The sequence below is a fragment of the Variovorax palleresanus genome (assembly GCF_051144945.1).
Lineage (GTDB): Bacteria > Pseudomonadota > Gammaproteobacteria > Burkholderiales > Burkholderiaceae_C > Variovorax > Variovorax paradoxus_S.
In genome coordinates this window covers 4023674-4473667 of the sequence record NZ_JBJNVP010000002.1, presented here as the reverse complement: position 1 = coordinate 4473667, position 449994 = coordinate 4023674, and the positions used below count along the sequence as shown (strand labels likewise).

Genomic DNA, 449994 nt, shown 5'->3' with positions numbered 1-449994 from the left:
CGAGGACAAGCTTTTCGTCTGCACCGGCGGCGGCCCCGGCATCATGCAGGCGGCCAACCGCGGCGCGCACGAAGGCGGCGGAATCTCGGTCGGCCTGGCCATCGCGCTGCCCATGGAGGAAGAAGCCAACCCCTACGTCACGCCGGCGCTGAGCTTCAAGTTCCACTACTTCGCCATCCGCAAGATGCATTTCATGATGCGTGCGAAGGCGCTGGTGGCGTTTCCGGGCGGCTTTGGCACGCTCGACGAGCTGTTCGAGGTGATCACGCTGGTGCAGACCAGGAAGTCCAAGCCGGTGCCGATCGTGCTGTTCGGCTCGGCCTACTGGAAGAAGCTGATCGACTTCGACTTCCTGGTCGAAGAAGGCGTGATCTCGCCGGCCGACGTGAAGCTCTTCGAATACGTCGATGCGGCGGACGACGCCTGGGACGCGATCAAGCGCTTCTACAAGCTATAAGGGCGCCTTCAAACCCCAGGTGGCCCGCGCGCCCAGCGCGATGACACCGCCCACCACCCAGAAAACGCCCGCGATGCCGATCAGCGCACCGATCGATCCGAACAGCATCGGCATCGCCACGCTGGAGGCATTGATGGTCATGAGCCGCAGGCCCAGTGCCTCGCCGTGGCGTGCATGCGGCGTGATCTGGTGCAGCATGCTCATCACCATCGGCTGAACCGCCCCGAGCGCGAATCCCAGCACCACGGAGCACAGGCCCATGGTCCAGGCCGAGTCCAGCAGCGGGTAGACCGCAAACACCGCGGCCGTGACGATGGTGGAGATCAGGATCACGCTGCGCTCCGAGGCGCGCGACGCGATCAGGGGCAGCACCACCCGGATGGCCGCTGCGGCGATGGCGAAAGCGCCAAGAATGGAGCCGATGACCGAGGCGCTGATGCCACGGTCGTGCCCCAGCACCGGCAGCACGAAGGCATGCACGTCCCAGCTCGACGACTGCAGCCAGTTCACGAACAGCAGGCGGCGGAACATCGGCTCGCGCAGCAGGTCCCAGGCCCGGGTAGGCGCAGCGCCTGCGACAGGCAGGGTGGGCGGCGGCTCGTGCGCGCCGCGCGCAAGCAGCCAGCAGATGAAGGGCAAGACCGCCATCACCGCAAAGCAGACCCGGAAGGCCAGCATGTCGGCCGGCGCGCGCCCGGCATGGTCGATCAAGAGGCCGGCGAGGAACGGCCCGACAAAGTTGGCGACGGCGGGCGCAATGGCCAGCCAGCTGAACACGCGCTTGAGCTGCACGGCGTTGGTGGCGGAGCGGCCCACGTGGCGCTGCAGCGCGATCACGGTCGCGCCGGTGGCACCACCGGTGAGCAGCGCCGCAATGCACATGACTGGGAATGTCGGGAAGACGAGCGCGAGACCCGCACCGGCCGAAGCCGCGATGACCGAAAGCCACAGCGGCCGCTTGAAGCCGTAGCGGTCGGTAAAGCGACCTGCCGGCAGGGCCAGGAACACCTGCGTGAGCGCAAAGAGCGCAATCAACACGCCCACGGCCGCCGCGCTGTATCCCTGTTGCAGTGCCAGCAGCGGTGTTGCGAGCCGCATGCCGGCCATGGTGGCGTGCAAGCAGACCTGGGCGCCGATGACGCGCAGCAGTTCGGAGCCTTTCACGGGGTGTCGTCGCCCTCGCTGTCCGCGGTGTCGGCCGTGGAAGGCAACAGCGCCTGCGACTGCGCCTCGGGCAGCGCCTCGACCTTGCGCAGCGCCAGGCGCATCTGCTTGGCGCGCGTGTCGGCCTTGTCGAGCGTGTCGGAGGCCTTGGCCACCTGCTCCTTGATGCGCGAAACCCATTCGCCATAGCGCTCGAACTCGGTCTTGACCGCGCCCAGCACCTTCCAGACCTCGGACGCCTGATGCTCCAGCGCGAGCGTGCGAAAGCCCATGTGCAGGCTGTTGAGCATGGCAAGCAAGGTGGTCGGTCCGGCCAGCGTGACGCGGTGCTGGCGCTGGATGGCGTCCATCAGGCCTGGCCGCCGCAGCACTTCGGCGTAGAGGCTTTCAACGGGCAGGAACAGGATGGCGAAATCCGTGGTGTGCGGCGCGGCCAGGTAGTTCTCGGCAATCGACCTGGCCTCGCTGCGCACGCGCGCTTCGAGCGCCTTGGCCGCAAGCTCGGCCCCGACGGCGTCGGCGCGCTCGTGCGCATCGATCAGGCGTTCATAGTCGTCGCGCGGAAACTTGGCATCGATGGGCAGCCACACCGGGGCACCGTCACCGCCCCGTCCCGGGAAGCGGATGGCAAAGTCGACGCGCTGGCCGCTGCGCGGCTTGGTCTCGACCTGCTTGGCGTACTGGTCGGGCGTGAGCACCTGCTCGAGCAGCGCCTCGAGCTGCACTTCGCCGAACACGCCGCGCGTCTTCACGTTGGTCAGCACGCGCTGCAGGCTGCCGACCCCCACCGCCAGGGTCTGCATTTCGCCCAGGCCCTTGTGCACCTGCTCGAGCCGGTCGGCCACCTGCTTGAAGCTCTCGCCCAAGCGGGCTTCGAGCGTGCTCTGCAGCTTCTCGTCGACGGTCTTGCGCATCTCGTCGAGCTTGGCGGTGTTGCTCTGCTGCAGCTGCGCGAGCTGCGTTTCCATGGTCGTGCGCACTTCGGCCAGGCGGCGCGCGTTCGACTCGCTCAGGCCCTGCAGCTGGGTGTTGAGCGTGTCGGCGAGGGTCTTCTGCAGGGAGGCGAGCTGCAGCGAGAAAGCGTCGAGCTGGGCATTCTGCGTGCGCGTGGCCTCCGCGCCCTGCTGCACCAGCGCCTGCTGGAAAGTGGCGAAGGCCTGCCCGGTTTCCTGCCGCGCGCCACGCGAGCTTTCGCCAATTTCATGGCGCAGTTCGCGCTCGGTGCGTTCGTTGGCGGCGCCCATGGCGGCCAGCACCGACAGCACCTCGCCATGGTCGGGCCGGGGTTGCCGGCGCGCGAGCAGCCAGATCAGCAGGGCAAGCTGGACGACGGCGAGCGCAGCCAGCAAAAGAAGAATCAAGTCGGGAAGTTCCAAGGTCGGATCGCCGCGTCGCTGCTCGCCGGTTCGTTACTTGCCGGCTGGCGGAACGGGCGTGACGGGCGTCAGCGCTCCCTTGCCGCCGAACCAGGCAATGAGGTTGTCGGCTGCGAGCTCGGCCATGGCGCGGCGCGTGGGCACGGTGGCGCTGGCGATGTGCGGCGTGAGCACCACGTTCGGCACGGTCAGCAGGTCGGGGTGGACCTTGGGCTCGCCCTCGAACACGTCGAGTCCCGCCGCCGCAATGCGCTTTTCGCGCAGGGCCACGGCCAGCGCCGCGTCGTCGACGATGCCGCCGCGCGCGATGTTCACGAGCGTGGCGGTCGGCTTCATCAGCGCGATCTCGGCCGCGCCGATGGTGTGATGCGAGGCCGGCGAATACGGCACCACCAGCACCACGTGGTCGGCGGTCTTGAGGAGCTCTTCCTTGCCGACGTAGCTGGCCTTGCTTTCGGCCTCGAGCGCGGCGTCGAGGCGCGAGCGGTTGTGATAGACCACCTTCATGCCGAAGCCGTACGCGCCGCGCTTGGCAATGCCCTGCCCGATACGGCCCATGCCGATGATGCCGAGCGTCGAGCCGTGGATGTCGGAGCCCGCGAACATGTCGAAGCTCCATTTTTGCCACTTGCCCGCGCGCAGGAAATGTTCGCTTTCGGTGATGCGCCGGGCCGTGGCCATCAACAATGCAAAGCCGAAGTCGGCCGTGGTTTCGGTGAGCACGTCGGGCGCGTTGGTGCCGAGCACGCCGTGCGCAGCCATCGCATCGACGTCGAAGTTGTTGTAGCCCACCGCCATGTTGGCGCAGATCTTCAGGTCGGGGCAGGCGTCGAGCACCGCGGCGTCGATGCGCTCGCTGCCGGTGGTGAAGGCGCCCTGCTTGCCCTTGAGCCTGGCGATCAATTGCTCCTTGCTCCAGCTCTCGTCGGACTGGTTCGACTCGACCTCGAAGTGCTGCGAGAGGCGCTCGATGGTTTCGGGAAAGATCGCACGCGCGATCAGGATCTTTGGCTTGCTCATGATGTTTGCACTCAACGGAAGAAGATGAAGGTGGAAAGAACGAACAGCGGAATCAGGACGGCCACGGACCAGCCCATGTAGCCGAAGAAGCTCGGCATGCGCACGCCTCGGCTCTCGGCGATGGCCTTGACCATGAGGTTGGGCGCGTTGCCGATGTAGCTGTTGGCGCCCATGAATACCGAGCCGGCAGAAATGGCGGCCAGCGTGGTGGCGTAGGTGGTCATGAGCGTGGCCGCATCGCCGCCCGCGGTGTTGAAGAACACCAGGTAGGTGGGCGCGTTGTCGAGAAACGAGCTCAGGATGCCTGAAGCCCAGAAATACATGGCCGGATCAGGCTGGCCGTCGGGCTTTGTCACCGCCGCAATCACCGCCGCAAACGGCCCGTTCGCGCCGGCCTTGAGCATGGCGATCACCGGGATGATGGTCAGGAAGATGCCCGCGAACAGCTTGGCCACCTCGGCCATCGGACCCCACTCGAACTGGTTGTCGGCATGCACCTTGGCCGAAGTGGTCTTGAACGAGAGCAGCGTGATGGCGATGAGGCCGACGTCGCGCACCAGCCCCGGCAGGCCGACGTGCGTGCCGAACACGTCGAAGCCCACGGGCGTTTTCCAGATGCCGGAGAGAAGCACCAGGAAGACCACGCCGCCCAGCAGCCAGAAATTGGCGGCGCCGTCGAAGCCGATGCGGCGGGTGTCCGGCGTCGGGTCGACCGGCAGCACGCCCTCCTTGCGGTAGTAGTGGCGGTCGATCACGTAGAACAGCGCGAGCAGCAGGCCGACGAGAAACAGCGTTTCAGGCAGGATGTTTTGCGCCGTCCAGAAAAAGTCGACGCCCTTCAGAAAGCCGAGGAACAGCGGCGGATCGCCCAGCGGCGTGAGCGAGCCGCCCGCATTCGACACGATGAAGATGAAGAACACCACCACGTGCGCCTTGCTCAAGCGGTTGTCGTTGGCGCGGATCAGCGGCCGGATCAGCAGCATCGAGGCGCCCGTGGTTCCCATGAGGCTGGCAAGCACCGCTCCGATGGCCAGGATGGCCGTGTTGAGGCCGGGCGCGCCATGCAGGTTGCCGCGAATGTGGATGCCCCCGGCCACCGTGAACAGCGCGGTGAGCAGGATGATGAAGGGGATGTATTCCTCGACCAGCGCATGCACCAGCCGGGATCCGGCCAGGGGCGCCCCATGGATCGCGGCAAAGGGAAGCAGGAACGCCAACGCCCAGGCAGCCGAAATCTTGCCGTAGTGGTGATGCCAGACCGAAGGGGCGAGCAGCGGCATGAGCGCGATCGACAGCAGGATGCCTGCGAACGGAACGCCCCAGAGCGCCGACAGCTGGCTGCCGTCGAGGTCGGCGGCCATGGCCAGCGCGGGAAACAGCATTGGCAGCACCGCGGCTGCCGCCAGGCGAACTGCTTTTTTCATTGGGCCCGTACCGTACCAGACGGGCATCAGGCGGGCGGCTGCTCGATCTCGAACACCTGGCGCAGATACGCCAGGTATTTTTCGTCCTCGCACATGTTCTTGGACGGGGTGTCCGACAGCTTGGCCACCGGCTGGCCGTTGCAGGTGATCATCTTGATGACGATCTGCAGCGGCTCGTAGCCGAGGTCGTTGGTGAGGTTGGTGCCGATGCCGAACGCCAGCTGGCAGCGGCCGCGGAACTGCTGGTAGAGCTCGACGGTGCGCGGCACCGTGAGGCTGTCGCTGAAGATCAGCGTCTTGGTGCGCGGATCGACCCGGTTGGCAATGTAGTGGGCCAGCATGCGCTCGCCCCACTGGAACGGATCGCCGCTGTCATGCCGCGCGCCGTCGAACAGCTTGCAGAAGTAAAGGTCGAAGTCGCGCAGGAAGGCGCTCATGCCATAGACGTCGGACAGCGCAATGCCGAGGTCGCCGCGGTATTCGCGGGCCCAGCTCTCGAAGCCGAAGATCTGGCTGTCGCGCAGCCGCGGGCCGAGCCCCTGGCAGGCCTGCAAATATTCGTGCGCCATGGTGCCGAGCGGAATGAGGCCGAGCTTCATGGCATAGAGCACGTTGCTGGTGCCCGCGAGCTGGGGCAGCCGCGCGCCGGGAGGGGCCTGCACCGGCGGCGAGGTGACGGCGCCGAGCCTTGCGTTCAATGTACGAAGAATCTCTTCGTGCCAGTCCTTGGAGAAGCGGCGGCGGGTGCCGTAGTCGGCGATCTTGAGATCGGCCAGGCCGGCGTCCTGCAGCTGCCCGATCTTGGTTTCCAGGCGCCGCCGGCCTTCTTCGATATCGGGCTTTTTCTGCGTGTTGCGAAAGTAGACCTCGTTCACGATCGCCAGCACCGGGATCTCGAACAGGATGGTGTGCAGCCACGGGCCCTTGATGCGGATCTCGAGTTCGCCCGAGGGCTGGGGCGTGATGCTGATGTACTTCTCGTTGAGCCGGAACAGGCCCAGGAAGTCGACGAAGTCGCTCTTGATGAAGCGCATCGAACGCAGGTAAGTCAGCTCGGCGTCCCGGAACTGGAGCGAACAGAGGCTTCGCACCTCTTCGCGGATCTGTCCCGCGAACTGCGCGAGGTCGATGCCCGGGTTGCGGCACTTGAACCGGTACTCGACCTGGGCTCCCGGGAAGTGATGCAGTACGACCTGCATCATGGTGAACTTGTAGAGGTCTGTGTCGAGCAGGCTGTGAATGATCATGGTGCTGGTACGGCGCGCGTTTGTCCCGGGCTTTTTCGGCGTGCGACCGATTATCACGGGCAGCGTCGGCTTGTGCCTACGGCGCCAACACTGGGCGTCCTACCGTCAGGGTGAATAGGCCCCGCGACAGTGTTTTCACGGCGGCCATGGGCTCGCCGAATCAACCTTTCAAGGAGATTCGCATGAACAAGGACACCATCGAAGGCAACTGGAAACAGCTCAAGGGCAAGGTCAAGGAGCAATGGGGCAAATTGACCGACGATGACTTCGACGTGATCGCGGGCAAGCGCGACCAGCTGCTCGGCCGCATCCAGGAGCGTCACGGCATCAGCCGCGACGAGGCCGAAAAACAGGTCAAGGACTGGGAGAACCGCGACGGCCGCACGCCGGAAACCCTCTGGTACGAAAAGTACTGAGCACGCGGGGCGGCCGAAGGGCGGCCCCTGCCCTCCCAATCCTCCTCATTCAACTCTTCTCAACCTCTAAGAAAGAACTCCAATGAAAAAACATCTGCTCATGCTCGCTCTGGCCTCTACCTGCTTCATGGCCACCCAGGCCGGCGCGATGACCAAGGACGAGTACAAGGTCGCCAAGGAAAAGATCGAAGCCGACTACAAGGCCGACAAGGCCCAGTGCGACGCGATGAAGGACAACGCAAAGGACGTCTGCCAGAAGGAAGCCAAGGGCAAGGAAGACGTGGCGAAGGCCGAACTCGAACAGCAGTACAAGCCGAGCGACGCGCATGCGCGCAAGGTGGCTGAAGAGAAGGCGAAGGCCACCTATGAGGTTGCCAAGGAAAAGTGCGACGACCAGGCCGGCGATGCCAAGGCCGCCTGCGTGAAGCAGGCCAAGGCCGACGAAGCCCAGGCCAAGGCCGATATCAAGGCCAAGAAGAAGACCATGTAAGCCGCCGCGGCCCGAGAGCGGGCCGCGTGACTCAAGAAACGGCGCCCTCCCCGGGCGCCGTTTGCTTTGGGATCAGGCTTTCAGCGCGTCGACCACGCGTTGCAGCGCCTCGGGCAATGGCACCGGCCGCTGCGTGGCCCTGTCCACGTACACGTGCACGAAGTGGCCTTGTGCGGCCGCGGTTTCCGCGCCCTCCGCAAAGAGCGCGATCTCGTAGCGCACGCTCGAGCGCCCGGCCTGGGCCACCCGGATGCCCGCTTCCACTGTCTCTGGAAAGGCGATCGGGGCGAAATAGTTGCACTGCGTCTCGACCACGAAGCCGATCGTCTGCCCCTGGTGGATGTCGAGCGCGCCGCGCTCGATCAGCAGCGCGTTCACGGCCGTATCGAACCAGCTGTAGTAGACGACGTTGTTGACGTGGCCGTACATGTCGTTGTCGGCCCAGCGCGTGGGGATGCTGCGAAACGCGCGGTAGCCGGCTCGGGTGTGCGGCGTGGGTTTGTTGGCGGAGCTCATCGCGCGGCATTTTGCCAGCGGCGCCAGTAGTCGAAGGCCACCCTGAAGGTGCCGACTTGCACCTGCACCGTCTCCGCAATGTCGCTGGCGTAGCCTCCGGCCATGGCGAAGGCCAGCGGAATGCGGCGCTGCCAGGCCCAGTCGAACACCCGCCGGTCGCGCGCCTCCAGGCCGTCGAAGCTCAGCTTGAGCCGGCCGAGCCGGTCGCGCTCGAAGGGGTCGGCGCCTGCCAGGTAGATCACCAGCCCGGGCGAGAAGCGCCGATCGAGTTCGTCGAGCGCGTGTTCGAGCGCGGTGAGGTACTCGGCATCGCCGCAGCCGTCGGGCAGCTCGACGTCGAGGTCGCTCGCCTCCTTGCGGAAAGGAAAGTTCTTCTGCCCATGCAACGAGAGCGTGAAAACGCTGGGGTCGTTGCGGAAGATGCTGGCCGTGCCGTTGCCTTGGTGCACATCGAGGTCGACCACGGCCACCCGCAGTTGCCGCCCGCTGCGGCCATGCTCCGCCTGCATCAGCCGCGCGGCCACCGCAGCGTCGTTGAAGACACAGAATCCCCCGCCCTTGTCGGCATGGGCATGGTGGGTGCCGCCCGCCATGTTGGCCGCCACCCCGCCGGCAAACGCGGCGCGGCAGGCGGCAATGGTCGCGCCAGTGGAACGGCGCGATCGCTCGACCATCGCCTCGCTCCAGGGAAAGCCGATCTCCCGCATGGCGTGTGTGGTCACGCTGCCGTCGCTGATGGCGGCGATCCACTGCGGGGTGTGCGCCAGCGCCAGCTCGCCATCAGTGGCGCGGGGCGCCTGGTCCATCTCCACCAACGGCAGGTGCTCCAGCAGGCGGTCGCGCAGCAGCGCGTAGCGGGACATGGGAAAGCGGTGGCCCGGGGGCAAGGGCAACACGAACTGGCCGGAATAGAAGGCGCGCATGCCTGCATTCTGGAGCCCGGGGCGAATTTAGAAAGTGTGTTCTAAATTGCTGCAAAGCAGCAAAACCCCCTTGATCGCAAAGCTGTGCTGCCTATACTTGAGGCCATGCTGCACCGCAACATAGACGACGAGGGGCAGCGCAATCGTGAACCGACCACCCATCCCTTTCTGGAGATTCTCAAATGGCCCTGACCGCTGACCAAATCCTCGCCGCCCAAAAAGCAAACCTCGAAACCCTGTTCGGCCTGACCACCAAGGCTTTCGAAGGCGTGGAGAAGCTCGTCGAGCTGAACGTCACCGCTTCCAAGGCTGCCCTGGTCGAAGCCGCCGGTACCGCCCAAGCCGCCCTGAACGTCAAGGACGCACAAGAACTGCTGACGCTGCAAGCCAGCCTGTTCCAGCCCCTGGCCGAAAAGACCGCCGCCTACAGCCGTCACCTGTATGACATCGCCCAAGGCACCGGCGCCGAATTCACCAAGGCTTTCGAAACCAAGGCTGCTGAAGCCCAGCAAACCTTCGTCGGCCTGGTCGACAGCGCTTCCAAGAATGCACCCGCCGGCTCGGAAACCGCCGTTGCCGTGCTGAAGAGCGCCGTGGCTGCCGCCAACAACGCTTTCGAATCGGTCCAGAAGGCTGTCAAGCAGGCTTCCGACGTCGCCGAAGCCAACTTCAACGCCGTGTCGACGCAAGCCGTTGCCGCCGCCAAGACCGCAACCGCTTCGCGCAAGCGCTAAGCCGCCGGCTACACCAGTTGTCTCCTTGGGTCCTCACGGATCCAATTCAGGGCCTCATCTTCGGATGAGGCCTTTTTTTTCGAGCACTTTTGCTCACCCCCAGGCTGCGCGCACCTGCCTTCGATAATGCGGGTCTTATTTCAGGAGACTTTCTATGCAGATCGACGGCAAGGTTTTTATCGTGACCGGTGGCGCTTCGGGCCTCGGCGAAGGCACGGCGCGCATGCTGGCTGCGAACGGCGGCAAGGTGGTCATCGCCGACATGCAGGCTGACAAGGGCGAAGCCGTCGCGAGCGACATCGGCGGCGTGTTCGTCAAGTGCGACGTGAGCCAGGAGGCCGACGGCCAGGCCGTGGTTGCCGCGGCACAGAAGCTCGGCAAGCTGGTGGGCCTGGTCAACTGCGCAGGCATCGCGCCGGCCGAGAAGACCGTGGGCAAGAACGGCGCGCACGCGCTGGCGGTGTTCAGCAAGACCGTCACGGTCAACCTGATCGGCAGCTTCAACATGATCCGCCTCGCGGCCGAGGCCATGAGCGGCAACGAGCCCGAAGCCACGGGCGAGCGCGGCGTGCTGATCTCGACCGCCTCGGTCGCAGCCTACGATGGCCAGATCGGCCAGGCGGCCTACAGCGCCTCGAAGGGCGGCGTGGTCGGCATGACGCTGCCCATCGCGCGCGACCTGGCACGCAACGGCATCCGCAACATGACCATCGCGCCCGGCATCTTCGGCACCCCCATGCTCTTCGGCATGCCGCAGGAAGTGCAGGACGCGCTGGCCGCCAGCGTGCCCTTCCCCTCCCGCCTGGGCACACCCGAGGACTACGCCAGGCTCGCGAAGCACATCATCGAGAACGACATGCTCAACGGGGAGGTGATTCGTCTCGACGGAGCGATTCGACTTCCGCCCCGGTGATCGGCGGGACCGCCGTGCTGCCGGTGCGGTCCAGTCGCTCGTACTGGGCGATGACCTGAGCGCCCAGCAGCACGAGCGTCGCGGCAATCTCCAGGCTCAGCAGCACCACGATGGCCGTGGTGAGCGAGCCGTAGACCACGTTGACCTGCGAAAGCGTCGAGAAATACCAGATCAGCACATGCCGCGTGCCCTCCCACAGCAACGCGGCCGTCACGCCGCCGAGCAGCGCGTGGCGCAGCGACATGCGGCCGGCCGGCATCACGAGGTAGAGCGAGGTCAGCATGAAGATCTCGCCGCCCAGCCCCAGCAGGTAGAGCAGCATCCCCGACACACCCGAGAGCGACCAGTCGCGCCCGAACAGGTCGACGCTTTCCTGCCCGACCAGCTGCAGCGCGCCCGATACCAGCGTCATCAGCACCAGGCCCACGCACAGGAAGAGGATGTACAGGTACGGCATGACGGCCGAAACCAGGAAATGGCGCTTGTGGTCCGCCTTGCGGTGGTGAAAGATCACCGCCATGGCGCTTTCGAGCACGCTGAAGGCCAGCGAGCTGAAGAAAATCATCGTCACCACCAGCACCGGGCCCATCACGTCGCGATGGTCGAGAAAGTTCGACAGCTCCTTCACAATCGCCCTCGACTGCCCCGGCAGCAGCCATTCGAGGTACCGGCCGATGGTGCGCAGCAGTTCGGCCTGTTCGATCAGGTGAGACATCGCAATGACGCTCACGATCAGGAGCGGCACGATGGAGAGCAAGGCGTAGTAGGCCACCGCCCCCGCGAGCAGCAGGCCCTGGTTGGCGCGGAAGGCCTTGAGCGCATCCCAGACAAAATTCAAGGGATGGCGCAGCAACAGCGGTGCGGCGTGGTGCAATGGTTTGGGCGTCGTCATCCGTGGACTCCGGATCATTCCGAGTATGGCGCCCGCGCGCGGGCGTTCGGCCGCTTGCGTATGATTTGCCGCTCTTCGCCTACATGACCATCCCCGCCTCTTTCATCCAGGAACTCATCGCACGCGCCGATGTGGTGGAGATCGTCGGGCGCTACGTGCAGCTCAAGAAGGCTGGCGCCAACTTCATGGGGCTGTGCCCGTTCCATGGCGAAAAATCGCCCTCTTTCTCGGTCAGCCCGACCAAGCAGTTCTATCACTGCTTCGGCTGCGGGGTGCACGGCAACGCCATCGGCTTTCTCATGGAGCACGCCGGCATGGGTTTTGTCGAGGCTGTGCACGACCTGGCCGGCCAATACGGCCTGCAGGTGCCCGAAGACGACGCCTCCCCCGCCGAACGCGCACGCGCCGCGAACCAGCGCCAGAAGCAGGCCACGCTGACCGACGTGCTCGAAAAAGCCGGAGACGCTTACCGCAAGGCCTTGCGGCAGGCGCCGGGCGCCATCGAATACCTGAAGGGCCGGGGTGTCTCCGGCGAGGTGGCCAAGCAGTTCGGCATCGGCTATGCGCCCGCGGGCTGGCGCACCCTGGCCAGCGTGTTTCCCGATTACGACGACCCCCTGCTCGCCGAAAGCGGGCTGGTGATCGTCAACACCGAGGACGGCACCGAAGACGCCAAGCGCTACGACCGCTTCCGCGACCGCGTGATGTTCCCCATCCGCAACGTGAAGGGCGAATGCATCGGCTTCGGCGGCCGGGTGCTCGGCGACGAAAAGCCCAAGTACCTGAACTCGCCCGAAACGCCGGTGTTCAGCAAGGGCCGGGAGCTCTACGGCCTGTACGAGGCGCGCGCCGCCTTCCGCGAGCGCGGCTACGCGCTGGTGACCGAGGGCTACATGGACGTGGTGGCGCTGGCGCAGCTCGGGTTTCCGAACGCGGTGGCCACCCTGGGCACGGCCTGCACCACCGAGCATGTGCAAAAGCTCTTCCGCTTCACCGAGTCGGTGGTTTTCAGCTTCGACGGCGATGCGGCCGGCCGCCGCGCCGCGCGCAAGGCGCTCGATGGCGCCCTGCCCTACGCCACCGACGTGCGCAGCATCAAGTTTTTGTTCCTGCCGGCCGAGCACGACCCCGACAGCTTCATCCGCGAATTCGGCGCCGACGCCTTCGCCCGCTTCGTGCAGGAAGCCACGCCGCTCTCGCGCTTCATGATCGAGGCCGCGCGCGAAGGCTGCGACCTCACCGCCGCCGAAGGCCGCGCCCACATGAGCAGCAACGCCCGGCCGCTCTGGAGCGCCATGCCCGATGGCGCGCTCAAGCGGCAGTTGCTGAGCGAGATCGCCACGCTGGTGCAGCTCGATGCGGCCGCCTTGTCGGAGCTCTGGGCCGCCACGCCCGGCCCGCGCAAGGCGGCGGCGGCGCCAGTGCCGCGCCATGGCAATGAGCCGGGCGACCCATTCGACTACTCCGACATGCCGCCGCCCTCGGAATACGAACCGCCTCGCTACGAAAACGATAGCAAGCCGCGGGGCAAATTTACCAAGGGCAAGCGGTGGGGCGGCAAGTTCGAGGCGCCGATCGAGCCGCTGCGCGGGCGCGGCAAGCCGCCGAGCCGGCCCGACGTGGCGGTGCGGCTCCTGCTGTCGAACATGGCGCAGTGGGACGCGCTGTCGCACGAATTGCACGTGATGCTGTGCGACCTGCCCGGCCCGCACGGTGCGCTTTTCACCTGGCTCGACAGCCAGTTGCACGAGCATGGCGTGCAGCCCTGGGCGGCGTTGCGCGAAGGCATGCGCGGGCTCGACTTCGAAGCGCTCGCGGAGCGGCTCATGGCCGTTTCGGAGAACGCCCCGCCCGCTGAAGGCGAGGAAGAGCAGCACCTGGCCGACGCCGCCAAGGAGCTTTCGAGCGTGCTCGACTTCATGCTCGACGACCGCCTGAAAGCCCAGCAGAGCGAGGCCATAGCCGCCGTGGGCTCGGACCCCAAGGCCCTGGAACGCTACAAGGCGCTGGAGGCGAGAAGACTCGAATTGCGCGCCCGCCTCAAGCCGTCAGGGGCATAAAACTGCTTGAAATTTGCGCAGTAGGCTATAATGTAAGGCTTCGCAACTGGCGAAATTAGGCAAGAGCGACAGCAGCACCTCCGGGCCGACCCCTAGCGCAACGCACTCCAACGGAAAAAATCCGACGGAAAGGGTCACTTACCGCAAGGACTGCACACCAAATGTTCGCCCGACATCTTGCCTGACGAGGAATTTCTTCCTCTTTCCCAATTGTTTTGTCCGTGCCTGTGCGCGGGCTTTGAGTCTTGGCCCGTGCCTGTGCACGGGCTGTGGTGGCGCTGCCTATGTGGCGGTGCGCCTGTGATTTCGCTTGGTCCATCTTGCTGTAACGAGGTCGTATGCCCAGTTCAAAGAAGCCTGCTCCTTCACTCGCCAAAGGCGCCACCCCAAAGCCTGTCGCAGAAAAACCGTTGAAAGCCGGCGCTATGCCGGCAACTAAGTCGGGTGCCGCCGCGTCCAAATCGGCAGCCGCAACGAAAGTGAAAACCGTGCCCACGAAATCGACCTCCATCGACGATCCGAAAAAAGCCGCCGCCAAGACGGCTGCCCCTGCCGCCAAGAAAGTAGGCCGCCCGCCCAAGGCCGCCGGCGCCGCTGCGCCCGCCACTGGCGCCAAGCGCGGCCGCAAGCCCAAGGCCGGCAACGAAGCGCCTGAAAGCGACGTCGACCTGTCGGACATCGAGGACGACCTGGCCGGCGACGAACCGGCAGTTGCCTCGACCACCGAAGAAAAGGTCAAGCCGCTGCGCATGAAGATCAGCAAGGCGAAGGAACGCGCCTTGATGAAGGAATTCGGCCTCGACGAGACCGTGCTCTCCGAGGAAGACCTGGCCAAGCGCCGCTCGCGCCTGAAGACCCTGATCACGCTGGGCAAGACCCGCGGCTACCTCACGCACGGCGAAATCTCCGACCACCTGCCCGACAAGCTGGTCGACGCCGAGACCATGGAAGTCGTGGTCACCATGCTCAACGACATGGGTGTGGCGGTGTACGAGCAGACGCCCGACGCCGAAACCCTGCTGCTGAACAACACCGCGCCCACCGCCACCACGGTCGAAGAAGCCGAGGAAGAAGCTGAAGCGGCTCTGTCCACCGTGGACAGCGAATTCGGCCGCACGACCGACCCGGTGCGCATGTACATGCGCGAAATGGGTACGGTCGAGCTCCTGACGCGCGAAGGCGAAATCGAAATCGCCAAGCGCATCGAAGGCGGCCTGATGGCCATGATGGAAGCCATCTCGGCCTCCCCCGCCACCATCGCCGAAATCCTGCGCCTGGCCGCCGACATCCGTGAAGGCAAGGTCGTCATCTCCACCGTGGTGGACGGCTTCTCGAACCCCAACGAGGCCGACGACTACGTGGCCGAGGAAGACTTCGACGAGTTCGACGAAGAAGACGACGACGACGGCAAGGGCGGCTCCAAGGCCCTCACCAAGAAGCTCGAGGAACTCAAGCGCGACGCGCTCGAGCGTTTCGACCGCATCGCCGGGATGTTCGAGAAGGTCCACAAGATCTACGACAAGGAAGGCTACGGCACGCCGGCCTACCAGAAGGCCCAGCAGGCCCTGTCGGACGAGCTCATGACCATCCGCTTCACGGCCAAGACCATCGAGAAGCTGTGCGACCTGGTTCGCACGCAGGTCGACGACGTGCGCAAGAAGGAACGCGAGCTGCGCCGCATCATCGTGGACAAGTGCGGCTTCCCGCAGGACGAGTTCATTCGCGACTTCTCTGGCTACGACAAGAGCGGCAACCGCGTCGCGTCGAACCTGCTGAACCTGAAATGGGTCGAGAAGCAGGCCGCCGCCGGCAAGCCCTGGAGCGCCGTGCTCGCGCGCAACATTCCGCCGGTGCAGGAACTGCAGCAGAAGCTCACCGACATCCAGTCGCGCGTGGTGGTGCCGCTCACGCAGCTGAAGGAAATCAACAAGCGCATGAACGAGGGCGAATCGTCCTCGCGCGATGCCAAGAAGGAAATGATCGAGGCCAACCTGCGCCTCGTGATCTCCATCGCCAAGAAGTACACCAACCGCGGCCTGCAGTTCCTGGACCTGATCCAGGAAGGCAACATCGGCCTCATGAAGGCGGTCGACAAGTTCGAATACCGCCGCGGCTACAAGTTCTCGACCTACGCCACGTGGTGGATCCGCCAGGCCATCACCCGGTCGATCGCCGACCAGGCGCGCACCATCCGCATCCCGGTGCACATGATCGAGACGATCAACAAGATGAACCGCATCTCGCGCCAGCATCTGCAGGAGTTCGGCTTCGAGCCCGACGCCGGCATCCTGGCCGCCAAGATGGAGATCCCGGAAGACAAGATCCGCAAGATCATGAAGATCGCGAAAGAGCCGATCTCGATGGAAACCCCCATCGGCGACGACGACGATTCGCACCTGGGCGACTTCATCGAGGACAGCAGCAACACGGCGCCCATCGAAGCCGCAATGCAGGCGGGCCTGCGCGACGTGGTCAAGGACATTCTCGACAGCCTCACGCCGCGCGAAGCCAAGGTGCTGCGCATGCGCTTCGGCATCGAGATGAGCACGGACCACACGCTGGAAGAAGTCGGCAAGCAGTTCGACGTGACCCGCGAGCGCATCCGCCAGATCGAGGCAAAGGCACTGCGCAAGCTCAAGCACCCGAGCCGTTCCGACAAACTGCGCAGCTTTATTGATACGCTCTGACCGGTCTCCGGTATTTCTCTCTGACGAGGAGGCGCCCGCAAGGGCGCTTTCTTTTTTGGCCTCTACCGACAAGAAAAATGGAGCAAATCCCATGAATCCCGATGCAGACAAGCTCTGGCAAGCCCCGCGATGGGCGCTTGCCGTGCTGCTCGCCGTGCTGGGCATGCTCGGTCCCTTTTCCATCGACACCTACATTCCGGCCTTCTCGGGCATTGCGCGCTCCATCGGCGCCACGCCGGCCGAAATGCAGCAGACACTTTCGGCCTACCTGTTCGGCTTTGCGTTCATGAACCTGTTCCACGGCGCGCTGTCGGACAGCTTCGGCCGCCGGCCCGTGGTGCTGTGGGGACTCGCGGTGTTCACGCTGGCCTCGCTGGGCTGCGCGCTGTCGCAGAACATTGCGCAGCTGGTGCTGTTCCGCGGGCTGCAGGGCCTGTCGACCGGTGCGGGCATCGTGGTTTCACGCGCCGTGATCCGCGACATGTTCCCGCCCGCCGATGCGCAGCGCGTGATGAGCCAGGTGACCATCTACTTCGGCGTTGCGCCGGCCATCGCGCCCATCGTTGGCGGCTTTCTTTTCGTGCATGCCGGATGGCACGCGATCTTCTGGTTCCTGGTCGCGGTCGGCGTGATCCTGTTCGTGGCCAACTACAAGCTGCTGCCCGAAACGCTGCACCAGAGCCAGCGCCAGCCTTTCCAGGTGCGGCACCTGATGCGCGGCTACTGGGACCTCTGCTCCGACCCGCGCTTTCTGCTGCTCGCGTTCGCGAGCGGCGTCCCGTTCAACGGCATGTTCCTCTACGTGCTGGCCGCGCCCGCCTTCCTCGGCGACCACCTGGCGTTGGCCCCGACTCAGTTCTTCTGGTTCTTCCTGCTGACCATCGGCGGCATCATGTTGGGCGCATGGGCCAGCGGCCGCATGGCGGGCAAGGTGGCGCCCAAACGGCAGATCCGCGACGGCTTCCTGATCATGCTGGTGACCTCGCTGGTGAACGTGGTGGCCAATTCGCTCTTCACCGCGCACGTCGCCTGGGCGCTGTGGCCGCTGGCGGTGTTCGCGTTCGGCTGGGCACTGATGGTGCCCGTGGTGACCCTGCTGGTGCTCGACCTCCATCCCGAGCGACGCGGCATGGCCTCGTCGCTGCAGGCCGTGATCGGCTCCACCGCCAACGGCATCGTGGCGGGCGTGGTGGCGCCGCTGGTCATGCACTCCACACTGGCACTGGCGCTCACCTCCACGCTGATGCTGGGCATCGGCCTTGTCGCCTGGGTCTGGCTGCACGGGCAATGGCCCGAGATCGGCCGCCGGGTGGCCGCGGAGGCCTGAAGCCGTGCCGCAGCTTTCCGCTTTGTTGACGCATGCGCGCGCCTGGCTGCCGGGCCGCAACACCGTCGATGCGCGCGAGCGCCTGCGTGCCGTGGCCGGCGCGGCCATCGGGCTTCTGATCACCGCGCTGCTGTGCCGCTGGATGGCCGAAGCGGTGGACGTCAGCATCTGGCTCATCGCACCGATGGGCGCCAGCGCGGTGCTGGTGTTTGCCGTGCCCGCGAGCCCGCTGGCGCAGCCCTGGTCGGTCATCGTCGGCAACACCCTGTCGACCGTGGTGGGCATCGCCTGCGTCCGCTGGATACCCGATCCGGCCTGGGCCGCGGCAATCGCCGTGGGCGCGGCCATCGGACTGATGTTCGCCACGCGCAGCCTGCATCCACCGGGCGGGGCCGCGGCGCTGCTCGCCGTGCTCACGCACACCGACCACTTCTCGGCGGCGCTGTTCCCCACCTTGGCGAATTCGCTCTTGCTGGTGCTGGCGGGCGTGGCCTACAACACCTTCACGGGCAGGCGCTATCCGCACGTGCAGGTGGCGCGGCCGCCATCGGCCGACGCCCGTTTCAGCCAGGCCGACATCGACGCGGTGCTGGCGCGCTACAACCAGGTGCTGGACATCAGCCGCGACGACCTCGAGTCGCTGATCCAGCAGACCGAACTCGAGTCGTACAAGCGGCGGCTCGGCACGCTGCATTGCGGCGACATCATGTCGCGCGACCCGGTGTCGGTGGAGTTCGGCACGCCGCTGCAAGAGGCCTGGATGCTGATGACCCAGCGCCGCATCAAGGCGCTGCCGGTCACCGACCGCACGCGCCGCGTGGTCGGCATCGTGACGCAGGCCGACTTCTTCCGCCTGCTCGACCTGGAGCACCACGAAGGCATTGCAGGCAAGCTGCGCGACCTGATCCGCGCCACGCGCACCGTCGTCTCGAACAAGCCGGAGGTGGTCGGCCAGATCATGACGCGCCAGGTGCGCGTGGCCAGCGCCGACCGGCCGGTGATCGACCTGGTGCCGCTGTTCTCCGAAGGCGGCCACCACCATATCCCCATCATCGACCATGAAAAGCGGCTCACGGGCATGATCACGCAGTCGGATTTCGTGCGCGCCCTTTACCGTGCCGTGCGGCCGGAGAACTGAAAACCTTTTCAAGGAGCGCGCATGGCGTGGGTCGTTTTGTTGGTGGCGGGCCTGCTCGAAATGGGCTGGGCCATCGGCCTCAAGTACACCGAAGGATTTACCAAGCTCTGGCCCTCGGTCGGCACGGCCATCTCGATGGTGCTCAGCGTCGTGCTGCTTGGCTGGGCGATGCGCACGCTGCCGGTGGGCACGGCTTACGCGGTGTGGACCGGCATCGGCGCCGTAGGCACCGTGGTGCTCGGCATCGTGTTGTTCCAGGAGCCCTCGAATGCGGCGCGGCTGATCTGCGTGGGCCTGATCATCGCGGGCATCCTCGGGCTCAAGTTCACGAGCCAGGCCTGAGCCCGGCACTCACTCCAGCACGACGTTCGCCTTCTTCACCAGCGCCGCATAGCGCGCGGCTTCGGTGCGGAAATAGCTCGCCGCCTGCTCGGGTGACGTGGGCTTGATGATGTTGCCCTGCTTGTCCATGGCCTCGCGCACCTCGGCGCTCGTGAAGGCAGCGGCCACCGCGTCGTGCACGCGCTGGATGTCGGCGGCCTGCATCTTCGGCGGCCCGATCACCGCGAACCAGCCTTCGACCGCGTAGTTGGGCAGCCCTTGCTCGGCGATGGTCGGAATGTCGGGCGCGGCCGGCGAGCGTGTGGGGCCGCACAGGCCGATGGCGCGCAGCGCGCCGCTCTTGAGGTGCGGCTGCACCGCGGGCAACGCCACCACCCCCATCTCGACCTGGCCTGCGATCATGTCGGTGACCATCGGGCCCGTGCCCTTGTAAGGGATGTGCCGCGCCTTCACGCCGGCCTCGTCCATGAACATTTCGCCCGCCAGGTGAATGATGGTGCCGTTGCCCGACGAGGCGTAGTTGTAGCCCTCGGGCTTGGCGCGCAGCAGCGCCACCAGTTCCTTCACGTTCTTGGCGGGCAGCTTCGGATTGACCACCAGCACCAGCGGCGTCGCGCCCACCACGCTGATCGGCGTCACGTCGGCGATGGCGTCGAAGGGCATCTTCTTGTACACCGCCGGGTTGATGACGTGGTTGTTCGACACCACGCCCAGCGTGAGCCCGTCGGGCGCCGCCTTGACGAGCGCCGACGTGCCGGTGATGCCGCCCGCGCCCGGGAGGTTCTCGATCACCACCGGCTGGCCGAAGGCCTTGCCGAGCGCAACCGAGGCCGCGCGCACGATGGCGTCCACGCCCGAGCCGGCGCTGATCGGCAGGATGAAGCGAATGGGCTTGTCGGAGCCCTGCGCGAGCACCGGGCATGCGGCAAGCGCCGCGGCGGAGGCGCCGAAGCCCAGTACGGCGCGGCGGGTCATCGGGGGAAGAATCTTGTGCATGGTCTTGTCTCTCTTTGTATGTCTTCGAAAAATGCGTTCAGGCAACGGCAGATTCGGCCTGCATCGCCACCATCTGCGACTCCGCATAGCCGAGCTCGGCGAGCAGTTCGCGCGTGTGCTCGCCCAGTGTCGGCGGGTCCAGGCGCACGCCCAGCCGCTGGCCGCCCAACGTGATCGGGAACAGCGTGGTCTGCGCCGTCTGCCCGGCGCGTTCGCCATCGGGCAGGCGGATGTCGGCGAGACCCCCGGTCGCTTTCAGGTGCGGATCCTCGTAGAGGTCTTCGGGCCGCACGATGGGCGCGAATGGCAGTCCACGCGCCTCGAAGATCGCCGACAGCTCGGCAGCCGACCGGTCGGCCAGCCGCTTGCGCAAGTCCGCCAGCAGCGTGGGCCGCACGCGGACCCTGTCGTTGTTGGTGCGCAAGGTGGGGTCGGCCTTCAGGTCGTCGAAGCCGAGCTCATCGCAGAACACCGTCCATTGCGCATCGCTCACCGCGGCCAGGAATATCTGCTCGCCATCCTTTACCGTGAACACGTCGTACAGCGCCCAGGCCGAGATGCGCTCGGGCATCGGCGCCGCGGCTTGGCCGGTGATGGCGTACTGCAGCATGTGCTGGCCGACCAGGAACACGTTGTTCTCGAACAGCGAGGACTGCACTTCCTGTCCCTTGCCGGTCTGCGCGCGCTGCATCAGCGCGGCCATGGCGCCAATGGCGCCGAACATGCCGCCCATGATGTCATTCACGCTAGTGCCCGCGCGCAGCGGATCGCCGGGACGGCCGGTCATGTAGGCCAGGCCGCCCATCATCTGCACCACCTCGTCGAGCGCGGTGCGATGCTCGTAGGGGCCGGGCAGGAAGCCGGTGTGGTTCACGTACACCAGGCGCGGATTGAGCTTGCTGAGCGCGGCATGGCTGAGCCCGTACTTCTCCATGGTGCCGGGCCTGAAATTCTGTGCCACCACGTCGGCCGTGGCGCACAGGCGCATCGCCGCTTCGAGCCCCTGCGGGTGGCGCAGGTCGAGCGCGATGCTCTTCTTGTTGCGGTTGAACATGGGGAAGAAACCGGCACCCGCGCCCAGCAGGTGCCGCGTGCGGTCGCCGTCGATCGGCTCGACCTTGATGACCTCTGCGCCCAGGTCGGCCAGCACCATGCCACAGGTCGGGCCCATGACCATGTGCGTGAACTCGACCACGCGGATGCCGGTGAGCGGCAGGCGTTTTTCTTCGGTGTTCGCGCTCATGCCGCTGCACCCGCCGTCGCCACGAAGGTCTTCGGAAAACCCGCGCGCCACACGGTGCCCTGCAGTGTCTCGCCCTCCAGCCAGCCGGCCACGCGCTTGCGCAGGTCGAGCAGTTTCGGCAGGTCGACACCCGTGCCAACGCCCATGCTCTCGAGCATGAACACGAGGTCTTCGGTGTCGACATTGCCGCTGGCGCCGGGCGCATGCGGGCAGCCGCCGATGCCGGCCAGGCAGGCATCGAAGCGCGCGATGCCGACTTCGAGCGCCGCGTAGGTGTTCGCGAGCCCAAGGCCCCGGGTGTCGTGGAAATGGCCGCACCACACGCGGTCGCCGGCGATGCGTTTTGCACGCTCGAACAGGCTGCGGACCATCGCGGGATCGGCATAGCCGACGGTGTCGGCCAGGCCCACGCGGTCGGCGCCGGCGTCGAGCAGCGCCTGCATCAGCCGCAGTACCTCGCTGATCTCCACGTGGCCCTGGATGGTGCAACCGAACGCGGTGCCCACACCGCCTTCGATCAGCGTCTTGGAGCCCGCGGCATCGCGCGCGGCGCGGATGCGCGCGACCTCGGCCACCACTTCGTCGGGCGTCTTGCGCAGGTTGGCAAGGCTGTGCGCATGGCTGGCCGAGAGCGGGACCATCATGAGATCGGCCTCGCCCGCAATGGCGAGTTCCGCGCCCCGCAGGTTGGGCACCAGCACCGAGGCAAAAAGCCCCGGCAGCGTCTTGGCGTACGCCAGCAGCTCGGCCGTGTCGGCCAGTTGCGGCAGCAGGCGCGCGGGCACGAAGGAGCCGACTTCGATCTCGCGCTGGCCGGCGGCATGCGCATCGCGAATCCATTCGAGTTTTTGCGCGGTGGGCAATGTTCTCGCGATGCTCTGCAGGCCGTCGCGCAACCCCACTTCGCGGACGACCGCGCGGGGCGGCAGAAAGGCGTGCGCTGCGGGCGCAACCGTGGCTTCGTTCAAGGTGTCTCCTTTGAAGGTCTGGCATCGATGTTAGAAGTTCCTATTCGATTCAGAAAATAGATTTTGGAAGCAGATTCGTTCCAAAATGGAATATCACATCGCTCAATCGGAACCCCCATGCGCGACCTCGACCTGACCACCCTCCGCCTCTTCGTCTCCGTCTGCGAAACGCGCAGCATCGCGCGCGCGGGCGAGCAGGCCAGCATCGTCGGCTCGGCCATCAGCAAGCGCCTGGCGCAGCTGGAGGACACGGTGGGCACGCCGCTGCTGCTACGCAAGCGGCGCGGCGTGGTGCCGACCCCCGCCGGCGAAACGCTGCTGGAACATGCGCGCGCGATGCTCGGCAGCGCCCAGCGCATCGAGCGCGACATGGCGGCCTACGCCGGCGGTGCGCGGGGGCATGTGCGAATCCTTGCCTCGGCCTCGGTGCTGGCCGAATCGCTGGCCGAGGACGTGGCCAACTTTCTGCAGAACCCCAAACACCGCGACATCCGGGTCGATATGGAAGAACGCGTGAGCCCGGAAATCGTGCGCGGCATCCGCGAGGGCAGCGCGTCGATCGGCCTGTGCTGGGACGCCGCGGACCTCGAAGGCCTGCAGCGGCGCAGCTACCGCAGCGACCACCTGGCCATCGTGGCGCACCCGTCGCACCCGGCGGCGCGCCGCGGCAAGGTGCGGTTCGAGGACGTGCTCGACCACGAGTTCGTCGGCATGCCCGCCCTGAGCGCCGTGCAGCTGATGCTGGCCCGCGAGGCCGCGGTGGCGGGCAAGCCGCTGGTGTACCGCGTGCTGGTGACCAACTTCGATGCCGCCTTGCGCGTGGTGCGCGCCGGGCTGGCGATCAGCGTGGTGCCGGCGGAAGTGGCGCAGCCCTTTGCCGACACCTACCGCCTGCGGCTGATGCCGCTCACCGATGCCTGGGCGCGCCGGCGCTTCGCGATCTGCTTTCGCGACGAAGCGACGCTGTCGCTGTCGGCGCAGCTGCTGGTGGCGCATCTGGAACGGTGCGGGACAGATCGCTAGGCACCCTGACTCGAACGGAATCGGAAACTGTTCATTGGCGAAAGCGGGGTTTTTGTTTCCTTTTCTGGAACCTAACATTCGAACAAAGGAAACGAACGCAATGAACGACAACACCACTTCAACGTCCAGCGCCACCCTGCACTACATCTTCGATCCGATGTGCGGCTGGTGCTATGCGGCCGCACCACTGGTCGACGCCGCGCGCAGCGTGCCGGGCCTTGATGTCGCGTTTCACGGCGGCGGCATGATGACCGGCGCCAACCGGCGCGCCATCACGCCGCAGTGGCGCGACTACGTGTTGCCGCACGACCGCCGCATTGCCGAGCTCACGGGCCAGCCTTTTGGCGAGGCGTACTTCGAGGGCCTGCTGCGCGACATCGGCGCGGTGATGGATTCCGAACCGCCGACCACGGCCATTCTTGCGGCCGAAGCGCTGCGCACGGGCGGCGGGCTGGACATGATCCATCGGCTGCAGCGCGCGCATTACGTCGAAGGCCGGCGCATCGCCGATGCGCAGGTGCTCGCCGCGATAGCCAAAGAGCTCGGCTTCGATGCGGACGCTTTTGCCTCGGCCTTCGCGCGCCTGTCGGGCGAAGCAACCTCGAAGCACATGGCCGAAAGCCGCCAGTGGCTGCAACGCGCGGGCGGTCAGGGCTTTCCGACTTTCGTGCTGGCACAGGCCGACGGCACCGCGAGCCGCATCGACATCGGCCCCTGGCTCGGGCGACCCGAGGAATGGAAGGCGCAGCTGGCCAAGCTCGTGCCGCCCTCGCCCGCGGCAACGGATGCCGGTACCGGTCCGGCATCCTGCGGTCCGGAAAGCTGCGCGATCTAGGCCCTTCAGGCGCGTCGCGCTACCTGCTGCACTGGAAGCTCGCGGCCTGCGACACATCGCCGCCCACGTAGCGCGGCCACAGCGGCCACTCGCACAGCGGACGGGCGCGAACGACCCTGAACGGCGGCTGCAATTCCTGCTCGGCCAGCTGCAGGCCGGCCGGCGCGCGGCCGCGCTCGACCCAGTCGGCCAGCGCGCCGAGCATGTCGACGTTGGCCGGGGCGCCGCTGCCCACGTGGTCCACGCCGGGCGCGGTGTAAAGGCGCATGAAGCGGTCCGTGTTGTCGCGCCCCATGCGCGCCACCACCGATTCGTAATAGAGGATGCCGGCGAACGGGCTCTGCGAATAGTCGGCCATGTGCTCCAACATCAGCAGCTTGCCGCCGCGCGCCTGGAAGGCGCCGAGGTCGGGGTTGGTCGAATCCATCAGCTGCGACACGGTGGCGATGCGCGCGGCAAAGTCTTCCGCGCGGTAGTTGCGCACGTCGAGCGACGGATTGCGTGCATAGAAATACTGCAGTGCGCCGCTGCCGTAGAACTATGCAATGCCGTTGCTCGGCTGCGGCGGCACGGTCGGCGCTGCGGTGCCTGTCCACCAGGCGTTCCAGCCTCCCATCGATGCAAAGGCCGGTGTGCCCTCGCCGCCGATGCCCCAGCCCGGATACACCGCGACGCCGTTGGCCAGCGGCACGGGAGAGCGCCAGGGCGAGCGCAGCGTGCGCACCGCCTGCACCTGCGCATCGTTGAGGCAGTTGTCGCCGCTGGTGCCGGCGGCGCAGCGCAGGCTCGCGGGATCGAAGCGCTGCAGGCAGGCCACGGGGTTCGACACGATGCGGTCCGCCGCGCCGTCCGCGGCATCGCACGCTGCGAGCACGGCGTTATGCACCAGCTGCACCTGCGCCGGCCGCAGCCACCCTTCGCCGAAGGTGGCAATGCCGTTGCGCGTGCCGGCATGCTGCAGCCCCGTCCAGTTGATGACCGGCACGCGGCTGAAGATGCCGTCGAAGTCCTGCGGATAGCGCTGCGCCATGGTGAGCGCCTCGCGCCCGCCTTCGGAGCTGCCCACGAAGTACAGCTTCTGCGGTGCCTGCCCGTAGGCGCGCTGCATCAGCGCCACCGCCACGTCGCGCACCTTCTTGTACGAGGCATGGGCAAAATTGACCAGCGCCTCGTCGTTGAGCGCAAAGGCCTGCGGCGGCTGGCCTGCCACGTTCTGGTGGCCGGAGTCGGTGCCGTAGGTCACGTAGCCCTGTGCCAATGGCGTGGGCTGGTCGAAGCGGCCGGCCGGCACCAGCGAAAGGCCGGTGATCAGCACGCCGTTGAACCCGCCGCCGCCGTACTGCACGCTGCGGCCGTTCCACGCGAGCGGCAAGTTCACCTGAAACAGGATGGGTGGCGCGCTCGCATCGAGCGGCGCGATGCGGCCCAGCACCTTGCAGTGCGCGGGCGTCGGCGGCGTGATGCGCGCAGCGGGACTGGGGCCGCGCTCCGCGACAGCAAGTGCGGAGGCGGGCACCAGTGTTGCGGAATCGATGGTCGCCACACCGCTCGGCAGGCCGATGGCCGCGGGAGCGACCGGCGCAACGAGCGCCGCGCAGGCCGCGGCCGGATTGCCACCGAGCGTGAGGCTCTGCGGGCCGGTGGTGCTGCAGGCCGCAAGCAGCATCGCGGAGGCCCACATGGCGCCCCCGCAAAACAGTGTCTTCGGGATCGCCATGTGTCTGTCTCCTTCTTGTTCGTCGGAATCGCTACCGGGCCACGCCCAGCAACCGTTCGAGCACCTGCGGCTGGCTGCGCAATGCCGCTGCGCTGTCGGTGTGGACGATGGTGCCGTGATCGAGCACCACCGCGTGGTCGGAAATCGCGAGGATCGCCTGCGGGTGCTGCTCCACGATGATCGCGGCCAGCCCCTCGTCCTGCGTGATGCGGCGAATGGCGCGCAGCAACTCCTCCACGATGATCGGCGCCAGCCCTTCGAGCGGCTCGTCGAGCAGCAGCAGCTTCGGGTTCAGCACCAGTGCGCGGCCCACGGCGAGCATCTGCTGCTCGCCTCCCGAAAGCTGCGTGCCCAGGTTGGTCTTGCGCTCGGCCAGGCGCGGGAACATCTCGTAGACGCGCTGCGGATTCCAGGGATTGGAAGTCCCTCCGGGCCTGCCGGGCCGCTCCACCGCGGTAAGGTTCTCATGCACCGTGAGCGACTTGAAGATGTTGCGCTCCTGCGGCACCCAGCCGATACCGGCCGCGGCGCGCTGGTGCGGCGCCAGCTTGTGCAGGGCTTGCCCACTGAGCGAGATGCTGCCGCCGTGCTGCCGAGTGGCCCCCGCCAGCGTGTTGATCAGCGTGGTCTTGCCCGTGCCGTTGCGGCCCAGCAGTGCCAGCGTCTGGCCCACGCCGAGCGCGAACGCCACGTCGTGCAGCACCACCGCCTCGCCGTAGCCGGCGCTCAGGTTCTCGATGCGCAGCAGTTCAGACATGGGCATGCTCCCCGTGGCCCAGATAGACCTCTTTGACCTTCGGATCGTTGGCAATGGTTTCGGGGTCGCCTTCGGTCAGCAGCGTGCCGTTGACCAGCACGGTCATGCGGTCGGCAAAGCTGAATACCAGGTCCATGTCGTGCTCGATCAGCAGCACCGACACATCGGCCGGCAATGCGGCCACGGTCTGCAGCAGCTCCTCGCGCTCCCCTGCGGGAACGCCCGCCACGGGCTCGTCGAGCAGCAGCACGCGCGGCTCGCAGGCCAGTGCGATGGCAATCTCCAGCAGGCGGCGCTTGCCATAGGCCATGAACTTGGTCTGCTGCTGCGCCACGTCGCCCAGATGAAACTGCTCCAGCAGTTGCGCCGCGCGCGCCGTCACGGCCCGGGTGGCCCCCAGCGGACGCCACCATTGCGACGCGATGCCCTGGTGCTGCGACACGACGAGCGCCAGCGTTTCGAGCGGCGTCATCGAGTCGAACAACTGGTTGATCTGGAAGGTGCGCACCAGCCCGCGCGCCACGCGCTTGTGCGGCGCCAGCGTGGTGATGTCTTCGCCCAGCAGCGAGATGCGGCCTTCGGTCGGCGTGAGCACGCCGGTCAAGAGGTTGATGAGCGTGGTCTTGCCGGCGCCGTTGGGGCCGATCAGCGCATGGCGCGCGCCGCGCTTGAGTTCCATCGTGACGTTGTTGGTGGCCGTGATGCCGCCGAAGCGCATCACCAACCCCTGCGTCGAGAGCACGGTTTCGGTCATGCCCCGCTCCCCTTCTTCTTGCCCAGCCACGTCCATGGCTTGAGCACGCGATCGCGCCCGACGAGCACCAGCAGCACCAGCAAGAGGCCGATCCAGAACATCCAGTATTGCGGCGTCACGGCCGAGAGCCAGTTCTGCAGCAGCTTGAAGACGATGGCGCCCGCCACGCCGCCATAGAGCCAACCCACGCCGCCGATCACCAGCATCAGCAGCACATCGGCCGAGCGGTCGAAGGCCAGCACGTCGAGCGAGGCGAAGCCGGTAGTCTGCGCCAGCAGCGCACCCGCGGCACCGGCAATGCCGGCGGCCACGGTGTAGATGACGACCAGCCGCGACACCACCGGAATGCCGATCGCCATGGCCCGCAGCCGGTTGTCGCGGATCGCCTTCAGCGTGGCGCCGAAGGGCGAATGCACGAGCCGTCGCATCACGAGGAACAGCACGAGCATCACGCTCAATGAATACCAGGCGGCCGTGCGGCCGAAGAGGTCGAACTCGAACAGGCCGAGCACCGGTCCCATTACCACGCCCTGCAGGCCGTCGGCACCGCCGGTGAGCCAGTCGAGCTTGTTGGCGAGTTCGAGCAACAGCAGCGCGATGCCGAGCGTAACCATCAGCCGCGTCAGGTCGCTGCCGCGCAGGATCGTCACGCTGGCCACGAGGCCCAGCAGCGCCGACAGTGCGGTGGCCAGCACCAGCCCCACGGTCGGGTCCGGCATCACGAGCTTGGCGAACAGCGCCGCGGTATAGGCGCCGAAACCGAAGAACGCGGCATGGCCGAGCGACACGATGCCGGTGTAGCCAAGAATCAGGTCGAGCGACATCGCGAACAGCGCGACGATGGCGATCTCGTTGACCAGCAGCGAGTGCGAAGGCATGACGAAAGGCAGCGCGAAGGCCGCGGCCCACACCACGAACTCGAGCGGGCGCCAGCGCGCCTTGTGCAGCAAGGCCGATTCGTACGACGAAGGTGCGCTCATTCAGCGGCCTCCCTTGCGCGTGAACAGGCCTTGGGGCCGCCACATCAATATCAGGATCATGAGCAGGTAGACGGTGAACGCACCCATCTTGGGAATGAAGTACTTGCCCGCCACGTCGGCAATGCCGAGCAGCAGCGCGGCCGCGAGCGGCCCGGTGATCGACGAGGTGCCGCCGACCGACACCACGATCAGGAAATAGATCATGTACTTGAGCGGAAAGGTCGGATCGAGCCCAAGAATCTCGGCGCCCAGCGCGCCGCCCAGCCCCGCGAGCCCGGAGCCCACCGCAAAGGTCAGCAAGAAGACGATGTTGACGTTGATGCCCAGCCCCGCCGCCACGCGCGGGTCATCGACCGCGGCGCGCAGGCGGCTGCCGAAGCGCGTCTTCGAGAGAATGAGCTGGAGCACCACCGTGAGCACGGCACACACCGCGATGATGAAGAGCCGGTAGTGGCCCATGCCAAGCAGCAGCGCGCCATCGCCGATCTCGGTGCGGCCGCGCAGCCATTCGGGCAACTGGATGTTCTGCTGCGACGAACCGACAAAATAGTCGACGGCCGCCACCGCCATGAAGGCGAGGCCGATGGAGAACAGCACCTGGTCGAGATGGGGCTTGCCGTACATCGGCCGGTAGAGCGTGCGCTCGAGCAGCGCGCCGGCCAGTGCCACCACGATGAACGCGAGCGGCAGGCAGGCCAGGAACGGCACGCCCAGCTTCTGCATCGCAAATACCGTGAGGTACCCACCCGCCATGGCAAAGGCACCGTGCGCGAGGTTGATGAAGTTCATCAGCCCGAGCGTCACGGCCAGTCCTACTGCGAGCACGAAGAGCAGCATGCCGTAGGCAATGCCGTCGAAAAGAATGGTCAACATGTCAGTGTTCCGCTACGGCGTTTGCATGGCTCGCGTTGGCTTCTTTGGTTCTTGTATTGGGCGCTGCTGTTCAGGGCGCGTGCACAGGCCACCGGGTACTCCCCTCCGCGAATGTCCCCCGGCTTCGCCTCCTCCTTTATTTCGCTGCGGGGAGCACCCGGCGCCCTGCGCACCAGGGCATGCTCTGGGTGTACCGCCGATCAACGACCGCTCTGACGGACGATTCCGTCGATGGGGTGCCTTGCGCAGCGAAATAAAGGAGGAGGCCGCAGGCCGGGGGACATTCGCGGAGCAAGGCACCCCGTCGGCGGGAGCGCCACCCTGAACAGCAGCAGCGCCCGAACAAAACACCCGGGCACCCGATTACTTCGCCTTGCCCGGATCCTTCACACCCTTGATCACGTCGAACTCGACGTTGTACAACTGGCCGTCCTTCTTCTCGACCTTGCGCAGATACACGTCCTGCACGATGTCGCGCGTCTGCGCATCGATGTACACCGGCCCGCGCGGGCTCTCGAAGATCTGGCCCTTCATGGCGGCCAGCAGCGCATCGCCCCCGCCCTGCCCCTTGGTGGCCTTCAGGGCTTCATAGATCACGCGCATGCCGTCATAGCCGCCCACGGCCATGAAGTTGGGGCGCATCTTCGGGTTGGCCTTCTGGAAGGCTTCGACGAACTTCTTGTTCGCGGGCGACGGATGCGCGGCCGAGTAGTGGTGCGAAGTGACCACGCCCAGCGCGCCATCGCCCATGTCGTTGAGCTGGTCGTCATCGGTCACGTCGCCCGTGGCAATCATGCGGATGCCGGCCTTGTCCATGCCGCGCTCGAGAAACTGCTTCATCACGGCCGCGCCGGCGCCCGAGGGCACAAAGACGAACAGCGCGTCGGGCTTGGCGTCGCGCACCTTCTGCAGGAACGGCGCGAAATCGGGGTTGCGCAGCGGCACGCGCAGCTTCTCGATCACCTTGCCGCCGTTGAGCTGGAAGCGCTCGCTGAAGAATTTCTCGGCGTCGTTGCCGGGGCCGTAGTCGGCCACCAGCGTGACGACCGTCTTCACGCCGTTCTTCGGCGCCCAGTCGCCCATGGCCACCGACACCTGCGGCAGCGTGAAGCTCGAGCGCACGATGTAGGGCGAGGCTTCGGTGATGCTCGACGTGGCGGCGGCCATCACCACCTGCGGCGTCTTCGACTGCGTGGCCAGCGGTGCGGCAGCCAGCGCGGCCGGCGTGACGCCGAAGCCCGCGATCACGTTCACCTTGTCGTTGACGATGAGTTCCTGCGCCAGGCGCTTGGTCACGTCGGGCGTGGCCACGTCGTCCTTGATGATGAGCTCGATCTTCTTGCCCGCCACGGTGTCGCCGTTCTGCGCCATGTACAGCCGCGCCGCCGCTTCGATCTGCCGGCCGGTGGACGCCTGCTGGCCGGTCATGGGCAGGATCAGGCCGATCTTGAACTTGTTGCTGTCCTGCGCACTGGCAAGCGACATGGAAAGCGCAAGCGCCGTGAGGCCTGCGGTCTGGATGAGTTGGCGTCTTTGCATGAGGTTTTCCTTGAACGACGAAAGCGGATACCGGGCTATTTTTCAACACTTTGCAACATGCGGCGGAGCAGGCAATCACCTACTCCGCCCCCGAGGCGAACCATTGTTGCGCGATGAACAAATGAACTGCGCGATGATCGCGCAACGCGTTTTCAGCTGTCAGGCCGATACGCCGAGTCGAGCGTGAGGGTGCCCACGGCCCGCGACACGCAGGCGCAGATGCGGGTGGTCGCCTGCTTCTCGTGCTCGCTCAGGAACACGTCGCGGTGGTCGATTTCGCCATCGACCGCGAGCACGTCCATAGCGCAGAGGCCGCACTCGCCGCGCTTGCAGTCCCAGAGCGTTTCCACCCCGGCGGCGTCGAGCGCTTCGAGCAAGGTGCAATCGGCCGGCACGGTGATCGCCAGGTCGTGCCGGGGAATTCGCACCGTGAAGGCCTGCGTCGGAAGCCGGCCGCTGCTGCCGAAGGTTTCGAAGCGCAGGTCTGCCGGGGCGCGGCCCGCCGCCTGCCAGGCGCGCTTGACGGCTTCGAGCATGGGCACCGGTCCGCAGGTGTAAAGCTGGCCGCCCGCGGGCAGGGCCGCGATGGCCGCCGCGAAATCGATGGGCGCCGCGCCCTCATGCGCGACGACATCGCCGCCCAGTGCTTCGCGGAGCCGGTCGAGGTAGGCGAACTCGCCCGCATGGCGCGCGCCGTAGAGCATCTTCACCGGCACGCCGCTGCGCCGCGCATGGTCTCCCAGGCGCTCTGCCATCATCACCAGCGGCGTGATGCCGATGCCGCCGGCCACCAGCAGATAGCCGGGCGCCGAGAGGTCGAGCGCAAAGTGGTTCTGCGGCGCGCTCACCTGCAGCCGGTCGCCGACGGCCAGTCGCCACATGGCGAGCGAGCCGCCGCGGCCGTCGTCGAGCCGCTTGACGGCAATGCGCCAGCACTGGCCGTCGCCCTCGCCCACCAGCGAATACGAGCGTGTCTGCAGCTTGCCATGGGCCGCCATCACCTGCACCTGCAGATGCGATCCGGGCTCGTAGGTGGCGGCAAAGCCCGGCTCGGGCCGCAGTTCGAATTCGCGCACGGTGGGCGTGACGTCGCGCAGCGCAACGATTTGCGCCTGCATCCATTGAAGGTCGTTTTTCATCGGGGAGAAACAGCGGAAAAAGTAAATCGGCCGCTCAGCCGCGGCGACGGATCAGCTGCACGCCGGGCAGGGGGCGCTGCTCGGCGGTGGGCGTGCCGTGCAGCGCCTCGCGCAGGTTGCGCCGCGCGATGCGGCTGTGCTCGCGCATCAACGCTTCGGCACGCGAGCCTTCGCCGGCCTCGATGGCGTCGAGCACCTGCAGGTGCTGGTCTTGCGCGATCACGAGCATGTCGCGCGCGGCGGGCGAGTTGGCCTGCACGATGACGAAGCCCGACGGCGACGCGAACGGCAGGTTGATCACGCGCTCGAGCTGCTGCGCGATGACCGGGCTTGCCGCCATTTCGCACAGCAGCGAATGGAACTTCTCGTTGTGCGTGACGTAGCGCGAAAACGCCGCATCGTCCAGCGCGGGCTCGCGCAGCAGTTCGTCGATGCGTGCCAGGCAGGCGCGCGCTTCGCGCAGCACCACCGGCGCCGCGCCGCGCTCGGCCGCGAGCCGCGCCACCAGGCCTTCGAGCGTGCCGCGAAGCTCGATGGCATCGGCCACGTCGCGCTCCGAAAAAGTACGCACTGCGTAACCACCGTTGGGCAGCGCCTCGAGCAGGCCTTCTTGTTCCAGCCGCATGAGCGCGCTGCGCACTGGCGTGCGTGAAACGCCGAGCTGTTCGGAGATGGCCACCTCGGCAATGCGCGCACCGCCCGGCAGTTCGCCGGCCAGGATCATTTCGCGCAATCGCAGCTGCGCCTTCACGGCCTGCGAGCTGCCGCCATCGCCGGGTTCGACGGGGGATACGGCTGCGACCTTCATGCGGCGCTCTTTTCGACAGGGCGGATCGGGATCGCGGCGCGCGCGGGTTTTTCCTTCTCGACCATGCGGTCGATCAGCCGCCGAGCCCACATCGAGCCGGCGTCGATGTTGAGGTTGTAGAACTGGTGGTCGGGCCGCTCGTCCATGGCCTTTTGCTGCGCCTCGAGCACGAGCTCGTCCTCGCGAAAGATGCCGGCCACGCCTTCGCGCAGTTCGTGCGTCAGGCGCTGCTCGCCCAGGCAGTAGTTGCGCGCAAAGGCCCAGAAGTAGAGGCAGGTCTTGTCGGTCTCGGGCGTGATGGTGTTGAGCACGTAGCCGTTCACGCCCTTGCTGCGGTCGCCGGGGTTGCCGTCCTTCGGCACCGCGCCGCTGCCCGCCTCGGCCACGCCGACGTCGATGTTCACGGTGCACGGCCCTTCGAATCGGATGATCTGCCAGCGATCGACTTTGCCGGCGTAGCCGCGCGCATGGCGGATCTGGCCACCCCAGAACGGCGGCGGGTCGATGTTCTCCATCCAGCGCGTGACGGTGGCCGAGCGGTCGCCGTGCGTGGCAACGAAGGGCGCCTCGGCCACTTCGCGGTTGCCGATGGACGAACCGTGCACGAAGGTCTCGTGCGTCAGGTCCATGAGGTTGTCGACCACCAGGCGGTAGTCGCAGTTCACGCGAATCATCTTGCCGTCGCCGGCCCAGGCCGGGTCGTCGTTCCAGTGCATGTCGGGCACCAGCGCCGGGTCGGCCTTGGCCGGGTCGCCGGGCCAGATCCAGACGAAGCGGTGCTTCTCGACCACCGGGAAGCTGCGCACGCAGGCCGAAGGGTTCAGCGTTTCCTGGCTCGGCATGTGGGTGCAGCGGCCCTGGCTGTTGTAGACCAGGCCGTGGTAGCCGCACACCACTTCGTCGCCTTCGAGCTTGCCCAGCGAGAGCGGCATCAGGCGGTGCCAGCAGGCGTCTTCGAGCGCGGCAACCTGCCCGTCGGTACGGCGGAACAGCACCAGTTTTTCGTTGCAGATGGTGCGCGGCAGCAGCGCATGACGCACTTCGACGTCATAGGCGGCGGCATACCAGGCGTTCAATGGAAAGGCGGTCGTGGGCGTTTTCATGAATACCCAATGTATACATAAATCAGAAAATTTCCACTGAAACTCGCCGAATTCAGGGTAAACACCGAGATTAATGTATACAGGTACGCGTGTTTCCAAGGCGATACGATCTTCGATTCGTTTACAGCCACGACGGAGATTCCCCATGTCCCAGCACGCCGCCCTGCCCGCCCGGTACGACCACGTCGGCAGCTTCCTGCGCCCCAAATACCTGCTCGAGGCGCGCGAGCAGAAGGCCAAGGGCGAGATCACGCCCGAGCAGCTCCGCAAGGTCGAAGACAAGGCCATCACCGAGATCGTCCGCTTCCAGGAAGACATCGGCCTGAAGAGCATCACCGACGGCGAGTTCCGCCGCACGTATTTCCACATCGACTTTCTCGACCAGCTCGGCGGCGTGAAGACCGACATTCCGGTCACCATCCGCAGGCCCGACGGCACCGAGGAACTCGCGCCGCCGGCCATGCGCGTGATCGACAAGGTGCGCCACGTGAAGGACATCCAGCTGGCTGACTTCCAATACCTGAAGAGCCAAGTCTCGGCCGGCCGGACACCGAAGGTGACGATTCCTTCGCCCACCATGCTGCACTTCCGTGGCGGCCGCGCCGGCATCAGCAAGGACGCGTATCCCGAGCTCGATCCGGTGTTCTACGACGACGTGGCCAAGGCCTATGGCGACGAGCTGCGCTCGCTGGCCGCAGCGGGCTGCACCTACGTTCAGATGGACGACACCAACCTGGCCTACCTGTGCGACGAGCACATGCGCGAAGCCGCCCGCAAGCGCGGCGACGACCCGAACGAACTGCCGCACCGCTATGCCGCGTTCATCAACAAGGTGGTCGCGCAAAAGCCGCCGGGCATGCTGCTGGCCATGCACCTGTGCCGCGGCAACTTCAAGAGCACCCACGCGGCGGCCGGCAACTACGAGCCGGTGGCCGAAGCGCTCTTGAAGGAGATGGACCTGGACGCCTACTTCATGGAATACGACGATGCCCGCTCCGGCGACTTCAAGCCGCTGCGCTACCTGCCCAAGGGCAAGACCGTGGTGCTCGGCCTCGTGACCACCAAGTTCGGCGAGATGGAAGACAAGGACGAGCTCAAGCGCCGCATCGAGGATGCCGCCAAGTACGCCCCGCTCGAGCAGCTCGCGCTGTCGCCGCAATGCGGCTTCTCGAGCACGGTGCACGGCAACAACATCGCGGTGGAGGCGCAGCGCAACAAGCTGCGGCTGGTGGTGGAGACCGCACAAGAAGTCTGGGGCTCGACCTGAACCGGCATTTCTGATGTAGTCGGGGCATGACGACGACGACCACAAAAATCTACTCGGGCCCCCTCAGCATGTTCGGCGCGAAGGTGCAGATCGCCGCGCTCGAAAAAGGCATCGACTTCGAACTGGTGATGGTGCCGTTCACCAAAGACGACGCCTACGAGCCCAAGCACCCCGAGGTGCTGCGCGTCAACCCGGTGAAGCAGCAGGTGCCCGTACTCGTCGACGACGAGGTCGGGCTTTTCGACTCGACGCAGATCTTCGAGTACCTCGAAGACCGGTACCCCACGCCGGCGCTGTGGCCCCAGGATGTTGCCGAACGGGCACGCGCGCGGCAGCTTGAGCAGAAGTCGGACGAGGTCTTTTTTCCCAACGTGATCAGGCTCTTCGGCCTGCAGCGCGACATGCAGAGCGCGCCCGCCGTGGCCGCCTGCGCCGCGTGCGCCCGCTACTACGACGAGATGGAAGGCCTGCTGGCCACGCGCGAGTACCTTGCGGGGCCCTACTCCTTCGCCGACATCGCCTTCTACATGGCCTGCATCTTTGCCGACCGCAAAGGTGCCCGCATGACGCAGGCGACGCCGCGGCTCCTGGCCTGGCGCAGCCGCATGGGCGAGCGGCCCGCGGTGCGAACGGTGGTCGAGCCGATGATGCGCTTCCTGGCTTCCGAAGGGCGCGACGTGGCCTCGTTCCTGATGCCACGCTGATCGCACGCCGCTCCCCCGGGTCCTCAGGCATCATTGCCGCATGCCGAACTCGAGTTTCGACTGGCTTCCTTCACCGTCACAGCATTTCCTTGTCATCACCTTCGCGCTGCTGGTCTATGTGCTGACCACGCGCGCGCGCCGCGAGCAGCGCGCGCCCACCACGGCCATTGCCTGGGTCATGGGGCTGGTGCTCATGCCCTACTTCATCCTGCCGATCTACCTCTTGTTCGGCCAGCGCAAGCTGCGCCCGGCGGGCTCGCCGCGGCCGCCGCGCTCGGTGCCGCCGGGGCACTGGGCGGCAGACCTGATCGAAAGCTTCGGCCTCGCGCCGCCGGGCCGCTGCGCGATCCGCCTGCATGCTGACGGCGAGGCCGCGCGCGAGGCACTGTGGCAAGTGATGGACGGCGCGCGCGAGCGCATCGACGTGTGCACCTTCATCATCGGCGACGACACGCTGGGCCGCGCCGTCATCGAGCGGCTGGCGCAGCGTGCGCGCGAAGGCGTCAAGGTGCGCGTGCTGCTCGACGGCTTCGGTGCACTGACATTGCCGCGCCGCCACTTCGAACTGCTGCGCGCGGCGGGCGGCGAGGTCGCCGTGTTCCGCCCGTTCTTCAGCCTGCGCCGCATCGGGCCGCGCAACCTGCGCAACCACCGCAAGTTCACCATTGCAGACGACGGCTGGCTGTGGTCCGGCGGGCGCAATCTGGCGGGCGAATACTTCACCGGCAACGACAAGCATCCCGAAGGCTGGCGCGATCTTTCGTTCGACCTGCACGGCAGCGTGGCCGCCGCGGCGGCGCGTCAGTTCGACCACGACTGGAGCTCGGTGCGCGGCCGCAAGGCGCGCGCCATCACGGCCGACGACGTGGAAAGCGCGGGCGGCGCCATGGCGCAATTCCTGCCGAGCGGCCCCGACCAGACCGAGGACACGGCCCATGCGCTGCTCATCGACGCCTGCTTTCGGGCCGAGCACCGCGTGCTGGCGATCACGCCTTACTTCGTGCCCGGCGACGGCCTGCGCGATGCGCTGCGGCTGGCCGCGCGGCGCGGCGTGGAAGTGACCATCGCGATCCCCGCGCGGTCAAACCACCGCCTGGCCGACTTCGTGCGCGCGCGGGCCATGCGCGACCTGGCCCGCGCGGGCGTGAGCTTTCGCATGCTGCCCTTCATGGCGCACGCCAAGGCCGTGGTGGTCGACAACGAGCTGGCCATGTGCGGCTCGATCAACCTCGACCTCCGCAGCCTGCTGCTCAACCACGAGGCGGCCGTGGTGTTCTACGGCCCGGGCGAGATCGACTGGCTGGCCGAATGGGTCGCCACCACGGCTTCCGCCGGCGAGCCCTACCGCGCGCGGCGGCCGGGCCTGTTGCGCGACGTGGCCGAGGGGCTGCTGCTCACCGTCGCTTTCCAGCTGTAGTTTTGGCTGCCGTGGTGCCGGGCGCCAAGGCCCTGGCCTCCACCGCAAGGGCATCGAGCCCTGCGAAGACGTAACGCATCAGGTCGTCCGCCAGGCCCTCGGCGTTCTTCAGGGCCGGCAGCACCTCGTTGCGCAGATTCTTGGGCGCCACCGTCATCACGATGCAGGGCAACACAGTGAACAGCAGCGCACGCTGCACCGACGGATGATCGTCGGGCAACCCCATGATGCCGCCGACCAGGCCGCGGATCAGCTTGGCCTTGGGCAGCACCGCCCGCCGGATCAGCACCGGCATGGCCGGCGACGGCGAGAGCGCCTCGCGCAGCACCACGCGAAAGCCCCAGGGTGCCTTGGGCTGGCTGCCCATCTCGATCAGGTGCGTGAGAAAGGCCCGCAGCTTGAGCCGCGGATCGGCCGCCGCGCTGGCCAGGCTGACCAGTTCGTCGATGCTCACAAGCTGGCGATGCGCCTCGATCAGCACGGCCTCGTAGAGCCCGTCCCTGCTGCCGAAGTGGTAGTTGACCGCGGCCATGTTGGTGCCGGCGCGCGTGCAGATTTCCTTGCTGGTGCTCTCGGCGAAGCCGCGTTCGGCAAACAGCTGGCCCGCGGTTTCGAGGATGTGCAGGCGCGTGGTGCTGCCGTCGGTGCGAGAGGTGCGCGGGATGCGTGCCGCAGCCTGGCGCGGAGCAGGGGCACTGGCGCCGAAAGAACGGGTGCTGGAAGAGCGGGAAGCCATGGCCCCGAGGTTAATCGAATTGAAAAAATACTTCAAATTCAAATTTCGATTTGATAACATCCGGCCGTGTTCCGGTCTGAAAACCGGCAGGAGCCCGTTCTCATGAACAAGAAACCCCTCATTGCCGCTGCCGTCGTGGTGCTGGCCGCTGCGGCGGGTGGCTGGTGGTACCTCCATCGTTCGGCCACGCCGTCCGACCAGCTCGTGCTGTACGGCAACATCGACGTGCGCCAGGTCTCGCTGGCCTTCAATGCCAATGAGCGCGTGGCCGAACTCACGGCGCGCGAAGGCGACCACGTGCGCGCGGGGCAGTTGCTGGGCAGGCTCGACACCCGCTCGCTCGTGCTGCGCGTGGCGCAGTCGCAGGCGCGCATCGGCGTGCAGGAGCAGGCGCTGCTGCGCCTGAAGACTGGCAGCCGGCCCGAAGAACTCGCGCAGGCCGGCGCCCAGGTGGCCGCGGCGCAGGCCGATGCCGACCTTGCGCAGCAGCAACTCGTGCGCCTGCAGGCCATCGGCCAGACCACGGCCGGCCGGGCCGTGAGCCAGCAGGACCTCGACAGCGCACAGGCCCGCCGCAAGGTGGCGCTGGCGCAACTGGACAACGTGCGCAAGGCGCAGCAGCTCGCCGTCGCCGGGCCGCGCAAGGAAGACATCGCGCAGGCACTGGCCCAGCTCGAATCCGCACGCGCCGATCTGGCGCTCATGAACCACCAGCTCCAGGAGGCGGAGCTCAAGTCGCCCATCGACGCCGTGGTGCGCGCGCGCCTGCTCGAGCCCGGCGACATGGCCTCGCCGCAGCGCCCGGCCTTCACGCTGGCGATCACCGATCCCAAGTGGGTGCGCGCCTACGTGGCCGAACCCGACCTCGGCCGCGTGCGGCCCGGCCAGGAGGCCAGCGTGACCACCGACAGCCAGCCCGGCCAGCAGATCACGGGCAAGGTCGGCTATATCTCGTCGGTGGCCGAGTTCACGCCCAAGACAGTACAGACCGAAGAGCTGCGCAGCAGCCTGGTCTACGAAATCCGCGTGATGGTCGACGACAAGGAAGACCGGCTGCGACTCGGCATGCCGGCGACCGTGCGGCTGCAGCTGCCTCCGAACGGCAAGCCGTGATGATGGACCTCATCGACCGCCGTTGCGCATTGCTCCCTCCCCTTCCGGGGGAGGGCTGGGGTGGGGGCAAGCGGCCTGTCCATCGAGCGCCCTGCCTGCCCCCATCCCAACCTTCCCCCAGAGGGGGAAGGAGCAAGACCACCAGCATGGAGGGGCATTGAATGCAGCGCACTGAGCCGGCCGTGGCCGGACGCTCCCTGCACAAGCGCTTCACCCTCAAGGCGTCGAAGCAGCCCGTGCATGCGCTGGCCGGCGTCTCGCTCGAGGTGCCCGCCGGCACGCTCACCGCGCTCGTCGGGCCGGACGGCGCCGGCAAGACCACGCTCCTGCGGTTGATGGCGGGCCTGATGCGTGCCGACGAAGGCGAACTGCGCGTGCTGGGCATCGATGTATCGGCCAACCCGCAGGCGGTGCAGGACCGCATCAGCTACATGCCCCAGCGCTTCGGCCTCTACGACGACCTGAGCGTGCAGGAGAACCTCGATCTCTACGCCGACCTGCACGGCGTCTCCGCCGGCCAACGCCGCGAGCGCTATGCGCGGCTGATGGAAATGACCGACCTCGGTCGCTTCACCAGCCGGCCCGCGGGCAAGCTCTCGGGCGGCATGAAGCAGAAGCTCGGCCTGGCCTGCACGCTGGTGCGCTCGCCCGAGCTGCTGCTGCTCGACGAGCCCACCGTCGGTGTCGATCCGCTCTCTCGGCGCGAGCTCTGGCAGATCGTGCAGCAGTTGGTCGACGACGAAAAGCTTTCGGTCATCGTCAGCACCGCCTACCTCGACGAGGCCGAGCGCTGCAGCCATGTGTTCGTGCTGCGCGAGGGCCGGCTGATTGCAGAGGGTACGCCCGCCGAGATTCGCGGCCATGCGCAAGGCATGTGCTTCGTCGCCGCGCCGCCCGAGGGCGAGCCGCCGCGCCTGATGCAGGCCCGCCTGCTCGATGCGCGGCAGGACATCGTCGACGCCGTGCCGCAGGGCGGCGAAGTTCACTTCATCCGCCGCCAGGGCGCGGACGACGCGGCGCTCGAGAAGCTGCTGGACGGCGCGCGCGCCGAGCCCGTGCCGCCGCGGCTCGAAGACGGCTTCATGACGCTGCTGCGTACCCACCAGGCCACTGCGCCGCACGTCGCACCACTCGCCGCGGCCGAAGGACTTGCACCGGCCGAAGGCGAGCCCGGCGAAGTGGTCATCGAGGTGAAAGACCTGGTGCGCCGCTTCGGCGATTTCGTGGCCGTGGCAAGCACCAGCTTCTCGGTGCGGCGCGGCGAGATCTTCGGCCTGCTCGGACCCAACGGCGCGGGCAAGACCACCACCTTCCGCATGCTCTGCGGCCTGCTGCCCGCGAGCGGCGGGCAGCTGCGCGTGGCCGGCGTCGACCTGCGCCATGCACGCGCGCAGGCCCGCCAGCGCATCGGCTACGTGTCGCAGAAGTTCGCGCTCTACGGCAACCTCACGGTGCGCGAGAACCTCTCCTTCTTTGGCGGCGCCTACGGCCTGCGCGGAGAAAAGCTGCAGGCGCGCATGGACACGGTGTTGCGGCAGTTCGACCTGGAGCGCGAACTCGATGCGCCCAGCGGGCAGCTGCCCGGCGGCTACCGGCAGCGATTGGCGATGGCCACCGGCCTGCTGCACGAGCCCGAGATCCTGTTTCTCGACGAGCCCACCAGCGGCGCCGATCCGCTGGCGCGGCGCGAGTTCTGGCGCCGCATCACGGCACTGGCCGAAGGCGGCACCACCGTCGTCATCACGACCCACTTCATGGAAGAGGCCGAGTACTGCGACCGCATCGTGATCCAGGACGCCGGCAAGGTGCTGGCCATCGGCACGCCGCGGGAGGTGCGCGCGCAGGCGCTCGATGGCGAGGGTCATGAAAAGCGCATCGACATGGAGCAGGCCTTCATCGGCATCGTCGAGAAGGCACGCACGAACGGAAGAAATTCCGCCGCGGGGGTCACCTTATGAATGCCATCTCTTGCCCCCTCTCCCCTCGGGGAGAGGGCGGGGGTGAGGGCCGGCGACGGTGGCGTGGTCTGAGCTTTTGCGAAGGCCGACGCCCTCACCCCTGCCCTCTCCCCGGGGGAGAGGGAGCAACAGCCGAGCCGCAATCGGCCATCCGAGCGCAGAGGTCGCCCAATGAACACCAAGTTCTGGACCCGGCTGATCTCCCTCACGCGCAAGGAGTTTCGCCAGCTGCTGCGCGACCGCAGCAACCTGGCCATCGGCATCCTGCTGCCGATGGTGCTGATCCTGATCTTCGGCTACGGCATGTCGCTCGACGTGAAGAACGCGCCGGTGGGCGTGGTGCTCGAAGACCCCTCGCCCACGGCGCACGAAGCCATTGCCGGCCTGCAGCTTTCGCCCACCATCGCGCCCGTGCTGCTGGGCTCCATGCACGACGCCGAGGTCTTGATGCGCGAACGCAAGATCGACGGCGTCGTGCGCGTGCCCTCCGATTTTTCGCGCGCGCTGGCCGCGGGCAATGCGCGCGTGCAGCTCATCGTGCATGGGGCCGACGCGGGGCGCGCGACCATCATCCAGGCGTACGTGAGCGGCGCTCTTGCGCAAACGGCCGTGCGGCAGGCGGACCGCGGCGGCGGCAGAACCGGTGCGGACGCACCCCCAACGGGCCGCGTGACCGTGGAGCAGCGCATGTGGTTCAACGCCGCGAACACCAGCACCTGGTACCTGGTGCCGGGCCTCATCGTGCTGATCATGACCCTGGTCGGCGCGTTTCTCACCGCCCTGGTGATGGCCCGCGAATGGGAGCGCGGCACGCTCGAGGCGCTGTTCGTCACGCCGGTGCGGCCGGTGGAAATACTGCTGGCCAAGATCATTCCGTACTTTGCGGTCGGCATGCTGGGCCTGGCGCTGTGTCTCCTGGCCGCGCGCTTCCTGTTCGCGGTGCCCATGTACGGCTCGCTGTTCGCGGTGGTGCTCAGCTCCATGCTCTACCTCGTCGTCGCGGTGAGCCTGGGCCTCGTGATCTCGTCGGTCACGCGCAACCAGTTTCTCGCGAGCCAGGTGGCGCTCATCGCCACCTTCATGCCTTCGATGATGCTCTCGGGATTTTTGTTCGACCTGCGCAACGTGCCCCTTGCCGTGCGCGTGATCGGCCATGTGCTGCCGGCCACCTACTTCATGGACCTGATCAAGACGCTGTTTCTCGCGGGCGACGTCTGGCCGCTGATCTGGCGCAACTGCGCAGTGTTGCTGGCGTATGCGGTGGGCCTGCTGCTGCTTGCCCGCGCCGTCACACGCAAGAGCCTCGACTGAAGGACGGCACCCCATGACCGATTTTCTGCTGCGCATCGCCAACCTCTGCAGGAAAGAGCTGCTCGCCATCTTCAAGGACCCGGCGAGCCGCGTGATCCTGTTCGTTCCCGCGATCATGCAGAGCCTCATCTTCGGCTACGCCGCCACCTACGACCTCACGAACGTGCCCTATGCGCTGCTCGACCAGAGCCGCACCGGTGCATCGACCGAGCTGATTGCGCATCTCGACAGCACCGGCGTCTTCCACCGCGTGGCCACGCTGCGCACGCAGGCGGACATCCGGGAGGTGATCGACACGGAGAAGGCGCTGCTGGTGGTCCAGATCGCATCCAACTTCGAGCAGCAACTCGGCGCGGGCCAGCCTGCGGCCATCCAGCTGATACTGGATGCGCGCAACTCCAACACGGCGGGCTCCGCGGCCGGCTACGTGAGCGCGGTGGTCGAGCGCTACAACGCCGAGCTGCGCACGCGGGCCGGCGCGCCGCCCACACCGCTCACCATCGAAACGCGGGCCTGGTTCAACCCGAACCTCCAGACACGCTGGAACCTGCTGCCGGGCCTGATCGCCGCGCTCAGCATGCTGCAGACGCTGATGCTCACGGCGCTCTCGGTCGCAAGGGAGCGCGAGCAAGGCACCTTCGACCAATTGCTGGTCACGCCGATGTCGCCGCTCGAAATCATGATCGGCAAAGCGCTGCCGCCCGTGCTGGTCGGCCTTGCGCAGTCGACGCTGATCCTGCTGGTGGCCCTGTTCTGGTTCGGCATCCCGATGGCGGGCTCGCTCGCCACGCTCTACACCGGGCTGGTTTTCTTCACCATGGCCAGCGTGGGCATCGGCCTCTCGATCTCGGCGGTGTCGGCCAACATGCAGCAGGCCATGCTCTACACCTTCGTGCTGCTGATGCCGATGATGCTGCTGTCGGGCCTGACCACGCCGGTGCGCAACATGCCGCACGTGCTGCAGCTGATCACCATGGCCAATCCGCTGCGCTTTGCGATCGACCTGGTGCAGCGCGTGTACCTCGAGGGCGTGGGCCTGGCGACAGTGTGGCACAACCTCATTCCGCTATCGATCATCGCCCTCGTCACGCTGCCGCTGGCGGCTTGGCTGTTTCGCCATCGCCTGGCCTGAAACCGGGAGCACCGCATGCCTGCATCGCGCACCCCCTCCGCATACTTCTCCTGTTCCGCGCTCGCGCTTCTTCTTCTTGCCGGATGCGCTGTGGGTCCCGACCACCGGCCCGCGGAACCGCAGGCGCCCGCCGACTGGTCCGCATGGCACGGCGGCTCGCAAGCACTGCTCGGCACCGAGCGGACAGCGGTGCCCACGGGCGCTGCATCCGGCGACTGGAAGGCCTTCAACGATCCGCTGCTCGATCGCCTGCAGGCACGCGCGCTGGAGGCCAATCACGACCTGCAGAGCGCCGCCCTTCGCTTTGCGCAAAGCCGCGTCCAGCGCACCGCGGCGGCGGCGCAGCAGGCACCGCAGCTCAATGCCAGTGGCGGCGTCAACCGGCAACGCCAGAGCGAGACCGGCGCGGCCACGCGGATGATCGATGCGCTGGGTTCGTCGGTGTCCAACCGCGACCAGTTGATCCGCACGCTGAGCGAGCCCTACAACCTCTACCAGGCCGGCTTCGATGCGTCGTGGGAAATCGACCTGTGGGGCCGCGTTCGGCGCAGCATCGAGGCCGCCGATGCGGATGCCGGCGCATCGGCCGCCCTGCTGCGGCAGGCACAGCTCAGCGTGCAGGCCGAGGTAGCGCGCAACTACTTCGAACTGCGCGGTGCGCAGCGCGAACTGCGGCTGGCGCGCGCCGACATTTCGGCGGCGGCCGAGTCGCTCGAGCTGGTGCAGGCGCGCGCGGACGGCGGCCTGGTCACCGACCTGGACCCGACCCGCCAGCGCACGCAACTGGCCGAGCTGCGTGCACGCATTCCGATGCTGCTGCAGCAGGAAGCCCAAGCCATGAACCAGATCACGCTGCTGACCGGCGCGCCGCCCGGCACGCAGAACGCCGAACTCGCGTCGCCTTCCGACGGCGGCACGGGCGACCCGCTCGAAGCATTGCAAGCACCGCCGCTGCCTGAACTTGCCCTCGGCCTGCCTTCCGACGTGGCGCGACGGCGGCCCGACATCGCGGCGGCGGAGGCGCAGCTGCACGCCGCCGCCGCACGCATCGGCATTGCGGTGGCGGACCTCTACCCCCGCGTCACGCTCGGTGCGGGCTTCGGCTATGAATCGGCTGGCAGCGAGCGCTTTGGCGAATGGGGCAGCCGGCAATGGCACATCGGCCCTTCCATCAGCCTGCCGATCTTCGACAACGGCCGGCGCCGGAGCACGGTGACCCTGCGCGAGCTGCAGCAGCAGGAAGCCGCGGTGGCCTTCCAGCAGACGGTGCTCAAGGCCTGGCACGAGATCGATTCGGCGCTGAACGCCTATGCCGCCGAGCGCCAGCGCCATGCGGAACTGATCGAGCGCGAGCGCAACAGCCGCGACGCGCTCACACTCGCGCATGCGCGCTATGCCAACGGGCTCACGGACTTCGGTGTCGAGCTCGACGCCCGCCGCACGCTGCTGCAGGCCCGGCGCGACCGCGTGCAGAGCGCGAACCGCATGGCGGTTGGCATGGTGGCCGTCTACAAGGCACTCGGCGGCACCATACCGTCCGCTGCCGGAGCGGCAGCCGCACCGGACTAGAAGGTATTGGTGAAGCTCGCGTTGCCAAGGCCGGTGCCGATGGTCAGCACGCCCCAATGGGAAACATCGCGCATGAACGGAAGCTCGCTCAGCCCCTGCACCACCGCGTCGTTGTGCATCAGGATCAGCGTGGGGCCGGAGCCGATCATCGGTATGCGGCGCCACAGCGCGCTGGGCAGGTGAAACGCGCGGCTTTCCCAATCGCCAGGCAGGTTCTGCGAGCCGCGCTCGATCGAGCCGTCCTTGCGAATCAGCCCGGGGCATGCGATGCCGATGAAGGGCGCGAGGCGGATGTGCTTGCGCTCGCAGTAGCGGGCCATGTCCTCGAGCATGAGCGCGATGCGCTCGACCATGTCGGTGCGGTTGGGGCTGTCGTCCGCATGGCGCCACTTCTCCCGCCGCACGACCTTGGCCAGCGACAGGTCGCGCGCCTTGTGCCGGCGCGCCTTCACGATGCCGCAGCGCACGTTGGTACCGCCGATGTCCACGGCCAGGATGGCGTCGTGCTTCTTCAGCATGGCCGGCGGCGTGAGGTGCACCCAGCCGATCAGGCCGCCGTCGTCGACCTCGTGCGACAGCCGCCCGAGCTGTACGTGCACACCCATGTCTTCCAGGATGGCCGCGGTCTGCAGGATGGCGCGCTCGCCCACGTCGCTTTCGGTGAAGCCGCCGCCCACCACGATGCGCTCCACCTTCTTCCATGAGGGCTGGCGCGTGAAGCGCTGGATCACGAAGGCCAGTTCTTCGGCAAATTCCTCGATGGCGCCGTGCATCAGGTCGCCGGCATCCGAGGGCTTCTGCAGGATGCGGTCAAGCTGCTCCTTGCTGAGGTCGCGCGAGTGCTCCCGCCCCAGGGGATCGATGCCCGTCTTGCGGCGGCGCTTGCGCCAGCGTTCGAGCAACGCCCTGAAGGCGGTCTGGCTGGCCTGGTCGCCGACGAAGCCGTCCTTGTCGCGCAGCTGCAGGCTGTAGCCCTCCACCCTGAGGCCCGGGAGCTCGCGCAGGCCGTGCACGTCGGGGCCGGGCAGGAGGTGGGTTTTCTTCTTCATGCCGGCCATGATGGGTGCGATTGCATCCTCGCAGCATCGGTAGCCCGCACCAGGGTTTGTAGGAGATTGGCGGGTGCCCCGACCGGGGCGATGTCTATACACTGGCCCCCGATGTGCCTGCCCCACCGCCGCATGCTGCGTGCCGCCTTGTTGTTGTTCGCCATGGCCTGGCTCGGTGCCGCTGCGTCGGCGCAACCCGGCGAGGGCACGCTGCGCGTCGGTTCCAAGCGCTTCACCGAGTCGTACATCCTGGCCGAGCTGCTGGCGCAGACGGCGGCGCCGCACACCGCATCCCCACCGGTGGTGCGGCAGGGGCTGGGCAACACGGCCATCGTCTACGAGGCGCTGCGTTCGGGCGCCATCGACCTCTATGCCGAATACACCGGCACCATCGCACTCGAGATCCTCAAGGGCTCGCCAGCTGAAACGCGCGAGGCCATGAATGCGGCGCTGGCACCGCTGGGCCTGGGCGTGGCCATTCCGCTCGGCTTCAACGACGGCTATGCGCTGGCGGTGCGGGCAGCCGATGCCGAGCGGCTCGGCCTGCGCACGCTGAGCGACCTCGCAAGACACCCCGAACTCAAGCTCGGCCTGTCGAACGAGTTCATCGGCCGCGCCGATGGCTGGAAGGGCCTGGCCGCGCGCTACGGCTTCACGCAGACGCCGACCGGCCTCGACCATGGCCTGGCCTATGAAGCCGTGGCCGCGAAGCAGATCGACGCGATCGACATCTACACCACCGACGCCAAGATCGACCATCTCGGCCTGCGCGTACTGGAAGACGACAAGAAATACTTTCCGCGCTACGACGCGGTGGTGCTCTACAAGCTCGACCTGCCGGCGCGGCTGCCGAAGGCCTGGGCCGCGCTGCAGGCGCTGGAAGGCCGCATCGACGAGCGCGCGATGATCGCGATGAATGCGCGTGCCGAACTGCAGAGCGTGCCCTTCGACGCGATTGCGCGCGACTTCCTGGCCAGCACAAGTGGAAAGGCACAGCAGCCCCGGGAGCCCCGGCGCGGCTTCATCGCCAAGCTGTTCGGCCCCGATCTCTGGCAGCTGGCACGGCAGCACCTGCTGCTGGTGGCGGTGTCCGTGGGCATTGCGATCCTGATCGGCGTGCCGATTGCGATCCTGGTGTTTGCGCATGTGCGGCTGCGCGCGCTGGTGCTGGGCATGGCGAGCATCCTGCAGACCGTGCCCTCGCTCGCATTGCTGGCGGTGCTGATCTCCCTGCTCGGCGCCATCGGGGCGCTGCCCGCATTGATTGCGCTCACGCTCTATTCGCTGCTGCCGATCATGCGCAACACGGTGACCGGCCTGGCCGAAGTGCCGAGCGGCCTGCGCATGGCGGGCACCGCGCTGGGCATGACGCCGCCGCAGAGCCTTCGGCTGGTGCTGCTGCCGCTCGCGCTCCCAACGCTGCTGGCGGGCATTCGAACGGCCACGGCCATTGCCATTGGCACCGCGACCATTGCGGCCTTCATCGGCGCGGGTGGATTCGGCGAACGCATCGTCACGGGGCTGGCGCTCAACGACCGCGAGCTGCTCGTGGCGGGCGCGCTGCCGGCCGCGGCACTGGCGCTGCTGAGCGAGGGCTTTTTCGAGCTCGTCGAGATGCTGATGCGCCGCCGGCGCCAGGCGCCGCAGCCGTCTTCGCCGCCGCCATGAGGCCGTCGCGCAGCAGCCATGTCCGATGAGCCGAATGGCCGGGCGCGCTGCACCCGGCCTGCAGAGACTCAAGCCAGCGTGTACGCCGTCTTCACCGTGGTGAAGAACTCCTGCGCATACTTGCCCTGCTCGCGCGGGCCGTAGCTCGAACCCTTGCGCCCACCAAAGGGCACGTGGTAGTCCACCCCCGCCGTGGGCAGGTTCACCATCACCATGCCCGCCTGGCTGTGGCGCTTGAAGTGCGTGGCGTACTTCAGGCTCGTGGTCGCAATGCCCGCCGACAGGCCGAACTCCGTGTCGTTGGCCGTGGCCAGCGCCTCTTCGTAGTTCTTCACCCGGATCACGCTGGCGACCGGCCCGAAGATCTCTTCCTTGTTGATGCGCATGGCGGCTGCCGATTCGCTGAAGAGCGCCGGCGACATGTAATAGCCGTCGGTCTCCAGCTTCAGGAGCTCGCCGCCCGCGGCCAGCGTGGCGCCCTCGCCCTTGCCGATGGCCACGTATTCCAGGTCCTGGTCGAGCTGCGACTTGGACGAGACCGGGCCGATGTCGGTGCCCTGGGCCAGTGCATCGCCCACCTTGATCTTGGCCATGCGGGCCTTCATCGCCTCGATGAACTTGGGGTAGATGCCTTCGGTCACGATCAGGCGGCTGGAGGCCGTGCAGCGCTGGCCGGTGGAGTAGAAGGCGCTTTGCACGCTCAGTTCCACGGCCTGGGCCAGGTCGGCGTCGTCCAGGATCACCTGCGGGTTCTTGCCGCCCATCTCCAGCTGCACCTTCTTGTGGTTGGTGACGCACTGCACGGCGATGTTGCGGCCCACGCCGACCGAGCCGGTGAAGCTGATGGCATGGATGCCGGGGTGGCTGACCAGGGCTTCGCCGATCACGCTGCCGCGGCCCATCACGAGGTTGAACACGCCCGCCGGAATGCCCGAGCGGTGGATGATCTCGGACAGCGCCCAGGCGCAGCCGGGCACCAGGTCGGCGGGCTTGAGGACCACGCAGTTGCCGAAGGCGAGCGCAGGGGCGATCTTCCAGGCCGGAATGGCGATGGGGAAGTTCCAGGGGGTGATGAGGCCGACCACGCCGACGGGCTCGCGGGTGATCTCCACGCCGATGTTCGGGCGCACCGAGGGCAGCAGCTCGCCGGACAGGCGCAGGCATTCGCCAGCGAAGAACTTGAAGATCTGGCCGGCGCGGGTGGCTTCGCCGATGCCTTCGGCGCGGGTCTTGCCTTCTTCGCGGGCCAGCAGGGTGCCGAGCTCTTCCTTGCGCGCCAGGATCTCGGTGCCGATCTTGTCCAGGGCATCGGAGCGCGCCTGGATGCTGCCGGTGGCCCAGGCGGGAAAGGCGGCGGTGGCGGCGGCCACGGCGGCCTGCACGTCAGCGGCGGTGCCCTGGGCGTACTGGCCCAGCACGTCGGTCAGGTTGCTGGGGTTGACGTTGGGGCTGTAGCTGGCGCCGGCTCGCCATTCGCCGCCGATCAGGTTGTCGAAGTTTTGCATGAGGATTCCTTGCTGCTCGATGGAAAGAAAGAAGCCGGAGCACTGCGTGTCCGGCTGCGGAAAACCAAAACGGGAGAGAGACTAAACCTTCAACGAACCATACAGGGTTTCTTGTTGTCGAAAGTCCACCCCGGGATCAGGTATTGCATCGCCTGCGCGTCGTTGCGCGCACCGAGTCCATGCTTGAGGTAAAGCTGATGCGCCTTCTCGACCTCGTTCATGTCGAGTTCCACGCCCAGCCCGCCGCGCGTCGGCACCTTCACGAAGCCGCCTTCGATCTGCAGCGGCGCCTTCGTCAGGCGCTGGCCGTCCTGCCAGATCCAGTGCGTGTCGATGGCGGTGACCTTGCCCGGCGCCGCGGCCGCCACGTGCGTGAACATGGCAAGCGACACATCGAAATGGTTGTTGGAATGCGAGCCCCAGGTCAGGCCCCAGGCCTGGCACAGCTGCGCCACGCGCACCGAGCCCTGCAGGGTCCAGAAATGCGGGTCGGCCAGCGGAATGTCGACCGACTGCAGCGAGAGGCTGTGCACCATCTCGCGCCAGTCGGTGGCGACCATGTTGGTGGCTGTGGGCAGGCCGGTCGCACGCCGGAACTCGGCCATCACTTCGCGCCCGGAAAAAACGCCTTCGGCACCGCACGGGTCTTCGGCATAGGCCATGACGCCGTGCAGGTCGCGGCAGAGGCGGATCGCGTCCTGCAGCAGCCAGCCGCCGTTCGGGTCGAGCGTGACGCGCGCCTTCGGGAAGCGCTCGTGCAGTGCACGGATGGCCTCGACTTCTTCTTCGCCGCGCAGCACGCCGCCCTTGAGCTTGAAGTCGGTGAAGCCGTAGCGCGCATGCGTGGCCTCGGCCAGGCGCACGATGGCTTCGGGCGTCATCGCTTCTTCATGGCGAAGGCGGAACCAGTCGTTGTCGGCGCCGGGGTCGCTCTCGTACGGCAGGTCGGTCTTGGTGCGGTCGCCAACGTAGAACAGGTAGCCGAGCATCTGCACCGCATCGCGCTGCTGGCCTTCGCCGAGCAATGCAGCCACCGGCACTTCGAGGTGCTGGCCGAGCAGGTCGAGCATGGCCGCCTCGACGGCGGTGACCGCATGGATGGTCACGCGCAAGTCGAAGGTCTGCTGGCCGCGCCCGCCGCTGTCGCGGTTGGCGAACGCACTGCGCATGCTGTTGAGCACCGCGTTGTGCTTGCCGAGGGGCTGGCCCACGATGAGGTCGCGTGCATCTTCAAGCGTCTGGCGGATCTTCTCGCCGCCCGGCACTTCGCCGACGCCGGTGTGGCCCGCGCTGTCGGTCAGGATCAGCAGGTTGCGCGTGAAGAACGGGCCGTGCGCGCCGCTCAGGTTCATCAACATGCTGTCGTGGCCCGCAACGGGCACCACGCGCATGCCGGTGACGACAGGGGCGCCCGACACGGCTTTGGAAAGGGATTCAGGACTTGTCATTTTCGGGCTCGGTGCCTCAATCTGCGGTGATGTGGCGAGTGTCGATCAATGTCTTCCAGCGCGTCCACTCGCGCAACTGGAAGGCGGTGAATTCCTCGGGGGTGCTGGCGACGATTTCCAGGCCCTGGTCGAGCATGCGCTTCTTCGTCTCCGGGTCCTGCATGGCGGCAATCACCGCGTCGCTCAGCTTCTTCTTGGTGGCGGGCGGCAAGCCCTTCGGTGCAGCCATGCCTTGCCACGAGTAGACCTCCGCACCCTTCACGCCGGCCTCGGCCAGCGTGGGCACATCGGGCAGCACGGGCGAACGCTTGTCGCCGGTGACGGCAAGGGCGCGCAGCTTGCCCGCGCGGATATGAGGCAGCACGGCATTCACGTTCTGGAACGAGAAATCGACCTGGTTGCCGAGCAGATCGTTGACTGCCGGCGCACCGCCCTTGTAGGGCACATGCACGCCTTCGGTCTTGCTCTGCTGCCAGAACAGTTCGGCCGACAGATGGTCGGACGAACCGTTGCCCGAGCTCGCGAACGAGACCTTGCCCGGGGTCTTGCGCAGCAATTCCAGCAGGTCGGCCACGGTGCGCTCGGGCCGCGCGGCATTGGTCACCAGCACATTGGGCGCCTGCACGGGAACGCTGATGTAGTCGAAGTCCTTGGTGGCGTCGTAGGGCACGCTCTTTTGCAGGTGCGGCGTGACGACGAAGGCTCCGAGCGACGACACCAGCAGCGTGTAGCCGTCGGGTGCCGCGCGCTTGACCTGTCCCGTGCCGATGGTGCCCGTGGCGCCCGGCCGGTTGTCGACGACGAAGCTCCCGCCGAGCTTTGCCTGCAATTGCAGCGCCAGTGCGCGCGCCACCATGTCGGTGGAGCCACCGGCGGGGAACGGCACCACGATGGTCACCGGCTTCTGCTGCGGCCATGCATCGGCTTGGGCCAAGGCATGCGGAGGCAGCAGCGCAGTGGCGGCAAGCGCGGGGCCCGCCGCGATGAGAAGAAGCTTTTTCATCAGCATGCCTTGTTGTCTCCGTTGTCGGTTTTATCGACCCGGCCGCTTACTGCGGGCCGAGCGCGTCGATCAGGGCCTTGAGCTGTTCCATCTCGGCGGGCTTCAGGTCGGTGAGTGGCGCGCGCACCGGGCCAGCGTCGTGGCCGACGATCTTGGCGCCGGCCTTGACGATGCTCACCGCATAGCCAGGCGTGAGGTTGCGCAGTTCGAGGTAAGGCATGAAGAAGTTCTTCAGCAGGCGATGCTGGGTGGCCATGTCGTCGTCGCGCACGGCTTCATAGAACTGCACCGCGGTCTTCGGAATGAAGTTGAAAACGGCCGACGAATACACCGGCGTGCCCATGGCCTTGTAGGCCGCGGCATAGACCTCGGCCGTGGGCAGGCCGCCCAGGTAGGCGAAGCGATCGCCCATCTTCTGGTAGATGGCCACCATGGCTTCGATGTCGCCGATGCCGTCCTTGAAACCGACCAGGTTCGGATTGCGCTCGGCCAGGCCGGCGAGCGTGTCGGGCTTGAGGCGGCTGGTGGCGCGGTTGTAGACGATGACGCCGAACTTCACGCTCTTGCACACCGCTTCGACGTGCGCGGCCAGGCCTTCCTGGCCGGCTTCGGTCAGGTAGTGCGGCAGCAGCAGGATGCCGTGTGCGCCCGCCTTCTCCGCGGCTTGCGCGCACTGGATCGCAAAGCGCGTCGGGCCGCCGGCGCCGGCAATGATGGGCACCACGCCGCGGCAGGTGTCGACCGCGCTCTGGATGATGCCGGGGTACTCCTCGCCGGTCAGCGAGAAGAACTCGCCCGTGCCGCCGGCCGCGAACAGCGCGCTCGCGCCGTAGGGGGCGAGCCATTCGAGACGCCTCTCGTAGCCCTTGCGGTTGAAGTCGCCGTTCGCATCGAAGTCGGTCAGCGGGAACGAGAGCAGGCCGGAGCCCATGATGGATTTAAGTTCTTGAGGGTTCATCGAGACACCAATGAGAGTGGGTTAAAAATGGATCCGTTCTTTTCGTGGACTGCCGCGGAACCGGCTTTGCCGGGCCGCTGGCAGTGCCCCCGGAAGGGGGTTGGCGCGCGCGACACGAAGTGCGCGCAGACTGGGGGTGAGCCTATCAATCCAGCTTGATGCCGGCGTCGGCCACCACCTTGGCCCAGCGCGTGCGTTCCTTGCCGAAGAACTGCTCTTCCTCGGCCGGCGCCATGGTCACGACCTCAGCGCCCTGCCCTGCAAGGCGCGAGCGGATGTCGGCCGCGCGAATGACCGTGATCAGTTCCTTGTTGAGGCGCTGGACGATGGCGTCGGGCGTACCCTTGGCAACCCGCACGCCTTGCCAGGTGCCCGACTCGAAACCGGCCACGCCCTGCTCTGCGATGGTGGGCACGTCACCGATCAGCGGCATGCGCGTCGACTTCGAAACGCCGAGCACCTTGAGCTTGCCGCTTTGCACGTGCGGCAAGGTGGCCAGCATGCCGTTCATGAGAATCTGGGTCTGGCCGGCGACCGTGTCCTGCACCGCCTGCACGCCGCCCTTGTAGGGCACGTATTGCCAGCGCGCACCGCTGGCGCGCTCGAGCGCCACGCCGGCCAGATGCGGCGCACTGCCGGTGGCGGTCACGGCGAAGTTGATGTCCGACTTCTTCGACAGGGCGATCAATTCCTTCAGGCTGTTGGCCTGGACCGACGGATGCACCACCAGCAGGTGCGGCGAATAGGCCAGCATGGTCACGCCGCGCAGGTCCTTGGAGGGATCGAAAGGCAGCCGCGTGTAGACCGAGGGGCTGATGGCGAGCGCGCCGACGTCGCACAACAGCAGCGTGTAGCCATCGGGCTTCGACTTGGCGACGAAATCAGCGCCAAGGTTGCCGTTGGCACCCGGCTTGTTCTCGACGATGACCGGCTGGCCGAGCGCTTCCGACAACGGCTGGCTGATGGAGCGGGCAATGATGTCGGACGAACCGCCCGGTGGGTACGGCACCACGATGCGCAGTGGCTTGGAGGGCCAGGCGTCGGCCGCATGCACACCACCGGCGGCAAGCACGCCGCCGCCCAGGGCGCCGAGCATCAGGTCACGTCTTTTCAAGCTCATTCAGGTCTCCTGTCAGGTTGTGTTGTCAGTCATCGTACAACCACAAATGACGCTTGTCCAGCGTCGGCAAGAAAATTTCGCTCAGGAAGCGGCTGGCGGCGTGTTGGCCGTGGCTTGTTGCGCCGCTTCCTGCGCCACGCGCAGCCGCTCGCGGCTGTTGGTCAGGTGGATGCGCATGGCCGCACGGGCCGACTCCGGATCGCGGCGCGCAATGGCTGCATAGATCTCTTCGTGCTCGCGGTTCACGCGGCTCAGGTATTCGCCGCGCCGGTCGTAGTTGCGAATGGCGGTGATGCGCGTGCGCGGAATGATCGTGGTGCCCAGGTGGCTCATGATGTCCGCGAAATACGGGTTGCCGGTGGCCTGGGCGATCTGCAGGTGAAAGCGGAAATCGGGCGCCACCGTATCCCCCGCCACCGCCACGTTGCGCTCGAAATCGTCGAGCGCCTGGCGCATGGCAAGCAGGTGCTCCTCGGTGCGGCGCGTGGCCGCGAGGCCCGCGGATTCGGTCTCCAGGCTGATGCGCAGCTCGAGCACCGCCAGCACGTCCACCGAGGTGGCGATGTCGGCGGAATCGAGCCGGAACATGCCCGCCGCACGCGGCTGCAGCACGAAGGTGCCGACGCCATGGTGCGTTTCGACCAGCCCGGCGGCCTGCAGCTTCGACAGTGCCTCGCGCACGACCGTCCGGCTTACGCCGAAGGACTTCATGATGGCCGATTCGGTGGGCAGCTTGTCGCCGGGGCGCAGCGACTGGCTGCGGATCTTTTCGCCCAGGTCTTCCACCAGCCCGTGGGCCAGGCCGCGCGGGCGCGGGCGCCCCACCCCCACAAAGGAGGCGCCGGCAGCGGCGTCTGCCGCCGCATCCGAAATTGAGGGATTACCCGTAGCCGTTTGGACCATGGTCAAGATAATAATCCCCAATTAGTTGTACGACAACAGATAACTTATCACTCAGTTTGCGGCAAGTGTCGTCCATCCATCGACCGGTTATTCGAACTGGCGCGGCATGGGAGATGAAGCCGCTTTCTGGCTAGCTTTCGGTGACTGCTCCATCGCCCTGGACCTCAACCCATTCACACGCCACCACACATGTCGACGTCCTCACAAACTACCAACAGCAAGCTCCACCGGATTCTGCTGACCGGCGCGGCCGGCGGCCTGGGCAAGGTATTGCGCGAACGCCTGCGCCCCTTTGCCGAGATCCTGCGCCTTTCCGACATTGCCGCAATCGCCCCCTCCGAGGGTGCGCACGAAGAAGTGGTGCCCTGCGACCTGTCGGACAAGACGGCCGTCCATGCGCTGGTCGAGGGCTGCGACGCCATCGTGCACTTGGGCGGCGTCTCGGTCGAGCGCCCGTTCGAGGAAATTCTCGAAGCCAACATCAAGGGCGTGTTCAATGTCTACGAAGCCGCCCGCCGGCACGGCGTGAAGCGCGTGGTGTTCGCGAGTTCGAACCATGTGATCGGCTTTCACAAGCAGAGCGATCGGCTGGACGCCAGCGCCCAGCGCCGGCCCGACGGCTACTACGGCCTGTCGAAGTCGTTCGGCGAAGACGTCGCTCAGTTCTACTTCGACCGCTATGGCATCGAGTCGGTGAGCATCCGCATCGGCTCGTCGTTCCCGGAGCCGCTCAACCGCCGGATGATGAGCACCTGGCTCAGCTACCGCGACCTCACCTCGCTGATCGAGAAGTCGATCTTCACGCCCGACGTGAAGCACACCATCGTCTACGGCATGTCGGCCAACCGCGATGTCTGGTGGGACAACAGCGCGGCAGCGCACCTGGGCTTCGTGCCGCAGGACACCTCCGAAGTGTTCCGCGACAAGGTCGAGGCCCAGCCTCCCGTGGCGCCTACCGACCCCAACGCGATCTACCAGGGCGGCGCGTTCACGGCGCAGGGCCCGTTCGGCGACCAATGACGACCGGCATGCAAGCCGAACTCGTTCTCGATGCGCGATGCGCGACCGGCGAAAGCCCGGTCTGGCGCGCCGATGAGCAGGCGCTCTACTGGGTCGACATTCCGGCGAAACAACTGCACCGCTGGCACGCCCCGACCGGCGCGCACAGCTGCTGGACCGGCGACGAGATGCTGGCCTGCATCGCACCGCGCGCCGGCCATCCGGGCGAGTGGATCGCCGGCATGGAAAGCGGACTGTTCGCCATCGCCACGCGCGCCGACGGCACCCTGGCCGCGAGCCCCGTTGCGAGCGCCGTCCACGCGGAACGCGGCATGCGCTTCAACGATGGCCGCTGCGACCGCCAGGGCCGCTTCTGGGCCGGCACCATGCAGATGGACATGGCGGCAGCGCATGAGGTCGGCCGCGTGTACCGCTACCAGGGCGACGTGAATGCGGAAGTGGCGCTGCGCGCCCAGTTCGACCGCATGATCGTTCCCAACGGCCTCGCCTTCAGCCCCGACGGCAGGACCATGTACCTCTCCGATTCGCATCCGGCGGTGCAGACCATCTGGGCTTTCGACTACGACACCGACACCGGCACGCCACATGGCCGCCGCGTGTTCGTCGACATGAAGCCGCTGCCGGGCCGCCCCGACGGCGCCGCCGTCGACGCCGACGGTTGCTATTGGATCTGCGGCAACGACGCCGGGCTCGTTCACCGATTCACGCCCGAGGGACGGCTCGACCGCTCCCTTGCCGTGCCGGTGAAGAAGCCCGCGATGTGCGCCTTTGGCGGGCCAGCGCTCGACACGCTCTACGTGACGTCGATCCGCCCCGGCGGCGACCTGTCCGACCAACCGCTGGCGGGCGGCGTTTTTGCGCTGCGTCCCGGCGTCCAGGGGTTGCCGGAACCCGAATGCCGTTTCTGATTGTTTTTAACCACCAACCCCAAGAGGAAGACAAATGAAATACACCCGCCACCTCATCGCCCTGGCCGTAGGCGCCTTGGCCATGGCAGCCAACGCGGTCGAGTTCCGCTCGGCCGACGTGCACAACAGCGACGACTACCCCACCGTCGCGGCGGTCAAGCACATGAGCGAACTGCTCGACAAGCGCAGCAACGGCAAGTACAAGATCAAGGTGTTCAACAAGAGCGCACTCGGCAGCGAGAAGGAAACGCTCGACCAGGTGAAGATCGGCGCGCTCGAAATGAACCGCGTCAACATCAGCGCGCTGAATTCGATCTGCCCCAAGACGCTGGTGCCGACGATGCCCTTCCTGTTCGACTCCATCGCGCACATGCGCAAGTCGCTCGACGGCCCCATCGGCGACGAGATCCTGAAGGGCTGCGAACATGAAGGCCTGGTCGGCCTGGCCTTCTACGACAGCGGCGCGCGTTCGATCTACGCCAAGAAGCCGGTGAAGACGCTGGCCGACGCGAAGGGGCTCAAGATCCGCGTGCAGCAGTCCGACCTGTGGGTCGCACTGGTGAGCGCCATGGGCGCCAACGCCACGCCAATGCCCACCGGCGAAGTGTTCACCGCACTCAAGACCGGACTCATCGACGCGGCGGAAAACAACATTCCTTCATACGACGGTTTCAAGCACTACGAAGCGGTGAAGTTCTATTCGCGCACCGAACACTCCATGGCGCCTGAAATGCTCGTGATGTCCAAGGCCATCTACGACAAGCTGCCCAAGGCCGACCAGGACCTGTTCCGCGCCACGGCCAAGGAATCGGTCGCCTTCCAGCGCAAGAAGTGGGACGAGCAGGAAGCCAAGTCGCTCGAGGTCGTGACCAAGGGCGGCGCCCAGATCATTGCCGACGTGGACAAGGCATCGTTCCGCGCAGCCATGGCCCCGGTCTACACCAAGTTCATCTCGACGCCCGATCTGCAGCGCCTCGTCAAGGCCGTTCAAGACAACAAGTGACGTGCCTCGGCCCTCCCGCTTTCCGGGGAGGGCCCCTCACCCATATTCAGGGAAGTTCCCATGACACTTACCGTCCCCGCGGTAGACAAGCTGGCGACCGGCGCGCCCGTCGAGCTCGAAGACCTGGTCGATCCGAACGGACGCCCTCCGTCCAACCACGCCTATTCGCGCTTCTGCGCGTTCCTCTCCAAGGCCAGCCTGATGCTCGCGGTGGCGATGCTCATCACCATCATCGTGTGCGTCCAGTACCAGGTCGTCGGCCGCTATGTGTTCAACGACACGCCGACCTGGGCCGAAGGCCTCGCGCTGCAGCTGGTGCTGTATGTCACGGCGCTGGGCGTTGCCGTCGGCGTGCGCGATGCCGGCCACATCGGGCTCGACTCGCTGGTGGTGCTGCTCCCCGAATCGCTCCGCCTGAAGATCGAAATACTGATTCACGCGCTGGTCGCGCTCTTCGGCGCAATCATGACCTGGAGCGGCTGGGTCTGGACCACGCTCAAGTGGAGCGACATCAAGCCCATGATGGGCGTTCCGGTGGGTCTCGACTATCTCGCGCTGGTGATCGCGGGTCTCCTGATCGTCCTCTTTTCGATTGAACATATCGTCGCCCTGCTGCGCGATGAAGAAGTGGTGCCCGCGTGGAACTGACTGTCCTATCCCTCGTTTTCCTGGTGCTGCTGGTGCTGGGCGTGCCGGTCGCGTTCTCGATCGGCCTGGCCTCCGTTGCCACCGTGCTCTATGCGGGCCTGCCCGTTGCCGTGGTGTTCCAGAAGATGGTCGGCGGCATGCAGGTCTTCTCGTTCCTGGCGATTCCGTTCTTCGTGTTTGCCGGTGAGCTCATGCTTTACGGCGGCATCGCGCAGCGCATCGTCCGCTTTGCCAACAGCCTGGTGGGCCACGTGCGCGGCGGCCTGGGCATGAGCAACGTGATCGGCTGCACGCTGTTCGGCGGCGTGGCCGGCTCGCCGGTGGCCGACGTCTCGGCCATGGGCTCGGTGATGATTCCGCTGATGAAGAAGGAAGGCTACGACGCCGACTACGCGGTCAACGTCACGACGCACGCGGCCCTGGTGGGTGCGCTGATGCCCACGTCGCACAACCTGATCATCTTCACGCTGGCGACCACGGGCATTGCGTCGGTCAGCGTGCTGAGCCTGATTCTGGCGGGCCTCATTCCGGCGCTGCTGCTCACGCTGTGCAACCTGGCCGCCGCCTACTACGTGGCCATCCGCCGCGGCTATCCGATTCGCGGCGCTTTCCCCGGCTGGGGCGAAGTGCTTGCGGCGTTCATCGGCGCACTGCCCGGCTTGATGATCGTGGCGATCATCCTGGTCGGCATCCTGTCGGGCGTGTTCACCGCCACCGAGTCGGCGGCGACGGCGGTGCTCTGGGCATTGGGCGTGACCGTGTTCGTGTACCGCTCGCTCAGCCGCAAGGACTTTTTCAAGGCCTGCGCCAAGGCCTGCAAGACGACCGGCGTGGTGCTGCTGCTGATCGGCATCTCTTCGGCCTTCGGCTACTTCATGGCCCTGTACGAAGTGCCGCAGAAGACCGGCGAGCTCATGACCAGCGTCTCGAGCGATCCGTGGGTCATCTTTCTGATGATCAACGTGCTGCTGTTCGTGCTCGGCACCTTCCTGGACATGGCCGCGACCATCCTGATCTGCACGCCCATCTTCCTGCCGATTGCCATGCAGTTCGGCATGAGCCCGGTGCAGTTCGGCATCGTCATGCTGATCAATTGCGCCCTGGGCCTCAACACGCCGCCGGTAGGCACCACGCAGTTCATAGGCTGCGCGATCGGAGGGGTATCCGTCGGGCAGGTGATGCGGTCGATCTGGCCGTTCTATGGTGCCCTCCTGATCTGCCTGATGCTCGTGACCTATGTTCCGGCGTTCTCGATGTGGCTGCCGGACCTCGTCAACGCGGTCAAGTGACACCAAAGACAAGCAACGCGGAGTTCGATCCGATGGCCGACTCATCACTACCCTCTTCCCCGCCGGTGCGCCCGCCGCACCGCATCCACATGCACGCGGCGGACAACGTCGCCATCGTTGCCAATGACGGCGGCCTGAAGGCCGGCACGGCGTTTTCCGACGGCCTCGTGCTGGTCGACAACGTGCCGCAGGGCCACAAGGTCTCGCTGACCGACTTGGCCGAAGGCGATGCGGTCGTCCGCTACAACGTGGTGATCGGCTACGCGCTGAAGGCCATTCCGCGCGGCAGCTGGGTGCACGAGCGGCTGCTGAAGATGCCCGCCGCGCGCGAGCTCGAAGGCCTGCCGATCGCCACCGTGAAGCCGCCCGCACAGCCGCCGCTGGAGGGCTACACCTTCGAGGGCTATCGCAACCTGGACGGATCGGTCGGCACGCGCAACATCCTCGCCATCACGCAGACCGTGCAGTGCGTGGCGGGCGTGGTCGATTTCGCGGTGCAGCGCATCAAGGCCGAGCTGCTGCCCAAGTACCCCCACGTCGACGACGTGGTGGGCCTCTCACACAGCTACGGCTGCGGCGTGGCCATTGACGCGCCCGACGCGATCATTCCGATCCGCACGCTGCGCAACATCAGCCTCAACCCGAACTTCGGCGGCGAGGTGATGGTCATCAGCCTGGGCTGCGAGAAGCTGCAGCCCGAGCGCTTGCTGCCGCCGGGCAGCATTGCGCTGGTGGACGAACGCAACGTGGCCGACATCGGCGAGACGGCCAACGCCAAGCTCGACGTGGTGTGCCTGCAGGACGACGCCCACGTCGGCTTCATGTCGATGATCGATTCGATCATGCGGCAGGCCGAGGAACACCTGGAGCGGCTCAACGCGCGCCAGCGCGAGACCGTGCCCGCGAGCGAGCTGGTGGTGGGCGTGCAGTGCGGCGGCAGCGACGCCTTCTCGGGCGTCACGGCCAACCCGGCCGTGGGCTTTTGCACCGACCTGCTGGTGCGCGCCGGCGCCACCGTGATGTTCTCGGAAGTGACCGAGGTGCGCGACGGCATCGACCAGCTCACCTCGCGCGCGACCACGCCCGAGGTGGCCGACGCCATGATCCGCGAGATGGCCTGGTACGACGCCTACCTGGACCGCGGCCGCGTCGACCGCAGTGCCAACACCACGCCGGGCAACAAGAAAGGCGGGCTCTCGAACATCGTCGAGAAGGCCATGGGCTCGATCGTCAAGAGCGGCAGCGCGCCGATCTCCGGCGTGGTTCCGCCGGGCGAGAAGGCCAGGCAGAAGGGACTGCTCTATGCCGCCACGCCCGCCAGCGACTTCATCTGCGGCACGCTGCAGCTGGCCGCGGGCATGAACCTGCACGTGTTCACCACCGGCCGCGGCACGCCCTACGGGCTGGCCGAGGTGCCGGTCATCAAGGTGGCCACGCGCAGCGACCTGGCGCGCCGCTGGCACGACCTGATGGACGTGAACGCAGGCCGCATCGCCGACGGCGACGCCACCATCGAAGACGTGGGCTGGGAGATGTTCCGGCTGATGCTGGACGTGGCCAGCGGCAGGAAGAAAACCTGGGCCGAACAGTGGAAGCTGCACAACGCGCTGGTGCTGTTCAATCCCGCTCCCGTGACCTGACTTCACCCGACCTCGAAAGGAAACATCCATGGAAGACCTCAAAGGCAAGACCGCGCTCGTCACCGGCGCCAGCACCGGCATCGGCGCCGCGGTGGCCATTGCGTTCGCGGCGCGCGGCATGCGCGTGGCGGTGCACTACAACAGCTCGGCCGATGCCGCCAACCAGGTGGTCGAGACCATTCGATCGGCCGGCGGCGATGCCTTTGCGCTGCAGGGCGACGTGCTCGACACCGCAGCCATCCGCGAATGCGTGAAGCAGACGGCCGCGCGGTTCGGCCGCATCGACGTGCTGGTGAACAACGCCGGCAGCCTGGTGAAGCGCGTCCCCATCGCGGAATTCGACGATGCGCTGTTCGACGAAGTGATGCATATCAATGCACGCTCGGTGCTTGCGTTTGCCCGCGAGGTGGTGCCGCTGATGCGCACCCATGGCGGAGGCAACATCATCAACGTGACCTCGGTCGCGGCACGCACCGGCGGCGGACCGGGCGCGTACCTGTATGCGGGCTCCAAGGGCTTCGTGAGCACGGCCACGCACGGGCTTGCCAGGGAACTCGTCGGCGACAAGATCCGCGTGAACGCGGTGGCGCCCGGCGTCATCCAGACACCGTTCCAGGACCGCTTCTCGACGCCCGCGATGCTCGAATCGTTCCGCGCCGGCATTCCAATGGGCCGCATTGGCACGGCCGACGAATGCGTGGGCGCTTTTCTCTACCTGGCCTCGGAGCAGCTCTCGGGCTATGTGACGGGGCAGGTGATCGAGGTGAACGGCGGGCAGTACATGCCCTGACACGGGAACGACCTCCCTTCCAGTTTGCAGCATCGGATCGACAACAACAGAGACAACACCTTCATGAAAAGCAACAACACATTCCTTCGTGCGCCCCGAGCGCTCCGGTTCGCCGCCGCGCAGCTGCTGTCGATCGTTGCAGGCCACGCGTCGGCGGCCACATGGGTCTATGTGTCCAATGCGGACAGCCAGGAAATCTCGGTGCTCGAACTGGACCGCGGCCAGGGCGTGCTCAAGCCGGTGCAGACGCTCAACGTCGGCGGCACGGTCATGCCGATGGCGGTGAGCCACGACAAGCGCGTGCTGTATGCGGCGCTTCGCTCGCAGCCGTTCCGCGTGGTGTCGCTTTCGATCGACGCCGCCACCGGCAAGCTGCAGAAGCTCGGCGAAGCGCCGCTGGCCGACAGCATGGCCAACATCGACCTCGACGCGAGCGGCAAGTGGCTCTTTGCCGCCTCCTACCAGGGCGGCAAGATCTCGGTCAACGCCATTGGCAAGGACGGTGCAGCGGGTGCGATCCAGCAACTGGTCCAGACCGCGCCGAATGCGCATGCGATCCACGCGGATGCGAGCAACCGCTTCGTGCTGGCCACCAGCCTGGGCGGCGACAACGTTTCGACCTGGCGCTTCGATGCGGAGAAGGGGCTGCTGTCGGCCAACGATCCGCCGCTGACACAGGGCACCGCAAAGTCAGGGCCGCGCCACTTCGTGTGGGACAAGGCGCAGCGACGCGTCTACCTGCTGAACGAACTCGATGCGAGCTTGCACGTGTACGGCTGGGACGCCGCGCGCGGAACGCTCAAGCACGAGCAGAGCACCAGCACGCTGCCGCCCGGTTTCACCGGCAAGCCCTGGGCAGCCGATTTGCACCTGACGCCCGACGGGCGCTTTCTGTATGCCTCGGAGCGCACGTCGAGCACGCTGTCGGCCTTCAGGGTGGACGCGTCCACCGGACAGCTGAAGCCGCTCGGCCAGACGCCGACCGAGAAAACGCCGCGCGGCTTTGCCATCGATTCGAGCGGCCGCTACCTGATCGCCGCCGGGCAGGAGTCGCACAGCGTTGCGCTGTACGCCATCGATCCCGCGACCGGCGCATTGGACAAGCCCGCGCGCATCAGCGTGGGCAAGAACCCGAACTGGATCGAAATCGTCGATACGCCGTGACGACGACCCGCAACATCATCAAAGGAGACTTCGCCATGCAACGCCGCACACTCATCCGCACCGCCCTCGCCTCTTCGATCGCCGTGGGCCTGCCCGCTTTCGCGCAAGGCCCCGGCAACTGGCCCACGGGCAAGGCCATCACCTACCTCGTGCCCTTTCCCGCGGGCGGCACCACCGACGTGCTGGCGCGCCTGATCGGCCAGAAGCTCGGCACGGTGCTGGGCACGAGCGTGATCATCGACAACAAGGGCGGCGCGGGCGGCAGCGTGGGCTCGGAGATCGGCGCGCGCGCGGCGCCCGATGGCTTCACGATCGTCGGCGGCACCATCAGCTCGCACGCCATCAACGTGAGCCTGTACCCCAAGCTCGGCTACGACCCGCAGAAGTCGTTTGCGCCGGTGACGCTCATCGGCACCAACCCGCTGGTGCTGGTGGTGAACCAGGCCAGCCCCTACAAGACGTTGAAGGACGTGCTGGAAGCCAGCAAGACCAAGTCGGGTGGGCTGTCGTCGGCATCGGCCGGCACCGGCACGTCGCAGCACCTGTCGCTGGAACTGCTGGCGTTCAGGTCGGGCGTGAAGTTCACGCACATTCCCTACAAGGGCAGCGGCCCTGCCATCCAGGACGTGATCGGCGGCCAGGTCGACATGATGTTCGACACCAGCGTGGTGGCCGGCCCGCACGTGCAGAGCGGCAAGCTGCGTGCCATTGCCGTGACCTCGGCCAAGCGCCTGGCTTCGATGCCCGACGTGCCGACGGTTGCGGAGTCCGGAATCGCAGGCCTGCAGGATTTCGAGGTGCTGTCGTGGCAGGCGATCTTCGTGCCCGCCGGCACGCCCGCGCCCGTCGTCGACAGGCTGCACACCGAGATCCGCAAGATCCTTGCAACGCCCGAAATGCAGGACAAGCTCAAGGGCTTCGGCATGGAGCCCGCCCACCTGACCCCGCCCAAGATCGCCGCCTTCCAGAAGGCCGAAGTGGAGAAGTGGGCGCAAGTGATCAAGGCGGCCGGCATCAAGGCCGACTGACGCCGGGCGGTGTGCCTGCGTGCGTGCACGGGGCCTCGCGTGCGAACGAGGGGCCCCGCATACAAGGGAAGCTTCCTACGTCCGGCGCGCGGAGCCCTTTATAGAATGCCCCTCCGATTCGCATTCCAGGCGCTCCACGCCTTTCACTCGTGTCCGACCGCTCTGCCGTACTGCATCAATACCTGTTCCCGAAGCAGGCCCTGACGAACTTCGCCGGCTGGGTCGCAGGCAAGGAGCGCGGCGCCGTCACCACGTGGATCATCCGGCGCTTCGTGGCCAAGTACGGCGTCGACATGGGCGAAGCGCTCGAATCCGACATCAACTACTACAAGAGCTTCAACCAGTTCTTCACGCGTGCGCTCAAGCCCGGCGCCCGGCCTCTCGCAAAGGCCGATCTCGTATGTCCGGTGGATGGTGCCATCAGCCAGTTCGGCGCCATCGAAGGCCACCAGATCTTCCAGGCCAAGGGCCACAACTACACGACCACCGCGCTGGTCGGCGGCGATGCGGCGCTCGCACACCAGTTCGCCCACGGCAGCTTTGCAACGCTGTACCTGAGCCCGAAGGACTACCACCGCATTCACATGCCCTGCGAAGGGCGGCTGCTGCGCATGATCTACGTGCCCGGCGACCTGTTCTCGGTCAATCCGGCCACGGCGCGCGGCGTGCCCGGCCTGTTCGCGCGCAACGAGCGCGTGGTCTGCGTCTTCGAATCCGCGCGCGGGCCCTTCGTGCTGGTGCTGGTGGGCGCCACCATCGTCGGCAGCATGGAAACCGTGTGGCACGGCGTGGTCAATCCGCCGCGCGGCGGCGAGCTGCGCGAGTGGCACTACGGCGACCAGCAGATCGTGCTCAAGCAAGGCGAGGAGATGGGCCGTTTCCTGCTCGGATCCACCGTGGTCATGCTGTTCCCGCCGCCCGCGCTGGGCTTCAATCCGGAATGGTCGCCCGCCCGCGCGGTCCGGTTGGGCGAAGCCATGGCAAATTTCGCTAATTTGTGAAGCTTTGTCTCAGGGGCCGCGCGCAGCATGCCCTCGTAGCTATAAAACTAGTAGCATCCTGATCCTTGCGCTATAGTCGCCGGCCAACGAGCGCCATAGCAGGCTACAAGCCACAAGAACGCGCGGCACCGGCCCTGCCCCCAAGGATCGATGCCCGACCAGCCCCGAGGAGATGATGTCGATGAGTACCAAGGAAAACGCAGCCGTCAGCCAGCTGCTCGCACTTCTCGAGGCCCGCTACGCCATGAGGGTGCTCTGGGCCTTGCGCGACGGCCACGCCCAGACCTTTCGCCTGCTGCAGGACAGCGTCGGCGGCATCACTCCCAACACGCTCAACACCCGCATCAAGGAATTGCGCGAGGCCGGTCTCGTCAGCCATGGCGGCGACGGCTACAGCCTGACCGTGAGCGGGCAAGACCTGCTCAAGCGGCTTTCGGACCTGCAGGCCTTCGCGGGCAAGTGGCAGCTGGGGCAGATCAAGAAGGCCGCGGCGCCTGCGGCTGCCGCGACTGCCGCGACTGCGCCTCCTTCTTCGCCATCGCCGTCACCGTCTCCCTCGTCTTCTTCTCCCCCAGCGCCGTCCTCTTCCCCGGTGGCACCGCCCTCTTCTTCCTCTCCTTCGGCGCCGTCCTCCACCCCGCCTCTTGACACTGGCAATTGAGCGGGCCGGCCGGCGAGCTCCGGGCGTCGGTAAACTTCGCGCCTTCGGTCTCTGCTTATCCACTCACATCCATCTCATTGACGCAAGGAGCGTTCGACATGCCTACCACCCCCTCCGGACTGCAATACGAAGACACCACCGTGGGCGACGGCGCTGAAGCCAAAGCTGGCCAGCACGTGCACGTGCACTACACCGGCTGGCTCTACAACGACGGCGTGCAAGGCGCCAAGTTCGATTCGAGCCGCGACCGCAACGACCCGTTCGCTTTCTCGCTGGGCGCGGGCCAGGTCATCAAGGGCTGGGACGAAGGCGTCGCCGGCATGAAGATCGGCGGCAAGCGCACGCTGATCATTCCCGCATCGCTCGGCTATGGCGCACGCGGCGCCGGCGGCGTGATTCCCCCGAACGCCACCCTGAAGTTCGACGTCGAACTGCTCGACGCGCACTGATCGTTCCCGAGCCAGGACTGGCACGAAGGCCCGATTGCGGGCCTTTTTCATGCCTCCGCGGCCTCTTTTGCCGCATTTTTTCGCTTGAAATGCCTTGAGCCAGCCCCAAGTGGCTGGCTATCGCTTGTTTTCCGGCACACGCCGGTTCCTTGAAAAATGTCTGACCCGCAACAATCCGCACAGAATTCGCAAATGCTGCAAGGCGAGCCAAGCCCCGAAGAACTGGAAGCCGCGCAGGCTGCCAACGAAGCCGAGGCGCAAGACGCCCTGGCCGCAGCCCAAGGTGAACTCGCCGCCCTGCAGAGCAAGAACGCCGAACTGGCCGACCAATACCTGCGCGCCCAGGCCGACGTCCAGAACGCCCGCCGCCGCGCCGACGACGAAATCACCAAGGCCCGCAAGTTCGCGGTCGAGGCCTTTGCCGAGAGCCTGCTGCCCGTGACGGACAGCCTCGAAGCCGGCCTGGCCATCAAGGACGCCACACCGGAGCAGATCCGCGAGGGCGCCGAAGCCACGCTGCGCCAGCTGAAGAGCGCACTCGAACGCAACAAGGTGATCGAGGTGGCTCCCGCCCCCGGCACCAAGTTCGACCCGCACCAGCACCAGGCCATCTCGGTGGTGCCCGCTCCCGAGCAGGAACCCAACACCGTGGTGAGCGTGCTCCAGAAGGGCTACACCATCAACGAGCGCGTGCTGCGCCCGGCGCTGGTCACGGTCAGCGCGCCGAAGTAATAGTCAGCCACGGCCGACCCCGCACACAAGATTCCCACAGGAAATCCCCGCTTCATACCTTGAATCGCGCCGGGTTATCCACAAGTTCATAACAACATATTTTTCAGGCTTTCAGGAGTAAAGAACATGGCAAAGATCATCGGCATCGACCTCGGCACCACCAACTCGTGCGTGTCGATCATGGAAGGCAACACCACGCGTGTGATCGAGAACTCGGAAGGTGCGCGCACCACGCCGTCGATCGTGGCTTACCAGGAAGACGGCGAAGTGCTGGTCGGTGCCTCGGCCAAGCGCCAGGCCGTGACCAATCCCCGCAACACGCTGTACGCGATCAAGCGCCTGATCGGCCGCAAGTTCGAAGAAAAAGAAGTCCAGAAGGACATCGACCTGATGCCCTACACCATTGCGAAAGCCGACAACGGCGACGCATGGGTCGAAGTGCGCGGCAAGAAGATCGCGCCCCAGCAGGTCAGCGCCGACATCCTGCGCAAGATGAAGAAGACCGCCGAAGACTATCTCGGCGAGCCCGTGACCGAAGCCGTGATCACGGTGCCGGCCTACTTCAACGACGCCCAGCGCCAGGCCACCAAGGACGCCGGCCGCATCGCGGGCCTGGACGTCAAGCGCATCATCAACGAGCCCACCGCTGCAGCCCTGGCCTTCGGCCTCGACAAGCAGGACAAGGCCGACCGCAAGATTGCCGTGTATGACCTCGGCGGCGGTACCTTCGACATCTCGATCATCGAAATTGCAGACGTCGACGGCGAGAAGCAGTTCGAAGTGCTGTCGACCAACGGCGACACCTTCCTGGGCGGCGAAGACTTCGACCAGCGCATCATCGACTACATCATTGCCGAGTTCAAGAAGGAACAAGGCGTCGACCTGAGCAAGGACGTGCTCGCGCTGCAGCGCCTGAAGGAAGCCGCCGAAAAGGCCAAGATCGAGCTGTCGAACAGCGCGCAGACCGACATCAACCTGCCCTACATCACGGCCGATGCCACGGGTCCGAAGCACCTGAACATCAAGCTCACGCGCGCCAAGCTCGAGAGCCTGGTCGACGAGCTGGTCGAGCGCACCATCGCCCCCTGCCGCCTGGCCATCAAGGACGCCGGCATCAGCGTGTCCGACATCAACGACGTGATCCTGGTCGGCGGCATGACCCGCATGCCCAAGGTGCAGGAAAAGGTGAAGGCCTTCTTCGGCAAGGAGCCGCGCAAGGACGTGAACCCCGACGAAGCCGTGGCCGTCGGCGCCGCCATCCAGGGCCAGGTGCTCTCCGGCGACCGCAAGGACGTGCTGCTGCTGGACGTGACCCCGCTGTCGCTGGGCATCGAGACCATGGGCGGCGTGATGACCAAGATGATCACGAAGAACACCACGATCCCGACGAAGTTCGCGCAGACCTTCTCCACCGCCGAAGACAACCAGCCGGCCGTGACCATCAAGGTGTTCCAGGGCGAACGCGACATTGCCTCGGGCAACAAGCTGCTCGGCGAGTTCAATCTCGAGGGCATTCCGCCGGCATCGCGCGGCACGCCGCAGATCGAGGTGAGCTTCGACATCGACGCCAACGGCATCCTGCACGTGGGCGCGAAGGACAAGGGCACCGGCAAGGAAAACAAGATCACCATCAAGGCGAACTCGGGCCTTTCCGAGGAAGAGATCCAGAAGATGGTGAAGGACGCCGAACTCAACGCGGCCGACGACAAGAAGAAGCTCGAGATCGTGCAGGCCCGCAACCAGGGCGAAGCCATGGTGCACAGCGTGAAGAAGTCGCTCGGCGAACACGGCGCGAGCCTGGACGCCGGCGAGAAGGAAAAGATCGAAGCCGCGATCAAGGACCTGGAAGAAGCCCTGAAGGGTGAGGACAAGGCCTCGATCGAGGAAAAGACCAACACGCTGATGACCGCAAGCCAGAAGCTCGGCGAGAAGATGTATGCCGATGCGCAGGCCGCGACAGGCGCCGCCGGCGGCCCGGGTGCCGCTGCTGGCCCGGAAGCTGCGAGTGCACCGGCCGATGACAACGTGGTCGACGCCGAAGTCAAGGAAGTCAAGAAAGGCTGACCTTCAGCCCTTCGAACAAGGCTGGATCACCTGATCGGGTGGTCCAGCCTTTCTCGCTTCAAGTTACGGCTTCCCGCCCGCCCCGACCGAATCAGCCATGGCCACAAAACGCGACTACTACGAGACCCTCGGCGTTCCCAAGAACGCGAGCGAGGAGGAAATCAAGAAGGCTTATCGCAAGCTTGCGATGAAGCACCACCCGGACCGCAACCACGGCGACACCAGCAAGGACGCCGAGGCCAAGTTCAAGGAGGTCAAGGAAGCCTACGAAATGCTGTCCGACGGGCAGAAGCGCGCGGCCTACGACCAGTACGGCCACGCCGGTGTCGACCCGAACATGCGCGGCGGCCCCGGCGCCGACGGCTTCGGCGGCTTTGCCGAGGCCTTTGGCGACATCTTCGGCGACGTGTTCGGCGGCGGCCGCGGCCGCACCAGCGGCGGCCGCCAGGTGTTCCGCGGCAGCGACCTGAGCTATGCCATGGAAGTCACGCTGGAAGAAGCGGCCGACGGCAAGGAAGCGCAGATCCGCATCCCGAGCTGGGACGACTGCGGCACCTGCCACGGCTCCGGCGCCAAGCCCGGCACCAAGCCCATTACCTGCACAACCTGTCACGGTGCCGGAGCAGTGCAGATGCGCCAGGGCTTTTTCAGCGTGCAACAGACCTGCCCCACCTGCCACGGCAGCGGCAAGATCATTCCCGAGCCCTGCACGGTGTGCCATGGCCAGGGAAAGATCAAGAACAACAAGACGCTCGAGGTCAAGATCCCGGCCGGCATCGACGACGGCATGCGCATTCGCAGCACCGGCAACGGCGAACCTGGCACCAATGGCGGGCCGCCCGGCGACCTGTACATCGAGATCCGCCTCAAGAAGCACGAGCTGTTCGAGCGCGACGGCGACGACCTGCACTGCGTGGTGCCCGTCAGCATGACCACTGCAGCGCTGGGCGGCGAGATCAGCGTGCCCACGCTCAAGGGTGCCGCGGCCATCGACATTCCCGACGGCACCCAGAGCGGCAAGCAGTTCCGCCTGCGCGGCAAGGGCATCAAGGGCGTGCGCTCGAGCTATCCGGGCGACCTGTACTGCCACGTGCGCGTCGAAACGCCGGTCAAGCTCACCGAGCACCAGCGCAAGCTGCTGAAGGAGCTCGACGACTCCCTCAAGAAGGGCGGCGACAAGCACAGCCCGACCGACAAGGGATGGTTCGACAAGGCCAAGGAATTCTTCAGCTGACTCAGCTGACAGGAGGCACCGGAATGCGGCAGGCGCACTTCGCTGCGCCCTGCTGCCTTGCCTTCTGCCCGGCGCTCTTCAGCGGCCGGCGCACCGATTCCCCAGATTTTTCAAGCAGTTAGAAGCGGCCGCACGGCGCTGCTTCGGCGCTGCCCGCCTTCGCGCACGCGAACGGTGCCTGCCGACCTAGTTCGGTGCGCGCACCATCGCACCCTCTCCTCGGAACCACGCTGACCGCGGGTTGGCGCGCTTTCCCACGCTCACATGCGCGACATGCTCATCAAAAGATGGCGCGGGGATTGCTTTTATATTTTTTTCGATTGAGCAATAAACCCAAACAGGATGCGGCGCGTTATTGGTTATGTAACAGCTTTGAGCCGCTCGATGCTCTTTAGGAGGTGCGTTCCCGGGAAAAGATGCAATGACTACATATGCCGATCGCCATAGGTATTTTCACTGGGCGGAGGGGTCGCGCGAAGCTCGATTGCCGAACCCTGAAATTTAGCTGGAATTGCCAAATGCTGCGGGTTTTTCTCAGGAACTTTACTCGGCACTGTGGTTCTGATTTAACAAAGAATTTCCCGGGTGCACTCTTTGCTTTATGCTGTTTGTGAAGATGTGATTAAGGGAGTTTTCCACGGCTTGCAGCCATGGGCGGGGCACACCTTTAAAAAGTTGCGACGCGTTGGGGCTGCAGGCCTTCGGGGCCGATAAACCCGCAGACCTGATGGAGGCGTGACCATGGATGTGATCAGCAACTTTGCCGCCCGTTACGAGCGCACCCGCGAGGAGGTCCTGTCGCTGCAGGACTACCTGGATATTTGCAAACGCGACCCCACTGCGTATGCCACTGCTTCCGAGCGGATGCTCAAGGCCATCGGCGAACCCGAGCTGGTCGACACGCGCAACGATTCCCGGCTGTCGCGAATCTTCGCGAACAAGGTCATCAAGATCTACCCGGCGTTCAAGGAGTTCTACGGCATGGAGGACGCCATCGAGCAGGTGGTGTCGTACTTCAGGCATGCCGCCCAGGGGCTCGAGGAGAAGAAGCAGATCCTCTACCTGCTCGGTCCCGTCGGCGGCGGCAAGAGTTCGATCGCCGAGCGCCTGAAGCAGCTCATGGAGCACGTGCCGTTCTATGCCATCCAGGGTTCGCCGGTCAACGAAACGCCGCTGGGCCTGTTCGACGCCGTCGAGGATGGTGAGATCCTCGAGAAGGAATACGGCATTCCCATCCGCTATCTCAACCGCATTCTTTCGCCCTGGGCCGTCAAGCGGCTCGAGGAGTACGGCGGCGACATCCGCCAGTTCAAGGTCGTCAAGCGCTACCCCTCGGTGCTGCGGCAGATCGCAGTTGCCAAGACCGAGCCGGGCGACGAGAACAACCAGGACATTTCTTCGCTGGTCGGCAAGATCGACATCCGCAAGCTCGAGACCTATGCCCAGGACGATCCCGACGCCTACGCCTATTCGGGTGGCCTGTGCCTGGCCAACCAGGGCCTGCTGGAGTTCGTGGAAATGTTCAAGGCGCCCATCAAGGTGCTGCACCCGCTGCTCACGGCCACGCAGGAGGGCAACTTCAAGGGCACCGAGGGCTTCGGCGCCATTCCGTTCGACGGCATCGTTCTCGCGCACAGCAACGAGAGCGAATGGAAGGCCTTCCGCAACAACAAGAACAACGAGGCTTTCCTCGACCGGATCTACATCGTCAAGGTGCCCTACTGCCTGCGCGCCTCGGAAGAAATCAAGATCTACGAGAAGCTGGTGCGCAACTCCTCGCTCGCCAAGGCGCCATGCGCGCCCGGCACGCTGCGCATGATGGCCCAGCTGTCGGTGCTCACGCGCCTGAAGGAGCCAGAGAACTCCAGCATCTACAGCAAGCTGCAGGTGTACGACGGCGAAAACCTCAAGGACACCGACCCCAAGGCCAAGTCGATCCAGGAATACCGCGACTACGCCGGTGTCGACGAAGGCATGAGCGGCGTCTCCACGCGCTTTGCCTTCAAGATCATCTCGAAGGTGTTCAACTTCGACAGCTCCGAGGTGGCCGCCAACCCGGTGCACCTGATGTACGTGCTCGAGCAGCAGATCGAGCGCGAGCAGTTTCCGCCGGAAACCGAGCAGAAGTACATCAGTTACATCAAGGAGCTGCTGGCGCCGCGCTATGCCGAGTTCATCGGCAAGGAGATCCAGACCGCCTACCTCGAGAGCTACAGCGAATACGGCCAGAACATCTTCGATCGCTACGTGACCTACGCCGACTACTGGATCCAGGACCAGGAGTTCCGCGACGTGGACACCGGCGAAGTGTTCGACCGCGCCTCGCTCAACGCCGAACTCGAGAAGATCGAGCGGCCCGCGGGCATCGGCAATCCAAAGGACTTCCGCAACGAGATCGTCAACTTCGTGCTGCGCGCGCGCGCCGGCAACGCCGGGCGCAACCCCGCCTGGACCAGCTACGAGAAGCTGCGCGCGGTCATCGAGAAGAAGATGTTCTCCAACACCGAGGAACTCCTCCCGGTGATCAGTTTCAACACCAAGAGCAGTGCCGACGAGCAGAAGAAGCACGAGGACTTCGTGACCCGCATGGTCGAGAAGGGCTATACGGCCAAGCAGGTCCGGCTGCTCTGCGAGTGGTACCTCCGGGTGCGCAAGAGTTCATAGCGACAGTTCATAGCGGCGAGGCACAGGCTTCGCCCCCTTTTTTGCAAGGAGCTTTGACATCATCGTGGCCATCCTGCAGCAGATCATCGACCGCCGGCTTTCGGGCAAGAACAAGTCCATTGGCAACCGCGAGCGCTTTCTCCGGCGCTACAAGGGGCAGATCCAGGAGGCCGTGCGGCGCGCGGTCAGCGGGCGCAACATCCGCGAACTGGAGCAAGGCGAAGATGTCACCCTGCCGCGCCACGACGTGTCCGAGCCCGTGTTCGGCCATGCGCGCGGCGGAGACCGCGAATACGTGCACCCCGGCAACCAGGAATACCTGAAGGGCGACCGCATTGCGCGGCCCGAAGGGCAGGCCGGCGGCGGCTCGGGCAGCGGCGAGGCCGGGGACAGCGGCGAAGGCGAAGACGACTTCGTGTTCCGCCTCACGCGCGAAGAATTCATGCGCGTCTTCTTCGACGACCTTGCGCTGCCGCACCTCATCCGCACGCAGATCGCCGAGGTGCCCGAATGGAAGAGCCACCGGGCGGGCTTCACGAACGACGGCTCGCCCAACAACCTGCACGTGGTGCGCTCGATGCGCGGCGCCCTCGCCCGGCGCATTGCACTGGGCGGCGAGCCGCGCAAGGAGCTCAAGCGCCTCGAGGCCCACCTGCTGACGCTGAGGTCGCACCCGCAGGCGGCGCAGGGCCTGATCAAGAACGAGATCCGCGAAACCGAAGAGCAGATCGACGAGATCCGCCGCACCATGCGGCATGTGCCCTACATCGACCCCATCGACCTGCGCTACCGCAACCGCGTGAAGACCCCCGTGCCCAGCGCCAAGGCCGTGATGTTCTGCCTCATGGACGTTTCTGGCTCGATGGACGAGGCGCGCAAGGACATGGCCAAGCGCTTCTTTATGCTGCTGTACATGTTCCTCACGCGCCACTACGAGAGGATCGACCTCGTGTTCCTGCGCCACCACACGCAGGCGCAGGAAGTGACCGAGGAAGAGTTCTTCCACGCCACGGAAACCGGCGGCACCGTGGTGTCGAGCGCGCTGGTGCTCATGGACGAGATCATCAAGGCACGCTACCCGAGCGGCGAATGGAACGTCTACGGTGCGCAGGCCAGCGACGGCGACAACTGGCACCAGGACAGCGGCCGCTGCCGCGAACTGCTGGTCGACCACATCCTGCCCGTGGTGCGCTACTACGCCTACGTGCAGGTCGCGGAAACCGAGCAGAACCTGTGGCAGGAATACGCGCAGCTCGAAGGCATACAGCCCAACTTCGCGATGCGCAAGGTGTCTGACGCACGGGACATCTACCCCGTGTTCCGCGACCTCTTCAAGAAGGAAGGAGTGCCCGCATGACTTCCGAGCACCCTCCCCTCGAACGCCTGGAGCGCCTGCCCAGCCCTTCGGACTGGACCTTCGACCTCATCGAGACCTACCACACCGAGATTGCGAAAACGGCCAGGGGCTTCGGGCTCGACGTGTATCCGAACCAGCTCGAGGTGATCACCGCCGAGCAGATGATGGACGCCTATGCCAGCGTCGGCATGCCCATGATCTACCGGCACTGGTCGTACGGCAAGCAGTTCATCGCCACCGAGAAGAACTATCGCCGCGGCCACATGGGGCTGGCCTACGAGATCGTCATCAACTCCGACCCGTGCATTGCCTACCTGATGGAAGAAAACACCATGGCCATGCAGGCCCTGGTGATCGCCCATGCGGCCTACGGCCACAACAGCTTCTTCAAGGGCAACTACCTGTTCCGGATGTGGACCGACGCGTCCTCGATCATCGACTACCTCGTCTACGCGCGGCACTACATCGCCGAATGCGAAGAGCGCCACGGACTCGACGCGGTGGAGCAACTGCTCGACTCGTGCCACGCGCTCATGAACTACGGCGTCGACCGCTATCGCCGTCCGCAGAAGCGCTCGCTGGCGAGGGAAGGCGCGCAGCGCGCCGAACGCGAGCGCCACATGCAGCAGCAGGTCAACGATCTCTGGCGCACCCTGCCCCGCAAGAGCGAGCAGGCCGCGGAGTCCGACGCGTCCCGCCGTTTTCCTTCGGAACCGCAGGAGAACCTGCTCTATTTCTTCGAGAAGAATGCCGCGCTGCTGGAGCCCTGGCAACGCGAGGTGGTGCGCATCGTGCGCAAGATCGCACAGTATTTCTATCCGCAGCGCCAGACGCAGGTCATGAACGAGGGCTGGGCCACCTTCTGGCACTACACCCTGCTGAACACCATGTACGACCGCGGCCAGCTCGCCGACGGCTTCATGATGGAATGGCTCAGCTCGCACACCGGTGTGATCTTTCAGCCGCCCGTCGGGCATCGCGCCTACAGCGGCATCAACCCCTATGCGCTGGGCTTCTCGATGTTCACCGAGCTGCGGCGCATCTGCCAGAACCCGACCGAGGAAGACCGCCGCTGGTTTCCCGATTTCGCGGGCACCGACTGGGTCAAGACGCTCGACTATGCGATGCGCAACTTCAAGGACGAGAGCTTTGTCGGCCAGTTCCTGAGCCCGAAGACCATGCGCGATTTCAGGCTGTTCGCGATCCGCGACCACCAGAGCGAGCCCGAGCTCGAGGTGTCCGCCATTCACGACGACAGCGGCTATCAGCTGCTGCGCGAATCGCTGTCACGCCAGTACGACATCGGCAGCAGGGAGCCCGACATCCAGGTGTGGAACGTCAACATGCGCGGCGACCGCGCCCTGACGCTGCGCCACACCCAGCGCAACAACCTGCCGCTGCACGACGATGCGGAAGAAGTGCTGAAGCACGTCGCGCGGCTGTGGGGCTTCGACGTTCACCTGGAGAGCGTCGATGCGCAAGGCCACATCAGCCGCAGCTGGAAGGCCTCAGCGCCCAGGCAAACCGACTGACTGGTTGGCCGGTTCCCCGCAGGCTCAGGGCACCAGGGCCGCGATGGCCAGTGCGTAGCCTTTCACGCCAAGACCCACGATGATGCCGCGCGCCGCCGGCGAAATGTACGAGCGGTGGCGAAACTCCTCGCGCGCGTGCACGTTCGAAATGTGCAGCTCGATCAAGGGCACGCTCGCGCCCTTGATGGCGTCATGCAGCGCGATCGAGGTGTGGGTGTAGGCACCCGGGTTCATCACCACGCCGAGCATGTTGCCTGCGGCCACCTCGCGGCCCGCCTCGTGGATCCAGTCGATCAGGACGCCTTCGTGGTTCGACTGGCGGCATTCGATCTCGACACCGTGCTTCGCGCCCGCCTCTGCGCACAGGCGCTCGACGTCGGCCAGCGTGTCGCGCCCGTATTGCTCTGGTTCGCGCGTGCCGAGCAGGTTGAGATTGGGGCCGTTGAGGACGAGTATTTTCTTCATGATGATGGCGGTCGAAGCGAGCCGCCATTATGGGCGAGCGCCCTCGCAATGACTTGCGATAAGGTAACGCGAATCATGAGCGCAGACAGCAGCATTTCAACCTGGCACCCGGTGGCTCGCTCGGCCGAGCTGAGCCCCGGCGCCAACATCGTCGCCGGCTTTGCGGAGGGCCAGGAGCTCGCGCTCTGGCGGTCGGCCGACGGCGCACCGCAGGCATGGGAAAACCGCTGCCCGCACCGCAGCGTGCGCTTCACGCTGGGCCACGTGATGGAAGACCGCCTCTCCTGCGCCTACCACGGCTGGCAGTACGCCGCGGGCAGCGGTCAGTGCATCCGCATTCCCGCGCACCCCGACATGCCGCCGCCGCGCAACGTCTGCGCGAAGGTGTTCAGCGCGGTCGATGCGGCCGGCATGCTGTGGGTCCATCTCGCGGACGCGGAGCCGCCGCCTCTGCCGCGGGACGACGCCGTTCCCCCGGGGTGGTCGTTCTGCCGCACGCTCTCCGTTCGAGCCGATGCGGCGGGTGTGCGCGATGCACTGGCGGCACGCGACTTCAGGGCCGATGCGTCTGCGCCCGCCATGCGCGGCGCACTCGATTGCATCGATGCCGCGGCGCTGGTGCTCGACGCCCGGCCGCGGCTGGCCTTCATCCACCTCTGGACCGATGCCGCGCCCGGCACCCATGCGATGAAGGCGCTGCACGTCGCCGCACGCATACTGCGCGGCGAGATCGAGGCACGGCAGCCGGCCGCCTGAGCGAAAGAAAAAGACCCATGCCCTTCATCACCGACGACCCCAACATGCTCGACGACTGGCTGGTCGCCGGCTCCGCCGCCGCGCTGGCCGGCAGCTCCGAAGCAAAGCCCCGCGCAGCACGCCTGCTCGGCGAAACGCTGCAGCTTTGGAGCGATGCGGCCGGCAAGCCGCAATGCCGGCTGGGTTCGCAGGCGCTGGCCGTCCAGTCGCGCCATGGCTATCTCTGGGTCTGCCCCAGCGGCAAGCCCGCGCGGCCGCTGTTCGATTTTCCGGAATATGGCGAAACCGGGCGCCGCATCGTCGATTGCGGCGGCATCGGCGTGGCCGTGTCGGGGCTGCGCGTGATCGAGAACTTTCTGGACATGGCGCACTTTCCCTTCGTGCACGCCGACGTGCTGGGCAAGGTGCCGCACACCGAGGTGGCCGCGTACCAGGTGCGCATCGAACCCGGCACTGGAGAAATCTGGGCCACCGATTGCCGCTTCTGGCAGCCGCGCGCCTCAGCGGCCCACGACAGCGGCAGCGAGGTGCTCTACAAGTACCGGGTGATGCAGCCGCTCACCGCCATGCTCTACAAGTCGAGCCACCGGGCCGGCAAGCTCGACGCCATCGGCCTGTTCCTGCAGCCGCTGGACGACGAACACGTGACCGCCCACACGCTCCTTGCCTGCTACGACGACACATCGACCGATGCCGAGCTCATCGCGTTCCAGCACACGATCTTCGGCCAGGACAAGCCGATTCTCGAAAACCACGCCTTCAAGCGCATGCCGCTCGAAGGCCGCGCCGAAACGCCGACACGCGGCGACACCTCTTCGGTTGCCTACCGGCGCTGGCTGCGCGAGCGCGGCATGCGCTTTGGCGTGAGGCAGGCCGCATGATCCGGCTCTACGACTACCCGCTGTCGGGCAACTGCTTCAAGGTGCGGCAGATGCTCGCCTGGCTCGGCGCGGACTACCAGAGCGTGCCGGTCGACTTTCATCCGGGCCGCGAGCACAAGTCGGCCGCGTTCCTGGCACACGTCAATCCGCTCGGGCAGTTGCCGGTGATCGACGACGACGGCTTCGTGCTGCGCGACGCCCAGGCCATCCTCGTCTACCTCGCGAGCAGGCACGACACGCAAGGCCGCTGGTACCCGGACGATCCGCAGTTGCGCGGCCAGATCGCAATGTGGTTCGCCACGGCCGACGAAATCACCCGCACCGCGTCGGCGGCGCGACTGCACGATGTTTTCGGCTACGAGCATTTCGACATCGAGGCCTGCCGCCGCGGCGCGCACGCGGTCTTTCGACGGCTCGACGACCACCTGGCCGAGCGCGCGAGCGACGGGCTCCAATGGCTGGCCGGTCCGCACGCCACCGTGGCCGACCTGGCCTGCTTTCCGTACGTGGCGCTGGCCGGCGAAGGCGGAATATCCCTTGACGAATATCCGGCGTTGCGACGCTGGGCCTGGGACTTTCGCCACCTGCCCGGTTTCATCGGAATGTCGGGTATCTTTGCCGCGGGTCCAGCCTGAACGCGGTCTGGGTATCCTTGCCGGTCTCATCCCCTCTTTGCCCTGAAGCCCCATGAAAACCAAAGCTGCCGTCGCCTGGAAGTCCGGAGACCCGCTCACCATCGAAACCGTCGACCTCGAGGGCCCGAAGTTCGGCGAAGTGCTGGTCGAGATCAAGGCCACCGGCATCTGCCACACCGACTACTACACGCTCTCTGGCGCCGACCCGGAAGGCATCTTCCCCGCCATCCTCGGCCATGAAGGCGCGGGCATCGTGGTCGACGTCGGCCCCGGCGTCACCACGCTGAAAAAGGGCGACCACGTCATTCCGCTGTACACGCCCGAATGCCGCCAGTGCAAGTTCTGCCTGTCGCGCAAGACCAACCTCTGCCAGCTGATCCGCGGCACACAGGGCAAGGGCCTGATGCCTGATTCGACCTCGCGCTTCAGCCTGGACGGCAAGCCGATCTTCCACTACATGGGCACTTCGACCTTCAGCAATTACACGGTCGCCCCCGAGATCTCTCTGGCCAAGATCCGCGAGGACGCTCCCTTCGACAAGGTCTGCTACATCGGCTGCGGCGTCACCACGGGCATCGGCGCCGTGATCTTCACCGCCAAGGTGGAAGCCGGTGCCAACGTGGTGGTGTTCGGCCTGGGCGGCATCGGCCTGAACGTGATCCAGGGCGCGAAAATGGTGGGCGCCGACAAGATCATCGGCGTCGACCTGAACCCCGAGCGCGAGGCCATGGCACGCAAGTTCGGCATGACGCACTTCATCAACCCCAAAGACACCGAGAACGTGGTCGACGCGATCGTGCAGCTGACCGACGGCGGCGCCGACTACAGCTTCGAGTGCATCGGCAACACCAAGGTGATGCGCCAGGCGCTCGAATGCACGCACAAGGGCTGGGGCCGCAGCATCATCATCGGCGTGGCCGAGGCGGGCGCCGAGATCAGCACGCGTCCGTTCCAGCTGGTTACCGGCCGCAAGTGGGAAGGCTCGGCCTTCGGCGGCGCGCGTGGCCGCACCGACGTGCCCAAGATCGTCGACTGGTACATGGAAGGCAAGATCAACATCGACGACCTGATCACGCACACCATGCCGCTCGAAGACATCAACAAGGGCTTCGACCTCATGAAACGCGGCGAATCCATCCGCGGCGTGGTTCTGTACTGACCCCCTGAAGAGAACGCCCGCCATGAACCGCATGGAACCCTTGCGCAAGATCGAAGCGGGCGTTCTGGAAGTTGCGTACTTCGAAGCCGGCCCTGCGGACGGCCCGCCCGTGCTGCTGATGCACGGCTTCCCCTACGACATCCACACCTACGCCGAGGTGGCGCCAATGCTCGCCGGCCAGGGCTGCCGCGTCATCGTGCCCTACCTGCGCGGCTACGGCGCCACGCGCTTCCTGAGCGACGCCACGCCGCGCTCCGGCGAACAGGCGGCCCTCGGCGCCGACCTGCTCGCGCTGCTCGATGCCCTCGCCATTCCGCGCGCGGTGCTCGCTGGCTACGACTGGGGCGGGCGCGCCGCCTGCGTGGTGGCGGCGCTGTGGCCGGAGCGCTGCACGGGGCTGGTCTCGTTCAACAGCTACAACATCCAGGACATCGCGAAGGCGATGGAGCCGGACACGCCCGCGAACGAGCACAGCCTCTGGTACCAGTACTACTTTCACAGCGAGCGCGGCCGCGCCGGCCTCGCTAAGGACCGCCGCGCAATCACCCGCCTGCTGTGGCAGCTGTGGTCGCCTACCTGGAAGTTCGACGACGCCACCTTCGAGCGCAGCGCCGCCGCCTTCGACCATCCCGACTTCGTCGACGTGGTGATCCACTCCTACCGGCATCGCTTCGGCCTGGTCCCGGGCGACCCGGCCTATACATACATCGAGCGCCGCCTGGCCGCGCAGCCGACGATCGCCGTGCCCATCATCACCTTCGACGGCGTCGACGACGGGGTGCGCCCGCCAGCCAACGCCTCGGCCCATGCGCACCGCTTCAGCGGGCTGCGATCGCACCGGCTGGTGCCCGGCGTCGGCCACAACATGCCCCAGGAGGCGCCGCGCATCTTTGCCGACGCCGTGCTCGAACTCGTGCCCGCACGCCACAACAACGACATCGCCCGATGACCGACATCCTCAAGACCCTTTCCGAGCACCATGCCTTCGGCGGCGTGCAAAGCTTTCACGAGCACGCTTCGCACGAAATCGGCCTGCCGATGCGCTTCTCGGTCTACCTGCCACCGCAAGCCGCGAACCAGCGCGTGCCGGCCCTGCTCTACCTGGCGGGGCTGACCTGCAACGAGGAAACCTTCGCGGTAAAGGCCGGCGCGCAGCGCATGGCGGCCAGCCTGGGCCTCGCGCTGATCGCGCCCGACACCAGCCCGCGCGGAAGCGCCGTCGAAAGCCTGCCCGGCGCCACCGCCAACTGGGACTTCGGCATTGGCGCGGGTTTCTACCTCGACGCCACCGAAGCGCCCTGGTCCGCCCACTGGCGTATGGAAAGCTGGATCGTGCACGAGCTGCTGCCCTTCGTGGCGCGGCACTTCGCCATCGACGACCAGCGCCTGGGCATCTGCGGCCATTCGATGGGCGGCCATGGCGCGCTCACGCTCGCGCTGCGGCACCCCGGGCGCTTCAAGTCGCTGTCGGCGTTCGCGCCCATCTGCGCACCCACGCAATGCCCGTGGGGCGAAAAGGCGTTCAGCGGCTACCTGGGCGAGCCGGGCGGCGACCGGGCGCAGTGGCTTGCGCACGACGCCAGCGCACTGATGAAATCGCAGATCGCCGCGCCCTACCCCCAGGGCATCCTGATCGACCAGGGGCTCTCCGACAAATTCCTTGCCGAGCAGCTCTACCCGGAGGCCTTCGAGGCCGCCTGCTTTGCCGCCAGCCAGCCCGTCACGCTGCGCCGGCACGCGGGCTACGACCACGGCTACTACTTCATCCAGACTTTCATGGCGGACCACATCGCGCACCACGCACAAACACTGAACGGCTGATCGACCTCGGCGTACGGGCGCCGTATCATGGAGCGCATGTCCGCAGCACAGATTCCTGCCTTCCATTTGCGCTCCCGCGATGGCGCCGCCGAAGAGAACCTGGTGCTCGCCGGCATCTGGCGCCGGGCCTGGATCGCGGCCAACCGCCGGGCCACCGTCATCGAGCCCATCACGCATTGGCTGCGGCGCGTGCAAACCGAATTCGTGCCGCCCGCCGACGTGGTGCTGGCCGAGCGCGACGGCCAGGTACTCGCCTTTATGGTGCTGCTGGCGCGTCGCGAATACGTGGCACAGCTCTTTGTCGAACCCCATCTGCGCAACCAGGGTCTCGGGCAGGCGCTGCTCGACGAAGCCAGCGTGCGCATGCCGTTCGGCTGGAAGCTGCACGTGGCCACCAGCAACACCGCGGCTCAGCGCTTCTACGAGCGTTACGGCCTGGAGCGCGGCGCCGTCGACCGGCACCCGTCCAGCGGACGCGAACGGGTCGCCTACCATTGGTATCCGACGAGCCCGCCACGCCAATCAAGACGCATCGGCTGAGCGCTCTTCCTTTCTGTTTCTCCATGCGCATCGATCACATCGCCCTCTGGACCACCGACCTCGAACGCTGCAAGCGCTTCTACATCGACTACTTTGGCGCCACGGCCGGCGCTGGCTATGTCAATCCGGCCAAGGGCTTTGCGTCCTGCTTCCTGAGCCTGGGCGACGGTGCCCGGATCGAAGCCATGACCACCCGCACGCTCTCGCCCGTGCCCGCCGAACCCGGCGCCCAGCGCATGGGCTGGACGCACCTGGCCATCAGCGTGGGTTCCGATGCGGCGGTGGACGCGCTCACGCAACGCCTGAAAGCCGACGGCTACCCGCTGCTCGACGGGCCCCGCCGCACCGGCGACGGCTACTACGAGAGCGTGGTGCTCGACCCGGACGGCAACCGCATCGAGATCACCGCATGAGCCGCTTGCGATGAGTGAATTCGTCGAAAGCCTGCACGAGATTTTCGAGCGCTTCGGCCGCATCGAGGCGCGCCGCATGTTCGGAGGCCACGGCATCTTTCATGAGGGACGGATGATCGCGATCATCGTCAAGGACACGCTCTACCTCAAGTCGGACGCCACCAGCGCCGAGCATTTCGACAAGCAGAACCTGCCGCCCTTCACCTACGAACGCAAAGGCAAGACGATGCCGATGTCGTACCGGCAAGCGCCCGCCGATCTCTTCGAAGACCGCGAAGAAGCCGCGCTCTGGGGCCGGCGCGCCTACGAGGCGGCCCTGCGTTCGGGCCACCCGCCAAAGAAAAAACCCGCAAGGAAAGCCCCAGTGAAGACAAAGAAAGCAGCCTCCCCTTGAGCGACGACACACTCGCTTTGCCGCCCCTTCCCGAGCGCGAGCAGATCGCGCTGCTCGAAGCCTTCGAAGGCCTGGGACTGAAAGACATCGTGGTCGTTTCCACGCTGGCCGAGGCCGAGCGCGCTGCCGCTGCGTTGCTGGCCGCCGGCGTTGCCGGCTTCGACACCGAATCCAAGCCCACCTTCGCAAAGAACGAAGTGTCCAGCGGCCCGCACGTGGTGCAGTTCTCCACGCGCGAAACCGCCTGGCTCTTTCAGCTGCACCGCACCGAATGCAATCCGGTGGTGGCCGCGCTGATTGCTTCCACCGAACTCAGGAAGGTCGGCTTCGGCCTTTCGACCGACCTCACGCTGATACGCAACCGCCTCAACATCGAGCCCAAGGCGGTGTTCGACATCGACAGCGAGTTCCGCCGCCGCGGCTACCGCAAGTCGGTGGGCGTGAAGGCGGCCGTGGCGCTGGTGTTCAACCGGCGCTTCGTCAAGTCGCGCAAGGCCACCACGTCGAACTGGGCCAACAGGCAACTGACGGAAGCGCAGATCCGCTATGCGGCCAACGACGCCTATGCGTCGATCCGCGTGTTCGATGCGCTGTTCGCCTAGTCCCGCCCCGCCTCCAGGATCGCCTGCGCCAGCCGCTTCGGGTTGGAGAAGAACATCTCGTGGCTGCCGGGGCACTCCACCAGCCTGAAGAGGCCGAGCCGCTCCGACAGGCGCGGATGCCACGGCAGGCTGTGCGGCATGGCCGTGTCCTGCTGGCAGTTGACGTAGGACTTGCCGATCTGCAGCGCCGCCAGCGGCTCGCGCAGCCGGATCTTGTCGGTGAAGGTGCGGTAGGGATGCGGGTTCAGCTGCTCGTAGCTGGCCTGCGCCAGCGGCAGGTCGGCGTCGTTGATGAACGCCTCGCGCCAGACTTCGAACGGCAGGCTCACCGCGTTGCCGTTGGCCGCAGCCACGGCGTCGAACATCGCGACGTAGTGCGGCGGCGCCATGTCGTTGAGCGATTCGCCATCGAGCGGCACGAAGGCGTTGACGTAGACCAGGCGCCTGAGCCGAGGCGCAATGCGATCCGCCACGCCCGAGATCACCATGCCGCCGTAGCTGTGGCCCACCAGGCGAACCTCGGCCAGGTCTTGGTCCTCGATGAAGCGGACGGCCGAGTCGATCGCTTCATCCAGGCCGATGCGCGAGCGGTCGTCGCCCGCGCGGTTGCCCACGAGCGTGGGGCAATGCACCACGTGGCCGGCCTCGCGCAGGCCGGCGGCCACGGCCTCCATCTCGCCGCCGGTGTGCCAGGCGCCGTGGATCAGAACATAGGTGTCGGACATGTGTATCTCCTTCTTCGTCGTCATTGAATAAAGACGACTTTAGGAAACACGATGCGGCGCGAATGGCCGCTGGCTGCCAGCCTTGTGGCCGATTGACGCCCGCCGCCTGCCCCGCTTTTCTCAACGCTGGCGTCGCAAGGCGCCAGGGGTCAGGCCCAGATGCCGGCGGCATTGGCGAACGAAGTGCGATGCGTCGGTCAACCCGACGCGAAAGCCGATGTCCGCAATGCCCAGGCGATCGAAGCGAGGGTCGCCAAGCATGCGCCGCGCCACCTGCATGCGAAAGCCGGTCAGCGCGGCCGCGAAGGTGGTCGCCCCGTCGCTCAGGCTGCGGTGCAGGCTGCGCTCCGAGATGCCCAGTCCGCGCGCCACGCTGGCAGCCGTCAGGCCGGGCTCGGCATGCCGTTCGCGCGTGGCGTCGAGCACGCGGCGGCGCAGCGCGGCACGGGCGCCTTCGCCCGGTGCGGCCGGGCCGCCCGCATCGGCCGCGGCGCCGGTGGCGAGCGCGAGCAACCCGCCGAGTTGGTCGGTCAGCAACGCCACAGGCAGCGGCGGCTTCAGCGCGCCCTGCGGCGAAAGCTCCTGGGCAAAACAGCTCAGCACGCGGCCCCAGCCCGATTGCCCGTCGATGCGCCGCGCCACCTGGTCGCCGGCATCCGGAAGCCACGACTCCACCCACGCGGTGGGCAGTTCGAGCGACAGCGTATCGGCGGACTGGAGCAGGTGCAATTCGTAGCAGCGCCGGGAGTCGACCAGCACCACGTCGCCCGGCAGCATGCGCGCCGAGCGGCCGTCCTGCACGGCGACCCAGGGCGAATCGGTCTTGCACAACAGGTAGTAATAGTTGCTGCGGCTGTGGGCAATGGCATGCCGTGTGCGGTACACGTCCTGCGCGCTGCCGCGCACCCGGTTCACGCCGATGGCGCCGAGCGGCGCGGATTCGAGCGTGGCCCCGAAGCTGCCGGCACAGGAACTGGTCACGTCCATCTCGAGGAAGCCTTCGCAGACGGCGCCGATCCAGTAGTCGAGCCGCTGCGGCGGCGGCACGGCGTCGGTGGACCAGGTGTGGATCGCTGGGGAGGCAATCGCGGGCGAGGCATTTCCGTTCATCGCGCCAACATACCCAAGCCGCGAGCGCTTGCCAAGCGGGTATAGACGCCCTCCGATGGCAGCCCCGGGGCACCCCCGGCACAATGCCCGTCACATTTACCGCAGACGAAAGAAGAGCCATGAGCAAGGACAAAAGCGATTTCGGATTGATCGGCCTGGCCGTGATGGGCCAGAACCTGGTGCTGAACGTGGAAAGCCGCGGCTTCCAGGTCAGTGTGTACAACCGCACCCAAGCCACCACCGAAGCCTTCGTGGCGGAGAACCCCGGCAAGAAGCTGGTCGGCGCCAGGACGCTCGAGGAGTTTGTGCAGAGCCTCGCCCGGCCGCGCAAGATCCAGATCATGGTGAAGGCCGGCGCACCGGTCGACCAGGTCATCGAGCAGCTGATTCCGCTGCTCGACAAGGACGACATCGTCATCGACGGCGGCAACAGCCTCTACACCGACACCGAACGCCGCGACGCCTACCTCCAAGCCAAGGGCCTGCGCTTCATCGGTGCGGGCGTGTCGGGCGGCGAAGAAGGCGCGCGCAAGGGTCCGTCGATCATGCCGGGCGGGCCGCTTTCCACCTGGGAAGTGATGAAGCCGATTTTCGAGAGCATTGCGGCCAAGGTGGACGGCGAGCCCTGCGTGATCCACATCGGCCCCGGCGGCGCGGGCCACTACGTGAAGATGGTGCACAACGGCATCGAGTACGGCGACATGCAGCTGATCTGCGAGGCCTACAGCCTGTTCAAGGCCGCAGGCTTCACCACCGACGAGATGGCCGCCATCTTCAACGAATGGAACGAGGGCGAGCTGCAGAGCTACCTGATCCAGATCACCGCCAAGGCGCTGGAGCAGAAAGACCCGGAAACCGGCCAGCCGATCGTCGATCTCATCCTCGACAAGGCCGGCCAGAAGGGCACAGGCCAGTGGACGCTCCTCAACGCGGCCGAGAACGCGGTGGTCATCAGCACCATCAACGCCGCGGTCGAGGCGCGCGTGCTGTCGTCGCAGAAAAAAGCGCGGGTGGCGGCCAGCAAGGTGTTGCAGGGGCCGAAGATCGAGCTCTCGCTCGACAAGAAGGCGCTGGTGGCCAAGGTGCACGACGCGCTCTATGCGTCGAAGGTCATCAGCTACACGCAGGGCTTCGACCTCGTCCAGACCATGGGCGAGAAGAAGGAGTGGAAGCTCGACCTCGGCCGCATCGCGGCCATCTGGCGCGGCGGCTGCATCATTCGCGCCCGCTTCCTGAACCGCATCACCGACGCCTACCGCACCGACCCCGCCCTCGGCAACCTCATGCTCGACCCCTTCTTCAAGGACCTGCTCAACCGCACGCAGCAGAACTGGCGCGAAGTGGTGGCGCTGGCAGTGAGCAATGGCATTCCGGTGCCGGCGTTCAGCGCCTCGCTGGCCTACTACGACAGCTACCGCACGGAGCGCTTGCCGGCCAACCTGCTGCAGGCGCAGCGCGACTTCTTCGGTGCCCACACGTACGAGCGCGTCGACAAGCCCGAAGGCCAGTTCTTCCACACCGACTGGCCTGAAGTCATCGGCTGATCCAAGGGCTTGCCGCCGGCGCGGCTTACCAAGCGGCGCTCATCACGCCCTGCTCGGCGGCGATCCAGTCGCGCACCGGCGGCGGCAGCGCATGCGCTGGCGGCACCAGCCCCATGGCGGCGTACGACTCGAGGTTGGACACCAGCCCGCCGTGTCCCACCGCGGCGCCCTTCATGTAGCCGGCGGCGCAGACCTTGTCGTCCTTGACGAACTCGAAGCGCATGTAGTTCCATTGCTGGTCGGTCGCGTCGAGCCGGAAACGCAGCGTGTACACGTCGAAGGGGTTCAGGCCGCGCCGGTAGCTGATGAGCGAACCGCCCGACATCGGCCGCCAGCCCTGGCGCAGCATGGTGGCGGCAAAGCCGGTGCGCACGAAGTATTCGACCAGCATCAGGTCGATGATCGTCAGGTAGCGGCCGTTGTTCATGTGGCCGTTGATGTCGAGGTCATTGGGCAGCACGCGCAGCCGCCGCTCCAGCGTGTCGCCCGGAGCCAGGCGCGGTGCGCGCCAGGCCCGCAGCAGGGTCATCAGCAGGCGGAGGTAGAGGTTCATGGCGCGACTAGAATTGGTTCGACAATGAACAGTATATGTTCAATACTGAACGATATCGAATGGCCACCGCAAAACCCCCGAAGTCCGGAAAACCCGACAGAGCTCCCTCGTCGCCCCACGGCACGCTCGCCTGGCTGGCGGTGGTGCGGGCCTACAACCTCTGCGATGCGGTCATGACCTCGCGGCTCGCTGCCATCGGGCTGCGCGTCGGCGAACACGAGGTGCTGGCCACCATCGCCACCACGCCGGGCATCACGCAGCAGGCGCTCGCGGCGCGCTGCTTCGTCGCCAAGAGCGGCGTCAGCATGCTGCTCACGCAGATGGAAGCCAGGGGCTGGGTGCGGCGCGAAAGCGACAGCGCCGATGCGCGCATCCGGCGGCTCACGCTCACGCCTGACGGCATGGCCATGGCACAGAAGGGCCTGGCGGTCCAGGCCGAGTTGGTCACGGCGATGGTGGCGCCGGCCACCGAGGAAGAGCTGAAAACAGTCGCCGACACGATGGACCGCGTGTCCGTGGTGCTCGAGGCGCTGCGCGCCGGCAGCAAGGACTAATCGGCGGGCAGCCAGGCCTTCACCTGCGCGACCAACTGGCCCAATGGCGCGGTCGCATCGAGCGCGAGCACACCCGGCTCGCCGACCGGTGATTCGAGCGTCGCGAACTGGTTGGCGACCAGGCTCGCCGGAAACGTGTGCTCGCCCGCACCGGCCCGCGCGGCCACGCGGCTTTCGGCTTCGGCGCGCTCGATCTCCATGAACACGAAGCGCAGTCCCGGCACGCCCGCGCGCAACTGGTCCCGGTAGCTCTGCTTGAGCGCCGAACAGGTGAGCACCGCACCCTGCGACGCATTGGCCAACGTATGCGCCAGCGTCGCGAGCCAGCCGGCGCGGTCGGCGTCGGTCAGCGCGATGCCTCGGCTCATCTTCTCGACGTTGGCCGGCGGGTGGTAGTCGTCGCCCTCGATCAGCGGCAGCCCGAACCCGACCGCCAGCGCAGCCCCGAGGCTGGATTTGCCGCAGCCCGAAACCCCCATCACGACCAGCCATACCCCGTTCATAGATACCTTTTCTGGCGCAACCACGGGGCATTCCCCGTGCATCGGCCGAACTTGAATCTACTTCCAAATCGACCTCTTCATGAGGCAAAACTTTTTCCGCCGAAAGCAGGGAGTTCCGATGGCGAACGGCATCGGCATTGACCGGCCCTAGAACAGGATGCCCTGCCCCGCCGCGCCAGGTGGCCGGAACGCACTGAGGTCGAGCGCAATGCGCTCGCGGTTGAAGCCGATGCGGTTCGCCGCCTTCTCGAAGCGCTGGCGAATCAGGTCGGCCCACAACCCGGAGCCCTTCATGCGCGTGGCAAAGTCAGCGTCGTAGTCCTTGCCGCCGCGCATCTCGTGGATGCGGGCCATGATGCGGTCCGCGCGCTGCGGGTAGTGCAGCTGGAGCCATTCCTTGAAGAGCGGCGCCACCTCCCACGGCAGCCGGATGACGGTGTAGAAGGCACTGCGCGCACCGGCCTCCCATGCGGCCTCGAGCACCTGTTCCATGTCTTCGTTGACGAAGGGAATCTGCGGCGCCACGCTCACCCCCACCGGCACGCCCGCCTCGGCCAACGTGCGGATGGTGCGCAGCCGCCGGTGCGGCGCGGCGGCGCGCGGCTCCAGCTTGCGGGCCAGTTCGCCGTCGAGCGTGGTCACGGTGATGTACACGGCGGCCAGGTGCTCGGCGGCCATGGGTGCGATCAGGTCGAGGTCGCGCTCCACCGCGCTCGATTTGGTGACCAGCGCAAACGGATGCCGTGTTTCCTTCAGCAGCTCGATCACCGAACGGGTGAGCCGCAGCTCGCGTTCGATCGGTTGGTAGCAGTCGGTGGCGGTGCCGATGGCGACGTGGCTCGGCTTGTAGCTCTTGCGGTCGAGTTCGCTGCGCAGCACCTCCACGATGTTGCGCTTGGCGATGAGCTTGGTTTCGAAGTCGAGCCCCGGCGAGAGATTGAGATAGCTGTGCGTGGGCCGGGCAAAGCAGTAGATGCAGCCATGCTCGCAACCGCGGTACGGGTTGAGCGAACGATCGAAGGAAATATCGGGGGAGTCGTTTTCGTTCAGCACCGACTTCACGTCCTCGAAGCGCACCTCGGTGGCGAGCGGCGGCAGCTCTTCGGCTTCGGCAGCGCCTTCTTCGAGCGTGCCCCAGCCGTCGTCGAAAGCGTTGCGCTCGTCGCGCGAAAAACGGTGCGCCAGGCGCGTGGCGGCGCCGCGGCCCTTGATGGCGTGGATGGGAATGTGGGCGGCGGGCATGGCAGATCCTTTCTCTTTGAATACTGTTTATTTGTACAGTATTCCAATTGCACCTGCCGAGCAAACGAATTTTCATTTCTCTCTTGACAGAAATTTCTAAAATCCTAGACTTCGAGGCATGGAACTCACCGACATCCAACGCAAGTTCGTTCTCCACTGGGGGGAAATGGGCTCGATGTGGGGCGTCAACCGCACGGTCTCGCAAATCCATGCGCTGCTGTTCGCACGCGGCAAGCCCATGCACGCGGAAGAACTCTCCGAGACGCTTGGCGTGGCCCGCTCCAACGTGAGCAACAGCCTGAAAGAACTGCAGGCGTGGAACCTGGTGCGCGTCACCCACATCCTGGGCGACCGGCGCGACTATTTCGAGACCAGTGTCGACGTGTGGGAACTGTTCCGCACCGTGGTGCGCGAGCGCAAGGAGCGCGAATTCGACCCCACCATCCGCGTGCTGCGCGAGATCGTCTCCAGCCCCGACTTCCTGAAGGAGCCGGCCGATGCGCAAGACCGCATCCGCTCCACCATGGACCTGATGAGCAAGCTCGCCACCTGGGCCGACGAGATGCTGCGGCTCTCGCCCGGCACACTCGACAAGGTGCTGACGCTCGGCGCCAGCGTGCAGAAGTTCGTTCGCGGGGATGCCCCGGCGCCGACGACTCCGGCCTCGAAGAAGGACGACGACGACCCCGACGCCCATCACGCCAGCCTGCCCATGATCTGAGTCCTTTTTTTTGCCTGATTATTTCTGTTTTGACAGAAACAACGAAAAACCCAACATGCACCTCACCGCCGCCTACCCGCTCACCGTGTATTTCGACGCCACCTGCATCCTCTGCACGGCGGAAATGAGCGCAATGAAGACGCGGGATTCAGCCGCCCGGCTGGAACTCGTCGACTGCTCGCCCCCCGGGTTCGATGCCGGGCCGGCGCCGCGCGAGGCCTTGATGACGGCCATCCACGTGGTCGACGCGGCGGGCCGGGTGTTCGTCGGCGTTCCCGCCATCCGGGCTTGCCGCGATGCCGTCGGGTTGCCGAGTGGCAGCTTCCTGCTCGACCTGCCATGGGTCGCGCCGTTCGCCGACCGCGCCTATGGCGTGCTTGCGCGCAACCGCTACCGGCTGCCGCGCTGGCTGGTGGCCCTGCTTGCCGGCAAGGCGGCGCGGTCGTCCCGCACCTGCGCCAGCGGCAACTGCCGGATCTGAAAAAAGGAGCTTTCATGCCGAATGTCTTCCAGCCCGATTTCCGCGTGCCTCGAATGGCCGGTGCGGCCGACGCGCCCTCGCCCGAAACCGCGCAGCCCATCACCAAGGCCGACACGCAGGACTATTTCACCGAGGTGGCGGACGACTACCGCGCCTGGAGCCCCAGCTACAACATGCACTTCGGCTTCTGGCGGCTCGGGCTGAACCCGCTGCGGCGCGAAGGCATGCTGGTGGAAATGAACCGCGCGGTCGGCCGCGCGCTGAAGCTCGACGAGCCCCGGTCCACGCAGGAGGCGCCGCAACGCCGCTGCGTGATCGACCTCGGCTGCGGCGCCGGCGCCACCGCACGCACGCTGGTGGGCGACAACCCTTCGCTGTATGCCGTCACGGTCACCAACGTGCCGGTGCAGAACAGCATCGCCGTGCGGCTCGACGCGGGTGCCGGCGTGGCCGACCGCATGGCGCACATCGAGGCCGACTACACGCGCACCGGCCTGCCCACCGCAAAGGCCGACGGCGCCTGGGCCGTGGAAAGCGCCTGCTACGCCAGCGGCACGTCCAAGGCCGATTTCGTGCGCGAGGCGGCCCGCCTGCTGAAGCCGGGTGCGCGGCTTGCGGTGGTCGACGGCTTCCTGCTGCGGCAACGGCCGGGCCGGCTTGCCGGCTGGCTGCACCGCCTGTGGGCCGACAGCTGGGCCGTGCCCACGCTGGCCGTGCGCGGCGATTTCGTCGAGGCGCTGCGCCACCACGGATTCGAAGATATCGAGGTGCAGTCGCTGCGATGGCGCGTGGCGCCCAGCGCGCTGCACATTCCGGCGCTTGCCACGCGCTTTGCGCTGGCCGAACTCTGGAAGGCGCGCGGCAGGCTGAGCCCCTGGCGCCGCAAGCACATCGTGGCCAGTTATTGCGCGCTGGTGCTGGGCTTTTTCTGGCGCGACTTCGACTACTGCATGGTGACTGCGAAGCGCAGCGGCTGAACGCCTGTCGGATCCAGAACAACACACGAGGAGAAGAAACTTTCATGAGCACCGAACCCGCCGAAGCCAGCCCCCGGGAACTGGCACCCATCGAGGCCGACGCCGCGCAGATGCGCGACATGCCCGTGCGCCGCATGCCCTTCGCATGGTTCTGGCCGCTGATCGTCGGCGCCGCGGCAGCGCTGGTGCTTCGCATCGCCTTCAGCGGCCTGCCGGGCCAGCGCTTCTCGGCCATGCTGGGCTCCTTCATCTATCTTGCGCCCGCGGTGTGCGGCGCTGTCACGGTCTACATGGCCGAGCGCATCGAGCGGCGCAGCTGGGGCTACTACATCTGGGCGCCGTGGGTCTCGACCGCGTTGTTCGTCGTCGGCACGCTGCTGGTGTTCATCGAAGGGATGATCTGCGCCGTCGTCATCGTGCCCCTGTTCAGCGTCATGGGGAGCCTCGGCGGCCTCGCGATGGGCATCGTCTGCCGCATCACCAATTGGCCCAAGCCTGCGCTCTACGGCTTCGCGGTGCTGCCGCTGGCGCTGGGTGCGGTCGAGCCGCACTGGCCCAACCCGGAACAGATCTCGAACACCTCGCGCACGCTCTTCATCGCCGCGCCTGCCGAGCGCGTATGGCATGAACTCAACGAAGTGCGTGACATCCGGCCGAGCGAAGTCGGCGATGCCTGGGCCTATCGCATCGGGGTGCCGATGCCGGTGGGCGCCCTGACCGAAGACACCGCCGAAGGCCGCGTGCGCAAGGTGCAGTGGCAGAAGGACGTGCACTTCGAGGAGGTCATCACCGAGTGGCAGCCGCTGCAGCGCGTGAGCTGGCGCTACCGCTTTTCGCCCGATTCCTTTCCCGCTGGCGCGCTGGACGACCACGTGGTGATCGGCGGCCACTATTTCGACCTGCGCGATTCGGCCTACACGCTCACGCCGCGCGAGGGCGGCACGGAGCTTCGCATCGATGTTTCCTGGCGCGTGAGCACGCGCTTCAACTGGTATGCCGACCGCGTGGCGCAGTTTCTGCTGGGCGACTTCTCCGAGCACATCCTGCGCTTCTACAAGGCGCGCAGCGAAACCGCCGTGGCGGCCGCATGAAGGACATGCGCCCCGTCTTCCAGCAGGCGCTCGGCCCGGGCTGGGAGCAGTTGGGCGACGTGATCCGCCGGCACTACACCATGGCCCCGTTCTCGAATGCCCACGTGTGCGTGCGCGGCACGATGGACGAGGTGCACCATGCGCCCTGGGCGCGCGTGCTGATGCCCTTCGGCCGCCTGTTCGGTGCGCTCGTTCCCTACACCGGCACCCGTGTCCCCATCGAAGTGCACTACCGCTGCCGGCCCGGCGACGCGCTCCTGTACTGGGACCGCGTCTTCAGCTTCGAGGGCCGCGCGCCGTTCCACTTTCGCTCACACATGGCGCGCGCGCCAGCGGGCGGCGGCGAGGTGATCGAGTACGTGCGATTCGGCCTCGGCATGCGCCTGGCGGTGAGCGCGGAAGAAGGCGCGCTGGTGTTTCGCGACCTCGGCTACGTCTGGCGCCTGGGCCGGCTGCACCTGCCGCTGCCGCTCGGCCTGTTGATGGGAACCGCCTACGTCGAGGAGCGGCCCGACCCGGACGACGCCGACCGCTTCACCATGAAGATGGTGCTGCGCCACCGCTGGTTCGGCGACGTGTTCCGCTACAGCGGGCGCTTCCGGTTGGGTTCACAATGACCGCATCATGCCGCGCCGCCCCGAGAACCTCTATCCGCAATACCACGCCCACGTCTACTTCGGCCCCGCCACGGTGGCGCAGGCCAGGCAGCTGTGCGAGCAGGCGGGCCGGGAGCTGATGGTGGTGGTCGGGCGGGTGCACGAGCGGCTGGTCGGCCCGCACACGCATTGGAGCTGCCAACTGGCCTTCGACGCCGCCGAGTTCGACCAGGTCATCGAATGGCTCGAGGCCCATCGCGACGGCCTCGACATCTTCGTGCACGGCGTCACGGGCGACGACTTTGCCGACCACACGGCGCATGCCATGTGGCTCGGCGAGGAAAGCCCGCTCGACCTGCGGATGTTCCGGCACTAGCCGGCACCCCACGCGGGCAGGTCAGAACTCCGCATCCAGCTCGTCGATTTCCTCGGGCTCTTCCTTCGCGGCGGCCACCCACTCCTTCATGGCGGGCAAGTCCATCACGCGCTTGCAGTACGCGGCGCAGGCGCTGTCCAGCGGCACGTCGTAGCTCAGGAAGCGCGTGACCACCGGCGCATACATGGCATCGGCCATGCCCGGCTGCTTGCCGAAGAGAAAGGGCCCGCCGTAGGTCTTCAGGCATTCGCGCCAGATGGCGACGATGCGGTCGATGTCGGCCTGCGCGCGCGACCAGATCTTGAAGCCGCGGAACTGAGCCTTGATGTTCATCGGCAATGCGCCGCGCATGGAGGCGAAGCCCGAATGCATCTCGCCGCAGATGGCGCGGCAGTGCGCGCGGGCCTGGATGTCGGCCGGCAGCAGCGCGCCCTTGGGCTTGATCTCGTTCAGGTATTCGCCGATGGCCAGCGTGTCCCACACCTTGACATTGCCGTGCTGCAGCGAGGGCACCAGCATCGACGAAGAGAGCAGCAGCATCTCGGCCTTCATGGCCGGGTCGTCGGGCGGGATGATCTTTTCGCTGAAGTCGAGTCCGGCCAGCCTGCACATCAGCCAGCCCCGCAACGCCCAGGCGCCGTAGTTCCTGCTGCTGATCGTGAGAACGGGTTTGGCCATCGTGGATCTCCTTGACGGTGCTTGCTGCCGGTTGGCTCCCATGGCCGTGCAAGGCCTGTGCCACCGCTTGGCCCGCAACTTGCCTGTACTACTTTCATGTTGTACCGGGCCTACCAGAACCAAGCCGACCTGCTCTCGCCCTCCCGGCTCGCAGCCCAGTACCTCGGCCAGGCGCTTTGGAAGGACGGCACCGAACGCACCATGTTGCGGCGCATGGCCGCACAGTTCGACGTGCTTTCGCGCATGCGGCTGACCCATTCGCGCCCCGACTACGCCATTGCCAGCGTGCCGGTCGACGGCGTGGAAACCGTGGTGCACGAAGAGATAACGCTGGTTTCGCCCTTCGGCACCCTGCTGCATTTCCGCAAGGACACGCAGGCCGTGCATCCGCCCGTGCTGCTGGTTGCACCACTGTCGGGCCATTTCGCGACGCTGCTGCGCGAAACCGTGCGCACCCTGCTGCGCGACCACGACGTCTACCTGACCGATTGGCACAACGCGCGCGACGTGCCGCTGTGGCATGGCGGCTTCAGCCTCGACGACTATACGCTGCAGGTCATCCGGTTCCTCGAAGCCATCGGCCCGGGCGTGCACATGGTCGCGGTCTGCCAGCCCTGCGTGGCCGCGCTGGCCGCCACGGCGCTGATGGCCGAAGACGACAACCCCGCCACGCCGCGCAGCCTCACGCTCATGGCCGGCCCGGTCGATTGCCGCGTCAACCCCACCGGCGTGAACGAGCTCGCGAACAGCAAGCCCATCGAGTGGTTTCGCCGCAACCTCATCAGCCACGTGCCGTGGCCCCATGCCGGCATGATGCGGCGCGTGTACCCCGGCTTCCTGCAGCTCTCGGCCTTCCTGAGCATGAACCCCGAGCGCCACAAGAAGCAGTTCCAGGACATGGTCCACCACCTGGTCGAGGGCGACATCGAGAAGGCCCGCACCATCGGCCTCTTCTACGACGAATACCTGGCGGTGAACGACCTGCCGGCCGAGTTCTACCTGGAGACGGTGGAGCGCGTGTTCCAGACCTACGACCTTCCGCGCGGCGTGCTCACCGTGGGCAACCGCACGGTGAACCCCGCGGCCATCCGCCGCACCGCGCTGCTCACGGTGGAAGGCGAGCGCGACGACATCTGCTCGGTCGGGCAGACGGTGGCGGCGCAAGACCTCTGCACCGGCATCCGGCCGTACCTCAAGGTTCATCATCTCCAAGCCGGCGTGGGGCATTACGGCGTTTTCAGCGGCAGCAAGTGGAACGCGCAGATCTATCCGCGCGTGCGCGAAACCATCCACGCCGCGGCCGAGCTGTACTGAACCTGCTGTCCGGCGTCAGCGCCGGCTGCGCTTTCCCTTCGCCGCCACACGCCGCACCGCGGCCTCACCGGCCTGCGGGAGCCGTTCGCGCAAGAAAGCAATCAGCTCCTGCGCCACCACGTTGCGCATCGGCCCCGGCAGGTAGGCCAGTACCACGCGCCGCTCGACACGCGGCTTCAGCAGCGGCAGCACCACCAGCTCGGGGTCGCGCAGCGACGAGGTATAAAGCCGCGGCATCAGTCCCAGCGCCTGGCCGCTGCGCACCAGCGCATAGAGCGTTTCGGAATAGCTCACGCGATAGGGCTCGGCCCCCTGTTCGAACTGCGCGCGCGCCGGGTTGCCGAGTGCCGGCATGCTGCCGCTTTCGAACAGCACCAGCCGCTCCTTGCCGATGGCCTCCCAGCTCGTGTCTGCAGCCGCGGCCAGCGCATGGTCGCGACGCACCACCAGCACCAGCGGATCGCGGAACAGGTCGATGCAGGCCAGGCCGCCCGGCGGCTCGGTGATCGCAGCCACCGCCATGTCGAGCTGGCCGCTGCGCAGTTCGGCCAGCAGGATGGTGGAAGGCGCGTCGCGCCAGGCGATCTCGACCTCGCGATCGCCGGCCTCCAGAAACTCGCTGGCCGCGGCCGTCACGCGCGCGCTGGCCGACGGGATCACGCCCACGCGCACGAAAGCCCGCCCGCGCTGCACCGTGCTTTCGATGTCGCGCAGCGCCACCTCGAAGGTGTTGACCAGGAAATCGGTGCGCGCAAGCACTTCGGCGCCCACGGAGGTGAGCTGCAGGCGATGGGTGGAACGGGTCAGCAGTTCGGCGCCGAGCAGTTTTTCCATTTGCTTGATGGCGTTGCTCAGGGCGGGCTGGGTAATGGCCAGCCGGCGCGCCGCGCGGCCGAAGTGCCCTTCTTCCACCAGCACCGAGAAGAACTGAAGCTGGCGCAAGGTGAGCGCCCGAAGCGGCAAGGAAGCCATGGCGATCCCGTTATCGATTCAATGAATCAAATTATAGAAATTCAAAATTTTGCTTATGGCGTTCCGCTCCCTAGACTGGCAGGCATGACCAGCTCCGCCCCACCGCCCCTCACGCTGGAATCCATGCTGCATGGGATTCCGAAGGTGGAGCTGCACTGCCACCTGTTCGGCACGGTGCGCCACGAAACCTTCAAGCAACTCAACCGTCGCGCCGGTTCGCCGCTTGCGGCCGAGGAAATCGAAGGCTTCTATACGCGCGGGGAAAAACCGGTCGGCGTGCTGCGCGTGCTGCGCGCGCTCGACGCGCAGCTGGTGCGCAGCGCCGATGACCTCTATCAGCTGACCCGCGAATACCTGGAAGACGCGGCGGCCCACAACGTGCGCTACGCCGAGTTCTTCTGGAACCCGACCGGCACCGTGCACGGCTCCGGCATTTCGTATCCGATGGCGCAAAGCGCGATCGTCCGCGCGATCCATGACGCACAGCGGGAGTTCGGCATCACGGGCCGGCTCATTGCCGCCATCGACCGCGAGGCGAGCCCCGAGGCCGCCGTGGAGATGGTGGAGTGGGTCAAGGCCCACCGCTGCGACGAGGTGATCGGCATCGGCATCGACTACCGCGAGGTCGACCGGCCGCCCGAACTGTTCGTAGAGGCCTATGCCGAGGCCCGGCGCGCGGGGCTCAAGGCCACCGCGCACGCGGGCGAGTTCGGCATGCCGTGGACCAACGTGCGCACCGCGCTCGACGTGCTGCAGGTGGACCGCATCGACCACGGCTACACCGTGGTCGACCAGCCCGACTTCGCGCGCCAGTGCGCCGAGCGCGGCGTGATCTTTACCGTGGTGCCCACCAACTCGTACTACCTGCGCACCCTGCCGCCCGAGCGCTGGGCGCTCGACCACCCCATTCGCCGCATGCCCGCCCTGGGCCTGCGTATCCACCCCAACACCGACGACCCGACGCTGCACAAGGTCACGCCCACAGAGGCCTGGCTGATGATGGCGCGCGACTTCGGCTTCGGGCTGGACGACCTGCGCGGCTTCATGCACAACGGGCTCGACGGCGCATGGATCGACGACACGCAGCGCCGCGCATGGCGCACGCAGTGGAGCCACGAGTTCGACGCGCTGCGCGCGCGCCTTGCGCCATAGCCCCATCCCGCCCACCAGGAATGACCCACGCCATGAACCGCTCCCGCCGCCTTCTTCTTGCCGCCACCCTCTGTTCGGCACTGCCTGCCGCGGCGCTCGCGCAGAGTGCATGGCCCGCCGCCAGGCCGATCACGCTGATCGTTCCCTACACCGCGGGCGGCAGCGTGGACGTCAACGCCCGCCTCGTCGCCACGCGGCTGGGCGAACGGCTGAAGCAGTCGGTGGTCATCGAGAACGTGAGCGGCGCGGGCGGCGCCATCGGCGTGGCCAAGGCCGTGAACGCCTCGCCGGACGGCTACACGCTGGTGGTCGGACCCGACAGCGCCATCGCCATCGGCCGGCTGGTCAACCCCTCGGCCTTCAAGTTCGATCCGCTCAAGGAACTGGCCCCGGTCGGCATGCTCAACACCGCGCCGATGGTGCTGGTGGCACGGCCCGGCCTCGAGGCCCAGACCTATGCCGACTTCGTGAAACTCGCCAAGGCCAAGCCCGGCGCCTACAACTACGCCACCTCGGGCGTGGGCACGGTGCTGCAATTGGCCATGGAGCTTCTCAAGCAGCGCAGCGGCATCTTCGTGACCCACGTGCCCTACCGCGGCGGCGCCCAGATTGCCACCGACGTGATCGGCAACCAGGTCGATCTGGCCATGCTGGTCAGCACCAGCGCCATTCCGCACGTGAACGGCAACCGCCTGAAGGCGCTGGGCATTACCGGCAGCCAGCGCCTCGCCGCCCTGCCCAACGTGCCCACCTTCAACGAGATGCCCGGCCTCAAGGGTTACGACATGGTGAGCTGGACCGGCATCTTCGCCCCCGCCAGGACCCCGCCAGCGATCGTGGCCCGCCTCAACCAGGAGCTGAACGCGGTGCTCGCCGAGGAACAGGTGCGCAGCAAGCTCAACGAACAAGGCGCCCTGCCCGGCAGCGGCACGCCCGAGCAATTCGGCCAGTTCGTCCAGGCCGAATACGCCCGGAATCAGAAGATCGTGCAGTCGGCCAATATCAAGGAATAAGCCAGGCGCCCAGCGCAGGGGCGGTAGTTACTGTTCTTCAGGCCAGTCGCGGATATACGCTTTCAGCATCTTGTTCTCGAAGTTCTGGCTGTCCACCACCGCCTTGGCCACGTCGTAGAAACTGATCACGCCCATCAGCATGCGCTTGTCCATCACGGGCATGTAGCGCGCATGGCGCTCCAGCATGATGCGGCGGATCTCGTCGAGGTCGGTTTCGAGCGTGCAGGTCACGGGCGCGTCGTCCATGGCCTTGCGCACCTGCATGCCGCCTACCTGACCGCCGTTGCCGACAATGGCCAGGATCACTTCCCTGAAGGTGAGCATGCCGACCAGGTCGCCGTGTTCCATGACCACCAGGGAGCCAATGTCCTTTTCCGCCATGGTGTTGACGGCTTCGGCCAGCAGGTCGTCAGGCGTGATGGTGAAGAGCGTGTTGCCCTTGACGCGAAGGATGTCGCTGACTTTCATCGTGTGCTCCTCTCGGAAATCGTTCTCGGCGGCGTGCCGATTTGAATATAGCCCACAATCGGCGCCGACTCTCACGCCCATGATGCGCGCGCATGATTAGCAGACGTAACGGGGCATTGCGAACGAACCCAGAAAGGTCCTCATGCCCGGCTATTCCGACCCCGGATTCGACACCCTCGCGCTGCACGCCGGCGCCGCACCCGACCCCGCCACCGGCGCGCGGGCGGTGCCGATCCACCTCACCACCTCTTTCGTCTTCGAGTCGAGCGACCACGCGGCGGCGCTCTTCAACCTCGAACGCGCGGGCCATGTCTACTCGCGCATCAGCAACCCGACCAACGCGGTGCTCGAGCAGCGCGTCTCGGCGCTCGAAGGCGGCATCGGCGCCATCGCCACCGCTAGCGGCCAGGCCGCGCTTCACCTGTCGATCGCCACGCTCATGGGTGCTGGCTCCCACATCGTGGCGAGCACCGCGCTCTACGGCGGCTCGCAGAACCTGCTGCACTACACGATGCGGCGCTTCGGCATCGACACCACGTTCGTGAAGCCCGGCGACCTGGATGGCTGGAAGGCCGCGATCCGGCCCGAAACCAAGCTGCTGTTCGGCGAAACCGTGGGCAACCCCGGGCTCGACGTGCTCGACATTCCGGCGGTGAGCGACATCGCGCACGCGGCGGGCGTCCCGCTGCTGGTCGATTCCACGCTGACCTCGCCCTACCTCATCAAGCCCTTCGACCACGGTGCCGACCTGGTCTACCACTCGGCGACCAAGTTCCTCTCGGGCCACGGCACGGTGATTGGCGGCGTGGTGGTCGACGGCGGCAGCTTCGACTGGGAGAAATCGGGAAAATTCGCCGAGCTCACGCAGGCCTACGACGGCTTCCACAACATGGTCTTCAGCGAGGAAAGCACGGTCGGCGCGTTCTTGCTGCGCGCCCGGCGCGAAGGGCTGCGCGACTTCGGCGCGTCGATGAGCCCCCACACGGCGTGGCTGATCTTGCAGGGTATCGAGACGCTGCCGCTGCGCATGGAACGGCATATCGACAACACGCAGAAGGTGGTCGAATTCCTTGTGAGCCACCCGTTCGTGTCGCGCGTGGGTCACCCGCTGATCGAATCGCATCCGAGCCATGCACTAGCCCAGAAGCTGCTGCGCCATGGCGCACGCGGCGCCGGCGCGGTGTTCAGCTTCGACATCAAGGGCAGCCGCGCGCAGGGCAAGGCTTTCATCGAGGCGCTGAAGCTCTTCAGCCACCTGGCCAATGTGGGCGATTGCCGCAGCCTGGTGATCCACCCGGCCAGCACCACGCACTTCCGCATGACCGACGAGGCGCTGGCGGGTGCGGGCATTTCCCAAGGGACGATCCGGCTTTCCATCGGGCTGGAAGACCCGGCGGACCTGATCGACGACCTGAAGCGTGCGCTGAAGGCTGCGGAAAAGGCGGGGGTCTAGGAATGAACGCTTGTTTCTTTGTTCGTCGTGTCGAGTTTGGCGCGTTGTGTTCGGGGCGCGATCCCGCCGACGGGGTACCTTGCTCCGCGAATGTCCTCCGGCCTGCGGCCTCCCCCTTTATTTCGCTGCGCAAGGCACCCCATCAGCGTGCTCGTTATGCAGAGCGGTCGTTGATCAGGCGGAACAACCGCAGCGCCTGGTGTGCACAGGGCGCCGGGTGCACCCCGCAGCGAAACAAAGGAGGAGCTGCGGGAGCCGAAGGCGGGGGACATTCGCGGAGGGGAGTACCCGGTAGCCTGTGCACGCGCCCTGAACAACAGCGACGCATCTCAGGACGGAGCAACTGACATGAACTACAAAGTCAACGGCCACACCACCTACTGCTACACCGGCGGCAAAACTTTCGATGCAACCAAGCCGACCGTGGTTTTCATCCACGGCGTGCTCAATGACCACAGCGTGTGGATCCTGCAGAGCCGCTGGTTCGCCAACCACGGCTGGAACGTGCTCGCGCTCGACCTGCCCGGCCACTGCAAGAGCGAAGGCCCACCACCCGCCAGCGTGGAAGACGCCGCGCAGTTCGTCATCGCGCTGCTCGACGCGGCCGGCGTGCAGAAGGCCGCGCTCGTGGGCCACAGCTTCGGCTCGCTGATTGCGCTCGAGGCCGCTTCACGCGCGCCCGAACGGGTGACCCATCTGGCGTTGGTGGGCACCGCCTATCCGATGACCGTGTCGCCCGCGCTGCTCGATGGTGCGCTCAACGATCCGCAACGCGCCATCGCGATGGTCAACACCTTCTCGCATTCGCTGCTCGCGCCGCCGCCCTCGGCGCTTGGCCCGGGCACCTGGCTCTACGGCAGTTCGCGCGCGCTGATGCGCCGCGTGCTCGCGAGCAACCGCGACGTCAACGTCTTTCACGTCGGCTTCAAGGCCTGCAACGACTACGCCAATGGCGAAAAAGCGATCGAGGCCGTGCAGTGCCCCGTGCTTTTCCTGCTTGGCGATGCCGACCAGATGACGCCACCGCGCGCCACCAAGGCGCTGGTCGGCAAGGCGAAGAAGGCCAAGGTGGTGACCGTGCATGCGGGCCACTCGCTGATGAACGAGGCCCCCGACGAAGTGCTGTTCGCGCTGCGCGACTTCGTCGGAACGCCTGCCTGAGCCAATCGCCGGCTACTCCGCCGCGATCCCCGCGCGATGCGCCAGCGCGCGGTAGCGCGAAATCTCGCCCTCCATCTGGCTGCGGAACGCCGCGCCGCCGATGGCGACGGGCTCCATGCCCTGCGCGCGCAGCTGCGCCTGCAGGGCCGGGCTGCCCATCGTGGCCGTGACCGCGCGGGCCAGCTTGTCGAGCACCGGTGCCGGCGTGCGCGCCGGCGCGGCAAAGCCGTACCAGGCATCGAAGGTGGCATCGGGCAGCCCCTGCTCGGCCAGAGTGCGCACCTCGGGCAGCATGCTGGACCGCGTCGCGCCCACGATACCCAGCGCGCGCAGCTTGCCTGAGCGCACGTGCGGTGCCACGGCGGCCACAGTGTCCAGGCCGATTTCGATCTCTCCGCCGATCACCGCCATCGAACCCTGGCTGCTGCCCTTGTACGGAATGTCCTGCAGTTGGATGCCCGCGGCCAGCGCAAACAGCTCGCCCGCCAGGTGCGGCCCCGAGCCGGAGCCGAAGGTGGCGTAGCGGATGCTCTTCGGCTTGGCCTTGGCGGCGGCGATGAGCTCGGGCAGCGAGCGCCACGGCGTGCCGGCGCCCACCACCAGCACCAGCGGCGTGCGCGCGACGATGGCAATGGGCGCCAGGTCGCGCACCGGGTCGTACGGCAGCCTGGCGCGCAGCGCGGGATTCACGCTGTAGCTGGTGGAGCCCGAGAGCAGCAGCGTGTAGCCGTCGGGCGCGGCCTTGGCGACCGCGTCGGTGCCGATGATGGTGGCGGCACCGGGCTTGTTGTCGATGACCACCGGTTGGCCGAGCCGCTCCGACAGGCCCTGGCCCATGGCGCGCGCGACGATGTCGGTGCCGCCGCCGGGCGGAAATGGCACGACCAGCTTCACGGGCCTGTCGGGCCAGGTGTCCTGCGCAAGCGCGGGAGCATTGGGGAAGGCGATGAGGGCCGAAGCGCAAGCCAGCAGGCCGCCAAGGCGTTGGAAGAGAGCAGTTTTCATGGGTTCGGTCCAGGAAGAGAAATCAGGCGGCGGCGTGCTGCGTTTTTCCGGCGGCCCAGGGAGCCAGCCCCGGCTCCCCCAGGTCCCAGTAGAGGCCGGCCATGATCTGCAGGCCCTCGCGCGCCAGCGGCGCCAGCAGGTGTTCGTTGGGCGCGTGTTGGGCGCAGGCCGGGTACGAATGCGGCACCCACAGCGTGGGCAGGCCCAGCAGGTCGGCAAAGACATCGTTGGGCAGCGAGCCCGCGAGGTTGGGCAGCAGGTCGACGCGCTGGCCGCTGCTCTCTTCGATGGAGCGCCGGGCCCAGTCGACCCACGGGTTCTCCACGTCGAGCCGCGTCGCCGCGCCTTCGAGCGTGACCTGCACTTCCACCTGGCCGAAGCCGTGCGCATCGAGATGCGCACGCACGAGCTTCGCCAGATCGCGCCACGGCGTTCCGACCACGAAGCGCAGCTGGCAATGCGCCACCGCCTCGGACGGAATCGCATTCACCGGCCGCTGCGGCGAGCCGGCGCCGAGCGCGAGCACCTCGATGGTGTTCCACGCCACCAGCCGCTCGGCCGGGCGGAGGCCCGGCTCGCCCCAACCCTCGTCGAGCGCGGGATCGTCGGCACCGCCGCCGATGGCGATGTCGGCCAGCGCCTCGCGCACGCCCTGCGGAATTTCAGGCGGCCGCAAGGCCTCGACCAGGATGCGCCCGCGCGCATCCACCAGCGATGCCACGGCGTGGCTCAGCACCGTGGCCGGATTGGCCAGCACGCCGCCCCAGTTGCCCGAGTGGTAGCCCCGCGCCCGGGCACGCAACCGCAAGCTGAAGTTGACGGCACCTCGCGAGCCGAGGAACAGCGTCGGCCGCGCGGCGCTCACGCGCGGCCCGTCGCTGGCGATGAACAGGTCGGCACGCAGCCTGTCGCGCTGCTGCTCGCACACCGCATGAAGGCCCGGCGACGCGGCCTCTTCGCCGGTCTCGATGAGCCAGGTGATGTTGTAGCCCAGGCGCCCGCCCCGCGCGCGCAGCGTGGCCGCCAGTCCGCCGAGCGCAATGGTGTGCTGGCCCTTGTTGTCGGCGGTGCCGCGCCCGTACCAGCGGTCGCCGCGCACGGTGAGCGCCCAGGGCCCGAGCCCTTCGTCCCACTGCGCATCCTGCCCGCTCACCACGTCGCCGTGGCCATAGCTCAGCACGGTGGGCAGTGCAGGGTCTTCGATGCGGCGCGCGATCAGGAAGGGCCCGCCGCCGGCCACGGGGTTCTCGACGATTTCGCACGCGAAACCCAGCGCGGCCAGCGGCGGCACCAGCTCATCGCGCAGGTAGGCGCCGAGCGCGGGCGTGGCGGCGCCGGTATCGCTCTCGGTCCGAAAGGCGACGCGCCGCTTCAGGTCGGCAAAGAAGCTGCCGTCGTCGAAATAGGCGGCGGCAGCGGCAAGGCTTTCGGTACGTTGCATGAAGGGATTTCCTGTTTCCATCGGGTGCAGCAAGTACAAGGCCTGAAGGGCAATGCTTCCAGCACCGTTTTTGCAAGCTACCATTGCCTTCAAGGCAACGCTTGAATGGTCATGACACCACCGCTCCTCAGCATTCCGATGCGCCATTTCCTGGAAGTGGCACGCAGCGGCTCGGTCAGCCAGGCGGCGGCGCGGCTGTTCGTGGCTTCGTCGGCGGTCAGCCGCCAGATCGCCAAGCTCGAAGACAGCCTGGGCACGCCGCTGTTCGAGCGCCACGCCAGGGGCATGGCGCTCACCGCGGCGGGCGAGCGGCTCGCGGCGCACTTGCGCAATGCCCAGCTCGACATCGAGCAAGTCATCGAGCAGGTGCGCGACCTCGGCGGCCGCAGCGCGCACCGCATCCGCATGGCGTGCACCGAAGGGTTCGCGGCGCACTTCATGCCGCAGGTCATGCGCAGCTTCGAGTCGGCGCATCCGGGCACGCAGCTCGAACTCCACGTGGGCTCGCCCGACGGCGTGAGCGCGTTGCTTGCGCGCGGCGAGGCCGACATCGCGCTGAAGTACGTCGTTGCGCCGGAGCCCGGACTGAAGATCGAGCACTCGGCCAATGCGCCGGTGTTTGCCGTGCTGCGCCCCGACCATCCGCTGGCGCGGCAGCGCGTGGTGTCGGTGGCGGACGCCGTGCGCTATCCGCTGGCCGTGGGCGACAAGGGCGTGACCGCGCGGCAGCTTTTCGACCAAGCATGCAGCCTGCAGGGGCTGCAGTACCGCGCGATCTTCGTGAGCAACTTTTCATCCGTGCTGCTGCCGCTCTTGCGCACGCCGGACGTGATGCTTTCGGGGCACCTCACGGTCACGCACCTCATCGATGCGGGCACGGTGGTGGCACGCCCGTTTGCCGAGGCGCCGCTGCAGCAGCGGCAACTGCAGGTGCTGGCGCTCGAAGGCCGCACGCTCACGCCGCTGGCGCAAGAGTTCGTACAACACCTGGTGCATGCCATTGCCAGCGCGGGCAGGCGCAAGCTGGGCCGCGCGCGTTCCAGCGCGGCCGAGGCCGCGTGAGCTTCAGCGGCCCAGGGCGTTGATGTCCGCCGGGTCGAGCAGCACCTTCGGCGCACCGTGCCGCGCCACGGCCAGCATCGCCCGGCCCACCTTCTCGGTCGTCGTCACCTTGTCGGGCCACAGCCGGTACGCGAGCCCGAGGACCGGCTTGAGCACCATGATCGCGGCCTGGTAGAGCGGCGTCTTCGAACGCACGCCGTGCAGCGGCTGGATCATGCCGGGACGGAACATGTAGGCGGCCTTGAACGGCAACTTCAGCAAGGCGTTTTCGGTGGCGCCCTTCACGCGCGCCCACATGCTGCTGCCGCGCTCGCTGCTGTCGGTGCCCGCACCCGTCACGTAGGTGAAGGTCATGCCCGGGTTGAGCCGCGCGAGCACCGTGGCCGCGGCCATCGTGAGGTCGTAGGTGATGCGCTTGTAGTCGGCCTCTTTCATGCCGACCGACGACACGCCAAGGCAGAAGAAACAGGCATCGAAGCCCTGCAGCTGCGGCTCGAAGCCGCTGTAGTCGGCCATGTTTGGGATGACCAGGTCCTGCAGCTTCGGGTGCTGCTGCCCGGTGGCTCTTCGGCCGACCGCGACCACGCGCGCCACGTCGGGCGCAAGCAGGCATTCGCGCAGCACGCCCTGCCCCACCATGCCGGTGGCGCCAAAGATCAGGATGTTCATGGCAGGGAGCGCGCGGTTCAGACCGCGAATTCAGCGGGGCGCTTCTCGAGCACTGCCAGCAGCAGGTCGACGTCGAGGCTGGAAGGCTGCGGCGCCTGCAGCGCGCCGAGCATGCGCGAGAGCGTCTCGGCATGCGGCAGCAAAGGGCCCAGAAAGCGCGTGCCGTCGACACCGGCGATCAGCAATGTCGGAAAGGTCTCGACGTCGAAGGCATCGGCAATCTCGGCGTGGTCTTCGATGTCGACCCAGGCAAAGCGGAACTGCGGATGCGCCCGCGCCACCTGCTCGAGCAGCGGCCGGTAGTCGCGGCAGGTGCCGCACCATTCGGCGCACAGGCACACGACCCATGGCGCATCGCGGGCCGGCTCGGCGGAATCGGGGGCGGCGGGAAGAGCGCTCAAAGCTGATGCGGTGAAGGTGTGAATACGGAGCCGGGATGGCCCGGCGGGAGGGTCGTGGCTATTATGGACAAAGCGCTCCCGGCGCTCAGGAGGCTCGCCCGATGAACACCACGACTGCCCCGGAATCTGCCGTCGATCCGCGACGTTTCAAGAGCTTTGCGGAGTTCTATCCGTTCTACCTGACCGAGCACGCCAACCGCACCTGCCGGCGCCTGCACTTCATTGGCTCGACGATTTCGCTGCTGTGCCTGGTGGCGCTGATCGTCACGCTCAACCCGCTCTGGCTCCTGGCCGGGCTGGTCGCGGGCTACGGCTTTGCCTGGGTCGGGCACTTCGGCTTCGAGAAGAACAGGCCCGCGTCGTTCAAGCGCCCGCTCTACAGCTTCATGGGCGACTGGGCGATGTACCGCGACATCTGGCTGGGCAAGGTGAAGATCTGACCGCTATTAAATCAATAGCACATCGCCCAGGCGCAGCGAGTGCAGCGGGCCTTTTTGCCACAGGTCTTCGAGCGGTTCGGCGCGCGGCATCAGCAACTCCTTGAGAAGCGGCTCGATGGGCGTGGACGGGTCGGCCAGCAGCACGTAGCGCGGGTCTTCGTCGGCGGTCTCTTCGGCAAGCGGCGCAATCCAGTCGAGCATCACCAGCGTTTCGAGCACCGGCACCAGCTGCAGCGTGTCGACGCGCATGTGGGCGACAAGCTCGGCGGCCCCCATGCCCTTGGCCGGCGTGGCGCGAGCCCGCGCCAGGTGCTGCAGCACCTCCATCGCCAATTGCAGCGGCCATCCGGCCCGGCCGCCGCGGCGCGCAACGCCGGTCAAGAGGCTCGGCAGATAGGCCGCGATCACGGCGCCCAGCAGCACGATGACCCAGGCCACGTAGATCCACACGAGCAGGATCGGCACCGTGGCAAAGGCGCCGTAGAGCACCGAATAGGTCGGCACCAGGCTCAGGTAGTAGCCCAGCACGCGCTTGGCAATTTCGATGGCGGCCGCCACGAAGATGCCGCCGGCCCAGGCGTGCGCCCAGCGCACATTGGTGTTGGGCACATAGTGGTAGAGCGACGCCATGCCGCCCGCGAGCAGCACGACTTCGAAGGTGTCGAAGAACAGCTTGAGGATGCTGCCGCCCATCACGTCGCGCGACGCGGCGAACACGTATGAAGTGGTCGAGAGGCTCACCGCCAGGATCAGCGGGCCGAGCGTGATGGCGGCCCAGTAGATCAGCACGCGCTGCGCAAAAGGCCGGGGCGAACGCACGCGCCAGATGTTGTTGAGCGTCTTGTCGATGGTGAGGATCAGCGCAATGGCGGTGATCAGGAGCACCACCAGGCCCGCGATGCCCAGGCCGCCGGCCTTGCTGGAGAACTGGTTCAGGTAGCCCAGCACCTGGCGCGCGATGTTGTCGGGAATCAGGCTCTCGATGAGCCAGCGCTGCAGCCGTCCCTGCAGCTTGGCGAACATCGGGAACACGGTAAAAAGCGCCAGCGCCACCGTAAAGAACGGCACCATGGCAATGGTGGTGGTGAAGGTAAGGCTGCTGGCCGTCAGGCCGAGCCGGTCTTCCCGGAAACGCTCACCCAGCACCGCCGCGGTGTTGCCCCACGGAAAGCGCGAAAGATCCCTCCAGAGCTGCTGACGATTCATGGCCGGTATCATAAGAACCCGAACCCTCTTCTCGTCTTCGCACGCTTCGTGTCGCCAGTTCCGCGGTGTCCAATCCATGCAAACCATCACACCGCACGCCTCTTCTTCCGTCAGCACCACCCGATGGCTTGCCGTGGGCAGCCTCGCCGGACTCATCGTGCTGGGCCTGGCCTGGGAGCTGTGGCTGGCGCCGCTGCGGCCGGGCGGCTCGCTGCTGGCGCTCAAGGTGCTGCCGCTGGTCATTCCACTCGCGGGGCTCTACAAGAACCGCATGTACACCTACCGCTGGGTCAGCCTGATGGTCTGGCTCTATTTCACCGAGGGCGTGGTGCGCGCCTGGAGCGACACCAACGGCGTGGGCCAAGTGCTCGCGCTCATCGAGGTGCTGCTGTGCCTTGCGCTCTTCACGGCCTGCGCATTGCACGTCCGGCTGCGCCTGCGCAACGCCAAGGCTGCCCGCCAACTGGAGGCTTCCACCCCATGACTTCTTCTCCCTTGATCGACCAGCTGCGCGCCATCGTGGGTGCGCAACACGTGCTGAACGAAGGCGATCTCACCGCCTACGAACAGGACTGGCGCAAGCGCGCACGCGGCAAGTCGCTGGCCGTGGTGCGGCCCGCCAATGCGCAACAGGTGGCCGACGTGGTCAAGGCCTGCGCCGCGGCCGGCACGGCCATCGTGCCGCAAGGCGGCAACACCGGCCTGGCGGTCGGCTCCATTCCCGACGACAGCGGCACGCAGGTGGTGCTGAGCCTGCAGCGGCTGAACGCGATTCGCACCGTCGATGCGGCCAACCTCACGATGACCGTGGAAGCCGGCTGCATCCTGCAGACCCTGCAAGAGACGGCCGAGAAGCAGGGCTACCTGTTTCCGCTGAGCCTTGCGGCCGAAGGCAGCTGCACCATCGGCGGCAACCTGGCCACCAACGCCGGCGGCACGCAGGTGGTCCGCTACGGCAACACGCGCGAGCTGTGCCTGGGCCTCGAAGTGGTCACGCCGCAGGGCGAGATCTGGGAGGGCACCAGCGGCCTGCGCAAGGACAACACCGGCTACGACCTGCGCGACCTGATGATCGGCAGCGAAGGCACGCTCGGCATCATCACCGCGGCGACGATGAAGCTCTACCCGCTGCCCGCGGCGCAGCTCACAGCCTGGGCCGCGGTGCCCTCGCTCGATCACGCGGTCACGCTGCTGGGCCTTGCGCACAAGCACCTGGGCTCGGGCCTCACGGGCTTCGAAGTGATGGGCAGGTTTGCATTGAGCCTGGTCGACAAGCACATGCCGCAACTGCGCGTTCCCTTCATCGGCGACGAGGCCGTGCCCTATTGCGTTTTGCTGGAGAACTCCGACAGCGAGTCCGAAGACCATGCGCGCGCGCGCTTCGAGGCGCTGCTCGAAACCGCATTCGAAGACGGCTGCGTGACCGATGCAGTGGTGGCCGAGAACCTTGCGCAGGCGCATCAGCTCTGGCACATCCGCGAGAGCATTCCCCTCGCGCAGGCCGAAGAGGGCTTGAACATCAAGCACGACATCTCGATTCCCGTCTCCAGCATCCCCGCCTTCGTGGCCGAGACCGACGCCCTGCTGGCACGCGAGATCGCCGGCGTGCGGCTGGTGAACTTCGGCCACCTGGGCGACGGCAACCTGCACTACAACGTGCAGGCGCCCGAGAACATCGACACCAAGGCTTTCCTGAAGAACGAGGAAGAGCGGATCAACACGCTGGTGTACGACGCCGTCGAGAAGTTCGGCGGCTCGTTCTCGGCCGAGCACGGCGTGGGTTCGCTCAAGGTCGACAAGCTCGAAAAACACAAGTCGCCTGTGGCGCTGGAAATGATGCGCGCGATCAAGCGCGGGCTCGATCCGCAGAACATCCTGAACCCGGGCCGCGTGATCCGCGTGTAGCTTCGCTCTTTCTCCCTCCCCTTCCGGGGGAGGGTCGGGGTGGGGGCACGACGGCAGCCGCCCCCATCCCAACCTTCCCCCAAAGGGGGAAGGAGCAAGAAAGCAATCAGTCCGTAAAATTCGAACACCCCGGTCCCGACACCTCTCCCCATGACCTCCACGCCTGCCCGCCCCATCCGCTCCCAGTACGAAGACTTCATGCGCCACGTGGACACCCATGGCGTCCACAAGAGCGACCGCACGGGCACGGGCACCAAGAGCGTGTTCGGCCACCAGATGCGCTTCGACCTGAACGAAGGTTTTCCGCTGGTCACCACCAAGAAGGTGCACCTGCGGTCCATCATTCAGGAGCTGCTGTGGTTCTTGACCGGCTCCAGCAACAACAACTGGCTCAAGGAGCGCGGCGTCACCATCTGGGACGAATGGGCGCGCGAGGACGGCGACCTGGGCCCGGTGTACGGCGTGCAATGGCGCAGCTGGCCCACGCCCGATGGCGGCCACATCGACCAGATCTCCGAAGTCATCAAGACCCTGAAGACCAACCCCGATTCGCGCCGCATCATCGTCAGTGCATGGAACGTGGCCGAGCTCTCGAAGATGGCGCTCATGCCCTGCCATGCGTTCTTCCAGTTCTACGTGGCGCCGCCGCAGGCACCGGGCGAGCGCGGCAAGCTCAGCTGCCAGCTCTATCAGCGCAGCGCCGACATCTTCCTTGGCGTGCCCTTCAACATCGCGAGCTACGCGCTGCTCACGCACATGATGGCGCAGCAGTGCGATCTCGACGTGGGCGACTTCATCTGGACCGGCGGCGACTGCCACATCTACAGCAACCACGCCGAACAGGTGGCGCTGCAACTGAGCCGTGCGCCCTACCCGTATCCCACGCTCCACATCAAGCGCAAGCCGGCTTCGATCTTCGACTACCAGTACGAAGACTTCGAAGTGCTCGACTACAAGCACCACGAGGCCATCAAGGCGCCCGTGGCGGTGTGAGCGGACCGTTCGGCCTCATGAACACATCACCGCGCATCAATCTCATCTTCGCCCGCGCCGCCAATGGCGTGATCGGTGCCAACGGCACCATGCCCTGGCACCTGCCCGAAGACCTGGCGCACTTCAAGCGGACGACCGGCGGCGCGCCCGTCATCATGGGCCGCAAGACCTGGGACTCGCTTCCGCCGCGGTTCCGTCCCTTGCCAGGCCGGCGCAACATCGTCGTCACGCGGCAGGACGACTGGAAAGCCGAAGGCGCGCAGCGCGCGGGCAATCTTCAAGAGGCGCTCTCGCTGTGCGAAGAATCGCAGGTGCCCGACGTATGGATCATCGGCGGTGCGCAGATCTATGCCGAGGCCGAGCCGCTGGCACAGCAAGCTGTCGTCACCGAGATTGCGCGCGACTACGAAGGCGATGCGCATGCGCCGGAACTCTCTGCCTCCGAGTGGCGCGAGACGAGTCGCGAATCGCACGTCTCGGCCAAGGAAGGCCTCGATTACAGCTTCGTGACGTACGAACGAGTCGGTTCATCAAAGCATGAGCGGTAACGCGGCGTAGCGCGCCCTCGATCGCATCGGCGGCACCCGATACCGGTAACCAGCGAAGACCCCGCAATCGGCCTGCCCTGAAAATTGGCACCTTCGTTTTCGGCCGCAGCGGCAGGACAACACTTCGGTACACATGCAAAGGTAATGTGCACTGCAGGGACTAGGCACAACTGCGAATTTTTCCGCAAAATGCACGTCCATATCTAGACAAGGAGACGGCTCATGTCCATGGAGTTTCTTCGGGTCCTCGCCGAGCAGAGATTGCCATACGTCGTCCATACGCCAGCCGACATCGACAGGCTGCGCGTGCTGCGGGCCGCCGAGCTGGTGACCGCTTTCATTCCTCCCACCACCAGCCACGCGCCCGACGATCGTGCGATCCGTCATCTCGCCCAGGTGGAATCGATCACTGCCAAGGGCAAGCTGGCGCTGAACAAAGCCACCTCGGCCTTCATCGAACTCTGACCTGACTTCGGCGCATCGCCAAGCGCTTCGATTGGGGCGCGGCGTCAGCGCTTGCGTGCACGCGCACTGCTTGCTTCGAACCCCAGCATCTTCATTGCGGCGCCCGGACTCTTCGCCGCCTTTGCATAGCCGGCCCACGGCTCGTTGCCCCGATCGAGCCGGGCATGGATGTTTCGCAGCGTCCACTGCGCGCCGCTCGCGAGCGTGGGAACCTCCTGCCACTCCACCGGCACCGACACGCCCATTCCGGGCCGAGCCCTCACCGACCACGCGCAGACGGTGGTCGCGCCGAAACCATTGCGCAAGTAGTCGATGAAGATGCGGCCGACGCGATTGCTCGGCCCGCTCTTCGCCACGAACATCTGCGGCAAGGTGCGGGCCATGTGCTGCACGATGGCCTGCGAAAAATCCTTCACGGTGTCCCAGTCGTACTGCCGCTTCAGCGGCACCACCACGTGGAGGCCTTTGCCCCCGCTCGTCTTGCAGAAGGAAGGCAGGCCGAGCTCGTCGAGCACCACGCGCATCAGCTCGGCCGCCTGTTGCACGGTGGGCCAGCCGACGCCCTCGCCCGGATCGAGGTCGAAGGTCATGCGGTCGGGTTTTCCGATGAGTGTCTTCACGCCGTTCCAGGTGTGGAACTCGATGACGTTCATCTGCGCAGCGCTCAAGAGGCCGAGCGGGCCCGCCACTTCGATCAGCTCGGGATGCGCGGGCCACAGCGCCGGATCGAGTTGACGCACGCCCGCCATCTGCCCCTCTTCGAGATGCTTCTGGAAGAAAAGCTGGCCCTTGATGCCCTGCGGCGCGCGCACGAAGGACACCGGCCGGCCCTTGAGGTGCTCCATCATCAGCGGCGCGACCAGTCCGTAGAAGCGCACCACCTCCACCTTCGTGATGCCGGTGGACGGATCGACGACGCGATCGGCATGCGAGACCTTGAAGTTGGCGGGCATCGTGGCGGCGGGTGCGGGTCCGGCCTCGGGTTCGCGGTCCGCACCCGCCTGGTGAACCGGCTTCTCGCGGATGATGGCCTTTGCCGGCTTGTCGGTGCGCACGCTGTGGAACACCGGGTGGCGCACATGGCCGTCCTTGGTCCATTCGGAAAAAGTAACCTCGGCCAGCAGCGCCGGCTTGACCCAGTGCGCGCGGCGATCGTTCTCGGTGGGGTTCTTGAACGGCCGCTTGCCGATGCCAAGCGGCTTCAGCCTTTCGAGCATGTCGACCAGCGTGCGGCCATTGAAGCCGGCGCCCACCGCACCCGCGTAGATGAGGTCGCCCTTCTCGTCGTGCACGCCGATCAGCAACGCCCCAATGCCCACCCGCGAGCCCTTGGGATCGGTATAGCCGCCGATGACGAACTCCTGCCGCAACGAGCACTTGAGCTTGATCCAGTCGGGCGAGCGCCGCGATGCATAACCGCTGTTCTTTCTCTTGCCGATGACGCCCTCGAGCCCGATCTTGCAGGCCGAGGCGACGATGTCCTGGGGCGGCGCATCGAAGATGTCGCTGAAGCGGATTTCCGGCGGCGCCTTGGCAAGCAGCGTCTCGAGCAGCGCGCGGCGCTCGACCAGCGGCACGCGGGTGAGATCGAAGCCGCCGTAGTACGGCAGGTCGAAAAGAAAAAAGACGATGTTGCGTGTCTTGTCGGTGTCGAACGCGTTCTGCAGCGCCTGAAAGTCGGTGCCGCCGGATTCGTTGAGCACCACCACCTCGCCATCGAGCCAGCCCGGCTTGAGCTTCATGCGTTCGATGGCGTGCACCAGGTGCGGCATGCGGCTGCTCCAGTCGTGGCCGTTGCGCGTGAAGAGCTGCACGCCTTTCGCATCGACGCGGGCGAGCAGCCTGTAGCCGTCGAACTTGATCTCGAAGATCCAGTTCTGCGGATCGGGCGGCGGGCCATCGACCAGCGTGGCGAGGAGCGGCGAGAGCCTGGCCGGCATGGCAGCTTTCACCGCATCGGCGGGCATGCCTCGCACAGCCGCCTTGCCGCGTTTTGCCGGCGAAGTCGCAGCAGCAACAGCAACAGCAGCAGGCGCCGCGGCAACCGGCTCGGGCATCGGCAGCTTGGCCACGCTGTCCGGAAACTGGTCCACCACGCTGAACTCGGCCGCCGGACGGGCATAGCCGTCGTGCTCCTTGATCAGGAGCCACGCATCCTGCTTGTCGTCTTTCTTATGCATGCGCACCAGCGCCCATTTGCCGCGCAGCTTGTAGCCGTGCAGTTCGAACTTCAGGTGCCCTTCCTTGTAGCCCTTGCGCGCATCGCCGAGCGGGGTCCAGGTGCCCTTGTCCCAGATGATCACCTTGCCCGCGCCGTACTGTTTGGGCGGTATCTCGCCTTCGAACTGGTTGTAGGAGATCGGGTGGTCCTCGACGTGCACGGCCATCCGCTTGTCGTGCGTGTCGTAGCTCGGCCCCTTGGGCACCGCCCAGCTTTTCATGGCGCCATCGAGCTCGATGCGAAAGTCGTAGTGCAGCCGGGTCGCCCAGTGCTTCTGCACCACGAACTGCAGCGTGCCAGGCGCCGATGCGCCCCCTTCCTCCGGCTCGGGCGTGACGCCGAAGTTGCGCTTCTCCTTGTAGCGCTTCAGCGGGTTTGCGCGCGCCATGGTGCGTCGGCCTCCGCACCGCCTTGCGGATGGCTTGCCGCATGGCGTTCGAGAAGCAGGTAGAGCACGATGCCCCCGCCCAGCGGCAGCAGGTAGTAAAGCGCGCGGTAGGCCAGCACGGCGCCCATCAGCGCACCCTGGCGCACGCTGCCCGAGAGCAGCGCCAGGTACACGGCCTCCAGGACGCCGAGCCCGGCGGGAATCGGCGTGATCACGCCGACGATGGCCGCGGCCAGCAGAACGCTCAGCGTGGTTGCATACGGCACCTGGCGGCCGAGCAGCAGGTACATGGCGCAGCCCATCAGCGCCCAGTTGGCGGTGGAGAGCGTGAGCTGCATGAGCGCGAGCTTGGCGGAAGGCAGCCTCAGCCGCCGCCCTCGCACCTGCCATTGCCGCCCGCGCGAAAAAGCGCAGGCCAACACGTAGGCCGCCGCGAGAAGGATCATCACCACGCCCAGGGCGCGCAGTGCGTCCGCCCCGATGCTCGCCTGGCGCGGCGGCGCGATGACGCCGGCCGCGAACAGGCCGCCGGCCAGGAGCCCGTAGCCGAGCCAGTTGGTCGCCAGGCTGACACCCACGATCTGCGCCACCACGGTTTCATCGAGGCCGGCGCGCGCGTAGAGCCGCGCGCGCAGCGCAACGCCACCGACCAGCGAACCCAGGTTGAGATTGAAGGCATAGCTGGCGACGGCGATGGCCCAGGTGCGCCAGCGCGGCACCCGGTGGCGGGTGTGCTGCCGGCCGATCAGGTCGTAGCAGCCGTAGAGCGCATGGCTTGCGGTTGCAATCCCGAGCACCCCGAGCAGCAGCGTCGCCGGATAGCGCTGCAGCGCCTCCCATGCGCCCGCCCAGTCGACCTTGTGCGCATGCGACAGCAGCAGCCCGAGCACCGCAACCCCCACCAGCGGCAGCACCCATCGGCGGCAGCGTCGCCAGAGCGAAGGCCTGTGGGCCGAGCGGGCGGCCGCAGAGAGCGTGGACGCATCGTGGTTCATGACCGGCCCCGCAGAATCGAGAACAGCGCCGCCAGATCGAGCGGCTTGAGCAGGTGATGGTCGAAGCCCGCCCTTGCGATGCGCTCTCTGTCGCCGCGCTGTCCCCAACCGGTCAATGCGACGAGGACCAGCCCGGCAAGTGCGGGATCGGCGCGCAGCTTCTCGGCCAGTTCGCAGCCGTCCATGCCCGGCATGCCGATGTCCAGAATGGCAAGCCCGGGCCGCGGGCCGTCGGCGATCATGCGCAGCGCGGCATCGCCGCTGTAGGCCACACGCGTCGAAGCGCCAAGCGAGCGCAGCAGATCGCCGAGCGCATCGGCCGCATCCCGGTTGTCGTCGACGATCAGCACCGTGCCCGGCAACGATGTAGGCCAGCCGCGAATGGCTGGCAATGGCGCCTGGGGCACGCCCGCCTCGAGCCGCGTGAGCGGCAGGCGCACGCAGAACATCGCGCCGCAGCCGAGCCCGTCGCTCTTCGCCTCCACGCTGCCGCCATGGAGTTCGACCAGGCTCTTGACCAGGGTCAGCCCGATGCCCAGCCCCCCTTGCGCCGCCTTGGAGGTGCCGCTCACCTGCACGAACATCTCGAAGATCGACTTCAGCATCTCGGGCGCAATGCCCGTGCCGTTGTCCCACACTTCGACCACGGCGCTGCGCCCTTCCTCGCGAAGAACGATGCGGATCTTTCCACCGGGCGCGGTGTACTTTGCGGCGTTGTTCAGCAGGTTCGAAAAAACCTGCGTGAGGCGAACGCCGTCGCCCCGCACCACCAGCGGCTGGCGGCACAGCTCCACGCTCAATGTGTGGCTGGAGCCTTCGAGCAAAGGGCGGCTCAGCTCGATGGCATCCTTGATCACCGCTTCGAGCGCGACGGCTTCCATGCGCAGCTCGATCTTTCCGCGCGTGATGCGCGAGACCTCCATCAGGTCGTTCACGAGCCGCACCATGTGCTCGATCTGCCGGCCCATGAGCTCGTAGTAGCGCTGGGCCTCCGCATGCTCGTGCGGCTTTCGCATCAAGAGGGTCAGCGCGGTGCTCATGGGGGCGAGCGGGTTGCGCAGTTCGTGCGCCAGTGTGGCAAGGAACTCGGTCTTGCGCTGGTCCGACTCGCGCAGGCCATCGAGCAGGTCGCGCAGCTGGTACTGCCGGTTGCGCGCCCGCAGAGCCGTGCGAACCGTGCTGATCAGCGAGGCCACGCGCATCGGCCGTTCGATCACCGTAACGTTCGCGAGCCGGTCCATGGCCGCGGCGATGACCGGCGAGTCGGCGCCCTGGCGGGCCAGGATGAGCACCGGCAGATCGGACCAGGGGGGCTGCGCGGCCAGCGCTTCGGTCAACGCGGCGGCAGCCGGATCGGACAGCACTTCTTCCGCCAGCATGATGGCACCGGCACCTTCCTGGAGCCCACGCACCAGTTCGCACAAGTTTGCGCAGATATGCGCGGTGACCTGCGCACGTCCCAGCACGGCGCTCGCCATGAAAGCATCCCTGGAGGTCGCGGTGCGCAACAGGATGCGCTGCTCGACGGATGCGGGTAGCGAGCTCACGATGCGGGATGCACGCCGTCGATGGGAATGGGGATACCCGTCAGGATGCCTCGGAAATTGCGCAGCGGCTCGCCTACGTGCAGGCCCGTGGATGTCATGGAGAAATCGCGGATGGTCCGCTCGTGCGCACCGCCGCGCTTCTTCAGCACCGAGATCGCCTGGCGCACTTCGCCGTCGAGCTCGAAGTAGCGCAGCAGCACCACGGCGTCCGCCAGGTAGCTCGCATCCACGGGCGTCTGCATCTGCATGCCGATGAGGCCGTGCTGCGCGCCCACCAGCAGCGTGGCGACGCCGGCCTGCCCCAGATAGGAAAGCAGCTCGTGGAGCTGCGCGATCAAAAAGCGCTCGTCGGGCATGGCGTTGAGATAGCCGTTGAGGCTGTCGATCACCACCACCGCCGCACCCGACTCGACCACCGCCAGCCGGATCAGGTGCACGAACTCGCCCGGAGACAGCTCCGCAGGGTCGACCTGCCGCACCTTGATGCGCCCGGCTTCGATGTGCGGCGCCAGGTCCATGCCCATGCTTTCGCAGCGCGTGCGCAGCGTATGAATGCTCTCGTCGAAGATGAAGAGGGCCGCGCATTCGCCGCGCTGCGCCGCAGCCAGCGCAAACTGGACCGCGACCGTCGACTTGCCGGTGCCCGGCGCGCCGACGAACAGCGTGCTCGTGCCCCGCTCGATGCCGCCGCCCAGCAAGGCATCGAGTGAATCGATACCGCTGGGAATTCGCGCCTGCGACAGCTCCGACGCATGTTCGGCCGCCACCAGGCGAGGGAACACACGCAGCCCGCCACGCTCGATGCGGTAGTCGTGATAGCCACCCCGAAACTGCTGGCCCCGGTATTTGGTGACGACCAGCCGGCGCCGCGCGGCGCCGTAGTCGGAGCTGATCTGCTCCAGGCGCAAGACGGCGTGGGCAATGCTCTGCACCTGCAGGTCGTGCTTCATGGCGGTCATGTCGTCGAGCAGCAGCACGGTGCATTGGCGGCCCGCAAAGAATTGCTTGAGCGCAAGAATCTGCCGCCTGTAGCGCAGGGAACTGCCCGCCAGGAGGCGCAACTCGGAGAGCGAATCGAACACCACCCGGGACGGCTTGAGCACGTCGACGTCCGACAGGATCCTCAACGTCGTCTCGCTGAGCTCGACCTCGGAGGGATGGAACATCGTGTACTGCTCGTCGGGTTCGAGCGCGGCTTCCGTTGGAAGCATCTCGCGCACTTCGATGCCACCGAGGTCCCATCCATGGGAATGCGCCACGCCGCGCAGTTCGCGTCCCGTTTCCGAAAGGGTGACGTACAGCACCGATTCGCCCCGCTTCGCCCCTTCGATCAGGAATTGAAGTGCGATGGTGGTCTTGCCGGCGCCGGGCGTACCTTCGACGAGGTAGAGGCGATTGGACGTGAGCCCGCCGCCAAGAACATCGTCGAGCCCCGGCACGCCCACCTGCATCAGGCTTTCCTGCATGACCGACCCGGCCGCGCCGTCGAGTTTCATTTCTTCCTCCGTCGTACGGACAGGCGAACTTTTCTGCCCTGTTCTCCCCGCCAACCGCGGCGAAAAGGCTCCGCAGGCCAAGCCGCCTCTGCCACCCGAGGGTTCTATCAAGGCGCTGCGGCGGCGGTTGTAGGGAATCGCCGTTCTTCGCAAGAAGACAAAGCCACTGCGCCGGGTTGCGGATCAGGACTTGTCGGGCGTCTTGCGCTCGGCGTCGCCACGATCCTCGAGCTTCCTGTTCTCGACCTTTTTCATCATTGCCTCGCCCTCGGGGTCGGTTCCGTCCGTGGGCACGGACTCTTCCTGGGTGATTTCAGGTTCGTCGGGGGAACGCTTCGGGCGCGGCGAAGGCGACGGGGATGGTGTGTTCATGGGGCAATCTCCTGAAGGAGCCCCGATGGTGGTGCGGGCGCCGTAGCGCAGCGCTCAGGCAAAGGCGGGTGTCATGGTCAGCGAAGGCCGACGGGCACCCGCGCGCTTCGCGCTTCAGGGAAGGCCAAGGTAGACCCGCAGATCGTCCCTGATGGTGCCGGCGGACGCGACGGCCATGCGCAGCCGCGCCTCGCTGACGCCGAACCACTTCGTCCAGTAGTCGACCTCTTTCAGGTCGGTGATGTCGATTCGCTCATCGTTCTGCGGAACGCGGATCTCCATGTCGTCCGGCATCGGGGTCTCCAAGTGGTTGGGAGACGGCAGTTTCGCAGCCGGAAAATGTCGCCGGGCCGGACGAATGCCATCGTCGATGCAGGACAATTTCTACACGCGCCCTGCGGCTACTCCGCGCGGCCGGCCTTCGGCCTGGCATGCACCAGTTCGAGAAAATGCTCCGCGGGCTTGGTCAGCGGGCGGTCCTTGCGCACCAGGCTGCCGTAGGCTTCGAGCTTCTGGCGGATGCGGTAGCGCACGATGTGAAGCAGCCCGTGCTCGGCGTCCCGGTGCGCCATGGCCTCGGGGACCACCGCGATCATCTGCGAGCGCCGGATCAGGTTGACGGTGGTGAGAATGGAGCCCGTCTCGATCAGCCCCTTGGGCAGCGGCGCGTGATGATCGCGAAACTCGTGCTCGATCAGGTCGCGCATCGGGCTGCCGGCCGGCTGCAGTATCCAGGGGTAGTCCAGCAGCATCTCGAACTCCACCTTGCGCTTGCGCGCCAGCGGATGGTCGTTGCCCACCACCACCGCAAGTCCCTCGTCCTCGATGGCCCTGAACACGCAGTCGAAGCCCGGCTGGCTCACCAGCCGGCCGATCACCACTTCGAGCACGCCCTCGCGCAGCTGCGCCAGCAGGCGGTCGCTTGTGTCGACCGCGATCTCCACCGACAGCAGCGGGAACAGCGCCTTCAGGCCGAGCAGCGCCTCGGTCAGGTGTCCGGGTGAGGCGGCCATGATGCTGCCGACCGAGAACCTGCCCGCGCTGCCGAGCCGCAGTTCGCCGAGTTCGCGATTCAGCGCCTCCATGCTGCCGCGAATGCTGCGGAAGTAGCCGGTCACGCGCTCGCCGGCCGGGTTGAGCTGCAGGCCCCGGCCGACGCGGTCGAACAGCGACTGGCCGAGCGCGCTTTCGAGTTCATGGAGCATCTTGGTGGCCGCCGGCTGCGTCAGGCCGAGCTGGCCCGCCGCGGCGCGCAGGGTGCGCCGGTCCTCGATTGCCAGGATGAGGGCGATCTGCCGCATGCGCAGCCGGTTGAGCAACTGGGGCGTGGTGTCCTGCTTGTCGATGGAGCCCATTTTTTGATCACCTCCGGTTATTGATCGATCAAGATCTTTCAGTTTACGAGGATCAATCGCCTGCCTACGATGGGCGCCGAGGATTTCGAAAATCAGTCGGAGACAAAGCAGATGAAACGAACGCTCATGGCGGCCATGGCCGCCGGTTTGCTGGCACTTGGCGCCGGCACCGCACAGGCCCAGGACTGGCCCGCACGCCCGATCAAGATCTATGTCGGCTCGGCGCCGGGCGGCGGCACCGATGCCATGGCCCGCGCGGTGGCCGACCGGCTCGGGCCCTTGCTCAAGCAGCCGGTCGTGGTCGACAACCGGCCCGGCGCATCGAACACGCTCGCGGCGGACGCCACGGCCAAGTCCACCGACGGCCACACGATGGTGATGGGCGTGGTCACGGCCCATGCGATTGCGCCGCACCTGCTCAAGCTCAACTACGACAGCAACCGCGACCTCGTGCCGGTGGCTTTCGTCGGCGCGGTGCCCAACGTGCTGGTGGTGAGCAACAGCGTGCCCGCCGACTCGGTGCAGGGGCTGGTCAAGCTGGCGAAGCAGGAGCCGGGCAAGCTCAACTACGCCACCAGCGGCGCGGGCAGCACGCAGCACATCGCGGCCGAGATGTTCAAGGATGCGGCCGCAGTCGACCTCGTCCATGTGCCGTACAAGGGCAGCGGCCCCGCGCTGATCGACCTCGTCGGCGGCCAGGTGCAGCTGAGCTTCGACACCATGCCTTCGGTGATCGGGCAGATCCGGAACAACAAGGTCCGCGCGCTCGCCGTGACCACGCCAAAGCGCAACCCGCAACTGCCCAACGTGCCGACGCTGGCCGAGGCCGGCGTGCCCGGCATAGAGATGAGCGCCTGGTACGGCATCTACATGCCGGCCGCAACGCCCAAGGCGGTGCAAGACAAGGTGCACGACGCCGTGAACCAGGTGCTGGCCATGCCCGAAACCAAGACCCGCCTCGACGCCATCGGCGCCGAGATCACGCCGATGACCCAGGCGCAGTTCGCGCAATTCCATGCCGCCGAATACAAGCGCTTTGGCGAGGTCATCAAGAAGAACCACATCAAGCTGGACTAGGCATCTCTCGATGAACATGCAAACCCTCCCCGTCGTCGCCCTCACCCTGGGCGACCCCGCCGGCATCGGCGCCGAACTGATCGCGCGGCTGCTGGCCCGGCCCGACGCCACCGCGGACGCGAACGTCGTGCTGATCGGCGACCGCTGGCTGTGGGAAGACGGCCAACGCATCGCGGGCGTCTCGGTCGCCACCGACGAGGTGAAGACTCTGGCCGAAGTGCGAAGCCGCGCGAGCACGGCGCGTCCGGCCTTCCTGGCGGTGCAGAGCATCGATCCGGCGCTGGTGCAGCGCGGCCGGGCCGCTGCGCCGGGCGGGCGCGCGGTGCTGCAGGTGCTCGACCAGTGCATGGACGCAACGCTGGCCGGCGACGTCGATGCGATCTGCTTCGCGCCGCTCAACAAGCAGGCCATGAAGATCGGCGGCATGCAGCACGAAGACGAGCTGCACCACTTTGCGGAGCACCTGGGCGTGACCGGCTACTTCTGCGAGTTCAACACGCTCGGCGAGCTCTGGACCTCGCGCATCTCCTCGCACGTGCCGCTGAAGGACGTGGCCGGCTACCTGAGCGTGGAGCGCATCGAACAGGCGGCCGAGCTGATCTACCGCTCGCTGCTGGCCAACGGTGTGGCCGAGCCCAAGGTCGCGATCGCGGCCTTCAATCCGCACGGCGGCGACGGCGGCGTGTGCGGACGCGAAGAGATCGACATCATCGAGCCGGCCGTCAAGGCCCTGCAGGCGCGCAGCTGGCCCACCGAAGCGCCCTTCCACGGCCCGTTCCCGGCCGACACCATCTTTCTCAAGGCCCAGGCCGGCGAGTACCAGGCGATCGTGACCATGTACCACGACCAGGGCCAGATCGCGATCAAGCTCCTGGGTTTCAGCCGCGGCGTCACGGTGCAGGGCGGGCTGCCGATTCCGATCACCACGCCCGCGCACGGCACCGCCTACGACATCGCGGGCCAGGGCAAGGCCAGCGCCGAGGCCATGTGGCAGGCCTTCCGGATCGCCGGCCGCATGGGCGCCGCGCGCCTCCTCGGCAAGGCCGCGGTCGCGGCCTGACGGTCCCATTCAACACCTACCTATCACCTTAGAAAGATCGAGAAGATGAAGATCAAATCCGTGCGCGCCCGAGTCTTCGAATGGAAGGGCAAGACCGTTCCACCGCAGGGCAACTTCTGCTCCAACGCGATGGACCTGCTGTATGCGCCGCAGGAAACGATGAGCACCTTCCGCTTCCATTCGTGGACCGTGGTCGAGATCGAGACTGACGACGGCATCGTGGGCCTGGGCAACGTGGCGCTTGCGCCGGCCATTGCCAAGGCCATCATCGACCAGTACCTCGCGCCGCTGGTCATCGGGCAGGACCCGTGGGACTACGAGTACCTGTGGCAGCGCATGTACCGCGCCACGCACGCCTGGGGCCGCAAGGGCGTGACGATGGCCGCCATCTCGGCAGTCGACCTCGCGATCTGGGACATCCTGGGCAAGTCGGTCAACAAGCCGGTGTTCAAGCTGCTCGGCGGCCGCACGAAAGAAAAGATTCCCTGCTACTACTCGAAGCTGTATCGCACCGACCTCGCGGAAATGCAGGCCGAGGCGCAGAAGTTTCTCGACCAGGGCTTCACCGCGTTCAAGATGCGCTTCGGCTATGGCCCGGCGCACCTGCAGAAGGGCGTGGCGGAAAACCTCAAGTCGGTGGAGGCCGTGCGCGAAGTCATCGGCTACGACAACGACCTGATGCTCGAGTGCTACATGGGCTGGAACCTCGAGTACGCCAAGCGCATGCTGCCCAAGCTCGAGAAGTTCGAGCCGCGCTGGCTCGAAGAACCGGTGATCGCCGACGACATCGATGGCTACGCCGAGCTGAACCAGCTGACCAGCATTCCGATCTCGGGCGGCGAGCACGAGTTCTCGCTCTACGGCTTCAAGCAGCTCCTGGACCGCAAGGCGGTGTCGGTGGTGCAGTACGACACCAACCGCGTGGGCGGCATCACGGCGGCACACAAGATCAACGCGCTGTGCGAGGCCTACAGCGTGCCGGTCATTCCGCATGCGGGCCAGATGCACAACTACCACCTGACGATGAGCACGCTGGCTTCGCCGATGAGCGAGTACTTCCCGATGCACGACGTCGAAGTGGGCAACGAGCTGTTCTATTACATCTTCGACGGCGAGCCGGTGGCCGAGAACGGCTTCCTGCAGCTGGACGACAACAAGCCGGGCCTGGGCCTTACGCTGAAGACCGAGTACCTCAAGGACTTCAACATCGTCGAGTGACGGTGCACCCCGCCATGTCATACGCGCGCGTGATCCGGCTGCATGCCGAAGACGATGTCGTCATCTCGCTCGACCAACTGGTCGCGGGAACCCACATCGAAAGCGAAAACGTGGCCGTGGCCGGGCTGATTCCGCCGGGCCACAAGATGGCCACGCGCGCCATCGAGCCGGGCGCCGCGGTGCGCCGCTACGGGCAGATCATCGGCTTTGCGAGCCGGCCGATTCGCGCGGGCCAGCACGTGCACACCCACAACCTCGCGATGGGCGACTTCACGCGCGACCATGCGCATTCGGCCGATGCACGCCCAACGGTGCGCACGGCAGAGCCCGCAACCTTCGAAGGCATCGTGCGGGAAGACGGGCGCGTCGCCACGCGCAACTACATCGGCATCCTGACCTCGGTGAACTGCTCGGCCACGGTGGCGCGCGCCATCGCGGACCGCTTCAGGCGCGACATCCATCCCGAGATGCTGGCGCCGTTCCCGAACATCGACGGCGTGGTGGCGCTCACGCACGGTGCGGGCTGCGCGGTCGACCCTGACGGCGAAGGGCTCGCGATTCTTCAGCGCACGCTGGGCGGCTACGCATGCCATCCCAACTTTGCGAGCGTGCTGGTTATCGGCCTGGGCTGCGAAACGAATCAGGTGTCCACGCTGCTGGCCACGCAGGGCCTGGCGGACAGCGCCCGCCTGCAAAGCTTCACGATCCAGGACACCGGCGGTACGACCAAAACCATTGCGCGGGGCATCGAGCTGATCCAGCAGATGCTGCCGCAGGCCAACGCGGTGCGGCGGCAGACCGTGCCCGCGAGCCACCTGGTCGTCGGCCTCCAGTGCGGCGGCTCCGACGGCTACTCGGGCATTTCGGCGAACCCGGTGCTCGGCGCGGCGGTGGACCTGCTGGTTGCGCACGGTGGCACGGCCATCCTGTCGGAAACGCCCGAGATCTACGGCGCCGAGCACCTGCTCACGCGCCGCGCGCAGACGCCCGACGTCGGCCGCAAGCTGGTCGACCGCATCCGCTGGTGGGAGGCCTATTGCGCGCGCAACGGCGCGGCGATGGACAACAACCCATCGGCCGGCAACAAGGCCGGAGGCCTGACCACCGTGCTCGAGAAGTCGCTGGGCGGGATCGCCAAGGCGGGCTCGACCAACCTCGTCGACGTGTACGAGTACGCGCAACCGGTGCGGGCCCAGGGCCTCGTGTTCATGGACACGCCCGGCTACGACCCGATCTCGGCCACCGGCCAGGTGGCGGGCGGCGCCAACCTCATTTGCTTCACCACGGGACGCGGCTCGGCCTACGGCTGCGCGCCCTCCCCCTCTTTCAAGCTCGCGACCAACACCGCGCTGTGGGAGCGGCAGTCGGACGACATGGACCTGAACTGCGGCGAGGTGCTCGACGGCACGCGCAGCATCAAGGAACTCGGTGTCCGGCTGTTCCAGATGCTGCTCGACACCGCCTCGGGCCAGCCCTCGCGCAGCGAACTCCACGGCTACGGCCAGCAGGAGTTTGTGCCCTGGCAAATCAGCGTGGTCACCTGACCCGCAACTTCTTTCTCCACACCATGACAACCACTCGCCCTGCCCGCTTCCGTGGCATCTTCCCCGTCGTTCCGACGCCGTTCACCGAAAGCGGAGAACTCGATCTGGCAAGCCAGAAGCGCTGCGTCGACTTCATGATCGATGCCGGCTCCGACGGGCTTTGCATCCTGGCCAATTTCTCCGAGCAGTTTCTGCTGTCGGACGACGAGCGCGAGGTGCTCACGCGCACCGTGCTCGAGCACGTGGCGGGCCGCGTGCCGGTGATCGTGACCACCACGCACTTCAGCACCAAGGTGTGCGCCGAGCGCAGCCGCCGCGCACAGGCCATGGGCGCCGCCATGCTCATGGTGATGCCGCCGTATCACGGCGCCACCTTCCGCGTGACCGAGCCGCAGATCCATGCGTTCTATGCGCGCCTGTCGGACGCGGTGGACATTCCCATCATGGTCCAGGATGCGCCGGCCGCGGGCACTCCGCTGTCGGCCGCGTTCCTCGCGAAGATGGCGCGCGAGATCGAGCATGTCGCGTACTTCAAGATCGAAACGGCCGGTGCGGCATCCAAACTGCGCGAGCTGATCCGGCTCGGCGGCGATGCGGTCGAGGGCCCGTGGGACGGCGAAGAAGCGATCACGCTGCTGCCCGATCTGGACGCCGGCGCCACCGGCTCGATGACCGGCGGCGGCTACCCGGATGGCATCCGCCCGATCATCGAGGCGCACCGCGCAGGCGACCGCGATCAGGCCTTTGCGCTCTACCAGCGCTGGCTGCCGCTGATCAACCACGAGAACCGGCAGTCGGGCTTCCTCGCGGCCAAGGCGCTGATGAAGGAAGGCGGCGTGATCGCCTGCGAAGCGCCGCGCCATCCCTGGCCAGAGATGCACCCGGAGACCCGCAAGAGCCTGATCGAGACCGCGCGGCGGCTCGACCCGCTGGTGCTGCGCTGGGCGCGATGAACAAAGGAAGCGGTAACGTGCACGCTTCGCCAGGCTGCCTGGCGTTGATGTAAGCAGGTTTTTCGACTGCTTTTGCTAAGCTGGCGTCCCTTCGCGGCAGATCGCCATCACTTCGCAACTTCATGAAAATAGCCACCTGGAACGTCAACTCCCTCACTGCCCGCCTGCAGCATGTGCTCGACTGGCTGATTGCCAATCCCGTGGACGTGCTCTGCCTGCAGGAGCTCAAGATGAGCGACGACAAGTTTCCTCTCGACGTGCTCAAGTCGGCCGGTTACGAGGCGGCCGTGTTCGGCCAGAAAACCTATAACGGCGTGGCCATCCTGAGCCTGGCGCCGATGCGCGACGTGGCCAGGAACATCGGCGGTTTTACCGACGACCAGTCGCGCGTGATTGCCGCCACGATCGAGACACCGGCGGGTCCGCTGCGCGTGGTGAACGGCTACTTCGTCAACGGCCAGGCGCCCGGTACCGACAAGTTCGAATACAAGATGGGCTGGCTCCGCGCCTTGCGCGAATGGCTGCGCGCCGAAATGGCGGCACATCCGAACCTGGTCCTGCTGGGCGACTTCAACATCACGCCGGAAGACCGCGACAGTTTCGATCCGGTGGGACTGAAGGAGACGATTCATCACACGACCGAGGAGCGCGACCATTTCAAGGCGCTGCTCCAGCTGGGCCTGGCCGACAGCTTCCGCCTCTTCGAGCAACCCGAGAAAAGCTACTCGTGGTGGGACTACCGGATGCTCGGCTACCAGAAGAACCGCGGCTTGCGGATCGATCACATCCTGGTGAGCGAGCCGCTGGTGCCGCGCGCCAAGGGCTGCATCATCGATCGCGTGCCACGCAAGTGGGAAAAACCAAGTGACCACGCGCCCGTGGTGCTCGAACTCGACCAAGGCACCTTATGACCACGAACATACGCACTCTCGCAATCCTTGCGGCGGCACTGGCGCTCGCAGGCTGTTCGGCTCTCAAGCCGACAGAAAAGGCCGGCGACGGCAAGCCGACCGCTTCCGCACCCGACGAAGTCGCAAGCCCAAGAAGCGACGTACCGACCGTGCGCCTGATCACCGCGCAAACACCCGCCGTGCGGGCGTATCGCAAGTCCGGGGCGCGGCAGATCTACAACGCCTATCCGCAGCGCATCTACAAGGGGAAGATTCCCCCGCTGGTCTATGCGGTGGTGGTGGTCGAAACCGACCTGGACGCCAGCGGCAACGTGAAGAACGTGACGTTCAGCCGCGTACCGAGCCATGCACCCGAAGTCCCGCCCAAGATCGCGGAACTCATCAAGGCGGCGTCGCCGCTGCCGAGCCCGGGGCGCCTTGGCAGCCATACCTACGTCGACACCTGGCTCTGGGACAAGAGCGGAAACTTCCAGCTCGACTCGCTGACGCTGGGCCAACGAAGCAGATAACTGGCTCGCCCCCAGTCTCCGCGCACTTCGTGTCGCTACGCCAACCCCCTACCGGGGGCGATACCAGCGGCCCGGCAAAGCCGGTTCCGCGGTATCCCTGGAAGGGAGCCCGCCGCTCGCTTGCGAGCCGGCTTTGCCTTACTCAATGCCCAGTTCCTGGATCTTCCGGGTGATGGTGTTGCGGCCGATGCCCAGCTTTTGAGCGGCTTCGATACGGCGGCCGCGGGTGTTGGCGAGGGCGGTGAGGATCAGGCGCGATTCGAAGCGGCGCGAGAGCACGTCCCAGACGTCGGTGCGGCCGGCTGCGAGCAGTGCCTGGGCTTCGATCTCGAGGCCGCTTTCCCAGCTGCTTGCGCCGACCAGGCCTTCGGCGGCTTCGGGCGCGGTGCTTGCCGGCGCCGTTTCGCGCTCGGGGCTCGATGACAACTGCGGCGCGGCTTGAGCCGGTGCTGCTGCTGCGGCGGGGGCTGCGTCGGTGGCCTGGACCTGCGGGCTGGCGGCGGCGGCCATGACTTCAGGCGGCAGATCCTTGGCTTCGATCAGCTGCGCCGGGGCCATCACGGTCAGCCAGTGGCAGATGTTTTCCAGCTGGCGCACGTTGCCCGGGAAGCCGAAGGCGGCGAGCCTGGCCAATGCGGCGTCGGAAATTCGCTTGGGTTCGACGCCGAGCTGGCGCGCGCTCACCTGCAGGAAGTGGCGCGTGAGCGCGGGCACGTCTTCGCCGCGCTCGCGCAGGGCCGGCAGCCGCAGGCGGATCACGTTGAGGCGGTGGAACAGGTCCTCGCGGAAGCCGCCGAGCTTGACGCGCTGCTCGAGGTCCTGGTGGGTGGCCGCGATGACGCGCACGTTGGCCTTGACCGAGTTGTGGCCGCCCACGCGGTAGAAGTGCCCGTCGCTCAGCACGCGCAGCAGGCGCGTCTGCAGGTCGAACGGCATGTCGCCGATTTCGTCGAGAAAGAGCGTGCCGCCCTCGGCTTGTTCGAAGCGGCCGCGCCGCATGGTCTGGGCGCCGGTGAAGGCGCCGCGCTCATGGCCGAACAGTTCGCTCTCGAGCAGGTCCTTGGGGATGGCCGCGGTGTTGATGGCCACGAAGGGACCGTTGGCGCGCGGCGAATGCTTGTGCAGCGCGCGCGCCACCAGCTCCTTGCCCGAGCCCGATTCGCCGGTGATGAGCACCGTGACGTTGCTTTGCGAGAGCCGGCCGATGGCGCGGAACACGTCCTGCATGGCCGGCGCCTGGCCCAGCATTTCGGGCGCGGCCACCATGCGCTCCTCGGCCACTTCCTCGCGTTGGCTTTCGTCGACGGCGCGGCGGATGAGTTCGACCGCGCGCGGCAGGTCGAAGGGCTTGGGCAGGTATTCGAAGGCACCGCCCTGGAACGCCGACACGGCGCTGTCGAGGTCGGAGAACGCCGTCATGATGATGACCGGCAGGCCGGGGTGCTTGGCCTTGATCTTGTCGAGCAGATCGAGGCCGGAGCCGCCGGGCATGCGGATGTCGCTCACCAGGACCTGGGGGCCCTGCTGCTCGTCGTCTTCGGCGAGTTCGAGGGCGGCGAGCACCTCGCGCGTGTTGGTGAAACTGCGCGTGGGCAAGTCTTCGCGCAGCAAGGCCTTCTCGAGCACGAAGCGGATCGATTGGTCGTCATCAACTATCCAGATCGGCTTCATGCATCTCCTTGTTGCCGTGGCTGCTAGGGCAGCGGTATCAATATCTTGAAATCGGTTCGGCCCGGGACGCTGTCGCACTCGATCACGCCGTGATGCTGTTGCACAAAGGTTTGCGCGAGCGTCAATCCGAGCCCTGTACCGCCTTCCCGGCCCGATACGAGCGGATAGAAGATGCGGTCCTTGATCGTGTCCGGCACACCCGGTCCATTGTCGATGACATGCAATTCCAGTGCCAATCGATACCACTGCTTGTTGAATATCACCTGCCGGGCGATTCGCGTCCTGAAAGTGATCTGCGCATCGCCGGCGGCGCGGCGCTCGGCCAGGGCCTGCGCGGCGTTGTGGACGATGTTGAGCGTGGCCTGGATCAGCTGCTCGCGGTCGCCGCGGAACTCGGGAATCGAGGGATCGAAGTCGCGCTCGATGTGCAGGTCGCGCGGAAACTCCGCCAGGATGACGGAGCGCACGCGCTCGCACACTTCGTGGATGTTCACGTCGCCCACCACGTGCGGGCGCCGGTGCGGCGCCAGCAGCCGGTCGACCAGCGTCTGCAGCCGGTCGGCTTCGTGGATGATGACTTGCGTGTACTCGATGAGGTCGCGCGACTCGACCTCCATCTGCAGCAATTGCGCCGCGCCGCGAATGCCGCCCAGCGGGTTCTTGATTTCGTGCGCGAGGTTGCGGATGAGTTCCTTGTTGGCCTGCGCCTGGTCGATCAAGCGCTCTTCGCGGTCCTGGCGCACCTGCTGCTCGAGCGGCGACATCTCGATGATGAGTTCGCCCGTCTTGTCGCCTTGCGCCAGCGTGACCTGCACCGGCATCAGTTCGTGGTTGACGCGGCGCAGAAACGCCTCGTAGCGCAGCGTGGCAAAGTCGTTGCTGCGCGCACCGTCGATGGCGGTGCGCAGAACGTGCGGCTCGTGAAAGCAGGCACCGAACTGAGAACCTTCGAGCGTGCGGCGCGACGTGCCCAGCGCGTCTTCGAGCGCCGCATTGGCGAACAGCACCGAGCCGTTGGTGCTGACCACCGCAATCAGCGTGGACAGCAGGTCGAAGGACTGAAAGCGCAGGCCGGCGCCAGTCGCCTTCTTCCCGAACACCATGGTTTACTGCTTGGCCGGCAGACGGCCGAGTTCGCGGCGGATGCCCGCGATGTCGCTCTCGTTGCGCGCCAGCTCGGCTTTCATTCCAGCCACGCGATCGAGGTATTTCTGGTAGTTGCGGCCTTCGCTGCCCTGCTTTTCGGGCTCGCCGTTGTTGTATTCCTTCTGCAGTTCCGCCTGGCGGGCCTCGGCCTTCTTCAGTTCGGCCTCGAGCACCGAGCGTGCTTCGCCGTCGCGGGCGCGCTGGTCGACGCCCTCGACGCGCGGGCTGCCGGCCGGCGCACGCGCCGCGGCCGGCCCGGAACCGCTGCTCGCCGAACCGCCGCCCGAAGGCTTGGTGCCCTGCACGACGGTGACGTTGCCGCCTTCGAGAACCTTGCAGCCCTTTTGCTGCGCCACGGTTGCATTGTTGGTGTATTCATTGCCGCAGCGCCACACGCGCTCCTGAGCCGACGCCGGCAAGGCGACGGCGAACAATGAACCAGCCAGGAAAATGAGGGAAGCAGTCTTCATGAGAATCGGTGGATGGCGCGACAAAGGTGCATTTTCCTGCAATTCGACCCCATCGGTGACAAGATGTTCCGCGTCAACGAAAAAGGACGGCCGCAGCCGTCCTTTTTGTCTTACTTAACCATCAGGGGCTTGCGCCCACCGATTTAGAGTGAGTAGTACATGTCGAATTCGACCGGGTGCGTCGCCATGCGGAAGCGCGTGACTTCCTGCATCTTGAGATCGATGTACGCATCGATGTACGCGTCGGTGAACACGCCGCCCTTGGTCAGGAACGCACGGTCCTTATCGAGGTATTCCAGAGCCTGGTCGAGGCTGTGGCAGACGGTCGGGATCAGCGCGTCTTCTTCCGGCGGCAGGTGGTACAAGTCCTTGCTGGCGGCTTCGCCCGGATGGATCTTGTTTTCCACGCCGTCGAGACCGGCCATCAGCAATGCAGCAAAGCCGAGGTACGGGTTCATCAGCGGATCGGGGAAGCGCGCTTCGACGCGGCGGCCCTTCGGGTTGGCCACGAACGGGATGCGGATCGAGGCCGAGCGGTTCTTGGCCGAGTAGGCCAGCTTCACCGGGGCTTCGAAGCCGGGCACCAGGCGCTTGTAGCTGTTGGTGCCGGGGTTCGTGATGGCGTTCAGGGCACGGGCGTGCTTGATGATGCCGCCGATGTAGTGCAGCGCGAAGTCCGAGAGGCCCGCATAGCCGTCGCCTGCGAACAGGTTCTTGCCGTCCTTCCAGACCGACTGGTGCACGTGCATGCCGGAGCCGTTGTCGCCGACGATGGGCTTGGGCATGAAGGTGGCGGTCTTGCCGTAGGCGTGGGCCACGTTGTGGATCACGTACTTCTGCAGCTGGACCCAGTCGGCGCGTTGCACGAGCGTGCTGAACTTGGTGCCGAGTTCCATCTGGCCGGCATTGGCCACTTCATGGTGATGCACTTCGACCGGGATGCCGAGCGATTCGAGCACCAGGCACATTTCCGAGCGCATGTCCTGGAAGCTGTCGACCGGGGGAACCGGGAAGTAGCCGCCCTTGACCGCGGGACGGTGGCCGGTGTTGCCGTGCTCGTATTCCTTGTCGGTGTTCCAGGAGGCTTCTTCGGAGTCGATCTTGACGAAGCAGCCCGACATGTCGTTCTTCCAGCGAACGCCGTCGAACACGAAGAATTCGGGTTCCGGACCGAAGTAGGCGGTGTCGCCCAGGCCCGAAGCCTTCATGTAGGCCTCTGCGCGCTTGGCGAGCGAACGCGGATCGCGCTCGTAGGCCTTGCCGTCGGCGGGGTCGATCACGTCGCAGGTCAGGATCAGCGTCGTTTCTTCGAAGAAGGGATCGATGTTGGCGGTGTTGGGGTCGGGCATGAGCTGCATGTCCGAGGCTTCGATTCCCTTCCAGCCAGCGATGGACGAGCCGTCGAAAGCGTGGCCCGAGGTGAATTTGTCTTCATCGAAAGCCGAGACGGGCACGGTCACGTGCTGCTCTTTGCCACGGGTGTCGGTGAAGCGGAAGTCGATGAACTTGACCTCGTTTTCCTTGACGAGCTTGAGTACATCGGCGACGGTCTTTGCCATCAGTTTCTCCTGAGTTGGATGGTGGTTAGGAATACAGGGACGAAGGATGCAGTTTCTGTGCCATTGTCGCCTCTTCGGAAGAGGCGCCGGCAAGGGCCGCAAACCCCAAAAAAAGGCGAGAAATCACTAATTTGGTGCATTCAAAACTAGCGCACCAATTCCGGGCCAAGCTTCGCATCATAGGCGTGCAGGCCCTCGATCAGCTGCGCGTAGGCGGCTTCAAGGCGAACGGGATCGCCCTTGACCCCGAGTTCGATGTGGCGGCCGTACTCGGGATGGTCGACGCTGGGCAGGCTGAACACCTTGATGCCCGCGTGCGCCGCTTCGATGGCCTCCATCAGAGGCGTGAGCGTTGCTTCCATGGCGCCAAAGACGATGACCGATTTTTCGGCCGCCTGCCCGCTGGTGAACATGTGCGCGTAGCGGCTGTCGAGCACCGATTCGATCATCGGCCACGCCATGACGGGAAAGCCAGGTACGAAGTGGACGTGATCGACGCTGAAGCCCGGAATCTTGTTGTACGGGTTGCGGATGATCGTGGCGCCCTTGGGAAACACGCCCATGTTGAGGCGGTGGATGTTGTCCGGCCGATCCGGCTCGTAGGCAATGCCCTGTTCGCGCGCGGTGTCCTGCATGCGCTCGCGGATCAGCAGCTCGGCCTCGGGATGCAGTTCGAGCGGCAGCCGCAGGGCCAGGGCGGCGCATTGCCGCGTGTGGTCGTCCGGCGTGGCGCCGATGCCGCCGGTCGAAAAGACGATGTCACCCGAGGCAAAGGCCCGGCCGAGCGCCGCCGTGATGCGCGCCGGCACGTCGCCCACGTATTCGGCCCAGCCAAGCTGCAGGCCGCGCGCGGCGAGCAGCTCGATGACCTTGGGCATGTGCTTGTCGGCACGCTTGCCCGAAAGAATTTCGTCGCCGACGACGATCAGTCCGAATGCACGGGTCATGGGGATTTCCACTGAGAAAGAACGGCCTGGTCGGCTTCGAGGGCTGGGGCGCTTTCGGCCGAAGCGGCGGCGGCTCCGCGCTGGGCACGCAACTGCGCCAGGGCATCGAGGCAATAGTGGCCGAACCAGAGCGCCGAAAAGGCAAATACCAGCGTGTAGATCCAGATGGCGAGCGGCACCAGCACGAAGAAGGCGGCGGCAAACAGCAGGCCCGAGGCCCAGACGATGCTGGGCGCGGCCCCCAGGTACCCGCACAGCACGCCGATGCATAAAAGCGGCAGCCGGTGCGCGCGCAGGATGGTGGCCCGCTCTTCGGGGCTTGAGTGCTCGGCCAGCGCATCGAAGCTCATCACGCGGTAGGTGAGCCAGCCCCAGATCAGCGGTGGCAGGACGAGCACCAGCGGGGGAATGAGCCAGAGCGGCATGGAAACCACGAGCGCCACCAGCGCCAGCACAGTCACGCCGAGCGAGCGCGCCACGCTGCCGAAGAAAGAGGCGCCCTTCTTGCGCTCCAGCGCGGGAAAGCGGCGGTGCGCCACCAGTGCCGTGAGCGGCGGCGCCATGAGGCCGGCCACGATCAGGAGCGAGACGACCACGATCAGCGGGGTGGCGGCCACCACGACCACCAGCGGCGCCAGCACGGCCGTGACGTCACCCGAAAAGAGCCGCCCGATCCAGCCCCAGAAGCTCGACAGCAGGGGCCAGGCGTCGAGCGCCTCGCGGGTCCATGCCACGGTGGCGTCCCAGAAGAAATAGCCGAACCCTGCGGCCAGCAGCACCATCAGGCCCAGGGGCAGCAGCGACAGCACGATCACGCGCGGCAGCATGCAATAGGCGACCGCGCGCCAGAAAGAGTCGAGGAGCAGGCGCATTGGGTGCGAAGGATAACCGGCTCGGTTCGGGCCGGCGCTCAGCCGCGGCCGACCATCCGCTTCAGGCCGAGCCATTGCTGCGCCCAGAAGCCGCTCCCGTAGTCGCGCAGCCGTCCGTCGGCGCCGGGCTCGACCTGGTCGCGGATGCCGGTCGGGTCGTAGCGCGGCTCGAAGTTGACGGTGCGAAAGAGCATGTCCCACCAGGGCAGCAGCACGCCGAAGTTGTGCCCGCCCAGCGTGTGGGCGCCACGCGATTCATGGCCCAGGCCGATGCTGTGGTGCAGCCTGTGAAAGCGCGGGCTGATCCACAGCCGCTCGCCAATGGCGCCGAAACCGAGCTTCAGGTTGGCATGCTGCAGGCTTTCGCTGAGCTGCGTGAAGGCCACGAAGGCAATGAACTGGCCGGGCGCGACGCCGATCAGCTGCGCCACGATGACGATCAGGGTGTCGTGCACGATGTCGTCGAGCAGATGGTTGCGGTCGTCGCTCCACATGGTCATCTGGCGCTGCGAATGGTGCAGCGAATGCAGGCCCCACCACCAGTTGAACTGGTGCTGGCCGCGATGGATCCAGTAGCCGACAAAATCGAGCACCACGAGGTAGATTGCAAACGCGACCCACGGCACGTCGGTGACGCCGGGCCAGGCCTCGTCGAGGTGGAAGGTGCCCCAGCCCGCGGTGCGCAGGCTCCCGATGGCTTCGTCGAAGAGCGGCTCGAGCGTGAAGAACATGGCCAGGCGGAACACGCCGAGGCGATGGATCAGCGTGTAGAGAACGTCGATGCGAATGGCGCGGCGGTCGGTGACCGGCTCGGCGGCCCGCCAGCGCTGCAGCGGACCGATGACCGCGAGCAGCACCAGGACCTGGATCAGGCCGACCAGCAGCCAGCCGGTGGCGTCGAAGGCATCTTCGGTCCAGCCGCCGAGGCCGACGGCATAGACCAGGGGCTGGATCACCGTCTCGAAAAACCAGCCCTGCAGCGCGGAAAAGGCGTCCGTCAACCAATCGATCACGGCAGGGGCCTCAGGGGTGGGACGCGATCCAGGCGCGGTAATCGGGGTGCTGGCGCAGGGTTTCGAAGCAGAAACCCTTGGCCTTGAGCCCGACGATCAGCGGCTCGAGGTTGGCCGGCGCCCACGGGTCCTTGCGCGACCAGATGCCCAGGTGCGCGAGCAGGATGTCGCCGGGGCGGATGGTCTCCAGCGCCTGCGCCAGGAGCTTTTCGTTGCTGAATTTCTCGCTCGGCAACTCGTCGCCCAGGAACCCGGCGGGCGACCAGCCCACGTGTTCGAAGCCGCAGGCCTTGGCTGCGGCGAGCAGCCGGGTCGAGGTCTTGCCGCCCGGCGCGCGGTACAGCGGCAGCGGCTTCTTGCCGGTGATGAGGGCCAGCCGCTCGGAGGCCTTGCCGATGTTGGCGCAGTACTCGGCCGCGGTCCAGGTGAACTCACGCCCAGCGAACGCGCCCGCCGAGGGCTTGATGCGAAAGCTCGGCTCCACCCCTTTGAGGTCGCCGCGCCAGTACGCATGGTCGTAGGTGTGGGAGGCGAATTCGTGGCCTTCGGCCGCCCTCGCCTTCCACCATGGGGCCCAGTGGCTGTCGAGGCTGTCGCCGTCGGTCTGGGTGCGTTCGGCGGCGGCAAAGAAGGTGACGCGTATGTTCTGGCGCTTGAGCACGTCGGCCACCAGCGGAGCGACGCCCATGTGGCCGGTGTCGAAGGTCAGGTAGACCGGCTTTTCGCAGGAAGCGCCTTGCGCCCACGCGGCCGGCATCGCGGCGCAGGCGATGGCAAAAACGGCCCCGGAAACGCTGCGAAGCCGGATCTGCCGGATTGCCACCGGGACCCGCTCAGATTCTTTTTGCATGTTCCAGGGTCCAGACGCCGTGCGGCGACCGGCCGACATTGATCTGGCGCACGACCTTCTGGCTTGCCAGGTCGACCACGCTGAGCTTCTTGGCCCAGCGCGAAGTAACGTACAAGGTCTTGCCGTCGGCGGAAACGTCCATGCAGTCGGGGCCGCCCGGCACGGGGTATGTTGCGCTGACCTTGAGCGTCGCCAGGTCGATCCGGCTGATGGTGTTGGCCACCCGGTTGCTCACGAAGACGCTCTTGCCGTCGCCGGCCGAACGGAAGGCGTGCGCGCCCTTGCCGGTCGGGATCTTGCCGACGAGCTTGGGCTCGGCGCCCGCCACGTCGAACACCTGCACCCCGTCGCTGCCGGTCAGGCCCACCAGCAGGGTCTTGTCGCCGTGCGTGCCAAAAATGTCGGCCGGCATGGGGCCGGTGGCCATGCGCCAGCGGATGGTCTGCGTGGGCAGGTCGACGGCGATGAGTTCGTCGCTGTCCTGCATGGTCACGTAGGCAATGGTGCTGGTGGCGTCGATCCAGATGTGGCTGGGCGTCTTGCCGGTGGCAATGCGCTTGGCGAGCTTCAGGTCCTTGCCGTCCCAGCGGTAGACGTCGACGTGGTTGAGCCGGTTTCCGGCGGTGACGAACCACTTCATGTCGCGCGAGAACTGCAGCTGGTACGGATCGATGATGCCGTAGACCACGCGCTGCACTTCGGCGGTTTTGGGGTTGAGAAAAGTCAGTGAATCGCCCGCCGAATTGGCCACGATGACCGACTTTTCGTCCGGCGTCATGTAGATGTGGTGCGGCTCCTTGCCGGTGGCGATGCGCTGCTTTTCGGTCCAGTCGGCCGGGTTGATCACGCTGACGCTGGCATCCAGCGAATTGAGCACGAAGATCGGCGGGGCTTCGGGCGGTGCAGCAGTGGCGGCTTGTGCCACCCAGACCGTCAGGCAGGAAAGCAGGAAGGCCGGCAAGCGGCCATTCGGTCGGGCAAGGAATCGCAAGGGAGAAGTTCCGGAAGAGTGCTGTCGATTATCAACGTCCGGACCCGACGGCTGGCTGACCGCCCCCGTTCGCGGTGCCCTTATCCCGGTGTTTTTTCACGGAGCGCAGCAACTTGTCCGGCGTCGAGCCAGCGCCATTGGCCGGGCGCAAGCTCTGCGGGCAGCGCCAGCTGGCCGATGCGCGAGCGGTGCAAGCCCTCGACCCGGTTGCCAACCGCGGCCAGCATGCGCTTGACCTGGTGGTATTTGCCCTCGGTGAGGGTCAGCCGCAAGTGCAGCGGGCTGTCCGATTCGCAGGCGGCCGCGCGCACGGGCTTCGGATCGTCGTCGAGCACCACGCCGGCCAGCAGCTTGGCAATCTCCGCTTCGTCCACCGGATGCTTGGCCGTGACCTCGTACACCTTGGGCACGTGGTGCTTGGGGGAGCCCATCCGGTGGATGAACTGGCCGTCGTCGGTCAGCAACAGCAGCCCGGTCGTGTCCTGGTCGAGCCGGCCGATGGCCTGCACGCCCTGCACCGCGCCCTTGTTGGGCCGCAGCCGCAGCGGGGACGGCAGCAGCGTGTAGATGCTCGGGTAGGTCGAGGGCTTTTGCGAGCACTCGGTACCCGCCGGCTTGTGGAGCATCAGGTAGGCCTTTTCGTGGTACGCCCACTCGGTGCCCTGGACCGTGAAAAGGAGGCCTTCGGGATCGAGGTCGGCGAACGGGTCGTTCACGACCTTGCCCGCGATCGTCACGAGGCCCTGCTGGATCAGCCCCGCGCACACGCGCCGCGTGCCGAAGCCCTGGGAATAAAGAATGTCTTGCAGATGCATGGAAATGAAAAAGGCGGCCGCGCCAAAGTGGCACGACCGCCCGAGTTTGCCGGATCAGTACCCGGCGGCCAGTCCGGTGTTGCGGCGAGGGTCGTTCGCGCCGTAGAAACGGTTGGCGCCGACGGGCTTGCCGCCCAGCGATGGCGCGCCGACGATGATCGCCGCAAGGTGGTTGGCCGGCTGCGGCACGCCCAGGTTGTGGCCCATGTCGGTCAGGATCTTGCGGGTGTCGGGGCTCAGCGCAAAGGTCTCGACGTTGGTGACATCGGGCAGCCATTGCTGGTGGAAGCGCGGCGCATCGACGGCTTCCTGCACGTTCATGCCGTAGTCGACCACGTTCAGGATGGTGTGCAGCACGGCTGTGATGATGCGGCTGCCGCCGGGCGTACCAACCACGAACACCGGCTTGCCGTCCTTCGAGACGATGGTCGGGCTCATCGAGCTCAGCGGGCGCTTGCCCGGGGCGATGGCGTTGGCCTCGCCCTGCACCAGGCCGTACATGTTGGGCACGCCGATCTTGGCGGTGAAGTCGTCCATCTCGTTGTTCAGCAGCACGCCGGTCTTGTCGGCCGTGACCTTGGCGCCGAACCAGTCGTTGAGCGTGTAAGTGACCGAGACAGCATTGCCCTGCTGGTCGGTGATCGAGTAGTGGGTGGTGTTGCTGCCTTCGTGCGGCGCGACGCCGGGCTTGATGTCCTTGGAGACACCGGCCTTCTTGGGGTCGATGACGGCGCGGATCTTCTCGGCATAGCCCTTGTCGAGGAGGCGGTCGAGCGGGTTCTTCACGAAGTCCGGGTCGCCCAGGTAGCTGTTGCGGTCGACGTAAGCGTGGCGCATGGCCTCGATCTGGTAATGCACGGACTCGGCCGAGCGGAAGCCCAGGTCCTTGAGCGGATAGCCTTCGAGGATGTTGAGCATCTCGCAGATGATCACGCCGCCCGAACTCGGCGGCGGCGCCGACACCACGCGATAGCCGCGGTAGTCGCATTCGACCGGCGCCATTTCGCGCGTCTTGTATTGGTCGAGGTCGGCCTGGGTGATGATGCCCTTGCCGGCCTGGCTGGACGCCACGATGGCCTGCCCGACCCAGCCCTTGTAGAAGCCGTCGACACCCTTGGCGCTGACGGCGCGCAGCGTCTTGGCAAGGTCTTTCTGCACCAGCTTCTGGCCGACCGCGAAGGGCTCGCCCTTGTTCAGGAAGATGGCGCCGGAGACCGAGTCCTTCTTGAAATCGTTGGTGGCGGTGCGCAGCATGTCGATGTCGCCCTGCTCCAGCGCAAAGCCCTTCTCGGCCAGCTGGATCGAGGGGGCGATGAGGTCGGCGCGCTTCATGGTGCCGTACTTCTCGCGCGCGTATTCCATGCCCGACACGGAGCCGGGCACGCCCACGGCCAGGTGGCCGTTGGTGCTCAGGCCCTTGATGACGTTGCCGTCCTTGTCGAGGTACATGTTGGCCGTCGCGGCCAGGGGTGCCTTCTCGCGGAAGTCGAGAAAAGTCTTGCGGCCGTCGGCCAGTTGCACGGTCATGAAGCCGCCGCCGCCGAGGTTGCCCGCCGCCGGGTACACCACTGCCAGCGCATAGCCCACGGCCACCGCCGCATCGACCGCGTTGCCGCCGCGCTTGAGCACGTCGACACCGACCTTGGTGGCCAGGTGCTGCGCGCTCACGACCATGCCGTGCTCGGCCGCGACAGGTGCCTGCGAGGCGGCGTTGGAAGCGCTTGCGCCCGCCAGTACGAGTGCGGCCGCTACCGCGGCGCGCAATGTTGGAGTCCAGTGGAGTTGCTGCATGGAGAAAGTCCCTCGTTGAGTTGGATGGTGGGAGGCGATGGATAGTGTCACGCAACCAGCAGCGCCCTGCGCCGCAAGTCGTTCAAGCCAATCGCCACTTGTTTCAGCGCGAATTCCTTCAAGGCTGAGGTTTCGGCGAGCGGCTTGTCGTCGTGGACGAAGCGCAGGCGATCGGCACGCACCTCGTCCACCAGGTGGTCCGCCAGCATCTCGTGCGAATGCGCGCCATCGAGCAGCGGCAACAGGCAACGCTCGAGCGCGGTGAGTCCCACGGAATCGTGCCATTGGTTGCAGACGCTCGCCGAATTTCCGGCCGACAACGCGAGGCCGGATGCCGTTCGCACCGACGGCAGGGCACGCGGCCACGCCGATATCTCGGCGGCGACCTGCACCGGCGCGCGCCGCATACGCACGGCGCCGAGGATGAGCAGCTCCTCGAGCATCGACAGCACGAGCGGCTCGACCGAAGTGCGCGGTTCACCCGTGACAGCCAGCACCGCCGCGACCAGCGCCTCGAACGACGTGCTGGCCGGATAGCGGGAATCGAGCACCTGTGCCAAGGCCTTGTGCACCGGCAGGCGCAGCGTCACCGTGAGATTGCGCAGCGCCTTGCACGGCTGCTCGCGTGCATCGAGCGTCAACGCGCCGCCGTCCGCCGCCGTGAACATGCCGGCGAATTCAAGACCGCGGATGCGGGCATGATCGAGCCGGTAGCGGATGTCGCCGCCACGATGCTGCTTCACCAGCAGCGTCTGCCGAAAGGTGCGGTTGACCAGAAAGTCGAGATACTGCTCCATCAGGACCTGGCTGCCGCCGCACTCGCGCAGCAGCGGTTCGCGAACCTTGTCGCCATAGTTCTGCACGAACATCGTCGAGGGCTCCGCATCGGCCAGGTAGGCGAGGCCCTTCGCCTCGGCGCGCGCCGCAAACTCCTTGAAATAGCAAGGTGCGTTGCAGGGCTCGAGGAATTCGTGCAGCAGGTAGTAGCTGCTGGCACCACGCACGATAGGCATCGTTTCCTCGAGCGTTTTCTTGAGAACGCTGTCGGACCGGGCCGACTGCTCCAGAAATTCGAGCATGCCGCGCGCATACGACAGCTGTTCTTCCGGCGTGTCGCGCGGACCGCCCCGCAGGATCATCGCGTCGCGCACGATCTCCCTCGCCTTCCAGCCCGGGTACACGTTGTAGCTGACATAGGCAACGCCGTCCGGCGCAAGGTTCTCGGAACAGATGCGGAGGATCGCATCCTGCACCGGGCCCGGCACCCAGCTGTAGACCCCATGGCAGACGATGTAGTCGAACTGCCCGAACGATGCATCGACCTCCGCAAGGTCGAACACCCGCAGTTCCACGTTGGGCAGCGCCGCGCGGGCGATGGCTCCGGCGCCCTGCTCCACCTGCACCTTCGACAAATCGATGCCCAGGGCGCTGGCCTCCGGGTGGCGGGCGGCGAATGGAATCAGGTTGCCTCCAGCCGCGCAACCAAGCTCCAGCACCCTCGCCCGGGCCGGTGCCGGTGCTTGGAGACCGAACAAGAACGCAATGGCCTCCAGATGCTCGACGGCCGTTTGCGGGAACGGGTGCGATTCATAGGGCACCGCATCGTAGTAGCGCGTGAGCGTCGAGGTCAGTGAATCGGGCACGGCGTCCTTTTTGGGCGGATCTAGGTGGCCAGCCGCGTCCTTTGCGAGAAGGCAGAACGGTGATGGCGTGACAGCGCCCGCTGACTATAGCCGTGCGTCCGGGCAAAAAAAAGCCAACCTGCCGCAGATTGGCTTTTTGTGATGGATGGTGGGCCGGGGCCTACTGAACGATGCGCCGGAACCCTCATGGTTGCCGGACTTCTTGTTTCGCTGCACAGCGCTGCGCCACCGTGCGTCGAAGCTACTGACGGGCAATGATCGGGATCGTCTTTCGGCGGATCGGGCGGCGAATATCACCTTCGATGCTTTCCAGTTTCAATCCTAAAGCCCGGCGCAGCGTACCGTCGAGTACCCCCATGCCGAACTGGTATTCGTTCTCGCACGACTGGGCGAACTGCTCCCCTTCGAGATACATGCAGGAGCCTCCGCACAACTGAAGAACCGGGCAATGATTGCAGCATTCGCGGTAGGCCCAATGCGTGGAAGTCGTCATGCGAATGGCATCCATCTCCAATGCGGAACCCAGGCCATGCTCGGCGTTCGCCCCGGTGTTCTGGCATGTCAGCACATTCGAATGCAGATCAACGGCGACATGGTCACTGCGATCCATTCCACATTTTTGCCCCATGGAAGTGGACGGCATACCCAGCATCACAGCCTGGAAGAAACTTTTTGCCTTTTCCGCTAAGGCGGGAATCCTGAGAGCCTCCCCCGTCTCGAAGGATCTTGCGACCGATGCCCTCATCTCCTGATACTGCGCGGGGCTCCAGACCCCCGGCCCCGCCAGTGCGTTGTCATCATGAGTCGCAACAATACCCTCCAGGGAGGTGATCACCGAATCATCGGCCAGTCGATTGACGAACCATTGCCTGATCGCTGCTGGATCGCTGTTTCCGGGGGTCAAGACGGAACTGAATATCATGCGCCCCTTTGCCTTGCGCTCCTTCCAAAGTGCCGTCAGGAAAGCGGCCCGTGCAGGATTTTCGAAGGGGTCCTCGCCGCGCAGGTACTGGCCTGGCCCATCATGAGACACGGTTATTTGAATGTCGTAGAAGGCGATGAAGTCCAGAATTTCCTGCGTCAAGAGGCTTCCATTGGTCACCATCGAGATCTCTGCATCAGGAAACTTGCGATCAAGCTCAGGAACCAGGACCTGAAGCTTCCGGAAATACAGGAGCGGCTCTCCTCCCCACAATTCGATCCGGGAAGGAACACCTTCAAGCCACTTTTCGAGATCATGCAGAAAAGCCAGCGCATCCGCGGTCTTCGTCATCGCCATGGACTCGACCTGACTTGCCTGATTGCAGTACGAGCAGGTGTAGTTGCAGCCAAGACCGAGCTGTATCTTGAGTACAGACGGATTGGCGACTTTGAGGCCTGGCTGCTCCGGGTTGATGCGCACGGCGTCTTCCCAGGCGCGTTGCTCCGCGACTTGCCGATTTGCGAGAACCGGCGTGCCGTCAAGGTTTGTCAACGCACTGGAATGCGGTGCATACCGCAGGCTGACGGGCACCCCCGCTGTATCAGTGCAATGAAGGATGAACATCCGAAGTGCTCCGTCACCGGCCAGGCATCAGCGCTTGTTTCCCGTCGGGCCGCGGCGATGCCCTTTTCTGAGTTCAGGCATGGGCGAGATGCCGCAACCGCAATCTTGTTGCGAACCCGCTACGAAAACCGCTCCCTCGTTGAGGAAATCGATGCTGGAAGGCTCCACCACCACGTTGCAGTTCAGCGTAATTCCTGCGTTGGAACGACGGCTGGATGCCTGCTTGCTTTGACCATTCTTCATATGAACTCCTTCTATCAAACAAAATTACTTGGGCTTCGACACTTAGGCAGAACGTTCGATGGCGATCTCCCCATTGGATTAGGTGCAAGGATGGATGAGTTCCAGGCTGCCAACTTCGGGGGACGCTTTGCCGGTTGCGTTAGCGCCCCACGATCCCAGCGGCTCGGTGCCATAGCCAAACCAGAGAGGGATCAGGCCAGGCGCAAATGCTCTTGCCACATACAGCGGCGTACGCCCCTGATTTATCGAAGCTCCGGGCGGCGTCAAGTCGCAGAAATAGACCTGCTGTCCCCGATTCACGAAACCGTCGAGCAATGCTCGCCCGGATGCAGGAAAACGGCTTGCCGCTCCTCTCAGAGTCTGCCTCGCACCGGTGGAAAACCAGTCAGCCTTCCGTGAACCGCGCCGCGTTTGAAAATAGTCGCCGTGATGCTTGGCCAGCCGAATTTCTTTTGGCTTCATATGAACAACTGGATGTGTCTGTCCGTGCTGCTGCTGCACACGACTTTCCGCTTCAGAGAGGGCCGACGCCAGCGCCTCCTCGAGTTCGAACCCTGCCCCGGTGGTCAGCGCGGTGAATACCGCATCCTGGTGCTGCACAAAAACGCCTGCAACCGGCAGGTACTTTGACTCCAAGGCATGAAGAGACACCGTGTACCCGGCCTGCCGCAATTGGCGCAACCGTTGCCGAAGCCCCGCAGGGAGAGCCGACTCCTCGATCAGATCAGGTGCAGCGCGCGCCAGCCACGTGCGTGAGAAAGCATCTCGTTCCACGAGTTCGACGAGCGCCCGATATCGGGCTTCTTGCATGTCTGTGTAAGCGGCAACGCCAGAAGTGCTCGCGTTGGTATATGGCAACCGCACATCGGCGGCATCCAGCGAACTCAATGCATAAACGCACTGCGCCATGACGAGAACTTCTGCGCCGTCTTCGGCGCGAACACCCTTAGTCCAAGGATAGCGTCTGCGGGAAGAAAAAGGAGCGTATGGGAAGGCGTCGCGCGCGTACTGTTCCGGCGAATAGCCAACCAGGCAACGCGGGTCGACAGCACTGGCAAGTTCATCGAATCTCGCCCGCGGCAACGATGCCGGTGGGGTCGACCATCCGATCCGCTCCCATGCCTCTGCTTCCGCCTTGATCACGGCGACGCGGGCGCTCTCCGAACGCCCTCCCGCCCACATCGATTGCGCGACCCGGCTCCCGACCTGAATCGGCCCCGCCACCGCCATTCGCGAAGCCAGGTGCAGCATCTGAGAATGCTGCGGCACCGAGCAGACCGGAACCATTCGATGCGCCAATTGCGCCTGAACCTCCTGCGCCTGCGTCGGCTTCGCACCCAGCACCAGCGCGGGCAAGGGATAGAACGACGGATCCAATGCCAGGAGAGACAGCACCTCCATCTCTACAGTGTCTGCGCGTACGATGGTTGCAGCCCCCTCGTGGCGCGCTGCCAGCGCCCCATTTTGCAGTGCATGCCCCGCCTCCATGAGCGCAAGGGTCAACGCCCGATTCCCATACTTTTTGCTGATGAAGCGCAGATCGGCAACCGGATAGATCACGGCATGTGCGAAGCTCAGGACGGAGGCCACCAGAAGCGTGCACCAGGCATCGTCAACCGCCCCCTGTTGCGGATGCAACGAAAGCTCACCGCCTTCGTGTTCGGTCGCGTGGTACCTGACTTCGTACAAGCCGGCGGCGTAGCCGTCCATGGGGCGCAGCAAAGCCATGAACCATCGCAGACCATACAGGGCGCCTCCTGAGGGCACCGTTCGGTGCACATGCTCGGCCCCTTCGCGCAGTACCCCATAGATCGACCACAGAATATTGACCGTCGACTGCAGGGACAGCGCCTGATCCTCGAATGTTCTCGCGCTGCCTCGGTCAAGAAGCGCATCGAGCATCGGCGTTCCATGCGGCCGCAATTTTTCCGCTTCGGGAGTGGAGACCTTCAACCGGAGGCGAGCCGTCTCGCTCAACACGCGAAGGTCCTCGACGCTATTGAGCGGCGCGCCAAGCGGCTGCGGGGTCCAGCCAATCTGCGCCTGGAGCGCCAGCGCATGCCCCGCCTCCACCAGCAAGCCTTGTTCGACGAGAGTTGAAAGGCACGCGTCCACGTCCCGCACAGGCCACCTTGCGCTCAGTCCGTCACGGACCTTGCTCCAGGGCGATTTCCCGTCGCAAGTACGCTCTACAGCTCGAAGAAAGTCCGTGGGTGCCGAAACACGCAGTCTTCTCAATGGGAGACTGCAAAGCACCCCACCGTTCCGTTGGTAGGTCCATTTTCCTACCGCGAGGGGTAGCTGCGGCGGACTCGAGGTCCCCTGTTCCGGTACCGTCATCGGTCTATATGTCTGTAGCGACTGCTTGGGGCAGTTCCTGACGAACGTCCATCACCTTGGGATCGTCCATGTCAAACAGCGTCCCTAAGACCACCGGATATCCCGAGGGAGGCAGGATAGGGTTCGAATTCGCTTCGAGCCACCAGATCTGGTCGCTCGAGTCCAGGACCCCATCCAGCGCGAATAGCACAGGAACATGGAACTCCTTCATCAACTCCTCGTGCAGCAAGGCTCCCATGGCCTTGACCTGCTGTGCGGCTGATCGAGAGAGCTCCGACAGCATGCTGTCCGATTGGGCTTGAGCGGGAGAACTCGCATATCTTCGGCCATAGCGATACTCGATCCAGGCCTCCTGATCTGCGGGCAGCATGTCCGACAGGCTCCAACCTTGATAGGCCAACGAAGATATGAGCCATGGCTTGTCGGCGTTCTCCGGGACACATCCATCGGGGCGCCCCAGCTTTCGAGCAATCAACTCCTGAATCCTCGAGACGCCGTCGCCTCGGATCACTGGATACGGATCAATGTGCGCGTGAAACGGCACCCCACCCCAAAACCAGACCTTCACGTTGCGACCGGTGACGAATTGCTCCGCGAAGATCCTGTCCTTCACGCGATTCTGGTGTTCGGGAAGTGATCTCGCATCAAAGCCCTTGTGATAAGGGCCAAACACCGCCTGCCCAAACGAGCCCGACGGGAGCTTCAGCACATAGTCCTGATCGATTGCACCGTCTGCGGTCCAAATTTGCGGAGCACGCATGCCGCAGCGCCGCACGAAGTCCTTGAAGTCCAGCTTGTCGCTCGAAAGCTGCCATCGGATCGGACGATATGGGAGCCAGCCGATGAAACCCGTGGCGCTCTGAGTGAGCGCAGACGAATAGCTCAGACCCATTTCCGTCGTGTTCAGAAACCGAGGATGAAGATTGAAACGCGCTGCCCCGCGCCGGACTTCCACGCGGAAGGTCGGCACATCCAGGCGTACCTCTGCCTGATGCTGGAGAGCCCATTCTTGAAGAGCCCGAAAGTGGTTCAGGGTGAGAGCGATGTAAGACACAAGAGATCCGGTCCATGTCGGCCATGACGACCATTCGACCAATATATCCAGCCCAGAAAAGATTTGTTTAGCCGCTCGGGGTCAAGAAGAAAAAGAGCGTCCGACCACTAAACAAAATTCCAAATCCCTGGATGTATTGCCCAAGAACCGTGCGCCAACCACCAGGAGGAGAGTTGGCGGCCTTCTGGGGAACAACCCCGGAGTCCGAGTCGGCTGCGTGAAAACGCCGACTCGAGCAGGCCGAGCGTGTGCGGTTCGCTTCTACATATTTAGACAGACGGGCACAAAAAATGGTAGCGATCGTCAGCGGCAACAGTCTTGGATTGAGTTTGGCCTCCTTGGCCACCCTCGGACAGCGAGGCACCCAGGGAACTGCCAGCCAGGGCCGAAACGGCGAACAGGCCTTCGTCAACATTGCCAACGGCAATCTGGTGCTGCAGGACTTCGACGACAAGCTTGTCGGGCGAGGCCTGGACATCCATGCCGTGCGGACCTACAACAGCCAGGGCCTGCTCAACGACGACAACGCGGACAACTGGATCGTGGGCGCTTATGGCCAGCGCATCCAGCTTACGGGGACGGTCGCAACGGCTGGCAGTACCCTGACGCGCACCGATCGCGATGGCGCCAGCGCCACCTACACGTGGGACGTGGCACGCGGCCTCTACGTCAGCCCGGCCGGTGCTGGCGCGTTCGACACCATCGCCTACGATTCCGCAGCGCTGCAGTTCATTTGGACCGACGGCAGCACGGGCTTGCTGGAGCGCTACGAGTCCACCGGCCAGGGCCGACTTCTGCTGGCCAGCGACCCCGCCGGCAACACGCTGACCTACGCCTACAACACCAACGGTACGCTGCAAAGCATGGTCGACGCCAACGGCGAGACGACCTACTTCGACTACACCGGCACAAACCTGACGCAGATCCGGACCGTTGCCAGCCCCGCCAACGGCGGTGCCGCGCTGACGCGCGTGCGCTATGCGTACGATGGCGCCAATCGGCTGTCGACAGTAACGGTCGACCTCAGCCCCGAAGACAACAGCATTGCCGACGGCCAGACATACGTCACCACCTATACGTACGATGACACGAGCAAACGCGTTGCCTCGGTCACGCAAAAAGATGGCACGAGCCTGGCCTTCACGTACGTGCTGGTCGGACCCGACTACCGCGTTGCGACCGTCAAGGACGGGTTGGGCCAGACCACCAGCTATACGTACAACACCACGACCCGCAGTACGACGGTCACCGACCCGCTGGGCCTCGTCAGCGTCTACAGCTACGACACCGCCGGACAACTGACCCAGATCCAGGCTCCGCCGGTGGGCGGCGTATCGCAGCTCACGCTGTTCAACTACGACGCCAGCGGCAACGTCACTCTCGTCACGGACCCGCAAGGCTTCGCGGTGACGATGCAGTACGACGCTTATGGCAATCAGACACTGCAGCGCGACGCCGCGGGCAACACGATCACCCGCACCTACGACGCACGCAACCAACTGCTCACCGAGACGGTCTACCTTGCTCCGGATCCGGATGGTGCCGGCGCTGCGCAGCCGAGCCTGCCGGTCACGACGCGCTATGTCTACGACAACACGGGCAAGAACCAGCTGAGATTCGTGCTCAGTTCGGAGGGCCGTGTCACCGAGTACCGCTACGACAGCTACGGCCAACGCACGTCCACGCTCCAATACGCCGCCGGCAAGTACGATGTCTCGGCGCTTGGCGCCACCGCCACGCCGAGCGAGGCCGAGCTGGTCACATGGGGCGCAGCGCAGGACCGCACCCAGGCCAGCCGGACCGACACGGTCTACGACGCCCGGGGCCAGGTCCAGAAAAACACCGTCTTCAGCCGGGTCGATGCCAGCGGCAACGGCATTGCCGATGGCAGCCAGTCGGTCACCCAGTACGTCTATGACCGAGCCGGGTTGCTGCTCAGTACCATCAGTGCCACGACCGGGACAACCCAGTACACCTATGACGGCATGGGCCGGCAGCTCTCGACACTGGACGCGCTGAACCAGACAACGCTCACCAGCTACGACGACGCGAACAACAAGACCGTCGTCACACTGGCCAACGGGCTTGTCACGACCAGCGCCTACGACAAGAACGGCCGCATGGTCAGCGTGACGCAGAGCTCCGCACTGAACGCGAACCTCGGCACCACCACCAATTACTACGACAAGAACGGGCGTCTCTACCAGCAGGTCGACCCGACGGGAGCGCGCACGGGACGCCTCTATGATGAGGCGGGACGACTGGTTGCCGAGATCGACGGCAACAACCGGGTGACCGAGTATGTCTACGACAAGAACAACCAGCTCACCCACAAGATCGTCTATGCCACTCCGGCCAACGCGCCAGCGGTCACGGCATACCTCTCTGACCCGAACAGCGCGCCCGTCAACCGGTTGGGTGCCATCCGGCCTGCCAACAGCCCGTTCGACCAGAAGTCCTGGCGCATCTACGACGGCGCCGGACGGCTCGTCCGAACGATCGACGCGGCGGGCGCGGTCACCGACCTGCGCTATGACGGTGCGTCGCGACTCGTAGGCACCAAGCAATACTGGGCAGTCATCGCCACGAACTCCTTCGGCGCGGCGCCAACTCTCGCCGCAACGACCCCAACGGCAGATGCCGCCAACGACCGGGTCACGCGCCGTTTCTACGACAACGACGGATTGCTGCTGGGCACCCTGGACGCCGAAGGCTATCTGACGGAGTCGCGTTACGACGCCGAAGGCCGCCTCGTTACCCAGATTTCCTACGCGACGCCCACGATCGCCGCGATGCGCGACAGCGGCACGCTCGCGCAATTGATTCCGACAGGCGATGCGCAGGACCAGACGTCGCGCTGGCTCTACGACGCCCAAGGTCGAGTCCTGGCGCAGATTGACGCCGAAGGCTTCATGACCGAGAGCGTGTACGACGCCAATGGCAACGTCACGACCTCCACGCGCTATGTCGTTCGAGTCGATGCCACCCTGCTCTCGCAGATGACGACGGCAACCACTGTGGCGGCTTTGCGTCCATCTTCCAGCGCCGGGTTTCGTACGACAACGCTTGTCTACGACAAACTCAACCGCGTCACCCAGCGCACCAACTATGAAGGAACTGTCTCCCGGTACGAATACGACAGCGCTGGCAACCTGGTAAAGACCACCAATGCCTTCGGCACGACCGAAATCCAGACGATCAACGCGCGCTACGACATCCAGGGGCGCCTCACCGGCGAACTCACCGCCGAAGGCGGCGCACTCCTCGTAGCCGGCCAGACCCAGGCACAGATCGATGCCATCTGGTCGCAGTATGGGCTCACGCATGCGTATGACGCGGCGGGCCGGCGCCTCGGCACCACAGACGCGTACGGCAACAAAACGCTGTTCTTCTACGACCTGAACAGCCGCCTCACCCACAGCGTCAACGCGCTCGGCGAAGTGACCGAGCAGCAGTACGACACCCTGGGCCAGCTCAGCGCGACCATCCGCTACGGCACTCGTCTTGGCAGCGTGGCCGGCCTGGCCGGCGGGCTGGTTAACGCTGAGCTGACGACCGCCATCGACGGAATCAAGAATGTCGGGCTCGACAGCAAACAGAGCTTCACGTATGCGGTGACCGGAAAGCTCAACGGCAGCACCGACGAACTTGGCAACCTCACCCAGTCCAGCTACAACGCCTTCGGCGACCTGACCGGTCGCACGCAGGCGCTCGGTAATGGGACGCAACTGGTTCAGTCAATGTCGGTGGACCGCCGCGGCCTCGTAACCGGCACGGTGCAAGACGCGTCGGGCATCAACGCCGTCACGAGTGCCATCTACGACGCGTTCGGACGACTCACGCGCAGCACCGACGCGAACGGCAACGTTCGCCAGCAAAGCTTCGACCGGTTGGGTCGCATTGTCACGACGACCGATGCGCTCTCGGCCGTCCGTTCCACCAGTTACGACGCTTTCGATCGCGTCATGACCCAGACCGACGCGCTCGGGCGGGTTACGACCTACACCTACGACAAGACGCTGCGCCGCGTCGTGATCAAGACACCCGAGAACATCAGCGTTACCACGGTGTACACACGCCTCGGCCAGAAGCAAAGCGTGGTCGATGGCAACGGCAACACGACAAGCTACAGCTATGACAAGAACGGCAACCTGCTGAGCACCGCCACGGCGCTGACGACTGCCACCAACACCTATGACCGGTCGGGCCGTCTGTCGCAAACGAAGGACGCGAACGGCAACATCGTGACGCTCGCCTATGACGCAGCCAACAGGCTGCTCACGCGCACGGTCGACCCCACTGGCCTCGCCCTGATCACCACCTACAAGTACGACGCCAAGGGCCAGCAGATCGAAGTCACCGATCCCAACGGAACGCTCACGCTCATCGTCTATGACCTCAAAGGACAGGTGACCAGCCAGGCCATCGATCCCACGGGCCTGAATCTTGTCACGCGCTACACCTACGACGGTGTCGGCAACGCTCTCACGGTCGTCAACCCGAATGGCGCCACCACCCAGTACATCTACGACAAGCTGGGCCGGCGTACTCAGGAGCGCATCGATCCGTCTGGGCTGAACATCACCCGCAGCTACGCCTACGACAAGGACGGTAACCTCACCAGCAGCACCGACGGAAACGGCCAGGTTACCCGCTACGCCTACGACGCCGAGAACCGGCTTGCGTACACGCTCGATCCGGCCGGCAACCTGCAGCGCACCCGCTACGATGCCGAAGGCCGCGTCGTACAGACCATCGGATACGCAACCGCCGTTGACATGACCGGCTTGCCGGCGGCACCGACCATTGCGCAGCTTGATGCCAAGGTGGTTGTCAACGCTGCGCGCGATAGCGTCGAGCACCGTGTGCTCGACAAGGACGGCCGACAGGTGGCCACCGTCAACGGCCTCGGCGAGGTGGTCAAGTACACCTACGACGCCAATGGCAACGTGATCGAGCGCATGGCGTATGCCAATCGCATCGCCCTGGCCAGCTGGACCGTGGGCACGGTGCCTGCGCCCACTGCGGATGCCGCGCGCGACCTGCGCCTGCGCTCGGTCTACGACCAGCTCAACCGCGCCACCTACACCATCGACGGCGTAGGTGCGGTCAGGCGCACGATCTACGACGGCAACGGCAACGTGGTCGAGCGGATCGCCTACGCTGCGACCGTGCCCGTGGCCACTGCCGCCACTGCCACCGCCCTGGCCGCGGCAATCACACTGGCAACCAACCCGCAGCAAGCGGGCACCAACCTGCTCACGCAGAGCGAGTTCGCCAATGGCCTCAGCGACGCGCCGTACAGAGGCGGCGCCGCCACGGCGACCACAATGACCGGATTCTCAGGCGCGATCAGGCTTGCGTCCGACACGGTCAGCACCTATGCCTACAAGTCGTTCACGCCGATCGCCGGCGTCGCGTACACGCTGTCCGTGATCGTGGAGATGGAAGACGGATTGCCGCCGTCTTTCAGCAATGCGAGCGTTGCCACTGCGGCGAACTCGTTTGGTTTGGTGCTGTTCACTGGCGCGACCAATCCTCTCAAGTATGTCGTGCAGGACCTTGGCGGCGGGCGCTATCGTGTGTCGATGACCGGCGTGGCGCCTGCGTCAACGGCACCGGCTTTCGGGGTTGTCAAATACACCGCGAACGACACCAGGGCTTTCCGCGTGAGCGGCTACCAGCTCGAGCAGGCCGATGTCGCCAGCCGCTACACCCCGACCACCACGTCACCGATCGCCTATGTGGCGGGCGGCACGCGCGAACGATTCATCTACGATCGCGCGGACCGGCTCACTTGGGCTGCCGACGGTGTGGGTGCCGTAACGAAACAGGTCTACGACAAGAACGGCAACCTGCTCAAGACGATCCAGTACGCCACTGCGGTCTCAGGCGGCATGGTCCCCTCTTCCGTTGCAGCCTCGGCCAGCGACCGCATCACCGACCGGGTGTACGACCAGGCCAACCGCCAGACCTTTGTGATCGACGCCACGGGTGCGCTCACCGAAGCGGTCTACGACAAGAACGGCAACGTCACCACGCGCTACAGCTATGCCACGCGCATCGCGGTGCCCACGGCAGCCAGCAAGCTGACCGAAACACAGGCAAAGGCAGCACGCGTCTATGACTATGCAGGCGCCGACCGCGTGGATCGCGCCGCATTCGACGCGGCGAACCGCAAGATCCTCGGTGTCGATGCCACCGGCGCTGTTACCGAAACGAGCTTTGACGCAAACGGCAATGCGGTTCGCATCACCAGCTATGGAACGCCGGCCAATCTCGCATCGTTGCAGGGCAACTGGACAGCCAGCGCCACGACACTACGGGCCCTGATCACCGCAAACACGGCCATCGACCGGACCGTGAAACGCAACTTCGACGCTGCCAACCGTCTGGCATACAGCGTCGATCCAATGGGCTTCGTCACGCGTACGACCTATGACGGCCTGAGCCGTATCGTTCAGACCACGCAGTACTCGCTGTCGATTCCCGCCGCCACAGCCAACACCGCCGAAGCCATAGCCCTGGCCATCGTGTTGCAGGCGGCGCAGGACCGCACCAACAGCTTCACCTACGATGCCGCAAGCCGGCTGCTGAGCAGCGTCGACGCCCTTGGTTTCACCGAAAGCTATGGCTACAACGGCCTGGGGCAGAAGGTCACCTTTACCAACAAGAAGGGCTCCGTCTGGACCTACGCCTACGATGCGGGCGGACGGATGACGAAGGAGACGGCACCGGCCGTCGAGGTGACCACCGTCGTCCCCGATGCCAGCGGCAAGCTCGTGGTCGACGCGACTCGTTCGGGCAGCGCGAGCATCGTGACCCAGATGACCTACGACGCGCTGGGCAACCTGACGTCGCGCACCGAGGCGGTCGGACGCGCCGAGCAGCGCACCACCAGCTACGAATACGATGCCGTCGGCCACCAGGTCCGGGTGATCTACCCACCCGTCAGCGTCTACGACCCGGCGGGCGACGCTCTCACGACCAATGGGGCCGGCGGCCTGGCCAGCCGCACCGAGCTGACCAAGACGCTCGACACCTTGACGACCTACAACGTCTTCGGCGACGCCATTGCCAATCGCGACGTGGCGGGCAGCTTCAGCTACAAGACCTACGATCTGCTTGGCCGGATCGGCTACGAGGTCGATGCATTGGGGTTCGTCACGAGCTACCAGTACAACCCATGGAGCCAAGTCACCGAACTCAAGCGCTTTGGCGTCGGAACCACGCTCACCAGCGGCAATCCGGCAAGCCTGAGCACCGCCCAGGTCAGCGCTGCGGTCAATGCCGCGGGCGTGAATCACGGCGCTGATCGCACGCTTACCACCTCCTACGACCGAGCGGGCCGCGCCACCAAAGTCATCGAGTCCTCGACCTATACGTACGACTCGTCCGCAGCGCTGGGCGCGCAGTACGCCACGGCAGGCCGCACGACCGTCAACGTTTACAACGCCTTTGGCGACCTCACGCGCGTCGGCTTGCTCAAGAATGCCGGGCAGAACACCTGGGCCTACACGAACAACTACTACAACCAGAAGGGCCAGCAGGTTGCGAGCGTCGACGCACTGGGCTACCTGACGACCCAGGCTTTCGATGGCGCGGGCAACGTGACCGTCCGCACCGAGTTTGCCAAGGCCGTCGCGGCATGGAACCCGGCCAGTGCGCCCATCGCAGTGCCGACGACAACGGTGGATGCCACCAATGACCGCCAGACAATCTTTGCGTTCGATCGCGGAGGCCGCAAGACCAGCGAAACCCGCGTCAGCGTGGAATTCAGCGCGAGCAGCAACGGTACCAGCGCGCGCGCCAATCTCGTCACCAGCTACGCGTACGACGCGGTCGGCAACCTGACGCGGACGACCGACGCATTGGGCGCCGCCACGTACAGCTACTACGACGCCCTCGGCCGCGTGCGCGCCACGGCAGCGCCTTCGACGAGCAACGGGCTCCTGACGGCCGTTACCAAATACCAACGCGACGCCTACGGCAACGTAGTCGTCAAGACCGAGACGCACGTCTACAAGGCCACAGCCGCTACCGATGCACTCAGTGCGCCAACGGCCAGCACTCTCGCCCCCGGGCAGAACCTTGCACCCGGCCAGGGCATCTATTCGCCTGACGGCCGCTACTACTTCACCCTGCAGACCGATGGCAATCTGGTCGTCTACGACCGCCACGACAACATGCAGGCGCTGTGGAATTCGCAGACTGCCGGGAGCGGTGCGAACAATTTCGCCTTCCAGACTGACGGCAACATGGTTCTGTACGGCCCGAACGGGGTCGTCTGGAGTTCTGATACCTATGCGAAGGGCGGTACGAACCTGGTCATGCAGGGCGATGGCAACCTCGTGCTCTACACCGCCAGCGGTGGTGCCGTCTGGAGCGGCAATATCGACGACAACTCGCAGATCAACCCAGACCGCATCACGTACACCCAGTACGACAAGCTCGGCCACGCCACGCAGAACACCGACGCGGCCGGCTTCAATCACTACAGCTCCTACGACGCCCTGGGCAACGTCGCCAAGGAATGGCAACTGGTCACCGACGGTGACAACGTCTCGAGCACCCTCTTTCGCGCCTACCAGTACGACAAGCTCGGACAGCAGACGCACGTCATCGACCCCGCTTCCAGGAGCCAAGTCAGCGGCGGATCGGTCGCCATCGTCTCGCAAGCGCAGGCTGGCCTGATCGACACCGCAATGGAGTACAACGCCTTTGGCGAAATGACAGCCAAGGGTGTGGGCGGCGGGCGCCAGGAATACTTCGACTACGACAACGCCGGCCGCGTCTGGCGCACCAATTCGGGTGACGGCGTCGACAAGGTTGCGCTCTACAACCTTCTGGGCAACCAAACCGCCCAGATCACGAGCTACGGCACGGCATCGGGCAACGCGGATCTGCGGGCCTTCACCAACCCCGACTCGGTCGCCGTGGCCGACCTTCGCCGCACCGACACGATCTACGACGCGCTGGGCCGCGTCACCTCGACCATCGCCCCTCGGCGCAGCGAATGGACGGGCGGCGCCCAGATCAGCCGCCTGTTCAGCCAGGGCTCCGTCGCCGGGTCGAGCAACCCGACCCGCGAAGAGACCGGAACAGTCAACGGGCGGTCCGGTACGAATACCGTCCATCTGGCCTGGTCGCCGGTGCGCAACCTTGGCAGCGGCGACATCAAGGTCGTGATGGAGTACACGACCCAGGTTTATTCGTTGACTCCGCCGGTGCTGGACCCCAACGGCAATCCGATCATGACCGACGAATCGGGTAACCCGTTGCCGATGGCAGGTGGGGAGACCCGTACGCAAACCCGGATCGTGACCAATGCGGCGGAGAACACCAACAGCCTCACCATGACCTGGGAGGACGGCTGGAACGACGCAAACGGCGGCATCGGGCGCGTGTCGCGGCTGACCATCTACAAGAAGGACGTCTACGGCAACTGGCAGCCCGTCATCAGCGAGGGATCGCTGGGCTACAGCGGCCAGGTCATCGACGTCGATGCGCCGGACGACCTCACAACCAGCATGCGGATGCAGATCCGCCCGGCAGGCAGCACCGGCGAGACCGGCTGGGTCGATGCCCCGCTGGTGAACTTTGGCGACCTGCTGCGCTACAACGCCACCGCCCTGCCACCGGGCAGCTACGAGTACCGCGTGACGCAGACCACGACAGCCGGCGTGGCCAGCGTGACCGCCAGCGGCACCGTGACCCTGGCCTCGCCGCCGCTGTCCCTCATCAGCGTTCCGCTGGCCTTCTACCAGATGGGCCCAACCAGCAGCGGCCTGTTCACGTGGTCATCGCCCGGAACATCCGTGGAACAGGTCTTTCGCTACCGGGCGGCCGGCAGCACGGGCGCCTGGATATCCCAGCCCGTCACGGCCCGCGGCAACGGCAGAGATGGCGTGGACGTCACCCTGCTGGCTGCGGGCACGTACGACTACGAGCTGCTCTGGACGCATTCGGGCGAAGGCGTGCCATACGCCCACGCAACAGGCCAGATCGCCTCGAGCGGAATCACCTTCCCGCAATGGGTTCCGCCGGTCAATCTGCCAGTGATCACCGGCACCGCGATACGCATCGTCGGCACCGGTGGCAATGACGAGTCGGGCGCCCCCATCGGCACGCCGCTCACGATGATCGAGTGGCCTTACTCGTCCGTCCTCAACGCCGGCAATGGCGTGACTTTCCAGTACCGGCTCGTGGGCGGCAGCGCCTGGAGTTCGCTGCCCGTGGTCAACCTGGCCGGCAGCAACGAGTCGAGCTTTCCGATCGGCTCGCAGCAGGTCGACATCACCAACCTTGCCGCCGGGCGTTACGAATACCAGATCCTGGCAACGCTCACCTCGGGCGGAACCACGCAGTCGGTGGGCCAGGCGACGGGCATTCTCGACAACCAGAAAACGCCCATCATGGAAACGCGCTCGGGCGTGAGCGCGGTGCCGTACCTGGTCCAGATCGGGTCCGAGCCCGTCTACTCGCGCGACGAGAACGGCAACATCATCTACGAGACCGTCTACGAAACGCAGTACCAGACCCGAACCGATCCGGTCTACGGATGGGTGCAGGTGCCGCGCACCGAGGCGTACCAGGTGGCGGTGCAGGGTCCGCCCCAGACGACCCAGGACGAGCAGGGCAACGTCACCGTCGTGCGGGATGCATGGGGCAACATCCAGTACACAACGGTCTACGAGACACGCTATCGGACCGTGTACGACAACTACCTGGTAATCACCGGCTGGCAGAACGTGACCTACCCGGTCCAGGTTGCGGTGCAGAGGCCCGTCATCCTCGGCTATCAGCCGGTGTATGAAACCCGCTACCAGTACGTGCCTTACAGCTACCAGGTGCAGGTGGGTACAACGACGCCCTCGGTCCAGGACAGCACCCCGCCCTACACACCGGGCTACTGGACGCCGCTCATCCCCGCGCTCTTTGCCTCGAGCACCACCACGGTAGCGGGCAGCTCGGCGGTCAGCGAGAACAACACCGACGGCGCCAACGCGGTGCAAACCCCGGTCACGCAGGGCACCAGCAGTTCGCCGCGCCCTGTGGTGAACCAGAACACAGACCGCTGGGGCAACGTGATTTCCATCAGCGATCCGCGCTCGGCCGGATGGGTGACCACCTACCGCTACAACGCCAACAACCAGCTCATCGAGCAGAAGCAGACCGATGCCAACGGCATCCAGGGCACATCGGGTGCCGCCGTGACCCAGCTGTTCTACGACAAGATGGGCCGCCAGGTGGCCATCAAGGACGCCAATGGCAAGGTGCAGGGCCAGGTCTACGATGCGCGCGGCAACCTCGCGCAGGAACTGCATGCCGACGGCGGGGTGATCCGCAACAGCTACAACGTCTTCGGCGACAAGGTCTCGGCCACCGATGCGCTCGTGAGCAACCCCACGCTCACCCGCTTCACCTACGACAACCTGGGCCGCCTGCTCACGACCACGCGCGGCGTGGTGCAGGTCTTCAATGCCAACACGGCCAACAACCTCCCGCAGCTGGTCGACACGCGGGCCATCGTCGAATCCAGCACCTGGGACCAGGCCGGCCGCAAGCTCAGCCAGACCAATGGCAACGGCGAGACCATCCGCTACGCCTACGACCTGCAGGGCCGCGTGGTGCGCACCATCCAGCCCATGGGCCAGAGCACCCAGGTGGCCTACGACGCCCTGGGCAACAAGATCGCCGAGGTCGATGGCAACGGCTACATGGCCACCTGGAGCTACAGCTACTTCGGCAAGGTGCTCACGCATACCGACTACGGCGGCCGTGCCTACGCCTACACCTACGACAAGGCCGGCCAGCTCACCTTCGACAGCGGCACCAACCGCGAGTACACCTACAACATCGAAGGCCTGCTGGCACGCACCTACGACCGCACCACGGGCCAGGACGCCCGCTACGAGTACGACCTGGCCGGCAACCGCGTGCGCGAATGGTTCGGCCAGGGCGGCGTGGTCTACAAGGACAACCACATCGCCTACGACGCCCTGGGGCGCATGCGCTGGGTGGCCGACGGCCGCGCGTTCGTGAACATCGAGTACGACAAGGTTGGCAACCGCACCCGCATCAAGACCCACGTGCTGAACCAGGACACCAGCCTGGACAGCGACCTGTACTTCCAGTACGACGCGATGAACCGCCAGACGGTGGTCAACGCGGTCGATGCGGCCGGCAACCTGGGCGGCCAGGGCCACCGCATCGTCTACGACCAGAACGGCAACCGCACCAGCGACACCTGGTGGGGCAACCGCGTGCTCACGGTGGACGGCCAGAGCCAGATCACCGGCTACGACCCGATGACCGGCGCGGCCATCTATAGCACGGCCACCAAGCAGTACGTGACCAGCCAGGGCTACACCACCGAGGACTACCGCTACGACGCGCTCGCTCGCCTGGCCAGCGTGGTGCGCGACGGCGTGCAGACCGATGCGCGCCTGTACGACGGCGCCAGCCGCGTGGTGCAGACCGGCCCGGCGGGCACCCTGCCCGTGGGCTATGTCAACGCCCTGCTGGGCACGACCTGGAACGGCCAGACCCTGGCGGGCACCGGCAGCGAGACGCGCATCAGCGCCTACAACGCCAACGGCCAGATCACGCGCCAGGACGTGTTCGACAGCCAGAACGGGCGCAAGTACACCATCGGCTACGGCACGCCTCCCACCCTGCCGGGCATGGGAACGGCCGGCGGCTACGACGGCGCGGGCAACCTGATGGGCTACACGGTGTGGAATTTCCTGGGCCAGCCCAGCGTGACGAACTACGCCAACACCTACGGGCGCGCCGAGGGCTACCGCCAGACGGCCACGGTGGGCACGAGCAACGTGAACCTACCCGGGGGCACGAACTGGTACTACGGCAATGGCAACGAGCTCACGGGCGTGGGCGACGTGACGCAGCCGCTGAACAACCGCACGTTCGTGAGCGACATGGAGGGCAATATCCTGTCGTCCCGCTACCTGGCCTCGGGCGAGGAGCAGCGCCAGCTGGTGGTCAATGGCCAGGTGCTGGGGCAGTACGGGCGCATCCGCGATGCGAACAACCCGAGCGCGCCCAACGGGGTGCCGCTGTTCCAGACCAAGGCGGAGTTCAATTTTGGGTACCGGCCGATCGACGGCAGCTATCCGTCGGCCAGCCCGGGCACGTATGCGGTGAGCGCGGGTGACACGCTGCAGAGCATTGCGCGCGGGGCTTATGGCGACGAGGGGCTGTGGTACCTGATCGCGGACGCCAACGGGCTGTCGGGCAATGCGGATCTGAAGTCGGGCCAGGTGCTGACGATTCCCACCAAGGTGGGAGCGGCGAACAACGCGAACAGCTTCAAGCCTTATGACCCGAGCAAGGTGGTTGGGGATACCAATCCCAACATGCCGATGCCGCAGGCCAAGGAAGGCGGTGGGTGCGGCGGGATCGGTCAGCTGATCATGATCGTTATCGCCGTGGTGGTGACCATCTATACGGCGGGGGCATTTGCAGCTGTTGGTGGCGCGGGAAGTGCTGCGGCTGGAACTGCAGCAACGGCAGCAAGTGCTGCCACTGCTGCCGGGGCTGGCAGCATCGGAGCCACCATGGCTGCAGGAACTGCTGTCTTGACGGCCGGTGGCGCCGGCGCCGTTGTAGCGGGCGCGGTTGGTGCTGCAGTCGGCTCCATTGCTAGCCAAGGCGTTGGCATCGCGATCGGGGCGCAGGACTCCTTCAGTTGGAAAGGCGTGGCACTGGCCGCAATTAGCGGCGGTGTATCGGGCGGCTTGGGTGCCTGGAGCCCTCTGGGTAAGGATGCGCTGGTCGGAAATGCAATCATTCGATCAGCCGTTGGGAGCTCGCTGACCCAGGGCATTGCAGTCGCGACAGGTCTGCAGCAAAGCTTCAACTGGAAGAGCGTCGCAGCTACTGCAGCCGGCGCTGGGATGGGCGCAGCCGTCGGTGGTGCTCTGAGGGATGGTGAAGCGTTCAGCAGCTTGGGCGGCGGCTTTGCGACCAACTTGGCGCGAGGAACGGTGGCGGGCTTTGCCGCCGGGCTGACAACGACGGCGCTCCGGGGCGGCAAGGTCAGCGTCACGCAAGTCGCAACTGACGCGTTTGGCAATGCATTGGGGTCAAGCCTGGCGGAGGCGATGACGGACAGCCCAACCCGAGTAATGGGTGCGGGGAGAGCTGGTGCCTCCAGTCAGCCGCCTACGTTGCTCGACTTGGAGGAAGTCTCGCTCGTCGCAGGACCGGTGCAGAGCCGGCCGAGTCCGACGACCCGCTTTACTTCGGCTTGGTCGGGCATCTTGACTGCCACGCAGACGGGTGCGCCGGAATACGCGACTCCCGTCCAGCAGCAGCAGTCCTCAGAGCTTTACCAAGAGAGCTTGGGTGCGTTTAAGGAAGTGGTGGAGTACACCGCCCAGAACCCGAAGCTACGCGATGCCCTGATCTCGCGCTACGAGGCGTGGACCATTGAGGGCGGCTGGCTCAAGCCGCCGATGATCCAGAACGCGGGGGTTGCGCTGGGAACGCTGCTGAGCAATCCATCGCCTGAAAGTGCTGTGGCGCTCTCGATGGCGATGAGTGGTTCGCACGGCATTCGTACAAGCCCGGAGGCTATGGGCGGGTTGCTGGGCATGCTTGCTCTGGCCAACGACTCTGATCGGATCACGGCCAACCTGGATTCGATGGCGCGCTCCTCTGTCGAATACGACGGCAAGCCATACAACGGCTTCCAGTTCGGCGGCGTCAAGTCCAACGCAATGGACGTTGCGAGTGTGCTCGCCTTCCCCGTTGGTGCCGGCGCAACCAGGGCTGTCACGTTGGCCGGCCGGATTGCTCTTGCAGCGGGCACAGCGCTGGTCAACGGCGTCAACTTCCTTGCTCAGGCCACGTTGGGCACTACCACCGGTCGAGCCGCGATCATGTCCGTAGCGCTGCGCACGGCCGAAATTGGAGGATTGCCGGCGCCTGTTCCAGGGGTTGGCATTTACTCAACGCTGAGAAGAGCTGCGGCAGCGGAGCCTGTAGCCGAGCCGGTCGGCTCATCATCGAACACCACTCGCGCGGGGATACGCCGAAATAACGCGGCTGACATGCGCAACTTGCGAGATCTGTGGGACGATCTTGGCTATGGCGAGATTCTTAGTGACGCAAACAGAACGTTGATCAAACAGAGCTTAAGGCCGAAAGTGGATGACGCATGGGTCAAGGTCTTCCCCGAGGACGCTGGTCTTATGGGCGAGCTGATCTCCCCGCACCATATTGCAGGTTTGCCCGTCACAGTGCCTCTGCCAAAGACTCGCCATATGCAAGCCCACATGCCGGGAGGCTTCAAATTCAATCCTGGCGGTCCCGGTGCCGCGGTTCCGTTCTATCCGGCCAAACAGGAAAAGTAGGTAGCCCATGACACCCGAAGTGATTCGTTCCTTGCCGAGAGAGAAGCTGCTGTTCTACGTTGCGCAGCTGATTACCCCCGAGATTCGAGAACAAATTAGAGTGTTCGTCCCCACTCTGCGCGAGCGCCGAAGTTGGCTTCTTGGTGCGCCTGAGTTGGTTGAAGTCATCGAGGACCTGGCTACACAAGAAGGCGACGAGCCAACTGAAACCTTAGGAGCCGAGATGGAAGTTTGCTCTTCGAAGGTTCCTGGCCTCGTTCCCAAAGATGTGGAAGCCGTCTTCTACGCCGAGGTCAGCGATGTGGTTGAAGCAGTGCGCGAGCTATCCGAACGAACTGGCATCACGTTCGAGTTCATGTACGGGGATATATTCGTGGGCGAGATCGTGGATGGCGAAGTCGACACGACCTTGCAAGTTGGCTTGCTCGATGAGTGGCGCAAACATTTGGAGTCGATGCAAGGCTGAAATCTCTGGCTCCCGTCCCGACGCTGACTCGTTGACCGGTTCGTTCGTGCTCTCATTGCGTCTCTATCTACATCGAACGTAGTCGGCCAGCGTCCGGCCGTGCCATGCCTCTATCGGGGTCAGCCCTTGAGGTTGTGGTGGACTCGCACGGTGTTGTAGAGCCACGTGAATTCAGCAAGCGTCTGGCGCAAGCCCCTGGCAGTATTTGGTCTGATCGACTTAGTCCAATGTCAGATGTTTCTTGCGCTGTGCGTTTCGGCCAATATCACCAGCCCTGCACCCGCATCGCCCTCCATCGACCGAGGCTTTGCTCACACCCAACTCCGCGCGACAATCCAACCTGCGGCGACAGCACCGCTTGCGAATTTGTTGCCTCGACACCTCACCAGCCGTAAAGACTCGATGCACAACAACCCACCAAAGACCGATCGATGCAAAGCTCAGAACCCAATTCGTTCGATGCCCTGATGTCCAGCGGCATGGCAGCAAGCCAGGCCAACGACGGCCCCCAAGCCATCGATTTGTTTGAGCAGGCCAGCGCCGCCGATCCAGGCGCCGCCCTGCCCCAGTTCCTTCTGGGTGCGGAGTTTGCGGCGCTGGGCGACATGACTCAGGCCGAGGCCGCCTTCGCCAACGCAACGCGGCTGGCCCCTGGCTTCCCGATGGCACGCTACCAGCTCGGCCTTCTGCAGTTCAGCTCCGGCCGCGCGGCCATCGCCCTGCTCACCTGGCAGCCGCTGCTCGATCTGCCGGCCACCGATCCCCTGCCGCATTTCGTCAACGGCTTTGCGGCCCTTGCGCAAGACCATTTTGACGAAGCCCTGCGGCATTACGCACAGGGGCTGGCGCTCAACACCACGAACGAAGCACTGTCGGACGATATCGAAAAGGTAGTGACTGGCATCAAAGCCCTGACTGAGAGCTCCGCTGCCGCGGCGCCGGAGGTCGGGATGGCCGATGACGAAGCCTCGAACCACGTGCTGCTGGCCAACTACCATCAGCAAGGCCGCGCGCATTGATTGATTCGCAACGCATCTGCACGCCTTGGCTATGATCGATCCAACGACGCAACTCGCCGCGATGATTCGTGCGCAGTTCGGCGCGCAGTTTCGGGCGCAGGCCCAGGCCAGGGAGCGCGGCGTGGCCGGGCGCGAAGCCCCCCACGGTGCGCGGACAACGGCCGGCGGCAAGCAGCCGCAGTCGCCCTCCCCCGCGTCGAACAGCACCGACGCAGAGATCCAGCAGATGGTGGCCCTGCGCGTGCGTGCGCTGTCCCCCGACGATCCGCAGCGACAGCGCAAGGCCTTCCGGCTGTTCCTCGAATCGGTGCTGATGCAGGCGTTTGGCCGCGAACGGCTCGACGACAGGGGGTTCGACCAGATGGTCGACGCGGTTCTGGAGCGGATGGAAGGCGATGCCGAACTGCACGCCGCCTTGCGCGAAGCGGGCGATCTTCTGCTCGCGGATGCGCAACCTGGGCCGAGCCCCTCGCGCTAACGTTCCGGCCGGCGCAACTGCGCGCGCGAGTCAATCAATTAATCGTTCGCTTCCGGTGGTGCATCAGGCGATGCGAATATGTCGCCCATGTCCCCGCCAAGCGGGCCGGGCCTTCCCCCCATCAAGCGCCGCGCAAAGCGCTGCACGTCCTTCGCATCCTTGACCTCGCCGCTCAACAGCGCCTGGGCATAGCGCCCCGACAGGTTGGCCTTGTCGAGCCGCAATGCGAACTCGGCGTGCTCTTGCGCTTCCGTGCGCAGCGACTGCATGGCCAGCACGACTGCGAGGCCACCGTGGCTTTCCGCAAAGTTGCGGTCGAGCGCCAGCGCGGTCTCAAAGCTCTCGCGCGCCCCCGCCAGATCGCCTTGCAGGATCTGCGTCCACCCCAGGCCATGCCAGGTGCCGATGTGCTGCGCCATAACGGCCAGCGCCTGCCGGAAAGCGCTGTGTGCGCCGTTCAGGTCACCCGCCAGCAAGGCGGCAAAGCCGCGCGTGGACCAGGCACGGCCATCGCCCGGATGACGCTGCAGGGCGGCATCGGCGAACTGGCTGGCGTCGGCAGCATCGCGTGCGGCCAGTGCCAGCGAAGCCTTGGTGACAAAGGCCTCCACCGGCTGCTCGGCAGGCGTTCCCGCGGCAAGGCTGGCATTCGACCAGCGCTCGGCGGCGGCAAAGTCCGAGGCGTCGATGGCGATCAGGCTCGCAATGCCAGCCGCCTGGGGATCGAGTCGGCCTTGTTGCTCGGCGCCAGCGGTCCAGGCCATAGCACGTTCGAGCTGGCCGTCGTGATGCAGCGATCGCAGCCAGAGCTGCTGCAGGGCGCGTGCCGCAACGGGGGCGTCGCTCGTCGACGGCGCAGCCTGCGCTTCGAGTGCCGTCGCAAGGCGAGTGACGCACTCCGCATGGCGACCTCGCCTCAGTTCGATGAAGGCCAGGTTGTGCAGCAGCACGTCCGCAAAGCCTGGCGGCGGCTGGGGCGTGTCGGCCAAGGCCTCGAGCACGGCCAGGGCCTCGTCGTAGCGCTGTTGGGCGAGCCAGAAATCGCCTTCGCGCAGGCGCCACGCCAGCGGGTCGGACTGCAGTGATTGGGCATGCCGCAGATGAAATTCCGCGCGCTCCCATTCCCCGCAGGACAGCGCAGTCTCGAAAGCATCGATGAGCAGCGAATTGTTCGACGGGTCTTCGCGCAGAAAGCCATCGAGCCGGTCGAGGCGCCGGAGCGCGGCCACGATGCGTGGATCGTCCCGCAGTGAAGGGGGAGCAGCAGTGGTTGCGGTGGTGTCTGTCATGGAGAGGAATGAATTTGGTTGTCCAGGCCGGGGCGCTCGTGTCACCACGAGACGTCCAGGCGCCCATCTTTGCTCAGCAACTCGCGCAGGCGCAGCAGCCCCTGGCGGTGCAACTGCGAAACGCGGCCACGCGTGACTTTCATGAGCGTTGCGATTTCGTCGAACGGAATTTCTTGCAGGTAGTGGTGGCGGATCACGGTTTTCTGCTGTTCGCTGAGTTGATCCACCAAACCATGCAGCACAGTGCGCAGTTGAAGGATCTCAGTCTTCCGGAAGTAGCTCACTTCGGGGGAAGGTGCGTGGGCGTGGTCGTCGAAAGCCTCGGCATCGACCATGCCGGTGCCCTCGAGCAGCACTCCCAGCGCAATGCCAATGCCGACTTCAGCGAGGTACTTGAACAGCTTGTCCGGGTTGCGCGGCGACGCGGCCGCACCGGCCTCTCCCTTCTCGCTGGTTCCCAGGACCTCGCTCGCAGCCGCTTCCTTGATTGCGTCCATCCGCTCCTGGCGCAAGCGCATGCTGATGCTGATCTGCTGGTTCTTCTCGGTGAGGCGGATCAGCCCGTTGAGCATCGAGCCTTGCACGCGTTTGGTTGCGAAGGTCTTGAACTGCGCACCCTGGGTCGGGTCGAAGCGGTCCACTGCCTCGATGAGGCCAATGCGTGCAAGCTGCAGGTAGTCGGCAAACTCGACGTCATCGTGGGTGCGCCGTCCGTAGAGAGTGGCGGCCATCATTCGCGCATAGGGCAGATAGTGTCGAACCAGGTCGTTGCGCACGGCGTCGTCTCGATCCTTGCGCCAGCGCTCCCAGAGAGTGCCGGCGAGGTCGGGCGCCTCGGGCACGGCCTCGACGGACGCGACCGCATCCGCCGCCAGGCCGAAGAACGGCGGGGCAGTGGGCGGCAGCGTGGGACTCAGGCGTGACATTGCGCGATACGGTGAGGCTTGGGGTGGCGTGTGTCAGTGAAAGCTGCCAACCAGGGCCTTGAGAAGGAGACTCCACCCATCGACCAAGATGAACATCAGTATCTTGAGTGGCAGGGCGATGGTGGTCGGCGGCATCATCATCATGCCAAGCGCCATGAGAATGCTCGATACGATCAGATCGATCAGGAGGAACGGCAGGAAGATCACGAAGCCGATCTGGAACGCCGCGCGCAGCTCCGACAGCATGAACGAAGGAATGAGCTGAACGTTGCTGATGTCTTCCATCGACTTGGGCGTAGGCGCCTTCGACAGCTCGACCATCAGCGCCAGATCGGCCTCGCGGGTCTGGCGGACCATGAACTCGCGCAAAGGCGCAATACCCTTGCTGTAGCCGTCCTCCATCGAGAGCTTGCCCGCCATGAACGGCTCGAATGCATCCTGGTTAAGCTTCTGCAGCACCGGGGACATGGTGAACAGCGTCAAAAAAAGCGCCAAGCCGATGAGCACGGTGTTGGGCGGCGTCTCGTTCATGCCGATGGCATGGCGAAGCATCGACAGCACGACGATGATGCGCAGAAAGCTGGTGAGGCAGACCAACAGCGCGGGCAGGATCGCCAGCACGGTGAGGCCGAGCACCACGCGCAGGGCCTGGGCGGTTTCGGTAGCCGGCGTTGCGGCGCCCACGACCGGCGGCGCGGCCGGGGCCGCAGACCGAGGCCGAGTTGACGTGGCGGCGGGCAGCGCAGCCTTCGGCGCGGAAGGGGGCGGCGCCGAGACGGAGGGCGCGGTTGTCGAGGGTGCCGTTGCCGCGGGGGCAATCTCCGGCGCAGTTCCAGGTGCCGGCACGTTCGCGGGCTCCGAGGAACTCGTCTCGCCGGGCATCTGCGCCCTGGCATCACCGGTGGGCCAGCCGATCAGGCCAATCACCAGCAGGACCACGGCAAGAATCAAACCCCACGGCCGCGGCGTGCGATGACCGACTGCAGGTGCCGCGCGCATCATCGAACGGCCCCCGGCGCCAACGGCGCGGCCTCATCGCCGGTCACGGATGACGCAGACTCCGCAAGCACCTGGATGGATTGATCGGTGCATCCCAGCAGCAGGCGCTTGCCGTTCCACACCACGACGTGGAGGCCGTGGCGCGGCGACAGGTGCGTGCTCGACACACGGTGGATCTCATGGGACGACCCGGTATCGAGCAGGCCGCCGAGCCCCGGCCACCAGGTGCCGGCTCGCTTTCCTGACGACCTTGCCTTTCGGCGCATGGCAACCACGCCGTACGCCAGCAGTCCGCCCGCCACAAGAATGGCGATCCACCAACGGTCGCCCACGTCAGATTCCAGCGCGCCCGGCGGATCCCGCTTGACCGGGATGCTGGAGGGCAAGCTGGTGTTGCCGCTCGATGCAACTGCACCGCTCTGTGCTTCCTGCGCACTGGCCGGCACAGCGCACAGCAGTCCCGCCGCGATGGCGAAACACGCCAGGACCCACCTGCACGTGGCGGCTCGATTGACCACGGCCAACCGCGGCTGCGCTTGATTCATCCGTCAGCTTCCCGAAGTCAGGCCCAGCGCCACCGGCAGTTCGGTGATGCGAACCGCAAAGTGCCCGTCGACCGCGACCAGTTGGCCGCGTGCGACCACCTTGCCCTCGATGGTCAAGTCCACCGGGTGATCGATCTCCCGGTCGAGCCGCAACACCTGGTGCTCCTTGGCACCGAGCAGCTCGCCGACGGAAAGGCTGACCTCGCCCACGCAGACCTGCAGTCTGGCCTTGATCTGGTGAAGCGGATTCCAGTCCTTGAGGATCGACGCATCGCCGCCTTGGTTGGCGGCATCCCCCTCGGCACCGGCATGGAGATCCGGCAGCGCGATGATCTGCGCGGTCGGCAAGCTGCCCGGACCCTGCGCGGCGCGCGCCCTGCTCTCGCCGCGCGTCTCGACTGCGGCACCGGATGCGCCAACACGGTTGTCGGTGGCGATTCCTTCCAAGGCTTTGGTCATTGTTTTCCTTCCTTCGATTGTTGAGTGTTGATGCGCAGGTCCATGCCTGCCGCGGAAGACGCAGGTGCGGCCAATTCGATGGCAATTCGGCCGTCGCTTTGCCCAAGCCAGCCATCGCATACCCGCCCACCATCTGCGCCAACCACTTGTGCCGGTGCATCGAGCAGGTGCTCGAGCGGAACCACGTCGTCGACCCGCAGTTGCTGCAGTTGGCCCAGATTGAGCTCCGCCCCCTTGAGCATGACGCGCAACGCCACGGGCCGATGGGCCAGGGCCTGGTCCAGAGGCTCTTTCGGCAACAGGTGTTCGCTGGGGCGCGATGGCGGCTTGGCCGCAGACTCGCTTCCAAGCAGCGCCGCAACGGCACCATGCGGCAAGCTGAGCTGCCAGACACCGCCGCACCATGGCCAGCGCACGCTGAGCGCACCGGACCAGGGATTCGAGAGGGGGCTGGCGCCGCGTGAGCCTTCGGACTGTTGGGGCTCGAGCCCGAAACCGGCCAGCAAGACTTCGTTGCGGCGCAACCAGTCGGCCCAGGCTGCCCGCGCGACGACGGCCGCGATTTTGGCGGGGCCTTGTGCCGATACGGCTGCATCGGATCCGAACATGCAGCCGGCGATGGCGCGCAACGGCGCGGCTGATGCCTCCTTTGCGGCAGCGGGTGCCGACTCGAAGCCCGTCAAGCTTGAAGGTACGCGGCGTTCCGCCGCGGTGAACGCCCAGCAGGCGATGTCTTCCGACGCCGGGCCCGTGGTGCTACCGGGCTCGTCCACGTGGATCTCCGGGTCCGCCAACGAATCCTGGCGCGCGGGAAGCCACTCGTCGCTCCACGCCCGATGAAGCGCGGCAAGACGCAGACGCAGTGTCTCCTTTGAAGCGCCTTGCCAGCTTCGCAAGGGCCGCGCCCTGCGCATCGACTCGGCAAGATCGAGAAGTGAGGAGTCGTTCATTTGCTCTTCATCGAGAACAGTTCCTGCAGCATGTCGTTGGCAGTCGAAATGATTTGTGAACTTGCCTGATAGCCGCGCTGCATGATCACCAGATCGCTGAATTCCTGTGACAGGTCGACGTTCGAGATCTCGACCCGCCCGGAGCTGACATTGCCAAAAGCGCCTTCGCCCGCCGTGCCGAAGTGCCACGCGTTCTCGTCCAGCTGTTCGAACTGGTTGTCGCCCAAGGATCCCACGGCATCGGGCGAGTCGAAGCGCGCAAGGGCCAGGCGGGCACCCTTGACGGTCGAACCGTTCGAATAGTTCAGCGTGAGAGTGCCGCTGGCATCGAAGGTCGTCCCGCTCAGTGCGCCTGGGCCAATGCCGTCCTGCGAATCGACTTTGAGCGAGGTCTGCCCCGCAAAAAGAACGACGTCGGAACTGAAATCCAGCGTCAACGCCACTGGCGCCTGCCCCGCGGGAGCGTATGTCGCTTGCATGATCGCGGTCTCGGGAGTCGGCTTTCCGCCGACGAACACCATCTGGCCGGTACTCACGACCGTGGTTCCATCCATCAGCTCGACCTTCATCGTGGTGCCGCTCTCGGCCGCACTGACGACCGAGAACTTCATGGTCAGCGTGTGGCTGGCACCACCAGCATCCACGACCGTTATGCCGCCGATGGTCTGCTCGGTGACCGTGTTCGACAGGTTGCCTGAAAACTCCACACGGGAAGTGGGACGGCCCAGGCTCATCATCTGGCCCGCCAAGGTGATGGCCACGAGGCCGCCGCGATCGTCAAGACCCATGACCTTCTCGCCATTGACCCGGCTCACCAACGTACCGTCGGCATCGAACTTGAACTGGCCGGCCCGCGTATAGGTGGTCTTCCCGTTCGCGTCCTGCAGGGCAAACAAGCCCTGGCCGTCGACGGCCATGTCGAGGTCGTTGCCGGTCTGGCGCAGTTCGCCCTGCTTGAACGACAGCGATGTCCCGGCCGTACTGAGGCCAAAGCCAACCTGGTCCCGGTTCTGGCCCGCACCGCCGCCGCCAAGATTGCCGCCGCTGTAGAACATGTCGGCGAACTGGAGGCTGGAACTCTTGAAGCCAGGCGTGTTGATGTTGGCCGTGTTGTTGGCGATGACGCGCAGTCCGCGCGAGTAGCCCAGCAGTCCAGTCATTCCGACATAGATGGATTCAAGCATGGGTCGTCCCTTCGAAGTTTGAGGCTGCTGCGCTCAGCGCACTGCCGCGAGTTGGCTCAGCGAAATGTTTTCCAGCATGGCGCCTGCGGCCGTGCGAACAGTCAAAAGAGGCGCGTCGCCGGAGAGCGAAAGCGCGCTCACCGTGCCGGTGACGGCGCCGGTCGACGTGTTGACGTCGACCGTCTTGCCGATCAGCCCCACCGACTGGAGCGCGGCTTGGTTGGTGATCAGGGTCTCGATCTTGTTGTTGAGCTGCTGTGTCTGCTCCAGGCTCGTGAACTGCGCCATCTGCGCCATGAACTCCTGGTTGTCCATGGGCTTCAGGGGATCCTGGTAGGTGAGCTGCGTGAGCAGGATCTTGAGGAAATCCTCCATGCCCAGGCTGCTGGCCTGGAGGTTGGTTGCAGTGGAACCGCTAATTGCATCGATGGCCATCACGCCTCCTTGGGGTCAATTGAATCGAACGTATTTGAGTGGCTACCGCCTAGCATCTCGACGCCATCGCGCCAGACCAGGCGGCCGTTGCACACCACCTGATGCAGCCGCTGTCCTCGTTCGCGCATGCCGCGCTCGAGATCGGAAACGAGTCGCGGCAACATCGAGACCAGCGTCTGGTCGTCCGCCCGCATGGCGATCCAGACGGCCTGCCCGTGCCGCCTTGTTTCTTCATGCAGCCGAAGTGGCGCGAGCGAAATTTCGGGGTTCGACTGGGGTACTGCCGCAACATCCGTCGCCTCGTCCTGTGAAGCGGCGGCCTCCGGCGCAGAAGCCCCGACTGCACGCGGCCCGAGACGTTCGAACGTTCGAATTTCGGGGCGCAATTTGCTTTCCGCGGTTGAATCGAACTCGGACACGGGTTGTCGTTCCACAAGAGCGCTTGCCGCCGTGCGCGGCGCCGGAATGCCTGCAGCCGTTTCGCCGTTCAGGGACATCCGGGGGCTGCCCTGCAAACCCGGTCGCAGGGTGGCCACCGATACGCCGAGGGTTGGCGGCAGCCTTTTTCCCTGTGCAGGACCACGGCTTTCGCGGTGCTGTTCGGGGCCCTGGCCTTGGGGACTTTGCTGCGGCCTCTGGCTGGCAGGTGCCGAGGCCTCCTGCGTGTCCACGGCGCCCGGCTTGAACCAGCCAGCCATCTGGGCTCGTTCCATCTCGCGCTGCCATGCCAGCTGCCGCTGCGCTGTCTCGCCGGCAGTTGTCGCCTGTGGCATGTTTCGCCGCACCGGCGAAGCCATGCCGGATGGCGCTGCGATGTTGTCGCCGGGAGTCATTGGCCTGCTCCAGTTGCAGCGTGCGCAAAAGCCGACCGTGCGAGCCAGTCGCGGTCCTGTTCGTTGCTGGCGCGCTGGCGAACTTCGTCCGCGTATTCGGTCAATGCATTCTCCTTATGCCTGGTCAGTCCCTCTAGGCGCATCTGCTGCTTCAAGCACTCTTGGCGCAGGCGGTCACGGGCAAGGCGCTGTTCCTCGCGCTGCGCATCAAGTTGTGCCCATTGGCTGCGCAGGTGGGTCAGATACACCAGGGTTCGCCTGTGGGCCAGGGGGTCGAGGCGCTCGAGCATTGCCTGGCCGACCGTTCGAGCCTGCTCGTCATGTGCCTTCAGCATCTGCGCCATCCGCGCCTCCGTGTCGGCCAGCACCTGCTGAGCCTGCGCGAGTTCTGCCATCGACTTGTCGAGCCTCCACTGTTGCCGCTGGCGAACAGGCTCGAGCGGATAGACAAAGCCGCGTACGTCGACGTCGCGCACCGCCGCGGAAAGAACCGTGGTCCCGGCACTCATGGTTTTCTGCCTTCAGCAGCCGGAGCCAGGATGGCGCGCAAGTCGTGGATCGATTCCATGCGGCCAACACCACCCACGCTTTGCCGCAACCATGCCTGAAGCCCGGGCTCGGTATCGATGGCCCGGTCCAGTTCGGCATTGGAGCCCTTTTCGTAGGCGCCGATGTCGATCATCTGGCGGTTGCGCTCCAGCACAGCCAAGTGCTGCGTCGCCGCCACTGCCAGTGAGCGTTGGCTTTCATCCGCCAGCTCAGGCATGAGGCGGCTCACGCTTTTGAGCACGTCGATGGCCGGATAGTGCCCGCGGTGCGCGAGCTGCCGAGACAGCACGATGTGTCCATCGAGAATGGCGCGCAACGCATCCGATACCGGTTCATTGAGGTCGTCACCCTCGACCAGCACGGTGAGCAGTGCGGTGATCGATCCGCCGCCTGGCGCCATGCCGCAGCGTTCGCAAAGCTCCGGCAGCTCGGCGAACACCGAGGGCGTATAGCCGCGTGCGGTCGGCGGCTCGCCAGCCGAGAGTCCCACTTCGCGCCGTGCCATGGCAAAGCGGGTGATCGAATCCATCGTGAGCAGCACGTTTTGGCCCTCATCGCGAAAGTACTCCGCGATGGAGAGCGCCGCATAGGCAGCGCGCAACCTGGCCAACGCGGGTTGATCGGAGGTTGCTACCACAACGACCGAACGCGCGAGGCCTTCCGGTCCGAGCTGCTTCTCGATGAACTCGCGCACCTCCCGGCCACGTTCGCCAATGAGCGCAATCACGTTGATGCCACCGTTCCCGTCCGCACCGCCCTGCGCCTTGACGTGACGCGCCAGCAGGCCCAGCAGCGTGCTCTTGCCGACGCCGCTTCCGGCAAAGATGCCGATGCGCTGCCCCTGCCCGAGCGTCAAGAGTCCGTCGATGGCTCGAATCCCTGTTTCCAGGATGTTGCGGATCGGCGGGCGCTGCATCGGATTGATCGGCGGCGCCTTGAGCGGCCGACGCTGGATTGCAATTGGCTTGGGCAAACCATCGAGCGGTTCACCAAAACCGTCGATCACGCGACCGAGCATGGCGGGGCCCACGCCCATCTGCGAATCGGCACCGAGCGCATGCACTTCGCACCCTGCTGCAATGCCCTCCACCGACCCGTAGGGCATCAGCGTGACCCGGCCGGGCTTCAGGCCGACGACCTCGGCCAGCACACTGGCCGACACTGCGCCGCCTGCTGCCGGGCCGCCATGCGAGCGCACCATGATCCGGCACAGCTCGCCCACGGCGGCATCGGGCCCGAGCGCATCGATGGCCAACCCCTGCATCTCGCGCACCCAACCGATTCGACGACGCAGATCGGTACCCTGGAGTGCCTTGCGGCTGACGGCGAGCAGGTTCATCTCAAGAGTTCCGCGAACGCAGGGACGCGCGCGATTGAAGCAGCAGGTCCCGCAGCGCATTGAGCTGAGTTTCGAACCTGGCATCGAGTCCGCCTTCGGGCGACTGCAGCACGCATCCGCCCAGCGCGATGTCCGGGCTTGCGATCCATTGCACATCCTCTCCGCCCCAGCGGGCAGACGGCACATCGCTCTGCGCTTTCTGAAGCGCCGCGAGATCGTCAGGGTGCAGATGCACCGCCACCAGCCGGCGGCTGCGCAGACCGTTGACAGCGTACTCCAGGTGCGCCTGCACCGCTTCGGGCATTGCGGCGCGTTCGCCCAGTATCCGGCAGACGACCTCGAAGCAGAGCGCCAGCATGTCTTCTTGCGCAGCAGCCAAACGCGACTCGATCTGCGGCGGTGCCGCGGCGATCAGGTTGTCCAGCGTTTGAACACGTGCCTGGTAGGCCGACTGGGCTTGCTGCTTCAGTTCCTGCGCCAGGCGATCGGCGTGCTCACGCAGTTCCCGCTCTGCCTTTTCGGCCGTCTGCACGGCCAGCTGCCGAGCCTCTTCCGCGCTGCGGGCACGTCCCTCGGCGATGCCCTTGGCAAGGCCTTCTTCATAGCCTCGCCGGGCTTCCTCGTCGGGTTGAGCCGTCGCCGCGGGGACGTTGGCCCGGACGAATGCACTGGCTGCAACGGTCGCGCCTTCCTCTTCCGGTTTGCGCCCCGGCCGGACCGGCACCAGATTCGTCGCTTGAGTCCGTGCCTGCAACGGCTGCACGTTCGGTCCGCGGCTGCGGGGCCGCGTCAATGCGACGTGCCCCTGCATGACGACGTCGCGCAACACCACGCTCGGGCGCGCAGGCGCGCCGGAAATAGGCTCTCTGGCCGAAGCCGGCTGCGGCATCTTCTCGGTCACGTGCCGGCCCTCCAATGCGCCCAGCGGCCGCGGAACAGCCGATCGAACGAAGGCTTCAGCTTTCGCCACGGCTTTCCTGAATGCTCGCGCGCGGCGACTGGCCTGCAAACTTGGGTTGCTACCGCTTCGATCAAGGCAGCGCGCATGGCTGGCGGCGTCGAATCTTCGGCACTCATTGCCGACAAGGCGGCATCGACGCGTCGCCGCTGCGCCGGCTCCAACGCGGCCAGCAATTCCTCCCGCCACGGCCAGTCGGCCAGATGCAGCCAGCGTGCGATCAGACCAGCGGACTCGGCGCGCAAGCACTGAACCAACTCATGCAACTGCGATCCGTCGAGTGCCAGAAGTATCGCCTCGTCCGGCAACGGTGGCGGCTGCGACGCACTCGCCGTGGCCTCGGCGATCAGCGTGGCATCCCGCTCCATGCCCAGGGCCTCCAGTTCCGCCAGAAGCCTCAGGAGGCCTTCTCGCTCCGAGGGGTCCAAGGCATCGAGCATCCAGGCCCGATCGGCGGGCGCCATGGCGTGCAGCAGCAGTGCCGCATGACGCGCACCGCCGGTTTCAGACAAACCCGTGCCCTCTTCCCCGTTCAGCGACGAACCATGCCGGGACATCATCAATGGGGCCTCCTCGCTCCGGCCGAGCTGGATGCCGAGGGGGTTCCAGCTGGTGCGGAGACCGGTTCACGCATCCAATCGCGCACGCGGCGCAACGCCGCCGCGCGCTCGGCCTCCGAAAGAGAAGCCGCTCCTTGAGCCGTTTCACGCACAGCCGCACCGCGTCGTCCGGTTCGAAGCAGCCACACGGCCAGCATTGCAATCAATGCGCCGCCCAGCAACCACTGCAATGGCGTTGGACTGGACTTTTCCAGGGAATTCGCTGAAACCGGCGCTTCGCTGGCCTCATCGGGCGCCAGGGCTGCGCGCGATCCGGCCGCTGCGCCGACGGCGGCATCAGGCGCCAGGATGGCGCCGCCAGCGAGGGATTGCACGATGACCGTGTCTCCGCGTTCGATCGACGCCCCGACCGCGGCGGCAATCACCTTTCGCAGTTGATCTTCCTGCCCCGAGTCCAGCATCTTGCGCACCACTGCAACCACCTGGACGCGCCGAATCGACCCTGGCTGGCTGACCACCTGCTCGACACGGCGGCCTACCGCATATTCGATGTCCCGCTGCGCGCTGCCGCTGCGCGGCCCGCCAGCGTCGCCCGCCCTGGCATCTAGCACCGCGCCAGTATCACGCAGCACTTCCCGCTCGCGTACCACGACCCCGGTCGACTGCAGGCCCGAGCGCGATGCTGCAGGCAGCACGTCTTCCGTGGTGGTGCGGATCTGGTCCATGTTCAGCGTCACATCGACGCTCGCGAGTGCCTGTCCGACGCCGAAGCTGCGATCGAGCACGGCTGCGACCTTGCGCGACAGGTATGCCTCGGTGTCGCGCTTCAGATCGAGCCGCGCGCTGCTCATTTCGAGGTCACCGCTGCCGCCTTCCGCTCGCGTAAGCGCGACGCCATGGCTGTCGACAATTGTCACGTCCTGCGTGGCCATGCCCGGCACGGCAGCTGCAACGAGGCGCTGCACGCCGGTCACCTGCTCGGGCCGCAGCGTCTGCCCTTGGCGCAACGTCAGCGTGATCGACGCCTTGGCCTTCGAAGTCGCCTGCTTGAACAAGCCCTGCTCGGGCAAGGCCAGCAGCACGCGCACCTCGCGCACCTGTGAGAGAGACTGGATCGTGCGAGTGAGTTCTCCCTGCAGCGCGCGCTGATAGTTGATCTTCTGCGCAAATTCGGTCATCCCGAAATCGGTGTTGTTGAACAACTCGAGGCCGACCGTGCCTTGCAACGGAAGCTCCTTGCCCATCAGCTTGATGCGGGTGGCATGCACGGTGGTCTTGTCCACCAGGATGGACGTACCACTGTCGCCCAGGCGGTAGGGAATCTTGAGCCGATCGAGTTCCGTGGTCATTGCCTGCGCGTCCTGAGGCTTCAGGTCCGCAAATAGGACTTGGTACTCAGTATGGAATACCCACCATGCCGCGGCCGACATGGCCAGCAGAATGGCCAGTACTCCCCCGACCAGGCCGATGCGCGCGCGCTGCGTCAATCCTTGCCAGAAGTTCATATCGGCATCTTCATGATGTCTTGGTAGGCTTCAAGCAAGCGGCTGCGCACCTGCATCATCATCTGGAAGGAAACGCGGCTTTCCTCGAGATTGATCATCAGTTGGTGCAGGTTCTGCGTATCACCGAGCGCAAGCTTCTGGAGGTCGACCTGATTCGAGATGAGCTTGCTATTCACTTGCGAGATGCCGTCGGACACCATCTGCCCGAACGAGCCTGCGACGGATGCCCCTGCGGGGGTCAAGGCACTTGGCAATGTGCCCGGCACGGCGCCCGAGAGCGATTGCGATTGGGCCGCCACCGCCAGGGATTGCGCCTGCGTCGACAATGAGGACAAGGCCTCGATGGGCAAGAAGGCCATCACGCGTTGCTCCCGATATCGAGCGCCCTGAGCGCCAGCACGCGCGTGGTGTTCATAGCCGAAACGTTCGCCTCGTAGGCGCGCGTCGCACTCATCATGCTGACCATTTCGGTGGCCGTATCGACGGCTGCGTACGAGACGTATCCGCGATCGTTGGCCAGCGGATGCCCGGGTTCGTAGACGAGCCTCGGCGGCGCGTTCGTCGGCACGATGCGCACGAGCGGGCTCCCCTGCGGAGTATCCGCCGCGTCCAGCCCCTGGCTGACGAGCGCGCTGAATGCAGCAGCGTTCTCGCTCCCTGGGGCCTGAGCTTCGGCAACCACGCGGAGCGGTTGATAGCTGGTGCCGCCAACGCCTTGCACGGTGTTGGCGTTGGCCAGGTTGAGCGCTGCGACATCGACGCGGGCGCGCTCGATGTTCATGCCGATGGCGCTGATGGCAAAGGATTGGGTGTAGTCCATGGCTATCTCCTGCCGTCGCCGGCAGCCATTGAAAGAATTGCAAAGTGGCGCGAAAGGCCTTTGACCAGTGCCTGGTAGTGCACGGCGTTGCGTGCCATGTCCGCAGCTTCGGCGTCGAGCTGCACCTGCGCCGGGGCGCCCAGGTTGTCCGCGGCCGGCTCGATGCGCGGGCTAACCTGGCTCAACGCGAATGCGTCGAGCCGGCCGGATTGCGCCAGGCCCCGTCGTGCATCGGCGAGTTGGTCTTCGAAACTCACGCGCTGCGGCACGTAGCCAACGGCATTTGCATTCGCGATATTGGTCGCGATCGCCTGCTGGCGCAGGCTTGCGGCGTCCAGCGCCATTGCCAGCGCCGATCGGGTCACGGCTTCGATTCCGTCTGTCATGCCTCGTCTCCGGATGCTTGATGAATGGGGTAGTAAAAGCGATGCAGCGCCGAGGCTCATTGCACGACGAGTTCGCCGTGCAATGCGCCCGCGGCCTTGACGGCACGCAGGATGGAAATGACGTCGCGCGTGCTGGTCTTCAGGCGGGCAAGCGACTGCACGAGATCGGAGACGGTGTTGCTTCCGGTCACGAAACCGGTCCCGTTCGATTCGTCGACGTCGACGCGCGTATTGGTGACGATGGCCGTTCGGATGTCCGGCCCGCCATTCCAGATATTGAAGGGCTGCGAAGCCGTGTTCTGGCTCGATATCGCGATCTTGATGTCGCCGTGCGAAATGGCCACCTTCGATATCCGCACATCGCCGCCCGAAACCACAGTGCCGGTGCGTTCGTTGATCACCACCTTGGCCCGCCGATCGGGTTCGACGGTCACGTTCTCGATGCGGGTGAACAGGCTGACCAGTTCATCACGCTGCGCCGGCGACACCGCAATCTCGATGCCCGAAGCATCGCGAGCCTTCGCCATGCCGCTGCCCAGCTGGGTGTTGATGGCCGCAGCAACCCGGCTCGCAGTGGTGTAGTCGGGCTCGGACAAGACGAAGGTCACGCTCTGCCGTTCATCGAGCATCTCGGCGTTCAGGCCGACTTCCACCGTGGCACCGTTGGGGATCGAGCCGGCCGTGGGATGGTTCTTCTGAACCACGTTGCCGTTGGCGTCGTAGCGGTACCCCCCCACCGAAAGGCCGCCCTGGGCCAGGGCATAAACACGACCGTTGGCGCCCTTAAGCGCCGTGATCAACAGGGTGCCGCCCACCAGGCTGCGCGCGTCCCCGGCGGAGCTCACGGTAACGTCGAGCGTGTCCCCCTCTCGGGCAAAGGTCGGCAATGCGGCGCTCACCATCACCACAGCGACGTTTCGGCTTTGCACGGCCTCCGGTGCGATCGTCAGGTTGAACTGCGACAGCACGTTGGCCAGAGATTGGCGCGTCGTGCGGTTCGAAGGCGAGTCGCCCGTTCCGGCAAGGCCGGTCACGATGCCGGTACCGAAAAGAGCGTTGTCTCGCCAGCCCTTGAGCTTGCCGAGATCCTTGACGCGAACAACGTCGGAGGACGCCGCATGAACCACCGGCCAGCCAGCGCCGAGCAGAACAACCACCAGCGCGCAGCGAAGCAGGCGGATCAGCGCCAAAGAAGTCATCGGGGTCATCACAATCCCAGCCAGTCGAAGATCCGCCGCCATGCGCTGCGGCGTGCGCGGTCGGCCACATCGCCCTCGCCCACGTAGGTGATGCGGGCGTCGGCGAGTCTCGTGGAGAGCACGACGTTTCCGTCGGAAATGTCCTGAGGACGCACACGGCCTTCCAGATTGACCTTTTGCAGTTCGTCGTTCACCGTGAGCAATTGCTCGCCGGCAACGCGCAGCTCGTTGTTCGCCAGCACCTCCTTGACAGTCACGGTCAGCGTCGCCAGCAGCTTGTTGGCGCGCTGGGTGCGCCCACCGCCGTCGAATTCACCGGTCACGCCGATGCCCAGCTGCCCCACGACCCGATTGCCCGTCTGAGTGACCGAGCCGCTGATGTCGTTGGCGCGCCGCGTGCCGGTGTTGGCGCTGGTCGTGGCAGACGAGTTCTCGAACACCTGGACAGTGAGCGAATCGCCCACCCGAAACGCCTTGTTGTCCGCCGTCAGCGGTCGGAAGCTGTTTTCCTGGAAGAGGCTTTCGGCGACAGCTGGCGCTGCGCAAAGCAACGCCGTGCCGGAAACCAGCGCGACTAAGACGGCGCGCGAGAACTGGAGCGGACTGCCCGTCATGGTTGCACCTCGACCTGTCCGGGGCCGGTGACTCGGGCGATCACCTCGCCGCTCGATCCAGGAACCTTCACGCGAACAAGTTGGCCGGTGCGACCGTCCTGCAGCACTTGGACGCGGCTCTCGACCGATACGTCACCGCTGCGGGCTTGAAGATGCGCCCAGTTCCCACGCACTACCGCAGGCGCTGATTCAAGATGGGCATCGGTGAGCACTTCGCCGGATTTCAGCGGCTTGCGCAAACGCTGCCGGCCCGCGTCGAGTTCGGCGCCGGCAGACACCGGCATTCCCTGCTTGACGCTCGTGAGGTCGACTTCGCGCGACTCGGTGGCTCCCCGCAGCAAAACTGCATCGACCTGAGAGCCGCTACTTATGCTTGCCGTAGCGACCGAAAGTGGCGTCCAGGCATTGACTTCGAAGGTCACGGCCGTCGTGCGCACAAAACGGTCATCTACCCAGGCATCGACCCACACCATCATGCGCCTGGAAGGCTGCGACTGACTTGCAAGGGGCCGCACGCGCAGCACAGGCACACCCGCGGGCAGAATCAGATCGCGGGCCGAAGACACCGCCTGCACTTCGGCTCGCACGCTACGCTGCGACAGCCAGCCCAGCAGCGCAGAGCGCGCCGCCTCGACAACAGTTTCGCCAGGCACTTCCTGAGCCGCAGTTTCGATGGAAGTCTCGCTCGCACCGCCCCAAAGGATGCCGGGGTCGCCATCCACGAACTGCAGGCCGCTTCGGGCCTCGACCCAGCGCGCAATGGTGTCACGATCGAGGCTGACCGGTGATCCCGGCCGAGGGGCCGTCCCGATGGGCAGAGCCATCAAGCGACGCAGCGTCGACAAGTCGCGCGCCGTAAGAAACGCGATGTCGCCCAGCCGCACACTGGAGCGTTCGACCCGGACCAATGGCCGCAGCTCGATGGAGACCGAAGGACCACTCGTCAACCCGGTGCCTCTGTCGGGCGAGGTTCCGGCGAAGGCCAGCGTCGACATGGCCGCAAATCCCAGGATCGAGGCGATGCGCACGGACAAACTACTTGCGAAGGCCATTGATCATTCCCAACATCTCGTCCGACGCCTGCATGACCTTCACGTTGGCCTCATACACGCGTTGCGCCACCATCAGGTTGACCATTTCCTCTGTCAGCTTGACATTCGAGCCTTCGAGAAACCCTTGCGCAAAGCTGCCCATGCCATCTTCCGAAGCCTTTCCGGCAATCGCTTCTCCCGAGCCCGTGCTCGATCGGTAGAGGTTGTCGCCCTGGGGCAGCAATGCTGACGGGCTGGTAAAGCGCACGAGATCGAGTTGACCGACCTCGACCGGGGTGCTCTGCCCACCCACCTGCACACGCACACGGCCATCGCCGTCGATCTGCAGGTTCTGGGCGTTGTCCGGGATGGCGAGATTGGACTTCAGTGGAAACCCGCCGGAAGTTGCAAGCAGCCCATCGCGGTTAACCTTGAAAGTGCCGCCGCGCGTGTACGCGCTCGACCCATCGGGCATGGTCACTTCCAGAAAGCCTTCGCCCCGAATGGCAATATCGAACGCCGACTCCGTCTTCTTCAGATCGCCCATGTCGAAGAGCTTCGATACCGATGCGATCCCGACACCCGCTCCCAGGCGACTCTCGGCCCCCAGGATGCCAGCCTCTTCTTGCGTCTGCGCGAGGCGGCCAGCCTCACGAACCATCAGGTCGGAAAACCCGACCTTGCTCTTCTTGAACCCCGTGGTGTTGACGTTGGCCAGGTTGTTGGCAATGGTGTCGACGTTGAGTTGCTGGGCCTGCATCCCGGTGGCACTGATGTAGAGGGCATCGAACATGGTTGTATTCCGTTGAAGATTGAAGATGGCTGGCGGCAGCTCTTACGAAAGTTCGCCGAGCTTGCGTACCGCCCCACCGATCATTTCGTCGTAACCCAGCGCAACCCGCTGCATCGATTCGAAATGCCGCATCGACTGGATCAGCTGTGCCATTTCCTGCATGGAGCTCACGTTGGAGTTCTCAACGAACCCCTGGCGAAGCTGGACATCGGCCTCTGCCACTTGCGCGGGCTGCTGCTCCGTGCGCATCAGTCCGTCGCCCATGCGCTGGAAGTCATTGGTGTTCTCGAAACGAACCACCTTGAGCTGGCCGACCGGCGTTGGCTCCGCTCCACCACCGAGCCTGCTCTCGAACACCTGGCCGCTCGCATCGATAACGGGGTTGGGCCGTGTCAACACGATCTCGCCGCCCACGCCCATGACAGGATGGCCCTGCGCGGTGACAAGGCGCCCGCGTGCATCGAGCTGCCAGCTGCCTTGCCGCGTGTAGGCCAAGCCAGAATCGGTCGAAACCTCGAAGAACCCAGCTGCGGTCAAAGCCACGTCGAGGCTCTGGCCAGTCGACTTGAGGCTACCCGGTCTGGCATCGGTCTGAACGAGCAACGTGCCCGCTGCCGCAGAACCTGCCGCCCTACCGCTCAAGGCTCTCGCCCGGGCATCGCGTAACGCGTCCGAAAACGCCCCCGCGCCCGCCGGCAGCGAGCTAGCGACCTCGCGCTTGTAGCCGGGCGTGGTGGCATTGGCCATGTTCATGCTGATGCGCTCCAGGCGCGCCATATCCTGCTGCATGCTGTTCAAACTGATGGCGAGTACGTCGCTCATGGGTGCTTTCTTGTGTCTCAAAGTTGGACGATGCTGAAGGACTTCAGCTCGATGGTGTGAGGAACCTCGGCCATCGACAGCACCCGCAGGTGCGGCATCACGCGCTCCGACAGCGCTCGCACATGGCGGCGCAGTTCTGGCGCGCACAGAAGTACCGGAAGAAGATTGCTCTTCATCATTCTTTCGGCCTGCTGGATCAACCGCTTCATCAGCTGCTCGGACATGCGCGGGTCCAGGGCGAAAGGCTGCGCCCCGCCCGCCTCAGTGGCCGCGTGAATGCTTTGCAGGAACTGGCTTTCGACCGCTGGGTCCAGCGTGAGCACCTGCAGCGAGGTCGAGTCGCCCAGCAACCCTTGGCAGATGGCATGACCAAGCCGCTGGCGCACGATCTCCGTGAGCTGGTTGGCATCGCGGGTGGTGCGGCCGGCGTCGGCAAGGGTCTCCAGAATGGCTTCGATATGGCGGATGGAAACTTTCTCCCGCAACAGGTTTTGCAGCACCTTCTGTACGTCGCTGGAGGAAAGAACGGTCGGGATCAGCTCTTCAACGAGACCGGGCTGGCTCTGCCGTACGCGGGCAAGCAATCTGTCGACTTCGGCGCGCGTCAGCAGCGCCGCCGATTCGCGACGAAGCATTTCGGTGAGATGCGTCATGAACACCGTGGGCGCATCCACCAGCGTGTACCTAGCCTGGCTCGCAGCACTGCGCTGGCTTTCTTCGATCCACAACGCCGGCAGTCCATAGGTCGGATCGCGCGTGGGCTCGCCAGGCACCGATTTCGTGTCGCCCGCTGGATGAATTGCAAGGAGCCGGTCCGCACGTGCCTCGCCCTTGCCCACGATGACGCCGTCCAGATGTATTTCGTACCGATCGGCGGACAGACGCGCGGAGTCCTTGAAACGGACGCGCGGCAGCACCAGGCCGAACTCCTGCGCATGCTGCTTGCGAAAGGCGGCAACCCGCTCCATGAATACGCTGCCCGGCTGGTTGACCACCGGGACCCAGTTGCTTCCCAGATGGACTTCGATGGGCTCGACCTGCAGCTGCGCGTAGGCATCGTCGCTCGCCTGCGTCAACGAGCCATCGGCAGCTTGCTGCGAACCTTCTGCGCCATCAGGCGAGGCCGAAGCGGCATTCGAGTCCTTTGCCTTGGCGGCCCGGTAGAGCATCGTTGCAGCCAGCAGAAAGAACATGGCGAGAACAAGCGTCGGCAACACCGGAATGCCGGGCAGCAAGAGCAATCCTCCAAGAGCCATCGCAACGAGAAGCAACGTCTTTGGAAACGAACTCACCTGCCGCAGTGCTTCGCGGCTCAGATTGACGTCGGAGGAAGAGCGCGTCACGATGATGCCGGTGCCCACGGCGATCACAAGCGCGGGCACCTGGGTGACGATGCCGTCGCCGATGGTCAGCAAGGTGTAGGTCTGCAGCGCCTGGCCCCACGGCATGCCGTGCTGCATGACACCAATCACCAGCCCGCCGATGATGTTGATCAACAGGATGATGATGCCGGCGATCGCATCGCCCTTGACGAACTTGCTCGCCCCATCCATTGCACCGTAGAAGCCGGCTTCCTTCTCGATGTTCTTGCGCCTTCGCTGAGCCTCGGCCTGATCGATGAAGCCCATGTTGAGATCGGCGTCGATGCTCATCTGCTGGCCCGGCATGCTGTCCAGCGTGAAACGCGCCGCAACCTCGGAAACCCGTTGCGCGCCGCTGGTCACCACCACGTACTGCACCACGATGAGAATCAGGAACACGATCAAGCCGATGACATAGTTGCCGCCGACCACGAATGCACCGATGGCGCCGATCACCCGGCCCGCATCCCCGTCGGAAAGGATGAGACGCGTGGCGGCCACGTTGAGCGACAGCCGGAACAGGGTCGCGATCAGGAGCAGCGAAGGGAAGGTCGAGAACTCGACCGGCCGCGCCATGTAGAAGGTCAACAGCAGAACAAGGAATGCGAAGCCGAAATTGCTCAGGATCAGAAAATCGAGCAAGCCGCTGGGAATGGGCGCAAAGAGAACCACCAGCACGCCGAGCACCAGCACAACCAGCGCTATGTCGCTGTGCTTGCCAAGGACGCGTCCAAGCGAGTTCATGCCCGGCCCTCTGCAGCCGAGGCCGCACCTCGGCCATGCCGCTGTTCGCGCATGGCAAACACCCACACGATGATGCGTGCCACCTGCGCGTAGAGTTCGGGGGGTACCGAGTGATCCACCGGCAGCTCCTTGTAGAGGCGGCGAGCCAGCGCGGGATTACGAACCACCGGAATGCGGTGGCGTGCGGCAATCTCGCGCATGGCGGCCGCCATGTGCCCTGCTCCCTTCGCCAGCAACTGAGGCGACGCCATGCGGCCGTGCTCGTACTTGAGCGCAACTGCAAGATGGGTGGGGTTGGTGATCAGCACATCCGCGTTTCGGGTCTGGCGCAATGCAAGGCTTCGCTTCAGCGTCTCCCGCCGTAGTTCACGCAATCGGGCGCGGATGCGAGGATCGCCTTCGCGGTGCTTGGCTTCGTCCTTGAGTTCACGCTGGCTCATCCGCATTTTTTTTGCGAACTCGCGCCGGGTGTACATCAGATCCAGCAGTGCAATGAGCGTGAGCACCAGGGCCATCTTCAGCCCGACGCTCGCAAGATCGCCCAGCAGCGCGCGCAGATAGCCGACGGCCGAAAGAGAGGCCAGCGCATAGAACTGACTTGTCAGGGCCTTGAGCGCTAGAAAAGCGACCAGTGCCAGCAAGCTCAACTTGACGATGGCGCGAGCCGTGTCGAACAGCACGCGCATCGAAAACAGTTTCTTGAGGCCGTTGACCGGATTGATTCGGTCGAAGTCGATCTTCACGGGCTCGAACGAAAGTATCGGGCCGGTCTGCATCATGTTGCCGACGATCGCAGCCAGCATGATGGCCGCGAAGAAAGGCGCCGCAAGCGTCAATGCGGAGCGCAAGGCACGCTCGATCAGCGGCCAGAGGCCCACGCCCGAGGGATCCATCCGGCCCGCGTGGATCAGAAGCGCCTGGTCGAATCGGAACTGGCTCGCCACAGCGCCAAACCCGCGCCAGGTCAGGTAGACCACCGCCACACCGAACACGAGCGCAGCCACGACATCAGTGCTTTTCGCGGCCTGTCCACGCTCGCGTGCACGCTGCAGCTTGTAAGGTGTGGCCGCCTCGTTGCGGTCAAGGTCCTGCTCTGCCATCAGCGCCTCTGCTCCCTCGGTGCCGGCGCGGCGACGAAGATGCCGTCCCATGTCGACGCTATACCGGCATAGGCGCGCGTCATGACAGGGCCGATGCCGGCAAACCAGAATGAGAGTGCGATCAGGCCGACCAGGATCTTTACCGGAATGCCCATGGTGAACATGTTCATCTGCGGCAGATTGCGACCAACCACGCCCAGTGCGAACTCCACGAGCAATATGCAAAACACCACCGGGGCCGCCAGCGCAAAACCAAGGCTGAAGAGACCCGCCGCCTGCTTCAGCACCGGGGCAACTGCATGTCCGACAGACCAAGATGCGCCCACAGGAAAGCGCTCCACGCTATAGCTGATGCCGCGCAGCAGCGCGTGATGCCCGTTGAGAAGGAAGAACACCAGTACTGCGAGATAGTTGAATGCCGAAGTAAGCACCGGAATGGGACGCTGCGTCACCGGATCGATGACTTGCGCAATGCCAAAGCCCAACTGAACATCAAGCAACTGGCCTGCAACGGCAAAGGCACCAAACGCCAGCAGAATGCCAAGACCGAGCACGGCTCCAAGCGCAAGCTCCGCCATCGCCGCAGAAAGCAACGCGCCCCACCCAATCGCTGTGCCAGCCGGAACGGCCAAACCCGACGCCAATGCCACCGAGAGTCCAACGACGAGCAGCACTCGCACCGATGCAGGCAGCGGCACCGCATAGAGCACAGGCGTCATCGCAAAGGTTGCGGCAACGCGCAACGCCAGCAAGCCGACGACAACCATTCCGGACGTGCTGATTCCAGACGTCACGACCTCAGGCAACGCAAGCGCTGCATGCAGCTGGAGAGCATTCACGGGAGCCCTTGCCTCAGAACATCGAGGGAATGCCGCCCCAGAGCTGGACGGTGAACTGAGTCAACTTGCGAAGCATCCAGGGGCCCGCCACGATCATCACTGCGGCAGCAGTCACAAGCTTCGGAACGAACGTCAGTGACATTTCCTGGACCTGCGTGACGACCTGCAGCACGCTGATCACGATGCCGACGAGCATAGTGAGCCCCAACAGCGGAAGGCAGACCAGCAGCCCCGTCCAGAACAGGTCTGACATCATCTTCAATGCCAAATCCGCGTGCATATCCCTCCAATAACTCTTTGGTATTAGTATGAAAACCATTGAAAACAATGGATACAAGTTTATTGCGTCATTGCATCAAAACGGTTAACACTCGATACTCAAAAGAGACAAAGTGCCGATGAATGTGCATCCCTCGTGAAATAAGTCCGGAATAGCCGGAAATCTTTCCATCCATTTTTAGTACTTTAGAATTCATTTTTAATTAGAATTCTGGTCATCCTGGATGGCGCGGCGCTGCGCCCTTGCTCTAGTGGACTTCGTCGCCGCCGACGGCGAGCCTCTCGTTTTCACAGGAGGGCAGTTGGAGGACGCTAGTCGCTTTCCAGCTATCCCAGGAGTTCCGCCCGTCATGGCAACAACACGCCCCTTGCACGAACTCAGCGCGACGCAACTGTTGGAACGCTATCGGGATCGCGTCCTGTCCCCGGTCGATGTAACGCAGGCGGTACTCGCACGCATCGAGCGCTGGGAGCCGCACATCCGTGCCACGTACGGGCTCGACGCCAATGCCGCGCTGGCGGCGGCACGGGCCTCCGAGGCGCGGTGGACGCGCAACGCGCCCCAGGGCGAACTTGATGGCGTGCCGATCACGCTCAAGGAGAACATCGCCACGCGCGGGACGCCGATGCCGCTGGGCAGCGCCGCGACCGTGCTCACACCCGCCGCGCACGACGCCCCCGCTGCCGCGCGTGTGCGCGAGGCCGGCGCGATCATCGTCACCAAGACGACGATGCCCGATTTCGGCTTCCTGGGCGCAGCGCCATCGAGCTTCCATCCTCTTACGCGCAATCCGTGGGACTTCAGCAAGAACACCGGCGGCTCTAGCTCGGGCGCCGGTGCCGCTGCCGCCGCCGGCTATGGCCCGCTGCACCTGGGCTCCGACATTGGCGGCTCGGTACGCATTCCCGCCAATTTTTGCGGCGTCTTCGGCCTCAAGCCCAGCCAGGGACGCATCCCGGTCGATCCACCGGCCAACGCCCGCGTCATCGGCCCCATAACCCGTACGGTGGCGGATGCCGCGCTGCTGATGAAAGTGGTCTCGCGTCCCGACCCGCGCGACTACATGAGCCTGCCGCCGCAGGACATCCCGTGGGAGCGTCTCGATCGTGATATCCGCGGCCTACGCATCGGCCTGTGGACCGACACTGCGGGGGGGTGGCCGATTGACCCCGAAGTGAAGGAAGCCGTACTGGCCGCAGCTCACGTCTTCGCGAAAGCTGGGGCCATCGTCGAGCCCATCGCCGACTGGACAACCCAAGAGATGCGCATGGGCATAGCCCATTTCTTCACCATGCGCTGCCGTGTCGATCTGGCTGCGATGCCGGCAGCGCGCGCGAAGCTTACCGCCAGCTATATCCACGAAGCCGCGGAGTTCGCAGCTTCGCTGACGCCCGAGGACACCTTCCGTGCCTTCACCCGCCTTCAGATGCTGCGCGCCGCGACCGTGACCGCTACGCAGCCGTACGACTATGTGCTGTCGCCTGTCTCGCCGGTGTTGCCATTCGCAGCGGAAGCGATTCGCAGCGGCTCGGAGAATCCACTGACGGATTCGCACTTCACTTCCGTGTTCAATCAGTCGGAGCAGCCCGCGGCCTCGATCAACTGCGGCTATTCGCACGGCGGCTTGCCCATAGGGCTGCAGATCGCGGGGCGCCGATTCGACGACCTGGGGGTGCTGCAGATCGCGCACTTCTACGAGTTGGTCCGCCCACCCCAGGCGACTTGGCCAGAGCCGGCCTGAAGGCAAAGAGCTCCCCTTTTTTCGTGCGTGGCGAAGGGGCGGCCCGCAGGCGCAGCAGATCACCTTGCGCAGCGGTAATGAGGAGACAGCCAGCCGCACGGCAGAACTGAGCCACACCTCCTCGTACGACCAACAGCTGTTTCTCCAATGAAAAAGGGCGTTCACTGAACTTCAGTGAACGCCCTTGGACGTTGTGTTGGTGGAGCTGGGGGGATTTGAACCCCCGTCCGCAAGCCTTCTTCGCGCAGTTCTACATGTTTAGTGATCTGATTTGAGTCTCGCTTCCGGAGTCGCGCAGTCACACGCTAAACCGGACGCCAGCACCCTATTTTCTCGCCCCGACCCAAGGTACCCGGATCGGAGCCAGCCCATGTAATTATCCTTGCAGCCGGGAGGTCAGGATTGCTCCAGACCCCCTTGCCCAGCCCATCGGCCAACTGTTGCAAGGCTCACTGGCAATTAAGCAGCGAGTGCGAAACGTTCGTCGTTTGCAGTTAGTTTGTTTGAATCTGTTTTACGAGCGCATTCAGCTCGACATGCCCCGCTGCGATTCCGAACCCACGTCGAAACCAGTGCAGCCCCAAGCCAAGCATTTTAGGCCTTATTCAGCAATTGCAAGAGCTCCAGGGGCGCTGCGATCGAAGCATCTGCGTTCCAGAGCGTCACATCGGCCTGCGGGCCCATGTAGCCATAGGTCGCCGCGATGGTTCGCATGCCCGCGGCACGGCCGGCGATGATGTCGCGTTCGTCGTCTCCCACGTAGATGCACGCGCTGGACGGCACGCCCATCCGTCGCGCTGCTTCGTGCAAGGGCTCGGGGTGCGGCTTGGAATACGGCGTCGTATCGCCGCTCACGATGGCGCCCGCACTGCCGAAAAGCGGAATGGCGCGCGTCAACGGATCGGTGAAGCGCGCCGACTTGTTGGTGACCACACCCCAGGCCAGCCCACGTGCGCAGATGGTGTCGATGAGCGCCTGCACCCCGTCGAACACGTGCGTATTGAGCAACATGCGGTTCTCGTAGGCCACGAAGAATTCTTCGCGCAATGCGGGGAACTCCGGTGCATCGGGCATGATGCCGAACGCCACGCCGAGCATGCCCCTTGCGCCAGCTCCGGCCATGAACCGATAGCGCTCCAGCGGATACGACTCGAGCCCGCGGTCGGTACGCATCTTGTCGGCTGCGGCGCCGAGATCGGGCGCGCTGTCGATCAGCGTGCCGTCCAGATCGAACAGCACGGCTTCCACTGCTGCGGCCGTCACGTTTGCGAACCCGTCGTCGAGGCCGGCTTCTGCGTGGCGAACATGTAGTTGACGCTGGTGTCGGCGCTGAGCCAGTAGCGGCGCGTCAACGGGTTGTGTTCCATCCCCCGCGTGTGCCGCAAGTCGAGGCCCGCTGCGCGGCAGTGGGCCGCCAGCTCGCTGGGTCGGATCAGCTTGGCGTATTCGTGGGTGCCGCGGGGCAGCATGCCCAGAACGTATTCGGCACCGACGATGGCCAGCATGAACGACTTGAGATTGCGGTTGATCGTGGAGAAGAAGACCCAGCCGCCCGGCTTCACCAGCGTTGCGCAAGCCTGGACGATGGAAGCGGGCTCGGGCACATGCTCGAGCATTTCCATGCAGGTCACGACGTCGAAACTGCCAGGCTGCTCCGCAGCGAGCGCCTCGGCACTGATTTCACGGTATTTGACGCCGCTCGTGCCGGCTTCGAGTGCATGCAGCCTCGCCACCTTGAGCGCCTTGCTCGCCAGATCGATGCCGAGCACCTCGGCGCCTTTTCGGGCCATCGAATCGGCGAGGATGCCTCCGCCGCAGCCGATATCGAGCACCTTGCGCTGTGAAATGGGCGCAATACCGTCAATCCATTCCAGTCGCAACGGATTGATTTCATGGAGCGGACGGAATTCACTGTCCAAATCCCACCAGCGATGGGCCAGTTCCGAAAACTTGGCGAGTTCCGCCGGATCGGCATTCACGTTATCTGTCATGCCACGATTATGAAACGGAGAATGCGCCGGCGAACACGAGTGGACACTCGACGCGTATCAGAAGGAATTCGACAGGCATAAAAAAACCCCGCCGAGGCGGGGTTTTCTTTTAGCGATTCAATCGAATCACTTGTTGGCGCGGGTGCCGACCACTTCGATTTCCACGCGGCGGTTCTTGGCGCGGCCTTCCTTGGTCTTGTTGTCAGCCACAGGCTGCTTCTCGCCCTTGCCTTCGGTGTAGACGCGATTGCGTTCGATGCCCTTCGAGACCAGGAAGGCCTTGACGGCTTCGGCGCGGCGCACCGACAGACGCTGGTTGTAGGTGTCCGAACCGATCGAGTCGGTGTGGCCCACAGCGATGATCACTTCGAGGTTGACGTCACGGATCTTCGAGACCAGGTCGGTCAGCTTTGCGCGACCTTCAGGCTTCAGAACCGACTTGTCGAAGTCGAAGAATGCGTCAGCAGCGAAGGTCACCTTCGAAGCAGCGACTTGCGGTGCGGGCGCAGGAGCGGCCGGTGCGCCCGGAACGGGAGCGACTGCAGCCGGAGCTGCTGCAACCAGAGCACCGTCGCAACCAGCGGCGGCAGTAGCCGGCGTCCAGTTGGCATCGCGCCAGCACAGTTCATTCGTGCCGTTCTTCCAAACCAGTTCGCCGGTGCCGTTTTGCCAGTTGTCGATCGTAGGACCGCCATTCGCAGCGGTGACACGGGTCTGCGCGCCGGCGGCAGTGGCGAGCGCAGCGACTGCAAACATCATCGCCACTTTATTCAGTTTCTTCATGGTTCTCCTCTTGGGGAAAAAGCCGCAGCCGCGCTGCGAATCAAGGACGCTTTAAGTGACCACCACCCAAAACGTTGAGGCGATTGTGCCATAGGGTCTTTGGCAAACAGGCCGCTGGACGGCCCGGAAGCGTAGGACGGAGGCGGAATAGCCGCCTTGTGTTGCGGCGGTGCGACACCCCTCACAGCGTAAAATTTCGCCTTCCTGCCGCCAGCCTCTCGCTCAATGACCTCCTTCGCCAAAGAAACCCTGCCCATCAGTCTCGAAGAGGAAATGCGCAGCAGCTATCTCGATTACGCCATGAGCGTGATCGTTGGCCGGGCGCTTCCCGATGCACGCGATGGCCTCAAGCCCGTGCACCGGCGCGTGCTGTTTGCCATGCACGAGCTCAACAACGACTGGAACCGGGCCTACAAGAAGTCCGCCCGTATCGTGGGCGACGTGATCGGCAAGTACCACCCGCACGGCGACCAGTCGGTCTACGACACCATCGTGCGGCTGGCGCAGGACTTTTCCATGCGCCATATGCTGGTCGACGGTCAGGGCAACTTCGGGTCGGTCGACGGAGACAACGCAGCCGCAATGCGGTATACGGAAATCCGGCTCGCCAAAATTGCGCACGAAATGCTCGGCGATATCGACAAGGAAACTGTCGATTTCCAAGACAATTACGACGGCTCGGAAAAAGAACCCAAGGTTTTGCCGAGCAAACTGCCCAATTTGCTGGTGAATGGCTCCGGCGGTATTGCGGTTGGCATGGCCACCAATATTCCGCCGCACAACCTCAATGAGGTGGTGGATGCCTGCCTGCACTTGCTGCGCAATCCACAGGCCTCCATCGACGAGTTGATGGAAATCGTGCCGGCGCCCGACTTCCCCACCGCCGGCATCATCTATGGCATCAACGGCGTCCGGGACGGCTACCGTACCGGCCGCGGCAAGGTCGTGATGCGCGCCAAGTGCCACTTCGAGGACATCGACCGCGGCCAGCGCCAGGCGATCATCGTCGACGAGCTCCCCTACCAGGTCAACAAGAAGACGCTGCAGGAGCGCATGGCCGAGCTGGTGCACGAGAAGAAGATCGAAGGCATCAGCCACATCCAGGACGAATCCGACAAGTCGGGCATGCGCCTGGTGATCGAACTCAAGCGCGGCGAAGTGCCCGAGGTGGTGCTCAACAACCTCTACAAGCAGACGCAGCTGCAGGACACCTTCGGCATCAACATGGTGGCGCTGGTCGATGGCCAGCCCAAGCTGTGCAACCTGAAGGACCTGATCGAGGTCTTCCTGCAGCACCGCCGCGAAGTGGTCACGCGCCGCACCGTCTTCACCCTGCGCAAGGCCCGCGAACGCGGCCACGTGCTCGAGGGCCTGGCGGTGGCGCTGGCCAACATCGACGAATTCATTTCGATCATCCGCAACGCCCCGACGCCGCCGGTCGCCAAGGCCGAGCTGATGACCCGCAGCTGGGACAGCAAGCTGGTGCGCGAAATGCTCACGCGTTCACGCGCCGACGGCGGCGCGGTCAATGCCGACGACTACCGCCCCGAGGGCCTGGAGCGCGAGTTCGGCATGGGCTCTGACGGCCTCTATCGCCTGTCGGAAACCCAGGCCCAAGAAATCCTGCAGATGCGCCTGCAGCGCCTGACCGGCCTCGAGCAGGACAAGATCGTTGCCGAGTACAAAGAGGTGATGGCAGAGATCGACGACCTGCTCGACATCCTGGCCAAGCCCGAGCGGGTCTCGGTCATCATCGGCGACGAACTCGGCACCATCAGGCAGGAGTTCGGCCAATCGAAGCTCGGCGCGCGCCGCAGCCTGGTCGAGCACAGCGCCTTCGATCTCTCGACCGAAGACCTGATCACCCCGACCGACATGGTGGTGACGCTCTCGCACAGCGGCTACATCAAGAGCCAGCCGCTCCACGAATACCGCGCGCAAAAACGCGGTGGGCGCGGCAAGCAGGCCACGGTCACCAAGGAAGACGACTGGATCGACCAGCTCTTCATTGCCAACACGCACGACTACATCCTGTGCTTTTCCAACCGCGGCCGGCTCTACTGGCTCAAGGTGTGGGAAGTGCCGGCGGGTTCGCGCGGATCGCGTGGCCGCCCGATCGTCAACATGTTCCCGCTGCAGGAAGGCGAGAAGATCAACGTCGCGCTCGCCCTGACCGGCGAGAAGCGCAATTTTCCGGCCGATCAATACGTGTTCATGGCAACCTCCATGGGCACGGTCAAGAAGACCACGCTCGACGAGTTCAACAACCCCCGCAAGGGCGGCATCATCGCGGTTAACCTCGATGAGGGCGACTACCTCATCGGCGCCGCCCTCACCGACGGCAAGCACGACGTGATGCTGTTCAGCGATGGCGGCAAGGCGGTTCGCTTTGACGAAGAAGACGTGCGTCCGCTGGGCCGCAATGCACGCGGCGTGCGCGGCATGTCGCTCGATCCGGGACAGGGCGTGATCGCCATGCTGGTGGCCGAGGACGAGCAGCAGAGCGTGCTCACCGCCACCGAAAATGGTTACGGAAAGCGCACAAGCATTACCGAGTACACCCGTCATGGCCGGGGAACCAAAGGCATGATTGCGATTCAACAGAGCGAGCGCAACGGCAAAGTCGTTGCCGCCACCCTCGTGCATGCGGACGATGAGATCATGCTCATCACCGACAAGGGCGTGCTCGTGCGCACCCGGGTTGCCGAGATTCGTGAACTAGGTCGCGCGACGCAAGGCGTCACGCTGATCGGGCTCGACGAAGGCGCCAAACTCAGCGGGCTACAGCGAATCGTCGAAAACGACGCCAACGGCGAGACCGAGCCAGGCGCAGACGATACTTCCACATCTTCAACGGAGAACCCTCAGTGAAAAAATTCAAGCTCGCACTTCTGACTGTCGCCCTGGCTGGCAGCTCGATGGCCGCCATGGCACAGGACAAAGCCGCGCTTATCAAGCAGTTCGTGGACGTGCAACGCCCCGGCATCGAATCCCTGGCACGCGGCCTGGTCGAGCAATCGAGCGCGCCCATCGCGCAGGCCGGTTCGCAGTACCTGCAAACGCAAGTGCCCGAAGCCAAGCGCGAGTCGGCTGCCAAGGCCGCCGACGCCGAACTGAAGAAGTACTTCGACGATGCCTACCCGATCGTGCGCGACAAGGCCGTGCAGCTGGCACCGGGCGCCCTCACCCCGCTGCTCGAGCAGAACTTCAGCGAAGAAGAGCTCAAGCAATTGCTGGCCTGGATCAACTCGCCGCTCAGCAAGAAGTACCAGGACCTGAATCCGAAGATGCAGACCGCGCTGACTGAAAAGCTCGTGGCCGAAACGCGCGGAACCATCGAACCCAAGATGCGCGCACTCGACGAAAACGTGGCCAAGGCGCTGGGCGCTCCGACCGGCGGTTCGCAGCAAGGCGCCGCTCCCGCCAAGGCCCCGGCCAAGGCTCCCGCCAAGAAGTGACGTGACACAACAGCAGCAGCCCAAGCCCGCCGGCACGCGCCCGTACAACTTTTCCGCAGGTCCGGCCGCCATGCCGGAGGTGGTGCTGCAACGCGCCGCCTCCGAAATGCTCGACTGGCAAGGCAGCGGAATGAGCGTGATGGAAATGAGCCATCGCGGCAAGGAATTCGGCGCCATCTGCACCCAGGCCGAAGCCGACATCCGCACGCTGCTGGCTGTGCCCGAGAATTTCCACATCCTCTTCATGCAGGGTGGCGGGCTCGGTGAGAACGCCATCGTGCCGATGAACCTGTCGCGCGGCAAATCCGCCGACTTCGTCATCACCGGCAGCTGGAGCATCAAGTCGCAAAAGGAAGCGCAGCGCTATTGCACGGCGAACATCGCCGCCAGCAACGCCGCCGACCATCACACGCGGCTGCCCGCCCCGTCGACCTGGCAGCTGACGCAAGACGCCTCGTACGTGCACCTGTGCACCAACGAGACCATCAACGGCATCGAGTTTCATCAACTGCCCGACCTGGCGGCCCTTGGCAGCAATGCGCCTCTGGTCATCGACTTTTCGTCGCACGTGGCCTCGCGCACCATCGACTGGCGCCGCGTCGGCCTGGCATTCGGCGGAGCGCAGAAGAACCTCGGCCCGGCCGGCCTCACGCTCGTGATCGTGCGCGACGACCTGCTCGGTCATGCGCTCGAGATCTGCCCCAGCGCGTTCAACTACAAGATCGTTGCTGACAACAAGTCCATGTACAACACCCCGCCGACCTGGGGCATCTACATGGCCGGGCTCACGTTCCAATGGCTGCTGCAGCAGACCGAAGGTCCCCTCACGGGCGTGGCCGCCATGGAGCAGCGCAACATCGCCAAGGCGAAGCTGCTGTACGACTTCATCGACGGCTCTTCGTTCTACGTCAACAAGATCGACCCGGGCTGCCGCTCGCGCATGAACGTGCCGTTCTTCCTGTGCGACGAGAGCCGGAACGACGCCTTCCTGGCCGGCGCGCGCGAGGCCGGGCTGCTGCAGCTCAAGGGCCACAAGTCGGTCGGAGGCATGCGCGCGAGCATCTACAACGCCATGCCGCTGGAAGGTGTGCGAGCACTTGTGAGCTACATGCGAGAATTCGAGCGATCGCATGCCTAGGCGCATGCCCTGTTGCTCGCACCGATGACCGCCTCCGCTCCAACTCCGCCCTCCTCCCCCGACAACTCCGAGAGCCTTGCCGGTCTGCGCGTGCAGATCGATTCGCTCGACCAGCAACTGCTCAGCCTGCTCAATGAGCGGGCCCACGTGGCGGAACTGGTCGGCGAGGTCAAGAAGCGCGAAGGTACGCCGTATTTCCGCCCCGACCGCGTGGCCCAAGTCATCGAAAAGATGCAAAAGAGCAATGCGGGCCCGCTCAAGGACCTGCACGTGGCGGCCATCTGGCGCGAGATCATGTCGGCCTGCCTGGCGCTCGAATCGCCCCAGCGCGTGGCCGTGCTGGGCCCCGAGGGCACCTTCTGCGAACAAGCCGCCATCGAATACTTCGGCGGCGCCGCCGACCTGATCTACTGCGCCAGCTTCGACGAGGTGTTTCACGCCACGGCGGCGGGCAGCGCCCAGTACGGCGTGGTGGGCGTCGAAAACTCGACCGAGGGCGTGGTCACGCGTTCGCTCGACCTGTTCCTGCATTCGCCCACCCACGTGGTCGGCGAAGTCAGCCTCCTGGTACGCCACCATCTGCTGCGCAGCAGCAATACGCTCGACGGCGTCGAGGCGGTGCTGGCCCACCCGCAAGCGCTGGCCCAGTGCCAGACCTGGCTTTCGAAGCATCTGCCCAACGCCGAGCGGCGCGCCGTCTCGAGCAACGCCGAAGGCGCACGGCTCGCGGCCACCAACCCGGCCTGGGCCGCGCTGGCCGGCGAACGCGCCGCCACCCGATTCGGCCTGCACATCGTTGCGCACGCCATCCAGGACGACTCCTACAACCGCACCCGCTTCTCGGTCATCTGCCTGCCCCAGACGCTGGCCATGCCGCCGGCATCCGGGCGCGATTGCACGAGCCTGATCGTCTCCGTGCCCAACCGCCCCGGCGCCGTGCACGACCTGCTGGTGCCGCTGAAGGTCAACAACGTTTCCATGACCCGTTTCGAGTCGCGGCCCGCGCGCACCGGCCAGTGGGAGTACTACTTCTACATCGACCTGGACGGCCATCCCTCGCAGCCCAACGTGGCGGCGGCCCTGGCCGAGCTTCGCGGCCTCTGCGCGTTCTACAAGGTGCTTGGCGCCTACCCCGTCAAAGCCTGAGCCGGACAAGCACCATGTTCGAGCAATTGGGATTGATCGGCTGCGGCCTCATGGGCGGCTCCTTTGCGCTTGCGCTCAAGCGCGCAAAACTCGTGAAGCGCGTGGTCGGCTACAGCAAGTCGCCCTCCACCACGGAGCGGGCGCGCCAGCTCGGCGTGATCGACGTGGTGGCGCCTTCCGCGCTGCTGGCGGTCTCGGGTTCCGACCTGGTGCTGCTGGCGGTGCCGGTCGCAGCTTCGGAAGCCACCTTCAAGGCCATTCGCCACGGCATTTCGAACGACACGCTGGTGATGGACGTGGGTTCGACCAAAGGCGACGTGATCGAAGCCGCACGCAACGGCCTGCAGAACCAGTTCGCCAGCTTCGTTCCGGCCCATCCGATCGCCGGCAAGGAGGTGTCGGGTATCGAGCACGCCGACGCCTCGCTCTATGCCGGCCGCAAGGTCGTGCTGACGCCGGTCAAGGCGACGCTGCGCTCCAATGTGCAGCGGGCCTCGCAAGTCTGGAGCGGCATTGGCGCCAACGTGGTCACCATGACGCACGAGGAGCACGACAGCGCCTTTGCGGCCGTGAGCCACCTGCCGCACCTGCTGGCCTTCGCCTACATCAACGCCCTTGTCGCGCAGCCGCAGGGCGACCGCTTCCTGGGCCTCGCGGGGCCGGGCTTCCGCGATTTTTCTCGCATTGCGGCCAGCGACCCAGTGATGTGGCGCGACGTGCTGCTTGCCAACCGCGAGCAGGTGCTGCTGCAATCGCAGGCCTTTCGCAAGGCGCTGCTGGAACTCGAGACACTGATGGCCGCCACCGACGCGCAGGCGCTGGAGCATGCGATTGCGGCCGCCAGCAAGGTCCGCGCCGCCTGGCAGCCCAACACCGACGCCTCGCAGGACGCCTGACATGTTTTCGACGGCCTTCCTGGACATTCCCCCGCTCGCGGCGGCTTCGGGCACCGTGCGGCTGCCGGGCTCCAAGAGCATCTCGAACCGCGTGCTGCTGCTGGCGGCGCTGGCGAGCGGCACCACCACCATTCACGACCTGCTCGACTCGGACGACACCCGCGTGATGCTCGACGCGCTGCGCGCGCTCGGCTGCGGCATCGATGCGGCGGTCAACACGCTGCGCATCACCGGCCTGGGCGGCCAGTTGAAGCCGGGCGGGCCGTTGCTGCCGCTCTTCCTCGGCAATGCCGGCACTGCGATGCGTCCGCTGACCGCCGCCCTGTCGCTGCTGGGCGGCGAATTCGAGCTGAGCGGCGTGCCGCGCATGCACGAGCGGCCGATCGGCGATCTGGTCGATGCGCTGACCCAGCTCGGCTGCCACATCGACTATCTGGGCAACCCCGGCTATCCGCCGCTGCGCATCCGCCCGGCCGATCACGGCGCGCTGGCGCTCGATGCGCCCATCCGTGTGCGCGGCGACGTGTCGAGCCAGTTCCTGACCGCGCTGCTGCTGGCCTTGCCGCTGGCAGCCCGCAAAGACATCGTCATCGAGGTAGTAGGCGAGCTCATCTCCAAGCCCTACATCGAGATCACGCTGAACCTGCTGGCACGCTTCGGCATCAGCGTGCGGCGCGATGGCTGGGAGCGCTTCACCATTCCCGCCGGCAGCAGCTACAGCTCGCCGGGCGACATCCATGTCGAGGCCGACGCCTCCTCTGCGAGCTATTTCATCGCGCTGGGCGCCATCGCAACGGGTATTGCCGGCCAGAACGGCGTTCGCATCGAGGGCGTGGGCGCGGATTCGATCCAGGGCGACATCCGCTTCATCGACGCGGCGCAGCAAATGGGCGCGCGGGTCGACAGCGGGCCGAACTGGCTCGAAGTGCGCCGGGGCGCCTGGCCGCTCAAGGCCATCGACCTCGACGCCAACCACATCCCCGATGCCGCGATGACGCTGGCCGTCATGGCGCTGTATGCCGACGGCCCGAGCACCCTGCGCAACATCGCCAGCTGGCGCGTCAAGGAAACCGACCGCATCGACGCCATGGCCAATGAGCTGCGAAAGCTCGGCGCCACCGTCGAGTCCGGCCCCGATTTCATCCGGGTGCACCCGCTTGCGCCGGCCGACTGGCGGCCGGCGAGCATCCGCACGTATGACGACCACCGCGTGGCGATGTGTTTTTCGCTCGCGGCATTCAATCCGGCCCGGGTGCCGGTGCGCATCCTCGAACCCCACTGCGTCGCCAAGACCTTTCCGGACTACTTCGAAACCCTGTTCTCGGTGGCCGAGGCCTTCGACGTTCCGGTGATCTGCATCGACGGCCCCACCGCCTCGGGCAAGGGCACGCTCGCAGCCGAAGTGGCCCGCCTGCTCGGCTACCACTACCTCGATTCGGGCTCGCTCTACCGCGTGACCGGCTTGGCCATGCGGCGCGCCGGGCTCAGCGCCGACCCCCAGCACGAGGCGCAGATTGCCACCCTGGCAGCGTCCCTGCCGCTGCACTTCACCGAAGGCAAGGTGCTGCTTGCCGGCGAAGACGTGAGTGACGACATCCGCACCGAAGCCGCCGGCATGGACGCCTCCCGCGTCTCCACCCTGCCCGCGGTGCGCGCGGCGCTCCTGGCGCTGCAGCAGCGTTTTCGGCAGCTTCCGGGCCTGGTGGCCGACGGCCGCGACATGGGCACCGTGATCTTCCCCGACGCGGCGCTGAAGGTCTTCCTGACGGCCAGCGCCGCCCAGAGGGCCGAACGCCGGCATAAGCAGTTGATTTCAAAGGGTATTTCGACTACACTTGACAGTCTTCGCTCCGACTTGGAAGCGCGCGACGCCAGGGACTCTTCCCGCAGCGTCGCTCCCCTCAAGCCGGCGCAGGATGCCCGTCATCTCGACAACTCCCAGCTGTCCATCGAGCAATCGATCGACCAGGTGTTGAACTGGTGGCAGGAGATTCGGCCGTTCAAGCCCGCTTGAGCGGTTTGAAGTTACAGCCGTTCAAGTCCGCTTGGATGGTTTGAAGTCACAGCCTTTCAGGTCCGCCCGAAAGGCTCGCGCCAACCGGATTCCGGGGTAGCGCATACCGCTCCGGCAGGCTCCTCTCGCGCGACAGCGCACCGGCCTGCTGGTTGTTCAACCAACCGGGCACCAGCCCACAAAACCGCCGTCTCCAGACCCACAGCAGCCGCACGCAATTTCGCAAGAGCGCCTGCCAACCCTGCCTGACGGAAGGAACCATAAATGTCTGAATCTTTTGCCGACCTATTCGAAGAGTCCCTGAAGCGTTCCGAAATGCGCACCGGCGAGGTCATCACGGCCGAAGTCGTGCGTGTCGAACACAACCACGTCGTCGTGAACGCCGGCCTCAAGTCCGAAGCGTACGTGCCGATCGAGGAGTTCAAGAACGACAAGGGCGAACTCGAAGTCCAGGCCGGCGACTTCGTTTCCGTTGCCATCGGCAGCGTTGAAAACGGCTACGGCGACACCATCCTCTCGCGCGACACCGCCAAGCGTCTGGCCTCGTGGCTCGCGCTCGAGAAGGCACTGGAATCCGGCGACTTCGTCACCGGCACCACCAGCGGCAAGGTCAAGGGCGGCCTTACCGTGCTCGTCAACGGCATCCGCGCGTTCCTGCCGGGTTCGCTGATCGATACGCGTCCGATCAAGGATCTGACGCCGTACGAAAACAAGACCATGGAATTCAAGGTCATCAAGCTCGACCGCAAGCGCAACAACGTCGTGTTGTCGCGCCGTGCCGTGGTCGAAGCCAGCATGGGCGAAGAACGCGCCAAGCTGATGGAGACCCTGAAGGAAGGCGCCGTTGTCCGTGGCGTGGTCAAGAACATCACCGAATACGGTGCGTTCGTCGACCTCGGCGGCATCGACGGTCTGCTGCACATCACCGACATGGCATGGCGCCGCGTTCGCCATCCGAGCGAAGTGGTGCAGGCCGGCCAGGAAATCACCGCCAAGATCCTCAAGTTCGACACCGAGAAGAACCGTGTCTCGCTGGGTCTGAAGCAAATGGGCGACGACCCGTGGATGGGCGTTTCGCGCCGCTACCCGCAATCGACCCGCCTGTTCGGCAAGGTCACGAACATTGCCGACTACGGCGCGTTCGTCGAACTCGAACCCGGCATCGAAGGCCTGGTGCACGTCTCCGAAATGGACTGGACCAACAAGAACATCGCTCCGAACAAGATCGTCTCCCTGGGCGACGAAGTCGAAGTCATGGTCCTCGAAATCGACGAAGACAAGCGCCGCATCAGCCTGGGCATGAAGCAGTGCAAGGCCAACCCGTGGCAAGAGTTCGCGCAGAACACCAAGCGCGGCGACCGCGTCAAGGGCCCGATCAAGTCGATCACCGACTTCGGCGTGTTCGTGGGCCTGGCTGCCGGCATCGACGGCCTGGTGCACCTCTCGGACCTCTCGTGGAACGAAGCCGGCGAAACCGCCGTTCGCAACTACAAGAAGGGCCAGGAAGTCGAAGCGATCGTGCTGGCTGTGGACGTCGACCGCGAGCGCATCAGCCTCGGCATCAAGCAGCTCGACAGCGACCCGTTCACCACGTTCACCACCGTGAACGACAAGGGCCAGATCGTGACCGGCAAGGTCAAGACCGTGGACGCCCGCGGCGCTGAAATCGACCTCGGCGAAGACATCATCGGCTACCTCCGCGCCAGCGAAATCTCCCGCGACCGCGTGGAAGATGCACGCAACGTGCTGAAGGAAGGCGACGAAGTCACCGCCATCGTCGTGAACGTGGATCGCAAGACCCGCAACATCCAGCTGTCGATCAAGCAGAAGGACATGGTCGACGAACAAGGCGCCATGGCCAACCTGAGCCAGCAGTCGGCACGCGAAAACGCGGGCACGACCAGCCTGGGCGCCCTGCTCCGCGCCAAGCTCGACAACAACGACAGCAAGTAAGCTGCGTCCGAAGACAGAGCAGGCCCTGGGGCCGCTCTGTCTTTTTTTTCGTCCACGTTTTTGTTTGGCCTATGACCCGCTCTGACCTCGTCGAAGAACTCGCAGCGCGCTTTGCGCAGTTGACGCACCGCGATGCCGAATACGCCGTCAAGACCATCCTCGACGCGATGAGCGACGCACTGGTGCGCGGGCACCGCATCGAGATCCGCGGTTTCGGCAGCTTCTCGGTCAACCGGCGTCCGCCGCGCATCGGCCGCAATCCGCGTTCGGGCGAAAGCGTTCAGATTCCCGAAAAACGGGTGCCGCACTTCAAGCCGGGCAAGGCGCTGCGCGAAGCCGTCGACGCCAAGACCGCCGAGCTGGACGCAGGCAAGGAAGCCAAGGGCCGCAAGGCCTGATCCGCATGGATGATGATGCAAACGTAGAATGCTCCCGCCAACGGGAACGGCTATGAAATACCTCCTGTGGCTGCTCAAGGCAGCCATTTTTTTTACGCTTTTTGCTTTCGCGCTGAACAACCAGCACGACGCGACCGTCTATTTCTTCTTTGGCACCCACTGGCGCGCGCCGCTGGTGCTCGTGGTGCTCGCAGCCTTTGCCGGCGGCTTGGTCGTGGGTGCGCTCGGCATGCTGCCGGGATGGTGGAAGCACCGCGCCGCCGCCGCGGCCCAGGCGCCTTCCGCGCCCCGCCCACAAACCCCGGCCACGACCGGATTGCCGGCCTCACCGGCGCCTGCACCGGCACCGTCCATCTCCGCCACCGACCTACCCGCCGTACGCCAACATGGACTTTGATCCCAGCTGGCTGCTGATCAGCCTGCCCGTCGCCTTTGTCCTTGGCTGGCTCGCCTCGCGCTTCGACATCCGCCAGCTCAAGCTCGAAAACAGGCAAGCCCCCAAGGCCTATTTCCGCGGCCTCAACTTCTTGCTCAACGAGCAGCAGGACCAGGCCATCGATGCGTTCATCGAGGCCGTGCAGAACGACCCCGACACGCAGGAACTGCACTTCGCCCTCGGCAACCTGTTTCGCCGGCGCGGCGAATACCAGCGCGCAGTGCGCGTGCACGAACATCTGCTGGGCCGCGGCGATCTGAGCCGCAGCGACCGGGAGCGGGCCCAGCATGCGCTAGCGCAGGATTTCCTGCGCGCCGGCCTGCTCGACCGCGCCGAAGCCGCGTTGCAAAAGCTCGAGGGCACGCGCTACGAAAACGAGGCGCGGCTTTCGCTCCTGGCCATCTACGAGCGCTCGCGCGAATGGACCCAGGCCGCCGACGTGGCGCAGAAACTCGATGAGTCCGACCAGGCGAGCTACAGCACGCGCCGGGCCCATCATCTCTGCGAACAGGCGGCCGAACAGGTGGCCGCCGGCGACCTGGCCGCGGCCAACCGGCTGCTCTCGGAAGCCGTGGCACTGGCCCCGCAGGCGCCGCGCCCCGCCATCGACTCGGCCACGCTGCAGTTGCGCAATGGCGAGTCCGCCACGGCATTCGAAACCCTCGTCGCGTTGAGCAATACCGCTCCACTCGCGCTGCCGCTGTATGCGGCTGCGCTGCAGCAGGCCGCGGTGGCTGCGCACCGCGAAGGCGAAGCGCTGCAGTTGCTGCAGCGCCGCTATGCCGAATCGCCGTCCATCGACGTGCTCGAGGCACTGATGGCGCTTGGCGGTTCGCCCGCCCATGCCATGGCAGCCGCGGAAGGCTCGCCGCTCGCACCGCGCGACGGCTACATCGCGCATCTCGCGCAGCAGCCTTCGCTGGTGGCCGCTTCGCGCTGGCTGGCCAGCGAGCGCTTCGAGCACGAGCAGTTCCATCCGCAAGTGCAGCGCGCGCTCGACCAGGCCACGCGGCCGCTGATGCGCTACCGCTGCGCCGCCTGCGGCTTCGAGGCGCACCAGCATTTCTGGCACTGCCCCGGATGCCAGGCCTGGGACAGCTACCCGCCACGCCGCGTCGAAGAACTCTGAGCAACGTTCCGAACATGTTTCGGAACAATGGTGATCTGAACCCTTGCACGGCACGAGGCCGTCAACGCCTCTTTCCCTGAACTCGTTGAACGCGAGCCGGCGGCTGCGCCGGCGGACAGAAATCAACAAATCAGGGAGTTTGAAATCATGCTGAAGAAAATCCTGGCCACGCTGGCCATGCTGTTTGCGGCTGCTTCGTTCGCCGCCGTCGACGTCAACAAGGGCACCGCGGCCGATCTCGATGGCATCAAGGGCATCGGCCCGGCCATGTCCAAGCGCATCCTCGACGCGCGAAAGGCAGGCGAGTTCAAGGACTGGCCCGACTTCATGCAGCGCATCAAGGGCGTGAAGGAAAAGAAGGCCGAAAAGCTGTCGGCCGAAGGGCTCACGATCAACGGCCAGGCCTTCGGTGGCCAAGCCAGCGCACCGGCAGCCGCCAAGGCAGACAAGACCGCAAAGCCCGTCAAGGCAGCCGCCGTTGCTGCCGATGCGAAGCCAGCCAAGCCCTGATCGAAAAGCCACAAGCCAGGTGCCCAGTCCCGCATGCGCGGACTGACGGCAGCCCAAAGCAAAACCGCCCTCGAGGCGGTTTTTTTGCGTCCGCCGCAGCACAAGGCCCTGCTGCCGCGCAGCGCGGCGTGGCAGGGAAATGCCTCAGGAGTGGCCCGGAATTTGCACGTATGCTCGCTTTCGCTTTCACTCTCATTCGTTCCGGAGCGCTCATGAATCACAAGTTCGGTATTGCCCTGGCCGGCCTCACCCTCGGTGCCGCGGCTTTCGCGCAAACCAAGTGGGATCTGCCCACCGCCTATCCGGCGACCAACTACCACACCGAAAACATCACGCAGTTTGCAAAAGACGTGGACGCCGCCACCGGCGGCAAGGTCAAGATCACGGTGCATGCCAACGCGTCCCTGTTCAAGGCCCCTGAAATCAAGCGCGCCGTGCAAAGCGGCCAGGCCCAGGCCGGCGAAATCCTGCTGGCGAACTACGCGAACGAGAACCCGATTTACGCGCTCGACGGCGTTCCCTTTCTCGCCACCACCTATCCCGACGCAAAGAAGCTCTACGAGGCCTCCAAGCCCGCCATGGAAAAGCTGCTCGCAGCACAAGGCATCAAGGTGCTGTTCATGGTGCCATGGGCGCCGCAGGGCATCTATTCCAAGAAGGAGATCAGCTCGGTGGCCGACCTGCGCGGCATCAAGTGGCGCGCCTACAGCCCGGCCACCGCAAAGATCGCCGAGCTGATCGGCGCGCAGCCGGTGCAGATCCAGCAGGCCGAACTCAGCGCCGCCATGGCCACCGGCGTGATCGAAAGCTACATGAGCTCGGGCTCCACCGGCTACGACACCAAGACCTACGAGCACATCAAGAACTTCTACGACACGCAGGCCTGGATCCCGAAGAACGCGATCCTCGTCAACGCCAAGGCCTTCGACGCGCTCGACGCCACCACCAAGGCCGCCGTCACCAAGGCCGCGGCCGATGCGGAAGCCCGCGGCTGGAAAATCGCGCAGGAGAAGAACGACGAATACAAGCGCCTGCTCGCCGAGCGCGGCATGAAGGTTCACAAGCCCTCGGCCAAGCTCGACGCCGACATGCGCCAGGTCGGCGGCATCATGCAGGCCGACTGGCTCAAGGCCACCGGTGCAGAGGGCGCCGCGATCATCGACGCCTACAAGAAGAAGTGATGAAGCCTCCACGCTCATCGCGGGAGGTCTGAGCCGTGCGCCGTTTCCTCGATCATTTGTACAACGGCGCCGGCGCACTCGGCGCCTTCTGCGTGTTCCTCATCTTCGTGCTGATGATCCTGGCCGGTGTGGGCCGGCAGATGAATTGGCACGTGAGCGGGCTGAACGACGTCGTCTCCTGGCTGTGCGCCGCTGCCGCGTTCTTCGCGATGGCGCAAGCCTTCCGGCACGGCGATTTCGTGCGTGTGACGCTGCTGCTCGATGCGGTGCCGGCCAAGGTTCGACGCGTGCTCGACGTGGTCTGCCTGCTGATCGCCTCGGTGTCGGTCGCCTATCTCACTTACTGGGCCACCAGCTTCACCTACGAGAGCTACGAGTTCGCCGAAATGGCGACCGGCCTCGTCGTCATCCCGATCTGGATTCCGCAATCGACCTTCGTGATCGGCTGCTGGTTGCTGCTGATCGCCATGATCGACGAACTGGTGGGCGTGGTACGCGGCGAGAAGCCCAGCTACCAGCGCGCCATCGAAGAGCGGCACGCCGCGGGCGATTTCTCCTCCGACGTCTGAACAACAGCGACAAAGACACCGATGTTCGAAAATCTCTGGATGGGCGCCCTGCTGCTCGCCATCATGCTGCTGTTGCTGGCGGGGGGCGTGTGGATCGCCATGACGCTGGCCATCGTGGGCTGGGTCGGGCAAGCCTTCTTCACCAACACGCTGCCGGGGAAGAACCTGTTTTCGGCCTTCTGGGAAAGCAATGCGAGCTGGGAGCTCGCGGCGCTGCCCCTCTTCATCTGGATGGGCGAAATACTCTTTCGCACCAAGCTCAGCGAGGAGATGTTCGAAGGCCTGCGGCCCTGGCTCAACCGCGTGCCCGGCCGGCTGATGCACACCACCATTCTCGGCTGCGGCGTGTTCGGCTCGGTCTCGGGCTCGTCGGCCGCCACCTGCGCCACCATCGCGAAGGTGGCGCTGCCCGAACTCAAGCGCCGCGGCTACAACGAGAAGCTGGCCATCGGCTCGCTCGCCACCGCCGGCACGCTGGGCATCCTGATTCCGCCGTCGATCACGATGGTGGTGTACGCCGTGGCGGCCGATGCCTCGATCATCCGCATCTTCCTGGCCGGCTTCCTGCCGGGCTTCCTGCTGATGCTGCTGTTTTCGGGCTACATCGGCTGGTGGAGCCTGCGCCACCCCGAGCAGGTGCCGCCCGCCGACCCGCCGACCACCTTCATGGAAAAGATCCGGCTCTCGGGCAACCTCATTCCGTGCGCGCTGCTGATCGTCTTCATCGTCTGGGTGCTGGTGGCGGGCTGGGCCACGGCCACCGAATGCGCGGCCTTCGGCGTGCTGGGCTCGCTGGGCATCGCGGCGTGGGGCAAGAGCCTCACCTGGAAGAATTTCAAGGAGGGGATCATGGGTGCCACGCGCACCAGTTGCATGATCATGTTCATCCTGGCCGGCGCCGCCTTCCTCACGAAGACCATGGCCTTCACCGGCATTCCCCGCGAGCTGGCCGAGTGGGTCGACAGCATGCATCTCTCGCCCTATGCGCTCATCGGCGCGCTGGTGGTGGTGTACCTGGTGCTGGGCACGGCGCTCGACGGCATCTCGATGATCGTGCTGACCAGCGCGGTGGTGCTGCCGATGATCCAGAAGGCCGGCTTCGACCTGATCTGGTTCGGCATCTTCATCGTGCTTCTGGTCGAGATCGCCGAGGTCACGCCGCCGGTGGGCTTCAACCTCTTCGTGCTGCAGAACTTGACCGGCAAAGACAGCAACGTGATCGCCAAGGCTGCGATTCCGTTCTTCTTCTGCCTGGTGCTGTGCATCGTGCTGATCACGCTGTTCCCGAGTATCGTCACGGTCCTGCCCAACACGGTGATGGGCATCGAGAAATAGCGAGAAGAAACGGATGCCCCTGCTCCCGGTCGTAGCGATTTGCGCCGGCGCCTCGTTTGGCGCGGTGGCCAGGTGGGGTCTCGGCCTGTGGCTCAACACCGGCGGCCCCGTTCCCTACGGCACGCTGGCGGCCAACCTGATCGGCGGCTATCTGGTGGGTGTGGCCGTCGGCGTGTTCCAGGCCATGCCGCAGCTCGATCCGATGTGGCGCCTGCTGCTCATCACGGGCTTTCTCGGCGGCCTCACCACCTTCTCGAGTTTCTCGGCCGAAGTCGTCACGCTGCTGCTCGACGCAAGACCCCTGTTGGCGCTGGCTACCAGCATGCTGCATCTGGGCGGTTCGCTGGTGCTGACGTGGTTCGGCATCCGCACGGTGCAGTTCGCGCTGGCCTGAATTTTCGGCTTCCGGGCACACCGGAAACCGGCCCCTCCCATGGGGCCATGAACAGCGTCAGCCGCAGGGCTGGTCGATAGAATCGATCGCAATGCCCCTGGTCTTTCTCGTCGCTCTTCCCTTCATTGCCAGCGTGCTGGCCGCGTTGATGCCGTCGAACGCGCGCAATCGGGAATCGACCCTGGCGGGATTCGTCGCACTGGGCTGCGCGTTGCAGGCCGCATGGCTCTTTCCGCAGATCGCGCACGGCAACGTGCTGCGCCAGGAAATCGAGTGGCTGCCAGAGCTCGGCCTCAACCTCGTGTTCCGCATGGACGGATTTGCATGGCTGTTCTGCATGCTGGTGCTTGGCATCGGCGCGCTGGTGGTGCTGTACGCGCGCTACTACATGTCGGCCTCCGACCCGGTGCCGCGCTTCTTCTCGTTCTTTCTCGCGTTCATGGGCGCGATGGTGGGCGTGGTGCTCTCGGGCAACCTGATCCAGATGGTGCTGTTCTGGGAGCTCACCAGCCTGTTCTCGTTCCTCTTGATCGGCTACTGGCATCACCGTCGCGACGCGCGGCGCGGCGCGCGCATGGCGCTCACCGTCACCGGTGCCGGCGGGCTCTGCCTGCTGGCGGGCACGCTGGTGCTGGGCCGCATTGCCGGCAGCTACGACCTCGACGTGGTGCTGGCCTCGGGCGACGCCATCCGCGCGCATGCGCTGTATCCCGCCGCACTGGTGCTGATACTGCTGGGCGCCTTCACCAAGAGCGCGCAGTTTCCGTTCCACTTCTGGCTGCCGCGCGCCATGGCGGCACCGACCCCCGTCTCGGCCTACCTGCATTCGGCCACCATGGTGAAGCTCGGCGTGTTCCTGATGGCGCGGCTGTGGCCGGTACTCTCGGGCACCGAGCAATGGTTCTGGCTGGTTGGCGGCGCGGGCGCGATCACGCTGCTGCTTGGCGGCTTCGTGGCCATGTTCCAGCGCGACCTGAAGGCGCTGCTCGCGTACTCGACGATCTCCCATCTCGGGCTCATCACCCTGCTGCTCGGCCTCAACAGCCCGCTGGCCGCGGTGGCGGCCGTGTTCCACGTCATGAACCACGCGACCTTCAAGGCGTCGCTCTTCATGGCCGCCGGCATCATCGACCACGAGAGCGGCACACGCGACATTCGCAAGCTCAGCGGGCTGCTGCGGCTGATGCCGATCACCGGCACGCTGGCCATCATCGCCAGCGCCTCGATGGCCGGCGTGCCGCTGCTCAACGGCTTTCTCTCGAAGGAGATGTTCTTTGCCGAGACGGTGTTCATCCAGGCGACGCCCTGGGTCAACGTGAGCCTGCCGATCATCGCCACCGTCGCGGGCATCTTCAGCGTGGCGTACTCGGCGCGTTTCGTGTTCGACGTGTTCTTCGGTCCGCCGTGCGGGCCCGACCTGCCCAGGCAGCCGCACGAGCCGCCGCACTGGATGCGCGTGCCGGTCGAGCTGCTGGTGCTGGTCTGCCTGGTGGTCGGCGTAGCGCCGGCCTGGTCCATCGGCCCGCTGCTGGCGGCCGCCGCCATGCCCGTGGTGGGCGGTGTGCTGCCGGAGTACAGCCTGGCCGTATGGCACGGCTTCAACCTGCCGCTCGCAATGAGCTTCGTGGCACTGGCGGGCGGCGTGGTGCTGTACCTGTCGCAGCGCCGCCGCCGCGCGCGCGGCGAGCTCGAACGCACGCCGCTGCTGCACCGCTTCGACGGCCAGGCCATCTTCGAGCACCTGCTTGCGCAACTCAGCGAAGCCGGCCGGCGCAGCCGCCGCGTGCTGGGCACCCGGCGGCTGCAGGTGCAGTTGCTGCTCTTGATCGCGGTGGCCGGCTTGGGCGCCGCGGTTTCGCTCTGGACCGCACCCGCCACGCGCGGCACCCGCGAACTGCTGCCGTTCTCGACCATGTTCGCGATGACCTGGCTCATCGGCGGCGTCTGCGCACTGGCCGCGGCGTGGCAGGCCAAGTTCCACCGGCTTGCCGCGCTGATGCTCGCCGCGGGCGCGGGCTTGGTGTGCTGCGTGACCTACATCTGGTTCTCGGCGCCCGACCTCGCGCTGACGCAGCTCGTGGTCGAGGCCGTGACCACGGTGCTGATCCTGCTGGGCCTTCGCTGGCTGCCGATGCGCAGCAAGGACGCCGTGCAGTCCGCGCGCACCCGGCTGCGCCCCTGGGGCCGGCGCGGGCGCGACCTGCTGGTGGCCACGGCCGCTGGCAGCGGCATGGCGGCGCTGGCCTGGATGATGATGACGCGCCCGTTCCCGCAAAGCATCTCGCCGTTCTTTCTGGAGCGCGCGCTTACCGAGGGTGGCGGCACCAACGTGGTCAACGTGATGCTGGTCGACTTCCGCGCTTTCGACACCTTCGGCGAAATCACCGTGCTCGGCGTGGTGGCGCTCACGGTCTATGCGCTGCTGCGACGCTTCCGGCCGGCGCGCGAATCGATGGCGCTGCCGGTGCAGCAACGCGCGCAGGCCGACGATGGAAGCAGCGACCTGCTGAACCCGCGCCTCGCCAAGGACACGGCCGTGGGCTACCTGATGGTGCCGGCCGTGCTGGTGCGGCTGCTGCTGCCGCTCGCGGTGCTGGTGTCGGTCTACTTCTTCATGCGCGGGCACAACGCGCCGGGCGGCGGCTTCGTCGCGGGGCTGGTGATGTCGGTGGCGCTGCTGCTGCAGTTCATCGTCTCGGGCACCGAGTGGGTGGAGGAACATCTGCGCATCTACCCGCGCCGCTGGATCGCCGTCGGCCTGCTGCTTGCGCTGGCCACCGGAAGCGGCGCGGTGATGTTCGGCTATCCGTTCATGACCACGCACACCGCACACCTGCACCTTCCCATCCTGGGCGAGCTGCACGTGCCGAGCGCGCTTTTCTTCGACATCGGCGTGTTCGCGCTGGTGCTCGGCGCCACCATGCTGATCCTCACCGCGCTGGCCCACCAATCCATTCGCAGCCACCGCTGGGCCGACGAGCAGCGCGAGAAAGAGGCAATTGCACAGGCCGAGGCCGTGGAGGGAGTGCACTGATGGAAATCGTGCTCGCACTCGCCATCGGCGTGCTCACCGGCTCGGGTGTGTACCTGCTGCTGCGTCCCCGCACCTTCCAGGTGATCATGGGCCTCACGCTCATCTCCTACGCCGTCAACCTGTTCATCTTCAGCATGGGCCGGCTCAAGCTAGACAGCGAACCCGTGCTGGTCAAGGGCTTCACCGCCACGCTGGAGAACACCGCCGACCCGATGCCGCAGGCCCTGGTGCTGACGGCCATCGTCATCGGCTTTGCGATGACCGCGCTGTTCCTCGTCGTGCTGCTGGCCTCGCGCGGCCTCGCCGGCACCGACCACGTGGACGGCGAAGAGCGGAAGGGGGCGGCGGAGTGACGGCACTGGTCCAACTCCTCGACCGGCTGCTCGACTTCAGCATGCCGCATCTCGTGGCAGTGCCGATCCTCGTGCCGCTGCTCACGGCCGCATTGATGCTCCTGCTCGGCGAAAGGCGCCGCCGCACCAAGTCGGCCCTGAGCGTGGTCTCGGGGCTGGTGGGCCTGCTGGCGGCGCTGGCGTTGCTGCGCTGGGTAAACGCACCTCACACCGGCAGCGGTCCCGGGTCGATCGGCGTCTACCTGCCCGGCAACTGGCAAGCGCCCTTCGGCATCGTGCTGGTGGCCGACCGCCTGTCGACCATGATGGTGGCGCTCACCGGCGTCGTCGCCTTCGCGGCCTCGATCTATTCCACCTCGCGATGGGACCGTGCCGGCGTGCATTTCCATCCGCTCTTGCAGCTGCAGCTCATGGGCCTGAACGGCGCCTTCCTGACGGGCGACCTGTTCAACCTGTTCGTCTTCTTCGAGGTGATGCTCGCCGCATCCTATGGCCTGCTGCTGCATGGCTCGGGGAGGCTGCGCGTGCAGGCCGGGCTGCACTACATCGCCATCAACCTGGCCGCCTCGTCTCTCTTCCTGATTGGCGCGGCGCTGCTCTATGGCGTGACCGGCACGCTCAACATGGCCGACCTTGGCATGCGCATCGCCGAGCTCGCGCCGGCCGATCGCGGCCTCGTGCATGCGGCCGCCGCCATTCTCGCGACCGCCTTCTTCGCCAAGGCCGGCGCCTGGCCGCTCAACTTCTGGCTGGTGCCGGCGTACAGCGCGGCGGTGTCGCCCGTGGGCGCCGTCTTCGCGCTGCTGACCAAGCTCGGCATCTACACGCTGCTGCGCTTGTGGACACTGCTCTTCGCGCCTGATGCGGGCGCCTCGGCCGCCTTCGGGCAATCGGTACTCATCGCGATCGGCCTGGCCACGCTGTTCGCGGGTGCCCTCGGCATCGTGGGCACGCAGCGGCTCTCCAATCTTGCCGGCTTCAGCGTGCTGGTGTCGGCCGGGACGCTGATCGCGGCCATCGGCCTCGGGGAACCGGCCGTGTGGGCGGGCGCGCTCTACTACCTGCTGAGTTCCACGCTCGCGGTCAGCGCCTTCTTCCTCTTGATCGACATGATCGAGCGCTGGCGCAACGCCGGCCTGAGCGTCGCGCCGCATGAGCAGGCAGGCAATGCGCCGTTCCTGGCGGAAGACCTGCGCGTGCTCGACGACGTGAATCTCGACGACGAAGCGCAGGCGCTCTACGGCCGCGCCATTCCGGCCGGCGTGGCGTTCCTGGGCCTGAGCTTCATAGGCTGCACCTTGTTGCTCGCGGGCCTGCCGCCGCTCTCGGGCTTCGTGGGCAAGTTCGCGATGCTGTCGGGTGCCTTCGTGACCAGCGGCACCTCCACGGCGGCATGGATCTTCCTGGCGCTGCTGATCGCCTCGGGCTTCCTGGCGCTGATTGCGCTGAGCCGCACCGGCATGCGCCACTTCTGGACCCAGCCGCATCCCACCATGCCCGCCCTGCCCGCGCTCGAGGTGCTGCCCGTGGCCGGGCTGCTCGCGGCCTGCGTGGCATTGACGGTGTGGGCCGGCCCCGTCATGCGCCACGCGCTCATCACCGCCGAAGGGCTGCACGCGCCCGCGGCGTATCGCAATGCAGTGATGAATGCGCGGCAGGTTCCCAATCCGGTGGCTCCGGCAAAAGGCCCTGCCCCATGAAGCGCTGGATTCCTTCGCCGCCGCTGTCGATCGCGCTGTTCGCCGTGTGGCTCCTGCTCAACCAGTCGCTGGAGGCTGCCACGCTGGCATCCGCGCTGGTGCTGGCCATTGCGGTTCCGCTGCTCACCGAGGGCCTGCGGCCCGCCACCGTTCGCATGCGCAAGCCCTGGGTTGCGCTGCGGCTCGCGGGCCGGGCCTCGGCCGACATGCTGCATTCCGCGCTCTTCGTGGCGCGCCGGCTGCTCACGCGCCGCACCTCGCGCATCGCATCGAAGTTCGTGAACGTGCCGCTCGAGCTGCGCGACCCGAACGGGCTCGCGGTGCTGGCCATGATCATGTGCCTCACGCCCGGCACAGCCTGGGGCGAAATCTCGTTCGACAGCAGTACGCTGCTGATCCATGTGTTCGACGTCGAAGACGAAGCCGCTTTCATCGCCACGATCAAAGAGCGCTACGAGCACCCCTTGATGGAGATCTTCGAATCATGACGCCTGTGCTTTTCTGGGCCTTGAAACTCGCGCTGCTGCTGCTGGCCGTGGCCATGCTCTGCGCACTCGCCCGCCTGCTGATCGGCCCGAGCGCGCAAGACCGCGTGATGGCGCTGGACTGCCTCTACATCAACGGCATGCTGATGATGCTGGTGCTCGGCATCGTCTATGCGAGCAACGTGTACTTCGAGGCGGCCATGCTCACGGCGCTGTTCGGCTTCGTCGGGTCGACCGCCATGGCGAAGTTTCTCTTGCGCGGGGAGGTGATCGAGTGAACGACTTCATCGTGGGGCCGCTGCCCCTGTGGGCGGAAATCGTCACCGCCGCGTTCGCCGTTCTGGGCGCGGCCTTTGCGGCCATCGGCTCCTTCGGCCTCGTGCGCCTGCCCACCTTCTTCCGCCGCATCCATGCGCCGACGCTCGGTGCCACGGTGGGCGTGTGGTGCATGACGATCGCCACCATCGTCTATTTCTCGGTGCAGGGCTTCAGCCTGTTCCTGCACGCCGTGCTGATCGTTCTCTTCATCGCGCTCACGGCGCCCATCACCACCATCTTCCTGATGCGTGCCGCGCTTTTTCGCGAACGGCAAAAAGGCGGCGACGTGCCGCCGGCGGCGAAGTCGGCCGACTGACCTGGCCGACATCACCGGGCCGGCGATTCATTCAGCTCATTGCGAGCTGCTGCATGCCCTTGGCGCGCGCCACTTCCATTTCGCGCGGCAGCGTCACCGCGTTTTTCACCGCAAGAATCTCGGCCATCACGCTCACTGCGATTTCCGGCGGCGTCTTGCTGCCGATGTAGATGCCGATGGGTCCACGCAAGCGCGCGAGCGATTCAGCGGTCTGGTCGAAGTGCTCGATCATGCGGTCGCGCCGCGCCTCGGCATTGCGGCGCGAGCCGATGGCGCCCACGTAGAAGGCCTCGCTCTGCAAGGCTTCGAGCAGCGCCAGGTCGTCAAGCTTGGGATCGTGGGTGAGCGCGACCACGCAGCTGCGCCGGTCGGGCTTGAAGGCCAGCACCGCGTCGTCGGGCATCTCGGTGGTGATTTCCACGCCCGGCAGGGACCACGCGGTGCGGTACTCGGCGCGCGGATCGCACAGCGTCACGGCAAAGCCGCTGAACTTGGCCATCGTCGCGAGGTATTCGGCCAGTTGCCCCGCGCCGATCAGCAGCATGCGGTACTCGGGGCCGAAGGTGTTGGTGAGCTCGGTGTCGTTCACCTTGAGCGCGTCGGGCGCGGTTGCCTCGGCCAGCCGCGCGGCGCCGGTCGCGAGCGTGACCGTGCGCTGCATCAGCTTGCCTTGCTCGAGCTCGGCCACCAGCGTGTCGAGCGAGGCCGCATCGGGGTCGTATTCGAGCAGCAGCTCCAGCGTGCCGCCGCAGGGGAGCCCGAAGCGATGCGCTTCGTCGGCCGTAATGCCGTATTTCACCAGCGCGGGCGGCGCGCCCAGCGGCACCTCTTCGCCCTGGCCGTTTTTCGCGTGGGCGTGGCTGTAGCGGGCGATCAGGTCGTCCTCGATGCAGCCGCCGGAGACCGAGCCCACCACCGCGCCGTCGTCCGCCAGCGCCATGATCGAGCCGATCGGCCGCGGCGACGAGCCCCAGGTGCGCACCACCGTGGTCAGCAGCGCGCGCTTGCCGGCATGCCGCCAGTCGCGTAGCGTGCGCAGCACCATGACGTCGAGATTTTCCATGGCGTGTTTGTTCCGTGTCCTCAGCTTGCGTCGTCCGATGCGGCGGACGCATCCTTGTCGTCCTTTTTGCCGAGGCCGATCTTCTTCATGAAGCCGGACATGACGCCCGCCTTCTCCGCGGGAGCCTCCGCTGTTTCTTCGGCGGCAACCGGCGGCGGGCCGTAGCGGCTTTGCATTTCGGCCTCGAAGCGCTTGAAGAAATCGTCGGCGGTGGACTTGGCGGCGCCGTCGATGAGGCGCTGGCCCAGCTGGGCGATCTTGCCGCCGACCTGCGCCTGCACGGTGTAGTCGAGTTCGCAGCCGGCCGCCGCAGGTACGGCCTCGGCACCGTCGCTTGCCGGCGGCGCGGCGGCAGCGCCGTCCAGCGGCCTGAGCGTCACGCTGGACGAACCCTTGGCAAACCCCGCCACACCGCCCTGCCCCTCGAAGGTGAGCTTGTAGCCGTCGGGCGCGACGATGTCCGACAGCGCCACCTTGCCGTTGAACTTGGCCGACACGGGACCGATCTTGACCGCCAGCGCCACGCTGTACTGGTTGTCGCCCGTGAGCTCGAACTTGTCGCAGCCGGGAATGCACTTCTTGAGCGTCTCGGGATCATTGAGCGCTTCCCAGGCCTGTTGTTGCGAGATGCCGAGGCGGCGGTTACCGAGCATTTCCATGGTGGAGTTTCCTTTTGTCTTTTCTGTGAGCCGCTAGCGGCCGGATCGCATGAGCGCGGCGAGGCTGGTGGCCAACTGTTCGAGAGCACCGAGATTGTGGACCGCCAGCATCGCGTCTGCATGGCGGTGCAGCACGCTGGCCCCACGCGCCAAAGGGGCGTAGCCCTCGAAGCGCAGCAGCGGGTTGAGCCACAGCAGACGGCGTGAATGGCGCTTGAGCCAGAGCAGCTCGTTTTCGAGCAGCGCGGGCTCGCCGGTGTCGAGCCCGTCGCTGATCACCAGCACCAGCGTGCGGCGGCCCGTCAGGCGGCGGGCATGGGCGCGGCGGAGTTCGGCCAGCGAACTGCCGAGCCGCGTGCCGCCCGCGAAATCGTCGATGGCGAGGCTGGCCGCGCCCAGCATGGCGTCGGTATCGGCCAACTTGAAGGCGGGCGTCAGGTCGGTCAGCCGGGTGCCGAACGCGAACACATCACGCCGGCCGGCCCGCCGGGTGGATGCATGCAGAAACGCAAGCAGCAGCCGCGCATAGCGTTCCATCGAGCCCGACACGTCGACCAGCACCAGAAGCGGCAGCGGCTGCTCGCGCCGGGCCAGCCGCGGCAGGCGCAGGATCTCGCCGCCCGTGCGCGCCGCCTCGTGCAGCACGCCGGGCCAGTGCATGCGCGCATGCTGCTGCCCCGCATCGCCCGCCACGCGCAGCCGGCGCGAGGGCAGCGAAGGGATGGGCAAGGTCACGTCGCGCGCCAGCCGCTCGACCAGGCGGTATTCGGACGCACCGAGCGCGTTGAAGTCCGCATGCTGCAGGCGATGGCGATCGCTCGACGTCATGGCCGCATCGAACTCGACCTCCTTGTCGGGCTTGGCCTGCGCGGCCGGTTTTGCTGGATCGCGAGGCGCAGTGAGCGCCTCGCGCACACGCGGGCGCCGCTTGGAGGGCTCGGCCTTGCCCTCCGCGCTCGGCAGCATCTGCGCAAGCAGCTTGTTGGCCAGTTCGGGGTCGCGAAACCAGGCATCGAAGAGTTCGCGAAACACCATGCGGTCCTGCTCGCGGCTCACCATGACGGCTTCCATCGCGGCGCCCAGGTCGAGCTTGTTCTCCACGCCCACCAGCGTGGCCGCTTCGGCGGCGAGCGAGATTCGCATGGCATCGGTGCGCACGCCAGCGCGGCGCAGCGCGCGGCCAAAGGCCGTGATGTTGCCGGCCAGCTTGCCGCTGCGTACGTCGCCGAGTTGCTGGATGCCGGTCATGGGCGGCCGCTACCTTCGGCCGCGCTCAGGGCGCAACCGGCTCTTCGGGCTTCAGCAGGTCCGACGCCAGTTCACGCGTGAGTGCGGCCACGTCGTCGCGCTGCTTGAACAGGATGCCCGCGGTGTCGACCACCACTTCGGGGTCGAGCTCGACGGTGTCGAGCGCAATCAGCGCCCTCGCCCATTCGACGCTCTCGGCGATGCCGGGCGCGCGCTGGAATGCGTTGACGAAAGGCGCATCGCGCAGCCGCGCGACGAAAGCGGCCACCTGGGCCGAGAGCTTTTCGCCCGCCTCTGGCACCTGCGCGCGCACGATGGCCAGCTCGCGTTCGCGCTCAGGGTAGTCGAGCCAGTGATAGAGGCAGCGCCGCTTGACCGCATCGTTGAGTTCGCGCGTGCGGTTGCTGGTGAGGATGGTGACGGGCGGCACCACGGCGCGCACGGTGCCGAGTTCGGGAATGCTGACCTGGTATTCGCCGAGGTATTCGAGCAGGAAGGCCTCGAAGGGTTCGTCGGCGCGATCCACTTCATCGATCAGCAGCACGGCGCCGGGCGCGGGCGTCTGCAGGGCCTGCAGCAGCGGCCGGCGGATCAGGTAGTGCGGCTGGTAGACCTCGGCTTCGACGTCGCGTGCCGCGCCGGTCGCCTCTGCGGCGCGCATGTGGAGCAGCTGCGCCGCGTAGTTCCATTCATAAAGCGCTTCGCGCTGCTCCAGCCCGTCGTAGCACTGCAGGCGCAGCAGTTCGCGGTTCAGCGCGGCCGACAGCGCCTTGGCCAGCTCGGTCTTGCCGACGCCAGGCTCGCCCTCGAGCAGCAGCGGGCGCTGCAGCTTGAGCGCGAGGAACACGGCCGTGGCCAGGCGCCGGTCGGCGAAGTAGCCGGCCTGCATCAAACCGCCGGCAAGGGAATCGATGGTCGGGAAGATCATGGCAAAGCGTAGCGGAAGACGCGAGGATGTCGCGCCTTCCGAATCAGCGCCCGGCTGCTTCAGCCCAGCGCCTTGGTCACCGCGCGCTGCGTCAGCACGCTGATCAGGTTGGCACGGTAGGCGGCCGATGCATGCAGGTCGCTGTTGAGGTCGCTCGCATCGATCTTCACGGCCGCCGCGGCTGCCGCCGTGAAGCTCTTGTTGAGCGCATCTTCCAGCTCGGCGTGGCGGAACACGCCGTTGCCGGCGCCGGTGATGGCCACCCGCACGCCGCTGTCGTACTGCGCGAGGAACACGCCGACGAGCGGAAAGTTCGACGCCTTCTGGCGCAGCTTTTCATACACGGCGCGCTTGGGAATCGGAAAGCGGATCGCGGTGATCAACTCGTCTTCTTCCAGCGCCGTGGTGAAGAGGCCAAGGAAGAAATCGTCGGCCGCGATCTCGCGCCTCGAGGTGATGACGGTGGCACCGGAACCCAGCACCGCGCTGGGATAGCACGCGGCCGGGTCGTTGTTGGCCACGGAGCCGCCGATGGTGCCCATCGCGCGCACCTGCCGGTCGCCGATGCGCGAGGCCAGGTCGGCCAGCGCGGGGAAGGCGGCTTTCACGTCGGGGTTGTTGGCCACGTCGAGGTGGCTCGACATGGCACCGATGGTGATTGCGCTGCCGTCTTTCTTGATGCCGGTGAGTTCCTTGATGCCGCCAAGGTCCACCAGTCGCTCGGGCGCGGACAGCCTGAGCTTCATGGAGGCGAGCAGAGTCTGGCCGCCGGCCAGCGGCTTGGCGCCGGCGGTGACCAGCTTGGCGGCATCGGCCACGGTGGAGGGCCGTTCGAGTGTGAAGGCGTACATGGTGTGTGGTTCCTTCCAGGTTCAGGGGGCGGGACGGCCTTGGGTGCTGGCGGCGAGCGAGGGCGCTTGCGGTGGCGCAGCTTGCGCCGCGCTTCCGCTGCCCTTTTGCATCGCCTCCCAGACGCGGCTGGCCGATGCGGGCATGTCGAGATCCTTGACGCCGAGCGGCGCGAGCGCGTCGAGCACGGCATTGATCACGGCTGGCGGCGAACCGATGGCGCCCGCCTCGCCGCAGCCCTTGGTGCCGAGCGGGTTGTGCGTGCACGGCGTGCACACGGTGTCGAGATTGAACTGCGGAAAATCTGCGGCCCTGGGCATGGCGTAGTCCATGAAGCTGCCGGTGAGCAGCTGGCCGGTCTCGTTGTCGTAGACGCAGTTTTCGAGCAGCGCCTGGCCGATGCCCTGCACCAGGCCGCCGTGCACCTGGCCCTCGACGATCATCGGGTTGATGATGGTGCCGAAGTCGTCCACCGCGGTGAAGCGGTCGACCCGGACCTCGCCGGTCTCTTTGTCGACCTCGACCTCGCAGATGTAGGTGCCGCCCGGGAAGGTGAAGTTCGTCGGGTCGTAGAAGGCGGTTTCGTTCAGGCCGGGCTCGAGCTTGTCGAGCGGATAGTTGTGCGGCACGTAGGCCGTGAGCGCCACCTGGCCGAACGGGATCTTCCTGTCGGTGCCCTTGACCGTGAATTCGCCGTTCGCAAACTCGATGTCGGCGTCGCTCGCCTCCATCAGGTGCGCGGCAATCTTCTTGGCCTTGGTCTCGATCTTGTCGAGCGCCTTCATGATGGCCGCGCCGCCGACCGAGATCGAACGCGAGCCGTAGGTGCCCATGCCGAAGGGCACGCGGCCCGTGTCGCCATGCACCACGTCGACGTTGTCGACCGGAATGCCCAGCCGCGCCGCCACCACCTGCGCAAAGGTGGTCTCGTGGCCCTGGCCGTGGCTGTGCGAGCCGGTGAACACCGTCACGCTGCCGGTCGGGTGCACGCGGATTTCGCCGCATTCGAACAAGCCCGCGCGCGCGCCCAGCGCCCCCGCGATGTTCGACGGCGCGATGCCGCAGGCCTCGATATAGCTCGAGTAGCCGATGCCGCGCAGCTTGCCCTGGGCCTCGCTGGCCGACTTGCGCTGGGCGTAGCCCCCGACATCGGCGAGCACCCGGGCCTTGTCCATGCAGGCATGGAAGTCGCCGGTGTCGTACTGCAGCGCCACCGGCGTCTGGTACGGAAAGGTGCTGATGAAGTTGCGCTTGCGGATCTCGTCCTGGCCCAGGTTCATTTCCCAGGCGCAGCGCGAGACCAGGCGCTCCAGCAGGTAGGTGGCCTCGGGCCGCCCGGCGCCGCGATAGGCATCGACCGGCGCGGTGTTGGTGAACCAGGCATCGACCTCGACGTAGATCTGCGGCGTGGTGTACTGGCCCGCGAGCAGCGTGGCGTAGAGGATGGTGGGTACCGCGGTCGCAAAGGTCGACAAGTAGGCGCCCAGGTTGGCGTCGGTGTGCACCCGCATCGCGAGGAACTTGCCGTCCTTGTCCAGCGCCATCTCGGCATGGCTCACGTGGTCGCGGCCATGCGCGTCGGACAGGAAGCACTCCGAGCGCTCCGCCGTCCACTTGATGTTGCGGTTGAGCTGCTTGGCGGCCCAGGTCAGGCACACGTCTTCGGCGTACAGGAAGATCTTGGAGCCGAAGCCGCCGCCCACGTCGGGCGCGATCACGCGCACCTTGTGCTCGGGCAGGCCCAGCACAAAGGCCGTCATCAGCAGGCGCTCGACGTGCGGGTTCTGGTTGGACACATAGAGGGTGTAGTCGTCGGTGCCGCGGGCGTAGCTGCCGATGGCCACGCGCGGCTCGATCGGGTTGGGAATCAGCCGGTTGTTGACCAGGTCGAGCTTGGTGACGTGCGCGGCCATGGTGAACACCGCATCGACCGCAGCCTTGTCGCCCAGCGCCCACTTGTAGCACTGGTTGTCGGGCGCTTCATCGTGCAGCGTGACGCCGCTGGCTTTCTTTGCCACGTCGGCCACGCTCACCAGGGCGGGCAGCACGTCGTAGTCGACCACCACGGCCTCGGCGGCGTTCTTGGCCTGTTCGACCGTCTCGGCCACCACCATGGCCACGTGGTCGCCCACGTAGCGCACCTTGTTGATCGCAAGGATCGGGTGCATCGGCTCCTTCATGGGGGTGCCGTCGGGGTTGTTGATGAGCCAGCCGCAAGGCAGCCCGCCCATCTTGCCCTCGATGTCCTTGCCGCTGAAGATGCCGACCACGCCGGGCATCTTGAGCGCCTCGGCAATGTCGACCGACTTGATGACCGCGTGGGCGTGCGGCGAGCGCACGAAGACCGCATGGCTCTGATTGGCCAGCGTGATGTCGTCGGTGTAGTTGCCCGCGCCGGTCAGGAAGCGGTAGTCTTCCTTGCGCCGCAGCGCTTCGCCGATGTGGGGCAGGTTCGAGAAGTCGGAGGCACCCATGATGTGGCTCCCTTAAACGGTGGCCGTGGTCTTGACCGGGGTGCCCGAGGCCATGGCCTCGCCGCCCATCTTCACGGCCTTGACGATGTTCTGGTAGCCCGTGCATCGGCACAGGTTGCCGTCGAGCAGCTCGCGAATCTCGGCTTCGCTCGACTTGGGATGGTGGGTGCACAGGTCGATGGCGCTCATGACCATGCCGGGGGTGCAGAAACCACACTGCAGGCCGTGGCACTCCTTGAAGGCCGCTTGCATGGGGTGCATGGTGCCGTCGGGCTGGGCGACGCCCTCGATGGTGGTGATTTGCGCACCGGCCACCTGCCCCACGAGTATGTTGCACGATTTGACCGCGCGGCCGTTCAGGTGAACGGTGCATGCGCCGCACTGGGCGGTGTCGCAGCCCACGTGGGTGCCGGTGAGATGAAGATGCTCGCGGATGGCGTGCACCAGGAAAGTATTGGGGGGTGCGTCGACCGTGGCCGGTCGGCCGTTGACCGTGAAAGCTACCTGCATTTGGCTGTCTCCGTTGAAGGTGATGGCTGGTTCAGCGAATGGCATCTTGGATGCCGGTCCCGTGCACTATCCTAGGCAAAACCCTCGCCGCTTGCGCAGCCGTCGCGAAATTCTCAAAATGAAACAACTTGCCGACCCGCAAGTTTCAACAAAAAGACCTCCCGTCCGAGCCCCCTGACCCGATGCCCGCCTCCCCCGTTCTGCCCCCGCCCGAGCGCTCGCTCGCCATTGCGCAGGCCCGCCGGGAGCTGATTCATGGTGAAGGCTCGCGCTCCCGAAGCAGCGTGCGCATCGAGCCATGGATCGCCCGCTCCTGGGAGCGTTGCCTCGAAGCCGGGCGGCAGCCGCAGCAGCGCGTGGCCTTCGAACCCGTGGGGAGGTCGGCCGTGCGCGACGTGGCCGAGCGCAACCGGGCGCTAGTGGTGGCGGCCCGGCCGGTGATCGAGCGGCTGTCCCGCGCCATTGCCGACACGCAGTATTTCGCCGTACTGACCGACGCCGCCGGCATCGTGGTCGACGTGGGCCCCCTGCCCGATGGCACCGACGCCGCCAGCCGCTATGCGCGCAACATCGCCCGGGTAGGCGTCGACCTGTCGGAGCGCGCCATCGGCACCAGCGCCATCAGCACCGCGCTGACCGAGCAGGAATCGGTGTGGCTGCACCGCGGCGAGCATTTCTTCGAGGACACCAGCGTCTACAGTTGCGCCGGCGCGCCGCTCTTCGGCCCGCAAGGCGACTGCATCGGCATGCTCGACCTGACCGGCGTCCAGGTGGTCGAGCGGCCCGAGCTGCGTCACCTGGCCACGCTGTCGGCGCGCAGCATCGAGAACATGCTGGTGCTGAACACGCCATGCGAACTGCGGCTGCATCTCTCATGGCCCGGCTGTCCCCCGGGCAACGACGCCACCGAGGGCCTGCTGTGCATCGACGCGGGCGGCAAGGTCACGGGCGCCAATGCTGCAGCGCGGCAAATGCTGCACCAGCCCCTGGCAACGCGCAGCCCGCATGGCCTGCACTGCAACGACCTGTTCGCGCTGCCACTGAGCATGCTGTTCGATGCCGCCCGGCGCGGCGACGCCGTGCTCGAGGCGCCGCTCTGGTCGGGCTTGCGCATCGAGGTGCGGCCCCGGCGCGGCGGCAAGGTTTCGCCGGGCGCGGCAACCGAAGCCCGACAGCCGCGGCTGCGCGACCTCGAGACCGCGCTCATCCGCAAGGCCGTGACCGACGCCCGCGGCAACGTGGCCGAAGCCGCGCGCACCCTCGGCATCAGCCGCGCCACGGTCTACCGCAAGCTCTGGCGCGGCCGGGCCTCCGGATCGGCGGACTGAAGCCTTCAGGCGCCCACCGGCACCTTGTCGAGAAAGCCGGTCACCGATTGCAGCTTGCCCGCATCGAGCCGGGCGAAGTCGGTGCCCTGGATCAAGTCTTCGGCACCGCTCGGGCCCAAGGTCCATGAGAAGCGCAGGTTGTCGCCGTGCGCCTCGGCCTTGCCGAACAGGCTGAAGCGAAAACCCGGATAGCGCTGCTGCACGGCGCCGACCAGCGCGCTGATCTGCTCGCGGCCGCTGGCCTGCGCCAAGGGATCGACGTAGCGTGCGTCGGCCGTCCAGTGAGCCTCGATCAGCGCGGCCCGGCGCGCGGCGTCGGTTTCGTTCCAGACGGCGATGTAGCGCTGGGCAATGGCGGCGGCGTCGTGTGCGGCGATGTTCATGATGACGATTCCTTCAAGAGTGGGGCCCGCAACATCGCGGGGTGAAGGAATGGTCGCGCCGGGTGCGCGCGGCGTCGATGACCTCGCAGGTCATGGAGCGCGGCCGCCGCCGCTGCGCAATTCAGTTGCCCAGCGCGTTGGGAAAGAACAGCTGCTCGCCGCCGATCTTGTAGTCCGCGATGGTTTGCTGTCCGGCCGGAGAGATCACCCAGTCGACGAACTTCTGCGCGCCCTTGCTGTTGAGCGAGGGAAATTTCGCCGGGCTCACGACCATCACGCCATACTGGTTGAAGAGCCGCTTGTCGCCCTCGACCAGCACTGCCAGGTCGGCGCGGTTCTTGAAGCTGAGCCAGGTGCCGCGGTCCGCCAGCACATACGCGCCGGACGAGGCCGCGATGTTCAGCGCCGGCCCCATGCCGCAGCCGCATTCCTTGTAGCCCGTGCCCTTGCGGTCGTTGGGCACCGGCTGCCCCGCCTCGCCCACGCCGGTCTGCGTCCAGAGTCGGCGCTCGGCCGCGTCCGTGCCGCTCTTGTCGCCGCGCGAGACGAAAGGCGCGTTGGCGGTTGCGATCTTCTTCAGCCCGGCAACGATGTCCTTGCCCTTCGCCGCCACCGGGTCGGCCTTCGGCCCCACCAGCACGAAGTCGTTGTACATCACCGGGTAGCGCCTGGCGCTGAAGCCTTCGGCCACGAACCTCTCCTCGGCCGTGGTGTCGTGCACGAACAGCACGTCGGCATCGCCGCGCTTGGCCATGTCAATGGCCTGGCCGGTGCCCACCGCCACCACCTTGACGTCGATGTCGCTGGCCTTCTTGAAGGCCGGCAGCAGGTGCGAAAACAGGCCCGATTGCTCGGTGGACGTGGTCGAGGCCATGGTGATGGTCTCGGCCCGCACGATGCCCGCGGCCAGGAAGAAAACCGCCACCGCCAGCGAGGCGCGGATGCCCGCATTGCCGCGGTGCTTGAAAGACAGACTCATGCCAACTCTCCTTTGACGAACAGGTGGGCCTCTTCGGGCAGCGGCCCATGAAAGAACTCGTGCACGGGCAGATCGGCCAGCACGCGGCCGTGCTCGAGGTAGACCACGCGGCTGGCCAGCCGCTTCACCTGCCCGAGGTTGTGACTCGCGAACACCAGCGTGCGGCCCGCGGCGGCTTCGGCGATGAGCGACTCGACCTCGCGCTTGGCAGTAGGGTCAAGGCTGGCGGTGGGCTCGTCGAGCAGCAGCACCGCCGGATGCAGCGCCCAGGCGCGTGCCAGCGCCACCCGCTGCTGCTGGCCGCCCGACAAGGCACGGGCATTGCGATTTGCCAAGTCTTCGAGCCCCACGCGTGCCAGCGCCGGAATGGCGGCGCGGCGGGCATCGCGCCAGCGCATGCCACGCAGCCACAGCGCCACCGCCACGTTGACCGCCACCGACGCGCGCAGCATGTGCGGGCGCTGGAACAGCATGGCCTGGTGGCGGCCCGGCGCGGCGCTGGTGAAACTCCCCGCCGCATGCGGCACCAGGCCATGCAGCAGCCGCAGCAGCGTGGTCTTGCCGCTGCCGTTGGCGCCGATCAGCGCCACGCGCTCGCCGGCCGCAATGGTCAGGGTCGCGCCCTGCAGGGCCGCCACGCGTCCCAGCCGGACGTCGACGCCGTACAGCGCAAAGACCGTGGTGTCGTCGCTCGCCAGTTGCACGTGTTCGTTCATGGGCGCACCTCGGGCCGCCACCAGGCCGCCATGCCGCCGCCTTCGCCGCCCCCGCCATCGACCCGCTCGCGCCAGCCGCGGACCGCGGCAATGGCAAGGTTGAGCACCAGCACCACGCCCAGCAACACGATGCCCAGGGCCAGCGCCAGCGGCAGGTCGCCCTTGCTGGTTTCGAGTGCAATGGCGGTGGTCATCACGCGCGTGAAGCCGTCGATGTTGCCGCCCACCACCATCACCGCGCCCACTTCCGACACCGCGCGGCCGAAGGCTGCGATGAGCACCGTGAGCAGCGCATAGCGCTCGTCCCACACCAGGAGCAGCGCCCGCATCAGCGGCCCGGCGCCGAGGGAGCGCAGTTGCTCGCCGTGCGCACGCTCGGCATCCTCGATGGCCTGGCGCGTGAGCGCCGTCACCACCGGCAGCACCAGCACCGTCTGCGCCAGCACCATGGCCTTGAACGAAAAAAGCCAGCCCAGAAAGCCGAGCGGCCCGGAGCGCGACAGCAGGAGGTAGACCACCAGTCCGACCACCACCGACGGCAGGGCCAACAGGGTGTTCAGCAGCGTGAGCAAGCCGGCACGGCCGCGAAAGCGCGCCACGCCCAGCCACGCCCCCAGCAGCAGGCCCAGCCCGCAGGCCAGCACGCAGGCGCTGGCGCTGACCGCGAGCGACCGCCCGACGATGGCCAGCAGCACCGGATCGCCCGACACGAGCAGCTGCCAGGCCGCGACGCCGCTCTGTGCAAAGGTGTTCACGCGCTGGGTCTCATGGATGGAAGCGCCGCAGTATCGCGGTGTACTTCCAATTACCTATGCAATTTTTTGCATAGGTAGCCATACTGCTCGCGCCGATCAGACCATGTCGAGCGGAAACACCGGCCGGCGCACCTTGGAGAACGGGAACAGGCTGTAGTCGGAACTGGTTACGCCCGGGCTGTCGCACTCGATCAGCGCGGCCGAGATCGGCTCGAACACCGGCCGGCAGTACATGCGCGACTTGAGCAGCAGGAAGCGTTCCTTCTGCGGGTCGAGCCCCGCGCATTCGAAAACACCGATGTCCCAGGGCTCCTGCGTGCGCTCGGTCACCACGATGCGCGCCGCGCCGATGTCGAACAGCACCGTGCGGCCCATGCTGCTGCGCTGCCCGGTGTAGGTGGGACCGGTGATCACGTACTCGCCGTTGCCGACGGTGCGCACCGTCCCGGTCAGCATGACGGGCTTCTTCGACAAGCCGATGCCTTCGAGCGACACCTTGTTGCCCAGCGCCACCGTGACCGTGGCGCCCTCGCCCGCCGCGATGAGTTCGCCCACGGCCTCGGGGTCGCACAGCGGCCCCACGCCGATGCCGTCGAGCCCCTGCGCCAGGGCCTCCTGCAGCACGTCCATGGTGTCGCAGCTGCCGCCGGACATGCAGTTGTCGCCATGGTCGAGCAGCAGCACCGGACGCGTCGCGCCCTGGGCAATGGCCTTGGCACGCGCCACCGATTCGGCAAGCGGCTCGCTGCGGTAGACGAAAGCCTCGCGCTCGTCCCACATCTGCTTCGCGATGCGGTCGGCCGTGGCCTGCGCGCGCTCGTGCAACTTCGCATCGACAACCACCACGCTCATGCAGGGCGCCTCGATGTCGGACAGCGAGAAGCCGGCAAAGATGGACACCGCGAGCGATTCCGATGCTTCGGCTTTGCGTGCAGCCTCGATGGCCCGCTGCATCGCGCCGGTGAAAGACGCGCTGCGCAGCGTGTGCGCCATCAACGGCAGCGGGTGCCAGCGCATCGCGGGCTTGCTGCGTCCCGCGAGCAAGTCGAACAGCAGGCGGCCGGCATGCTCGCCGGTTTCGTACATGTCGATGTGCGGATAGGTCTTGAAGCCGACGATCACGTCCGCGTTGCCGACCATCTCGGGCGTGACGTTGGCGTGCAGGTCCAGCGCCACGCCGATGGGCACGCCCGGCGCCGCGGCACGCAGCCGCACCAGCAGGTCGCCTTCCCCGTCCGCGCTGTTCTGCGCCACCATGGCGCCGTGCAGGTCGAGCAGGATGGCATCGCAGCCCGGCGCCGCATCGACGATGCATTGGGTAAGCGTGGTGTACGCCGCTGCGTCGACCGGCCCGCTCGGGTTGGCCGAGGCCGACACGGGCGTGACCAGCGTCGCGCCCGCCAGCTCGGCCAGGTCGATGAAGGCCGACATGGCGGTGCGCATGCCCTTGTTGTCCCTGTAGGCCTGTTCTCCGAACGTGGGGCCGTCGGGCCCGAAGGCCGCCAGCGGCGTGGGCACCGGAGAGAAGGTGTTGGTCTCGTGGTTGAGCCGCGCGATCAGCACTTTCATTGCGCAAACTTTCCGCCGCTTCCCAGCATCGTGATGTCCCCGAAGCTCGAGCCGTTCCGGTTGTCGGGCCGGAAAGCGACCTGGAAGCCGCTCAGGTTCATGGGCGGCGAGTTCTCGATGCTGCGCTTCAGCGATTCGGTGGTGATCGGCCCCTTGACGCGCTGCAGCGCTTCCGCGAAGGCCTTGGCCGTGATGTAGCCCTCCAGGCCCAGGTAGGAGCCTTCGCCGCCGCCGCCCGCGCTCTTGATCGCGCGCTGGTACTCGTCGACGATGGGAAACCGGGTCTTCCAGAACGGCGGCACAACCTGCGACAGCACGATGCCGCGGCTTCGCTCGCCGAGTTCCTTGTACAGGAGGAAGGAGCTCGCCACGGAGTTGGTGTAGATCTGCGGGTGCACCGGCGCGGCCACCAGCGCCCGGATGACGTTGATCGCCGGCATGCCGGCCGCAATGACGTAGACCGCCTGCGCCCCGCTCGCGGTGACATGTTGCGCGATGGCGGAAAGATCCGCGTCCTTGGGATTGAAGCGCAGCGAGAGGAGCGCCGGATGCTTGTTCTTCTCGAGCGCCTCCACCGCGTCTTTCTCGATGCCCTTGCCGTAGGCATCGTCGCTCGAGACGATGGCGATGCGCGTCACGCCGATGGTCGTCAGGTGGGTCATCACGCGCCGGACTTCGTCGGCATACGACTCGCGCATGTGATAGATCGGTACCTTCGGGCCGCGCAGCACGGCCGCGCCGGTCAGTCCGCCGAAGATGAAGCTGTCGTACTTGGCCGCGACAGGCACCATGGCGGCGCCGATACCCGTGCCCATGGCGCCGAAGAGACAGACGACACGGTCGGTGCCGAGCAGCTTCTCCGCATTGGCCGCGGCCTTCTCCGCCACATAGGCATCGTCGTAGGTAATCACCTTCACGGGCCGCCCGCCGATGCCGCCGGCCTTGTTCAACTGGTCGAAAAACAGCGTCTGGCCTTCCATGAACGCCAGGCTGTTGGGCGTGAGCGGCCCGGTCAGTACGGCGGACTGACCCACCAGGATGGGGGGTTCCGCGGCCACAGCAGCAGTGACAGTGGCTGCCACCGCGATGCCTGCCGCGAGGATGCGAAGGCGGATGCTCCGGAGCGCCGCCTTCACACTGCCCCCCCTGCGCTTTGCAGCATCGCCTGCAGCAGCACATTGCATCCCGCCTCCAGGTGGCCGGGCTGCGCGTCCTCGATCTCGTTGTGGCTGATGCCGTCCAGGCAGGGCACGAAGATCATCGCCGCGGGGCACACGCGCGCAAGGTAAACGGCGTCGTGCCCCGCACCGCTGATCACGTTCATCCAGGTCATGCCCTGCGCCTGTGCGGCCTCGCGCACGGCCGACACCAGCGTGGGCGTGAAGGGCTGCGGCGGAAAGTAGACGACCTGCTCCACCGTGGCCTCGACCTTGCCCTTGACGGCGATGCGCTGCACCAGCGCTTTCAGCTCGGCGTCCATGGCCGAAAGCACCACGTCGTCCGCCGCGCGCAGGTCGACGCTGAGCTTCACGCGGCCCGGAATCACGTTGCGCGAATTGGGATAGTTTTCGATCCAGCCGACCGTGCCGCGGCCATGCGGCGCGTGGGCCAGCGCGATGCGGTTGACCTCCATCACCAGTTCGGATGCCGCGAGCAGCGCGTCCTTGCGCAGCTCCATCGGCGTGGGGCCGGCATGCGCTTCCATGCCCTGCAGCACCACGTCGTACCAGCGCTGGCCAAGCGCTCCCTCGACCACGCCGATGACCCGCTCGTTGGCTTCGAGCACCGGGCCCTGTTCGATGTGCGCCTCGAAATACGCGCCCACGGGCGATGCCTCGGCCGAAGCCGGCGCGGCGCCCGCATAGCCGATCGACGCGAGCGCCTCGGCCACGCTGATGCCGTCGTTGTCGCGCTGCGCCAGCGCATGTTCGAGCGTGAAGGCATCGGCGAACACGCCAGAGCCCATCATCACGGGCACGAAGCGCGAGCCCTCTTCGTTGGTCCACACGGCGATCTCCAGCGGCGCCTCGGTGACGACGTTCGCGTCGTTCAGGCTGCGGATCACCTCAAGCCCGGCCAGCACGCCGTAGTTGCCGTCGAACTTGCCGCCCGTGGGCTGGGTGTCGATATGGCTGCCCGTAACGACCGGGGGCAGCGCGTTGTCACGGCCGGCGCGGCGCGCAAAGATGTTGCCGATCTGGTCGACGCGCACCTCGCAGCCAGCTTCACGCGCCCAGCGGGTGAAGAGGTCGCGGCCCTGGCGGTCGAGGTCGGTCAGTGCGATGCGGCAGACGCCGCCCTTCTCGGTCGCGCCGAGCTTCGCCAGTTCCATCAGCGAGTTCCAGAGGCGCTCGCCGTTGATGCGGAGTGGGGTCTGTGAGTTCATGGCTTTGCAAAAAGAAGAAGGTATGCGAGGCCTCAAGCAAGGCCCACGCCCAGATAACGGTCTTTCACTTCATGGTCGGCCATGAAGGCGGCGTTGCCGGCCTCGTGCACGATCACGCCCTGCTCCAGGATGTAGTGGCGGTCGGCGAGTTGCACGCAGACTTCGAGGTTCTGCTCCACCAGCAGGATGGCCACGCCGGCCGCCTTGATGAGCTTCAACTGCGCAACGATTTCCTCCACGATCACCGGTGCAAGGCCTTCGACCGGCTCGTCGAGAATCAGCAATCGCGGATGGTTCATCAGCGCGCGGCCAATCGCCAGCATCTGCTGCTCGCCGCCCGAAAGCTGGCCGCCGCCATTGCGGCGCCGCTCCTTCAGGCGCGGAAAGATGCGGTAGATGTCGTCGAGCTGCCAGGGTGAGTCGCGCCGCTGGCCGAGCAGGAGGTTCTCTTCCACCGTCAGCAGCTTGAAGACGCCCCGGTGTTCGGGCACCAGGCACACGCCGCGCGTGGCAATGCGGTGCGGTGGCAGGCCCGCGATGTCCGCACCCTGGAAGCGCACACGGCCGCCGCTGGGCGTGACCGCGCCGGCAATGCTCTTGAGCGTGGTCGACTTGCCCGCGCCGTTGCGGCCCAGCAGCGTGACGAGTTCGGCCTCGCCCACCGTCATCGACACGCCCTGCAGCACGTGGCTCTTGCCGTAGTGCGCGTGCAGGCCGCCGACTTCGAGGATGTTCGCGCTCATCGGGGCGCCTCCGTTCTCTCCGAGCCGGTCATGGCCCGGCTGTTGCCCCCTCTCCCCTCGGGGAGAGGGCTGGGGTGAGGGCCGGCGGCGATGGCAAAGGCGGTGCATGTGCGAAGGCCGCGGCCCTCACCCCTGCCCTCTCCCCAAGGGGAGAGGGAGAAAGAAGCAGTGCTCCTCATGCCTTGCCTCCGGTGATCATGTTGCCCAGGTACGCCGTGCGCACGCGCGCATCCGAGCGGATGTCGCCCGGCAGCCCCTCGGCCAGCACGCGGCCCAGCTGCATCACCGTCACGGTGTCGGAAATGTCCATCACGATGTTCATGTTGTGCTCGATGAGAACCACGGTGTGCGCGTCGCGCAGCCCGCGAATCAGCCGCTTCATGTCGTCCAGGTCGTCGATGCCCATGCCCGAGGTCGGTTCGTCCAGGAAGATGGCCTTGGGTTTCGCGGCGAGCGCCATGCCCACTTCGAGGCGGCGTTGCTGGCCATGCGAGAGTTCGCTGGCGGGCACGTCGGCCAGCCGCTGGAGGCCCACTCGCTCCAGCACCTCGGCCACCGTTTCGGCGCAGGCTCGTTCGCCGACCGGCGCGCGCCAGCAGTTCATGGCCTGGCGCGGCGCAACGCCTTGCGCCGCCACGCGCAGGTTCTCGCGCACCGAAAGGCTGGCGAACAGGCTGGTCACCTGAAACGAGCGCGCCATGCCGCGCTGCACGCGCTTGTGGTCGGGCTCGTGCGTCACGTCGTGGCCGTCGAACAAGATGCGGCCGCCGGTGGTGGTGCCGGTGCCCGTGAGCATGTGGAACAGCGTGGTCTTGCCGGCGCCGTTGGGGCCGATCACCGAGTGCACGGTGTTGCGCTTGATCTTCAGGTCGACCCCGCCGAGTGCGGCGAACTTGCCGTAGTGCTTGGTGACGCCGATGGCTTCGATGAGTACCGGTTGGGTCATGCTTTTTCTCCATGCACGTGAGGCACGGCCGGCGCTAAAGGCGGCGCCTTGCGGAACACGCGGCGCCACGCGCTTTCGCCCAGGCCCCAGAGGCCGCGCTGCATACCGATGCTCACGCCGATCAGCAACAGCCCCAACAGCAGCAGCCATCGCGGCCACAGCGTGGAAAGCCAGTCGGCCAGCAGCACGTAGAAAGCCGAGCCCAGCACCGAGGCGAACAGGTTCCCGGTGCCGCCGATCACGGTGATGACCAGGATCATTTCGCTCGTGTGGTACTCGGCATTCGACAGTGGCGCGATGCCGGTCATCATCGCGTGCAGGCCGCCGGCTAGGCCGGTGACGGCGCCGGAAATCACGAAGGCCAGCAGCTTGAAGCGCTTGAGGTTGTAGCCCACCGCGGCGGCGCGGTCCTCGTTGTCGCGAATGGCGAGCAGCGTGCGGCCGAACACCGAATCGGTCACGCGCAGCAACAGGCCGAACGCGATGAGGAACATCACGGCCACGAAGGCGTAGTACTTCCAGGGCGTGTCCATGAAGGCGGGGCGCGGCACGTCGAGCAGCCCGTTGTCCCCGCCCGTGAGCCCCGAAGCGGTGTACGCGACGAAATAGAACATCTGCGCGAAGGCCAGCGTGAGCATCACGAAGTAGGTGCCGCGCTGGCGGATGGCGACCCAACCGACCACCGCCGCGCCCAGTGCGCCCATGGCGATGGCGGCGAGCAGCGCGAGCGGCATCGGCAGCTGCAAACGCGTGAGCAGGATCGCGATGGTGTAGCTGCCGAGGCCGAAGAAGATGCCTTGCCCGAACGAAAGAAGCCCCGTGTAGCCCAGCAGCAGGTTGCAGCCCAGCGCAGCAAGTGCGTAGATGAGCACCTCGCTCGCGAGCGAACCCGAGCGCAGCACCAGCGGCAGGCCCAGCGCGACGATCAGCGCCAGGAGGAAAGTGATTTTTCTTGGCATGGGGTGTTTTTTCATGTGCTCCGGCCAAGCAGGCCATGCGGGCGCAGCAGCAGTACGGCCGCCATCGCGATGTAGATCATCAAACTCGCCCCCGGCGGCCAGATGGTGCTCATGAGGCTTTGCACGATGCCGATCAGCAAGCCGCCGACCAGCGCGCCGCCAAAACTGCCGAGCCCGCCAATCACCACCACCACGAAGGCGACGCCGAGTGCCTCGACGCCCATGAAAGGCTCGGCCCCGCGGATCGGCGCCGCCAGCACACCTGCCAGCGCCGCCGTGGCCGCACCCAGTGCGAACACCAGGCTGAACACACGGAAGACGTTGATGCCGAGCAGCGACACCATCTCCGTCGATTCGCTGCCCGCGCGCACCGCGCTGCCCAGGCGCGTGCCTTCGAGCACCCACCACAGCAGCACCGCGAGCACGGCCGTAAAGCCGATCACGAACAGGCGGTACTTGGGATAGATGAAGCTGCCCCACATCACCACGCCCTGCAGCAGGTCGGGGGTCGCCACGCTGTTGCCCAGCGGCCCCCAGAACACGATGACGATCTCTTGCACCGCGAGCGCGAGCCCCACGGTCACGAGGATGTGGAACTCGTGCGCCTTGGCGTATACGCGGCGCAGCAGCAGCTTCTCCGCGAGCCAGCCCAGCCCGCCCACGAGAAGCGGCACCAGCACCAGTGCGGCCCAGAAGTCGAGCCCCCACTGCATGGCCTGGAAGCACAGGTACGCGCCCAGCAGATAGAAAGCCCCGTGCGCAAAATTCACGAAGCGCAGCAGGCCGAACACGATGGACAAGCCAACGGCCAGCAGGAAATACAGCATGCCGATGCCGATTCCGTTGATGGTCTGGAGCAGGTAGACGGTCATGGATGGGTGCGCCGGATTCCTTGTCGGCGTGCTCAGGCCAGCTTGCAGCCGGTCTTGTCCACTGCAAGGAAGGACTTGCCGGAACTCACCACGTCCACATAGTCGGCCGCGCTCTTCATCTTCGACTTGGCCTTGCCCTTGAGCAGGTAGTAGTCCTTGATGACCTGGTGGTCGGCCTTGCGGATTTCCTCGGCGCCCGTGAGGCCTTCGTACTTCATCCCTTCGAGCGCCGCAATCACGGCCTTCTGGTCGACGGTGCCGGCCTTGACGATGCCGTCGATGAGGATCTTGGTGCAGACGTACGAGCCTGCGAGGCTGTAGTTGGGAACGATCTTCAGCTTGTCGGCTGTGAGCTTCACCAGGTCCTTGTTCAGCGTGGTGTCGGCCGTGTGCCAGTACTGCGCACCGAAGTAGACGCCGTCGCACAGGTCGGCGCCCAGTTCGTCGAACTGCTCCAGCCCCGAGGCCCAGGCAATGAGGATGGTCATGTTCTTGTGCATGCCGAAGCTCACCGCCTGGCGCAGCGCCGCCGACGACTGCGCGCCGAAGTTCAGGAGCAGCAGCACGTCGGGCTTGGCGGCCATGGCGTTGGTGAGGTAGCCGCTGAACTCCTTCTCGTTGAGCGAGTGGTAGCTGTTGCCCACGTGCTCGATGCCCTTCTCCTGGAAGATGTTCTTGGCCGCGCCCAAGAGGCCTTCGCCGAAAACGTACTGCGGCGTGATGGTGTACCAGCGCTTGGCCTTGGGCATGGTGGCGATCAGCGGGCGCACCGTCTGCTCGACGGCGCCGAAGGTGGGCACCGACCAGCGGAAGGTGGCGGGGTTGCAGTCCTTGCCCGTGATCTCGTCCGCACCCGCGGTGGTGATGAAGATGCCGCCGGCCTTCTCGGCCTCCTTGCCCATGGCCAGCGCTTCGGACGACAGGATGCCGCCCGCGAAGAACCTGGCGCCCTGCTGCTGCGAGGCTTCCTGCACCTTGCGCACGGCGGTGGCCGGCTTGCCCTCGGTGTCCAGCACCGTGTAGGCCAGCGGGCGCTTCAGCACGCTGCCGTATTGCTCGATGGCCAGCTTCATGCCCAGGTCGGCGAACTTGCCGTTGGCCGCGAAGGCGCCCGACATCGGAACCGGGCAGCCGAAGCGGATCGCGTCGGCCGACTGGGCAAAGGCGGCGCGGCCGCCCAGGAGCGAAACGGGAGCGGCCGACAGGGCGGCGAGCTGAAGAAGGTGTCTGCGTTGCATGGAATTCTCCGGACGTGGTTGGGAGTAAGAGAAAAGTGCGGCCTGGGGTCGGCAGCGAATTTAAGCGGATAAATAGGATTAATATGTTGGTAAAAACCCGCTAGCAATGGCCGTGCCAAAATCCGGAAAGGTCGGGCCCGATATCTGCTCCCAAGTACCCTCATCACTCTCGAAATGACTCTTCACGCATGAAATCGCCGCAGGACGCCATGAGCTTTGGGCAAAACCGCCCCAAACGGCAAAAGCTCTCCGATGTCATCGTCGAGGACGTCAAGCGCTGGATCGTTGCCGAGCGCAAGCAGCCGGGCGACCGGCTGCCGAACGAGAAGGAATTGATCGAGCTGTTCGGTTATTCGAAGAGCACGGTGCGCGAGGCACTGAAGGCGCTCGAGGTGCGCGGGCTGATTTCCATCCGCACCGGTCCGGGCGGCGGCGCCTATCTACAGCAGGTGTCGGTCGACCACGCATCGGAGCCGCTGCGCAACTTCCTGCACTTTCATCACCTGGACGGCCACCACATCTACCAGCTGCGCAAGGTGCTGGAGCCCGAATTGGCCGTGAGCGTGGTCGGCCGGCTCACGCCCGAACACTTCGAGCGGCTCGAAGCCAACGTGCGCCTTTGCACAATAGAGCCCACCACCGAAGACGAGCTGCGCAGCCAGCGCGAGGCCGAGCTCGCGTTTCACACCATGCTGGCCGAGGCCTGCCCCAATCCGGTGCTGTCCTTCATGTGCCGCTTTCTCAACGACCTGCTGCGCGACCTCGTCGTCTACAAGAAGGCGCTGGACCATCACCACTTCGGCGAGGCCAACGTCGACTATCACACCCAGTTGCTCGATGCCTATCGCCGAGAAGACGCCGACACCGTGCGCCGCCTGATGGCCGAGCACATGGTCGATGCCGAGGCGCACATGCATGAGATGGAGGCGCATATCGGGGCCAAGCATCTGTTGCTGCCTAGCGGGCAGCGTTGACCGGCCGAGTTGAGAGCAACCCGTTTTTCTTGTCCCCTCTCCCCCTGGGGAGAGGGTTAGGGTGAGGGCCGCGGGCCTTCGCACCCGCACGCCCTTTGCCATCGCCGACCCCCTCACCCCAGCCCTCTCCCGCAAGCGGGAGAGGGAGCAAGACCGAGGTCGCGCACAAGCTTTACTTGTGCGCCTTCTCCAGACACTCCTGAAACGCCAACACAGCCCGTGAAGGCTTCGGCGACCTTCGCAGCAGGCTCACGAATCGGCACACATAGTTGAATCGCGCTGGCAACACCGCCTTCATCAGCCCACGCTCCTCGAACACCTGCGCATAGTGGTCCGGCAAAAATCCCAGGAATCGCCCCGACAGAATCAGCGTGGCAATCGCCTCCTGGTCGAACCCCGTGGCCTTGCGCGACAGCTTGGCCCGATGGCTCAGTTCCATGTTGGGCGAGTGGTAGCCCAGGCCCGCGAAGTGATGCTCGCGCAGCTTTGCCCATGTGAGCTTTGCGTTGTTGCTGCCGAAGAGCGGATGCCCCGCGCCGCAGTAAAGCAGCATCGTCTCGTCGAACAGGTCCGCATACACCAGGCTCTTCGACGCGCGGTGCGCCGGAATGATGCCGATCTGGAAGTTGCCCTCCAGCACACCCTGTTCTATCGAATTGATCGAGCCCACGTGCACCGCCAGGTTCACCTCGGGTGCGATCTCCGTGAAGCGCGCAATGGCCTCGCCGATGCGCGCCTTGGGGTTGGTGGCCGTCTTGTCGAACAGCGCCACCTCCAGCTGCCCGCCCATGCGGTTGTGGATGTCGTCGATGCTGCCGCGAAACGCATCCACCGAAGCCAGCAGCCGCAGCGTCTCGTCGTACACGCGCTGGCCTTCGGCCGTGAGCGCAAAGCCCGCCCGGCCGCGCCGGCACAGCACCAGGCCGAGCCGCGTTTCCAGGTCTTTCACGTGCCGGCTCACGGTGGAGGTGCCGATGTTCAGCTCCAGCTCGGCCGCCGCCATGCCGCCGCAGTCGACCACACTCTTGAACACCTTGAGCAGGCGCAGGTCCATGTCGCTGAGCTGCCCCAGCACGGCGCGGTTGCGCGTGCTTGACGCACCGTTTTGGACGTCGCTTCGGGTCTTGGCCTTTACTTGCATGAAGTGTCAAGTGAACATTGATATTGCGCCATTCTCCACACTGACGGCTGTGCCAACAATCCGCATACCTCATTACCCCTTTGGAGCCCGCCCCGAGCGGGAAGCGCCATGACCCTTGCCACACCCGCCATCGAACCGACGCCCGCCCTGCGCACCGACGCCGCCTGGCTCGACGCGCACTGGATGCCCTACACCGGCAATCGCAACTTCAAGGCCGATCCGCGCATGATCGTGGAGGCCAAGGGCGCCTACTTCACCGATGGCGACGGCCGCAAGATCTTCGACGGCCTCTCGGGCCTCTGGTGCTCGGGCCTCGGCCACGGCCGCCCCGAAATCACCGAGGCGGTGAGCCGCCAGATCGCCAAGCTCGACTACTCGCCGGCCTTCCAGTTCGGCCACCCGCTCTCTTTCGAACTGGCCAACAAGATCAAGGAACTCACGCCCGCGGGCCTGGACTACGTGTTCTTCACCGGCTCGGGCTCCGAAGCCGCCGACACCTCGCTCAAGATGGCGCGCGCCTACTGGCGCACCAAGGGCCTCGCCAGCAAGACGCGCCTGATCGGCCGCGAGAAGGGCTACCACGGCGTCAACTTCGGCGGCATCTCGGTGGGCGGCATCGCGGCCAACCGCAAGCTCTTCGGCCAGGGCGTGGAAGCCGACCACCTGCCGCACACGCAGATTGCGGCCAACGCCTTCACGCGCGGCATGTCGGAAAACGGCGCCGAACTGGCCGACCGCCTGCTCGACCTGATCACGCTCCACGATGCATCGAACATCGCGGCCGTGATCGTGGAGCCCTTCGCGGGTTCGGCCGGCGTGGTGATTCCGCCCAAGGGCTACCTGAAGCGGCTGCGCGACATCTGCACCGCGAACAACATCCTCCTGATCTTTGACGAGGTGATCACCGGTTTCGGCCGCTGCGGGGCGCTCACGGGCGCCGAGGCCTTCGGCGTGACACCCGACATCATGAACATCGCCAAGCAGGTGACCAACGGCGCGCAGCCGATGGGCGCGGTGGTTGCCAGCAAGGAGATCTACGACACCTTCATGGCGGCAGGCGGCCCCGACTACATGCTCGAGTTTCCGCACGGCTACACCTACGGCGCACACCCGGTGGCCTGCGCGGCCGGCATTGCGGCGCTCGACGTGCTGCAGAAGGAAGACATGATCGGCCGCGTGAAAACGCTTGCGCCGCATTTCGAGAACGCGGTGCACAGCCTCAAGGGCAGCAAGCACGTCACCGACATCCGCAACTACGGCCTGGCTGCCGGCATCACCATCGCCGCTCTGCCGGGCGAACCGGCACGCCGCCCGTACGAGATTGCGATGAACTGCTGGAAGAAGGGCTTCTACGTGCGCTACGGCGGCGACACGATCCAGATCGCGCCGCCATTCATCACCGAGAAGGCTGAGATCGACCGCCTCATCAACGCCTTGGGCGACGCGCTCGCGGAAACCGCGTAAACAAACGCCCCCGAAGCGCCTTCGGCGCCTCCCCCACTGGGGGCGCACCCGGCGGCCCGGCAAAGCCGGTTCCGCGGGTGCACTGGACTGGGCCCGGGACACAGCGGTCTGCATAATCTGCCGGCCTCCATTCCCCTCCCGCCAGCCCCGTGCATCAGATCGACCTTTCCTACGCGATCCGTCCCCGCCGCAGCGGTTCGCGGCAGATCCGCAATCCGCTGATGCAGATGCTGCAGGCGGTGCGCGAGCACGGCTCCATCTCGGCCGCCGCGCGCGCGCTCGGCTTGTCCTACCGCCATGTGTGGGGCGAGCTCAAGCACTGGGAACAGACGCTCGGCCACCCGCTGATACAGGGCGAGCAGGGACAACGCGCGCAGCTTTCCGAATTCGGCGACAAGCTGCTGTGGGCCGAGCGCCAGGCGCAGGCCCGGCTGGCGCCGCAGATCGAGGCGCTGCACGCCGAGCTGGAACGCGCCTTCGCCCTCGCCTTCGACGATCGCACCCACGTGCTGAGCCTGCAGGCAAGCCACGACGATGCGCTGGCACTGCTGCGCACCCATGCCGCGGGCACCGCGCAGCTGCACCTCGACATTCATTTCACCGGCAGCGTGGATGCGATCCGCGCGCTCAACCAGGGCCGCTGCGTGATGGCGGGCTTTCATACGCTGGAACATCCGCAGCGCGGCTCGCTGGCCCAGCGCACCTACCAGCCGCTGCTCAAGCCCGGGCAGCACAAGCTCATCGGCTTTGCGCGAAGAACGCAGGGCCTCATCGTGGCGCCGGGCAACCCGCTGCGCCTGCACTCGCTGGCCGACGTGGCACGGCTGCGGGCGCGCTACGTCAACCGCGCGATCGGCACCGGCACGCGCGTGCTGCTCGAGGAACTGCTGGCGCAGGCCGGGCTCGATGCCACCGCGCTCGCGGGCTACGAACGCTCTGAAACCTCGCATGCCGCGGTGGCGCAGGCCGTGGCGTCGGGCCAGGCCGATGCCGGGCTCGGGCTCGAATCGGCGGCCCACGCCGTGGGGTTGGGCTTCGTGCCCCTGGTGCACGAGCGCTACCACCTCGCCTGCCTCAAGTCGGCACTCGAGCAGCCGGCAATGCAGGCGCTGGTGGCCGTACTGCGCAGCGAGACCTGGCAGCACCTGCTGGGCACGCTGCCCGGCTACGAAACCGCGGCCAGCGGCGAGGTGCAGTCGCTGCGCGCCCTGCTGCCCTGGTGGACCTTTCCGCGCGAGAAGAAGCACAGCCGCTGAAAGGGCCATCCAGGCACTTGGGTTAAGGTTGAGCCCATGACGACAGCTGCGGTGCACAGCGACATTCCTGCCCGTCTCGACCGCCTGCCCTGGTCTCGCTGGCACTGGCGCGTGGTGATCGCCCTGGGCGTGGCCTGGGTGCTCGACGGCCTCGAGGTGACGCTGGTCGGCTCGATCGGCGCCGTGCTCGAGCGGCCCGACACGCTGGGGCTCAGCGCCGGAGAGATCGGCTGGTCGGGTTCGATCTACATCGCGGGCGCAGTCATCGGCGCCCTGCTCTTCGGACGCCTGACCGACCGGCTCGGGCGCAAGAAGCTGTTCCTGGTCACGCTGGTGGTCTACACCCTGGGCACGCTGGCCACCGCGTTCTCGCCGAACTTCGCCTTCTTCGCGTTCTGCCGCTTCGTCACGGGCCTGGGCATCGGCGGCGAATACGCGGCCATCAACTCCGCCATCGACGAGCTCATTCCGGCGCGTGTGCGCGGCCGCGTCAACCTGGCGATCAACGGCAGCTTCTGGATCGGCGCGGCGCTGGGCGCCGGGCTCAGCCTGGTGCTGCTCGATGCGCGCGTGATCGGGCCGGTGTGGGGCTGGCGCGCGGGCTTCGCGCTGGGTGCGGTGCTGGCCGTGGCCATCCTGCTGGTGCGGCGCGACGTGCCCGAAAGCCCGCGCTGGCTGATGGCGCACGGCCGCGCCGACGAGGCACTGCGCATCGTCGAGGACATCGAGGCCCAGGTTCGCGCGCAGCACGGCCCGCTGGCGGTGGCCGAAGGCCGCGTGACCTACGCCGGCGGGCGCCACCACAGCCCGTCGATGCGCGAAGTGGCGCACGTGCTGCTGCGCCGCTACCGCGAGCGCAGCGTGGTGGCCGTGGCGCTGATGGTCTCGCAGGCTTTTTTCTACAACGCAATCTTCTTCACCTATGCGCTGGTGCTCACGCGCTTCTACGGCGTGGCCGAAGGCAACGTGGCGCTCTACATCTTTCCGTTCGCGCTCGGCAATGTGCTCGGGCCGCTGCTGCTGGGCCCGCTGTTCGACAGCGTGGGCCGGCGCAAGATGATCGCGCTCACCTACGTGCTCGCAGGCGTCGGGCTCGCCCTCACCGGCTGGGCCTTCATGATGGGCTGGCTCGACGCGCGCAGCCAGGCGCTGTGCTGGTCGGCGGTGTTCTTTTTGGCCTCGGCCGCCGCGAGCTCGGCCTATCTCACCGTCAGTGAAGTGTTCCCGCTCGAGATGCGGGCCATGGCGATCGCGATTTTCTACGCCATCGGCATGGGCGCGGGCGGCTTCGCGGCGCCCGTGCTGTTCGGCATGTTGATCGAAACCGGCAGCCGCGGCGCGGTGATGGTGGGCTACGCGATCGGCGCCACGCTGGTCATCGTCGCGGGATTGCTGGCCCTGCGCTATGCAGCCGATGCGGAGTGCAAGCCGCTGGAGGAAGTGGCGCCGCCGCTCTCATCAGGCGGCATTCCCTAGCGACGCCGAGGGTGAGTTACAGACTGCAGGTTCGAAAGCCGAAAAAGCCGTCGTCGCGGTCCGGCAATGCAAAGCCACGGCGCCGCGGCGAGCGCAGGCGCGCCCGGGTCGCGAACGAGGCGCCGCGCAGCACGCGCGCCTTGCCGAAAACCGTAGTGGGATCGAACTCGCTGCCCGCGCTCCACGGATCGGCCCGAAAGCCGGGCCAGGGCCGCAGCGTGTTGGCGGTCCATTCGTGCACGTCGGCCCAGCGAAAGCCGCGCCGTGCCGCGGTCAGCGCCGCAATCTCCCATTCGACCTCGGTCGCAATGCGCCGGCCGGCCCAGCGCGCCCAGGCATCGGCCTCCCACCAGCTCAGGTGCACCGCGCTGTGGTGGCCGGCCGCGCGCACGGTGGCGCCGAACCGCTGCTGCAGCACCGAACCACCCGTGCCGTGGCGCGCCGCCCCGATCTGCTCGACATGGCGCGGCCCGCGCCGCCCCTCGATCTGCGAAGCCAGCCAGCGCCATCCTTCGGGGTGCCAGAACTCCTCGCGGTCGTAGCCGCCCTCGTCGACGAACTCGATGTACTGGTTCCACGTGACGGGCTGGGCATCGATCTCGAACTCGGGCACGTCGACACGGTGCGCGCCGCGCTCCTGCGCAAATGCGAAGCCGCAGCCCTCGGGCAGGCCAAGCTCCCACCGGGTGGCGGGCAGCAGCAGCGGCTCGCGCGTGACGGAGGTGGGGACCGGCTCGATGCCGAGCGGCAGCCCCAGGGTCTGGGCCATCACGATGAACTGCTCGCCGCGCAGGTCTTCGTGGAACAGCGCAAGGCGGTAGAAGTACAGCCCCGGATCGGTCTCGGCCGCATGCTCGAGCAGTTCGAGCGTGCTCTCCAGCGTTTCGAGCAGGTAGGCCTTGGTCTGGCCCAGGTCCGGCAAGCCGGGCGACCAGAGTTGCGCGTGCGACGCTTGGGCGGGGTTCCACCAGGCGTCGGCGTTGGGATCGATGGCGGCCAGCCGGGTTGGGCGCACCGGACAATCGGCGCCGAAGGCCCGCTGCGTGTTGCGCCCTATCCACCATTCGGCAAACCAGCCGATGTGCCCGGCCAGCCAGATGGGTGGCACCACGCCGGTGTCGTCCGTGCGCGCGACGTGGAGCGCGGCCGAACCCAGCGCCTCCTCATACATCGACAGGAGATGGAGCGTGTGGTTGCGCGCATCGATCAGGGCCAGAGACAGCAGCTCGCGGCCTGCGCGCTGCATGTCGGGCGAATCGATGGAGTGCGGTAAGGAATGCGGCGCAGCCATTGCTTCATTATGGTGCTCAGGGAAACCCCCCGATGGGCATCAGCGGCCACTCAGCATAGCCGCGTTAACATCGCAGGCTTTGTGCCGATTGCCCACAAGGCATCACACTTTTGTCATCTGGCCGGGAGACCCCCTTGTCCGCACTTCTCAAGTTTTCGTTCTGGATGGACTGGATCAGCAGCCAGCTCGGCAAGGTTGCCGCGTTCACGGTGCTCTCCGCGGCGCTGATTTCCGCCGGCAACGCCTTCGTCCGCTTCGGCCTCAACACCAGCTCCAACGCCTGGCTCGAAATCCAGTGGTACCTGTTCGCCGCCACGGTCATGCTGGGCGCGCCAGTGGTGCTCAAGCTCAACGAGCATGTGCGCGTGGACATCATCTACGGCAAGCTGAAGGGCCATGGGCCAGTCTACGTGGATCTGTTCGGCCTGCTCTGCTTTCTGCTGCCGGTGATGGGCATCATCGCCTGGCTCAGCTGGCCGCTTTTCTACAGCATGCTGCTGTCCGGCGAAATGTCGAACAATTCGGGCGGGCTGATCCGCTGGCCCGCCATGCTGCTGCTGCCGCTGGGCTTTGCCTTGATGTTCCTGCAAGGAGTGTCGGAAGTGATCAAGCGCGTGGCCTACCTGATGGGCCTGATCGAGATGGACACGCACTACGAAAAGCCGGTCCAGTGAACTGGACCCACCCCCGAAGCGGCTCACTTCGTGTAGCCGGCTCCCCCTCGAGGGGGCAACACCAGCGGCCCGGCAAAGCCGGCTCCGCGGTGTTTCCCGAACGGGCATCGCTTCGCTTGCCTGGCGTGACGGGTAGCGCAGTGAACTACTAGAAATACAGGACAGCACAGATATGCAGATGGAAAACTTTGCGCCGATCATGTTCGGCGGGCTGGTGCTGATCATGCTGATCGGCTTCCCGGTGGCGTTCTCGCTGGCCGCACTGGGCATGGCCTCCGGCTTCTTCGCGATCCAGATGGGCTGGTTCCCGGCGGTGTTCATGGAGAACTTGCCGATCAACATCTTCGGCATTTTGTCGAACGACCTGTTGCTGGCGATCCCGTTCTTCACCTTCATGGGCGCCATCCTCGAAAAGTGCGGGCTCGCCGAAGACATGCTCGACTCCATGGGCCAGCTGTTCGGCACGGTCAGGGGCGGCCTCGGCTACTCGGTGATCATCGTGGGCTTCATCCTCGGCGCCATCACCGGCACGGTGGCGGGCCAGGTGATCGCCATGGCGCTGATCTCGCTGCCGGTGATGATCCGCTACGGCTACAACATGCGCTACGCCACCGGCGTGCTCGCAGCGTCCGGCACCATCACGCAGCTGGTGCCGCCTTCGCTGGTGCTGATCGTCATGGCTGACCAGCTGGGCCGATCGGTGGGCGACATGTACCGCGGCGCGTGGGGTCCGTCGATCCTTCAGGTGCTGATCTTCGCGGGCTACACCTTCATGCTCGGCGTCATCAAGCCGCACCACATTCCGGGCATTCCCAAGAGCGCACGCACGCTGAGCGGCGCCAAGCTGTGGGCCAAATGCCTGCGCGGCATCATTCCGTCGGCCATCCTGATCTTCGCCGTGCTGGGTTCGATGGGCGGCTTGCCAGGCATCGACACCGCCATTGCCACGCCCACCGAAGCGGGCGCCATGGGCGTGGTCGGCGCGCTGATCCTCGCGGCGATCCACAAGCGGCTGACGCTGGGTCTCATCTGGGAAGCCATGGTCGGCACCATGCGGCTCACCGCCATGGTGGTGTTCATCCTGATCGGCGCACGCGTGTTCTCGCTGGTGTTCCAGGGCGTGGACGGCGCCAAGTGGGTCGAACACCTGCTGACGGGCCTGCCGGGTGGACAGATCGGCTTCCTGATCGTGGTCAACCTGTTCATCTTCTTCCTGGCCTTCTTCCTCGACTTCTTCGAGATCGCCTTCATCATCCTGCCGATGCTGGGCCCGGTGGCGGCCAAGCTCGGCATCGACCTGGTGTGGTTCGGCGTGCTGCTGTGCGTGAACATGCAGACCAGCTTCATGCATCCGCCGTTCGGCTTTGCCCTCTTCTACTTGCGAGGCATTGCGGACACGCTGTTCAAGGAGAAACGAATAGCCAAGCCGGTGCTGTCGAACGACATCTACATGGGCGCGATTCCCTGGGTGCTGATGCAGCTGATCCTGGTCGCGATCGTGATCTTCGTGCCGCAGACGGTGACGATGTTCCTGCCCAAGGAAGAGACGATCGATACCGACAAGGTCCAGATCGAGGTGCCGATCGACGACATGACCCCGAACTCCGGCGCTGACAGCGGCGGCGGTGGTGAAAATCCCTTCGGCGATCCGCCCAAGGAAGAAGCACCTGCCGGTGCGGCCACCGAACCCGAGAAGAAGTAGGCGCCTTGGGTCCCGCACCGTTTCGTTTCGAGCCGTCGGGGGGCGATGCAGTCGAGGGCCAGGCGTTCTCGCTGCCCTTCAAGCTGCTGGCCACCGTGATCGTGGGCGGCTGCGCCTTCTGGCTGGCACAGCTCTGGTCGGTGGGCGCCCTCGGCACCGCCAAGACCGGTGGCCTCGGCTGGTTTCTCGCCGGCATTGCGCTGATGGGCTGGACCTGGTTCCACATCATGACCAGCCGCACGCGCATCGACCGCCAGGGCCTGCACCAGCGCTGGATCTGGGACAAGCAGATGGCGTTCGACGACCTCGCATTCGGCAAGCTGATCCGCGTGCGCGGGCTCGACTGGCTGATTGCGCCGCGGCTCTACGTGCGCACGCTGGTCGGCAAGTTCGCCGTGTTCTATGCGGCCACGCCGGAACTCATTGCCGAGTTCGAGCGGCTGGTGGCCGAGCTCAAGCAGGCACGCAGGCTCTGATTTGCGCGTTCGTGCCGGCGCTCTTTCATGAAGTAGCGCCCATAAAAAAACCGCGCAATGCGCGGTTTTTTTTGCAGCCTTGAAAGCTCAGAGCTTCACGGATTGCATGTAGTTGTCGAAGCGGCCTTCGGCAACGCGGAACCAGGCCACCTGGTCGCGCTGGAAAGTCAGGAAGTCGGCGTAGATCTTCTTCCACTCCGGGCTCTTGGCACCGTTTTCTTCGTAGACCTGCAGCGAAGCCTTGAACGATGCGTCGAGGATTTCCTTGCTGAAAGGCAGCAGCTTGGTCTTGGCGCCGATCAGTTGCTTGAGCGCGGTGGGGTTGCGGGCATCGTACTTGGCCAGCATGTCCTGCGAGGCCACGGCGGAAGCTGCCGCAATGATGGCCTTGTTCTCGGGCGACAGGCCGTCGAAGGCCTTCTTGTTGATGAAGAAGTCGACCTCGGGGCCGCCTTCCCACCAGCCGGGGTAGTAGTAGTTCGGCGCCACCTTGTTGAAGCCGAGCTTCTGGTCGTCATACGGACCCACCCATTCGGCAGCGTCGATCGTGCCCTTTTCCAGCGCCTGGTAGATCTCACCGCCCGGGATGCTTTGCGGCACCACGCCGAGCTTGGTCATCACGTCGCCCACCAGGCCACCGCCCAGGCGCATCTTCAGGCCCTTGAGGTCAGCGGGGGTCTTGATTTCCTTGCGGAACCAGCCGCCCATCTGGGTGCCGGTGTTGCCGCCGTTGAAGCTCAGCATCCCGTAGGTGCCGTAGAACTCGTCCATCAGCTTGCGGCCGTTGCCGTGCATCATCCACGCGTTCATCTGGCGCGCGTTCATGCCGAAGGGGATGGCCGAACCGAGCGCGAAGGCCGGATTCTTGCCGTAGAAATAGTAGGGCACCGTGTGGCAGGCTTCGACCGAACCCTGCTGCACACCGTCGACCACGCCGAAAGCCGGCATCAACTCACCAGCTGCATGCACCGAGATCTCGAACTTGCCGCCCGACATGGCCTTGACTGCGTTGGAGAAAACCTCGGCACCGCCATAGATCGTGTCGAGCGGCTTCGGAAAGCTCGACGCCAGGCGCCAGCGGACGGCGGCTTGCGCATGAACTGCGGGCGCAATGCCGGCGGCCAGAACGCCAGCGATGCCGGCGTTTTTGATGAGGGAACGACGATCCATTGAATTCACTCCGAGTGCATTGGAAAAAACGAAACGCGGCTTGTGGCCGCGTCGACGACTTTTGTAAGTCGCAACGATTGTAAAAACGCGCTTACACGCGGCCGGCCGGGGTTTACCCTGCGACGGCGCCGAAACGCCGCGTGATCGCGGCTTCGATGCCCGCTGCGTCGAGGCCGATCGATGCGAGCAGTTTGCCCGGGTCGCCGTGCTCGATGAATTGATCGGGGAGGCCCAGCTGCAACACGGGCTTCATCACATCGGCAGCCTGCAGCGCCTCGAGCACCGCACTGCCCGCGCCGCCCATGACGGCACCTTCTTCGATCGTGACGATGGCATCGTGGGTGCCCGCCACCTGCAGCAGCAGGTCGACGTCGAGCGGCTTGGCCCAGCGCATGTTGACCACCGTCGCGTCGAGCGATTCGGCGGCGGTGAGCGCCGGGTACAGCAAGCTGCCGAATGCGAGGATGGCGACGCGCTTGCCTTCCCGGCGCACCTCGCCCTTGCCGAAAGGCAGCGCGTCGAGCGCAAGGTGCGGCGTCACGCCCGCACCCGCGCCGCGCGGATAGCGCACAGCGACCGGATGGCTCTGCTCGTAGGCGCTCGACAGCAGCTGCCGGCACTCGCGCTCGTCGGCCGGGCAGGCAATGCTCATGTTGGGAATGCAGCGCAGGAACGAGATGTCGTAGGCGCCCGCGTGCGTGGCGCCATCGGCGCCCACGAGGCCCGCGCGGTCGAGTGCGAACACCACCGGCAGGTTCTGGATCGCGACGTCGTGAATGAGCTGGTCGTAGGCGCGCTGCAGAAAGGTCGAGTAGATCGCGACCACCGGCTTCAGGCCTTCGCAGGCCAGGCCGGCCGCGAAGGTCACCGCATGCTGCTCGGCAATGCCGACGTCGTAGTAGCGGTCGGGAAAGCGCTTTTCGAATTCGACCAGGCCCGAGCCTTCGCGCATGGCGGGCGTGATGCCCACCAGCCGGCCGTCGTGCGCCGCCATGTCGCACAGCCACTGGCCGAAGACCTGCGTGAACGTCTGCTTCGCCACCGCAGTGGACTTGACCAGCCCGACCTGTGGATCGAACTTGCCAGGCCCGTGGTAGGCCACCGGGTCGGCCTCGGCGAGCTTGTAGCCCTGCCCCTTCTTGGTGACCACGTGCAGGAACTGCGGGCCGTCGAGATGCTTGAGATTCTCGAGCGTGGGCACCAGCGAATCGATGTCGTGGCCGTCGATCGGCCCGACATAGTTGAAGCCGAACTGCTCGAACAGCGTGGCTGGCACGACCATGCCCTTGGCATGCTGCTCGAGTCGCTTGGCAAGCTCGAACAGCGGCGGCGCGGCGCGCAGCACGCTCTTGCCGACGTTCTTGGCGGCGGCGTAGAAATTGCCGCTCATCAGTTGCGCGAGGTAGCGGTTGAGCGCGCCCACGGGCGGGCTGATCGACATGTCGTTGTCGTTCAGGATCACCAGCAGCTTGCAGTCGCACACGCCGGCGTTGTTGAGCGCCTCGAAGGCCATGCCGGCCGTGAGCGCGCCGTCGCCGATGATGGCCACGGTGTGGCGGTCTTCGCCCTTTTGCTTGGCGGCCATGGCCATGCCGAGCGCGGCCGAGATGCTGGTGGACGAATGCGCGGTGCCGAAGGTGTCGTATTCGCTCTCGCTGCGCTGCGGAAAGCCCGAGATGCCGCCAATCTGCCGCAGCGTGGGCATGCGCTCGCGCCGCCCCGTGAGAATCTTGTGCGGATAGGTCTGGTGGCCCACGTCCCACACCAGCCGGTCGTGCGGCGTGTTGAACACATGGTGCAGCGCGACCGTGAGTTCGACGGTGCCGAGATTGGAGCTCAGGTGGCCCCCGGTGCGCGAGACGTTGTCGAGCACGCAGGCGCGCACCTCGTCGGACAGCTGCTTGAGCTGGGCGCGGTCGTAGTGGCGGATCGGCGACGGATCGTGAAGCGTGGGAAGCAGCGGTGCCATGGAATCGTCGTGGTTCTTCTTGTCCATCTGTGAACAGTTCATCGGTCGCGGTCGACGACCATGTGGGCCAGCGCGCGCAGTGCGGCGGTGTCGGCAAGGCCACTGCGGCCGAGCGCCGCAAGCGCTTCGGCGAGCAACTGCCGTGCCTGTGCACGCGCACCGTCGAGGCCCCACAGCGAAACGTAGGTTGGCTTGTCGGCGGCCGCATCCTTGCCGGCCGTCTTGCCGAGGGTTTGCGAATCGGCGGTGACGTCGAGGATGTCGTCGACCACCTGGAACGCCAGGCCGATGGCGGCGCCGTAGTCGCGCAATGCATTCAGCGCAGCAGGCGCCACGGCACCGGCACAGGCGGCGCCCATCTCGACGCTGCCCTGCAGTAGCGCGCCGGTCTTCAGGCGATGCATTTCGCGCAACTGCGCTTCGTTCAGGGCCATGCCGACGCTGGCAAGGTCGATGGCCTGGCCGCCCGCCATGCCCTGGCTGCCCGCGGCGCGCGCCAGCAGGCGGCACAGCATGGCCTGGGTCGAAGCCGGAATTTCGTCGCCGTCGGGCGTCAGCAGTTCGAAGGCCAGCGCCTGCAAGGCATCACCGGCCAGGAGCGCATCGGCCTCGCCGAACTTGACATGCACCGTGGGCTTGCCACGCCGCAGCACGTCGTTGTCCATGCTGGGCAGGTCGTCGTGCACCAGCGAGTAGGCGTGAATCAGTTCCGTTGCGCAAGCCGCGCGCAACGCAGCGGCCGCATTGCCGCCCACCGCTTCGCTCGCAGCGAGCACCAGGAGCGGACGCAGCCGCTTGCCGCCGTCGAGCACGGCGTAGCGCATCGCTTCACCGAGCAGCACCGGCGCATCGACACCAACCCAGCGCGAAAGCGCTGCTTCGACGCGCGCCAGGTGCGGCTCGCTCCAACCGGCCAGCCGGCCAGCATCCCAATTGACCACAGCCCCGCTCATTGTTGCCCCCACGCTCGTCACTGCGTGTACTTCGCTGCCCCCCAAGGGGGCGCTCGCGCCTTCGGGCGGCCGTGCGGCGCTCATTCGGCGGTCCAGGGCTTGAGGCTCCCCGCATCGAGCACCTTGATCTGGTCCTCGACCGCCTGCAGCTTTTCGCGGCAGAAGGCGAGCAGTGCGGCGCCGCGCTGATAGCTGCCAAGCAACTGGTCGAGCGGCAGTTGTCCGGACTCGAGTTCTGCAACCAATTGTTCCAACTCCTGGAGCCCGGCTTCGTAGCTGGCCGGCAGCGGCCCGGTGTCGGGCGTGGCTGTCGGGCTGGACGTGGCGGAAGAAGGGACCTTGGGCATGCGAGCGAACGAATGTGAAATCAAGCATTTTAGGGTGGGGGAACCAAAGTGCCGCCGACCACCCCGAAGCATGCGGCGGATGGCGGCTGAACGGACCATGGGCGTCGACCGCGGCCGTCCGGCGCAGGCATGTGAAAAGCCATGGGCGCTGCGGTGCCCCCTTGGGTACAATCCGAGCTTCCCTTGCCGGCCACCCCGGCACAACTCTTCGGGCCGTCGCCCCTTCGGACTCCAGACGGCGCCTTCCGTTTTTTCTCTTTTTTCTCCCTGTGGGGAGCTTGGTCAGGTCCTCCATGTCTGATTTAAGTCTTCAACTGCAGCAGGCCGCGAGCCAACTTCCAGTTTCCGCATACTTCGACGAGTCGCTTTACTCGCGCGAAATGCAAACGCTGTTCGCGCATGGGCCGCGCTACGTGGGCCACCGGCTCGCGGTGCCCGAGCTGGGCAACTACCACACCCTGCCGCAGGAGCACCAGGGCCGCGCGCTCGTGCACACGCCCAAGGGCGTCGAACTCATTTCGAACGTGTGCCGCCACCGGCAGGCGCTCATCCTGCAAGGCCGCGGACAGCTCGACAACCAGACCGGCGGCAACATCGTCTGCCCGCTGCATCGCTGGACCTACGCTGCCGCCGACCCGCGCGCCACGGGCACGCTCATTGGTGCGCCGCATTTCGACCAGGACCCCTGCCTCAACCTGCACAACTATCCGCTCACCGAGTGGAACGGCCTGCTGTTCGAGGGCGGCCCGAACGGCGTGGGCCGCGACGTGGCGGCCGACATGGCCGAACTCGGCCCGCGCGCCGACCTGGACTTCACGGGCTACGCGCTCGACCGGGTCGAACTGCACGAGTGCAACTACAACTGGAAGACCTTCATCGAGGTCTATCTCGAGGACTACCACGTCGGCCCGTTCCACCCCGGCCTCGGCAGCTTCGTCACCTGCGACGACCTGCGCTGGGAGTTCAACCGCAACTTCTCGGTCCAGACGGTGGGCGTGGCCAACCGGCTCGGCCGCGCCGGCAGCCCCATCTACCAGAAGTGGCAAGAGCAGCTCCTCAAGTACCGAGAGGGCAAGCCGCCCAAGTACGGCGCCATCTGGCTCACCTACTACCCGCACGTGATGGTCGAGTGGTATCCGCACGTGCTCACGGTGTCGACGCTGCATCCGGTAAGCCCCACCAAGACCCTCAACATGGTCGAGTTCTTCTACCCCGAGGAAATCGTGGCCTTCGAGCGCGAATTCGTCGAAGCCCAGCAGGCCGCCTACATGGAAACCTGCGTGGAAGACGACGAGATCGCCGAGCGCATGGACGCCGGCCGCCGCGCCCTCATGCTGCGCGGCGACGACGAGAGCGGCCCCTACCAGAGCCCGATGGAAGACGGCATGCAGCAATTCCACGAGTGGTACCGCAGCGCAATGCAGAGCGCCTGAGCACATAGTGCAAGCACTCTGGATGGTGCTGGGCGCCTTCTTGTTCGCCACCATGAGCGTGGTCGTCAAGGTAGCCTCGGCCTGGTTCAACAGCGGCGAGATGGTGCTCGGGCGCGGCCTGATCGGCATCGTGTTCCTGTGGCTTCTGTCGCGCAACCGCGGTGTCTCGTTGGCCACCCGCTACCCCGGCATGCACGCCTGGCGCAGCACCATCGGCGTGGTGTCGCTGGGCGCATGGTTCTACGCCATCGCCCACATGCCGCTGGCCACCGCGGTCACGCTCAACTACATGAGCAGCGTCTGGATCGCGGCGTTCCTGGTGGGCGGCGCGCTGCTCGCATGGGTGCCGGTGCCCGGCCGCGACGGCCGCGTGCAGCGCCCGCCGCTGCAGGGGCCGCTGGTGCTGACGGTGCTCGCGGGCTTCGTGGGCGTGGTGCTGATGCTCAAGCCCTCGGTCAACGCCAACGAAGGTTTCGCGGGCCTGCTCGGTCTGCTTTCGGGCCTCACGGCGGCGTTTGCCTACATGCAGGTGGTGGCGCTGTCGCGCATCGGCGAACCCGAACTGCGTACGGTCTTCTATTTCGCGGTGGGCTCGGCCGTGGCGGGTGCCTTTGCCACGGCCGCCACCGGGTTTTCGGGCGGGGATTCGTGGACGTGGCAGCATGCGCTGTGGCTGCTGCCGATCGGCCTTTTGGCGGCCCTCGGCCAGCTCTGCATGACGCGCGCCTACGCCACGGCCAAGACCCAGGCCGGTACGCTGGTGGTGGCTAATCTGCAGTATTCCGGCATTGTCTTTGCGGCGTTCTACAGTGTGGTGCTGTTCGACGACCGCATCGACGGCGCCGGCTGGGCCGGCATGGCGCTCATCATCGTGAGCGGCATCGCAGCCACCGTGCTGCGCCAGCGCGCAGTGCCCAAGGCGCCGGCCGAAGAACACTGAACCACATCGAACCCATCGACAACGAAGGAACCGCACCATGTACACCACCCTCGTCAGCGTCGAACAACTCCAGCAGCTGCAGGCCGGCGGCGCGCCGCTCATGGTCATCGACTGCAGCTTCGACCTCATGAAGCCCGAGGCGGGCGCGCTGCAATATGCCGCCGCGCACATCCCCGGCGCCGTGTATGCGAACCTCGACACCGACCTCAGCGCGAAACATGGCCTGCCTGGCGCACAGGGCGACGTGGTCGTCGCGCGGGATGACGGCGTGCCGGCCTCGGGCGGGCGCCATCCGTTGCCCAGCCGCGAGAAGTTCGCGGCCTGGTTGTCGAGCGTCGGCTTTTCCAACGACATGCAGGCCGTGGTGTACGACCGCAACGGCGCCAACTACTGCGGCCGGCTCTGGTGGATGCTCAAGTGGATGGGGCACGACGCGGTTGCCGTGCTCGATGGCGGCCTGCAGGCATGGCAGGCCGCGGGCGGCGAAGTCACGAACCGCGAAGAGCCGACGCACTTCCAGTCAAATTTCGTGCCGGGCGAGCCGCTTGCGAAGCTCGTGACCACCGACGCCGTGGTGCGCCGGCTCGGCCAGCCTGACCAGAACCTGATCGACGCGCGAGCCGCCGCACGATATCGCGGCGAGGTGGAACCTCTGGACCCGATCGCGGGTCACATCCCCGGGGCTTTCAATCGGCCCTTCGCCGAAAACCTCGGCCCCGACGGCAAGTTCAAGTCGGCATCGCAATTGCGTGCCGAGTTCGAAGCGCTGCTCGCGGGACGCGATCCGGCGACGGTCGTCCACCAGTGCGGCAGCGGCGTGAGCGCCGTGCCCAACCTGCTTGCCATGCAGATCGCGGGACTGGGGACCACCGCGCTCTATGCCGGCAGCTGGAGCGAGTGGAGCAACACGCCTGGGCTGCCGACCCGGCAAGGCGCAGAACCATGAAACAGATCCGACTTCGACGACGCATTTCATCCGGCTTCGCATTTGCCGCGGCAATGCTCGCGGCAACCCCTTTTCTTTCCGCCGAGGCACAGCAGCAGCATGCGCACGTGCACGGCCAGCTCAAGCTCGACGTGGCCATCGACGGCCCCACCGTCGTGATCAACATGGAGACGCCGCTCGACAACATCGTCGGCTTCGAGCGAGCCCCCAAGACCGATGCCGAGAAGAAGACCGCCGAAGACGCCGTCGCCCAGCTGCGCGCGGCGGACAAGCTCTTTGCCATCGACCCGGCGGCCAACTGCAAGCTCGGCCCGGTCGACCTGCGCTCCGGCGCGCTTGGCCTCGGCAAGCCTGACCCGAGCGAGCCCGAGGGCCACGCGGACCTCGACGCCACCTTCTCTTTCAACTGCACCAACGCGGCCGCGGCAAAGTTCATCGACGTGAATCTTTTCGCCGCATTCAAGGGCACGCGCCAGATCGATGCGCAGATCGCTTCGGCGCAAGGCCAGTTCAAGCGCCAGCTCAAGCGCCCCGGCGGTGCGCAGGCCGCGCAGCCGGTGCGCCTCGGCTGGGGCAAGTAAGGCCGTGAGCACCGCCCCCCAGGGCGAGGCATCGCCACTGCGCGTGGTGCTCGCCGTCGAAGCGCTGCGCTTTGCGTGGCCCGGCATGAAGGCGCCGTGCATCGACATCGAGGCCTTTCGCATCACGGCCGGCGAGTCGGTCTTTCTGCACGGCCCGAGCGGCTGCGGCAAGAGCACGCTGCTCTCCCTTCTGGCGGGCGTGCTGGTGGCCGACGAAGGCCGCGTCACGCTGCTGGGGCACGACTGGTCGCAGCTCTCGGGTGCCGCGCGCGACCGCTGCCGCGTGGCGCACGTGGGCTACATCTTTCAGCAGTTCAACCTGCTGCCCTATCTGAGCGTGCTCGACAACGTGCTGCTGCCCTGCCGTTTCTCGCAGCGGCGTGCATCGCAGGCCGCGCGCAGCGGAAGCCCCCGCGAAGAAGCCGAGCACCTGCTCGACCAGATGGGACTCGACCGCAACCTGTGGAAGCGCCAGGCAATGCAGTTGTCGGTCGGCCAGCAGCAGCGCGTGGCCGCGGCGCGCGCGCTCATCGGCCAGCCTGAAGTGGTGATTGCCGACGAGCCCACCTCCGCGCTCGACGAAGACCGGCGCGAAGCGTTTCTCGACGTGCTGCTGACGGCATGCGCGGTGAACCACAGCGCGCTCGTGTTCGTGAGCCACGACCAGCGCATCGCGCAGCGCTTTGCCCGGCATGTGCTGCTGCCCGAAATCAACCGCGCGGCTTCGATTGCGATGGCGGTGGACGCGTGAAGGCCTGCCGATGAGAGCACTTTTTTCGATCGCCTGGCACAGCGCCTGGAACCGGCGCTTCACGCTGGCGCTCACCGTGTTCTCGATCGCGCTGTCGACCTTTCTGCTGCTCGGCGTCGAACGCATCCGCACCGAGCTGCGCGAGAACTTCGCATCGTCCGTCTCGGGCACCGACCTGATCGTGGGCGCACGCACGGGCTCCACGCAACTGCTGCTGTATTCGGTGTTCCGCATCGGCGCGGCCACCAACAACATCTCGTGGAAAAGCGTGCAGGCGCTGGCCGCGCACCAGGGCGTCGACTGGGTGGTGCCGCTTTCGCTGGGCGACTCGCACCGCGGCTTCTCGGTGCTGGCCACCTCGCCCGAATACTTCACGCGCTTTCGCTATGGCGACCGCCAGCTGCTGAAGCTGCGCGAAGGCAAGCCCTTCAGCGAACTGTTCGACGCGGTGGTGGGGGCCGAAGTGGCCGACAAGCTCGGCTACCACGTCGGCCGGAAGATCACGCTCGCGCACGGCAGCGGCGAGCTCAACACGGCCGAACATACCGACAAGCCCTTCACGGTGGTCGGCGTGCTCGCCCGCACCGGCACGCCGGTCGATCGCACGGTGCACATCGGGCTCGAAGCAATGGAAGCCATCCACCTCGAATGGGTGGGCGGCGCGCCGATGCCGGGCGTGAAGATCCCGGCCGAGCAGGTGCGCAAGTTCGACCTGACGCCGAAGAACGTGACGGCCGCTCTCGTGGGCCTGAAAAACCGCTCTGCGGTGTTCGGCGTCCAGCGCTGGATTTCCACCTACTCCGGCGAGCCGCTGATGGCCATCCTGCCGGGCGTGGCGCTCGATGAACTGTGGAGCGTGATCGGCATCGGCGAGAACGCGCTGCTGCTGATGTCGGCGCTGGTTGCGCTCGTAAGCCTCGCGGGCCTTGTCTCGGTGGTGATGGCAGGCCTGAACGAAAGGCGGCGCGAGCTGGCCGTGCTGCGCGCCGTGGGTGCCGGCCTGCGCCATGTGCTGGCGCTGCTCGCGCTCGAGGGCGCCATGGTCACCGTGCTGGGCGTGGCCTTCGGCGTGGTCATGGCCGTGCTCGGCATCGCCCTGCTCTCGCCATGGCTGCAGTCGCAGTTCGGGCTGACATTGAGTCTTTCAGAACCTACACTGAACGAATGGCTGCTGATGGGAAGCCTGCTGGTGGCGGGCTGGCTCGCAAGCCTTTTGCCCGGCATCCGTGCTTACCGGCTCTCGTTGGCCGACGGCCTCTCACCGAGGATTTGAAACCATGCGCATCGCAAAGAAGACACCCACGCTCCGAGCTTTCACCCGGCTTTCGATGCTGCTCGCTGGCGCCGGCCTCGCTGCCGCCGCGTGGGCCGCCGAACCCGCGCCCAAGGACACGACCGCATCGAACCCGCTCGGCGGCAAGGCTGCACCGCCTGCTGCGGCCAAGGCCGCGCCGGGCCAGCCGCGCCAGATTACCTGGGAAGAACTGGTGCCCAAGGACTGGGACCCGGCCAAGGAATTCAAGGGCATGGACCTGAGTGCACTCAACGACGGCGACCCGCGCGCCAACGAACTGCTCATGAAGATGCAGGAGGTGTCGAACAACGCGCCGACCAATCCGGCCATGAACGGCGCCGACATCAAGATCCCGGGCTTCATCGTGCCGCTCGAAGAGGCCAAGGGCGAGGTGACCGAGTTCCTGCTCGTGCCCTACTTCGGCGCGTGCATCCACACGCCGCCGCCACCGGCCAACCAGATCCTGCATGTGGTCACGCCAAAGGGCGCCAAGTTCCGCGCCATGGACACCGTGTGGGTCACCGGCAAGCTGCAGACCCTGCGCAACGATTCGATGATGGGCGTGAGCGGCTATCACGTGAACGCGACGAGCGTCACCAAGTACGCGGGCGGCGCCAAGTAAGGAGGCCTGTGGTTCTGCGCCGACAGCGCAGGCGGCACAGCACCGACACAGACCGTTGCATCGGCGATGCAAGCTGGCGTCGTCGCGGCACGTGACGCGCCGTTGAAAGAGTTCAGGGCGTGACAAGGTCGGCGCCCATAGGAACTCCAGATGACAACATCATTCCGCCGCGCGTCCGTCGCGCGGCTCCTGACGATCTCGCTGTGCATTGGCGCGCTTGCCATCGCCGGCTGCAACAAGACCGACAACGCGCCCAGCGCCCAGGTACCCGCGCCTCCAGTGGCCGCTGCACCCGCGCCTGCGCCCCCACCTGCGCCAGCCGCTCCAGCGCCTGCGGCCTATACGCCGCCCTCGGCCGAGCAGCTCTACCAGCTCGTCGCTCCCATCGCGCTGTATCCCGACAAGCTGGTGGCGCAGGTGCTGGCCGGCTCCACCTATCCCGACCAGATCACCGCCGCACACGGTTGGCTGGCACAGAACGCAGCACTCAAGGGCGGCCCGCTCGCCGATGCAGCCAACCAGCAGCCTTGGGATCCGAGCGTCAAGTCGCTTACCGCATTCCGCCCGGTGCTGAACCAGATGGCCGGGAACATCGCGTGGACCGAGGCACTCGGCCAGGCCTACTACAACGACCCGGCCGACGTGATGAACGCGATCCAGGTCATGCGGCAGCGCGCGTCGAGCGCAGGCCGCCTCAAGAACAACAGCAAGCTCCGGGTCGCCAGCGCCGCGACGCCGCGGGACTACGTCCCGGCGCCGGACATGCAGCCGGTCTATGCGGGCCCCGCGGTGATCGAACCGCCGCGGCAGCTGATCACCATCGAGCCGGTGCAGCCCGACGTGGTGTACGTGCCGAGCTATGACCCCCAGGTGATCTACGGCGAGCCGGTACCCGTCTATCCCGGCTATGCGTACGCCCGACCCGTCGAGGTCGCGCCGGGCTACAGCCGCGGGCAAGTCGCCGCGGCGGGCGCGCTGGCGTTCGGTGCCGGCGTGATCGTGGGCGCCGCGCTGGAGCGGCACGACTGGGGCTGGAACGCATGGAACATGAACTGGGGCGCACCGCGCTGGCGGGGTCGCGAACCGGAGCGCATCGCGCAGCCGGCCTACGCCCGGCCGGCGGTGGTCTACAACAACAGCACCTACATCTCGCGCTCGACCACCGTGGTCAACAACAACGTGCGGAACGTCTACAACAGCGGCGCGCCCCGCGGCATGCCCCCCGGCGCTCCCTTGCCCCCTGCCGCGGGCAGCCCGGGCTTCGCGCCACAGCCGCAAGCCCAACTGGCACAGCAGCAGCAGCAACAGCGACAAGCACGGCAGCAGCAAGCGTTGATGCAGGAGCAACAGCAAGGCCAGCAACGCGCACAACAACAGGCCCGACAACAGCAGGCGCAACAGCGGCAAGCCCAGGAACAGCAAGCACGGCAGGCACAGCGCCAGCAGCAACAGCAGCAAGAACAGATGCGGCGCCAACAGGCGCAGCAGGCCCAGCAACAAGCCCGCGCCGCCAACCAGCAGCAGCCGCAACAGGCCCGGCTCCAACAGCAGCAACAACAGGAGCAGGTGCGGCGGCAGCAGATGGCGCAGCAGCAACAGGCGCGCGCCGCCAGCCAGCAAGCCCAGCAACAGCAGCAGCACACATTGCAGGAGCGCCAGCGCCAGCAGCAGACGCAGCAAACCCAGCAGCAGGCCCAGCAGGAACAGTCACGGCGCCAGCAGATGCAACAGCAACAGCAGGCGCAGCAGCAAGCGCGTGCGGCCCAGCAACAGCAGGCGGCTCAACAGCAGCAGATACAACGGCAGCAGGCGCAGCAGCAACGGGCCCAGAACGAGGCCCTGCAGCAACAGGAGCAGATGCGCCGCCGGCAACAGCAACAGCAACAGCAACAGCAACAGCAACAGCAACAGCAACAGCAGCAAGCGCAGGCCGCGCGCGCGCAACAGCAACAACAGGCGATGCAACAACAGCAGCAGCAACGCCAGCAGCAGATGCAGCAACAGCAGGCACACCAGGCGCAGATGCGCCAGCAGCAGCAGCAACAAGCCCAGCAGCACGCGGCAGCAGCAGCCGCTGCGGCCGCCGCCAAACGACCGCCGCGCCGCCCCGGCGAGCCACCGGGACAACAGCCCTGAGGCGTGCTGCCCCGGCGCTGCTTACTGCTTGCCGGTCTCGGTCAGCAGGCGCGTGACAAGGTAGATGCGCGGCACGATCGAATCTCGATGTACTCGTCGCGTGCGTGGCAGCCAAAGCCGGTGCTTCGACTCGCGCCCTACGGCAACTCCCGTCCGCTGGCCGGGTCGGCGGTGGAGGGCAAGGCGCCGCGCAGCAGCGGCGGCGCGAGCTTGCGGTTGCCCGTGGCGGTTTCCTGCGGAGCGGGAATGAGCCGGGTGCCTTCCATGCTGATGCTGCCGTTGCCGCGGTTGGGTGAGCTTGCGAGCGGTGCCTCGGGCAGCACGGGAGCGGCGTTCACGTTGCGCAGCATGATGTTGTCGGTGTTCGGCTGCACCTGCTTCTGCAAACCGCGGATCTCGTCGTAGCGGTCGTAGGCGAAGGCCTCGGTCGAGGCACCGTCGCGCATCACCGCAGGGCGCAGAAACATCATGAGGTTGCTCTTGTTGCGCGTGCGGTTCTCGTTCTTGAACAGGTTGCCGAGCACCGGGATGTCGCCGGCCAGCGGCACCCTCTCGATGCTGGTGTTGTAGGTGTCCGACAGCAGGCCACCCAGCATGATGAGCCCGCCGTCCTCGACCAGCACGCTCGATTCGATGGAGCGCTTGTTGGTGGTGGGGCCGTTGGCGTTGGCCATCGTGGCCGCATCGACGTTCGAGGTCTCCTGGAAGATCGTCATCTTCACGGTGCCGTTCTCGTTGATGGTCGGGCGCACACGCAGCGTGAGGCCGACGTCCTTGCGTTCCACCGTGGTGAACGGGTTGATGCCCACCGAGCCCGAGGTGCTCGCGTACTGGCCGGTGACGAAGGGCACGTTCTGGCCGATGACGATCTTGGCTTCTTCGTTGTCCAGCGTCAGCAGGTTGGGCGTCGAGAGCACATTGGCATCGCCGTCGCTGCTGAAGAAGCTGGCGATGGCGCCCAGGATGTACTGGCCACCGATCTTGCCGGCGATGCCCAGGTTCAGTCCCGGCCGAATCGACGACGCCAGGCCGGCGGCATTCCGGGTGGCCAGCGCCTGGGTCAGTGCCAGGATGTTCGTCCCGTTGAGGCTGGAGTTGGTGCCGATGACACCGTTGCTGCCCAGCGCGCTTTGCCACTGGACGCCGAAGCTTGCGGCCTTGCTGGCGCTCACCTCGACGATCAGCGCCTCGATCATGACCTGGGCGCGCCGGCCGTCGAGCTTGTCGATCACCGCGCGCATCTGGCGGTACTGCGGCTCGGGCGCCGTGATGATCAGCGAGTTGGTCGACGGATCGGCCTGGATCTGGCCGCCGGTCGACGGCTGGTTGGCGTTGTTCAGCGGCGCATTGGCGCCGGCCGAGCCACCTTGCCCGTTCATGCTGTTCTGCATGGCCTGCTGCGCTACAGGACTGTTGCCGGCGGCGCCCGGGGCACCCGGCGTCGTGGACTGCTGGTTTGCCGCCATCGCGGCGCGCAGCGTGGCCGCCAGGCGCACCGCATCCGCGTTCTTCAGGTAGACCACGTAGATGTTGCCAGCCGCTCCGTTGCTGCTCTCGGCGGGTGCGCGGTCCAGCTTCTCGACCAGCGTGCGAACGAGTTGCGCGCGCGCCGGGTTGGCCGCACGCATGAGCACCGAGTTGCTGCGCGGATCGGCCAGCAGCGTGGTGCGAAACGATGTGTCGGCGACACCTGCTGCAGCGGCACTCGTTGCGCCCGAGCCACCGCCGTCGATAAGCCGCTGCACCAGCGGGATCAGGTCGGTGGCGATCGCGTGCCTGAGCTGGATGATCTCGACGTCGGACGCTTTGGGTACATCGAGCGCCGCGATGATGCGCGCGAGCCGGCGCATGTTGTCGGCGTACTCGGTGATCACGAGCGAGTTGTTGCCCGGGCTCAGGTTGACGGCGCTGTTCGATGAAATCAGCGGGCGCAGCACCGGCAGGAGGCTGCCCGGCGACTCGTAGTTGAGCCTGAAGATCTGCGTGACGACCTGATTGCTGCCCGACGACGACATGGCGCCGATCGACGTGTTGACCGTGTTGCTCAGCACCTTGGCGCTGGCCTCGGGCACCACCTTGTAGAGGCCGTCGGCCTCCACCACCGCGAAGCTCTGCAGACGCAAGGCCGCGGCGAACTGATCGAAGGCGGTCGTCGGCTGGACCGGGCGGTCGGTGAAGAGGCTCATCGTGCCCTTGACGCTCGGGTCGACCACCACATCACGCCCCGTGATCACCGCCATGGTGCGCGCCACGGCCTCGATGTCGGCTTCGTAGAAGTTCAGCGTGATCGGCTCGGTGCGACGGGGCGCCGCTGCGGCTCTGGCCGGTGCGGGAGCCTCTGTGGGCCGTGTCTGGGCAACCGCCTGAAGGGTGACCCGCAGCGACCTGCCCTGTATCTCTGCCGTGTAGAGCGTCGGCTGCCGGAGATTCAGTACCACCCGGCTGCGCTCGCCTGCCTGGACCACGTTGATCGAGCGCAGGTTGGGTTGATCCACTTCGATGGCGGTGCGCCCCACATCGTTGGTGGCGCCAGGAAAGTCGATTGCAATACGCGCGGGGCTCTGAACCGAAAACCCGCTGGGTACGGCGGCGAGCGGCTGTGCCAGATCGATCTGGATGACCTCGACACCCTGTTGCATCGAACCCGCAACCGCCTTGATCGCATTTTGCGCATGGGCCACGCCGAACGCGCTGGCCGCAAGCAGGCTCAAGCCAACGGCACGGACGCGGCGCGCACTCAAGCCGAACGGACCCGCAACCGCGTCGCTCGCGCCTTGCCTGATCCGCCCGATGGGATCAGCGGAAAAAGGGCAAGAGACGGGAGAGCGAAAAGAAGGGCAGAAGGGACAGCGGTCATCCGCAAATGTAACTCAACGTTAAATGCATTATCTTCAGTAACGACGCTGTCGGCAAGCGCGGGTGGGCCATGGCGCAACAGCCGATGGCGTGACGGGCCGGGCGCGCAGAGGCAGCCGGCAGAGCGCGCCCGGGACGCGAGTCGCCCCCCCGTCAGCCCTTGCCGCCGCGCCCGGTTTTCTTCGCCGCCGCAACTTTGCGCGCTGGCTTCAACGACGGTGCTTCGCGCGCAGATTTCATGTGCCCGCTCTCGCCCATCGTCATGCCGATGATCTTCGCGAGTTGCCGGCTGACGCTCACATAGGCGTGGCCGATGCGGCTGTCGAAGTACAGCGAGTCGCCGCGCGCGAGCCGCACGACCTTGCCATTGTCGAAGTGCACTTCGATTTCGCCAGACAGCACATAGGCGAACTCCTCGCCCGCGTGCCGCACGAAGTCTTCGGGGCCATGAATGCGGCGCGCATGCACGGTGCCGACGATCGGGCTCATCTGCTTGCCGGCTGCCGTGGTGCCCAGGAACTCGTAGGCGATCGACAGGCCGCGGTACACCACGCCCTTGCCCGCGCGGGTGACGACCGGCCCGTCGAGCTGTGCGGGCTTGACGCCCGCGCCCGCGAACATCGCGTTCATGTCCATCTCCAGCGCGCGGCCGAGCGCGGTGAAGTTCTCGTATCCGAGCGCGAGCTGCCCGCGTTCCGCGCGCGAGATGGTGGTGATCGACACGCCCGAACGCTCGGCCAGCTGCGCCAGCGTCCAGCCGAAACGCTTGCGCGCGCTGCGCAGGCGGTGGCCGAAGGTGGTGCGGTCCAGCGCGAGCTGCTCGCCCTTCGGCTTGGCCGCTGGCTTGGTGCCCGGCTTGGTCCCCGTGTGTGGATTCACGCTTGGCTCTCTCTTGTAGTGCACCGCGATTCTGCCAGCCCGATGCCGGGCCTTCCGCTCCAGATCCTCGTTCTGTGCGCATGAAATTTGCGCATGCGCAAATTGCATTCACGCAAATTTCACCAGCACGATGCAGCGAGTCTCGTTGTAGTGATAACGATTTAATTTGCGTATACGCAAATTTGTACCTACACTTTTCACCCATGACTTCCAACACACCAGCGCCCGTTGCGGCCGACTACCTCGTGATCGGCGGCGGCATTGCCGGGGCTTCGGTGGCCCATTGGCTTGCCCCGCACGCCCGCGTGATCCTGCTCGAGCGCGAAGCCCAGCCGGGCTATCACTCCACCGGCCGTTCGGCCGCGCTCTTCATGGAAAGCTACGGCACGGCGCAGGTGCGCGCGCTCACCATGGCGAGCCGCGCTTTTCTCGAACACCCGCCCGAGGGCTTTGCCGAGCACCCGCTGCTCACGCCGCGCGGCGCCTTGATGGTGGCAGGCGCCGAGCATGTGGCCGAACTCGACGCCCACTGGGAAGTGCTGCGCGCCATGAACACGGGCGCGAAGCGGCTCAGCGGCGAAGAGGCGCTCGCGATGGTGCCGGTGCTGCGGCCCGAGCACGTGGCCGGCGGCGTCTACGAGCCCGAGGCGGCCGACATGGACGTGCACGCCATTCACCAGGGCTATCTGCGCGGCATGCGGCAGGCCGGCGGCAAGCTGGTGTGCGATGCCGGCGTGACCGCCATCGAGCGCATCGGCGAGCGCTGGCGCGTGACGGCCGGCGGCACCGTCTATGAAGCGCCGGTGGTGATCAACGCCGCGGGCGCGTGGGTCGACACCATTGCGCAAATGGCGGGCGTGCAGCCCATCGGCATCGAGCCACGGCGGCGCTCGGCCTTCATTTTCGCGCCGCCCGAAGGCAGCGGCGGCAGCGTGGCGCACTGGCCCATGGTGTTCAGTGCCGACGAAGGCTGGTACATCAAGCCCGACGCCGGCATGCTGCTCGGCTCCCCGGCGAATGCCGACCCCGTCGAACCGCAGGACGTGCAGCCCGAGGAACTGGACATCGCCATCGCCATCCACCGCATCGAGGAAGCAACCACGCTCGCCATCCGGCGGCCCACCCGCACCTGGGCCGGCCTGCGTTCCTTCGTGGGCGATGGCGACCTGGTGGGCGGTTTCGAACCCGATGCACCCGGCTTCTTCTGGGTGGCGGCGCAGGGCGGCTACGGCATCCAGACATCGGCGGCCATGGGCGAGGCGTGCGCCGCACTGGCGCGCGGCCTGCCGCTGCCGGAGCGCATCGCGGGCTTCGGTCTCACGGCTGAAATGCTCGGCCCGCAGCGTCTGCGCGCAGCGGCTGTGGCCCAGGGTTGATCAAGAACCGGCTCAATCGGGCGCGTTCATCACCCGGTCGAATTCTTCGTCCGCGGGAACGTTGTCGGCGTCGAGTTCGCTGGCATCGGTCAGGTCGATGCCGGTTTCGTCCGACAGGTCGTCGGTGGCTTCGGATTCCGATTCGGACTCTTCGAAATCATCGACAGGCGAGTCGTCGTCATCCTCTGTCGATGGCGGAGCAGAACGCTTCTTGGCGTCGACGTTGTTCATGATCGGTTCCTCGGCGATAGCATGGGCGAGACATTCGTCATACCCCCAATGGTGCACCTCTTTCGGGTGCCGTGCGCCATTCCCCGGACAGGTGTGGGTTTCGGAAAGTATCCATCCGGTGCCGGTCAGTCCTTGTGCGCCGGGGCGCCCTCGCCTTCGTGCGCATGGCCATGCTCTGCGTGGCCGTGTTCCGCATGGCCGTGGTCGTGCTCGCCGTGCGCGAGCCGGCTCACCAGCGTGACAAGCGCAATGCCGACGATCAGCCATGCGATCTGCGCCGCGGTCTGCCGCGCGGGCAGTCGTTTCTGCAACTGGGGAATCAGGTCGGCCAGCGCCACGTAGACAAAGCTGCTGGAGGCCAGCACCAGGAAGTACGGCAACAGGCCGTGCAGCCGATCGACCAGCCACCACCCTACGACGCCGCCGAGCATGGTCATGGTGCCGGCCAGCGACACCTTGACCAGCGCCGCACGCTGGTTGGCCGAACTCTGCCGCAGCACCACCAGATCGCCGATGTGATGAGGGATTTCGTGCGCGAGCACGGCGACGGCCGCGACCAGCCCGAGGCGGATGTCCGCGATGAAGGCCGACGCGATCAGGATGCCATCGCCGAAGCAGTGCACGCTGTCGCCGGTGAGCACTGCCCAGCCGCCGCCCGCGCGGGGTGCGTGGCCGTGGCTGTGATCGCCGTGATCGTGATGCGCATGGCCGTGATCGTGATCGTGATCATGCGCGTGCCCGGCCGCCTGGTGCCCCACCGGTCCCGGCAGAGCGTCGCCGTGGTGATGCTCGTGTCCGTGGTGCCAGAGCTCGGCCTTGTCGAGCAAGAAGAAGAACACCAGGCCGAACAGCAGCACGCCGAACAGCATCGCGGGCTCGATGCGGCTTTCGAAGGCTTCGGGCAGCAGGTGCATGAAGGCCGTGGCGAGCAGCGCGCCTGCGGCCAGGCTCAGCAGGTGCTGCGAATTCACGCCGCCCGACCCGCTGCGCACACCCACGCGCAGGAGCAAGGCGGCCAGCCACACGCTTCCGATGCCGGCGACCAGGGTGGCCAGGATGATCACTATCAAATTCATAGCTGCAATGTCGATGGGCATCGATACCCGATACCGTTCATAAAAAGAGAAAAGGCCGTCACTGGGACGGCCTTCGGCGGTGGGTGGCTACAGGCTGTCGTCAGACGACGCCATTGGCTTTGAACCAGGCGGTGGCGCGCTGCCATCCGTCTTCGGCCGCGCTCTTTACATAGCTCGGGCGATAGTCGGCGTGGAACGCGTGGCCTGCTTCGGGATACACGACGAAGCTCGAAGCCTTGGCAGCCGGGGTTCCATTTGCCAACGCTGCTTTCATCTTATCAACCGTGTCAAGCGGGATGCCCTGGTCCTTGCCGCCGTAGAGGCCGAGCACAGGCGCCTGCAGGTTGGCCGCGACGTCGATCGGGTGCCGGGGCGTCAACTCGCCGGGCTGGCCGACCAGCCGGCCATACCAGGCCACGCCGGCCTTGACCTTGCCGGTGGCGGCATAGAGCCACACGAAGCGCCCGCCCCAGCAGAAGCCGGTGATGCCGGCCTTGGCCACGTTGCCGCCGTTGGCCGATGCATACGAAAGTGCGCCATCGAGATCGGCCAGCACCTGCGCATCGGGCACCTTGCTCACGATGTCGGCCTGCAGCTTGGGGATGTCGGTGTAGCCGCGCGGGTCGCCCTGCCGCGCATAGAGCTCGGGCGCAATGGCTAGATAGCCCAGTTGCGCGAAGCGGCGGCAGGTATCGGCGATGTACTCGTGCACGCCGAAGATTTCCTGGAGCACCAGGATCACCGGCAGACCGGTCTTGCCCGCGGGCGCGGCCGCATAGGCCGGCACCTCGAAACCGTTGACGGTGTACTTGATCGGCCCGGCCTTCAGGCCTTCGGCCGAGGTGCTGATCGCGGTCTGCGCCATGACCGGCATGACGGCGGCCGCGTAGCCCACGCCAATGGCGGCCTTGAGTGCAGTGCGGCGCGTGGCGCCCTGCTCTGTGCTCTCGCCGGGGCGAAGCGAATCGAAATCGGAACGGCTGTCGTCGCGAAGGGACATGGGTAGAGCTCCAGTTGAATCGTCGAACAAAGGGGCATGCGCCAAAACGCACGCCGCAATGTAGGCGAAATCAGCCCGGCCCGTGCGTCATCAGGTTGATGCCCGCCGTGCACTAGTCGCGATACGCGCGCCGGGCCAATGCCGAAGCCAGCACCTGCGCCGGGTCGACCAGGCTCAGCCCGGCCGCAGCGGCCGAACCCTGCAGCCCGAGCGGCACCTCGGTGCAGCCCATGATGATGGTGACCGGCCCATGGCGTTCGGCGAGCCGCAGCGCCACGTGCGAAAAGCATTCTTCGGCGAGCCGCATGTTGCCCGCCTTGACCCCCTCGAAGATGCCACGCGTGATGAGGCGGCGTTCTTCCGCCAGCGGCACATGGCATTCGAGCCCCGCCTGGGCCAGCGCCTGCTCGTAGAGCCGCACGCGGTAGGTACCCTCGGTGGCCATCAGCGCCACGTTGCCCGCATCCTGCGCCGCAAGATGCTGCGCCACCTCGCGCGCCATGTGCAGCAGCTCGACCTGCGGAAAACGTTCCTGCAGCCGGTCATGCCAGGCATGCGCGGTGTTGCAGGCAATGGCCACCGCCTGGCTGCCCAGCGCGGCAAGGCGCCCCAACGCCTGCAGCATCGGTTCGAGCGGCTGGTGCCCGCCGCTCTCGGGCGAGCCCAGCGCATCGGTGCGGTCAGGCACCGGCACCTGCGCCAGCCAGTGCTCCGGAAAAGACTGGTCCCGCACCGGTTCCCCGCGAGAGCGCATCTGCTGGGCGCAGGCCTGCACGAACAGCCGAACGAAGTCGGCCCCCGCCGCAGGGCCCATGCCGCCCAGAATGCCAACTACGTTCGTCGAAGCCATTGCGTATTACGTATTGCGGTCAGGTACGTATTGCGGTCAGGTCGCTGGCTTGTCCGAAGGCGCCTTGATGTTGTCCTTGAGCTGCTGGCTCATGGGCAGGTTCAGCGGCGCGTTCTTCGGCGGGATCGGCGACATGAACCACTTGGTGTAGAGCTTCTCGAATTCGCCGCTCTTCATCATGCCAATGAACGTGTCGTCCACCAGCTTCTTGAAAGCCGGGTCGTCCTTGGGCAGCATGCAGGCGTAGGGCTCGACCTGAAGCGCGTCGCCCACCACCTCGTAGTCGGCCGGGTTCTTGGCGTTGGCGATGAGGCCATACAGCAGGATGTCGTCCATCGCAAACGCCAGGGCACGGTCGCTTTCCACCAGCAGGAACGCGTCGGCGTGGTCCTTGCCGAGCACGATGTCCATGTCGAGATTCTTCTCGGTGTTGTACTTGCGCATGACCAGCGCGTTGGTGGTGCCGGTGGTGCTGGCCACCGTCTTCTTGGCCAGGTCGGCGTAGTTCTTGATCTTCGAAGATTTTTTGACCAGCAGCCGCGTACCCGTATAGAAATGGTTCACGGCAAAGGCCACGTCCTTGCCGCGCGCGCTGTTGTTGGTGGTGGAGCCGCACTCCAGGTCCACGGTGCCGTTGGTGATCAGCGGAATACGGTTCTGCGAGGTGACGGGCATCAGTTGCACCTGCAGGTTGGGCTTGTTGAGCTTCTTCTTCACCGCCTCGACCACGGCGTTGGAGAGTTCGACCGAGAAGCCGATGGGCTTGTTGGGGCCGTCCAGGTAGCTGAAGGGCACCGACGACTCGCGGTAGGCGAGCGTGATCTTGCCGGACTCGGCAATCTTGGCCAGCGTGTCGGCGGCCTGGACGCCGGTGGCGGAAAACAGCACCACGGCAGCGGCGGCCATCAATGCGGAGAGTTTCATGCGAGCCTTCTTCAGATGGTTGAACGGAGCGGCCAGTGTAAGAAGGAGTGACGCACTCCGACAATTCCAATTGAACCCTGGGCCATACCCAAAGGTTATGGGCTGCAGGGCATGCGGTTTGGCTATGGGCCACGGCGCTTTTGGCATTTCCGGCCGGCGCGGTGCGCCCCTACAGTCGATGCTGTCTCCCATTCACTCCCGGAAAGTTGCCTCCATGCATGTCTGTGTGCTCGGTGCCGGCATCGTGGGCCTGGCCACCGCCTGGCAACTCGAACGCCAGGGCCATCAGGTCACGGTAATCGACCGCGCAGCCCCCGGTGCGGGCGCAAGCGGCGGCAACGGCGCACAGCTCAGCTACTCGTACGTGCAGCCGCTGGCCGATCCGTCGATCTGGCGCCAGTTGCCCAAGCTGCTGCTCTCGCCCTCTTCACCGCTCAAGCTGCGGCCTCAGCTCGATCCGCTGCAGTGGCGCTGGGGGCTGGCTTTCCTGGCGGCCTGCAAGGCACAGACTTCCCGCAACACCACGGCCCAGCTGCTCGCGCTGGCCGCGCTGAGCCGGACCGAATTCGAGGCGATGCAGGCCGACATCGCGCCGGACTGCGATTTTTCGGCCACCGGCAAACTGGTGCTCTATGCCAGCCCGGCGTCGCTCGAAGGCGCGCGCGCGCAACTCGAACTCCAGCGCACCATGGGCAGCGAGCAGTGCATCGTGTCGCCCGACGAGTGCGTCGCGATCGAGCCCGCGCTCGCAAGCTACCGCAGCCAGATGGCCGGCGCGGTCTACACGCCGAGCGAATGCGCGGCCGACTGCCTCAAGGTCTGTGCCGAACTCATGCGCATGCTCAGCGGGCGCGGCGTGCGCTTTCTGCTCGGCACCGACGTGCACGGCTTCGCCCGCAGCGAAGGCCGCGTGGCTGCCGTGAAAACGAATGCGGAAGACATCGAGGCCGATGCCTTCGTGATGGCGCTGGGCTCGGCCTCGCACAAGCTGGGACGCGCCATCGGCGCCTACCTGCCGGTGTATCCGCTCAAGGGCTACAGCATCACGGTGGAGGTCGATCCCTCGGCGGGCGCCGCACCTCGCGTGAACGTGACCGACAGCGCGCGCAAGGTGGTGTTCGCGCGCATCGGCTCGCGGCTTCGCGTGGCCGGCATGGCGGAACTGGTGGGACACGACGCGAGCATTCCGGCCACCCGCATCGAGACGCTGGCGGCCGCCACGCGCGCTGTCTTTCCGCATGCAAGCCAACTGGAAGAGCTGCACCCGTGGACCGGCATGCGGCCCGCCACGCCCACAGGGCTGCCGATCATTGGTCGGCTACCGAGCGCGCCGGCAAACATGCTGTTCAACACCGGCCATGGCGCCCTGGGCTTCACGCTGGCCTTCGGCTCGGCGCGGCGGATTGCAGAGGCCCTGGAGCCTGCGGCCTCCTGAGCGGCCGGCACGCGGGTCAGGCCGCCTGCTCGATCGCCTCGCGCATGCAGCGCGTGATGCCGCGCACCGCCACCGAATCGGGCTTTCCTGCAAAACGCAGCGCGCGCACCGGCACGGGAATGTGCGGCTCCAGCGCCAGCACGTCGACCTTGGCGCTGTCGGCCGATCGGGCCGTGCATGCATCGACCAGCGCCACGCCCAGCCCGTGGTGCGCCATCGACAGCGCGGCGTGATAGGTCTGCACCGTCACCACCGCCTGCTGGAAGCCCACCCCCGCCTGGCGGCAGGCCTGGCTCAGGCTGGTGCCCACCGGGTCGCGGCTGTCGAGCCCGATGACGGGCCGGTCGACCAGGTCGTGCAGCGCCACCGAACCGTTGCGCACCAGCGCGCGCGGCAGCATTCCCTTGGGCGCGATGCACACCATGCGCGTGTCGGCCAGCGTTTCCTGCGTGAGCGAAGGATGCACCGCGGGGCTGAAGACAAAGCCCACGTCGGCCTCCTGCAGCAGCAGCGCCGACATGATCTGCGGCGAGTGCAGCGACTCCACGGTGATCGAATAGCCCGGGTGCCTTTCGCGGAAGGCCTTGAGCGCGCGCGGCAGCACCTCGTAGCTCAGCGCCAGCACGCTCAGGATGCGCAGTTCGCCGGTGTCGCTGCCCGCGCGCAGGTTGGCGGCAAGGCGCTGCACCTCGTCGAGTTGCGCAAACAGCCGCTCGATGTGCGGATACAGCGTGAGCGCCTCGGTGGTCGGCGTGAGCCGGCCCTTGGCACGCTGGAACAGCGGAAAGCCCAACTGCAGCTCGGCATGCTGCAAGGTGCGGCTCACCGCCGGCTGCGTGATGTTGATGAGCCGCGCCGCCGCGCTCACGCTGCCGGTGAGCATGATCGCGTTGAAGACCTCGATGTGGCGCAGGCGCATGGCCGGGTCAGTTGCCAGGGAGCTTGCTGCGGGAGAGATCCATCACCATGCGGGTTGCGAGATAGAGCCTCGGCTCGATGGAATCGACCAGCACGTATTCGGCATCGGCCGAGTGCGCGCCAAAGCCCTGCAGCCCGAAGCGCTCGACCACCGGTGCCTTGGTCTTGAGCGCGGCAAAGGCGGCATCGGTGCCGCCGCCGGCCACCGCGTCGTCGGCGCCCAGCGGCCTGCCGAGCTCGTCCTTGTAGATCCGCTGCGCATGCTTAGCGAGCGCGCGCGAGGCATCGGTTGCCTCCAGCGGCGGGCGGCGGCGCTCGAACTTCATCTCGACCTTGGCCTCGGGAACGAGCTGCTTCTTCACGCGCTCCTGCACCTGCTGCTCGATGCGGTCGTAGTCGCTCACCTTGAGCACGCGCACGTCGGCGCCCGCCGTGGCGCTGGCCGGAATCACGTTGCGGTTGCTGCCCGAGCGCGAGATGGTCCAGTTCATCTTGAGTCCGGTGGCGGGGTCGGACAGGTCGCGCATCTGCAGGATCTGGTGCGAGAGCTCGTAGAGCGCATTCACGCCCTGCTCTGGCGCCGAACCCGCATGCGAGGCCTTGCCCGTGACGTTCAGCGTGACCGAGGCAATGCCCGCGGTGGCGAGCGAGAGCTTGTCTTCCTTGACCGACGCGCCTTCGAACGACAGCACCGCGTCGTGCTCGCCGCCCAGCCGCGTGATGAGCGTGCGCGAACCCGGCGAACTGATTTCCTCGTCGCCGTTGATCAGCACGGTGAGCGTGCCGTAGTCCTTGAACTTGAGCGCCTGCAGCATCGCGACCGTGTGCGTGATGACCGCGACCCCCTGCTTGTCGTCGGCAATGCCCAAGCCGTAGGCCTTGTCGCCTTCGACGCGGAAAGGCTGCTTGTTGAGCATGCCCACGGTGTAGACCGTGTCCATGTGCGCGATGAGCATGATCTTCTTCTTGCCCGTGCCCTTGAAGGTGGCGCGCACGACGCGCCCGAGCTTCTCGGGCGTGTCCTCCATGCGGTAGGCCTCGGCGCTTGGGTCGATCAGCTCGACCTCGCCGCCCATGGCCTTGAACTTGGCCGCGATCAGATCGGAGATCTTCTCGAGCCCTTCGAGATCGCGGCTGCCCGATTCGATGGAGACCAGTTCCTTCAGCGTCTCGAGCAGGGCGGGCTTTTCCTTGGCGGCGAGCGCGGCGATGCGGGCATCGGGCGCGGCAAAGGCAGTGCCGAGCCATGCGGCGCAGACGGCGGCGAGGAGGAATTTGCCGGGCTGGATTTTCATGGGCGTACTTCTTCTTTCTTCGTCTGGATTCTGGTCAGTGTGCCTTGTCCCAGTTGGGACCGATGCCGATCTCGGCCAGGAGCGGCACCTTGAGTTCCGCCACGCCGGCCATCAGGCGCGGAATCTCGGTGCGCACCCATTCGACCTCGGCCTCGGGCACTTCGAACACCAGTTCGTCGTGCACCTGCATGATCATGCGGGTGGCGCGCTTCTCTTCGTCGAGCACATTCTGTACCTTGATCATGCTGAGCTTGATCAGGTCGGCCGCGGTGCCCTGCATCGGCGCGTTGATGGCCGCGCGCTCGGCACCGCCGCGGCGCGGGCCGTTGGGCGAATTGATCTCGGGCAGGTAGAGGCGTCGGCCGAACACGGTCTCGACATAGCCCTTCTCCTTGGCGAGCGCCTTGGTCTCGTCCATGTACGCCTTCACCCCCGGGTAGCGTGCGAAGTAGCGTTCGATGTAGGAGGCCGCGGCCTTGGTCTCGATGCCCAGGTTGCGTGCGAGCCCGAAGCTGCTCATGCCGTAGATGAGCCCGAAGTTGATCACCTTTGCGTAGCGGCGCTGCTCGCTCGACACCTGGTCGGGCGTGGAGCCGAACACTTCCGCCGCGGTGGCGCGGTGCACGTCGATGCCTTCGCGGAAGGCGCGCAGCAGCGACTCATCGCCGCTGATGTGCGCCATGATGCGCAGCTCGATCTGCGAGTAGTCGGCGCTGGCAATCACGCTGCCAGCCGGCGCAATGAAGGCTTCGCGCACGCGGCGGCCTTCGGGCGTGCGGATCGGAATGTTCTGCAGGTTGGGATCGTTGCTCGACAGGCGCCCCGTGACCGCCACCGCCTGCGCATAGTGCGTGTGGACGCGGCCGCTGCGTGGGTTGGCCAACTGGCCCAGCTTGTCGGTGTACGTGCCCTTGAGCTTGGACAAGCCCCGGTGCTCCAGGATCTTGGCCGGCAGCGGATAGTCTTCAGCCAGTTTCTCGAGCACCTCCTCGTCCGTACTCGGTGCGCCGCTCGGCGTCTTCTTGACCACCGGCAGGCCCAGCTTGGTGAAAAAGATCTCGCCGATCTGCTTGGGCGAACCGAGGTTGAACGGCTGGCCCGCGATCTCGTAGGCCTCCTGCTCCAGCGCCATGATGCGCGTGCCGAGTTCATGGCTTTGCGCCGCGAGCGTGGGCGCGTCGATCAGCACGCCATTGCGCTCGACGCGGTAGAGCGCCTCGCTCGAATCCATCTCTAGCTGGTAGATGAAGCGCAGCTTTTCGTCGCGCTCGATCTGGGGCCACAGCGCCAGGTGGACGTCGAGCGTCTGGTCGCTGTCCTCGCACGAATACTCGGCGGCCTTGGCAATGTCGACCTGGCTGAACGGAATCTGGTGCGCGCCCTTGCCACACAGGTCTTCGTACGAGATGCCGCTGCGGCCCAGGTGGCGTTCGGCCAGGCTCGCGAGGCCGTGCGGCCGGTGCGCCTCGAGCACGTAGCTTTGCAGCATGGTGTCGTGCGCATAGCCCTGCACCTCGATGCCGTGGTTGGCGAGCACGTGGCGGTCGTACTTGATGTGCTGGCCGAGCTTTTTCTTCTGGGGGTTTTCGAGCCAGGGCTTGAGCCTGGCGAGCACTTCGTCGATGGGCAGCTGCGCGGGCGCGTCGGGATAGTTGTGCGCGAGCGGCACGTAGGCCGCCTCGCCGGGCTCGACGCTGAAGCTCACGCCGACGATGCGCGCGACCATCTCGTCGAGCGAGGTGGTCTCGGTGTCGATGGCGGCCAGCTCGGCGGCCTCGAGCCTGGCGAGCCAGGCGTCCAACTGCTCCCAGCTCGTGATGGTCTCGTACTTCAGGTTGCTCGCGGGCGATGCCGCCTCCATCGCGCCGAGGTCCGCCGATTCGTCGAACAACCCACCTTGATCGCTGCTTGCCGCGGCGCCGCGGGCCGTCTGCTTCTTGATGTTTTCCTCGATCAGCTCCGGTGGCACTTCCAGTGCCTCGAGCGACTTGACCAGGCTCTTGAAACCGAACTTCTCGTAGAAGGGCTTGAGCTCGGCGGTTTGCGGCGCGCCCACCGGCAGGCCTTCGAGCGACGGCAGGCCGGTGACGTGCCCGTCCAGGTCGCAATCGGTGCGAATGGTGACGAGGTTCTTGCTCAACGGCAGCTTGTCCAGGGCCTTGCGCAGGTTCTCGCCGGCCTGGCCTTTCACCTCGGCGGCGCGTTCGATCAGCGCGTCGAGCGAGCCGTATTCGAGCAGCCATTTGGCAGCGGTCTTCGGACCGACCTTCTCGACGCCGGGCACGTTGTCGACCGCATCGCCCACCAGCGTCTGGTAGTCGATCATCAACGAAGGCGGCACGCCGAATTCCGCCGTGACCCCGGCCACGTCGCGCCGCTTGCCGTTCATCGTGTCGATGATGGTGATGTGCTCGTCCACCAGCTGGCTCAGGTCCTTGTCGCCGCTGGATACGATGACCTCGACGCCCTGGCGCGCCGCCGTCCTGGCGAGCGTGCCGATCACGTCGTCGGCCTCGATGTCGGGCACGCAGAGCACCGGCCAGCCCATGAGCTTCACCACCTCGTGGATGGGTTCGATCTGGCTGCGCAGATCGTCGGGCATGGGGGAGCGGTTGGCCTTGTATTCGGGGTACAGGTCGTCTCGAAACGTCTTGCCGGGCGCGTCGAAGATGCAGGCCGCGTAGTCGGCGCGGACCTCGCGGCGCAGCGCGGTCATCATGTTGATCATGCCGCGGATGGCGCCGGTCGCGGGGCTTTTCGGGTCGCCGGGCACGGCCCGCAGGTCGGGCATGGCATGGAAGGCGCGGTAAAGATAGCTCGAGCCATCGACGAGCAGCAGCGTTTTCTTGTCGGTCATCGGGCCATTTTGCCGTGCCCGGACCGGGCTCCCGAACCACGGCGGCAAGCGCCGCCCGCCGACACGCTGGAAGCGGCCCCGAGCCTACAATCCTTGCATGCCTAGCCCCACACTCCTGGTCGCCCGCCGCATCCTGCTGGCGCTGGCCTTTGCCGTCCCTTTTGCCGCCGTCCAGGCGCAGCCCGCACCCGCTGGAGCCTCCGCGCCGCCCCAGCCGCTACAAAATCAGGAGCAGGCCGATGGCCGGCGCAACCAGAAGGTCGAGCACATCCACACGGAAGACAGCGGCGCCTCGGTCGACGAGGTGCGCTATGGCGGCCGCACGCAGAGCATCAACGTCAAGCCCAAGGCCAACGTGCCGGGCTACGAGGTGCGGCCGAACGATCCAGGCGCGCGAACGGGTTCGGGCGAAGCGAACTCGAACGGCAACGGCGCCCGGGTCTGGAACGTGATGAAGTTCTGACCGTGCCGCGCTTTCAATCGGCAGCGACACGCTGAGCACCGCCATGGCAGTTTTTACCGAAGTCGAATTCGGCGAGGCCGACGCGCTCGTGCAGCGCCTGGGCCTGGGCCCTCTGCGCGAGCTTCGCGGCATCGAGGGTGGCATCGAGAACACCAACTACTTCGCGACCACCGAGACCGGTGAGTTCGTGCTGACGCTGTTCGAGCGGCTGGGCGCCGAGCAGCTTCCTTACTACCTTTGTCTCATGAAGCACCTGGCGGGCCGCGGCCTGCCGGTGCCCGAGCCCGTGGCCGATCCGGCCATCCAGCCGCCTTCGGGGCATGCCCTGACGATCGCCGCGAACGCCCCGTGCGAACTGCTGCTCAAGGTGGCGGGCAAGCCGGCGGCGCTGGTGCAGCGGCTCTCGGGCCGGAGCGAACTCGCACCGGGCGCGTCGCATTGCACCGAGCTGGGCGCCCTGCTGGCGCGCATGCACCTGGCGGCGCGCGACTTTCCGCGCATCCAGCCGAACCTGCGCGGCCTGGCCTGGTGGAACGACACCGTCCCGGTGGTGCTGCCTTACGTCGACGAATCGCAAGCCGGGTTGCTGCGCGCCGAACTCGCCTACCAGAACCACGTGGTCGAGTCGTCGGCCTACGCGGCGCTGCCGCGCGGGCCCGTGCATGCCGACATGTTCCGCGACAACGTGATGTTCGCCACCGGCGAAGACGCCGCTGCGGCACCGCGCCTGACCGGCGTGTTCGACTTCTACTTTGCGGGCACCGACACCTGGCTGTTCGACCTGGCCGTGTGCCTGAACGACTGGGCCATCGACCTTGCGACCGGCCAGCACGACGTCGAACGCGCCGACGCATTGCTGTCGGCCTATGAAACCGTGCGCCCGCTGAACGCGGCCGAGCGCGCCCTGCTGCCCGCCATGCTGCGCGCGGCGGCGCTGCGCTTCTGGATTTCGCGGCTCTGGGACTTTCACCTGCCGCGCGAAGCCAGCATGCTGAAGCCGCACGACCCGGCGCACTTCGAGCGCGTGCTGCGCGAGCGCGCCGCCCATCCGCACGCCATGGCGCAGTCGCTCGAACCGCTGGCCGCCTGACTCTCAAAAAATGAAACTCCACCTCGTGCCGGCGCGAACCGGCGCCGAATGGGTCCGTCTCGGGCTCAAGACTTTCTGGCGGCAGCCGCTCGCCTTCATCTCGCTGTTCTTCCTGCTGATGGCGCTGATCTCGACGGTGTCGCTGCTGCCGCTCATCGGCAGCGTGCTGGCGCCGGTGCTGCTGCCCTTCATGACGCTGGGCCTGATGGTGGCCACTTCGGTGGCGTACACCGACAACGCCGAGGGCATCGGCACCGAGGGACACGCGCAGCGTCCCACCGGCTCCGCCATGTTCGTTGCCGTGGCCGGCGCCATGCGCGCCGAGTGGCGTTCGCTGGTCAAGCTGGGCGTGATCTCCGCGCTGTATTTCGTGGTGGCCGTGCTGCTGACCACGTTCGTCGACGGCGGCCAGCTTGCCAAGGCCTACCTGCTCGACGAAGTGCTGACGCCAGAGGTGATGGCGAGCAGCGATTTCCAGGTGGCACGCATGCTCCTGATGTGCCTGAACCTGCCGCTCTCGCTCGCCATGTGGCATGCGCCCGCGCTCGTGCACTGGCACCGCGTGGAGCCGGTCAAGAGCGTGTTCTTCAGCGTGGTCGCACTGTTTCGCAACTTCGGCGCCTATGCGCTGTTCGGGCTGGCATGGCTCGGCGTGTTCCTGCTCGCCGGCATCGGCATCGGCCTGATCGCCACCGTGCTGATCGGCGTCGGTGCGGTGGGCGGAGGCGCCGCCGCCGCGGCCATCGGCAACGTGCTGATCGTCGGCACGGCGCTGGTGCTCGCGGCCATGTCGATGAGCTCCACCTGGTTCACCTTCCGCGACAGCTTCGACCCGAACTGACTCGCGGCCGAAGGGCGTTCAGTCTGCCAGCGCCCTGTCCCTGCGCAGGCTCGCAAAAAGTGACCATGCCATGCCGGCCAGCAGCAGCAGGCCGATGCCCAGCGCCCCCCACAACCACCACTTGCGCGACGCATCGGGCTGCGTGGGAAGGGGCAATTGCGCGGCCGCGGCGACCACGGCTTCGACAGCGGCCACCGGCGCCGGCGGCAGCGTGACGGAGGCTTCGCCCGCCGCAATCGGCTTGTTGGCGGCATAGCCCGGCACCAGCGTGGCCAGTGCCAAGGCCGCTCCCGGCGAACCGCCCTGCACCACGTTCTTTTCGGGCGCCGTATTCCAGTTCAGCGAAAACGGCGCGGCGCCTTGGGCGAGAAACACCAGCGTGCGCGGCGTGGCGCCTACCGCGATCGCCGGAGGCGTCGGGCCCAGAACGCTCACCGGACCGGCCGTGCGCAGCCGCAGGTGCGAGTAGCTCCTGCCGTCGAGCGCAAGCAACGGCGAACGCGCCTCGCCGCCCGCTTGTGCGAGGCGGTACACCACGGTGTCGAGCAGCGGTACTTCACCCGGGCTGCCTGTGGCCGCTGCCGGCCGGCGTTGCTGGTGCCGCAGCGCATACAGCGGATTGCGCGGCACGGGTGCCGGCTCGGCGGCAGCCGCCGGCGTGGCCGCGAGCAGGCCCGAAACACCGACCTGCGCGAGCGTGTTGACATCGGCCAGGTCGATGCGCAGGCTTTCCACAGGAAGGCCGCGCGGCAGCGCGTAGTCGCAATGGTCGGTGCCGCAACGTTCCGGCTTGAGCGCGCCCGTCCATTCGATGGGCGCCACGGGCTCGACCTCCTGCACGCTGTCGATCGCCACGCCGGTCAGCGGCGCGCCGTTTTGCGGATTGCTCCAGCGCAAGCGCAGGAAGCGCGCATGCACGCTGCCCAGGTCGACCGCCAGGCGTTCGATGGTTTGGCCGCCATGCGCCAGCCGCACCAGTTGCTCTTCTCCGCCAACCGGCCGCCAATGCCGCAGGTCGTCGCTGGCTTCGAGCCTGAAGGCGAACAGGCCGCGCGCTTCCGGTGCCACTTCGAAGCGCGCCTGCAGCAGGCCGCCTTTGAGCTGGCTCGCATCGATCAGCCACTGTGCCGCTTCGGCTGGCTTGCGCGCCGGCTTGCGGGCCAGCGCCAGCGAGCCGTCGGGCCGCACCTTGAAGCTCAGCGATGCGTCGTCGTCCGATGCTTCCGCCGCGCCTCCGGCACTCGCGGGCAGCGCGAAGATCGGCACCTCCTTCGAGGTGAAGTGCGGCGTGGCGGCTTCGTTGCGCAGCCACGCATAGGGCACGGCGTTGCCGGCGGCATTGCGCACGCGCAGGTCTCGCAGATCGCCGTATGCAGCATGGGCGTAGATGCCGAGCGGCAGCGCGAGCCGGTAGTAGGGGCCGTTGCCTTGCACGGTGATGGGGGCCGTTGCCGTGGTGGAGGGCTGCGCCCCGGCCACACCGAACCAGGCCGCAGCCAGACCCGCGGCCAGGCGAACACCCACCACGTGGCGCAACGGGATTGCACCGTGCTTCATGCGACACCTCCTTCGGGCAACAACACATCCTTCTCCATTTCTTTCCTGGCTGGCGGCACGGGCGCGAAATAGCCCACCAGCAGCAGCAATGCACCCACCGCAATGAACGACACGATGCGGAACAACCCGCCCCGGTCCGCCAATTCGACGAAGAACAGTTTCAGCACCACAACGCCGAGCAGCGCGGCGCCGCCGACCCACAGGGTGCGCACCCCGCGTGCATGCCCGAGCACCATCGCGACCACGCCGCAAATGGCCCAGGTGATGGAGAGCGCCGCCTGCGTGAGCCACGAGGCGTAGAGCGCGTCGAACCGCCACTCGACGCCCGCATAGTGATGGCAGCTGCGCAGCACCATGCCGGTCAGCAGCGCCAGGCCGGTGAGGCCGAGCACGCCCTTCGCAACCATGGGCTGCACGCGCGCGAACGAGCCCTGCGGCAAGGCTCGCCACCAGAGCACCAGCGCGAAGAGCACCAGCCATTGCGCCAGTTCCAGCGGGTTCAGCAGCGGCACGTAAGGCAGCGGCGCCGCGTTGCCCGGGCTGGTGCCGTTGGTGACCCAGACCCACGCCAGCAGGTAGGCCGCCACCGGCATGGCCGCGATTTCGAGGTACGCGGCCCGGTACTCGGACACCGGCCAACGCTGCAGCAGCGCGCGCGAACGCAGCATCCACAGCGCGAGCGCGGGCACGATGGCCCAGCCCAGCAGTTGCCAGCTCGACCACTCCGCGCCCACGCGCCCGAGCTGCCATTGGCATTCGCGCGCCGCCAGCAGCACGAAGAACCAGAAGCCCGCCACGTGCAAGGTCGCCAGTGCCGACGGAGCCAGCCAGCGCTTCTGCGCATGCAGGAGCCGCAGGTGCCAGAGCAGTGCCAGCGGCCAGGCGATCCAGCCCAGCGCGCTCGACGGCACGTACACCGCGGGCGCCGCCAACGCAGCGCCATGGGCGGCGATCAGCACCAGGCCCGGCAAGGTGGCCAGCGTGGCCCGGCCCAGCTGCGGCCAGCCGCGCCGGTGCGCCACCACCGCCGACAGAACGGAGGTCACGAGCACGATCGCCATGGCGGCCGCGGCCACATGGCCGGCCAGCCCGTTGCGGCGCAGCACCTCGCCGGATTCGTCCAGCCAGCCGAAGAGCCACCAGGCCAGGCCCCAGACCACCGGCGCCCACAGCACGACCGGATTGGCGCACCAGTCGTTGATCCAGCGCGTGCGCTTGGCCGTGCTGGTGCCTTCGGTGGCGCGCCGCCATGCCTCGCCGCTCATCCAGCCGCCGGCCAGCAAGGCCGCGAGCCCCAGCACCACCGGTGTCCAGAAACCCAGGTGCGCGAAAGCCGGCGGCGGGGTATTGCCGTAGAAGATCCAGATCTGGCCAAAGACGTGCAGCAGCGCCGAGACGACCTGCAGCACGCCCGCCAGCGCCGCCAGCGGCTTGTGCGCCATGCGCAGCGCCACCCAGAGCACGACCGTGGCCGTGAGCGGCCACAGCAACGCGGCCTGCGCCAGACTCACCTGGAACAGCATCGCGAGATGCAGCAGGCTCACGCCCGCAATCACCGCGACCGCATTGCCCGGCGACCACACAGGCTGGATGCCGCGCGCCAATGCGGCACGGTGCGCCTGCAGCATCGACCATGCGGCGCTGCCGAGCAGGCTGAGCGCGATCAGGCTCGCCGCCACCGCGCCCTCCCAGCCGGTTGCAAGCACCTCGTCGCCGGCACGGGCATCGGCCACGCGATGCAGCGTGGCAATGAAACCGGCCACTGCCAGTGCCTGCATTCCATACGTCACGAAGGCCAGCGGCCGCAGCTTGAAGCGCACCGCCACGGCAAAAGTGGCGGATGCCAGCACCGCCGTCGCGGCCGCTGCCCAAGGCGGCGTGAACCACTGCCACAGCAGCAGCGTGAGCGCACCCATGCCGAGCCACGGCAACGCGGTGCCCACGAGCGCTTCCCAGCCATTGCCTTCGTCCAGCTTGGCGCGGCGGTGAATGGTCCACATCGCGAAGGCGCTCACGGCCACCAGCAGCGGGCCGATCACCGAGCCCTGCAGCAGCGGATGTCCCGCGGCGGCATCGAGCTGCGTGGCTTCGAGCAGCTTCCACACCGCGCCGGCGAACACCAGGAAAGAGAAGGCACGTGCATACACGCGCCCCTGCCGTGCACCCAGCCAGTACATGCCGGCCGCTTCCACGGCCCAGGCCGCGCCCGTCCACCGGCCTTCGAGGCCGAGCGGGATGGCGAGCGTGCCGAAGATCACGCCGACGATCGCGTAGGCCTCCGCCAGCAGCGCCAGGCCCTTCGGCTGCGTGGCGAAAACCAGGCGGCCCAGCACCAGGTAGAAGGCCGCGAGCGCCATCGCCGAGAACGCGGCGCCGTACTCCCATGGCTGCATCAGCAGCACCTGCATGCCGAACGCGACCATGGGCGTGCCGAACACCAGCGAACTGTCGACCCGGCCCGCGCGGCGCAGGGTATCGAGCGCGCGTGCGGCCAACGGCTGTGCGGGCTGCACGGGCGCATCGAACAGCGTGCGGCGCGCAAACAGCAGGCCGATGGCAACGAACAGCAGGAAGAACGCCAAGAGGAAGGGCTGCACGATGCCGTACTGGTCGTCGGTGTAGTACTTGTGCGCCCAGCCCGCGGCCAGCGTGAAGGTGCCGACGAAGCCGATCAGGTTCAGCACGCGCCAGGCCTTGAACCAGGCGATCAGCACGATGCCGACATCGAGCACCAGCAGGTAGGTGAAGAGCCCCACCGGCCGGTTCTGCCCAGTGGACGCAAGCACCGGCGCCGCAAAGCCCTCGAGCACCGCCACGATGGCCAGCACCGGCGCGTTCTGCAGCACCGCCAGTACCGCGCTCAGCGCGGCCACGCCGAACAGGAAAACGAAGCCCGCGGTCGGCGGCAGCAGTTCGTGCACCTTCATGGCCGCCAGCGTCGTCAGGTAGAAGACGCCGATGCCGGCGCCCTGCAGGATCAGCGCGTAGCCGGTGCGCTTGCGGCGCAAAAACCAGCCCAGCGCCAGCAGCCCCGCGCCCACGAGGGCGACCGCCGCATAGCGCAGTTCGACCGGCACGGTGACGCGCTCGGCCGTGTAGCGCAGCAGGAAGGCAAGCCCCAGGAAGAGGATCAGCACGCCGAGCTTCACCAGCATGTTGCCGCCGAAGATCAAATTGGCGATGGGCGCAGGCAGGCGGTCGCGCAGCGGGACCGCGGGAGGCGGCGGCGGCGGTGGCACGCGCCGGGGCGGCGCAGGCATGGCCGCGGGCGGCTTGACGGCCACGGGCGCCGCGGGCTCGGGAGCCGTCTTGGCCGCTGCAGGCTGGATGGGCGGCACCGGAACGTGCGCCGCAGCGTTTGCTGCAGCTGCAGCGGCCGCTGCCGCCGGCCGCGCCACCGGCACGGGCATGGGCTGGGCGACGCGGATGTCTGGCTTGGCAGGCACAGGCACGGTCACAGGCGAAGGCATAGGCTCGACCGCCGCACCTGCTGCGCCCTGCCCCAGCCGCTGTTCAAGCAAGCTCACGCGCTGTTCGAGTTCGGCGACGCGCTGCTGCAGCTTCAACACGCCGCCCGCGGGGGCCGCCGGCGCACCGGTGGAAAGCTGTGCGCTCTCAGCCTCGGTTCGTGCAGGCTCGGCGGCGGTTTTCTTGCCGACGATTTTCGGCAACCCAAACGCGCCGACCACCGCAAGAATCAGCGCGGCCGGAACCGACTCGGCCAGGGCCCCTATGAAGAGACCGGCGATCATGCCAAGAAACCACATCCCTAACTCCCCTTGTTTTGGCGAGCATGGAGTGTACGGGGATTGCTTCTTTAGAACCGCCCCAAACGCCCGTGGTTATTGCGGCCTAAGCTATTTGTTTAATAGCAAATGTGGGCAGGGCATGGCAGCGCTCACACCGGCGTGAGCTTGGCCACCGACAGCGCGAGCCACTTCACGCCATGCCGCGTGAACTTGACCTGCGCGCGCGCATCGTCGCCCGTGCCCTCGAGAGACAGCACCGTGCCTTCGCCGAACTTGTTGTGGAACACCTGCATGCCCGAGCGCAGGCCGTGCGAGGGCGCGGTTTTCTGCGGTGGCACCGGCGGGCTTGCATAGGTGTCCTTGTTGCCACCGTAGCCGCTGCCGCTGCTGTAACTGCCGCCGCCGCCACGCGTGCTCGCATAGCCGCCGCCATAGCCGAAGGCCGACGGCGTGAAGGCCTGGTTCTTCGGCGTGAGCCACTTGAGCGCGCCCTCGGGCAGCTCTTCGAAGAAGCGGCTCTTGACGTTGTAGCGCGTCTGGCCGTGCAGCATGCGCGTTTGCGAATGGCTCAGGTACAGGCGCTTGCGCGCCCGCGTGATCGCCACGTACATCAGGCGGCGCTCTTCCTCGAGACTTTCGAAGTCGCTCATCGAGTTCTCGTGTGGGAACAGGCCCTCCTCCATGCCGGTGATGAACACGCAGTCGAACTCCAGGCCCTTGGCGGCGTGAACGGTCATCAACTGCACCGCGTCCTGCCCGGCCTGCGCCTGGTTGTCGCCCGACTCGAGCGCCGCATGCGTGAGAAACGCGGCCAGCGGGCTCAGCGTTTCACCGGTTTCGGCATCGGGCGCGAGCGGCTCGTCCATCAGCGGCCGGTTCGGATCGATGCCCTGGCTCGCAAGCGACTGGCGCAGTTCGTCGATGGGCAGCGCCACCGCGTCGCGGCCGAAGCCTTCCTGCGTGACGAAGCTTTCGGCCGCGTTCACCAGTTCTTCCAGATTCTCGATCCGGTCGGCGCCTTCGCGGTCGGCCTTGTAATGTTCGACCAGGCCGCTGTGATCGAGCACCAGCTCGATGATCTCGCGCAAGCTCGCACCCTGCGTCTGCTCGCGCAGCACGTCGATCTTGGCAACGAAGGCCGTGAGGTTCGAACCCGCCTTGCCGCCCACCGCGTGCACCGCGTCGTGCAGCGAGCGCCCCGCCGTGCGCGCCGCGTCCTGCAGCTGCTCCAGCGTGCGCGCGCCGATGCCGCGCGGCGGAAAGTTGACCACGCGCAGAAAGCTGGTGTCGTCGTCCTTGTTCTCGAGCAGGCGCAAATAGGCCAGCGCGTGCTTGATTTCGGCGCGCTCGAAGAAGCGCAACCCGCCGTACACGCGGTATGGCACCGAGGCATTGAAGAGCGCCGTTTCGATCACCCGGCTCTGCGCATTGCTGCGGTAGAGCACGGCCATTTCCTTGCGGTCGAAGCCGTCGCGCACGAGCTGGCGCATTTCCTCGACCATCCACTGCGCCTCGGCCAGGTCGGTGGGCGACTCATACACGCGCACCGGCTCGCCCGGACCCTGGTCGGTACGCAGGTTCTTGCCCAGCCGCTTCTTGTTGTGGCTGATGAGCTCGTTGGCCGAATCGAGGATGTTGCTGTAGCTGCGGTAGTTCTGCTCCAGCTTGATCTGGTGCTGCACGTCGAACTCGCGCACGAAGTCGGCCATGTTGCCCACGCGCGCACCGCGAAAGGCGTAGATGCTCTGGTCGTCGTCGCCCACGGCAATCACGCTGCTCTGGCCCGGCGTGAACTGGCCGGCCGCGGTGACCCCCGAGAGCATCTTGATCCACGCGTACTGCAGGCGGTTGGTGTCCTGGAACTCGTCGATCAGGATGTGGCGAAACCGCCGCTGGTAGTGCTCGCGCACCGGGTCGTTGTCGCGCAGCAGTTCGTAGCTGCGCAGCATGAGCTCGCCGAAGTCGACCACGCCTTCGCGCTGGCACTGCTCCTCGTAGAGCTGATACAGCTCGACCTTTTTCCGGTCGTCCTCGGTGCGGATCTCGACGTCCTTGGGGCGCAGGCCGTCTTCCTTGGCCCCCGCAATGAACCACTGCGTCTGCTTGGCGGGAAAGCGCTCGTCGTCGACGTTGAACTGCTTCATGAGCCGCTTGATGGCCGAAAGCTGGTCTTGCGTGTCGAGAATCTGGAAGGTCGAAGGCAGGTTGGCCAGCTTCCAGTGCGCGCGCAGAAGGCGGTTGCACAGGCCGTGGAAGGTGCCGATCCACATGCCGCGCACGTTGACGGGCAGTATCGCCGTGAGCCGCGTCATCATTTCCTTGGCGGCCTTGTTGGTGAAGGTCACGGCCAGGATGCCGCCGGCGGAGACCTGGCCGGTCTGCAGCAGCCAGGCGATGCGGGTGGTCAGCACCCGCGTCTTGCCCGAACCGGCGCCGGCGAGGATGAGGGCATTGCCCGCAGGCAGGGTGACCGCGGCACGCTGCTCCGGGTTCAGGTTCTGCAGCAATGGCAGTTCCGAGGGGTTGGCATCAGCCGCAGGTTCGTTAAACAACATCCGTCGATTGTAGAAACCAACCCGTATGCGGGTTATACGAAGAACTGGAAGACCCGCCGCGGCGAGACTGCGTAAAATCAATCACCGGGCCCAAGTTTCTTGCGTCCGGTTTTTTGTGGGCGTTTTCTTTTCGAGAAGCACCGCAAAGGCCGGCCGGACCAAGCGCTCATTCGTTTTTTTCAACGATTCCTTCCAGGAGCCTGGTCATGCAGATTTTCGACTACGACAACATCCTCTTGCTGCCGCGCAAATGCCGCGTGGAAAGCCGCTCGGAGTGCGACGCCAGCGTGACGCTGGGGGCGCGCAGCTTCCGCCTGCCGGTGGTGCCGGCCAACATGAAGACGGTGGTCGACGAGCCGATCTGCCTCTGGCTGGCGCAGAACGGCTACTTCTACGTGATGCACCGCTTCGACCTGGACAACGTGAAGTTCGTCCGGGAGATGCACGGCAAGGGCGTGTTCGCCTCGATTTCGCTCGGCGTGAAGAAGCCCGACTACGACACGGTCGACCAGCTGGCGGCCGAGGGCCTGGTGCCCGAATACATCACCATCGACATTGCGCACGGCCACGCCGACAGCGTGAAGAACATGATCGGCTACCTGAAGCAGAAGCTGCCGGCCTCCTTCGTGATTGCCGGCAACGTCGGCACGCCCGAAGCCGTGATCGACCTGGAGAACTGGGGCGCCGATGCCACCAAGGTCGGCATCGGCCCGGGCAAGGTCTGCATCACCAAACTCAAGACCGGCTTCGGCACCGGCGGCTGGCAGCTCAGCGCGCTCAAGTGGTGCGCGCGCGTGGCCACCAAGCCGATCATTGCCGACGGCGGCATTCGCGACCATGGCGACATTGCCAAGAGCGTGCGCTTCGGCGCCTCGATGGTGATGATCGGATCGCTCTTCGCGGGGCACGAGGAGTCGCCGGGCCGGACGGTCGAAGTCGACGGCACGCTCTTCAAGGAGTACTACGGCTCGGCCAGCGACTTCAACAAGGGCGAATACAAGCACGTCGAGGGCAAGCGCATCCTCGAGCCCATCAAGGGCAAGCTGGCCGAAACGCTGGTCGAGATGGAGCAGGACGTGCAAAGCTCCATCAGCTACGCGGGCGGGCGCGCGCTGATGGACATTCGCAAGGTCAACTACGTCACGCTGGGCGGCGACAACGCGGGCGAACACCTGCTGATGTAGGCGCCCTTTCGGCGCCGCCGGGCCGGATCAGGCTTCCAGCAGCTGCACCGCGTGCCGGTGCAGCCTGTGGGCCGGGTCGGCCAGTGCATCGACGATGCTGAAGTGATTCAAGCCTGCCAGCGTTTCGCACACCGGCACGGTGTTGCGGCCCCAGGCTTCGCGAATCAATGCGTTGTGGCGAATGAATTCCTCGCTCTCGTCGCCTCCCACCACCGCATGGAGCTGCCCGCGTGCTGGCGCCGGCCACAGCGCCGGGCTCGCGCGCAGCGCGTCCGCGTCGCTGAGCTTCAGCGCGTGCTCGAGAAACGGCGTGCGCTGCAATGGCCGAAGGTCGTAAAGGCCCGAGATCGACAGCGCACTGCGCACCAGCTGCGCCGGCAACCCGGGTGACACGGCCTTCCAATCGCAGGCGAGCAGCGCGGCCGCCATGTGGCCGCCCGCCGAGTGGCCTGCCACGGTAATGCGCGCGGGGTCCGCCCCAAAGCTCGCGGCATTGCGCCAGGTCCATTCGAGCGCGCGCACGATCTGCATGACGATGTCCGGCACGGTCACCGGCTGCTCCGGCGTTCCGGGACACAACGCGTAATTGGGCATCACCACGCACACGCCGCGATCATTGAACGCGGGCGCAATGAAGGAATGGTCCCGCTTGTCCATGGCGCGCCAGTAGCCACCATGAATGAACACCAGCACCGGCGCATCGGCCACGGGTGCGGGAAAGATGTCGAGCGTTTCGTTCACTCCGCGGCCGTAGGGCACATCGATCCGGCTGGGAAGCGCCTCACGCGCCGCCGCTGAATCGCCGGCCCAGCGCGCGAAGTACGCCGGGTGATCCTTCACGCGCGCGAGATTGTTGTACATGCTTTCCAGCCAGGCGGGTTCGTACGAGGCCATGCGGTTCCTGCTCCTTCTTTTGCGAGGCGCGAATCTTGGCATGGCCCCCTGCGCCAGGAGACAGGTTCTGGTTAAAATTCGGACTGTGTTGGGGGGGTAGCTCAGCTGGGAGAGCGCCGCGTTCGCAATGCGGAGGTCGTGAGTTCGATCCTCATCCTCTCCACCAACCACCATTCAAGGGCTCGGATTCTTCCCGAGCCCTTTTTCTTGCCCGCTTCTGCCGCTTCCCACTGGCGGATACATCTGCTGGCCAGCCCTCGCATCTCGCATCAGTTGGTAACAAAAGTACACACTGGACCAGGGTATTAACAAAAAGTATTGCTTTCGACTACAAAAGTAGTAATGTGAAATCTTCACAATATTAATTTTGGCGCAAAAGTGAACCCAAGTGTTACGTCCCGCAGATCCCCTCCCGGGGATATGGGCGTCTCGTCGCTGTTGACAACCGGCGAGATATGAGCCGCTCGATGCACTGGAAAACCAGCGATGCCTGCCACGTCCATCGACCCGGATTCCGGGACCGACTCTCTGACCGCCGACGCTCTCATGGTGGCGCGGATGCGGTTGGTGCTGTCGGTTTCGGCGCTGCTGGCAGTCGGGGTTGACGCCGGCGAGGTAGAACAACAGACCATCGGCAGCGCCGTCTGGCTCGTCTTTTCGGGCTTTGTGGTCTACAGCCTCGGTGTTCACGTCTGCACCCGAACGGGCCAGCCGTATTTTCAGGGCAAAGCCATCCACTGGCTAGACATCCTGTGGTTTACGCTGATGGTCTTGGTGACCGGCGGCGGCAGCAGCCTCTACTTTCTCTTCTACTTCTTCGTCATTCTCACGTCGTCTTTCCGGTGGGGCTATGAAGAAGGTGCCCGCATGACGATGGCCGCGGTGGTGTCGTTCGCCACCTGCGGGCTCGGAACAGGCACGGGGAGCGACACGCCGCAACTGCTCATGCGCACCACGTTCCTCCTGGCGCTGGGACACATGATCGGCCATTGGGGCGGATCGAAGGTCGAGTTGCGCCGGCGCCTTGCGCTGCTGAGCCAGGTGAGCCGGCTGTCCAACCCGCGGTTCGGCGTCAACCGCACCATCGCCAGCACGATGGAGAAGACCCTGGCCTTCTTCGAGGCAAGCCACTGCATCCTGCTGATGCGCGACACGGATACCAGCGGCTGGGTGCTGCGCTCGGTCGGAAAGAGCGATACGGGCGAATCCGTCAGTGTCGAGACCATCGACCGCGTCTCCGAATCGCCGCTGATGGCCCTGGGCGTCGAGCAGATAGTGCTGAGCAGCCGCCTGCCCTGGCCGATGAGCATGGTGCGTGCCGACGGACACGCCTGCGACCCTCGCACGCATCGCTGGCATCCCCAGGATGAACAGGGCTTGCGGCACAGCGCGGCGGTCGCCGCGATGCTGGAGGCTCGCAGCTTCATGACTGCACCGCTGCCGATGCGCCAGGGCGAGGGACGGATCTACGTGTCTTCGCACGAAGGACAATTCCGCAAGTCCGACGCGCTGTTTCTGGCTCACCTCATGAATCAGGTCTTTCCGGTCATCGAGACCATCCGGGTGCTCGACGGCATGGCCTCGGAGGCCGCCTCGAAAGAGCGCCTGAAGCTCTCGCTGGACCTGCACGACACCGCGATCCAGCCCTACATCGGACTCAAGCTGGGACTGAGCGCGCTTCGAAAGAAGGCCGGCGCCGACAATCCGCTGATCGACGACCTGGACAAGCTGGCCGCCATGGCCGAGAGCGTGGTTGCCGATCTGCGCCACTTTGCCGGCACCGTCAAGCACGGCGCCGACAGCCACTGCGAGTTCATCCTTCCGCATCTGCACCGCCAGGCGGCGCGCATCAAGACGCTCTACGGAATCGATATCCAGATCGTCGTTGACGGCGACGTTCACCTGGACGACCGGATGACGGCCGAAGTGCTCCAGTTGGTGCGCGAAGGGCTGAACAACATCTGCAAGCACACCCATGCCCATCACGGCCGCATCCGCATCGGCTGCACGGACGGCAAGCTGCAGATCCGGATCGAAAACGAAGCATGCGGCACGATTTTCTCGAACTTCCGCCCTCGCTCCATCAGCGAACGCGCGGCAGCCCTCGGAGGAAGCGCTGAGGTTACCCAGGGCATGGGCGGCGCAACGGCGGTTCTGGTCGAAATACCCATCTGAACAAGACAAAGGGGAAAAAAATGCAACCCATCACAACGGACCATCCCATCGGGGTCATGCTGGTCGACGACCACCAAACCATGCTGTGGGGGCTGTCGAGGCTGATTGACGGAGAACAACCGCGCATGAAGGTCGTTGCCACCGCAAACTGCTTCGAACAGGCGCTGGAACACACCGTGCACTACGTGCCCGACGTCATCGTGCTCGATCTCGACCTGGCCGGCCAATGCTCGCTCGACATTCTTCCGATGCTGCTGTCGAACGACATTTCGCGCGCCCTCGTCCTCACGGCGGAGCGCCGGCAGCAAACGCTGGACCTCGCCGTGCTGCGCGGTGCCAGAGGCGTGCTGGGCAAGGACGCTTCCGCGGAGCAGGTGCTCGATGCGATCCAACGCGTCCACAAGGGCGAGCTGTGCATCGACGCGCAGGCCATGGGCCGCGTGTTCTCCGAGCTGACCTCTCCCAAGAAGCCGGTGAAGGTGAATCCCGAAGAAGCCAAGCTGGCCAGCCTGACGCAGAAGGAACGGCAGGTCATTCGTGCCGTGGTCGAGGGCAGCGGCGCTCCGAACAAGACGCTTGCGTCAAGGCTGTTCGTTACCGAGCACACGTTCCGCAATCACCTCACGGCGATCTACCAGAAGCTTGGCGTGTCGAACCGGCTCGAGCTGTATATCTACGCGATCAAGCACCAGCTGGACGTGGTGCCTCACTGAACGCGAAGCAGTCAACCCGGCCGGGTTGACTGCCCCTGACTGTCTTTGACTGCCCGGCTCAGTGGCCAGCGAGCATCGGCATGATGGTGCGAATGACCCGGATCGCCGCCGGCGCAAGAATGACCAGCGAGATGCACGGGAAGATGCACACCACCAGCGGCAGCAGCATCTTGGTGGGTACCTTCGCGGCCAGCTCTTCCGCACGCATCTGCCGCTTGTGGCGAAGATCGTCCGAGAACACACGCAGCGATTCGCCGATGCTGGTGCCGAACCGGTCTGCCTGGGTCAGCATGGTCGCGAAGGTCCCAATTTCTTCCACACCGGTACGGAGCGACAGGTTGCGCAGCGACTTCTCGCGCGTCGCGCCTGCACGCATCTCCAGGTTGGTCCAGTGCAGTTCCTGCGCCAGGGCCACGCTCTTGACGCGGATCTCTTCAGTGACCTTGACAAGGCCGGCATCCAGCCCGAGCCCCGCCTCGACGCACACCAGCATCAAGTCGGCGGCATCCGGAAAGTTATCGAAGATTTCGCGCTGCCGCCCCCTGACCATCACGTACAGCACGGCGTTCGGCAGGTAGCAGCCGACCAGCGCCGCGACTGCGAGCCACAGCAGGGTCTTCAATCCGTCGTCGGCTCCCGCCGTGCGCATGGCCAGGAAGGCCAGGCCGGCGAAGCCCAAGGGCAGCAGCGTCTTCAATCCAAAGAAGAAGAGGCTGGCATCCGGATGCCGGATTCCCGCATTCAGGAACCTAACGCGCAGTGGCGTGGTTTCACCATCGCCTGTGGGCGAAGACAGTTGCGCGAAGGGGCCGACGATCTTGACAGCGGTTTCGGCCCAGGCCGATTTGGCTGTCGAGGGGGCTAAGGCCTGAAGACGGCGCTCGGTGCGCGTGGGCAGCACCCACACCACGAAGCCTCCGACTGCAAGAGAGACGGTAACGAACACGAGTATGGGAAACAGCATGATTCTTCTCCTTCAAACACGAATCTTCACGATCTTGCGCAGGAGCACCACGCCGACCAGCATCGTTACCAGCATGTACTTGATGACGCTCAGCCCCATCGGATCGGTCCACAGCGGCGACATGAATGCCGGGTTGAAGATGTTCATGGCGCCCGCCAGCGCAAAAGGCATCAAACCCAGGATCCAGGCCGACAAGCGTCCCTCTGATGACAGCACCCGCACCCGGGCCAGCAGCTTGAGCCTCTCGCGGATGAGCCGGCTCAGATTGCCCAGCACCTCCGTCAGGTTGCCGCCGGAATCACGCTGAATCAGCACTGACACCACGAAGTAGCGCAGGTCGGTGAGCGGCACGCGTTCGCTCAGGTTGGTGAGCGCCTGTTGCAGCGAGACCCCGAAGTTGACCTCGTCGGCCACCATGCGGAATTCGCTGGCAATGGGGTCCGACATTTCGTCGCCGATCATCTGCACGCTGCTCGCGAACGAATGACCCGCGCGCAGTGCACGCGTCACCAGGTCCAGGGCGTCCGGCAGCTGCCTCTCGAGATGGGCCAGGCGGCGGGCGCGCCGATAGTTCAAATAGAGCAGAGGCACCGCCGCGCCGGCGGCACCGGCCAAGGCGGCAATCCACGCGGGCTGATTCGCGAACGACACCATCGCCAAAAAGGCAAGTGCGCCCAAGAGCCCGCAGGCGAGAAGCACGTGCGACACCGTCCACTCCAGCCCAGCCTGAAGGATGAAGCGATCGAGGCTGTGGACCCGCGGGAACTTCAGCAGCACGCGCTGCATCCACGGCGCATCGCTGAGCATGCGGTCTTTGACGAGCCGCGCCTGCACGGTGTGATCGGAACTTGCCGAAAGCGCCTGGAGGCGCTTCTCGATCTTCTTGGCATCGGCCCCCCGGTAGGACTTCCACAGCAGGTACAAGCCCTCGATGACCATCAGCACTGTGACGAAGACCAGCACGGTCAGAATGATGAGGGTGTCGCCAATCAGGTTGTCGAACATGATGGCCTCCTATTCGTAGTGCTTGTCGGGATCGAACATGTTGTCGGGCAGCGTGACGCCAAAGGACTGCAGCCGTTCAACGAATTTCGGCCGCACGCCCGTCGCGTGGAAATAGCCGCGCAGCTGACCATCCGGGCCCATGCCGGTCTGGCGGTAGGCAAAGATCTCCTGCATCGTGACGACCTCCCCTTCCATGCCCGTGATCTCCTGGATGCTGGTGACCTTGCGCCGGCCATCGATCATCCGCAGGACCTGGATCACCACGGTAATGGCCGATGCGATCTGCTGGCGCACGGTGCGGTGCGGCAGATTCAGGTTGGCCATGCCGATCATGTTTTCCAGCCGCGCCAGCGCATCCCGGGGCGTGTTGGCGTGAATGGTGGTCAGCGACCCTTCATGGCCAGTGTTCATGGCCTGCAGCATGTCGACTGCTTCGGCGCCGCGCACCTCGCCGATGACGATCCGGTCGGGCCGCATGCGCAGCGCGTTGCGCACCAGCGCACGTTGCGTGATCTCGCCCTTGCCTTCGATGTTCATCGGCCGCGTTTCCATTCGCGCCACGTGCGGCTGCTGGAGCTGGAGTTCGGCCGCATCCTCGATGGTGATGATGCGTTCGGTTGCGGGGATGAACCCTGAAAGAATGTTCAGCAGCGTCGTCTTGCCCGCACCGGTCCCGCCGGAGATCAGCATGTTGACCTTCGACTGGGAGAGCCCTTCGAGCATCTGCGCCATCTGCGGCGTGAGCGTCTTCAGGTCGTTCACCAGGTTTTCCATCTTCAGCGGAATCTTTGCGAACCGCCGAATCGACATCATCGGGCCGTCCAGTGCCACCGGTGCAATCACCGCGTTGACGCGCGATCCGTCGGGCAGCCGCGCGTCGACCATGGGGCTGGACTCATCGATGCGCCGACCGACGAGCGAGACGATCTTGTCGATGATGCGCAGGAGGTGCTTCTCATCGGTGAAGCTCACGTCCGTCAGCTCCAGCCGGCCCTTGCGTTCGACGTAGATCTGCTCGTGAGAGTTGATCAGGATGTCCGAGACCGTCGGGTCTGCCATCAACAGCTCGATGGGGCCGAAGCCGAGCATCTCGTGCTGGATGTCGCGTATCAGCGTGCGCCGCTCGATGTCGTTCAGCGCCTCAGGCTCTTCCTGCAGCAGCCGCGTGACCATGGTGGAGATCTCCTGCCGCAGCAGCTCGGGCTTCAGGGTTTCAAGCGCCGTCAGGTCGAAGCGGTCCAGCAGCTTCAGGTGCATTCGCTCCTTCAAGAGCTTGTAGGTGTCCGAGGCGAAAGATGAAAGCGTCGTCTCGGCCGAGGGCCGCCCCGCCGACTGCACGACCGGCTCGGCTTCGATCGCATTGAGCTGTTCTCGAAATGACATGGGGAACCTGCCTTGCTATGGAAGAAGGGATAGGGAAGAAAACATCTGCAGCAAACAACCAGGCGCTCAGGCGCGGCGGAAAAGCCGGCCGATGAAGCCCGCTGCTTCCTTGGGACGCGGACTGAGCGTGTGAGCGATTTCCGCAAGCCGCTTGCAGAGCGGGCTGCTTCGGGACATGTCCGCCAGCGGTACGCCGCGGTTGATCGATGCATCCACGTCCTTGCCGCCGTCGGGCACGCTGACCAGCGTGGCCCCGCCGAGCGAACGCCGCATGTCGGACAGCCCGATCTCCGTGCCTCCGGCACTGCGGTTGACCAGCAGCTCGACCTTGCCGGCCGCGTAGCCCAGCGACTTGAACACCTGTATCAGGCGCGTCACGTTGCGCACGTGCGGCAGGCTCGGCTGGAGCACGGGGAAGATGCGGTCGGCACGGTCCAGCACGCGGATGGTGAGCGGATCCATGCGCAGGCCGAGGTCGAACAGCACGAAGTCGTACTGCGCCGAGGCCACCTGGAGAATCGCGTCGATGTGCTCGGCCTTGACCTCCAACGCACGCGAAAGATCATCCGGCGCGGCAAGAATGCTGAAGCCTGGCGCCACCTTCACCACGCTTGCGGCGAGCAGGGAAGCATCGAGCCTGCCGATGTCGCGGGCCACGTCGGCCACCGTGGACGTCGGCCGCAGGTCGCTCACATAGGAAAGCGCGTCGCCGAACTGCAGGTTCAGGTCGATGAGCAGAACCGAGCGCCGCATCGACAATTGGTGGCCGATGTTGGTAGCGAGAAAGGTTGCGCCGCTGCCGCCCTTGCACGGCATGAACGCGACCACTTGCGCCGGCTCGCGTGCCAGCGTGCCGGCCATCTTGAGCGCAATGCGCTCCACGGCGGCCTCGAGCGCCGCGGGTTGGGGCGGCGAAGGAAGCACCTCTCGCACGCCCGAACGCATGGCAAGAATCAGGAACTCGGGCGTTTGCATGGCACAAAGCAGCACCACTGCGATGGCGGGGTGGCGCATGGTCAGCTGCTCGACCATCTCCAGCTCGTGGGGGTCGCAGCACATGCCGTCCACCAGCATCAGGTCGGGAGCCGATCGCTCGACAACCCATTGCATGCGGCTCTTGCCTCCTTCAAACACCGAGACGACGTGGGAGCGCGCCTCGAGTATCTTGCGCATTTCCTGCAAGTGGGCCGGGTTGGGCGAGATGAGGGAGATCTTCATGGCAGGGTCCGTTTCGTCTTTACGAGCAGATGGTTGGGCTGTGAGGGTCGTTCCGCATCACTTCGCGCGGCAGGAAGGTCGAAAAACTCGGCATCGGGATCAGCGGCGCCGCCGCGCCCACGATGGGCGAGATCCATTGGTAGTTGAGCCCGGTGATGCCCACCGTGACACCCTGGCAGGTGGCTGCGTTGCAGCCCGCCGGCATCCAGGCCACGCTCACCGTGGTGATCTGCGGTAGCAAAGCTTGCATGCGGGCAAGCACCAGTGCCTGCTGGGCGGTGTCGTCGCAGACCACCGCATAGCGCGCGCCCGCACGCGTGGCCTCGTTGGCCGCGCTCCAGGTGAACAGCATGCGCGCGAAGTCCACGATGCCCAGGACCAGCATGAGAAAGACGAGCAGGCCCAACGCAAACTCGACGGTGGTGGCACCGGCCATCTGGCGTTTCATGATGGAGACCTCATGGTGGCAGTGATGTCGCTGAAGACGATGTTGCCGTTTGCATCGGCAAACACGATGCCCATCACCGACGGAAACATCGAATGGAAGGTGTAGCTGCTGATGCGCACCGACACCGTGTTGATGAGCGGGTTCGCCCCCGCCGACTGCCAGGTGCAGCAGCTGTCTGCGGGCACGTTCAGCAAGCTCAGGCCGGGGGCCAGCGGCGTGCCTGTGCCGGCGGTGTTGCCGTACACCATCAGGTTGCGCGCCTCGGTGATGTTCGTGCCCGGCGTCTGCACCGACAGGTAGCGAACCGCATCCCGGCTGGCCTTCACGACGATGTTGTACTCGTACATGGCCCGGCCGAACTCGGTCGTGATGAAAGTGAGAAGCAGCAAGAGAGGCGTAATGAGCGCCAACTCGATCAGCGCTGCGCCGCGCTGGCTGTGGTTGGATGCTTTTTTCATGTGCGTCACCTCACCAGGACCGGGACCAGCGGCCCCGCAGCACCGCCGGGGAGCCCGCTCGTCGTGCAGGGGCTGCCCACGGCGCCTGCATTGCCGCGAAACTCCAGCCACGTATCGGTCATTGGAATGCTCAGCGGCTGCAGCATCAGCAAACAGGCGTAGTCCATCACATGCCCGGCGCCGTCGAGAATCGGCGCCGTGACGATGCGCCGATCGAACCCGTATTGCTTGTGGCCGCCTGCGACGTCGCCTGGCGCTGCCAGTTTCTGAAAGCCGTTGAGCGACAGCCCGGTGATCGCTTCGCAGCCGTTTGCGCCCTTCACGTTGGTGCCGGTATCGGCGCAGGAAGCAAAGACCGCTCGCTTGGCCACGTAGTTCTGGGCGCTTGCAGGCGATCCAGGAGCCGGGCCGTCGTAGGCATTGAACTGCGCGGGCCAGTTGAGGGCCGTGTAGGCATAGCCGGTGTAGTCGGGCCGCTGCGTGCTCGGATTGCCACTGTTCTTGTAGATGCCGAAGCGCTGGTTCCAGACGTCGACGATCGAGGCCTGGACGCCGGGCGTGCCGAGCACGTCACCCACCTTGGTTCCGCAGTGGTTGTTCATCTCGGACTCGGTCTCCGAGGCGCTGTTGCTTCCATCGAGATTGGCCCAGCCGATCTCGCCGCCGGCGGCCCCGTTCTGGGCCTGGATCAGCTTCACCCATTCGCCGACGACGAAGCCGTAGTTGGGCGCCACGCCGCCCGCCTTGGGTTTCACGCCGACCGGAATGGGACAGGTCGTCTGTGCACTGGCACGGGTGGCGACCGCGCTGGCCGCAACGCTGCGGGTTGCGGGATTGCCAGCGGTGTCGCCAGAGAAGGCCCCCATGGCTTTCATGAGCCAGACCTCGATGTTGGGCTGGGTGTGCACGCATTGCGCATAAGTGGCCACGAGAGGATTGGTCGTGGGCGCATAGGCGGCATCTCGAAAGGTGATGTCGGCGAGAACGATCTGGCCCTCTCCGCTCCAGGTGGCCGACTGCATGTTCACGCGGTTCGCGTTGCCGGCCGTCTGGCCGGCGCTCTGAGCGCGCTCGATGGCCGTGCCCTGTTTGTCGAGCTCGCGAGCGGCGGCCAATGCGCAGCTGTCCACGGCGGTCTGGAGTTCGGTCTTGACGACGAACAGGCGGCCGAAGTCCAGAGCAACGCCCATGAAGCCCAAGAGAAACAGCAGCACCAGTGCGGCTGTGATGATCATTGCGCCACGTTGGCGGCGCTGAGGGCGGCGAACTTGCATGATCGGCTCCGGTGGAATGACGGCGGTTCGAATGGGGTCGACTCAGGCGCAGTCCCCGCCGCTCAGGCAAGCGGTTACGCGGTCAATAAAACTGCCGAAGCTGCTGGCAATCGACAACGGTTGAAGCGCGAGCACCAACGCGATCGAAATGACGGCAATGATCAACGCGTACTCCACAACTTGAGCGCCGCTCTCGTCCTGCAGGAATGACTTGCACATGATGGCTACCTCTTTGCTTGGGAAGACCGAGGAGTGGTGTCGAAAGGGAAGCGGTTCGGGCAAGGCCCGATCCGCTTCACTGCCGCTTACGCGCACGTAGCCGTGGTCAGACAGGTCGTGACGCGAGTGATGAAATCTGCAAAGCCGCCGTCATCTGCCGTGAGCGCTTGCAATGCAACAACCAGCGCGATCGAAACGACAGCGATGATCAGTGCGTACTCGACGACCTGGGCGCCCTCTTCGTCACGGAGGAAGCTGCGGGTAAATTGGCCAATGGATTGAAGAATGTTGGACATGAGAATTTCCTTTCAAGGTTCAAATGAGAAAACAAGATTTACTGAATGAGTGAACTGCGTTGCATAAGAGTGATGACTTTGGTCGTGACTCTCCTTTCATACAAAGCTGGTTGATGAAAAAGCGAGCGATGAGAAGAAGTGCAATCGGTCGATGAACGAATGCGCTACTTTTCGCCGCCGATCGCGCCGCCGATGTTGATGACGTTCACCGCCGGGGGCGGCGACTTGTAGGATTTCTGGTACTGCAGCATCGACTCGCGTGCTGCGCGGCCGTCCATGCCCACCACCGGATTCCCGTCCTTGCCGGCATCGGGGTTGAGCGTCATCTTTCTTTTGGCGTCGCGCACGGCATCGCCAAAGCGCGCGTCGTAGTGGGGTGTGACGTGGGAGCAGCCGGTGCCCACGAGCAGGCTCAGCGCGAGAATGGTCGACTTGAAGAACATGGTGGTGCTCCTTACAGGGGGTTGCTGGCCGGTGCGACCGGGGCAGGGGTGCTGCTTTCGAGACTTCCGTTCAGGTACCTCTCGGCGCGGCTTGGAACCACGTGGTTGTCGGTCGGAACGCGAGGCGATTCGCCCAGCGGCCGAACGAGACGCGGTGTGATCACGAACATCAGCTCGGTCTGGTCGTTCTGGAACTCGGTGCTGCGGAACAGCGCCCCCATCACTGGCACCTCGCCCAGGCCCGGGTAGCGCTTCACGGTTTCGGTCGAGTTGCTCTTGATGAGCCCCGCGATGACAAAGCTCTGCCCGTCGTTGAGCTGCACGGTGGTGTCTGCGCGGCGGACCGTGAGCGAGGGCAGCACGGCTGTGACGCCGCCGACGGTGGTGAAGGGAGAGCCCGTCTGCGACAGGTCCGACACTTCCGAGACCATCTTGAGATTGATCCGTCCGCCGTTGAGCACGGTGGGCGTGAACTTCACGCCGATGCCGAACTCTTTTTCTTCCAGCGTGATGGTCGAGCCGCTGCGGCCGTTGGAGTTCTGCGAAACGGGGATGAAAATCTTTCCGCCCGACAGGAAGCTGGCCTGCTGCCCGCTGATGGACATGATGTTGGGCTCGGCCAGGATGCGCACCAGGCCGTCGTCCTTCTGGCCGTCGATGGCGATGGATGCACGGCCGATCCGGAACGCCTCGGCAAGGCCCGCGCCGCCGCTCAGGAAGTCTGAAATCAGCGAATAGGTGTTGAGCCCGCCGCTGGCTGTGCGGGTCAGGCCAACGCGCGCACCCAGGCGGTCCAGCAGCGTCTTGCTGACCTCTGCGATCTTCACTTCGAGCATCACTTGCTGCGGCGTGGAGATGCGCAGCAGGTTCACCACCTTCTTGCCATCGGCACCGTAGGCCTGCGCAAGACTCATCACGTCGTCGAGCTTGAGCGCGTCGCTCACCTCACCCGTGAGGACAATGGATCTTTCCGCGCTGCGCACGCGGATCCGGCTCTCTTCGGGCATCAGCTCGGCCAGCTTGGACTGCAGCGCGCCCGGATCAATCGTGACGATGACGTCCTTGATGTAGCAGGTGCCTTCGGCGTTCTGCAGCACCACGTTCATCGAGCCGGCCTGGCGGCCGCGGAAGAAAAGATCGGTGGGGCTGAGCAGCATGACGTCGACATCCGCAACGCCTTCACCTGCATTTCGCATCGCGGCGGGCGCCTGTGCCGGAGCGCCTGCAGCGGCCGGTGCGGCCGCTGGCGCACCGCTTGGCGGCTGACCGCTGACCACGATGCGTGCAACACGCGCCTTGAGCGGAATCACCACCGACTTGCCGAGCACGGCGTAGGTCGGCTGGTCGTCCGGGATGATGGCCGTGCATCGGCGCATGGCGGGTGCGGCGGCTGGCGCGGGTGCCGATGGCGCGGCGACCGGGGTCAGGGTCGGAGCCGGGGCTGCAGGCTCCGCTGCAAACCCCGGCGCTGCCAAGGTCGTGAGCGCCGCCAGCAGCCAGGCGGATGAAGAAGAGAGATGTTGCACTTGTGGTTCCTCCTGGCGGGATTGAGATCAGAAGCAGGTGAGCGAGCGGGCTGCGTGCTGGATCACTTCCACGCACTCGGGTTGCCGCAGCGCCACTGGGGCGGCCCGCGGCACTCGCGCGGGGGCCGGCCGCGCTGCCACGGTGGTGGAGATCGGCAGGATTTCCTTCTCGCCGAACAACTGGCCCTTGGTAATACCGGCGGTGGCGACCGTGGTCTTGTCCATCTGGTTGCGAAGCACCAGCGAGAGGGTTCCCACGCTGCGTGCCAGGTCGAGCTTTTCGGAGTCTTCGAGCGACAGCTCCAGCGTCACGGCGCTGACCACCTTCGGTTTTGTCTCGTCGCGGTTGGCCTCTTGCGCCACCGCCAGCACCAGCACCTTTTCAAGCACTGTCTTGCTGATCTGGCGGTTCTCCTCGCCACGGTTCTTGTCCTGCTGGGCGTTGACCATCACATCGACGTAGTTGCCCGGCAGTGCAAAGCCCGCCACGCCCACCACGTCGTTCACCCGCACGGTCATGGCGCGCTTGCCGCTGGCAATGACGGCGGAGAGGCCGCCCTTGGTGCCGACAGGCGCGAGCTTGCCCTCCAGAATGGCTTCGCCGCGCAGCACCCCGACCTTGACCACCCGGTCTTCGAGCGCCTTGGCGTCCTTGAACGACCCCGCCGGCAGCGAGCCGCTCGGCCAGTCGACCAGCGACAGCATCTGCGGGTTGACCCTGCTGCCCAACTCGATGTCGACCGCGGCCACTACCACCTTGTTGGAAGCGATTCCCCCTTGTCGTGAGACCCATCCCGCCGCGTAGACTGCGGCGGCCAGACCAGTGAGGAGGGCCAGCAGCAGCAGCCCGAGTGCCTTGATGTTTTTCATGCGAATCTCCGAGTGCGGTGGAATGAAAGTGGCGGACTACACGTAGCCCAGTTGATGCGCCAGGACCTGTGCAACCGTCCCCACGCAAATGCAGATTCCGTAAGGCAGCTTTCCGACGGATTGCTGCATGTCGATGGTTCCGTTGGGCCGCAGGCCCGCAATGCCCGACATCGCCATGCCGTTCACGGTGTCCTTCACGTTGGCCAGCATGTGGCCGAGGCGGCGCCGGTGCATGGCAACAATCAGCGCGGCCGCACCGCCCGCAATGCAGGTGAGGAGAATGGCCCACAGCGTTTGATAGGGGCCGACAAAGGCGCCGACCATCGCCATCAGCTTGACGTCGCCCGCGCCCATGATTCCCAGCGCATAGAGCGGCAGCATGATCAAAAGGCCTGTTCCCAGCCCCCCCAGTGCCTGCGTCGCGCCCACCAGCGGCGTGCGCGCCGCGAAGGTTCCGTAGATCACCGCGAAGACCATGCCGCCGAACGTCAGCCAGTTGGGAATGCGATAGGTGCGCAAGTCGCTGACCGCGGCCGTCACCAGCAGGACAAGCAGCGCAACCATGCGGAAATCCGTTGCCAGCATCGCCAGCAGCTCGAGGAAGGCATCGAATTCACGCATGGACAGCTCCGTATGGCGTTGTTATTGATCTGCTGTTGCGCATTCAGGCGCCGCGCCGTGCTGCAAGCAGCAGCAACAAACTCACGAACACCACGAGGGAACCGAGCAACGCGAATTCCATGAACGACATGCCAGCGTCTTCCCGCAGCAGGTTCATGAAATTTCTTGGCGGCAAGTAGTGCGGTTCCATGCGTGTCCCCAGTGATGTGGTCGGCCGGCGCTGCTTGTTGCCCTCATCGGGCTCAAACGTTTCGCCGTGGGGTCACTGTAGAAATTGCGCCGCCTGGGCACATGAGCGGTGCGCCCCTTCTGAAGCGAGACAAGCGCCCCGCCCACCCTGGCCGCATCCATGACAAAGCGCCTGCCCCAGAGTCGGCGCGCCATTGCGGCGGAAGAGGACAAAAAAGGGCCCTGGCGTTGCGCCAGGGCCCTGTGTAGCTACTGATCTATCGAGCCAGCTTGCTGGTAGCGATCTGGGCTCAGGTGTCGAGCGTCAGATGCTGGCCATGCAGCGCCGCCGCTGCGGGCGATGCAAGAAAGCCGATGGTCTGCGCCGCGACCGCCGTCGACACCCATTCCGCGGGATTCGCGTCGGGCATGGCCTGCCGGTTGGCTGGCGTGTCGAGCACGCTGGGGGCCACGCTGTTGACGGCCACGCCATGCGGCGCCGCCTCGGCCGCCATGGCTTCCACCAGGCGCTGCAACGCGCTCTTCGATGCGATATACGCCGCCATGGCCGGCAGGCCGCGCGCCGCCACCTTGGCCGTGACCGCCACGATGCGGCCGGTGCCGTGCTCGATCATCGAAGGCAGCACCGCTTGTGTAACCGCCACGAAAGACCAGGCGTTGAGATTCATCATGCGGTCCCAGCTGGCCCGCGTGAGCGCATGGGTTGCCTCGCCCATCTCGAAGCCGCCCGCAATGTGGACCAGCGCATCGATGCGGCCGAAAGCCTTGAGTGCCTGGCCCGCGAGCTCCGACATGTCCGACGCCGAGGTCACGTCGCCCGCCAGCAGCAGGTGCTGCGAATTGTCCAGACCCGGAAAGACCTCGGACAGGCGATCCGCATGGTGGTCGACCAGCGCAAGGCGTGCGCCCTGCTCCAGAAAGTGCTGCGCCACTGCGCGCCCCAGCGCGCCCGCGGCCCCCGTGATCACAACATGAGGCATGGTGGTTGTATCTGTCATGAAAGATTCTCCTGGTGGAGGGCCCCCCGGGACCCGTCGGATGATGGCCAATGCTAACGCCGCCCCGCACAAAATCGTTGAACCCAGGAATTTTTACGCTATACTTGCGGTCTTGCCAAAAAACGCAAAACGTTTTCCAGTGCAAGGGCTCTTAGCTCAGTTGGTAGAGCAGCGGACTCTTAATCCGTAGGTCGAGTGTTCGAGTCACTCAGGGCCCACCAACCAACATCGCGGAAACGCTGAAAAGCCTGCTACCTCATCGGTAGCGGGCTTTTTTATTGGCTCAACGGCTACGACTCACCGGTCAACCAGCCCTCGACAAACCGCGACAGGACGTCCCGCTTTTCTCTCACCTCCGCCAGCAGGTATTGCCGCGCGTGCTCTTGGGCGAGCTCGCTCGACAAGAACCATGCCTCGCGCGCCTCGTCTTCTCCCTGTGGAGGTGGGGTGCCCCAAGATGCGACTCCGCGGCCGAGAAAGGCCTCCGTTACGGGCAAGCGTCCATCGGTTTGGCCCAACTCCGACAGCGGGTTGCGTGGACCGCCGAGTTCGACGCGGATGTGCACGAGGTCTTCCTCCACCACGATGGACGCACCCAAACCGCCTTGCTGCTGAACCTGCCACAGTTGGGCAGCGACAGCATGGCGGATCCAGCTTTCCAAAGCCCGCTCCAGGCTTTCGATGATTGTTTGCTTGTCCATCCGGGACTCTTTCATATCTGTATCGATGGTTGAGGTACTACCAGTCCTCGGCTCCTCGCGCGCCAGTCCAAGTCGAGATATTCAAGGCCCATGTCCGATAGCGCAAGCGAAAGCTCTCGCACGCTCCGTCTGCCCGCCGGCGCACCGCCGAGGCACTGCGCAACGGAAGCCAGCACCATGCATTCAAGCGAGTGACGGCGCCCCGCGCAAGATGGCCGTGCGCATATCCTGCGGGATTTCGACGGCCCGGTGGCTTTCGAGCGAGGTGGTCACGAGCACCTGCTTCACCTGCATGCGCAGTTCGCCGCTGGCGGGGTCGAAGCAGCGCAGCACGAGCGTCATGGAGCGCGAGCCCAGCCGCTCCACCGAGAGGCCGAGCGTAACCTTGTCGCCCATGCGGCTCACGGCGCGAAAATCGGCCTCGAGTCGCACCGTCGGCAATCCGATGCGCCGCTCGCTGATGAGCGCGTGGTAGTCAATGCCCAACCCCTCGCTCACCCAGTCTTCCACCAGGCCGTTGAGCATGACGAAGTACTGCGGATAGAAGACGATGCCCGCAGGGTCGCAGTCCGAAAAACGGATCATCCGCGGTCGCTGGAACTCGGCCATGGGGGCTTCTTCTTGCGCCTCGGCTTCTGCTGCTGCGCTCGTCATCGTCAGCCCTCCTCGCCCGAAGGCTCGCTGCGCATCACGTGCACGCGCAGCTGGCCGAGCTGCGTGTGCATCTGCTTGACGGTCTTCATGTCGAGGCCCGAGAACATTTCGAGAATCCACTGCTCGTGTTCCTTGGCCATGGTCTCGAAGCTCGCGCGGCCCTTGGGCGTCAGGCTCACGATCCACGAGCGGCGGTCGTCGGGGCTGTGCGCGCGCGCCACCAGGCCGTCGCGCTCCAGTTCGTCGGTCAGGCCCGTGACGTTGCCGCCGGTCACCATCAGGTAGCGCGACAGCACGCGCATCTTGAGGCCTTCTTCATAGCGGTAGAGCTGGGCCATGTAGTCGAAGCGTGCCAGCGAGATGCCGAAGCGCTCGCGCAGCCGGCGCCGGATCTCGGCTTCGATCTGCGTGGTGCTGGCGAGCATGCGCAGCCAGAGCCTGAGCATGGCGTGGTCTTCGCGGCCCGCCCGGGCCTCGTGGCCAAGTTCTTCTGCATCGCTGAGTGCGGCGTGCGAGGCATCGTTGCGCATCACATCACCTCCCCGCCCGACACCGAGACCGACTGCCCGGTGACGGATGCAGCGCCGTTGCCGCAGAGCCAGCGCACCGCGTCGGCCACCTCGGCAGGCTGCACGATGCGCCGCTGCGGATTGACGCTGGAGAACTCGGCCAGCGCGTCGACCTCGCTGCGCCCGGTCTTGCCCACCACGTTGGCGACGCTTGCCCGCAGGATGTCGGTATCGGTGTAGCCTGGGCACACCGCGTTCACGGTGATGCCCTTACGCGCCACTTCGAGCGCGAGCGATCGCGTGAGCCCGATCACGCCATGCTTGGCCGCCGAATAGGCCGCGACGTAGGCATAGCCCTTCTGGCCCGCGGTGCTGGCAATGTTGACGATCCGGCCCCAGCCGGCTTCGAGCATGTCGGGCAGCGCCGCCTGCGCGCACAGGAAACTGCCGGTCAGGTTCACCGACAGCATGCGCTGCCAGAGCTCGACCGAGGTCTTGAGAAGCGGCGCGCTCTCGGCAGCCCCGGCGTTGTTGACGAGGATGGCGACCGGGCCTCGCTCGGCGCGCGCCAGCGCAAAGGCCGACTGCACAGCTTGTGGATCGGCCACGTCGGCAGAAGCAACGCCGTGGCCCTGGCCCGCGAGCGTGGCGGCCACGCGTTGGAGCGCATCGGGGTCGCGCCCGAGCAAGGTCAGCGTTGCGCCCTCCGCAGCCAGTGTGCGGGCAATTTCGGCGCCAATGCCGCGCGCGGCGCCAGTAACGAGAGCGTGGCGGCCAATCAATGAATTTGCGTGCATACCTGAATTATTTAGTTCTGAACGATTTTAGCGCGTGTGGCCGGCTCATCGCCTGTTCAGCGCATGAAGCGGCCGCCGTTGAGATCCAGCGTTGCACCGGTCATGAAGGCCGCTGCTGGCGATGCCAGGTAGACCACGGCGGCTGCCACTTCTTCCGGGCGGCCGAAACGGCCCAGCGGAATGCCAGCTTTCAGCGCCTGCTGCCGTGCGGGGGCCAGCGTGTCGAGGGCTGGGGTTTCAACCGCCGCCGGGGCCAACGCATTCACCGTGACGCCATGCGGTGCGAGTTCTTGCGCAAAGCTACGCGTCAGGGCAAGCAGCGCCGCCTTGCTGGCCGCATAGTGCGCGCCGGTGGTGGCACTGGCTTGCTGGCCGGCCATCGACGCCAGGTTGACGATGCGCCCGGACCCGCGCTGGCGCATGTGCCGGCCGGCAATGCGGCAGCCGAAGAAGCTGCCCCGCAAGTTGACGGCCAGCACGTCGTCCCATTCGCCCTGCGTGATGTCCCAGATGGAGCTGAAGGGCGTGCGCGCCGCATTGTTGACCAGCACGTCGATGGCGCCATAACGAGCCGTCGCCGCATCGAAGCAGCGAGAAAAATCGGCTTCGCTGCGCACGTCGAGCTTCATGGCGATGCAGTCGGCGCCCGCGTTGCGCAAGCTCGCGGCAGCCGACTCGGCGTTGTCCGCGTCGATGTCCGCAAGCACCACGCGCGCACCCGCTTCGGCAAGGCCGCGCGCAATGGCTGCCCCCAGGCCCTGCCCCGCTCCAGTAACGAAGGCGGCCTGGCCTTGAAGCGGTGGCGGCGCGGAATTCATGCCGTCTTGGCGGGGGCGCGAGCGGAAGGCCGCCCGTCCCAGGTCTGTGCACTGACGCCGCGCTCGCGCAGCTTGAACTTCTGCACCTTGCCGTTCTCGGTGCGCGGCAGGTCTTGCAGCACGTCGATGTAGCGGGGCACCGCGAAGTAAGGCAGCCGGCTCTCGCAGAAGCGAACCAGTTCGCCGGGGTCGATGCGCTCCCCGTCGCGCGGCACCAGCGCAGCCATCACCTCGTCTTCGGCCAGTTCGGATTGCACCGGGTACACGGCGCAGGAGGCGACCGAGGAGTGGCTCAGCAGCACCTGCTCGACCTCGAACGACGAGATGTTTTCGCCGCGCCTGCGGATCGCGTCCTTGATGCGGTCGACAAACCGAAAGGCCCCGTCGGCATCGCGCACCACGCGGTCGCCGGTGTGGAACCAGAGGTTGCGCCAGGCCTCGACCGTTTTCTCGGGCATGTTGAAGTAGCCGCTCGCGAAGGCGTGCGGCTCGTCGGCGCGCAGCAGCAGTTCGCCGGCCTCTCCGGCGGGCAGTTCCACATCGCTTTCGTCGGCCACGCGCGCCTGAAAGCCGGGCCGAAGCCAGCCCATCACGCCGCCGCGCGGGGAATCAGGCGCGGTGGCAATGGCAAAGTTGGTTTCTGTGGAACCATAACCTTCGAGCAGGCGCACACCAGTGCGTTCGAAAAAAATCTTGCCCGCGGCCTCGGGCACGCCGGGGCCGAGCCCGGTGCGCACGCGGTGATGGCGTTCTGCATCGCCCGCGGGCTGCGCAAGCAGTATCGGAACCATGGCGCCCAGCAGGTAGACCACGGTGGCGCCGTTCGCACGCATCGAAGGCCAGAAGCCCGACGCCGAGAAACGCGTTTCGAAGACGACCTCGGAACCCGTGAGCGCCGCCTGCGCAAAGGTGTTGAGCGCATTGATGTGAAAGAGCGGCAAGGTCGTGCACAGCACGTCGTCCGCGCCCACGCCAAGCACCTCCGCGCTGTTCACGCCCCACCAGAAATACTGCGCGTGCGGGCAGATCACGCCCTTGGCCGGGCCGGTGGTGCCAGAGGTATACAGGATGGCCAGCGAATCGCCGGGCTGCACATTGGCGGGCGGAATAGCGGGCATCCCGCCCGGTGGATAGGCCCGAATCCGCACGCCGGCCGGCGGCTGCCATGCGGCACCGCCGGCCGCCGGCGCATCGCCGACGACCCAGATTTCTTCGAGCTTCGCCTGCGCCAGGTTCGCGGTCTGCAGGCGGTCCAGAAAGCCGGCCTCGATGACCAGCAGCTTTGCCTCGCTGTGTGCCAGGAAGTACCCGATCTGAGGCCCCATGGAGGCGGTGTTGACCGGCACCGTGGAAGCGCCGAGCCAGCCGGCTCCCAGAAAGGTTTCGAGAAACTCGATGCGATTGCCGCACATCACGGCGACGCGGTCGCCTTGCGCGACGCCTGCTTGCGCCAGCACGGCCGCTCGAACGCCCGCCGCTTCGGCCGCATCGGAATGCGACCATTGGCGGCCCGCGATGCGCAGCAGCGGACGCGAGCCGAACAGCGCCGCCTGTCGGCGCAGCATGTCGGGCAACGTGCGCTGAGCGGCCGGCACCGCGCGCGGGTCATTCGTCATCGTGCGTGCCTCCGCCGAGATAGGTGGCCTGCACCCGTGGATCGCTCGCGAGTTCGGCTGAAGCACTCGAGAGCGCGATCTCGCCGGTTTCGAGCACGTAGCCGTGGTCCGACGTTTCGAGCGCGGCACGCGCGTTCTGCTCCACCAGCAGGATCGAGACGCCGTCTTCGCGCAGCTTGCGGACGATGGAAAGAATGTCGCGCACGATGAGCGGCGCCAGGCCGAGGCTCGGTTCGTCGAGCATCAACAGGCGCGGCGCGGACATGAGTGCCCGGCCCACAGCAAGCATCTGCCGCTCGCCGCCCGAGAGCGTGTCGGCGCGCTGCGAGCGGCGTTCGGCCAGGCGCGGAAAGCGGTCGTACACCGACTGCAGCTGCCGCTTCATCGCATCGCTGCGCAGCCGCTTGGCATAGGCGCCGAGCTGCAGGTTGTCGAGCACCGTGAGCTCGCCGAACAGCTCGCGCTTTTCGGGCACGAGGCACAGGCCGCGCTCCACGCGCGCCTCCACGTCGAGCCCCTGCAGGTCTTCGCCCTCGAAGCGGAGCGTGCCCTTGCAGGGCAGCAGGCCCATCGCGGCCGCAAGCAGCGTGGTCTTGCCCGCGCCGTTGGGGCCGATCACCGAGATGATCTGGCCCGGCTGCAGCTCGAGCGAAACCCCGCGCACCGCCTCGACCTGCCCATAGGACACGTGCAGGTCGCCGATCTCCAGCATTGCGGTCATTGCATCACCCCCAGGCTTGTCACTTCGTGTACGACGCCCACCCCCTCAAGGGGGCCCGCGCCTTCGGGCGGCCGTGCGGCGCTCATACGACGCTCCCGAGGTAAGCCGCCTGCACGCGCTCGTCGGCACGCACGGCCGAGGGCACGCCTTCCACGAGCTTGGAGCCGAAGTTCATCACCACCAGACGGTCCACCAGTTTCATCACGAAGTCCATGTCATGTTCGACGATGAGGATGGTCACGCCCTCCTCGCGCAGCTTGCGCAGCAGGTCGCCGAGCGCCATCTTTTCCTTGCGGCGAAGGCCAGCCGCGGGCTCGTCGAGCACCAGCAGCACCGGGTCGGCGGCCAGCGCGCGCGCAATTTCCAGGATGCGCTGCGTGCCCAGCGGCAGGCTGCCCGCCAACTCGTGCGCGCGGTCGCCCAAGCCGATGCGGTCGAGCTGGCGCTGCGCTTCCTGCAGGATCTGCTTTTCTTCGGTGCGGTCGAGCCGGAGGCCCGCCTTGAGGATGCCCGAGCGCGTGCGCGAATGCGCGCCCAGCGCCACGTTGTCGAGCAGGCTCATGTGCGGCCTGAGCTTCACGTGCTGGAAAGTGCGCGCCAGGCCCAGCCGCGCCACCTGCCGCTGCGGCATGCCGGCAATGTCGTGTTCCAGAAAGCGCACCTGCCCTGCGCTCATCGGCAGCGTGCAGGTCAGCAGGTTGAACATGGTCGACTTGCCCGCGCCGTTGGGTCCGATCAGGCCGACGATCTCGCCCGCGTTCACTTCAAAGCTCACGTCGTTGACCGCCACCAATCCGCCGAATCGCTTGACCGCGCCCTTCACCGACAGCACCTGCGTGCCGCGCTGTGGCAGCTGCCTGTGCGGCAGGGGATCGACCGTGGGCGCCTGGTAGCGCGAAGCACCTGGTGCACCGGCACGCCGGCGCGTCCAGCGCCGCAGCAGGCCCATGAGTCCGCCACGCGCAAAGTGCAGCAGCAGGATGAAGAGCGTTGCGAACGCCACGGCCTCCAGTTGCCCCGCACGCTGTGTGAGCATCGGCAGCACGTCTTGCAGGCCGTTCTTCAGCACCAGCACCAGGGCCGCACCCACCAGCGCGCCCGCCAGCTGCCCGAGCCCGCCGGCCACCGCCATCAGCAGGTATTCAATGCTGGCGCGCACGTCGAAGGGCGACGGGCTCACGAAGCGGTTCATGTGGGCATAGAGCCAGCCCGCCAGCCCCGCGAAGAGCGCGGCCGTAACAAACAGCGTGAGCCGCACACGGTAGGCATCGGCCCCCACGCTCGCCAGCAGCGTGGCGCCGCCGCGCAAGCCGCGAATCGCGCGGCCCGGCCGCGACTGCAGCAGGTTGTGGCTGAACAGGCAGGCCAGCCCGACCACCACCCAGATCAGGTAATACATCGCGCGCGGATCGGCCAGCGACCAGCCCGCGATGCGCAACGCCGGAATGTTCGACAGCCCCGTGTGCCGCCCGAGCGCATCGACGTTGCCGAACAGCATCGCAATCGACAGCCCCCACGCGATGGTGCTGAGCGGCAGAAAGTGCCCGCCGAGCCGCAGCGTGAGCATGCCGATGGCCAGCGCCGACAAGCCCGTGAGCAGCAGCGCGAACAGCAGCCCGATCCATGGCGACATGCCCTGCGTGGTAGTGAGCCATGCCGTGGCATAGGCGGCAATGCCCACGAAGGCGGCCTGGCCGAACGACGTGGCACCGCCCACGCCGGTGAGCAGAACCAGCCCGAGCGCCACCAGTGCGCCGATACCGATGTCGTTGAGCAGCGAGACCGTGAAGCTGCCCGCCACGGCCGGCACCAGCGCCAGCACGGCGACCACCGCGGCGATCCAGGCCATGCGCTTGCCGTTTCTGTTGTTGTTGTCGATCACTGGTCCACCTCCTCTTCTTCCTCTTCGGCATGGGCCGCAAGAAAGGACCGCAGCATGAGCACCGGTATCAGCAGGCTGAACACGATCACGTCTTTCAGCGCGCCGCTCCAGAACGAGGCAAAGCTCTCGACCACGCCGACCGCCAGCGCACCCAGGGCCGTCATCGGGTAGCTCACGAGCCCGCCGATGATCGCGGCCACGAAGGCCTTCAGGCCGATGATGAAACCCGAGTCGTAATACATGGTGGTCACCGGCGCAATCAACACGCCGATGAGCCCGGCCAGCAGCGAGGCGCAGCCGTAGGCGAGCAGCGCCGTGCGCACTGGCCGGATGCCGACCAGCCGCGCGCCGACGCGGTTCACCGCCGTGGCGCGCAAGGCCTTGCCCGCCACCGTGCGCTCGAACACCAGGAAGAAGAGCCCGCTCAGCACGATGGCCGCACCCACCATCAGCACCACCTGGCCGCTGACCGTGAAGCCGTCGCCCAGCGTGAACACCGCACTCGTGAGCGGCGTGGTGCGCGAGCCCTCGGGCCCGAAGAACAGAAGGCCCAGGCCCGACAGCAGAAAGTGCAGCGCCAGCGACACGATCAGGAGCACCAGCACCGAGGCATCGGCGATCGGCTGGAAAACCACCCGCGCGAGCAGCGGCGCAATGGGCACCACCAGCAACACGGCCACCGCGATGTGCACCGCCACCGGCACACCGGGCCGTGCCGCCAGCCATGCCAGGAGGCACGGGATGGCGGGCAGCACGCCCCACATCAGCACCGCCTTGGGAATGCGCTTGGCCTCCCCGCGCCGCAGCAGGCTGCCGATTTCCGTGGCCAGGGCCAGCGCCGCGAGCACGGCCACCATGCCAATGGTCGGCGGGACGCGGCCGGTTTCGAAGGCTGCGAGCGACAGGGCCGCGAAGGCCGCGATGTCGCCGAACGGCACGAACACCACCCGCGTGACGGAAAAGATCAAGACCAGCCCGAGTCCGGCCAGCAGATAGACGGCACCGTTGGCAAGGCCATCGGTGACGAGGATCAGCGCCACGTCCCATGTCATAGAAAAGCCCCTCGGAGAATCGTCGTCGTTGGCATCAAGCGGTTCAAGGTGCGAGCTTCCATTGGCCGTTGTCCAGCTTGACGATCACGCGGGCACGTTCGTCCACGCCGTAGAGGCTGCCGGGCTTGAAGCTGTACACGCCGTGCGTGCCCACCACTTCCTTGGTGCTGAAGATGGCATCGCGCAATGCGACGCGGAACTCCGCCGTACCCGGCTCCGCCTTCTTCATGGCGCGCGAGGCGGCGTCCGCAAACACCAGCCAGCCGTCGAAGGAATAGGCCGAGAAGGCGTCGCTGGTGGGTGCGTTGTTGACCTTCTGGAACGCGGCGCGGAATTCAGTCGCGATCTTCTTGGTCGGGTAGCTGTCGGGCAGCTGCTCGGCCACGATCACCGGACCGGTGGGCATCAGCGCGTTCTGCCCGGAAGCACTCACCACGCGCACGAAGTCCGGGTTGATCAAGCCGTGCTGGCCGTACACCCCGCCCTTGTAGCCGCGCTCCTGCAGCGCAAGGAACGGCAGCGCGCCCGGCGTGCCGGCACCGCCGGTCATCACCGCGTCGGGCCGCAGCGCCACGATCTTCAGCACCTGTCCGGTCACCGAGGCGTCGGCGCGCGCGTAGCGCTCGTTGCTCACCACCTTGATGCCGGCCTCGGGCGCGGCCTTCATGAGCGCGTTGTAGACCAGGTCGCCCCATGCGTCGGTGAAGCCGATGTAGCCGACGGTCTTCACGTTGTTGCGCTTCATGCGCTCGACCACCGCATCGATCATCAGCTGCGTGGGCTGGGCCACCGTCATGACCCAGGGGTTCTCGTTCGGATCGAGCAGGATGGGCGTGAGGCCGATCATCGGCACCTTGGCCTCCTTGCCCACCTGGGCCATTGCGATGGCGGCAGGCACGCCCGAGGTGCCCATGAGCACGTCGACCTTGTCTTCCTCGATGAGCTTGCGTGCATTGCGCCCGGCGGTGGTCGGGTCGGAGCCGTCGTCCAGCACGATGAGCTGCACCTTGCGGCCGTTGATCTCCGGCTTGTAGGCGAGCGCGGCCTGCATGCCCTTGGCATAGGGCACGCCCAGCGAGGAATTGGGCCCCGACAGCGACACGCTCAGGCCGACCTTCAGGTCGGCCGCGAACGCGCTCGCAACACCACAGGCGGTCAGCGCCGCGGCGAGGGCACCGCGCGTCAAGGTCTGCATCAGGCTCTTCATGTCGTAGCTCCAGTGAGGAAGGATGGATGAAAGGAAAACTCAGATGAACAACTGGATCGCAGGCAACGCGCGGCCGGCGTCGAGCAGGTCGATGCGCTTCTCGCGGATGGCCCAGCCTCCTGCGGGCGTGCGCACGAGGTGGTGACGGGCGGTGCCGGCCAGCAAAACCTGCCCTTCGCCGCGCGCCTCGATGTAGATGAAGGGTGTGCGCAACCGCACTTCGCCGGCCGATTCGTGCTCGATGCGCGAAGGCTGCAGCACATGCTGGCTGTGGCTTGCCGGATGCTGCGAATGCGCACGCGGGTTCTTCAGGCGATCGACTCGAAGCTGCAGCAGCAACCGGTCTTCATAGGCGAGCGAGTTGTGCGAGAACGGATCGGCCTGCGCCGCACCGAGCAGCGGCACCCAGTAGTGACCGTCTTCGGCGAACAGCGCCAGCCAGTCGTCGAGGCGCCGCTCGTCGAGCAGGGCTGCCTCGTGAGCGGCAAAATCGCGCGGGTCGCCGTTCATGCCGCGGCCTCCATGCCGGCCGCCATCGACTTCGCCCAGGCGCGGAACTGGTTGCGCATGAGCAGCTCGTTGGTTCCGTTGGTGGTGATCGTCTCTTGCGCGAGTTCGGCAGGGTCGTAGTTGCGGTGCAGGCTCACCCATTCGTTGCCACCGGCGCGAAGGCCCTGCTGGATGCTCTCGAAGAGATGCACGTCGTCGTGCGCGACCACCGACATGGGCGAGAACACGAGCCGGTTGTAGCTCATCGCGCGCTCGAAAAGCAGGACGGGCGCACCCGCCGCACGAAAGCTCCAGGCCTCGATGAGTGTGCGGTTCGCGGCCAGCGGCCGGATCACGCGAATGGCCTGCGGCGAGCCCTTGACCGACAGGCTCGGATACAAGACCGAGTTCTGCGGCGAGCGCTGCAGGATCTCGGCCGCGCGCTCTTCGCCGTGCGCGGCGCGCATCGCAGCCTCGTACTCGGGCAGCTGCGCGTAATTGGAATGGATGCTGAAGTTCACGCCCAACACGCTGTGCCCGTTGGCGAACACTCGCCCGCCCATCTTGTCGAAGAATTCATAGCCCGAACCGAAGGGCAGCATCTGCTCCATCGCCATCGGCTTGGGATCGGTGGGCGCACGCCCCTCCCACAGCGCCTCGGCCGCCTTGGTGGCCGACTCGTGCGTCGACATCGGATGCACCGTGTCGTTGATGTTCTCGAGGTACATCTTCCAGTTGCAGTGCACGATATTGCGAAGCACGCCGCCACCGACAGTGAGCTTGCCCTCGGGCGAGCGGTCGACCATGTTGTCGATGGCGCCCAGCACTTCGCCGAAGTAGTCCTCGAAGGACGGACCCGAATCGGACAGCCGCACGAACACGAAGTCGCGATACACCTTCACGTGCTTGACCACCGAAAGTCCCTGCCCCGACTCGCAGGCCTTGAGCTGCGTGCCCTCGTAACCGTTCTTCAGCGGCAGGCCGAGCGGCGCGCCGTCGAGCTTGTAGGTCCAGGCGTGGTACGGGCATCGAAAGAAGCGACCGGTGTTGCCGCACTCGTCCGTCACCAGCTGCGTACCCTTGTGGGCGCAGCGGTTGTACATCACGTGCACCGCGCCGTCGGGCTGCCGCACCATCAGGAGCGGCCGACCCGCAATGTCCTGCGTCACGAAGTCGCCGGGCTCCGGCACCTGGCTCGCATGGCCGAGGTAGACCCAGGTGTTCGCGAACAGATGTTCCTGTTCGAGCGCGAAGATCTCATCGCTCAGGTACAGGTCGCGGTGCACGCGGTCGTCCTGCACCAGGGCGGCGATCCGTTCGGGATGATGGCGGTAGCTGGTCATCGGCGTGCTCGGGCTGTCTTCAGGGCACCAGCTTCCACTGGCCCTTGTTCATCTGCACGATCACCACGCCGCGCTGGTCGGAGCCGTAGCGGTCGTCGGGCTTGAAGGTGTAGATGCCATGCGTGCCCACCAGCTCGCGCGTAGCCACGATGGCGTCGCGCAGCGCGGTGCGGTACTGGGGCGTGCCCGGTTCGCCCTTGGTGCGCGAGGCGGCGTCGGCCAACAGCAGGTAGGCGTCGTAGGTGTACGACGAGAAGGCATCGGTCGGCGCTGCGCCATTCACCTTCTGGTAGGCGTTGCGAAAGCCCATCGACACCTTCTTGATCGGGTTGCTGTCGGGCAGTTGGTCGGCCACCAGCACCGGGCCACTGGGCACCTGGAGGCCTTCGATCGAGTTGCCGCCCACGCGCACGAAGTCGGCGTTGATGAGTCCATGTGTGCCGTAGATCTTGCCCTTGTAGCCGCGCTCGGCCAGCGCGATGTAGGGCAGCGCGCCCGGTGTGCCCGAGTTGCCGGCAAACACCGCGTCCGGCCGGGTGGCGACGATCTTCAGCACCTGCCCGGCCACCGACGAATCGCTGCGCGCGTAGCGCTCGTTCGCCACCACTTTGATGCCGGCCTTGTCGGCGCTCTTCACCAGCGAGTCATAGGCCAGGTCGCCGAGCGCATCCGAGAATCCGATGAAGGCCACCGTCTTCACGCCGGACTTCTGCATCCGGTCGACCACGCCCGCAACCATGAGCGGGAACGGCTGCGACACCGTCACGGTCCACGCACCTTCAGGCCCGGCTATGGTCACCGGCGTGGGCGAGATCAGCGGTGTGCTGAGTTCGCGCGCCACCGAGGCAATGGCCATCGCGCCCGGCACGCCCGAGGTGCCGATGAGCACGTCGACCTTGTCCTCCGTCACCAGCTTGCGCGCATTGCGACCGGCGGTGGTGGGGTCGGAGGCGTCGTCCAGCACGATGAGCTGGACCTTCCGGCCGCCGATCTCCGGATGCTCGGCAATGGCTGCGCGAATGCCCTTTTCGTACGGAACGCCCAATGCGGCAACCGGGCCCGAGAGCGAGCTGATGAAGCCGATCTTGAGGTCGGCCGCCACGGCCTGCGCGGCTGCCAGTGCCACGGCGGTGGCGCCGAGGATGCGAGTAAGTTTTTTCATTTCAGGGAACCAGCTTCCATTGGCCCTTTTCAAGCTTGACGACAACGCGCGAACGCTCGTCCGACCCATACCGATCGTTTGGCTTGAAGTTGTAGACGCTGTGCGTGCCCACCAGCTCCTTGGTGCTCACGATGGCGTCGCGCAAGGCGAGGCGGAACTGCGGCGTGCCGGGCTCGGCCTTGGTGGCAAGCGCACGCTGCGCGGCGTCCAGGTACAGCAGCCAGGCGTCGAAGCTGTAGGCCGAGAAGGCATCGGTGGGCGGCGCGCCATTGGCCTTCTGGTAGGCAGCGCGGAAGTCCATCGACACCTTGCGGATCGGGTTCTCTCCCGGCAGCTGCTCAGCCACGATCACCGGACCGGTGGGTGCGAGCAGCCCTTCGACCGAGGCTCCGCCCACGCGCACGAAGTCGGGGTTGATGAGCGCATGCATGCCGTAGATCTGGCCCTTGTAGCCGCGCTCCGCGAGCGCCAGGTAAGGCAGCGCACCGGGCGTGCCCGAGGTGCCGGTGATCACGGCGTCGGGGCGCAGTGCGACGATCTTCAGCACCTGGCCCGTCACCGACGAATCTGCGCGCGCATAGCGCTCGTTCGACACGATCTTGATGCCGGCCGGCTCCGCGCTCTTCTGCAGCGCGTCGTACACCAGGTCGCCCCAGGCATCGGAAAAGCCGATGTAGCCGACCGTCTTCACGCCCGACTTCTTCATGCGATCGACCACCGCGCTCACCATCAATGGTGCAGGCTGCGGCAGCGTCACCATCCAGGCGCCCTCTTCACCCGGAAGGTTGGCGTTGGCGATCGAGATCAGCGGCGTCTTGGTTTCGCGCGCCACGCCGGCAATGGCCAGCGCGCCGGGCGATCCTGCCGTGCCGATGATGACGTCGACCTTGTCCTCGTCGATCATCTTGCGGGCGTTGCGCGCGGCCGTGGACGGATCGGACGCATCGTCGAGCTGCACCAGCTGGATCTTCCGGCCACCTACTTCCGACTTGTAGGCGATGGCCGCCTTCATGCCCTTCTCATAGGGAATGCCGAGCGACGACACCGGCCCCGACAGCGAGGTGATGAAACCGACCTTGAGATCGGCGGCCCACGCGCCCGCGGCGCCCAGCGCACCAAAGGCGGCAGCAATGCCTGCGAGGGCACGGAATCGGTTCAGGACTTTCATGGCGATGCTCCAGAAGTAAGGGATGAACGAGAAGAACGCTGAATGACTAGAGGGCGAGGCTGCCGACACTGGTGCCGCCGCAAACGTAGAGGACCTGTCCGGTGATGAAGCTGCTGGCCGGATCGGCAAAAAAACGCACGGCACGTGCCACGTCGGCCGATTCGCCAAGGCGCTTGACGGGCACGGAGGCCGCGAGCGCGCGCTCCTTCTCGCTGCCGGCCTCGACCACGTCGTAGAACATGTCGGTCCGAATCGGGCCGGGCGCCACCACGTTCACCGTGATGCCGTCGGCGGCAAGCTCCAGCGCCCAGGTGCGCGCCATGCCCAGCATGCCGGCCTTGGTGGCGGAATAGCTGGTGCGCGTGGCCAGGCCGAGCGCGGCGCGCGACGACAGCAGTACCACGCGGCCGAAATGCTGCGCGCGCATCGCAGGCAATGCGCCTTGCACGAGCTGGATCGCGCAACCCAGGTGCAGGTCGACCAGCGCGTCGAGATCGTCGAGCTTCACTTCGGGCAGCAGCGCGGCGCGGATCACGCCCGCGTTGTGGACGATGGTGGTCGGCGCAAAGCGATCGACCAGTTCGCGTACCGCTTCGCCGGTGGCGGCGCGGTCGCTCAGGTCGACCTCGATGCCGTGCAGCTTCGGATGGTCGATCTCGGTCTTGCGGCGCGCGAGCGAGACCACCTCGTAGCCCTGCGCGAGCAGGTCTTCGCAGATCGCCTTGCCGATGCCGGCGCTGCCGCCGGTGACGGCTGCTACCTTGTTCATGCGCGCGCTCCCTGTCTTGCCCCCTCTCCCGCACGCGGGAGAGGGTTGGGGTGTGGGTGCGCGCAAGATGCCGAGCCCTCATCCCCCGCCTTCTCCCGCAAGCGGGAGAAGGAGCCAAAGCCGATACCGGGGCAACGATTCATAGCGACGCTCCCACGAGTGCCAGCACGCGCAGCGGGCTGCCGCTGCCCTTCTCGATCTTGAGCGGCGGGCAGATCAGCACCGCGCCAGACGGCGGCAGCAGGTCGAGGTTGCTCAGGCACTGCAGGCCATAGCGCCCCGCACCGTGCATGTAGTAATGGCACGGGTACGGCGGCCGCAGGTGATAACCCTGCCCCGCATCGGTACCGATGGCTTCGGAGCCGAAGCCCAGCACGTCGCGCTGCTCCACCAGGAAGCGCACGGCCTCGGTGCTCGGGCCGGGCGTGTGCTGGCCGGTCTCGTCGAAGTTCTGATAGGCCGCCGGGTCGCTGCGCTTGGACCAGTCGGTGCGCATCAGCACCCACGCACCCTTCGGAATGCGGCCGTGCGCGGCTTCGTAGCGCTCGATGTCGGCCACGCTCAACAGGTAGTCGTCGTTCGCCTGCACGTCGGCCGAGCAGTCGATCACGCAGGCCGGCGCCACGAAGTGCTGCACGGGAATCGTGTCGACCGAGTTGTTCGGCAGGTCGCGACCCGAGATCCAGTGGATCGGTGCGTCGAAGTGCGTGCCCGTGTGTTCGCCGCAGGAGAAGTTGTTCCAGTACCAGCCGGGGCCGCGCTCGTCGTACTTCGACACTTCCTCGATCCGGAAGGGCCAGCATTGGCCCATCTCGGGCGGCAATGCGATCTGCGGAAACTCGGGCGTGAGCGTCTGCGTGAGATCGATCACGCGGATGCGGCCGCTCGCCATGGCGGTCACCAGGCCGCCGAGGATTTCGGCGGCGGACATCAGTTCAGTGGTTGTCGTCATCGTGTGGCTCCTGTTCTCAGCCGCCTGCCGCTAGTTCGCGCTCGAGCACCTTCGGGTTGTCACGCCAGCGTTCCAGCCACTCCTGCGCCACGTCGCCGGGGTACACGTCTTCCACGCCGTCGCGCAGCGCCTTGACGATGGCATTGGCCAGTGCGGTGGGTGCCAGCTTGGGCGGCGGCGTGTGCTGGTTCCATTCGTCGTCGATGGGGCCCGGGAACACGTTGATCACGCGGATGCCGGCCGGCCGCATCTCGGCGCGCAGGCACTGCGCGAGCGAATGCGCCGCCGCCTTCGAGGCGCTGAAGGTGCCGTGCGGCGGAAAGTTGCTGAGCGCGTAGATCGACAGCAGGTTGACCCAGGCCGTCGCGCCCGTCGCACCGTCGGCCGAGCGGCCCTTGAGCGCGGGGCCGAACTCCTGCGCGAGGCGCAGCAGGCCGAAGTAGTTGATGTCCATCTCGGCCTTGGCCACGTCGGTGCCACGGCGCGCGCCGATGCCGAAGGTACGGTGCACCTCGGCGTTGTTGATCACGATGTCGACCTTGCCGCCAATCGAGCCCGCGAGCTCGGTCACCTGGCGGCCGTTGGTCAGGTCGAGCGGCACCAGCGTGACCTGCGGCAGCGCCGAGATGTCGTCGAGCCCGTCGCCCATCTTCTTCCAGGGCTCGGCATGGCCGACCCAGACGATGTCGGCGCCGGCCTTCACCAGCGCGCGCACGATGGCCTGGCCGGTCTCGGTCTTGCCGTCGGTCACCAGCGCCTTGCGGAACTTGGGGTCGCTGGTCATTTCACGGAGCATCTTGTCGTCGGCCATGTGGGCACTCCCTTCGTTCGGAAAACCAATGAGGACGGCCTGGCCCGCACGATCGAGCCGGGCACCGACCCGCACCCGCTGGGGCGCATCGCCAACCTCGCCGTGCAGGTGGACCATGAGCGTGGGTCCGGCGTCCAGATGCACGAGGCCCAGCCGCCAGGGCAGCCGCTCACGAAAGAACAGGTCGTTGCTGTGGTGCAGCGTGGTGCTGCCGAGCAGTTCGCCCTCGCCGCTTTGCGCGCGCCAACGCAGCGCGGCGGAGAGGCACTTGTGGCAAACCTCGCGCGGCGGGTACTGCACCGTGCCGCAGTCCTCGCAGGTCTGCAGCTCGAAGCGGCCTTCGGCAGCAGCCGCGGTGAGGCCGAGCGCCACGCGGCCGCGCGCGCCGGGCGGCAGGTTCATCTGCCGGGTGCGCAGCACCGGGTTCTTGCGCGGGGGGCGCATCAGGGGCATGGTCATGCCGATCTCCCGAGGATGACGGCGCCTGTGCACAGGCAGCGGTCGTAGGTCACCATGCCGAAGCCGGCGACGAGGCCCAGTTGTGCGCCGGGTACGGTGCGTTGCCCGGCCTGATCGGTCAGCTGGCGGATCGCCTCGACCATGCCGAGGAAGCCGCCCGCCGCGCCCGCCTGCCCTGCGGACAGCTGCCCGCCGCTCGTGTTGTTCGGAAAGCTCCCGTCGAAGGTCATGGTGTGCGACTGCACGAAGGCCGAGCCCTCGCCCTTCTCGCAGAAGCCCAGGTCCTCGAACTGCATCATCACGATGACGGGGTAGTCGTCGTAGGTCTGCACGAAGTCGAGTGCTTGGGGCTGCACGCCGGCCTGCGCGTACAGGTCGTCACGGTCCTTGCGCCAGCCGCCCTGCACCATCACCGGGTCTTCGGCATAGGCGTTGTGGCGTTCGATGGCGCCGCGGATCACGACGTGCGCCAAGCCCAGGTCGCGCGCCCGCTCCTCGCTCATCACGAGGAAGGCGTCGGCGCCCGCGCAGGGCATCACGCAGTCGAACAGATGGATCGGGTCGGAGATCGGCCGTGCGGCCATGTACTCCTCCAGCGTCAGGGGCTTCTTGAACATCGCGTTCGGATTACCGAGCGCATTGGTGCGCTGGTCCACGCAAATGCGGCCGAAGTCTTCGCGCTTCGCGCCGTAGGTGCGCATGTAGTTGGCGGTGATGAAGGCGAAGATCGAGTTGGGCCCGCCGGAGCCGTAGGGGTAGCTCGCATCGCGCGCAAAGTTGCTGAAGCTGCCGAGCGTCTGGCGAAAGGAATCGACATGGTTGGTATCGGCACCAACGCAGGCCACGATGTCGGCATCGCCCGCCTGCACGGCCCGCGCGGCGCGGCGCAGGCACATCACGCCCGAGGCACCGCCGGTGGGCACATGGTCGAGCCAGCGCGGCGACAGACCCAGGTGCTGCGTCACGCCCACGGCCGTGTCGGGCGCGAGCGAGAAACTGCTGAGGCAGAGGCCGTCGATCTGTTCCTTGGCGACGCCGCTGGTCTGCACCAGCGCCTCGATGGCCTGCCCGATGAACCAGTGCGCGGTGCGCGTGGAGTAGCGCACGTAGGGCACGGTGACCGGCACGGCCACCGCGACGCCTTCGTAGGAGAGTCGTCGCTTCGTCATGCCTGCCTCTTCTTCATCGAACGGGTGTCGATGCAATGGCCCTGCCCAGGCAGCGTCTGCGCCATCTCGCGCAACTGGCCACGCTGGATCTTTTGCGAAGGCGTAAGCGGCAGCGCATCGACAAAAGCCACGTAGCCCGGGGCCTTGTAGTAGGCCAACTGCGAAAGTGCGTGCTCGACGATGCTGGCGGCGATCGCTTCCCGCGCGGAGGCATCCGCACCTTCGCGCATCACGATGCAGGCCAGCACTTCGTCGCCGCGCACCGCGTCGGGCGTGGCAGCGACCGCCGAGGTCTTCACAGCCGGGTGCTGGTTGAGCACGCTCTCGACCTCCACGGCCGAGATGTTCTCGCCGCTGCGGCGGATCACGTTCTTCTTGCGGTCGACGAAGAAGAAGTTGCCCTCGGCATCGCGCCGCACCAGGTCGCCGGTGTGGAACCATCCGTCCGCCCAGGCCTCGCGCGTGGCTTCCTCGTCCTTGAGATAGCCCGAAAAGAAATAGCGCTTCGGATCGTCGCCGGCGGACCGCACGAGCAACTCGCCCGGTGCATCGACGCCGGCCTCGCCGCCGTCTTCGGCCACGAGGCGAATCTCGACGAAGTCTTCCTGCCGCCCGAAGCAGCTGGTGCCCACCAGGCGCGGTTCGCGGTTGGCCATGATGCAGGCGGCCGCGCCAGTCTCGGTCATGGCCCAGGCCTCGACCAGCGGAAAGCCGAAGCGCTCTTCGAACGGTGCGTGGTTCTTGCGGTCCACGCCAGCACCGAAGCCCCAGCGGATCGCATGATCCCGGTCGGCCGCGGAAGCGGGCGCCGACAGCAGCATCGCGGGCATCACGCCAAGGTAGTGCGCGATGGTCGCGCCGCTTTCGCGCGCGCTCGCGAGCCAGGTCTTCGGGTGGAAGCGATCGAGCTGCACCAGGCAGCCACCCGCGACCAGCACCACCATGGTGGAAAACGCCATCGCGTTCATGTGGTTGAGCGGCAGCGGCGTGATGACGCGCTCGGCATCGGGCCGGATGCTGCACACGCCGTCGAGCGCGGCGTACCACTCGCCGGCGCGCAGGAAGTAGGCGTTGCTCAAGATACAGCCCTTGGGACGCCCGGTGGTGCCTGAGGTATAGAGCAGGCCGCATTCGGTGTCGGCGCCAATCGGCTCATGCGCGCGCGGTGCGGCGGTCTTCGCTTTCGGCACCGCGTCGTCGGGCCCCATGGTCTCGAAGGGCACACCGGCCTGTTTCGCCGCTGCGCTCAGGTCGTTCGCACGCTCGGGCAGCGTCACGGCCAAGCCGATCTCGCTGTGGCCGATCAGGTAGGTCAACTCGGCCGAGCGCATCTCGGCATTGATCGGCACCACGCTCACGCCCAGGGCATTGAGTGCGAACCAATGAAAGAGAAAGGCCGGCCGGTTCTCCAGCAGCAGGCCGACGCGATGGCCGTGCCCGTACCCGGCCTGCGCATAAGCCGCGCGCAGCCGCTCGACTTCCGCCGCCGCCTCACCCCAGCGGATGGCGCCGGCCGGAATGCCGTAAGCCGCGGCGGTCACCGACTCGGTGAACAGAAACTCGGCCTGCGGCGTGCGCGCAGCAGTGGCCGAAAAGACTTGATGGACGGTGACGTGTGGCATCGCGTCCCTAGATGAAAAGCTGCACGGCCGGCAAGGCCGCGTCGCAGTTGAGCAGGTTGACGCGCTTGAGCGTCATGCGCAGCGCGCCGTCCTGCACCGTGAGGTGATGGAAGAAGGTGCCGACGTAAAACTGGAGCTCATCGCCCTGCGATTCGGTGTAATGGAATTCGGTGCGCACCACATGACGATTGCCCTCGGCGTCGAACTGCTCGACCACCGGCATCTGAAGCAGGTGGTGGCAACGGCTCGCCGGCTGCTGGGAGAAGGCACGCGGGCTCTTGAGGCGCTCGATGCGCAGGTCGCGCAACAGCTTGTCCTCGTAAAGATGCGACGTGTGGTTGATGCCGTCTTCCTGGTCGGGCACGAGCGGCACCCAGTAGAAGGCGTCGTCGGTGAAGAGCGCGTTCCACTCCTCGTAGCGGCGCGTGTCGAGCAGGTGCACTTCGTTCACGACGAAGTCGATCAGGTCCTGGCGGGTGACTTCCGAGGTGCCGGCCATCACATGGTCTCCGTCATGCGCTGCACCCAGCTGCGATATTGGTTGCGCATCGGCAGCTCGCTGGTGCCGCCAGTCGTGATCTCGCCGCCCTTCAGCTCCGAAGGTTCGTAGTTGCGGTGCAGGCTGACCCAGTCGTTGCCGCTCGCGTGCAGCCCGGCCTGCATGCCGCGATACGCCTGCAGGTCGTCGTGCCCCACCACCGAGAACGGCGAGTTGATGAGCCGGTTGTACATGGTGGTGCGCTGCAGAAGCTCCGGCGGCGCGCCCTTCAGGCGAAAGGTCCAGCTCTCGATCAGCGTCTTGTCGGCGGAGATCGGCTTCACCACGCGGATCGCCTGGATCGCGCCCTTGATGGTGAGGTTCGGGTAATACACCGTGTTGTGCCGCGCCATGCCGAGGATCTGCGCCGTCTTCTCCTCGCCGTAGCGCGCCTTCATGGCGTCGTCGTACGCGGGAATCGCCTTGTACTTGCTGTGGATGCTGAAGTGCACCCCCGTGAAGCTGTGGCCGTGGTCGTAGGTGCGAATGCCCATGTCCTCGAAGAACTTGTAGTCCGACATGAAGGGCACGAACTGCTCCACCGCCATGGGCTTGGGCTCGTCCTCGGGCTTGTCGGCCCACATGCGCTTGGCGGTGCCGGCCGACGATTCGTGCGCCACCATCGGATGCATGGTGTCGTTGAGGTTCTCCACGAACATCTTCCAGTTGCACTGGTGCATGAACCGCAGGCACCCGCCCGCGATCTCGAGTTCGCCCTCGGGCGACCGGTCGGCCATGTTGTCGATGGAGCTCAGCGAATCGCCGAAGTACTCCTCGAAGCCGGGCCCCGCGTCGTTGATCTTCACGAAGATGAAGCCGCGGTAGCTGCGCACGTGCTTCAGCGTGGTCAACCCCTTGGCCGACTCGCATTCGTGCAGCGCCGTGTTCTCGTAGCCGGTCTTGAGCGGAATGGCCAGCAGCGAGCCGTCGGTCTTGAAGGTCCAGGCGTGGTAGGGGCAGCGGAAGAATTTTCCGGTGCTGCCGCAGGGCCCGTTCACCAGCCGCGAGCCCTTGTGGGCGCAGCGGTTCATCATCGCGCGCACGCTGCCGTCGGTGTGGCGCACCACGATCAGCGGGCGGCCGGCAATCTCGTTGCTGATCCAGTCGCCCGGCTTGGGCAGCTGGCTCTCGTGGCCCACGTAGTTCCATGTGTTGGCGAAGAAATGCTCCTGCTCGAGCTCGAACAGTTCCTGGCTGATGTACAGGTCGCGATGCACGCGGTCGTTCTGGACCAGCGCGCGGACCGCTTCGGGATTGTCTCGGTACGAGGTCATGGTTCTCGTGGCTCCTTGCTTCAGATGTCGAGCACCAGGCGCGCGCCCTTTGCGCGCGAGATGCAGATCTGCATGACGTTGCCTTCCGCCTTCTCTCGTGCGGTCAGCACATAGTCGCGGTGGTCGATCTCGCCTTCGAGCACGGGCGTGGCGCACACACCGCATTCGCCGCGCTTGCAGTCGAACATCGGATCGCAGCCGTTGTCGATCAGGCAATCGAGGATGCTCTGGTCGGCCGGCACCGTGAAGCGCCGGCCCGATTGCGCCAGCTCCACCTCGAAGGGCTGGTCGCCCTCCTCCGCGACGGGCTCGGTAAAGAGCTCGAAGTGCACGCGGTCGTGTTCCCAGCCACGCGCCTGGGTGCGGGCGAGCACGGCGTCGAGCATGACCTTGGGCCCGCAAACATAGAGGCGGTCGCCGGCGGGCACGTCGTCGAGCAGCGCATCGATGTCGAGCGGCGCGCCGGCCTCGGCATCCGCATGCACACGCAGGTCGGCGCCCAGCAGCGCTTGCAGCTCGGGCAGGAAGGCCATCAGGTCGCGGCTTCGGCCCGCGTAGTGCATGCGCACCGGGGCGCCTTCCGCGCGGCGCCGCGCCGCCATGCTCGTCAGCGGCGTGACCCCGATGCCGCCCGCGACGAGCACCGAACCGCCGGGCCCCGTGTGCAGCGGGAAGTCGTTCTTGGGCGATTCGATGATGAGCGTGTCGCCCTGCTTGAGCTGCTCGTGCATGAAGCGCGAGCCGCCGCGGCCTTCGGCCTCCTTGCGCACGGCAATCACGTATTCGGCTGGCGCGTTGGTGGCATTTCGCTCGGTCGCAAAGTTGATGAGCGAGTAATGACGCCAGTCGGCCTTGCCGCCCGGCAGCGACACCTTGACGCGGATGTGGGCCCCGGCCGCGAAGCCGGGCAACGCGCGGCCGTCTTCGGCACGCAGCCGCAGCATGCGGATCAGCGGATTCAGTTCGCGCACCTCGGCAATGCGCAGTTCAAGGGTGACGGGTTGGGCGGTCATCTGTGTCTCTTCGTCAGGCCAGCGCGTGCTGCGCCAGCGCGGCCTGCAGCTTGTGGCCGTGTTCGTCGGCAAGCGCGGCATCGCGCAACTCGCGCAAGGTGGCGGGCGCCAGCGCCGTACCCGCGCGCTCGACGGCGCGCATCACGGTGTCGTAGTTGCGGATGCCGCGCTCGTGCGTGTCGCTGTAGCCCTTGACGAGGCGCTGGCACTGCGCGAGCTCGACGGCGAGTTCGGGGTTGCGCTGTGCGGTGGCGGCAATGCGCTGCAGCCATTCTTCGATGCGGCGGTTTTCTTCCGCATAGCGCATCGTGGAGCGGCGCCAGCGCTTGCACGCCGCCACGGTGCGCAGCATCAGGTAGCCGCGAAGCGAACTGGTCTGGATCACGCGGCCGTGCTGCGTGAAGCGCTCGACGAGCTTCTTCGGCAGCGTGGAATTCATCAGCCAGCGGCCGATGCCGCCCGGCAGCGTCTCGCAGATTTCCTGCAGCCGCGGATGCATGTATTCGTTGATGGCGAGCACCTGGCCCGGCTGCACGCGGGCTTCGCCGCGCACGCGCTCGAAGCGGGTGGCGCGGGTCTTGAGCGCGGCGACGCGGGCGGTGTCTTCGTAGGACATCCACAGTGCAAGGTGGCGTGCGGTTTCACGCGGCAGGCGGTGATCGCCGCTGCCGGGCAGCGTGGCGATGGCGGCCATGCGGTCGAGGTACAGGCCGGCGTAGGCCGGATCCTGGTAGTCGATGAGGCGGCGCACGCCTTCGAGCAGAAAGTCTTGTGCGGCGAGCGGGAAACTGTGCTGCACGCGTTCGACCAGCGCGCGCACCGCGGGGTGGCGAGGCTGGGGCGCCGGCATGGCGACAACCGCCTCCGGCGGCGTCTCGCCATCGTCGCCACCCTGGGCGCGCGCAAACGCCGCGCCAAAGGCCTTGAGGCTGGGTTTGACGCCCACGCCGCCGCGCTCGATGGTGGCCTCGAACTGCGCACGGCTGAACGGCAGCACGCCCGAGCCCGCCAGCGCGCCGAACAGCACGGCGCTGATCACGCTGCCCGAAGCCTCGGCCGCCTGCGCCATGTCGAAGCGGATGAAACGCTTGGCGGCTCTTGCGGTGTGCGCGAGCAGCTGGGCGCTGTCAACGCGGCCATCGCCGAGCGCGCTCTTCTCCGCGATGGAGAACACGCGGTGCGTCGAGGCGATGAGCGTGGTGCGGTCGGCCGTGACCAGACCGCGCTGCACCGCGCGGCCCGCTTCCATGAGTTCGGACGCCAGCACCACGTCGACGTCACCCGGCAACGGCATCAGTGCCAGCACGGGCTGTCCGCCGTCCGCCCTGGCCTGCGACGCGGGGTACAGCTCGACGTAGTAGATGGTGGCGCCGGTTCGCTGCGCCACGCCCGGCACCGACGTGGTCTGGGCGACATAGCCATTGGCCTCGCCCATGTCGACGATCCAGTCGGCGAGCACGCCGCCACCTTCCCCACCCATGGCGAGGATCGCGATCTTGATAGGTTGAACCTTGTTCATCATCGCTTCAGAACGCATGGGCTTCGCGGCGGCGTGCTTCGCCGCGTTGCAGCCAGCCGATGACGGCGGCGCGCGCCCGGTCACGCACCCGATCCCAGCGGCTCGGGTTGCTGACGATCTGCGCTTTGTAGAACGAGGGGCACAGCACCGCGGCATGCGAGACCTCGCCGCACACGCCGCAACCCACGCAGCTGTCGAGCACGGTCGCGACCGGGTCGGTGCGCAGCGGATCGGGGTTGGGCTTGATCGAAAGCGAGGGGCAGCCCGAGAGGCGGATGCACGAGTGGTCGCCGGTGCAGGTGTCGGAATCGACGCCGAACTTTTCACGCACCATGCGCTTGCCGTCGGCAATGGCTTTGCGCACCAGCGGCTTTTCGCGGCGCTGCTTGTTGAGCATGCATTCCGACTGGGCGATCAGGACCTTGGGGCCTTTTTTCGTCGTGGTGAGCGCGTCTTTCAGCGCATCGCGCATGCCGGCCACGTCGTAGGTGCGGCGCAGCGTCTTCACCCACTCCACGCCCACGCCGCGCACTGCGCGTTCGATCTCGTGGCCGGTGCTGCGCGTCTTGTTGACGGCGTTCGACGAAAGGATGTCCTGCCCGCCCGTGGCCGAGGTGTAGTTGTTGTCGACGACGATGGTGAGGTTGTCGCTCTTGTTGAAGACCGCGTTGGCCACGCCGCTGGTGAGGCCGTTGTGCCAGAAGCCGCCGTCGCCCATCATCGAGATGGCGCGTTTGCCCGCCGGCGCATTGAGCGCCGCCGCGCCGGCTCCGCCAAGGCCGTAGCCCATGGTGGTGTTGCCGATGTTGAAGGGCGGCAGGATGGAGAACAGGTGGCAGCCGATGTCGGCGCTGACGTGGTGCGCGCCGAGCTCGCGCTCGACCAGCTTCATGGCGCTGAAGATCGGGCGCTCGGGGCAGCCGGTGCAGAAGCCCGGGGGACGCGCATGCACCACTTCGCTGAGCGACGTGGATGGCAGCGCGGGCTCGGGCGCGCCATCGACGCCGATGGCGGCCACTTCCTTGAGCGGGATCACCTTGCGCTGCGCGACGGGCGCTGGCAGCGGCGCCAGGCGCTCATAGCGCTCGCAGAAGGTGCGCGCGCCCTTCAGCAGTTCGGACGCGGTGTACTCACCCGCCACCGGCAGCATGTCCTTGCCGTGCAGCGCGGTGGCCGAACCGGCCTGGCGCAGGATGGTGGCGAGGTTCTGCTCGACGAAGTTGGGCTGCCCTTCTTCCACGATCAGCACCGCGCGCTTGCCTTCGCAGAAGCGGATCACCTCGCTCTCGATGACGGGGTAGGCCACGTTCATCACATAGAGCGGGACCTGCGTGTTGCCGTACACATCGGCCAGGCCGAGCCGCTCCAGCGCGCGCAGCAGCGTGTTGTAGCTGCCGCCCTGCACGATGATGCCGATGTCGTCGGCATCCTCCGAGAAGAACTCGTTGAGCTCGCGCTCCTCGATGAAGCGCACCGCGGCGGGCCAGCGGTCCTTCACCTTTTCCTGCTCGTGAATGAAGCTCGCTGGCGGCAGCACGATGCGGCCGACGTCGCGCTGCGGGTTCTCGAGCGCATCTTTCAGCGTGAACTTGGCGCGCTTGTTGTCACCGGCGATGAAGTGGCCGTGCACGTGGCAGGCGCGGATGCGCAGCTGCAGCATCACGGGCGTGTTGCTGGCCTCGGACAGGTCGAAACCCTGCTTCACCGCGTCGACGATGCTCGGCAGGTTGGGGCGCGGATCGAGCAGCCAGATCTGCGACTTCATCGCGAACGCATGGCTGCGTTCCTGCATGATCGATGAGCCTTCGCCGTAGTCTTCGCCCACGATGATCAGCGCACCGCCGGTCACGCCACCGGAGGCGAGGTTGGCCAGTGCATCGGATGCCACGTTGGTGCCCACGGTGGCCTTGAAGGTGACGGCGCCGCGCAGCGGGTAGTTGACCGATGCGGCCAGCGTGGCGGCCGCGGTGGCTTCGCTCGCGCTGTTCTCGAAGCGGATGCCCTGCTCCGCAAGAATGTCCTGCGCATCGGCCAGCACATCCATCAAATGCGAGATGGGTGCGCCCTGGTAGCCGGCCACATAGGAAACCCCCGATTCAAGCAGGGCCTTGGTGACCGCCAGAATGCCTTCACCGCGAAATACCTCGCCACCGGAAAGCCGCAGCTTCTTGACTTCTTCGACGAACGAACGCTCAGCCATGTGGGTCCTTGTTCTCTCTCGTGGGACGATGCGAGCAAGCTGCCGCACCGTGGTTCCTATAATGTTGACAAATGAATGTATCCACAATCATGAATTACCCTAGACATGCAAGCAGCGTGCCCGCGGCTGGCGTGAGGCTCGTGGCCGTGAGGTGCCTTCATGGCTGAGCAGCCGCCCGAACCGCATCGCTTCGTCGATGACTACCTGCCCGCACTGCTGGCGCAGGCCAGCCAGCTGATCTCCTCGGAGTTCCACGAGGTGGCGCGGCAGCAGGGTTTTTCCGTGTCGGAGTGGCGCGTGATGGCGTCGCTCGCGGGCAGCGAGCCGATCAGCATCGGGCAGCTCGCGCAGGTGACCGTGACCAAGCAGCCGACCGTGACACGCTTGCTGGACCGCATGGAAGCACGCGGACAGGTCGAGCGGCTGCCCCATGAGAGTGATCGCCGCATCACGCTGGTGCGCATCACGCGCAAGGGGCTGAAGGCGGTGGAGCACCTGATGGAACTCGCGCGCGACCACGAGCGGCGCGTGCTCGAGCCCTTTGGCCTGCGGCGCGCCGAAGAGCTGAAGCAGACCCTGCGGCAGATGATCGACCTGCACGTGCATGTGCCGGTCGGGGAGCCGGAAGAAGACTAGGGAACCAGCACCGCGCGGCCGCGATGGCCACGCTGCGCGATCCATTCGAGCGCCACGGCGGCATCGGCGAGCGCGAAGCTCCGCACGTCGAGATGCAGGCGGCCATCGGCCAGGCGCGCGAGCAACTCCGGCGCTGCGGCGCGGCCGGCGGCTTCGCGCCTGAACATGTTGAGCGGCAGCAGCGCGACGTCACGCTGCAGGAAGTGCGCAATGTCGAGCTGCAGCGAGGGCCCCGCCGTGTAGCCGATGAGCACGGCGCGCCCGCCGGGCCGCACGGCAGGCAAGGCCGCCGAAAGCACGCTGCCACCGACCGCGTCGATCAGCAGGTCCGCACTCGCGATGGCCGGGGCCTCGGCCTCCGGATCGACCGCCGCCACGGTGCAGCCAAGCTCGCGTGCCAGTTGCACGGCGAGCGAGCCCACGGCGCCGCTCGCGCCTGTCACCAGCACCTGCTCGCCGGCCTGCAGCCTGGCGACTTCATGCAGTGCCACCCATGCCGATGTGGTGGGCGAGAAGAATGCGGCACCGAGCGTCATCGGCAATGCGTCGGGCAAGAGGCCAAGCGCTTCATCGGGTGCATCGATCTGCTCGCACCAGGTGCCGTCGAACAGCGTGCCCAGGCCGCTGCCGCGCAGCCACACGCGCTGCCCCGCAGCGTAACGGTCGCTCTCGACGACGACGCCCGCGGCCTCCACGCCCGGCGTGTAGGGCAGCGGCGGATGGCGCAGAAAGCTGCCGCGCCAAACGGTGCGGTCGATATGGCCGACAGTGGCCGCATGCATGCGAACGATGGTGCGGCCGGCCCGTCGCACCGGATCGGGCACCTCTTCGAGCACCGGCGCCGCGTCGAAGCCGTGGATGCGGATGGCTTTCATGGCAAGGCCGAAAGAAAGTCGAGCACCGCTTGCGCAAAGGCTTCGGGCATCTGGTCGGGCAACGGCACCATGCCGCCTTCGATGTCGACGATGCGCGCATCCGGCAGATGGTGCCGCAGCTCCTCGGCATGCGGTGCGGCAAACGGATCGCCGGTGGCGCGGATGACGAGCGCGGGCTGCGTCACGCGGCCGATGCGCTCTTCCATGCGGTAGGACGCGACGGCGCGATGGCCCTCCTCCACACGATGGCCGACCTTCAACGCATCGAGCACGAAGGCCTCGAGCAGATCGGGGCGGCCCGGCGGGTAGAAGCCCTGGCGCTTTTGCCAGAGTGCGGCCAGATGGCTTCCATCGTCGCTTGGCGCCACCTCGTCGATGGGCGGCCTCTGGGCCCTGGCGATGCGGAAGGCTTCGCCGGTGTACGGCGTGGACGACAGCACGAGGCCGCGCACGCGATCAGGAAAGGCCGCGGCCAGCTCGATCGCCACGACGCCGCCGGTGTGATGGCCCACCACATCGGCCTGCCGGATGTTCAGCGCATCGAGCAGTTCGCACGCCACGCGCGCCCATTGCGCAATGCTGGCCGGCACGCCGCCGTCCGACGAATCGCCGAAGCCCGCGGTGTCCATGGCAATGGCCCGGTATCGCGCGCCGAGCAGCGGCAGCACCGCACGGTACTCGGCCCAGCTGCGCGGCGACTGATGCAGCAGCAGCACGGCTGGCGCATCCGCATCGCCGCACGCCGCGTAGTGCACCTGCCCCACCGACAGGTCGGCAAAGGCGCGGCGGATCGTCATGAACGCGTCTCGTCGGCGGGCGCGCGCCACAGCCCGGCGTGCTTCAGTTCACCCAGCGTGCGCGAGAGCACGTCGCGCCGGTAGGCTGCGATGTCGCGGCCTTGGTAGTCGTAGAAGCCGCTGCCGCTCTTGAGGCCGAGCCGCCCTTCCTCGACCATGCGATCGACGATGGCCGGCGCGGTGTAACGGCCCTTGTCGATCGAGGCCGACATCTCGCGGCTCGCATGGTGCAGGATGTCGCAGCCGCCGAAGTCGATGAACTCGACCACGCCGAGCGCGGCGAAGCGCAAGCCCAGGCCATAGCGCGTGGCCTTGTCGATTTCTTCGGCGGTGGCGGCGCCCTCCTCGATCATTCGCGCAGCCTCGTTCATCACCAGTGCCTGCAGCCGCGGCACGATGTAGCCCGGCGATGCGCCGCAGACCACGGGCAGCTTGCCGATGGCTTCCATCAGCGCCTTGGTGCGCGCGAGCACGGCGGTGTCGGTGCCCGGATGGCAGCTGAGCTCGACCACCGGAATCACGTAGGCCGGGTTGAGCCAGTGCATGTTGAGAAAACGCCCGGGCAATCGCACCAGCGCCGCGAGCTGCGTCACGAGGATGCTGCTGGTGGTCGAGGTCAGGATGGCGTCGTCGCGGCAATGGCGGTTGAGCTGCTCGAAGGCCTCGCGCTTGGCCTCCATGGTCTCGGGCACGCCTTCGAACACCAGCTCGGCGGCGGCCAGTGCCTGCGGCGCCGCCTCGGCATTCACGAAGCTCACCCGCTCGGCGATGCGCTGGATCTGCGCCGCATCGATCACGCCGAGCTGCGCCAGGCTCTCGAGGCTGTTTTCGATCTCGGCCTTGGCTTCGCCCTGCAGGCGTTGCCAGGCTTCGTCGCTGCGCTGGCGCAGGTCGACCAGGGAAATGCGGTGGCCGGCATAGGCGAACGCAATCGCGATGCCGCGCCCCATGCGGCCGGCACCGACGGCGGCGAAGCGGGGCAGCAATGGCTCATTCGCCATCGTGCAGCCTTTGCTCGAGCTGCGCCGCGCTCAGCTCGGCAAGGCCCAGGCTTTCGAAGGTGCGCGGACCGTAGCGCAGCTCGCGGCCGAGAAAGCCGCCGACGATGGCGAGCAAGCCGTGCGCAATAGGCGCATCCACACCGGCATGGCGCGCGGCCGAGGCCAGGAACGCGAGGCCGAGCTCGGTGTCTTCGGTGATGTAGCGATGCGTGTGCAGGTCGATGTTCTCGCGCCAGTCGCCCGACTTGACGAGCTGCTTGTGCGCATCGCCGTACATCCACCGGTCGTTGTCGTAGTGGTCGGCCAGCGGATAGTGCGGCGCGCCCTGCCCGAAGGCCTCGCGCACCGCGATGCGCTCGCGGTCGAGCCGGTCGGTCACGTCGCGCACGGCGAGCTGCGTGCCTTCGTTGTGGATGTCCCAGCGTTCGAAGTGCTGCAGCGGGGCGGCGTTCATCACCATCAGAGGCGGGTGGATGACCGGGCCGGCGTTCATGAGCGCGCCCGAGAGCGCATTGCCGCAGGCATGCACGGCCGGGTAGGCCCTGCGGATCACCTCGATGGCTTCGGCCTCCTTGCGGGCCGGGTACACGCCGGTGGGCAGGCGGATGGCGCGGATCGTGACATTCACTTCGCGCTCGCCGTGCTTGCGTGCAAGGTACGGCAAGGTGCCGGTCTCGGCCCAGGCCACGTCGGCGCGGTTGCCGGCCTGCCGCACCGTTCTTGCCATCACGTAGCTGCCGAAGGTGCCCGGCGGCAGGAAGACGACCTGGCCGTCGACCAGGTGCGGCGCCATGGCAAGCGCGATGTCGTGCTGCGCAATGGCGGGCGTGGGAACGACGATGAGTTCTGCACCCTTCAGCGCCGCGGCGATGTCGGCGGTGGCCAGCGCAAGCGGCACCTCGCGCGCGCCATCGGCATCCTTCAGCGTGATGGCCCCGGCTTGCACGACCGGCTCGAGCGCGGCCGCGTCGCGACGCCAGAGGCGCACCTCATGGCCGGCTTCGGACAGGTCCGCGGCGGCCGCATAGGCGCCGTGGCCACCCCCAAGAATCGCGATTTTCATGGTCGAAATTTGAAAAGCAGATATCGATGAACCGGCGGCCGCGATGCGGACCGGGGAAGCAATGCGCTATTACATTACTTTTCATCGATTCATGTGTCAATCAAAATCCGCTGCAGGGAGCCCCTCGGAAACCCGCAATGAAAAAGCCCGCGCTTCTTGCGAAGCGCGGGCTTTCTTTTGGGGCGAGACGGCCGGCTGGCCGCTTCGGAATGGATCAGCGCGTGGGCTTGAACGCACGCTTTTGTGCGTCGCGGGGCACGAACACCTTGCCCGGGCCGCCATGGCCTGCGCCATTGCCGCGCGGTGCGAAGCCTTCGCGGGGTGCAAAGCCTTCACGCGGGGCGAAGCCACCGTCGCCACGGCCACCGCCATGACCATGGCCGCCGCGCGGGGCGCTGTCGCCCCAGCCCGGCTTGCGGCCGTAGCCACCACCGTTGCCGCCGTCGTCGCGGCTGCCGCCGAAGCCGGCGTTGTTGCCGCCCTGGAAGCCGCGCGGGCCCTGGTGACCTTGGCTCGGGGCCGGACCGCGTGCGTTGCGGTCGTTGAAGCCGCTGGCACCGGCGTAGCCGCCGCTGTTGCCGCCGCGGTAACCACCGCCGCCGCCTGCACCGCCATTGCCGAACTTGCGGTCGCGCGATTGGTTGTCACCACGGCCACCGCGGTACTCGCCCATTGGGGGACGCGATTGCGGCATGCGTTGTTGCGGCTCGAGGCCGGCGACCACTTCGGCCTTGAACTGCTGGCGGCTGTACTGCTCGATGTCCATGATCTTGCGGCGATCGCGGAATTCGGCAAACGTGATGGCCAGGCCGTCGCGGCCTGCACGGCCGGTGCGGCCGATGCGGTGGGTGTAGTCCTCGGCCTTCATCGGCAGGCCGAAGTTGAAGACGTGGGTGATGGTCGGCACGTCGATGCCGCGGGCGGCAACGTCGGTGGCCACCAGGATCTGCACCTGGCCCTGGCGCAGCGCCATCAGGCGGCGGTTGCGCAGGCCCTGGCTCAGGGCGCCGTGCAGCGCCACGGCGCTGAAGCCTTCTTGCTGCAGATCGCCGGCGAGGCCGTCGCATTCGACTTGCGTGCTGGCGAACACGATCGCCTGGTTGATGCTGGTGTCGCGCAGCCAGTGGTCGAGCAGCTTGCGCTTGTGCTGGCTGTTGTCGGCCCAGTACAGCGATTGCTTGATGTTGGCGTGCTTTTCCTGCGGGCTGTCGATGGTGATGCGCTGCGGCTCGCGCATGACGCGCTGGGCCAGCTGCTGGATGCGCGGCGCGAAGGTGGCGCTGAACATCATGGTTTGCTGGCGCTCGATGGTGAGCTGGTTCACTTCGGCCAGGTCGTCGGAGAAGCCGAGGTCGAGCATGCGGTCGGCTTCGTCGACCACCAGGAACTTGACCTGGTCGAGCTTGAGCTGCGACGAGCGCTGCAGGTCGAGCAGGCGGCCGGGGGTGGCCACCACGAGGTCGGCGTTCTGCAGCTTGGCGATCTGCAACTGGTAGGGCATGCCGCCCACCACGTTGGCAACGCGGAGGCCCCGGCAATGGCGAACCAGTTCGATGGCGTCGTGCGCCACCTGCTGCGCGAGTTCGCGCGTCGGGCACAGGATCAGGGCGCCAGGGGTGGCGGCCTTGAAATGACGCGCATTGGTCGGGTCCTTGCGCTTCGGCTTCTTCGGCACGGCTTCGCCGCGGGCAGCGGCTTCGGCGGCCAGGCGCTGGAATTCGGCCTTGGCTTCAGCTTCGGCTTCGGCCTGGCGCTTGAGCAGCGTGTGCAGCACGGGCAGCAGGAAGGCCGCGGTCTTGCCGGAGCCGGTCTGGCTGGAGACCATCAGGTCGACGAAACGGGCCTTGCCGTCCTGGCCGGCTTCACCGCCCATGGCGAGCGGGATCACCTTGTCTTGCACGGTGGTGGGCTGGGTAAAGCCCAGGTCGGCCACGGCGGCGATCAGTTCGGGCGCGAGGCCGAGCTTGACGAAGCCGTTGGGCAGGCGGGGCTCTTCGGCCACGGCCGCTTCGGGGGCTGCTGCGTCGAGCGCCTCGAGAATCGGTGCCTCGGACACGGTGTCCACGGCGGCGATGAATTCGTTGTTGTTGGTGGATTGCACAGGCGCGAACTCGCCCTGCGCTTCAAAAGCGTCGGTCATGTAGATATCAATCTCAAACGCGAGCGCTGCCGAAGGCGGCGCCCCGTTGGTGGTTAAAAACATCAACCATCCAACGACATTCAGCTTCTGGCTTACGCCGGAGGCTGCGGCCCTTTTTGATCAGCGGATGCGATCGGGCGCGGTGTGCAAGATAGGGAGATGCAAGAGACGCCGACCAGAAAAACCAAAAATACCGGTAACCCGGATCAGCGAAGCCTTCGATTATGGCACGGGTCGGGGTTTTTACCTAATCCGTGAGTTTTAGAAAGGTTTCACGGTAGTGCGCGAGCTCCTCGATGGATTCGTGCACGTCGGCCAGCGCGGTGTGCGCCTGCTGCTTCTTGAAGGCGTTGTATGCCGCCGGCTTCCAGCGCTTGGCCAGCTCCTTCAAGGTGCTGACGTCGAGATTGCGGTAGTGGAAGTACGCCTCGAGCTTGGGCATGAACTTGACCAGGAAGCGCCGGTCCTGCCCGATGGTGTTGCCGCACATCGGCGAACCGCTGCGCGGAATGTACTTGGCGATGAATTCCAGCAGTTGCTGCTCGGCCGCCGCTTCGTCCAGGGTGGAAGCCTTCACCTTGTCGATCAGGCCGCTGCGGCCGTGCGTGCCTTTGTTCCAGGCGTCCATGGCGTCGAGCACCGCGTCGCTCTGGTGGATGACCAGCACGGGGCCGTCGATGCGGGGCGTGAGGTCGGGGCCGGTGACGACCACGGCAATCTCGAGCAGGCGCTCCTTCTCCGGGTCGAGGCCGCTCATTTCGCAGTCGAGCCAGACCAGGTTCTGGTCGCTTTTCTTCAGGACGGGCGTGGCTGTGGCGGTCGTGGGGTCAAGGGATTCGGGCATCGCTGGATTGTCGTCGAAGGTCTGCACCGGCCGGACCCGAGGGCTAAACTCGACGCTCATGTCCTATTCGCTCATCTTCACCATTGCCTTCGCCTCTGCACTGGTCGCGGGCCTGCTCGTGAAGTTCTGGCTCGCCTCGCGGCAGGTGCGCCACGTGGCGCAGCACCGCGGCGCGGTGCCGGCCGCTTTCGAACACACCATCAGCCTCGCCGCGCACCAGAAGGCAGCCGACTACACCATTGCCAAGGCGCGTTTCGGCCTGGTCGAGATGGCATGGAGCACCGCTTTGCTGCTGGGCTGGACGCTTTTGGGCGGGCTCGACGTGCTCAACAAGCTGCTGCTGGCCTGGCTCAGCGGCGGCATGGTGCAGCAGTTGGCCCTGCTGGCGGCGTTCGCGGCCATCGGCGGCCTGCTCGAGCTGCCATTCACGCTCTGGCAGACCTTCAGGCTCGAAGAGCGTTTCGGCTTCAACAAGATGACCCTTCGCCTCTGGCTTGCAGACACCCTCAAGTCGACGCTGCTCGGCGCGGCAATCGGTCTGCCGATCGCGGCGCTGATCCTCTGGCTCATGGGCGCCGCCGGCACCATGTGGTGGCTCTGGGCCTGGGCCGTGTGGATGGGCTTCAACCTGCTGGGGATGCTGATCTACCCCACGTTCATTGCGCCGCTGTTCAACAAGTTCAAGCCGCTCGACGATCCCGACCTCAAGGATCGCGTGACGGCCTTGATGAAGCGCTGCGGCTTTGCCGCCAAGGGCCTGTTCGTGATGGACGGCAGCACCCGCAGCGCCCATGCCAACGCGTACTTCACGGGCTTTGGTGCGAGCAAGCGCGTGGTGTTCTACGACACGCTGCTGCGCCAGCTCAGCGCAAGCGAAGTGGAAGCCGTGCTCGCGCACGAACTCGGCCACTTCAAGCACCGCCACATCGTGAAGCGGCTCGTGGCCATGTTCGCGCTGAGCCTGGCGGGCTTCGCGCTGCTGGGCTGGGTGTCGACCCAGGTCTGGTTCTACACGGGGCTGGGCGTGCAGCCCAGCATGACGGCGACGGCGCCGAACAATGCGCTCGCGCTGCTGCTGTTCATGCTGGCGGTTCCGGTGTTCGGCTTCTTCGTCGCGCCCCTGCCCGCCCGGCTGTCGCGCAAGCACGAGTTCGAGGCCGATGCGTATGCCATTGCGCAGACCAGCGGCGCCGACCTGTCGACGGCGCTGCTCAAGCTCTACCAGGACAACGCGTCGACGCTCACGCCCGACCCGGTGTTCGTCAAGTTCTACTATTCCCACCCTCCGGCCTCCGAGCGCCTCGCGCGCATGGCGGCGGCCTGAAAAAATACTTGCCCCGGAAGCCGAGACCATGAGCAGCATGTTCAAGCCCAAAGACTGGAAAAACATTCCTCCCCGCCACGCATTGAGCGCCACCGAGATCGTGTCCGGCCTCGCCAAGCTCGACGGATGGAAGCTCAGCGGCGACGGTGCCAACGTCGCCATCGAGAAGACCTTCACCTTTGCCAACTACTTCGAGACCATCGCTTTCGTGAATGCGCTGGCCTTCATCGCCCACACGCAAGACCATCATCCGGACTTGTCGGTGCACTACAACCGCTGCGCCGTGCGCTTCAACACGCACGACGTGGGCGGACTTTCGGTCACCGACTTCGAATGCGCACGCCAGGCGGATGCGCTGGTTGCGGGCCCCACCGCATGACGGATCACGCCCGTGGCTAAGCCGGGCCGCGCCGCTGCCTCCGCCGCCTCTGCTGCGAAGACGCTACACGACGGTCTCGTTGTTGCCAGCCATGGACGTCATTGCCTCGTCGAAACACCCACCGGCGAGCGGCTGATCTGCCACCCGCGCGGCAAGAAGAGCCAGGCCGTGGTCGGCGACCGTGTGCACTGGCAGGCCACGGAGGACGAGGGCACCATCGAAGAGGTGCTGCCGCGCCGCAACCTCTTCTATCGACAGGACGAGATCCGCACCAAGTCGTTTGCGGCCAACCTTGACCACGTGCTGATCCTGATCGCGGCCGAGCCGGAGTTTTCCGAGCACCAGTTGGCGCGCGCATTGATTGCGGCGGAGGCCGAGCGCATCACGCCGATCATCGCGCTCAACAAGAGCGACCTGGTCGAGCCCTTCGGGCGCGCATGGAACAAGCTGGCGCCCTATCGCCGCATGCATCACGGCGTGCTGCCGCTGTCGCTGAAGGCATCGGGCGAAGCAGACTATGCGTCGCTGATGAAGCTGCTTGCCGGCAAGTCGACCCTCGTGCTCGGACCCTCCGGCTCGGGCAAGAGCACCCTGACCAACCTGCTGGTGCCGGGCGCGACCGTGCTGACGCAAGAGATTTCGCAGGCGCTGAACTCAGGCAAGCACACGACCACCAGCACCACCTGGTACTGGATCGACGAGGCACGCACCACCGGCCTGATCGACTCGCCGGGCTTCCAGGAATTCGGGCTCAACCACATCCAGCCGATGCAGCTCGCGAAGCTGATGCCCGACATTGCCGAGCACGCGAACGACTGCAAGTTCTACAACTGCACCCATCTGCACGAGCCCGGATGCGGCGTGATCGCGAACGTGGATTCGCCCGCCAGGCCGGGGCCGATCAGCGCGTCGCGCTACAAGATCTACGGCGAGCTCTTTGCCGAACTGAGCCAGTCCCGCTACTGAACTACTGAACGCCCAGGATCGATTCGAGCGCCCGCACCAGTGCCCCACATTGCTCCCGCGTGCCGATGCTGATGCGCAGGTACTGCGCAATGCGCGGCTGCTTGAAATGCCGCACCAGCACCGCACGCTCGCGCAGCTGCGCCGCGAGTTCAGCCGCATCGCGCTTCGGATGACGCGCAAACACGAAGTTGGCGTGCGACGGCAGCACCTCGAAGCCCAGGTCTTCGAGCTGCAGGCTGAGCCCTTCGCGGGTATCGACGACCTTGTCGCGCGTGGTCTTGAACCAGTCCTCGTCCTCGAGGGCCGCCACCGTGCCCGCCGTGGCGAGCCGGTCGAGCGGATAGGAATTGAAGCTGTCCTTGACGCGCACCAGCGCATCGATCAGGTGCGCCTGGCCGCAGGCAAAGCCGACTCTCAAGCCGGCCAGCGAGCGCGACTTGGACAAGGTCTGCACCACCAGCAGGTTCGGATATTTGCCGACCAGCGGCAGCGCGCTCTCGCCGCCGAAATCGACATACGCCTCGTCCACCAGCACCACGCGCCCAGGGCACGCCGCGAGCAGTTGCTCGATGCGCGCAAGCGGCAGCCCGATGCCCGTAGGTGCGTTCGGATTGGCGATCACCAGGCCGGCACAGCCGCCGCGGGCACGGGCCGCCATGGCATCGACGTCGATGCGCAGACCCTCATCGACCGGCAACAGTTCGCATGCAATGCCATAGAGCTGCGCATAGACCCGATAGAAGCTGTAGCTCACGTCGGGCATCAGCAACGGCTCGGCCTGCTGGAAGAAGGCGAAGAAGGCGTGCGCCAGCACCTCGTCCGAACCGTTGCCCGCAAACACCTGGTCGGCTTGCAGGCCGTGGCGCCGGGCCACCGCTTCGCGCACTGCAAGCGAAGTCGGGTCGGGATAGCGCTCCAGGCCGCTCGCTGCCGCTTGCTGGATGGCGTCGACGGCGCGCGGCGACGGCGGGTACGGGTTCTCGTTGGTGTTGAGCTTGACGAGGTTGGCGATGCGTGGCTGCTCGCCGGGCACATAGGGTTCGAGCGCGCCGATGCGCGGGCTCCAGAAAGCCGGTAGCGAGGTGGTCATGTCGTTCAGCCGAGCAGCCGGGCCAGCGTGAGCAGGGCCAGCAGCACCATCCACATCACGACCGAGCGCCAGACCAGGCCGACCACGCTGCGCAGGTGGCCGGGCTCGGGCTCGCGGCCCGGCGTGCTGCCGCTGTCGAGCCGGCGGCCGTCGTCCACTGAATCGCCGGCCTGCGCGCGCGGCAGCGGATCGGTGACCGGAATCGGGCTCAATGCACCGCCCCCAAGGCGCACGTTGACCGCGCCCGAGGTTGCCGCGAGGATCACGCCGTCGTTCTCGCTCGGAAAGCGCCGCGCGTCGTTGCGCCAGCAATCGATGGCCTCTTCGAAGCTCCCGACAACGGCGAAGCCCAGTGCGGTGATGCGCGCGGGCAGCCAGTCGATCGCGTGCCAGGCGCGCTCCGCGGCCCGCTGCACCGAGACACTCGAAGGCTGTATTGCGGCGCCGTTCTTGTGCATCCAGTAGCGCGAGACGAATTCGCTCATGCGATAGAACGCCGCACCGGCCGGCCCCAGGCCCAGGGCGGCAAGTATCGAGAACCACGCCAGCACGCCGAACACGTGGCGATGCGCCGCGATCACCGAATGCTCGATCACGTGGCGGACGATTTCGCTGCGCGGCAGGTCGGCCGCATCGACACCCTGCCAGTGCGCCAGCAGCGAACGCGCGAGCGGCTCGTCGCCTTCGTCGAGCGCATCGCGAATGTCCGTGAAGTGGTGGCTGAACTGCCGGAAGCCGAGGGTGACGTAGAGCACCGCAATGCTCCAGAGCACGGCGAACGGAAGCCCCAGCGTGAGCACCAGCAGCCAGTGAATGCCCAGCGTCAGCAAGGTGGGCACGAACACCGCAAGGGCCCACGCAACCCATCCGTGATGCGGCTTGCCGGCATCGAAGTTGCGGCTGGTCCAGCGCGTCCACGCCAGCACGCCGCCGTACACCGGGTTGTGGGGGGCGAGCGGCCGCACCTGCTCGATCAGCAACGCACACAGGATGGCAAAGAAGCTCATCCTTCGATGATAGCGAGAGAGCTTGCGAAGGCTTGGCCCGGCCCGAGGTCAGGCGCTGAGAAAGCGATAGAGGTTGCGCAGCATGCCCGCGGTGGCGCCCCAGACGAAGCGCTCTTCGGCGCCGTCCTGGTAGGGCATCGAGTACCACTCGCGGTGGGTGCCATCGGGCGCGGGCACGGTATGGCGGCGGTGGTTGGCCGGGTCCATGAGCCAGGCCAGCGGCACCTCGAAGGCCAGCGCCACTTCGTAGGGATTGATGGTGAGCTCGAAGTCGGGCTTCACCAGCGCGACCACGGGCGTCACGATGAACGAAGTGACGGTCGTGTAGGTCGGAAGGCTACCAAGCACTTCGATGAACCGGGCGGACAGGCCCACTTCTTCCCAGGCTTCGCGCAACGCGGCCGCCGCGGTGTTCGCGTCCTCGGGGTCGACACGGCCGCCCGGAAACGCGACCTGGCCCGAATGAGTGGACAGGTGCGCGGTGCGCTCGGTCAACAGCACGGTGGCGCCCTGCGGCCGCTGCACGATGGGCACCAGCACGGCTGCCTGCGCCGGCACACGGTCGGTCAGGCGCGGCTCGCGGCGCAACTCGGGCATCCACGCCGGCGGGGTGGCAAAGCGGCTGCGCAGCGCCTCGGTGGTCAACTGCGCGGGTGCGACGGCGGGCAGGCCGTCGGGGCCGCCGACCACCGGCGCCTTGCGCGGGTCGATCGCCAGCAGCGTGGGCGGCACCACGGCATTGACGGGTTCGACGGGAGCAAATGGCATGGGGGCGGCGGAATCGGTCAAGTGAGGGAGTTTCAGTGAAGGAGTAGAGCGTAAAAAAGCCGTGCTGTCTTTTTGCAAGAAACGTGCGCGGCGCACAACGCAAAAAGCCGCCAGAGTGGCGGCTTTTTGCACGGCAGGAAGCAGCTTACTTGGCAGCCTGCGACTTGCCCGGCAGCTTTTCCTTGATACGTGCCGAACGGCCGCTGCGGTCGCGCAGGTAGTACAGCTTGGCGCGGCGGACATCGCCGCGGCGCTTGATTTCGATGCCGGCGATCAGCGGGCTGTAGGTCTGGAACGTACGCTCCACGCCTTCGCCGCTGGAGATCTTGCGCACCGTGAAGCCGCTGTTGAGGCCGCGATTGCGCTTGGCGATCACGACGCCTTCGTAGGCCTGCACGCGCTTGCGGGTGCCTTCGACGACGCTCACGCTGACGATGACCGTGTCACCGGGCATGAAATCGGGGATCTTCTTGCCGAGGCGGGCGATTTCTTCCTGCTCGAGGGTTTCGATGAGGTTCATGATTTCCTGATATTCGATCGTGCTCGCGCTACACAAAAGGCGCCTTTGGTTTCGTTGCTCTTTCGTCGCTCCTTGATCGCCGAAGGCGACAAGGAACACAACAAGGGACTGCAACAAAGCCAGGCGCGGCCGGGCAGAGGATCGGGGAACCGAGGATTATAGCTTTTTTTTCAGCGCCGTCTCATCGGCCTTGCTCAGGCGGCCCGCAGCGCGAGCGGCGGCAATCAGGTCGGGACGCCGCGCGGCGGTAATGGCCAGCCGCTGGTCGCGCCGCCAGCGCTCGATCTGCACGTGATGCCCGGAGAGCAGCGGCGCCGGCACGCCCTGCCCGTTCCATTGCTCGGGCCGCGTGTAGTGCGGGCAGTCGAGCAAGCCGTCGAGAGAGGGATTGAAGCTGTCCTGCACATGGCTGGCTTCGTCGCCCAGCACACCGGGCTGCAGCCGGGCCACGGCATCGAGCAGCGCCATGGCCGGAATCTCACCGCCGGAGAGAACGAAGTCGCCGAGGCTGATCTGGTGCGTGACGCGCGTGTCGATGAAGCGCTGGTCAATGCCTTCATAGCGGCCGCAGACCAGCACCGCGCCTTCGCTCGCAGACCAGCGCTCGACCGCCTCGTGGCGCAGCGCCTCGCCGATGGGAGAAAACAGCACGACCGGCGCCGGCGATCCGCGCGCGGCCAGTGCCGCATCGAGGCAGGCCGAGAGCGGCTCGGCCATCATCACCATGCCGGGACCGCCTCCGAAGGGCCGGTCGTCCACGCGCTTGTAATTGCCCTGCGCGAAATCGCGCGGATTCCAGAGCACGACCTCGACCTGCTTCGACTCATAGGCACGGCGCGTCACGCCGCTGGCCATGAAAGGCGCGAACAGTTCGGGAAACAGCGTAAGGACGTCGAAGCGCATGCGCGCGGCGCCTGGTCAGTATTCAGGCTGCCAGTCGACCGTGATGAGCCGGCCGGCGAGGTCGACTTTGTCGACGAAGACAGAGACGAAGGGCACCATGCGTTCGATGGCCTTGCCGTCTTCTTCGGCCGCGAGCACCAGCGTGGTCTGCGGGCCGGTGGCGAGCAGCTCGCGCACCGTGCCGAGCGCCACACCTTCGCGGTTGACCACCGAAAGGCCGATCAGGTCGACCCAGTAATACTCGTCGTCACCCGCGGTCGGAAAGCTCGAGCGCGGCACGAAAACACGCGCGCCGCGCAGTGCCTCGGCCGCATTGCGGTCGGGCACCTCTTCGGACGAAGCGACGATGCAGTCGGAATGTTCTTTGGCTTCGCGGATCGCGAGCCGGAAAGCTGCGGTTGCGGAGGCTCCGGGAGCCTGCAGGAACCAGCGCTTAGAAGAAAAAAGCGCCTCTGGTTGGGCGCTGTGGGGCAGGACCTTGAACCAGCCCTTGATGCCCCATGCATCGGCGATGCGTCCTACCTCGATCGCATCCGCCGGCAATTCGGCGGTTTCGAGTGTAGGCAGCATCGTCGTGCCGGACAGCTTAGGCAGCTGCCTTGGGCGCTGCGGCTGCAGCTTGCTTGATCAGGCGCAGAACCGTGGGCGAAGCTTGTGCGCCGACGCTCTTCCAGTAGGCCAGGCGGTCCTGGGCAATACGGATGCTTTCTTCGTTTTCCTTGGCGATCGGGTTGTAGAAACCCAGGCGCTCGATGAAGCGGCCATCGCGGCGAACGCGCTTGTCCGACACGACGATGTTGAAGAACGGACGGCCTTTGGAGCCGCCGCGGGAGAGTCGAATGACGACCATGATTTATCCTTGGGTGGTGCAGCAAGCCCGTTTTCTAAACAGGAGGCCCGCTCACAGTGTTCTTTCAACGTCGAGACACGCGACATGGCCACCCGGCCAGCGACACGCTGAAAAGCCTGCGATTATAGCCCGACCCGCGTTTTCTCCGAATTTAGCGCTTGGCGCGCTTCGATTTCCACCTGCATGACCCTCACCATCCGCCCCAGCCGCGACGAAGATGTCGCGGCCCTCACGGCCATCTATGCCCATCACGTGCTGAACGGCACCGGCACTTTCGAAACCGAGCCTCCCTCGGCCGCCGACATGGCCGCGCGGCGCGCCGACGTGCTCGGCAAGAACCTGCCCTACCTCGTTGCCGAAGAAAATGGCGAAGTGTTGGGTTTTGCCTACTGCAACTGGTTCAAGCCACGCCCGGCCTACCGCTTTTCGGCCGAAGACTCGATCTACATCTCCGAAGCCGCACGCGGCCGGGGCCTCGGCGGCCAGTTGCTCGCAGCCCTCTCGCAGGCCGCAGAGGCGGTGGGCGTGCGCAAGCTCATCGCAGTGATCGGCGACTCGGCCAACGCCGGCTCGGTGGGCGTTCATCGCAGCCAGGGCTTCACGCACGTGGGCGTGCTCAAGGACTGCGGCTGGAAGTTCGGCCAATGGCGCGACGTGGTCCTGATGGAAAAGGTGCTCGGCGAAGGCAGCACCACCAAACCCGAATGAAAAACAAGACCATTGCCGCCTGGCTCTCCTTCCTGGGCGGCCCGCTGGGCCTGCACCGCTTCTATCTTCGCGGCATGGGCGACTGGCTCGGCTGGCTGCTGCCCATTCCCACGGCGCTCGGCCTCTACGGCATCGAGCGCACGCGAATGTACGGCCTGGACGACGGCTGGAGCTGGGTGCTGATTCCGCTCCTGGGCTTCACCATCGCCGGGTGCGCGCTGATGGCCATCATCTACGGCCTCATGACGCCCGAGAAGTGGAATGCCCGCTTCAACGCCGGTGCGCCGCCGGACGCCGCCCCGGGCCGCACGAACTGGGCCACCATTGGCGCCGTGGTGCTGGCACTCCTCTTCGGCACCACGGTGCTGATGGCCAGCATCGTGTTCAGCTTCCAGCGCTACTTCGAACACCAGGTCGAGGAAGGCCGGAAGATCTCACAGTAGCTGCTGAGCGCCCGAGGGCCGCGCGCCTCAGAAAATCTGCAGGCTGAGCCAGTAGGCAATGGCCGCAACGAAGGCCGATGCCGGGATCGTGAAGATCCAGGCCCAGACGATGTTGCCCGCCACGCCCCAGCGCACGGCGCTCGCGCGTTGCGCGGAGCCGACGCCGACGATGGCGCCGGTGATGGTGTGGGTGGTCGAGACGGGAATTCCCAGCCCGGTGGCCAGGAACAACGTGAGCGCGCCGCCCGTTTCCGCGCAGAAGCCGCCCACGGGCTTCAGCTTGGTGATCTTCTGGCCCATGGTCTTCACGATGCGCCAGCCGCCGAACATGGTGCCCAGCGCGATCGCGGCATAGCAGCTCACGATGACCCAGGTCGGCGGCGCCGCGTCGCCGGACGAGGCGTAGCCGGTGGCGATCAGCAGCATCCAGATGATGCCGATGGTCTTCTGCGCGTCGTTGCCGCCGTGGCCGAGGCTGTAGGCCCCGGCAGACGCCAGCTGCAGCCGCCGGAACCAGCGGTCGACGCGGGACGGCGTGGCGCGCCGGAAACCCCAGGCCACCAACACCATCATCATCGAGCCCAGCAGAAAACCGAGAAACGGCGAAACGAAAATGAAGGCCACGGTCTTCCAGATGCCGGTGGCCACCAGGCCGCCGGTACCGGTCTTCGCGATCACGGCCCCCACGATGCCCCCGATCAGCGCGTGCGACGAGCTGCTCGGGATGCCGTAGTACCAGGTCACCAGGTTCCAGCTGATGGCGCCGATGAGCGCGCCGAACACCACGTGCACATCCACCACCCCGGGCTGAGCGATGCCCTTGCCCACCGTGGCCGCCACGCTCAGGTGAAAGATGAAGATCGCGATCAGGTTGAAGAAGGCGGCGAACAGCACCGCGTGCCCCGGCTTGAGCACGCCGGTCGACACCACGGTGGCGATCGAGTTGGCCGCATCGTGGAAGCCGTTCATGAAATCGAAGGCGATCGCGAGCGCGACCAGCAATATCACCACCCACAGGGCGACCTGAACCGTTGCCATCAATCGCTACCCGCTCAGGAATTCTCGAGGACGATGCCCTCGATCACATTGGCCACGTCCTCGCATTTGTCGGTGATCGTCTCGAGCAACTCGTAGATTGCCTTGAGCTTGATCACTTCGCGCACATCGGGCTCCTCGCGGAACAGCTTGCTCATGGCGCTGCGCATCACGCGGTCGGCGTCCGACTCGAGGCGGTCGATTTCCTCGCAGGTCTTGAGCGTGGCCTCGGCCACGGCCGGGTCGGCGATCTTGCCGAGGAACTTGACGGCGTCCTTGAGGCGATCGCAGCACTTCACGCTCAGGGCCGTGAGGCGCACGATCTCGTCGGTCATGTGGCGCACGTCGTACAGCGCCATGGTCTCGGCCGAATCCTGGATCAGGTCGGCCACGTCGTCCATCGTGTTGATGAGCTTGTGGATCTGCTCGCGGTCGATGGGCGTGATGAAGGTCTTGTGGATCAGCCGGTTGACGTCATGCGTCACGCGGTCGGCCGCACGCTCGGCATTGTCGACGTCGCGGTTGTACTGCTCCCGCAGGTGCACGTCGCTGTAATTGGCCACGAGTTGCTCGAACGCCCGCGCCGCTTCGACGATGCGCTCGGCGTGCTGGTTGAACATCTCGAAAAAATTCCCCTCGCGGGGCAGCAGCTTGCCGAACATGGCGCTCTCTCCTGGGTTCGCGACTGCCACAAATGTGTGACAGCATCATGAAAAACCGCGCAAGTGTAATGGGCGAAGCGAAGCCGGCCGGTCCGGCACGGCTCCAGCCCCTGCCCGGTTCAGTCGCGAATTCGCTCGATGACCTGCGAGGAAACGCGGGCGATCGCCGCGCGCGGCACCTTGTCGGGCGCGATCTCGGCCAGCGGCTTGAGCACGAAGGCACGGTCCCGCATGCGGGGATGCGGCAGGCTCAGCGCGGGCGTGTCCTTGATCGCATTGCCGTGCATCAGCAGGTCGAGATCGAGCGTGCGCGGCGCATTGGGAAACGGCCGCTCGCGACCGGCCTGCTCTTCGAGCAGATGCAGCTCGGCCAGGAACGCCTCGGCCGTGAGCCCGGTCCGGACGGCCACCACGGCATTGATGAAATCGGGCCCGGCCGCATCGACCGGTGCGCTGCGGTAAAGCGACGAGCGTGCCGTGACCACGGTGCGTTCGATGGTGCCGATGGCATCCATGGCCGCCTTGACCGCCGCCTGTGCGTCGCCCAGGTTGGCGCCGATGGCGACGAAGGCCTGCACAGTCGGGTAGTCCTCGCGCGTGCGGCGCGCGGCGGGGCTGCCGGGCGCCACCTTGCCCGAGGGCCGGCTGGGTGCGCGGCGTGCCGGTGCCGCGCCGCTCTTCGGCTTGGCGGCACCGCCGCGCGGCGGGGGCTGGCTCCTGCCGCCGCTCTTGCCGTCCTTCGGCCGGTTGGGCGCGCTCATTCGCCTGCGGCGCTCCCGCCGCCCTCGCCTGCACCGCCGCCACCACCGGTGCGGGGCTTCCGGCGACGCCGGCGCTTGCGCGGCGCCGCGGCCTCGCCATCGGCCGAGACGCCCGCGGCTTCGGTTTCCAGCTCATCGTCGTCCTGCTGCGCCGGCTCCTGGCCATCCTGGCGCTGGCGCGCTGGCGGTTCGCCGCGGGGCTTGGGCGCCACCGGATCGCGCGTGCGCACGCGCTGGCGGGTCTTCTGCTCGTCGCGCACCTGCTCCAGCAGGTCTTGCTGGCGCACATCGTCGGCCGTGCTGAACTCTTGCCACCACTCGGCAATGGCCTCGCTGACTTCGCCCACGTCGGCGCGCAGGCGCATGAAGTCGAAGGCGGCGCGGAAACGCGCCTGATCGACCAGGCTGTAGGGCGTGGAGCCCGTGCGCTTGTCGAAGCGCGGCTGCATCATCCAGATCTCGCGCATGTCGGCGGCCAGCTTGCCGCGCCCCGACACGTCGCCGATGCGGGCGTTGAACACGTCGTCGATGGCGTCCTGCAAGGCCGGGAACGGCGGCTGCGGGCGCTGGCCATGCCGGCCCTCGATGCGCTGGGCCCAACCGTCGCGCACGTCGGCCCACAGCACGCAGGCCAACAGGAAGCTGGGCGCCACGGGCTTGCCTTCGCCCACGCGGCGATCGGTGTCCTGCAGGGCCGCCTTCACGAACGGCGAGTCGGCGCGCTCCACCACCACGTCGAGCAGCGGATAGATGCCCGTGACCAGGTCCAGCTTGCGCAGCTGCTCGACCGTGGCAATGGCATGGCCGGTCTGCAGCAGCTTGAGCATCTCGTCGAACAGGCGGCTCTGCGGCACGTCGGCCAGCAGCTTGCTCGACTCGATCAGCGGCGCGGCGGTCTTGGTTTCCATCTTGAAACCCAGGGCCGCGAGCTTGGCCGAGAAACGGATGGCGCGGATGATGCGCACCGGGTCTTCGCGGTAGCGCGTGGCCGGGTCGCCGATCATGCGCAGCGTGAGCTTCTGCGCGTCCTTGATGCCATTGTGATAGTCGACCACGATCTGGTTGGCCGGGTCGTAGTACATGGCGTTCACGGTGAAGTCGCGGCGTGCCGCGTCTTCTTCCTGCGGGCCCCAGACGTTGTCGCGCAGCACGCGGCCGCTGGCGTCCACCGCGTGCTTCATGCTTGCAAGCTCGCCCTTGCTGGTGCGCTCGTTGCCGGCAACCTGCTCGGCGGCGGCGTTGTCCATGTAGGCGCGGAAGGTCGAGACTTCGATCACCTCGTGCTCGCGGCCACGCCCGTACACCACGTGCACGATGCGAAAGCGCCGCCCGATGATGAAGGCGCGCCTGAAGAGCGACTTGACCTGCTCGGGCGTGGCGTTGGTGGCCACGTCGAAGTCTTTCGGACGCAGGCCCAGCAGCAGGTCGCGCACCGCGCCGCCCACCACGTAGGCCTCGTAGCCGGCTTGCTGGAGCGTGGTGACCACGTTCTTCGCGCGTTCGTCGACCAGGGCTGGATCGATCTTGTGAACCTCGGCCGGCACCTCCTGGCGCTTGCCAAAACGGCTCTTGCCCTGCGTGCCGCCGGCGGATTTGCCGAGCAGCTTGTCGATGAATTTCTTGATCATTGTTGGTTGAAGCTCTTCTTTATTCGTTTTCGAGCATGGATCGGATCAGCGGGATCGTGATCGCTCGCTGTGTCTGCAGGGCATAGCCATCGAGCTGCGTGAGCAGCTCCATGAGGCTGCCCAGGTCGCGGCTGAAGCGGTGCAGCATGTAGTCGAGCACGTCGTCCGACAGCATGACGCCGCGCGCGTCGGCCGCCTGCCGCAGCACCGCGCGGCGTTCGCTTTCGCTCAGCACCTGCAGGTGGAACACGTGGCCCCAGCCCAGCCGGGTGCGAAGGTCTTCGCGCAGCGGCAGGTCGGCCGGCGGCAGCGCACCCGCCGCCACCACGCCGCGCTGCAGGGTCTGCGCGTTGACGAACCAGTTGAAGGCCGCGTGCTGCTGCACCGCGGTGTACAGGTGCACGTCGTCGAGCAGCACGGCGCCCCAGCGCTCGTCGAACTCGGGCGGCTCCAGCAGGCCGGCATGCAGCCAGCCCACGCTCGCGCCCTGCTCGCGCAGTGCGACACGCACCGATTCGAGCAGATGGCTCTTGCCGCTGCCGCTTTCGCCCCACAGATAGGTGGGCACGGGAGAGTGAGGCACCGATGTGCCGGCGCCGCCCACCCACAGTTGCAGGTGCCGCAGCGCCGCCTCGTTCGGGCCGGCAAAAAAAGCGTCGAAGCTGGGGCCCGTCGCAATGCCGATATCGAGCGCGAGCTGTTTCATCCCGGGAAGGTTCATGGAGGGGGCCCGGAGGGCCCTTAAAATCGTGAGGAATTCTATCGGCCCGGCCGCTTCGGTTACCGGCGCCCCTACCTCTTCGTCTCCTTCCCGCTCCTTTCTCGACACCGTCCGACCATGACTTCCCCTACGCCCACCCCGCTCAGCTACAAGGATGCCGGTGTCGATATCGATGCCGGCGACGCCCTGGTCGACCGCATCAAGCCCCTCGCCAAGAAGACCCTACGCGAAGGAGTGCTGGCCGGCATCGGCGGCTTCGGCGCGCTGTTCGAGGTGCCCAAGCGCTACAAGGAGCCGGTGCTGGTGAGCGGCACCGACGGCGTGGGCACCAAGCTCAAGCTGGCCTTCGAATGGAACATGCATGACGCCGTGGGCATCGACCTGGTGGCCATGAGCGTCAACGACGTGCTGGTGCAGGGCGCCGAGCCCCTCTTCTTTCTCGACTACTTCGCCTGCGGCAAGCTCGACGTGGACACGGCCGCGGCCGTGATCGGCGGCATCGCACGCGGCTGCGAAATCTCCGGCTGCGCGCTGATCGGCGGCGAAACCGCCGAAATGCCGGGCATGTACCCGGCCGGCGAGTACGACCTGGCGGGCTTTGCGGTCGGCGCGGTCGAAAAGTCGAAGATCCTCACCGGCCAGAACGTGAAGCCCGGCGACGTGGTGCTGGGCCTGGCCTCGGCCGGCGTGCATTCCAACGGCTTCAGCCTGGTGCGCAAGGTGATCGAGCGCGCGGGTGCAGACCTGCCCGCCACGCTCGACGGCAAGCCTTTCCGCGAAGCCGTGATGGAGCCCACCCACCTCTACGTGAAGCCGGTGCTCGAAGCGCTGGCCAAGCACCCGATCAAGGCGCTGGCCCACATCACGGGTGGCGGCCTGCTCGAGAACATTCCGCGCGTGCTGCCCGAAGGCACGGCCGCCCACCTCAAGAAGGGCAGTTGGCCGCAAACCGAGCTCTTCGCCTGGCTGCAGAAGGTGGCGGGCATCGACGACATCGAGATGAACCGCACCTTCAACAACGGCATCGGCATGGTGGTGGTGATCGAGGCGACCGAAGCCGCCGCCTGTGCCGCCACGCTGCGCGCGGCCGGCGAGTCGGTGTATGAAATCGGCATCATCGCCGAGCGCGGCGCGGGTGCCGCCGTGGTGGTCGGCTGATTTTTCCCTCCGAAGCGCGCGCAGCACCCGGACCCTGATGTCCAAACCCACCCTCGTCACCATCGACACCAAGCCCAAGCCAGCTTCCCGCAACGTGGTGCTGGCCAGCTACCTCCTGATGCCGGCCGCCCTGCTGCTGGTGATGTGGGAGCACCTGCTGCCCGGCCTCTTGTGCGTGTGCATCGGTTTTCTGGCCACGCGCTGGTTCGCACGCCTGATCGGCAATGGCCTGGTGCGGCTGAGGCTGCCGCTGGTCCGTGCCAGCGTGCTGGCCCGGGTCCTGGCGGTCACGCTGGTGCTGCTGGCCCCCATTGCACTGATTTCGCTGGGCCTGTCCCAGGCGCGCGAGTACATCCTCGATGCGCCCGACCAATACCGCGAGTTGCTCGACTACACGGCGCGCACGGTGCTCGAGCTGCGGCTCAAGCTGCCTCCTGAAATTGCGGTCTACCTGCCCGAAGGCGCGGCCGAAGTGCAGCGCGTGGTGGCCAACTACCTGCGGGCGCAGGCCGGTTCGCTGGCCCTGGCCGGACGCGCATGGCTGGGGGGACTGCTGTTCGCCTATGTCGGCCTTATCGTGGGCGGCCTGGCCGCCATCGCGCCAACGCCGCTGCAGCGCCGCCCGCTTGCCGCGCAGTTGTATCGGCGCATCACCATCTTCGGCGAGGCCTTTCGCCAGATCGTTGCCGCGCAGTTCTGGATCGCGGCCTTCAACACCTTGCTGACCGCCATCTTCCTGCTGTTCCTGATGCCGCTCTGGGGCCCCCACCTGCCCTACACGCCGGCGCTGATCACGCTGACCTTCGTGGCGGGCCTGGTGCCGATCGTGGGCAACCTGGTCTGCAATTCGGTCATCACGCTGGTGGCGCTCTCGGTGTCGCCGGTCACGGCACTCGCCTGCCTTGTTTTTCTTATCCTTATCCACAAGGCCGAGTACGTGATCAACGCCAAGGTGGTGGGTAGCCGCACGCAGATGCGGGTGTGGGAACTGCTGGCCGTCATGTTCGTGGCGGAAGCGGCCTTCGGCCCGGCCGGCCTGGTGGCGGCGCCGCTTTTCTACGCGTACCTCAAGAAAGAGCTGCAGGCTGCCGAGCTCGTCTAGCGCTCATGTCCTGATTTGATCGATTCTGGTCTGCTTTGGCGCGGACCGCGGGCTGGCAACTCCGAAGAATAGGCGGCATCATTCACTCCGCCCTTCGAGCCGACCCCCATGAAATCCTGTCTGATAGTGATCGATGCGCAGGAATCGTTTCGCCAGCGCCCGTACTGGTCCGAGGATATTGCGCAACCCTACTTCGCCGCGCAGAACGCGCTGATCGAAGGCTGCTCAGCCGCCGGTCTTCCGATCGTGCGCGTCTTCCATGTCGACAGCCCCGCAACGGCGGCCAACCCGTTCGCCATCGAGTCGGGCTTCGTGCGGCCGATCGAAGGCGTGGCATCGTTCGAGGCCGCGGCCACCTTCACCAAGCACCGCCACAGCGCGCTGGTCAACAGCGGCCTCGACGTCTGGCTCACGCAGCAAGGCATCGGCCGGCTGATCGTGAGCGGCATCCGCACCGAGCAATGCTGCGAAACCACCACGCGCCATGCTTCCGACCTGGGCTGGGAGGTCGACTACGTGACCGACGCCACGCTGACTTTCGACATGGTGCAGCCCGACGGCCGGCCGCTGGCCGCGGCCGACATCAAGGCACGCACTGCCGCCGTGCTGGACGGCCGCTTTGCCAGCGTCTGCAGCGTGGCGCAGGCGCTGCAACGTGCCGGCGCCAAGACCGGCGAAAGCATGGCGGCATGACCTTGCGCGTTCGGATCCTGGCTTACGACGGTGTCGAGGCACTCGATTTCGCGGGCCCCTTCGAGGTGTTCACCACCGCGAGCCGCGTCTGCCAGCGGATGAATCCCGGCGTGAAAGCCCCGTTCGAAGTCGCGTCCGTCGCGCTGTCGAACAACGGCCAACCCGTGCAGGCCCGAGCCGGCCTGCGCCTCTTGGCCGACCATGACCTGGCCACCAACCCGGGTGCCGACGTGCTGATCGTGCCCGGCGGTGTGGTCGATGCGCCGATGGCGAGCCCTGCCACGCTGCGCTGGATCGCCGACTGCGCGACCGGCGCGCAGTTGGTCGCCTCGGTCTGCACCGGCGTCTTCCTACTCGCGAAAAGCGGCGTGGTCACGCGCGAAGCCGTCACCACCCACTGGGAAGACATCGCGGATCTGCGCGAGCAGTTTCCCTCGCTCGACGTGCGCGAAGGCGAGCGCTGGATCGACAGCGGCCGCGTCGTCAGCTCCGCGGGCATCAGCGCCGGCATCGACATGAGCCTGTACCTAGTCGAACGGCTGGCTGGCCGCGCGCTGGCCGAACGCACCGCGCGCCAGATGGACTACGCATGGACCTCCTGCAGCAACCCATCCGCGTAGTGTTCGTGCTGCTGCCGGGCAGCCTGGTGCTCGACTGGGCCGGCCCCGCCGAGGCGCTGCGCATCGCGAACCAGCGGCTGCGCGCCGCAGGCCAGCCCGAGCGCTTCGAGATCGAATTCGCAAGCCCGCGCCCCACGTCGATCGGTTCCGTGGGGGTTGCGCTTGCCAATCTCGCGCCGTTGCCGGCGCAATGGAACGGCCCGGCCTGGATCGTGCTGGTCGGGCTGCCCGGCGACTCCATCCCCGTCGACAACGCCGAGACCCAGGATCTTCTGCACTGGCTGCGCGGGCAGCGCTTCGAGCGCGGCCATCTCGAACTGGTCACGGTCTGCGCCGGCGCCCTGCTCGCCGCGCACGCGGGGGCGCTTGCAGGCCGGCGTGTCACTACGCACCACCACCACCTGGACGAACTGCGCGCCGTAGAGCCGCGCTGCGACGTGGTGGCCAACCGCGTGTTCGTCATCGATCCGCCGGTCTACAGCAGCGCGGGCGTCACGACCGGCATCGACCTGGTGCTACACCGCATCGCGGAGGTGTGCGGCGAGCCGCTGGCCGCCCAGGTGGCGCAGACCATGGTGGTGGCCCAGCGGCGCGGCCCGCACGACCCGGAGCTTTCGCCCTTCCTGGCCTACCGCAACCATTTGCATGCCGCGCTGCACCGGGTGCAGGACGCCGTCAGCGAGCAGCCGCAAGCCGACTGGAGCGTGCCCCGGATGGCGGAAGTGGCCCACACCTCGGCGCGTCACCTCACGCGGCTGTTCGTCGAGCATGCGGGCGTGGCGCCGCTGGCCTACTTGCGCCGGCTGCGGCTGGCGGCGGCGCAGCTCGCGCTGGCCTCGGGTGCGAGCGTGACGCGGGCGGCGGAAATCTCGGGCTTCGGATCGGACACGCAGCTGCGGCGCGCATGGCATCAGTTCGGGCTGCCCGGCTCGCCATCCGCTTCCACATCGCTGTCGAAAGCCTAGCGCCGCAGAGGCTCCGAGAATCAGCTTTCCGGCACGGTGCAGGCCCGGGCGCGCGCCAGCAGCAATGTCTTCTCGCGCGTGTTGCGCGTGAGCGAGGCGGCGCGGTCGAATTCCTTGCGCGCCTCGACACGGCGGCCGAGCTTGAACAGAAGGTCGCCGCGCACCGCCGGCAGCAGGTGATAGTTCTGCAATGCCGGCTCGCCCACGAGCGCATCCACCACTTCGAGCCCTGCGGCCGGGCCGAAGGCCATCGAGAGCGCGACGGCGCGGTTCAGTTCGACGATGGGTGAAGGCGACAGCTCCGCCAACGCGTCGTACAGCGCGGCGATGCGCGGCCAGTCGGTTTCTTCCGCGGTGCGCGCTCGGCCATGGCAGGCGGCAATGGCGGCCTGCAGCGCATAGGGGCCGTGAGCGCCGACCAGCGCTTCCGCGCGCGCCAGTCCAGCCAGGCCGCGGCGAATCAGCATCTGGTCCCAGCGCGCGCGGTTCTGCTCGAGCAGCAGCACCGGCTCGCCCGAGGGGCCCATGCGCGCGGCCGTGCGCGAGGCCTGGATTTCCATCAGCGCCACGAGGCCGTGCACCTCCGCCGCATCCGGCATCAGCTCGGCCACGATGCGGCCCAGGCGCATCGCTTCGTCGCACAGCGCGGGGCGCATCCAGTCGTCGCCGGCGGTGGCCGAGTAGCCTTCGTTGAAGATCAGGTAGAGCACCTCGAGCACCGACGCGAGCCGCGCCTCGAGCTCGTGCCGGCGCGGCACCTCGAAGGGCACGCGCGCTTCGAGAAGCGTGCGCTTGGCCCGCACGATGCGCTGCGCCACGGTGGCTTCGGGCACAAGGAAGGCACGGGCGATCTCATCGGTCGTGAGGCCGCCCATCAGCCGCAGCGTGAGCGCCACGCGCGCCTCGGTCGAAAGCACCGGGTGGCAGGCGGTGAACACCAGCCGCAGCAGGTCGTCGCCGATGTCGTCGTCGATGGCCGCATCCACCGCTTCGGCGAAGTCGGCTTGCGCCATTTCGTGCTGCGCATCGAGCTCGCGGCCGATCTCGGGTGCCTTGCGCTCCGCCAGCTGGCCATGCCGCAGACGGTCGAGGGCGCGGCGCTTGGCAACCGCGGTGAGCCAGGCCGCGGGGTTGTCGGGCACGCCCGATTCGGGCCATTGCTCGAGGGCGGAAACCAGCGCGTCCTGGGCCAGCTCCTCCGCCAGGCCCACGTCGCGCACCATCCGCGCCACAGTGGCGATGATCTTCGCGGACTCGATGCGCCACACCGCCTCGATGCTGCGGTGGATGGCAGCCTCGTCGCGAGGCGCAGCGCCCATGATCAAGTTTTCTTGACCGCCTGCATCGACGGAAATTCGGTGGTCAAGGCCTGCACCTCGGGCGGGTAGTCGGCAATCTCCTGGATCTGCCGGACCTCGATGACCTCGTTCTCGCTGCCCGGGCAACGCGTGGCCCATTCGATGGCGTCGGCACGCGAAGGCACGTCGATGATCCAGTAGCCGCCGAGCACTTCCTTGGCTTCGGCAAAAGGACCATCGACCACCTTGGGCTTGCGGCCCGGAAAGCTCACGCGCGCGCCCATCGAGGGCGGATGCAGGCCGTCGCAATTGATCAGGATGCCGGCCTTCTGCATCGACTCGTTGTAGGCCATCATGGCCGCCACCGCATCGACGTCGTCGGGAATGGTGCCGGGCGCGGCCGTTTCATAGCCGTGGGGAATCATCAGCAGCATGAATCGCATGGTGGGTCTCCTTGGGTGTGCGGCCGGCTCAGTTGCCGGCCTTGCCGCGGGCCTCGGTCTCCGCGCGCAGGCGGTCTTCCTGTGCCAGCAGTTCGGGCGTCATCGAGTCGCCGAAATCGGAGGCTTCGAAGACCTGGCGGATCTCGATCTCGCCCTCCTGGAATGGGCTGCGCTTGATCCACTCGATGGCTTCTTCCTTCGACTTGACCTGGAGCAGCCAGAAACCCGCGAGCAGTTCCTTCGTCTCGGCGAAGGGGCCATCGATGACGGTGCGCTTCAGCCCTTCGCAGCGCACGCGGGCGCCCCTGGACGATGGATGCAGCCCTTCGCCCGCCAGCAGCACGCCGGCCTTGACCAGTTCCTCGTTGAACTTGCCCATGGCGGTGAGCACCTCGGTGCTGGGCATCACGCCGGCTTCGGAATCCTTGTTGGCCTTGACCAGAACCATGAATCGCATGTCGTTTCTCCTGAAGGTTTGATGAGGTTGGAGCCGCAAAAACCACGTGCTCCTGTTCACACGTCGGACGAGCGAAAGACGGATCGACACCTCCGCGTCGATCCATTTGTAATTATTTGTATCAGAAACTCAGGGCAAATAGCCGCAGAAGCGCAGGATGTGTCCATCCGGCTCGCGGATCGCGAATTCGCGCAGGCCCCAGGGCTGGGAGGCCGGGGGCTCCACCACCGTCACTCCGCGCTTGACGTAGGCGGCGTGCAGGCCGTCCACGTCCTTGCCCACGTGGATGACGATTTCGCCGCGCCAGGGCGGCGTGCCGCGCGTGTTGCACTGCCACAGGCGCAGGTAGACCGGATCGCCGTAGCTGCGGTCGCCCTTCTTGACCCGCGCATAGCTGGGCGGCTCGCCGGCGATGAAGTCGAGCTCGAAGCCCAGCACGTCGCGAAACCAGCGCGCGGCGCGCGTGACGTCGGACACCGGCAGCACCGGCTGCACACCGTGGAATTCGTGCAGCGTGCCGAGATCGGGCGCGGCGGCCACGCCGTCCGTGGCGTCCATCAATTGGCCGCGCGCCGCAATGCGGCTACGCGCTCGGCAATGGCGTCGACGTCGAGCGCGTCTTCCGCGTGCGCCAGGTAGGTTTCGAGGTCGCGCACCGCGGCCGCGGTGTTGCCCTGCTCGGCGTGCGCGATGCCGCGGTCGCGGTATTCGCCCCAGGCGGTGGGCAGCAGCGCAATCAGGCGGTCTTGCACGGCGATGGCACGCTGCCAGTCTTCCTGGGCACGGTGCACTTCCTTCAGGTTGCGCAGCATGCGCGCAATGATTTCGCGCGAACTGGACGGCTGCAGGTACAGGCCCAGCGGCACGTCGAAGTCGCCGACCAGCCCGTTGCTGCGCTTGTACGGCTCGAGCCGCTCGCCCAGTTCTTCGCGCGAGAGCGATTTGCCGGTGAAGGGGTCGATGACCACCTGCCCCTTGGGCAGCGTGACCTTGAGCATGAAGTGGCCCGGAAAACCGACGCCGCGCGCCTGCAGCCCCAGGCCCTGCGCCAGCTCCATCCACAGCACCGCCAGCGAGATCGGAATGCCGCGGCGCGTGCGCAAGACGGCGTTCAGGTAGCTGTTGTCGGGGTCGTAGTAGTCGTTGACGTTGCCGCCGAAGTTCAGGTCGTTGAAGAAGAACTGGTTGAGCGCGCGCAGCCGGGCCAGCGGCGCCGCATCGGCCGGCAGCCGGCGCTTCAGGCGGGCCAGCAGCTGGTCAACGTCGCCGAGCACCTGCTGCACGTCCAGGTCGGGGTATTCGTCCTGCGCAAGGCTGGCGGCCGCCTCGAGCAGCGGAAAGTGGTCGTCGCTCTGCACCAGCGATTCGAAATACGCGAGTGCGGTGGGAACCTGGAAGCTGAACGTCATGTGTCTTTGTAGAGGAGCATTCGGGGAGCGTCAAGGCGGTGTTTTCAGCTTGCACAATTTGAAAACAACCCTGTTGCCCAAGCCCCGACCGGGCAATGTCTCGGGGCCCTACCGGCGCATGAAACTGCGCAGCCGAACGCCCACGGCCGCCAGCACGGCGAAATACAGCAGCCCCGCTCCCGCGATGAGCGCCGCCAGCAGACCGATGCGCTGGAGCCTGTGGGCGCGCAGGCCGATCCAGTCGAAATAGTACGAGCCCCAGGCGAGCAAGGCCGCCAGCACCAGCGTGCCCGCAGCCACCTGGAGGATGAACTTGCCCCAGCCCGGTTCGGGCTTGTAGCTGCCCCGGCGGACCAGCCCGGCCAGGAGCCAGAGGGCATTGACCACCGCGCCGATGCCGATGGTCAGCGTGAGCGCGGCGTGCTGCAGCACTGGCACCAGGAAGACGTTGAGCACCTGGATCAGCACCAGCACCGAGACGGCAATGATGACCGGCGTGCGCATGTCGTGCCTGGCGTAGTAGCCCGGCGCCAGCACCTTGATGGCCACGATGCCCACCAGCCCGACGCCGTAGCCCATGAGCGCCAGCGTGGTGCGCTTCACGTCCTCGTCGCCGTAGGCGCCGTTGTGAAACAGCACGGCCACCAGCGGCTGCGAGAACAGCAACAGGGCAATGGCACAGGGCGCCGAGAGCAGCACCACCAGCCGGAGCCCCCAGTCGAGCAGGGCCGAGTACCGCTCGTCGTCCTTGGCGGCGCGCGCGCCGGCCAGTTGCGGCATCAGCACCACGCCGAGCGCAACGCCCAGCATGGCGGTCGGAAACTCCATCAGGCGGTCGGCGTTGACCACCCAGGTCACGCTGCCCGTGGCAAGGTGCGAGGCGATCTGGGTATTGATGAGCAGCGAGATCTGCGCCACGCTCACCCCCAGCAGCGCGGGCAGCATCAGCCGCATGACCTTGCGCGTAGTGGGATCGGTCCAGGCGGTGCGCAGCGCCGTCCAGCTGGCACCGATGCGCGGCATGAGGCCGAGGGCACGAAGGGCCGGCACTTGCAGCGCCAGTTGCAGCACCCCGCCAACCAGCACGCCGGCGCACTGGGCATAGATGGGCTCGATGCCGTAGCGCCTGAACAGCGGCGCGCCCACCACGATGGCAAGAATGAGCGAAAGGTTCAACAAGACCGGCGAAGCGGCCGGCACCGCGAACTTGCGCCAGGTATTGAGCACGCCGCCCGCCAGCGCCACGAGCGACATGAAGCCGATGTAGGGAAACATCCAGCGCGTCATGACCACAGCAGCGTCGAACCCCGCCAGGCCGCTCGCCATGGCCCACACAAGCCACGGAGCGCCCACCACGCCAGCCACGCACAGCACCACCAGCGCCCACGTGAGCAGCGTAGCGACGTGGTCGATCAGCGCCTTGGCGCCCTCTTCGCCGGCTTCGGTCTTGCGCGCCGCGAGCACCGGCACGAAGGCCTGGCTGAAGGCGCCTTCGCCGAAAACCCGGCGGAACAGGTTGGGAATGCGGAACGCGACGTTGAAGGCGTCGGTCAGGGCACTGACGCCGAATACCGAGGCAAAGAGCACGTCGCGCACGAGGCCCGTGATCCGCGATGCGAGCGTCAAGAGGGAAACGGTGGAAGCGGATTTGAGCAGGGACACGGGGCGAGTGTAGGGCCGGCCAAGGCCCCGATTCGGCGAAAAAGGCAACCCGGCCTATAATGGAGGGCTTTGCTGCATCATCCTCAGACACCTAAGGAACTAAATCATGGCATCCGCCAAGCCCAAGAAAAAGAACCCGCGCCTCGCCTCCGGCCGTAAGCGCGTCCGCCAGGACACCAAGCTCAACGCTGCGAACACCTCGCTGCGCTCCAAATACCGCACCGCCGTGAAGAATGTCGAAAAGGCCGTCCTGGCCGGCGACAAGACCAAGGCAAGCGAACTCTTCGCGAAGGCCCAGAGCATCGTCGACATCGTCGCCGACAAGGGCATCTTCCACAAGAACAAGGCAGCTCGCGACAAGAGCCGCCTGTCGGCGAAGGTCAAGGCCCTCGCCCTCGCGCCTGAAAAGGCCGCCGCCTGACACCTGTCAGGCAAGCCCGGATCGGAATTCTCCGGTCCGCCGTTTGATCGGGGTGCGCTGCAGCAAAGTGTAAAAAACCGCCTTCGGGCGGTTTTTTCATGTCCGTTCGCTTCCTGAAACTGGAAGGTCTGGCTCAGGTCTTGGGTGGCGCGGCCGGCGCGTCGGGCACCAGGCAGGCTTCGGCCACCTGCAGATCGTTGTCCCGCGCAAAATTGACGCAGAAGTCCCAGGCCATGGGTTCGGCATCGCGCAGGGCCCGGTTCACGACCACGCACTTGACCCCGTTGATGGTGGTTGGAACGCACCAGGGCGAATAGCTCAAATGGCTCCCCGGATACGCGCCGCCGGGCCGGAAAGAGCACATCACGCCGGCCAGCCGCTCGGCCCAGTCGCTCGGTCGAAATGTCCGGCCATCATGGGTGATGCCCTGGATGAAGATTTCTTTGGCAGTGGGGGAAATCATCGTTGAATGAGGCGCCCGGAGCGGGTGCTGCGGTGCAACAAGAGATTCTATCCGCCCTACTTTTGCCTCCCGGGCAGGGGGCATTGCTGTGATGCGGAATCCTCAATGAAGCCGCCATGGCGCACGCCTAGAATCCGCGGTTCCCTTTCTGGAGAACCCGAATGAGCGCTACCGCCCAGCCCACCTCGCCCCACGTCATGAACACCTACGGTCGCCTGCCGATCGCGCTGTCGCACGGCCAGGGCTGCCGAGTCTGGGACACCACGGGCAAGGCCTACCTCGACGGCCTCGGGGGCATTGCCGTGAACACGCTGGGCCACAACCACCCCGAGCTGGTGCCCGCGCTGCAGGACCAGATCAGCAAGCTGATCCACAGCTCCAACTACTACCACGTGCCGGGCCAGGAGCAACTGGCCGCCAAGCTGACCGAGCTGTCGGGCCTGACCAACGCCTTCTTCTGCTGTACCGGACTGGAAGCCAACGAAGCCGCCCTGAAGCTCGCGCGCAAGTTCGGCCACGACAAGGGCATCGAGCGGCCCGAGATCGTGGTGTACGAAGCCGCGTTCCACGGCCGCAGCATCGCCACCCTGTCGGCCACCGGCAACCCGAAGGTGCAGGCCGGCTTCGGCCCCCTGGTCGAGGGCTTCATCCGCGTGCCGCTGAACGACATCGAGGCGCTCAAGAAAGCCACCGAGGGCAATCCCAACGTGGTCGCGGTGTTCTTCGAAACCATCCAGGGCGAAGGCGGCATCAACCCGATGCGCTGGGAATACCTGAAGCAGGTGCGCGCCCTGTGCGACGCGCGCGACTGGCTCATGATGATCGACGAAGTGCAATGCGGCATGGGCCGCACCGGCAAGTGGTTCGCGCACCAGTGGGCCGATATCAAGCCCGACGTGATGCCGCTGGCCAAGGGCCTGGGCTCGGGCGTGCCGATCGGCGCCGTGGTGGCGGGCCCCAAGGCCGCCAACATCTTCGGCCCGGGCAACCATGGCACCACCTTCGGTGGCAATCCGCTCGCAATGCGTGCCGGCATCGAGACCATCCGCATCATGGAAGAGCACAAGCTGCTCGAGAACGCCGCCGCGGTGGGCGAGCACCTCAAGAGCGCGCTGGAGCGCGAAATCGGCGGCCTCCCGGGCGTGACGGAAATCCGTGGCCAGGGCCTGATGCTGGGCATCGAGCTGGACCGGCCCTGCGGCGTGATCCTGAACCGCGCCTGCGACGCCGGCCTGCTGCTGAGCGTCACGGCAGACAAGGTCATCCGCCTCGTGCCGCCGCTCATCCTGAGCATTGCCGAGGCCGACGAGATCGTCGCCATCCTCGCGCCCCTGGTGAAAACCTTTCTGTCGGAGCCTGTAGCGCAATGACGACCGCCACCACGCCCAACGCCATCCGCCACTACCTGCAGTTCTCGGACTTCACGGCCGACGAATACGCCTACCTCTTCGATCGCATGGCGATCATCAAGAAGAAGTTCAAGACCTACGAGAAGCACCAGCCGCTGACCGACCGCACGCTGGCCATGATCTTCGAGAAGGCCAGCACGCGCACCCGCGTGAGCTTCGAGGCGGGCATGTACCAGCTCGGCGGCAGCGTGGTGCACCTGACCACCGGCGACAGCCAGCTCGGCCGCGCCGAGCCCATCGAGGACAGCGCCAAGGTCATCAGCCGCATGGTCGACATCGTGATGATCCGCACCTACGAACAGACCAAGATCGACACCTTCGCCGCGCATTCGCGCGTGCCGGTGATCAACGGCCTGACCAACGAGTTCCACCCCTGCCAGATCCTTGCGGACATCTTCACCTACATCGAGCATCGCGGCTCGATCCAGGGCAAGACCGTGGCCTGGGTGGGCGACGGCAACAACATGGCCAACACCTGGCTGCAAGCCAGCGAGATCCTCGGCTTCAAGGTGCACGTGAGCACGCCCAGCGGCTACGAGGTGGACCAGTCGGTGGCGGGCCTGCGCTCGGCCGACAGCTACCAGGTCTTCAAGGACCCGATGGAAGCCTGCCGCGGCGCCGACCTGGTGACCACCGACGTCTGGACCAGCATGGGCTACGAGTCCGAGAACGAGGCGCGCCGCAAGGCCTTTGCCGACTGGTGCGTCGACGAAGACATGATGCGCATCGCCCAGCCCGACGCCCTCTTCATGCACTGCCTGCCCGCGCACCGCGGCGAGGAAGTGCAGGCCGAGGTCATCGACGGCCCGCAGTCGGTGGTGTGGGACGAGGCCGAGAACCGGCTCCATGCGCAGAAGGCGCTGATGGAGTTCTTGCTCCTGGGCAGGCTCTGAACAGCTGAAGGCGCGGCCGCGTGTCCGATTGCCAGCAATGCGGCGCCTGCTGCGCCAGCTACCGCGTCGACTTCAGCGTGCATGAACTCGACGACAACGGCGGGCGTGTGCCCTCGGGCCTCGCGGTCGAGGTGAACGATGCGCTTTGCCGCATGCGCGGCACCGACCACACCCCGATGCGCTGCGCGGCGCTGACCGGCAAGATCGGCCACGCCGTGGGCTGCGGCATCTACGAATGGCGCCCCAACCCGTGCCACGAGCTGCAGGCCGGCAGCGACGCCTGCGAGCGGGCGCGCTCGCGGCACGGGCTGCCGCCGCTCGATCACTGAGCCGGTTCATCTCGTCACGCATGGTGTTGGAAATAACCGACACCACGACCCCTCGCCGGGCGCTAACTTCGCGCCATGGCTTCATCTCATCCGCAACGCATCTGGGACATTTCACCGCCCGTGCATGAAGGCACGCCGGTGTTTCCCGGCGACACGCCCTACCAGCAGCGCTGGGCGGCAACCATTTCGCCGGATTGCCCGGTCAATGTCAGCGAAATCAAGCTCTCCCCGCATGTCGGCGCGCATGCCGATGCGCCCCTGCACTACGACCCCGAAGGCCAGACCATCGGCCTGGTGGACCTGGCGCCCTTCATCGGCCCCTGCCGCGTGATCCATGCCATCGCCAAGGGCCCGCTGGTCGAATGGGAGCACATCGCGCATGCCATCACCAGCCAGCTGCCGCCGCGCGTGCTGGTGCGCACCTACAGCGCCATGCCCATCGACCGCTGGGACCCGCAGCTCGCGGCCTACGCACCGGCCACCATCGAGCGCCTGGCGGCCATGGGCGTGAAGCTCATCGGCATCGACACCGCCAGCATCGACCCGGCCGACAGCAAGACGCTGGAAAGCCACCAACGCATTCGCCGCCTCGACCTGCGCGTGCTCGAGAACCTCGTGCTCGACGAGGTGCCCGAGGGCGACTACGAACTCATCGCGCTGCCGCTCAAGCTGGTCAGCGCCGATGCCTCCCCCGTCCGCGCCGTGCTGCGCGAACTTTCACGCTGAAATCCGCCCCATGACGACTCTTGAAGACTGCCGCGCGCTCGACGCGCAAGACCCGCTGCGCCCGCTGCGCGACCAATTCACACTGCCGGAAGGCGTGATCTACCTCGACGGCAATTCACTCGGCGTGCTGCCCACGGCCGCGCCGGCGCGCATCGCCGAAGTCGTCACCCTGGAGTGGGGCCAGGGCCTGATCCGCTCGTGGAACACCGCGAGCTGGTTCGACCTGCCGCAGCGCCTGGGCGACAAGGTGGCGCGGCTGATCGGCGCCGCGCCGGGCGAAGTGGTGTGCACCGACAGTACCTCCGTTAACCTTTACAAGGTGCTGTTCGCAGCGCTCTCGCAGCAAAAGGACACCGGGCGCAAGCTGGTGGTCAGCGAGCGCAGCAACTTCCCGACCGATCTCTACATCGCCGAATCGCTGTGCCGCGAGCGCGGCTTCACGCTCAAGCTGATCGAGGCGGACGAACTGCAAGGCCCGGGTTCGGTGCTGACCGACGAAGTGGCCGTGCTGATGCTCACGCACGTCAACTACCGCACCGGCGCCATGCACGACATGAAGGCCATCACCGCCGCAGCGCATGCCGCCGGCGCGCTCACCGTGTGGGACCTGGCGCACAGCGCCGGCGCCGTGCCAGTGGCATTGAACGAAAGCAACGCCGACTACGCCATCGGCTGCGGCTACAAATACCTGAACGGCGGGCCGGGCGCGCCCGCCTTCGCATGGGTTCATACGCGGCATGCGGGCCGGTTCGAGCAGCCGCTGTCGGGCTGGTGGGGCCACGCGGCGCCGTTCGAGTTCACGCCGCATTACCGCCCGGCGCCGGGCGTTGGCCGCTACCTCTGCGGCACGCAGCCGATCATCGCGCTGGCGGGGCTGGAATGCGGCCTGGACACCGTGCTTGCCGCCGAAGCATTCGACAAGGACCAAGGCGCCATGGCCGCGCTGCGCGCCAAGTCGCTCGCGCTCACCGACCTCTTCATCGAACTCGTCGAAGAGCGCTGCGCGGGCCAGGGCCTTGCGCTGGTCACGCCGCGCGAACACGCACAGCGCGGCTCGCAGGTGTGCCTCAGCCGCGGTGAAGGCGCCTACGCCATCGTGCAGGCGCTGATCGCGCGCGATGTGATCGGCGACTACCGCGCCGGCGATTCGCAGATGCCCGACATCCTGCGCTTCGGCTTCACGCCGCTTTACATCGGCTTCGAGGACGTGTGGAACGCGGTCGAGCACCTGGTGCAGGTGCTCGAATCCGGCGAGTGGAAGCGCGAAGAATTCAACCGCAAGAACGCAGTGACCTGAGCAGAACCTTCCCATGAAACATCGATTGATCGCCCTCTTCGCATCGCTCCTGATGCTGGCCGCACCGGCCTTCGCACAGCAGGCCAGCTTCACGCTGGAGCAACTCAAAGCCTTCGCCGCGCTCACGCCCGATGCGTTCCGGCAGCAGGTCAAGGCCCAGGGCTTCTCCTACGCCGACAAGACGGTGACCGACGAGGTCAGCATGATCGAGTACGAAAAGATGGTCGACGACCAGAACATCCGCCTCATGAAATCCACCCATGCCGAAAGCCGCGCCAGCGAGAACAGCGTCGAGCTCTCGCTGACCGACAAGGCCGCCTTCGACCGGCTGGTCAAGGAGGTTCGCGCCGCGGGCTACGCGCCGGCTGAAAAGGGCCGGATTCCCGGCGGCGAGACCTATCAGGAGTTCAAGCGCAAGAACGATGTCGTGCGCTTCGTCTACCCCCGGAAAGACTCGATCCCGGGTCGCCCCTCCTACACCGCCGTAGTCTCGCGATAACCGGCCAGCAAGCATCATGAGCACCGAAAAAATCGTTCACGAAGAGAAGGCGCAGCTGGACTTCAGCAAGTCGATGAGCTACGGCGACTACCTGCACCTCGACGAGATCCTCAACGCGCAGCATCCGCTCTCGCCCGCGCACGACGAGATGCTGTTCATCGTGCAGCACCAGACCAGCGAGCTCTGGATGAAGCTCATGCTGCACGAACTGCGCGCCGCCACCCGCCACATCGCCGAAGAGAAGCTGTCCGACGCCTTCAAGATGCTCGCGCGCGTGAGCCGCATCATGGAACAGCTGGTGAGCGCATGGACCGTGCTCTCGACCATGACGCCGCCCGAATACACGGCAATGCGCCCGTACCTGGCCAACTCCAGCGGCTTCCAGAGCGCGCAATATCGCTGCATCGAATTCGCGCTCGGCAACAAGAACGCCGCGATGCTCAAGCCGCATGCGCACCGGGTCGATCTGCTGGCGCAGGTCGACGCGGCCTACCGGTCGCCTTCGCTCTATGACGAGTCATTGAAGCTGCTCGCGCGCCGTGGCCTTCCGGTGCCCGCCGACCACCTGGAGCGCGACTGGACCCAGCCCTACGAGGCCAGCGACGGCGTCGAGGCGGCGTGGCTCACCGTGTACCGCAACCCGCACGACCACTGGGACCTGTACCAGCTCGGCGAAAAACTCACCGACCTCGAAGACGCTTTTCGTCTCTGGCGCTTTCGCCATGTGACCACGGTCGAGCGTGTGATCGGCTTCAAGCGCGGCACCGGCGGCACGGGCGGCGTGAGCTACCTGCGCAAGATGCTCGACGTGGTGCTGTTCCCCGAAATCTGGAAGCTCCGCACCGATCTTTGATGCGGGTTGTTGCCTCGTTTGCACAAACCGCTACATTGGCAACAACGGAGGCACTGCCATGAACGATGTCCAGTTCACGCTCGAAGAGCTTGCAAACCTGCGCGAACACGGTGTGGTCCTGTTCGCGGACCGCGTGATCTTCGATGCGCAACCGCCCATGGCCGAGTCGCGCCTTGCCGCGATCGAAGCGCAATGCGCGGGGCCGATTCCCGAGGCGCTGGCCACGCTGTGGCGGCAAACGGCCGGCGGCCGGCTCGACTACGACCTGTCGCTGCTGATGAACGGCAACGTGGAATCCGTCAGCTGGTCGGAGCTGTTCTGGGATGGCAGCGACGGCTATCGCGATCTGCAGGGCTGGATCGGCCATGAACAGGAGTTGGCCAAAGAGGCCGCCGAAGAAGAAAGCCGCCCCTGGAGCGGCAAGCTCACGCACCTGCCCTTCGGCGGCTTCGAGTACCTCGACCGCGTCTACGCGGTGGTCGAGCCCGGCCCGCAGCACGGGCACATCACCGCATGGAAACAAGGACTGCCGCCGGCCTGGACGCATGCGCTGCACGAAGACGGCGTGAGCACCATCGCACCCGATCTGCGCGGCGCTTTTGCGGCCCTGCACCTCGACGAAAACCCGCTGGCCCCCACGAGCGACTATTTCTCGGGCCAGGCCCTGCTGCAGTACCTCGACGACAGGCACCAGGACCACGGCCTGGATCTCGACCTGATGGACAAGCTGGTGAGCTTCTATTGCCAGGCCATGATCGACTGGCGCACACCGCTGGCCGACGGAACGCTGCGCCGGTTGCCAGCCACGGCACGCGCGGCGCTGCACCATGCCATAGCCACCGACGATGCGGACCTGGTGGCCGAGCTCGCGGCCGCGGGCGTGAGCTTCGACGGCCCCCTGCAAGGCAGCGCGCTGGCCACCGACGTGGCCATCGGCAAGGACGCCTTCGCCGCGGCCATGGCGCTGGTGCGCGCGGGCGCGCCGGTGGCGGCCGATGCCTTGCGCAACATCGACGGCCAGATTTCGCCCGAACTCACGAGCGCACTGCTCGCCAACGGGGCGGAGCCCAGCGTGGCCGCCATCGTCCATTGTGCGGCCTGCGGTGCGCCGGCAAGCGCGCACCTGATTGCCGATGCATGCACGCAGGCGGGCATCGACGTGCAGCCCGCATTCGCTGCCGAGCGCGATGCAATGCTGACCGAACTCGAGGCGACGCTGCTCGAGGTTCGCGATGGCTCCCACGGCCACTACCTCGGTGCCGAGGGCCTGGCCGAGCGCATCGAGCACCTGCAGACGTTCAGGCTCTGAGAACCCCCGGCGCAGCTCCGTCAGCCGCCGTAGAGCCAGGGCTGGTCGAGCAGCCGTGCGCCCAAGGCGCGCATGGCCAGATCGCGGCCCAGGCGCATGGGACCGGTGGCATGAAAGACCTGCCCATTGCGGTGAGCCCTTGCCTGCACCATCGCGTTGCGCTGCCAGCGTGCCTCGGCATAGCGGGCAAAGGCGGCAGGCACTTCGGCCGCCGCGCCTTCGCCGAGCGCTTCGGCCAAGGCCACCGCGTCCTCGATGGCCATGCCGGCGCCCTGCGCAAGGTAGGGCACCATCGGATGCGCGGCATCGCCCACCAACGCCACGCGCTCGTGCGCCATGTCGGCTGCAGAAGCCACCGGAGGACGGTCGCTGAGCGTCCAGGCGCGCCAGCCGGGCATGGCTTCGAGCAAGGCTTGCAGGCCGCCGCCGCTGCGTCCCGTGGCCTGCTGCAGCGCGGCCAGACTGCTGGCCTGGTCCCAGTCGCGCGCATCGCCGGCCGGTGCGGCTTCGGCGATGACGACCACGTTGAGCCAGGCGCCGCCGCGCACCGGGTATGCCACCGCGTGCAAGCGCGGGCCGAGCCACACGTCGATCCGTTGGCGCCGCAATGCTTGCGGCAAGGCGGCCTGTGCGACGATCCCGCGCCAGGCCGTGTGGCCGGTGACGCGGGGCGGCTCGGCCGCCGATGGCGATTCGAGCCGCTGGCGCGCCACGCTCCACAGGCCGTCGGCACCGACCAGCGCCTCGCCCTCCCAGGCCCGTGCGCCGCTGCTCGATACGCAGACGAGATCGTCACCGACCTCGACCTCCGCGATGTGCGCATCGGTCACCAGGGTGCCGGTGCCACGCGCGCGCACGGCTTCGAGCAGCAGCGAATGCAGATCGGCGCGATGCACGCAAAGATAGGGGGCGCCATAGCGCTGTCGCATGGCATCGCCCAGCGGCAGGCGGGCCAGCTCGGCGCCGCTGCCAGCGCTCCGGACCACCAATGCCTCGGGGCATGCGGCAACGGCCGCAAGGCCATCGGCCAGGCCCAGTTGATGGAGACGCCGCGTGACGTTGGGGCCGATCTGGATGCCGGCGCCGATCTCGCCGAACGCGGCCGCCTGCTCGAAGACATCGACCCGGTGGCGGCTCCTGGAGAGCGCCAGCGCGCTGGCAAGCCCCCCGATGCCGCCCCCGACGACGAGGATGTGTGCGGGCATCGGCCTCAGCGGCTGTGCGTGGACAGCGCGCCGCGGCCGGCTTCGTCGGATTCCTTCTTGTCGGCTGCCTTGGGGCCGCAGCTGCCACAGCTGTCGCAGGAGCCGCAGCCCGAGGTCTTGGCCAGCGAGGCCGCCAGCTGGTCGGCGCGCTCCTGGTCGACCAGCCCGGCACGGTGCGTGCCCGTCGCGAGCTTGCGCGCCGCGCTGCGCCGCCAGCCCGCGGGCATCCAGCGCCAGACCGCGTAGAACGCGGCGGCCGCGACAATCAATCCGACGATCAGTTGCTGTGTCATATCCGTTTACTCCGACGCGCGTTCGAGACTAACCCAGAAACATCGTGCAAGACTTGCGGCAGATCATCCGGCGCCCAACGCCACCGCCACGCGGTAGGTAATGAAGCACGCCAGATAGGCCAGCGCGAACAGGTAGCCGGCCATGATCCAGACGTACTTCCATGATCCGGTTTCGCGCTTGACCGCCGCCAGCGTCGAGATGCACTGCGGCGCAAACACGTACCAGACCAGCAGCGAGAGCGCGGTGGCGAGCGACCAGCTGCCCGCGATCAGCGGTTCGAGCTGGCTCGCCACGTCGTCGCCGGTGGCCGAGAGCGCATACACCGTGCCGAGCGCACCCACCGCCACTTCGCGCGCCGCCATGCCCGGCACCAGCGCGATGGAAATCTGCCAGTTGAAGCCGATGGGCGCAAAGATGTGTTCGAGCCCGCGGCCGATCATGCCGGCCAGGCTGTACTGGATGGCGGGCCCCGTGGCGCCTTCGGGCGGCGACGGAAAGGTCGACAGGAACCACAGCAGGATGGTGAGCGTGAGGATGATCGTGCCCACGCGCTGGAGGAAGATCCAGGCTCGTTCATACAAACCCACAGCAAGGTTGCGAAGACTGGGCCAGCGGTACGCCGGCAGCTCCATCATCAGCGGCGAATGCTGCTGGTTGTCGCGGAAGCGCTTCATCACCCAGGCCACCGCCATCGCCGAGACGATGCCGAAGACGTACAGCGCGAACAGCACCACCCCCTGCAGGTTGAACACGCCGCCCACGGTGCGCGCCGGAATGAAGGCCGCGATCAGCAGCGCGTAGACCGGCAGGCGCGCCGAGCAGGTCATGAGCGGCGCAATCATGATGGTGGTGATGCGGTCGCGCCAGTTGCTGATGGTGCGCGTGGCCATCACGCCGGGAATGGCGCAGGCAAAGCTCGACAGCAGCGGAATGAAGGAGCGGCCCGAAAGCCCGACCGTGCCCATCACGCGGTCGAGCAGGAATGCGGCGCGCGGCAGGTAGCCCGAGTCTTCGAGCGCCAGGATGAACAGGAACAGGATCAGGATCTGCGGCAGGAACACGATCACGCCGCCCACGCCGGCAATGACGCCATCGACCAGCAGGCTTTGCAGCATGCCTTCGGGCATGTGGGCCTTGAGCAGGTCGCCGAGCCCCTCGGTGCCGGCCTTGATGGCGTCCATCGGCACGTTGGCCCAGCTGAACACGGCCTGGAACATCAGGAACATCGTGACCGCGAGCACCAGCATGCCCCACACCGGGTGCATCACCACGCGGTCGATGCGGTCGCTGGTGGCCAGGCTGCCGACCGGCTCGCGCACGGCGATGCCGAGGATGCGGCGCACTTCGCGCTGCGTGGCCAGCACGTCGTCGAGCCCCGGCGCCTGCCAGGGCTGCTGCGGCGCGGCGGCGGCCACCGGCGAATCGAGCGCCTCGAGCAGGCCCTGTGCGCCGCCCGAATGCACGCCGACCGTCTCCACGACCGGCACGCCCAGTTCGCGCGAGAGCACCGCCGTGTCGACGGCGATGCCCTGCTTCTTCGCCATGTCGGTCATGTTGAGCGCCACCACCATCGGCAGCCCGAGGCGCTTGGCCTCGAGCACGAGCCGCAGGTTGAGCCGCAGATTGGTGGCGTCGGTCACGCACACGAGCAGATCGGGCAATGGCTCGCTGCTCTTGCCGGTGACCACGTCGCGCGTCACGGCTTCGTCCGCGCTGAGCGCGTTGAGGCTGTAGGCGCCCGGCAGGTCGAGCACGAACACGCGGCGGCCCGATGCGGTGCGCAGCAGCCCTTCCTTGCGCTCGACTGTTACGCCGGCGTAGTTGGCAACTTTTTGACGGCTGCCGGTGAGCAGGTTGAAGAGCGCCGTTTTGCCGCAGTTGGGATTGCCCAGCAGCGCAATGCGCCCCGGCTGTGCGGTGGCCGCAAGGCGCCCCGGCCTCTGGATGACGGCTTCAACCATGGCGTGCGCCTTCCGGCACGCCCGGTGCCACGTGAATCAGCGCGGCCTCGTGGCGGCGCAATGCAAAAGTGGTGTGGCCCAGCCGCACCGCCAGAGGCTCTCGCCCAGGGAGGCCGCTAGCTACGATGCGCACGGCTTCGCCGGGCACGAAGCCGATCTCGGTCAGGCGCAGTGCCAACTCTTGCCCCTCGGCATCGGCCGACCGCACGACGTCCAATACCGTCGCCCACTGATGGCTGGGTAATTCGTCCAGACGGATAGAGACAGGGGTAGCGGCCACGGAAAGAGGGATGGTCATGCGGGTTGGAACTCGTTCATCTCAGCAATGAGAACTATTATCATTGAAACGGACTCATCCCTGGTCTCGGTGGGCCATCACTGCCCCGCCCGACGTCGACGAATTGCGCCTCTGCTCCGAGGTCTCAACCCGGCCGAATCCACGAGGACGAGGAACCCACCCTCTCCGCGGACAAGCCGGTGTTTCGCCGCCTCAACGATATGCGGCACTAAATCCCGCCGATTCGTGCACTCCTGCACAGCGCCGTGCTGTCACGGCCGCCTCATCTACCTAAGATAGGCGGACATAAAAAAGACTTCAGGGAGTCGCAGTGTTTAACCAAACGCAGGCTATTGCGTGGGGCGCTCGTGCGCGCGCTACAAACCGCCTTTCGGCGGGTACGGCCTTGTCCATTCTGGCGGTCACGCTCATCGGGTGCGGTGCGCCTGCACCCAAGGAGTATGGTGGCTCCTGGGCGCCGGTGAACCGGTTCCAGAGTGCGATTACCGAGATCCCGCTCTCGCCCGCCTATACGTTCTACGCTTCGCCCATGGACGCGACGCTCAGGACCATGCTGAAGCGCTGGGCGTCGGACAACGGACTGCAGTTGTCCTATCAAATAGGTTCCGACTTCACCCTCCACCAACCTGTAGCGAAGGTTCGCACCACCGACCTCCAGTCAGCCATGGGTGAGCTGAGCGCCATCTACTCGCCGCAGGGTGTGTCCATTTCGGCGGACGGCAAACAAATCCTGGTTCAGGCCACAAGCGCCGCTGCGCCGGCCACAACCGGGCCGCGCTGATGTTCAAGAACAACGCGTCGACCTCGAAGATCGACCAAACGATCAGTCAATCGGTCAACTTCGAACTCACTGTTGCGGACATCGCGCGACGCAGCGAACGGCGCGCCTGGTGGGTTGCGGGCTCTGCCGTAGTCATGTCGCTGGTGCTGCTGGGCGGCTACTTCTACGTGCTGCCGCTCAAGGAGAAAGTGCCGTATCTGGTCATCGCCGATGCGTACACAGGCACCAGCACCGCCGCACGCCTGACCGATGACGCGGCTTTGCAGCGCATCACCACGAGCGAAGCGATCAATCGCAGCAACGTTGCCCACTTCGTGCTGGCCCGCGAGTCCTACGACCTCGCGATCACCAACTTGCGCGACTGGACCACGGTACTGACCATGTCGTCGGGCAACGTCTCCGGCGGCTATACCAACTTGTATTCGTCGGGAAATCCCATCAACCCGTACACCATATACGGCAAGGACAAAGCCATCCGGGTCCGCATCCTGAGCATCACCCTGATCGGTGGCGGAGGCGGCGAAGTTCCCAAGGGCGCCACAGTGCGCTTCCAGCGCAGCGTCTACAACAAGCAGAACGGCTCCTCGGCGCCTCTGGACAGCAAGATCGTGACGATGGCGTTCACCTACAAGTCGAACCTCACGATGGACGAGCAGCAGCGGATCGAAAATCCACTCGGCTTCCAGGTTACCGACTATCGCGTGGATACCGACTACGCGTCATCGCCGCCCGAAGAAGTCCCAAGCAATCTCAAGCCCGCCGAAAGCATGCCCGCGATGCCCGGCGCGGCGCTCCCGCCGGGCACCGATGCCCTTGCCGGCGCGGTAGGTAGTGCCCAAGCGGTGGCTCCGTCTGCGCAAACCGCCATGCCACCCCCCCCCTCTTCCACCCGGTTTCGGGGCCCCAGGCGCTCCCGCGCCCGTCGCTCCAGCCGTCGCGCCGACAAGTGCCAATCAGGGAACGCGCCGCCGATGAAATCACAACAGTCCAACTACCGCCGACGGGCGCTGATGTCCGCAGCATGGGCAGTCGTCGCCAGCGCCATGCCCTGCGCCTTTGCGCAAACCGTCCAGATGTACGAGTACCAGCCCGACCGCATCTACCCGGTGCGTGTCGGCTTGGGAATCAGCACCCAGATCGAGCTGAGCCCCGAAGAAAAAATCCTCGACTACAGCACCGGCTTCAGCAGTGGCTGGGACCTTAGTCGTCGCGACAACGTCTTCTACCTGAAGCCGAAGAACGTCGACGTGGACACCAACATGATGATCCGCACTGCGATCAATTCGTACATCTTCGAACTCAAGGTCGTGGCCACCGACTGGCGAACCCTGGAGCAGGCGCGCAATGCAGGTGTCCAGTACCGGATCAAGTTCACCTATCCCGCCGACATGACGTTCGGCAAGGAAGCAAAAAGCGTCGCCGAGGCGCCCGCGCTCAATACAGCGCTGCTCAAGGACCGGAGCTACAACTTCGAGTACGACTTTGCCACCAGCAGCGCCGGCGCAGCCTGGCTGGTTCCGATCAATGTCTACGACGACAGCCGCTTCACCTACATCAAGATGAGCGACCTCAAGCAGTTCCCGACGGGCAACTTCCCGACCGTCTACATGCGTCAGAAGGAGCGCGACGAAGACTCCGTGGTGAACACCACCGTCGAAGGCAGCACCCTCATCGTCCATGGGACCTATCCCTACCTGGTCATCCGCCACGGCGACAACGTCGTGGGTCTTCGCAGGAACACCGTCCAGTGAACCAACATCCTCCTTCCCGACCAGGAGACGCCGTGCCTGACCACGATCGGCAAGATCCCACGGACGGCAATAGCCAGCCTGCTTTTCAAGCCAATCCCTATTCGAGGCAATTCGAGGGCATGGGAGCGACCGCCGCACCCAACCTAGACGCGCACGCGCCGGAGCTTAAATCCAGCGAAATGCAGCGCATGAATCGCCGCGCCCTCGGGTTCCTCGCGGGCATCGTGCTTCTGCTCGGGTTGGCTGCCATCTGGCTGATCGGCAACGTGATGCGCCCCGACAAGCCACAAAAAGCCAAGGAAGAAGTGGTTACGGTCCCTGCAGCGCCCCAACTGCCGGCACCGCCACCCCTGCCACGGGTTGCCACACCACCAACCCCACCCATCCCGTTGGCCCAGCCATCGCTGCCGCCGATTCCGCCCGCACCGCAAGGCCCACAAGGACCGCACGGTCCGACGCTCATGGAGCGCCGGATGGCATCGAGCGCGGGCACGATCGCAGTGGGTCCCACGGATGGTGGCCAGCCCGGACAAGGTCAATATCCCGGCATGGCGCCAGGCATGGCCGGCATGCCCGGCGCGGGCGGCGACCAGGGCATCGCGCCGAACAGCGCCTATCGCATGAAGCCGCTGTCGGCCGTATCGAGCGCACAAGCCCTTGTCCATCCGAACGTGCTCATGCTGCGCGGCACCTACATCCGCTGCGTGCTGGAGACGCATATCGTCAGCGACATTCCGGGCTTCACATCCTGCGTCGTCACCGAGCCGGTCTACTCCGTCACCGGCAAGCGCCTGCTGCTGCCGAAGGGCTCCAAGGTACTTGGAAAGTACGACACCGAACCCAATGGCGATCGCATCGCCGTGATCTGGGATCGCATCGTCACCCCGAACGGGATCGATGTGAACATGGCCAGTCCCGGCGTCGACAACCTCGGTGGCTCGGGTCATCCGGGCCACCTCGATCAGCACTGGGGCCAACGCATCACTTCGGCCCTGCTGATCAGCATGTTCGCCGACGCCTTCAAATATCAACTGGCAAAGCAAGGCCCGCAGTCGACCACCGTTGCAGCGGGCGGGCTCGCAGTCCAGTCGCCTTACGAGAGCACCACGGCGCAGACGTTGCAGAGCCTGGCCAGCCAGGCCGTGCGCCGCAACGCCAACCGGCCCGACACAGTCACCATCAACCAGGGCACCGTCGTCAACGTCTACGTCGCCAAAGATGTCGACTTCAGCGCTGTGGTGGCGAACTTCTGACACGGCATAGCTTTACATGACCGAAGAACTCGTTGCCGCCGTCTCGAACGAATTTCTGGATTACCAATACCAGGTGCTGGGCATCCGGGATTTCATGCACTCGCCCGACGTCACCGAAATCTGCATCAACCGGCCCGGCGAGATCTACCTCGAAAACCGTTCCGGCTGGCAACGCGTCGAGGTGCCGGGCCTCACCGCCGCACGTGCGCTGCAGTTCTGCACCACCGTGGTCAATGAAAGCAACACGGGTCAGCGCATCACCGACGTCAACCCGGTCGTCTCGCTGACCTTTCCCACCGGCCAGCGCGCCCAGTTCGTCATTCCCCCTGCCGTCGAAGCGAGCCAGGTTTCCATCACCATCCGGCTCCCGTCCAGGCAGACCCGCACCCTGGGCCAGTACCACGAGGACGGATTTTTCGACAAGCTGCTCGAAGAAACATCAGGCCTCAACGCGCACGACAGGGAACTGCTCGAACTGCGCGCCGCAGGGCGCTACGCGGACTTTTTCAAGCAAGCCGTCCTCCACAAGAAAAACATCGTGGTCTCGGGTGCTACCGGCAGCGGCAAGACGACCTTCATGAAGTCGCTCGTGCATCACATCCCGTCCGATGAGCGCCTGGTCACCATCGAAGACGCGCGCGAACTCTTCATCGAGCAGCCCAACGTGGTGCACCTGCTTTACTCCAAGGGCGGCCAGAGCACCGCCAACATCAGCGCCAAGACGTGCATGGAAGCGTGCCTGCGCATGAAGCCCGACCGGATCATCCTGGCCGAATTGCGCGGCGACGAGGCGTTCTATTTCATCCGCAACTGCGCCTCGGGCCACCCGGGCTCCATCACGAGCTGCCACTCGGGCAGCACCGAGCAAACCTGGGACCAGCTGGCACTCATGGTCAAGGCCTCGAGCGAAGGCGCTGGGCTCGAATTCGCCACCATCAAGCGACTGCTCATGATGACCATCGACATCATCGTGCACATCAAGGCCCATGCGGGGCGGCGGTACATCACGGGTATCGATTTCGACCCTGGTCGCCTGGCAACCGCCGGCGCCTCCTAAGCAAAAGGAGCAAACATCGTGTTCCCGGGAATGGAAGCCATCGCTTGCCCCAACCTCGCCGTTCCGGCACAGGTGATGCGACACGTGGTTCATGTCGAGTCCGGCGCCAATCCGTTCGCCATCGGCGTCGTCGGAGGCCAACTCGTGCGCCAGCCCAAAACGCTTGAAGAAGCAGTGGCCACGGCGCAAATGCTCAAGTCCAAGGGCTACAACTATTCGCTTGGCGCAGCGCAAGTCAATCAGGTCAACTTTCGCAAGTACGGGTTAGACACCCACGAGAAAGCCTTCGATCTTTGCGCCAATCTGGCCGCCGGTGCCAGCATCCTGGCCAACTGCCATGCCCGAGCCGGCGGCGACTGGGGCAAGGCCTTCAGCTGCTACTACTCCGGCAATTTTGTGGGCGGGTTTCGAAGCGGCTACGTCCAGAAAGTCTACGACTCGATCAGCCGCGGCGTCACCCTCTCACAAACACCGGCCGAGCCGCGCGCCGCGATCCCCCTGCGTCCGGCCGGCGCGCCGCCGGACGCCCTCGCACCGGCATCCATGCCTGCCCCTGGCGGCGCCCGATCCGCCGCGGCAGCGCAATCCACCACCGCGGCATCGCGCATCTCGATGCGCGTGGTTCCGCTAGGTGCTGCCACGCAACCAGTTACCACCCCTGCAACCACTGCCGCGCCCGTTGTTCCCCAAAGCGCAGCGGCGGCACCTGTTGCCTTGTCAGCTGCAGCTACCCATGCCCCCGCCTCGCCAATGGGCGCACCTGCGGGCGCCCCCGATGTCTTCGTGCCCCAGATTCACTATCCAGGCGCGGGCCACGTGCCAGCCGCAGCGGTACAAGCCGCTCCGACCGACCGACCTGGCGGCGACGGCGCCTTTGTTTTCTAACCCGGCCCTTCACTTTTATTCAACCAGAGAGGAACTCACCATGCACCGCCAACACAACAACACCGCCGCTCCATCGTTCGCCAGCAGCACGCACGCGCGAGCGCTTCGCAATCTCGCCATTGCCGCGCTGATCGTCTTGCCTTGCCTGGCCATGGCTCAGGGGTCGGCAGACGGCGGGCTCGGGGAAACCGCCTGCGGTTTTGTCAAAACCATCGTCGGCGTGCTCAACGCCGTGTCCATCGTGGTGGTCACCGTCGCCATCATTTTCTCGGGCTACCAGATTGCATTCGCCCACAAGCGCATCAGCGACGTTGCCCCAGTCTTCATCGGTGCCCTGCTGATTGGCGCGGCCACCCAGATCGCCAAACTGTTTCTCGGCGGCAGCTCCACCGTCGGCGGCGGTACCAGCTGCTCGGCCAGCATCACGGTCGATCCCTTGACCCAACTCGCCGGCATCGTGCAGTCGCTGGCCCACTATGCATAAAAACGCGATGTTCCGCGGCTGCACCCGCCCGCCCATGTTCATGGGCGTGCCCTATGTACCCTTTTTTGTGGGCGCGGGCGGATGCATGTTGCTGGCCATGTACTTCAACCTGTTCTATTTGCTGCTGATCCCGCCGGTCATTTTCATCATGCGCATGATGGCCAAGCGCGACGAAATGATCTTCCGGCTGCTCGGGCTGCGCCTGCAGTTCCGTATCCGCACGCGCAACATCGGACAGCATGAGGGCATGTGGGTGTTCACGCCCAACGTGTACCGCGGGCAGTCCAGAGACAACGTCTAGAAGAAGCCGGGTTCCACAACCATGTCCACGCCGCCCTTCAGCCCTGACACGCCCATCAGCGAATTCATCCCGCTGTCCACGCACGTGTCTCCTACCGTGCTCAAGACCACGGGTGGCGACTACCTCCTGACCTGGCGACTGGAAGGGTTGCCCTTCGTCGGCCGCGAAGAATGGGAACTCGAGCATCGGCACAACACCTTCAACCGCATGCTGCAAACGATGCGCGCGCCGGACTTCACCAATGTGGCCTTCTGGGTGCACGACCTGCGCCGCCGCCGGCACGTCAAGGACAGCAGCCGGTTCAAGGAAGCCTTCAACCAATCGCTGTCCGACGCGTACTTCAAAGGGCTCTCGGCGCAAAAGCTCATGCAGAACGAGCTCTACGTGACGATGCTGTACCGCCCCGTGGTCTCGGGCAAACGTTTCGTCGAAAAGTCCGCCGATGTCTCTCGGCTGACCTCCGAACAACAACAAGCCATCGACAAGGTACTTGAACTCGCCGGCAACATGGAGGCCGTGCTCAAGGACTACGCGCCTACGCGCCTTCGCATGTACGAAGCCACCAACGGCATCGTCTTTTCTGAAACCCTCGAATTCTTCGGCTATCTGCTCAACCGCGTCGACGAGCCCGTGCCGGTGCTGAAGGCGCCCGTCTACCGCTACCTGGCCGTCAGCCGCCAGCGCTTCTCGGCCAAGACCGGTGACTTCGTGCTGACCACACCCAACGGCGTCAACCACTTTGGCGCCATCCTCAATGTCAAGGAATATCCCGACGGTACCCATCCCGGCATCCTCAACGGGCTCAAGTACCTCGACTTCGAATACGTCGTCACCCATTCCTTCAGCCCCATGGGGCGGCACGACGCGCTCAAGGCGCTCGAGCGCACCAAGGGCATGATGATTTCGTCAGGCGACAAGGCCGTCAGCCAAATCGTCGAGCTCGATCAGGCCATGGACCAGATTTCGTCCGGCAACTTTGTGCTGGGCCAGTATCACTTCACCATCGCCGTCTACGCGCCCGACCAGGCGACGCTTTCCCAGCACATCGCCACTACGCGCGCCGAGCTCTCCAACGCGGGCTTCGTCTCGATCAAGGAAGACCTGGCCGTCACCGCCGCGTTCTACGCGCAATTTCCCGGCAATTGGAAATACCGCACCCGGCTGGCCAACGTCAGCTCGCTCAACTTTTTGGGCATGTCGCCCCTCCACAACTTTGCCAGCGGCAAGCGCGACAACAACCCTTGGGGCCCGTGCGTCACCACGCTGCAGACCGTCAACGGCCAGCCTTATTTCTTCAACTTTCACGCCACGCTACCGGGCGAGAATTCCCTGGGCGAGAAGGCCATTGCCAACACCATCGTCATCGGCAAGTCCGGAACCGGCAAAACGGCGCTCATCAACTTCCTGCTCAGCCAGATCCAGAAGCTCGACCCGTCGCCCACCATCTTCTTCTTCGACAAGGACCGCGGCGCCGAGATCTTCGTGCGCGCGTGCGGCGGCAACTACCTCTCGCTGGAAAACGGCCAGCCCACCGGATTCAACCCTTTTCATTGCGCGCGCACCGAGGCCAACGTCCAGTTCCTGAGCGACCTCGTCAAGGTGCTGGCCGCCAAGCCGGTCTATACCTCGCGCGAGGAAGACGACATCTTCCGCGCCGTCGAAGCCATGCTCGACACCCCCGAGCATCTGCGCAACATGACCAACTTCCAGAAGAGCCTGCCCAACATGGGCGACGACGGCCTCTTCATCCGCATGCGCAAGTGGACCGCGGGCAACTCGCTGGGCTGGGTGTTCGACAACCCCAAAGACACCATCGACCTGCAAAAAGCCAACATCATCGGCTTCGACTACACCGATGTCATCGACAACCCCGAGGTGCGCGTCCCGGTCATCAACTACCTGCTGCACCGGCTCGACGCCCTGATCGATGGCCGTCGACTCATTTACGTGATGGACGAATTCTGGAAAATTCTCGACGGCGGCGGCGCCCTCAAGGACTTTGCCAAGAACAAACAGAAGACCATCCGCAAACAGAACGGCATGGGCATCTTCGCCACCCAGAGCCCCGAAGACGCGCTGGGCAGCGACATCTCGGCTGCGCTCATCGAGCAGACCGCCACCATGATCCTGCTGCCCAACCCCAACGCCAGCCGCAAGGACTACATCGAGGGCCTGAAGCTCACCGAGTCTGAATACCAGGTGGTGGTCAGCCTCGACGAGCGCTCGCGCCGCTTTCTCGTCAAGCAGGGCCACATGTCCTCGGTGTGCCAGCTCGACCTGCGCGGCATGGACGACGCGCTGGCCGTCATTTCAGCCTCCACCGACAACATCGAGATCCTGCACGGCGTGCTGGACGGGAGCGCCAGAGCCGAAGGCATCTCCGTCAACGACCTCCGGCCCGAGCAATGGTTGCAGGACTTCTACGACCAGCGCAAGGGCAGCGGCAAGCGCGCCTCCGCGTCCACCGAACAGCCCGGCCAGCGCTCGGCGCGTCCGCGCCTCATTGCATGACCGGCCCCCACACCCTTTCGACGATCGCTTCAATATTTCGGAGGTTTTCAATGAGGCTACGCACCCATTTGGCCGGCTTTTCCCTTGCGCTCGGGATCGCCAGCCTCAGCACATCCGCACAAGCCCAGGTTCCAGACGCCTGCACCCTGTACCTCTGCATGGCGAGCATCTCCGGCCAAGGCACACCTCCCGGCAACTGCTCGTCCGCCATTGCCTATTGGCACATACCGGCCCCCGGTGGCCTGGCCATCTGGACCTACTACCCCGTTACCAAATTCTGGCCCGACCAGTCCTACGAGTACCGCAAGCAGTACATGAACAGCTGCTCTGGCGCCACCAACACCCAGAACAACAGCAATATTTCCGACACCATCATGAACCAATGGGGCCGGGTCGAGTAAGCGCGGGCACCAAAAACACACCCACCCCGAACAACCATCCGAACCCATCTGGACACGCGCGATGCTAGCCCCACTGAACAACAAGCTACGCCCCTACCTGCTGAGCTGGCGAGCAGAAATCGTTGCCGTCCTTTGCTGCTCGGTGATCTACCAGCTCTTCATCCATCCCGAGACTCTTTCTCAATTTGCCGCGGATTCACTCGGTCGAATTCTGATGATGCTTGGCTTGGCAGTGTTCGCAGTCCTGATGCTCTGGCTGTGGTGGCGTGTCAGCAGCAGATTCTTTCGCTTCTTGCTCGCACTGCCGGTCAAAAAACCGGCAAACCACGAAAACCACAAGTGCACCGAGCATTGAATTCAGGCCCGCACCAACTGCCGCACCACGACAACTTTGCCCAAAGGGAATCCACCATGTCACAACACATTGAAGCCTGCCCATTCCTGCCACGCCGTGCAATCCGTTGCGCTCTAGTCGTCGCTGCCTGGGTGCTGATGGGTGCCGCCCATGCGCAAGTGGATGTCAAAGACGCGGACGCCGAAAAATCCCTGGACAAGATCGACTCGACCACTGGCGACATCAAAAAATCTGCCTCCGACATCCTCGGTCAGCTCAAGAACAGCACCCAAAACCTCGGCTTTACCGCCACCCTGACGCCCAACAACAAGCTTCAGAAAATCGGCGACGTCTCCGGCTACATCTCCCAAGCCTGCCCCAGTTCCAGCGGCAGTGTCGCCGGGGCCAGTGCGGGAGTCGGCAGCCAGCCCCTCACCAGCCTGACCACCATCAGCGCAACCGGCGGCAGCGACATGTCACAAAAAATCTGCCAGGAACTCATTCAGCTTCGCGTGCAGTCCTTCAACGAAACCATCGACATGGCCAACCGCTTCGAGCAATACGGCCAGCAGCTCACCGCCATCGACAACAAGCGCACTTCCAGCAACACCCATGGCGACGTGCAAGCCCTCACCAACGAAGCCACCCGCACCACGGCCAAGCTGCAAGCCGAAATGGGCTTTTGGCGCACCCGTATCGATGCCTACGACGCGGCCATCAAATTCCACGAAGGCCAGCAGAACACCCTCACCAAGACCGCCATGAAGGGCAGTGGGAGCGGGGGTGCCAGTGCCGACAGCTTCGGCCGCATGAATGCAGGCCAGCTCGTTCAGGCCGCCGCCATTGCCGCGGCCCTGGCCGTCAAGTAGCCGTTGCCCCATTGCACCGAGCACAACCTGCCCTCAGGGAACCCCATGTCGCAACACATTGAAGCCCATCCACACCTGTCGCGCGGTACTCTCCGCTCAGCCTTGGCCATGGTCGCCCTGATGCCGATGGGCGTCGCCCATGCGCAAGTGCCTGATGCCAGCGGCGGCGCCTTTGTTTTCGGTCTGATCTACAAGTGGCTGTCCAGCCGAATCAGCGACTTCGGCACGGATTTCATGGGCAGGGCCATGCAGTGGGTCAGCACGGTCGCACTAGTGCTGCTCACGTTGTGGATTCTGATTCAGGGCTTTCGCATCCTCACCGGCCAGTCGCGCGAGCCGATGATTGCCCTGGTGGCCAGCATGAGCCGCAACGCTTTGATCGTGATCGCCGCAAGCACCATGGCCCTTGGGGGCTCGGACCTGCATTCGATCTTCACGGACGGTCTGCTCAAGGAGGTCAACTACATGGTCACCGGCGAGAAGGAATCGCCCGTCTCGGCCATCGACAAGAACCTGGTGCTCACCCAGGTGGTCATGTCGGCCATCGACAACGCACAGGGCCTGGACGTGAGCACCAGCGGCTCCAACGTCACCAGCGTGGGCGTCTCCTCGCTCGTCGGTGCGCTGGGCGTGTCCAGCCCGGCGATAACGGCCGGGGCGCTGCTGCTGACCTACCAGGTGGGGTTGGCGCTGTTCATCAGCCTGGGTCCCTTGTTCATCTTGTGCCTGATCTTCAAGCAGACCGAGTCGCTGTTTCACAAGTGGCTGCTGTATGGCATCGGGCTGCTGTTTTCGATGGCGGTGCTCAGCTTCATGGTGTCGCTGGTGCTGGAGTTGAACCTGCGCATTGCCGCGGGGCTGTGGGCGAGCAAGGCGATCACCAGCTTTCTGGGCGTGGGCGGCAGCACGGGCCTGACCAGCCAGGCGATGCTGCAGGGAGGTATCGGGCTGCTGCTGACGGTGCTGCTGGTGACCGCGCCTGCGGCGGCGGCGCAGTTCTTTGGGGGGACGCTGGGGCAGTTCTATACGAGCTCGGTGCTCGGTGGCGGGGCTGGTGCGCACCAGGGGCCGGGGGGGCAGGCGCCGGGGACTTTTTCGCCGACGGCCGGGCAAGCGCCGCAAACAACATCGAATCAAACAGGCAGCACCGGCGGGCTCGGTGGCAGTCTCAATCGCACCTCGGCGCATCCACCTGCTGATGAAATCAGAGCCGCATCCGTTACCCCCGCCACCAAAGCCACTCAAGGTTGAGGAGAAGCATGATGAAGACGTTGGCACGAGCGTTCTTGATGATAGTGGCGGGGTTGCTTTGGAATGGCCTCTTGCATGCCGAAGGTGGGTTCTGCCCACCGGGCACTATCGACCATAACAACGGCAGGGCGGCCGCCATTGTTTGCTCGCCGATCGCGGGGTATGGACAGCAACAAGCGCCGCAGCAATCAGCACCGCAATGGGAAAGCCGGTGGGGCGCGATTGCGACAGACGGACCCAATGACGCTTTGGGGGTAGCCATCGACAAGCGGAGCAAACGAGAAGCGTCACAAGTAGCCATGCGGGACTGCCAGTCAAAAGGCGGCGTGAACTGCAAGATTGACATTACCTATGACAACCAATGTGTTGCCGTTGTCGTAGGCGACGGCGCCTACAACGTAGGCAATGCCCCGACAGTGGATCAAGCTGTCGCCTCGGGCGTAAAGACATGCCGTGGCGGTGGATTCACCAACTGCCGCTCCTACTACACCGCTTGCAGCCCGCCAGTGCGCATTCAATAGCCACCATGAGGCGCCCTATCGCAGTGCGCTTCATTTTTCTTGCAATTGCCACTGCTGCATGCTGCCAACACCCATGGATAAAGCGGCGACGAACTAGCAATTTTTCATAGCAAATACTTCATGAACCGCATCGCCTCATTTCTCACCGGCGCCACTCTCGGTCTGGTTTGCCTTCATGCCTTTGCGCAGAGCGCGCGGGCACAGACGCAGGCACCCAGCTTGTGCGCGGCCAACGAAGAGCCGGTGTTCTCTTGCACGCTGCAAGGCTCCAGCCGCAAGATGGTTTCGCTGTGCGCATCGCCTGCATCGACGCAGGGTGAAAGGCACTTCCATTACCTGTATGGGCGACCTTCAAAAATCGAACTGAGATATCCGGCTAGCGGCAATAGCCATGAGGCCTTCACGTTCACGCGCCTGTTCTATGCCGGTGGCACGTTTGGCTATGCCCACTCGCTCAGAAACGAGGACTACAAGTACATCCTCTATTCGATTGAAGGCGCCAACGACCGCTCGGGCTTGTTGGTACAGCGCGAGGGTCAGCTAGGTGCAGCCCGGGAGATGGCGTGCCGGCCGTCGACTCTGGTGGAGACGAAAGACACCGAGCTGGTACGCATCACATCCGAATGGAAGGTCGACGCAGACATCGAAGCCCACGGCTTGCCAAGCACGCGCTGAAGTTCGATTCATCCAGGGAGAACTCACCATGTCACAACGTCCAACTCGTCACGCATCGCATCCACACAACGCACACCACGCAGCCCCGTATTCCAAAGAAAACGGCGACTTCGTGTTGCAGGCCGCGCACGGGGCGGGCATCACAAATGCGAAGGAGCTGGCCAACTTCATGGGCCAGATGCAGGTGGAATCGCATGGCTTTACTAAAGCGCATGAAAACCTGCGCTATTCGGGCCAAAACGTGTTCAAGGCTCTGCACAAACGGCACCCAGGGATGACCCAGGAAGACGCCAGCGCCATTGCCGCGGGTGGCTCGGAGAAGGTGGCTGAAGCCATCTATGGGGGTCGCCGCGATCTTGGCAACAATGAACCGGGCGATGGGTGGAAGTATCACGGTCGCGGCTTTGTTCAATTGACGGGCCGCTACAACTACGAGCGCTATGGCAAGGCGCTTGGCCTGGACCTCGTGAATCACCCCGATTTGGCTTCAGAGCCCGCGAACTCGGCCAAGATCGCAGTGCAGTATTGGAAGGAACGCGTGGTGGCCCATGGCCATCAGCACGACATCACCCGTGCCACTGAGGACATCAACGGCGGCCAAAACTCCCTTAAAGAACGCAAGGCCGCCGCCACGCAGTGGGAAACAAAGCTCGCCCACGGCTACAAGCCTGGCGATCCAGAGCCCGGCCAGTCGCTGCAGGACAGCCCGCTGTTCAAGCAGGCCAAGTCCGGCCTCGAAAAAATCGATGCCCAGTTCGGCCGAAAGCCCGATCAGTTGACCGACAACGCCGCTGCCGCCATCGCGGTGGCCGCTTTGCGCGGCGGCCTGACCCGCATCGATCACATGACGCTGGGCGGCAACGACAACAGCACGATCTTCGCGATTCAAGGCAAGCCTGGAGCGGCGCTCTCCAAGGTGGTCGATGTGCCGACGGCGGAATCGATGCACACGCCGGTCGCTCAAAGCTCGCAGGCGTTCACAGTCGTACAGCAGTCGCAGCAGCAAGCTTCTCAGCACAACAACCAGCAGGCCGCACAGCAGACGGCGCCTGCGATGGCTCGCTGAGCCTCTCATTCATCAGCCAAGTCACCGCCAGCGCCCATGAATACCCCAACACCGGTCCGTTCGCTCATCATCCCGACCAAGGGCTTCCGCATCCTCACCGGCCAGTCGCGCGAGCCGATGATTGCCCTGGTGGCCAGCATGAGCCGCAACGCCTTGATCGTGATCGCCGCGAGCACCATGGCCCTTGGGGGCTCGGACCTGCATTCGATCTTCACGGACGGTCTGCTCAAGGAGGTCAACTACATGGTCACCGGCGAGAAGGAATCGCCCGTCTCGGCCATCGACAAGAACCTGGTGCTCACTCAGGTGGTCATGTCGGCCATCGACAATGCGCAGGGCCTGGACGTGAGCACCAGCGGCTCCAACGTCACCAGCGTGGGCGTCTCCTCGCTCGTCGGTGCGCTGGGTGTGTCCAGCCCGGCGATAACGGCCGGGGCGCTGCTGCTGACCTACCAGGTGGGGTTGGCGCTGTTCATCAGTCTGGGCCCCCTGTTCATCCTGTGCCTGATTTTCAAGCAGACCGAGTCGCTGTTTCACAAGTGGCTGCTGTATGGCATCGGGCTGTTGTTTTCGATGGCGGTGCTCAGCTTCATGGTGTCGCTGGTGCTGGAGTTGAACCTGCGCATTGCCGCGGGGCTGTGGGCTAGCAAGGCGATCACCAGCTTTCTGGGCGTGGGTGGAAGCACGGGCCTGACCAGCCAGGCGATGCTGCAAGGGGGCATCGGGCTGCTGCTGACGGTGCTGCTGGTGACCGCGCCTGCGGCGGCGGCGCAGTTCTTTGGGGGGACGCTGGGGCAGTTCTATACGAGCTCGGTGCTCGGTGGCGGGGCCGGTGCGCAGCAGGGGCCGGGGGGGCAGGCGCCGGGGACTTTTGAGGCGGGGGCTCCTGCCCCCAGCAGGACGGATACGGCGAATCCAAATCAAACTGGCGTCAATGGTCCACTCAGTGGCGCTCGAGCGTCCACGCCATCACAGCCCCCGGCGGATGAGATCAGACCCGCGTCTATTCCAGCCAAGGCTCTCAATATCGACGGAGAAGCGCGATGAGGGCCGCGCTACGTACGGCGGCCCTGTGGCTGGGTTTGCTGATGGTCAGCTTTGGGGTACATGCCGAGGGCGGGTTCTGCCCACCGGGCACCATCGACCATAACAACGGCCGGGCAGCAGCGATTGTTTGCTCGCCGCTCCCGGGGTATGGGCAGCAACAAGCGCCTCAGCAACCCGTCGAGCAATGGGAACGTCGATGGGGAGCGATTGCAACGGACGGGCCAAATGGCGCTTTGGGCGCAACCACCGACAAACGGAGCAAGCAGGAAGCCTCGCAAGTGGCAATGCAGGATTGCCGATCTAAAGGCGGGGTGAATTGCAAGATTGACACTGCGTATTACAACCAGTGTGCCGCGGTTGTTGTAGGCGATGGTGGCTACAACGTACCTAGTGCCGCCACAGTAGACAGGGCCGTTGAGTTGGGCATGAAGACATGTCGTGATGCTGGGCGCACCAACTGCCACGTCTACTACTCCGCCTGCAGCCTGCCCGTGCGTATTCGGTAGTTGCCATGCACCCCATCAATTGCCACCAATTCGAGCGACTCGCGCGCAGCTCATGCGCGTTGCAGGGTTAGATAGCCATGAAGCGCTTTTTTGCTATCTCCCTCTTCATTCTCTTGACCCTCACTTTCTCCGCTTGCGGACAGTCCATGAAACAACCCGATATCAAGCTCAACCCGCATCCCAAGATGCGCTACGAAATCACCCTGACCATCGAGGATGCGCCTGGGCCGTTCGATGCCGTGGAGGGGTCCGCTGGCTATGAAGTAGCGAATGGTGGTTGCGTACCGCTCGCCCCTTTCAGCGGCGCCACGCTGACTCCCGAGAAGGATGTCTGGATGGCCCTGAGCCGCGTGAGCGATAAGGTCTACAAGGGTGAACTCTATGTCGATCTGTTGACGGACGAGGACTACTTCGGGCTGGGCCTTTGCCGCTGGTCCATGCCCTTCGCCAACTTCAGCCTGCGGATCGGCAACTTGGTGTTCGGCCACTCCATCGCCCTGAATGACATCTTGGCGAACAAGTCCGCCACGCGTTATTTCTCCACGTTGTCGTACCGCGAAAGCACTCCATTGAAAGACGGAGAGCGACCATGGGTCAACAGCGGCAATGCGCAGCGATCTGATTTCAAAGAGCCGAAGAGCACCTTCTCGATGACGCTCACTGCCAAGGAGAAATTCCAATGACGATCACGTCCACGGATTACGCACTGCTGGCACAGGATTCGTACAAGGATCGCGAGCTCCAAAAAAAGGATGTCACCCTGGGAGATGTGGCTTATCAAGTCCTGGACCATGCCGACAACCCGAGGACGGGATTTCAAGCAACGGCCTACCGGCGGGTCGATACGGGCGAGGTGGTCATTGCTTTTCGCGGTACCGAATTTGGCCGCGAGCCGATGCAAGACGGCCTCGTCGATGCTGGCATGGCATTGGCGGGCGTCAATGCCCAGGCACTTGACGCGAACGCCTTCACGCAAAAGGTGCTGGACAAGGCAAAGGCCGATGCAGAAAAGAGCAATCAGCCTCTCAATGTCACTGTCACCGGCCACTCACTGGGCGGCACTCTGGCCGAACTTCACGCCCACAAGTTCGGCCTCAAGGGCGAGACCTTCAACGCCTTTGGCGCTGCGGGGCTGGTGCATGGCGTTCCGAAAGGCGGCCACCAAGTCATCAACCATGTTCGCGCAGGCGATGCGGTAAGCGCAGCCAGTGCGCATTTTGGCGAGGTGCGGGTCTACGCGGTCCAGCAGGATATCGACACGCTGGGCAAGGCCGGGTACCGCGACGACGGCGGCGCTCTGAGTGCTCGCAATCCCGCCAAGGCAACCGATTTCAGCGCGCATTTCATCGACAACTTCGTGCCCGACGGAAAGACGCTGGGTCGCTCGATCATCTCGCGCGAGAACGAAACGCATTATCACGCCCATCAAGGCATGATCGATCGCTACCGCAACGACGTATACGGCGCCCGTGCCATCGCGTCTGTTCCGCTGCAAAGCGGGATGCAGGCCGGGCAAATGGCCGGCCACGGCGTGAAGGCCGTCGGCCATGCTGCGGGGCAGGCCTACGATGCAGTACGCGGCTCCCTGGAAACGGGCGCCCGGCAGGCAGGCGAGGCGTTGGAGCGGACCGGTGAAACGCTGCGCGAAGGCGCGTCCCGCGCGATCGAGAGGCGCATCCGTCCAGGGTCGTGGTTCATCAGCAGCCAGACAGGACCGGTGCCGTTGTTGCTGGACGATGGCCAGCATCCTGGCAACGGACTCTACAAGCAGGCCTTGGCTGGGCTGGAGAAGATCAACGTCGAGCGCGGCATCCCCTCCGATCCACGCACCTGCAATGCCGCAGGCACGTTGGCCACTTCAGCTTGTGAATCCAGATTCAGGCAGATCGATCATGTGGCCGTGAGCGACAACGGCGAGAAGCTCATTGCGGTGCAAGGTACGCCGGGCTCCGCGCTTTCCAAGGTGATCGGTGTGGACACGACGGTGGCGCTGAATACGCCCCTTGCGCAAAGCTCGCAAGCCTTCGTCGAGGCGCACAGCCTGCAGCAGAACCAGCAGTCCCAGCAGGTGAATCGGCCAGTCCAGGCACAAACCGGGCCGGCTCTGGCGTGAGTTGAGCACGCGCATCAGCGCTTTGGTTCATAGCCCCAACGCCTCTCACCGACCATGAATACCACACCATCAGCCTTCGATTTGATCGCAGCCGAGTTGTTTCGCGTGCACGACGAGATGGCCGCACGGGTCAAGGCGCGCGTGCGCAGTGTCCTCACCACGACCTGGGTCAGCACCGTCGCCCTGGTGCTGCTCACGTTGTGGATTCTGATTCAGGGCTTCCGCATCCTCACCGGCCAGTCGCGCGAGCCGATGATTGCTCTGGTGGCCAGCATGAGCCGCAACGCCTTGATCGTGATCGCCGCAAGCACCATGGCCCTTGGGGGCTCGGACCTGCATTCGATCTTCACGGACGGTCTGCTCAAGGAGGTCAACTACATGGTCACCGGCGAGAAGGAATCGCCCGTCTCGGCCATCGACAAGAACCTGGTGCTCACCCAGGTGGTCATGTCGGCCATCGACAACGCGCAGGGCCTGGACGTGAGCACCAGCGGCTCCAACGTCACCAGCGTGGGCGTCTCCTCGCTCGTCGGTGCGCTGGGCGTGTCCAGCCCGGCGATAACGGCCGGGGCGCTGCTGCTGACCTACCAGGTGGGGTTGGCGCTGTTCATCAGCCTGGGTCCCTTGTTCATCTTGTGCCTGATCTTCAAGCAGACCGAGTCGCTGTTTCACAAGTGGCTGCTGTATGGCATCGGGCTGCTGTTTTCGATGGCGGTGCTCAGCTTCATGGTGTCGCTGGTGCTGGAGTTGAACCTGCGCATTGCCGCGGGGCTGTGGGCGAGCAAGGCGATCACCAGCTTTCTGGGCGTGGGCGGCAGCACGGGCCTGACCAGCCAGGCGATGCTGCAGGGAGGCATCGGGCTGCTGCTGACGGTGCTGCTGGTGACCGCGCCTGCGGCGGCGGCGCAGTTCTTTGGGGGGACGCTGGGGCAGTTTTATCACCAGTCGGTGCTCGGTGGCGGAAGCAGCGGTCAGAGCGCGGTGGCACCGGGTGGGGGAGCTCCTGGGCCTTATGGGGCGGGGGCGCAGCAGCCGGCGAATATCCCTGGGCAATCGAGTCAGGTTCCCACAACTACATCCCTCCCACCTCCCCGCACCTCGACAGAACCCCGACACGATGAAATCAGGGCTGCTTCTGCACCACCACCTTCAAGGGCCCTCAATGCGGATGGGGCGTAACCCATGTCAGCACATCTCTTGTACAGACTGCTGGTGGCAAGTCTCTGGATGTTCTGGGGCGGCACCGCGCTTGCCCAGCAATGCCCTCCCGGGCAGATTGCTTATGGCTCGGGTCCCGGTCTCAACATGTGCGGGCCGGATAACAGGCAACAGCGAGCACCTCAGCAGCCCGCCGAGGTTTGGAGGGATCGATATGGGGCGATTTATCTTGATGCTTCAAAAGGCGCAATAGGCACATCTTCAAAAATGCCAAGCCGTGCTACGGCGGAGCAAGCTGCACTGAACGGCTGCCAAGCGAAGGGTGGGATCAACTGCAAGATGGAAGCTTGGTATGGGAATGGTTGCATCGCTTACGTAGTTTCTGACCATTCGTATGTAGCGATTCAGAAACCAAAACTAGATGACGCCATCCAGGAAGGCATGCAAAAGTGTCAACGCTCTGGTGACGCCAGCTGTCAGGTTGACTACACCGATTGCAGCCTGCCGGTTCGGATTCAATAGCGAGCCAAACTCGGACCACGCCATGGATGCTTTGATCCCACCTACCAACTTACGAGCGATTGGGGCATCAAACCTCGTTCGCTCGCTCCTCCTTCGATCCACTCTGATCTTTTCGCTGATCACGATCGCGTGCTTCTCGGTATCCAGCTTGGCAGGGGAAACGACTTCCCCTCCTTCAAGGGCGAATGCTCTGGTTTGTGGTGAATCGGAGGTTTTGATTCAAACCGCCTGTTCCGCCAGCAGCGACGGCGCTCCACCTCATTGCACCCAGAAGCTGATCTTCAAAGAGGCTGATTCCCGAGTCAGTATCTCTATCAAATACGCTCCGAAGCCTCTTAAAAATATGGATGAGTCGTTTGTTAACCAATTGAGTTGCAATCCAGTAAAAAGCGACTTCTATGTCATTGCATACAGCTCTAACTTTGGCAGTTGCTCGACCTGCGAATGGATGGATGTCTACACGACGCGCGGAAGGCTGATCGGCTCTACCCAGTCTGCCACGCGCTCGCTGCAATTGCCACACAAGAAACTCTCAAAAGAGCTTGAGCGCCTGCTCAACGACTCTCAAGAGGACAAATCAATTTCGATCGACAGAGTCACTTCAACCAAATAGGAGAGGATCATGACCAACCACAGCCACTACAAGGATCCGATCGACACGGCCGTCGGTCGCGTCGGAGGCTTCTCCCGCGAGGCAGGAGGCGCGTCCGACGAGGTCAAGCAAAAGGTGATTGACATGATCGTCAGCAAGGCTCATACGTATGGGCTGCCGGATCGCGACACGGCAAACCTCATCGCCATCGCCAAGGTCGAGTCGAGGTTCAATCCGGATGCAGCAACGCCCGGGCATCAGTCGTCGGCATCCGGCGTTTTTCAGATTACCGACTCAACGGCCAAGGATGCGCATCAGCGCTTGGATGGAACCTCCAGGATCAACGGGCACAAGTTGGGCGAGTTCAATCGCTTTGATTTGAACTCCAACATAGAACACGGCATTGCCATTTATCTGGATAAAAAAGCAACGGCCAAATCCGGTGACGTTGCCAGTATCTACAAGGCATGGAACACCAACCCTGCCGAGTACAACAAATTTCTTGGTCAGTTGAGGGACGACAGCAACAAGTACCTAGGCGAACTCCAATCGAAGGGCGGCTTGGCGCTGAGTTCGACAGGTTCGAGCGCAGCGACGATCACGTCTGCCGGTCACCCCGGGCATGGGCTCTACGAGCAGGCGTTGCACAAGTTGCAGAAGTGGAATCACGATCACCACATCAAGGTGGATCCCCAGAGCACCAGGAATACCGCCGCTGCGTTGGCTGTGGAAGCTCATCAGCACCGGCTCACGCGGATTGACCATGTGGAGCCCAACGAACCTGGCGACAAGCTCATCGCCGTGCAGGGCAAACCGGGAGCGGTGCACTCAAAGGTGGTCGTAGTGGACACGATGGTGGCACTGAACACGCCAGTAGCGCAAAGCTCACAGGCGTTCACAGTCGTACAGCAGGCGCAGCAGCAAGCCCCTCAGCACAACAACCAGCAGGCCGCGCAGCAAGCGGCGCCTGCGATGTCTCGCTGAGATCCCCATTCACAAGTCGAATCACTGCTAACGCCCATGAATACCGCGACCCCGGCTATCCATCCGATAGCAAACAAAATGTTCGGCGCATGGATTGCAAGCGTCCAGTCATGTATGAGCCGCAACGCTTTGATCGTGATCGCCGCAAGCACCATGGCCCTTGGGGGCTCGGACCTGCATTCGATCTTCACGGATGGTCTGCTCAAGGAGATCAACTACATGGTCACCGGCGAGAAGGAATCACCGGTCTCGGCCATTGACAAGAACCTGGTGCTCACCCAGGTGGTCATGTCGGCCATCGACAACGCGCAGGGCCTGGACGTGAGCACCAGCGGCTCCAATGTCACCAGCGTGGGCGTCTCCTCGCTCGTGGGTGCGCTGGGCGTGTCCAGCCCGGCGATAACGGCCGGGGCGCTACTGCTGACCTACCAGGTGGGGTTGGCGCTGTTCATCAGCCTGGGGCCGCTGTTCATCCTGTGCCTGATTTTCAAGCAGACCGAGTCGCTGTTTCACAAGTGGCTGCTGTACGGCATCGGGCTGCTGTTCTCGATGGCGGTGCTCAGCTTCATGGTGTCGCTGGTGCTGGAGTTGAACCTGCGCATTGCCGCGGGGCTGTGGGCTAGCAAGGCGATCACCAGCTTTCTGGGCGTGGGTGGAAGCACGGGCCTGACCAGCCAGGCGATGCTGCAAGGGGGCATCGGGCTGCTGCTGACGGTGCTGCTGGTGACCGCGCCTGCGGCGGCGGCGCAGTTCTTTGGGGGGACGCTGGGGCAGTTCTATACGAGCTCGGTGCTCGGTGGCGGGGCCGGTGCGCAGCAGGGGCCGGGGGGGCAGGCGCCGGGGACTTTTGGGGGGCCGCAGCAGACGAATGCGGGGCGAGGAGTGGATGCTGGAAATCAAGCTGATCGTGGTGGGTATGGAGGCAACCCTGGCAGTGCTGCAACCCGCATTGCGGGCAACACACCACCCGTTACTGATTCCATAGATACCACCAGGACGACGGCACCACCAGCGCGAGCGCTCAACGTGGATGGGGCGTGACCATGCCAGCACATCTCTTGTACAGGCTGCTGATCGTGGGTTTGTGGCTGCTGTGTGCCAGCGCCGCGCATGCCGAGGGTGGGTTTTGTCCACCGGGCACCATCGACCACAACAACGGCCGGGCAGCAGCGATTGTTTGCTCCCCGATCCCGGGCTATGGACAGCAACGAGCACCCCAGCCTCCGCCTCAGCAGTGGGAGCGCAGGTGGGGAGCGATTGCAGGCGATAAGCCCAAAGGAATTCTTGGGACTGCCGTCGACAAGACAAGCAAAAGAGAGGCAGAGCAAGCAGCATTGTCCGATTGCGCAACCAATGGTGGATCGCCCTGCAAGGTTGAAGCCTCATATGCCAACGAATGCGTGGCGATGGTGGTAGGGGCCAAGGGTTATGGGATCTATGTCGGCGACTCACAGAACGCCGCCATTCAACGAGCAAATCAGCAACTCTGTCCCGTTGGTGGTGACACTGATTGCCGCACTCTTTACACCGCCTGCAGCCTGCCGGTACGAATTCGGTAGATGCCATGCACTTCATCAGTTGCCGCCAATTCGAGCGACTCGCGCACAGCTCACGCGCGTTGCGGGGTTAGATGGCCATGAAGCGCCTCATCCCCGCTCTCACCGTCCTTCTTGCTCTCACTACAACCGCCTGCGGACAGTCCATGAAACAACCCGACATCAAACTCAATCCGCATCCGAAGATGCGCTATGAAATCACGTTGACCATTGAAGACGCGCCAGGGCCGTTCGAGTCGGTGGCGGGGTATGCGAATTTCGAGACCGACACCAACTGCGTGCCGGAGGCGCCGATCACCGCAGCCAACTATGGCGCGAAGTATCCGCTGGGCCACTCCGTGCCAGTGGTGCTGCGTGCCTTGAGCGCGAACATCTACCAAGGCACGATGTACATGGACTGGCCCGAGGACGAGGACTACTACGGGTTGGGGGTCTGTCGATGGCGGTTTTCGTCCTTCAGCGCTGTGATGACGGCTGGCGAGGTGAGCTTTGGGGCCAGCATGTGGGACAGGGATGTCGTTGCGCAGCAGTCAAAGACTGAGTATTTCGCCAAGAGAGCTTACGGAGACAACTCCACCCCCTCCACTGTCACCCTCCCCTCCGGCCTCACGATTCGGACGGCGCCCATTTCCAGCTTGGGCACGAACTACGTTGCGACTCGCATTCAAGCCGACTTCTTCTCCACCACCCTGGCTGCCAAGGAGCACTTCGAATGAGCATCGATGCCGCCGAATATGCACGCCTGTCCGCTGACTCCTACGAGGACCGCTCCAAGTTGGCGGGCTCTGACAAGTCATTCACCCTCAGGGGCAGCAGCATCGAGTACACCGTCCTTGCCGTCGCCAACAACCCCAAGACGGACTATCAGGGCACGGTCTACCAGCGCGTGGACACCAAGGAAGTCATCATCGCGCATCGCGGCACGGAGTCGGCCAAAGATGGCCTGACCGATGCAAGCATGGTCTTCACAGGGCGCAACAACCAGCTCGACGATGCGGTGGCGTTCACCGAGCAGGCGATCGCGCTTGCCAGGAAAAACGCCAAGGACAACAACACTCCCCTCAACATCTCCCTCACCGGCCACTCCCTGGGAGGCACGCTGGCCGAGATTACGGCAGCCAGAACCGGCTTGCACGCCGAGACCTTCAATGCGTACGGCCCCGGTGCGCTGAAGAACCTCGACCGCTACGGCGTCGATGTGCACACCCCGCACCCAAATATCGTCAACCATGTGCGCGCCACCGATGTGGTGGGCGCGGGCGGCCCGCACCTGGGCAGCACACGCACCTATGCGGCACCGCAGGACATCGAGAACCTGAAGCGTGGCCGCTACATCGGCGCTTCGCCCTTGCCGGCCAACCCGCTGCTGGCGGCGGATGTGGGTGCGCACACGATCACCAACTTCCTGCCGGACAACGAGGTGATCGGCGATTCGGTGCTCAGCGCGAACAACGAAGCACGGGGCCGCGCCTATGCTTCGGCCATCGAGCATTACAAGAATGACGTGGTGCGGGGGCGCGTCGATTTGAACAAGGTCGCCAACAACGCCATCCCGATGGCCTCCGCCGTGAACGGCGTACGCCTCGGTGTGCAAGTGGCCGATGCGGCCAGCACGGCGGTGGCAGAGAAGGCCACGCAAGCCATGGTGTCGGGTGCGCAGACGGCCGTGCACGGCGCCCAGGCAGTCGGCCATGCCGCGGGGCAGGCCTACGACGCAACAAGCACCGCGGTCGTCGACGCTGCCAAAACGACTGGCAAGGCTGTCGTTTCGGGCGCACAGGCGGCCAGCCACGCGGCCGAGCGGGCCTACGATGCAGCGCGCGACACGGTGGAGACAGGTGCTCGGCAGGCAGGTGAAGCGCTGGAGCGGACCGGTGAAGCGCTGCATGAGGGCGCTTCCCGCGCAATTGACAAGCTCACTCATCCGGGGTCGTGGTTCAGCAGCCAGACAGGACCGGTGCCGTTGTTGAACGATGGCCAGCATCCTGGCAACGGGTTCTACAAGCAGGCCTTGGCCGGGCTGGAGAAGATCAACGTCGAGCGCGGCATCCCCACCGATCAACGTACCCGCAATGCCGCCGGCACGTTGGCCGCATCGGCTTGTGAATCCAGGTTCGAGCAGATCGATCATGTGGCACTCGGCAGCAACGGCAGCAAGCTCATTGCGGTGCAAGGTACTCCGGGAACGGCGCATTCCAAGGTGATCGATGTGCCGACGGTACAAGCCATGAACACATCGCTTGAAGACAGCTCCAGGGGCTACCTCCAGGCAATGAACAAGGCCACGCCACAGCAACCTGCGTCGCAGTCCCAAACCCAGCAGCTGGCGCAGCCGGTCATGTTGGCCTGAACCACAGACTGACTTCCAGGCAAATCATCCCTTTGCGCCTATGGGATGGGCGCAGATCGCCATTAATTTCATAGCATCATGAAGCGCATCCATTCAAGTCACCTTCTCGCCTTGTGCTCGCTATTCCTCGCCTGGAGCACGCACTCGGTATCGGCTCATGCTCAGCCCACACAGGCCAAGCCGGTTCAACACAATGCGGCTGGAACATCTAGCGCCGCGCTGAAATTGCCGGACCATTTCACAGCTTATGCGTCCGCATCCATTGGCCATAGCCGGCGCTGCGTCTCCGGCATGAGCGCCGACGAGGATGGCATGAATCAAAGGCCTGAGGTCTACGCAACGAACGCTTCTGGCAAGCGTGTGCTGTGGATTGCACGGCTTGACTTGCCTGCAGACATGTACCAAAGCCGGGCCACGCATTGCGCCGGACGTGGCGATGCACTCTATGTGCTGTTGCAGTCCGATACGCAAGCGTCGCAAAGCCTTTCGCAAACGCGATTGCGCGTTGTAAAGCTCAATGCCTTCACGGGTGCCGTGCAGCTTCTGCAGGATGTCGAAATACCCGCCACCTACTCTGCCTGGGTGAACAAGGGTGCGACTCGCTTTGTCTGGAGCGGCAATCGCCTCGTCATCACCGGCAATGTGCGTTTGGCTTCAGATCATGAGCGCGTGCAGAAATTCACCGTGCGTTTGAACAACGATCTAGAACCCCAAGGGAGCAAACCATGAGTGACAAGGACCGATTGGCAGTAGCCACACCCGCGCAACAAAATGGCAAAGAGCAATTCATCGCAGATCTATACCCGGCAGCGGCCAAGGTCTCGCAGCAGACGGGCATGTCCAAGGAATTGATCCTGGCGCAGGCCGCACTGGAAACGGGCTGGGGCGAGAAGGTGCTGTCCGGCACCAACAACATCTTCAATATCAAGGCATCGCCAGACTGGCGCGGCCCTACCAAGACCTTCGCTGTTCCGGAGTTCCTGGACGGCAAGAAAGTGATGGTGAATGCGGAGTTCCGTGTCTATGCTTCCACCGAAGATGCGCTGAACGACCGCGTGAAGTTTCTCCAGGAAAATTCGCGCTATACCAAGTCGGGACTGTTCGATCCGGGCACCAAGGGAAATCTTGAGAAAGAAGCCGCTGCGCTGCAAAAGGCTGGCTACGCAACCGATCCACACTACGCCAAGCAGTTGGCTGCTGTCTACCACGGTCCAACGATGCAGCGCGCCGTCAAGGCAGCGGCGATGAGCTCTCTCACTGAAGAAGGCCACCCAGGCAACGCGCTGTACAAGCAAGCCTTGGCAGGTTTGGAAAAGTGGAATCGCGAGCACGACATCCCATCCGATCAGGGCACCAAGAATGCCGCCGCAGCAATAGCTACCGAAGCGCAGCATCGCGGGCTCAAGCGCATCGACGATATAGCGCCGAACGACAGTGGCGCCAAGTTCATCGCCATACAGGGCCGACCGGGGACCGCTCATTCAAAGGTGATCGATGTCGACACGATGGTGGCACTGAACACGCCTCTTGCGCAGAGTTCGCAAGCCTTCGCCGATGCCCACAACCAGCAACAGAACCTACGTTCGCAGCAGATGAATCAGCCTGCCCAGACGCAAACTTCGCCGGTTCTGCATTGAGTTGACCTCACGCGTGAGTACTGGGCAGCACGCCGTTCGAACACTGATTCCTTCGGGCGGTGACATTCAAGTGAGGCAGCTTGCCTCAAGACGCATGGCAGATCCAAGCGTCTTCGATTCGCCGCAGCCATCTGCGCATCGAGTGCTGGGCACTCGCGAACTACAAGTGATATTCAAATGACCAAGGCCAAGTGGGCTGCTGCAGCCTTGACCCTTCTTGCGGCGATTCCAGCGGGGCTTTACCTGTCGGGTTGGCTCGCCCTCCTTCTGCTCAAACTGGACACGCGAACGCTGGCCTGGAATACATATCCGGCTTACTGGCAAGCGTTGGAACTGCCCGCTTACCACGCCTACTCGCAGCAAATCCATCTGGCTGGCTACGTTGGCTTTGGCGTGCCACTGTTGCTCTGGCTCGGCCTGCTGGCGCTGCTCGCCAGGACCAAGGCGCCTTCGATCCATGGAGACGCCCGCTTCGCTACGGGTGCTGACCTCGGCAAGTTCGGCATGTTCAAGCCTGCGGACAACGGAATTCTGGTGGGCAAGTTCGACGGCAAGCTGGTGCGCCTGCCGGGCCAGCAGTTCGTCATTCTTGCGGCCCCCACGCGCTCGGGCAAGGGCGTCGGCATTGTCATTCCCAATCTGCTCGAGTACGGGGAGTCGATGGTGGTGCTCGACATCAAACAGGAGAACTACCAACTCACCAGCGGATGGCGCGCGAGACAGGGGCAGGATGTCTATCTTTTCAACCCCTTCGCGGAAGACAGACGGTCGCATCGCTGGAATCCGTTGACCTACGTCTCCAGCGATCCGGCGTTTCGCGTGTCTGACCTGATGAGCATTGCCGCCATGCTGTACCCGGACGGCGCGGACGACCAGAAGTTCTGGGTCAGCCAGGCGCGCAACGCATTCATGGCGTTTTCGCTTTATCTGTTCGAAAGGTGGGATGACGAAAAAGGCCGGGACATCTCCGAACCGCTCCGCGTCGCACGCACGCTCGGGCAAATCTATCAACTGTCTTCCGGTAACGGCACCGACCTGCGCAAGTTCTACGAGCAACTGGCGCAATCGCCCTTCCTGAGCGGCAATGCGCAATCCGCTTTCTCGAACCTGCTCTCACAAGCGGCGGAAACCTTCGCCTCGATCCTGGGCACCTTCAAAGAACCGCTCAATGCCTGGATCAACCCGGTGCTCGACGCGGCCACCAGTGCCGACGACTTCCTGCTCACCGATGTGCGCAAGAAGAAGATGACGATCTACATCGGCATCCAGCCCAACAAGCTCGCCGAGAGCCGGTTGATCGTCAATCTGTTCTTCAGCCAGCTCATCAACGTGAACACCAAGGAGCTGCCGCAGAACAATCCGGAGCTCAAGCACCAGTGCCTGCTGCTGATGGACGAGTTCACCAGCATCGGCAAGGTAAACATCATCGCCAACGCCGTGAGCTACATGGCGGGCTACAACATGCGGCTGCTGCCCATCATCCAGAGCATGGCCCAATTGGACGCCACCTATGGCAAGGAAGTGGCGCGCACCCTGATCACCAACCACGCTTTGCAGATCATCTACGCGCCGCGCGAGCAGCAAGACGCCAACGACTACTCCGACATGCTGGGCTACACCACCGTGCGCAAACAGAACGTGACCAGAGGCAGGGAGACCAGCCGCAGCGAGTCCGAAGAGCGCCGCGCCCTGATGCTGCCGCAGGAGCTCAAGGCCATGGGGCCGGACACAGAGGTCTTCCTCTACGAAGGCATTCCGCATCCGGTCAAGTGCGACAAGATCCGCTACTACCAGGACCGCTACTTCACGCAGCGGCTGAAAGAAAAGGTGCCGATCCCTGTCTTGTCGATCTGAGACCGGCGCCCTTGCACCGTCAGCTGGCCAGCAATTGCCTGAGCACGAACGGCAGGATGCCGCCATGCTTGTAGTAGTCGCCTCGATCGGCGTGTCGATGCGCAGCCGCACCGTCACCTCCTGGCGCGAGCCGTCGCACGGTGCACGACCAGCTTGGTTCTGCCCTTTTCTCGCTGCTCAGGCCAGTTCGACGATGCGCGCCGTGACTGCGTCGTCCACCACGATCAGCTCGGCGACCGCAATCGGCAGTTTGAAGCGGCGCGGCCCGGCGCTGCCCGGATTGACGTAGAGCACGCCGCCGCGCTCCTCGACCTTCGGCTTGTGGGAATGGCCGGACACCACCACCCGCACGCCCGTAGCCGCAGGGTCGATGTCGATCTGCGACAGGTCGTGTATCGCATAGACGAGCACCCCGGCGACCCGCAGGAACTCCGTTTCCGGGATCCGGGATGCCCATGGCTCGCGGTCGTTGTTGCCCCGCACCACCGTCAGAGGCGCGATGGCCCGAAGCGCGTCGAGGATGCCCGCATCGCCGATGTCGCCGCCATGGACGATGAAGTCGCTGCCCTGCAGGGCCGCCACGGCCTGCGGGCGCAGCAGGCCGTGCGTATCGGAGATGAGGCCGACGCGAATCAAGCCGCGAGCAGTTGCCTGAGCACAAACGGCAGGATGCCGCCATGCTTGTAGTAATCGACCTCGATCGGCGTGTCGATGCGCAGGCGCACCGTCACCTCTTGATGCGAGCCGTCGGCGCGGTGCACGACCAGCTTCACGTCCATCTGCGGCTTGAGCTGCCCGCCGATCACCACATCGATTTTTTCGTCGCCCTTGAGGGCCAGCGTCTGCCACGAATCGGCGCCGCGGAACTGCAGCGGCAGCACGCCCATGCCGACCAGGTTGGCGCGGTGGATGCGCTCGAAGCTGCGCGCCACCACGGCCTTGATGCCCAGCAGCTGCGTGCCCTTGGCGGCCCAGTCGCGCGACGAGCCGGTGCCGTATTCCTCGCCGCCGAAGACCACCGTCGGCACGCCCTGTTCCATGTATTTCATGGCGGCGTCATAGATGAACATCTTCTGGTTGCCGGGCTGGAACAGCGTGACGCCGCCCTCTTCCTGCGTGCCGTTGATGTCGGGCGGAATCATCAGGTTCTTGATGCGCACGTTGGCAAAGGTGCCGCGCATCATCACGTCGTGGTTGCCGCGGCGCGAGCCGTAGCTGTTGAAGTCGGCCTTGGCCACGCCATGCGCCTTGAGCCAGATGCCCGCGGGCGAGCTTTCCTTGATGGAGCCGGCCGGCGAGATGTGGTCGGTGGTGATCGAGTCGCCGAACAGGGCCATGACGCGCGCGCCCTTGAAGCCTGCGTCGGACGCGTGCGGCGCCATCTTGAAGTCTGAGAAGAACGGCGGCTCGGCGATGTAGGTCGACGTGGGCCAATCGTAGACCTGGCCCGCCGTGCCTTCGATGCTGCTCCAGAACTTGCCCGGATCGCTCTTGACCTTGTCGTAGTTCTCGCGAAACGACTTGGCGTTCATCGCATAGCGCAGGTTGTCGTCGATCTCCTTCGGCGTCGGCCAGATGTCGCCCAGGTATATGTTCTTGCCGTTCTTGCCCTTGCCCACGGGCTCGGTCATGAGGTCGACCATCACGTTGCCGGCAATGGCAAAAGCCACCACCAACGGCGGCGAAGCCAGGAAGTTGGCCTTCAGGTTCGGATGGATGCGCGCCTCGAAATTGCGGTTGCCAGAGAGCACAGCCGCGCCGACAAGATCGTTCTTGACGATGGCATCGTTGATCTCGGGCGTGAGGTCGCCCGCATTGCCGATGCAGGTGGTGCAACCGTAGCCGGCCAGGTAGAAGCCGAGCTTTTCGAGATACGGCAGCAGGCCGGCCTTCTCGAGGTACTCGGTGACGATGCGGGAGCCGGGCGCGAGCGAGGTCTTGACGTGCGGCTTGACCGTGAGGCCCGCCTCGACCGCCTTCTTGGCCAGCAGGCCGGCCGCGAGCATCACGCTCGGGTTGGAGGTATTGGTGCACGAGGTGATGGCCGCGATCAGCACGTCGCCGTTGCCGATGGTCACTCCGCCCTTGGGCGACGAGGGCGCGGTGGCGCTCACGTGGGCAGCCGCCTTGGTCGACCGGTTGGCCACCATCTCGACCACGTCGCGCGGTGCGCCCGGCGGCGGAGGGGCGGTTTCCTCGTCGTCGCCCTGGCCGTTCGTGGTCAGCGGATAGCGCAGCTTCAGCCGCTCGGGCGGCTGGTTGAAGCCGTTGGCATCGTTGGGCTTGCTGAAGAGTTCGGAGAACTTGGTCGACAGGTGGCCCAGGTCGATGCGGTCCTGCGGCCGCTTCGGTCCCGCGAGGCTCGGCGACACGGTGCCGAGGTCGAGCTTGACGATCTTGGTGTAGTCGATGTCGCCGGGCGCCGGCATGCCGAACAGGCCCTGCGCCTTGTAGTAGGCCTCGAAGCGCTCGACCTCTTCCTTGGTGCGGCCGGTGCCTTCGAAATACGCCACGGTCATTTCATCGACCGGGAAGAAGCCCATGGTGGCGCCGTATTCGGGCGCCATGTTGCCGATGGTGGCACGGTCGGGCACGGCGATGGAGGCGGCGCCGGGGCCGAAGAATTCGACGAACTTGCCCACCACTTTTTCGGCCCGCAGGATCGCGGTGACAAACAGCACCAGGTCGGTGGCCGTGACGCCTTCGCGCAGTTTGCCGGTGAGTTCGAAGCCCACCACGTCGGGCGTCAGCATGTACACCGGCTGGCCCAGCATGGCGGCCTCGGCCTCGATGCCGCCCACGCCCCACCCGACCACGCCCACGCCGTTGATCATGGTGGTGTGGCTGTCGGTGCCCACCAGCGAGTCGGGGTAGTAGGTGGGAACTTCGGCGTTGTCGCTCGAGCTCTTGTAGACGCCGCGCGCAAAGTATTCGAGGTTGACCTGGTGCACGATGCCGAAGCCCGGCGGCACGACGCGGAAGGTGTCGAAGGCCTGCATGCCCCACTTCATGAACTGGTAGCGCTCGTTGTTGCGCTGGAACTCCAGCTTCATGTTCAGGTCGAGCGCCTTGGGCGTGCCGTAGTAGTCGACCATCACCGAGTGGTCGACCACCAGATCGACCGGCACCAGCGGCTCGATGGTCTTGGGCGACTTGCCGAGCTTGGCGGCCACGCTGCGCATCGCGGCCAGGTCGGCCAGGAGCGGCACGCCGGTGAAGTCCTGCAGCACCACCCGGGTCACGACAAACGGAATTTCGTCGGTGCGTTCTGCGTTGGGCGACCAATGGGCCAGCTCTTCCACGTGCTTGGGCGAGACCTTCTGCCCGTCACAATTGCGCAGCACCGATTCGAGCACGATACGAATCGACACCGGCAGGCGTTCGACGGTGGGATATTGCCTGGCCAGCTCCTTGAGCGACCAGTATTTGCCGGCTTTCCCCGATGCGGTCTTGAAGGTCTTGAGGGTGGACGCAAAGGCGTGTGCCGGTGCTTTGGCCATTGAGGAACTCCTGTTGGTTCGTGGAAGCGCCTCAAGGATAGCGGGGATCAATGTCAATTGCTGTAGTCGGGGACTAAGTCCGTCCCCGGGCTTCGCGCACTGCGGCGCAAACCGGTCCATTGCAGTTCGGCCAGCACCACCACGCAGAGGGCCTGCGCCAGCACCCACGCCATGCCCAGCGCGGTGACTGCGAACACGCCGCTCATCAGAAGCGCGATGCACCCCGCGGCCCAGCCGAAGTTGCCGGCCACCACGAGGCCGATCAGCATGCGAGGCGGCGTGCGGCGGCTGGCCATGAAACCGGCGGCGGCCGCGTAGGCCAGCAGGAACACGCCCGTTCCCAGGAGCAGCGGCGCCGGCAATCCGATCAGCCGCGCGAGCGCGCCGGTGAACGCAACCTGCAGCGCACCGGTCGCGGCACAGGAGGCCGCGTCGGCCCACATCACGTTGGGCAGGAAGCGGGGGGATGCAAAGACGGACATGAGAATCTCCTTTGGGTGGTTACGCCGCAAGCCTGTCCTGCCGCGTTGGAGCCAATGATTCCGAAGGGTGCGCACACGGTCGATAACCTGTGAGGTCATGGCGCGGTCGCGGCGCCACGCCAGAATCGGGGCCATGAACACTTCCCGCACCCACTCGTCCAAGGCCAGCCAGCCCGGCGCGCGCGACCCGTTCGGCGTCCACCTGCGGCATTGGCGCACCCGCCGCCGGCTGAGCCAGCTCGACCTGGCTCAGGAAGCCGAGGTCTCGACCCGCCACCTGAGCTACGTGGAAACCGGCCGCGCCGCACCCAGCCGCGAAATGGTGCTTCGTCTGGCCGAGCGGCTCGAAGTGCCCCTGCGCGAACGCAATGCGCTCCTGGTGGCGGCGGGATTTGCGCCGATGTACAGGCAACGCTCGCTCGACGACCCCGCCATGGCGTCGGCACGGCGCGCGGTGGACCTGGTGCTCAAGGGCCATGAGCCTTTTCCCGCATTGGCGGTCGATCGCCACTGGAATCTGGTGGCGCACAACGCGCTGGTGCCGATGCTGATGGCCGGCGCCGCACCCGAACTGGTGAAGCCGCCCATCAACGTGCTTCGGCTGAGCCTGCATCCCGACGGCCTGGCCTCGCGCATTGCCAATCTGGCGCAGTGGCGCTCCCATCTGCTCGAGCGATTGCAGCAGCAGATCGCAGCCACGGGCGACACGGCGCTGCAGGCCCTGCACGACGAACTCGAGGCCTACCCCACGCCCCAGGTAAGCCACGATACGCCCGCCGTGGACACCGAATTCTCAGGCCTGGTGGTGCCGTTTCAGTTGGCCACGCCGAACGGCGTGCTGAGCTTCATCAGCACCACCACCATCTTCGGCACGCCGGTCGATGTCACGCTGCAGGAGCTGGCGGTGGAGTCGTTCTTTCCGGCCGATGCGCAGACGGCCGCGGCGCTGACCGCATTGGCGGCCGGCTGAAGAAAGCAAACTTGCGCCGCACGTAAAAAAGCCCCGCGCAAGCGGGGCTCTTCAGGTTGCGACGGAGCGCGTGGATCAGGCCACGGCAGCCGCTTCGGTCTTGTAGTCGTCGATCTTGTCGAAGTTCAGATACTGGTAGATCTGGGCGCTCGACGCATCGAGCACGCCGGTTGCGGCCATGTACTCTTCCCGCGTCGGGATGCGGCCCAGGCGCGAGCAGATCGCGGCCAGCTCGGCCGAGCCCAGGTACACGTTGGTGTTCTTGCCCAGGCGGTTGGGGAAGTTGCGGGTGCTGGTCGACATGACCGTGGCGCCTTCGCGCACCTGTGCCTGGTTGCCCATGCACAGCGAGCAGCCCGGCATTTCGGTGCGCGCACCGGCATTGCCGAACACGCCGTAGTGGCCTTCTTCGGTGAGCTGCTGGGCGTCCATCTTGGTGGGTGGCGCGATCCACAGCTTGACCGGGATGTCGCGCTTGCCTTCGAGCAGCTTCGACGCGGCGCGAAAGTGGCCGATGTTGGTCATGCACGAGCCGATGAACACTTCGTCGATCACGGCGCCGGCCACGTCGCTCAGCGTCTTCACGTCGTCAGGGTCGTTCGGGCAGGCCACGATGGGTTCGTGGATCTCGGCCAGGTCGATCTCGATGATGGCAGCGTAGTCGGCGTCGGCATCGCCCTTGAGCAGTTGCGGGTCCGCAAGCCAGGCTTCCTGCGCAGCGATGCGGCGTGCCAGCGTACGGGCGTCGGCGTAGCCTTCGGCAATCATCCACTTCATCAGCGTGATGTTGCTGTTGATGTACTCCTGAATCGGTTCCTTGTTCAGGTGCACCGTGCAGCCGGCGGCCGAGCGTTCGGCCGAGGCGTCGCTCAGCTCGAAGGCTTGCTCCACCTTCAGGTCAGGCAGGCCTTCGATCTCGAGGATGCGGCCCGAGAAGATGTTCTTCTTGCCTTGCTTGGCCACCGTCAGCAGGCCCGACTTGATGGCGTACAGCGGAATGGCGTTGACCAGGTCACGCAGCGTGACGCCGGGCTGCATCTTGCCCTTGAAGCGCACGAGCACCGACTCGGGCATGTCCAGCGGCATCACGCCGGTGGCGGCCGCGAAGGCCACGAGGCCCGAACCGGCCGGGAAGCTGATACCGATGGGGAAGCGGGTGTGGCTGTCGCCGCCGGTGCCCACGGTGTCGGGCGTCAGCAGGCGGTTGAGCCAGCTGTGGATCACGCCGTCACCCGGACGCAGCGAAACGCCGCCGCGGTTGGCCATGAAATCGGGGAGTTCATGGTGCATCTTGACGTCGACCTTCTTCGGGTACGCTGCCGTGTGGCAGAACGACTGCATCACGAGGTCGGCCGAGAAGCCCAGGCAGGCCAGGTCTTTCAGCTCGTCGCGCGTCATCGGGCCGGTGGTGTCCTGCGAGCCGACCGAGGTCATCTTGGGTTCGCAATACGTGCCCGGGCGAACGCCCTGGCCTTCAGGCAGGCCGCAGGCGCGGCCGACCATCTTCTGTGCGAGCGAGAAGCCCTTCTTGGTGTCGACCGGGCTTTGCGGCAGACGGAACAGCGTGGAGACGGGCAGGCCCAGCGCTTCGCGCGCCTTGGCCGTGAGGCCGCGGCCGATGATCAGCGGAATGCGGCCGCCGGCGCGCACTTCGTCGAACAGCACGTCGCTCTTGACCTGGAATTCGGCGATGACCTTGCCGTCTTTCAAGGCCTTGCCTTCGTAGGGACGCAGCTCGACCACGTCGCCCATGTTCATCTGCGTCACGTCGAGCTCGATGGGCAGTGCGCCCGAGTCTTCCATCGTGTTGTAGAAGATGGGAGCGATCTTGCCGCCGAGGCAGACGCCGCCGAAGCGCTTGTTCGGCACGAAGGGAATGTCTTCGCCGGTGAACCACAGCACCGAGTTGGTGGCGCTCTTGCGCGAAGAGCCCGTGCCGACCACGTCGCCGGCGTAGGCCACGAGGTGGCCGCGCGCGCGCAGGTCTTCGATGAACTTCACAGGGCCGCGCTTGCCGTCTTCTTCAGGGACGATGCCGGGGCGGGCGTTCTTGTGCATCGCCAGGGCGTGCATCGGAATGTCGGGACGCGTCGTCGCATCGGGTGCGGGCGACAGGTCGTCGGTGTTGATTTCACCGGCCACCTTGAAGATGCTGACGGTGATGCTTTGCGGCACTTCGGGGCGGCTGGTGAACCACTCGGCATCGGCCCAGCTTTGCAGCACGCCCTTGGCGTGGGCGTTGCCCTTGTCGGCCTTTTCCTTGACGTCGTGGAACTGGTCGAACATCAACAGGGTTTTCTTCAGGCCTTCGGCCGCCGCGGCGCCTACTTCGGCGTCGTCGAGCAGGTCGATCATCGGGCTGATGTTGTAGCCGCCGAGCATGGTGCCGAGCAATTCGGTGGCACGGGCACGCGAAATGAACGCGTTCTTCTCGGTACCGTGGGCCACGGCCGCCAGGTAGCTCGCCTTGACCTTGGCCGCGTCATCGACGCCGGCGGGCACGCGATAGGTGAGCAGATCGAGCAGGAAAGCACCGTCCTTGGCATTCGCGCTCTTGAGGAGCTCGATGGCTTCGGCGGTTTGCTTCGCGCTCAATGGCAGCGGCGGAATACCGAGCGCGGCGCGTTCGGCAACATGGTCAACGTAGGCTTGCAACATCTTCTTTTCTCCGGAAACTGGGCTGGCGGGCGTGCGGTACGGCAAGCAAGAGCCGCGCCGCACCCCGTGTGGGGACTCTTACTTCTTGGCTGCGTCAGCGCCTTCGAACAGGCTCTTCGGCGGGTTCTTCTTCATTTCTTCGGCAAACGCAACCTGCTCCGCCGTCTGGCATTCGTCGGCAATGCGCAGGCCCGCCTTCTGGTTCATCAGCATCGACTTGTTGCCGAGCTGCAGCCACATGGCGCCAGCGCGGGGGTCTTCGAGGCGGATGGCGCCGGTGCGGCTTTCGACCGGGTGCATGCGGTACTTCAGGCCCTTGGTCGACACATTGAAGAAGCCAGGCTTCTTCTCGTCGGCCGCCACGGTCACGTCGGCGCCGAGTTCGCACTGGGCCCTGCCGAGCGAAACGCGCTTGGCGACTTCGAGGTCGGCGTCGGTCAGCACGATATTGGTTTCATCGGCGATAGGCGTGACTTCCTCGACGGCCTTGGCGGCCTTGCGGGTGACCTGCTTCTTGGGGGGCGCCTTCTTGGCTTCGGCCTTGGGGGCGGTGGTCTGCGCCGTGGCGGCAAACGGGACCGCCAGGGCCAGGGCTGCGATCAGAACAATTTTCTTCATGGGTGTTTCCTTGAGGCTGGATTCAGGAGTTTCAGGAGGCCGCGAGTGCAAACCAGGCTTTGGCCTCTGGAGGCAACACGCGCCCTGTTGCGTGGGCACGCGTCAGCACTTGCCAGAAATGGCGATAGCTCGCGCGGTCGTGCAATGTGCCATCGATTTGGGTCGGAGCCCAATTTGCGAGGGCCGCATTTGTAATGATTTTTGTGGCAATTTGAATCTGCGCCTCGTCCGGCGCAAAAGCCTCGAGGATGGGCCGGATCTGGTTCGGATGAATGCTCCACATGCGTGTGTAGCCGAATTCGGTGGCCGCCTTGCGGGCTGCCATGCGCATGGCGCCGGTGTCGTTGAACTCGGTGACCACGCAATGCGACGGCACCTTGCCGTATGCGTGCGCCGCGGATGCGATGGCCAGCTTGGCACGCACCACCAGAGGATGCGTGAACTGGCCGGCAGCCCCCATGCCATCGGCGGGAATGGCGCCCGCATGGGCGGAAACGAAGTCCATCAGGCCGAAACTGAGCGATTGCACGCGCGGATGCGCCGCGATCTCGAACGCGTTGTGCACGGCCAGCGGCGATTCGATGAGCACGTGCAGCGGCAGCGCGTCGGCATCCGCGGCCTCGAGCGCCGCCACCGCCTGCACCACGTCGGCCACGGACTCGACCTTGGGCACCATCAGGTGGCTGAGCCTGTGGCCGGCGCGGCCCGCAATGGTGATCACGTCGCCGGCAAAGGCCGGGTGATCGACCGGATGGACGCGCACGCCCACCCGCATGCCGGGCCTGGCTGCCAGCGCGAGTTCGGTCACGAGCGCGGCATGTTCCGCCTCGCCGCCCACCGGGGCGCCGTCTTCGCAATCGAGCGTGACGTCGAACACGCAGGCGCCGAATTCATCGGCCATTTCGGCCTGCAGCGCCAGGCTCTTCTTCATGCGCGCTTCAACGCCGCTGTAGTGGTCGCACACCGGCAGCGTCACGGCGCCGGCTTGCGCGCCAAGCAGCACTTCGGCGGGATGGATGCTCTGGGTCATGCTTTTCTCTGCGCCACGATGAACATGCGCGGAAAGGCCAGCAATCGCTTGCCGTCGGTGCGTGCGGGATAGGCTTCGTTCACGCGGCGCTCGTAGGCGGCGAGATAGCTGACCTGCAGGTCGGCCGGCAGCCGGTCGACGAAAGGCTTGAGGCCCGTGCCGCGCACCCATTCGACGATGGCCGCGGCATCGGCCATGGGGTGCTGGTAGATGGTGTGCCACACATCGACCTTGGCAGCATCGGGCGCCAGCAGGTCGTAGTAGCCGCCAAGCGGCAGCAGCAAGGTGCGCAGCCGGTCGGCATCGCCGATGGGCTCGGCCCAGGGCGCCTCGGCCGCCACGGCGCGCATCAGGCGGTGCGTGGGCTCCTCGCGGTTGTCGGGCATCTGGATGGCGAGCACGCCACCCGGGGCCAGCGCAGCGAACAGGCGCGGGATCAGCTTTTCGTGGTCCGGCACCCATTGCAGGGCTGCGTTGGCATAAATGAGGTCGGGCGCTTCTTGCGGCGCCCAGGTCGCGATGTCGCTCAACTCGAAGCGCGCCTGCGGCAGGCGCTCGCGCGCACTGGCCAGCATGGCTTCGGAGTTGTCGGTCCCGGCGACTTGCGCCGTCGGGAACCGATGGACCAGCAGCTCGGTGGAATTGCCCGGCCCGCAGCCGAGGTCGACCACGCGGGCGGCCTCCGGCAACGGCACCCGCGCCAGGAGTTCCTGTGCGGGTCGGGTGCGCTCGTCCTCGTAGCGACGGTAGAGCGCGGGGTTCCAGTCGAGCATGCCGGCCAGCCTGCTTAGATCAGGTGCGCAACGCCGGCTTGTTCGCCTTGCAGCTCTTCCAGGGTCTTGTTGATGCGTTCCTGGCTGAAGGCGTCGATCTCGAGGCCTTCGACGAGCTTGTACTCGCCGTTCTCGCAGGTGACCGGGAAGCCGAACATCGTGTCCTTCGGAATGCCGTACTGGCCGTCCGACGGAATGCCCATGGTGACCCACTTGCCGTTGGTGCCCAGGGCCCAGTCACGCATGTGGTCGATGGCCGCGTTGGCGGCCGAGGCAGCCGAAGATAGGCCACGCGCTTCGATGATGGCCGCGCCGCGCTTGCCGACGGTCGGCAGGAAGGTGTTGGCGTTCCATTCCTGGTCGTTGATCATCTTGGCAACGCTGTCGCCGTTGATGGTGGCAAAGCGGTAGTCGGCGTACATCGTGGGCGAGTGGTTGCCCCACACGACGAGCTTTTCGATGTCGGCCACCGGCTTGCCGGTCTTGGCGGCGATCTGGCTCGCGGCGCGGTTGTGGTCCAGGCGCAGCATGGCGGTGAAGTTCTTGCGCGGCAGGTCGGGGGCGCTCTTCATCGCGATGTAGGCATTGGTGTTGGCCGGGTTGCCGACCACCAGCACCTTGACGTTGCGGCTGGCGACGGCATTCAGCGCCTTGCCCTGGGCCGTGAAGATGGCGCCGTTGACGGCCAGCAGCTCGGCACGCTCCATGCCCGGGCCGCGCGGACGCGAACCGACCAAGAGGGCGTAGTCGGCATCCTTGAAGGCGGTCATCGGGTCGCCGTGGGCTTCCATGCCGGCCAGCAGCGGGAAGGCGCAATCGTCGAGCTCCATCATCACGCCCTTGAGGGCCTTCTGGGCCTTCTCGTCGGGGATTTCGAGCAGCTGAAGGATGACCGGCTGGTCTTTGCCGAGCATTTCGCCGGACGCAATACGGAACAACAGGGCGTAACCGATTTGACCGGCGGCACCGGTGACGGCAACGCGGACGGGCTTTTTGCTCATGGGAAGACTCCAGAAGGTAGTGAAACGGTATCGGCGGGCGCGCGGAGCGCCGATGGTCCTGCAGGGCGGGAATCCTTCCCGCGGCGCAGGCCGGCCCGCATTTTAAGCCGATTCGATGAGCGTCGTCTTATGTCTTATATAAGATATGCTCGGAGGTTCCGCCACGGCGCACCCACCGCTGCCATGAATGCCCCCTCCGTCCTCGAAGAATCTGCGACGCCCTCCTTCAGTCCGCTCTACCAGCAGATCAAGACACTGATCCTGCAGAGCCTGCAGGCCGGCGAGTGGAAGCCGGGCGAGCCCATTCCGAGCGAGATGGACCTGGCAGTGCGCTATCGCGTGAGCCAGGGCACGGTGCGCAAGGCCATCGACGAGCTCGCGGCCGAAAACCTCGTGGTGCGGCGCCAGGGCAAGGGCACCTTCGTCGCCACGCATGCCGAGCAGCATGTGCAGTACCGCTTTCTCAAGCTCGTGCCCGATGTCGGCACCCCGAGCACCGAAGGCCCTGCCGAGCGCACCATCGTCGATTGCCGCCGCCAGCGCGCCTCGGCCGACGTGGCGCGTGCACTGGGCCTGCGCACGGGCGACGCGGTGCTGCAGGTGCGGCGCGTGCTCGCCTATGGGGGCGTGCCCACCATCCTCGAGGATCTCTGGCTGCCCGGCGCGCCCTTCAAGGGCCTGACCGCCGAGCGGCTGCGGGCCTGGCCGGGCCCGATGTACGCGATGTTCGAAACCGAATTCGGCGTGCGCATGGTGCGCGCCGAAGAAAAAATCCGCGCCGTGCTGCCCGATGCCGAGCAGGCGGCGCTGCTCGACGTGTCGTTGCAGATGCCCTTGCTCAGCGTGGAGCGCCTGGCGCATACGTATCACGACATGCCGATGGAATTGCGCCGCGGCCTCTATCGCACCGACACGCACCACTACCGCAACCAGCTCGGCTGAGATCGCATCCAGATGGCCTCACGACCGACCCGCATCGAAGCGCCCGCGACCCGTGCGCAGCACGCTACGAACTCCATAGCATCCGACTGCAGCGCTGCCCCGACACGGGCACCTCCGCCGGACAATGGTGCATTGCAATAGAATTTTGCGTTGTTTGCATTCCGCAGAAGAAACAAAAGCGTTCGCTCTCAGAACATCAGAACAAGCCACCAAGCCACGAAAGCCTTCCCCCAATGTCAGAGCTTGCAACCCCTCCCCGGCCACCGCGCCGCGAATTCCGAAACATCAACGCCTTCACCGATCTCACGACCTACCGGTTGCCGCCGGCCGGCATCGTGTCGATCCTGCACCGCGTGAGCGGTGTGATCATGTTCCTGCTGCTGCCGTTCGTCATCTGGATGTTCGACACCTCGCTTTCGTCCGACTATTCGTTCGCCAGGTTCAAGGCCGCATTCAACAGCGGCCTTGGTTTCGCTCCGGGCTGGTTCTTGAAGCTGGTGGTTCTCGCGCTGATCTGGGCCTACCTGCACCACTTCATCGCCGGCCTGCGCCACCTCTGGATGGACGTGAGCCACGCCGCCGTCACCAAGGAGTTCGGACACAGCTCCGCCCTGGTCACGCTGGTCCTGAGCGTTTTGCTCACCGTGGTGCTGGGCGCCAAGCTGTTCGGCCTGTACTGAGAAGGAGCCAACCATGTCTGTGAATTACGGCTCCAAGCGCATCGTCGTCGGCGCACATTACGGTTTGCGCGACTGGCTCAGCCAGCGCATCACGGGCGGCCTGATGGCGCTCTTCACGATCATCCTGCTCGCACAGCTGATCTTCACGCGTGGCCCCATCGGCTACGACCTCTGGGCCGGCATCTTCGCCGCGCAGTGGATGAAGGTGCTGACCTTCTCCGTGATCGTTTCCCTGCTCTATCACGTGTGGGTTGGCATGCGCGACGTGTGGATGGACTACGTCCAGCCCGTCGGCATTCGCCTCGCCCTGCAAATTTTCACCATCGTCTGGCTTGTCGGTTGTGCGGGTTGGGCCATTCAAGTGCTTTGGAAGATCTGACCCCACCATGACCTACACAAAAGAACAAATCACCAAGCGCAAGTTCGACGTCGTCATCGTCGGCGCCGGCGGCTCCGGCATGCGCGCCTCGCTGCAACTGGCCCGCGCGGGCCTGAACGTGGCGGTGCTCTCCAAGGTGTTCCCGACGCGTTCGCACACCGTGGCTGCCCAAGGCGGCGTGGGCGCATCGCTCGGCAACATGAGCGAGGACAACTGGCACTACCACTTCTACGACACGATCAAGGGTTCCGACTGGCTCGGCGACCAGGACGCGATCGAGTTCATGTGCCGCGAAGCCCCCAAGGTCGTGTACGAGCTCGAGCACTTCGGCATGCCCTTCGACCGCAACCCGGACGGCACGATCTACCAGCGTCCGTTCGGCGGCCACACGGCCAACTACGGCGAGAAGCCCGTGCAGCGTGCCTGCGCCGCGGCCGACCGCACCGGCCACGCGATGCTGCACACGCTCTACCAGAAGAACGTGGAAGCCCGCACCCAGTTCTTCGTCGAGTGGATGGCCCTCGACCTGATTCGCGACGCCGAAGGCGACGTGGTCGGCGTCACGGCGCTCGAAATGGAAACCGGCGACCTGCACATCCTGCAGGCCAAGACCGTGCTGCTGGCCACCGGCGGCGCAGGCCGCATCTTCCAGGCCTCGACCAATGCCTTCATCAACACCGGCGACGGCCTGGGCATGGCCGCGCGCTCGGGCATTCCGCTGCAGGACATGGAGTTCTGGCAGTTCCACCCGACCGGCGTGGCCGGCGCGGGCGTGCTGCTGACCGAAGGCTGCCGCGGCGAGGGCGCCATCTTGCTCAACAGCAACGGCGAACGCTTCATGGAGCGCTATGCGCCCACGCTGAAAGACCTGGCACCGCGCGACTTCGTGTCGCGCTCGATGGACCAGGAAATCAAGGAAGGCCGCGGCTGCGGTCCCAACAAGGACTACGTGCTGCTGAAGCTCGACCACCTCGGTGCCGAGACCATCCACAAGCGCCTGCCCTCGGTGTACGAAATCGGCGTGAACTTCGCCAACGTCGACATCACCAAGGAGCCGATTCCGGTCGTGCCGACCATCCACTACCAGATGGGCGGCATCCCGACCAACATCAACGGCCAGGTCGTGATCCAGCAGGGCGAACAGAACAGCGCCGTGGTGAACGGCCTCTATGCCGTGGGCGAATGCTCCTGCGTGAGCGTGCATGGCGCCAACCGCCTGGGCACCAACTCGCTGCTCGACCTGCTGGTGTTCGGCCGCGCGGCCGGCAACCACATCGTCGAATTCAACGACAAGCTGAAAGAACACAAGCCGCTGCCGGCCGATGCAGCCGACCGCACGCTGGAGCGCCTGAACCGGCTCGAGGCAGCCACCGGCGGCGAGTACGCGCAAGACGTGGCGGGCGAGATCCGCGCCGTCATGCAGCAGCACGCTGCCGTGTTCCGCAAGCAAGCCTCCATGGATGAAGGCGTGGTCAAGATCGCCGCCGTGCGCGAGCGCGTCAACGCCATCGGCCTCCAGGACAAGTCCAAGGTGTTCAACACCGCGCGCATCGAAGCGCTCGAAGTCGACAACCTGATCGAAGTGGCGCAGGCCACGATGGTTTCGGCAGCCGCCCGCAAGGAATGCCGCGGCGCGCACACGGTCGAAGACTACGAGCGCCCGGCCGACGACCCGGTCGCACCGCTCGGCCGCGACGACGCCAACTGGATGAAGCACACGCTCTGGTACAGCCAGGACAACCGCCTCTCCTACAAGCCCGTCAACCTCAAGCCGCTGACGGTGGACTCCGTTCCTCCCAAGGTCCGTACGTTCTAAACAAGAACAACATCACAAGGTTTCACGATGAAGCGCACATTCCAGATCTACCGCTACGACCCGGACAAGGACGCCAAGCCCTACATGCAGACGATCGAGATCGAACTCGACGGCCATGAGCGCATGCTGCTCGACGCCCTGATGAAGCTCAAGGCGCAAGATCCCACGCTGTCGTTCCGCCGCTCGTGCCGCGAAGGCGTCTGCGGTTCCGACGCGATGAACATCAACGGCAAGAACGGCCTCGCCTGCCTGACCAACATGCTCACGCTCAAGGGCACGATCGTGTTGAAGCCGCTGCCGGGCCTGCCGGTGATCCGCGACCTGATCGTGGACATGACGCAGTTCTTCAAGCAGTACAACTCGATCAAGCCGTACCTGCAGAACGACAACGTGCCGCCCGAGAAGGAGCGCCTGCAGTCGCCCGAGGAGCGCGACGAGCTCAACGGCCTGTACGAGTGCATCCTGTGCGCGAGCTGCTCCACCAGCTGCCCGAGCTTCTGGTGGAACCCCGACAAGTTCGTGGGCCCGGCCGGCCTGCTGCAGGCCTACCGCTTCATCGCCGACAGCCGCGACGAAGCCACCGCCGAGCGCCTGGACAACCTCGAAGACCCGTACCGCCTGTTCCGCTGCCACACGATCATGAACTGCGTCGACGTGTGCCCCAAGAACCTGAATCCGACCAAGGCGATCGGCAAGATCAAGGAATTGATGGTGCGCCGCGCCATCTGAACTTTTGCCAGAGAAACCATGCAAACCGCCGCCGAACTCGCACAGCCGATCAGCGAACGAGCGCTGAGCAAGCTGAAATGGCGCTGCCGGCGCGGCTTGCTAGAGAACGACCTGTTCATCGCCCGCTTCTTCGAGCGGCACGAATCCCACATGACCAACGGTCAGGCGGGAGCGATGGAGACATTGATGGACCTGTCGGACAACGACCTCCTCGATCTTCTGCTGCGAAGAAAGGAGCCCGAGCCCGCATGGGCCGGGGCCGAGGTGGTCGAACTGCTGCAGCTGATGCGCACCGACGGCGCGCAGCGTCCCGCAACCTCCGTTTCCTCTTCGCCCTCCTGAATACTCCTCTGAAAGAAACCCGAAATGAAAGCTTCCGATATCAAGGCCACGCTGTCGTTCAGCAACGGTGGTGACAGCGTCGAACTGCCGATCTACAAGGGCACCGTCGGCCCCGACGTGATCGACATCCGCAAGCTGTATGCGCAGACCGGCATGTTCACCTACGACCCGGGTTTCATGTCGACGGCCGCGTGCCAGTCGGCCATCACGTACATCGACGGGGACAAGGGCGAACTGCTGTACCGCGGCTACCCCATCGAGCAGCTCGCAACCAACTGCGACTTCCTCGAAACCTGCCACCTGCTGCTCTACGGCGAGCTGCCGGACCAGGCCAAGAAGACCAACTTCACCAAGCTCGTGACCAACCACACGATGGTCAACGAGCAGATGCAGTTCTTCCTGCGCGGCTTCCGCCGCGACGCGCACCCGATGGCCATCATGACCGGCCTGGTGGGCGCGCTGTCGGCCTTCTATCACGACAGCACGGACATCAACAATCCCGAACACCGCGAGATCGCCGCGATCCGCCTGATCGCGAAGATGCCCACGCTCGTGGCCATGGCCTACAAGTACACCGTGGGCCAGCCCTACATGTACCCGAAGAACGAACTCAGCTACGCAGGCAACTTCCTGCACATGATGTTCGCGACGCCGTGCGAGGAGTACAAGGTGAACCCGGTGCTCGAGCGCGCGCTCGACCGCATCTTCATCCTGCACGCCGACCACGAGCAGAACGCCTCCACCTCGACCGTGCGCCTGTGCGGCTCGTCGGGCACCAACCCCTTCGCGGCCATTGCGGCCGGCGTGGCCTGCCTCTGGGGCCCGGCCCACGGCGGCGCCAACGAAGCGGCGCTCAACATGCTCTACGACATCCAGAAGGAAGGCGGCGTGGAGAAGATCGGCGAGTTCATCAAGAAGGTCAAGGACAAGAACTCGAACGTCAAGCTCATGGGCTTTGGCCACCGCGTGTACAAGAACTACGACCCGCGCGCCAAGCTGATGCAGGAAACCTGCAACGAAGTGCTGACCGAACTGGGCCTGGAACAGGATCCGCTCTTCAAGCTGGCCAAGGAACTGGAAAAGATCGCCCTGGAAGACGAGTACTTCGTATCGCGCAAGCTCTACCCGAACGTCGACTTCTATTCGGGCATCGTGCAGCGCGCCATCGGCATCCCGGTGCCGCTGTTCACCGCGATCTTCGCGCTGGCCCGCACGGTCGGCTGGATCGCCCAGCTGAACGAGATGATCGGCGACCCCGAGTACAAGATCGGCCGCCCGCGCCAGCTGTTCGAAGGCTCGCCCAAGCGCGACGTGAAGCCCATCGGCCAACGCTGAAGGCGCCCTGCCGCTCAACCTGGAAAGCTGCCCTCGGGCAGCTTTTTTGCGTCTTGGCTGACAGGGCCCGCGGCGCGGTGTCGGTACGTTGTGCATCGGAGGCCCGGCTTCGGGTCGCCTTTTTCAACGCCTTCAGGAGACCCGTCATGAAGCAAATTGTCGCGCTGATCGCCGTCGCTTTCGCACTCGCCGTCCCGCTGGGTGGCTGCAACACCTTCAGGGGTGCCGGCCAAGACATCCAGAAGGGTGGCGAAAAGGTCGAAGACGCCGCCAAGAAGCGCCAGTAGGCACCGGGCCTTCCGGCGCAAACCCACGCACGCCCCGCCCCTCGCTGCAAAGCGAGGCGCGGGGCGTTTTGTCGTGCAGGGCGGCCGGGACTCGTCGCCCCAGGGCAACCAACCCATCGCACATGACGATGGCAGCCTCGCCAAAACCCTGGGAAAATGGGAAAACTCATCGCCAGACGCGATGTCCAAAGCCCCATGAGCACTTCCGAACGCAATTTCGCCCGGCGCATCGACCTCACGTCGCTGCAGCTGTTCGTGGCCGTTTGCGAACTCGGCAGTATCGGGCGGGCGGCGGAACGCGAATTCATCGCCGCCTCGGCCGTCAGCAAGCGGCTGTCGGACCTGGAAGCGACCCTGGGCACCACCCTCCTCTACCGACATGCGCGCGGGGTCGATCTGTCGCCCGCGGGCGAAAGCCTGCTGCACCATGCGCGCTCGGTGCTCTACAGCCTCGAGAAGATGCAGGGCGAACTCAGCGAATACGCCGAGGGCGTGCGCGGCCACGTGCGGGTGCACGCCAACATCTCGGCCATCGTGCAGTTTCTCCCCGAGGATCTGGGCGCCTTCACGCGCGAGCACGACGCGATCAAGATCGACCTGGAAGAGCACCTCAGCAACGAGGTGGTGCGCGCGGTGCAGGAAGGCGCCGCCGACCTCGGCATCTGCCACGTTCCGGGCGGCACCCACGAGCTGCAGACGCTGCCCTACCGCCACGACCGGCTGGCGCTGATCGTGCCCGCCGGGCACCCTCTGGCCGCGCAGGGGCCGCTCGATTTCGTCGCCTCGCTGGATTTCGACCATGTCGGGCTGCACACCAACAGCTCGATCTACGTGGCCATGCACCAGGCCGCCCTGGAAGCGGGCCGCAGCGTCAAGCTGCGCATCCACGTGACCGGGCTCGACGCCATGTGCCGCATGATCGACAACGGGCTGGGCATCGGCGTGATGCCGCAGCGCGCCTTCGAGCTGCTGCAGGCGGGCATCGGCAGCCGCCTTCGCAGCGTGGCGCTGAACGACGCCTGGGCCGCACGCGAGATCCGCCTGGTGGCGCGCGACTTTTCGACCCTGCCGGTGGCCGCGCGCACGCTGGTCAACCATTTGCACACGACTGCGGCGGCCGCTCGCGATGCCGCCGAGCCGCTCGCCGCATAGCGGCTGGAAAACAAGACAATTCACCTCCCCACGAAAGCAAGAGACCGACATGGCACGCACGCTCTACGACAAGATCTGGGACGAACACGTCGTCCACACCGAGGAAGACGGCACCGCGATCCTCTACATCGACCGCCACCTGGTGCACGAAGTCACCAGCCCGCAGGCCTTCGAGGGCCTGCGCGTGGCCGGCCGCAAGCTGTGGCGCATCAGCTCGGTGGTGGCCACGGCCGACCACAACACGCCCACCACCGGCTGGGAGCGCGGCTATGAAGGCATTGCCGACCCGACCAGCAAGGAGCAGGTCACCACGCTGGACAAGAACATCGCGGAATTCGGCGCCGCCGCGTTCTTTCCGTTCCTGAGCAAGCGCCAGGGCATCGTGCACGTGATCGGGCCCGAATCGGGCGCCACGCTGCCCGGCATGACCGTGGTCTGCGGCGACTCGCACACCTCCACGCACGGCGCCTTCGGCGCGCTGGCGCACGGCATCGGCACCAGCGAGGTCGAGCACGTGATGGCCACGCAGACGCTGCTCGGCAAGAAGGCGAAGAACATGCTGGTGAAGGTCGAGGGCAAGCTGCCGCTCGGCTGCACGGCCAAGGACATCGTGCTGGCGATCATCGGCAAGATCGGCACCGCCGGCGGCACGGGCTACACCATCGAATTCGCGGGCTCGGCCATTCGCGACCTGAGCATGGAAGGCCGCATGACGGTCTGCAACATGGCCATCGAGGCCGGCGCACGCGCTGGCCTCGTGGCGGTGGACGAAAAAACCATCAGCTACGTCAAGGGTCGCCCGCTCGCACCCACGGGCGTGGAGTGGGACCAGGCCGTGAGCTACTGGCGCACGCTGCAGTCGGACCCCGGAGCGAAGTTCGACGCCGTGGTCGAACTCGACGCAACCCAGATCCAGCCGCAGGTGACCTGGGGCACCTCGCCCGAGATGGTGGTGGACATCAACGGCCGCGTGCCCGATCCCGAGAAGGAAAAAGACGCCAGCAAGCGCGGCGCCATCGAGCGCGCACTGGTCTACATGGGCCTGGAGCCCAACAAGGCGATGAACGACATCTTCATCGACAAGGTGTTCATCGGCTCGTGCACCAACAGCCGCATCGAAGACATGCGCGAAGCCGCCGCCGTGGTGAAGAAGCTCGGCCAGAAGGTCGCGAAGAACGTGAAGCTCGCACTGGTGGTGCCGGGTTCGGGCGTGGTGAAGGAACAGGCCGAGCGCGAAGGCCTCGACGTGATCTTCAAGGCCGCGGGCTTCGAATGGCGCGAGCCCGGCTGCTCGATGTGCCTCGCAATGAACGCCGACCGCCTGGAGCCCGGCGAGCGCTGCGCATCGACCAGCAACCGCAACTTCGAAGGCCGCCAGGGCGCCGGTGGCCGCACCCATCTCGTGAGCCCGGCCATGGCCGCGGCCGCAGCCGTACACGGCCACTTCGTCGACGTGCGCACCTTCGCCTGATCTGGAGACACACATGCAGAAATTCACCGTGCACAAGGGCCTCGTGGCCCCGATGGACCGCGAGAACGTCGACACCGACGCGATCATTCCGAAGCAGTTCCTGAAGTCGATCCGCAAGACGGGCTTCGGCCAGAACCTGTTCGACGAATGGCGCTACCTGGACGCCGGCTTTCCGGGCCAGGACCCGGCCAGCCGCAAGCCGAACCCCGACTTCGTGCTGAACCAGCCGCGCTACGCGGGCGCGTCGATCCTCCTGGCGCGCAAGAACTTCGGCTGCGGTTCGTCGCGCGAACATGCGCCGTGGGCGCTCGACCAGTACGGCTTTCGCGCGATCATTGCGCCGAGCTATGCCGACATCTTCTTCAACAACAGCTTCAAGAACGGCCTCTTGCCCATCGTGCTGCCCGAGGCGCAAGTGGCGCAGCTGTTCGACGAGACCCTTGCCTTCCCCGGCTACACGCTGACCATCGACCTGGAACGCCAGGTGGTGGTGAAGCCCGACGGCGGCGAGTTCGCGTTCGACGTGCAGGCCTTCCGCAAGTATTGCCTCATCAACGGGCTGGACGACATCGGCCTGACGCTGCGCCACCAGGACAAGATCAAGGCTTTCGAAGCCGAGCGCCTGGCACAGAAGCCCTGGCTCGCGCACACGATGATCGCCTGATCGCCCTTCGCATTTCCGTTTTCAAACTTCAGACCAAATCATGAAAATCGCAGTTCTCCCGGGTGACGGCATCGGCACTGAAATCGTGGCCGAGGCCATCAGGGTGCTCGACGTGCTCGACCTCTCTTTCGAAATGGAATCCGCGCTGGTCGGCGGCGCAGCCTACGAGGCGCACGGCCATCCGCTGCCCGAAGCGACGCTCAAGCTCGCGAAGGAAGCCGACGCGGTGCTGTTCGGTGCCGTCGGCGACTGGAAATACGACAAGCTCGACCGCCCGCGGCGCCCGGAGCAGGCGATCCTGGGGCTGCGCAAGAACCTCGGCCTGTTCGCGAACTTCCGTCCCGCCATCTGCTACGAGCAGCTGGTAGGCGCATCGAGCCTCAAGCCCGAGCTGATTTCGGGCCTGGACATCCTCATCATCCGCGAGCTGACCGGCGACATCTACTTCGGCCAGCCGCGCGGCCGCCGCACGGCGGTGGACGGCCACTTTCCGGGAGCCGAAGAGGCTTTCGACACCATGCGCTATTCGCGCCCCGAGGTCGAGCGCATCGCCCGCGTGGCCTTCGAGGCGGCCCGCAAGCGCAACAAGCGCGTGACCAGCGTCGACAAGGCCAACGTGCTCGAGACCTTCCAGTTCTGGAAGGACGTGGTCACCGAGGTGCACAAGGACTATCCGGACATCGAGCTCGACCACATGTACGTCGACAACGCGGCCATGCAGCTCGTGAAGGCACCCAAGAAGTTCGACGTGATCGTCACCGGCAACATGTTCGGCGACATTCTTTCGGACGAGGCCGCCATGCTCACCGGCTCCATCGGCATGCTGCCCTCGGCGTCGCTCAATTCGAGCAACCAGGGCCTGTACGAGCCCAGCCACGGCAGCGCGCCCGACATTGCCGGAAAAGGGGTTGCCAATCCTTTGGCTACAATACTGTCCGCTGCCATGATGCTCCGCTTTTCACTCAACCAAGCCGAAGCTGCCGACCGTATCGAGTCGGCGGTCAAGCACGTGCTCGCCTCCGGGCTGCGCACGGGTGACATCTGGTCAGAAGGTACGAAGCGCGTCGGCACCCGTGAGATGGGCGACGCGGTCGTTGCAGCAATCACCAAAAAGACGATTACCGGCTAACCGCAGCCCGCTTCGTCACGCCCCTCCCCGGCTCGACGAGTCGGGGGCAAGAAAAGACAACTTTTTTCTTTCTTTTAATAGGGCAAACTGAAATGGCGAACGCATCTCAACCTCTGGTCGGCCTCGTGGGCTGGCGCGGCATGGTCGGCTCGGTCCTGATGGACCGCATGCAGGCCGAAGGCGACTTCGGTCTCATCGAGCCGCTGTTCTTCTCGACCTCCAACGCCGGCGGCAAGGCCCCGGCCATGGCGAAGAACGAGACCGCGCTCAGGGATGCGAACGACATCGAAGCGCTGAAGAAGTGCGACATCGTCATCACCTGCCAGGGCGGCGACTACACCAGCGAGGTGTTCCCCAAGCTGCGCGCCGCGGGCTGGACCGGCCACTGGATCGATGCCGCCTCCACCCTGCGCATGCAGGACGACGCCATCATCGTGCTCGACCCCGTCAACCTGCCGGTGATCCAGAACGCGCTTGCCAATGGCGGCAAGAACTGGATCGGCGGCAACTGCACCGTGAGCTGCATGCTCATGGGCGTGGGCGCCCTCTACAAGGCCGGCCTGGTCGAGTGGATGACCAGCATGACCTACCAGGCGGCTTCGGGCGGCGGTGCGCAGCACATGCGCGAACTGCTGACGCAGTTCGGCACGCTCAACGCCGAAGTGCGCGCCCTGCTGGACGACCCGAAGTCGGCCATTCTCGAAATCGATCGCAAGGTGCTGCACAAGCAGCAAAACCTGAGTGCCGCTGAAACAGCCAACTTCGGCGCCCCGCTCGGCGGCTCGCTGATCCCCTGGATCGACAAGGATCTGGGCGACGGCATGTCCAAGGAAGAATGGAAGGCCGGCGCCGAGACCAACAAGATTCTGGGCCAGGGCGCGGGCTTCGGCGGCGCCGCGGTGCCGGTCGACGGCTTCTGCGTGCGCGTTGGCGCCATGCGCTGCCACAGCCAGGCGCTGACCTTCAAGCTCAAGAAGGACGTGCCGCTGGCCGACATCGAAGCCATGATCGCGGCCGACAACCCATGGGCGAAGGTGGTGCCGAACACCCGCGAAGCCACCCTCAAGGACCTGACGCCAGTGGCCGTGACGGGTACCATGGACATTCCCGTGGGCCGCATTCGCAAGCTGGCAATGGGCCCTGAATACGTCGGTGCATTCACCATCGGCGACCAGTTGCTGTGGGGCGCGGCGGAACCGCTGCGCCGCATGCTGCGCATCCTGCTTGAGGCCTGATGGGGCGCCAAGGCTCTTCCCAGCCGGAAAGTGTTGCCTTATGGCAACATTAAATGTGTGCGTAAGTATGCGCGCACTGGGTAGAACGGGCGCACCGCCTTGTCAGCACCCGGTGATGATGCTAACGTCCTCTTACAATTTCTGGGCCTGAGCCGCCCCTATCAGCATGACAAGACATCTGTTGCCCGCGGCCCGCCCATCGGCCGCTCGCCCTTCCCTACCCTTGAACGGTCTTCGCCTTTCCGTTCTGGGAGCAGCCGTTGCGGTGGTTCTGGGCATTGCAAGCACCGACGCCAGCGCTTTTGCGCTGGGGCAGTTGAAGGTGCAATCGGCGCTGGGCGAACCGCTTCGCGCCGAGATCGACGTGACCGAGATGGCTGCCGCCGACGCGGACAGCCTGAAGATCAACGTCGCCAACGCGGACGCCTTCAAGAAAGCAGGCGTTCCGTACAACGCCGCCTTGAGCGACGTCAAGGCAACGCTGCAACGCCGCGCCGGCGGCCAGTACGTCGTCCGATTGACCGGCACCCGTCCGCTCAACGACCCCTTCATCGATTTGCTGGTCGAAGCCAATGGTTCGACCGGCCGCATGGTGCGCGACTACACCGTGCTGCTCGATCCGCCCGCGACCCGCCAGGCTGCGCCGGCCGCACCGATCGCGCCCGCCACGCCCCAGGTCAGCACCCCGGTGGAACGTCCCGCCGCCGCAGCAGCCCGTGCACGCCGCGAGCGTGCGGCCGTTGCACCGGCAGCACCGGTCACCGCTCCCGCGGCAGCCCCGGCGCCCGCGTCGGCCGCACCGCAAGCTCCCGGTGCCGCGGCAACGGCTCGTCCCGCGAGCAGCGGCGAGCAGGTCACGGTGCAGCGCGGCGATACCGCCAGCAAGATCGCCGGTGCCTACAAGCCCGCCGACATCTCGCTCGACCAGATGCTGGTGGCGCTGTTGCTCTCCAATCCCGATGCCTTCGTTGGCGGCAACATCAATCGGATGAAGGCGGGCGCCGTGCTCGACCTGCCGAGCGCCGCTGAAGCCGGCGCCATCCTGCCGTCGGAAGCGCGACGCACCATCACCGCGCAAAGCCGCGATTTCGGCGCCTACCGCCAGCGCCTGGCCGAGAACGCGCCCACCTCGAACGTGGCCGCCGCCAGCCGCAAGGCCACGGGCAAGCTGCAAGCCAACGTGGAAGACCGCAATGCGGCGGCAAGCGCGCCCGACAAGCTGACGATCTCGCAAGGCGGCGCGACGGCCCGCGCCGCCGAGGAAAAGGTTGCGCAGACCCGCCAGGCCCAGGACAGCAGCAACCGCGTGGCGGAGCTTTCCAAGAACATCAACGAACTCGCCAAGCTCAAGGCGGCCACTGGCACAGCGGCACCGGCAGCGGGTTCGGCACCGGCGCCTGCAGCGCCGGGCATTTCGGTACCCAATCCGGGCGTGGCTGCCACCACGTCGCCGCCGGCGACGGCGCCCGCACCGGTAGCGCCCGCGCCTGCCGCGACCGTGGCACCAGCCGCGCCTGTCGTGCCCGCCGCGACACCGGCCGCCACGTCGACTCCCGCAGCACCGGCCGCAACGGCCGTGGCAGCGGCACCAGCAGCAGCCGCTGCTCCCGCCAACCCAGCGCCCGACGCCGCTGCCGCACCTTCCGAAGCCGCACCGGCCGCTCCCGCTGCAGCAGCAAGCGCCGCAGCAGCAGCCCCCGCACCGGCACCCAAGCCGGTGGTCAAGGCGGCACCGCCGCCGCCTCCGGTGGAACGCGGCTTCTTCGAAGATTTGCTCGACAACCCGCTGATGCTTGCCGGCGCGGCGCTGATCGCATTGCTGGTCGGCTTCCTGCTGTACCGCGTGCTGGGCCGCCGGCGCGAGGAAATGAGCGAAAGCGTGTTCCTCGAAAGCCGCATCCCGAAGGATTCTTTCTTCGGTGCCAGCGGCGGCGAATCGGTCGACACCAAGCACCGCGGCGACTCCAGCGTCTCGTCGCTGTCGTACTCGCCGAGCCAGCTCGACGCGGGCGATGTCGACCCCGTGGCCGAAGCGGACGTGTACCTGGCCTATGGCCGCGACCTGCAGGCCGAGGAGATCCTTCGCGAAGCCCTGCGCGTGAGCCCCGACCGCACGGCCATCCACCTCAAGCTGCTCGAGATCCATGCCAAGCGCCGCGACGTGCGGGCCTTCGAGGGCCTGGCAACCGAGGTGCACAAGCTGACCAACGGCACCGGCTCCGACTGGAACCGCGTCGCCGAAATGGGCAAGGACCTCGATCCGGGCAACCCGTTGTACGAATCGGGCTCGCCCCGCGGCGTGAGCCAGGCCGAAAGCGCCGCCTTTGCAGGCGCTCTTGCCTCGGCAGCCAGACCCGCTGCCGCGGTTCCGCCCGCCCCCGCACCTGTCGCTCCTCCCGTCGCAGTGGCGCCCGCTCCGGCTTTCGTGCCCTCGGTCGCACCGCTGGATTTCGACCTGGACCTGAGCCAGCCGCCTGCGCCCAGCCCGGCCCCGGTGAGCGCCAGCCTGCCGAAGGCAGCGTATGCAGCACCCGCAGCAGCAACCCCCTTCTCCAACGGCCATGCGCACGCGCCCGCCGCATCGGTCGATCTCGAGAACGATTTCGACACGGCGCCCGGCGCCCTGGCACCGGTCTCGCGCCCCGCGGGACTCGACGAAGCCGATGACAACACCCGTCCGGCAGCGCTGCGCGGCGGCCTTCCCGCGGATTCGGGCTTTATCGAGTTCGACATGAGCGCACTGGCTGGCCTTCCCGCCCGTCCGGTGGCCGGCACCGCCGAAGCGACGAGGCCCGCGGCCACCATGCCCGAGGACGACGATGGCGACGACAGCCCCCATGCGGTCAAGTTGTCGCTGGCGCGCGAACTGCAAGCCATCGGCGACGTCGAAGGCGCCCGCTCGCTGGTGGAAGAAGTCGAGGCTGAAAGCGCTGGCGACCTCAAGTCGCAGGCGAAGCAATTGCTCGCCGAGCTGCGCTGAGCGGCTTTTTCCCGTCTTTTTGAATTCGTGAGGCTGGCGCTAGGCATCCGCTACAACGGCCAGGCGTACGAGGGCTGGCAGAGCCAGCGCTCGGGCCGCACGGTGCAGGACAAGCTGGAAGCCGCGCTAGCCAAGTTCGCCGCACAGCCGATCGGCACGCTGTGCGCCGGCCGCACCGACGCGGGCGTGCACGCGCTGATGCAGGTGGTGCACTTCGACACCACCGTCGAGCGCGAACCCTTCTCCTGGATGCGCGGCACCAACCGTTTCCTGCCCGACGACATCGCGGTGCAGTGGGCGCAGCCGGTGCCGGCCGAATTCCATTGCCGCGCCAGTGCATTGGCGCGCCGCTACCTCTACGTGCTGTCGCAGTCTCCCGTACGGCCCAGCCTCGAATCGGGACGGGTCGGCTGGTCGATGCATGCGCTGGACGGCGACGCGATGCGCGCCGCAGCCGCCTTGCTGGTGGGCAAGCACGACTTCAGCTCCTTTCGCGCCTCCGCCTGCCAGGCGCGTTCGCCGGTCAAGGATCTGCGCCGCATCGAGATCACGCGTGTCGGCGCGGGCGACCGCTGCCGCTGGCATTTCGAATTCGAGGCCGATGCCTTCCTGCACCACATGATCCGCAACCTGATGGGCTGCCTCGTGCGCATCGGACGCGGCGACGAGCGGCCCGAATGGATCAGCGAAGTGCTCGAAGCCCGCAGCCGCAAGGTGGCGGCGCCCACCTTCTCCGCCAATGGGCTGTATTTTCTCGGGCCGTTGTACGACGCCAAGTGGGGTCTGCCGGCGGAGGCCACGCTTCAGGCCGGCGGCGCTCCTTATGATGGGCCGCCATGACGCTTCCCCGCACCCGCATCAAGATCTGTGGCCTCACGCGTGAGGCCGACGTGGATGCCGCGGTCGAGGCGGGCGCCGATGCCGTGGGCTTCGTGCTCTACCCCGCGAGCCCCCGCGCCGTGACGGCCGAGCGCGCCGCCGAGCTGGCGTCCCGCCTGCCCCCTTTTATCACCCCGGTGCTGCTGTTCGTCAACGAGGATGCTCTTGAAGTCATAGCATCGCTTGCTCGCGTGAAGGGCGCCATCGCGCAGTTTCACGGCGAAGAAACGCCGGAACAGTGCGAGGAATCCACCGGCCCGGGCCGTTTTCGCTACATGCGCGCCGCGCGCATTCCGCTCGGGGCTGCCGGAGCGGGCTTCGACCTCGTAAAATACGCGTCCGATTACTCCCACGCCCAGGCCATCCTGCTCGACGCCCATGTCGAAGGTTATGGCGGTGGCGGCAAGGCATTCGATTGGTCACTTCTTCCACCCGCCGTCGACGCTCACCTCGTCTTGAGTGGTGGGCTCACACCTGCAAACGTGAGCGATGGCATTCGCATCCTGCGGACGCGCTGCAAAACGCTGTCCGTTGATGTGAGCTCGGGCGTCGAAATCGACGGACCCGGGAACAAGGGCCTGAAGGACGCCGCAAAAATCCGGCAATTCGTCGCAGCGGTCAGAGCCGCCGACGCGTCCTTCTCCAGTTAGCCGCCGCACCCCGATCGTGATTTGGGGCTGCGGCCCAACGATCGAGAACCATGCAAAGCCAATTCCAGGACTACCAGCAACCCGACGCCACCGGCCATTTCGGCAACTACGGCGGCACTTTCGCGAGCGAAACGCTCACCCACGCCATCAATGAGCTGCGTGACGCCTACGCCAGGTTCAAGGACGATCCGGCGTTTCTCGCCGAATTCCATTACGAGCTGAAGCACTTCGTCGGCCGGCCCTCGCCGGTCTACCACGCGGCCCGCACCAGCCGCGAAATGGGCGGCGCGCAGATCTACCTCAAGCGCGAAGACCTCAACCACACGGGCGCGCACAAGATCAACAACGTGATCGGCCAGGCGATGCTCGCGCGCCGCATGGGCAAGCCCCGCGTGATCGCCGAAACCGGCGCCGGCCAGCATGGCGTGGCCACCGCCACCATCTGCGCGCGCTACGGCCTCGAATGCGTGGTCTACATGGGCAGCCAGGACGTGAAACGCCAGAGCCCCAACGTCTATCGCATGAACCTGCTCGGCGCCACCGTGGTGCCGGTCGAATCGGGCAGCAAGACGCTGAAGGACGCACTCAACGAGGCGATGCGCGACTGGGTGACGAACGTGGAAAACACCTTCTACATCATCGGCACCGTGGCCGGCCCGCACCCCTATCCGACGATGGTGCGCGACTTTCAGAGCGTGATCGGCACCGAGTGCATCGACCAGATGCCCGCCATGCTCGCGGCCCAAGGCATCACCGGCGAGGCCGAAGGCCGGCAGCCGGACGTGGTGGTGGCCTGCGTGGGCGGCGGCAGCAATGCCATGGGCATCTTCCACCCCTACATTCCGTTCGCGGGCACCCGCCTGGTGGGCGTCGAAGCGGCGGGCGAAGGGCTCGACAGCGGCAAGCACGCGGCCTCGATCCTGCGCGGCAGCCCGGGCGTGTTGCATGGCAACCGCACCTACCTGCTGCAGACCGAAGACGGCCAGATCACCGAGACCCACAGCATCAGCGCGGGCCTCGACTACCCGGGCGTGGGCCCCGAGCATGCCTACCTGGCCGACATCGGCCGGGCCGAGTACGTGGGCATCACCGATACCGAGGCGCTCGAAGCCTTTCACTACCTGTGCCGCACCGAAGGCATCATTCCGGCCCTCGAATCGAGCCACGCCGTGGCCTATGCCATGAAACTCGCAAAGACCATGCGGCCGGACCAGTCGATTCTGGTAAACCTCTCGGGCCGCGGCGACAAGGACATCGGCACCGTGGCCGACCTGTCGGGCGTCGACTTCTACGACCGGCCCTCGATGCGCGGGCTGAGCGTGAAGGGAGGCAAGTGATGAGCCGCATTGCTGCAACCTTCGACGCGCTGAAAAGAGACGGCCGCCGCGCCCTCATTCCTTACGTGACCGCAGGATTCCCCTACGCGGACATCACGCCCGAGCTGATGCACGGCATGGTCGCGGCGGGCGCCGACGTGATCGAGCTCGGCGTGCCGTTTTCCGACCCCATGGCCGACGGGCCGGTGATCCAGAAGGCCGGCGAAGACGCGCTGGCCATGGGCATCGGCATGAAGCAGGTGCTCACCATGGTGGCCGCGTTTCGCCAGCAGGACACGGCCACGCCGGTGGTGCTGATGGGTTATGCGAATCCGGTCGAGCGCTATGACCTCGTGCATGGCAAGAAGGCCTTCATTCGCGACGCGTCGGCGGCGGGTGTGGATGGCCTCCTGGTGGTCGACTACCCGCCCGAGGAATGCGAAGGCTTTGCCGCCGAGCTCAAGGCCGCGAACATCGACCTGATCTTCCTCCTGGCGCCCACCAGCACCAGCGAGCGCATGGCGCAGGTCGCGCGCATCGCGAGCGGTTATGTCTACTACGTTTCGCTCAAGGGCGTGACGGGCGCCGGCCACCTCGACACCGAGGCGGTCGGCCAGATGATCCCGCGCATCCGCGAGCACGTGAACATCCCCGTGGGCGTGGGCTTCGGTATCCGCGACGCGCGCACGGCGCAGGCCGTGGGTTCGGCCGCCGATGCGGTCGTGATCGGGACGAAGATCATCCAGCTGATCGACGGACAGCCGCGCGAAAAGGTCGTGCCCGCCGTGCGCGAATTCCTCGCCGGAATCCGCGAGGCGCTCGATGCGCTGCCGGCCGCTACCCCCAAGAACGCGGCTGGCCGATAATCGCGGGTGCCCCTCACCCCCAAGCCCCTCTTCCGCATGCGGGAGAGGGGAGCTAAATCCGGAGTCCTATGAGCTGGCTTGAAAAACTGCTACCCGCCAAGATCGCACAAACCGACCCGTCGGAGCGCCGCCAGGTGCCCGAGGGCCTGTGGATCAAATGCCCCGCCTGCGAGACCGTTCTCTACAAGACCGATCTCGAGCACAACCAGAACGTCTGCCCGAGCTGCAACCACCATCACCGCATCGGTGCACGTGCGCGGCTCGACGCCTTCCTCGATGCCGAAGGCCGCTACGAGGTCGGGCAGGAAGTGCTCCCCGTGGACGCACTCAAGTTCAAGGACAGCCGCAAGTACCCCGAGCGGCTCAAGGAAGCCCTGGAGAACACCGGCGAAACCGACGCGCTGATCGTCATGGGCGGCTCGGTCCACAGCATCAGCGTGGTCGTGGCCTGCTTCGAATTCGAGTTCATGGGCGGCAGCATGGGCAGCGTGGTCGGCGAGCGCTTCGTGCGCGGCGTCGAGACGGCCATCGAGCAGAAGGTGCCGTTCATCTGCTTCACCGCCACGGGCGGTGCGCGCATGCAGGAAGGCCTGCTCTCGCTGATGCAGATGGCCAAGACCAATGCCGCGCTCACGCGCCTCGCGAAAAAGGGCCTGCCCTACATCAGCGTGCTGACCGACCCGACCATGGGCGGCGTCTCGGCCGGCTTCGCCTTCGTGGGCGACGTGGTCATTGCCGAGCCCAAGGCGCTGATCGGCTTTGCCGGCCCGCGCGTGATCGAGTCGACCGTGCGCGTGACGCTGCCCGAAGGCTTCCAGCGCGCCGAATTCCTGCAGACCAAGGGCGCGATCGACTTCATCAGCGACCGCCGCGAACTGCGCAAGACCATTGCGAGCACGCTGGCGATGCTGCTGCGCCAGCCCGCCGACGCGGTGAGCTAGGCTCGCCCCCAGGCTGCGCGGCACTTCGTGTCCGCTTCGCCCTCCCCCTACCGGGGGCAACACCTGCGGCCCGGCGAAGCCGGTTCCGCGGTGTTTCTCGAATCAGAGCGCCCTTGCGCGAACAAGCCCCAGTCGGCGCTGGGTTCAAGCGCCGAGTCGATAAGCCCAGACCAGCAGGTTGCCCAGCACGATCGCAATCACCTGCAGCACCACGATGGCGGCCAGGGGCGACAGGTCCACGCCGCCGATCAGCGGAATGAAGCGCCGAAACGGCCGCACCAGCGGTTCGGCCAGCCGGGAGATCAGGTCGAGCAGCATCGGCGACGCACCCGGTATCCACGACAGCACGGCATAGACCACCAGCAGCGCGGTCAGGCCTGAAACCGCCAGCTGCAGCAGCCCCACCAGGGAGACCAGCGGCAAGGCCGCGATACGCCCCAGGTTGCCCATCAGCAGCCACAGCAACAGGAACTTCGCGAGCACCAGCAGCCATGCGGCAATCAGGCTCGCCAGGTCCCAGCGCTTGACCGCGGGCACGATGCGGCGCAGCGGCAGCACGATCCAGTCGGTAATTGCAAACACGAAGCGGCCGAGCGGATTGCCGAACGGCACACGGTGGTACTGCATGTAGAGGCGCAGCAGGCAGGCGCCGCCGAGCAGGCCGACGATCACGTCGAGAAGGAACGAGGGGATCTGATAGAGCATGGGGCGCGGTCGTGAGCGGAATGCGATGATAGCCATGCAAGGTTCTTCGATGACGACACAGCCCCTTCTTCATTCACTGCCATTGTTCCCGCTCGGCACGGTCCTGTTCCCGGACGGCGTGCTTCCACTGCGTATTTTCGAGGTACGTTATCTCGACATGATCGGCAAATGCCGCAAGGCCAATGCGCCTTTCGGCGTCGTCAGCCTCACGAGCGGCAGCGAGGTGCGCAAGGCAGGCGCCGATGCGGAAAGCTTCGCCGCCGTCGGCACGCTGGCCGTCATCCGCGAATTCGATTCGCCCCAAAGCGGCCTGCTGCAGATCGAATGCGTCGGCACGCAGCGCTTTCGGATTCGCAGCGCCGAACTTCAGAAATACGGTCTTTGGGTGGCCGAGGTGGAGGCTGTGCTCGAGGATGCGGCCATCGAGATCCCGGGCGACCTCCTGCACACCGCCACGGCGCTGCGGCGCCTGGTCGACGCCCTTGAAGAACGCCGCCGCGCCCAGGGTGCCGAAAGCGTGCGCCTGCCCGTCGGCGAGCCCTATCGGTTCGACGATTGCGGCTGGGTGGCCAACCGCTGGTGCGAACTGGTGCCCATGCAACTCGAACTCCGGCAACGGCTGATGGAGCTCGACAGCCCGCTGATGCGGCTCGAATTGGTCAGCGATCTGCTCGCACGCGCGGGCATCACTGAATAGGTTGCTACTTTTTCAATAGCATTTCATACAGGATTGGCGGGCGCTGGAGGCCGGTTTCATTCGAACCCGATCGGCTAAAATGGCGGGTTGCGCACGCTCCCGATGCGCCCATCCGCTCTCCATGTCCGATCACCTGATTCCTTCCATTCCCACGCCCGCTGCGGCTCCAGCCGCGGCGCCCGCCGTCGACGACAACAAGCTCATCGCCGAACGACGCGAAAAGCTCAAGCTGCTGCGCACCGCGCAGGCCGAGGGCAAAGGCGTTGCGTTCCCGAACGACTTCAAGCCGGGTCACCGCGCCGCCGCACTGGTCGAGGCGCATGGCGCCACCGAAGCCGATGCACTCGAAGCGCAGGCCGTTTCCGTGAGCGTGGCGGGCCGCATGATGCTCAAGCGCGTGATGGGCAAGGCCAGCTTCGCGACCCTGCAGGACGCCACCGGTCGCATTCAGCTCTACGTCACGCGCGACGCGGTCGGCGAGGATACCTACGCCGAATTCAAGCGCTGGGACCTCGGTGACATCCTCGGCGCCGAAGGCACGCTGATGAAGACCAAGACCGGCGAACTGTCAGTCAAGGTGACCAGGCTGCGCCTGCTCACCAAGAGTCTGCGCCCACTGCCTGGTGACTTCTATGGCATGGCCGACCAGGAGCAGAAGTACCGCCAGCGCTACGTCGACCTGATCACCGATGAAGCGGCGCGCGTGCGCTTCACCGCGCGCAGCAAGGCCGTGAGCGCCCTGCGCAATTTCATGGTGTCCAACGACTTCCTCGAAGTCGAGACGCCGATGCTGCACCCGATTCCGGGCGGTGCCAACGCCAAGCCCTTCAAGACGCATCACAACGCGCTCGACCAGGAGATGTTCCTGCGCATCGCGCCCGAGCTCTACCTCAAGCGGCTGATCGTCGGCGGCTTCGAGCGCGTGTTCGAAATCAACCGGAGCTACCGCAACGAGGGCATCTCGGTGCGGCACAACCCCGAGTTCACGATGATGGAGTTCTACGCGGCCTACTGGAACTACCGCGACCTGATGGACTTCACCGAGACGCTGATCCGCACCATTGCCGACAAGGCCGTGGGCACGCAGCAGCTCACCTACCAGGGCAAGCCGGTCGACCTGACCCAGCCCTTCGAGCGCCTGACGATCCGCGAAGCCATCCTCAAGCACACCGAGGCCGGCGATGGCGTCGACGACAGCGCCTGGCTCATCAATGCGCTGCGCAAGATCGGCCTCAGCGAAGAAAAAGACAAGCTCTCGCAGCGCAGCCTTGCGAGCCTGCAGGTGATGTATTTCGAAGAGACGGTGGAAGAGAAGCTCTGGCAGCCGACCTTCATCATGGAGCACCCGACCGAGATTTCGCCACTGGCGCGCGCCAACGACGAACGCCCGGAAGTGACCGAGCGCTTCGAGCTCTACATCACGGGCCGCGAGTTCGGCAACGGCTTCAGCGAGTTGAACGACGCCGAGGACCAGGCCGCGCGCTTCAACGCGCAAGTGGCCGCCAAGGACAGCGGCGACGACGAAGCCATGTTCTACGACCACGACTTCGTGCGTGCGCTCGAATACGGCATGCCGCCCACCGGCGGCTGCGGCATCGGCATCGACCGGCTGATGATGCTGCTGACGGATTCGCCAAGCATTCGCGACGTGATCCTGTTCCCGGCGCTTCGCAGGGAATCTTGAGCGTGCATCTACCGTCGTCGCTGCCGACGATCGGCATCGACTTCGGCACCTCCAATTCCGCCGTGGCCTGCCGGGTCGACGGCGTGGCCCGTCTGCTGCCCATCGAGGGCTCGGCCACCACCCTGCCCACCGCGATCTTCTTCAACGCCGAAGACCGTACCACGCACTTCGGCCGCGAGGCCATTGCGCTCTATCTTTCAGGCGTCGAAGGCCGCCTGATGCGCTCCCTGAAGAGCCTGCTCGGCAGCGCGCTGATGCAGGAGAAAACGGCCGTCTACGACGGGCTCGTGAGCTTCGAGGACATCATCGCGCGATTTCTGCGCGAACTCGCCGCACGGGCGGGCCGCGAGCTGGGCCGGGTGCCGGAGCGCGTGGTCATCGGCCGGCCGGTTCATTTCGTGGATGACGATTCCAAGCGCGACGAGCGCGCGGAAGAGAGCCTGCGCCACGCGGCGCGCGCGGCCGGGTTTCGCGACATCGCTTTTCAGCTGGAGCCGATTGCCGCGGCCTTCGACTATGAGCAGCGCATCACGAAGGAATCGCTGGTGCTGATCGTCGACGTCGGGGGCGGCACCTCCGACTTCACCGTCGTGCGCGTCGGCCCGGACCGCGCCGCGCGCGAAGACCGCAGCGACGACGTGCTGGCCACCAGCGGCGTGCACATCGGCGGGACCGACTTCGACCAGCGCCTGAACCTCGATCGCGTCATGCCGGAATTCGGCTTTCGGCACACGGGCGCACAGGGGCGCGAAGTGCCGAGCAAGGTCTTCTTCGAGCTCTCGTCCTGGCACCTGATCAACTGGCTCTATGCCGCCAAGGCGGTGCGGCAGGCCAAGGATCTGCGCACGAGCTACAGCGACACGCGGCTGCACGACCGGCTGATGGCGGTGCTCGAAGAGCGGCACGGCCATCGCATTGCCAGCGAGGTCGAGCAGGCGAAGATCGAAGCCTCGGTGAGCGATGCGCCCACCGCCATCGACCTTTCGTGTGCAGAGCCGGGCCTGGCCGCGTCGCTCTCGCCCGCCGACATGGCGCAGCAGCTTTCTCCGCTGCTCGAGAACGTGATTGCCTGCGCGCACGCCTGCGTCAAACGCGCCGGGCTGCGCAGCGGCGACCTCGACGCCATCTACCTGACGGGCGGCTCCTCGGCGCTGCGGCCGTTTCAGCAGGCCTTGCGCAGGAGCTTCGCGGGCGTCAACCTCGTCGAAGGCGACCTGTTCGGGGGCGTGGCCACCGGGCTGGCCTGCGCGAGGCCGGTTGCATGAAATACCTCGCGGGCTATCCACCCGCCTTGCTGGCGCAGGTTCAGCAGCTGGTCGCGACCGAAGGACTCGCACCCTTGCTGCAGAGCCGCTATCCCGGCGCCGTGCACGAGGTGCAGACGGACCGCGCGCTCTACGACTACGTGAGCGAACTCAAGAGCGATTTCATGCGCAAGGCGCCACCGCTGTCCAAGGTGGCATTCGACAGCAAGCTGCATGTGATCCGCAATGCGCTGGGTACGCACACCACCGTCTCGCGCGTGCAGGGCAGCAAGCTCAAGGCCAAGCGCGAAATCCGGGTGGCGAGCCTGTTCAGGGAGGTGCCGTTGGAGTGGCTGCGCATGATCGTGGTCCATGAACTGGCGCACATGAAGGAGCGGGATCATGACAAGAGCTTTTATGCGCTGTGCGAGCACATGGAGCCGAGCTACCACCGGCTGGAGTTCGACGTGCGGCTGTACCTGACGCACCTGGATTCGGGTGGCGAGCGGCTGTGGACGAACCCGCTGCCGAACGCTGCGGCGCCGGGGAGCGCGCCCTAGCAAGTGGTCAGACGCTGCCGTGCGCCGGCGCGAGCTTGGCCTTCGCCAGCACTTGCCGTGCGCCTTTGTACCCTGCGGATTCGACGAGCTCGCTCCAGCGAGCCGACGGCGCTTCCGGCAGCAGTGCCCGCCGCCGGATCTCGCTTGCTGCGTCAGGTTGCCAGCGCCCTGCCCTGGCTGCCCCGGCAACGCCGTCGAGCAGTTCGTCCAGCGGCCGTCCATCGCCGATGCTCTGGTTGCACAGCATCGCGAGGTCGCAGCCCGCGTCGAGCGCGGCCAGGGCGGCATCGGCATAGCTCAGCAGTTCGCCATCGATGTAGCGCCCCGCTTCCATGCTCAGGTCGTCGCTGAAGATCGCGCCGTCGAATGAAAGCCGGCTGCGCAGGATCTCTTTCAACCACCTGGGCGAAAAACCCGCGGGCCGCTTGTCGACTTTCGGATAGATCACGTGTGCCGGCATCACCGCCGTGAGCGTGCCCGCGAGCCAGTCGTAAGGCTGCGCATCGTCGGCGAGGATGGCCTTGAGGCTGCGCCGGTCGACCGGAATTTCCACGTGCGAATCGGCGGTCACGAAGCCATGCCCGGGAAAGTGCTTGCCGCAATGGCGCATGCCCATCTGCAGCATGCCGTGCATCACGCTCTTGGCAAGCAGCGCCACCACGCGCGGGTCGCGGTGGAAGCTGCGGTCTCCGATCACGCTGCTGCCGCCGTAGTCGAGGTCGAGCACCGGTGCAAAACTGAAGTCGATGCCGCAGGCGCGCAGCTCGGCGGCAAGCACCTGGCCAGTCGCCGTCGCAGCCTGCGTGGCGCGCATGGCGTCGCGCATCCACAACTCGCCCAGTGCGCGCATCGAGGGCAAGCGCGTGAAGCCGTCGGTGCGAAACCGCTGCACGCGACCGCCTTCGTGGTCGACACAGATCAGCAGGTCGGGGCGGATGGCCTTCAGCTCAGCATTGAGCGCCGTCATCTGGGCGCGGTCCTGCCAGTTGCGGGCGAAATGGATCACCCCCCCGACCAGGGGGTTGGCGATGCGGCGGCGATCCGCATCGCCGAGTTCCGGACCCGCCACGTCGATGATCAATGGCGCGTGAATGCTTGTCGTTGCCAGGGTCATGCCTCGTTCTTGTATTCGACCACCACGAAACTCGCGGCATATTCGGTTTCGTCGGTCACCGTGACGTGTGCCGTGAGGCCCTTGGCCTCGAACCACTCTTTCAGCTCGCCGTGCAGCACGATGACGGGCTTGCCGCTGCGCAGGTTGGCGATCTCGCAGAGCCGCCAACTCATCGGCATGCGCATGCCCAGGCCGATGGCCTTGCTGAAGGCCTCCTTGGCGGAGAAACGCGTCGCAAGATAGCTCAGGCCGCGCTTGGGCCAGCGCTCGCTGCGGGCCTTCCAAACGGCGAATTCGGCGTCGCTCAACACCCGCTGGGCAAAACGCTCGCCCTGCCGCTCGAACGTCGCGGCAATACGCCGGAGGTCGCAGATGTCGGTACCGATGCCGTAGATCATTCCGCTTGCGCGTTCACTGCGCCTCTTCGATGCAGCGCAGATACTCCCGCGTCGTGGCGGCGTAGCCGAGTTCAAGCGCATCGGCAATGAAGGCATGGCCGATCGAGACTTCCCGGACGCCGCGCACGGCACGCAGGAATGCGCCGAGGTTGTCGCGGCTCAGGTCGTGGCCTGCATTCACGCCAAGGCCCACGGCCTCTGCCGCACGCGCCGATTCGACATAGCGCGCGAGCACGGCCTGCTCGTTCGGCGTGCCGCGCGATGCGGCATAGCCCTCGGTGTACAGCTCGACGCGGTCCGCGCCCACTTCCTTGGCCGCAGCCATCATTTCCGGAATGGGGTCCATGAACAGGCTCACGCGCACGCCCAGGGCCTTGGCCTCGGCAATCAGGGGGCGCAGGCGCTCGGCGTCTTCGGGGAAGCTCCAGCCGTGGTCGCTGGTCGACTGGGTCTCGCTGTCGGGCACGAAGGTGGCCTGGTGCGGCTTCAGCTCGCGCACGAAGTCCATCAGGTTGTGGAACGGATTGCCTTCGATGTTGAATTCGATCGCCGGCCAGTCCCTGGCCAGCAGCATGGACAGGTCGCTCACGTCGTGCGCGCGGATATGGCGCGCGTCCGGCCGCGGATGCACGGTGATGCCTTGCGCCCCGGCAGCGAGGCAGGCGTTGGCGGCGACAAGCACGCTCGGAATGCCGAGGGCGCGCGTGTTGCGCACCAGGGCCACCTTGTTCAGATTGACCGACAGCGAGGTGGTGGCGGAATGGCCGGATGTTGTGCTCATAGGGCTTGCAAATCTCTCATCATCTGCCGCGTGCGCAGCGTGGACACACCGCAATGGTAGTTGAGCAAGGTGCGCAGCTGGTTCCTGAGGGCACTGTTGCTGCCGGCGTTCATGGTCGCGATCTCGCGCAGTGTGGCGGTGAAAGGCGCGCGGTCGTCCAGCACGCCCTGCAGCGACTGCCAGTCTGCGCCCGCCAGCGCGGCCTCGTCCTCACCCGCCAGCCGCAAGCCGGCTTCCGGCACCAGGCTGTAGCGGGCGTCGGCCGCCAGCGGCTCGAGCGTGAGGGTCTGCACGTCGAGCGACGGCAAAAGGCCCACTTCGCGCAGCAGCAGCAGCTCGAAGGCGCGCAGCGCGGCGGCGTGGGTGGCCGCCTGCGCGCCGGCGTGTTCGCTGGCCAGCACCTGCACCACGCCCGCATAGGCATCGAACAGGGCTTCATGCGCATCGTCCCGCGCCAGAAGGCGCAGCAGCAGTTCGTTGACGTAATAGCCTGAGAGCAGCGCCTCGCCGGTCGGCATGACGTGGCCGCCCATCCACTCGGCGCCCTTGAGCGTGCGGATCTCGGCATCGCCGCCGTAGTTGAGTTGCAGCGGCTGCAGCGGCAGCAGCACCGGCCTGAAATTGGAACTCGGCCGCTTCGCCCCCTTGGCCACCAGCGCGATGCGCCCGTGGTGCCGGGTGAAGACCTCGAGAATCAGGCTCGATTCGCTCCAGTCGTAGCGATGGAGCACATACGCCGGTTCGTGCGAAACGCGATGGATGGCCATGTCAGTACGCTAAGGAGCATCGAGGCTTGAGGCCAGCAAACGCCGCGGAACCGGCTTTACCGAGCCGCTGGCGTTGCCCCCTGCAAGGGGGTTGGAGGCTACGCGAAGCGAGCAAGCCTGGGGGTTTGCCTGCTTATTCGTAACCGAACGAGCGCACGCGGGCCTCGTCGTCGGCCCAGCCGGAGCGCACCTTCACCCACAGCTCGAGAAAAACCTTGGCGTCGGCCAGCTTTTCGAGTTCGACGCGGGTTTCCATGCCGATGCGCTTGATGCGCTCGCCCTTGTCGCCGATCACCATGGCCTTGTGGCCGTCGCGCTCGACCACGATGGTGGCCGCAATGCGCAGCAGGCGCTTCTGGCCCTTTTTCTGCGGCGGCTCTTCCTCGAACTTGTCGATGATGACGGTCGAGGTATAGGGCAGTTCGTCGCCGGTCAGGCGGAACAGCTTTTCGCGCACCAGTTCGCCGGCCAGAAATTTCTCGCTGCGGTCGGTGAGCTCGTCCTCGGCATAGAACCAGGGCTGCTCGGGCAGGTATTTTTCGCAGATGCCGAACAGGCGCTCGACGTCCTTGGGGTTCTTGGCCGACATCGGCACGAACTCGGCGAAGGGGTGCTTCGCCTGCATGGTCTGCAGCCAGGGCGCGATGTCGCCACGGCGGTGCACGTTGTCGAGCTTGTTGGCCAGCAGCACGGTCGGAATGCCCTTACCGAGCAGCTTGAGCACCCGCTCGTCGGCCGGCGTGAAGCTGCCCGCCTCGACCACGAAAAGAATCAGGTCCACGTCGCCGACCGCGCCCTGCACGGTCTTGTTGAGCGACTTGTTCAGCGCGTTGGCATGCAGGGTCTGGAAACCCGGCGTATCGACGAACACGAACTGCGTCGCGCCGATGGTGCGCATGCCCGTGATGCGATGCCGCGTGGTCTGCGCCTTGCGCGAGGTGATGCTGATCTTCTGGCCCACCAGCGCGTTGAGCAGCGTCGACTTGCCCACGTTGGGCTTGCCGACGATGGCCACCAGGCCGCAGTGCTGGGGCCCGGTCGTGCCCGTATCGCCCGCTGCGTCTTCCGGGTTTGCTGCTGAATTTATAGCGTCGTTCATTTCTGGTTTCACGCGGCTCCGCGTGCCTTGAGCCGGATCAACATGGCTGCCGCGGCAGCCTGCTCGCCGGCGCGTCGCGAGCCACCGATGCCGCGTTCGCGCAGGCCCAGCTCGGGCACCTCGCACTCGACATCGAAAGTCTGTTTGTGCGCGGCACCGAGCGTGGCCGCCACGCGATACACCGGCAACTTCATTTTGTGGCCCTGGAGCCATTCCTGCAATTCGGTCTTCGGGTCCTTGGCGACCGCATCCATGCGCGGATTGATCTCGACCGACTCGTAGAGCCGGCGCACCAGCGCCTCCGCGGCCGCAAAGCCCGCGTCGAGATAGACCGCGCCGATCAGCGCTTCGAGCGCATCGGCCAGGATCGAAGGCCGGTTGGGCCCGCCCGAGCGCGCCTCGCCCTCGCCGAGCCGCAGCAGCGGCGACAGCTGAAGTTCCAGCGCCAGGCGATGCAGGGTGTCCTGCTTGACCAGGTTGGCTCGCACGCGCGACAGGTCGCCTTCGGGCAGGGCCGAGAGGCGGGTGTAGAGCAAGTGCGAAACCGCGAGATTGAGCACTGAGTCGCCGAGAAACTCGAGGCGCTCGTTGTGGTCAGCCGAAAAACTGCGGTGCGTGAGCGCGAGCTGAAGCAGCCGCGCGTCGGAGAACGAATGCTTGAGGCGCTCCTGCAGCGCCGCGAGGCCGCCGTCCACCTTGCGTGTCGCCGCGTTCAGCGGGTCTCGCCTTTGTACTTGAGCACCAGAAAGGCCGGGCCGAACAGGGGAATCTCCCGCTCGTAGGCATACGACACGACGACCTTGTCGCCGACCTTCTTGATGTCGAGATCCTTGCCGGAGACCGACTTGAAGTCGTCGATGGCCTGCGCCCGATCGAAGATGGCGCGCACTTCGGGCACGGTGGTGCCTTCCTTGGCCTTGTTGGCGGCCTTGTCGATCGCCTGGTATTCGATCAGTGTCGGGATGACCTGCGCGACGACGACGCCCAGGCAACCCAGCACCGCGGCGACAAACACCAGGCCGATGAACGAGATGCCGCGCTGGTGCGCGGCCCTGCTGCGGATGGACCGATTAGCTCTCATGCCCTCTTACCCCTCGAACAATGCTGACTGCTTATTGGAATGGACCGATGCGACCCAGGTCGCCGAAGTTCATCCAGACGAAGAACGCCCTGCCTACGATGTTCTTGTCCGGCACGAAACCCCAGAAACGCGAGTCCGCCGAATTATCGCGGTTGTCGCCCATCATGAAGTAATTGCCGGCGGGCACCTTGCAAACCACGCCTTCGACGGAGTAGCGGCAGTTTTCGCGAAACGGAAAGTCGGCGGCGCCCTGAACGAAGGCCGGGCCGGCATCGTCGTTGAGCAGCCTGTGCTGCTTGCCGCCGAGGTCTTCGTTGAACTGCTTGAGCAGGCGCATCGAATCACTGTCGAGGTAGTCGGGCATCGAGGACTTGGAGACCGGCTGCCCGTTGATGGTGAGCTTCTTGTTCAGGTAGGCCACCTCGTCGCCGGGAATGCCGACCACGCGCTTGATGTAGTCCATGCTCGGCTTGGGCGGGTAGCGGAACACCACCACGTCGCCGCGCGCCAGCGGCGTGCCGTCGGTGATCTTGGTGTTGATGACCGGCAGGCGCAGGCCGTAGGTGAACTTGTTGACCAGGATCAGGTCGCCGGTGAGCAGCGTCGGCATCATCGAACCCGACGGAATCTTGAAGGGCTCATAGAGGAACGAGCGCAGCAGGAACACCACCAGGATGACCGGGAACAGCCCGGCCGTCCAGTCGAGCCACCACGGCTGCATGAGCAGGCGGTCGCTGGCCTTGGCATCGGCCGTGTCGACCTGCGTGATGCCCTGGCCGGCCAGGCGCGCGTTGCGTTCGCTGAGCGACGTTTCGAGTGCGGCGGCGGCGCGCTCGCGGCGGGGCTGGAAGTAGAAGCGCTCGGCCAGCCAGTAGAGCCCGGTGACCACGGTGGCCAGGAACAGCAGCAGTGCGAAGTTGCCTTCGATGGCGCCAAAGTACCAGGCACCGACGTAGCCGGCAAAGGCCGCGAGGACCAAAGTAGTGATGAATGCCATTTTTGAGATCAGTCTTCGACTTGCAGAATCGCGAGGAAGGCCTCTTGCGGGACCTCGACCGAGCCGATCTGCTTCATTCTTTTCTTGCCCGCTTTCTGCTTCTCGAGCAGCTTCTTCTTGCGGGTGATGTCGCCGCCGTAGCACTTGGCAAGAACGTTCTTGCGCAGCGCTTTGATTGTCTCACGCGCGATGATGTTGACCCCGATGGCCGCCTGGATCGCAACGTCGAACATCTGGCGCGAAATGATCTCGCGCATCTTCGACACCACGGCCCGGCCGCGGTACTGCGACTGGCTGCGGTGCACGATGATGGAGAGCGCATCGACCTTCTCGCCGTTCAGCAGGATGTCGACCTTGACCACGTCGGACGCGCGGTACTCCTTGAACTCGTAGTCCATGGAGGCGTAGCCGCGGCTGACCGATTTCAGCTTGTCGAAGAAGTCGAGCACGATCTCGCCGAGCGGCATCTCGTAGGTCAGCATGACCTGGCGGCCGTGGTAGGCCATGTTCATCTGCACGCCGCGCTTTTGATTGGCCAGCGTCATGACGGCGCCGACGTATTCCTGCGGCATGTAGAGGTGCACAGTCACGATCGGCTCGCGAATCTCGCTCATCTTGCCGACGTCGGGCATCTTGGACGGGTTTTCGACCATGATGACTTCGCCGTCGTTGCGCACCACCTGGTAGACCACGCTCGGCGCGGTCGTGATCAGGTCCTGGTCGAACTCGCGTTCCAGGCGCTCCTGCACGATCTCCATGTGCAAGAGGCCGAGAAAGCCGCAGCGAAAGCCGAAGCCGAGCGCCTGGCTCACCTCGGGCTCGTAGCGCAGCGACGAATCGTTGAGCTTGAGCTTTTCGAGCGCGTCGCGCAGCGAGTCGTACTCGCTCGCTTCGGTCGGGTAGAGGCCGGCAAACACCTGCGGCTGGATTTCCTTGAAGCCCGGCAGCGCTTCCGTGGCGGTGGCGGCCGCGCCGCCCGTGCCCGGCTTGATCAGCGTCACGGTGTCGCCGACCTTGGCAGCCTGCAGCTCCTTGATGCCCGCGATGATGTAGCCCACCTCGCCCGCCTCGAGCGACGCACGCGGTTCGTTGGCGGGCGTGAAGACACCAACGTTGTCTGCGTTGTACATGGCGCCGGACGCCATCATCTTGATGCGCTCGCCCTTCACCAGCCGCCCGTCGACCACGCGCACCAGCATCACCACGCCGACGTAGGCGTCGAACCAGCTGTCGACGATCATCGCGCGCAGCGGGCCGTCGGGATTGCCGCGCGGCGCAGGCATCTTGTGAACGACGGCTTCGAGGATCTCGTCAATGCCCATGCCCGTCTTGGCGGAACACGGAATCGCGTCGGTCGCGTCGATGCCGATCACGTCTTCGATTTCGGTGCGCGCGTTGTCGGGATCCGCATTCGGCAAATCCATCTTGTTGAGCACGGGCACCACTTCAACGCCGAGGTCGAGTGCGGTGTAGCAGTTGGCCACCGTCTGCGCTTCGACGCCTTGCGATGCATCGACGACGAGCAGCGCGCCTTCGCATGCCGACAACGAGCGGCTCACTTCATAAGAGAAGTCGACGTGGCCCGGCGTGTCGATCAGATTGAGGTTGTAGACCTGTCCATCGAGCGCCTTGTAGTGCAGCGCAGCGGTCTGTGCCTTGATGGTTATCCCACGCTCTTTTTCGATGTCCATCGAGTCGAGCACCTGCGCTTCCATCTCGCGTTCTGCGAGGCCGCCGCAACGCTGGATCAAACGGTCTGCGAGCGTCGATTTGCCGTGATCGATGTGCGCAATGATCGAAAAATTTCTGATGTGATTCATCAACGGGAACGCTTAAGTACTTGAATTGGCTCGTGCGCAGAGTGCGACAGGCAAGAAAAAAGGGCGCGTCTTCTGGAGACGCGCCCTGAACCAACAAGCAATGGCAACTGCAGTAGTTGGAACTTCATTGTAGGCAAAAAGGGAGGCACGTACATCCGGGGACAGGGTCGAAACGGGCCGTTGCAGGTCCACAACATCAAAGATATAAACAACTTATCCACAGGATCGGTGGAGCACTCTATGAACAACTTGTGGGCGATCTGTGGAGCATCGGTGGACTGCTGTCTGACATCTCGCATGGTGGAGGAAACCCCCCTCCTTATGCACGGACTCAGCGCCCAATGAACGCTATTCTACCGAAAACCGTCCTAAGCCTCGCAATAAGTTAGTGAGCACAAACAAAACCGGCGCACTTTGGGTCCAGAAATTTTTTTGAAACCGGGCGCTCCGGCGTCGCAAACACCTCAAAAAAAGGCCCCAAACCCGACTGACGGGTGGGGCCACTTGACGGCAGCGCCAGATCAGCGTGCGGGTCGGATCAGGGCATATTGCGCCCACTCGCCGCGGCGGAACAGCACGCTGAGCGGCTTGTTCTTGTCGGCCTTGGCAATCGCGGACTCGAACTCCTTGACGCTCGAGACTTCGATGTTGCCGACCGAAAGAATCACGTCGCCCTCGCGCAACCCGGCCTTGGCGGCCGCTTCGGTGGCTGCCTCGATGCGCACGCCGCGCACCTTGAGTTCCTTCTTCTGGGCGTCGGTGAGGTCGCCAACCACCAGGCCGAGCGACTTGCTGGCCGCGGACGACGGCTTGGCCTGGGGCTCCTCGCGATCCTGCTGGCGCTTGCCGGACGGCTTGGCTTCGGGATCGCCCTCGGCCACGGTGATCGCAAGTTCGCGCGAAGCGCCGTTGCGGAACAGGGTCAGCGTGCTCTTGGCGCCGGGCTTGGTGCTGGCCACCGAGCGCGACAGGTCGCTCGGTGTCTCGATCGCCTTGTCGCCGTACTTGGTGATGATGTCGCCTTCCTTCACGCCGGCCTTGTCGGCCGCAGAACCCGGCACCACGCTGTTCACGAGCGCGCCGCGGGCCTTGCCCAGGCCGATCGACTCGGCCACGTCCTTGGAGACCGTACCGATGGTCACGCCAATGAGGCCGCGCGACACGCGCCCGGTGGCACGCAGCTGCTCGCTGACACGGATCGCTTCATCGATCGGGATCGAGAACGAGATGCCCATGTAGCCGCCCGAGCGCGAATAGATCTGGCTGTTGATGCCGACCACTTCGCCGCGCAGGTTGATCAGCGGACCGCCCGAGTTGCCGGGATTGATTGCAACGTCGGTCTGGATCAGCGGCACCAGGTCGCCGGTGTCGCGCTGCTTCGCGCTCACGATGCCCGCGGTCACGGTGTTCTCGAGGCCGAAGGGCGACCCGATCGCCATCACCCATTCGCCGACACGCAGCTTCGAGATGTCGCCGACCTTCACCACCGGCAGGCTGGACGCCTCGATCTTCACCACGGCGACGTCGCTGCGCTTGTCGGCGCCGATCAGCTTGGCCTTGAACTCGCGCTTGTCGGTCAGCGTGACGAGGATTTCGGAGGCATCCTCGATCACGTGAGCATTGGTCATGACGTAGCCGTCGGCGGTCAGGATGAAACCCGAGCCCACGCCGCGCGGACGCTCTTCCTCCTGCGGCTGCTGCGGGCGGTTCGGGCGCGGGCCCGGACGCGGATTGCCGGGCAGCGGCTGGCCGAAGAAGCGGCGGAAGAACTCCTGCATCTCCTCGTCCATTTCCCCGCCGCCGCTGCCGCTGCGCGCGGAAACCTTCTCGACGGTGCGAATACCGACCACCGCGGGGCCGACCTGCTCCACCAGATCGGCGAAATCGGGCAATCCGCGCGCTTGCGGCGTCTGCGCCATGGCGGGCGTTGCCGGCAGGAAACCCGTGGCAGCCGCGCAGGCCACGCCGAATGCGAAGAGATAGGAACGAAGCTTGTGTCCCTCGACTTTGAACATCATCGGTTTTCTTTCAAAAGTGCAGAGCGGCCAAAAGAAGAGCTATGAGTCGGTGGTGCGGAGTTGGTTCAGCGCAGCTGCGCGCAGACTGGCCGATCAGCGCGTGCGCGCGAGGCTTTGCGCAAATGCGTTCAGCGTCTGCTGCGGCACCTCGCCCACGGCGGTGAGCCACCAATCGTTCGCCGGCTCGGGCAATCGCCGACGAATGGCGTTGGTTGCACCGATTGTGAGCACGCCGTCCCGGGGCGCGCGTTTCTCATCGTATCGCTCGATGAAAAGCGACACCGAGGCAAGGCCATCGGAAAAGGTCCACTGAACGGTTCGATCCTGCCCGCTCTTGTCGCTGCCAGCCGGGCGGCGGTAGAAGCTGCGCGGCTTGAAACCGGCCACGGGCGACTTGAGCACCCAGCCCTCGTCCTGCGCGCTGGTGCGCTCCAGTTCCAGCTTCTCGATGCGATAGCCGCCGGTATTGGCCATCATCTGCGCGAGTGCCTGCGCCTTGACCGGTGCATCGAGCTGCAGCTCGGAAAACGCCGACTGCTCGACCACGCGAGAGTCGCCGTCGATCGTCTGCAGCTTTATCACCAGGCCGGAGCGGCGCTCGCTCCAGATGCGATATCCGAAGCGAAGCCCGTCATGCGGCACCAGCTGCACCACGTCGGCATCGAAACCGGCTACGCGGTCCTTGCCAATGGCACGGACATCGTAAAAGTCGCCGATCGACGAATCGGGCTTGTCGGGGAGATTGGGAAAGAGATCGAGGTTCTCGCGCTTCTCGACCTTCACGACCTTCGCCTCGGGCAGGAAGGTCATCACGTGGTGGTTGCGCCTGAACGTGGAGCGCGGCGGGCCCGACAGGGCCTCGATGCGTTCGATCTGCATATCGCCGTCGCGTACATGCCAGATGCGTGCGCTCGACAGATCGCCGCCCGCCGCCGATACCACGAAGGTGCCGACGTAGTTTCGCTGCCGCGCGCCCGTGTGCATGCGCTGCAGCCACTCGACCACGCCCATCGCGGGCGGCGCATCGCCGCCCTGCACCGAGGCCGGGCTCCTGGCGTTGGCCGAACCCGGCCGGGTCTGCGCCGCCGCGATCTGCACCAGACAAAAAGCAGCGAATACCAGCGCGAACGCGCGTGCAGAAATCGGCATCTGAACGGTCATTGGAAGGACGGCAGGCGCGCGTCAGCGCGTCGGGCCTTCGAAGGTCGCGTTGCGCAGGAAACCTGAGGGCATTTGCGAGGCGCCGCCGGCTTGCTGGTGCGCTTCGAGCAACTGGTCGAGCCGCGGATCGCGCAGCATGACCTGCGGGCTTCCATTGCCGACCACCACGCGGGTCGGCGTCAGCGGCGCAGCGGCGGGCTGCTGGTTGCCAGTGGCAGCGGCGGCCAGCACCGAGTTGGCTGCCGGTTGCTGCTGGACTGCCATCTGTGCACCCTGCGACGGAACGGCGGCGCCGTTTCCGACCAGCGTCCAGCTGATCGCAGCCACGGCCACCAGCGAAGCGGCGCCGGCCACGAGCTTCCAGCGAAAGACCGGCTCATTGGCCGCGTCGGCTTTGTGCCGCACCGCGTGAACTGCTGCTGGGGCGGGCGCCACAACCGGGGCGGCTGCGGCGGGCTCCGCCGCCAGGCGTTGTTGAAAGCGGGCCAGGAACGCATTGCTATCGCTGCACGGCGAATGCGCACCCGCGCGCAACACGTCGCCCACCATGTGATAGGCACGCCAAGCCCGATGGGCCTCGTCGTCCGCACAGACAGCCTCGATGGCCCGCGCGAAGTCCTCGCCCTGCAAATGACCATCCGCCAGTGCGGACACCTGCTCACGAACCGTCATTGTCTGATTCATTTCATTCACCTGCTTACCTACCAACGCTTGCCGGACTGGTTGTCCAGCAGCGGTTTGACCCTGGCCGAAATGGCCTCGCGCGCCCGGAAAATACGCGAGCGCACGGTGCCGATTGGGCAATTCATGACCTCGGCAATCTCTTCGTAACTCATGCCCTCGATCTCGCGCAGGGTGACAGCCTGGCGCAACTCGGACGGCAGCGCTTCCATGGCCGCCTCGACCACGCGGGCAATTTCATTTGCCGCCAAGACCGATTCGGGGGTTTCGTCGCTGATTGGTTCGTTTCCGGGCCGGTAAGTTTCATCGTCCTCTTCAGAAGACGGCCGCATGGCGCTTTCGGAAATGGTCGGGTCGCGCTTCATGTCGACCAGCGCCTTCTTGGCGGTGTTCACCGCGATCCGGTAAAGCCAGGTGTAGAACTGCGCGTCGCCGCGGAACTGATGGAGCGCGCGGTAGGCGCGAATGAATGTTTCCTGCGCGATGTCTTCGACCAGGTCGACATCGCGCACCATGCGCCCGATCAGGCGCTCGATCCGGCGCTGGTACTTGATGACCAGCAGTTCGAATGCCTTCTGGTCACCCGCGACCGTGCGCTGGACCAGCTGCAGGTCGACTTCACCGGGGCGCGGCGCCTCGGCGGACACATCGGGCAAGCCGGAGTCCGGTGGCACTGGCGGCGGAGAAGTGGTCATCGAGGAGGTTCAGGGCGCATCGGCAGGAGCGGTTGCTCGCCAAGGCTCGCCGGCAGGCGACGCGGTCGGGGCGCGCGAATATACCGCACGGCGCAGGTCGCGCCAGCGTTCCGGCATGGCGCGCTGCTCGATCCAGATCCAGCGGCTCGCACGGCCCGGCTGGGTCAGCCGGACCAGCAGCAGCGACTGGAGATCGAGTGCGACGGCGGCGCGGGCCGCATGGACGGCACGGCCCGGATGGGCGCCCGTGAGCGTCCAGCCCAGTCCGTCGAAGTGCAGCACCCCCGCACCGTCGCTTCGCAGCCCGAGTCCGGCCGCGAGGCCCGACAACAGCACACTCAGGACCAGCAGCAGCTGGCGCCAGCCGGCACTATCGAACAGATAGCACGACAGTCCCGCGCACGCTGCGCCCAAGGCCCATGTGGCGATCAGAATCCGGGTGGCACCGCGCGAGCGCCCCACCGGGTATGTCACCGACGGTGCGCTGTGCATGAAAGAGCAATGCTCAAGCGCGCTTGAACACCAGCGTGCCGTTGGTGCCGCCGAAGCCGAAGTTGTTCTTGACCGCGACATCGATCTTGAGATCGCGCGCCACGTTGGCGCAGTAGTCGAGGTCGCACTCCGGATCCTGGTTGAAGATGTTGATGGTCGGCGGGCTCTTCTGGTGATGCAGTGCGAGCACCGTGAACACCGACTCGATGCCACCGGCGCCGCCCAGCAAGTGGCCGGTCATCGACTTGGTCGAATTCACAACCAGCTTCTTCGCATGGTCGCCAAAGGCCTTCTTGACCGCATTGGTCTCGTTGACGTCGCCGATCTGCGTCGAGGTGCCGTGTGCATTGAGGTACTGCACTTCGTCGGCGTTGACGCCCGCATTGGCCAGCGCCATGGCCATCGAGCGGCGGGGGCCGTCGACGTCGGGTGCGGTCATGTGGTACGCGTCGCCGGTCAGGCCGAAGCCCGCCACTTCCGCGTAGATCTTGGCACCGCGCGCCTTGGCGTGCTCGTATTCTTCGAGCACCAGCACGCCGGCGCCCTCGCCCAGCACGAAGCCGTCGCGGTCCTTGTCCCACGGACGCGAGGCCGTGGCGGGATCGTCGTTGCGCGTGCTGAGTGCACGCGGCGCGGTGAAGCCGCCGATGCCGAGCGGAGAAATGGTCGACTCGGCGCCGCCCGCGATCATGACGTCGGCATCGCCGTACTCGATCATGCGTGCCGACGTGCCGATGGCATGCAGGCCCGTGGTACAGGCGGTCACGACCGCGATGTTCGGGCCCTTGAAGCCGTACTTGATCGAGACGTGGCCCGAGATCATGTTGATGATGGAAGCCGGCACGAAGAACGGCGAAATGCGGCGCGGGCCGCGGCTCGCGTATTCGCCGTGCGTTTCTTCGATCATCGGCAGGCCGCCGATGCCGGAGCCGATGTTGCAGCCGATGCGCACGGCTTCTTCATAGGGCAGCGCTTCGCCGGTCGGCAGTCCGCTGTCCTGCACCGCCTGCATGGCGGCGGCAAGCCCCAGATGAATGAAGCGGTCCATGTGGCGCGCTTCCTTCTCCGAGATGTATTGGGTGATGTCGAAACCCTTCACCTCACCAGCGAACTTGCAGGCGAAGGCGCTTGCATCGAACGCGGTGATGTTCGCAATGCCCGACTTCCCGGCCAACAGGTTGGCCCAGGATTCGGTTGCGGTGTTTCCGACAGGAGCGATGCAACCGAGTCCGGTCACGACGACGCGGCGTTTGGTCATGCCGGCAAACCTTTCTGGAAGCGCTGAACAACTGCAGGCGGCGCGTACGGGCTCGATGAAGAGCGCGGCCGGCCGTGGCAGTTCCAGCTGGCCCGATCAGGCCTTTTGATTCTTGGTGGCGTAGTCGACGGCGTTTTGCACCGTGGTGATCTTCTCGGCGTCTTCATCGGGAATCTCGATGCCGAACTCGTCTTCGAGTGCCATCACCAGTTCGACCGTGTCGAGCGAGTCCGCACCGAGGTCGGCCACGAAAGCCTTTTCGTTCGTTACTTGGGACTCTTCCACGCCGAGTTGCTCGGCGATGATTTTCTTGACACGTGCTTCGATATCGCTCATTTGGTTCCCTCTGAGGGTTGTAGGTAATCGGTGGATTTTAGCCGGGCGCATTGTGGCATTTGCCGTGCACCCGGTACGGGGAAAGTTTGCGCCTTGCGGCAATTACATGTGCATGCCGCCGTTGACGTGCAGTTCCTGCCCCGTCACGTAAGACGCCTGGGGCGATGCAAGATACGACACGGCATGCGCGATGTCTGCCGGCTTGCCCAGGTGGCCCAGCGGGATCTGCTGGAGCAGCGCCTGTTGCTGGGCTTCCGGCAGGCTGGCGGTCATATCGGTCTCGATGAAGCCCGGCGCGACGCAGTTGACCGTGATGTTGCGGCTGCCGAGTTCGCGGGCCAGCGCGCGGGTCATGCCCGCGACGCCGGCCTTGGCGGCTGCGTAGTTGGCCTGGCCGGCATTGCCGGAGGCGCCGACCACGCTCGTGATGCTGATGATGCGGCCATAGCGCTGCTTCATCATCGGGCGAATGACCGCGCGCGACAGGCGAAACACCGCCTTGAGATTGGTGTCGAGCACCGCATCCCAGTCGTCGTCCTTCATGCGCATGGCGAGCGTGTCGCGCGTGATGCCGGCATTGTTGACCAGCACGTGGATGGCACCGTAGGCCTGCACGATTTCGTCGATCAGCG

General features: G+C 65.8%; 426 protein-coding genes, 2 tRNA genes, 1 other RNA gene and 1 pseudogene (2 of these 430 only partly in view). 202 read left to right on the top strand and 228 right to left on the bottom strand.

The genetic code is table 11. The features are described from left to right. A protein-coding gene (locus tag ACJ7Z0_RS24820) for an LOG family protein (RefSeq protein WP_434791962.1) crosses the window boundary here: on the top strand, positions 1-457 show its 3' portion. 407 nt of this gene lie to the left of the window's left edge; the window shows 457 of its 864 coding nt (coding positions 408-864); the start codon falls outside the window, past its left edge; its stop codon occupies positions 455-457. Here ACJ7Z0_RS24820 and ACJ7Z0_RS24815 read toward each other — a convergent pair. The 5 genes from ACJ7Z0_RS24815 to pncB are packed head-to-tail and all read right to left on the bottom strand — an operon-like array spanning position 452 to position 6688. Further along, positions 452-1621: an MFS transporter gene (locus tag ACJ7Z0_RS24815; RefSeq protein WP_434791961.1), complete on the bottom strand. Its 1170-nt coding sequence runs from the start codon at positions 1619-1621 to the stop codon at positions 452-454. The genes ACJ7Z0_RS24820 and ACJ7Z0_RS24815 overlap by 6 nt on opposite strands. Next, a complete protein-coding gene (locus tag ACJ7Z0_RS24810; RefSeq protein ID WP_434791960.1) occupies positions 1618-2997 on the bottom strand; it encodes a DNA recombination protein RmuC in 1380 nt (459 codons plus the stop codon). The genes ACJ7Z0_RS24815 and ACJ7Z0_RS24810 overlap by 4 nt, the downstream gene beginning before the upstream one ends. A 33-nt stretch (positions 2998-3030) precedes the next feature. Further along, positions 3031-4017 (bottom strand): 2-hydroxyacid dehydrogenase, encoded by a 987-nt coding sequence (locus ACJ7Z0_RS24805; protein ID WP_434791959.1) that lies wholly within the window; start codon positions 4015-4017, stop codon positions 3031-3033. Between the two features lie 11 nt (positions 4018-4028). Beyond that, positions 4029-5441 (bottom strand): sodium:proton antiporter, encoded by a 1413-nt coding sequence (locus ACJ7Z0_RS24800; protein WP_434791958.1) that lies wholly within the window; start codon positions 5439-5441, stop codon positions 4029-4031. 26 nt (positions 5442-5467) lie between these two features. Further along, positions 5468-6688, bottom strand: coding sequence for a nicotinate phosphoribosyltransferase (gene pncB / locus ACJ7Z0_RS24795; RefSeq protein ID WP_434791957.1), 1221 nt, complete (start codon positions 6686-6688; stop codon positions 5468-5470). 182 nt (positions 6689-6870) lie between these two features. Between pncB and ACJ7Z0_RS24790 the strand changes: the two genes are divergently transcribed. Together ACJ7Z0_RS24790 and ACJ7Z0_RS24785 are read left to right on the top strand one after the other, a co-directional pair. Further along, the gene (locus ACJ7Z0_RS24790; protein WP_431122938.1) at positions 6871-7104 is read left to right on the top strand and encodes a CsbD family protein; all 234 of its coding nucleotides are present in this window, start codon (positions 6871-6873) and stop codon (positions 7102-7104) included. Between the two features lie 82 nt (positions 7105-7186). Further along, entirely contained in the window at positions 7187-7594 is a 408-nt protein-coding gene (locus tag ACJ7Z0_RS24785; RefSeq protein WP_431122940.1) for a hypothetical protein, read from the top strand. Between the two features lie 72 nt (positions 7595-7666). On the opposite strand, the gene ACJ7Z0_RS24780 is transcribed toward ACJ7Z0_RS24785, so the two are convergent. Next, positions 7667-8110 (bottom strand): acyl-CoA thioesterase, encoded by a 444-nt coding sequence (locus tag ACJ7Z0_RS24780; RefSeq protein WP_434791956.1) that lies wholly within the window; start codon positions 8108-8110, stop codon positions 7667-7669. Next, on the bottom strand, positions 8107-9033 hold the full coding sequence (locus ACJ7Z0_RS24775; RefSeq protein ID WP_434791955.1) for a histone deacetylase family protein: 927 nt from the start codon (positions 9031-9033) through the stop codon (positions 8107-8109). The genes ACJ7Z0_RS24780 and ACJ7Z0_RS24775 overlap by 4 nt, the downstream gene beginning before the upstream one ends. Before the next feature lie 182 nt (positions 9034-9215). Here ACJ7Z0_RS24775 and ACJ7Z0_RS24770 point away from each other — a divergent pair, with 182 nt between their 5' ends. Together ACJ7Z0_RS24770 and ACJ7Z0_RS24765 are read left to right on the top strand one after the other, a co-directional pair. After that, positions 9216-9767: a phasin family protein gene (locus ACJ7Z0_RS24770; protein WP_093012774.1), complete on the top strand. Its 552-nt coding sequence runs from the start codon at positions 9216-9218 to the stop codon at positions 9765-9767. A 154-nt stretch (positions 9768-9921) separates the two neighbouring features. Further along, the gene (locus ACJ7Z0_RS24765) at positions 9922-10680 is read left to right on the top strand and encodes a 3-hydroxyacyl-CoA dehydrogenase (protein ID WP_434791954.1); all 759 of its coding nucleotides are present in this window, start codon (positions 9922-9924) and stop codon (positions 10678-10680) included. Here the strand turns inward: ACJ7Z0_RS24765 and ACJ7Z0_RS24760 are convergent. Further along, entirely contained in the window at positions 10628-11572 is a 945-nt protein-coding gene (locus ACJ7Z0_RS24760; RefSeq protein WP_431122949.1) for a YihY/virulence factor BrkB family protein, read from the bottom strand. The two genes, ACJ7Z0_RS24765 and ACJ7Z0_RS24760, sit on opposite strands and share 53 nt — an antisense overlap. Positions 11573-11655: 83 nt before the next feature. On the opposite strand from ACJ7Z0_RS24760, the gene dnaG reads away from it, so the two are divergent. From dnaG to sugE, 5 genes are all read left to right on the top strand, one after another. Then, on the top strand, positions 11656-13632 hold the full coding sequence (gene dnaG, locus ACJ7Z0_RS24755) for a DNA primase (protein WP_434791953.1): 1977 nt from the start codon (positions 11656-11658) through the stop codon (positions 13630-13632). Between the two features lie 338 nt (positions 13633-13970). Beyond that, positions 13971-16319: an RNA polymerase sigma factor RpoD gene (rpoD, locus tag ACJ7Z0_RS24750; RefSeq protein ID WP_434791952.1), complete on the top strand. Its 2349-nt coding sequence runs from the start codon at positions 13971-13973 to the stop codon at positions 16317-16319. 91 nt (positions 16320-16410) lie between these two features. After that, a complete protein-coding gene (locus ACJ7Z0_RS24745; RefSeq protein WP_434791951.1) occupies positions 16411-17646 on the top strand; it encodes a multidrug effflux MFS transporter in 1236 nt (411 codons plus the stop codon). 4 nt (positions 17647-17650) lie between these two features. After that, positions 17651-18784: an HPP family protein gene (locus tag ACJ7Z0_RS24740; RefSeq protein ID WP_434791950.1), complete on the top strand. Its 1134-nt coding sequence runs from the start codon at positions 17651-17653 to the stop codon at positions 18782-18784. Positions 18785-18805: 21 nt separating this feature from the next. Further along, positions 18806-19126 carry a quaternary ammonium compound efflux SMR transporter SugE gene (gene sugE / locus ACJ7Z0_RS24735; protein ID WP_434791949.1) on the top strand — a complete coding sequence of 107 codons (321 nt, stop codon included), beginning with the start codon at positions 18806-18808 and terminating at the stop codon, positions 19124-19126. Positions 19127-19135: 9 nt separating this feature from the next. Here the strand turns inward: sugE and ACJ7Z0_RS24730 are convergent, their stop codons facing one another. From ACJ7Z0_RS24730 to ACJ7Z0_RS24720, 3 genes are read right to left on the bottom strand one after another with little or no spacing between them, the layout of a single operon-like run. Continuing rightward, positions 19136-20122 (bottom strand): Bug family tripartite tricarboxylate transporter substrate binding protein, encoded by a 987-nt coding sequence (locus ACJ7Z0_RS24730; RefSeq protein WP_434791948.1) that lies wholly within the window; start codon positions 20120-20122, stop codon positions 19136-19138. A 37-nt stretch (positions 20123-20159) separates the two neighbouring features. Then, positions 20160-21365, bottom strand: a complete 1206-nt coding sequence (locus ACJ7Z0_RS24725; protein WP_434791947.1) for a CaiB/BaiF CoA transferase family protein — start codon at positions 21363-21365, stop codon at positions 20160-20162. Next, positions 21362-22333: a hydroxymethylglutaryl-CoA lyase gene (locus tag ACJ7Z0_RS24720; RefSeq protein ID WP_434791946.1), complete on the bottom strand. Its 972-nt coding sequence runs from the start codon at positions 22331-22333 to the stop codon at positions 21362-21364. The genes ACJ7Z0_RS24725 and ACJ7Z0_RS24720 overlap by 4 nt, the downstream gene beginning before the upstream one ends. 117 nt (positions 22334-22450) lie before the next feature. On the opposite strand from ACJ7Z0_RS24720, the gene ACJ7Z0_RS24715 reads away from it, so the two are divergent. Together ACJ7Z0_RS24715 and ACJ7Z0_RS24710 are read left to right on the top strand one after the other, a co-directional pair. Then, positions 22451-23356: a LysR family transcriptional regulator gene (locus ACJ7Z0_RS24715; RefSeq protein WP_434791945.1), complete on the top strand. Its 906-nt coding sequence runs from the start codon at positions 22451-22453 to the stop codon at positions 23354-23356. 100 nt (positions 23357-23456) lie between these two features. Further along, the gene (locus ACJ7Z0_RS24710; RefSeq protein ID WP_434791944.1) at positions 23457-24191 is read left to right on the top strand and encodes a DsbA family protein; all 735 of its coding nucleotides are present in this window, start codon (positions 23457-23459) and stop codon (positions 24189-24191) included. Positions 24192-24210: 19 nt separating this feature from the next. On the opposite strand, the pseudogene ACJ7Z0_RS24705 reads toward ACJ7Z0_RS24710, so the two are convergent. The 9 genes and pseudogenes from ACJ7Z0_RS24705 to ACJ7Z0_RS24665 all read right to left on the bottom strand — a co-directional run bounded on the left by ACJ7Z0_RS24705 (position 24211) and on the right by ACJ7Z0_RS24665 (position 33861). Next, positions 24211-25857: pseudogene (locus ACJ7Z0_RS24705) on the bottom strand (tannase/feruloyl esterase family alpha/beta hydrolase). 82 nt (positions 25858-25939) lie between these two features. Beyond that, a complete protein-coding gene (locus ACJ7Z0_RS24700; RefSeq protein ID WP_431122977.1) occupies positions 25940-26665 on the bottom strand; it encodes an ABC transporter ATP-binding protein in 726 nt (241 codons plus the stop codon). After that, positions 26658-27419, bottom strand: a complete 762-nt coding sequence (locus tag ACJ7Z0_RS24695) for an ABC transporter ATP-binding protein (protein WP_434791943.1) — start codon at positions 27417-27419, stop codon at positions 26658-26660. The genes ACJ7Z0_RS24700 and ACJ7Z0_RS24695 overlap by 8 nt, the downstream gene beginning before the upstream one ends. After that, entirely contained in the window at positions 27416-28399 is a 984-nt protein-coding gene (locus tag ACJ7Z0_RS24690) for a branched-chain amino acid ABC transporter permease (RefSeq protein ID WP_434791942.1), read from the bottom strand. Before ACJ7Z0_RS24690 ends, ACJ7Z0_RS24695 begins: the two co-directional genes overlap by 4 nt. Beyond that, the gene (locus ACJ7Z0_RS24685; protein ID WP_047784777.1) at positions 28400-29272 is read right to left on the bottom strand and encodes a branched-chain amino acid ABC transporter permease; all 873 of its coding nucleotides are present in this window, start codon (positions 29270-29272) and stop codon (positions 28400-28402) included. A 363-nt stretch (positions 29273-29635) separates the two neighbouring features. Further along, positions 29636-30811 carry an ABC transporter substrate-binding protein gene (locus tag ACJ7Z0_RS24680; protein WP_055804975.1) on the bottom strand — a complete coding sequence of 392 codons (1176 nt, stop codon included), beginning with the start codon at positions 30809-30811 and terminating at the stop codon, positions 29636-29638. Positions 30812-30963: 152 nt separating this feature from the next. Then, complete coding sequence (locus ACJ7Z0_RS24675; protein WP_434791941.1) at positions 30964-31950, bottom strand: PDR/VanB family oxidoreductase; 987 nt, start codon at positions 31948-31950, stop codon at positions 30964-30966. Positions 31951-31984: 34 nt separating this feature from the next. Further along, the gene (locus tag ACJ7Z0_RS24670) at positions 31985-32758 is read right to left on the bottom strand and encodes a GntR family transcriptional regulator (protein ID WP_434791940.1); all 774 of its coding nucleotides are present in this window, start codon (positions 32756-32758) and stop codon (positions 31985-31987) included. Continuing rightward, positions 32755-33861, bottom strand: coding sequence for an aromatic ring-hydroxylating dioxygenase subunit alpha (locus ACJ7Z0_RS24665; protein WP_434791939.1), 1107 nt, complete (start codon positions 33859-33861; stop codon positions 32755-32757). The genes ACJ7Z0_RS24670 and ACJ7Z0_RS24665 overlap by 4 nt, the downstream gene beginning before the upstream one ends. A 145-nt stretch (positions 33862-34006) precedes the next feature. Here ACJ7Z0_RS24665 and ACJ7Z0_RS24660 point away from each other — a divergent pair, with 145 nt between their 5' ends. The 3 genes from ACJ7Z0_RS24660 to ACJ7Z0_RS24650 are packed head-to-tail and all read left to right on the top strand — an operon-like array spanning position 34007 to position 37249. Further along, positions 34007-35128, top strand: a complete 1122-nt coding sequence (locus ACJ7Z0_RS24660; protein WP_055805106.1) for a 5-methyltetrahydropteroyltriglutamate--homocysteine S-methyltransferase — start codon at positions 34007-34009, stop codon at positions 35126-35128. 26 nt (positions 35129-35154) lie between these two features. Beyond that, on the top strand, positions 35155-35832 hold the full coding sequence (locus tag ACJ7Z0_RS24655) for a glutathione S-transferase family protein (RefSeq protein WP_434791938.1): 678 nt from the start codon (positions 35155-35157) through the stop codon (positions 35830-35832). A gap of 40 nt (positions 35833-35872) precedes the next feature. Next, positions 35873-37249, top strand: coding sequence for a phospholipase D-like domain-containing protein (locus ACJ7Z0_RS24650; protein ID WP_434791937.1), 1377 nt, complete (start codon positions 35873-35875; stop codon positions 37247-37249). On the opposite strand, the gene ACJ7Z0_RS24645 is transcribed toward ACJ7Z0_RS24650, so the two are convergent. Then, entirely contained in the window at positions 37227-37985 is a 759-nt protein-coding gene (locus ACJ7Z0_RS24645) for a TetR/AcrR family transcriptional regulator (RefSeq protein ID WP_434791936.1), read from the bottom strand. The genes ACJ7Z0_RS24650 and ACJ7Z0_RS24645 overlap by 23 nt on opposite strands. Before the next feature lie 102 nt (positions 37986-38087). On the opposite strand from ACJ7Z0_RS24645, the gene ACJ7Z0_RS24640 reads away from it, so the two are divergent. The 5 genes from ACJ7Z0_RS24640 (at position 38088) to ACJ7Z0_RS24620 (ending at position 45068) form a co-directional block, all read left to right on the top strand. Beyond that, entirely contained in the window at positions 38088-39098 is a 1011-nt protein-coding gene (locus ACJ7Z0_RS24640; RefSeq protein ID WP_434791935.1) for an HlyD family secretion protein, read from the top strand. Positions 39099-39259: 161 nt separating this feature from the next. Continuing rightward, positions 39260-41056, top strand: coding sequence for an ATP-binding cassette domain-containing protein (locus tag ACJ7Z0_RS24635; RefSeq protein WP_434791934.1), 1797 nt, complete (start codon positions 39260-39262; stop codon positions 41054-41056). A gap of 171 nt (positions 41057-41227) precedes the next feature. Further along, positions 41228-42367: an ABC transporter permease gene (locus ACJ7Z0_RS24630; RefSeq protein WP_434791933.1), complete on the top strand. Its 1140-nt coding sequence runs from the start codon at positions 41228-41230 to the stop codon at positions 42365-42367. A 13-nt stretch (positions 42368-42380) separates the two neighbouring features. Further along, complete coding sequence (locus ACJ7Z0_RS24625; RefSeq protein ID WP_434791932.1) at positions 42381-43499, top strand: ABC transporter permease; 1119 nt, start codon at positions 42381-42383, stop codon at positions 43497-43499. 15 nt (positions 43500-43514) lie between these two features. After that, positions 43515-45068 (top strand): efflux transporter outer membrane subunit, encoded by a 1554-nt coding sequence (locus ACJ7Z0_RS24620; RefSeq protein WP_434791931.1) that lies wholly within the window; start codon positions 43515-43517, stop codon positions 45066-45068. On the opposite strand, the gene ACJ7Z0_RS24615 is transcribed toward ACJ7Z0_RS24620, so the two are convergent. Further along, the gene (locus ACJ7Z0_RS24615) at positions 45065-46117 is read right to left on the bottom strand and encodes an ROK family protein (RefSeq protein ID WP_434791930.1); all 1053 of its coding nucleotides are present in this window, start codon (positions 46115-46117) and stop codon (positions 45065-45067) included. The genes ACJ7Z0_RS24620 and ACJ7Z0_RS24615 overlap by 4 nt on opposite strands. Before the next feature lie 132 nt (positions 46118-46249). On the opposite strand from ACJ7Z0_RS24615, the gene ACJ7Z0_RS24610 reads away from it, so the two are divergent. Then, positions 46250-47785 carry an ABC transporter permease/substrate-binding protein gene (locus tag ACJ7Z0_RS24610; RefSeq protein WP_434792722.1) on the top strand — a complete coding sequence of 512 codons (1536 nt, stop codon included), beginning with the start codon at positions 46250-46252 and terminating at the stop codon, positions 47783-47785. 68 nt (positions 47786-47853) lie between these two features. Here the strand turns inward: ACJ7Z0_RS24610 and ACJ7Z0_RS24605 are convergent, their stop codons facing one another. The 6 genes from ACJ7Z0_RS24605 to ACJ7Z0_RS24580 all read right to left on the bottom strand — a co-directional run bounded on the left by ACJ7Z0_RS24605 (position 47854) and on the right by ACJ7Z0_RS24580 (position 54722). Next, positions 47854-49290: an aldehyde dehydrogenase family protein gene (locus ACJ7Z0_RS24605; RefSeq protein WP_434791929.1), complete on the bottom strand. Its 1437-nt coding sequence runs from the start codon at positions 49288-49290 to the stop codon at positions 47854-47856. 89 nt (positions 49291-49379) lie between these two features. Further along, positions 49380-50738 carry a glucarate dehydratase gene (gudD, locus tag ACJ7Z0_RS24600; RefSeq protein ID WP_434791928.1) on the bottom strand — a complete coding sequence of 453 codons (1359 nt, stop codon included), beginning with the start codon at positions 50736-50738 and terminating at the stop codon, positions 49380-49382. Positions 50739-50754: 16 nt separating this feature from the next. After that, a complete protein-coding gene (locus tag ACJ7Z0_RS24595; RefSeq protein ID WP_434791927.1) occupies positions 50755-51741 on the bottom strand; it encodes a Bug family tripartite tricarboxylate transporter substrate binding protein in 987 nt (328 codons plus the stop codon). Between the two features lie 46 nt (positions 51742-51787). Beyond that, positions 51788-52699, bottom strand: a complete 912-nt coding sequence (kdgD, locus tag ACJ7Z0_RS24590; protein ID WP_434791926.1) for a 5-dehydro-4-deoxyglucarate dehydratase — start codon at positions 52697-52699, stop codon at positions 51788-51790. A 145-nt stretch (positions 52700-52844) separates the two neighbouring features. After that, the gene (locus ACJ7Z0_RS24585) at positions 52845-53819 is read right to left on the bottom strand and encodes a Bug family tripartite tricarboxylate transporter substrate binding protein (RefSeq protein ID WP_434791925.1); all 975 of its coding nucleotides are present in this window, start codon (positions 53817-53819) and stop codon (positions 52845-52847) included. A gap of 81 nt (positions 53820-53900) precedes the next feature. Beyond that, a complete protein-coding gene (locus ACJ7Z0_RS24580) occupies positions 53901-54722 on the bottom strand; it encodes a FadR/GntR family transcriptional regulator (RefSeq protein WP_434792721.1) in 822 nt (273 codons plus the stop codon). Between the two features lie 189 nt (positions 54723-54911). Between ACJ7Z0_RS24580 and ACJ7Z0_RS24575 the strand changes: the two genes are divergently transcribed. The 18 genes from ACJ7Z0_RS24575 to ACJ7Z0_RS24490 all read left to right on the top strand — a co-directional run bounded on the left by ACJ7Z0_RS24575 (position 54912) and on the right by ACJ7Z0_RS24490 (position 75906). Next, a complete protein-coding gene (locus ACJ7Z0_RS24575; protein ID WP_434791924.1) occupies positions 54912-55742 on the top strand; it encodes an NAD-dependent epimerase/dehydratase family protein in 831 nt (276 codons plus the stop codon). An 8-nt stretch (positions 55743-55750) separates the two neighbouring features. Then, positions 55751-56650 (top strand): SMP-30/gluconolactonase/LRE family protein, encoded by a 900-nt coding sequence (locus tag ACJ7Z0_RS24570; RefSeq protein WP_434791923.1) that lies wholly within the window; start codon positions 55751-55753, stop codon positions 56648-56650. A 34-nt stretch (positions 56651-56684) separates the two neighbouring features. After that, positions 56685-57653: a TRAP transporter substrate-binding protein gene (locus tag ACJ7Z0_RS24565; protein WP_434791922.1), complete on the top strand. Its 969-nt coding sequence runs from the start codon at positions 56685-56687 to the stop codon at positions 57651-57653. A 201-nt stretch (positions 57654-57854) separates the two neighbouring features. Further along, positions 57855-58301, top strand: coding sequence for a TRAP transporter small permease (locus ACJ7Z0_RS24560; protein ID WP_431132275.1), 447 nt, complete (start codon positions 57855-57857; stop codon positions 58299-58301). Next, positions 58292-59590 (top strand): TRAP transporter large permease, encoded by a 1299-nt coding sequence (locus ACJ7Z0_RS24555; RefSeq protein WP_434791921.1) that lies wholly within the window; start codon positions 58292-58294, stop codon positions 59588-59590. Before ACJ7Z0_RS24560 ends, ACJ7Z0_RS24555 begins: the two co-directional genes overlap by 10 nt. A gap of 32 nt (positions 59591-59622) precedes the next feature. Continuing rightward, the gene (garD, locus tag ACJ7Z0_RS24550) at positions 59623-61230 is read left to right on the top strand and encodes a galactarate dehydratase (RefSeq protein ID WP_434792720.1); all 1608 of its coding nucleotides are present in this window, start codon (positions 59623-59625) and stop codon (positions 61228-61230) included. Positions 61231-61258: 28 nt separating this feature from the next. Continuing rightward, complete coding sequence (locus tag ACJ7Z0_RS24545) at positions 61259-62020, top strand: SDR family NAD(P)-dependent oxidoreductase (protein WP_434791920.1); 762 nt, start codon at positions 61259-61261, stop codon at positions 62018-62020. Positions 62021-62083: 63 nt separating this feature from the next. Then, entirely contained in the window at positions 62084-63184 is a 1101-nt protein-coding gene (locus ACJ7Z0_RS24540; protein WP_434791919.1) for a lactonase family protein, read from the top strand. Between the two features lie 35 nt (positions 63185-63219). Continuing rightward, positions 63220-64212 (top strand): Bug family tripartite tricarboxylate transporter substrate binding protein, encoded by a 993-nt coding sequence (locus tag ACJ7Z0_RS24535; protein ID WP_434791918.1) that lies wholly within the window; start codon positions 63220-63222, stop codon positions 64210-64212. Between the two features lie 149 nt (positions 64213-64361). Beyond that, on the top strand, positions 64362-65213 hold the full coding sequence (gene asd / locus ACJ7Z0_RS24530) for an archaetidylserine decarboxylase (protein ID WP_434791917.1): 852 nt from the start codon (positions 64362-64364) through the stop codon (positions 65211-65213). A gap of 181 nt (positions 65214-65394) precedes the next feature. Further along, entirely contained in the window at positions 65395-65874 is a 480-nt protein-coding gene (locus ACJ7Z0_RS24525) for a winged helix-turn-helix transcriptional regulator (RefSeq protein ID WP_434791916.1), read from the top strand. A gap of 98 nt (positions 65875-65972) precedes the next feature. Next, a complete protein-coding gene (locus ACJ7Z0_RS24520) occupies positions 65973-66323 on the top strand; it encodes an FKBP-type peptidyl-prolyl cis-trans isomerase (RefSeq protein ID WP_012746856.1) in 351 nt (116 codons plus the stop codon). A gap of 156 nt (positions 66324-66479) precedes the next feature. After that, entirely contained in the window at positions 66480-67055 is a 576-nt protein-coding gene (gene grpE, locus ACJ7Z0_RS24515) for a nucleotide exchange factor GrpE (protein WP_434791915.1), read from the top strand. A gap of 126 nt (positions 67056-67181) precedes the next feature. Further along, positions 67182-69119, top strand: coding sequence for a molecular chaperone DnaK (dnaK, locus tag ACJ7Z0_RS24510; protein WP_434791914.1), 1938 nt, complete (start codon positions 67182-67184; stop codon positions 69117-69119). 97 nt (positions 69120-69216) lie between these two features. Then, positions 69217-70353 (top strand): molecular chaperone DnaJ, encoded by a 1137-nt coding sequence (gene dnaJ, locus ACJ7Z0_RS24505; RefSeq protein ID WP_431123050.1) that lies wholly within the window; start codon positions 69217-69219, stop codon positions 70351-70353. A 741-nt stretch (positions 70354-71094) separates the two neighbouring features. After that, entirely contained in the window at positions 71095-73017 is a 1923-nt protein-coding gene (locus tag ACJ7Z0_RS24500) for a PrkA family serine protein kinase (protein WP_093012796.1), read from the top strand. Between the two features lie 64 nt (positions 73018-73081). Then, on the top strand, positions 73082-74374 hold the full coding sequence (locus ACJ7Z0_RS24495; RefSeq protein WP_434791913.1) for a YeaH/YhbH family protein: 1293 nt from the start codon (positions 73082-73084) through the stop codon (positions 74372-74374). Further along, positions 74371-75906 (top strand): SpoVR family protein, encoded by a 1536-nt coding sequence (locus tag ACJ7Z0_RS24490; protein WP_434791912.1) that lies wholly within the window; start codon positions 74371-74373, stop codon positions 75904-75906. Before ACJ7Z0_RS24495 ends, ACJ7Z0_RS24490 begins: the two co-directional genes overlap by 4 nt. A 24-nt stretch (positions 75907-75930) precedes the next feature. Here ACJ7Z0_RS24490 and aroQ read toward each other — a convergent pair whose 3' ends face one another. Continuing rightward, positions 75931-76371, bottom strand: coding sequence for a type II 3-dehydroquinate dehydratase (aroQ, locus tag ACJ7Z0_RS24485; RefSeq protein ID WP_055799873.1), 441 nt, complete (start codon positions 76369-76371; stop codon positions 75931-75933). A gap of 75 nt (positions 76372-76446) precedes the next feature. Here aroQ and ACJ7Z0_RS24480 point away from each other — a divergent pair, with 75 nt between their 5' ends. From ACJ7Z0_RS24480 to ACJ7Z0_RS24435, 10 genes are read left to right on the top strand one after another with little or no spacing between them, the layout of a single operon-like run. Further along, positions 76447-77127, top strand: a complete 681-nt coding sequence (locus ACJ7Z0_RS24480; protein ID WP_434791911.1) for a Rieske 2Fe-2S domain-containing protein — start codon at positions 76447-76449, stop codon at positions 77125-77127. Positions 77128-77144: 17 nt separating this feature from the next. Further along, positions 77145-78008, top strand: a complete 864-nt coding sequence (locus ACJ7Z0_RS24475) for an aromatic ring-hydroxylating dioxygenase subunit alpha (protein ID WP_434791910.1) — start codon at positions 77145-77147, stop codon at positions 78006-78008. After that, positions 78005-78643 (top strand): glutathione S-transferase family protein, encoded by a 639-nt coding sequence (locus tag ACJ7Z0_RS24470; RefSeq protein ID WP_434791909.1) that lies wholly within the window; start codon positions 78005-78007, stop codon positions 78641-78643. The genes ACJ7Z0_RS24475 and ACJ7Z0_RS24470 overlap by 4 nt, the downstream gene beginning before the upstream one ends. A 52-nt stretch (positions 78644-78695) precedes the next feature. Further along, on the top strand, positions 78696-79802 hold the full coding sequence (locus ACJ7Z0_RS24465) for an S-(hydroxymethyl)glutathione dehydrogenase/class III alcohol dehydrogenase (protein ID WP_434791908.1): 1107 nt from the start codon (positions 78696-78698) through the stop codon (positions 79800-79802). Positions 79803-79824: 22 nt separating this feature from the next. Beyond that, the gene (locus tag ACJ7Z0_RS24460) at positions 79825-80751 is read left to right on the top strand and encodes an alpha/beta fold hydrolase (protein ID WP_434791907.1); all 927 of its coding nucleotides are present in this window, start codon (positions 79825-79827) and stop codon (positions 80749-80751) included. Beyond that, positions 80748-81623, top strand: a complete 876-nt coding sequence (fghA, locus tag ACJ7Z0_RS24455) for an S-formylglutathione hydrolase (RefSeq protein ID WP_434791906.1) — start codon at positions 80748-80750, stop codon at positions 81621-81623. The genes ACJ7Z0_RS24460 and fghA overlap by 4 nt, the downstream gene beginning before the upstream one ends. A 36-nt stretch (positions 81624-81659) precedes the next feature. Beyond that, positions 81660-82163 (top strand): GNAT family N-acetyltransferase, encoded by a 504-nt coding sequence (locus ACJ7Z0_RS24450; RefSeq protein WP_434791905.1) that lies wholly within the window; start codon positions 81660-81662, stop codon positions 82161-82163. Between the two features lie 23 nt (positions 82164-82186). Beyond that, the gene (locus ACJ7Z0_RS24445; protein WP_369652592.1) at positions 82187-82576 is read left to right on the top strand and encodes a VOC family protein; all 390 of its coding nucleotides are present in this window, start codon (positions 82187-82189) and stop codon (positions 82574-82576) included. A 10-nt stretch (positions 82577-82586) separates the two neighbouring features. Next, positions 82587-82970 (top strand): TfoX/Sxy family protein, encoded by a 384-nt coding sequence (locus tag ACJ7Z0_RS24440; protein WP_434791904.1) that lies wholly within the window; start codon positions 82587-82589, stop codon positions 82968-82970. After that, positions 82967-83572, top strand: a complete 606-nt coding sequence (locus ACJ7Z0_RS24435) for a 3'-5' exonuclease (protein ID WP_434791903.1) — start codon at positions 82967-82969, stop codon at positions 83570-83572. The genes ACJ7Z0_RS24440 and ACJ7Z0_RS24435 overlap by 4 nt, the downstream gene beginning before the upstream one ends. Here the strand turns inward: ACJ7Z0_RS24435 and ACJ7Z0_RS24430 are convergent. Further along, positions 83569-84297: an alpha/beta fold hydrolase gene (locus ACJ7Z0_RS24430; RefSeq protein WP_434791902.1), complete on the bottom strand. Its 729-nt coding sequence runs from the start codon at positions 84295-84297 to the stop codon at positions 83569-83571. The genes ACJ7Z0_RS24435 and ACJ7Z0_RS24430 overlap by 4 nt on opposite strands. A 120-nt stretch (positions 84298-84417) precedes the next feature. After that, positions 84418-85407, bottom strand: coding sequence for an AraC-like ligand-binding domain-containing protein (locus ACJ7Z0_RS24425; protein ID WP_434791901.1), 990 nt, complete (start codon positions 85405-85407; stop codon positions 84418-84420). A 119-nt stretch (positions 85408-85526) separates the two neighbouring features. Between ACJ7Z0_RS24425 and gnd the strand changes: the two genes are divergently transcribed. Further along, on the top strand, positions 85527-86951 hold the full coding sequence (gene gnd, locus ACJ7Z0_RS24420) for a decarboxylating NADP(+)-dependent phosphogluconate dehydrogenase (protein WP_434791900.1): 1425 nt from the start codon (positions 85527-85529) through the stop codon (positions 86949-86951). A gap of 25 nt (positions 86952-86976) precedes the next feature. Here gnd and ACJ7Z0_RS24415 read toward each other — a convergent pair whose 3' ends face one another. Beyond that, the gene (locus ACJ7Z0_RS24415) at positions 86977-87504 is read right to left on the bottom strand and encodes a thioesterase family protein (RefSeq protein WP_434791899.1); all 528 of its coding nucleotides are present in this window, start codon (positions 87502-87504) and stop codon (positions 86977-86979) included. Between the two features lie 59 nt (positions 87505-87563). Between ACJ7Z0_RS24415 and ACJ7Z0_RS24410 the strand changes: the two genes are divergently transcribed. Continuing rightward, positions 87564-88058, top strand: a complete 495-nt coding sequence (locus ACJ7Z0_RS24410; RefSeq protein ID WP_434791898.1) for a MarR family winged helix-turn-helix transcriptional regulator — start codon at positions 87564-87566, stop codon at positions 88056-88058. Here ACJ7Z0_RS24410 and ACJ7Z0_RS24405 read toward each other — a convergent pair. Both ACJ7Z0_RS24405 and ACJ7Z0_RS24400 read right to left on the bottom strand, forming a co-directional pair. Beyond that, a complete protein-coding gene (locus ACJ7Z0_RS24405; RefSeq protein WP_434791897.1) occupies positions 88055-88561 on the bottom strand; it encodes a gluconokinase in 507 nt (168 codons plus the stop codon). The genes ACJ7Z0_RS24410 and ACJ7Z0_RS24405 overlap by 4 nt on opposite strands. 147 nt (positions 88562-88708) lie before the next feature. Next, on the bottom strand, positions 88709-89803 hold the full coding sequence (locus ACJ7Z0_RS24400) for a PA0069 family radical SAM protein (RefSeq protein ID WP_434791896.1): 1095 nt from the start codon (positions 89801-89803) through the stop codon (positions 88709-88711). 118 nt (positions 89804-89921) lie between these two features. Here ACJ7Z0_RS24400 and ACJ7Z0_RS24395 point away from each other — a divergent pair, with 118 nt between their 5' ends. The 6 genes from ACJ7Z0_RS24395 to ACJ7Z0_RS24370 are packed head-to-tail and all read left to right on the top strand — an operon-like array spanning position 89922 to position 94045. After that, positions 89922-90524 (top strand): GbsR/MarR family transcriptional regulator, encoded by a 603-nt coding sequence (locus ACJ7Z0_RS24395; RefSeq protein ID WP_055799832.1) that lies wholly within the window; start codon positions 89922-89924, stop codon positions 90522-90524. A gap of 55 nt (positions 90525-90579) precedes the next feature. Next, the gene (locus ACJ7Z0_RS24390; protein ID WP_434791895.1) at positions 90580-91005 is read left to right on the top strand and encodes a thiol-disulfide oxidoreductase DCC family protein; all 426 of its coding nucleotides are present in this window, start codon (positions 90580-90582) and stop codon (positions 91003-91005) included. 14 nt (positions 91006-91019) lie between these two features. Then, on the top strand, positions 91020-91982 hold the full coding sequence (locus ACJ7Z0_RS24385; protein ID WP_434791894.1) for an SAM-dependent methyltransferase: 963 nt from the start codon (positions 91020-91022) through the stop codon (positions 91980-91982). A 44-nt stretch (positions 91983-92026) separates the two neighbouring features. After that, positions 92027-93073, top strand: coding sequence for an SRPBCC domain-containing protein (locus ACJ7Z0_RS24380; RefSeq protein WP_434791893.1), 1047 nt, complete (start codon positions 92027-92029; stop codon positions 93071-93073). Next, positions 93070-93690, top strand: a complete 621-nt coding sequence (locus tag ACJ7Z0_RS24375; RefSeq protein WP_434791892.1) for a DUF4166 domain-containing protein — start codon at positions 93070-93072, stop codon at positions 93688-93690. Before ACJ7Z0_RS24380 ends, ACJ7Z0_RS24375 begins: the two co-directional genes overlap by 4 nt. 7 nt (positions 93691-93697) lie before the next feature. Then, the gene (locus ACJ7Z0_RS24370; protein WP_434791891.1) at positions 93698-94045 is read left to right on the top strand and encodes a DOPA 4,5-dioxygenase family protein; all 348 of its coding nucleotides are present in this window, start codon (positions 93698-93700) and stop codon (positions 94043-94045) included. Between the two features lie 21 nt (positions 94046-94066). Here the strand turns inward: ACJ7Z0_RS24370 and ACJ7Z0_RS24365 are convergent, their stop codons facing one another. Next, entirely contained in the window at positions 94067-94723 is a 657-nt protein-coding gene (locus ACJ7Z0_RS24365; RefSeq protein ID WP_434791890.1) for a glutathione S-transferase, read from the bottom strand. Positions 94724-94819: 96 nt separating this feature from the next. Between ACJ7Z0_RS24365 and ACJ7Z0_RS24360 the strand changes: the two genes are divergently transcribed. Further along, positions 94820-96037 (top strand): polyhydroxyalkanoate depolymerase, encoded by a 1218-nt coding sequence (locus tag ACJ7Z0_RS24360; protein WP_434791889.1) that lies wholly within the window; start codon positions 94820-94822, stop codon positions 96035-96037. Positions 96038-96052: 15 nt separating this feature from the next. On the opposite strand, the gene ACJ7Z0_RS24355 is transcribed toward ACJ7Z0_RS24360, so the two are convergent. Further along, positions 96053-97009, bottom strand: a complete 957-nt coding sequence (locus tag ACJ7Z0_RS24355) for a LysR family transcriptional regulator (RefSeq protein ID WP_434791888.1) — start codon at positions 97007-97009, stop codon at positions 96053-96055. Positions 97010-97093: 84 nt separating this feature from the next. Here ACJ7Z0_RS24355 and add point away from each other — a divergent pair, with 84 nt between their 5' ends. Together add and ACJ7Z0_RS24345 are read left to right on the top strand one after the other, a co-directional pair. Next, positions 97094-98161, top strand: coding sequence for an adenosine deaminase (add, locus tag ACJ7Z0_RS24350; protein ID WP_434791887.1), 1068 nt, complete (start codon positions 97094-97096; stop codon positions 98159-98161). A 32-nt stretch (positions 98162-98193) separates the two neighbouring features. Then, complete coding sequence (locus tag ACJ7Z0_RS24345; RefSeq protein WP_434791886.1) at positions 98194-99174, top strand: Bug family tripartite tricarboxylate transporter substrate binding protein; 981 nt, start codon at positions 98194-98196, stop codon at positions 99172-99174. A gap of 27 nt (positions 99175-99201) precedes the next feature. Here the strand turns inward: ACJ7Z0_RS24345 and ACJ7Z0_RS24340 are convergent, their stop codons facing one another. Beyond that, complete coding sequence (locus ACJ7Z0_RS24340; protein WP_434791885.1) at positions 99202-99642, bottom strand: CBS domain-containing protein; 441 nt, start codon at positions 99640-99642, stop codon at positions 99202-99204. Between the two features lie 142 nt (positions 99643-99784). Between ACJ7Z0_RS24340 and ACJ7Z0_RS24335 the strand changes: the two genes are divergently transcribed. Continuing rightward, positions 99785-101095, top strand: a complete 1311-nt coding sequence (locus ACJ7Z0_RS24335) for an O-acetylhomoserine aminocarboxypropyltransferase (RefSeq protein ID WP_431123111.1) — start codon at positions 99785-99787, stop codon at positions 101093-101095. Positions 101096-101443: 348 nt separating this feature from the next. Then, on the top strand, positions 101444-102256 hold the full coding sequence (locus ACJ7Z0_RS24330; RefSeq protein ID WP_434791884.1) for an alpha/beta fold hydrolase: 813 nt from the start codon (positions 101444-101446) through the stop codon (positions 102254-102256). A gap of 12 nt (positions 102257-102268) precedes the next feature. On the opposite strand, the gene ACJ7Z0_RS24325 is transcribed toward ACJ7Z0_RS24330, so the two are convergent. Together ACJ7Z0_RS24325 and ACJ7Z0_RS24320 are read right to left on the bottom strand one after the other, a co-directional pair. After that, on the bottom strand, positions 102269-103261 hold the full coding sequence (locus tag ACJ7Z0_RS24325; RefSeq protein WP_434791883.1) for a Bug family tripartite tricarboxylate transporter substrate binding protein: 993 nt from the start codon (positions 103259-103261) through the stop codon (positions 102269-102271). 22 nt (positions 103262-103283) lie between these two features. Then, positions 103284-104702, bottom strand: coding sequence for a M20 family metallopeptidase (locus ACJ7Z0_RS24320; protein WP_434791882.1), 1419 nt, complete (start codon positions 104700-104702; stop codon positions 103284-103286). Between the two features lie 111 nt (positions 104703-104813). Between ACJ7Z0_RS24320 and ACJ7Z0_RS24315 the strand changes: the two genes are divergently transcribed. After that, a complete protein-coding gene (locus tag ACJ7Z0_RS24315) occupies positions 104814-105764 on the top strand; it encodes a LysR family transcriptional regulator (RefSeq protein ID WP_434791881.1) in 951 nt (316 codons plus the stop codon). Between the two features lie 3 nt (positions 105765-105767). Here the strand turns inward: ACJ7Z0_RS24315 and ACJ7Z0_RS24310 are convergent, their stop codons facing one another. Then, a complete protein-coding gene (locus ACJ7Z0_RS24310; protein ID WP_434791880.1) occupies positions 105768-106433 on the bottom strand; it encodes a Rossmann-fold NAD(P)-binding domain-containing protein in 666 nt (221 codons plus the stop codon). 17 nt (positions 106434-106450) lie between these two features. Next, a complete protein-coding gene (locus ACJ7Z0_RS24305; protein ID WP_434791879.1) occupies positions 106451-106834 on the bottom strand; it encodes a thioredoxin family protein in 384 nt (127 codons plus the stop codon). A 101-nt stretch (positions 106835-106935) separates the two neighbouring features. Here ACJ7Z0_RS24305 and ACJ7Z0_RS24300 point away from each other — a divergent pair, with 101 nt between their 5' ends. Continuing rightward, positions 106936-107274 carry an Mpo1-like protein gene (locus tag ACJ7Z0_RS24300; RefSeq protein ID WP_093012237.1) on the top strand — a complete coding sequence of 113 codons (339 nt, stop codon included), beginning with the start codon at positions 106936-106938 and terminating at the stop codon, positions 107272-107274. Positions 107275-107280: 6 nt separating this feature from the next. Here the strand turns inward: ACJ7Z0_RS24300 and ACJ7Z0_RS24295 are convergent, their stop codons facing one another. Beyond that, positions 107281-108492 (bottom strand): YihY family inner membrane protein, encoded by a 1212-nt coding sequence (locus ACJ7Z0_RS24295; RefSeq protein WP_434791878.1) that lies wholly within the window; start codon positions 108490-108492, stop codon positions 107281-107283. A gap of 64 nt (positions 108493-108556) precedes the next feature. Here ACJ7Z0_RS24295 and ACJ7Z0_RS24290 point away from each other — a divergent pair, with 64 nt between their 5' ends. From ACJ7Z0_RS24290 to ACJ7Z0_RS24270, 5 genes are all read left to right on the top strand, one after another. Next, entirely contained in the window at positions 108557-108964 is a 408-nt protein-coding gene (locus ACJ7Z0_RS24290) for a DUF2069 domain-containing protein (protein WP_434791877.1), read from the top strand. Next, complete coding sequence (locus tag ACJ7Z0_RS24285) at positions 108961-110385, top strand: FAD-binding oxidoreductase (protein ID WP_434791876.1); 1425 nt, start codon at positions 108961-108963, stop codon at positions 110383-110385. The genes ACJ7Z0_RS24290 and ACJ7Z0_RS24285 overlap by 4 nt, the downstream gene beginning before the upstream one ends. A 150-nt stretch (positions 110386-110535) precedes the next feature. Then, positions 110536-111378, top strand: a complete 843-nt coding sequence (locus tag ACJ7Z0_RS24280; RefSeq protein WP_434791875.1) for a thymidylate synthase — start codon at positions 110536-110538, stop codon at positions 111376-111378. A 17-nt stretch (positions 111379-111395) separates the two neighbouring features. Beyond that, positions 111396-111926, top strand: coding sequence for a dihydrofolate reductase (locus tag ACJ7Z0_RS24275; protein WP_434791874.1), 531 nt, complete (start codon positions 111396-111398; stop codon positions 111924-111926). Between the two features lie 222 nt (positions 111927-112148). Beyond that, complete coding sequence (locus ACJ7Z0_RS24270; RefSeq protein ID WP_431123139.1) at positions 112149-112391, top strand: hypothetical protein; 243 nt, start codon at positions 112149-112151, stop codon at positions 112389-112391. A 44-nt stretch (positions 112392-112435) separates the two neighbouring features. Here ACJ7Z0_RS24270 and ligD read toward each other — a convergent pair whose 3' ends face one another. The 7 genes from ligD to ACJ7Z0_RS24235 form a co-directional block, all read right to left on the bottom strand. Beyond that, complete coding sequence (gene ligD / locus ACJ7Z0_RS24265; RefSeq protein ID WP_434791873.1) at positions 112436-115000, bottom strand: DNA ligase D; 2565 nt, start codon at positions 114998-115000, stop codon at positions 112436-112438. Further along, a complete protein-coding gene (locus tag ACJ7Z0_RS24260) occupies positions 114979-115995 on the bottom strand; it encodes a lysylphosphatidylglycerol synthase domain-containing protein (RefSeq protein WP_434791872.1) in 1017 nt (338 codons plus the stop codon). The genes ligD and ACJ7Z0_RS24260 overlap by 22 nt, the downstream gene beginning before the upstream one ends. Next, positions 115992-117542, bottom strand: a complete 1551-nt coding sequence (locus ACJ7Z0_RS24255; protein WP_434791871.1) for a hybrid sensor histidine kinase/response regulator — start codon at positions 117540-117542, stop codon at positions 115992-115994. Before ACJ7Z0_RS24255 ends, ACJ7Z0_RS24260 begins: the two co-directional genes overlap by 4 nt. Further along, positions 117539-119038, bottom strand: a complete 1500-nt coding sequence (locus ACJ7Z0_RS24250; protein WP_434791870.1) for an ATPase domain-containing protein — start codon at positions 119036-119038, stop codon at positions 117539-117541. The genes ACJ7Z0_RS24255 and ACJ7Z0_RS24250 overlap by 4 nt, the downstream gene beginning before the upstream one ends. 183 nt (positions 119039-119221) lie before the next feature. Continuing rightward, positions 119222-119410, bottom strand: a complete 189-nt coding sequence (locus tag ACJ7Z0_RS24245; protein WP_434791869.1) for a hypothetical protein — start codon at positions 119408-119410, stop codon at positions 119222-119224. A 114-nt stretch (positions 119411-119524) separates the two neighbouring features. Further along, on the bottom strand, positions 119525-119704 hold the full coding sequence (locus ACJ7Z0_RS24240; RefSeq protein WP_431123152.1) for a DUF3606 domain-containing protein: 180 nt from the start codon (positions 119702-119704) through the stop codon (positions 119525-119527). Between the two features lie 107 nt (positions 119705-119811). Then, positions 119812-120765, bottom strand: a complete 954-nt coding sequence (locus tag ACJ7Z0_RS24235) for a LysR family transcriptional regulator (protein WP_434791868.1) — start codon at positions 120763-120765, stop codon at positions 119812-119814. A gap of 111 nt (positions 120766-120876) precedes the next feature. On the opposite strand from ACJ7Z0_RS24235, the gene ACJ7Z0_RS24230 reads away from it, so the two are divergent. The 7 genes from ACJ7Z0_RS24230 (at position 120877) to ACJ7Z0_RS24200 (ending at position 128037) form a co-directional block, all read left to right on the top strand. Then, positions 120877-121842 (top strand): Bug family tripartite tricarboxylate transporter substrate binding protein, encoded by a 966-nt coding sequence (locus tag ACJ7Z0_RS24230; protein WP_434791867.1) that lies wholly within the window; start codon positions 120877-120879, stop codon positions 121840-121842. A gap of 10 nt (positions 121843-121852) precedes the next feature. Continuing rightward, positions 121853-122902, top strand: a complete 1050-nt coding sequence (locus tag ACJ7Z0_RS24225) for a 4-hydroxythreonine-4-phosphate dehydrogenase PdxA (RefSeq protein WP_434791866.1) — start codon at positions 121853-121855, stop codon at positions 122900-122902. A gap of 45 nt (positions 122903-122947) precedes the next feature. Further along, positions 122948-124120: an L-rhamnonate dehydratase gene (locus ACJ7Z0_RS24220; protein ID WP_434791865.1), complete on the top strand. Its 1173-nt coding sequence runs from the start codon at positions 122948-122950 to the stop codon at positions 124118-124120. A gap of 14 nt (positions 124121-124134) precedes the next feature. Further along, a complete protein-coding gene (locus tag ACJ7Z0_RS24215; RefSeq protein WP_434791864.1) occupies positions 124135-125664 on the top strand; it encodes a UxaA family hydrolase in 1530 nt (509 codons plus the stop codon). Positions 125665-125687: 23 nt separating this feature from the next. Further along, complete coding sequence (locus ACJ7Z0_RS24210) at positions 125688-126617, top strand: dihydrodipicolinate synthase family protein (RefSeq protein ID WP_434791863.1); 930 nt, start codon at positions 125688-125690, stop codon at positions 126615-126617. 122 nt (positions 126618-126739) lie between these two features. Continuing rightward, on the top strand, positions 126740-127528 hold the full coding sequence (xth, locus tag ACJ7Z0_RS24205) for an exodeoxyribonuclease III (RefSeq protein ID WP_431123169.1): 789 nt from the start codon (positions 126740-126742) through the stop codon (positions 127526-127528). Beyond that, positions 127525-128037, top strand: coding sequence for a hypothetical protein (locus ACJ7Z0_RS24200; protein WP_434791862.1), 513 nt, complete (start codon positions 127525-127527; stop codon positions 128035-128037). Before xth ends, ACJ7Z0_RS24200 begins: the two co-directional genes overlap by 4 nt. A gap of 138 nt (positions 128038-128175) precedes the next feature. Here ACJ7Z0_RS24200 and ntrC read toward each other — a convergent pair whose 3' ends face one another. From ntrC to ACJ7Z0_RS24120, 16 genes are all read right to left on the bottom strand, one after another. Further along, entirely contained in the window at positions 128176-129708 is a 1533-nt protein-coding gene (gene ntrC / locus ACJ7Z0_RS24195) for a nitrogen regulation protein NR(I) (RefSeq protein WP_434791861.1), read from the bottom strand. A 23-nt stretch (positions 129709-129731) separates the two neighbouring features. Beyond that, the gene (glnL, locus tag ACJ7Z0_RS24190) at positions 129732-130811 is read right to left on the bottom strand and encodes a nitrogen regulation protein NR(II) (protein WP_431123175.1); all 1080 of its coding nucleotides are present in this window, start codon (positions 130809-130811) and stop codon (positions 129732-129734) included. Positions 130812-130814: 3 nt separating this feature from the next. Then, positions 130815-131324 (bottom strand): hypothetical protein, encoded by a 510-nt coding sequence (locus ACJ7Z0_RS24185; protein ID WP_434791860.1) that lies wholly within the window; start codon positions 131322-131324, stop codon positions 130815-130817. A 143-nt stretch (positions 131325-131467) separates the two neighbouring features. Then, a complete protein-coding gene (gene glnA / locus ACJ7Z0_RS24180; RefSeq protein WP_055799147.1) occupies positions 131468-132883 on the bottom strand; it encodes a type I glutamate--ammonia ligase in 1416 nt (471 codons plus the stop codon). 146 nt (positions 132884-133029) lie between these two features. Then, a complete protein-coding gene (locus ACJ7Z0_RS24175; RefSeq protein WP_434791859.1) occupies positions 133030-133830 on the bottom strand; it encodes a competence/damage-inducible protein A in 801 nt (266 codons plus the stop codon). Further along, positions 133827-134702: an EI24 domain-containing protein gene (locus tag ACJ7Z0_RS24170; protein ID WP_434791858.1), complete on the bottom strand. Its 876-nt coding sequence runs from the start codon at positions 134700-134702 to the stop codon at positions 133827-133829. Before ACJ7Z0_RS24170 ends, ACJ7Z0_RS24175 begins: the two co-directional genes overlap by 4 nt. Before the next feature lie 38 nt (positions 134703-134740). Continuing rightward, positions 134741-135715 (bottom strand): sterol desaturase family protein, encoded by a 975-nt coding sequence (locus ACJ7Z0_RS24165; RefSeq protein ID WP_434791857.1) that lies wholly within the window; start codon positions 135713-135715, stop codon positions 134741-134743. 10 nt (positions 135716-135725) lie between these two features. Further along, the gene (locus ACJ7Z0_RS24160; RefSeq protein WP_434792719.1) at positions 135726-136472 is read right to left on the bottom strand and encodes a polysaccharide deacetylase family protein; all 747 of its coding nucleotides are present in this window, start codon (positions 136470-136472) and stop codon (positions 135726-135728) included. Between the two features lie 76 nt (positions 136473-136548). Continuing rightward, on the bottom strand, positions 136549-137556 hold the full coding sequence (locus ACJ7Z0_RS24155; protein ID WP_431123190.1) for a YncE family protein: 1008 nt from the start codon (positions 137554-137556) through the stop codon (positions 136549-136551). An 80-nt stretch (positions 137557-137636) separates the two neighbouring features. Continuing rightward, positions 137637-138371 (bottom strand): pseudouridine synthase, encoded by a 735-nt coding sequence (locus ACJ7Z0_RS24150; protein WP_434791856.1) that lies wholly within the window; start codon positions 138369-138371, stop codon positions 137637-137639. Positions 138372-138425: 54 nt separating this feature from the next. Next, the gene (ggt, locus tag ACJ7Z0_RS24145) at positions 138426-140162 is read right to left on the bottom strand and encodes a gamma-glutamyltransferase (RefSeq protein WP_434791855.1); all 1737 of its coding nucleotides are present in this window, start codon (positions 140160-140162) and stop codon (positions 138426-138428) included. Between the two features lie 47 nt (positions 140163-140209). Beyond that, positions 140210-141805, bottom strand: coding sequence for a methyltransferase regulatory domain-containing protein (locus tag ACJ7Z0_RS24140; protein WP_434791854.1), 1596 nt, complete (start codon positions 141803-141805; stop codon positions 140210-140212). 241 nt (positions 141806-142046) lie between these two features. Next, positions 142047-143351, bottom strand: coding sequence for a radical SAM protein (locus tag ACJ7Z0_RS24135; RefSeq protein WP_434791853.1), 1305 nt, complete (start codon positions 143349-143351; stop codon positions 142047-142049). Positions 143352-143378: 27 nt separating this feature from the next. After that, positions 143379-143594 (bottom strand): hypothetical protein, encoded by a 216-nt coding sequence (locus ACJ7Z0_RS24130; protein ID WP_434791852.1) that lies wholly within the window; start codon positions 143592-143594, stop codon positions 143379-143381. A 78-nt stretch (positions 143595-143672) separates the two neighbouring features. After that, positions 143673-145709, bottom strand: a complete 2037-nt coding sequence (locus ACJ7Z0_RS24125; protein WP_434791851.1) for a YcaO-like family protein — start codon at positions 145707-145709, stop codon at positions 143673-143675. Positions 145710-145938: 229 nt separating this feature from the next. Next, a complete protein-coding gene (locus tag ACJ7Z0_RS24120; RefSeq protein WP_434791850.1) occupies positions 145939-146988 on the bottom strand; it encodes a hypothetical protein in 1050 nt (349 codons plus the stop codon). A 338-nt stretch (positions 146989-147326) separates the two neighbouring features. On the opposite strand from ACJ7Z0_RS24120, the gene ACJ7Z0_RS24115 reads away from it, so the two are divergent. The 4 genes from ACJ7Z0_RS24115 to ACJ7Z0_RS24100 all read left to right on the top strand — a co-directional run bounded on the left by ACJ7Z0_RS24115 (position 147327) and on the right by ACJ7Z0_RS24100 (position 164331). Then, positions 147327-162368, top strand: a complete 15042-nt coding sequence (locus ACJ7Z0_RS24115) for a LysM peptidoglycan-binding domain-containing protein (protein WP_434791849.1) — start codon at positions 147327-147329, stop codon at positions 162366-162368. A gap of 7 nt (positions 162369-162375) precedes the next feature. Continuing rightward, positions 162376-162834 carry a hypothetical protein gene (locus ACJ7Z0_RS24110; protein WP_434791848.1) on the top strand — a complete coding sequence of 153 codons (459 nt, stop codon included), beginning with the start codon at positions 162376-162378 and terminating at the stop codon, positions 162832-162834. A 431-nt stretch (positions 162835-163265) separates the two neighbouring features. Then, positions 163266-163853, top strand: coding sequence for a tetratricopeptide repeat protein (locus ACJ7Z0_RS24105; RefSeq protein WP_434791847.1), 588 nt, complete (start codon positions 163266-163268; stop codon positions 163851-163853). A gap of 31 nt (positions 163854-163884) precedes the next feature. Further along, positions 163885-164331, top strand: a complete 447-nt coding sequence (locus ACJ7Z0_RS24100; protein ID WP_434791846.1) for a hypothetical protein — start codon at positions 163885-163887, stop codon at positions 164329-164331. 38 nt (positions 164332-164369) lie between these two features. Here the strand turns inward: ACJ7Z0_RS24100 and ACJ7Z0_RS24095 are convergent, their stop codons facing one another. From ACJ7Z0_RS24095 to ACJ7Z0_RS23970, 26 genes are read right to left on the bottom strand one after another with little or no spacing between them, the layout of a single operon-like run. Continuing rightward, positions 164370-165620, bottom strand: a complete 1251-nt coding sequence (locus ACJ7Z0_RS24095; RefSeq protein ID WP_434791845.1) for a tetratricopeptide repeat protein — start codon at positions 165618-165620, stop codon at positions 164370-164372. A 41-nt stretch (positions 165621-165661) separates the two neighbouring features. After that, on the bottom strand, positions 165662-166546 hold the full coding sequence (locus tag ACJ7Z0_RS24090; RefSeq protein WP_434791844.1) for a sigma-70 family RNA polymerase sigma factor: 885 nt from the start codon (positions 166544-166546) through the stop codon (positions 165662-165664). Between the two features lie 33 nt (positions 166547-166579). Further along, positions 166580-167548 carry a flagellar type III secretion system pore protein FliP gene (gene fliP, locus ACJ7Z0_RS24085; protein WP_434791843.1) on the bottom strand — a complete coding sequence of 323 codons (969 nt, stop codon included), beginning with the start codon at positions 167546-167548 and terminating at the stop codon, positions 166580-166582. Continuing rightward, positions 167545-168090, bottom strand: coding sequence for a flagellar biosynthetic protein FliO (locus ACJ7Z0_RS24080; protein ID WP_434791842.1), 546 nt, complete (start codon positions 168088-168090; stop codon positions 167545-167547). Before ACJ7Z0_RS24080 ends, fliP begins: the two co-directional genes overlap by 4 nt. A gap of 3 nt (positions 168091-168093) precedes the next feature. Further along, positions 168094-168549: a FliM/FliN family flagellar motor switch protein gene (locus ACJ7Z0_RS24075; protein WP_434791841.1), complete on the bottom strand. Its 456-nt coding sequence runs from the start codon at positions 168547-168549 to the stop codon at positions 168094-168096. Continuing rightward, positions 168546-169499: a FliM/FliN family flagellar motor C-terminal domain-containing protein gene (locus ACJ7Z0_RS24070; RefSeq protein WP_434791840.1), complete on the bottom strand. Its 954-nt coding sequence runs from the start codon at positions 169497-169499 to the stop codon at positions 168546-168548. The genes ACJ7Z0_RS24075 and ACJ7Z0_RS24070 overlap by 4 nt, the downstream gene beginning before the upstream one ends. Then, the gene (locus ACJ7Z0_RS24065) at positions 169496-170683 is read right to left on the bottom strand and encodes a flagellar hook protein FlgE (protein ID WP_434791839.1); all 1188 of its coding nucleotides are present in this window, start codon (positions 170681-170683) and stop codon (positions 169496-169498) included. The genes ACJ7Z0_RS24070 and ACJ7Z0_RS24065 overlap by 4 nt, the downstream gene beginning before the upstream one ends. Before the next feature lie 33 nt (positions 170684-170716). Beyond that, positions 170717-171118 (bottom strand): flagellar hook capping FlgD N-terminal domain-containing protein, encoded by a 402-nt coding sequence (locus ACJ7Z0_RS24060; protein ID WP_434791838.1) that lies wholly within the window; start codon positions 171116-171118, stop codon positions 170717-170719. Continuing rightward, positions 171118-171951, bottom strand: coding sequence for a hypothetical protein (locus ACJ7Z0_RS24055; protein WP_434791837.1), 834 nt, complete (start codon positions 171949-171951; stop codon positions 171118-171120). The genes ACJ7Z0_RS24060 and ACJ7Z0_RS24055 overlap by 1 nt, the downstream gene beginning before the upstream one ends. Beyond that, positions 171948-172460: a hypothetical protein gene (locus ACJ7Z0_RS24050; protein ID WP_434791836.1), complete on the bottom strand. Its 513-nt coding sequence runs from the start codon at positions 172458-172460 to the stop codon at positions 171948-171950. Before ACJ7Z0_RS24050 ends, ACJ7Z0_RS24055 begins: the two co-directional genes overlap by 4 nt. After that, a complete protein-coding gene (locus ACJ7Z0_RS24045) occupies positions 172457-173839 on the bottom strand; it encodes a FliI/YscN family ATPase (RefSeq protein WP_434791835.1) in 1383 nt (460 codons plus the stop codon). Before ACJ7Z0_RS24045 ends, ACJ7Z0_RS24050 begins: the two co-directional genes overlap by 4 nt. Position 173840: 1 nt before the next feature. Beyond that, positions 173841-174740, bottom strand: a complete 900-nt coding sequence (locus ACJ7Z0_RS24040) for a FliH/SctL family protein (RefSeq protein ID WP_434791834.1) — start codon at positions 174738-174740, stop codon at positions 173841-173843. Continuing rightward, on the bottom strand, positions 174737-175357 hold the full coding sequence (locus tag ACJ7Z0_RS24035) for a magnesium transporter (protein ID WP_434791833.1): 621 nt from the start codon (positions 175355-175357) through the stop codon (positions 174737-174739). The genes ACJ7Z0_RS24040 and ACJ7Z0_RS24035 overlap by 4 nt, the downstream gene beginning before the upstream one ends. Further along, a complete protein-coding gene (gene fliF / locus ACJ7Z0_RS24030) occupies positions 175357-176862 on the bottom strand; it encodes a flagellar basal-body MS-ring/collar protein FliF (protein ID WP_434791832.1) in 1506 nt (501 codons plus the stop codon). Before fliF ends, ACJ7Z0_RS24035 begins: the two co-directional genes overlap by 1 nt. Continuing rightward, positions 176859-177221: a flagellar hook-basal body complex protein FliE gene (gene fliE / locus ACJ7Z0_RS24025; RefSeq protein ID WP_434791831.1), complete on the bottom strand. Its 363-nt coding sequence runs from the start codon at positions 177219-177221 to the stop codon at positions 176859-176861. Before fliE ends, fliF begins: the two co-directional genes overlap by 4 nt. Next, positions 177221-177682 (bottom strand): flagellar basal body rod protein FlgC, encoded by a 462-nt coding sequence (gene flgC, locus ACJ7Z0_RS24020; RefSeq protein ID WP_434791830.1) that lies wholly within the window; start codon positions 177680-177682, stop codon positions 177221-177223. Before flgC ends, fliE begins: the two co-directional genes overlap by 1 nt. Positions 177683-177684: 2 nt before the next feature. Next, positions 177685-178068 carry a flagellar basal body rod protein FlgB gene (locus ACJ7Z0_RS24015; RefSeq protein WP_434791829.1) on the bottom strand — a complete coding sequence of 128 codons (384 nt, stop codon included), beginning with the start codon at positions 178066-178068 and terminating at the stop codon, positions 177685-177687. 56 nt (positions 178069-178124) lie between these two features. Then, positions 178125-179309 carry a flagellar basal body P-ring protein FlgI gene (locus ACJ7Z0_RS24010; RefSeq protein ID WP_434791828.1) on the bottom strand — a complete coding sequence of 395 codons (1185 nt, stop codon included), beginning with the start codon at positions 179307-179309 and terminating at the stop codon, positions 178125-178127. Continuing rightward, positions 179276-179881: a flagellar basal body L-ring protein FlgH gene (locus tag ACJ7Z0_RS24005; protein ID WP_434791827.1), complete on the bottom strand. Its 606-nt coding sequence runs from the start codon at positions 179879-179881 to the stop codon at positions 179276-179278. Before ACJ7Z0_RS24005 ends, ACJ7Z0_RS24010 begins: the two co-directional genes overlap by 34 nt. Further along, a complete protein-coding gene (gene flgA / locus ACJ7Z0_RS24000; protein ID WP_434791826.1) occupies positions 179878-180933 on the bottom strand; it encodes a flagellar basal body P-ring formation chaperone FlgA in 1056 nt (351 codons plus the stop codon). The genes ACJ7Z0_RS24005 and flgA overlap by 4 nt, the downstream gene beginning before the upstream one ends. Continuing rightward, entirely contained in the window at positions 180917-181705 is a 789-nt protein-coding gene (gene flgG, locus ACJ7Z0_RS23995) for a flagellar basal-body rod protein FlgG (RefSeq protein ID WP_434791825.1), read from the bottom strand. The genes flgA and flgG overlap by 17 nt, the downstream gene beginning before the upstream one ends. A gap of 42 nt (positions 181706-181747) precedes the next feature. Next, positions 181748-182527: a flagellar hook-basal body protein gene (locus ACJ7Z0_RS23990; protein WP_434791824.1), complete on the bottom strand. Its 780-nt coding sequence runs from the start codon at positions 182525-182527 to the stop codon at positions 181748-181750. A gap of 17 nt (positions 182528-182544) precedes the next feature. After that, positions 182545-184632 (bottom strand): flagellar biosynthesis protein FlhA, encoded by a 2088-nt coding sequence (flhA, locus tag ACJ7Z0_RS23985; RefSeq protein WP_434791823.1) that lies wholly within the window; start codon positions 184630-184632, stop codon positions 182545-182547. Beyond that, a complete protein-coding gene (locus tag ACJ7Z0_RS23980) occupies positions 184629-185732 on the bottom strand; it encodes an EscU/YscU/HrcU family type III secretion system export apparatus switch protein (RefSeq protein WP_434791822.1) in 1104 nt (367 codons plus the stop codon). Before ACJ7Z0_RS23980 ends, flhA begins: the two co-directional genes overlap by 4 nt. Then, positions 185732-186571: a flagellar biosynthetic protein FliR gene (locus tag ACJ7Z0_RS23975; RefSeq protein ID WP_434791821.1), complete on the bottom strand. Its 840-nt coding sequence runs from the start codon at positions 186569-186571 to the stop codon at positions 185732-185734. The genes ACJ7Z0_RS23980 and ACJ7Z0_RS23975 overlap by 1 nt, the downstream gene beginning before the upstream one ends. 13 nt (positions 186572-186584) lie before the next feature. Then, the gene (locus ACJ7Z0_RS23970) at positions 186585-186851 is read right to left on the bottom strand and encodes a flagellar biosynthetic protein FliQ (protein WP_434791820.1); all 267 of its coding nucleotides are present in this window, start codon (positions 186849-186851) and stop codon (positions 186585-186587) included. 349 nt (positions 186852-187200) lie between these two features. Between ACJ7Z0_RS23970 and ACJ7Z0_RS23965 the strand changes: the two genes are divergently transcribed. Continuing rightward, positions 187201-188592 carry an amidase gene (locus ACJ7Z0_RS23965; protein WP_434791819.1) on the top strand — a complete coding sequence of 464 codons (1392 nt, stop codon included), beginning with the start codon at positions 187201-187203 and terminating at the stop codon, positions 188590-188592. Positions 188593-188789: 197 nt separating this feature from the next. On the opposite strand, the gene ssrA is transcribed toward ACJ7Z0_RS23965, so the two are convergent. From ssrA to ompA, 4 genes are all read right to left on the bottom strand, one after another. Then, positions 188790-189174, bottom strand: a transfer-messenger RNA (tmRNA) gene (gene ssrA / locus ACJ7Z0_RS23960). 12 nt (positions 189175-189186) lie between these two features. Continuing rightward, positions 189187-189855, bottom strand: coding sequence for an HAD-IA family hydrolase (locus tag ACJ7Z0_RS23955; protein ID WP_434791818.1), 669 nt, complete (start codon positions 189853-189855; stop codon positions 189187-189189). Continuing rightward, positions 189852-190583 (bottom strand): bifunctional 2-polyprenyl-6-hydroxyphenol methylase/3-demethylubiquinol 3-O-methyltransferase UbiG, encoded by a 732-nt coding sequence (gene ubiG / locus ACJ7Z0_RS23950; protein WP_434791817.1) that lies wholly within the window; start codon positions 190581-190583, stop codon positions 189852-189854. Before ubiG ends, ACJ7Z0_RS23955 begins: the two co-directional genes overlap by 4 nt. A gap of 126 nt (positions 190584-190709) precedes the next feature. Continuing rightward, complete coding sequence (gene ompA / locus ACJ7Z0_RS23945) at positions 190710-191366, bottom strand: outer membrane protein OmpA (RefSeq protein WP_431123204.1); 657 nt, start codon at positions 191364-191366, stop codon at positions 190710-190712. 225 nt (positions 191367-191591) lie between these two features. On the opposite strand from ompA, the gene gyrA reads away from it, so the two are divergent. From gyrA to mnhG, 21 genes are all read left to right on the top strand, one after another. Then, entirely contained in the window at positions 191592-194237 is a 2646-nt protein-coding gene (gene gyrA, locus ACJ7Z0_RS23940) for a DNA gyrase subunit A (RefSeq protein ID WP_434791816.1), read from the top strand. Next, positions 194234-194824 (top strand): DUF2059 domain-containing protein, encoded by a 591-nt coding sequence (locus ACJ7Z0_RS23935; RefSeq protein ID WP_434791815.1) that lies wholly within the window; start codon positions 194234-194236, stop codon positions 194822-194824. The genes gyrA and ACJ7Z0_RS23935 overlap by 4 nt, the downstream gene beginning before the upstream one ends. 1 nt (position 194825) lies before the next feature. Beyond that, positions 194826-195962 (top strand): 3-phosphoserine/phosphohydroxythreonine transaminase, encoded by a 1137-nt coding sequence (serC, locus tag ACJ7Z0_RS23930; RefSeq protein WP_434791814.1) that lies wholly within the window; start codon positions 194826-194828, stop codon positions 195960-195962. Positions 195963-195986: 24 nt separating this feature from the next. Continuing rightward, positions 195987-197108, top strand: coding sequence for a prephenate dehydratase (gene pheA / locus ACJ7Z0_RS23925; RefSeq protein ID WP_093018966.1), 1122 nt, complete (start codon positions 195987-195989; stop codon positions 197106-197108). A gap of 14 nt (positions 197109-197122) precedes the next feature. Next, complete coding sequence (locus ACJ7Z0_RS23920) at positions 197123-198004, top strand: prephenate dehydrogenase (RefSeq protein WP_434791813.1); 882 nt, start codon at positions 197123-197125, stop codon at positions 198002-198004. Position 198005: 1 nt separating this feature from the next. Continuing rightward, positions 198006-200018: a bifunctional 3-phosphoshikimate 1-carboxyvinyltransferase/cytidylate kinase gene (locus tag ACJ7Z0_RS23915; RefSeq protein WP_434791812.1), complete on the top strand. Its 2013-nt coding sequence runs from the start codon at positions 198006-198008 to the stop codon at positions 200016-200018. Between the two features lie 264 nt (positions 200019-200282). Next, on the top strand, positions 200283-201971 hold the full coding sequence (rpsA, locus tag ACJ7Z0_RS23910; RefSeq protein WP_055799200.1) for a 30S ribosomal protein S1: 1689 nt from the start codon (positions 200283-200285) through the stop codon (positions 201969-201971). A gap of 71 nt (positions 201972-202042) precedes the next feature. Beyond that, the gene (locus ACJ7Z0_RS23905) at positions 202043-202369 is read left to right on the top strand and encodes an integration host factor subunit beta (RefSeq protein ID WP_019654766.1); all 327 of its coding nucleotides are present in this window, start codon (positions 202043-202045) and stop codon (positions 202367-202369) included. 52 nt (positions 202370-202421) lie between these two features. After that, positions 202422-202766 carry a LapA family protein gene (locus ACJ7Z0_RS23900; protein ID WP_431123217.1) on the top strand — a complete coding sequence of 115 codons (345 nt, stop codon included), beginning with the start codon at positions 202422-202424 and terminating at the stop codon, positions 202764-202766. Continuing rightward, positions 202756-203934 carry a lipopolysaccharide assembly protein LapB gene (gene lapB, locus ACJ7Z0_RS23895; protein WP_434791811.1) on the top strand — a complete coding sequence of 393 codons (1179 nt, stop codon included), beginning with the start codon at positions 202756-202758 and terminating at the stop codon, positions 203932-203934. Before ACJ7Z0_RS23900 ends, lapB begins: the two co-directional genes overlap by 11 nt. Positions 203935-204081: 147 nt before the next feature. Beyond that, positions 204082-204444 carry a ComEA family DNA-binding protein gene (locus ACJ7Z0_RS23890; protein ID WP_434791810.1) on the top strand — a complete coding sequence of 121 codons (363 nt, stop codon included), beginning with the start codon at positions 204082-204084 and terminating at the stop codon, positions 204442-204444. A gap of 212 nt (positions 204445-204656) precedes the next feature. Continuing rightward, positions 204657-205625: a TRAP transporter substrate-binding protein gene (locus tag ACJ7Z0_RS23885; protein WP_434791809.1), complete on the top strand. Its 969-nt coding sequence runs from the start codon at positions 204657-204659 to the stop codon at positions 205623-205625. A gap of 35 nt (positions 205626-205660) precedes the next feature. Then, entirely contained in the window at positions 205661-206194 is a 534-nt protein-coding gene (locus ACJ7Z0_RS23880) for a TRAP transporter small permease (protein WP_434791808.1), read from the top strand. A 21-nt stretch (positions 206195-206215) separates the two neighbouring features. After that, a complete protein-coding gene (locus ACJ7Z0_RS23875; protein WP_434791807.1) occupies positions 206216-207529 on the top strand; it encodes a TRAP transporter large permease in 1314 nt (437 codons plus the stop codon). Between the two features lie 19 nt (positions 207530-207548). After that, positions 207549-207923: a fluoride efflux transporter CrcB gene (gene crcB, locus ACJ7Z0_RS23870; RefSeq protein WP_434792718.1), complete on the top strand. Its 375-nt coding sequence runs from the start codon at positions 207549-207551 to the stop codon at positions 207921-207923. Positions 207924-208014: 91 nt separating this feature from the next. Beyond that, positions 208015-210957, top strand: a complete 2943-nt coding sequence (locus ACJ7Z0_RS23865; protein WP_434791806.1) for a monovalent cation/H+ antiporter subunit A — start codon at positions 208015-208017, stop codon at positions 210955-210957. After that, positions 210957-211310: a Na+/H+ antiporter subunit C gene (locus ACJ7Z0_RS23860; protein WP_434791805.1), complete on the top strand. Its 354-nt coding sequence runs from the start codon at positions 210957-210959 to the stop codon at positions 211308-211310. The genes ACJ7Z0_RS23865 and ACJ7Z0_RS23860 overlap by 1 nt, the downstream gene beginning before the upstream one ends. A 41-nt stretch (positions 211311-211351) precedes the next feature. After that, positions 211352-213010 carry a monovalent cation/H+ antiporter subunit D gene (locus tag ACJ7Z0_RS23855; protein WP_434792717.1) on the top strand — a complete coding sequence of 553 codons (1659 nt, stop codon included), beginning with the start codon at positions 211352-211354 and terminating at the stop codon, positions 213008-213010. Continuing rightward, on the top strand, positions 213007-213498 hold the full coding sequence (locus ACJ7Z0_RS23850) for a Na+/H+ antiporter subunit E (RefSeq protein ID WP_093018406.1): 492 nt from the start codon (positions 213007-213009) through the stop codon (positions 213496-213498). The genes ACJ7Z0_RS23855 and ACJ7Z0_RS23850 overlap by 4 nt, the downstream gene beginning before the upstream one ends. Continuing rightward, positions 213495-213773: a K+/H+ antiporter subunit F gene (locus tag ACJ7Z0_RS23845; protein WP_093018408.1), complete on the top strand. Its 279-nt coding sequence runs from the start codon at positions 213495-213497 to the stop codon at positions 213771-213773. The genes ACJ7Z0_RS23850 and ACJ7Z0_RS23845 overlap by 4 nt, the downstream gene beginning before the upstream one ends. After that, complete coding sequence (gene mnhG / locus ACJ7Z0_RS23840; protein ID WP_369652664.1) at positions 213770-214129, top strand: monovalent cation/H(+) antiporter subunit G; 360 nt, start codon at positions 213770-213772, stop codon at positions 214127-214129. Before ACJ7Z0_RS23845 ends, mnhG begins: the two co-directional genes overlap by 4 nt. A gap of 31 nt (positions 214130-214160) precedes the next feature. On the opposite strand, the gene ACJ7Z0_RS23835 is transcribed toward mnhG, so the two are convergent. The 7 genes from ACJ7Z0_RS23835 to ACJ7Z0_RS23805 are packed head-to-tail and all read right to left on the bottom strand — an operon-like array spanning position 214161 to position 221860. Continuing rightward, the gene (locus ACJ7Z0_RS23835; RefSeq protein ID WP_434791804.1) at positions 214161-215192 is read right to left on the bottom strand and encodes an XdhC family protein; all 1032 of its coding nucleotides are present in this window, start codon (positions 215190-215192) and stop codon (positions 214161-214163) included. Positions 215193-215212: 20 nt separating this feature from the next. Next, complete coding sequence (locus ACJ7Z0_RS23830) at positions 215213-215851, bottom strand: SRPBCC family protein (RefSeq protein ID WP_434791803.1); 639 nt, start codon at positions 215849-215851, stop codon at positions 215213-215215. Positions 215852-215884: 33 nt separating this feature from the next. Beyond that, entirely contained in the window at positions 215885-217099 is a 1215-nt protein-coding gene (locus tag ACJ7Z0_RS23825; RefSeq protein WP_434791802.1) for a vWA domain-containing protein, read from the bottom strand. A 25-nt stretch (positions 217100-217124) separates the two neighbouring features. Beyond that, positions 217125-218027: an AAA family ATPase gene (locus ACJ7Z0_RS23820; protein WP_431123247.1), complete on the bottom strand. Its 903-nt coding sequence runs from the start codon at positions 218025-218027 to the stop codon at positions 217125-217127. Positions 218028-218086: 59 nt separating this feature from the next. Further along, on the bottom strand, positions 218087-218878 hold the full coding sequence (locus tag ACJ7Z0_RS23815) for an FAD binding domain-containing protein (RefSeq protein WP_434791801.1): 792 nt from the start codon (positions 218876-218878) through the stop codon (positions 218087-218089). Positions 218879-218899: 21 nt separating this feature from the next. After that, positions 218900-221350 carry a xanthine dehydrogenase family protein molybdopterin-binding subunit gene (locus ACJ7Z0_RS23810; protein ID WP_434791800.1) on the bottom strand — a complete coding sequence of 817 codons (2451 nt, stop codon included), beginning with the start codon at positions 221348-221350 and terminating at the stop codon, positions 218900-218902. Positions 221351-221362: 12 nt separating this feature from the next. Then, positions 221363-221860, bottom strand: coding sequence for a (2Fe-2S)-binding protein (locus ACJ7Z0_RS23805; RefSeq protein WP_093018424.1), 498 nt, complete (start codon positions 221858-221860; stop codon positions 221363-221365). Positions 221861-222042: 182 nt separating this feature from the next. Between ACJ7Z0_RS23805 and ACJ7Z0_RS23800 the strand changes: the two genes are divergently transcribed. Continuing rightward, complete coding sequence (locus tag ACJ7Z0_RS23800; protein WP_434791799.1) at positions 222043-223188, top strand: helix-turn-helix domain-containing protein; 1146 nt, start codon at positions 222043-222045, stop codon at positions 223186-223188. A 5-nt stretch (positions 223189-223193) separates the two neighbouring features. On the opposite strand, the gene ACJ7Z0_RS23795 is transcribed toward ACJ7Z0_RS23800, so the two are convergent. The 12 genes from ACJ7Z0_RS23795 to ACJ7Z0_RS23740 form a co-directional block, all read right to left on the bottom strand. Beyond that, a complete protein-coding gene (locus ACJ7Z0_RS23795; protein ID WP_434791798.1) occupies positions 223194-223571 on the bottom strand; it encodes a nuclear transport factor 2 family protein in 378 nt (125 codons plus the stop codon). Positions 223572-223692: 121 nt separating this feature from the next. Further along, positions 223693-224550: an ABC transporter substrate-binding protein gene (locus ACJ7Z0_RS23790; protein WP_434791797.1), complete on the bottom strand. Its 858-nt coding sequence runs from the start codon at positions 224548-224550 to the stop codon at positions 223693-223695. Further along, complete coding sequence (locus ACJ7Z0_RS23785; RefSeq protein ID WP_434791796.1) at positions 224547-225266, bottom strand: ATP-binding cassette domain-containing protein; 720 nt, start codon at positions 225264-225266, stop codon at positions 224547-224549. Before ACJ7Z0_RS23785 ends, ACJ7Z0_RS23790 begins: the two co-directional genes overlap by 4 nt. Beyond that, positions 225263-226021, bottom strand: a complete 759-nt coding sequence (locus tag ACJ7Z0_RS23780; RefSeq protein ID WP_434791795.1) for an ABC transporter permease — start codon at positions 226019-226021, stop codon at positions 225263-225265. Before ACJ7Z0_RS23780 ends, ACJ7Z0_RS23785 begins: the two co-directional genes overlap by 4 nt. Positions 226022-226117: 96 nt before the next feature. Next, entirely contained in the window at positions 226118-227590 is a 1473-nt protein-coding gene (locus tag ACJ7Z0_RS23775) for a M81 family metallopeptidase (protein WP_434791794.1), read from the bottom strand. Further along, on the bottom strand, positions 227587-228726 hold the full coding sequence (locus ACJ7Z0_RS23770) for an ABC transporter substrate-binding protein (protein ID WP_434791793.1): 1140 nt from the start codon (positions 228724-228726) through the stop codon (positions 227587-227589). Before ACJ7Z0_RS23770 ends, ACJ7Z0_RS23775 begins: the two co-directional genes overlap by 4 nt. Continuing rightward, positions 228723-229976, bottom strand: a complete 1254-nt coding sequence (locus tag ACJ7Z0_RS23765; RefSeq protein ID WP_434791792.1) for a Zn-dependent hydrolase — start codon at positions 229974-229976, stop codon at positions 228723-228725. Before ACJ7Z0_RS23765 ends, ACJ7Z0_RS23770 begins: the two co-directional genes overlap by 4 nt. A gap of 32 nt (positions 229977-230008) precedes the next feature. Further along, entirely contained in the window at positions 230009-230719 is a 711-nt protein-coding gene (locus ACJ7Z0_RS23760) for an ABC transporter ATP-binding protein (RefSeq protein ID WP_434791791.1), read from the bottom strand. 175 nt (positions 230720-230894) lie between these two features. Further along, positions 230895-231665 carry an ABC transporter ATP-binding protein gene (locus ACJ7Z0_RS23755; protein WP_307578880.1) on the bottom strand — a complete coding sequence of 257 codons (771 nt, stop codon included), beginning with the start codon at positions 231663-231665 and terminating at the stop codon, positions 230895-230897. Beyond that, positions 231662-232624, bottom strand: a complete 963-nt coding sequence (locus ACJ7Z0_RS23750; protein WP_434791790.1) for a branched-chain amino acid ABC transporter permease — start codon at positions 232622-232624, stop codon at positions 231662-231664. The genes ACJ7Z0_RS23755 and ACJ7Z0_RS23750 overlap by 4 nt, the downstream gene beginning before the upstream one ends. Before the next feature lie 11 nt (positions 232625-232635). After that, on the bottom strand, positions 232636-233496 hold the full coding sequence (locus ACJ7Z0_RS23745) for a branched-chain amino acid ABC transporter permease (protein ID WP_307578875.1): 861 nt from the start codon (positions 233494-233496) through the stop codon (positions 232636-232638). A 32-nt stretch (positions 233497-233528) separates the two neighbouring features. Next, positions 233529-234734, bottom strand: coding sequence for an ABC transporter substrate-binding protein (locus ACJ7Z0_RS23740; protein WP_434791789.1), 1206 nt, complete (start codon positions 234732-234734; stop codon positions 233529-233531). Between the two features lie 188 nt (positions 234735-234922). Here ACJ7Z0_RS23740 and ACJ7Z0_RS23735 point away from each other — a divergent pair, with 188 nt between their 5' ends. Beyond that, positions 234923-235708, top strand: a complete 786-nt coding sequence (locus ACJ7Z0_RS23735; protein WP_431123277.1) for a FadR/GntR family transcriptional regulator — start codon at positions 234923-234925, stop codon at positions 235706-235708. A 172-nt stretch (positions 235709-235880) separates the two neighbouring features. Here the strand turns inward: ACJ7Z0_RS23735 and ACJ7Z0_RS23730 are convergent, their stop codons facing one another. After that, positions 235881-236849, bottom strand: coding sequence for a LysR family transcriptional regulator (locus ACJ7Z0_RS23730; protein ID WP_434791788.1), 969 nt, complete (start codon positions 236847-236849; stop codon positions 235881-235883). Between the two features lie 108 nt (positions 236850-236957). Here ACJ7Z0_RS23730 and aptA point away from each other — a divergent pair, with 108 nt between their 5' ends. From aptA to ACJ7Z0_RS23715, 3 genes are all read left to right on the top strand, one after another. Beyond that, positions 236958-238313 (top strand): omega-aminotransferase AptA, encoded by a 1356-nt coding sequence (aptA, locus tag ACJ7Z0_RS23725; RefSeq protein WP_434791787.1) that lies wholly within the window; start codon positions 236958-236960, stop codon positions 238311-238313. A 149-nt stretch (positions 238314-238462) separates the two neighbouring features. Next, positions 238463-239569: a substrate-binding domain-containing protein gene (locus tag ACJ7Z0_RS23720; RefSeq protein WP_434791786.1), complete on the top strand. Its 1107-nt coding sequence runs from the start codon at positions 238463-238465 to the stop codon at positions 239567-239569. Between the two features lie 36 nt (positions 239570-239605). After that, a complete protein-coding gene (locus ACJ7Z0_RS23715) occupies positions 239606-241045 on the top strand; it encodes an MFS transporter (protein WP_434791785.1) in 1440 nt (479 codons plus the stop codon). Positions 241046-241061: 16 nt separating this feature from the next. On the opposite strand, the gene ACJ7Z0_RS23710 is transcribed toward ACJ7Z0_RS23715, so the two are convergent. Continuing rightward, positions 241062-242336: an SUMF1/EgtB/PvdO family nonheme iron enzyme gene (locus ACJ7Z0_RS23710; protein ID WP_434791784.1), complete on the bottom strand. Its 1275-nt coding sequence runs from the start codon at positions 242334-242336 to the stop codon at positions 241062-241064. A gap of 134 nt (positions 242337-242470) precedes the next feature. On the opposite strand from ACJ7Z0_RS23710, the gene ACJ7Z0_RS23705 reads away from it, so the two are divergent. From ACJ7Z0_RS23705 to ACJ7Z0_RS23695, 3 genes are all read left to right on the top strand, one after another. Then, a complete protein-coding gene (locus ACJ7Z0_RS23705) occupies positions 242471-243010 on the top strand; it encodes a TRAP transporter small permease subunit (RefSeq protein WP_307578858.1) in 540 nt (179 codons plus the stop codon). 172 nt (positions 243011-243182) lie between these two features. Further along, the gene (locus ACJ7Z0_RS23700) at positions 243183-244712 is read left to right on the top strand and encodes a TRAP transporter large permease (RefSeq protein WP_434791783.1); all 1530 of its coding nucleotides are present in this window, start codon (positions 243183-243185) and stop codon (positions 244710-244712) included. 5 nt (positions 244713-244717) lie between these two features. Further along, positions 244718-245188, top strand: coding sequence for a hypothetical protein (locus tag ACJ7Z0_RS23695; protein WP_434791782.1), 471 nt, complete (start codon positions 244718-244720; stop codon positions 245186-245188). Between the two features lie 87 nt (positions 245189-245275). Here ACJ7Z0_RS23695 and ACJ7Z0_RS23690 read toward each other — a convergent pair whose 3' ends face one another. From ACJ7Z0_RS23690 to ACJ7Z0_RS23675, 4 genes are all read right to left on the bottom strand, one after another. Then, positions 245276-246358, bottom strand: coding sequence for a TRAP transporter substrate-binding protein (locus ACJ7Z0_RS23690; protein ID WP_434791781.1), 1083 nt, complete (start codon positions 246356-246358; stop codon positions 245276-245278). A 112-nt stretch (positions 246359-246470) separates the two neighbouring features. Next, positions 246471-248327, bottom strand: a complete 1857-nt coding sequence (dxs, locus tag ACJ7Z0_RS23685; RefSeq protein WP_434791780.1) for a 1-deoxy-D-xylulose-5-phosphate synthase — start codon at positions 248325-248327, stop codon at positions 246471-246473. A 38-nt stretch (positions 248328-248365) separates the two neighbouring features. Then, positions 248366-249280, bottom strand: coding sequence for a polyprenyl synthetase family protein (locus ACJ7Z0_RS23680; RefSeq protein WP_434791779.1), 915 nt, complete (start codon positions 249278-249280; stop codon positions 248366-248368). Positions 249281-249360: 80 nt separating this feature from the next. Continuing rightward, positions 249361-249627, bottom strand: a complete 267-nt coding sequence (locus tag ACJ7Z0_RS23675; protein ID WP_431123302.1) for an exodeoxyribonuclease VII small subunit — start codon at positions 249625-249627, stop codon at positions 249361-249363. Between the two features lie 293 nt (positions 249628-249920). Between ACJ7Z0_RS23675 and ACJ7Z0_RS23670 the strand changes: the two genes are divergently transcribed. The 8 genes from ACJ7Z0_RS23670 to ACJ7Z0_RS23635 all read left to right on the top strand — a co-directional run bounded on the left by ACJ7Z0_RS23670 (position 249921) and on the right by ACJ7Z0_RS23635 (position 258330). Next, complete coding sequence (locus ACJ7Z0_RS23670; protein ID WP_434791778.1) at positions 249921-251060, top strand: aromatic ring-hydroxylating oxygenase subunit alpha; 1140 nt, start codon at positions 249921-249923, stop codon at positions 251058-251060. Positions 251061-251082: 22 nt separating this feature from the next. Continuing rightward, a complete protein-coding gene (locus ACJ7Z0_RS23665) occupies positions 251083-252000 on the top strand; it encodes a DMT family transporter (RefSeq protein WP_434792716.1) in 918 nt (305 codons plus the stop codon). A gap of 37 nt (positions 252001-252037) precedes the next feature. Continuing rightward, positions 252038-252946 (top strand): sulfurtransferase, encoded by a 909-nt coding sequence (locus ACJ7Z0_RS23660; RefSeq protein ID WP_434791777.1) that lies wholly within the window; start codon positions 252038-252040, stop codon positions 252944-252946. Next, entirely contained in the window at positions 252943-253527 is a 585-nt protein-coding gene (locus tag ACJ7Z0_RS23655; protein WP_434791776.1) for a DUF2796 domain-containing protein, read from the top strand. The genes ACJ7Z0_RS23660 and ACJ7Z0_RS23655 overlap by 4 nt, the downstream gene beginning before the upstream one ends. 4 nt (positions 253528-253531) lie before the next feature. After that, complete coding sequence (locus ACJ7Z0_RS23650) at positions 253532-254278, top strand: ABC transporter ATP-binding protein (protein ID WP_434791775.1); 747 nt, start codon at positions 253532-253534, stop codon at positions 254276-254278. 10 nt (positions 254279-254288) lie between these two features. After that, positions 254289-255551, top strand: a complete 1263-nt coding sequence (locus ACJ7Z0_RS23645; RefSeq protein ID WP_434791774.1) for an ABC transporter permease — start codon at positions 254289-254291, stop codon at positions 255549-255551. A 4-nt stretch (positions 255552-255555) separates the two neighbouring features. Further along, positions 255556-256194 carry a DUF3299 domain-containing protein gene (locus ACJ7Z0_RS23640; RefSeq protein WP_434791773.1) on the top strand — a complete coding sequence of 213 codons (639 nt, stop codon included), beginning with the start codon at positions 255556-255558 and terminating at the stop codon, positions 256192-256194. Positions 256195-256344: 150 nt separating this feature from the next. Beyond that, positions 256345-258330, top strand: a complete 1986-nt coding sequence (locus ACJ7Z0_RS23635) for a DUF3300 domain-containing protein (protein ID WP_434791772.1) — start codon at positions 256345-256347, stop codon at positions 258328-258330. A gap of 137 nt (positions 258331-258467) precedes the next feature. On the opposite strand, the gene gspD is transcribed toward ACJ7Z0_RS23635, so the two are convergent. Together gspD and ACJ7Z0_RS23625 are read right to left on the bottom strand one after the other, a co-directional pair. Further along, positions 258468-261041 carry a type II secretion system secretin GspD gene (gspD, locus tag ACJ7Z0_RS23630; RefSeq protein ID WP_434791771.1) on the bottom strand — a complete coding sequence of 858 codons (2574 nt, stop codon included), beginning with the start codon at positions 261039-261041 and terminating at the stop codon, positions 258468-258470. Between the two features lie 298 nt (positions 261042-261339). Further along, positions 261340-262065, bottom strand: coding sequence for a helix-turn-helix domain-containing protein (locus ACJ7Z0_RS23625; protein ID WP_431123324.1), 726 nt, complete (start codon positions 262063-262065; stop codon positions 261340-261342). Between the two features lie 203 nt (positions 262066-262268). On the opposite strand from ACJ7Z0_RS23625, the gene ACJ7Z0_RS23620 reads away from it, so the two are divergent. Beyond that, positions 262269-263441, top strand: coding sequence for an NAD(P)/FAD-dependent oxidoreductase (locus ACJ7Z0_RS23620; protein ID WP_434791770.1), 1173 nt, complete (start codon positions 262269-262271; stop codon positions 263439-263441). Between the two features lie 12 nt (positions 263442-263453). Here the strand turns inward: ACJ7Z0_RS23620 and ACJ7Z0_RS23615 are convergent, their stop codons facing one another. The 5 genes from ACJ7Z0_RS23615 to ACJ7Z0_RS23595 all read right to left on the bottom strand — a co-directional run bounded on the left by ACJ7Z0_RS23615 (position 263454) and on the right by ACJ7Z0_RS23595 (position 267522). Continuing rightward, a complete protein-coding gene (locus tag ACJ7Z0_RS23615) occupies positions 263454-263672 on the bottom strand; it encodes a hypothetical protein (RefSeq protein ID WP_093018492.1) in 219 nt (72 codons plus the stop codon). A gap of 125 nt (positions 263673-263797) precedes the next feature. Continuing rightward, positions 263798-264748 carry a ZIP family metal transporter gene (locus tag ACJ7Z0_RS23610; RefSeq protein WP_434791769.1) on the bottom strand — a complete coding sequence of 317 codons (951 nt, stop codon included), beginning with the start codon at positions 264746-264748 and terminating at the stop codon, positions 263798-263800. A 100-nt stretch (positions 264749-264848) separates the two neighbouring features. Next, a complete protein-coding gene (locus ACJ7Z0_RS23605; protein WP_434791768.1) occupies positions 264849-265748 on the bottom strand; it encodes a dienelactone hydrolase family protein in 900 nt (299 codons plus the stop codon). Between the two features lie 112 nt (positions 265749-265860). Continuing rightward, positions 265861-266598: an aspartate/glutamate racemase family protein gene (locus ACJ7Z0_RS23600; RefSeq protein ID WP_434791767.1), complete on the bottom strand. Its 738-nt coding sequence runs from the start codon at positions 266596-266598 to the stop codon at positions 265861-265863. A gap of 36 nt (positions 266599-266634) precedes the next feature. Then, positions 266635-267522, bottom strand: a complete 888-nt coding sequence (locus tag ACJ7Z0_RS23595; protein ID WP_434791766.1) for a transporter substrate-binding domain-containing protein — start codon at positions 267520-267522, stop codon at positions 266635-266637. A gap of 214 nt (positions 267523-267736) precedes the next feature. On the opposite strand from ACJ7Z0_RS23595, the gene ACJ7Z0_RS23590 reads away from it, so the two are divergent. Beyond that, a complete protein-coding gene (locus tag ACJ7Z0_RS23590) occupies positions 267737-268957 on the top strand; it encodes a D-amino acid dehydrogenase (RefSeq protein WP_434791765.1) in 1221 nt (406 codons plus the stop codon). A gap of 16 nt (positions 268958-268973) precedes the next feature. Here ACJ7Z0_RS23590 and ACJ7Z0_RS23585 read toward each other — a convergent pair whose 3' ends face one another. The 3 genes from ACJ7Z0_RS23585 to polA are packed head-to-tail and all read right to left on the bottom strand — an operon-like array spanning position 268974 to position 274027. Beyond that, positions 268974-269876: a LysR family transcriptional regulator gene (locus tag ACJ7Z0_RS23585; RefSeq protein ID WP_434791764.1), complete on the bottom strand. Its 903-nt coding sequence runs from the start codon at positions 269874-269876 to the stop codon at positions 268974-268976. A 7-nt stretch (positions 269877-269883) separates the two neighbouring features. Next, on the bottom strand, positions 269884-271170 hold the full coding sequence (locus tag ACJ7Z0_RS23580) for a M20/M25/M40 family metallo-hydrolase (RefSeq protein WP_434791763.1): 1287 nt from the start codon (positions 271168-271170) through the stop codon (positions 269884-269886). Positions 271171-271204: 34 nt separating this feature from the next. Next, positions 271205-274027, bottom strand: a complete 2823-nt coding sequence (polA, locus tag ACJ7Z0_RS23575; RefSeq protein ID WP_434791762.1) for a DNA polymerase I — start codon at positions 274025-274027, stop codon at positions 271205-271207. Between the two features lie 97 nt (positions 274028-274124). Between polA and ACJ7Z0_RS23570 the strand changes: the two genes are divergently transcribed. Genes ACJ7Z0_RS23570 through ACJ7Z0_RS23560 form a run of 3 tightly spaced genes read left to right on the top strand, consistent with a single transcriptional unit; the run spans position 274125 to position 276421 of the window. Next, a complete protein-coding gene (locus ACJ7Z0_RS23570; protein ID WP_431123345.1) occupies positions 274125-274490 on the top strand; it encodes a hypothetical protein in 366 nt (121 codons plus the stop codon). A 43-nt stretch (positions 274491-274533) separates the two neighbouring features. Further along, positions 274534-275580 (top strand): homoserine kinase, encoded by a 1047-nt coding sequence (locus ACJ7Z0_RS23565; protein WP_434791761.1) that lies wholly within the window; start codon positions 274534-274536, stop codon positions 275578-275580. A 10-nt stretch (positions 275581-275590) separates the two neighbouring features. Continuing rightward, entirely contained in the window at positions 275591-276421 is an 831-nt protein-coding gene (locus tag ACJ7Z0_RS23560) for a BPSS1780 family membrane protein (protein ID WP_431123350.1), read from the top strand. Positions 276422-276439: 18 nt separating this feature from the next. Here ACJ7Z0_RS23560 and ACJ7Z0_RS23555 read toward each other — a convergent pair whose 3' ends face one another. The 3 genes from ACJ7Z0_RS23555 to ACJ7Z0_RS23545 all read right to left on the bottom strand — a co-directional run bounded on the left by ACJ7Z0_RS23555 (position 276440) and on the right by ACJ7Z0_RS23545 (position 284282). Then, on the bottom strand, positions 276440-277978 hold the full coding sequence (locus ACJ7Z0_RS23555) for a DUF3999 domain-containing protein (RefSeq protein WP_434791760.1): 1539 nt from the start codon (positions 277976-277978) through the stop codon (positions 276440-276442). Next, complete coding sequence (locus ACJ7Z0_RS23550) at positions 277975-281730, bottom strand: DUF2339 domain-containing protein (protein WP_434791759.1); 3756 nt, start codon at positions 281728-281730, stop codon at positions 277975-277977. The genes ACJ7Z0_RS23555 and ACJ7Z0_RS23550 overlap by 4 nt, the downstream gene beginning before the upstream one ends. Before the next feature lie 146 nt (positions 281731-281876). Continuing rightward, entirely contained in the window at positions 281877-284282 is a 2406-nt protein-coding gene (locus ACJ7Z0_RS23545) for a UvrD-helicase domain-containing protein (RefSeq protein ID WP_434791758.1), read from the bottom strand. A 206-nt stretch (positions 284283-284488) separates the two neighbouring features. Here ACJ7Z0_RS23545 and ACJ7Z0_RS23540 point away from each other — a divergent pair, with 206 nt between their 5' ends. Continuing rightward, positions 284489-285466 carry a GMP reductase gene (locus ACJ7Z0_RS23540; RefSeq protein WP_434791757.1) on the top strand — a complete coding sequence of 326 codons (978 nt, stop codon included), beginning with the start codon at positions 284489-284491 and terminating at the stop codon, positions 285464-285466. 27 nt (positions 285467-285493) lie between these two features. On the opposite strand, the gene ACJ7Z0_RS23535 is transcribed toward ACJ7Z0_RS23540, so the two are convergent. Next, positions 285494-286360 (bottom strand): alpha/beta hydrolase, encoded by an 867-nt coding sequence (locus ACJ7Z0_RS23535; protein ID WP_434791756.1) that lies wholly within the window; start codon positions 286358-286360, stop codon positions 285494-285496. 90 nt (positions 286361-286450) lie between these two features. Between ACJ7Z0_RS23535 and ACJ7Z0_RS23530 the strand changes: the two genes are divergently transcribed. From ACJ7Z0_RS23530 to ACJ7Z0_RS23520, 3 genes are all read left to right on the top strand, one after another. Further along, positions 286451-286526, top strand: a tRNA-Ala gene (locus tag ACJ7Z0_RS23530). Between the two features lie 320 nt (positions 286527-286846). Then, a complete protein-coding gene (locus tag ACJ7Z0_RS23525) occupies positions 286847-288535 on the top strand; it encodes a sensor histidine kinase (RefSeq protein WP_434791755.1) in 1689 nt (562 codons plus the stop codon). A 20-nt stretch (positions 288536-288555) separates the two neighbouring features. Next, positions 288556-289248, top strand: a complete 693-nt coding sequence (locus tag ACJ7Z0_RS23520; protein WP_434791754.1) for a LuxR C-terminal-related transcriptional regulator — start codon at positions 288556-288558, stop codon at positions 289246-289248. Between the two features lie 58 nt (positions 289249-289306). Here ACJ7Z0_RS23520 and ACJ7Z0_RS23515 read toward each other — a convergent pair whose 3' ends face one another. The 15 genes from ACJ7Z0_RS23515 to ACJ7Z0_RS23445 all read right to left on the bottom strand — a co-directional run bounded on the left by ACJ7Z0_RS23515 (position 289307) and on the right by ACJ7Z0_RS23445 (position 301160). Then, complete coding sequence (locus ACJ7Z0_RS23515) at positions 289307-290212, bottom strand: type II secretion system F family protein (RefSeq protein WP_434791753.1); 906 nt, start codon at positions 290210-290212, stop codon at positions 289307-289309. Between the two features lie 12 nt (positions 290213-290224). Then, entirely contained in the window at positions 290225-291217 is a 993-nt protein-coding gene (locus tag ACJ7Z0_RS23510) for a type II secretion system F family protein (protein ID WP_434791752.1), read from the bottom strand. A gap of 9 nt (positions 291218-291226) precedes the next feature. After that, complete coding sequence (locus tag ACJ7Z0_RS23505) at positions 291227-292600, bottom strand: TadA family conjugal transfer-associated ATPase (protein ID WP_434791751.1); 1374 nt, start codon at positions 292598-292600, stop codon at positions 291227-291229. Between the two features lie 66 nt (positions 292601-292666). Then, positions 292667-293818, bottom strand: coding sequence for a CpaE/TadZ family protein (locus ACJ7Z0_RS23500; RefSeq protein WP_434791750.1), 1152 nt, complete (start codon positions 293816-293818; stop codon positions 292667-292669). Between the two features lie 19 nt (positions 293819-293837). After that, positions 293838-294266, bottom strand: a complete 429-nt coding sequence (locus ACJ7Z0_RS23495; RefSeq protein WP_434791749.1) for a TadE family protein — start codon at positions 294264-294266, stop codon at positions 293838-293840. Further along, positions 294263-294724 (bottom strand): TadE/TadG family type IV pilus assembly protein, encoded by a 462-nt coding sequence (locus ACJ7Z0_RS23490; protein WP_434791748.1) that lies wholly within the window; start codon positions 294722-294724, stop codon positions 294263-294265. Before ACJ7Z0_RS23490 ends, ACJ7Z0_RS23495 begins: the two co-directional genes overlap by 4 nt. Positions 294725-294729: 5 nt before the next feature. Next, complete coding sequence (locus ACJ7Z0_RS23485) at positions 294730-295959, bottom strand: pilus assembly protein TadG-related protein (protein ID WP_434791747.1); 1230 nt, start codon at positions 295957-295959, stop codon at positions 294730-294732. Between the two features lie 81 nt (positions 295960-296040). Next, complete coding sequence (locus ACJ7Z0_RS23480) at positions 296041-296217, bottom strand: Flp family type IVb pilin (RefSeq protein WP_434791746.1); 177 nt, start codon at positions 296215-296217, stop codon at positions 296041-296043. An 86-nt stretch (positions 296218-296303) separates the two neighbouring features. Beyond that, positions 296304-296513: a Flp family type IVb pilin gene (locus ACJ7Z0_RS23475; protein ID WP_434791745.1), complete on the bottom strand. Its 210-nt coding sequence runs from the start codon at positions 296511-296513 to the stop codon at positions 296304-296306. A 164-nt stretch (positions 296514-296677) separates the two neighbouring features. Further along, the gene (locus ACJ7Z0_RS23470) at positions 296678-296956 is read right to left on the bottom strand and encodes a hypothetical protein (RefSeq protein WP_434791744.1); all 279 of its coding nucleotides are present in this window, start codon (positions 296954-296956) and stop codon (positions 296678-296680) included. An 11-nt stretch (positions 296957-296967) separates the two neighbouring features. Continuing rightward, positions 296968-298482, bottom strand: a complete 1515-nt coding sequence (locus ACJ7Z0_RS23465; RefSeq protein WP_434791743.1) for a type II and III secretion system protein family protein — start codon at positions 298480-298482, stop codon at positions 296968-296970. 27 nt (positions 298483-298509) lie between these two features. Further along, positions 298510-299352: a Flp pilus assembly protein CpaB gene (gene cpaB / locus ACJ7Z0_RS23460; RefSeq protein ID WP_434791742.1), complete on the bottom strand. Its 843-nt coding sequence runs from the start codon at positions 299350-299352 to the stop codon at positions 298510-298512. 36 nt (positions 299353-299388) lie between these two features. Next, a complete protein-coding gene (locus ACJ7Z0_RS23455; RefSeq protein WP_434791741.1) occupies positions 299389-299973 on the bottom strand; it encodes an A24 family peptidase in 585 nt (194 codons plus the stop codon). A 43-nt stretch (positions 299974-300016) separates the two neighbouring features. Continuing rightward, on the bottom strand, positions 300017-300163 hold the full coding sequence (locus ACJ7Z0_RS23450) for a hypothetical protein (RefSeq protein ID WP_431123424.1): 147 nt from the start codon (positions 300161-300163) through the stop codon (positions 300017-300019). A 289-nt stretch (positions 300164-300452) separates the two neighbouring features. Further along, positions 300453-301160, bottom strand: coding sequence for an SDR family NAD(P)-dependent oxidoreductase (locus tag ACJ7Z0_RS23445; RefSeq protein WP_434791740.1), 708 nt, complete (start codon positions 301158-301160; stop codon positions 300453-300455). 145 nt (positions 301161-301305) lie between these two features. Here ACJ7Z0_RS23445 and ACJ7Z0_RS23440 point away from each other — a divergent pair. Then, positions 301306-301381 (top strand) — tRNA-Lys (locus tag ACJ7Z0_RS23440). A 69-nt stretch (positions 301382-301450) separates the two neighbouring features. Here the strand turns inward: ACJ7Z0_RS23440 and ACJ7Z0_RS23435 are convergent. The 24 genes from ACJ7Z0_RS23435 to ACJ7Z0_RS23320 all read right to left on the bottom strand — a co-directional run bounded on the left by ACJ7Z0_RS23435 (position 301451) and on the right by ACJ7Z0_RS23320 (position 327605). After that, positions 301451-301861: a hypothetical protein gene (locus tag ACJ7Z0_RS23435; RefSeq protein WP_434791739.1), complete on the bottom strand. Its 411-nt coding sequence runs from the start codon at positions 301859-301861 to the stop codon at positions 301451-301453. Between the two features lie 183 nt (positions 301862-302044). After that, the gene (locus ACJ7Z0_RS23430; RefSeq protein WP_434791738.1) at positions 302045-302515 is read right to left on the bottom strand and encodes an acyl-CoA thioesterase; all 471 of its coding nucleotides are present in this window, start codon (positions 302513-302515) and stop codon (positions 302045-302047) included. Between the two features lie 2 nt (positions 302516-302517). Next, positions 302518-303045: a MarR family winged helix-turn-helix transcriptional regulator gene (locus tag ACJ7Z0_RS23425; RefSeq protein ID WP_055799449.1), complete on the bottom strand. Its 528-nt coding sequence runs from the start codon at positions 303043-303045 to the stop codon at positions 302518-302520. Beyond that, positions 303045-303821, bottom strand: coding sequence for an SDR family NAD(P)-dependent oxidoreductase (locus ACJ7Z0_RS23420; RefSeq protein ID WP_434791737.1), 777 nt, complete (start codon positions 303819-303821; stop codon positions 303045-303047). Before ACJ7Z0_RS23420 ends, ACJ7Z0_RS23425 begins: the two co-directional genes overlap by 1 nt. A 56-nt stretch (positions 303822-303877) precedes the next feature. Then, positions 303878-304639, bottom strand: a complete 762-nt coding sequence (locus ACJ7Z0_RS23415; protein WP_434791736.1) for an SDR family NAD(P)-dependent oxidoreductase — start codon at positions 304637-304639, stop codon at positions 303878-303880. Then, a complete protein-coding gene (locus ACJ7Z0_RS23410; RefSeq protein WP_434791735.1) occupies positions 304636-306255 on the bottom strand; it encodes an ATP-dependent acyl-CoA ligase in 1620 nt (539 codons plus the stop codon). Before ACJ7Z0_RS23410 ends, ACJ7Z0_RS23415 begins: the two co-directional genes overlap by 4 nt. Continuing rightward, positions 306245-306976, bottom strand: a complete 732-nt coding sequence (locus tag ACJ7Z0_RS23405; protein ID WP_434791734.1) for an ABC transporter ATP-binding protein — start codon at positions 306974-306976, stop codon at positions 306245-306247. Before ACJ7Z0_RS23405 ends, ACJ7Z0_RS23410 begins: the two co-directional genes overlap by 11 nt. 82 nt (positions 306977-307058) lie before the next feature. After that, on the bottom strand, positions 307059-308825 hold the full coding sequence (locus ACJ7Z0_RS23400; protein ID WP_434792715.1) for a branched-chain amino acid ABC transporter ATP-binding protein/permease: 1767 nt from the start codon (positions 308823-308825) through the stop codon (positions 307059-307061). 29 nt (positions 308826-308854) lie between these two features. After that, a complete protein-coding gene (locus ACJ7Z0_RS23395; protein ID WP_434791733.1) occupies positions 308855-309910 on the bottom strand; it encodes a branched-chain amino acid ABC transporter permease in 1056 nt (351 codons plus the stop codon). Between the two features lie 43 nt (positions 309911-309953). After that, the gene (locus ACJ7Z0_RS23390; protein WP_434791732.1) at positions 309954-311117 is read right to left on the bottom strand and encodes an ABC transporter substrate-binding protein; all 1164 of its coding nucleotides are present in this window, start codon (positions 311115-311117) and stop codon (positions 309954-309956) included. Between the two features lie 39 nt (positions 311118-311156). Continuing rightward, positions 311157-311627: an aromatic-ring-hydroxylating dioxygenase subunit beta gene (locus tag ACJ7Z0_RS23385; RefSeq protein ID WP_434791731.1), complete on the bottom strand. Its 471-nt coding sequence runs from the start codon at positions 311625-311627 to the stop codon at positions 311157-311159. Then, positions 311624-312949 (bottom strand): aromatic ring-hydroxylating dioxygenase subunit alpha, encoded by a 1326-nt coding sequence (locus ACJ7Z0_RS23380; protein ID WP_434791730.1) that lies wholly within the window; start codon positions 312947-312949, stop codon positions 311624-311626. Before ACJ7Z0_RS23380 ends, ACJ7Z0_RS23385 begins: the two co-directional genes overlap by 4 nt. Positions 312950-312968: 19 nt before the next feature. Beyond that, positions 312969-314111: an ABC transporter substrate-binding protein gene (locus ACJ7Z0_RS23375; RefSeq protein WP_434791729.1), complete on the bottom strand. Its 1143-nt coding sequence runs from the start codon at positions 314109-314111 to the stop codon at positions 312969-312971. A 1-nt stretch (position 314112) separates the two neighbouring features. Further along, positions 314113-315279, bottom strand: a complete 1167-nt coding sequence (locus ACJ7Z0_RS23370) for an ABC transporter substrate-binding protein (RefSeq protein WP_434791728.1) — start codon at positions 315277-315279, stop codon at positions 314113-314115. A gap of 46 nt (positions 315280-315325) precedes the next feature. Beyond that, the gene (locus tag ACJ7Z0_RS23365) at positions 315326-316048 is read right to left on the bottom strand and encodes an SDR family NAD(P)-dependent oxidoreductase (RefSeq protein WP_434791727.1); all 723 of its coding nucleotides are present in this window, start codon (positions 316046-316048) and stop codon (positions 315326-315328) included. Between the two features lie 139 nt (positions 316049-316187). Then, on the bottom strand, positions 316188-317000 hold the full coding sequence (locus ACJ7Z0_RS23360) for a cyclase family protein (RefSeq protein WP_431123473.1): 813 nt from the start codon (positions 316998-317000) through the stop codon (positions 316188-316190). 16 nt (positions 317001-317016) lie between these two features. Then, positions 317017-318270, bottom strand: coding sequence for an SDR family NAD(P)-dependent oxidoreductase (locus ACJ7Z0_RS23355; protein WP_434791726.1), 1254 nt, complete (start codon positions 318268-318270; stop codon positions 317017-317019). Further along, complete coding sequence (locus ACJ7Z0_RS23350) at positions 318267-319439, bottom strand: thiolase family protein (protein WP_434791725.1); 1173 nt, start codon at positions 319437-319439, stop codon at positions 318267-318269. The genes ACJ7Z0_RS23355 and ACJ7Z0_RS23350 overlap by 4 nt, the downstream gene beginning before the upstream one ends. Next, positions 319436-321061, bottom strand: a complete 1626-nt coding sequence (locus ACJ7Z0_RS23345; RefSeq protein ID WP_434791724.1) for an AMP-binding protein — start codon at positions 321059-321061, stop codon at positions 319436-319438. The genes ACJ7Z0_RS23350 and ACJ7Z0_RS23345 overlap by 4 nt, the downstream gene beginning before the upstream one ends. A 7-nt stretch (positions 321062-321068) precedes the next feature. Beyond that, entirely contained in the window at positions 321069-321560 is a 492-nt protein-coding gene (locus tag ACJ7Z0_RS23340) for an aromatic-ring-hydroxylating dioxygenase subunit beta (protein ID WP_434791723.1), read from the bottom strand. Next, complete coding sequence (locus ACJ7Z0_RS23335; protein WP_434791722.1) at positions 321560-322873, bottom strand: aromatic ring-hydroxylating dioxygenase subunit alpha; 1314 nt, start codon at positions 322871-322873, stop codon at positions 321560-321562. Before ACJ7Z0_RS23335 ends, ACJ7Z0_RS23340 begins: the two co-directional genes overlap by 1 nt. A gap of 20 nt (positions 322874-322893) precedes the next feature. Further along, positions 322894-323886: a PDR/VanB family oxidoreductase gene (locus ACJ7Z0_RS23330; protein ID WP_434791721.1), complete on the bottom strand. Its 993-nt coding sequence runs from the start codon at positions 323884-323886 to the stop codon at positions 322894-322896. 13 nt (positions 323887-323899) lie between these two features. Then, the gene (locus ACJ7Z0_RS23325) at positions 323900-325408 is read right to left on the bottom strand and encodes an indolepyruvate oxidoreductase subunit beta family protein (RefSeq protein WP_434792714.1); all 1509 of its coding nucleotides are present in this window, start codon (positions 325406-325408) and stop codon (positions 323900-323902) included. 4 nt (positions 325409-325412) lie between these two features. Next, a complete protein-coding gene (locus ACJ7Z0_RS23320) occupies positions 325413-327605 on the bottom strand; it encodes a thiamine pyrophosphate-dependent enzyme (protein ID WP_434791720.1) in 2193 nt (730 codons plus the stop codon). 159 nt (positions 327606-327764) lie between these two features. Here ACJ7Z0_RS23320 and ACJ7Z0_RS23315 point away from each other — a divergent pair, with 159 nt between their 5' ends. After that, on the top strand, positions 327765-328241 hold the full coding sequence (locus ACJ7Z0_RS23315; RefSeq protein ID WP_434791719.1) for a MarR family winged helix-turn-helix transcriptional regulator: 477 nt from the start codon (positions 327765-327767) through the stop codon (positions 328239-328241). Here the strand turns inward: ACJ7Z0_RS23315 and ACJ7Z0_RS23310 are convergent. The 6 genes from ACJ7Z0_RS23310 to orn all read right to left on the bottom strand — a co-directional run bounded on the left by ACJ7Z0_RS23310 (position 328238) and on the right by orn (position 334961). Next, complete coding sequence (locus ACJ7Z0_RS23310; protein WP_434791718.1) at positions 328238-329116, bottom strand: quinone oxidoreductase family protein; 879 nt, start codon at positions 329114-329116, stop codon at positions 328238-328240. The genes ACJ7Z0_RS23315 and ACJ7Z0_RS23310 overlap by 4 nt on opposite strands. Beyond that, the gene (locus ACJ7Z0_RS23305) at positions 329113-329913 is read right to left on the bottom strand and encodes an alpha/beta fold hydrolase (RefSeq protein WP_434791717.1); all 801 of its coding nucleotides are present in this window, start codon (positions 329911-329913) and stop codon (positions 329113-329115) included. Before ACJ7Z0_RS23305 ends, ACJ7Z0_RS23310 begins: the two co-directional genes overlap by 4 nt. Beyond that, entirely contained in the window at positions 329910-330914 is a 1005-nt protein-coding gene (locus ACJ7Z0_RS23300) for a 3-hydroxybutyryl-CoA dehydrogenase (protein ID WP_434791716.1), read from the bottom strand. Before ACJ7Z0_RS23300 ends, ACJ7Z0_RS23305 begins: the two co-directional genes overlap by 4 nt. After that, entirely contained in the window at positions 330904-331977 is a 1074-nt protein-coding gene (locus tag ACJ7Z0_RS23295; RefSeq protein WP_434791715.1) for an NAD/NADP octopine/nopaline dehydrogenase family protein, read from the bottom strand. The genes ACJ7Z0_RS23300 and ACJ7Z0_RS23295 overlap by 11 nt, the downstream gene beginning before the upstream one ends. Before the next feature lie 214 nt (positions 331978-332191). Continuing rightward, on the bottom strand, positions 332192-334117 hold the full coding sequence (locus ACJ7Z0_RS23290) for a DEAD/DEAH box helicase (protein WP_434791714.1): 1926 nt from the start codon (positions 334115-334117) through the stop codon (positions 332192-332194). A gap of 247 nt (positions 334118-334364) precedes the next feature. Continuing rightward, the gene (gene orn / locus ACJ7Z0_RS23285) at positions 334365-334961 is read right to left on the bottom strand and encodes an oligoribonuclease (RefSeq protein WP_434791713.1); all 597 of its coding nucleotides are present in this window, start codon (positions 334959-334961) and stop codon (positions 334365-334367) included. A gap of 58 nt (positions 334962-335019) precedes the next feature. On the opposite strand from orn, the gene ACJ7Z0_RS23280 reads away from it, so the two are divergent. Genes ACJ7Z0_RS23280 through rsgA form a run of 3 tightly spaced genes read left to right on the top strand, consistent with a single transcriptional unit; the run spans position 335020 to position 337630 of the window. Beyond that, positions 335020-336285 carry a M48 family metallopeptidase gene (locus ACJ7Z0_RS23280; protein ID WP_434791712.1) on the top strand — a complete coding sequence of 422 codons (1266 nt, stop codon included), beginning with the start codon at positions 335020-335022 and terminating at the stop codon, positions 336283-336285. A gap of 28 nt (positions 336286-336313) precedes the next feature. Next, on the top strand, positions 336314-336664 hold the full coding sequence (locus ACJ7Z0_RS23275) for a 4a-hydroxytetrahydrobiopterin dehydratase (RefSeq protein ID WP_055799535.1): 351 nt from the start codon (positions 336314-336316) through the stop codon (positions 336662-336664). Between the two features lie 12 nt (positions 336665-336676). After that, a complete protein-coding gene (gene rsgA, locus ACJ7Z0_RS23270) occupies positions 336677-337630 on the top strand; it encodes a ribosome small subunit-dependent GTPase A (RefSeq protein WP_434791711.1) in 954 nt (317 codons plus the stop codon). A 1-nt stretch (position 337631) separates the two neighbouring features. Here rsgA and hisC read toward each other — a convergent pair whose 3' ends face one another. From hisC to rpsP, 7 genes are all read right to left on the bottom strand, one after another. Continuing rightward, the gene (hisC, locus tag ACJ7Z0_RS23265; protein ID WP_434791710.1) at positions 337632-338720 is read right to left on the bottom strand and encodes a histidinol-phosphate transaminase; all 1089 of its coding nucleotides are present in this window, start codon (positions 338718-338720) and stop codon (positions 337632-337634) included. A gap of 5 nt (positions 338721-338725) precedes the next feature. Continuing rightward, the gene (locus ACJ7Z0_RS23260; protein WP_434791709.1) at positions 338726-339727 is read right to left on the bottom strand and encodes a CobD/CbiB family protein; all 1002 of its coding nucleotides are present in this window, start codon (positions 339725-339727) and stop codon (positions 338726-338728) included. A 48-nt stretch (positions 339728-339775) separates the two neighbouring features. Next, entirely contained in the window at positions 339776-340495 is a 720-nt protein-coding gene (locus tag ACJ7Z0_RS23255; protein WP_434791708.1) for a CoA pyrophosphatase, read from the bottom strand. A 145-nt stretch (positions 340496-340640) separates the two neighbouring features. Further along, positions 340641-341015, bottom strand: coding sequence for a 50S ribosomal protein L19 (gene rplS, locus ACJ7Z0_RS23250; protein ID WP_028259815.1), 375 nt, complete (start codon positions 341013-341015; stop codon positions 340641-340643). Between the two features lie 156 nt (positions 341016-341171). Beyond that, a complete protein-coding gene (gene trmD / locus ACJ7Z0_RS23245; RefSeq protein WP_369652780.1) occupies positions 341172-341918 on the bottom strand; it encodes a tRNA (guanosine(37)-N1)-methyltransferase TrmD in 747 nt (248 codons plus the stop codon). A 15-nt stretch (positions 341919-341933) separates the two neighbouring features. Continuing rightward, a complete protein-coding gene (gene rimM, locus ACJ7Z0_RS23240; protein ID WP_434791707.1) occupies positions 341934-342488 on the bottom strand; it encodes a ribosome maturation factor RimM in 555 nt (184 codons plus the stop codon). A gap of 16 nt (positions 342489-342504) precedes the next feature. Further along, positions 342505-342768 carry a 30S ribosomal protein S16 gene (gene rpsP / locus ACJ7Z0_RS23235; RefSeq protein WP_028259818.1) on the bottom strand — a complete coding sequence of 88 codons (264 nt, stop codon included), beginning with the start codon at positions 342766-342768 and terminating at the stop codon, positions 342505-342507. A 183-nt stretch (positions 342769-342951) separates the two neighbouring features. On the opposite strand from rpsP, the gene ACJ7Z0_RS23230 reads away from it, so the two are divergent. Beyond that, positions 342952-343476: a GNAT family N-acetyltransferase gene (locus ACJ7Z0_RS23230; RefSeq protein ID WP_434791706.1), complete on the top strand. Its 525-nt coding sequence runs from the start codon at positions 342952-342954 to the stop codon at positions 343474-343476. Further along, positions 343473-343919 carry an NINE protein gene (locus ACJ7Z0_RS23225; protein ID WP_431123524.1) on the top strand — a complete coding sequence of 149 codons (447 nt, stop codon included), beginning with the start codon at positions 343473-343475 and terminating at the stop codon, positions 343917-343919. Before ACJ7Z0_RS23230 ends, ACJ7Z0_RS23225 begins: the two co-directional genes overlap by 4 nt. Positions 343920-343946: 27 nt before the next feature. On the opposite strand, the gene ACJ7Z0_RS23220 is transcribed toward ACJ7Z0_RS23225, so the two are convergent. The 5 genes from ACJ7Z0_RS23220 to hda all read right to left on the bottom strand — a co-directional run bounded on the left by ACJ7Z0_RS23220 (position 343947) and on the right by hda (position 348711). After that, entirely contained in the window at positions 343947-344957 is a 1011-nt protein-coding gene (locus ACJ7Z0_RS23220; RefSeq protein ID WP_434791705.1) for an inorganic phosphate transporter, read from the bottom strand. A gap of 14 nt (positions 344958-344971) precedes the next feature. Then, positions 344972-345616, bottom strand: a complete 645-nt coding sequence (locus ACJ7Z0_RS23215; protein WP_012746613.1) for a DUF47 domain-containing protein — start codon at positions 345614-345616, stop codon at positions 344972-344974. Positions 345617-345735: 119 nt separating this feature from the next. Next, positions 345736-346377 (bottom strand): 2-amino-4-hydroxy-6-hydroxymethyldihydropteridine diphosphokinase, encoded by a 642-nt coding sequence (folK, locus tag ACJ7Z0_RS23210; RefSeq protein WP_434791704.1) that lies wholly within the window; start codon positions 346375-346377, stop codon positions 345736-345738. Beyond that, positions 346374-348005 (bottom strand): polynucleotide adenylyltransferase PcnB, encoded by a 1632-nt coding sequence (gene pcnB / locus ACJ7Z0_RS23205; protein WP_434791703.1) that lies wholly within the window; start codon positions 348003-348005, stop codon positions 346374-346376. Before pcnB ends, folK begins: the two co-directional genes overlap by 4 nt. A 19-nt stretch (positions 348006-348024) precedes the next feature. Next, positions 348025-348711: a DnaA regulatory inactivator Hda gene (gene hda / locus ACJ7Z0_RS23200; protein ID WP_431123533.1), complete on the bottom strand. Its 687-nt coding sequence runs from the start codon at positions 348709-348711 to the stop codon at positions 348025-348027. Positions 348712-348843: 132 nt separating this feature from the next. Here hda and purM point away from each other — a divergent pair, with 132 nt between their 5' ends. The 5 genes from purM (at position 348844) to ACJ7Z0_RS23175 (ending at position 353264) form a co-directional block, all read left to right on the top strand. Beyond that, a complete protein-coding gene (gene purM / locus ACJ7Z0_RS23195) occupies positions 348844-349884 on the top strand; it encodes a phosphoribosylformylglycinamidine cyclo-ligase (RefSeq protein WP_434791702.1) in 1041 nt (346 codons plus the stop codon). Positions 349885-349921: 37 nt separating this feature from the next. After that, positions 349922-350986 carry an AI-2E family transporter gene (locus ACJ7Z0_RS23190; RefSeq protein WP_431123537.1) on the top strand — a complete coding sequence of 355 codons (1065 nt, stop codon included), beginning with the start codon at positions 349922-349924 and terminating at the stop codon, positions 350984-350986. 108 nt (positions 350987-351094) lie between these two features. Continuing rightward, on the top strand, positions 351095-351679 hold the full coding sequence (locus ACJ7Z0_RS23185) for an isochorismatase family protein (protein WP_434791701.1): 585 nt from the start codon (positions 351095-351097) through the stop codon (positions 351677-351679). Continuing rightward, the gene (locus tag ACJ7Z0_RS23180; protein ID WP_434791700.1) at positions 351676-352299 is read left to right on the top strand and encodes a DJ-1/PfpI family protein; all 624 of its coding nucleotides are present in this window, start codon (positions 351676-351678) and stop codon (positions 352297-352299) included. Before ACJ7Z0_RS23185 ends, ACJ7Z0_RS23180 begins: the two co-directional genes overlap by 4 nt. Then, positions 352269-353264, top strand: coding sequence for a GlxA family transcriptional regulator (locus ACJ7Z0_RS23175; RefSeq protein ID WP_434791699.1), 996 nt, complete (start codon positions 352269-352271; stop codon positions 353262-353264). Before ACJ7Z0_RS23180 ends, ACJ7Z0_RS23175 begins: the two co-directional genes overlap by 31 nt. Positions 353265-353284: 20 nt before the next feature. On the opposite strand, the gene ACJ7Z0_RS23170 is transcribed toward ACJ7Z0_RS23175, so the two are convergent. From ACJ7Z0_RS23170 to murJ, 6 genes are all read right to left on the bottom strand, one after another. Further along, positions 353285-354583 carry an RNA polymerase sigma factor gene (locus ACJ7Z0_RS23170; RefSeq protein ID WP_434791698.1) on the bottom strand — a complete coding sequence of 433 codons (1299 nt, stop codon included), beginning with the start codon at positions 354581-354583 and terminating at the stop codon, positions 353285-353287. Between the two features lie 2 nt (positions 354584-354585). Beyond that, positions 354586-355005 (bottom strand): YciI family protein, encoded by a 420-nt coding sequence (locus ACJ7Z0_RS23165; protein WP_431123548.1) that lies wholly within the window; start codon positions 355003-355005, stop codon positions 354586-354588. Between the two features lie 28 nt (positions 355006-355033). Beyond that, positions 355034-355462 (bottom strand): YciI family protein, encoded by a 429-nt coding sequence (locus ACJ7Z0_RS23160; RefSeq protein WP_431123550.1) that lies wholly within the window; start codon positions 355460-355462, stop codon positions 355034-355036. A gap of 129 nt (positions 355463-355591) precedes the next feature. After that, positions 355592-356020, bottom strand: coding sequence for a bleomycin resistance protein (locus ACJ7Z0_RS23155; protein WP_093018644.1), 429 nt, complete (start codon positions 356018-356020; stop codon positions 355592-355594). Then, entirely contained in the window at positions 356020-356871 is an 852-nt protein-coding gene (locus ACJ7Z0_RS23150) for a SirB1 family protein (protein WP_434791697.1), read from the bottom strand. The genes ACJ7Z0_RS23155 and ACJ7Z0_RS23150 overlap by 1 nt, the downstream gene beginning before the upstream one ends. Before the next feature lie 108 nt (positions 356872-356979). After that, complete coding sequence (murJ, locus tag ACJ7Z0_RS23145) at positions 356980-358533, bottom strand: murein biosynthesis integral membrane protein MurJ (RefSeq protein WP_434791696.1); 1554 nt, start codon at positions 358531-358533, stop codon at positions 356980-356982. A 106-nt stretch (positions 358534-358639) separates the two neighbouring features. On the opposite strand from murJ, the gene rpsT reads away from it, so the two are divergent. Next, on the top strand, positions 358640-358954 hold the full coding sequence (gene rpsT / locus ACJ7Z0_RS23140; RefSeq protein ID WP_055799596.1) for a 30S ribosomal protein S20: 315 nt from the start codon (positions 358640-358642) through the stop codon (positions 358952-358954). A 133-nt stretch (positions 358955-359087) separates the two neighbouring features. Here rpsT and ACJ7Z0_RS23135 read toward each other — a convergent pair whose 3' ends face one another. Further along, positions 359088-359417 (bottom strand): DUF3579 domain-containing protein, encoded by a 330-nt coding sequence (locus ACJ7Z0_RS23135; protein WP_434791695.1) that lies wholly within the window; start codon positions 359415-359417, stop codon positions 359088-359090. Between the two features lie 161 nt (positions 359418-359578). On the opposite strand from ACJ7Z0_RS23135, the gene ACJ7Z0_RS23130 reads away from it, so the two are divergent. The 8 genes from ACJ7Z0_RS23130 to ACJ7Z0_RS23095 all read left to right on the top strand — a co-directional run bounded on the left by ACJ7Z0_RS23130 (position 359579) and on the right by ACJ7Z0_RS23095 (position 366732). Next, entirely contained in the window at positions 359579-360787 is a 1209-nt protein-coding gene (locus ACJ7Z0_RS23130; RefSeq protein ID WP_434791694.1) for an aspartate aminotransferase family protein, read from the top strand. Then, positions 360784-361719 carry an ornithine carbamoyltransferase gene (gene argF / locus ACJ7Z0_RS23125; RefSeq protein WP_431123561.1) on the top strand — a complete coding sequence of 312 codons (936 nt, stop codon included), beginning with the start codon at positions 360784-360786 and terminating at the stop codon, positions 361717-361719. The genes ACJ7Z0_RS23130 and argF overlap by 4 nt, the downstream gene beginning before the upstream one ends. A gap of 20 nt (positions 361720-361739) precedes the next feature. Beyond that, a complete protein-coding gene (locus ACJ7Z0_RS23120; RefSeq protein WP_434791693.1) occupies positions 361740-362048 on the top strand; it encodes a YkgJ family cysteine cluster protein in 309 nt (102 codons plus the stop codon). Between the two features lie 75 nt (positions 362049-362123). After that, positions 362124-362774, top strand: a complete 651-nt coding sequence (gene kynB / locus ACJ7Z0_RS23115) for an arylformamidase (RefSeq protein WP_434791692.1) — start codon at positions 362124-362126, stop codon at positions 362772-362774. Positions 362775-362784: 10 nt separating this feature from the next. Further along, positions 362785-364071: a kynureninase gene (gene kynU, locus ACJ7Z0_RS23110; RefSeq protein ID WP_434791691.1), complete on the top strand. Its 1287-nt coding sequence runs from the start codon at positions 362785-362787 to the stop codon at positions 364069-364071. 13 nt (positions 364072-364084) lie between these two features. Beyond that, positions 364085-364570, top strand: coding sequence for a hypothetical protein (locus tag ACJ7Z0_RS23105; RefSeq protein WP_434791690.1), 486 nt, complete (start codon positions 364085-364087; stop codon positions 364568-364570). A gap of 16 nt (positions 364571-364586) precedes the next feature. Continuing rightward, entirely contained in the window at positions 364587-365423 is an 837-nt protein-coding gene (gene kynA, locus ACJ7Z0_RS23100) for a tryptophan 2,3-dioxygenase (protein ID WP_431123569.1), read from the top strand. 58 nt (positions 365424-365481) lie between these two features. Further along, positions 365482-366732 carry an SMI1/KNR4 family protein gene (locus ACJ7Z0_RS23095; protein WP_434791689.1) on the top strand — a complete coding sequence of 417 codons (1251 nt, stop codon included), beginning with the start codon at positions 365482-365484 and terminating at the stop codon, positions 366730-366732. 20 nt (positions 366733-366752) lie between these two features. Here the strand turns inward: ACJ7Z0_RS23095 and ACJ7Z0_RS23090 are convergent, their stop codons facing one another. The 4 genes from ACJ7Z0_RS23090 to ACJ7Z0_RS23075 all read right to left on the bottom strand — a co-directional run bounded on the left by ACJ7Z0_RS23090 (position 366753) and on the right by ACJ7Z0_RS23075 (position 370490). Next, positions 366753-367937 carry an FAD-dependent monooxygenase gene (locus ACJ7Z0_RS23090; RefSeq protein ID WP_434791688.1) on the bottom strand — a complete coding sequence of 395 codons (1185 nt, stop codon included), beginning with the start codon at positions 367935-367937 and terminating at the stop codon, positions 366753-366755. A gap of 5 nt (positions 367938-367942) precedes the next feature. Next, positions 367943-368230, bottom strand: a complete 288-nt coding sequence (locus ACJ7Z0_RS23085; protein ID WP_369652807.1) for a DUF6587 family protein — start codon at positions 368228-368230, stop codon at positions 367943-367945. A gap of 63 nt (positions 368231-368293) precedes the next feature. Then, complete coding sequence (gene feoB / locus ACJ7Z0_RS23080; protein ID WP_434791687.1) at positions 368294-370192, bottom strand: ferrous iron transporter B; 1899 nt, start codon at positions 370190-370192, stop codon at positions 368294-368296. Then, entirely contained in the window at positions 370185-370490 is a 306-nt protein-coding gene (locus ACJ7Z0_RS23075) for a FeoA family protein (RefSeq protein WP_055799637.1), read from the bottom strand. Before ACJ7Z0_RS23075 ends, feoB begins: the two co-directional genes overlap by 8 nt. A gap of 385 nt (positions 370491-370875) precedes the next feature. Here ACJ7Z0_RS23075 and ACJ7Z0_RS23070 point away from each other — a divergent pair, with 385 nt between their 5' ends. The 30 genes from ACJ7Z0_RS23070 to ACJ7Z0_RS22925 all read left to right on the top strand — a co-directional run bounded on the left by ACJ7Z0_RS23070 (position 370876) and on the right by ACJ7Z0_RS22925 (position 398949). Next, positions 370876-371271, top strand: a complete 396-nt coding sequence (locus ACJ7Z0_RS23070) for a hypothetical protein (RefSeq protein WP_434791686.1) — start codon at positions 370876-370878, stop codon at positions 371269-371271. After that, a complete protein-coding gene (locus tag ACJ7Z0_RS23065; protein WP_434791685.1) occupies positions 371271-373022 on the top strand; it encodes a VirB8/TrbF family protein in 1752 nt (583 codons plus the stop codon). The genes ACJ7Z0_RS23070 and ACJ7Z0_RS23065 overlap by 1 nt, the downstream gene beginning before the upstream one ends. Before the next feature lie 32 nt (positions 373023-373054). After that, the gene (locus ACJ7Z0_RS23060; RefSeq protein WP_434791684.1) at positions 373055-374275 is read left to right on the top strand and encodes a TraB/TrbI/VirB10 family type IV secretion system protein; all 1221 of its coding nucleotides are present in this window, start codon (positions 373055-373057) and stop codon (positions 374273-374275) included. Positions 374276-374291: 16 nt separating this feature from the next. Then, positions 374292-375332 (top strand): P-type DNA transfer ATPase VirB11, encoded by a 1041-nt coding sequence (virB11, locus tag ACJ7Z0_RS23055; RefSeq protein ID WP_434791683.1) that lies wholly within the window; start codon positions 374292-374294, stop codon positions 375330-375332. 30 nt (positions 375333-375362) lie between these two features. Beyond that, positions 375363-376217: a lytic transglycosylase domain-containing protein gene (locus tag ACJ7Z0_RS23050; protein WP_434791682.1), complete on the top strand. Its 855-nt coding sequence runs from the start codon at positions 375363-375365 to the stop codon at positions 376215-376217. Between the two features lie 40 nt (positions 376218-376257). After that, positions 376258-376701, top strand: coding sequence for a TrbC/VirB2 family protein (locus ACJ7Z0_RS23045; RefSeq protein WP_434791681.1), 444 nt, complete (start codon positions 376258-376260; stop codon positions 376699-376701). Positions 376702-376708: 7 nt separating this feature from the next. Then, positions 376709-377002, top strand: a complete 294-nt coding sequence (locus ACJ7Z0_RS23040) for a VirB3 family type IV secretion system protein (RefSeq protein WP_434791680.1) — start codon at positions 376709-376711, stop codon at positions 377000-377002. Between the two features lie 21 nt (positions 377003-377023). Further along, positions 377024-379513, top strand: coding sequence for a VirB4 family type IV secretion/conjugal transfer ATPase (locus ACJ7Z0_RS23035; protein WP_434791679.1), 2490 nt, complete (start codon positions 377024-377026; stop codon positions 379511-379513). 50 nt (positions 379514-379563) lie between these two features. After that, positions 379564-379914, top strand: coding sequence for a hypothetical protein (locus ACJ7Z0_RS23030; RefSeq protein ID WP_434791678.1), 351 nt, complete (start codon positions 379564-379566; stop codon positions 379912-379914). 61 nt (positions 379915-379975) lie between these two features. Next, complete coding sequence (locus ACJ7Z0_RS23025; protein ID WP_431123600.1) at positions 379976-380269, top strand: hypothetical protein; 294 nt, start codon at positions 379976-379978, stop codon at positions 380267-380269. Beyond that, entirely contained in the window at positions 380266-381117 is an 852-nt protein-coding gene (locus tag ACJ7Z0_RS23020; RefSeq protein WP_434791677.1) for a hypothetical protein, read from the top strand. Before ACJ7Z0_RS23025 ends, ACJ7Z0_RS23020 begins: the two co-directional genes overlap by 4 nt. Before the next feature lie 108 nt (positions 381118-381225). Further along, positions 381226-382368 (top strand): TrbL/VirB6 family protein, encoded by a 1143-nt coding sequence (locus ACJ7Z0_RS23015; RefSeq protein WP_434792713.1) that lies wholly within the window; start codon positions 381226-381228, stop codon positions 382366-382368. Positions 382369-382376: 8 nt separating this feature from the next. Further along, positions 382377-382889, top strand: a complete 513-nt coding sequence (locus tag ACJ7Z0_RS23010; RefSeq protein ID WP_434791676.1) for a DUF4189 domain-containing protein — start codon at positions 382377-382379, stop codon at positions 382887-382889. A 120-nt stretch (positions 382890-383009) separates the two neighbouring features. After that, positions 383010-383564: a hypothetical protein gene (locus tag ACJ7Z0_RS23005; protein ID WP_434791675.1), complete on the top strand. Its 555-nt coding sequence runs from the start codon at positions 383010-383012 to the stop codon at positions 383562-383564. A gap of 28 nt (positions 383565-383592) precedes the next feature. Further along, on the top strand, positions 383593-384630 hold the full coding sequence (locus tag ACJ7Z0_RS23000; protein ID WP_434791674.1) for an XVIPCD domain-containing protein: 1038 nt from the start codon (positions 383593-383595) through the stop codon (positions 384628-384630). Positions 384631-384666: 36 nt separating this feature from the next. Then, positions 384667-385677 carry a TrbL/VirB6 family protein gene (locus tag ACJ7Z0_RS22995; protein ID WP_434791673.1) on the top strand — a complete coding sequence of 337 codons (1011 nt, stop codon included), beginning with the start codon at positions 384667-384669 and terminating at the stop codon, positions 385675-385677. Beyond that, on the top strand, positions 385674-386183 hold the full coding sequence (locus tag ACJ7Z0_RS22990; protein WP_434791672.1) for a DUF4189 domain-containing protein: 510 nt from the start codon (positions 385674-385676) through the stop codon (positions 386181-386183). Before ACJ7Z0_RS22995 ends, ACJ7Z0_RS22990 begins: the two co-directional genes overlap by 4 nt. A 77-nt stretch (positions 386184-386260) precedes the next feature. Continuing rightward, on the top strand, positions 386261-386866 hold the full coding sequence (locus ACJ7Z0_RS22985; RefSeq protein ID WP_434791671.1) for a hypothetical protein: 606 nt from the start codon (positions 386261-386263) through the stop codon (positions 386864-386866). Beyond that, positions 386863-388296 (top strand): XVIPCD domain-containing protein, encoded by a 1434-nt coding sequence (locus ACJ7Z0_RS22980; protein ID WP_434791670.1) that lies wholly within the window; start codon positions 386863-386865, stop codon positions 388294-388296. Before ACJ7Z0_RS22985 ends, ACJ7Z0_RS22980 begins: the two co-directional genes overlap by 4 nt. 54 nt (positions 388297-388350) lie before the next feature. Beyond that, the gene (locus ACJ7Z0_RS22975; RefSeq protein WP_434791669.1) at positions 388351-389475 is read left to right on the top strand and encodes a TrbL/VirB6 family protein; all 1125 of its coding nucleotides are present in this window, start codon (positions 388351-388353) and stop codon (positions 389473-389475) included. An 18-nt stretch (positions 389476-389493) separates the two neighbouring features. Next, a complete protein-coding gene (locus ACJ7Z0_RS22970) occupies positions 389494-389976 on the top strand; it encodes a DUF4189 domain-containing protein (RefSeq protein WP_434791668.1) in 483 nt (160 codons plus the stop codon). Between the two features lie 22 nt (positions 389977-389998). Further along, complete coding sequence (locus ACJ7Z0_RS22965; protein WP_434791667.1) at positions 389999-390589, top strand: hypothetical protein; 591 nt, start codon at positions 389999-390001, stop codon at positions 390587-390589. Between the two features lie 9 nt (positions 390590-390598). Next, the gene (locus tag ACJ7Z0_RS22960) at positions 390599-391552 is read left to right on the top strand and encodes an XVIPCD domain-containing protein (RefSeq protein ID WP_434791666.1); all 954 of its coding nucleotides are present in this window, start codon (positions 390599-390601) and stop codon (positions 391550-391552) included. A 114-nt stretch (positions 391553-391666) separates the two neighbouring features. Beyond that, positions 391667-392593: a type IV secretion system protein gene (locus tag ACJ7Z0_RS22955; protein WP_434791665.1), complete on the top strand. Its 927-nt coding sequence runs from the start codon at positions 391667-391669 to the stop codon at positions 392591-392593. Positions 392594-392595: 2 nt separating this feature from the next. After that, positions 392596-393111: a DUF4189 domain-containing protein gene (locus ACJ7Z0_RS22950; RefSeq protein ID WP_434791664.1), complete on the top strand. Its 516-nt coding sequence runs from the start codon at positions 392596-392598 to the stop codon at positions 393109-393111. A gap of 143 nt (positions 393112-393254) precedes the next feature. Then, positions 393255-393824 carry a hypothetical protein gene (locus ACJ7Z0_RS22945; protein ID WP_434791663.1) on the top strand — a complete coding sequence of 190 codons (570 nt, stop codon included), beginning with the start codon at positions 393255-393257 and terminating at the stop codon, positions 393822-393824. Continuing rightward, the gene (locus tag ACJ7Z0_RS22940; RefSeq protein WP_434791662.1) at positions 393821-395458 is read left to right on the top strand and encodes an XVIPCD domain-containing protein; all 1638 of its coding nucleotides are present in this window, start codon (positions 393821-393823) and stop codon (positions 395456-395458) included. Before ACJ7Z0_RS22945 ends, ACJ7Z0_RS22940 begins: the two co-directional genes overlap by 4 nt. Before the next feature lie 78 nt (positions 395459-395536). Further along, positions 395537-396187: a hypothetical protein gene (locus ACJ7Z0_RS22935; protein WP_434791661.1), complete on the top strand. Its 651-nt coding sequence runs from the start codon at positions 395537-395539 to the stop codon at positions 396185-396187. Continuing rightward, positions 396184-397095 (top strand): glucosaminidase domain-containing protein, encoded by a 912-nt coding sequence (locus ACJ7Z0_RS22930; RefSeq protein ID WP_434791660.1) that lies wholly within the window; start codon positions 396184-396186, stop codon positions 397093-397095. The genes ACJ7Z0_RS22935 and ACJ7Z0_RS22930 overlap by 4 nt, the downstream gene beginning before the upstream one ends. A gap of 177 nt (positions 397096-397272) precedes the next feature. Further along, a complete protein-coding gene (locus ACJ7Z0_RS22925; protein ID WP_434791659.1) occupies positions 397273-398949 on the top strand; it encodes a type IV secretory system conjugative DNA transfer family protein in 1677 nt (558 codons plus the stop codon). Positions 398950-399126: 177 nt separating this feature from the next. Here ACJ7Z0_RS22925 and ACJ7Z0_RS22920 read toward each other — a convergent pair whose 3' ends face one another. The 3 genes from ACJ7Z0_RS22920 to ACJ7Z0_RS22910 are packed head-to-tail and all read right to left on the bottom strand — an operon-like array spanning position 399127 to position 402931. Then, the gene (locus ACJ7Z0_RS22920; protein WP_434791658.1) at positions 399127-399585 is read right to left on the bottom strand and encodes a metallophosphoesterase family protein; all 459 of its coding nucleotides are present in this window, start codon (positions 399583-399585) and stop codon (positions 399127-399129) included. Further along, entirely contained in the window at positions 399582-402449 is a 2868-nt protein-coding gene (locus ACJ7Z0_RS22915; protein WP_434791657.1) for an aconitate hydratase, read from the bottom strand. Before ACJ7Z0_RS22915 ends, ACJ7Z0_RS22920 begins: the two co-directional genes overlap by 4 nt. A gap of 53 nt (positions 402450-402502) precedes the next feature. Beyond that, positions 402503-402931, bottom strand: a complete 429-nt coding sequence (locus ACJ7Z0_RS22910) for a hypothetical protein (RefSeq protein WP_434791656.1) — start codon at positions 402929-402931, stop codon at positions 402503-402505. Positions 402932-403064: 133 nt separating this feature from the next. Between ACJ7Z0_RS22910 and ACJ7Z0_RS22905 the strand changes: the two genes are divergently transcribed. Next, on the top strand, positions 403065-403901 hold the full coding sequence (locus tag ACJ7Z0_RS22905) for a helix-turn-helix domain-containing protein (RefSeq protein WP_434791655.1): 837 nt from the start codon (positions 403065-403067) through the stop codon (positions 403899-403901). Positions 403902-403976: 75 nt separating this feature from the next. Here ACJ7Z0_RS22905 and ACJ7Z0_RS22900 read toward each other — a convergent pair whose 3' ends face one another. The 5 genes from ACJ7Z0_RS22900 to ACJ7Z0_RS22880 form a co-directional block, all read right to left on the bottom strand. Beyond that, complete coding sequence (locus ACJ7Z0_RS22900; RefSeq protein WP_434791654.1) at positions 403977-406559, bottom strand: bifunctional aconitate hydratase 2/2-methylisocitrate dehydratase; 2583 nt, start codon at positions 406557-406559, stop codon at positions 403977-403979. Positions 406560-406637: 78 nt separating this feature from the next. Then, entirely contained in the window at positions 406638-407177 is a 540-nt protein-coding gene (locus tag ACJ7Z0_RS22895) for a hypothetical protein (RefSeq protein ID WP_431123653.1), read from the bottom strand. 31 nt (positions 407178-407208) lie between these two features. Beyond that, a complete protein-coding gene (locus ACJ7Z0_RS22890; RefSeq protein WP_434791653.1) occupies positions 407209-408207 on the bottom strand; it encodes an HpcH/HpaI aldolase/citrate lyase family protein in 999 nt (332 codons plus the stop codon). Continuing rightward, positions 408204-408980 carry a trans-aconitate 2-methyltransferase gene (gene tam / locus ACJ7Z0_RS22885; RefSeq protein ID WP_434791652.1) on the bottom strand — a complete coding sequence of 259 codons (777 nt, stop codon included), beginning with the start codon at positions 408978-408980 and terminating at the stop codon, positions 408204-408206. The genes ACJ7Z0_RS22890 and tam overlap by 4 nt, the downstream gene beginning before the upstream one ends. Before the next feature lie 14 nt (positions 408981-408994). Then, positions 408995-409981, bottom strand: a complete 987-nt coding sequence (locus ACJ7Z0_RS22880; protein ID WP_369652818.1) for a malate dehydrogenase — start codon at positions 409979-409981, stop codon at positions 408995-408997. A gap of 183 nt (positions 409982-410164) precedes the next feature. Between ACJ7Z0_RS22880 and ACJ7Z0_RS22875 the strand changes: the two genes are divergently transcribed. The 19 genes from ACJ7Z0_RS22875 (at position 410165) to accD (ending at position 429774) form a co-directional block, all read left to right on the top strand. Further along, positions 410165-410923: a GntR family transcriptional regulator gene (locus ACJ7Z0_RS22875; RefSeq protein WP_369652819.1), complete on the top strand. Its 759-nt coding sequence runs from the start codon at positions 410165-410167 to the stop codon at positions 410921-410923. 233 nt (positions 410924-411156) lie between these two features. Beyond that, positions 411157-411603 carry a succinate dehydrogenase, cytochrome b556 subunit gene (gene sdhC / locus ACJ7Z0_RS22870; RefSeq protein ID WP_434791651.1) on the top strand — a complete coding sequence of 149 codons (447 nt, stop codon included), beginning with the start codon at positions 411157-411159 and terminating at the stop codon, positions 411601-411603. Positions 411604-411616: 13 nt separating this feature from the next. Next, complete coding sequence (gene sdhD, locus ACJ7Z0_RS22865) at positions 411617-411982, top strand: succinate dehydrogenase, hydrophobic membrane anchor protein (protein ID WP_028259020.1); 366 nt, start codon at positions 411617-411619, stop codon at positions 411980-411982. Between the two features lie 7 nt (positions 411983-411989). Then, positions 411990-413798: a succinate dehydrogenase flavoprotein subunit gene (sdhA, locus tag ACJ7Z0_RS22860; protein ID WP_319441246.1), complete on the top strand. Its 1809-nt coding sequence runs from the start codon at positions 411990-411992 to the stop codon at positions 413796-413798. Between the two features lie 27 nt (positions 413799-413825). After that, complete coding sequence (locus ACJ7Z0_RS22855; protein WP_055804283.1) at positions 413826-414527, top strand: succinate dehydrogenase iron-sulfur subunit; 702 nt, start codon at positions 413826-413828, stop codon at positions 414525-414527. Between the two features lie 18 nt (positions 414528-414545). Further along, entirely contained in the window at positions 414546-414869 is a 324-nt protein-coding gene (locus ACJ7Z0_RS22850; protein WP_055804281.1) for an FAD assembly factor SdhE, read from the top strand. Positions 414870-414893: 24 nt separating this feature from the next. Further along, on the top strand, positions 414894-416204 hold the full coding sequence (gene gltA, locus ACJ7Z0_RS22845) for a citrate synthase (protein ID WP_055804278.1): 1311 nt from the start codon (positions 414894-414896) through the stop codon (positions 416202-416204). Between the two features lie 146 nt (positions 416205-416350). Continuing rightward, a complete protein-coding gene (locus ACJ7Z0_RS22840) occupies positions 416351-416491 on the top strand; it encodes an entericidin A/B family lipoprotein (RefSeq protein ID WP_434791650.1) in 141 nt (46 codons plus the stop codon). A 195-nt stretch (positions 416492-416686) separates the two neighbouring features. Then, entirely contained in the window at positions 416687-417643 is a 957-nt protein-coding gene (locus tag ACJ7Z0_RS22835; protein WP_434791649.1) for a LysR family transcriptional regulator, read from the top strand. Between the two features lie 49 nt (positions 417644-417692). Next, positions 417693-419114 carry a 3-isopropylmalate dehydratase large subunit gene (leuC, locus tag ACJ7Z0_RS22830; RefSeq protein ID WP_434791648.1) on the top strand — a complete coding sequence of 474 codons (1422 nt, stop codon included), beginning with the start codon at positions 417693-417695 and terminating at the stop codon, positions 419112-419114. 13 nt (positions 419115-419127) lie between these two features. Further along, on the top strand, positions 419128-419778 hold the full coding sequence (gene leuD / locus ACJ7Z0_RS22825) for a 3-isopropylmalate dehydratase small subunit (protein ID WP_055804265.1): 651 nt from the start codon (positions 419128-419130) through the stop codon (positions 419776-419778). A 40-nt stretch (positions 419779-419818) separates the two neighbouring features. Next, positions 419819-420907: a 3-isopropylmalate dehydrogenase gene (gene leuB / locus ACJ7Z0_RS22820; RefSeq protein ID WP_434791647.1), complete on the top strand. Its 1089-nt coding sequence runs from the start codon at positions 419819-419821 to the stop codon at positions 420905-420907. Between the two features lie 92 nt (positions 420908-420999). After that, complete coding sequence (gene asd, locus ACJ7Z0_RS22815) at positions 421000-422142, top strand: aspartate-semialdehyde dehydrogenase (RefSeq protein ID WP_434791646.1); 1143 nt, start codon at positions 421000-421002, stop codon at positions 422140-422142. A gap of 223 nt (positions 422143-422365) precedes the next feature. After that, positions 422366-425122 carry a FimV/HubP family polar landmark protein gene (locus ACJ7Z0_RS22810; RefSeq protein WP_434791645.1) on the top strand — a complete coding sequence of 919 codons (2757 nt, stop codon included), beginning with the start codon at positions 422366-422368 and terminating at the stop codon, positions 425120-425122. A 27-nt stretch (positions 425123-425149) separates the two neighbouring features. Then, positions 425150-425962, top strand: a complete 813-nt coding sequence (gene truA, locus ACJ7Z0_RS22805; RefSeq protein ID WP_434791644.1) for a tRNA pseudouridine(38-40) synthase TruA — start codon at positions 425150-425152, stop codon at positions 425960-425962. Then, positions 425959-426651 (top strand): phosphoribosylanthranilate isomerase, encoded by a 693-nt coding sequence (locus ACJ7Z0_RS22800; protein ID WP_431123681.1) that lies wholly within the window; start codon positions 425959-425961, stop codon positions 426649-426651. The genes truA and ACJ7Z0_RS22800 overlap by 4 nt, the downstream gene beginning before the upstream one ends. Positions 426652-426701: 50 nt before the next feature. Continuing rightward, positions 426702-427988, top strand: a complete 1287-nt coding sequence (trpB, locus tag ACJ7Z0_RS22795) for a tryptophan synthase subunit beta (protein WP_431123683.1) — start codon at positions 426702-426704, stop codon at positions 427986-427988. Further along, the gene (trpA, locus tag ACJ7Z0_RS22790; protein ID WP_431123686.1) at positions 427988-428833 is read left to right on the top strand and encodes a tryptophan synthase subunit alpha; all 846 of its coding nucleotides are present in this window, start codon (positions 427988-427990) and stop codon (positions 428831-428833) included. Before trpB ends, trpA begins: the two co-directional genes overlap by 1 nt. A 68-nt stretch (positions 428834-428901) precedes the next feature. Beyond that, complete coding sequence (gene accD / locus ACJ7Z0_RS22785; protein ID WP_354398069.1) at positions 428902-429774, top strand: acetyl-CoA carboxylase, carboxyltransferase subunit beta; 873 nt, start codon at positions 428902-428904, stop codon at positions 429772-429774. Between the two features lie 144 nt (positions 429775-429918). On the opposite strand, the gene ACJ7Z0_RS22780 is transcribed toward accD, so the two are convergent. Continuing rightward, positions 429919-430479 carry a YggT family protein gene (locus tag ACJ7Z0_RS22780; protein WP_431123689.1) on the bottom strand — a complete coding sequence of 187 codons (561 nt, stop codon included), beginning with the start codon at positions 430477-430479 and terminating at the stop codon, positions 429919-429921. A gap of 25 nt (positions 430480-430504) precedes the next feature. On the opposite strand from ACJ7Z0_RS22780, the gene ACJ7Z0_RS22775 reads away from it, so the two are divergent. The 4 genes from ACJ7Z0_RS22775 to ACJ7Z0_RS22760 all read left to right on the top strand — a co-directional run bounded on the left by ACJ7Z0_RS22775 (position 430505) and on the right by ACJ7Z0_RS22760 (position 434664). Next, a complete protein-coding gene (locus ACJ7Z0_RS22775; RefSeq protein WP_434792712.1) occupies positions 430505-431176 on the top strand; it encodes an LON peptidase substrate-binding domain-containing protein in 672 nt (223 codons plus the stop codon). Positions 431177-431297: 121 nt separating this feature from the next. Continuing rightward, on the top strand, positions 431298-432860 hold the full coding sequence (lysS, locus tag ACJ7Z0_RS22770; protein ID WP_434791643.1) for a lysine--tRNA ligase: 1563 nt from the start codon (positions 431298-431300) through the stop codon (positions 432858-432860). Between the two features lie 2 nt (positions 432861-432862). Beyond that, positions 432863-434125 carry an Hsp70 family protein gene (locus ACJ7Z0_RS22765; protein ID WP_434792711.1) on the top strand — a complete coding sequence of 421 codons (1263 nt, stop codon included), beginning with the start codon at positions 432863-432865 and terminating at the stop codon, positions 434123-434125. Next, complete coding sequence (locus tag ACJ7Z0_RS22760; RefSeq protein WP_434791642.1) at positions 434122-434664, top strand: M48 family metallopeptidase; 543 nt, start codon at positions 434122-434124, stop codon at positions 434662-434664. The genes ACJ7Z0_RS22765 and ACJ7Z0_RS22760 overlap by 4 nt, the downstream gene beginning before the upstream one ends. Positions 434665-434671: 7 nt before the next feature. Here the strand turns inward: ACJ7Z0_RS22760 and nagZ are convergent, their stop codons facing one another. The 17 genes from nagZ to fabG all read right to left on the bottom strand — a co-directional run. Next, the gene (nagZ, locus tag ACJ7Z0_RS22755) at positions 434672-435778 is read right to left on the bottom strand and encodes a beta-N-acetylhexosaminidase (RefSeq protein ID WP_434791641.1); all 1107 of its coding nucleotides are present in this window, start codon (positions 435776-435778) and stop codon (positions 434672-434674) included. Then, entirely contained in the window at positions 435775-436176 is a 402-nt protein-coding gene (gene acpS / locus ACJ7Z0_RS22750) for a holo-ACP synthase (RefSeq protein WP_434791640.1), read from the bottom strand. The genes nagZ and acpS overlap by 4 nt, the downstream gene beginning before the upstream one ends. Positions 436177-436189: 13 nt before the next feature. Further along, entirely contained in the window at positions 436190-436957 is a 768-nt protein-coding gene (locus ACJ7Z0_RS22745) for a pyridoxine 5'-phosphate synthase (RefSeq protein WP_434791639.1), read from the bottom strand. Then, on the bottom strand, positions 436954-437724 hold the full coding sequence (gene recO / locus ACJ7Z0_RS22740; protein WP_434791638.1) for a DNA repair protein RecO: 771 nt from the start codon (positions 437722-437724) through the stop codon (positions 436954-436956). Before recO ends, ACJ7Z0_RS22745 begins: the two co-directional genes overlap by 4 nt. A gap of 133 nt (positions 437725-437857) precedes the next feature. Then, entirely contained in the window at positions 437858-438823 is a 966-nt protein-coding gene (gene era, locus ACJ7Z0_RS22735) for a GTPase Era (protein ID WP_431123704.1), read from the bottom strand. Between the two features lie 8 nt (positions 438824-438831). Continuing rightward, positions 438832-439518 (bottom strand): ribonuclease III, encoded by a 687-nt coding sequence (rnc, locus tag ACJ7Z0_RS22730; RefSeq protein WP_434791637.1) that lies wholly within the window; start codon positions 439516-439518, stop codon positions 438832-438834. A 17-nt stretch (positions 439519-439535) separates the two neighbouring features. Then, on the bottom strand, positions 439536-439904 hold the full coding sequence (locus ACJ7Z0_RS22725) for a DUF4845 domain-containing protein (protein ID WP_431123707.1): 369 nt from the start codon (positions 439902-439904) through the stop codon (positions 439536-439538). Positions 439905-439935: 31 nt separating this feature from the next. Then, positions 439936-440901, bottom strand: a complete 966-nt coding sequence (lepB, locus tag ACJ7Z0_RS22720; RefSeq protein ID WP_431123709.1) for a signal peptidase I — start codon at positions 440899-440901, stop codon at positions 439936-439938. Positions 440902-440909: 8 nt separating this feature from the next. Continuing rightward, positions 440910-442721: a translation elongation factor 4 gene (lepA, locus tag ACJ7Z0_RS22715; RefSeq protein ID WP_434791636.1), complete on the bottom strand. Its 1812-nt coding sequence runs from the start codon at positions 442719-442721 to the stop codon at positions 440910-440912. 521 nt (positions 442722-443242) lie between these two features. After that, positions 443243-444739, bottom strand: a complete 1497-nt coding sequence (locus ACJ7Z0_RS22710; protein WP_434791635.1) for a DegQ family serine endoprotease — start codon at positions 444737-444739, stop codon at positions 443243-443245. Positions 444740-444832: 93 nt separating this feature from the next. Further along, positions 444833-445900 (bottom strand): MucB/RseB C-terminal domain-containing protein, encoded by a 1068-nt coding sequence (locus ACJ7Z0_RS22705; RefSeq protein ID WP_431123715.1) that lies wholly within the window; start codon positions 445898-445900, stop codon positions 444833-444835. Positions 445901-445921: 21 nt separating this feature from the next. Beyond that, complete coding sequence (locus ACJ7Z0_RS22700; RefSeq protein WP_431123717.1) at positions 445922-446584, bottom strand: sigma-E factor negative regulatory protein; 663 nt, start codon at positions 446582-446584, stop codon at positions 445922-445924. A 17-nt stretch (positions 446585-446601) separates the two neighbouring features. Further along, positions 446602-447276: an RNA polymerase sigma factor RpoE gene (rpoE, locus tag ACJ7Z0_RS22695; RefSeq protein ID WP_434791634.1), complete on the bottom strand. Its 675-nt coding sequence runs from the start codon at positions 447274-447276 to the stop codon at positions 446602-446604. Between the two features lie 9 nt (positions 447277-447285). Continuing rightward, complete coding sequence (locus ACJ7Z0_RS22690; RefSeq protein WP_431123721.1) at positions 447286-447768, bottom strand: hypothetical protein; 483 nt, start codon at positions 447766-447768, stop codon at positions 447286-447288. A 13-nt stretch (positions 447769-447781) separates the two neighbouring features. Continuing rightward, positions 447782-449026: a beta-ketoacyl-ACP synthase II gene (fabF, locus tag ACJ7Z0_RS22685; RefSeq protein ID WP_431123724.1), complete on the bottom strand. Its 1245-nt coding sequence runs from the start codon at positions 449024-449026 to the stop codon at positions 447782-447784. Between the two features lie 96 nt (positions 449027-449122). Continuing rightward, entirely contained in the window at positions 449123-449362 is a 240-nt protein-coding gene (gene acpP / locus ACJ7Z0_RS22680) for an acyl carrier protein (protein ID WP_007830471.1), read from the bottom strand. 102 nt (positions 449363-449464) lie between these two features. Continuing rightward, on the bottom strand, positions 449465-449994 hold the 3' portion of the coding sequence (gene fabG / locus ACJ7Z0_RS22675; protein ID WP_093018790.1) for a 3-oxoacyl-ACP reductase FabG. It continues 214 nt past the right edge of the window; only the last 530 of its 744 coding nucleotides appear in the window; its start codon lies off the right edge, out of view — the gene reads right to left on this strand; its stop codon occupies positions 449465-449467.

Excerpts from the sequence above, each read along its gene's own strand:
- ACJ7Z0_RS24805 (WP_434791959.1), bottom strand. The coding sequence starts at position 4,017 with ATGAGCAAGCCAAAGATCCTGATCGCGCGTGCGATCTTTCCCGAAACC.
- ACJ7Z0_RS24800 (WP_434791958.1), bottom strand. The coding sequence starts at position 5,441 with ATGAAAAAAGCAGTTCGCCTGGCGGCAGCCGCGGTGCTGCCAATGCTG.
- pncB (WP_434791957.1), bottom strand. The coding sequence starts at position 6,688 with ATGATCATTCACAGCCTGCTCGACACAGACCTCTACAAGTTCACCATG.
- ACJ7Z0_RS24790 (WP_431122938.1), top strand. The coding sequence starts at position 6,871 with ATGAACAAGGACACCATCGAAGGCAACTGGAAACAGCTCAAGGGCAAG.
- ACJ7Z0_RS24785 (WP_431122940.1), top strand. The coding sequence starts at position 7,187 with ATGAAAAAACATCTGCTCATGCTCGCTCTGGCCTCTACCTGCTTCATG.
- ACJ7Z0_RS24780 (WP_434791956.1), bottom strand. The coding sequence starts at position 8,110 with ATGAGCTCCGCCAACAAACCCACGCCGCACACCCGAGCCGGCTACCGC.
- ACJ7Z0_RS24775 (WP_434791955.1), bottom strand. The coding sequence starts at position 9,033 with ATGCGCGCCTTCTATTCCGGCCAGTTCGTGTTGCCCTTGCCCCCGGGC.
- ACJ7Z0_RS24770 (WP_093012774.1), top strand. The coding sequence starts at position 9,216 with ATGGCCCTGACCGCTGACCAAATCCTCGCCGCCCAAAAAGCAAACCTC.
- ACJ7Z0_RS24765 (WP_434791954.1), top strand. The coding sequence starts at position 9,922 with ATGCAGATCGACGGCAAGGTTTTTATCGTGACCGGTGGCGCTTCGGGC.
- ACJ7Z0_RS24760 (WP_431122949.1), bottom strand. The coding sequence starts at position 11,572 with ATGACGACGCCCAAACCATTGCACCACGCCGCACCGCTGTTGCTGCGC.
- dnaG (WP_434791953.1), top strand. The coding sequence starts at position 11,656 with ATGACCATCCCCGCCTCTTTCATCCAGGAACTCATCGCACGCGCCGAT.
- rpoD (WP_434791952.1), top strand. The coding sequence starts at position 13,971 with ATGCCCAGTTCAAAGAAGCCTGCTCCTTCACTCGCCAAAGGCGCCACC.
- ACJ7Z0_RS24745 (WP_434791951.1), top strand. The coding sequence starts at position 16,411 with ATGAATCCCGATGCAGACAAGCTCTGGCAAGCCCCGCGATGGGCGCTT.
- sugE (WP_434791949.1), top strand. The coding sequence starts at position 18,806 with ATGGCGTGGGTCGTTTTGTTGGTGGCGGGCCTGCTCGAAATGGGCTGG.
- ACJ7Z0_RS24730 (WP_434791948.1), bottom strand. The coding sequence starts at position 20,122 with ATGCACAAGATTCTTCCCCCGATGACCCGCCGCGCCGTACTGGGCTTC.
- ACJ7Z0_RS24725 (WP_434791947.1), bottom strand. The coding sequence starts at position 21,365 with ATGAGCGCGAACACCGAAGAAAAACGCCTGCCGCTCACCGGCATCCGC.
- ACJ7Z0_RS24715 (WP_434791945.1), top strand. The coding sequence starts at position 22,451 with ATGCGCGACCTCGACCTGACCACCCTCCGCCTCTTCGTCTCCGTCTGC.
- ACJ7Z0_RS24710 (WP_434791944.1), top strand. The coding sequence starts at position 23,457 with ATGAACGACAACACCACTTCAACGTCCAGCGCCACCCTGCACTACATC.
- ACJ7Z0_RS24700 (WP_431122977.1), bottom strand. The coding sequence starts at position 26,665 with ATGTCTGAACTGCTGCGCATCGAGAACCTGAGCGCCGGCTACGGCGAG.
- ACJ7Z0_RS24695 (WP_434791943.1), bottom strand. The coding sequence starts at position 27,419 with ATGACCGAAACCGTGCTCTCGACGCAGGGGTTGGTGATGCGCTTCGGC.
- ACJ7Z0_RS24690 (WP_434791942.1), bottom strand. The coding sequence starts at position 28,399 with ATGAGCGCACCTTCGTCGTACGAATCGGCCTTGCTGCACAAGGCGCGC.
- ACJ7Z0_RS24685 (WP_047784777.1), bottom strand. The coding sequence starts at position 29,272 with ATGTTGACCATTCTTTTCGACGGCATTGCCTACGGCATGCTGCTCTTC.
- ACJ7Z0_RS24680 (WP_055804975.1), bottom strand. The coding sequence starts at position 30,811 with ATGCAAAGACGCCAACTCATCCAGACCGCAGGCCTCACGGCGCTTGCG.
- ACJ7Z0_RS24675 (WP_434791941.1), bottom strand. The coding sequence starts at position 31,950 with ATGAAAAACGACCTTCAATGGATGCAGGCGCAAATCGTTGCGCTGCGC.
- ACJ7Z0_RS24670 (WP_434791940.1), bottom strand. The coding sequence starts at position 32,758 with ATGAAGGTCGCAGCCGTATCCCCCGTCGAACCCGGCGATGGCGGCAGC.
- ACJ7Z0_RS24665 (WP_434791939.1), bottom strand. The coding sequence starts at position 33,861 with ATGAAAACGCCCACGACCGCCTTTCCATTGAACGCCTGGTATGCCGCC.
- ACJ7Z0_RS24660 (WP_055805106.1), top strand. The coding sequence starts at position 34,007 with ATGTCCCAGCACGCCGCCCTGCCCGCCCGGTACGACCACGTCGGCAGC.
- ACJ7Z0_RS24655 (WP_434791938.1), top strand. The coding sequence starts at position 35,155 with ATGACGACGACGACCACAAAAATCTACTCGGGCCCCCTCAGCATGTTC.
- ACJ7Z0_RS24650 (WP_434791937.1), top strand. The coding sequence starts at position 35,873 with ATGCCGAACTCGAGTTTCGACTGGCTTCCTTCACCGTCACAGCATTTC.
- ACJ7Z0_RS24645 (WP_434791936.1), bottom strand. The coding sequence starts at position 37,985 with ATGGCTTCCCGCTCTTCCAGCACCCGTTCTTTCGGCGCCAGTGCCCCT.
- ACJ7Z0_RS24640 (WP_434791935.1), top strand. The coding sequence starts at position 38,088 with ATGAACAAGAAACCCCTCATTGCCGCTGCCGTCGTGGTGCTGGCCGCT.
- ACJ7Z0_RS24635 (WP_434791934.1), top strand. The coding sequence starts at position 39,260 with ATGCAGCGCACTGAGCCGGCCGTGGCCGGACGCTCCCTGCACAAGCGC.
- ACJ7Z0_RS24630 (WP_434791933.1), top strand. The coding sequence starts at position 41,228 with ATGAACACCAAGTTCTGGACCCGGCTGATCTCCCTCACGCGCAAGGAG.
- ACJ7Z0_RS24625 (WP_434791932.1), top strand. The coding sequence starts at position 42,381 with ATGACCGATTTTCTGCTGCGCATCGCCAACCTCTGCAGGAAAGAGCTG.
- ACJ7Z0_RS24620 (WP_434791931.1), top strand. The coding sequence starts at position 43,515 with ATGCCTGCATCGCGCACCCCCTCCGCATACTTCTCCTGTTCCGCGCTC.
- ACJ7Z0_RS24615 (WP_434791930.1), bottom strand. The coding sequence starts at position 46,117 with ATGAAGAAGAAAACCCACCTCCTGCCCGGCCCCGACGTGCACGGCCTG.
- ACJ7Z0_RS24610 (WP_434792722.1), top strand. The coding sequence starts at position 46,250 with ATGCTGCGTGCCGCCTTGTTGTTGTTCGCCATGGCCTGGCTCGGTGCC.
- ACJ7Z0_RS24605 (WP_434791929.1), bottom strand. The coding sequence starts at position 49,290 with ATGCAAAACTTCGACAACCTGATCGGCGGCGAATGGCGAGCCGGCGCC.
- gudD (WP_434791928.1), bottom strand. The coding sequence starts at position 50,738 with ATGACAAGTCCTGAATCCCTTTCCAAAGCCGTGTCGGGCGCCCCTGTC.
- ACJ7Z0_RS24595 (WP_434791927.1), bottom strand. The coding sequence starts at position 51,741 with ATGAAAAAGCTTCTTCTCATCGCGGCGGGCCCCGCGCTTGCCGCCACT.
- kdgD (WP_434791926.1), bottom strand. The coding sequence starts at position 52,699 with ATGAACCCTCAAGAACTTAAATCCATCATGGGCTCCGGCCTGCTCTCG.
- ACJ7Z0_RS24585 (WP_434791925.1), bottom strand. The coding sequence starts at position 53,819 with ATGAGCTTGAAAAGACGTGACCTGATGCTCGGCGCCCTGGGCGGCGGC.
- ACJ7Z0_RS24580 (WP_434792721.1), bottom strand. The coding sequence starts at position 54,722 with ATGGTCCAAACGGCTACGGGTAATCCCTCAATTTCGGATGCGGCGGCA.
- ACJ7Z0_RS24575 (WP_434791924.1), top strand. The coding sequence starts at position 54,912 with ATGTCGACGTCCTCACAAACTACCAACAGCAAGCTCCACCGGATTCTG.
- ACJ7Z0_RS24570 (WP_434791923.1), top strand. The coding sequence starts at position 55,751 with ATGCAAGCCGAACTCGTTCTCGATGCGCGATGCGCGACCGGCGAAAGC.
- ACJ7Z0_RS24565 (WP_434791922.1), top strand. The coding sequence starts at position 56,685 with ATGAAATACACCCGCCACCTCATCGCCCTGGCCGTAGGCGCCTTGGCC.
- ACJ7Z0_RS24560 (WP_431132275.1), top strand. The coding sequence starts at position 57,855 with ATGCTCGCGGTGGCGATGCTCATCACCATCATCGTGTGCGTCCAGTAC.
- garD (WP_434792720.1), top strand. The coding sequence starts at position 59,623 with ATGGCCGACTCATCACTACCCTCTTCCCCGCCGGTGCGCCCGCCGCAC.
- ACJ7Z0_RS24545 (WP_434791920.1), top strand. The coding sequence starts at position 61,259 with ATGGAAGACCTCAAAGGCAAGACCGCGCTCGTCACCGGCGCCAGCACC.
- ACJ7Z0_RS24540 (WP_434791919.1), top strand. The coding sequence starts at position 62,084 with ATGAAAAGCAACAACACATTCCTTCGTGCGCCCCGAGCGCTCCGGTTC.
- ACJ7Z0_RS24535 (WP_434791918.1), top strand. The coding sequence starts at position 63,220 with ATGCAACGCCGCACACTCATCCGCACCGCCCTCGCCTCTTCGATCGCC.
- ACJ7Z0_RS24525 (WP_434791916.1), top strand. The coding sequence starts at position 65,395 with ATGAGTACCAAGGAAAACGCAGCCGTCAGCCAGCTGCTCGCACTTCTC.
- ACJ7Z0_RS24520 (WP_012746856.1), top strand. The coding sequence starts at position 65,973 with ATGCCTACCACCCCCTCCGGACTGCAATACGAAGACACCACCGTGGGC.
- grpE (WP_434791915.1), top strand. The coding sequence starts at position 66,480 with ATGTCTGACCCGCAACAATCCGCACAGAATTCGCAAATGCTGCAAGGC.
- dnaK (WP_434791914.1), top strand. The coding sequence starts at position 67,182 with ATGGCAAAGATCATCGGCATCGACCTCGGCACCACCAACTCGTGCGTG.
- dnaJ (WP_431123050.1), top strand. The coding sequence starts at position 69,217 with ATGGCCACAAAACGCGACTACTACGAGACCCTCGGCGTTCCCAAGAAC.
- ACJ7Z0_RS24500 (WP_093012796.1), top strand. The coding sequence starts at position 71,095 with ATGGATGTGATCAGCAACTTTGCCGCCCGTTACGAGCGCACCCGCGAG.
- ACJ7Z0_RS24490 (WP_434791912.1), top strand. The coding sequence starts at position 74,371 with ATGACTTCCGAGCACCCTCCCCTCGAACGCCTGGAGCGCCTGCCCAGC.
- aroQ (WP_055799873.1), bottom strand. The coding sequence starts at position 76,371 with ATGAAGAAAATACTCGTCCTCAACGGCCCCAATCTCAACCTGCTCGGC.
- ACJ7Z0_RS24480 (WP_434791911.1), top strand. The coding sequence starts at position 76,447 with ATGAGCGCAGACAGCAGCATTTCAACCTGGCACCCGGTGGCTCGCTCG.
- ACJ7Z0_RS24475 (WP_434791910.1), top strand. The coding sequence starts at position 77,145 with ATGCCCTTCATCACCGACGACCCCAACATGCTCGACGACTGGCTGGTC.
- ACJ7Z0_RS24470 (WP_434791909.1), top strand. The coding sequence starts at position 78,005 with ATGATCCGGCTCTACGACTACCCGCTGTCGGGCAACTGCTTCAAGGTG.
- ACJ7Z0_RS24465 (WP_434791908.1), top strand. The coding sequence starts at position 78,696 with ATGAAAACCAAAGCTGCCGTCGCCTGGAAGTCCGGAGACCCGCTCACC.
- ACJ7Z0_RS24460 (WP_434791907.1), top strand. The coding sequence starts at position 79,825 with ATGAACCGCATGGAACCCTTGCGCAAGATCGAAGCGGGCGTTCTGGAA.
- fghA (WP_434791906.1), top strand. The coding sequence starts at position 80,748 with ATGACCGACATCCTCAAGACCCTTTCCGAGCACCATGCCTTCGGCGGC.
- ACJ7Z0_RS24450 (WP_434791905.1), top strand. The coding sequence starts at position 81,660 with ATGTCCGCAGCACAGATTCCTGCCTTCCATTTGCGCTCCCGCGATGGC.
- ACJ7Z0_RS24445 (WP_369652592.1), top strand. The coding sequence starts at position 82,187 with ATGCGCATCGATCACATCGCCCTCTGGACCACCGACCTCGAACGCTGC.
- ACJ7Z0_RS24440 (WP_434791904.1), top strand. The coding sequence starts at position 82,587 with ATGAGTGAATTCGTCGAAAGCCTGCACGAGATTTTCGAGCGCTTCGGC.
- ACJ7Z0_RS24430 (WP_434791902.1), bottom strand. The coding sequence starts at position 84,297 with ATGTCCGACACCTATGTTCTGATCCACGGCGCCTGGCACACCGGCGGC.
- ACJ7Z0_RS24425 (WP_434791901.1), bottom strand. The coding sequence starts at position 85,407 with ATGAACGGAAATGCCTCGCCCGCGATTGCCTCCCCAGCGATCCACACC.
- gnd (WP_434791900.1), top strand. The coding sequence starts at position 85,527 with ATGAGCAAGGACAAAAGCGATTTCGGATTGATCGGCCTGGCCGTGATG.
- ACJ7Z0_RS24415 (WP_434791899.1), bottom strand. The coding sequence starts at position 87,504 with ATGAACCTCTACCTCCGCCTGCTGATGACCCTGCTGCGGGCCTGGCGC.
- ACJ7Z0_RS24410 (WP_434791898.1), top strand. The coding sequence starts at position 87,564 with ATGGCCACCGCAAAACCCCCGAAGTCCGGAAAACCCGACAGAGCTCCC.
- ACJ7Z0_RS24405 (WP_434791897.1), bottom strand. The coding sequence starts at position 88,561 with ATGAACGGGGTATGGCTGGTCGTGATGGGGGTTTCGGGCTGCGGCAAA.
- ACJ7Z0_RS24400 (WP_434791896.1), bottom strand. The coding sequence starts at position 89,803 with ATGCCCGCCGCCCACATTCCCATCCACGCCATCAAGGGCCGCGGCGCC.
- ACJ7Z0_RS24395 (WP_055799832.1), top strand. The coding sequence starts at position 89,922 with ATGGAACTCACCGACATCCAACGCAAGTTCGTTCTCCACTGGGGGGAA.
- ACJ7Z0_RS24390 (WP_434791895.1), top strand. The coding sequence starts at position 90,580 with ATGCACCTCACCGCCGCCTACCCGCTCACCGTGTATTTCGACGCCACC.
- ACJ7Z0_RS24385 (WP_434791894.1), top strand. The coding sequence starts at position 91,020 with ATGCCGAATGTCTTCCAGCCCGATTTCCGCGTGCCTCGAATGGCCGGT.
- ACJ7Z0_RS24380 (WP_434791893.1), top strand. The coding sequence starts at position 92,027 with ATGAGCACCGAACCCGCCGAAGCCAGCCCCCGGGAACTGGCACCCATC.
- ACJ7Z0_RS24375 (WP_434791892.1), top strand. The coding sequence starts at position 93,070 with ATGAAGGACATGCGCCCCGTCTTCCAGCAGGCGCTCGGCCCGGGCTGG.
- ACJ7Z0_RS24370 (WP_434791891.1), top strand. The coding sequence starts at position 93,698 with ATGCCGCGCCGCCCCGAGAACCTCTATCCGCAATACCACGCCCACGTC.
- ACJ7Z0_RS24365 (WP_434791890.1), bottom strand. The coding sequence starts at position 94,723 with ATGGCCAAACCCGTTCTCACGATCAGCAGCAGGAACTACGGCGCCTGG.
- ACJ7Z0_RS24360 (WP_434791889.1), top strand. The coding sequence starts at position 94,820 with ATGTTGTACCGGGCCTACCAGAACCAAGCCGACCTGCTCTCGCCCTCC.
- ACJ7Z0_RS24355 (WP_434791888.1), bottom strand. The coding sequence starts at position 97,009 with ATGGCTTCCTTGCCGCTTCGGGCGCTCACCTTGCGCCAGCTTCAGTTC.
- add (WP_434791887.1), top strand. The coding sequence starts at position 97,094 with ATGACCAGCTCCGCCCCACCGCCCCTCACGCTGGAATCCATGCTGCAT.
- ACJ7Z0_RS24345 (WP_434791886.1), top strand. The coding sequence starts at position 98,194 with ATGAACCGCTCCCGCCGCCTTCTTCTTGCCGCCACCCTCTGTTCGGCA.
- ACJ7Z0_RS24340 (WP_434791885.1), bottom strand. The coding sequence starts at position 99,642 with ATGAAAGTCAGCGACATCCTTCGCGTCAAGGGCAACACGCTCTTCACC.
- ACJ7Z0_RS24335 (WP_431123111.1), top strand. The coding sequence starts at position 99,785 with ATGCCCGGCTATTCCGACCCCGGATTCGACACCCTCGCGCTGCACGCC.
- ACJ7Z0_RS24330 (WP_434791884.1), top strand. The coding sequence starts at position 101,444 with ATGAACTACAAAGTCAACGGCCACACCACCTACTGCTACACCGGCGGC.
- ACJ7Z0_RS24325 (WP_434791883.1), bottom strand. The coding sequence starts at position 103,261 with ATGAAAACTGCTCTCTTCCAACGCCTTGGCGGCCTGCTGGCTTGCGCT.
- ACJ7Z0_RS24320 (WP_434791882.1), bottom strand. The coding sequence starts at position 104,702 with ATGCAACGTACCGAAAGCCTTGCCGCTGCCGCCGCCTATTTCGACGAC.
- ACJ7Z0_RS24315 (WP_434791881.1), top strand. The coding sequence starts at position 104,814 with ATGACACCACCGCTCCTCAGCATTCCGATGCGCCATTTCCTGGAAGTG.
- ACJ7Z0_RS24310 (WP_434791880.1), bottom strand. The coding sequence starts at position 106,433 with ATGAACATCCTGATCTTTGGCGCCACCGGCATGGTGGGGCAGGGCGTG.
- ACJ7Z0_RS24300 (WP_093012237.1), top strand. The coding sequence starts at position 106,936 with ATGAACACCACGACTGCCCCGGAATCTGCCGTCGATCCGCGACGTTTC.
- ACJ7Z0_RS24295 (WP_434791878.1), bottom strand. The coding sequence starts at position 108,492 with ATGATACCGGCCATGAATCGTCAGCAGCTCTGGAGGGATCTTTCGCGC.
- ACJ7Z0_RS24290 (WP_434791877.1), top strand. The coding sequence starts at position 108,557 with ATGCAAACCATCACACCGCACGCCTCTTCTTCCGTCAGCACCACCCGA.
- ACJ7Z0_RS24285 (WP_434791876.1), top strand. The coding sequence starts at position 108,961 with ATGACTTCTTCTCCCTTGATCGACCAGCTGCGCGCCATCGTGGGTGCG.
- ACJ7Z0_RS24280 (WP_434791875.1), top strand. The coding sequence starts at position 110,536 with ATGACCTCCACGCCTGCCCGCCCCATCCGCTCCCAGTACGAAGACTTC.
- ACJ7Z0_RS24275 (WP_434791874.1), top strand. The coding sequence starts at position 111,396 with ATGAACACATCACCGCGCATCAATCTCATCTTCGCCCGCGCCGCCAAT.
- ACJ7Z0_RS24270 (WP_431123139.1), top strand. The coding sequence starts at position 112,149 with ATGTCCATGGAGTTTCTTCGGGTCCTCGCCGAGCAGAGATTGCCATAC.
- ligD (WP_434791873.1), bottom strand. The coding sequence starts at position 115,000 with ATGGCGCGCGCAAACCCGCTGAAGCGCTACAAGGAGAAGCGCAACTTC.
- ACJ7Z0_RS24260 (WP_434791872.1), bottom strand. The coding sequence starts at position 115,995 with ATGAACCACGATGCGTCCACGCTCTCTGCGGCCGCCCGCTCGGCCCAC.
- ACJ7Z0_RS24250 (WP_434791870.1), bottom strand. The coding sequence starts at position 119,038 with ATGAAACTCGACGGCGCGGCCGGGTCGGTCATGCAGGAAAGCCTGATG.
- ACJ7Z0_RS24245 (WP_434791869.1), bottom strand. The coding sequence starts at position 119,410 with ATGAACACACCATCCCCGTCGCCTTCGCCGCGCCCGAAGCGTTCCCCC.
- ACJ7Z0_RS24240 (WP_431123152.1), bottom strand. The coding sequence starts at position 119,704 with ATGCCGGACGACATGGAGATCCGCGTTCCGCAGAACGATGAGCGAATC.
- ACJ7Z0_RS24235 (WP_434791868.1), bottom strand. The coding sequence starts at position 120,765 with ATGGGCTCCATCGACAAGCAGGACACCACGCCCCAGTTGCTCAACCGG.
- ACJ7Z0_RS24230 (WP_434791867.1), top strand. The coding sequence starts at position 120,877 with ATGAAACGAACGCTCATGGCGGCCATGGCCGCCGGTTTGCTGGCACTT.
- ACJ7Z0_RS24225 (WP_434791866.1), top strand. The coding sequence starts at position 121,853 with ATGAACATGCAAACCCTCCCCGTCGTCGCCCTCACCCTGGGCGACCCC.
- ACJ7Z0_RS24220 (WP_434791865.1), top strand. The coding sequence starts at position 122,948 with ATGAAGATCAAATCCGTGCGCGCCCGAGTCTTCGAATGGAAGGGCAAG.
- ACJ7Z0_RS24215 (WP_434791864.1), top strand. The coding sequence starts at position 124,135 with ATGTCATACGCGCGCGTGATCCGGCTGCATGCCGAAGACGATGTCGTC.
- ACJ7Z0_RS24210 (WP_434791863.1), top strand. The coding sequence starts at position 125,688 with ATGACAACCACTCGCCCTGCCCGCTTCCGTGGCATCTTCCCCGTCGTT.
- xth (WP_431123169.1), top strand. The coding sequence starts at position 126,740 with ATGAAAATAGCCACCTGGAACGTCAACTCCCTCACTGCCCGCCTGCAG.
- ACJ7Z0_RS24200 (WP_434791862.1), top strand. The coding sequence starts at position 127,525 with ATGACCACGAACATACGCACTCTCGCAATCCTTGCGGCGGCACTGGCG.
- ntrC (WP_434791861.1), bottom strand. The coding sequence starts at position 129,708 with ATGAAGCCGATCTGGATAGTTGATGACGACCAATCGATCCGCTTCGTG.
- glnL (WP_431123175.1), bottom strand. The coding sequence starts at position 130,811 with ATGGTGTTCGGGAAGAAGGCGACTGGCGCCGGCCTGCGCTTTCAGTCC.
- ACJ7Z0_RS24185 (WP_434791860.1), bottom strand. The coding sequence starts at position 131,324 with ATGAAGACTGCTTCCCTCATTTTCCTGGCTGGTTCATTGTTCGCCGTC.
- glnA (WP_055799147.1), bottom strand. The coding sequence starts at position 132,883 with ATGGCAAAGACCGTCGCCGATGTACTCAAGCTCGTCAAGGAAAACGAG.
- ACJ7Z0_RS24175 (WP_434791859.1), bottom strand. The coding sequence starts at position 133,830 with ATGACCCGTGCATTCGGACTGATCGTCGTCGGCGACGAAATTCTTTCG.
- ACJ7Z0_RS24170 (WP_434791858.1), bottom strand. The coding sequence starts at position 134,702 with ATGCGCCTGCTCCTCGACTCTTTCTGGCGCGCGGTCGCCTATTGCATG.
- ACJ7Z0_RS24160 (WP_434792719.1), bottom strand. The coding sequence starts at position 136,472 with ATGCCGGCCGCGTGGGCGCAAGGCGCTTCCTGCGAAAAGCCGGTCTAC.
- ACJ7Z0_RS24150 (WP_434791856.1), bottom strand. The coding sequence starts at position 138,371 with ATGCATCTGCAAGACATTCTTTATTCCCAGGGCTTCGGCACGCGGCGC.
- ggt (WP_434791855.1), bottom strand. The coding sequence starts at position 140,162 with ATGCAGCAACTCCACTGGACTCCAACATTGCGCGCCGCGGTAGCGGCC.
- ACJ7Z0_RS24135 (WP_434791853.1), bottom strand. The coding sequence starts at position 143,351 with ATGTTCATCCTTCATTGCACTGATACAGCGGGGGTGCCCGTCAGCCTG.
- ACJ7Z0_RS24130 (WP_434791852.1), bottom strand. The coding sequence starts at position 143,594 with ATGAAGAATGGTCAAAGCAAGCAGGCATCCAGCCGTCGTTCCAACGCA.
- ACJ7Z0_RS24110 (WP_434791848.1), top strand. The coding sequence starts at position 162,376 with ATGACACCCGAAGTGATTCGTTCCTTGCCGAGAGAGAAGCTGCTGTTC.
- ACJ7Z0_RS24105 (WP_434791847.1), top strand. The coding sequence starts at position 163,266 with ATGCAAAGCTCAGAACCCAATTCGTTCGATGCCCTGATGTCCAGCGGC.
- ACJ7Z0_RS24100 (WP_434791846.1), top strand. The coding sequence starts at position 163,885 with ATGATCGATCCAACGACGCAACTCGCCGCGATGATTCGTGCGCAGTTC.
- ACJ7Z0_RS24095 (WP_434791845.1), bottom strand. The coding sequence starts at position 165,620 with ATGACAGACACCACCGCAACCACTGCTGCTCCCCCTTCACTGCGGGAC.
- ACJ7Z0_RS24090 (WP_434791844.1), bottom strand. The coding sequence starts at position 166,546 with ATGTCACGCCTGAGTCCCACGCTGCCGCCCACTGCCCCGCCGTTCTTC.
- fliP (WP_434791843.1), bottom strand. The coding sequence starts at position 167,548 with ATGATGCGCGCGGCACCTGCAGTCGGTCATCGCACGCCGCGGCCGTGG.
- ACJ7Z0_RS24080 (WP_434791842.1), bottom strand. The coding sequence starts at position 168,090 with ATGAATCAAGCGCAGCCGCGGTTGGCCGTGGTCAATCGAGCCGCCACG.
- ACJ7Z0_RS24075 (WP_434791841.1), bottom strand. The coding sequence starts at position 168,549 with ATGACCAAAGCCTTGGAAGGAATCGCCACCGACAACCGTGTTGGCGCA.
- ACJ7Z0_RS24070 (WP_434791840.1), bottom strand. The coding sequence starts at position 169,499 with ATGAACGACTCCTCACTTCTCGATCTTGCCGAGTCGATGCGCAGGGCG.
- ACJ7Z0_RS24065 (WP_434791839.1), bottom strand. The coding sequence starts at position 170,683 with ATGCTTGAATCCATCTATGTCGGAATGACTGGACTGCTGGGCTACTCG.
- ACJ7Z0_RS24060 (WP_434791838.1), bottom strand. The coding sequence starts at position 171,118 with ATGGCCATCGATGCAATTAGCGGTTCCACTGCAACCAACCTCCAGGCC.
- ACJ7Z0_RS24055 (WP_434791837.1), bottom strand. The coding sequence starts at position 171,951 with ATGACTCCCGGCGACAACATCGCAGCGCCATCCGGCATGGCTTCGCCG.
- ACJ7Z0_RS24050 (WP_434791836.1), bottom strand. The coding sequence starts at position 172,460 with ATGAGTGCCGGGACCACGGTTCTTTCCGCGGCGGTGCGCGACGTCGAC.
- ACJ7Z0_RS24045 (WP_434791835.1), bottom strand. The coding sequence starts at position 173,839 with ATGAACCTGCTCGCCGTCAGCCGCAAGGCACTCCAGGGTACCGATCTG.
- ACJ7Z0_RS24035 (WP_434791833.1), bottom strand. The coding sequence starts at position 175,357 with ATGATGTCCCGGCATGGTTCGTCGCTGAACGGGGAAGAGGGCACGGGT.
- fliF (WP_434791832.1), bottom strand. The coding sequence starts at position 176,862 with ATGAACTTCTGGCAAGGATTGACGCAGCGCGCGCGCATCGGCCTGGTC.
- fliE (WP_434791831.1), bottom strand. The coding sequence starts at position 177,221 with ATGGCCTTCTTGCCCATCGAGGCCTTGTCCTCATTGTCGACGCAGGCG.
- flgC (WP_434791830.1), bottom strand. The coding sequence starts at position 177,682 with ATGGACTACACCCAATCCTTTGCCATCAGCGCCATCGGCATGAACATC.
- ACJ7Z0_RS24015 (WP_434791829.1), bottom strand. The coding sequence starts at position 178,068 with ATGACAGACGGAATCGAAGCCGTGACCCGATCGGCGCTGGCAATGGCG.
- ACJ7Z0_RS24010 (WP_434791828.1), bottom strand. The coding sequence starts at position 179,309 with ATGGCGGCGGATCTTCGACTGGCTGGGATTGTGATGACCCCGATGACT.
- ACJ7Z0_RS24005 (WP_434791827.1), bottom strand. The coding sequence starts at position 179,881 with ATGACGGGCAGTCCGCTCCAGTTCTCGCGCGCCGTCTTAGTCGCGCTG.
- flgA (WP_434791826.1), bottom strand. The coding sequence starts at position 180,933 with ATGGCCTTCGCAAGTAGTTTGTCCGTGCGCATCGCCTCGATCCTGGGA.
- flgG (WP_434791825.1), bottom strand. The coding sequence starts at position 181,705 with ATGTTCGATGCCCTCTACATCAGTGCCACCGGGATGCAGGCCCAGCAA.
- ACJ7Z0_RS23990 (WP_434791824.1), bottom strand. The coding sequence starts at position 182,527 with ATGAGCGACGTACTCGCCATCAGTTTGAACAGCATGCAGCAGGATATG.
- flhA (WP_434791823.1), bottom strand. The coding sequence starts at position 184,632 with ATGAACTCGCTTGGACGCGTCCTTGGCAAGCACAGCGACATAGCGCTG.
- ACJ7Z0_RS23980 (WP_434791822.1), bottom strand. The coding sequence starts at position 185,732 with ATGGCAGAGCAGGACCTTGACCGCAACGAGGCGGCCACACCTTACAAG.
- ACJ7Z0_RS23970 (WP_434791820.1), bottom strand. The coding sequence starts at position 186,851 with ATGCACGCGGATTTGGCATTGAAGATGATGTCAGACCTGTTCTGGACG.
- ACJ7Z0_RS23965 (WP_434791819.1), top strand. The coding sequence starts at position 187,201 with ATGGCAACAACACGCCCCTTGCACGAACTCAGCGCGACGCAACTGTTG.
- ubiG (WP_434791817.1), bottom strand. The coding sequence starts at position 190,583 with ATGACAGATAACGTGAATGCCGATCCGGCGGAACTCGCCAAGTTTTCG.
- ompA (WP_431123204.1), bottom strand. The coding sequence starts at position 191,366 with ATGAAGAAACTGAATAAAGTGGCGATGATGTTTGCAGTCGCTGCGCTC.
- gyrA (WP_434791816.1), top strand. The coding sequence starts at position 191,592 with ATGACCTCCTTCGCCAAAGAAACCCTGCCCATCAGTCTCGAAGAGGAA.
- pheA (WP_093018966.1), top strand. The coding sequence starts at position 195,987 with ATGACCGCCTCCGCTCCAACTCCGCCCTCCTCCCCCGACAACTCCGAG.
- ACJ7Z0_RS23920 (WP_434791813.1), top strand. The coding sequence starts at position 197,123 with ATGTTCGAGCAATTGGGATTGATCGGCTGCGGCCTCATGGGCGGCTCC.
- ACJ7Z0_RS23915 (WP_434791812.1), top strand. The coding sequence starts at position 198,006 with ATGTTTTCGACGGCCTTCCTGGACATTCCCCCGCTCGCGGCGGCTTCG.
- rpsA (WP_055799200.1), top strand. The coding sequence starts at position 200,283 with ATGTCTGAATCTTTTGCCGACCTATTCGAAGAGTCCCTGAAGCGTTCC.
- ACJ7Z0_RS23905 (WP_019654766.1), top strand. The coding sequence starts at position 202,043 with ATGACCCGCTCTGACCTCGTCGAAGAACTCGCAGCGCGCTTTGCGCAG.
- ACJ7Z0_RS23900 (WP_431123217.1), top strand. The coding sequence starts at position 202,422 with ATGAAATACCTCCTGTGGCTGCTCAAGGCAGCCATTTTTTTTACGCTT.
- lapB (WP_434791811.1), top strand. The coding sequence starts at position 202,756 with ATGGACTTTGATCCCAGCTGGCTGCTGATCAGCCTGCCCGTCGCCTTT.
- ACJ7Z0_RS23890 (WP_434791810.1), top strand. The coding sequence starts at position 204,082 with ATGCTGAAGAAAATCCTGGCCACGCTGGCCATGCTGTTTGCGGCTGCT.
- ACJ7Z0_RS23885 (WP_434791809.1), top strand. The coding sequence starts at position 204,657 with ATGAATCACAAGTTCGGTATTGCCCTGGCCGGCCTCACCCTCGGTGCC.
- ACJ7Z0_RS23875 (WP_434791807.1), top strand. The coding sequence starts at position 206,216 with ATGTTCGAAAATCTCTGGATGGGCGCCCTGCTGCTCGCCATCATGCTG.
- ACJ7Z0_RS23865 (WP_434791806.1), top strand. The coding sequence starts at position 208,015 with ATGCCCCTGGTCTTTCTCGTCGCTCTTCCCTTCATTGCCAGCGTGCTG.
- ACJ7Z0_RS23860 (WP_434791805.1), top strand. The coding sequence starts at position 210,957 with ATGGAAATCGTGCTCGCACTCGCCATCGGCGTGCTCACCGGCTCGGGT.
- ACJ7Z0_RS23855 (WP_434792717.1), top strand. The coding sequence starts at position 211,352 with ATGCCGCATCTCGTGGCAGTGCCGATCCTCGTGCCGCTGCTCACGGCC.
- ACJ7Z0_RS23850 (WP_093018406.1), top strand. The coding sequence starts at position 213,007 with ATGAAGCGCTGGATTCCTTCGCCGCCGCTGTCGATCGCGCTGTTCGCC.
- ACJ7Z0_RS23845 (WP_093018408.1), top strand. The coding sequence starts at position 213,495 with ATGACGCCTGTGCTTTTCTGGGCCTTGAAACTCGCGCTGCTGCTGCTG.
- ACJ7Z0_RS23835 (WP_434791804.1), bottom strand. The coding sequence starts at position 215,192 with ATGGAAAATCTCGACGTCATGGTGCTGCGCACGCTACGCGACTGGCGG.
- ACJ7Z0_RS23830 (WP_434791803.1), bottom strand. The coding sequence starts at position 215,851 with ATGGAAATGCTCGGTAACCGCCGCCTCGGCATCTCGCAACAACAGGCC.
- ACJ7Z0_RS23825 (WP_434791802.1), bottom strand. The coding sequence starts at position 217,099 with ATGACCGGCATCCAGCAACTCGGCGACGTACGCAGCGGCAAGCTGGCC.
- ACJ7Z0_RS23820 (WP_431123247.1), bottom strand. The coding sequence starts at position 218,027 with ATGATCTTCCCGACCATCGATTCCCTTGCCGGCGGTTTGATGCAGGCC.
- ACJ7Z0_RS23815 (WP_434791801.1), bottom strand. The coding sequence starts at position 218,878 with ATGTACGCCTTCACACTCGAACGGCCCTCCACCGTGGCCGATGCCGCC.
- ACJ7Z0_RS23810 (WP_434791800.1), bottom strand. The coding sequence starts at position 221,350 with ATGGGTGCCTCCGACTTCTCGAACCTGCCCCACATCGGCGAAGCGCTG.
- ACJ7Z0_RS23805 (WP_093018424.1), bottom strand. The coding sequence starts at position 221,860 with ATGCAGGTAGCTTTCACGGTCAACGGCCGACCGGCCACGGTCGACGCA.
- ACJ7Z0_RS23800 (WP_434791799.1), top strand. The coding sequence starts at position 222,043 with ATGCCCGCCTCCCCCGTTCTGCCCCCGCCCGAGCGCTCGCTCGCCATT.
- ACJ7Z0_RS23795 (WP_434791798.1), bottom strand. The coding sequence starts at position 223,571 with ATGAACATCGCCGCACACGACGCCGCCGCCATTGCCCAGCGCTACATC.
- ACJ7Z0_RS23790 (WP_434791797.1), bottom strand. The coding sequence starts at position 224,550 with ATGAGTCTGTCTTTCAAGCACCGCGGCAATGCGGGCATCCGCGCCTCG.
- ACJ7Z0_RS23785 (WP_434791796.1), bottom strand. The coding sequence starts at position 225,266 with ATGAACGAACACGTGCAACTGGCGAGCGACGACACCACGGTCTTTGCG.
- ACJ7Z0_RS23775 (WP_434791794.1), bottom strand. The coding sequence starts at position 227,590 with ATGAAAGTGCTGATCGCGCGGCTCAACCACGAGACCAACACCTTCTCT.
- ACJ7Z0_RS23765 (WP_434791792.1), bottom strand. The coding sequence starts at position 229,976 with ATGAACTCACAGACCCCACTCCGCATCAACGGCGAGCGCCTCTGGAAC.
- ACJ7Z0_RS23760 (WP_434791791.1), bottom strand. The coding sequence starts at position 230,719 with ATGAGCGCGAACATCCTCGAAGTCGGCGGCCTGCACGCGCACTACGGC.
- ACJ7Z0_RS23755 (WP_307578880.1), bottom strand. The coding sequence starts at position 231,665 with ATGACCCAACCGGTACTCATCGAAGCCATCGGCGTCACCAAGCACTAC.
- ACJ7Z0_RS23750 (WP_434791790.1), bottom strand. The coding sequence starts at position 232,624 with ATGCCAAGAAAAATCACTTTCCTCCTGGCGCTGATCGTCGCGCTGGGC.
- ACJ7Z0_RS23745 (WP_307578875.1), bottom strand. The coding sequence starts at position 233,496 with ATGACCGTCTACCTGCTCCAGACCATCAACGGAATCGGCATCGGCATG.
- ACJ7Z0_RS23740 (WP_434791789.1), bottom strand. The coding sequence starts at position 234,734 with ATGCAACGCAGACACCTTCTTCAGCTCGCCGCCCTGTCGGCCGCTCCC.
- ACJ7Z0_RS23735 (WP_431123277.1), top strand. The coding sequence starts at position 234,923 with ATGAAATCGCCGCAGGACGCCATGAGCTTTGGGCAAAACCGCCCCAAA.
- ACJ7Z0_RS23730 (WP_434791788.1), bottom strand. The coding sequence starts at position 236,849 with ATGCAAGTAAAGGCCAAGACCCGAAGCGACGTCCAAAACGGTGCGTCA.
- aptA (WP_434791787.1), top strand. The coding sequence starts at position 236,958 with ATGACCCTTGCCACACCCGCCATCGAACCGACGCCCGCCCTGCGCACC.
- ACJ7Z0_RS23715 (WP_434791785.1), top strand. The coding sequence starts at position 239,606 with ATGACGACAGCTGCGGTGCACAGCGACATTCCTGCCCGTCTCGACCGC.
- ACJ7Z0_RS23710 (WP_434791784.1), bottom strand. The coding sequence starts at position 242,336 with ATGGCTGCGCCGCATTCCTTACCGCACTCCATCGATTCGCCCGACATG.
- ACJ7Z0_RS23700 (WP_434791783.1), top strand. The coding sequence starts at position 243,183 with ATGCAGATGGAAAACTTTGCGCCGATCATGTTCGGCGGGCTGGTGCTG.
- ACJ7Z0_RS23690 (WP_434791781.1), bottom strand. The coding sequence starts at position 246,358 with ATGGATCGTCGTTCCCTCATCAAAAACGCCGGCATCGCTGGCGTTCTG.
- dxs (WP_434791780.1), bottom strand. The coding sequence starts at position 248,327 with ATGGCACCGCTGCTTCCCACGCTTCACGATCCGTCGCCGATCCGCCAC.
- ACJ7Z0_RS23680 (WP_434791779.1), bottom strand. The coding sequence starts at position 249,280 with ATGAGCGGGGCTGTGGTCAATTGGGATGCTGGCCGGCTGGCCGGTTGG.
- ACJ7Z0_RS23675 (WP_431123302.1), bottom strand. The coding sequence starts at position 249,627 with ATGCCCAAGGTCCCTTCTTCCGCCACGTCCAGCCCGACAGCCACGCCC.
- ACJ7Z0_RS23670 (WP_434791778.1), top strand. The coding sequence starts at position 249,921 with ATGTCTGATTTAAGTCTTCAACTGCAGCAGGCCGCGAGCCAACTTCCA.
- ACJ7Z0_RS23665 (WP_434792716.1), top strand. The coding sequence starts at position 251,083 with ATGGTGCTGGGCGCCTTCTTGTTCGCCACCATGAGCGTGGTCGTCAAG.
- ACJ7Z0_RS23660 (WP_434791777.1), top strand. The coding sequence starts at position 252,038 with ATGTACACCACCCTCGTCAGCGTCGAACAACTCCAGCAGCTGCAGGCC.
- ACJ7Z0_RS23655 (WP_434791776.1), top strand. The coding sequence starts at position 252,943 with ATGAAACAGATCCGACTTCGACGACGCATTTCATCCGGCTTCGCATTT.
- ACJ7Z0_RS23645 (WP_434791774.1), top strand. The coding sequence starts at position 254,289 with ATGAGAGCACTTTTTTCGATCGCCTGGCACAGCGCCTGGAACCGGCGC.
- ACJ7Z0_RS23640 (WP_434791773.1), top strand. The coding sequence starts at position 255,556 with ATGCGCATCGCAAAGAAGACACCCACGCTCCGAGCTTTCACCCGGCTT.
- ACJ7Z0_RS23635 (WP_434791772.1), top strand. The coding sequence starts at position 256,345 with ATGACAACATCATTCCGCCGCGCGTCCGTCGCGCGGCTCCTGACGATC.
- ACJ7Z0_RS23620 (WP_434791770.1), top strand. The coding sequence starts at position 262,269 with ATGACTTCCAACACACCAGCGCCCGTTGCGGCCGACTACCTCGTGATC.
- ACJ7Z0_RS23615 (WP_093018492.1), bottom strand. The coding sequence starts at position 263,672 with ATGAACAACGTCGACGCCAAGAAGCGTTCTGCTCCGCCATCGACAGAG.
- ACJ7Z0_RS23610 (WP_434791769.1), bottom strand. The coding sequence starts at position 264,748 with ATGAATTTGATAGTGATCATCCTGGCCACCCTGGTCGCCGGCATCGGA.
- ACJ7Z0_RS23605 (WP_434791768.1), bottom strand. The coding sequence starts at position 265,748 with ATGTCCCTTCGCGACGACAGCCGTTCCGATTTCGATTCGCTTCGCCCC.
- ACJ7Z0_RS23600 (WP_434791767.1), bottom strand. The coding sequence starts at position 266,598 with ATGGCTTCGACGAACGTAGTTGGCATTCTGGGCGGCATGGGCCCTGCG.
- ACJ7Z0_RS23595 (WP_434791766.1), bottom strand. The coding sequence starts at position 267,522 with ATGAAACTCTCCGCATTGATGGCCGCCGCTGCCGTGGTGCTGTTTTCC.
- ACJ7Z0_RS23590 (WP_434791765.1), top strand. The coding sequence starts at position 267,737 with ATGCATGTCTGTGTGCTCGGTGCCGGCATCGTGGGCCTGGCCACCGCC.
- ACJ7Z0_RS23585 (WP_434791764.1), bottom strand. The coding sequence starts at position 269,876 with ATGCGCCTGCGCCACATCGAGGTCTTCAACGCGATCATGCTCACCGGC.
- ACJ7Z0_RS23580 (WP_434791763.1), bottom strand. The coding sequence starts at position 271,170 with ATGAAAATCCAGCCCGGCAAATTCCTCCTCGCCGCCGTCTGCGCCGCA.
- polA (WP_434791762.1), bottom strand. The coding sequence starts at position 274,027 with ATGACCGACAAGAAAACGCTGCTGCTCGTCGATGGCTCGAGCTATCTT.
- ACJ7Z0_RS23570 (WP_431123345.1), top strand. The coding sequence starts at position 274,125 with ATGCCTAGCCCCACACTCCTGGTCGCCCGCCGCATCCTGCTGGCGCTG.
- ACJ7Z0_RS23565 (WP_434791761.1), top strand. The coding sequence starts at position 274,534 with ATGGCAGTTTTTACCGAAGTCGAATTCGGCGAGGCCGACGCGCTCGTG.
- ACJ7Z0_RS23560 (WP_431123350.1), top strand. The coding sequence starts at position 275,591 with ATGAAACTCCACCTCGTGCCGGCGCGAACCGGCGCCGAATGGGTCCGT.
- ACJ7Z0_RS23555 (WP_434791760.1), bottom strand. The coding sequence starts at position 277,978 with ATGAAGCACGGTGCAATCCCGTTGCGCCACGTGGTGGGTGTTCGCCTG.
- ACJ7Z0_RS23550 (WP_434791759.1), bottom strand. The coding sequence starts at position 281,730 with ATGATCGCCGGTCTCTTCATAGGGGCCCTGGCCGAGTCGGTTCCGGCC.
- ACJ7Z0_RS23545 (WP_434791758.1), bottom strand. The coding sequence starts at position 284,282 with ATGTTGTTTAACGAACCTGCGGCTGATGCCAACCCCTCGGAACTGCCA.
- ACJ7Z0_RS23540 (WP_434791757.1), top strand. The coding sequence starts at position 284,489 with ATGCAGATTTTCGACTACGACAACATCCTCTTGCTGCCGCGCAAATGC.
- ACJ7Z0_RS23535 (WP_434791756.1), bottom strand. The coding sequence starts at position 286,360 with ATGGCCTCGTACGAACCCGCCTGGCTGGAAAGCATGTACAACAATCTC.
- ACJ7Z0_RS23525 (WP_434791755.1), top strand. The coding sequence starts at position 286,847 with ATGCCTGCCACGTCCATCGACCCGGATTCCGGGACCGACTCTCTGACC.
- ACJ7Z0_RS23520 (WP_434791754.1), top strand. The coding sequence starts at position 288,556 with ATGCAACCCATCACAACGGACCATCCCATCGGGGTCATGCTGGTCGAC.
- ACJ7Z0_RS23515 (WP_434791753.1), bottom strand. The coding sequence starts at position 290,212 with ATGCTGTTTCCCATACTCGTGTTCGTTACCGTCTCTCTTGCAGTCGGA.
- ACJ7Z0_RS23510 (WP_434791752.1), bottom strand. The coding sequence starts at position 291,217 with ATGTTCGACAACCTGATTGGCGACACCCTCATCATTCTGACCGTGCTG.
- ACJ7Z0_RS23505 (WP_434791751.1), bottom strand. The coding sequence starts at position 292,600 with ATGTCATTTCGAGAACAGCTCAATGCGATCGAAGCCGAGCCGGTCGTG.
- ACJ7Z0_RS23500 (WP_434791750.1), bottom strand. The coding sequence starts at position 293,818 with ATGAAGATCTCCCTCATCTCGCCCAACCCGGCCCACTTGCAGGAAATG.
- ACJ7Z0_RS23495 (WP_434791749.1), bottom strand. The coding sequence starts at position 294,266 with ATGAAACGCCAGATGGCCGGTGCCACCACCGTCGAGTTTGCGTTGGGC.
- ACJ7Z0_RS23490 (WP_434791748.1), bottom strand. The coding sequence starts at position 294,724 with ATGAAAAAAGCATCCAACCACAGCCAGCGCGGCGCAGCGCTGATCGAG.
- ACJ7Z0_RS23485 (WP_434791747.1), bottom strand. The coding sequence starts at position 295,959 with ATGATCATCACAGCCGCACTGGTGCTGCTGTTTCTCTTGGGCTTCATG.
- ACJ7Z0_RS23480 (WP_434791746.1), bottom strand. The coding sequence starts at position 296,217 with ATGTGCAAGTCATTCCTGCAGGACGAGAGCGGCGCTCAAGTTGTGGAG.
- ACJ7Z0_RS23475 (WP_434791745.1), bottom strand. The coding sequence starts at position 296,513 with ATGTCCAACATTCTTCAATCCATTGGCCAATTTACCCGCAGCTTCCTC.
- ACJ7Z0_RS23470 (WP_434791744.1), bottom strand. The coding sequence starts at position 296,956 with ATGTTCTTCAAGTCGACCATTCTCGCGCTGAGCCTGCTCGTGGGCACC.
- cpaB (WP_434791742.1), bottom strand. The coding sequence starts at position 299,352 with ATGAAAAACATCAAGGCACTCGGGCTGCTGCTGCTGGCCCTCCTCACT.
- ACJ7Z0_RS23455 (WP_434791741.1), bottom strand. The coding sequence starts at position 299,973 with ATGCGTGAATTCGATGCCTTCCTCGAGCTGCTGGCGATGCTGGCAACG.
- ACJ7Z0_RS23450 (WP_431123424.1), bottom strand. The coding sequence starts at position 300,163 with ATGGAACCGCACTACTTGCCGCCAAGAAATTTCATGAACCTGCTGCGG.
- ACJ7Z0_RS23445 (WP_434791740.1), bottom strand. The coding sequence starts at position 301,160 with ATGACAGATACAACCACCATGCCTCATGTTGTGATCACGGGGGCCGCG.
- ACJ7Z0_RS23435 (WP_434791739.1), bottom strand. The coding sequence starts at position 301,861 with ATGGACAAGCAAACAATCATCGAAAGCCTGGAGCGGGCTTTGGAAAGC.
- ACJ7Z0_RS23430 (WP_434791738.1), bottom strand. The coding sequence starts at position 302,515 with ATGACGAGCGCAGCAGCAGAAGCCGAGGCGCAAGAAGAAGCCCCCATG.
- ACJ7Z0_RS23425 (WP_055799449.1), bottom strand. The coding sequence starts at position 303,045 with ATGCGCAACGATGCCTCGCACGCCGCACTCAGCGATGCAGAAGAACTT.
- ACJ7Z0_RS23420 (WP_434791737.1), bottom strand. The coding sequence starts at position 303,821 with ATGCACGCAAATTCATTGATTGGCCGCCACGCTCTCGTTACTGGCGCC.
- ACJ7Z0_RS23415 (WP_434791736.1), bottom strand. The coding sequence starts at position 304,639 with ATGAATTCCGCGCCGCCACCGCTTCAAGGCCAGGCCGCCTTCGTTACT.
- ACJ7Z0_RS23410 (WP_434791735.1), bottom strand. The coding sequence starts at position 306,255 with ATGACGAATGACCCGCGCGCGGTGCCGGCCGCTCAGCGCACGTTGCCC.
- ACJ7Z0_RS23405 (WP_434791734.1), bottom strand. The coding sequence starts at position 306,976 with ATGACCGCAATGCTGGAGATCGGCGACCTGCACGTGTCCTATGGGCAG.
- ACJ7Z0_RS23400 (WP_434792715.1), bottom strand. The coding sequence starts at position 308,825 with ATGGCCTGGATCGCCGCGGTGGTCGCCGTGCTGGCGCTGGTGCCGGCC.
- ACJ7Z0_RS23395 (WP_434791733.1), bottom strand. The coding sequence starts at position 309,910 with ATGACATGGGACGTGGCGCTGATCCTCGTCACCGATGGCCTTGCCAAC.
- ACJ7Z0_RS23390 (WP_434791732.1), bottom strand. The coding sequence starts at position 311,117 with ATGAAGAGCCTGATGCAGACCTTGACGCGCGGTGCCCTCGCCGCGGCG.
- ACJ7Z0_RS23385 (WP_434791731.1), bottom strand. The coding sequence starts at position 311,627 with ATGAACGGCGACCCGCGCGATTTTGCCGCTCACGAGGCAGCCCTGCTC.
- ACJ7Z0_RS23380 (WP_434791730.1), bottom strand. The coding sequence starts at position 312,949 with ATGACCAGCTACCGCCATCATCCCGAACGGATCGCCGCCCTGGTGCAG.
- ACJ7Z0_RS23375 (WP_434791729.1), bottom strand. The coding sequence starts at position 314,111 with ATGAAAAAACTTACTCGCATCCTCGGCGCCACCGCCGTGGCACTGGCA.
- ACJ7Z0_RS23370 (WP_434791728.1), bottom strand. The coding sequence starts at position 315,279 with ATGAAAGTCCTGAACCGATTCCGTGCCCTCGCAGGCATTGCTGCCGCC.
- ACJ7Z0_RS23365 (WP_434791727.1), bottom strand. The coding sequence starts at position 316,048 with ATGAACAAGGTAGCAGCCGTCACCGGCGGCAGCGCCGGCATCGGCAAG.
- ACJ7Z0_RS23360 (WP_431123473.1), bottom strand. The coding sequence starts at position 317,000 with ATGACGACAACCACTGAACTGATGTCCGCCGCCGAAATCCTCGGCGGC.
- ACJ7Z0_RS23355 (WP_434791726.1), bottom strand. The coding sequence starts at position 318,270 with ATGACCATGCCCCTGATGCGCCCCCCGCGCAAGAACCCGGTGCTGCGC.
- ACJ7Z0_RS23350 (WP_434791725.1), bottom strand. The coding sequence starts at position 319,439 with ATGACGAAGCGACGACTCTCCTACGAAGGCGTCGCGGTGGCCGTGCCG.
- ACJ7Z0_RS23345 (WP_434791724.1), bottom strand. The coding sequence starts at position 321,061 with ATGCCACACGTCACCGTCCATCAAGTCTTTTCGGCCACTGCTGCGCGC.
- ACJ7Z0_RS23340 (WP_434791723.1), bottom strand. The coding sequence starts at position 321,560 with ATGGCCGGCACCTCGGAAGTCACCCGCCAGGACCTGATCGACTTCGTC.
- ACJ7Z0_RS23335 (WP_434791722.1), bottom strand. The coding sequence starts at position 322,873 with ATGACCTCGTACCGAGACAATCCCGAAGCGGTCCGCGCGCTGGTCCAG.
- ACJ7Z0_RS23330 (WP_434791721.1), bottom strand. The coding sequence starts at position 323,886 with ATGACCGCCCAACCCGTCACCCTTGAACTGCGCATTGCCGAGGTGCGC.
- ACJ7Z0_RS23325 (WP_434792714.1), bottom strand. The coding sequence starts at position 325,408 with ATGATGAACAAGGTTCAACCTATCAAGATCGCGATCCTCGCCATGGGT.
- ACJ7Z0_RS23320 (WP_434791720.1), bottom strand. The coding sequence starts at position 327,605 with ATGGCTGAGCGTTCGTTCGTCGAAGAAGTCAAGAAGCTGCGGCTTTCC.
- ACJ7Z0_RS23315 (WP_434791719.1), top strand. The coding sequence starts at position 327,765 with ATGGCTGAGCAGCCGCCCGAACCGCATCGCTTCGTCGATGACTACCTG.
- ACJ7Z0_RS23310 (WP_434791718.1), bottom strand. The coding sequence starts at position 329,116 with ATGAAAGCCATCCGCATCCACGGCTTCGACGCGGCGCCGGTGCTCGAA.
- ACJ7Z0_RS23305 (WP_434791717.1), bottom strand. The coding sequence starts at position 329,913 with ATGACGATCCGCCGCGCCTTTGCCGACCTGTCGGTGGGGCAGGTGCAC.
- ACJ7Z0_RS23300 (WP_434791716.1), bottom strand. The coding sequence starts at position 330,914 with ATGGCGAATGAGCCATTGCTGCCCCGCTTCGCCGCCGTCGGTGCCGGC.
- ACJ7Z0_RS23295 (WP_434791715.1), bottom strand. The coding sequence starts at position 331,977 with ATGAAAATCGCGATTCTTGGGGGTGGCCACGGCGCCTATGCGGCCGCC.
- ACJ7Z0_RS23290 (WP_434791714.1), bottom strand. The coding sequence starts at position 334,117 with ATGACCGACGCTTTTGAAGCGCAGGGCGAGTTCGCGCCTGTGCAATCC.
- orn (WP_434791713.1), bottom strand. The coding sequence starts at position 334,961 with ATGCCCGAATCCCTTGACCCCACGACCGCCACAGCCACGCCCGTCCTG.
- ACJ7Z0_RS23280 (WP_434791712.1), top strand. The coding sequence starts at position 335,020 with ATGTCCTATTCGCTCATCTTCACCATTGCCTTCGCCTCTGCACTGGTC.
- ACJ7Z0_RS23275 (WP_055799535.1), top strand. The coding sequence starts at position 336,314 with ATGAGCAGCATGTTCAAGCCCAAAGACTGGAAAAACATTCCTCCCCGC.
- hisC (WP_434791710.1), bottom strand. The coding sequence starts at position 338,720 with ATGACCACCTCGCTACCGGCTTTCTGGAGCCCGCGCATCGGCGCGCTC.
- ACJ7Z0_RS23260 (WP_434791709.1), bottom strand. The coding sequence starts at position 339,727 with ATGAGCTTCTTTGCCATCCTGTGTGCGTTGCTGATCGAGCAGGTGCGG.
- ACJ7Z0_RS23255 (WP_434791708.1), bottom strand. The coding sequence starts at position 340,495 with ATGCCATTTGCTCCCGTCGAACCCGTCAATGCCGTGGTGCCGCCCACG.
- rplS (WP_028259815.1), bottom strand. The coding sequence starts at position 341,015 with ATGAACCTCATCGAAACCCTCGAGCAGGAAGAAATCGCCCGCCTCGGC.
- trmD (WP_369652780.1), bottom strand. The coding sequence starts at position 341,918 with ATGCGCTTCGACGTCCTTACGCTGTTTCCCGAACTGTTCGCGCCTTTC.
- rimM (WP_434791707.1), bottom strand. The coding sequence starts at position 342,488 with ATGCTGCCTACACTCGAAACCGCCGAATTGCCGGCGGATGCGATCGAG.
- rpsP (WP_028259818.1), bottom strand. The coding sequence starts at position 342,768 with ATGGTCGTCATTCGACTCTCCCGCGGCGGCTCCAAAGGCCGTCCGTTC.
- ACJ7Z0_RS23230 (WP_434791706.1), top strand. The coding sequence starts at position 342,952 with ATGACCCTCACCATCCGCCCCAGCCGCGACGAAGATGTCGCGGCCCTC.
- ACJ7Z0_RS23225 (WP_431123524.1), top strand. The coding sequence starts at position 343,473 with ATGAAAAACAAGACCATTGCCGCCTGGCTCTCCTTCCTGGGCGGCCCG.
- ACJ7Z0_RS23220 (WP_434791705.1), bottom strand. The coding sequence starts at position 344,957 with ATGGCAACGGTTCAGGTCGCCCTGTGGGTGGTGATATTGCTGGTCGCG.
- ACJ7Z0_RS23215 (WP_012746613.1), bottom strand. The coding sequence starts at position 345,616 with ATGTTCGGCAAGCTGCTGCCCCGCGAGGGGAATTTTTTCGAGATGTTC.
- folK (WP_434791704.1), bottom strand. The coding sequence starts at position 346,377 with ATGAGCGCGCCCAACCGGCCGAAGGACGGCAAGAGCGGCGGCAGGAGC.
- pcnB (WP_434791703.1), bottom strand. The coding sequence starts at position 348,005 with ATGATCAAGAAATTCATCGACAAGCTGCTCGGCAAATCCGCCGGCGGC.
- hda (WP_431123533.1), bottom strand. The coding sequence starts at position 348,711 with ATGAAACAGCTCGCGCTCGATATCGGCATTGCGACGGGCCCCAGCTTC.
- purM (WP_434791702.1), top strand. The coding sequence starts at position 348,844 with ATGACTTCCCCTACGCCCACCCCGCTCAGCTACAAGGATGCCGGTGTC.
- ACJ7Z0_RS23190 (WP_431123537.1), top strand. The coding sequence starts at position 349,922 with ATGTCCAAACCCACCCTCGTCACCATCGACACCAAGCCCAAGCCAGCT.
- ACJ7Z0_RS23185 (WP_434791701.1), top strand. The coding sequence starts at position 351,095 with ATGAAATCCTGTCTGATAGTGATCGATGCGCAGGAATCGTTTCGCCAG.
- ACJ7Z0_RS23180 (WP_434791700.1), top strand. The coding sequence starts at position 351,676 with ATGACCTTGCGCGTTCGGATCCTGGCTTACGACGGTGTCGAGGCACTC.
- ACJ7Z0_RS23175 (WP_434791699.1), top strand. The coding sequence starts at position 352,269 with ATGGACCTCCTGCAGCAACCCATCCGCGTAGTGTTCGTGCTGCTGCCG.
- ACJ7Z0_RS23170 (WP_434791698.1), bottom strand. The coding sequence starts at position 354,583 with ATGGGCGCTGCGCCTCGCGACGAGGCTGCCATCCACCGCAGCATCGAG.
- ACJ7Z0_RS23165 (WP_431123548.1), bottom strand. The coding sequence starts at position 355,005 with ATGCGATTCATGCTGCTGATGATTCCCCACGGCTATGAAACGGCCGCG.
- ACJ7Z0_RS23160 (WP_431123550.1), bottom strand. The coding sequence starts at position 355,462 with ATGCGATTCATGGTTCTGGTCAAGGCCAACAAGGATTCCGAAGCCGGC.
- ACJ7Z0_RS23155 (WP_093018644.1), bottom strand. The coding sequence starts at position 356,020 with ATGGACGCCACGGACGGCGTGGCCGCCGCGCCCGATCTCGGCACGCTG.
- ACJ7Z0_RS23150 (WP_434791697.1), bottom strand. The coding sequence starts at position 356,871 with ATGACGTTCAGCTTCCAGGTTCCCACCGCACTCGCGTATTTCGAATCG.
- rpsT (WP_055799596.1), top strand. The coding sequence starts at position 358,640 with ATGGCATCCGCCAAGCCCAAGAAAAAGAACCCGCGCCTCGCCTCCGGC.
- ACJ7Z0_RS23135 (WP_434791695.1), bottom strand. The coding sequence starts at position 359,417 with ATGATTTCCCCCACTGCCAAAGAAATCTTCATCCAGGGCATCACCCAT.
- ACJ7Z0_RS23130 (WP_434791694.1), top strand. The coding sequence starts at position 359,579 with ATGAGCGCTACCGCCCAGCCCACCTCGCCCCACGTCATGAACACCTAC.
- argF (WP_431123561.1), top strand. The coding sequence starts at position 360,784 with ATGACGACCGCCACCACGCCCAACGCCATCCGCCACTACCTGCAGTTC.
- kynB (WP_434791692.1), top strand. The coding sequence starts at position 362,124 with ATGGCTTCATCTCATCCGCAACGCATCTGGGACATTTCACCGCCCGTG.
- kynU (WP_434791691.1), top strand. The coding sequence starts at position 362,785 with ATGACGACTCTTGAAGACTGCCGCGCGCTCGACGCGCAAGACCCGCTG.
- ACJ7Z0_RS23105 (WP_434791690.1), top strand. The coding sequence starts at position 364,085 with ATGAAACATCGATTGATCGCCCTCTTCGCATCGCTCCTGATGCTGGCC.
- kynA (WP_431123569.1), top strand. The coding sequence starts at position 364,587 with ATGAGCACCGAAAAAATCGTTCACGAAGAGAAGGCGCAGCTGGACTTC.
- ACJ7Z0_RS23095 (WP_434791689.1), top strand. The coding sequence starts at position 365,482 with ATGAACGATGTCCAGTTCACGCTCGAAGAGCTTGCAAACCTGCGCGAA.
- ACJ7Z0_RS23090 (WP_434791688.1), bottom strand. The coding sequence starts at position 367,937 with ATGCCCGCACACATCCTCGTCGTCGGGGGCGGCATCGGGGGGCTTGCC.
- ACJ7Z0_RS23085 (WP_369652807.1), bottom strand. The coding sequence starts at position 368,230 with ATGACACAGCAACTGATCGTCGGATTGATTGTCGCGGCCGCCGCGTTC.
- feoB (WP_434791687.1), bottom strand. The coding sequence starts at position 370,192 with ATGGTTGAAGCCGTCATCCAGAGGCCGGGGCGCCTTGCGGCCACCGCA.
- ACJ7Z0_RS23075 (WP_055799637.1), bottom strand. The coding sequence starts at position 370,490 with ATGACCATCCCTCTTTCCGTGGCCGCTACCCCTGTCTCTATCCGTCTG.
- ACJ7Z0_RS23065 (WP_434791685.1), top strand. The coding sequence starts at position 371,271 with ATGTTCAAGAACAACGCGTCGACCTCGAAGATCGACCAAACGATCAGT.
- virB11 (WP_434791683.1), top strand. The coding sequence starts at position 374,292 with ATGACCGAAGAACTCGTTGCCGCCGTCTCGAACGAATTTCTGGATTAC.
- ACJ7Z0_RS23050 (WP_434791682.1), top strand. The coding sequence starts at position 375,363 with ATGGAAGCCATCGCTTGCCCCAACCTCGCCGTTCCGGCACAGGTGATG.
- ACJ7Z0_RS23045 (WP_434791681.1), top strand. The coding sequence starts at position 376,258 with ATGCACCGCCAACACAACAACACCGCCGCTCCATCGTTCGCCAGCAGC.
- ACJ7Z0_RS23040 (WP_434791680.1), top strand. The coding sequence starts at position 376,709 with ATGTTCCGCGGCTGCACCCGCCCGCCCATGTTCATGGGCGTGCCCTAT.
- ACJ7Z0_RS23035 (WP_434791679.1), top strand. The coding sequence starts at position 377,024 with ATGTCCACGCCGCCCTTCAGCCCTGACACGCCCATCAGCGAATTCATC.
- ACJ7Z0_RS23030 (WP_434791678.1), top strand. The coding sequence starts at position 379,564 with ATGAGGCTACGCACCCATTTGGCCGGCTTTTCCCTTGCGCTCGGGATC.
- ACJ7Z0_RS23025 (WP_431123600.1), top strand. The coding sequence starts at position 379,976 with ATGCTAGCCCCACTGAACAACAAGCTACGCCCCTACCTGCTGAGCTGG.
- ACJ7Z0_RS23015 (WP_434792713.1), top strand. The coding sequence starts at position 381,226 with ATGGTCGCCCTGATGCCGATGGGCGTCGCCCATGCGCAAGTGCCTGAT.
- ACJ7Z0_RS23010 (WP_434791676.1), top strand. The coding sequence starts at position 382,377 with ATGATGAAGACGTTGGCACGAGCGTTCTTGATGATAGTGGCGGGGTTG.
- ACJ7Z0_RS23005 (WP_434791675.1), top strand. The coding sequence starts at position 383,010 with ATGAACCGCATCGCCTCATTTCTCACCGGCGCCACTCTCGGTCTGGTT.
- ACJ7Z0_RS23000 (WP_434791674.1), top strand. The coding sequence starts at position 383,593 with ATGTCACAACGTCCAACTCGTCACGCATCGCATCCACACAACGCACAC.
- ACJ7Z0_RS22995 (WP_434791673.1), top strand. The coding sequence starts at position 384,667 with ATGAATACCCCAACACCGGTCCGTTCGCTCATCATCCCGACCAAGGGC.
- ACJ7Z0_RS22990 (WP_434791672.1), top strand. The coding sequence starts at position 385,674 with ATGAGGGCCGCGCTACGTACGGCGGCCCTGTGGCTGGGTTTGCTGATG.
- ACJ7Z0_RS22985 (WP_434791671.1), top strand. The coding sequence starts at position 386,261 with ATGAAGCGCTTTTTTGCTATCTCCCTCTTCATTCTCTTGACCCTCACT.
- ACJ7Z0_RS22980 (WP_434791670.1), top strand. The coding sequence starts at position 386,863 with ATGACGATCACGTCCACGGATTACGCACTGCTGGCACAGGATTCGTAC.
- ACJ7Z0_RS22975 (WP_434791669.1), top strand. The coding sequence starts at position 388,351 with ATGAATACCACACCATCAGCCTTCGATTTGATCGCAGCCGAGTTGTTT.
- ACJ7Z0_RS22965 (WP_434791667.1), top strand. The coding sequence starts at position 389,999 with ATGGATGCTTTGATCCCACCTACCAACTTACGAGCGATTGGGGCATCA.
- ACJ7Z0_RS22960 (WP_434791666.1), top strand. The coding sequence starts at position 390,599 with ATGACCAACCACAGCCACTACAAGGATCCGATCGACACGGCCGTCGGT.
- ACJ7Z0_RS22955 (WP_434791665.1), top strand. The coding sequence starts at position 391,667 with ATGAGCCGCAACGCTTTGATCGTGATCGCCGCAAGCACCATGGCCCTT.
- ACJ7Z0_RS22950 (WP_434791664.1), top strand. The coding sequence starts at position 392,596 with ATGCCAGCACATCTCTTGTACAGGCTGCTGATCGTGGGTTTGTGGCTG.
- ACJ7Z0_RS22945 (WP_434791663.1), top strand. The coding sequence starts at position 393,255 with ATGAAACAACCCGACATCAAACTCAATCCGCATCCGAAGATGCGCTAT.
- ACJ7Z0_RS22940 (WP_434791662.1), top strand. The coding sequence starts at position 393,821 with ATGAGCATCGATGCCGCCGAATATGCACGCCTGTCCGCTGACTCCTAC.
- ACJ7Z0_RS22935 (WP_434791661.1), top strand. The coding sequence starts at position 395,537 with ATGAAGCGCATCCATTCAAGTCACCTTCTCGCCTTGTGCTCGCTATTC.
- ACJ7Z0_RS22930 (WP_434791660.1), top strand. The coding sequence starts at position 396,184 with ATGAGTGACAAGGACCGATTGGCAGTAGCCACACCCGCGCAACAAAAT.
- ACJ7Z0_RS22925 (WP_434791659.1), top strand. The coding sequence starts at position 397,273 with ATGACCAAGGCCAAGTGGGCTGCTGCAGCCTTGACCCTTCTTGCGGCG.
- ACJ7Z0_RS22915 (WP_434791657.1), bottom strand. The coding sequence starts at position 402,449 with ATGGCCAAAGCACCGGCACACGCCTTTGCGTCCACCCTCAAGACCTTC.
- ACJ7Z0_RS22910 (WP_434791656.1), bottom strand. The coding sequence starts at position 402,931 with ATGTCCGTCTTTGCATCCCCCCGCTTCCTGCCCAACGTGATGTGGGCC.
- ACJ7Z0_RS22905 (WP_434791655.1), top strand. The coding sequence starts at position 403,065 with ATGAACACTTCCCGCACCCACTCGTCCAAGGCCAGCCAGCCCGGCGCG.
- ACJ7Z0_RS22900 (WP_434791654.1), bottom strand. The coding sequence starts at position 406,559 with ATGTTGCAAGCCTACGTTGACCATGTTGCCGAACGCGCCGCGCTCGGT.
- ACJ7Z0_RS22895 (WP_431123653.1), bottom strand. The coding sequence starts at position 407,177 with ATGAAGAAAATTGTTCTGATCGCAGCCCTGGCCCTGGCGGTCCCGTTT.
- ACJ7Z0_RS22890 (WP_434791653.1), bottom strand. The coding sequence starts at position 408,207 with ATGACCCAGAGCATCCATCCCGCCGAAGTGCTGCTTGGCGCGCAAGCC.
- tam (WP_434791652.1), bottom strand. The coding sequence starts at position 408,980 with ATGCTCGACTGGAACCCCGCGCTCTACCGTCGCTACGAGGACGAGCGC.
- ACJ7Z0_RS22880 (WP_369652818.1), bottom strand. The coding sequence starts at position 409,981 with ATGAGCAAAAAGCCCGTCCGCGTTGCCGTCACCGGTGCCGCCGGTCAA.
- ACJ7Z0_RS22875 (WP_369652819.1), top strand. The coding sequence starts at position 410,165 with ATGAATGCCCCCTCCGTCCTCGAAGAATCTGCGACGCCCTCCTTCAGT.
- sdhC (WP_434791651.1), top strand. The coding sequence starts at position 411,157 with ATGTCAGAGCTTGCAACCCCTCCCCGGCCACCGCGCCGCGAATTCCGA.
- sdhD (WP_028259020.1), top strand. The coding sequence starts at position 411,617 with ATGTCTGTGAATTACGGCTCCAAGCGCATCGTCGTCGGCGCACATTAC.
- sdhA (WP_319441246.1), top strand. The coding sequence starts at position 411,990 with ATGACCTACACAAAAGAACAAATCACCAAGCGCAAGTTCGACGTCGTC.
- ACJ7Z0_RS22855 (WP_055804283.1), top strand. The coding sequence starts at position 413,826 with ATGAAGCGCACATTCCAGATCTACCGCTACGACCCGGACAAGGACGCC.
- ACJ7Z0_RS22850 (WP_055804281.1), top strand. The coding sequence starts at position 414,546 with ATGCAAACCGCCGCCGAACTCGCACAGCCGATCAGCGAACGAGCGCTG.
- gltA (WP_055804278.1), top strand. The coding sequence starts at position 414,894 with ATGAAAGCTTCCGATATCAAGGCCACGCTGTCGTTCAGCAACGGTGGT.
- ACJ7Z0_RS22840 (WP_434791650.1), top strand. The coding sequence starts at position 416,351 with ATGAAGCAAATTGTCGCGCTGATCGCCGTCGCTTTCGCACTCGCCGTC.
- ACJ7Z0_RS22835 (WP_434791649.1), top strand. The coding sequence starts at position 416,687 with ATGAGCACTTCCGAACGCAATTTCGCCCGGCGCATCGACCTCACGTCG.
- leuC (WP_434791648.1), top strand. The coding sequence starts at position 417,693 with ATGGCACGCACGCTCTACGACAAGATCTGGGACGAACACGTCGTCCAC.
- leuD (WP_055804265.1), top strand. The coding sequence starts at position 419,128 with ATGCAGAAATTCACCGTGCACAAGGGCCTCGTGGCCCCGATGGACCGC.
- leuB (WP_434791647.1), top strand. The coding sequence starts at position 419,819 with ATGAAAATCGCAGTTCTCCCGGGTGACGGCATCGGCACTGAAATCGTG.
- asd (WP_434791646.1), top strand. The coding sequence starts at position 421,000 with ATGGCGAACGCATCTCAACCTCTGGTCGGCCTCGTGGGCTGGCGCGGC.
- ACJ7Z0_RS22800 (WP_431123681.1), top strand. The coding sequence starts at position 425,959 with ATGACGCTTCCCCGCACCCGCATCAAGATCTGTGGCCTCACGCGTGAG.
- trpB (WP_431123683.1), top strand. The coding sequence starts at position 426,702 with ATGCAAAGCCAATTCCAGGACTACCAGCAACCCGACGCCACCGGCCAT.
- trpA (WP_431123686.1), top strand. The coding sequence starts at position 427,988 with ATGAGCCGCATTGCTGCAACCTTCGACGCGCTGAAAAGAGACGGCCGC.
- accD (WP_354398069.1), top strand. The coding sequence starts at position 428,902 with ATGAGCTGGCTTGAAAAACTGCTACCCGCCAAGATCGCACAAACCGAC.
- ACJ7Z0_RS22780 (WP_431123689.1), bottom strand. The coding sequence starts at position 430,479 with ATGCTCTATCAGATCCCCTCGTTCCTTCTCGACGTGATCGTCGGCCTG.
- ACJ7Z0_RS22775 (WP_434792712.1), top strand. The coding sequence starts at position 430,505 with ATGATAGCCATGCAAGGTTCTTCGATGACGACACAGCCCCTTCTTCAT.
- lysS (WP_434791643.1), top strand. The coding sequence starts at position 431,298 with ATGTCCGATCACCTGATTCCTTCCATTCCCACGCCCGCTGCGGCTCCA.
- ACJ7Z0_RS22760 (WP_434791642.1), top strand. The coding sequence starts at position 434,122 with ATGAAATACCTCGCGGGCTATCCACCCGCCTTGCTGGCGCAGGTTCAG.
- nagZ (WP_434791641.1), bottom strand. The coding sequence starts at position 435,778 with ATGACCCTGGCAACGACAAGCATTCACGCGCCATTGATCATCGACGTG.
- acpS (WP_434791640.1), bottom strand. The coding sequence starts at position 436,176 with ATGATCTACGGCATCGGTACCGACATCTGCGACCTCCGGCGTATTGCC.
- ACJ7Z0_RS22745 (WP_434791639.1), bottom strand. The coding sequence starts at position 436,957 with ATGAGCACAACATCCGGCCATTCCGCCACCACCTCGCTGTCGGTCAAT.
- recO (WP_434791638.1), bottom strand. The coding sequence starts at position 437,724 with ATGGCCATCCATCGCGTTTCGCACGAACCGGCGTATGTGCTCCATCGC.
- era (WP_431123704.1), bottom strand. The coding sequence starts at position 438,823 with ATGAACGACGCTATAAATTCAGCAGCAAACCCGGAAGACGCAGCGGGC.
- ACJ7Z0_RS22725 (WP_431123707.1), bottom strand. The coding sequence starts at position 439,904 with ATGAGAGCTAATCGGTCCATCCGCAGCAGGGCCGCGCACCAGCGCGGC.
- lepB (WP_431123709.1), bottom strand. The coding sequence starts at position 440,901 with ATGGCATTCATCACTACTTTGGTCCTCGCGGCCTTTGCCGGCTACGTC.
- lepA (WP_434791636.1), bottom strand. The coding sequence starts at position 442,721 with ATGAATCACATCAGAAATTTTTCGATCATTGCGCACATCGATCACGGC.
- ACJ7Z0_RS22710 (WP_434791635.1), bottom strand. The coding sequence starts at position 444,739 with ATGATGTTCAAAGTCGAGGGACACAAGCTTCGTTCCTATCTCTTCGCA.
- ACJ7Z0_RS22705 (WP_431123715.1), bottom strand. The coding sequence starts at position 445,900 with ATGACCGTTCAGATGCCGATTTCTGCACGCGCGTTCGCGCTGGTATTC.
- ACJ7Z0_RS22700 (WP_431123717.1), bottom strand. The coding sequence starts at position 446,584 with ATGAATCAGACAATGACGGTTCGTGAGCAGGTGTCCGCACTGGCGGAT.
- rpoE (WP_434791634.1), bottom strand. The coding sequence starts at position 447,276 with ATGACCACTTCTCCGCCGCCAGTGCCACCGGACTCCGGCTTGCCCGAT.
- ACJ7Z0_RS22690 (WP_431123721.1), bottom strand. The coding sequence starts at position 447,768 with ATGCACAGCGCACCGTCGGTGACATACCCGGTGGGGCGCTCGCGCGGT.
- fabF (WP_431123724.1), bottom strand. The coding sequence starts at position 449,026 with ATGACCAAACGCCGCGTCGTCGTGACCGGACTCGGTTGCATCGCTCCT.
- acpP (WP_007830471.1), bottom strand. The coding sequence starts at position 449,362 with ATGAGCGATATCGAAGCACGTGTCAAGAAAATCATCGCCGAGCAACTC.